This window comes from Chitinophaga lutea, from assembly GCF_003813775.1.
Classification (GTDB): Bacteria; Bacteroidota; Bacteroidia; order Chitinophagales; family Chitinophagaceae; genus Chitinophaga; species Chitinophaga lutea.
Genome location: NZ_RPDH01000002.1, coordinates 57,672 through 519,044 on the forward strand (window position 1 = coordinate 57,672; position 461,373 = coordinate 519,044).

The 461,373-nt window shown below is 54.5% G+C and carries 375 protein-coding genes and 2 tRNA genes (2 of these 377 running past the window's edge); 189 read left to right on the forward strand and 188 right to left on the reverse strand.

What is annotated here, in order from left to right; all coding sequences use genetic code 11:
• Both EGT74_RS12515 and EGT74_RS12520 read left to right on the forward strand, forming a co-directional pair.
• Positions 1 to 657: the end of an Ig-like domain-containing protein gene (locus tag EGT74_RS12515; RefSeq protein WP_158618119.1), read on the forward strand. It extends 7,506 nt beyond the left edge of the window; only the last 657 of its 8,163 coding nucleotides appear in the window; its start codon lies off the left edge, out of view; it ends in the stop codon at positions 655 to 657.
• 18 nt (positions 658 to 675) lie between these two features.
• The gene (locus tag EGT74_RS12520; protein WP_123846931.1) at positions 676 to 1,656 is read left to right on the forward strand and encodes a PorP/SprF family type IX secretion system membrane protein; all 981 of its coding nucleotides are present in this window, start codon (positions 676 to 678) and stop codon (positions 1,654 to 1,656) included.
• A 66-nt stretch (positions 1,657 to 1,722) separates the two neighbouring features.
• On the opposite strand, the gene EGT74_RS12525 is transcribed toward EGT74_RS12520, so the two are convergent.
• From EGT74_RS12525 to EGT74_RS12535, 3 genes are all read right to left on the reverse strand, one after another.
• On the reverse strand, positions 1,723 to 1,929 hold the full coding sequence (locus tag EGT74_RS12525; RefSeq protein WP_123846932.1) for a hypothetical protein: 207 nt from the start codon (positions 1,927 to 1,929) through the stop codon (positions 1,723 to 1,725).
• Between the two features lie 133 nt (positions 1,930 to 2,062).
• A complete protein-coding gene (locus EGT74_RS12530; protein WP_123846933.1) occupies positions 2,063 to 3,343 on the reverse strand; it encodes a serine hydrolase domain-containing protein in 1,281 nt (426 codons plus the stop codon).
• A gap of 4 nt (positions 3,344 to 3,347) precedes the next feature.
• The gene (locus tag EGT74_RS12535) at positions 3,348 to 4,307 is read right to left on the reverse strand and encodes an NADP-dependent oxidoreductase (protein ID WP_123846934.1); all 960 of its coding nucleotides are present in this window, start codon (positions 4,305 to 4,307) and stop codon (positions 3,348 to 3,350) included.
• An 88-nt stretch (positions 4,308 to 4,395) separates the two neighbouring features.
• On the opposite strand from EGT74_RS12535, the gene EGT74_RS12540 reads away from it, so the two are divergent.
• A complete protein-coding gene (locus tag EGT74_RS12540) occupies positions 4,396 to 5,265 on the forward strand; it encodes an AraC family transcriptional regulator (protein WP_123846935.1) in 870 nt (289 codons plus the stop codon).
• A gap of 158 nt (positions 5,266 to 5,423) precedes the next feature.
• Here the strand turns inward: EGT74_RS12540 and EGT74_RS12545 are convergent, their stop codons facing one another.
• The 12 genes from EGT74_RS12545 to EGT74_RS12600 form a co-directional block, all read right to left on the reverse strand.
• Complete coding sequence (locus EGT74_RS12545) at positions 5,424 to 5,828, reverse strand: hypothetical protein (RefSeq protein ID WP_123846936.1); 405 nt, start codon at positions 5,826 to 5,828, stop codon at positions 5,424 to 5,426.
• A 220-nt stretch (positions 5,829 to 6,048) separates the two neighbouring features.
• Entirely contained in the window at positions 6,049 to 6,573 is a 525-nt protein-coding gene (locus EGT74_RS12550; RefSeq protein WP_123846937.1) for a discoidin domain-containing protein, read from the reverse strand.
• A gap of 5 nt (positions 6,574 to 6,578) precedes the next feature.
• Positions 6,579 to 8,102: a RagB/SusD family nutrient uptake outer membrane protein gene (locus tag EGT74_RS12555; protein WP_123846938.1), complete on the reverse strand. Its 1,524-nt coding sequence runs from the start codon at positions 8,100 to 8,102 to the stop codon at positions 6,579 to 6,581.
• A 12-nt stretch (positions 8,103 to 8,114) separates the two neighbouring features.
• Positions 8,115 to 11,306 (reverse strand): SusC/RagA family TonB-linked outer membrane protein, encoded by a 3,192-nt coding sequence (locus EGT74_RS12560; protein ID WP_158618120.1) that lies wholly within the window; start codon positions 11,304 to 11,306, stop codon positions 8,115 to 8,117.
• A gap of 329 nt (positions 11,307 to 11,635) precedes the next feature.
• Positions 11,636 to 12,799 carry a FecR family protein gene (locus EGT74_RS12565; RefSeq protein WP_123846940.1) on the reverse strand — a complete coding sequence of 388 codons (1,164 nt, stop codon included), beginning with the start codon at positions 12,797 to 12,799 and terminating at the stop codon, positions 11,636 to 11,638.
• Positions 12,800 to 12,877: 78 nt separating this feature from the next.
• The gene (locus EGT74_RS12570; protein ID WP_158618121.1) at positions 12,878 to 13,420 is read right to left on the reverse strand and encodes a sigma-70 family RNA polymerase sigma factor; all 543 of its coding nucleotides are present in this window, start codon (positions 13,418 to 13,420) and stop codon (positions 12,878 to 12,880) included.
• A gap of 208 nt (positions 13,421 to 13,628) precedes the next feature.
• Positions 13,629 to 14,645 carry an ABC transporter permease gene (locus EGT74_RS12575; RefSeq protein ID WP_123846942.1) on the reverse strand — a complete coding sequence of 339 codons (1,017 nt, stop codon included), beginning with the start codon at positions 14,643 to 14,645 and terminating at the stop codon, positions 13,629 to 13,631.
• Entirely contained in the window at positions 14,587 to 15,606 is a 1,020-nt protein-coding gene (locus EGT74_RS12580) for an ABC transporter ATP-binding protein (protein WP_123846943.1), read from the reverse strand. The genes EGT74_RS12575 and EGT74_RS12580 overlap by 59 nt, the downstream gene beginning before the upstream one ends.
• 6 nt (positions 15,607 to 15,612) lie before the next feature.
• Positions 15,613 to 16,467: a COG1470 family protein gene (locus EGT74_RS12585; RefSeq protein ID WP_123846944.1), complete on the reverse strand. Its 855-nt coding sequence runs from the start codon at positions 16,465 to 16,467 to the stop codon at positions 15,613 to 15,615.
• 308 nt (positions 16,468 to 16,775) lie between these two features.
• Positions 16,776 to 18,332, reverse strand: coding sequence for a SusD/RagB family nutrient-binding outer membrane lipoprotein (locus EGT74_RS12590; protein ID WP_220392871.1), 1,557 nt, complete (start codon positions 18,330 to 18,332; stop codon positions 16,776 to 16,778).
• A gap of 14 nt (positions 18,333 to 18,346) precedes the next feature.
• Positions 18,347 to 21,460: a SusC/RagA family TonB-linked outer membrane protein gene (locus EGT74_RS12595; RefSeq protein WP_123846945.1), complete on the reverse strand. Its 3,114-nt coding sequence runs from the start codon at positions 21,458 to 21,460 to the stop codon at positions 18,347 to 18,349.
• 305 nt (positions 21,461 to 21,765) lie between these two features.
• On the reverse strand, positions 21,766 to 23,775 hold the full coding sequence (locus tag EGT74_RS12600) for a hypothetical protein (RefSeq protein WP_123846946.1): 2,010 nt from the start codon (positions 23,773 to 23,775) through the stop codon (positions 21,766 to 21,768).
• Between the two features lie 253 nt (positions 23,776 to 24,028).
• Here EGT74_RS12600 and EGT74_RS12605 point away from each other — a divergent pair, with 253 nt between their 5' ends.
• From EGT74_RS12605 to EGT74_RS12640, 8 genes are all read left to right on the forward strand, one after another.
• Complete coding sequence (locus EGT74_RS12605; protein ID WP_123846947.1) at positions 24,029 to 25,615, forward strand: calcineurin-like phosphoesterase C-terminal domain-containing protein; 1,587 nt, start codon at positions 24,029 to 24,031, stop codon at positions 25,613 to 25,615.
• Positions 25,616 to 25,816: 201 nt separating this feature from the next.
• On the forward strand, positions 25,817 to 26,224 hold the full coding sequence (locus tag EGT74_RS12610) for a VOC family protein (protein WP_123846948.1): 408 nt from the start codon (positions 25,817 to 25,819) through the stop codon (positions 26,222 to 26,224).
• Positions 26,225 to 26,641: 417 nt separating this feature from the next.
• Positions 26,642 to 27,775 carry a trypsin-like serine peptidase gene (locus tag EGT74_RS12615; RefSeq protein WP_158618122.1) on the forward strand — a complete coding sequence of 378 codons (1,134 nt, stop codon included), beginning with the start codon at positions 26,642 to 26,644 and terminating at the stop codon, positions 27,773 to 27,775.
• A gap of 6 nt (positions 27,776 to 27,781) precedes the next feature.
• Positions 27,782 to 30,022 (forward strand): hypothetical protein, encoded by a 2,241-nt coding sequence (locus EGT74_RS12620; protein WP_123846950.1) that lies wholly within the window; start codon positions 27,782 to 27,784, stop codon positions 30,020 to 30,022.
• Between the two features lie 6 nt (positions 30,023 to 30,028).
• On the forward strand, positions 30,029 to 31,588 hold the full coding sequence (locus EGT74_RS12625; RefSeq protein WP_123846951.1) for a SpaA isopeptide-forming pilin-related protein: 1,560 nt from the start codon (positions 30,029 to 30,031) through the stop codon (positions 31,586 to 31,588).
• Positions 31,589 to 31,633: 45 nt separating this feature from the next.
• A complete protein-coding gene (locus EGT74_RS12630; protein WP_123846952.1) occupies positions 31,634 to 32,416 on the forward strand; it encodes a glycerophosphodiester phosphodiesterase family protein in 783 nt (260 codons plus the stop codon).
• Between the two features lie 46 nt (positions 32,417 to 32,462).
• The gene (locus tag EGT74_RS12635) at positions 32,463 to 33,377 is read left to right on the forward strand and encodes a sugar phosphate isomerase/epimerase family protein (protein WP_123846953.1); all 915 of its coding nucleotides are present in this window, start codon (positions 32,463 to 32,465) and stop codon (positions 33,375 to 33,377) included.
• Between the two features lie 41 nt (positions 33,378 to 33,418).
• The gene (locus tag EGT74_RS12640; RefSeq protein ID WP_123846954.1) at positions 33,419 to 34,465 is read left to right on the forward strand and encodes an isoaspartyl peptidase/L-asparaginase family protein; all 1,047 of its coding nucleotides are present in this window, start codon (positions 33,419 to 33,421) and stop codon (positions 34,463 to 34,465) included.
• Between the two features lie 55 nt (positions 34,466 to 34,520).
• Here EGT74_RS12640 and EGT74_RS12645 read toward each other — a convergent pair whose 3' ends face one another.
• Positions 34,521 to 36,728 carry an ATP-binding cassette domain-containing protein gene (locus tag EGT74_RS12645; protein WP_123846955.1) on the reverse strand — a complete coding sequence of 736 codons (2,208 nt, stop codon included), beginning with the start codon at positions 36,726 to 36,728 and terminating at the stop codon, positions 34,521 to 34,523.
• Between the two features lie 10 nt (positions 36,729 to 36,738).
• Complete coding sequence (locus EGT74_RS12650) at positions 36,739 to 36,948, reverse strand: hypothetical protein (RefSeq protein WP_123846956.1); 210 nt, start codon at positions 36,946 to 36,948, stop codon at positions 36,739 to 36,741.
• Between the two features lie 146 nt (positions 36,949 to 37,094).
• Here EGT74_RS12650 and EGT74_RS12655 point away from each other — a divergent pair, with 146 nt between their 5' ends.
• The 4 genes from EGT74_RS12655 to EGT74_RS12670 all read left to right on the forward strand — a co-directional run bounded on the left by EGT74_RS12655 (position 37,095) and on the right by EGT74_RS12670 (position 43,102).
• Positions 37,095 to 38,036, forward strand: coding sequence for a helix-turn-helix transcriptional regulator (locus EGT74_RS12655; RefSeq protein WP_123846957.1), 942 nt, complete (start codon positions 37,095 to 37,097; stop codon positions 38,034 to 38,036).
• A 134-nt stretch (positions 38,037 to 38,170) separates the two neighbouring features.
• Positions 38,171 to 39,277: a prolyl oligopeptidase family serine peptidase gene (locus tag EGT74_RS12660; RefSeq protein ID WP_123846958.1), complete on the forward strand. Its 1,107-nt coding sequence runs from the start codon at positions 38,171 to 38,173 to the stop codon at positions 39,275 to 39,277.
• Position 39,278: 1 nt separating this feature from the next.
• On the forward strand, positions 39,279 to 40,556 hold the full coding sequence (locus tag EGT74_RS12665; protein WP_123846959.1) for an acetylxylan esterase: 1,278 nt from the start codon (positions 39,279 to 39,281) through the stop codon (positions 40,554 to 40,556).
• 284 nt (positions 40,557 to 40,840) lie between these two features.
• Complete coding sequence (locus EGT74_RS12670) at positions 40,841 to 43,102, forward strand: hypothetical protein (RefSeq protein ID WP_123846960.1); 2,262 nt, start codon at positions 40,841 to 40,843, stop codon at positions 43,100 to 43,102.
• A gap of 182 nt (positions 43,103 to 43,284) precedes the next feature.
• Here the strand turns inward: EGT74_RS12670 and EGT74_RS12675 are convergent, their stop codons facing one another.
• From EGT74_RS12675 to EGT74_RS12690, 4 genes are read right to left on the reverse strand one after another with little or no spacing between them, the layout of a single operon-like run.
• Complete coding sequence (locus tag EGT74_RS12675) at positions 43,285 to 44,472, reverse strand: M20 metallopeptidase family protein (protein ID WP_123846961.1); 1,188 nt, start codon at positions 44,470 to 44,472, stop codon at positions 43,285 to 43,287.
• A 7-nt stretch (positions 44,473 to 44,479) separates the two neighbouring features.
• A complete protein-coding gene (locus tag EGT74_RS12680) occupies positions 44,480 to 45,514 on the reverse strand; it encodes a dihydrodipicolinate synthase family protein (RefSeq protein ID WP_220392872.1) in 1,035 nt (344 codons plus the stop codon).
• A gap of 18 nt (positions 45,515 to 45,532) precedes the next feature.
• Positions 45,533 to 46,549: an NAD-dependent epimerase/dehydratase family protein gene (locus EGT74_RS12685; RefSeq protein WP_123846963.1), complete on the reverse strand. Its 1,017-nt coding sequence runs from the start codon at positions 46,547 to 46,549 to the stop codon at positions 45,533 to 45,535.
• 18 nt (positions 46,550 to 46,567) lie between these two features.
• Entirely contained in the window at positions 46,568 to 47,821 is a 1,254-nt protein-coding gene (locus EGT74_RS12690; RefSeq protein WP_123846964.1) for an Nramp family divalent metal transporter, read from the reverse strand.
• 370 nt (positions 47,822 to 48,191) lie between these two features.
• Here EGT74_RS12690 and EGT74_RS12695 point away from each other — a divergent pair, with 370 nt between their 5' ends.
• The 10 genes from EGT74_RS12695 (at position 48,192) to EGT74_RS12740 (ending at position 63,460) form a co-directional block, all read left to right on the forward strand.
• A complete protein-coding gene (locus EGT74_RS12695; RefSeq protein WP_123846965.1) occupies positions 48,192 to 49,226 on the forward strand; it encodes a Gfo/Idh/MocA family protein in 1,035 nt (344 codons plus the stop codon).
• Positions 49,227 to 49,268: 42 nt separating this feature from the next.
• Positions 49,269 to 52,421, forward strand: coding sequence for a SusC/RagA family TonB-linked outer membrane protein (locus tag EGT74_RS12700; RefSeq protein WP_123846966.1), 3,153 nt, complete (start codon positions 49,269 to 49,271; stop codon positions 52,419 to 52,421).
• A gap of 18 nt (positions 52,422 to 52,439) precedes the next feature.
• Complete coding sequence (locus EGT74_RS12705) at positions 52,440 to 53,960, forward strand: RagB/SusD family nutrient uptake outer membrane protein (protein ID WP_123846967.1); 1,521 nt, start codon at positions 52,440 to 52,442, stop codon at positions 53,958 to 53,960.
• A gap of 26 nt (positions 53,961 to 53,986) precedes the next feature.
• The gene (locus EGT74_RS12710) at positions 53,987 to 54,904 is read left to right on the forward strand and encodes a DUF5017 domain-containing protein (RefSeq protein WP_123846968.1); all 918 of its coding nucleotides are present in this window, start codon (positions 53,987 to 53,989) and stop codon (positions 54,902 to 54,904) included.
• A gap of 20 nt (positions 54,905 to 54,924) precedes the next feature.
• On the forward strand, positions 54,925 to 57,204 hold the full coding sequence (locus EGT74_RS12715) for a hypothetical protein (protein WP_123846969.1): 2,280 nt from the start codon (positions 54,925 to 54,927) through the stop codon (positions 57,202 to 57,204).
• Positions 57,205 to 57,493: 289 nt separating this feature from the next.
• On the forward strand, positions 57,494 to 58,834 hold the full coding sequence (locus EGT74_RS12720; RefSeq protein ID WP_123846970.1) for a Gfo/Idh/MocA family protein: 1,341 nt from the start codon (positions 57,494 to 57,496) through the stop codon (positions 58,832 to 58,834).
• 5 nt (positions 58,835 to 58,839) lie between these two features.
• A complete protein-coding gene (locus EGT74_RS12725; RefSeq protein ID WP_123846971.1) occupies positions 58,840 to 60,237 on the forward strand; it encodes a sugar MFS transporter in 1,398 nt (465 codons plus the stop codon).
• On the forward strand, positions 60,212 to 61,432 hold the full coding sequence (gene nagA / locus EGT74_RS12730; RefSeq protein WP_123846972.1) for an N-acetylglucosamine-6-phosphate deacetylase: 1,221 nt from the start codon (positions 60,212 to 60,214) through the stop codon (positions 61,430 to 61,432). The genes EGT74_RS12725 and nagA overlap by 26 nt, the downstream gene beginning before the upstream one ends.
• The gene (locus EGT74_RS12735; RefSeq protein ID WP_123846973.1) at positions 61,416 to 62,189 is read left to right on the forward strand and encodes a glucosamine-6-phosphate deaminase; all 774 of its coding nucleotides are present in this window, start codon (positions 61,416 to 61,418) and stop codon (positions 62,187 to 62,189) included. Before nagA ends, EGT74_RS12735 begins: the two co-directional genes overlap by 17 nt.
• Positions 62,186 to 63,460, forward strand: coding sequence for a putative oxidoreductase C-terminal domain-containing protein (locus tag EGT74_RS12740; RefSeq protein ID WP_123846974.1), 1,275 nt, complete (start codon positions 62,186 to 62,188; stop codon positions 63,458 to 63,460). The genes EGT74_RS12735 and EGT74_RS12740 overlap by 4 nt, the downstream gene beginning before the upstream one ends.
• A gap of 60 nt (positions 63,461 to 63,520) precedes the next feature.
• Here EGT74_RS12740 and EGT74_RS12745 read toward each other — a convergent pair whose 3' ends face one another.
• The 6 genes from EGT74_RS12745 to EGT74_RS12770 all read right to left on the reverse strand — a co-directional run bounded on the left by EGT74_RS12745 (position 63,521) and on the right by EGT74_RS12770 (position 69,296).
• Positions 63,521 to 64,585, reverse strand: a complete 1,065-nt coding sequence (locus EGT74_RS12745; protein ID WP_123846975.1) for a LacI family DNA-binding transcriptional regulator — start codon at positions 64,583 to 64,585, stop codon at positions 63,521 to 63,523.
• A gap of 436 nt (positions 64,586 to 65,021) precedes the next feature.
• Positions 65,022 to 65,534: an SRPBCC family protein gene (locus EGT74_RS12750; protein ID WP_123846976.1), complete on the reverse strand. Its 513-nt coding sequence runs from the start codon at positions 65,532 to 65,534 to the stop codon at positions 65,022 to 65,024.
• A gap of 83 nt (positions 65,535 to 65,617) precedes the next feature.
• Positions 65,618 to 66,265: an SGNH/GDSL hydrolase family protein gene (locus EGT74_RS12755; protein ID WP_123846977.1), complete on the reverse strand. Its 648-nt coding sequence runs from the start codon at positions 66,263 to 66,265 to the stop codon at positions 65,618 to 65,620.
• Positions 66,266 to 66,310: 45 nt separating this feature from the next.
• Positions 66,311 to 67,459 carry a hypothetical protein gene (locus EGT74_RS12760; RefSeq protein ID WP_123846978.1) on the reverse strand — a complete coding sequence of 383 codons (1,149 nt, stop codon included), beginning with the start codon at positions 67,457 to 67,459 and terminating at the stop codon, positions 66,311 to 66,313.
• The gene (locus tag EGT74_RS12765) at positions 67,446 to 68,429 is read right to left on the reverse strand and encodes a DUF2157 domain-containing protein (RefSeq protein WP_123846979.1); all 984 of its coding nucleotides are present in this window, start codon (positions 68,427 to 68,429) and stop codon (positions 67,446 to 67,448) included. Before EGT74_RS12765 ends, EGT74_RS12760 begins: the two co-directional genes overlap by 14 nt.
• 9 nt (positions 68,430 to 68,438) lie before the next feature.
• Positions 68,439 to 69,296: a pirin family protein gene (locus EGT74_RS12770; protein WP_123846980.1), complete on the reverse strand. Its 858-nt coding sequence runs from the start codon at positions 69,294 to 69,296 to the stop codon at positions 68,439 to 68,441.
• Between the two features lie 300 nt (positions 69,297 to 69,596).
• Here EGT74_RS12770 and EGT74_RS12775 point away from each other — a divergent pair, with 300 nt between their 5' ends.
• Positions 69,597 to 69,818, forward strand: a complete 222-nt coding sequence (locus tag EGT74_RS12775; protein ID WP_123846981.1) for a hypothetical protein — start codon at positions 69,597 to 69,599, stop codon at positions 69,816 to 69,818.
• Between the two features lie 31 nt (positions 69,819 to 69,849).
• On the opposite strand, the gene EGT74_RS12780 is transcribed toward EGT74_RS12775, so the two are convergent.
• Positions 69,850 to 71,832, reverse strand: a complete 1,983-nt coding sequence (locus tag EGT74_RS12780) for a discoidin domain-containing protein (RefSeq protein WP_123846982.1) — start codon at positions 71,830 to 71,832, stop codon at positions 69,850 to 69,852.
• A gap of 108 nt (positions 71,833 to 71,940) precedes the next feature.
• Here EGT74_RS12780 and EGT74_RS12785 point away from each other — a divergent pair, with 108 nt between their 5' ends.
• The 9 genes from EGT74_RS12785 (at position 71,941) to EGT74_RS12820 (ending at position 82,456) form a co-directional block, all read left to right on the forward strand.
• Positions 71,941 to 72,711 (forward strand): penicillin-binding transpeptidase domain-containing protein, encoded by a 771-nt coding sequence (locus EGT74_RS12785; RefSeq protein ID WP_123846983.1) that lies wholly within the window; start codon positions 71,941 to 71,943, stop codon positions 72,709 to 72,711.
• Positions 72,660 to 72,980 carry a sigma factor gene (locus EGT74_RS27360; protein WP_220392873.1) on the forward strand — a complete coding sequence of 107 codons (321 nt, stop codon included), beginning with the start codon at positions 72,660 to 72,662 and terminating at the stop codon, positions 72,978 to 72,980. The genes EGT74_RS12785 and EGT74_RS27360 overlap by 52 nt, the downstream gene beginning before the upstream one ends.
• A complete protein-coding gene (locus EGT74_RS12790; RefSeq protein WP_220392874.1) occupies positions 72,947 to 73,516 on the forward strand; it encodes a sigma factor-like helix-turn-helix DNA-binding protein in 570 nt (189 codons plus the stop codon). The genes EGT74_RS27360 and EGT74_RS12790 overlap by 34 nt, the downstream gene beginning before the upstream one ends.
• Before the next feature lie 65 nt (positions 73,517 to 73,581).
• Positions 73,582 to 74,070: a carboxymuconolactone decarboxylase family protein gene (locus EGT74_RS12795; RefSeq protein WP_123846984.1), complete on the forward strand. Its 489-nt coding sequence runs from the start codon at positions 73,582 to 73,584 to the stop codon at positions 74,068 to 74,070.
• Positions 74,071 to 74,212: 142 nt separating this feature from the next.
• Positions 74,213 to 76,570 carry an ABC transporter permease gene (locus tag EGT74_RS12800; RefSeq protein WP_123846985.1) on the forward strand — a complete coding sequence of 786 codons (2,358 nt, stop codon included), beginning with the start codon at positions 74,213 to 74,215 and terminating at the stop codon, positions 76,568 to 76,570.
• Positions 76,571 to 76,774: 204 nt separating this feature from the next.
• Positions 76,775 to 78,043, forward strand: a complete 1,269-nt coding sequence (locus tag EGT74_RS12805; RefSeq protein WP_123846986.1) for a TolC family protein — start codon at positions 76,775 to 76,777, stop codon at positions 78,041 to 78,043.
• Complete coding sequence (locus tag EGT74_RS12810) at positions 78,040 to 79,134, forward strand: efflux RND transporter periplasmic adaptor subunit (RefSeq protein ID WP_123846987.1); 1,095 nt, start codon at positions 78,040 to 78,042, stop codon at positions 79,132 to 79,134. The genes EGT74_RS12805 and EGT74_RS12810 overlap by 4 nt, the downstream gene beginning before the upstream one ends.
• A 5-nt stretch (positions 79,135 to 79,139) precedes the next feature.
• Positions 79,140 to 82,256: an efflux RND transporter permease subunit gene (locus EGT74_RS12815; RefSeq protein ID WP_123846988.1), complete on the forward strand. Its 3,117-nt coding sequence runs from the start codon at positions 79,140 to 79,142 to the stop codon at positions 82,254 to 82,256.
• Positions 82,253 to 82,456, forward strand: coding sequence for a hypothetical protein (locus tag EGT74_RS12820; RefSeq protein WP_123846989.1), 204 nt, complete (start codon positions 82,253 to 82,255; stop codon positions 82,454 to 82,456). The genes EGT74_RS12815 and EGT74_RS12820 overlap by 4 nt, the downstream gene beginning before the upstream one ends.
• 383 nt (positions 82,457 to 82,839) lie before the next feature.
• On the opposite strand, the gene EGT74_RS12825 is transcribed toward EGT74_RS12820, so the two are convergent.
• Positions 82,840 to 84,051: a serine hydrolase domain-containing protein gene (locus EGT74_RS12825; protein ID WP_123846990.1), complete on the reverse strand. Its 1,212-nt coding sequence runs from the start codon at positions 84,049 to 84,051 to the stop codon at positions 82,840 to 82,842.
• Positions 84,052 to 84,316: 265 nt separating this feature from the next.
• On the opposite strand from EGT74_RS12825, the gene serA reads away from it, so the two are divergent.
• Together serA and EGT74_RS12835 are read left to right on the forward strand one after the other, a co-directional pair.
• The gene (serA, locus tag EGT74_RS12830; protein WP_123846991.1) at positions 84,317 to 85,555 is read left to right on the forward strand and encodes a phosphoglycerate dehydrogenase; all 1,239 of its coding nucleotides are present in this window, start codon (positions 84,317 to 84,319) and stop codon (positions 85,553 to 85,555) included.
• Positions 85,556 to 85,634: 79 nt separating this feature from the next.
• On the forward strand, positions 85,635 to 85,994 hold the full coding sequence (locus EGT74_RS12835; RefSeq protein WP_123846992.1) for a DUF4260 domain-containing protein: 360 nt from the start codon (positions 85,635 to 85,637) through the stop codon (positions 85,992 to 85,994).
• Here the strand turns inward: EGT74_RS12835 and EGT74_RS12840 are convergent, their stop codons facing one another.
• The 3 genes from EGT74_RS12840 to EGT74_RS12850 all read right to left on the reverse strand — a co-directional run bounded on the left by EGT74_RS12840 (position 85,995) and on the right by EGT74_RS12850 (position 102,884).
• The gene (locus EGT74_RS12840; RefSeq protein ID WP_123846993.1) at positions 85,995 to 86,384 is read right to left on the reverse strand and encodes a hypothetical protein; all 390 of its coding nucleotides are present in this window, start codon (positions 86,382 to 86,384) and stop codon (positions 85,995 to 85,997) included.
• 81 nt (positions 86,385 to 86,465) lie between these two features.
• Positions 86,466 to 87,032 carry a hypothetical protein gene (locus EGT74_RS27070; protein WP_220392875.1) on the reverse strand — a complete coding sequence of 189 codons (567 nt, stop codon included), beginning with the start codon at positions 87,030 to 87,032 and terminating at the stop codon, positions 86,466 to 86,468.
• 186 nt (positions 87,033 to 87,218) lie between these two features.
• On the reverse strand, positions 87,219 to 102,884 hold the full coding sequence (locus tag EGT74_RS12850) for a gliding motility-associated C-terminal domain-containing protein (protein WP_123846994.1): 15,666 nt from the start codon (positions 102,882 to 102,884) through the stop codon (positions 87,219 to 87,221).
• 446 nt (positions 102,885 to 103,330) lie between these two features.
• On the opposite strand from EGT74_RS12850, the gene rpmI reads away from it, so the two are divergent.
• Positions 103,331 to 103,528 carry a 50S ribosomal protein L35 gene (rpmI, locus tag EGT74_RS12855; RefSeq protein WP_109700507.1) on the forward strand — a complete coding sequence of 66 codons (198 nt, stop codon included), beginning with the start codon at positions 103,331 to 103,333 and terminating at the stop codon, positions 103,526 to 103,528.
• A gap of 38 nt (positions 103,529 to 103,566) precedes the next feature.
• On the forward strand, positions 103,567 to 103,911 hold the full coding sequence (gene rplT / locus EGT74_RS12860) for a 50S ribosomal protein L20 (RefSeq protein WP_119081000.1): 345 nt from the start codon (positions 103,567 to 103,569) through the stop codon (positions 103,909 to 103,911).
• A 597-nt stretch (positions 103,912 to 104,508) separates the two neighbouring features.
• Here rplT and ispE read toward each other — a convergent pair.
• The 4 genes from ispE to EGT74_RS12880 form a co-directional block, all read right to left on the reverse strand.
• Positions 104,509 to 105,315, reverse strand: coding sequence for a 4-(cytidine 5'-diphospho)-2-C-methyl-D-erythritol kinase (gene ispE, locus EGT74_RS12865; protein ID WP_123846995.1), 807 nt, complete (start codon positions 105,313 to 105,315; stop codon positions 104,509 to 104,511).
• 8 nt (positions 105,316 to 105,323) lie between these two features.
• Entirely contained in the window at positions 105,324 to 105,926 is a 603-nt protein-coding gene (locus tag EGT74_RS12870; RefSeq protein WP_123846996.1) for a bifunctional nuclease family protein, read from the reverse strand.
• A gap of 170 nt (positions 105,927 to 106,096) precedes the next feature.
• The gene (locus EGT74_RS12875) at positions 106,097 to 107,068 is read right to left on the reverse strand and encodes an electron transfer flavoprotein subunit alpha/FixB family protein (RefSeq protein WP_123846997.1); all 972 of its coding nucleotides are present in this window, start codon (positions 107,066 to 107,068) and stop codon (positions 106,097 to 106,099) included.
• Between the two features lie 36 nt (positions 107,069 to 107,104).
• Complete coding sequence (locus EGT74_RS12880; protein WP_123846998.1) at positions 107,105 to 107,845, reverse strand: electron transfer flavoprotein subunit beta/FixA family protein; 741 nt, start codon at positions 107,843 to 107,845, stop codon at positions 107,105 to 107,107.
• 90 nt (positions 107,846 to 107,935) lie between these two features.
• On the opposite strand from EGT74_RS12880, the gene EGT74_RS12885 reads away from it, so the two are divergent.
• Both EGT74_RS12885 and tilS read left to right on the forward strand, forming a co-directional pair.
• Positions 107,936 to 108,250: a tetratricopeptide repeat protein gene (locus EGT74_RS12885; RefSeq protein WP_123846999.1), complete on the forward strand. Its 315-nt coding sequence runs from the start codon at positions 107,936 to 107,938 to the stop codon at positions 108,248 to 108,250.
• A gap of 9 nt (positions 108,251 to 108,259) precedes the next feature.
• Positions 108,260 to 109,597, forward strand: a complete 1,338-nt coding sequence (gene tilS / locus EGT74_RS12890; RefSeq protein WP_123847000.1) for a tRNA lysidine(34) synthetase TilS — start codon at positions 108,260 to 108,262, stop codon at positions 109,595 to 109,597.
• Here the strand turns inward: tilS and EGT74_RS12895 are convergent.
• Both EGT74_RS12895 and EGT74_RS12900 read right to left on the reverse strand, forming a co-directional pair.
• On the reverse strand, positions 109,577 to 110,194 hold the full coding sequence (locus EGT74_RS12895) for a rhomboid family intramembrane serine protease (protein ID WP_123847001.1): 618 nt from the start codon (positions 110,192 to 110,194) through the stop codon (positions 109,577 to 109,579). The two genes, tilS and EGT74_RS12895, sit on opposite strands and share 21 nt — an antisense overlap.
• A 29-nt stretch (positions 110,195 to 110,223) precedes the next feature.
• A complete protein-coding gene (locus EGT74_RS12900; protein WP_123847002.1) occupies positions 110,224 to 110,697 on the reverse strand; it encodes a 23S rRNA (pseudouridine(1915)-N(3))-methyltransferase RlmH in 474 nt (157 codons plus the stop codon).
• A gap of 128 nt (positions 110,698 to 110,825) precedes the next feature.
• On the opposite strand from EGT74_RS12900, the gene EGT74_RS12905 reads away from it, so the two are divergent.
• Positions 110,826 to 110,899, forward strand: a tRNA-Arg gene (locus EGT74_RS12905).
• Positions 110,900 to 110,998: 99 nt separating this feature from the next.
• On the opposite strand, the gene EGT74_RS12910 is transcribed toward EGT74_RS12905, so the two are convergent.
• The gene (locus EGT74_RS12910; RefSeq protein WP_123847003.1) at positions 110,999 to 111,565 is read right to left on the reverse strand and encodes a dihydrofolate reductase family protein; all 567 of its coding nucleotides are present in this window, start codon (positions 111,563 to 111,565) and stop codon (positions 110,999 to 111,001) included.
• Between the two features lie 491 nt (positions 111,566 to 112,056).
• Between EGT74_RS12910 and EGT74_RS12915 the strand changes: the two genes are divergently transcribed.
• A complete protein-coding gene (locus EGT74_RS12915; protein WP_246008203.1) occupies positions 112,057 to 114,429 on the forward strand; it encodes a PDZ domain-containing protein in 2,373 nt (790 codons plus the stop codon).
• Between the two features lie 126 nt (positions 114,430 to 114,555).
• Here EGT74_RS12915 and EGT74_RS12920 read toward each other — a convergent pair whose 3' ends face one another.
• Positions 114,556 to 115,008 carry a DUF1569 domain-containing protein gene (locus tag EGT74_RS12920; protein ID WP_123847004.1) on the reverse strand — a complete coding sequence of 151 codons (453 nt, stop codon included), beginning with the start codon at positions 115,006 to 115,008 and terminating at the stop codon, positions 114,556 to 114,558.
• A gap of 129 nt (positions 115,009 to 115,137) precedes the next feature.
• Between EGT74_RS12920 and EGT74_RS12925 the strand changes: the two genes are divergently transcribed.
• Positions 115,138 to 116,127 (forward strand): GlxA family transcriptional regulator, encoded by a 990-nt coding sequence (locus tag EGT74_RS12925; protein ID WP_158618123.1) that lies wholly within the window; start codon positions 115,138 to 115,140, stop codon positions 116,125 to 116,127.
• A gap of 43 nt (positions 116,128 to 116,170) precedes the next feature.
• Here EGT74_RS12925 and EGT74_RS12930 read toward each other — a convergent pair whose 3' ends face one another.
• From EGT74_RS12930 to EGT74_RS12945, 4 genes are all read right to left on the reverse strand, one after another.
• Positions 116,171 to 117,139, reverse strand: coding sequence for a terpene synthase family protein (locus EGT74_RS12930; protein WP_123847006.1), 969 nt, complete (start codon positions 117,137 to 117,139; stop codon positions 116,171 to 116,173).
• 234 nt (positions 117,140 to 117,373) lie between these two features.
• On the reverse strand, positions 117,374 to 119,062 hold the full coding sequence (locus EGT74_RS12935) for an ATP-binding response regulator (RefSeq protein ID WP_158618124.1): 1,689 nt from the start codon (positions 119,060 to 119,062) through the stop codon (positions 117,374 to 117,376).
• Positions 119,063 to 119,496: 434 nt separating this feature from the next.
• Positions 119,497 to 120,129: a response regulator transcription factor gene (locus tag EGT74_RS12940; RefSeq protein ID WP_123847008.1), complete on the reverse strand. Its 633-nt coding sequence runs from the start codon at positions 120,127 to 120,129 to the stop codon at positions 119,497 to 119,499.
• Entirely contained in the window at positions 120,119 to 122,113 is a 1,995-nt protein-coding gene (locus EGT74_RS12945; protein WP_123847009.1) for a sensor histidine kinase, read from the reverse strand. Before EGT74_RS12945 ends, EGT74_RS12940 begins: the two co-directional genes overlap by 11 nt.
• Before the next feature lie 162 nt (positions 122,114 to 122,275).
• On the opposite strand from EGT74_RS12945, the gene EGT74_RS12950 reads away from it, so the two are divergent.
• The 3 genes from EGT74_RS12950 (at position 122,276) to EGT74_RS12960 (ending at position 123,945) form a co-directional block, all read left to right on the forward strand.
• The gene (locus tag EGT74_RS12950) at positions 122,276 to 122,746 is read left to right on the forward strand and encodes a hypothetical protein (protein ID WP_123847010.1); all 471 of its coding nucleotides are present in this window, start codon (positions 122,276 to 122,278) and stop codon (positions 122,744 to 122,746) included.
• 296 nt (positions 122,747 to 123,042) lie between these two features.
• Positions 123,043 to 123,468, forward strand: coding sequence for a 6-pyruvoyl trahydropterin synthase family protein (locus tag EGT74_RS12955; protein ID WP_123847011.1), 426 nt, complete (start codon positions 123,043 to 123,045; stop codon positions 123,466 to 123,468).
• A gap of 27 nt (positions 123,469 to 123,495) precedes the next feature.
• Positions 123,496 to 123,945, forward strand: a complete 450-nt coding sequence (locus EGT74_RS12960; protein WP_123847012.1) for an RrF2 family transcriptional regulator — start codon at positions 123,496 to 123,498, stop codon at positions 123,943 to 123,945.
• Between the two features lies 1 nt (position 123,946).
• On the opposite strand, the gene EGT74_RS12965 is transcribed toward EGT74_RS12960, so the two are convergent.
• The 8 genes from EGT74_RS12965 to ric form a co-directional block, all read right to left on the reverse strand.
• Positions 123,947 to 124,711 carry an ABC transporter permease gene (locus EGT74_RS12965; protein WP_123847013.1) on the reverse strand — a complete coding sequence of 255 codons (765 nt, stop codon included), beginning with the start codon at positions 124,709 to 124,711 and terminating at the stop codon, positions 123,947 to 123,949.
• Positions 124,705 to 125,424, reverse strand: coding sequence for an ABC transporter ATP-binding protein (locus EGT74_RS12970; RefSeq protein ID WP_123847014.1), 720 nt, complete (start codon positions 125,422 to 125,424; stop codon positions 124,705 to 124,707). Before EGT74_RS12970 ends, EGT74_RS12965 begins: the two co-directional genes overlap by 7 nt.
• Positions 125,421 to 126,644: a nitrous oxide reductase family maturation protein NosD gene (locus tag EGT74_RS12975; protein WP_246008204.1), complete on the reverse strand. Its 1,224-nt coding sequence runs from the start codon at positions 126,642 to 126,644 to the stop codon at positions 125,421 to 125,423. The genes EGT74_RS12970 and EGT74_RS12975 overlap by 4 nt, the downstream gene beginning before the upstream one ends.
• Positions 126,644 to 127,051 carry a nitrous oxide reductase accessory protein NosL gene (locus tag EGT74_RS12980; protein ID WP_158618125.1) on the reverse strand — a complete coding sequence of 136 codons (408 nt, stop codon included), beginning with the start codon at positions 127,049 to 127,051 and terminating at the stop codon, positions 126,644 to 126,646. The genes EGT74_RS12975 and EGT74_RS12980 overlap by 1 nt, the downstream gene beginning before the upstream one ends.
• Complete coding sequence (locus tag EGT74_RS12985) at positions 127,048 to 127,635, reverse strand: hypothetical protein (protein ID WP_123847016.1); 588 nt, start codon at positions 127,633 to 127,635, stop codon at positions 127,048 to 127,050. Before EGT74_RS12985 ends, EGT74_RS12980 begins: the two co-directional genes overlap by 4 nt.
• A gap of 55 nt (positions 127,636 to 127,690) precedes the next feature.
• On the reverse strand, positions 127,691 to 129,670 hold the full coding sequence (nosZ, locus tag EGT74_RS12990) for a Sec-dependent nitrous-oxide reductase (RefSeq protein WP_123847017.1): 1,980 nt from the start codon (positions 129,668 to 129,670) through the stop codon (positions 127,691 to 127,693).
• Between the two features lie 27 nt (positions 129,671 to 129,697).
• Positions 129,698 to 130,183, reverse strand: a complete 486-nt coding sequence (locus EGT74_RS12995) for a c-type cytochrome (RefSeq protein WP_123847018.1) — start codon at positions 130,181 to 130,183, stop codon at positions 129,698 to 129,700.
• 93 nt (positions 130,184 to 130,276) lie between these two features.
• Entirely contained in the window at positions 130,277 to 131,029 is a 753-nt protein-coding gene (gene ric, locus EGT74_RS13000; RefSeq protein ID WP_123847019.1) for an iron-sulfur cluster repair di-iron protein, read from the reverse strand.
• Positions 131,030 to 131,358: 329 nt separating this feature from the next.
• Between ric and EGT74_RS13005 the strand changes: the two genes are divergently transcribed.
• Genes EGT74_RS13005 through EGT74_RS13015 form a run of 3 tightly spaced genes read left to right on the forward strand, consistent with a single transcriptional unit; the run spans position 131,359 to position 132,605 of the window.
• Positions 131,359 to 131,760, forward strand: a complete 402-nt coding sequence (locus tag EGT74_RS13005) for a hypothetical protein (protein ID WP_123847020.1) — start codon at positions 131,359 to 131,361, stop codon at positions 131,758 to 131,760.
• A 4-nt stretch (positions 131,761 to 131,764) separates the two neighbouring features.
• Positions 131,765 to 132,361: a methyltransferase domain-containing protein gene (locus EGT74_RS13010; protein ID WP_123847021.1), complete on the forward strand. Its 597-nt coding sequence runs from the start codon at positions 131,765 to 131,767 to the stop codon at positions 132,359 to 132,361.
• 4 nt (positions 132,362 to 132,365) lie between these two features.
• Positions 132,366 to 132,605, forward strand: coding sequence for a hypothetical protein (locus tag EGT74_RS13015; protein WP_123847022.1), 240 nt, complete (start codon positions 132,366 to 132,368; stop codon positions 132,603 to 132,605).
• Between the two features lies 1 nt (position 132,606).
• Here the strand turns inward: EGT74_RS13015 and EGT74_RS13020 are convergent, their stop codons facing one another.
• The 9 genes from EGT74_RS13020 to EGT74_RS13060 all read right to left on the reverse strand — a co-directional run bounded on the left by EGT74_RS13020 (position 132,607) and on the right by EGT74_RS13060 (position 140,815).
• Positions 132,607 to 133,023 (reverse strand): DUF1579 family protein, encoded by a 417-nt coding sequence (locus tag EGT74_RS13020; RefSeq protein WP_158618126.1) that lies wholly within the window; start codon positions 133,021 to 133,023, stop codon positions 132,607 to 132,609.
• Between the two features lie 94 nt (positions 133,024 to 133,117).
• Complete coding sequence (locus EGT74_RS13025) at positions 133,118 to 133,624, reverse strand: N-acetyltransferase (RefSeq protein WP_123847024.1); 507 nt, start codon at positions 133,622 to 133,624, stop codon at positions 133,118 to 133,120.
• Between the two features lie 51 nt (positions 133,625 to 133,675).
• On the reverse strand, positions 133,676 to 134,257 hold the full coding sequence (locus tag EGT74_RS13030; RefSeq protein WP_123847025.1) for a hypothetical protein: 582 nt from the start codon (positions 134,255 to 134,257) through the stop codon (positions 133,676 to 133,678).
• Between the two features lie 8 nt (positions 134,258 to 134,265).
• Positions 134,266 to 135,099 carry a hypothetical protein gene (locus EGT74_RS13035; protein WP_123847026.1) on the reverse strand — a complete coding sequence of 278 codons (834 nt, stop codon included), beginning with the start codon at positions 135,097 to 135,099 and terminating at the stop codon, positions 134,266 to 134,268.
• Positions 135,100 to 135,168: 69 nt separating this feature from the next.
• Complete coding sequence (locus EGT74_RS13040) at positions 135,169 to 135,870, reverse strand: DUF2589 domain-containing protein (RefSeq protein WP_220392876.1); 702 nt, start codon at positions 135,868 to 135,870, stop codon at positions 135,169 to 135,171.
• Between the two features lie 48 nt (positions 135,871 to 135,918).
• On the reverse strand, positions 135,919 to 136,335 hold the full coding sequence (locus EGT74_RS13045) for a DUF2589 domain-containing protein (RefSeq protein ID WP_123847027.1): 417 nt from the start codon (positions 136,333 to 136,335) through the stop codon (positions 135,919 to 135,921).
• A 191-nt stretch (positions 136,336 to 136,526) separates the two neighbouring features.
• Positions 136,527 to 138,482 carry a DNA ligase D gene (gene ligD, locus EGT74_RS13050; protein WP_246008205.1) on the reverse strand — a complete coding sequence of 652 codons (1,956 nt, stop codon included), beginning with the start codon at positions 138,480 to 138,482 and terminating at the stop codon, positions 136,527 to 136,529.
• A 50-nt stretch (positions 138,483 to 138,532) separates the two neighbouring features.
• Positions 138,533 to 139,915 carry a sugar porter family MFS transporter gene (locus EGT74_RS13055; RefSeq protein ID WP_317126727.1) on the reverse strand — a complete coding sequence of 461 codons (1,383 nt, stop codon included), beginning with the start codon at positions 139,913 to 139,915 and terminating at the stop codon, positions 138,533 to 138,535.
• A 12-nt stretch (positions 139,916 to 139,927) separates the two neighbouring features.
• A complete protein-coding gene (locus tag EGT74_RS13060; RefSeq protein ID WP_123847029.1) occupies positions 139,928 to 140,815 on the reverse strand; it encodes an AraC family transcriptional regulator in 888 nt (295 codons plus the stop codon).
• Between the two features lie 330 nt (positions 140,816 to 141,145).
• Here EGT74_RS13060 and EGT74_RS13065 point away from each other — a divergent pair, with 330 nt between their 5' ends.
• The 3 genes from EGT74_RS13065 to EGT74_RS13075 all read left to right on the forward strand — a co-directional run bounded on the left by EGT74_RS13065 (position 141,146) and on the right by EGT74_RS13075 (position 147,612).
• The gene (locus tag EGT74_RS13065; RefSeq protein ID WP_123847030.1) at positions 141,146 to 144,427 is read left to right on the forward strand and encodes a DUF5107 domain-containing protein; all 3,282 of its coding nucleotides are present in this window, start codon (positions 141,146 to 141,148) and stop codon (positions 144,425 to 144,427) included.
• Positions 144,424 to 147,000, forward strand: a complete 2,577-nt coding sequence (locus EGT74_RS13070; RefSeq protein WP_123847031.1) for a glycoside hydrolase family 2 TIM barrel-domain containing protein — start codon at positions 144,424 to 144,426, stop codon at positions 146,998 to 147,000. Before EGT74_RS13065 ends, EGT74_RS13070 begins: the two co-directional genes overlap by 4 nt.
• Positions 147,001 to 147,216: 216 nt before the next feature.
• A complete protein-coding gene (locus EGT74_RS13075) occupies positions 147,217 to 147,612 on the forward strand; it encodes a hypothetical protein (RefSeq protein ID WP_123847032.1) in 396 nt (131 codons plus the stop codon).
• 28 nt (positions 147,613 to 147,640) lie between these two features.
• Here EGT74_RS13075 and EGT74_RS13080 read toward each other — a convergent pair whose 3' ends face one another.
• The 6 genes from EGT74_RS13080 to EGT74_RS13105 all read right to left on the reverse strand — a co-directional run bounded on the left by EGT74_RS13080 (position 147,641) and on the right by EGT74_RS13105 (position 151,771).
• Positions 147,641 to 147,997: a VOC family protein gene (locus EGT74_RS13080; protein ID WP_123847033.1), complete on the reverse strand. Its 357-nt coding sequence runs from the start codon at positions 147,995 to 147,997 to the stop codon at positions 147,641 to 147,643.
• 54 nt (positions 147,998 to 148,051) lie between these two features.
• Complete coding sequence (locus EGT74_RS13085; RefSeq protein WP_123847034.1) at positions 148,052 to 148,714, reverse strand: hypothetical protein; 663 nt, start codon at positions 148,712 to 148,714, stop codon at positions 148,052 to 148,054.
• 83 nt (positions 148,715 to 148,797) lie between these two features.
• Complete coding sequence (locus tag EGT74_RS13090; RefSeq protein ID WP_123847035.1) at positions 148,798 to 149,673, reverse strand: EamA family transporter; 876 nt, start codon at positions 149,671 to 149,673, stop codon at positions 148,798 to 148,800.
• Between the two features lie 251 nt (positions 149,674 to 149,924).
• The gene (locus EGT74_RS13095; protein ID WP_123847037.1) at positions 149,925 to 150,335 is read right to left on the reverse strand and encodes a VOC family protein; all 411 of its coding nucleotides are present in this window, start codon (positions 150,333 to 150,335) and stop codon (positions 149,925 to 149,927) included.
• A gap of 96 nt (positions 150,336 to 150,431) precedes the next feature.
• Positions 150,432 to 150,638: a hypothetical protein gene (locus EGT74_RS13100; protein ID WP_123847038.1), complete on the reverse strand. Its 207-nt coding sequence runs from the start codon at positions 150,636 to 150,638 to the stop codon at positions 150,432 to 150,434.
• 191 nt (positions 150,639 to 150,829) lie between these two features.
• Positions 150,830 to 151,771, reverse strand: coding sequence for a sugar phosphate isomerase/epimerase family protein (locus EGT74_RS13105; protein WP_123847039.1), 942 nt, complete (start codon positions 151,769 to 151,771; stop codon positions 150,830 to 150,832).
• A 143-nt stretch (positions 151,772 to 151,914) separates the two neighbouring features.
• Here EGT74_RS13105 and EGT74_RS13110 point away from each other — a divergent pair, with 143 nt between their 5' ends.
• Positions 151,915 to 153,873, forward strand: a complete 1,959-nt coding sequence (locus tag EGT74_RS13110) for a sensor histidine kinase (RefSeq protein WP_123847041.1) — start codon at positions 151,915 to 151,917, stop codon at positions 153,871 to 153,873.
• A gap of 23 nt (positions 153,874 to 153,896) precedes the next feature.
• Here EGT74_RS13110 and EGT74_RS13115 read toward each other — a convergent pair whose 3' ends face one another.
• Positions 153,897 to 154,268: an iron chaperone gene (locus EGT74_RS13115; protein WP_123847042.1), complete on the reverse strand. Its 372-nt coding sequence runs from the start codon at positions 154,266 to 154,268 to the stop codon at positions 153,897 to 153,899.
• A 10-nt stretch (positions 154,269 to 154,278) separates the two neighbouring features.
• Entirely contained in the window at positions 154,279 to 154,719 is a 441-nt protein-coding gene (locus EGT74_RS13120; RefSeq protein WP_123847043.1) for an SRPBCC family protein, read from the reverse strand.
• 121 nt (positions 154,720 to 154,840) lie between these two features.
• Between EGT74_RS13120 and trxA the strand changes: the two genes are divergently transcribed.
• The 7 genes from trxA (at position 154,841) to EGT74_RS13155 (ending at position 164,082) form a co-directional block, all read left to right on the forward strand.
• Positions 154,841 to 155,137, forward strand: coding sequence for a thioredoxin (gene trxA, locus EGT74_RS13125; RefSeq protein ID WP_123847044.1), 297 nt, complete (start codon positions 154,841 to 154,843; stop codon positions 155,135 to 155,137).
• Positions 155,138 to 155,659, forward strand: coding sequence for a GNAT family N-acetyltransferase (locus EGT74_RS13130; RefSeq protein ID WP_123847045.1), 522 nt, complete (start codon positions 155,138 to 155,140; stop codon positions 155,657 to 155,659).
• 35 nt (positions 155,660 to 155,694) lie between these two features.
• On the forward strand, positions 155,695 to 156,099 hold the full coding sequence (locus EGT74_RS13135; RefSeq protein ID WP_123847046.1) for a Dabb family protein: 405 nt from the start codon (positions 155,695 to 155,697) through the stop codon (positions 156,097 to 156,099).
• Between the two features lie 695 nt (positions 156,100 to 156,794).
• Positions 156,795 to 160,109, forward strand: a complete 3,315-nt coding sequence (locus tag EGT74_RS13140; RefSeq protein ID WP_123847047.1) for a SusC/RagA family TonB-linked outer membrane protein — start codon at positions 156,795 to 156,797, stop codon at positions 160,107 to 160,109.
• A 17-nt stretch (positions 160,110 to 160,126) separates the two neighbouring features.
• Positions 160,127 to 161,833 (forward strand): RagB/SusD family nutrient uptake outer membrane protein, encoded by a 1,707-nt coding sequence (locus EGT74_RS13145; protein ID WP_123847048.1) that lies wholly within the window; start codon positions 160,127 to 160,129, stop codon positions 161,831 to 161,833.
• 278 nt (positions 161,834 to 162,111) lie between these two features.
• Complete coding sequence (locus EGT74_RS13150; RefSeq protein ID WP_123847049.1) at positions 162,112 to 163,200, forward strand: DNA alkylation repair protein; 1,089 nt, start codon at positions 162,112 to 162,114, stop codon at positions 163,198 to 163,200.
• A 177-nt stretch (positions 163,201 to 163,377) separates the two neighbouring features.
• Positions 163,378 to 164,082, forward strand: coding sequence for an XAC2610-related protein (locus tag EGT74_RS13155; RefSeq protein WP_123847050.1), 705 nt, complete (start codon positions 163,378 to 163,380; stop codon positions 164,080 to 164,082).
• On the opposite strand, the gene EGT74_RS13160 is transcribed toward EGT74_RS13155, so the two are convergent.
• Positions 164,079 to 167,549 carry a M1 family aminopeptidase gene (locus EGT74_RS13160; RefSeq protein ID WP_123847052.1) on the reverse strand — a complete coding sequence of 1,157 codons (3,471 nt, stop codon included), beginning with the start codon at positions 167,547 to 167,549 and terminating at the stop codon, positions 164,079 to 164,081. The two genes, EGT74_RS13155 and EGT74_RS13160, sit on opposite strands and share 4 nt — an antisense overlap.
• The gene (locus tag EGT74_RS13165; protein WP_123847053.1) at positions 167,543 to 168,445 is read right to left on the reverse strand and encodes an ABC transporter ATP-binding protein; all 903 of its coding nucleotides are present in this window, start codon (positions 168,443 to 168,445) and stop codon (positions 167,543 to 167,545) included. Before EGT74_RS13165 ends, EGT74_RS13160 begins: the two co-directional genes overlap by 7 nt.
• 188 nt (positions 168,446 to 168,633) lie before the next feature.
• Between EGT74_RS13165 and EGT74_RS13170 the strand changes: the two genes are divergently transcribed.
• Positions 168,634 to 170,103, forward strand: a complete 1,470-nt coding sequence (locus tag EGT74_RS13170) for a sensor histidine kinase (RefSeq protein WP_123847054.1) — start codon at positions 168,634 to 168,636, stop codon at positions 170,101 to 170,103.
• On the forward strand, positions 170,100 to 170,831 hold the full coding sequence (locus EGT74_RS13175; RefSeq protein ID WP_123847055.1) for a LytR/AlgR family response regulator transcription factor: 732 nt from the start codon (positions 170,100 to 170,102) through the stop codon (positions 170,829 to 170,831). Before EGT74_RS13170 ends, EGT74_RS13175 begins: the two co-directional genes overlap by 4 nt.
• A gap of 122 nt (positions 170,832 to 170,953) precedes the next feature.
• On the opposite strand, the gene EGT74_RS13180 is transcribed toward EGT74_RS13175, so the two are convergent.
• The 3 genes from EGT74_RS13180 to EGT74_RS13190 form a co-directional block, all read right to left on the reverse strand.
• Positions 170,954 to 171,544: a YdeI/OmpD-associated family protein gene (locus EGT74_RS13180; RefSeq protein ID WP_123847056.1), complete on the reverse strand. Its 591-nt coding sequence runs from the start codon at positions 171,542 to 171,544 to the stop codon at positions 170,954 to 170,956.
• Between the two features lie 91 nt (positions 171,545 to 171,635).
• Positions 171,636 to 172,532 (reverse strand): hypothetical protein, encoded by an 897-nt coding sequence (locus EGT74_RS13185; protein ID WP_123847057.1) that lies wholly within the window; start codon positions 172,530 to 172,532, stop codon positions 171,636 to 171,638.
• A gap of 24 nt (positions 172,533 to 172,556) precedes the next feature.
• A complete protein-coding gene (locus EGT74_RS13190) occupies positions 172,557 to 172,955 on the reverse strand; it encodes a DoxX family protein (protein ID WP_123847058.1) in 399 nt (132 codons plus the stop codon).
• Positions 172,956 to 173,054: 99 nt separating this feature from the next.
• Between EGT74_RS13190 and EGT74_RS13195 the strand changes: the two genes are divergently transcribed.
• The gene (locus EGT74_RS13195) at positions 173,055 to 173,555 is read left to right on the forward strand and encodes a GNAT family N-acetyltransferase (RefSeq protein WP_123847059.1); all 501 of its coding nucleotides are present in this window, start codon (positions 173,055 to 173,057) and stop codon (positions 173,553 to 173,555) included.
• Positions 173,552 to 174,043 carry a MarR family winged helix-turn-helix transcriptional regulator gene (locus tag EGT74_RS13200; protein ID WP_123847060.1) on the forward strand — a complete coding sequence of 164 codons (492 nt, stop codon included), beginning with the start codon at positions 173,552 to 173,554 and terminating at the stop codon, positions 174,041 to 174,043. Before EGT74_RS13195 ends, EGT74_RS13200 begins: the two co-directional genes overlap by 4 nt.
• On the opposite strand, the gene EGT74_RS13205 is transcribed toward EGT74_RS13200, so the two are convergent.
• The 4 genes from EGT74_RS13205 to EGT74_RS13220 form a co-directional block, all read right to left on the reverse strand.
• The gene (locus EGT74_RS13205; RefSeq protein WP_123847061.1) at positions 174,024 to 175,064 is read right to left on the reverse strand and encodes a linear amide C-N hydrolase; all 1,041 of its coding nucleotides are present in this window, start codon (positions 175,062 to 175,064) and stop codon (positions 174,024 to 174,026) included. The genes EGT74_RS13200 and EGT74_RS13205 overlap by 20 nt on opposite strands.
• Before the next feature lie 195 nt (positions 175,065 to 175,259).
• On the reverse strand, positions 175,260 to 176,852 hold the full coding sequence (locus EGT74_RS13210) for an ABC-F family ATP-binding cassette domain-containing protein (protein WP_123847062.1): 1,593 nt from the start codon (positions 176,850 to 176,852) through the stop codon (positions 175,260 to 175,262).
• A gap of 493 nt (positions 176,853 to 177,345) precedes the next feature.
• Positions 177,346 to 178,068, reverse strand: coding sequence for a LytR/AlgR family response regulator transcription factor (locus EGT74_RS13215; protein ID WP_123847063.1), 723 nt, complete (start codon positions 178,066 to 178,068; stop codon positions 177,346 to 177,348).
• A gap of 18 nt (positions 178,069 to 178,086) precedes the next feature.
• A complete protein-coding gene (locus tag EGT74_RS13220; RefSeq protein WP_123847064.1) occupies positions 178,087 to 179,214 on the reverse strand; it encodes a sensor histidine kinase in 1,128 nt (375 codons plus the stop codon).
• A 240-nt stretch (positions 179,215 to 179,454) separates the two neighbouring features.
• On the opposite strand from EGT74_RS13220, the gene EGT74_RS13225 reads away from it, so the two are divergent.
• Positions 179,455 to 181,890, forward strand: coding sequence for an outer membrane beta-barrel protein (locus tag EGT74_RS13225; RefSeq protein WP_123847065.1), 2,436 nt, complete (start codon positions 179,455 to 179,457; stop codon positions 181,888 to 181,890).
• On the opposite strand, the gene EGT74_RS13230 is transcribed toward EGT74_RS13225, so the two are convergent.
• The 3 genes from EGT74_RS13230 to EGT74_RS13240 form a co-directional block, all read right to left on the reverse strand.
• The gene (locus EGT74_RS13230) at positions 181,887 to 182,633 is read right to left on the reverse strand and encodes a c-type cytochrome (protein WP_158618127.1); all 747 of its coding nucleotides are present in this window, start codon (positions 182,631 to 182,633) and stop codon (positions 181,887 to 181,889) included. The genes EGT74_RS13225 and EGT74_RS13230 overlap by 4 nt on opposite strands.
• Positions 182,634 to 182,694: 61 nt before the next feature.
• Complete coding sequence (locus EGT74_RS13235) at positions 182,695 to 183,822, reverse strand: serine hydrolase domain-containing protein (protein WP_123847067.1); 1,128 nt, start codon at positions 183,820 to 183,822, stop codon at positions 182,695 to 182,697.
• Positions 183,823 to 183,960: 138 nt separating this feature from the next.
• The gene (locus EGT74_RS13240; RefSeq protein ID WP_123847068.1) at positions 183,961 to 184,398 is read right to left on the reverse strand and encodes a PepSY-like domain-containing protein; all 438 of its coding nucleotides are present in this window, start codon (positions 184,396 to 184,398) and stop codon (positions 183,961 to 183,963) included.
• A 213-nt stretch (positions 184,399 to 184,611) separates the two neighbouring features.
• On the opposite strand from EGT74_RS13240, the gene EGT74_RS13245 reads away from it, so the two are divergent.
• Both EGT74_RS13245 and EGT74_RS13250 read left to right on the forward strand, forming a co-directional pair.
• Positions 184,612 to 185,169 (forward strand): DUF3347 domain-containing protein, encoded by a 558-nt coding sequence (locus tag EGT74_RS13245; protein WP_123847069.1) that lies wholly within the window; start codon positions 184,612 to 184,614, stop codon positions 185,167 to 185,169.
• Complete coding sequence (locus tag EGT74_RS13250) at positions 185,166 to 185,615, forward strand: heme-binding domain-containing protein (protein WP_123847070.1); 450 nt, start codon at positions 185,166 to 185,168, stop codon at positions 185,613 to 185,615. The genes EGT74_RS13245 and EGT74_RS13250 overlap by 4 nt, the downstream gene beginning before the upstream one ends.
• 35 nt (positions 185,616 to 185,650) lie before the next feature.
• Here EGT74_RS13250 and EGT74_RS13255 read toward each other — a convergent pair whose 3' ends face one another.
• Positions 185,651 to 186,358 carry a DUF2071 domain-containing protein gene (locus EGT74_RS13255; protein ID WP_246008206.1) on the reverse strand — a complete coding sequence of 236 codons (708 nt, stop codon included), beginning with the start codon at positions 186,356 to 186,358 and terminating at the stop codon, positions 185,651 to 185,653.
• A 35-nt stretch (positions 186,359 to 186,393) separates the two neighbouring features.
• Positions 186,394 to 186,615 carry a hypothetical protein gene (locus EGT74_RS26915; protein ID WP_158618128.1) on the reverse strand — a complete coding sequence of 74 codons (222 nt, stop codon included), beginning with the start codon at positions 186,613 to 186,615 and terminating at the stop codon, positions 186,394 to 186,396.
• Positions 186,616 to 186,637: 22 nt separating this feature from the next.
• Here EGT74_RS26915 and EGT74_RS13260 point away from each other — a divergent pair, with 22 nt between their 5' ends.
• Complete coding sequence (locus tag EGT74_RS13260; protein WP_158618129.1) at positions 186,638 to 187,447, forward strand: CHRD domain-containing protein; 810 nt, start codon at positions 186,638 to 186,640, stop codon at positions 187,445 to 187,447.
• Positions 187,448 to 187,519: 72 nt separating this feature from the next.
• Here EGT74_RS13260 and EGT74_RS13265 read toward each other — a convergent pair whose 3' ends face one another.
• The 4 genes from EGT74_RS13265 to EGT74_RS13280 all read right to left on the reverse strand — a co-directional run bounded on the left by EGT74_RS13265 (position 187,520) and on the right by EGT74_RS13280 (position 190,600).
• Positions 187,520 to 188,236, reverse strand: a complete 717-nt coding sequence (locus EGT74_RS13265) for a hypothetical protein (protein ID WP_123847072.1) — start codon at positions 188,234 to 188,236, stop codon at positions 187,520 to 187,522.
• Positions 188,237 to 188,365: 129 nt separating this feature from the next.
• Complete coding sequence (locus EGT74_RS13270; protein WP_123847073.1) at positions 188,366 to 188,812, reverse strand: SRPBCC family protein; 447 nt, start codon at positions 188,810 to 188,812, stop codon at positions 188,366 to 188,368.
• A gap of 62 nt (positions 188,813 to 188,874) precedes the next feature.
• Entirely contained in the window at positions 188,875 to 189,699 is an 825-nt protein-coding gene (locus EGT74_RS13275; protein WP_123847074.1) for a helix-turn-helix domain-containing protein, read from the reverse strand.
• Positions 189,700 to 189,763: 64 nt separating this feature from the next.
• Positions 189,764 to 190,600, reverse strand: a complete 837-nt coding sequence (locus EGT74_RS13280) for a universal stress protein (RefSeq protein ID WP_123847075.1) — start codon at positions 190,598 to 190,600, stop codon at positions 189,764 to 189,766.
• Positions 190,601 to 190,871: 271 nt separating this feature from the next.
• Between EGT74_RS13280 and EGT74_RS13285 the strand changes: the two genes are divergently transcribed.
• Positions 190,872 to 191,114, forward strand: coding sequence for a hypothetical protein (locus EGT74_RS13285; RefSeq protein WP_123847076.1), 243 nt, complete (start codon positions 190,872 to 190,874; stop codon positions 191,112 to 191,114).
• A gap of 70 nt (positions 191,115 to 191,184) precedes the next feature.
• Here EGT74_RS13285 and EGT74_RS13290 read toward each other — a convergent pair whose 3' ends face one another.
• The 5 genes from EGT74_RS13290 to EGT74_RS13310 form a co-directional block, all read right to left on the reverse strand.
• Positions 191,185 to 192,465 (reverse strand): TCR/Tet family MFS transporter, encoded by a 1,281-nt coding sequence (locus EGT74_RS13290; RefSeq protein WP_123847077.1) that lies wholly within the window; start codon positions 192,463 to 192,465, stop codon positions 191,185 to 191,187.
• A gap of 125 nt (positions 192,466 to 192,590) precedes the next feature.
• Positions 192,591 to 193,883, reverse strand: coding sequence for a hypothetical protein (locus EGT74_RS13295; RefSeq protein WP_123847078.1), 1,293 nt, complete (start codon positions 193,881 to 193,883; stop codon positions 192,591 to 192,593).
• Positions 193,884 to 193,901: 18 nt separating this feature from the next.
• The gene (locus EGT74_RS13300; protein WP_123847079.1) at positions 193,902 to 195,185 is read right to left on the reverse strand and encodes a hypothetical protein; all 1,284 of its coding nucleotides are present in this window, start codon (positions 195,183 to 195,185) and stop codon (positions 193,902 to 193,904) included.
• Positions 195,186 to 195,204: 19 nt separating this feature from the next.
• On the reverse strand, positions 195,205 to 195,828 hold the full coding sequence (locus EGT74_RS13305; RefSeq protein ID WP_123847080.1) for a hypothetical protein: 624 nt from the start codon (positions 195,826 to 195,828) through the stop codon (positions 195,205 to 195,207).
• Between the two features lie 35 nt (positions 195,829 to 195,863).
• Positions 195,864 to 196,583 carry a hypothetical protein gene (locus tag EGT74_RS13310; protein WP_123847081.1) on the reverse strand — a complete coding sequence of 240 codons (720 nt, stop codon included), beginning with the start codon at positions 196,581 to 196,583 and terminating at the stop codon, positions 195,864 to 195,866.
• 282 nt (positions 196,584 to 196,865) lie between these two features.
• On the opposite strand from EGT74_RS13310, the gene EGT74_RS13315 reads away from it, so the two are divergent.
• The 5 genes from EGT74_RS13315 (at position 196,866) to EGT74_RS13330 (ending at position 201,520) form a co-directional block, all read left to right on the forward strand.
• The gene (locus EGT74_RS13315) at positions 196,866 to 197,549 is read left to right on the forward strand and encodes a hypothetical protein (RefSeq protein WP_123847082.1); all 684 of its coding nucleotides are present in this window, start codon (positions 196,866 to 196,868) and stop codon (positions 197,547 to 197,549) included.
• A 9-nt stretch (positions 197,550 to 197,558) separates the two neighbouring features.
• Positions 197,559 to 198,218: a hypothetical protein gene (locus tag EGT74_RS26920; RefSeq protein WP_158618130.1), complete on the forward strand. Its 660-nt coding sequence runs from the start codon at positions 197,559 to 197,561 to the stop codon at positions 198,216 to 198,218.
• The gene (locus tag EGT74_RS26925) at positions 198,200 to 198,994 is read left to right on the forward strand and encodes a sensor histidine kinase (protein WP_158618131.1); all 795 of its coding nucleotides are present in this window, start codon (positions 198,200 to 198,202) and stop codon (positions 198,992 to 198,994) included. Before EGT74_RS26920 ends, EGT74_RS26925 begins: the two co-directional genes overlap by 19 nt.
• The gene (locus EGT74_RS13325; RefSeq protein ID WP_123847084.1) at positions 198,991 to 199,638 is read left to right on the forward strand and encodes a response regulator transcription factor; all 648 of its coding nucleotides are present in this window, start codon (positions 198,991 to 198,993) and stop codon (positions 199,636 to 199,638) included. The genes EGT74_RS26925 and EGT74_RS13325 overlap by 4 nt, the downstream gene beginning before the upstream one ends.
• A gap of 274 nt (positions 199,639 to 199,912) precedes the next feature.
• Entirely contained in the window at positions 199,913 to 201,520 is a 1,608-nt protein-coding gene (locus EGT74_RS13330) for a serine hydrolase domain-containing protein (RefSeq protein ID WP_123847085.1), read from the forward strand.
• 43 nt (positions 201,521 to 201,563) lie between these two features.
• On the opposite strand, the gene EGT74_RS13335 is transcribed toward EGT74_RS13330, so the two are convergent.
• From EGT74_RS13335 to EGT74_RS13350, 4 genes are all read right to left on the reverse strand, one after another.
• Positions 201,564 to 202,661: an efflux RND transporter periplasmic adaptor subunit gene (locus tag EGT74_RS13335; RefSeq protein ID WP_158618132.1), complete on the reverse strand. Its 1,098-nt coding sequence runs from the start codon at positions 202,659 to 202,661 to the stop codon at positions 201,564 to 201,566.
• The gene (locus tag EGT74_RS13340; RefSeq protein WP_123847087.1) at positions 202,648 to 205,782 is read right to left on the reverse strand and encodes an efflux RND transporter permease subunit; all 3,135 of its coding nucleotides are present in this window, start codon (positions 205,780 to 205,782) and stop codon (positions 202,648 to 202,650) included. Before EGT74_RS13340 ends, EGT74_RS13335 begins: the two co-directional genes overlap by 14 nt.
• Positions 205,783 to 205,786: 4 nt before the next feature.
• Positions 205,787 to 207,175, reverse strand: a complete 1,389-nt coding sequence (locus tag EGT74_RS13345; RefSeq protein WP_123847088.1) for a TolC family protein — start codon at positions 207,173 to 207,175, stop codon at positions 205,787 to 205,789.
• 141 nt (positions 207,176 to 207,316) lie between these two features.
• Entirely contained in the window at positions 207,317 to 208,138 is an 822-nt protein-coding gene (locus EGT74_RS13350) for a helix-turn-helix domain-containing protein (RefSeq protein WP_123847089.1), read from the reverse strand.
• Between the two features lie 83 nt (positions 208,139 to 208,221).
• On the opposite strand from EGT74_RS13350, the gene EGT74_RS13355 reads away from it, so the two are divergent.
• From EGT74_RS13355 to EGT74_RS13375, 5 genes are all read left to right on the forward strand, one after another.
• On the forward strand, positions 208,222 to 208,962 hold the full coding sequence (locus tag EGT74_RS13355) for an AAA family ATPase (RefSeq protein ID WP_123847090.1): 741 nt from the start codon (positions 208,222 to 208,224) through the stop codon (positions 208,960 to 208,962).
• A 536-nt stretch (positions 208,963 to 209,498) separates the two neighbouring features.
• Complete coding sequence (locus EGT74_RS13360) at positions 209,499 to 212,915, forward strand: SusC/RagA family TonB-linked outer membrane protein (protein ID WP_158618133.1); 3,417 nt, start codon at positions 209,499 to 209,501, stop codon at positions 212,913 to 212,915.
• A 19-nt stretch (positions 212,916 to 212,934) separates the two neighbouring features.
• Entirely contained in the window at positions 212,935 to 214,398 is a 1,464-nt protein-coding gene (locus EGT74_RS13365) for a RagB/SusD family nutrient uptake outer membrane protein (RefSeq protein ID WP_123847092.1), read from the forward strand.
• A gap of 27 nt (positions 214,399 to 214,425) precedes the next feature.
• Complete coding sequence (locus EGT74_RS13370) at positions 214,426 to 215,379, forward strand: putative zinc-binding metallopeptidase (RefSeq protein ID WP_123847093.1); 954 nt, start codon at positions 214,426 to 214,428, stop codon at positions 215,377 to 215,379.
• A gap of 26 nt (positions 215,380 to 215,405) precedes the next feature.
• A complete protein-coding gene (locus EGT74_RS13375) occupies positions 215,406 to 216,476 on the forward strand; it encodes a hypothetical protein (protein ID WP_123847094.1) in 1,071 nt (356 codons plus the stop codon).
• 82 nt (positions 216,477 to 216,558) lie between these two features.
• Here the strand turns inward: EGT74_RS13375 and EGT74_RS13380 are convergent, their stop codons facing one another.
• Positions 216,559 to 217,365 (reverse strand): M48 family metallopeptidase, encoded by an 807-nt coding sequence (locus tag EGT74_RS13380; protein ID WP_220392877.1) that lies wholly within the window; start codon positions 217,363 to 217,365, stop codon positions 216,559 to 216,561.
• Between the two features lie 517 nt (positions 217,366 to 217,882).
• On the opposite strand from EGT74_RS13380, the gene EGT74_RS13385 reads away from it, so the two are divergent.
• From EGT74_RS13385 to xth, 3 genes are all read left to right on the forward strand, one after another.
• Positions 217,883 to 220,696, forward strand: a complete 2,814-nt coding sequence (locus EGT74_RS13385) for a TonB-dependent receptor domain-containing protein (protein ID WP_123847095.1) — start codon at positions 217,883 to 217,885, stop codon at positions 220,694 to 220,696.
• A gap of 2 nt (positions 220,697 to 220,698) precedes the next feature.
• A complete protein-coding gene (locus tag EGT74_RS13390) occupies positions 220,699 to 222,171 on the forward strand; it encodes a RagB/SusD family nutrient uptake outer membrane protein (RefSeq protein WP_123847096.1) in 1,473 nt (490 codons plus the stop codon).
• Positions 222,172 to 222,304: 133 nt separating this feature from the next.
• Positions 222,305 to 223,078 (forward strand): exodeoxyribonuclease III, encoded by a 774-nt coding sequence (gene xth / locus EGT74_RS13395; protein WP_123847097.1) that lies wholly within the window; start codon positions 222,305 to 222,307, stop codon positions 223,076 to 223,078.
• 60 nt (positions 223,079 to 223,138) lie between these two features.
• On the opposite strand, the gene EGT74_RS27300 is transcribed toward xth, so the two are convergent.
• Positions 223,139 to 223,549 (reverse strand): cysteine-rich CWC family protein, encoded by a 411-nt coding sequence (locus EGT74_RS27300; protein WP_317126715.1) that lies wholly within the window; start codon positions 223,547 to 223,549, stop codon positions 223,139 to 223,141.
• Between EGT74_RS27300 and EGT74_RS13405 the strand changes: the two genes are divergently transcribed.
• Positions 223,509 to 225,209 carry a serine hydrolase domain-containing protein gene (locus EGT74_RS13405; RefSeq protein ID WP_123847098.1) on the forward strand — a complete coding sequence of 567 codons (1,701 nt, stop codon included), beginning with the start codon at positions 223,509 to 223,511 and terminating at the stop codon, positions 225,207 to 225,209. The two genes, EGT74_RS27300 and EGT74_RS13405, sit on opposite strands and share 41 nt — an antisense overlap.
• A 59-nt stretch (positions 225,210 to 225,268) precedes the next feature.
• Complete coding sequence (locus tag EGT74_RS13410; protein WP_123847099.1) at positions 225,269 to 225,715, forward strand: hypothetical protein; 447 nt, start codon at positions 225,269 to 225,271, stop codon at positions 225,713 to 225,715.
• Between the two features lie 63 nt (positions 225,716 to 225,778).
• Here EGT74_RS13410 and EGT74_RS13415 read toward each other — a convergent pair whose 3' ends face one another.
• Positions 225,779 to 226,141 carry a fasciclin domain-containing protein gene (locus tag EGT74_RS13415; protein WP_158618135.1) on the reverse strand — a complete coding sequence of 121 codons (363 nt, stop codon included), beginning with the start codon at positions 226,139 to 226,141 and terminating at the stop codon, positions 225,779 to 225,781.
• A gap of 448 nt (positions 226,142 to 226,589) precedes the next feature.
• Here EGT74_RS13415 and EGT74_RS13420 point away from each other — a divergent pair, with 448 nt between their 5' ends.
• Together EGT74_RS13420 and EGT74_RS13425 are read left to right on the forward strand one after the other, a co-directional pair.
• Complete coding sequence (locus tag EGT74_RS13420) at positions 226,590 to 227,141, forward strand: hypothetical protein (protein WP_123847101.1); 552 nt, start codon at positions 226,590 to 226,592, stop codon at positions 227,139 to 227,141.
• 1 nt (position 227,142) lies between these two features.
• Entirely contained in the window at positions 227,143 to 227,520 is a 378-nt protein-coding gene (locus tag EGT74_RS13425) for a helix-turn-helix transcriptional regulator (RefSeq protein WP_123847102.1), read from the forward strand.
• Between the two features lie 6 nt (positions 227,521 to 227,526).
• Here EGT74_RS13425 and EGT74_RS13430 read toward each other — a convergent pair whose 3' ends face one another.
• Both EGT74_RS13430 and EGT74_RS13435 read right to left on the reverse strand, forming a co-directional pair.
• A complete protein-coding gene (locus EGT74_RS13430; RefSeq protein ID WP_123847103.1) occupies positions 227,527 to 228,072 on the reverse strand; it encodes a hypothetical protein in 546 nt (181 codons plus the stop codon).
• A 292-nt stretch (positions 228,073 to 228,364) separates the two neighbouring features.
• Positions 228,365 to 228,991, reverse strand: coding sequence for a response regulator transcription factor (locus tag EGT74_RS13435; RefSeq protein WP_123847104.1), 627 nt, complete (start codon positions 228,989 to 228,991; stop codon positions 228,365 to 228,367).
• A 179-nt stretch (positions 228,992 to 229,170) separates the two neighbouring features.
• Between EGT74_RS13435 and EGT74_RS13440 the strand changes: the two genes are divergently transcribed.
• Complete coding sequence (locus EGT74_RS13440) at positions 229,171 to 231,120, forward strand: tetratricopeptide repeat-containing sensor histidine kinase (protein WP_123847105.1); 1,950 nt, start codon at positions 229,171 to 229,173, stop codon at positions 231,118 to 231,120.
• Positions 231,113 to 231,748: a response regulator gene (locus EGT74_RS13445; protein WP_123847106.1), complete on the forward strand. Its 636-nt coding sequence runs from the start codon at positions 231,113 to 231,115 to the stop codon at positions 231,746 to 231,748. The genes EGT74_RS13440 and EGT74_RS13445 overlap by 8 nt, the downstream gene beginning before the upstream one ends.
• 193 nt (positions 231,749 to 231,941) lie before the next feature.
• Here the strand turns inward: EGT74_RS13445 and EGT74_RS13450 are convergent, their stop codons facing one another.
• From EGT74_RS13450 to EGT74_RS13495, 10 genes are all read right to left on the reverse strand, one after another.
• Positions 231,942 to 232,559, reverse strand: a complete 618-nt coding sequence (locus EGT74_RS13450; protein ID WP_123847107.1) for a hypothetical protein — start codon at positions 232,557 to 232,559, stop codon at positions 231,942 to 231,944.
• Between the two features lie 76 nt (positions 232,560 to 232,635).
• Positions 232,636 to 234,120, reverse strand: a complete 1,485-nt coding sequence (locus tag EGT74_RS13455) for a glycosyl hydrolase family 28-related protein (protein WP_123847108.1) — start codon at positions 234,118 to 234,120, stop codon at positions 232,636 to 232,638.
• A gap of 159 nt (positions 234,121 to 234,279) precedes the next feature.
• Positions 234,280 to 235,569, reverse strand: coding sequence for a tetratricopeptide repeat protein (locus tag EGT74_RS13460; RefSeq protein WP_158618136.1), 1,290 nt, complete (start codon positions 235,567 to 235,569; stop codon positions 234,280 to 234,282).
• Positions 235,570 to 235,578: 9 nt separating this feature from the next.
• A complete protein-coding gene (locus EGT74_RS13465; RefSeq protein WP_123847110.1) occupies positions 235,579 to 236,568 on the reverse strand; it encodes a PorP/SprF family type IX secretion system membrane protein in 990 nt (329 codons plus the stop codon).
• A gap of 18 nt (positions 236,569 to 236,586) precedes the next feature.
• Positions 236,587 to 241,959, reverse strand: a complete 5,373-nt coding sequence (locus EGT74_RS13470; RefSeq protein ID WP_123847111.1) for a Calx-beta domain-containing protein — start codon at positions 241,957 to 241,959, stop codon at positions 236,587 to 236,589.
• A 303-nt stretch (positions 241,960 to 242,262) separates the two neighbouring features.
• Complete coding sequence (locus EGT74_RS13475; RefSeq protein WP_123847112.1) at positions 242,263 to 243,957, reverse strand: tetratricopeptide repeat protein; 1,695 nt, start codon at positions 243,955 to 243,957, stop codon at positions 242,263 to 242,265.
• 187 nt (positions 243,958 to 244,144) lie between these two features.
• Positions 244,145 to 244,672, reverse strand: coding sequence for a DinB family protein (locus tag EGT74_RS13480; protein WP_123847113.1), 528 nt, complete (start codon positions 244,670 to 244,672; stop codon positions 244,145 to 244,147).
• A 216-nt stretch (positions 244,673 to 244,888) separates the two neighbouring features.
• Positions 244,889 to 245,224, reverse strand: coding sequence for a CPCC family cysteine-rich protein (locus EGT74_RS27365; RefSeq protein ID WP_394338035.1), 336 nt, complete (start codon positions 245,222 to 245,224; stop codon positions 244,889 to 244,891).
• Positions 245,225 to 245,244: 20 nt separating this feature from the next.
• Entirely contained in the window at positions 245,245 to 245,796 is a 552-nt protein-coding gene (locus tag EGT74_RS13490; RefSeq protein ID WP_123847115.1) for a dihydrofolate reductase family protein, read from the reverse strand.
• A gap of 137 nt (positions 245,797 to 245,933) precedes the next feature.
• Positions 245,934 to 246,989 (reverse strand): 3-oxoacyl-ACP synthase III family protein, encoded by a 1,056-nt coding sequence (locus EGT74_RS13495; protein WP_123847116.1) that lies wholly within the window; start codon positions 246,987 to 246,989, stop codon positions 245,934 to 245,936.
• 323 nt (positions 246,990 to 247,312) lie between these two features.
• On the opposite strand from EGT74_RS13495, the gene EGT74_RS13500 reads away from it, so the two are divergent.
• The 6 genes from EGT74_RS13500 to EGT74_RS26930 all read left to right on the forward strand — a co-directional run bounded on the left by EGT74_RS13500 (position 247,313) and on the right by EGT74_RS26930 (position 255,428).
• The gene (locus EGT74_RS13500; RefSeq protein ID WP_123847117.1) at positions 247,313 to 247,696 is read left to right on the forward strand and encodes a hypothetical protein; all 384 of its coding nucleotides are present in this window, start codon (positions 247,313 to 247,315) and stop codon (positions 247,694 to 247,696) included.
• An 83-nt stretch (positions 247,697 to 247,779) separates the two neighbouring features.
• Entirely contained in the window at positions 247,780 to 248,391 is a 612-nt protein-coding gene (locus EGT74_RS13505; RefSeq protein ID WP_123847118.1) for a class I SAM-dependent methyltransferase, read from the forward strand.
• A 246-nt stretch (positions 248,392 to 248,637) separates the two neighbouring features.
• Entirely contained in the window at positions 248,638 to 251,745 is a 3,108-nt protein-coding gene (locus tag EGT74_RS13510) for a SusC/RagA family TonB-linked outer membrane protein (protein WP_123847119.1), read from the forward strand.
• An 18-nt stretch (positions 251,746 to 251,763) separates the two neighbouring features.
• Complete coding sequence (locus EGT74_RS13515) at positions 251,764 to 253,587, forward strand: RagB/SusD family nutrient uptake outer membrane protein (protein ID WP_123847120.1); 1,824 nt, start codon at positions 251,764 to 251,766, stop codon at positions 253,585 to 253,587.
• A gap of 2 nt (positions 253,588 to 253,589) precedes the next feature.
• The gene (locus tag EGT74_RS13520) at positions 253,590 to 255,206 is read left to right on the forward strand and encodes a sialidase family protein (protein ID WP_123847121.1); all 1,617 of its coding nucleotides are present in this window, start codon (positions 253,590 to 253,592) and stop codon (positions 255,204 to 255,206) included.
• A 45-nt stretch (positions 255,207 to 255,251) separates the two neighbouring features.
• A complete protein-coding gene (locus EGT74_RS26930; protein WP_158618137.1) occupies positions 255,252 to 255,428 on the forward strand; it encodes a hypothetical protein in 177 nt (58 codons plus the stop codon).
• A 71-nt stretch (positions 255,429 to 255,499) separates the two neighbouring features.
• Here EGT74_RS26930 and EGT74_RS13525 read toward each other — a convergent pair whose 3' ends face one another.
• Both EGT74_RS13525 and EGT74_RS13530 read right to left on the reverse strand, forming a co-directional pair.
• Positions 255,500 to 255,925, reverse strand: a complete 426-nt coding sequence (locus EGT74_RS13525; RefSeq protein WP_123847122.1) for a lipocalin-like domain-containing protein — start codon at positions 255,923 to 255,925, stop codon at positions 255,500 to 255,502.
• Positions 255,926 to 256,198: 273 nt separating this feature from the next.
• Positions 256,199 to 257,515, reverse strand: coding sequence for a DUF3472 domain-containing protein (locus tag EGT74_RS13530; RefSeq protein ID WP_123847123.1), 1,317 nt, complete (start codon positions 257,513 to 257,515; stop codon positions 256,199 to 256,201).
• Between the two features lie 420 nt (positions 257,516 to 257,935).
• Between EGT74_RS13530 and EGT74_RS13535 the strand changes: the two genes are divergently transcribed.
• Positions 257,936 to 260,218, forward strand: a complete 2,283-nt coding sequence (locus EGT74_RS13535; protein ID WP_123847124.1) for a hypothetical protein — start codon at positions 257,936 to 257,938, stop codon at positions 260,216 to 260,218.
• Between the two features lie 136 nt (positions 260,219 to 260,354).
• Here the strand turns inward: EGT74_RS13535 and EGT74_RS13540 are convergent, their stop codons facing one another.
• The 10 genes from EGT74_RS13540 to EGT74_RS13585 all read right to left on the reverse strand — a co-directional run bounded on the left by EGT74_RS13540 (position 260,355) and on the right by EGT74_RS13585 (position 273,073).
• A complete protein-coding gene (locus EGT74_RS13540) occupies positions 260,355 to 261,878 on the reverse strand; it encodes a redoxin family protein (RefSeq protein WP_123847125.1) in 1,524 nt (507 codons plus the stop codon).
• 29 nt (positions 261,879 to 261,907) lie between these two features.
• Complete coding sequence (locus tag EGT74_RS13545; protein ID WP_123847126.1) at positions 261,908 to 263,491, reverse strand: RagB/SusD family nutrient uptake outer membrane protein; 1,584 nt, start codon at positions 263,489 to 263,491, stop codon at positions 261,908 to 261,910.
• Between the two features lie 18 nt (positions 263,492 to 263,509).
• Positions 263,510 to 266,827, reverse strand: a complete 3,318-nt coding sequence (locus EGT74_RS13550; protein WP_158618138.1) for a SusC/RagA family TonB-linked outer membrane protein — start codon at positions 266,825 to 266,827, stop codon at positions 263,510 to 263,512.
• A gap of 240 nt (positions 266,828 to 267,067) precedes the next feature.
• Positions 267,068 to 268,030, reverse strand: a complete 963-nt coding sequence (locus EGT74_RS13555; protein WP_158618139.1) for a FecR family protein — start codon at positions 268,028 to 268,030, stop codon at positions 267,068 to 267,070.
• Positions 268,031 to 268,157: 127 nt separating this feature from the next.
• Complete coding sequence (locus tag EGT74_RS13560; RefSeq protein ID WP_158618140.1) at positions 268,158 to 268,730, reverse strand: RNA polymerase sigma-70 factor; 573 nt, start codon at positions 268,728 to 268,730, stop codon at positions 268,158 to 268,160.
• A gap of 123 nt (positions 268,731 to 268,853) precedes the next feature.
• Complete coding sequence (locus tag EGT74_RS13565) at positions 268,854 to 269,714, reverse strand: DMT family transporter (RefSeq protein WP_158618141.1); 861 nt, start codon at positions 269,712 to 269,714, stop codon at positions 268,854 to 268,856.
• A 109-nt stretch (positions 269,715 to 269,823) separates the two neighbouring features.
• Positions 269,824 to 270,597 carry a metallophosphoesterase family protein gene (locus EGT74_RS13570; RefSeq protein ID WP_123847131.1) on the reverse strand — a complete coding sequence of 258 codons (774 nt, stop codon included), beginning with the start codon at positions 270,595 to 270,597 and terminating at the stop codon, positions 269,824 to 269,826.
• 25 nt (positions 270,598 to 270,622) lie between these two features.
• On the reverse strand, positions 270,623 to 271,714 hold the full coding sequence (arsB, locus tag EGT74_RS13575) for an ACR3 family arsenite efflux transporter (protein WP_123847132.1): 1,092 nt from the start codon (positions 271,712 to 271,714) through the stop codon (positions 270,623 to 270,625).
• Positions 271,715 to 271,747: 33 nt separating this feature from the next.
• Complete coding sequence (locus tag EGT74_RS13580; protein WP_123847133.1) at positions 271,748 to 272,590, reverse strand: arsenite methyltransferase; 843 nt, start codon at positions 272,588 to 272,590, stop codon at positions 271,748 to 271,750.
• 150 nt (positions 272,591 to 272,740) lie between these two features.
• Complete coding sequence (locus EGT74_RS13585) at positions 272,741 to 273,073, reverse strand: ArsR/SmtB family transcription factor (RefSeq protein WP_123847134.1); 333 nt, start codon at positions 273,071 to 273,073, stop codon at positions 272,741 to 272,743.
• A 305-nt stretch (positions 273,074 to 273,378) separates the two neighbouring features.
• Here EGT74_RS13585 and EGT74_RS13590 point away from each other — a divergent pair, with 305 nt between their 5' ends.
• The 12 genes from EGT74_RS13590 to EGT74_RS13645 all read left to right on the forward strand — a co-directional run bounded on the left by EGT74_RS13590 (position 273,379) and on the right by EGT74_RS13645 (position 291,327).
• Entirely contained in the window at positions 273,379 to 273,744 is a 366-nt protein-coding gene (locus EGT74_RS13590) for a hypothetical protein (protein WP_123847135.1), read from the forward strand.
• A 363-nt stretch (positions 273,745 to 274,107) separates the two neighbouring features.
• On the forward strand, positions 274,108 to 274,713 hold the full coding sequence (locus tag EGT74_RS13595) for a Crp/Fnr family transcriptional regulator (RefSeq protein ID WP_246008207.1): 606 nt from the start codon (positions 274,108 to 274,110) through the stop codon (positions 274,711 to 274,713).
• Positions 274,714 to 274,787: 74 nt separating this feature from the next.
• Entirely contained in the window at positions 274,788 to 275,270 is a 483-nt protein-coding gene (locus tag EGT74_RS13600) for an ester cyclase (protein ID WP_123847136.1), read from the forward strand.
• Positions 275,271 to 275,312: 42 nt separating this feature from the next.
• Positions 275,313 to 275,687 carry a helix-turn-helix domain-containing protein gene (locus tag EGT74_RS13605; protein ID WP_123847137.1) on the forward strand — a complete coding sequence of 125 codons (375 nt, stop codon included), beginning with the start codon at positions 275,313 to 275,315 and terminating at the stop codon, positions 275,685 to 275,687.
• Between the two features lie 75 nt (positions 275,688 to 275,762).
• A complete protein-coding gene (locus EGT74_RS13610; protein ID WP_123847138.1) occupies positions 275,763 to 276,518 on the forward strand; it encodes an SDR family oxidoreductase in 756 nt (251 codons plus the stop codon).
• A gap of 304 nt (positions 276,519 to 276,822) precedes the next feature.
• Positions 276,823 to 279,099: a catalase/peroxidase HPI gene (katG, locus tag EGT74_RS13615; protein ID WP_123847139.1), complete on the forward strand. Its 2,277-nt coding sequence runs from the start codon at positions 276,823 to 276,825 to the stop codon at positions 279,097 to 279,099.
• Between the two features lie 263 nt (positions 279,100 to 279,362).
• Complete coding sequence (locus EGT74_RS13620) at positions 279,363 to 279,926, forward strand: RNA polymerase sigma factor (protein WP_158618142.1); 564 nt, start codon at positions 279,363 to 279,365, stop codon at positions 279,924 to 279,926.
• 92 nt (positions 279,927 to 280,018) lie between these two features.
• Positions 280,019 to 281,230 (forward strand): FecR family protein, encoded by a 1,212-nt coding sequence (locus EGT74_RS13625; RefSeq protein WP_123847141.1) that lies wholly within the window; start codon positions 280,019 to 280,021, stop codon positions 281,228 to 281,230.
• 171 nt (positions 281,231 to 281,401) lie between these two features.
• Entirely contained in the window at positions 281,402 to 285,166 is a 3,765-nt protein-coding gene (locus EGT74_RS13630; protein ID WP_158618143.1) for a SusC/RagA family TonB-linked outer membrane protein, read from the forward strand.
• 19 nt (positions 285,167 to 285,185) lie between these two features.
• Positions 285,186 to 286,646: a RagB/SusD family nutrient uptake outer membrane protein gene (locus EGT74_RS13635; RefSeq protein WP_123847143.1), complete on the forward strand. Its 1,461-nt coding sequence runs from the start codon at positions 285,186 to 285,188 to the stop codon at positions 286,644 to 286,646.
• 35 nt (positions 286,647 to 286,681) lie between these two features.
• Positions 286,682 to 287,818: a TlpA disulfide reductase family protein gene (locus EGT74_RS13640; RefSeq protein ID WP_123847144.1), complete on the forward strand. Its 1,137-nt coding sequence runs from the start codon at positions 286,682 to 286,684 to the stop codon at positions 287,816 to 287,818.
• 56 nt (positions 287,819 to 287,874) lie between these two features.
• Positions 287,875 to 291,327: a chondroitinase-B domain-containing protein gene (locus EGT74_RS13645; RefSeq protein WP_123847145.1), complete on the forward strand. Its 3,453-nt coding sequence runs from the start codon at positions 287,875 to 287,877 to the stop codon at positions 291,325 to 291,327.
• 193 nt (positions 291,328 to 291,520) lie between these two features.
• Here EGT74_RS13645 and EGT74_RS13650 read toward each other — a convergent pair whose 3' ends face one another.
• Positions 291,521 to 292,033, reverse strand: coding sequence for a thioredoxin family protein (locus EGT74_RS13650; protein WP_123847146.1), 513 nt, complete (start codon positions 292,031 to 292,033; stop codon positions 291,521 to 291,523).
• Positions 292,034 to 292,204: 171 nt separating this feature from the next.
• Here EGT74_RS13650 and EGT74_RS13655 point away from each other — a divergent pair, with 171 nt between their 5' ends.
• On the forward strand, positions 292,205 to 294,043 hold the full coding sequence (locus EGT74_RS13655; RefSeq protein WP_123847147.1) for a UbiD family decarboxylase: 1,839 nt from the start codon (positions 292,205 to 292,207) through the stop codon (positions 294,041 to 294,043).
• Between the two features lie 126 nt (positions 294,044 to 294,169).
• On the opposite strand, the gene EGT74_RS13660 is transcribed toward EGT74_RS13655, so the two are convergent.
• On the reverse strand, positions 294,170 to 295,510 hold the full coding sequence (locus EGT74_RS13660; RefSeq protein WP_123847148.1) for an HlyD family secretion protein: 1,341 nt from the start codon (positions 295,508 to 295,510) through the stop codon (positions 294,170 to 294,172).
• An 11-nt stretch (positions 295,511 to 295,521) separates the two neighbouring features.
• A complete protein-coding gene (locus EGT74_RS13665; RefSeq protein WP_123847149.1) occupies positions 295,522 to 297,744 on the reverse strand; it encodes a peptidase domain-containing ABC transporter in 2,223 nt (740 codons plus the stop codon).
• 1,031 nt (positions 297,745 to 298,775) lie between these two features.
• On the opposite strand from EGT74_RS13665, the gene EGT74_RS13670 reads away from it, so the two are divergent.
• The 10 genes from EGT74_RS13670 (at position 298,776) to EGT74_RS13715 (ending at position 307,608) form a co-directional block, all read left to right on the forward strand.
• Positions 298,776 to 298,979 (forward strand): hypothetical protein, encoded by a 204-nt coding sequence (locus EGT74_RS13670; protein ID WP_123847150.1) that lies wholly within the window; start codon positions 298,776 to 298,778, stop codon positions 298,977 to 298,979.
• Between the two features lie 181 nt (positions 298,980 to 299,160).
• Positions 299,161 to 300,159, forward strand: a complete 999-nt coding sequence (gene gwsG, locus EGT74_RS13675; RefSeq protein ID WP_123847151.1) for a grasp-with-spasm system ATP-grasp peptide maturase — start codon at positions 299,161 to 299,163, stop codon at positions 300,157 to 300,159.
• Positions 300,160 to 300,366, forward strand: coding sequence for a hypothetical protein (locus EGT74_RS13680; RefSeq protein ID WP_123847152.1), 207 nt, complete (start codon positions 300,160 to 300,162; stop codon positions 300,364 to 300,366).
• Positions 300,353 to 301,387, forward strand: a complete 1,035-nt coding sequence (gene gwsS / locus EGT74_RS13685; RefSeq protein ID WP_123847153.1) for a grasp-with-spasm system SPASM domain peptide maturase — start codon at positions 300,353 to 300,355, stop codon at positions 301,385 to 301,387. Before EGT74_RS13680 ends, gwsS begins: the two co-directional genes overlap by 14 nt.
• Positions 301,348 to 302,463 carry a hypothetical protein gene (locus EGT74_RS13690; protein WP_123847154.1) on the forward strand — a complete coding sequence of 372 codons (1,116 nt, stop codon included), beginning with the start codon at positions 301,348 to 301,350 and terminating at the stop codon, positions 302,461 to 302,463. Before gwsS ends, EGT74_RS13690 begins: the two co-directional genes overlap by 40 nt.
• 21 nt (positions 302,464 to 302,484) lie before the next feature.
• Positions 302,485 to 304,170 (forward strand): hypothetical protein, encoded by a 1,686-nt coding sequence (locus tag EGT74_RS13695; RefSeq protein WP_123847155.1) that lies wholly within the window; start codon positions 302,485 to 302,487, stop codon positions 304,168 to 304,170.
• Between the two features lie 70 nt (positions 304,171 to 304,240).
• On the forward strand, positions 304,241 to 305,053 hold the full coding sequence (locus tag EGT74_RS13700; RefSeq protein ID WP_123847156.1) for a DUF6624 domain-containing protein: 813 nt from the start codon (positions 304,241 to 304,243) through the stop codon (positions 305,051 to 305,053).
• 20 nt (positions 305,054 to 305,073) lie between these two features.
• Positions 305,074 to 305,943, forward strand: coding sequence for an alpha-1,2-fucosyltransferase (locus tag EGT74_RS13705; RefSeq protein WP_262697116.1), 870 nt, complete (start codon positions 305,074 to 305,076; stop codon positions 305,941 to 305,943).
• A 61-nt stretch (positions 305,944 to 306,004) separates the two neighbouring features.
• The gene (locus tag EGT74_RS13710; protein WP_123847158.1) at positions 306,005 to 306,877 is read left to right on the forward strand and encodes a glycosyltransferase family 2 protein; all 873 of its coding nucleotides are present in this window, start codon (positions 306,005 to 306,007) and stop codon (positions 306,875 to 306,877) included.
• An 86-nt stretch (positions 306,878 to 306,963) separates the two neighbouring features.
• Positions 306,964 to 307,608, forward strand: coding sequence for a class I SAM-dependent methyltransferase (locus tag EGT74_RS13715; RefSeq protein WP_123847159.1), 645 nt, complete (start codon positions 306,964 to 306,966; stop codon positions 307,606 to 307,608).
• Positions 307,609 to 308,206: 598 nt separating this feature from the next.
• Here the strand turns inward: EGT74_RS13715 and EGT74_RS13720 are convergent.
• The 5 genes from EGT74_RS13720 to EGT74_RS13740 all read right to left on the reverse strand — a co-directional run bounded on the left by EGT74_RS13720 (position 308,207) and on the right by EGT74_RS13740 (position 312,044).
• Positions 308,207 to 309,010: a hypothetical protein gene (locus EGT74_RS13720; protein WP_123847160.1), complete on the reverse strand. Its 804-nt coding sequence runs from the start codon at positions 309,008 to 309,010 to the stop codon at positions 308,207 to 308,209.
• Positions 309,011 to 309,392: 382 nt separating this feature from the next.
• Positions 309,393 to 310,160 carry an ABC transporter permease gene (locus EGT74_RS13725; protein WP_123847161.1) on the reverse strand — a complete coding sequence of 256 codons (768 nt, stop codon included), beginning with the start codon at positions 310,158 to 310,160 and terminating at the stop codon, positions 309,393 to 309,395.
• The gene (locus EGT74_RS13730; protein WP_123847162.1) at positions 310,148 to 310,366 is read right to left on the reverse strand and encodes a hypothetical protein; all 219 of its coding nucleotides are present in this window, start codon (positions 310,364 to 310,366) and stop codon (positions 310,148 to 310,150) included. The genes EGT74_RS13725 and EGT74_RS13730 overlap by 13 nt, the downstream gene beginning before the upstream one ends.
• Positions 310,367 to 311,134, reverse strand: a complete 768-nt coding sequence (locus EGT74_RS13735) for an ABC transporter ATP-binding protein (RefSeq protein ID WP_123847163.1) — start codon at positions 311,132 to 311,134, stop codon at positions 310,367 to 310,369.
• A 10-nt stretch (positions 311,135 to 311,144) separates the two neighbouring features.
• Positions 311,145 to 312,044: a pentapeptide repeat-containing protein gene (locus tag EGT74_RS13740; RefSeq protein ID WP_123847164.1), complete on the reverse strand. Its 900-nt coding sequence runs from the start codon at positions 312,042 to 312,044 to the stop codon at positions 311,145 to 311,147.
• A gap of 1,058 nt (positions 312,045 to 313,102) precedes the next feature.
• Here EGT74_RS13740 and EGT74_RS13745 point away from each other — a divergent pair.
• The 7 genes from EGT74_RS13745 (at position 313,103) to EGT74_RS13775 (ending at position 322,872) form a co-directional block, all read left to right on the forward strand.
• On the forward strand, positions 313,103 to 314,230 hold the full coding sequence (locus EGT74_RS13745; RefSeq protein WP_123847165.1) for an alpha/beta hydrolase family protein: 1,128 nt from the start codon (positions 313,103 to 313,105) through the stop codon (positions 314,228 to 314,230).
• Between the two features lie 16 nt (positions 314,231 to 314,246).
• Entirely contained in the window at positions 314,247 to 314,801 is a 555-nt protein-coding gene (locus EGT74_RS13750; protein WP_158618144.1) for an RNA polymerase sigma-70 factor, read from the forward strand.
• 81 nt (positions 314,802 to 314,882) lie between these two features.
• Positions 314,883 to 315,947, forward strand: coding sequence for a FecR family protein (locus EGT74_RS13755; protein WP_123847167.1), 1,065 nt, complete (start codon positions 314,883 to 314,885; stop codon positions 315,945 to 315,947).
• 238 nt (positions 315,948 to 316,185) lie between these two features.
• Positions 316,186 to 319,599, forward strand: coding sequence for a SusC/RagA family TonB-linked outer membrane protein (locus EGT74_RS13760; protein WP_158618145.1), 3,414 nt, complete (start codon positions 316,186 to 316,188; stop codon positions 319,597 to 319,599).
• A gap of 10 nt (positions 319,600 to 319,609) precedes the next feature.
• Positions 319,610 to 321,355 carry a RagB/SusD family nutrient uptake outer membrane protein gene (locus EGT74_RS13765; RefSeq protein WP_123847169.1) on the forward strand — a complete coding sequence of 582 codons (1,746 nt, stop codon included), beginning with the start codon at positions 319,610 to 319,612 and terminating at the stop codon, positions 321,353 to 321,355.
• Between the two features lie 155 nt (positions 321,356 to 321,510).
• Positions 321,511 to 322,266 carry a helix-turn-helix domain-containing protein gene (locus tag EGT74_RS13770; protein WP_123847170.1) on the forward strand — a complete coding sequence of 252 codons (756 nt, stop codon included), beginning with the start codon at positions 321,511 to 321,513 and terminating at the stop codon, positions 322,264 to 322,266.
• Positions 322,267 to 322,338: 72 nt separating this feature from the next.
• Positions 322,339 to 322,872 (forward strand): DinB family protein, encoded by a 534-nt coding sequence (locus tag EGT74_RS13775; protein ID WP_123847171.1) that lies wholly within the window; start codon positions 322,339 to 322,341, stop codon positions 322,870 to 322,872.
• 140 nt (positions 322,873 to 323,012) lie between these two features.
• Here the strand turns inward: EGT74_RS13775 and EGT74_RS13780 are convergent, their stop codons facing one another.
• Complete coding sequence (locus tag EGT74_RS13780; protein WP_123847172.1) at positions 323,013 to 323,465, reverse strand: hypothetical protein; 453 nt, start codon at positions 323,463 to 323,465, stop codon at positions 323,013 to 323,015.
• Positions 323,466 to 323,782: 317 nt separating this feature from the next.
• Here EGT74_RS13780 and EGT74_RS13785 point away from each other — a divergent pair, with 317 nt between their 5' ends.
• The 4 genes from EGT74_RS13785 to EGT74_RS13805 all read left to right on the forward strand — a co-directional run bounded on the left by EGT74_RS13785 (position 323,783) and on the right by EGT74_RS13805 (position 329,243).
• The gene (locus EGT74_RS13785; protein ID WP_123847173.1) at positions 323,783 to 324,115 is read left to right on the forward strand and encodes a PadR family transcriptional regulator; all 333 of its coding nucleotides are present in this window, start codon (positions 323,783 to 323,785) and stop codon (positions 324,113 to 324,115) included.
• 1 nt (position 324,116) lies between these two features.
• Positions 324,117 to 326,765 (forward strand): ABC transporter permease, encoded by a 2,649-nt coding sequence (locus EGT74_RS13790; RefSeq protein ID WP_220392878.1) that lies wholly within the window; start codon positions 324,117 to 324,119, stop codon positions 326,763 to 326,765.
• Positions 326,766 to 327,351: 586 nt separating this feature from the next.
• Positions 327,352 to 328,779 (forward strand): MFS transporter, encoded by a 1,428-nt coding sequence (locus EGT74_RS13800; RefSeq protein WP_123847175.1) that lies wholly within the window; start codon positions 327,352 to 327,354, stop codon positions 328,777 to 328,779.
• 80 nt (positions 328,780 to 328,859) lie between these two features.
• Positions 328,860 to 329,243, forward strand: a complete 384-nt coding sequence (locus EGT74_RS13805) for a nuclear transport factor 2 family protein (protein ID WP_123847176.1) — start codon at positions 328,860 to 328,862, stop codon at positions 329,241 to 329,243.
• 247 nt (positions 329,244 to 329,490) lie between these two features.
• Here the strand turns inward: EGT74_RS13805 and EGT74_RS13810 are convergent, their stop codons facing one another.
• The 4 genes from EGT74_RS13810 to EGT74_RS13825 all read right to left on the reverse strand — a co-directional run bounded on the left by EGT74_RS13810 (position 329,491) and on the right by EGT74_RS13825 (position 333,721).
• Positions 329,491 to 330,546 carry a DUF6340 family protein gene (locus EGT74_RS13810; protein WP_246008210.1) on the reverse strand — a complete coding sequence of 352 codons (1,056 nt, stop codon included), beginning with the start codon at positions 330,544 to 330,546 and terminating at the stop codon, positions 329,491 to 329,493.
• A 200-nt stretch (positions 330,547 to 330,746) separates the two neighbouring features.
• Positions 330,747 to 331,349 (reverse strand): hypothetical protein, encoded by a 603-nt coding sequence (locus tag EGT74_RS13815; protein WP_123847177.1) that lies wholly within the window; start codon positions 331,347 to 331,349, stop codon positions 330,747 to 330,749.
• A 468-nt stretch (positions 331,350 to 331,817) separates the two neighbouring features.
• A complete protein-coding gene (locus EGT74_RS13820) occupies positions 331,818 to 332,744 on the reverse strand; it encodes an alpha/beta hydrolase (RefSeq protein WP_123847178.1) in 927 nt (308 codons plus the stop codon).
• Positions 332,745 to 332,836: 92 nt separating this feature from the next.
• Entirely contained in the window at positions 332,837 to 333,721 is an 885-nt protein-coding gene (locus EGT74_RS13825; protein ID WP_123847179.1) for a helix-turn-helix domain-containing protein, read from the reverse strand.
• 192 nt (positions 333,722 to 333,913) lie between these two features.
• Here EGT74_RS13825 and EGT74_RS13830 point away from each other — a divergent pair, with 192 nt between their 5' ends.
• The gene (locus EGT74_RS13830; RefSeq protein ID WP_123847180.1) at positions 333,914 to 334,366 is read left to right on the forward strand and encodes a chromate resistance protein ChrB domain-containing protein; all 453 of its coding nucleotides are present in this window, start codon (positions 333,914 to 333,916) and stop codon (positions 334,364 to 334,366) included.
• 5 nt (positions 334,367 to 334,371) lie between these two features.
• Positions 334,372 to 335,544, forward strand: a complete 1,173-nt coding sequence (locus EGT74_RS13835; RefSeq protein WP_123847181.1) for a chromate transporter — start codon at positions 334,372 to 334,374, stop codon at positions 335,542 to 335,544.
• Between the two features lie 615 nt (positions 335,545 to 336,159).
• On the opposite strand, the gene EGT74_RS13840 is transcribed toward EGT74_RS13835, so the two are convergent.
• The 9 genes from EGT74_RS13840 to EGT74_RS13880 form a co-directional block, all read right to left on the reverse strand.
• Positions 336,160 to 337,509, reverse strand: a complete 1,350-nt coding sequence (locus tag EGT74_RS13840; RefSeq protein ID WP_123847182.1) for a DUF3526 domain-containing protein — start codon at positions 337,507 to 337,509, stop codon at positions 336,160 to 336,162.
• Positions 337,510 to 337,512: 3 nt separating this feature from the next.
• Positions 337,513 to 338,955: a DUF3526 domain-containing protein gene (locus tag EGT74_RS13845; RefSeq protein WP_158618146.1), complete on the reverse strand. Its 1,443-nt coding sequence runs from the start codon at positions 338,953 to 338,955 to the stop codon at positions 337,513 to 337,515.
• A gap of 42 nt (positions 338,956 to 338,997) precedes the next feature.
• On the reverse strand, positions 338,998 to 341,490 hold the full coding sequence (locus EGT74_RS13850) for a TonB-dependent receptor (protein ID WP_123847184.1): 2,493 nt from the start codon (positions 341,488 to 341,490) through the stop codon (positions 338,998 to 339,000).
• Between the two features lie 107 nt (positions 341,491 to 341,597).
• Positions 341,598 to 342,302, reverse strand: a complete 705-nt coding sequence (locus EGT74_RS13855) for an ABC transporter ATP-binding protein (protein ID WP_123847185.1) — start codon at positions 342,300 to 342,302, stop codon at positions 341,598 to 341,600.
• A gap of 184 nt (positions 342,303 to 342,486) precedes the next feature.
• Entirely contained in the window at positions 342,487 to 342,813 is a 327-nt protein-coding gene (locus EGT74_RS13860) for a hypothetical protein (RefSeq protein WP_123847186.1), read from the reverse strand.
• Between the two features lie 505 nt (positions 342,814 to 343,318).
• Positions 343,319 to 344,305: an alpha/beta hydrolase fold domain-containing protein gene (locus EGT74_RS13865; RefSeq protein WP_123847187.1), complete on the reverse strand. Its 987-nt coding sequence runs from the start codon at positions 344,303 to 344,305 to the stop codon at positions 343,319 to 343,321.
• A 53-nt stretch (positions 344,306 to 344,358) separates the two neighbouring features.
• The gene (locus EGT74_RS13870) at positions 344,359 to 344,928 is read right to left on the reverse strand and encodes a Crp/Fnr family transcriptional regulator (RefSeq protein WP_123847188.1); all 570 of its coding nucleotides are present in this window, start codon (positions 344,926 to 344,928) and stop codon (positions 344,359 to 344,361) included.
• 191 nt (positions 344,929 to 345,119) lie between these two features.
• Positions 345,120 to 345,192: transfer RNA gene (locus tag EGT74_RS13875), tRNA-Lys, on the reverse strand.
• A gap of 81 nt (positions 345,193 to 345,273) precedes the next feature.
• Positions 345,274 to 346,278: an alpha/beta hydrolase gene (locus EGT74_RS13880; RefSeq protein WP_123847189.1), complete on the reverse strand. Its 1,005-nt coding sequence runs from the start codon at positions 346,276 to 346,278 to the stop codon at positions 345,274 to 345,276.
• 248 nt (positions 346,279 to 346,526) lie between these two features.
• Between EGT74_RS13880 and EGT74_RS13885 the strand changes: the two genes are divergently transcribed.
• The 3 genes from EGT74_RS13885 to xrtN all read left to right on the forward strand — a co-directional run bounded on the left by EGT74_RS13885 (position 346,527) and on the right by xrtN (position 351,778).
• Positions 346,527 to 347,888, forward strand: a complete 1,362-nt coding sequence (locus EGT74_RS13885; RefSeq protein WP_123847190.1) for an alpha-L-fucosidase — start codon at positions 346,527 to 346,529, stop codon at positions 347,886 to 347,888.
• Between the two features lie 111 nt (positions 347,889 to 347,999).
• On the forward strand, positions 348,000 to 350,453 hold the full coding sequence (locus tag EGT74_RS13890; protein WP_123847191.1) for an XrtN system VIT domain-containing protein: 2,454 nt from the start codon (positions 348,000 to 348,002) through the stop codon (positions 350,451 to 350,453).
• On the forward strand, positions 350,432 to 351,778 hold the full coding sequence (gene xrtN / locus EGT74_RS13895) for an exosortase N (RefSeq protein WP_158618148.1): 1,347 nt from the start codon (positions 350,432 to 350,434) through the stop codon (positions 351,776 to 351,778). The genes EGT74_RS13890 and xrtN overlap by 22 nt, the downstream gene beginning before the upstream one ends.
• Before the next feature lie 35 nt (positions 351,779 to 351,813).
• Here xrtN and EGT74_RS13900 read toward each other — a convergent pair whose 3' ends face one another.
• Positions 351,814 to 352,596: a M90 family metallopeptidase gene (locus EGT74_RS13900; RefSeq protein WP_123847193.1), complete on the reverse strand. Its 783-nt coding sequence runs from the start codon at positions 352,594 to 352,596 to the stop codon at positions 351,814 to 351,816.
• Between the two features lie 86 nt (positions 352,597 to 352,682).
• Here EGT74_RS13900 and EGT74_RS13905 point away from each other — a divergent pair, with 86 nt between their 5' ends.
• From EGT74_RS13905 to EGT74_RS13915, 3 genes are all read left to right on the forward strand, one after another.
• Positions 352,683 to 355,124: an AsmA family protein gene (locus EGT74_RS13905; RefSeq protein ID WP_158618149.1), complete on the forward strand. Its 2,442-nt coding sequence runs from the start codon at positions 352,683 to 352,685 to the stop codon at positions 355,122 to 355,124.
• A gap of 115 nt (positions 355,125 to 355,239) precedes the next feature.
• The gene (locus EGT74_RS13910) at positions 355,240 to 355,824 is read left to right on the forward strand and encodes a type 1 glutamine amidotransferase domain-containing protein (RefSeq protein ID WP_123847195.1); all 585 of its coding nucleotides are present in this window, start codon (positions 355,240 to 355,242) and stop codon (positions 355,822 to 355,824) included.
• A 177-nt stretch (positions 355,825 to 356,001) separates the two neighbouring features.
• A complete protein-coding gene (locus EGT74_RS13915) occupies positions 356,002 to 356,706 on the forward strand; it encodes an SRPBCC family protein (RefSeq protein WP_158618150.1) in 705 nt (234 codons plus the stop codon).
• Between the two features lie 63 nt (positions 356,707 to 356,769).
• Here EGT74_RS13915 and EGT74_RS13920 read toward each other — a convergent pair whose 3' ends face one another.
• Both EGT74_RS13920 and EGT74_RS13925 read right to left on the reverse strand, forming a co-directional pair.
• Positions 356,770 to 357,018 carry a hypothetical protein gene (locus EGT74_RS13920; RefSeq protein ID WP_123847197.1) on the reverse strand — a complete coding sequence of 83 codons (249 nt, stop codon included), beginning with the start codon at positions 357,016 to 357,018 and terminating at the stop codon, positions 356,770 to 356,772.
• Positions 357,019 to 357,145: 127 nt separating this feature from the next.
• On the reverse strand, positions 357,146 to 357,961 hold the full coding sequence (locus EGT74_RS13925; RefSeq protein WP_123847198.1) for a mechanosensitive ion channel family protein: 816 nt from the start codon (positions 357,959 to 357,961) through the stop codon (positions 357,146 to 357,148).
• A gap of 80 nt (positions 357,962 to 358,041) precedes the next feature.
• Here EGT74_RS13925 and EGT74_RS13930 point away from each other — a divergent pair, with 80 nt between their 5' ends.
• From EGT74_RS13930 to EGT74_RS13945, 4 genes are all read left to right on the forward strand, one after another.
• The gene (locus EGT74_RS13930) at positions 358,042 to 359,409 is read left to right on the forward strand and encodes an exonuclease domain-containing protein (RefSeq protein WP_123847199.1); all 1,368 of its coding nucleotides are present in this window, start codon (positions 358,042 to 358,044) and stop codon (positions 359,407 to 359,409) included.
• Positions 359,410 to 359,522: 113 nt separating this feature from the next.
• Positions 359,523 to 360,161, forward strand: a complete 639-nt coding sequence (locus EGT74_RS13935; RefSeq protein ID WP_123847200.1) for a hypothetical protein — start codon at positions 359,523 to 359,525, stop codon at positions 360,159 to 360,161.
• A gap of 9 nt (positions 360,162 to 360,170) precedes the next feature.
• Positions 360,171 to 361,214 (forward strand): XRE family transcriptional regulator, encoded by a 1,044-nt coding sequence (locus EGT74_RS13940; RefSeq protein ID WP_123847201.1) that lies wholly within the window; start codon positions 360,171 to 360,173, stop codon positions 361,212 to 361,214.
• 210 nt (positions 361,215 to 361,424) lie between these two features.
• Positions 361,425 to 361,697 (forward strand): DUF4242 domain-containing protein, encoded by a 273-nt coding sequence (locus EGT74_RS13945; protein ID WP_123847202.1) that lies wholly within the window; start codon positions 361,425 to 361,427, stop codon positions 361,695 to 361,697.
• A 180-nt stretch (positions 361,698 to 361,877) separates the two neighbouring features.
• Here the strand turns inward: EGT74_RS13945 and EGT74_RS13950 are convergent, their stop codons facing one another.
• Together EGT74_RS13950 and EGT74_RS13955 are read right to left on the reverse strand one after the other, a co-directional pair.
• Entirely contained in the window at positions 361,878 to 362,669 is a 792-nt protein-coding gene (locus tag EGT74_RS13950; protein WP_123847203.1) for a hypothetical protein, read from the reverse strand.
• A 527-nt stretch (positions 362,670 to 363,196) separates the two neighbouring features.
• Positions 363,197 to 368,380 carry an AAA domain-containing protein gene (locus EGT74_RS13955; RefSeq protein ID WP_123848905.1) on the reverse strand — a complete coding sequence of 1,728 codons (5,184 nt, stop codon included), beginning with the start codon at positions 368,378 to 368,380 and terminating at the stop codon, positions 363,197 to 363,199.
• A gap of 193 nt (positions 368,381 to 368,573) precedes the next feature.
• Between EGT74_RS13955 and EGT74_RS13960 the strand changes: the two genes are divergently transcribed.
• The 5 genes from EGT74_RS13960 (at position 368,574) to EGT74_RS13980 (ending at position 373,563) form a co-directional block, all read left to right on the forward strand.
• Positions 368,574 to 370,739: a TonB-dependent receptor gene (locus EGT74_RS13960; protein WP_123847204.1), complete on the forward strand. Its 2,166-nt coding sequence runs from the start codon at positions 368,574 to 368,576 to the stop codon at positions 370,737 to 370,739.
• A 14-nt stretch (positions 370,740 to 370,753) separates the two neighbouring features.
• Positions 370,754 to 371,383: a hypothetical protein gene (locus EGT74_RS13965; protein ID WP_123847205.1), complete on the forward strand. Its 630-nt coding sequence runs from the start codon at positions 370,754 to 370,756 to the stop codon at positions 371,381 to 371,383.
• A gap of 198 nt (positions 371,384 to 371,581) precedes the next feature.
• Positions 371,582 to 371,776 (forward strand): hypothetical protein, encoded by a 195-nt coding sequence (locus EGT74_RS13970; RefSeq protein ID WP_123847206.1) that lies wholly within the window; start codon positions 371,582 to 371,584, stop codon positions 371,774 to 371,776.
• Positions 371,777 to 371,786: 10 nt separating this feature from the next.
• A complete protein-coding gene (locus tag EGT74_RS13975) occupies positions 371,787 to 372,794 on the forward strand; it encodes a sensor histidine kinase (protein ID WP_123847207.1) in 1,008 nt (335 codons plus the stop codon).
• A gap of 10 nt (positions 372,795 to 372,804) precedes the next feature.
• Positions 372,805 to 373,563 (forward strand): LytR/AlgR family response regulator transcription factor, encoded by a 759-nt coding sequence (locus EGT74_RS13980; protein WP_158618151.1) that lies wholly within the window; start codon positions 372,805 to 372,807, stop codon positions 373,561 to 373,563.
• A gap of 5 nt (positions 373,564 to 373,568) precedes the next feature.
• Here the strand turns inward: EGT74_RS13980 and EGT74_RS13985 are convergent, their stop codons facing one another.
• The 6 genes from EGT74_RS13985 to EGT74_RS14010 form a co-directional block, all read right to left on the reverse strand.
• Positions 373,569 to 375,344 carry an ABC transporter ATP-binding protein gene (locus tag EGT74_RS13985; protein WP_123847209.1) on the reverse strand — a complete coding sequence of 592 codons (1,776 nt, stop codon included), beginning with the start codon at positions 375,342 to 375,344 and terminating at the stop codon, positions 373,569 to 373,571.
• 20 nt (positions 375,345 to 375,364) lie between these two features.
• Positions 375,365 to 375,991, reverse strand: a complete 627-nt coding sequence (locus tag EGT74_RS13990; RefSeq protein ID WP_123847210.1) for a hypothetical protein — start codon at positions 375,989 to 375,991, stop codon at positions 375,365 to 375,367.
• 4 nt (positions 375,992 to 375,995) lie between these two features.
• Positions 375,996 to 377,528 carry a patatin-like phospholipase family protein gene (locus EGT74_RS13995; protein WP_123847211.1) on the reverse strand — a complete coding sequence of 511 codons (1,533 nt, stop codon included), beginning with the start codon at positions 377,526 to 377,528 and terminating at the stop codon, positions 375,996 to 375,998.
• Between the two features lie 69 nt (positions 377,529 to 377,597).
• Positions 377,598 to 378,191 (reverse strand): HAD family hydrolase, encoded by a 594-nt coding sequence (locus EGT74_RS14000; RefSeq protein ID WP_123847212.1) that lies wholly within the window; start codon positions 378,189 to 378,191, stop codon positions 377,598 to 377,600.
• Complete coding sequence (locus EGT74_RS14005) at positions 378,188 to 378,922, reverse strand: SDR family oxidoreductase (protein WP_123847213.1); 735 nt, start codon at positions 378,920 to 378,922, stop codon at positions 378,188 to 378,190. Before EGT74_RS14005 ends, EGT74_RS14000 begins: the two co-directional genes overlap by 4 nt.
• A complete protein-coding gene (locus tag EGT74_RS14010; protein WP_123847214.1) occupies positions 378,923 to 379,810 on the reverse strand; it encodes a decaprenyl-phosphate phosphoribosyltransferase in 888 nt (295 codons plus the stop codon).
• A gap of 108 nt (positions 379,811 to 379,918) precedes the next feature.
• Between EGT74_RS14010 and EGT74_RS14015 the strand changes: the two genes are divergently transcribed.
• Together EGT74_RS14015 and EGT74_RS14020 are read left to right on the forward strand one after the other, a co-directional pair.
• Positions 379,919 to 381,538, forward strand: coding sequence for a hypothetical protein (locus EGT74_RS14015; RefSeq protein WP_123847215.1), 1,620 nt, complete (start codon positions 379,919 to 379,921; stop codon positions 381,536 to 381,538).
• A 52-nt stretch (positions 381,539 to 381,590) separates the two neighbouring features.
• On the forward strand, positions 381,591 to 382,499 hold the full coding sequence (locus tag EGT74_RS14020) for an EamA family transporter (protein ID WP_123847216.1): 909 nt from the start codon (positions 381,591 to 381,593) through the stop codon (positions 382,497 to 382,499).
• 10 nt (positions 382,500 to 382,509) lie between these two features.
• Here EGT74_RS14020 and EGT74_RS14025 read toward each other — a convergent pair whose 3' ends face one another.
• Entirely contained in the window at positions 382,510 to 383,154 is a 645-nt protein-coding gene (locus EGT74_RS14025) for an MgtC/SapB family protein (protein ID WP_123847217.1), read from the reverse strand.
• An 18-nt stretch (positions 383,155 to 383,172) separates the two neighbouring features.
• Positions 383,173 to 383,427, reverse strand: coding sequence for a hypothetical protein (locus EGT74_RS14030; protein WP_123847218.1), 255 nt, complete (start codon positions 383,425 to 383,427; stop codon positions 383,173 to 383,175).
• A 72-nt stretch (positions 383,428 to 383,499) separates the two neighbouring features.
• Between EGT74_RS14030 and EGT74_RS14035 the strand changes: the two genes are divergently transcribed.
• The 3 genes from EGT74_RS14035 (at position 383,500) to EGT74_RS14045 (ending at position 387,285) form a co-directional block, all read left to right on the forward strand.
• A complete protein-coding gene (locus EGT74_RS14035; protein WP_123847219.1) occupies positions 383,500 to 384,429 on the forward strand; it encodes a phosphoribosylaminoimidazolesuccinocarboxamide synthase in 930 nt (309 codons plus the stop codon).
• Positions 384,430 to 384,892: 463 nt separating this feature from the next.
• Positions 384,893 to 386,698, forward strand: coding sequence for an ABC transporter ATP-binding protein (locus tag EGT74_RS14040; protein ID WP_123847220.1), 1,806 nt, complete (start codon positions 384,893 to 384,895; stop codon positions 386,696 to 386,698).
• 155 nt (positions 386,699 to 386,853) lie between these two features.
• Entirely contained in the window at positions 386,854 to 387,285 is a 432-nt protein-coding gene (locus EGT74_RS14045) for a DUF3276 family protein (RefSeq protein WP_123847221.1), read from the forward strand.
• 79 nt (positions 387,286 to 387,364) lie between these two features.
• Here the strand turns inward: EGT74_RS14045 and EGT74_RS14050 are convergent, their stop codons facing one another.
• The 3 genes from EGT74_RS14050 to EGT74_RS14060 all read right to left on the reverse strand — a co-directional run bounded on the left by EGT74_RS14050 (position 387,365) and on the right by EGT74_RS14060 (position 391,173).
• Entirely contained in the window at positions 387,365 to 388,531 is a 1,167-nt protein-coding gene (locus EGT74_RS14050) for a TlpA disulfide reductase family protein (RefSeq protein WP_123847222.1), read from the reverse strand.
• A 153-nt stretch (positions 388,532 to 388,684) separates the two neighbouring features.
• The gene (gene pgi / locus EGT74_RS14055; RefSeq protein WP_123847223.1) at positions 388,685 to 390,313 is read right to left on the reverse strand and encodes a glucose-6-phosphate isomerase; all 1,629 of its coding nucleotides are present in this window, start codon (positions 390,311 to 390,313) and stop codon (positions 388,685 to 388,687) included.
• A 53-nt stretch (positions 390,314 to 390,366) separates the two neighbouring features.
• Positions 390,367 to 391,173: a TspO/MBR family protein gene (locus EGT74_RS14060; protein ID WP_123847224.1), complete on the reverse strand. Its 807-nt coding sequence runs from the start codon at positions 391,171 to 391,173 to the stop codon at positions 390,367 to 390,369.
• A gap of 140 nt (positions 391,174 to 391,313) precedes the next feature.
• On the opposite strand from EGT74_RS14060, the gene prfB reads away from it, so the two are divergent.
• A protein-coding gene (gene prfB, locus EGT74_RS14065) for a peptide chain release factor 2 (RefSeq protein ID WP_123847225.1) occupies positions 391,314 to 392,409 on the forward strand; the annotation gives its coding sequence in 2 pieces (ribosomal slippage) (positions 391,314 to 391,373 and positions 391,375 to 392,409; 1,095 coding nt in all).
• A 102-nt stretch (positions 392,410 to 392,511) separates the two neighbouring features.
• Positions 392,512 to 394,095 carry an L-glutamate gamma-semialdehyde dehydrogenase gene (gene pruA, locus EGT74_RS14070; RefSeq protein ID WP_246008211.1) on the forward strand — a complete coding sequence of 528 codons (1,584 nt, stop codon included), beginning with the start codon at positions 392,512 to 392,514 and terminating at the stop codon, positions 394,093 to 394,095.
• A 58-nt stretch (positions 394,096 to 394,153) separates the two neighbouring features.
• Here pruA and EGT74_RS14075 read toward each other — a convergent pair whose 3' ends face one another.
• The 7 genes from EGT74_RS14075 to EGT74_RS14105 all read right to left on the reverse strand — a co-directional run bounded on the left by EGT74_RS14075 (position 394,154) and on the right by EGT74_RS14105 (position 404,018).
• The gene (locus EGT74_RS14075; RefSeq protein ID WP_158618152.1) at positions 394,154 to 395,287 is read right to left on the reverse strand and encodes a TlpA disulfide reductase family protein; all 1,134 of its coding nucleotides are present in this window, start codon (positions 395,285 to 395,287) and stop codon (positions 394,154 to 394,156) included.
• 22 nt (positions 395,288 to 395,309) lie between these two features.
• Positions 395,310 to 396,830 carry a RagB/SusD family nutrient uptake outer membrane protein gene (locus EGT74_RS14080; protein WP_123847228.1) on the reverse strand — a complete coding sequence of 507 codons (1,521 nt, stop codon included), beginning with the start codon at positions 396,828 to 396,830 and terminating at the stop codon, positions 395,310 to 395,312.
• A gap of 12 nt (positions 396,831 to 396,842) precedes the next feature.
• Positions 396,843 to 400,292: a SusC/RagA family TonB-linked outer membrane protein gene (locus EGT74_RS14085; RefSeq protein WP_158618153.1), complete on the reverse strand. Its 3,450-nt coding sequence runs from the start codon at positions 400,290 to 400,292 to the stop codon at positions 396,843 to 396,845.
• A 234-nt stretch (positions 400,293 to 400,526) separates the two neighbouring features.
• Positions 400,527 to 401,681: a FecR family protein gene (locus tag EGT74_RS14090; protein ID WP_123847230.1), complete on the reverse strand. Its 1,155-nt coding sequence runs from the start codon at positions 401,679 to 401,681 to the stop codon at positions 400,527 to 400,529.
• A gap of 288 nt (positions 401,682 to 401,969) precedes the next feature.
• On the reverse strand, positions 401,970 to 402,554 hold the full coding sequence (locus EGT74_RS14095) for an RNA polymerase sigma factor (RefSeq protein WP_123847231.1): 585 nt from the start codon (positions 402,552 to 402,554) through the stop codon (positions 401,970 to 401,972).
• A gap of 222 nt (positions 402,555 to 402,776) precedes the next feature.
• The gene (locus tag EGT74_RS14100; protein ID WP_246008212.1) at positions 402,777 to 403,286 is read right to left on the reverse strand and encodes a peroxiredoxin; all 510 of its coding nucleotides are present in this window, start codon (positions 403,284 to 403,286) and stop codon (positions 402,777 to 402,779) included.
• A gap of 54 nt (positions 403,287 to 403,340) precedes the next feature.
• Positions 403,341 to 404,018, reverse strand: a complete 678-nt coding sequence (locus tag EGT74_RS14105; RefSeq protein ID WP_123847232.1) for a hypothetical protein — start codon at positions 404,016 to 404,018, stop codon at positions 403,341 to 403,343.
• Positions 404,019 to 404,180: 162 nt separating this feature from the next.
• On the opposite strand from EGT74_RS14105, the gene pyrR reads away from it, so the two are divergent.
• Positions 404,181 to 404,711 carry a bifunctional pyr operon transcriptional regulator/uracil phosphoribosyltransferase PyrR gene (pyrR, locus tag EGT74_RS14110; protein WP_123847233.1) on the forward strand — a complete coding sequence of 177 codons (531 nt, stop codon included), beginning with the start codon at positions 404,181 to 404,183 and terminating at the stop codon, positions 404,709 to 404,711.
• A gap of 23 nt (positions 404,712 to 404,734) precedes the next feature.
• Positions 404,735 to 405,670, forward strand: coding sequence for an aspartate carbamoyltransferase catalytic subunit (locus EGT74_RS14115; protein WP_123847234.1), 936 nt, complete (start codon positions 404,735 to 404,737; stop codon positions 405,668 to 405,670).
• 359 nt (positions 405,671 to 406,029) lie between these two features.
• On the opposite strand, the gene EGT74_RS14120 is transcribed toward EGT74_RS14115, so the two are convergent.
• On the reverse strand, positions 406,030 to 408,414 hold the full coding sequence (locus tag EGT74_RS14120; RefSeq protein WP_123847235.1) for an ABC transporter permease: 2,385 nt from the start codon (positions 408,412 to 408,414) through the stop codon (positions 406,030 to 406,032).
• A 155-nt stretch (positions 408,415 to 408,569) separates the two neighbouring features.
• Between EGT74_RS14120 and EGT74_RS14125 the strand changes: the two genes are divergently transcribed.
• The 4 genes from EGT74_RS14125 (at position 408,570) to EGT74_RS14135 (ending at position 413,473) form a co-directional block, all read left to right on the forward strand.
• Entirely contained in the window at positions 408,570 to 408,899 is a 330-nt protein-coding gene (locus EGT74_RS14125; protein WP_123847236.1) for a DMT family protein, read from the forward strand.
• Positions 408,900 to 408,989: 90 nt separating this feature from the next.
• Positions 408,990 to 411,467 carry a PIG-L family deacetylase gene (locus EGT74_RS14130; protein WP_123847237.1) on the forward strand — a complete coding sequence of 826 codons (2,478 nt, stop codon included), beginning with the start codon at positions 408,990 to 408,992 and terminating at the stop codon, positions 411,465 to 411,467.
• Between the two features lie 5 nt (positions 411,468 to 411,472).
• Positions 411,473 to 411,643: a hypothetical protein gene (locus EGT74_RS27015; RefSeq protein WP_181954748.1), complete on the forward strand. Its 171-nt coding sequence runs from the start codon at positions 411,473 to 411,475 to the stop codon at positions 411,641 to 411,643.
• Between the two features lie 123 nt (positions 411,644 to 411,766).
• Positions 411,767 to 413,473, forward strand: a complete 1,707-nt coding sequence (locus EGT74_RS14135; RefSeq protein ID WP_123847238.1) for a sodium:solute symporter — start codon at positions 411,767 to 411,769, stop codon at positions 413,471 to 413,473.
• 101 nt (positions 413,474 to 413,574) lie between these two features.
• On the opposite strand, the gene EGT74_RS14140 is transcribed toward EGT74_RS14135, so the two are convergent.
• The 5 genes from EGT74_RS14140 to EGT74_RS14160 all read right to left on the reverse strand — a co-directional run bounded on the left by EGT74_RS14140 (position 413,575) and on the right by EGT74_RS14160 (position 417,020).
• Positions 413,575 to 414,423, reverse strand: coding sequence for a DUF2911 domain-containing protein (locus tag EGT74_RS14140; protein WP_123847239.1), 849 nt, complete (start codon positions 414,421 to 414,423; stop codon positions 413,575 to 413,577).
• A 50-nt stretch (positions 414,424 to 414,473) separates the two neighbouring features.
• The gene (locus EGT74_RS14145; RefSeq protein ID WP_123847240.1) at positions 414,474 to 415,133 is read right to left on the reverse strand and encodes a response regulator transcription factor; all 660 of its coding nucleotides are present in this window, start codon (positions 415,131 to 415,133) and stop codon (positions 414,474 to 414,476) included.
• Positions 415,134 to 415,151: 18 nt separating this feature from the next.
• Entirely contained in the window at positions 415,152 to 415,946 is a 795-nt protein-coding gene (locus EGT74_RS14150; protein WP_123847241.1) for a sensor histidine kinase, read from the reverse strand.
• Entirely contained in the window at positions 415,943 to 416,563 is a 621-nt protein-coding gene (locus EGT74_RS14155) for a hypothetical protein (protein ID WP_123847242.1), read from the reverse strand. Before EGT74_RS14155 ends, EGT74_RS14150 begins: the two co-directional genes overlap by 4 nt.
• Positions 416,564 to 416,627: 64 nt before the next feature.
• Positions 416,628 to 417,020 carry a hypothetical protein gene (locus EGT74_RS14160; protein WP_123847243.1) on the reverse strand — a complete coding sequence of 131 codons (393 nt, stop codon included), beginning with the start codon at positions 417,018 to 417,020 and terminating at the stop codon, positions 416,628 to 416,630.
• A gap of 454 nt (positions 417,021 to 417,474) precedes the next feature.
• Here EGT74_RS14160 and EGT74_RS14165 point away from each other — a divergent pair, with 454 nt between their 5' ends.
• Positions 417,475 to 418,365 (forward strand): hypothetical protein, encoded by an 891-nt coding sequence (locus tag EGT74_RS14165; RefSeq protein ID WP_123847244.1) that lies wholly within the window; start codon positions 417,475 to 417,477, stop codon positions 418,363 to 418,365.
• Positions 418,366 to 418,814: 449 nt separating this feature from the next.
• Here the strand turns inward: EGT74_RS14165 and xerD are convergent, their stop codons facing one another.
• Complete coding sequence (gene xerD, locus EGT74_RS14170) at positions 418,815 to 419,711, reverse strand: site-specific tyrosine recombinase XerD (protein ID WP_123847245.1); 897 nt, start codon at positions 419,709 to 419,711, stop codon at positions 418,815 to 418,817.
• A gap of 257 nt (positions 419,712 to 419,968) precedes the next feature.
• Between xerD and EGT74_RS14175 the strand changes: the two genes are divergently transcribed.
• Together EGT74_RS14175 and EGT74_RS14180 are read left to right on the forward strand one after the other, a co-directional pair.
• The gene (locus tag EGT74_RS14175; RefSeq protein WP_123847246.1) at positions 419,969 to 423,424 is read left to right on the forward strand and encodes a pyruvate carboxylase; all 3,456 of its coding nucleotides are present in this window, start codon (positions 419,969 to 419,971) and stop codon (positions 423,422 to 423,424) included.
• Between the two features lie 324 nt (positions 423,425 to 423,748).
• Positions 423,749 to 424,993: a hypothetical protein gene (locus EGT74_RS14180; protein WP_123847247.1), complete on the forward strand. Its 1,245-nt coding sequence runs from the start codon at positions 423,749 to 423,751 to the stop codon at positions 424,991 to 424,993.
• A 112-nt stretch (positions 424,994 to 425,105) separates the two neighbouring features.
• On the opposite strand, the gene EGT74_RS14185 is transcribed toward EGT74_RS14180, so the two are convergent.
• Complete coding sequence (locus EGT74_RS14185; RefSeq protein ID WP_123847248.1) at positions 425,106 to 425,522, reverse strand: nucleoside-diphosphate kinase; 417 nt, start codon at positions 425,520 to 425,522, stop codon at positions 425,106 to 425,108.
• 208 nt (positions 425,523 to 425,730) lie between these two features.
• Between EGT74_RS14185 and EGT74_RS14190 the strand changes: the two genes are divergently transcribed.
• The 7 genes from EGT74_RS14190 to EGT74_RS14220 all read left to right on the forward strand — a co-directional run bounded on the left by EGT74_RS14190 (position 425,731) and on the right by EGT74_RS14220 (position 431,432).
• On the forward strand, positions 425,731 to 426,735 hold the full coding sequence (locus EGT74_RS14190; protein WP_123847249.1) for a DHH family phosphoesterase: 1,005 nt from the start codon (positions 425,731 to 425,733) through the stop codon (positions 426,733 to 426,735).
• Positions 426,736 to 427,049: 314 nt separating this feature from the next.
• Entirely contained in the window at positions 427,050 to 427,925 is an 876-nt protein-coding gene (locus EGT74_RS14195; protein ID WP_123847250.1) for an FKBP-type peptidyl-prolyl cis-trans isomerase, read from the forward strand.
• A gap of 130 nt (positions 427,926 to 428,055) precedes the next feature.
• The gene (locus EGT74_RS14200) at positions 428,056 to 428,736 is read left to right on the forward strand and encodes a hypothetical protein (RefSeq protein WP_123847251.1); all 681 of its coding nucleotides are present in this window, start codon (positions 428,056 to 428,058) and stop codon (positions 428,734 to 428,736) included.
• A 29-nt stretch (positions 428,737 to 428,765) separates the two neighbouring features.
• A complete protein-coding gene (locus EGT74_RS14205) occupies positions 428,766 to 429,140 on the forward strand; it encodes a hypothetical protein (RefSeq protein ID WP_123847252.1) in 375 nt (124 codons plus the stop codon).
• Positions 429,137 to 429,871, forward strand: a complete 735-nt coding sequence (locus EGT74_RS14210; RefSeq protein ID WP_123847253.1) for a hypothetical protein — start codon at positions 429,137 to 429,139, stop codon at positions 429,869 to 429,871. The genes EGT74_RS14205 and EGT74_RS14210 overlap by 4 nt, the downstream gene beginning before the upstream one ends.
• 10 nt (positions 429,872 to 429,881) lie before the next feature.
• Entirely contained in the window at positions 429,882 to 430,445 is a 564-nt protein-coding gene (locus EGT74_RS14215; RefSeq protein WP_123847254.1) for a DUF6620 family protein, read from the forward strand.
• A gap of 3 nt (positions 430,446 to 430,448) precedes the next feature.
• Entirely contained in the window at positions 430,449 to 431,432 is a 984-nt protein-coding gene (locus EGT74_RS14220) for an SPFH domain-containing protein (protein WP_123847255.1), read from the forward strand.
• Positions 431,433 to 431,619: 187 nt separating this feature from the next.
• Here EGT74_RS14220 and EGT74_RS14225 read toward each other — a convergent pair whose 3' ends face one another.
• Both EGT74_RS14225 and purB read right to left on the reverse strand, forming a co-directional pair.
• A complete protein-coding gene (locus EGT74_RS14225; RefSeq protein WP_123847256.1) occupies positions 431,620 to 432,015 on the reverse strand; it encodes a thiol-disulfide oxidoreductase DCC family protein in 396 nt (131 codons plus the stop codon).
• A 2-nt stretch (positions 432,016 to 432,017) separates the two neighbouring features.
• Positions 432,018 to 433,358, reverse strand: coding sequence for an adenylosuccinate lyase (gene purB / locus EGT74_RS14230; protein ID WP_246008213.1), 1,341 nt, complete (start codon positions 433,356 to 433,358; stop codon positions 432,018 to 432,020).
• A 92-nt stretch (positions 433,359 to 433,450) separates the two neighbouring features.
• On the opposite strand from purB, the gene EGT74_RS14235 reads away from it, so the two are divergent.
• Both EGT74_RS14235 and EGT74_RS14240 read left to right on the forward strand, forming a co-directional pair.
• Positions 433,451 to 434,188 carry a menaquinone biosynthetic enzyme MqnA/MqnD family protein gene (locus tag EGT74_RS14235; RefSeq protein WP_123847257.1) on the forward strand — a complete coding sequence of 246 codons (738 nt, stop codon included), beginning with the start codon at positions 433,451 to 433,453 and terminating at the stop codon, positions 434,186 to 434,188.
• Between the two features lie 49 nt (positions 434,189 to 434,237).
• Positions 434,238 to 434,894, forward strand: a complete 657-nt coding sequence (locus EGT74_RS14240) for an NADPH-dependent F420 reductase (RefSeq protein WP_123847258.1) — start codon at positions 434,238 to 434,240, stop codon at positions 434,892 to 434,894.
• Between the two features lie 336 nt (positions 434,895 to 435,230).
• On the opposite strand, the gene EGT74_RS14245 is transcribed toward EGT74_RS14240, so the two are convergent.
• Complete coding sequence (locus EGT74_RS14245; RefSeq protein ID WP_123847259.1) at positions 435,231 to 436,499, reverse strand: TCR/Tet family MFS transporter; 1,269 nt, start codon at positions 436,497 to 436,499, stop codon at positions 435,231 to 435,233.
• Between the two features lie 135 nt (positions 436,500 to 436,634).
• Here EGT74_RS14245 and EGT74_RS14250 point away from each other — a divergent pair, with 135 nt between their 5' ends.
• Positions 436,635 to 436,796, forward strand: a complete 162-nt coding sequence (locus EGT74_RS14250; protein ID WP_123847260.1) for a DUF1328 domain-containing protein — start codon at positions 436,635 to 436,637, stop codon at positions 436,794 to 436,796.
• Between the two features lie 95 nt (positions 436,797 to 436,891).
• Here EGT74_RS14250 and recF read toward each other — a convergent pair whose 3' ends face one another.
• A complete protein-coding gene (recF, locus tag EGT74_RS14255; protein WP_123847261.1) occupies positions 436,892 to 437,986 on the reverse strand; it encodes a DNA replication/repair protein RecF in 1,095 nt (364 codons plus the stop codon).
• A gap of 160 nt (positions 437,987 to 438,146) precedes the next feature.
• On the opposite strand from recF, the gene pdhA reads away from it, so the two are divergent.
• From pdhA to EGT74_RS14285, 6 genes are all read left to right on the forward strand, one after another.
• Positions 438,147 to 439,139, forward strand: coding sequence for a pyruvate dehydrogenase (acetyl-transferring) E1 component subunit alpha (pdhA, locus tag EGT74_RS14260; RefSeq protein ID WP_123848908.1), 993 nt, complete (start codon positions 438,147 to 438,149; stop codon positions 439,137 to 439,139).
• A gap of 45 nt (positions 439,140 to 439,184) precedes the next feature.
• A complete protein-coding gene (locus tag EGT74_RS14265) occupies positions 439,185 to 439,886 on the forward strand; it encodes a tetratricopeptide repeat protein (protein WP_123847262.1) in 702 nt (233 codons plus the stop codon).
• Between the two features lie 9 nt (positions 439,887 to 439,895).
• Positions 439,896 to 440,399 carry a 6,7-dimethyl-8-ribityllumazine synthase gene (gene ribH / locus EGT74_RS14270; protein ID WP_123847263.1) on the forward strand — a complete coding sequence of 168 codons (504 nt, stop codon included), beginning with the start codon at positions 439,896 to 439,898 and terminating at the stop codon, positions 440,397 to 440,399.
• A gap of 101 nt (positions 440,400 to 440,500) precedes the next feature.
• The gene (locus tag EGT74_RS14275; RefSeq protein WP_123847264.1) at positions 440,501 to 441,220 is read left to right on the forward strand and encodes a (Fe-S)-binding protein; all 720 of its coding nucleotides are present in this window, start codon (positions 440,501 to 440,503) and stop codon (positions 441,218 to 441,220) included.
• Between the two features lie 30 nt (positions 441,221 to 441,250).
• On the forward strand, positions 441,251 to 441,658 hold the full coding sequence (locus EGT74_RS14280) for an EVE domain-containing protein (protein ID WP_123847265.1): 408 nt from the start codon (positions 441,251 to 441,253) through the stop codon (positions 441,656 to 441,658).
• Positions 441,659 to 441,677: 19 nt separating this feature from the next.
• On the forward strand, positions 441,678 to 442,370 hold the full coding sequence (locus tag EGT74_RS14285; RefSeq protein WP_123847266.1) for an SIR2 family NAD-dependent protein deacylase: 693 nt from the start codon (positions 441,678 to 441,680) through the stop codon (positions 442,368 to 442,370).
• 305 nt (positions 442,371 to 442,675) lie between these two features.
• On the opposite strand, the gene EGT74_RS14290 is transcribed toward EGT74_RS14285, so the two are convergent.
• Positions 442,676 to 444,001, reverse strand: a complete 1,326-nt coding sequence (locus EGT74_RS14290) for a saccharopine dehydrogenase C-terminal domain-containing protein (protein WP_123847267.1) — start codon at positions 443,999 to 444,001, stop codon at positions 442,676 to 442,678.
• A 372-nt stretch (positions 444,002 to 444,373) separates the two neighbouring features.
• Between EGT74_RS14290 and gyrA the strand changes: the two genes are divergently transcribed.
• From gyrA to EGT74_RS14310, 4 genes are all read left to right on the forward strand, one after another.
• Positions 444,374 to 446,971 carry a DNA gyrase subunit A gene (gyrA, locus tag EGT74_RS14295; protein WP_123847268.1) on the forward strand — a complete coding sequence of 866 codons (2,598 nt, stop codon included), beginning with the start codon at positions 444,374 to 444,376 and terminating at the stop codon, positions 446,969 to 446,971.
• Between the two features lie 52 nt (positions 446,972 to 447,023).
• Positions 447,024 to 448,274 (forward strand): tetratricopeptide repeat protein, encoded by a 1,251-nt coding sequence (locus EGT74_RS14300; protein ID WP_123847269.1) that lies wholly within the window; start codon positions 447,024 to 447,026, stop codon positions 448,272 to 448,274.
• A gap of 259 nt (positions 448,275 to 448,533) precedes the next feature.
• On the forward strand, positions 448,534 to 448,890 hold the full coding sequence (locus EGT74_RS14305; RefSeq protein WP_220392880.1) for a KGG domain-containing protein: 357 nt from the start codon (positions 448,534 to 448,536) through the stop codon (positions 448,888 to 448,890).
• Positions 448,891 to 448,985: 95 nt separating this feature from the next.
• Positions 448,986 to 449,921 carry an NADP-dependent oxidoreductase gene (locus tag EGT74_RS14310; RefSeq protein WP_123847270.1) on the forward strand — a complete coding sequence of 312 codons (936 nt, stop codon included), beginning with the start codon at positions 448,986 to 448,988 and terminating at the stop codon, positions 449,919 to 449,921.
• An 82-nt stretch (positions 449,922 to 450,003) separates the two neighbouring features.
• Here EGT74_RS14310 and EGT74_RS14315 read toward each other — a convergent pair whose 3' ends face one another.
• The gene (locus EGT74_RS14315) at positions 450,004 to 450,360 is read right to left on the reverse strand and encodes an MmcQ/YjbR family DNA-binding protein (protein WP_123847271.1); all 357 of its coding nucleotides are present in this window, start codon (positions 450,358 to 450,360) and stop codon (positions 450,004 to 450,006) included.
• 251 nt (positions 450,361 to 450,611) lie between these two features.
• On the opposite strand from EGT74_RS14315, the gene EGT74_RS14320 reads away from it, so the two are divergent.
• The 3 genes from EGT74_RS14320 to EGT74_RS14330 all read left to right on the forward strand — a co-directional run bounded on the left by EGT74_RS14320 (position 450,612) and on the right by EGT74_RS14330 (position 453,316).
• The gene (locus tag EGT74_RS14320; protein ID WP_123847272.1) at positions 450,612 to 451,157 is read left to right on the forward strand and encodes a 2OG-Fe(II) oxygenase; all 546 of its coding nucleotides are present in this window, start codon (positions 450,612 to 450,614) and stop codon (positions 451,155 to 451,157) included.
• Positions 451,158 to 452,149: 992 nt separating this feature from the next.
• Positions 452,150 to 452,659: an RNA polymerase sigma factor gene (locus EGT74_RS14325; RefSeq protein ID WP_123847273.1), complete on the forward strand. Its 510-nt coding sequence runs from the start codon at positions 452,150 to 452,152 to the stop codon at positions 452,657 to 452,659.
• Positions 452,660 to 452,662: 3 nt separating this feature from the next.
• Positions 452,663 to 453,316 (forward strand): hypothetical protein, encoded by a 654-nt coding sequence (locus EGT74_RS14330; RefSeq protein ID WP_123847274.1) that lies wholly within the window; start codon positions 452,663 to 452,665, stop codon positions 453,314 to 453,316.
• 515 nt (positions 453,317 to 453,831) lie between these two features.
• Here EGT74_RS14330 and EGT74_RS14335 read toward each other — a convergent pair.
• The gene (locus EGT74_RS14335) at positions 453,832 to 454,605 is read right to left on the reverse strand and encodes an acyl-CoA desaturase (protein ID WP_123847275.1); all 774 of its coding nucleotides are present in this window, start codon (positions 454,603 to 454,605) and stop codon (positions 453,832 to 453,834) included.
• A gap of 123 nt (positions 454,606 to 454,728) precedes the next feature.
• Positions 454,729 to 456,339, reverse strand: a complete 1,611-nt coding sequence (locus EGT74_RS14340) for an ABC transporter substrate-binding protein (RefSeq protein WP_123847276.1) — start codon at positions 456,337 to 456,339, stop codon at positions 454,729 to 454,731.
• Between the two features lie 100 nt (positions 456,340 to 456,439).
• Between EGT74_RS14340 and EGT74_RS14345 the strand changes: the two genes are divergently transcribed.
• The 3 genes from EGT74_RS14345 to EGT74_RS14355 are packed head-to-tail and all read left to right on the forward strand — an operon-like array spanning position 456,440 to position 458,873.
• Complete coding sequence (locus tag EGT74_RS14345) at positions 456,440 to 458,077, forward strand: M1 family metallopeptidase (protein ID WP_123847277.1); 1,638 nt, start codon at positions 456,440 to 456,442, stop codon at positions 458,075 to 458,077.
• Between the two features lie 52 nt (positions 458,078 to 458,129).
• Positions 458,130 to 458,570 (forward strand): hypothetical protein, encoded by a 441-nt coding sequence (locus EGT74_RS14350; protein WP_123847278.1) that lies wholly within the window; start codon positions 458,130 to 458,132, stop codon positions 458,568 to 458,570.
• A gap of 15 nt (positions 458,571 to 458,585) precedes the next feature.
• A complete protein-coding gene (locus tag EGT74_RS14355; protein ID WP_123847279.1) occupies positions 458,586 to 458,873 on the forward strand; it encodes a DUF721 domain-containing protein in 288 nt (95 codons plus the stop codon).
• A gap of 320 nt (positions 458,874 to 459,193) precedes the next feature.
• Here EGT74_RS14355 and EGT74_RS14360 read toward each other — a convergent pair whose 3' ends face one another.
• The 4 genes from EGT74_RS14360 to EGT74_RS14370 form a co-directional block, all read right to left on the reverse strand.
• The gene (locus EGT74_RS14360; protein WP_158618154.1) at positions 459,194 to 459,760 is read right to left on the reverse strand and encodes a DUF4252 domain-containing protein; all 567 of its coding nucleotides are present in this window, start codon (positions 459,758 to 459,760) and stop codon (positions 459,194 to 459,196) included.
• 68 nt (positions 459,761 to 459,828) lie between these two features.
• Positions 459,829 to 460,377, reverse strand: a complete 549-nt coding sequence (locus tag EGT74_RS14365; RefSeq protein WP_158618155.1) for a DUF4252 domain-containing protein — start codon at positions 460,375 to 460,377, stop codon at positions 459,829 to 459,831.
• A gap of 76 nt (positions 460,378 to 460,453) precedes the next feature.
• Positions 460,454 to 460,963, reverse strand: coding sequence for a hypothetical protein (locus tag EGT74_RS26935; protein ID WP_158618156.1), 510 nt, complete (start codon positions 460,961 to 460,963; stop codon positions 460,454 to 460,456).
• Positions 460,950 to 461,373, reverse strand: the 3' portion of a protein-coding gene (locus EGT74_RS14370; RefSeq protein ID WP_123847282.1) for an RNA polymerase sigma factor. The gene runs 95 nt beyond the window's last position; only the last 424 of its 519 coding nucleotides appear in the window; the start codon falls outside the window, past its right edge — the gene reads right to left on this strand; it ends in the stop codon at positions 460,950 to 460,952. The genes EGT74_RS26935 and EGT74_RS14370 overlap by 14 nt, the downstream gene beginning before the upstream one ends.

Genomic DNA, 461,373 nt, shown 5'->3' on the forward strand with positions numbered 1-461,373 from the left:
GCCGAAGCCACCGCATTAACACCAGTCAATAAAGAGGTGAGGGACGTTTCCGGTACTACCAGCACGAACAATACGTCCACCGTAACTATCGTGACCGGGGCGCCGCAGGCAGTGAACGATGCCGCCGGCACCCGGGTGAACACTCCGGTGACCGTGCCGGTGCTCGAAAACGACAATGCCGGTGCATCTACGTTTAACAAAAGGAGCCTGCGCATCATTACCCAGCCCAGGTACGGACAGCTGGTGCTGCATGGCGACGGCAGGGTTACTTACATACCGGAAAGTACTTACCGTGGCGATGATGCCTTTACCTACCGCGTGGACGACGTAGACGGCTACACGACCAATATCGCCGCGGTGAAGATCACCGTGGAAACAGAAGGCCTCGAGATTCCGACACTGTTTACGCCCAACGGCGACGGCAAAAACGATGTGTTCGAAATCCGCGGGCTACATAAATATGCGGAAAATGAGCTCGTGATCGTGAACCGATGGGGCAACGAAGTATACCGGCAGAAGAATTATCAAAGCAACTGGAGAGGCGATGGATTGAACGAAGGGACCTATTATTACCTGTTGCGGGTCAAAAAAACCGGTTCTTCCAATTGGGAGGTACTGAAAGGGTTTACCACCCTGATCCGTAAATTCAAACAATAACACTTTATCACATTCAACATGAAAAGAGGGATTGTATTTATCGGGATGCTGTTACTGTTGGGCCGCGCGGGATTCGCGCAGCAAAACGCACAGTACAGCCAGTACATGTTTAATGGTATCTACATCAACCCCGCATATGCGGGCTACAAGGAAGTGCTGAACATACATGGTTATTACCGGACGCAGTGGACGGGCATAGAAGGCGCGCCAAGGAGCTTTTCGGTGGCCGCGGACGGCATCGCCAACGACGGTAACGTGGGGCTGGGAGTGCAGGTGGCGAGCGACAAACAGGGGGCGCAGAGCACACAATCGATTTACGCCAGCTACGCCTACCGCCTGCGGATGAACGAAGAAGGCACGGCGCGTTTATCGTTCGGCATCAGCGCGGGCGCTGTACAGCTGGGCATCGACGGCTCCATGCTGCATACGCTCGATCCGGAGTTCGAATCGCCGGTAGGAGTGCAGCGCACCATCGTGCCGGATGCAAGGGCGGGCATTTATTACGCGGATGAACGTTTTTACGCGGGCTTTTCCGTGGATAACCTGGTGTCGCCCTATATCGGCAAATCCCGCTTTGTATACATCCCTCAGCCGAAGCAGCACTTCTTCCTGACGGCTGGCATGCTGCTGCCGTTGAGCGAAGACATCCACCTTAAACCTTCGTTTTTGCTGAAAGACGACCTGGCCGGACCGACCAGCCTCGACCTGAACGCCTTCCTGCTCTTCCGGGACAAAATATGGCTGGGTGGCTCGTACCGCACCGGCGTACGCCTGTACGAAAAAGGTCACCTGGAAAGTACCTTGAGGAAGGGCAGCGCTGCGGTGGCCGCCATCGAAGTATTCCCGGTAACCGGGCTCCGTATCGGCTATGCGTATGACTTCACGTTGGGCGGGTTACAATCTTACAGCGGCGGATCGCACGAAGTGTCCATCGGCTTCTCATTGAGCGGTGCAGGACCCAATGGCAGCAGGCAGGTGTCGTGCCCGAAATATTTCTGACGGTATAAAATTCCCGCGGCCCGGGCTACGTGAGCCGGGCCGCGGGACCAATATTCAATGTGCATCCTATTTTTTGGGCGGGTGTTGCGGAAATCTTTCGTGTTCCTCTTTTTTTTCTTTTTTCTCGTGTTGTTTTTTGCCTCTTGGAACAATGATATTCAGCGTATCGTCCTGCTGTTTTTCCCGGGTGATATTTCTGCCGTAGTCATTGCCCAGGTTGTCTCCGCCCTGTTCCAGACCGTCATTTCCGATGATTTTACTTCTTGGTGCCATGACGTTTAAGTTTGGTGATCAAACCATACAGGCCCCAAAACCATGCCACGGGGTAACAGCTTTGTTCAGCGAAAAACAGCGTGGAAAATTCTCTTCATAGCCGGGCATTTCGCCCCAACAGCACTGGCCTTCCTCAATCAGCCATGGCCTGATAGGTGAGCACCCTGAACATCTGCTGGTATTCATTCCATTTCGGCGTACCGAATTCCTGCGTATAAAACAATGCAATCAGGTCTTCCTGCGGATCCACCCAATAGTAGGTCGCTACCGCTCCCTCCCAGCTGAAACTGCCTTTCCGCAGTGGCTGCAGGTGATCGTTACGGTCGGTCTCCAGCGCAAAACCCAGCCCGAACTGGAAATTTTCCGGCATAGCGGGGTAGGGAGAGGTACCCACATTGTCATTCAACTGGTTGGTCAGCATCATGGCCACGGTATGCGGGCTCAGCAGCTGTTTTCCTTTATAATTCCCTTTGTGCAGCACCATCTGCAGAAACTTCGCATAATCCGCCGTGGTGGAGCTTAAACCGCCGCCGCCGGACAGGTAGGTATGGGCAATGGCGGGATAGTTGCCGGGGCCGCGGTCGAACACCCGTTCTGCCTTGACCAGCCGGCCGTTTTCCAACGGCTGGTATACGCTGATCAGTCGTGCCGCTTTATCCGCCGGCAGATTGAAATACGTGTCGTTCATTTCCAGCGGGCCGAGAATGCGCTCGCGGAAAAATGTTTCCAGGTTCTGGCCGCTCCAGATCTCCACGAGGTAACCGAGCAGGTCGGAGCTGAGGCCGTAGGTGAAAGTTTCTCCGGGGTCGTGCAGCAGCGGCAGTTTCGCCAGGTCTTGCATCTTATCGCCTACGGTAGCGCCCGGTGCGCCCAGCAGGGAGGGGATGCCGGCCTTGTTATAAATAGCGGCCAGTCCCGGATCACCCATATAAGGCAACTGGTAAATGAGGCCGGAGGTATGCGTGAGCAGGTGGCGGACGGTGATTTCCCGTTTTGCCGGGCGGGTGGTGTAGCTGCTGTCTTTCGGGTTAAAGCCCGTCAGCACTTTCGGCGCCCGGAATGCGGGGATGTATTTGGAGATGGGATCGTCGAGCAGGAATTTGCCTTCTTCCCAGAGGAGCATGGCGGCCACGCTGGTAACGGCTTTCGTCTGCGACGCCACGCGGAAGATGTCGTCCGTTTTCATGCGTCTTTTGCTTTCGATGTCTGCATACCCGAATGCTTTGTTGTACACCACCTGTCCTTTTTTGATCAGCAGCACCGAAGCGCCGGGGATGCGGTGTTCCTCTATTTCTTTTTCGATGAAGCGGTCTATCCGTTGCAGTCTGGCCGGGTCGAACCCTTTCTGGTTTGTCTGTGCCGTACTGTGCAGCGTGATAGCGGAGAGTAATGCGGCGATATGGAGTGTTTTCATTTGGCTATAACGTAACGATGATTTTACCTTTTGTTTTACCGGTTTCTATTTGCTCATGGGCTTTGGGCAGTTCGCTGAAATCAAATTCCGCGGCAATCACGGAACGAAGATGGCCGTCGGCCAGCAGTCCCGCGATCTGCTGCATGTCGTTCCCGTTTGATGTGACAGTCATGCGGATCGAGAACAGCTGCTTTTGCTGTATCGCCTCTTTTACGGCATCGGCGCCGAGGAAGTTCTGTATGCTGATGAGGCGCCCGCCGTTCCGCAGGGATTGAATGGAGTGGAGCACGTGCTCATCCGGGTACATGGGCTCGATCACCACATCTGCATCTTTCACCACATCGGTGAAGGATTGTTGGTTGTAGTCGATGTACTCGTCTGCACCAAGGCTAAGCGCCAGCTTCCTGCCTGCTTCCGAGCCCGTGGCCACCACGTGGGCGCCCAGGTGTTTGGCGATCTGCACGGCATAATGCCCCACGCCGCCGGCCGCTGCGTGAATGAGCACCTTTTCGCCCTGTTGCACGCGTGCATGCGTTACGAGCGCCTGCCATGCCGTGAGGGCCGCCAGCGTGGCCGCAGCAGCTTCCCCGTGGGAAATACCGGCCGGTTTCAGCGCGAGGTGCGCTTCAGGAGCAGCCACATATTCCGCGTAGGCTTTGCCCTGCCCGAAAAAGTTCACCATGCCGAACACTTCATCGCCCACTTTGAACTGTGTGGCGTGTTCGCCGGTTTCCACCACGGTGCCGGCCACGTCCCAGCCCAGTATCCAGGGCGCCTGTTCGGGCGTGGTTTGCAGGATGTGCAGGAGACCTTTACGGTCGCGACGTACATAAGCGTCGACAGGATTGATGGCGATGGCGCGGGTCCGGACCAATACTTCGTGGAGGCCTGCTTTGGGCCGTTCGGTTTCGGTCAGCACCAGGTGCTCAGGTGCGCCGTTATCTTGAAGGAGATATGCTTTCATAATGATCTGTATTGTATAATGCAAAGGTGCGAAGGTTTCATGTCTGAACTTTGGTATAACTTTGGGCTTATTTTGTAATATTCAAGGAATGACGATACAGCACCTCTTCAAACCGTTTGAAATAGAACATTTCGAAGTCGACTCCTGCCCGTGCAAGATTCACAAGCACACTTTTTTCGAAATCACTTATATCCTCAAAGGGGAGGGCACCTACTATATCAACGGCAACAAGTTCAGCTTCAAAGCGAATGATCTTTTTCTGATCATGCCGGACACGGAGCATTACACCCGGTTGAAGATGACCTCGGGCTTCCTGTTCATCCGCTTCAACAATATTTACCTCCAGGCGCAGCAGGCTTCCGGCCGGCAGTACAGCGACCTGGGCGAATGGATACAGAAGCTGGAATACATTCTCGAGAACGGCCACCCTCTGCGTGGCCCGGTGAACCTGCACGACGGCGACCAGCCGCTCGTCCAAGCCGTGTGCGAGGCCATCCTGCAGGGGCAGCACGCCCAGCAGGTGCTGCAAAAGGAACTGACGCAACAGCTGATCAATACCCTCATCACGGTAGTGGCACGCAACGTCGCCCTGTTCAACCTGCAGCCCGAAGGGCAGCCGCAGGCCGGGCGAGACATCCTGCACTACATCCACCAGCACATTTACGAACCGGAAAAACTCAAAGCGGAAAATATCGCGGCGCATTTTAACATCTCGCTCAACTACGTCAGCGAATATTTCAAAAAACATGCGCAGGGCGGCATGCAGCAATACATCATCAACTACAAACTCTCCCTCATCGAAATCCGCCTGCGGCACAGCGATATGCGGCTGAATGAGATCGCCGGGGAATTCGGGTTTACGGACGAAAGCCACTTCACCAAAACCTTCAAAAAACACAAAGGCGTCAGCCCTTCCGCATACCGGAAAGGACTGGAGAAAGAGACGCCGGTAAATTGAAGCGGAATTTCCAGCCAGACGCACTCGCCGGATGCGGCAGGGATGTCACCTGCCGGCATGCTGCGGACGGACGGATGCCGGGAATAGTTTTTAACTGATTCAATAGAAAAAGGGGAACATTGCGTTCCCCTTTTTCTGTAACAAATGTTCCGGGTAACTTAATAAGCCCACACCAGGATGTTGATCGGCGTGGCGCCGCCCGCCGCGATCCATGTTTCGGATCCCATCACGGTGCGCTCCTGCCCGTTGGAGCTGGCTTTGATGATGAACTGCGACATCACCTCCACTGCATATTCCCCGTCGGGAATGCTGGTGGCAAAGGGCAGGTCTTCGCCCGCGGGCTCACCGAATACAGGCGATTGATAGACCACCGCGCCGGTGCTGATGTTCTTTACCTTCACGAGGAACTGACCGGCAGGCGGTGAATAGCCGGGTTTCACGGCCACGGTGAAATTGTTAAAGACGGCTTTTTTTCCAGAAGCGGCATTCCTGCCGAAAGGGGACAAAAAAAGGGCGAGGCATGCGCACAGCGCCAGCATACGTACTACATTGCGACGTTTCATGTGTGGGTGATTTTTAGGTAAAACAAAAATGAAGAGGGTTGAATACATATTTCCGGCCCACGTCTGGTCCGGGTATTTGTTCACTGTGTTATCTGGTTTAAGGGTTACCGGGCGCTTTCATAGTCTTTGCACTGAATAAATATAAGGATAAGTTTTTGAAATAAAAAAGGGGGCCAAAGCCCCCTTTACGTTGTGTTAAATATACGACAGTACTACTAAGCTATTTGCTGGCGAACGCCTCTATTTCGGCGATGAATGCATTTTTCACCGGCCCTTCGAGTGCAGTCAGCTTCAGGTAACGGACGGCCGTGGCAGACAATACCGGGAAGCTCTGCGCGGTTCTGGTAGCGCCCACAAACGTGAGATTATCCGCAAGCGGTATCCAGTTACTACCGTCAACGCTGCCTTCGATTTTGAACTTCGCCATGCCGTTGGCATTGTTCTGGCGGGCGGTCACTTCCACAGACACCAGTTTGATAGCCGTTTTCATATCGATGTTCACCCAGTGCGGGTAAGGCGGGTTAGTAGTGGAATAATTGGAATGCCAGTAGGTGGTGAGCACCCCATCGAGCACTTTGGATGCGCCGGCCTGTTCCGCGGTGGTTTCTTCGCTGGAGGCGGTGGCCGTCCAGGCGCTGCGGTCTGCCTTGATCACGGTGCTTTTGTCCTTGAAAGTCACTACTTCCGCTTTGCCGCATGCGGCCAGTATCACGGCGGTGAGCAGGATATATATGTTGCTTTTCATGTTGCTTACGGATTTTGAGTGAGGTTAGGATTTACCAGCCTTTCGCGGTTGGGGATGAAAAAGATCACCCGGTTGTCTGTCGGCGGCACGGTTTGCGTGATGTTGGTGGACGGTGTGTTGTTCAGGGAGTGTGTGCCGGGATAATTTCTTTCCAGCGGGCGGTTGTTCCTGAACAGGTCGTACGCGCGGTGGCCTTCAAAAGCCAGCTCCAGCCTGCGTTCGTCGATCACCACGTCCAGCGCGGTTTTACCGGCGAGGGCGATGCTGGCCACTGTATGCAGCGCCGCGCCGCTGAGGCCTGCGCGGGTACGCAGCATATTCACATCGTCGAGTGCCGGTTGTACCTGCCCGGTTTTGGCGTAGGCTTCCGCGCGGATGAGGTACATTTCGGCGAGGCGCAGGTAAACGGGGCTACTGAGGTTGGTGAGCCCTTCCTGGTAGTTGTACTTGTTGATGTAATACATCGGTGTATTGGGCACCAGGCGGGTGTTCATGCGCACGTTGGGCGCAGGCACCGGGTAAGGCCAGGCGAGTACCGGGCCGGCGTTGGTGTATGGCGAAATGAACGCGTGGCGCATGTCTGCAGGCTGCTGATCCAGGAAATCGACGAACTGTTTGGAGGCATAGATCTCGCCCCAGCCGGTCTGTCCCTGGCCGCCTTCGCTGTAGTACATGGAGCCGATGGCGCTGAAGTCGCGGTTCTCGGTTTTGATGTGGCGGATGCAGAAGATGGTTTCTTTATTGTCTTCCGGCACACCGCGGAAATAGTTGCGGTACGCATCGCCCTGCTGCAAGGCATAGCGGGGAGAAGTGATCACCTTGTTGGCGAACTCGATGGCTTTGGCGTTGTCTTCTTTATAGAGATACACGCGGCTGAGCAATGCCCAGGCCACTTCTTTGGACGCGAAGTTGTTGTTTTTGTTTTCCGTCATCAGTTCCGCGGCCTTGGTGAGGTCGGCGATCACCTGGTCGTACACGGCTTTCACCGTAGCGCGGGCGGGGAATTCCTCTTCTGTGGTTTCCGTCACGATGGGTACGGCGTCGCCTGCGCCCTGTCCCTGCGGATAGGGGCGGCCGAATACGCGCACCAGGTTGAAGTAGATCATGGCGCGGAGGTAAAGGTTTTCACCTTTCAGCTGGCGCAGGGCCGGGCTGGCATCGTCTTTCACGAAACGGATCACCTTGTTGGCGGAGTTCACCACGAAATAGGATTGCTGCCATACGGCATTCACGTGGCTCATGTCTACCAGGTGTGTATAACGGTAGGCATTGCTCAAGGCATCAGACGACGTCTGGCCCTGTGCGATGTTATCGCTCTGGTACTCGGTGAGGAAGTGGATGCTGCGCACGTAGTTGGGATTCTTCAGTACCGCGTAAGTGCCGATGGTGGCAGACTTCACGTCGTCCGCGTTGCTGAGCGCCGCGTCTTCGTTTTTGGCGGTAGATGGTTCGTAGTATTTTTTGCAGGCTACTGTGGCGCTGAGTAAAGTACAGCTGAGCAGTAGCGCGATGATATTGGTAGATTTCATGTGTTGCTGTTTTTAAAACCCGATGTTAACGCCCAGGAGGAATTTTTTGCTGATAGGATATTTGGTGCCGGAAACGCCTTTGGTGGCGCCGCCTGATGTTACGAAGCTCACTTCAGGATCCATGCCGGAGAAGTTCGTGCCCGTCCACAGGTTATCGCCGCTGAGGAATACCCGTGCCGTGCCGATCTTCAGCCTTTGTAGCAAAGATTCCGGGATGTTGTAGCCCAGTGTTACGTTGCGCAGGCGGATGTAGCTGCCGTCTTCAAGGAAACGGGAGCTGGGCTCGTTGGCCGCTTTGTTACCGCCCAGCAAGGGTTTGGGATGGGTGGCAATGTCGCCGGGTTTGCTCCAGCGGCTCCATCCTTCGGCCAGCACCATCTGGTTGTAGCTGTCGTACAGCCCGTCGGAGTCAAAGAACTGGCGTGAGCTGTTGAACACCTGGTTGCCTTTCACGAAGTTGAAGAAGGCGCTCAGCGTGAAACCTTTGTAGCTGAAGGTGTTCAGGAAGCCGCCGGTGAATTTGGGTGCGGATGAAGTGCCGGTGTATTGCAGGGTGGCTGCGTTGTAAGAATTGGTGTAGGTCAGGTAGGTTTTACCGCTCGCATCGGTGATGATTTTTTCCCAGAGGGGATCGCCTGTGGCGGGGTCAACACCTGCCCAGATGCGCATATACCACTTGTCCATATCTTCTCCCAGGCCCACGGGCTGGTTGGTGCCGGGGGAACCGAACTTGTCGTTGCCGTTGAGTTTGGTCACCTTGTTCCTGTTCAGCGCCAGGTTGAAGCTGGTTTCCCATTTGAATTCGCCTACGAGGTTGCGGGTGTTGAGCGTAAACTCGACACCGCGGTTACGCATGGAACCGATGTTCTGCATGATGTTGGCATAACCGCTGGTGAGCGGCAGGGGCTTCAGCATCAGCAGGGAGCGCGCCTGTTTGTCGTACACATCCACATTCAGGTCGATGCGTTTGAACAGGCTGATGTCGAGACCGATGTTGTTGACGCGGATCTTTTCCCAGGTGAGGTCGAGGTTGGCTTTCTGTGAAGGGTAGGAGCCTGCCAGGCCGGCGTAGGAAGCGCTCTGGTCGTACACGTACAGGCCAAGGCTCTGGTAGTTCGCGGTGGGCGGGTTACCAACGGTACCGTGGCTGCCGCGGATCTTCAGGAAGGTGATCACGGGGTGGCCGCTCAGGAACTGCTCGTTGCTCAGGATCCAGGAGGCGCCCAATTGGTAGAAGTTACCGCCGGGGTTGTTGTTCCCGAACTTGGAGGAGATATCCCTTACGAAGGAAGCGAGGAAGAAATAGCGGTTGTTGAAGTTGTAATCCGCCTGCGCCAGCCATTTGGTGAAGCTGTATTCATCACGGCCGCCGGTGGGTGTGGTTTTGGCTTCGGTGGCGGTGCTCATCGCCGTCATGCCCGCAGGCAGGCCGCGGCCGCTGATGGCGTTGTCGTCATAATAATATTTTTCCGCTTCCACCACACCGAGCACGCTCAGGTTATGATCGCCGAAGTTGTTCTCATACCGCAGGCGGTTGGAACTGAGCAGGGTGTTGCTGAAACGGGTGTTGTGCTGCAGCAGCCCCTTGTCGGCGGTACCCTCCTTGGAGCGCTGGTCGAAATATTCGGTGGATTTGTAGTTCCAGATGCTGGCCCTGTTGTAAGTAGACAGTGTGATGTGTTTGGTGATGGCATAGTCGAGGTTCAGGTCGCCGTTGAAGGTCATCCCGCGGTTGAAACTCTGGTTGTACTGGAGGGAATGCACAAAGTTATGCTGTTCCCGGCCCAGCCAGCCGGTGCCGCTGCCGAAACGGGGCGTGCCGTCCGCATTGTACGGCTTGTCCCAGGGCAGGTAGGTATAAGCGCCATACAGCGTGCTGCTGTGGTGGTTGTTATTTTTCACGTAGTCGCCGTTCAGCAGTACCGTCATCTTGATCTTGTCGGTCAGCTTATGGATGATGTTGGTGCGGAAGTTATAGCTGGTTTTGCTGTTGGTGAGCAGGGTGCCTTCTTCCTTGTAGTAGTTGCCGGACACATAGAATTGCGTTTTTTCGCTGCCACCGGAGGCGGAGAGGGTGTAGCTCTGCGTCATGGCGCGGCGGAACGCAATGTCCTGCCAGTCGGTATCCGTTTTCAACACGGTATCCGGTCGGTTGGTGAATGTTTTCTGGTAGTCGTACAGCTGCTGCGAGTTCATGAGTTTGAACTTGCCGTTGTTGGCTTCATTGTAACCCACGACGGTATTGAGCTCTATCCGGGTTTTGCCGGCTTTGCCCTGGCGGGTGGTGACGATGATCACACCGTTGGCGGCGCGGCTGCCGTAAAGACCGGTAGCGGCGGCGTCTTTGAGGATGGTTACGGATTCCACGTCGTTGGGGTTGAAGGTGCCGCCGATGTTACCGTCTACCACGATGAGTGGCGAGATGCCGGCCGCAAGGGTACCCTGACCGCGGATCACGATATTGGCGCCGGCCACGGGGTCGCCGGTGGGCGCGCTTACCACCACGCCGGATGCTTTACCCTGCAGCAGGCTGTTGAGGTTGTTGGAGGTCACGTCGCGCAGTTTTTCGCGCGATACGGTGGCTACCGCACTGGAGAGGTATTTGACGTTGCGGGAGGAATACCCCACTACGGTTACGCCTTCAATGTCTTTGGTAGCGGGCGTGAGCTGGAGGTTGATGGCGCCCTGGCCTTTGATGGCCACTTCGCGGGTTTCGAACCCGATATAGGAAATCACCAGGTGCGCATCGTCCGGCACGTTGGAGAGGCTGAACACACCGTCTGAATTGGTGGTGGTGCCCTTGGGGGAGCCCTTCACCTTAACGGACACGCCCGGCAGCGGAACGCCCCGGTCGTCTGTAATACGCCCGTTCACGGTCACCGGCGGCGGCATGTCCGGCAATACCTCCATCGGTTTACGGGAGATGATGATCACTTTGTCTTCGATGGAATAATCCAGCTGCTGCCCCTGCAGCACGGTGCGCAGGAAGGTTTCCAGCGGCTGGTCTTTGGCCTGCACGTTGATGTTGGCCCCGTCGCGCAGGATGCCTTTGTTGTAAAAAAATACATACCCCGTCTGTTGTTTGACAACGGCGAATACTTTGGAGAGGGGCACCTCTTTACCGGTAAAGGTGATGGTCTGTGAATGCGTTTTAGCGCTCACATGCATACAGACGGCAAAGAGGAAAACGGTAGTAATTTTCATCGCGTTCACGATTGTAGTTAGGCAAGGCCGCCGGGATGTTGCCGGCAAAGTCCTCACTGTGCTTAGATGTTTGGTTGCGGCCCTATGCGCAAGGCAATAGAAGGCATACTTACAAAAAGCCAGGAAATTCATACTTTTGTAAAGGTTTAGGTTGATTAAAAATGTAGTCTTTAGCCAGACAGTTTTTGAGACCTGAATTTTATGCAGGGAAGTGGTGCAAACACTTCCCTGTTTTTATTCAGTGGCCTATCATACAGATATCTTCATAACAAATAGTATCCTTTCACCGGCAAGGCCGGCGTATACAACGGTTTTTATGTGGTGAATAGTTACGGCAGTACAATGAGCCGCTGCCCTTCTTCGATTCTGAATTTTACGTCGACTTTGGTTAATATTTTAATGACTTGAGATAATTGCAGCGTGGTGGGCAGTTCTCCTTCGAACTGCTGGTCGGGGACGGTGCCTTCGTAAATGACGTCGATGTCGTACCAGCGGGAAAGCTGGCGCATCACCTCGGGCAGGCTGGCCCCATGGAAATTGAAGAAGCCGTTTTTCCAGGCCGTTACCTGATCCACGTTGGCGTGATCCAGGATGGTGACATTACCGCCTTTGTTGCTGATCTGCGCCTGCTGGCCGGGCGTCAGCACGCGGCTTTGCCCGCTGGAGCGGACGCGTACCGAGCCCTCCACGAGGGTGGTTTGAATGTTCGCTTCATCCGTGTAGGCATTGACGTTAAACTGGGTGCCCAGTACCTGTATGTCGGTTTGTTCGTTGATTTTTACGATGAATGGCCTTGCGGCGTCTTTGCTGATCTCGAAATAAGCCTCGCCCGTGATTTCCACGCGGCGCTCTTGACCGGTGAAAGCGGTGGGGTAGCGGAGAGAGGAGGCGGCATTGAGCCAAACCTTCGACCCATCGGGCAGTACCAGCTGGAACTTGCGGCCCCGGGGGGTGGTCATGGTATTAAAACTGGCTTCATCTGCGCCGGATGCTTCGTAGCTGAGGCTGCCGTTCTGGAGCACTACCTGCGTGCCGCTCTGCTGCGCGATGACGCCGTTGCCCAATGTGTCCAGCACAATGGTCTGCCCGTTGCCCAGGGTCAGAATGGCGCCTTCTTTACCGGGCTCCACGTCGTGAGAACTGTTGTTGCCGGCCGTGATGCCGTTGCGGTTGTTTTTCTGCAAGCCATACCAGGCGCCGCCGGCAAAGCATAACACCAGTGCCGCAGCCGCGGCGGCCCACCAGCGCGACCATCCGGAAACGGGCTGGGCGGGCGACTGCCGGAAAATGTTGTCCACCATGCTGTCTTTTTCCCCGGCGCTCAATTGCCTTTCCGGCTGTAAGGAAAGCCAGGCCGCCTCCAGGGCGGGCGTCAGCTCGTCCGGGCCGGTTTTTTCCACCAGCGCGAGAAATTCTTCCTGCTCTGCGGGACTGCACTGGTTCTTCACCCAGCGGTCAAATAATTCCTGAAGTCTGGTGTCGGATGTTTGCATAATTACATTATAGGAACAACGGAAAAATAAAAAAGGGGCTACCGGGAGGGAAATTTTTTTTCTCCCCGGCGGCGCTGTTTAATCGAGATTCATCAGGGCGATCAATAAAAGGACGTCGAGCCGCCGGCTGACGTATTCCATGATGGAGTGGGTGGCATAGCCGATGTATTTTTTGACCGTTTCGCGGGAAAGTTCCATTTCGGCTGCGATTTCGTGGTACTTTTTGCCCTGTTTCCGGCTCAGCAGCCATGCTTTCTGCTGTTGGGGAGGCAGCGCCCTGATCGCTTCCTCCACGATGCTCAGGCCGGCTTCTATGTCTTCCGGTTCTTCGCCGGGCTGCTGCGTCTGTTCCCAGGCACTGTGGCGTTTTTTTTCCCTGATCAGTTTTTTGAGCGCGTTCAGGGCGTGGTTACGGGAGATCACAAAAAGGTAGGTGCGGAAATTGCGGATGTTCGAGAGTGTTTCGCGGCTCATCCAGATCTGTAAAAAGATATCCTGCACCACCTCCTCGGCCATCTCTTTCGATTTGGTCAGTTGCCAGATGTAGGTGTGCAGGTAATCTGCGTAGTCATGGAACAGCTGCCGGAAGGCTTTTTCATTGCCCCGGGATACTTCCTTCAAGAGTGGTTCACTTATTTCTACAACCTTGGTTTGCAAAAGATGTCCCCTTTATTGGGTGTTTGTAAACATATCGAAAAAAGCCTGATGCACGCAACATCAGGCTTTAAAATTTTACAGAAATATGTATCTGCGCGTTCCGGGCTGCCCGCCCGCGGCGCCGTGTGCGTGCCCGCGGTGATACGGGACTGACATACGGTCCGCGGCAGGTTTATGTCCGGACTTCCCTGCGCATGAAAAGATAATACGACAGCGCGAAACAAACGACCGTGGCCGCGATGAGGCCGCACAGCTGGGGCCAGGCCACCAGCAGGCTTTCCCGGAGGCTCAGCGGCGCGGGGATGGCCCCGGCCATCTGCTCGATGGTCAGCGGCCCCAGGCTGCGTACCGAGGGCATCAGCAGGGTGGTGGTAGCGTCTGTGTACAGCTGGCTGGGCACCAGGCGCAGGAAGGTCAGGATGATGTCGTTGTACGACATGAGCTGTTCCTGGCTCAGCTGGTTCGGGTCGGGTAACAGGGCCCGCACCACCAGGTTGAGGATGATCTGGTAAAATACGGTGAAGAACAGCCAGATGGCGATGGCGGTGAGCGCGGAAGTGGCGGCCTGCCGGAACTTCACCGACAGGAGGATCGACAGGTTCAGCCAGAACGACACGTAGAGGATGCTCAATACCACGAAACACAGGATGCGGACCAGCTCGGAAGGCTCCATCTTCACGCCCGTGATCACCAGCCCGCCGCCGATCATCAATAAGCTGAGCGATAAAAACAGGGTGCTGATGACGATCAGTGAGGCCACGAATTTCGCGTTGAGCACGGCATCGCGGTATACGGGCTGCGCGATGAGCCGCACGAGCGTGCCGTTGGCCTGTTCGGAATTGATGGCGTCGAAGCCGAGCGCAATGCCCAGCAGGGGGCCCAGGAAGCCGATGAATACATGGAAGGGCGGCAGCGAACCGTCGGTGGTGGTCAGCAGTTTAAGATACAGGAAAGAGCCGTCCGGGTCGCCGGGGTTGGCCGTCACTTTGCCGATGTTGGCCATGGCCACGTACATCGCGCCAAAAAAAGTGAGGAGTATCAGCCCGGCGAGAATGATGAACCGCCAGCTATGCACCTGGTCGGCCACTTCTTTCCGCACCATCACCCAGAACGGGCTGCGGGCCCGCATCTCAGCGCTTTTTGAATTTCCCGAAAAAAGACCGTTGAAAAAGGCCGCTTGACTTTTCATTGGAGACGTTTTCCTTTAAGTTGTTTTCAAAATACCGGTGATAGATTTCATCGAGGCCGTAGGTTTTTTTCTGCACGCCCATGACGTCGAAACCCTTTCCCACAAAAAAACGGACGATGTCGGGCGTGATATCCTGCATGCCTGCAATCTCCACGGCGTTCCCGGCTACCGCCACCTGCCGGATGCCCGGCAGTTGCAGGAGGTCCGCCTCCAGCGCGCCGTTTTGCTTGTAGGGCGATTGCAGCGTTACCTGCAACGTGTAGGGCGTGGTGCTGAACAATTCACCGGCCAGCGTCTCAATCCCGCCTTGTGCGAGCAGTTTGCCGCCAACGAATATGCCCACACGGCTGCACACCTGCTGTACCTGGTGCAGGTGATGGGACGATAATAAAATTGTAAGGCCCTGGCGCCGGTTGAGTTGCAGTATGAGTTCGAGGAAATCCTTTACGCCCGCGGGATCGATCCCCAGGGTAGGCTCGTCGAGAATGATCACTTCCGGCTGCCGGATCAGTACATCCGCCAATCCGAGGCGCTGTTTCATCCCTCTTGAAAAGGTACCGGCTTTTTTGTGGATGGCCCCTTCGAGCCCGACTTCCACCAGCATTTCTTTGGCCCGTTCCCTCACCCGGGCTTCCGGTGTGCCGTTGAGCCGGGCGATGTACATGAGATTGTCGAGCGCGGTGAGATCGTTGTAGAAACCGACACTGTCGGGCATATAACCGACTTTCCGTTTCACGGCGATGGGATTGCGTGTGGCGTTCAGTCCGCAGATGCGCACCTCGCCAGCGGTAGGTTCGGTCAACCCGAGCAGCATGAGGATAGTGGTGGATTTGCCGGCGCCGTTAGGCCCCAGCAGTCCGAATATTTCGCCCTTGCCGATGGAGAGATCCAGGTTGTCTACCGCCTTCAGAGAGCCATAGGTTTTGGTGAGCCCACGCGTCTCAATGATTGCTTGTTCCATAGTGCACTATCTTCTGCCATATTTACGGATAAGGTAGTAAACGGCGCCGAGGGCCGCGAGTATGATCAGGATACCCAGCCATCCCGTGAGCAGGGAGGTTTTGACCGTCATCCGGAAAGCCGCGTTGGAATTGGCGTTGGCGTTCTTTGCGGTGAAGGTGGTCACATAATCGCCGGCGATGGTTTTGTCCGGCACCTTCAGCCTGGCTACCACCTGTTGCTCCTTGCCCGGCTCGAGGCGCGCGACGTTAGCCGGTGAAAAGGTGGTTTCCCATTGCGGCGGAGCCTGTGCCGATAACTCCACATTGTCGAGCGCGATGGTGCCGGAATTTTTCATCACGAGATGGATCTCTTTCGTGCTGCCTTCGGTAACATCGTCGCTCAACCGGCCGCTGGGTGTGGAAAGCGTAATGGCATAGGCGCCTTTCACGACGGCTTCCAGCGTGAGCTTCAGCGAATCGTGCCCGGAGAGGGCGAGCACGGGAATGGTGTACTTCCCGGGCTTCGTGTCTGCGCCCGGGATGAGCTCGACGGCAATGTCCTGCACCTTCGCGGAATCCATCTGCAGCGAGGTGACCTGGTAGCCTTCTGCTTTGAAAGACAGGCTCCAGCCCGCGGGCGTTTGTGCAGACAACTGGAAGATGCGCGGCACGCGTGCGGTGTTACGCAGCGTGGCATTGTAAGTGAAGGGAGTGCTGGCGGCTGCTTCGAGATTCATGAGCCGCACCGTAAATGGTGATGTTGACTGGCTGCCGGTTTGCGCGATGCCCTGGCGGGCGGCTAAAAACAATACTGCAAATAAAAGAATGGCATTTGCATGCGGCATAACGCGGCGCTGATACTTGCTGATACTGGCTGACATTGCTAACTGAAGATTAATAAATATTAATTATACTTTTTATAAAATAATAGCTATTTACCTTTTTCCTTACAGCAAAGGAGACAGGAACAACTGTTCCTGAATGGCCGCCAATTTATGAAGAAAAATAAAAACTGAAAAGCAAAAAAATGTAAAAATTGATAGGGGACGACGAAGAAAATTGTGCGGGCCACCTTTAGGCGTGGGATTATATCGCACACCCACCGACTGCTGCAGCGGATTTTCGGGAAGCCGGGTCAAAACAAAAAGGGAGCTGCCTGCGCAACTCCCTTTCCCGAAAATTTCTTTCGCTAATTTTTATCCCACCACAACGGCGTGGTGATTTTATCCGGCCCTTTCAGCAGGGTTACCGCATCGCCCATGGCGGCGGCATTGTTCTGCGTTTCCTGCGTCAGGAAGGTAAGCCTTCTGATCCATTGCGTGGCAGGGTTGGTGACATCCGCATTGTCGGAATTCGCCACCGGGTAGAGGCTGAATGCATGGCTTCTCCGGTAATCCGCCCAGGCTTCGCAGCCGTCAGGGAACAGCGCGAGCCATTTCTGCACGGAGATCTGCGCACGCTGTGTGGCGGGATTGGCCACGTCGAACTGCACGGGGAAGTTCACCAGCGCGGGCGAGTTCAGGAAGTCCGCGGGCGCAACGGCCGGCGTCAGCCCGTGGATGTAAGCCTGTATGGCCACATTATCGGTGATGCCCCATTGTTTCATAGATTGTGTGATGCCGGCTTCGTACAGCTCCAGTGCCGTACCGCCCATGCTCCAGCCCAGCGTGGCGCCTTCCGCCCTCAGGAAAAAGGCTTCCGCGGCGCACATAACGTTCTGCGGGGTGGAGAGGTGCGTGGCAATACCGCCCGCTGCCAGAGAGCTCCATCTGGCGCCTACATGCGAGGTGGCGGCAGGAGTGTTGGCGGCGTTGGTCAGTTGTGTGGCGGTCAGCCCGTTCCGCAGGCCTTCAAATGTTTTGGAAGTCACTGCCGGTAAAAAATACACGGGCATACGCGGGTCTTTGTATCCTTTCAGCACGGATTCCATGGCCGCGCTCATCCGGAATTCGTTCCAGTCGCTCATTTGCGACAGGCCGTTGATGTCGTTGCCGTTGAGGCTTTTCTGCATCAGGGCATCGTCTTCGGGGCTGCTCGTCATCACGCCAGCGGCATAAGCGGCTTCCGCTTCCGTTTTGGCGCGCGCAGGGTCTACTTTCGAAATCCGCAGGGCGAGCCGCAGGCGAAGGGTATTCGCGAATTTGATCCACTTGTTCACGTCGCCGCCGTAAATGATATCGAAGGTGCCGAAGGGTTTCTCCGCTGTTTTGCCTTTCAGTACGGTAACGGCAGCCGTCAGCCTTTTGAAGAAATCGTCGTAGATTTTATCCTGGGCGTCATACGGCACCGTGTTAGCCACTTCGCCGGCTTTGAAATAGGGAATGGGCCCCCAGTAGTCGGTAACCCGGTGGAACGCCAGCACCCACACGATGTTGGCGAGTGCATACTCCGCGGAAGTGGCTTCCGTTTTCTGGAAAATGGTTTGCAGTTGCGGCACCGCGCCGGTGTACAGGCGCAGCCAGGCGTTGTTGAACCAGTCCGACCGCATCACGTAGCGGTCTGACGGAAAGGAGGTGGCTACGCAGGCGAAATACTGTGCATATTGGTCCGCATTGAGGTTCTGCGCCGTCTGGTAACTGGTGGCGAACATGGCCTGATCCTGCGCACGGGTGAAAAGGAAAGGCAGTTCCGCCGCATCTATCTTGACGATCGCATCGGAGTTGGTATTGATCGATTCGAACTTTTTGGTGCAGGACGCGGCCGTCAGCAGCAGGGCGCCCATGAATATGGAGAGTGTTTTCATCATTTCAGGTTTTAGTTTTAGAATCCCACTTTCAGGTTAAAGCCCCAGCTGCGTGTAGAAGGCAGGTTGCCGTATTCCACGCCCTGGTAGTTACTGTTGGCCAGGCTCAGTTCCGGGTCGAACCACATCTTCCGTTTGCCCAGCCCCGGTATATCGAGCCTGGAGCTGCCGCGGTACAGCCAGGCGATGTTGCGCCCAACCGCCGATATCTTCAGCGATTTGATGAAAGATTTGGCGGGCACGGGGATGGTATATCCGAACGAGATTTCCCGGAGGCGGAAGCTGGTGGCGTCGTAGGCAAAGAATTCGGCTGCTCCGTACCGTTTGCCGGAGGCGGTTTGCCAGAAGTCCTGCGCGGAGATGGCCGCGTTGACGGGTTGTTTGTTGGCATCCACACCGCCGAGGTTCCATCCGCCTTCGCGGTACCGCTCCGTTACTTCGGGGATGCCGCTGAAAGCAAGGTTCATTTCGGTCCCGGATACGATCGTGCCGCCTACACGGCCATCTGCCAGCACGCGTAGCGAGAATGCCTTGTAGTTAAGCGTGTTGGTGAGGCCGAGGTTGGCTTTGGGATTGAAGTTGCCGATGTAGGTAGGCGTGCTGGTGAGCACCGGTTTGCCGGCCGCGGTCACGAGGCGTTTGCCCTCTTCGTTCGTGGCCCATTTCAGACCGTGCAGGTCGCCGTAGCTGCCGCCGGTTTGCACCACTACCGTGGCCACACGGGCGTCTGTATTGATCGCGAATGTTTTGATGTTGTCGGTCAGTTCGATCACCTTGTTGTTGTTAAACGCAAGGTTGAACGACGCATCCCAGGTGAAGTTGTTGCTGCGTACAGGGGTGCCCGTTAGCATGAACTCCCAGCCGGTGTTCTGGATGTTGCCGGCGTTGATGTACTGCGTGAGATAGCCGGTAGCGGCGGGCACGCTTAAAGACAGCAGCTGGTTCTTGGCATTGCTCTTATAGTAGGTGGCGTTCAGGCCGATGCGGTTGTCGATCAGCCGGATGTCGAGCCCTGCTTCGATATTGCCTACGATCTCTGGTTTGAGATCGGCGATGGGCAACACGGTGGTCCGCCCGATCTGCCCGTTGCCGGCGCTCTGCGTGAAGTTATAGGTGGCGATGCGGATCTGCTCCTGCCCGCCATTACCTACCTGCGCATAGTTCACGCTGGCTTTCAGGAAAGAAATGGGAGTGGGCATTTTGATGAGATCGGACAGCACCACGGATGCACCCGCTGAATAATAAGCGTATGAATAAGGGTCGGGCAGCCGTGAGTCCCAGTCGTTCCGGATGCTCGCATCCAGGAAGATGGCGTTTTTGTAGGAGAAGGCAGCCTGTCCGAAGAGCGACTGCGTCTGGTTGCCACCGGCAGAAGCGGTAGGGAAGGGCGCTTTCGCAAACGCGGTGCTGAAGCGGTTCGGCACGCGGAGCCCATTGGCCTGCAGGGTATTGATGCGGTTGGTGATGTCCCGGAAGATCGCACCGGCATAATAAGTGACGTCAAAATCGCGGGCGATATGGTTCTTTCCTTCGAATATGAGGTCATACCACTGCTGGGTGGTGCGGAGGTTGCTGAGGATGTATTCCCCGCCGGTACCCAGCGCCGCGCGCAGCACGGTACCTTCCATATAGGCCTGGTCGAGCTGATCCGTCATTTTGTCGAGGTTCGCACGGCCCGTTACACTCAGCCAGTCGGTGAGCTGGTATTTCATGGAAAGGAAACCCATGATACGGTCGCGGTTGGCGTTGATCGACGTGTTATAGATCATCCAGTAAGGGTTCTGGTAGATGGATCCCAAGGTAGCTGGCCAGGGCGTTGCAACAGGCGTGCCCTGCGTGCCGATGGTCTGGTAGTTCTTCGCATCGGCCAGGCTCACGTTGCGGGGCGCCTGGTAAATGTCGATCACGGGGGAGTTTTCTTCCCCATTCCGCGGAATATTCTCGATGCGCTGGTTGATATAAGTGATGCGGGCGTCTGTGGAGAATTTCGGGCTGAACTGGTTGCTGATCCGGAAGTTCACGGTATGCCGCATCAGGCTGTTCTCCGGTACCACGCCGCTTACGGCGTTATTGGTGTACGAGAGGTACGACTGCATCTTCTCCGTTCCGGCCGACACGCCGATGTAATTATTAAAGGACACCCCGTTCCGGAAAAAGTCTTTGATATTGTCCGGCTGCGCACTGTAAGTGCCCGGTTTGCCGAGGTGATTGGTGAACGACTGGCCCGTCATCTTTGCACCCCAGCTGTCGCCCACGGATGCGTTGAGCGTGCCGCCGAGGCCTTGCCCGTACTGGTTCTGCACGCGGGGAAGCGAAAACGCGCTTTCAAACGCCACGCCGGAGTTCACGTCTACCGAGAAGTTGTTTTTCTTCCCCTTTTTGGTGGTGATCACCAGCACGCCGTTGCCCGCCTGGCTACCGTACAATGCGGCGGCGGAAGCGCCCCGCAGTACGCTCACACTCTCGATGTCGTCCGGGTTCACATTAGAGGCCCCATCCGGGCCCTGGATGCCACCGAACGTATTGCCGGTCACGTTATACGTGGGGTTGGCGATGGGTACGCCATCTACCACGATCAGGGCGTTGTTGGTGCCCTGGATGGAGCGGTTGCCGCGCAATACGATACGCGCGCCGCTGCCCGGCCCGCCGGAGCCCTGGGTGATGATGGCGTTGGCCACTTTCCCCTGCAGCGAATTGAGGATGTTGTTGGCATCCCGCACTTCGTTCAGTTCGGCGGTTTTAACGGTCTGCATGGCATACACGAGGCCTTTCGACTGCCGTGAAATACCGAGCGCCGTCACCACGATCTCGTTGATGTTCTTGGCCAGCTGTTTCAACACAACGGCGTATTCCGTTCTGTTGTCGACTGTTACCTGCGCCTGTTCGTAACCAATGGACGAGAGCTGCAGCACGGCGCCGGGCGCTACCGTCAGGGAGAAAGTGCCGTCTGCATTGGTGACGGTTCCTCCCTTGCCGTTTTTGATGGCCACGGTAATTCCCGGAACAGCAGCGCCGGTTTCATCCGTCACCTTTCCGGTTACTTTTCTGGCTTGTGCAGCCGCAAAAAATGGAAGCAAGATACCCAACAGGAGCAACGTCAGGTATTGTTTGATACTAGTGCCGTCAAACATGATAGTCTCGATTTTGGTTAATGATAAGGTTCTTCTTTTGTGGAACTCAGATTTTGGACCGTGTTTTAAATATAAACAACCTGTGTCAAATTCACTATGTTTCAGCGAATAAAGGGGGGAATATCTTAAATGAATAGGGGGATTATTATAAATCCCCCTATAAGTAACTGGTTATCAATTTAGTATTTTGCCGTTTTTTAGGATTGTTCTACCCTGAAATCTTCATTACACCATAGCCGAACAGCTGACGCCGGCCGGTATGCGGTTCTTTTTTTTATATCTGGCACTGTTGAAGGGCACCGGGGTTATTTGCTGCGCGGCAGCGACACGGTCGTCTGGTAATTGGAATAATTGTACAGCGGGTTTTTCTTCGGATGGTACAACTTCCCGGGCAGCGGGTTGTCTGCCTGGGTGTACACCCAGATTTCCTCCGGGCTCCAAACCACGATCTCGTCGCGGCAGTCGCCGGTTAAATCCAGCACGGCATTGCACATATCCGGGTGCCCGTCGTCGGGGAACCGAAGCACTTTGCGGCCGCGGCCGTCGTAAACGCCACCTTCCTCCACATTCGCATTGTGAATGAAATACTCCTCCGTTTTGCCGGCCCAGTTCAGCGGTAGCACCATGCTGCCATACTGATTGGGCTCAAAATCGTGGTAGATGTTGCCGTCCGCATCGTAGAAATGAATGATGCCCTGATTGGCCCAGAAGTTAATGGTGACGGTCTCGAGCCCGGGCAGATCGTCCCGGAAATTGGCGACTGAGGGGTTCTGCGCATGCCCGATGAAATAATGCCGGAGCATGTTGCCCTTCACGTCCGTGAAAAACATGCCCTCGTCGCTGGCGGCGCAGAGTGTTTGCAGGGTGCCATTCTGTTTGAAGTCCACGATGGCCACGCCATCCGCATGATCTTTCAGCATTTTTTCATGGCTCCAGCGCACGGTACCGTCACTGTTGAACAGCGTATAGCCGATGAGCAGTTCGTCTTTCCCGTCGCCGTCGGTATCCAGCGCAAAGGGGTAGTGGCCGGTGTTGCACGACGCCTGCCAGAGCGGGTTCAGTTTATTGTCGAGCGCCCACAGGTGACGGTAACGGTCTTTGATGATGATGTCGCCGGCATAACCCTGCCCGCGCAGATCGCAGAAAAAAAGACAGTCGCCGAGGATGCGCTCCCTGCTGGAGTCGGGCAGCATGGGGGTGGGGCTTTTATATTTTGTTTTGCCGGTGGCGGCGTCCGCTACGATGATCTCCTTATTCATGCAGTACACCACTTCATTTTTGCCGTCGTTGTCGAGGTCGTGTACCTGGAAAGCCACATCATTGGTAAGATGATCTTTCCAGAGATCTGGTTTGCCGATCTGCCAGAGTCTTTCTCCATCGAAGGTCATGGCCGTCAGGCAGCTCAGTTCGCTGCGGTTATCGGCCGGGCCGTGGTGTACCACCTGCCCGATGAGCACATCTGTTTTCCGGTCGCCGTTGAGGTCGCCGAAGCGCAGGTTCCGGCCCACACCGAAACCCGGCGTAGCTATTTTTTTCCAGAGTACCATGCGGGGATTGGCGGCCTGCAAGGCGGTTTCTTCCTCTGCCTTGACGGCCCTGCGGTGTGCCAGCAGCTGTTGCGCGGGAGCAGGCATGGAAACGGCGACGCGGCTGAACGCAGTGGGCATGTCGGCCAGCAAGGCAATTTTTCCTTCCCGGAAGGTGGTGTCGGTGACGCGCAGCTGCGGGCCACCGGTAAAGCCTGCTTTGATCTCGTCGCCCTGAACGGTCACCGTGGCATCGAGGTAGCTGCCGGGCCTGAAACTAAAAGGCTGCTCCTCCAGGAGCCACTCATCGAGCTTCCGGAATGCACTGCCATGCCGCACCAGTTTGAGCACCGCCCTGTCGTTTTCTATCCCGAAGAAATAATAACAGCGGTCGTTTCGGTACCGGAAGGCAACGCCGCTCTGGCGGCGACTGTCCGACGGAGCAAACCGCACCTGCAACGTATAGTCTTTCCAGAATTCGTGACCGGTAACGAGCATGGGATGATAGTCTGCGGTCGGAGGGTAGGAAAGATGCTGCACGACGACCCTGTCGCCGCCGTCTGACCGTACCAGCCAGGAATTTTGCGTGGCGAAGCGGAAGGTAGATTGTGCCCAGTTGCCTGCCGGCGCCGCTTCCCGCAAATAATGATACTCCGTATGCGCGCCCGTCCGGGAAAACATGGGGCCGCTGGGCAGGGCGTTGAAATCGTCGGAAAAAATCACCGCACTTTTCGGGCTGCAGGATGCCAGCATGGCCAGCCCGGCCACCAGGAAGGATAGTTTGTGCATTACCGTAATGTTTAAAGAAAGGAATTCATAACGTGGGCGGTCAACTTCACCCGATGTTCCGGGCCGCCGGATACTAATTTATGCAAACGGTTGCATTAAAACAACAATGTATTGCCCCGCACGGTGTGAATGCGTACTTTCGGTGGAGGGCCGCCGGGGACACGCATATATATTATACTCTTAATGAAAACTTAACCCGCCGGCAGTGAAGACAATTAAAAGAAATCGCATTCTTTACGCAAAATTAGCTTCAATGAACAGGTTTAGAAAAACAAGCAGCCTCTCCGCGGCGCTGCTGATCGCTTCCATGGGCTGTGCACTGGCGCAGTCGGCCGTTACCGGCGTGGTGTATCAGGACGCGAACGGCAATGGCAAAAAAGACAAAAAAGAAACGGGTATCGCCGGGGTTTCCGTGAGCAATGGGGTAGAAGTGACGGTGACCGACGCACAAGGCCGGTACCAGCTGCCCGTGGGCAACGATAACATGATTTTCGTGATCAAACCGGCAGGCTACAAAGTGCCGGTGAACGCACTCAACCAGCCGCAGCACTACTATGCGCATAAACCCGCCGGCTCGCCGGCGCTGAAATACAAAGGCGTGCCGGCCACCGGTAACCTGCCGAAATCAGTAGACTTTCCGCTGGCGAAATATGAAGAAAGCGCCGACTTCACCGCGCTGGTGTTCGGTGATCCGCAGGCTTACAACCTCGACGAGATCGGGTACTTCTCCAAAAGCATCGTGTCTGAAGTGAAAGGCATCAGCAACGTGGCCTTCGGCCTGAGCCTCGGCGACCTCGTTGGCGATGATCTCAGCCTGCACAATCCCTACATCAAAGCCGTCAACGAAATCGGGCTGCCCTGGTACAACGTGCTCGGCAATCACGATATGAACTACGACGCCGTGGCGGATTCACTGTCTGATGAATCGTTTGAAGCAGGGTTTGGCCCCGCCAACTATGCCTACAACTACGGCAACGCTCACTTCATCGTGCTCGACGATATCCTTTATCCCGATCCCCGCGACGGTAAAAGCTACTGGGGCGGCTTCCGGAAGAGCCAGCTCGACTTCGTGGAAAATGACCTGAAACACGTGCCGAAAGACAAACTCATCGTGTTGTCGTTCCACATTCCCCTGATGCACAACAATGAAGACGCATTCCGCAACGCCGACCGGCAAAGGCTGTTCGACATCCTGAAAGATTTCCCGCATACACTGTCCATGTCTGCCCACACCCACCTGCAACGCCAGAACTTTTACGGCAAAGCGGAAGGCTGGCAGCAGGAAAAACCGCATCATGAGTACAATGCCGGCACCACTTCGGGCGACTGGTATTCCGGTGAGATCGGCAGCAAAGGTTTCCCCGACGGTACCATGCGTGACGGTACGCCGCGTGGTTACGCATTTCTCAACATCCGCGGCAACCAGTACACGATCGACTACAAAGTGGCCGGCGCACCGAAGGACTACCAGATCAAACTGTTCCACCCCAAAGTGGTGAACCAGGAGAAGCCGGGCGCTGCGGGTATTTACGCCAACTTTTTTATGGGCGATAAAGGCAGCAAAGTGGAATACCGCGTCGGCAATGGCGAATGGAAGAAGATGGTGTATGTCGAGGACGCCGATCCTGCATACGAAAACGAACTGTATAAATGGGATACGACGGAAGAGCTGCTGCCCGGCCGCCGTCCCTCCAACCCCGAAAACTGTACCCATCTCTGGCGAGGCCCCGTGCCGCGCGGACTGGCGGCTGGCGAGCACCAGATCGAAGTGCGCGCTACCGATATGTTCGGGAAAACGTTTACCCAGATAGGTAAAATCCGATACGCATTGCCCAAATGATCAAATAGCTGAAATACCTGAAAGGCCGCCGGTTTAACCAGCGGCTTTTTTTATTGCCGCAGTGTGGTTATTCCACGCACGTACGGGATGATATCGTTGGGTTGCCGTTGAGCATCCACCTCGCAAAAAAATGGCAGGATAGCAGCAGTAACTGTTGGGAAAACCCGTGAAGAAATATTGATTTTCACTTAAATTTGAAGCATGCAAAAAACGATCACCTTCCTGATGTTTTCCGGCCCGCAATTCGGCAAGGCGGAAGAAGCCATGCGGCTGTATGTTTCCCTCTTTCCCAATTCCGCCATCGATCACGTTGATTATTACAAAGCCGGCGAGCCGGGTGGCACCGAAGGCACTGTCAAACACGCGCGGTTTACGCTGGCAGGGCAGGCGTACATGGCCATCGACAGCGGCTGGGATCACCAGTTCAATTTCACGCCTTCCGTGTCGATTTACGTGAATTGCGAAAGTGAAACGGAGCTGGATACACTGTACGCCAAACTATCCGCGGACGGCAGCGTGCTGATGGCGCCGGGCGATTACGGCTTCAGTAAAAAATTCACCTGGATGGCAGACCGCTTTGGTGTTTCATGGCAACTGAATTTGGCCTGATACAATGTTGTTTGTTTTTATAGCGCGCTCCTGCGTTGGTGGGTAGCGGCGTGTTTCTACGTAAAATATTTTCACCTGCTTCATTAACAAAACAAATTTTGCAATTACTCCGGAACGCTGTAATTTAACAGCTGTAAGAGTTTTGAAGAGAGAACCGTCCCTAAGTACCGTTAAACCAATGAAGAGCGCTGTAAGTATGTAGAGAAGTATAGCCCCTTTTTATTGATTATTCCTATAACTAATGTATTGCAGATGAAATTGACCCCAATTACGTTGGTTGCATTCGTTGTAATATTACATTCCTGTACCCGTGGCGCCAAAGAAGATACCGGCGTTGTCCAGGATTCCTCCGCAACCTTTCCAGAACCCCCTCCGCCGCCTCCGGAACGGGCGTCTCCGCAAATTTACTGGCCGAAGATGAACAAGGAACAGGCCGAAGAATTGTCCAGGCAATACCCCACATCGGCGATGGTGGAACCCGATCACCTGATGCTGGTGGAAACGCTGGCGGACGAGTTTGAACCGGAAGAAGTGCTCCTTGAGTTTATGCGCCGCACCGGCGATATGAAAGGCGATACCATTTTCCCGCCCCGCATCCGCGGCAGGTACCCCATTGGCGCGATTCCCGGGATCCTGGAGAAAAACAGGCGGCTGCATCCCCTCACGGACATGGATGTGTGGGGCCTGCTGGAGCGATCAGGTTTCAGGAGAGGGTTCCGTGTGATCATCGGGGAAGATAACCGGGAAGAGGTGCGGTACAATACAGGCGATCTGGGGAATGCACATCCCACAAGAAAAGACATGAACAACGCCGTAGGCGTGGCCGCCGTGGTGCATCGCGATTATCTGAACGTTCTGAAAAACGGGAATTTCGAGCTGAAAGGGTATAAAACACTGCAGGAGAAATATGAGCTGTGCCCCGGTGAGGCGTTTTTCCAGCAGCCGGCCACCGCCAACTGCAGCGCGTTTGCGGTAAACGACTCTACGCTCGTTACCGCGGGGCATTGTTTTTCGGAACAAACCGCCGGCAACTACTACTTCATTTTCGATTATATCGTGGGCGACAATAATCTTCCCTCGGGGAAATTCCTGGCGTCGCAGGTGTATACCGCCAAAAGCGTAAAGAGATATTACGATCCGCCGAACAACCGTGATCTCTGTATAGTCCGCCTCAACAGGAAACTGCCCCGTCAGCGGGTGCGCGAGCTGAACGTGCCCGGTCCGTGTGATCCGCTGGGTTCCTATTACGTCATCGGCTGCCCGGGCGGCGTACCGCTTAAACTGGCGGGCAAGGCGAAGATCATGAGTAACCTTCATCCGGCATTTTTTACGGTAGACAGCGATACCTACAAAGGCAATTCCGGTTCGCCGGTGTTCAACGCACTGACCAATAAAGTGGAAGGTTACCTGATCGAGGGCGGCAGGGACTATATCCGCAACCCCAAAAACATTAAATGTTACGTCTCCGTATTATGCCTCGATCACGATTGCAGGGGCTCGAAAGGCGAAAAAGTTATCCGCAACTCTCAATTCATTCACCTGTTAAATTAAAGACCCATGAAGAAGTGGTTCCCGGGATGGCTGATGCTGTTCCTGCTTTGGAGCATCACCTTACCCGCGCAGCAGATTACGCTGGACAGCAACGGCCGGGTGACGCAAATGAAACTACCGGACAAGCCGGCGCCGTTCGCCATTTCCATCAGCAGCCGCTTCGACAACGAAGCCATATGGCGCGGCGTCAGCGATGCGCTCTCGGAGAAGCTGGATGCTACCGTCCGCAACCTGAAAGATACCGGCCAGGCTTATCTGCAGTACTACGATCAGTTGTGGACCACCACCGTACGGGCGCAGGTAGTAAAGGAACTGGAGGCGATCGGCAGCTGGCTGAAGGATGAACAGGCAATCGTTACCGCGGTGCATCTGCGGCCGTTTTTCACGGCGCTGCAACAGCTTCGCGCGGCAGCCGGCAACAAAGGGTTTTACGAACTGAACGGCCGGCCGCTGGGCAGCCGGAATACCGTTACCACGGATGTGTACGACGATGTGGTGAATGCCTATCACCTGAAAATTACCGCCAACAGCCTGTACAATAAATTCCTGACGGATCTCTTCCGCACCACCTTCCCGCTGGCAGACAACAGCGGCCTGAACCAGCTGTCCGCCACCGATTTCAACACCACCACCGAAACCGCCCTGAAAACCCTGCTGGACAGGGCGCAGCAGCTGTCGGGCGTTCATGTCAATAACATGGACAGTGCGCGGCAGGATGCGATTTTCCAGTTGGATGCGGACGTGAACGCCAACCCGGTAGTGACGGCGGTGCAGGGGAGCGCCTATTTCAAAAACTGGGTCTGGATGCGGAAAGGCGAGCCCACCATCAATCCTTTCGAGTTGAAAGCGAAAGACGAAGCGCGCGGGCGGCAGCGGCCCCGGCAGTTCACCCGCAACGAAAACAAATCGCTGCTGGGGGAAATGACCAGGGGCAACCGGTTGCTGAACGACATCCTGCTGCCGGCTGATGATCAAAAGAATGTACGCAATATTCACTATTTCCGCCTGGGCGCGGCGTTGAACAAAACCAACGAGATCAAAACGCCGGTGCGGGGCAACGAGAATGTAAAGATCAATATGCATAACACCGGGCAGGAGGAAAGGCTGGAGCTGCTCCTGTTATCGAAGGAAGCGCACAGCGGCCGCAACAACTTTGTGACCGGGCTCGATACGAGCGTTTCCATGCTATTGCGGGTCATAACGCTGATGAACCCTACTGCCTCCCTCTGGGGAACCGTTGGCGGCCTGCTCGGCGGCGCCAAAAGCGCTGCGGAAGCGGAAGCATTCACCGGGGCAATGTTGCTAAGGGACTCGGTAAGACCCGTAACGGTTATCTGGAGCGCACTGGAGACGGATCTTCGCAAGCTGAACATGTACAATGCGTTTCTTTTCGAGTCGTCGAAAAAGTGCCCGGACGTTATCCGGCTGGTTCATGAGGGGAAAGTCGACGAGGGGGAAACATACATCCGGCATTACGTGGAATGTTATATGAAGGCCTATGATGGTTTTGCCACCGCGTTGGAAAGGTTGTCGATCGACAGCCTGGTAATCGCCAATACCTACACGGCCGTTTGGGAAAGTAACCTGCCGCCTTCGGACGTAAGCCTGGCGCCGCCTTCGGCCACGCCGCTATTCAGAACTGAAATACTCGAAACCGGTGAAGTAGACGAAGATGTGACCAGCAAATACGCCGTCAGGAGTTATTTCTCCCGGCCAGACACCGCTGCGAAAAGAATGGTGAAAGACAGCCTGACGGCGGCGACGTTCAGTATCAAAAACGGCAAGCTGAAATGGGTGGATGTGAGCGCCGGTCTGGCGTTTACTCTGCCGAACAAATACTACGGCATCAACACCGTTACCTTCAATACCAATGCCGCACCCACTATCACCACCAAACGGGAAACCGTGAGCGTGGTGGCCGGGCTGAACATTTATGTGGCCCGCATCAACATGCTCGACGATCACTGGTTCCATTCCCCGAAATGCCCGTTCTACAGCCGCCTGTCGTTTTTCGTGGGACTGAATATTCCCGATGTGATGAACCATTTTTACCCCGGTATTTCTTACGATCTCATACCCGGCTTCAAGCTGGTGGGAGGGGTACATCTTTACCGGCATACCAAATACCGGATCAGGAACAATGCGGAAACGGACAAAACGGTTTCGCTGCACGATGCGGGGCCGTTCCTGTCGCTGAACATCAGCCCTGACATTCTGCTGAAAGGCTTCAATGTGTTCAAAAAATAACAGACCATGAAAAAACTATTATACATATTGGTAGCCATGCTCCTGTCGGCCTGCGTGAAAGACGGTCACGACGCGGGAGACGATGTGAAGGGCACCGGCAGTATCTCCGGGCAGCTGAGCTACCAGGATAAATTCAACGGCCGCGGAGAGCAGCGCCTGCTGGCCAACAGGAAGGTGTACCTCAGTTATATTCCCGGCGATTCGGTGAATTACATTTATTATGCGACGACCGACGCGCAGGGGAACTTTACCTTCAAAAGGGTGTACGAGGGGCGCGATTATATGCTGTTTTTTGCGGACAGCGTCAATGGCATCCACTTCTCAAAATATCTTACCGTTACGGCGTCGAAAGACAGTGTGAAGATGGTGGCCGAGAACGATACGCTGCGCCAGAACGGCATGTTGTTTTACGTGCTCGACAACCAGTTGCAGCCGTTGAAAGACGTGGAAGTGGGCCTGTTCAACAACGGGGAGATCTTTCAATCCGACACCACCAACAAACTGAGCATCGATCAGAAAAAGTCGGACATGTACGGCCGGGTGATTTTTTATAATTACAAGGAAGGGCGGTATTATCTGCGCGCCAAAACCAGCAGTCCCGCCGGTGCTATCTCGGCCGACACTTCTTTCGGCTTCCGCGGCGCCGGTATCAGCAGCGATACCATCCTTATGAAAACAACGCTGTCGCTGAAAAACACATTGATGGTGCGCACAGTGGACGAATCCGGGAAGTTGCTGCCCGGCATTCCGTTCTGCCTGTACAACAATCCTTTGCAGTTCAACATCGAAACCTGCGCGTCCAGCAACCGTAAGGAAACCAGCGGGGCGGACGGTACGCTCAAGATCACCAATATACTGCCGGGCGAATATTACCTGTATGCCGAAACGAAGGTGAACAATACCGATTACCGGGGCAAACTCACCGTCACGGTGAACGCATCCGGCCAGACGAACGCCGACATCGTGCTGAAAAAAATAACGCCGAACGAACTGGCGGTGCGGGCGGTGGATGAAGCGGGCAACCCCTTGCCGGGCATCGCCGTGTGTATGTTCAACAACCCGCTGCAGTTCGGGATAGAAACCTGTGCAGGCCATTACAGAACGGAAACCACGAAAGAAGACGGGCTCGTGAAATTCAACACGCTGTCTGCCGCCAATTATTATCTATATGCCGGTGCCACATTTAATAACATGGAATACCGGGGCAAGGCTGTTATTTTTGTGAATGCGGCCGGGCAAACGAATGCGGACCTTGTGCTGAAGAAAGTGCTGCCGGCCAGTGAGCTGGAAATCACGGCCCGCGACCATGCCGGCACGCCGGTGAACAGCACCAAGTTGTATTTCTTTACGAGCAGGGTGCTGTTTGATGCCGATACCACACTGGGCAATGTGCGCGAAGTCACCACGGAGCAGAATGGGAAAATCACCATTCCAAACATGCCGGAAGGCAGGTATTACATCCGTGCGAGGGTGGTAGTGGGCGGCCAGGTGGTGATGAAAGGCGCTGATTCGGTGACGGTAGTGAATTCGCCGGTGAAGATCCTGAAAACGGTATATGTTCAATAAAAATAAAGAGCAGGTGTGAGCCTGCTCTTTCAAAAACTTTCCACCATGTTGTCTTTTCTCTTTACACTGCTTGTTGCCTGTGTGCAGGAGCAGCCGCCGCTGCCGGCGGGCCGCCATGCATTTACGGTCATCGCTCACCGGGGCGATCATGCAAAGGCGCCGGAAAATACGCTGGCGGCTTATCAGCAGGCTATCGACCACGACCTGGATTACATCGAGGCCGATCTGCGCACGACGCGCGACGGACGGCTGGTGATCATGCACGATAACACGGTGGACCGCACCACGAACGGGAAAGGCAAAGTAAGAGAGCTCACGTTCGAGGCTATCCGGCAGCTGAAAACCGACGGCGGGCACCAGGTGCCTGCTTTTAAGGAAGTGCTGCAGCTATGCAAAGGCCGGGTGCATATTTACCTCGATTTTAAAGATGCAGATGTTAAGGCCGCTTTTGAAGAGATCAAAGCCGCGGGGATGGAACAGCAGGTATTGGTGTATGTCAATAAGGGAGCGCAGTATGCGGCCTGGAGGAGCATCGCGCCGGCCGTTCCGCTGATGGTCAGTCTGCCGGAAGATGTACGGGATGCAGCGGTGCTTAACGCGTTTCTCGACCGGCATCCCGTGTCGGCGCTCGACGGCGGTTATAAACAATACACACGGGAGATGGTGGAAGCGGCGGTAAAGAGAGGCGTGGCCGTATGGCCCGATATGCTGCACCCGGAAGAAGGGCCTGCATTGTGGAAGGAAGCCATCGCCCTCGGGCTCCGCGGCCTGCAAACCGACCGGCCCGCCGATTTCGCGGCGTACCTTCGGGAAAATGGCATTCGTTAATTGGCATAATTCAGCGTAAATTAGGTGGCTACCAATCTTCCATGTTATGAACCACAGCCACCACCGCCGGTCGTTCCTGAAAACGATGGCCACCCTGCCGGTATTGGCCGCCACGCCGGATATTTTAGTGGCAGCCGCCGCGGAGCCGGGTAAAGGCCATAAGCTTCGCATCAGCCTGAATGCTTACTCTTTTAATGCACCGCTCCGCGACGGAAGCATGGGTCTCGACGGGCTGCTGGAGTTCTGCGCAGGCACGCCGATAGAAGCAGTTGATCTGACAGGTTATTATTTCCCCGGTTACCCGGCCGTTCCGCCGGATGCATACATTTACCACATCAAAAGGAAAGCTTTCCGCCTGGGCCTCGACATCAGTGGCACGGGCGTGCGCACAGACTTCACCAACCCCGATACCGCCAAACGCAAAGCGGACGTTCAGCTCGTGAAAAACTGGATAGTGGTCGCCGCCAAACTCGGTGCGCCCGTGATCAGGATATTTGCCGGTGCTCCGGCGCCCGCGGGGAAATCGTGGAACGACGTTGCCGCACGGATGATGGAACACGTGCAGGAGTGTGTGGCTTTCGGGAAAGAGCAGGGTGTGATCGTGGGGATGCAGCATCACAATGATTTTATCAAAACTGCGGAACATGTGCACGCGGTGTCGCGGATGATCACGTCCGATTGGTTCGGGATCATCGTGGATACGGGCAGCTATCAGTCCGGCGACCCGTACGCGCAGATCGCAGAAACCGCCAAATATGCCGTGAACTGGCAACTGAAAGAAAACGTATTTATCAACGGGAAAGCTGAGCCGGCGGATGTTCCCAGGATCATCAGCGCTATCAGAGCATCAGGCTATAAAGGGTACGTGCCGGTGGAAACCCTCGGCCCCGGCGACCCTCGCGTGAAAGTGCCTGTTTTCGTGGAGAAAGTAAGGAAGGCGCTGTTCGGTGAAGCGGGATAAATCGCTATTTTTACCGTTGCAAACAAAATTACCTGCTGCTGATGATACAACATCCTGTTTCCCGCATATGCGCCCTGTTACTGGTATTGGTTGTGACCGCCTTCTCCGCCGCGGCGCAGCAAACAGCTGAGAAAAAATATGTACTGGTGATCCATGGCGGAGCCGGCACCATTCTCAAAAAGAATATGACGCCGGAAAAAGAAGCGGCCTACAAAGCCGGGCTCGAGGCCTCGCTGAAGAAAGGCTACGCCGTATTACAGGCCGGCGGCAGCAGTCTGGATGCCGTGGAAGCGGCCATTCGTGTAATGGAAGACGATTCGTTGTTCAATGCCGGAAAAGGTGCCGTGTTTACGCACGACGGCCGCAATGAACTGGATGCTTCCATCATGGACGGAAAAACGCTTGGCGCCGGTTCGGTAGCGGGCGTGCGCACCATCAAAAACCCGATCACGCTGGCGAGGGCCGTGATGGAAAAGTCCGAACATGTGATGATGGCCGGGCGCGGTGCGGAACAGTTCGCGGCGCAGGCTGGCGTTGAAATCGTGGACACTTCGTACTTCCGCACGGAATCCCGCTGGCAGGGCCTGCGGAAAGCATTGCAGCAGGATTCCCTCAAAGCCCGCCTCGATCACAGTTTTGCGCCGCGGAAAGCGGGTACCGTCAACCGCGATGAGAAGTTCGGAACAGTGGGTTGCGTGGCCCTCGACAAAAACGGCAATCTCGCCGCCGGAACGTCTACCGGGGGCATGACGAACAAAAAGTACGGCCGCATCGGCGATGCGCCGATCATAGGAGCCGGTACGTATGCGGACAACAACACCGTCGCCGTATCCTGCACGGGCTGGGGTGAGTTTTTTATCCGCAGTGTGGTGGCGTACGACCTGTCGGCCCTCATGCACTACAAAGGCTTGTCGGTACAGGACGCCGGCAAAACCGTCATCAAAAAAGTGGGTGAGCTCGGTGGTAACGGCGGGCTGATCGCACTGGATAAAAACGGCCGTATGGCGATGCCGTTCAATACGGAAGGCATGTACCGGGGCACGGTCACCCAGGATGGGAAAATAGAGATACTGATTTATAAAGACTAAAAAACAAAAGAGCAGCCTCCCGGGAGACTGCTCTTTTTGCATTGCTATAGCCAGGTTAATGGGTGCGCAAATATTGTCCTGTTAACGACCCCGGCGCATGCAGCAGGTCCGCCGGCCGCCCTTCGAACACCACTTCTCCGCCTTTGCGCCCGCCTTCGGGCCCCATATCTATCACCCAATCCGCGTTCCGTATCACATCCACATTATGCTCGATCACGATCACCGAATTACCGCCATCCACCAGGTGGTCGATGATGGCGAGGAGATGCCCTACATCCGACATATGTAACCCGGTTGTCGGCTCGTCCAGCACGTAAATGCTGCCCTGCTTGTGAAGTTCCCCGGCCAGTTTGATGCGCTGGCATTCGCCGCCGGAGAGCGTGCTGAGGGGCTGCCCGAGGGTGAGGTAATCGAGGCCCACGTCGTGAATGGCCTGCAGGCGTTTTTTGAGCTCCTTTTTATCGAAAAAATGCAACGCCTGGTGCACGGTCATTTCCAGTACGTCGCTGATGGATTTACCTTTCAGTTTATAATCCAGTACTTCTCTGCTGAAGCGCTTGCCGCCGCAGGTTTCGCAGGGCGTGCGGATGGCTTCCATGAAAGCGAGGTCGGTGTAAATAAAACCGAGCCCTTCGCAATCGGGGCAGGCGCCTTTTGAATTGTAGCTGAACAGCGAAACCGACACGTTGTTGGCTTTGGCGAACAGCCGGCGGATGTCGTCCATGATGCCGGTGTAGGTGGCCGGGTTGGAGCGGATGTTGGTGCTGACGGCCGATTGGTCGATGCTGATCGCCTCGGGGCAGCGCGTCAGCAATTCCCCGTTGATGAGCGAGCTTTTCCCCGAACCGGCCACGCCGGTTACGACGGTGAAGATGCCGGTAGGGATGTGCACCTCCACGTTCTTCAGGTTGTGCAGCGAGGCGCCGGTGATGTGGATGCTGCCGCTGGCGGTACGGCAATTTTCCTTCAGCGGTAGCGCCCGGTTCATATACTGGCCCGTGAGGGTGGGGGCTTTCAGTAATCCTTCCACAGTGCCCTCGTAAACGATCTCCCCGCCGCGTGTGCCGGCATGCGGGCCCACGTCTACAATGTGGTCGGCGGTTTTGATCACTTCGGGATCATGTTCCACGACCAGCAGCGTGTTGCCTTTGTCGCACAGCTTGCGGAGCATTTCGTTCAGCCGGTGCACATCGCGGGGATGGAGGCCGATGCTGGGCTCATCGAATATGTAAATGGTTTCGGTGAGGCTGCTGCCGAGGTGCCGCACCATCTTGATACGCTGCGACTCGCCGCCGGAAAGGGACGTGGTTTCGCGGTCGAGGCTGAGGTATTCCAGCCCGATGTCGATCATATGCTGCAAACGCTCTGCGATGGCGGGCGCCAGTGTGACAGCTACCGGGTCGTTGATCAGCCCGATGTGCCTGATCAGCTCATTGATTTCCATCGCAGCATATTCGGCGATGTTGTGACCGTTGATACGGCAATTCAGCGCCGCCGCATTCAGCCGCGCGCCGTGACACACGTCGCAGGGCGCATAGGCCAGGTACCGGTCGAGGTTGCTGATGGTGGATTCCGCCAGCGCGCTGGTGTCTCTTTTGATGTAGAGGCGGTTGAATTTTTCGATCACCCCTTCCGGTTCCTTCCCGTGCAGCAGGGTTTGCCATTCCTGTTCGGAATATTCTTCCAGTTTCTTATCGAGATCGAACAGCCCGGAGTTGGCATACTGGTTCCAGTACCAGGTGCCCACGGCAAATGCCGAGAAAGTGATGCCGCCTGCGTTGAGGGAGCGGCTTTTATCGAACAGCATCTGCTGGTTGGCTTCTACCCGCCGCCCGAGGCCGTTGCAGGCGGGGCACATGCCGGCAGGGTCGTTGAACGAAAAGGCGTTGGAATACCCGGCATATGGCTGGCCGGCTCGTGAAAAGAGCAGGCGCACCAGCGAATAGATGTCCGTAATGGTGCCTACGGTGGACCGGGAATTGCCGCCGATCTTTTTCTGGTCGATAACGATGGCAGTCGACAGATTTTCAATGGCATCCGCGTCCGGCTTTTTGGCCCTGGGCAAAAAGTTCTGGACGAAGGTGGTAAAGGTCTCATTCAGCTGCCGCTGCGCCTCCGCACCAATGGTTTCGAATGCGATAGACGATTTGCCGGAGCCGGACACCCCCGTGAACACCGTGATGCCTCCCCGGGGAATGCGCAGGTTCACGTTTTTCAGGTTGTTTTCGCGGGCGCCCCTGATTTCGATAAATGATGGTTGCATAAGCTATGATTTAAGGAAGAACGGAACAGGAGAAATTGTGCCGGCGGAAAAAGGAGATCACCTTTTCCGTTACGTCTTCGGCCGATTCGATACGGAAGATTTTGTCGCAGTCTTCCAGGTCGAAGTTGAAAGTGCAGCCTGGAAATGCGTCCGCCAGCAACGGCGTTATCTTTGCAGCGTCGGCTGGCTGCAAAACATTCGTTGAAAAAACTTCCACCATAATTCAGATTTCCACAAAGATGCCCCGACACAGGAAAAGAGGCCCTTCAGCGCGGGATTTTTAACCCGCAGAAACGGATTTTCCGTCCTCATTTTTCACCATCCCGCGAAAATACCCTACCTTGGATCTCCATTTCCATCTAACATATGAGTAACAGGGATACAAACCCATGGCTGTTTCCGGAAGGCGGTCAGGAATATCATTATATAGATGACCGCGGCGCTGGCAGCCGCATTGTTGTAAAAGAGGACCACCTGCCCGGGGCCTCTATTTTTTTCGCCAAAGGGGAACAATCTTCCGCCGTCAGAATGAAAGAAACCGTGGAGACCCCCACACTGGCCATGTACTTTTCCCTGGAAGGTGATACGGGCTCCATGGCTGTTACCGACGAAAGTTATATGATGAAAGGACAGCAGCATGTGGTGAGTTACATGCCCCGCTTTGAAGGGTACTACCTGCTCAACAGTCCCAAAATCAGCAACTTCGGGGTGATACTGGAAGAATCGTTTTTCAGCCGCCTGTATATGGAAGACATAGATTGCCTCAAACGTTTCTGGGACAAGGTGAACGCCGGCCAGGAGGCTGACATGGCGCCCGGCCCGATGGCCATCACGCCGCGGCAGCTGGCCCTCATCCACGATATTGCGCACTGTGGCTATACGGGCCATATGCGGCAGCTGTACCTCGAATCGAAAATCGTGGAACTGTTCCTCTTCCAGGCCGAGCAGGCGGAAGGCCTCAAGGGCATGAAGCCGGTACAGCTGTCCGCCGCCGATATCGACAAGCTCCACGCCGCCAAACATTACATCCGCCAGCATATGTTCGAACAGTTGAGCCTCGACCAGGTATCGCGGGAATGCGGCCTGAACGAATTCAAACTGAAGAAGGGTTTCCGCGAACTGTTTGCCACCACCGTGTTCGGCTACCTCAACGAGCTCCGGATGAGTTATGCGCGCCAGCTTATCCTGAACAGCGGCTGTTCCATCCTCGAAGCCGCATACAGCGTGGGCTACAGTGAGCCATACAGCTTCACCCGGGCATTCAGGAAACACTTCGGATACCTGCCCAGCGAGTTGAAACGCGGATAACCTGCCTGCTGCATTTCCAATTGTGCCCGAGTAAAAAAAGCCCCCATTTTTTATTTACTAAAATTTTAGCAAAGCATTGAATTGACCGATTATTTTTTCTATTTTTTCAGATCGAAGCATTAAACGGAAAACTCATGAAATTCATCGCCTCAGTGCTTGTACTGATAACGGTTTCCACGTCCCTTAAAAGTCAGCGCGTATCCATCGATACCTGCTTTTCCCCGCCGGCAGCATTTAAGAATCAATACGGCAAGTTCCGCTCCCCACTGGTGTTTTATGACGGCCGCCGGGTGAAAACGGCGAAAGACTGGCAGGCGAGGAGAACGGAAATCCGCAACAAATGGCACGAACTGATGGGCTCATGGCCGGCCGTCAATACAAAGCAGCAGTTGTTATACCTCGATTCCACCCGCCGCGATAACTTCACGCAGTACAAGGTTTCCTTCAACTGGACGCCGCTCGAAACCACGGAAGGATACCTGCTGGTGCCTGATGGCGCCGGTAAAAAACCGGCCGTGATCACGGTGTTTTATGAACCGGAATCGGCGATCGGGCAGGGGAAGGCGCACCGCGATTTTGCGTACCAGCTGGCCAAACGGGGTTTCGTGACTTTGTCGATCGGCACCACGCAGGCCTCGAAAGACCAGACGTTTTCGATTTATTATCCCGAGCTGCAGCATGCCGCCGTGCAACCCTTGTCCATGCTGGGCTATGCCGCGGCTACGGCCTGGGAGGCGCTGGCGAAAGAGCCGGCGGTAGACAGTACCCGCATCGGCATCATGGGACATTCGTTCGGTGGTAAATGGGCAATGTTCGCGTCGTGCCTGTACGACAAGTTTGCCTGCGCCGTATGGTCCGACCCGGGTATTGTGTTCGACGAAAGCAATATCAGCGTGAATTACTGGGAGCCCTGGTACCTCGGGTATACACCGAAACCCTGGCGCAAAAGAGGCCTCATTACCCCGGAAAATCCCGCCCGCGGCCTGTACCCGCAACTGGTGAAACAGGGTTTCGACCTGCACGAGCTGCATGCGCTGATGGCGCCGCGGCCGTTTCTCGTATCGGCCGGGCACGAAGATCCGCCCATACGCTGGGTGCCGTTGAACCATGCCATCGCGGTCAATAATCTGCTGGGCTACCGCAACCGTGTGGCCATGACCAACCGGCCGGAGCATTCGCCCAACGCCCTGTCTAACGAACAGGCCTACACCTTCCTCGAAAAATTCCTGAAAAAACAATAGCATGTCCAAATTCAACCGTCTTTTTTTATTCCTCGTCTTATCCTGCAGCACTGCCTGGGCGCAGCCTGTAGAGCAACTCATCAAGGTGATCGTGGCGCCGGATCATACCGACTGGATCTACCGCATCGGCGAAAAAGCAAAGTTCACCGTCACCGTGCTTGAAAACGGCAACCCGGTGAAAGATGCCAAAATCAGTTATGAAGTAGGCCCGGAAAAGCTGAAGCCTGCCGTACAACAGACTGCCGTACTGAAAGACGGCACCCTCGTGATCGACGGCGGCACCATGCAAACGCCGGGATTCCTGCGCTGCGCGGTTACGGCCGAGGTGAAAGGCAAAACCTACCGCCGCCTCGCCACAGCAGGGTTTAACCCCACGGCCATCCAGCCCACCGTCACAATGCCGGCGGACTTTTCCGCGTTCTGGAACAAAGGCAAAAGCGAACTGGCCAAAGTGCCCCTCGATGCCAGAAGCACGCTGCTGCCGGAACGCTGTACCGAAAACGTGAACGTATACCACGTGAACATACAGGGTTACGGAAACTCCCGCCTGTACGGGATCCTCTGTGTACCGAAAAAAGAAGGGAAATACCCGGCGGTACTGAGAGTGCCGGGCGCAGGTATCCGGCCTTACGGCGGCGACATTGCCCGGGCGGAACTGGGATTCATCACCCTGGAGATCGGCATCCACGGCATTCCCGTCAACCTCGACCCGTCGGTGTATACAAGTCTCGCTGCAGGCGCGCTGAACGGTTACCCGTCGTTTAACATAGACGATAAAGACCGGTACTATTACAAAAGAGTATATCTCAACTGTGTACGGGCGAACGATTTCCTCGTGAGCCTTCCGCAGTTCGACGGCGCCAACCTCGGCGTGATGGGCGGCAGCCAGGGCGGCGCTTTGTCGATCGTCACCGCATCGCTCGACAGCCGTGTGAAATACCTTGCCGCCATGTACCCCGCGCTCAGCGACGTTACCGGTTACACCAAGGGCCGCGCCGGCGGCTGGCCGCATTTGTTCAGGGGAGATATGGTGAGCAAAGAGGCGCTGGAAACTGCAGGGTATTACGATGTGGTGAACTTCGCCAAACAGCTCAAACAGCCGGGCTATTATACCTGGGGGTACAACGACGAAACCTGTCCCCCTACAAGCATGTACGCCGTTTACAACAGCATCACTGCACCGAAAGACCTGTACCTGCTGCTGGAAACAGGGCACTACGTGTATCCCGAACAGGTGGAAGTGCTGGGTGGCTGGCTCACGAAGCAACTTAAAAAATAACGAAATTTTCCCGTTTAAATACAGGAGTTTATACGCAATTTTGAAGAAATCTTTCTCCCTACCTTTGGGGAGAAAGATTTTTTTACCCCAAAAACAAATGCATCTACAGGTCTGCCTTTTTAGCGTGGCGGGCCAGGGCTTACTGTATCAGCACGATTATTCCTGAGAGAAAGAGATATTCGCCGTACGCACTGACGGCACATGAATAGGATTCGTTAGCAGCATGAGACTATCCGTGAAAAGCTCCCGTTGTGATTATTTTTTAAACCCCAAATACTCAAAAAATGGCAACCCCAGTTTCGTTACCGGTCGTTTTGCAGAGCAAACCGGCTGAAGAACTACCCTTATTGGCCTTTGCATTCGATCAGAAAGGCCAGCTCGTAGAAAAAGTACCCGTTGTAAAAGGAAAGGCGGATTTTAAAACGCTCTCGGCGCCAGCCGGAGAATACCGCTTTCTGATCGCTCCCGCGCATGAAAAAACGGAAAATGCGGATTCGCTGCAATTGCTGCAGGACATGAAGGCGTATGAGCCCGTGCTGGAATTCGACGCAAAGGGCGCCATCCGCATGCTGCCCATCCCGGACAATTACATCCGTCTGTGGCCCTTCCGCAAGTGCCGCGTGAAAGGTAAGCTGATCAAGGCTTTTACCGTGCATGGCGTAACGGAAGACAAACCCGTGTGCCGCGCCCGGGTGCACATTTGTGAAGTGGACAAGATCACGTGGCTGCTCCCGCGCATTCCGGATTATATCATCGAAAAAATACCGGAGTATATCCTGCACCCGGATTTGCCGATTCCCCTGCCCGAACCCGATCCTATCGGCCCCATCATCAATCCGCAGCGCTTCAACGCGGCCATCCGGCCCGTGGTGGCCGACCGGCTGTTCAATCCCGGTTCCCTGCCCGGCACCACCATTCGCAAACAGAAAGCCGGCGCGCCGGAAATCAGGATGGAGGAAAGCAAGGCCGCGCTCCGCATTTCGCCGGAGATCCGCGCTTCACTCACGTCCCGCAACATCAGCGCCATCCGCAAAACGTTGCTTGACAACATCCAGCTGTTCCATCCCATCTTCTGCAAAATACCTTTCCTCTGGCCGTACCTCTACCGTTGTGATGAGATCAAGACGGTGTACACCGATAATTTCGGCCGCTTCGATACCGAAATTTCCTACTTCGTGTTCGGCGACAAGCCCGACCTGTATTTCTGGGTGGAATATCTGATCGACGGGGTATGGACAACCGTATACCGGCCTGCGATCGCCTGCCACACCTGGTGGGATTACATCTGCGGTACGGAAGTAACCCTTCGCCTCACCGATCCGCGGGTGCCCTGGCGCTGCGGCAGCATCCTCTATGGCAGCACCATCTGGATCAAAACCATCGGGGAAAGCACCAACGTATCGCGCATCAAACAGGCGGATACCACTGCCTTTACCGTGCATGGCCATGCATACCGTGAACAGGGCCTCACCGATGTGGCGCTGCCCAACAGCCCCAACCGTTTCGGCGGTTACAGGCGGCCTTTCGGTGGCGGCATCACCATCCGGGTGCAGTTCAGTTTCGACTTGCCGAAAGCCGGGCTGAAATACTACCGGTGGAGCGCGCGCAAGGTGAAGAATGCGGATATGTCTGCCGCATCCGGCAGCTGGATGACCCTGGCGAACCCCGTGGCTAAAGGGTATGCGTACAGCTACCTGGTGGGCGCGGTGATCAAACCGGACGGCTACGCGTCTTATCCATTGGGCCCCGTTACCGTGGGCACCACGCAGCACCTGTTCATCATTCCGCCGGTGGAAGCGTCGACCATTGCAACGGCCGGACAGTTATTCCCCTGGTGGAGCACCGGGCAGGATACGTTCTGCGTCAACTTCGACAGCAACGCCATGCAGGGCGACGGTCTGTATGAACTGAAAATGGAGTTGTTCGACAAAGACGGCCACCTCGTGGCAGTGGAGCCGACCGTGTACCAGATGCCGCATAAAGACACGTTCACGCCTATCATCAATGCCCCGTCTGAAAACCTGGTGCTGAATGGCGCCGGTAAGGCTGTGGCTTTCAAGATGCTGATGCGTTTTGATAACAATGAGGCCGAAGGCGAGATCTATAAAATCAAAACAGACCCGGAAAGCGACGGTATGTATGTGGATGCATCGCCCGATTGCTGCGGTTTCGTACCGTACAACAGCGGCGCCGATACGGCCCACCAGGTGCGCCTCACGTTCCGCGCGTACCAGCCGCATAACTTTGCCGACTTTGTGCTGAACGTGATCAAAGGCACCTGCGGCGACACGCTGGCCAGCGATTCAGCCATGGTGATCGGCAGCACTGCCAAGTACACCCGCAATTTCCAGAGCGTGTTCCTGCACGACTATTCACCGAAAGAACTGTTGGGAGAATGTGCCCTGAAGATGGTAGACGGTGCGTGGGTGGAAGGCAAGGCCGCGTTCGCTGAGCTGCTGCACGTACAGCCGCTGGCGGTGAACGGCACCTCGCAGGTGTTCGGGAATGTGAATACGGCTGCGGCCTTTGCGCTGGAACCGGCGTAAGGAGTTCGCGCCGCCCCGGGGATAACTACAATAACAGGCTTAAACCTGGGGCAGCAGGGTGGTCTTCTCTTACAAACGGCGATTTAAATAACGCATCATTCATGCTGAATGATCGGGAAAATTGAAAAGGCAGCATCCATTGGGGTGCTGCCTTTTTTTGGGTATGACATTTCGAATTCTACTCAGTTTTCGAGGCTTTTTACGGCCAGCCAGGCCATGAGGCCGGCGCCGGTTTCGATGGCGCTTTCGTCCACGTCGAAGGTAGCGGTGTGCAGGCCGGAGGTGATGCCCCTGGCCGCATTGCCCGTACCCAACCGGTAAAAGCAGGCATCGGTGATCTGGGAATAGGCCGCAAAATCTTCCGCGGCCATCCAGATGTCGAGGTCGGTGACGTTTTCTTTACCGACATACGCTTCCGTATGCTGCCGCGTGGCTGCGGTGAGGCGTTCGTTGTTATACAGCACGGGATAGCCCGGTTTGATGAACACGGTACATTTGCCGCCCATGCTTTCCACGAGGGCGGTGGCCATTTTTTCGATCCGCTTGCGCGCTTCCTGCCGCCAGTTTTCGTCGAGCGTTCTGAAGGTGCCGTCGATGGTCACTTTGTCCGGGATAACGTTATGCGCCCCGTCGGCGATCACCCGGCCGAACGTGAGTACGGATGGGGTGGTGGGATTGGCGTTACGGCTTACCAGTTGCTGCAGGCCCGTAATGAGGTGGCTGGTGATCAGCACCGGGTCGATAGTGGTATGCGGCATGGCGCCGTGCCCGCCTTTTCCTTCCACGGTGATGTAGATCTCGTCCACACTCGCCATGTACGTGCCCGAACGGAAACCGATTTTTCCCGCTTCCAGCTCAGGCATTACATGTTGCCCGAGGATGTTGGCGGGGCGCGGGTTTTCCAGCACGCCTTCTTTGATCATCATGCTGGCGCCGCCGGGCACCAGTTCCTCGCCGGGCTGAAAAATAAGCTTCAGTTTTCCGGCGAAAGAATCGCGTAACTGCAACAGGATGCCGGCGGTGGTGAGCAGGGAAGTGGTGTGCACATCGTGCCCGCAGGCGTGCATCACGCCGGGGAATTTAGAAACATACGGTACGTCGTTCTTTTCGTGGATCGGCAGCGCGTCGATATCCGCGCGCAGCGCCAGCACTTTGTCGGACGCGGCCAGTGTGCCCTCTATCATGGCTACCAGTCCGGTGTTGGCCATTTTCTGATAGGGGATGCCCATCGCATCGAGTTTGCCCGCGATGAAAGCCGCGGTGTTATGTTCCATGAACGAGAGCTCCGGGTTGGCGTGCAGGTGCCTTCTGGTTTCAATGGCCGTGGGCAGCATTTCGTGCGCCAGCGCCCGGATCTTTTCTTTCAGCATATGTTTCTCAGATTTTATCTTTTTCCAGGAACGCACGAACGAATGCGTCGTCCGTGAGCTCGGGATAGGCCGCCGTTACGCGGTCTATTTCTTCCAGCTGGCCCGGCGACAGCGTTTCCTTGTCGTCGAGGCACCAGATGCCTTCTATCAGCCCCTGTCTGCGCAGCACCTCATGGATGCCGGCGATGGAGCCTCGGAAGGCGTTCACCGGGTCGAACAGCGCGGCGTTCATGTCGGTTACCGCGATGCCCGTTTGCAGCAGGCCGTTCGGCGGGCCGGATTTGATCCGGTCGAACAGTTCGGCCACTTTGTGCGTCCAGACAGACCAGTGGCCCAGCAGGCCGCCGGCGAATTTTTTCTCCACGGTCGCGCCGTTCACATTAAACCGGTATGTCGTGATCAGGTCCGCCACGATGTTATCGTCGTTTCCGGTGTACAATGCGATCTCGTCCCGTCGGGGGGAGCTGCACACCGCACGCACTACGTCGAGCGTCTGATAACGGTTGAAAGGGGCCGTTTTAATGGCTTTAACGTTCGGGATGGCTACCATCTGCTCCCAGAAACGATAGCTCAATATACGGCCTCCTACGCTGGGTTGGAGATAAAATCCGAAAACGGGTATCACCTCCGCCACTGCGGCGATGTGTTTCACCAGCTGGTCTTCCGAATAGTCTTTCAGTCCACCCAGGCTCACCAGTCCGAGATCGTACCCGTAAGATACGGCAAGCCGCGCTTCCGCCAAAGCCTGTTCCGTCGGGCCGCAAACGCCCGCCACTTTGATGAACGGCCTTTGCAGGTTCGCCTTTTCGATTTCTTCGGCGGCGAGGCGCAGCACCGTTTCGTAGAGGTTGAATTCCGGCTTGCGGATTTCGAACTGGGTGGTATGTACTCCCACGGCCACACCGCCCGCGCCTGCGGCCATGTAATACCGGGTGAGCCGGCGCTGCCGCGCTTCGTCGAGTTTACGCTCCGCGGTCAGCGCGAGGGGATGGGCCGGTATCACCGTACCGGCGTATAATAATTTTTCAACAGAAGGATTCATCATTTGTGTTTATAAGAATTAGAATTTACCGGCCCGCTCCTGGAAGTGGGTGGGCTTCTGAATGGTGGCGCCGCCGGCCTGCAGCCATGCGGCCGTCAGTTCGATCATCTGCAGGAGGCCCACTTTCGGGTACCCGAAGAGGCGAACGCTTTCCGCGGCGTTGCTCAGCAGGGCGGAAGGCTGTTCTTCATTCACAAACTGCGGCGTTTTCCCGAGGAGTTTACCGAATTGTTCCGCGATCCACCGTACCGGCGCGGTTTCGGGACCGGTCACGTTCAATAATTTACCGGGCACGCTGCAATGCAGGAAACTGCGGAGCGCAATTTCATTGGCGTCGCCCTGCCAGATCACATTCACATGGCCCATACGCAGGTCGATGGGTTTTTCCGCCTGTACGGATTTCGCAATCTCGAGCAGCACACCGTACCGCAGGTCGTTCGCATAGTTGAGGCGGTAGATGAGCACGGGTGTGTTGTGCACGGAAGAAAAATGCTGGAAGATGCGCTCCCTGCCGAGGCACGACTGGCCATATTCACCGATAGGCGCCGGCGCCGTGTTTTCGTCGGCTCCGCCGGAAAACACCGGTGTGAAAGGGTATACGTTGCCCGTGGAATACACCACGATGTTGGAATTTTTATACTTTTCCGCCACACGGCCGGGGAGATAGGCATTCATCGCCCAGGTGAACGCTTCTTTGCCCGTGGTGCCGAATTTGGTGCCTGCGAGGTACAGCATATTTTTTACGTCGGGCAGCGCCTGCAGCGCGGCGTCGTCGAGCAGATCCACTTTGATGGTTTCCACGCCGTACGATTCCAGTTCTTCCCGAAGGCCGGGCTCCGATAAACGGGAGGCGCCGATGATGCGGCGGGGAATGCCTGATTTGTCGACCGCCTGTTTGGCGAGTTTAGCGAGACTGGGCCCGATTTTACCACCCACGCCCAGCAACAGGATATCTCCTTCCAGCGATGCCATATCGGCTACCAATGCGTCCGAGGGTTGGAGGAGCGCATCTACGGTTTCTTGTAAATTGTTCATATCGTGTAATTGACTTTTTTAAGAGAAAAAGAGTGCCTGCACGTTGCTGGCAGCCAGCAGGAACATGATCAGCAGGCCGATGGCGCCCACTACGTTGGTGAAAGTTTTGTTTTTGTATTCGCCCATGATCTTGCCGTCGTTGGCCACGAAGTAGAGGGCCAGGCCGATGAAAGGCACGATAAAAATGGTAACGGCCTGCGCGAGGATGATCAGTTCCAGCGGCAGTTTGCCGAACACGATGGCCACGATGGCGCCGATCACCATGATAATGCCGATGAAAAGTCGCACCATGCCTGATTTTAGTTGTCCTCCGTAACCCAGCGCGTCACCCAGCAGCGTGCCGCCAAGTGAAGCGTTGCCGATCAGGGAAGAAAAGGATGCGCCGAACAGGCCCGATAAAAAGAGGGCGGAGGCGAAGTGGCCGAAAATAGGCTCCAGCGCCCGTGCCATATCGGCTGCATTCCTGACTTCGGTGCCCTTGCTGTGCAGCACCGCCGCTGCGCAAATAAGCACGATGGCGCTGAGCAGGCCGAGTATCAGCATGCCGGGGTAGGTTTCTTTGGGAGCCTGTTTTACATCCGGCTGGGCTTTTTTTCTTTCCTGCACCAGGTACGCCTGGTACATCGCACCTACAATGGAAAAACAGGAGGCCATGAATGCGATCACCAGTTTTAACGAGCCCGCCGGCACTTCCGGTGCCAGTCCGCCGACGATGCCGCTGATGGACGGTTTCGAAAATAGGAGGGTGGCCACAAACGCAAACAGCATCAGCGCGATCAGCAGGATCATAATGTTCTGCAGCGTTTTATAAAAGGTTTTGTAGAACAGCATCGCGATGGCCAGTGCGTTAAACACCACTATCCAGATCACCGGGCTGGTTTGCGTTGCCTCCGCCACGGCGATGCCCGTGCCGATGGAATTACCCGCCTGGAAGGAGGTGCAGACCAAAAACACACCGAAACCGATGGCGATGCGGGCGCCGTTTCCCCATTTACGGCCGATAGTGGTAAGCAGCGATTCGCTGGTGGCGATACCTACGCGGGCCGACATGGTGGTGAATACGATCATAAAAAAAATGGCGACCACGATCAGCCATATTAATGAATACCCGTACTGCGCGCCCATCATGGAAGTAATGGTGATTTTGCTGGGCCCGAATACGAGCGCGGCCGTGATCAGTCCGGGCCCGATGGCCTGCAGCCATGCCTTGTATTTATTGCTCGTGGTTTTTTCGCTGACCGGGAGGGCAGCCGTGGTTGACGTGTTTTCCATTGTGTTGATCAGATTATAATTTTGGTTCCGGATAACGAAAAAGCGGGAATTTCGTGTACGTACCCGAAAGTACACAACATTTGCAAAAAAGCAAACAATATTTGCGCTTTGATTGAATATCGCCGCATGGACGTTCAATTCTTTTTTATTCGGGATAATTTTCTATAAAAGGTTTGTATTTCCGGAAACATTTACTAATTTCCGGGTGCGTACCCGAAAATGTATGTAGAATTCGCCGCTGTAACCATGCCAGCGTTTTTTTCGGGTAACAAACGGGTACGTACCCGAAAAGTGTTTCAGCCATTTGACCTATATTTCGTTTTGGGATAAGCAACCGACTTAACGGACATAATTAAACAGACTATTTCACATGACTCAATTCTTCGACCGCCGCAGGTTTCTCCAGACTATTTCTGCCGCCGGCGCAGGCGTGGCCCTTTCCAGCCTGCAACCCTTCGCCGCAAAAGGTTCCGCGGGTGCCGACGTTATCAGGATCGGCATCATCGGCGCGGACTCTTCCCATGCCGTAGCCTTTACCAAAAGCTTCCACAGTCCCACACCGGCCCCCGGCCTGGAAGGATTTAAAGTGGTGGCCGTATTGCCGCAAGCCAGCCCGGATATTCCCAACAACGTAAAACGCCTGCCGGGTTTTGTGGATGAACTGAAAAAGCTGGGTGTGGAAGTGGTGGATACCATGGAGGCGCTGCTGGCTAAAACAGATGCCATCCTCGTAGAATCCAACGACGGCCGTCCGCACTACAAACAGGCGCTCCCTGCGCTGCAGGCCGGCAAAAAGGTATTCATCGACAAACCGCTGGCTGCCTCCCTTGCGGAAGGCATCGCCATCTTCGATGCGGCGCGCCGGTACAACACCGCCGTTTTCTCCTGTTCTTCCTTAAGATATATGGAAAGCGCACAGGCGGTGGCAAAAGGTTCCGTAGGCAAAGTATTCGGTGCCGACACGTACAGTCCCTGCGCCCTCGAAAAAACGCACCCCGATATTTTCTGGTATGGCATCCACGGGGTGGAAACCCTCTATACCGTGATGGGGCCCGGCTGTAAATCCGTGAGCAGAACGCATACGGAGAATACGGACGTGGCGGTGGGCGCCTGGGAAGATGGCCGCATCGGCACATTCCGCGGCAACCGCACCGGCAAAAGCGAATACGGCGGTACCGTGTACGGTGAAAAAGGCAACGCGGTGCTCGGCCCCTTCAAAGGCTATGAAGCGCTCGTGGTCCAGATCGCTGAATTTTTCAGGACCGGTAAACCCCCGGTGCCGGAAGCGGAAACACTGGAAATACTGGCCTTCATGGAAGCGGCCGACGAAAGCAAACGCAAAGGCGGCAAGCCGGTGGAACTGAAAGAAATGTTCGACAGAGCAAAGAAGCATAAGCGGAAGTAACCACACGCACATCTTTACATTTTATCACCAAAATTTCTGATCATGAAATCGGAACGACATTCCTATGCCCGTCCGGGTATCAGATGCTTATTGTTATGGCTCCTGCTCATCCCGGGCATGTCCTATGCCCAGAGCCTCCCCACCGTAAAAGGACTTGTTACGGCAGAAGACAACGGCGCCGCGCTCCCCGGTGTCAGCGTCAAAGTCAACGGCACCAGCCGCGGCGTAATGACCGACAGCACGGGCCGCTTCAGCATAGCGGCCAAACCGGGAGAAGTGCTGGTATTTTCTTTTATCGGCTACCAGCGGAGAAATATCACGCTGGCTGACCAGCGCTCCCTCAACGTATTTCTCAAACCGGCCGCCACGGGCATCGATGAAGTGGTGGTGATCGGTTACGGTACCGTTGCGCGTAAAGATCTCACCGGGGCCGTGGCGAAAGTGAATATGGAAGACATGACCAAAGCGCCGGTGATGTCGTTCGACGAAGCACTGGCCGGCAGGGTGGCCGGGGTGCAAGTTTCATCCGGCGAAGGCCAGCCCGGCTCGCAGATGAACATCGTTATCCGGGGTGCCAATTCCCTCACCCAGAGCAATGCGCCCCTGTATGTGATCGACGGGTTTCCGATCGAAGACCCGGAAAACGCTTCTATCAATCCAGACGACATTGCCTCCATCGACGTACTGAAAGACGCTTCCGCTACCGCTATCTACGGCGCGCGCGGCGCGAACGGCGTGATCGTGATCACCACCAAAAAAGGAAAGACGGGCAAGCCGGTGATCACCTACAGCGGCACCTACGGCGTGCAGAACGTGCTCAAACAGATGGAGCTGATGGACCCTTACGAATTTGTGCAATACCAGTTATCGCGCAACGTGCAGCAGGCCACGGAAACTTACCTCACCAACGGGAAAACGCCCGACTATTATAAAACAGCACCGGGGTACGACTGGCAGGATTATATCTTCCGCACCGCGCCCATGCAAACGCACAACATTTCGCTGCGCGGCGGCAACGGGCAAACGCAGTATTCCATTTCCGGTTCAATGGCCGACCAGGAAGGCATCATCATCAAATCGGGCTTTAAACGCTACCAGGGCCGCGTCACCATCGACCAGACGGTGAACCCGAAACTGAAAGTAGGGGTGAACGTGAATTATAGCAACACTACGCAAACAGGCGCATCTCCTTCCGCCAACGCCTCGCAATCCACCAACTACCTCCTGTTCAGCGTGTGGGGCTACCGCCCGGTGAGCGGTGCGGGCATCGATTTGTCTGAAGACCTCTTCGACCCGAACATCACCGACGCGGCAGACCACCGCATCAATCCGGTGATCAGCACCAAAAACGAACTGCGCCTGCGGGGCATCAAAAACATCATGGCGAATGCCTACGTGGACTACAATATCACCAAAGAACTGTTGCTGAAAGTAACCGGCGGTATCAGCAGCATGACCGGCCGTAGCGACGCTTTCTTCAACAGCCAGACACACAGGGGCACACCGCTGTTCCCCACGAACGTACTGGGCATCAACGGCTCGGTGAGTTATGACGAATTGAATACCTGGGTGAATGAAAACACCCTTTCTTACCGCAAAACCTTTAACAAGGTGCATAAGCTCGATGCGGTGGCGGGTGTTACCATGCAGGGCGGCGCACGCTCCCGGTACGGGTTTGCCGTGCAGCAGATACCGAATGAAGAGCTGGAACTCCATGGCCTCGATGAAGGTATTCCGTACCAGTCGTACGCTTCGGGCGCCAAATATTCGCTTGCTTCATTCCTTGGCCGCGTCAATTATAGCTACAAATCCAAATACCTGCTGACGGCCAGTTTCAGGGCGGATGGCTCTTCCAAGTTTTCTACGCAGAACCGCTGGAGTTATTTTCCGTCCGGTGCGGCGGCCTGGCGTCTGAGCGGGGAAGAATTCATGAAACCGCTCCGTTTTGTGTCCGACGCCAAACTGCGTGTGAGCTATGGTGTAACGGGCAACAACCGGGTAGGGGAGTTCGATTATATGTCTTCGCTCACATTGCCCATCGGCGCATCTTATTCCTTCAACAACGCGAGCCCTTCCAAGGCGGTGATTCCCGGCACCATCGGCAATCCGAACCTGAAATGGGAAAATACCCGGCAGATCGATGCGGGCCTGGACCTCAGTCTCTTTAAAAACCGTGTGGAATTCACGGCCGACGTGTACCGCAAAACCACGTACGATCTGCTGCTGGAAGCGAACGTGCCTTATACCACCGGCTACCAGACCGTGTTCAAAAACATCGGCAGCGTACGCAACGAAGGCCTGGAACTGACGATGGCTGTCGACAACGTGCGCACCAAACATTTTTCGTGGAGCAGCAGCTTCAACATCAGCTTTAACAGGACCCGCGTGATGGAACTGGCGGAAGGGGAGGAAGCGCTGCTGACGCCGATGACATGGGACAGCGGCTATAAAAACGCGCTCTACATCGCACGTCGCGGCCAGTCGACCTCGCTTTTTTACGGTTACATCTGGGACGGGCTTTATACGTACGAAGATTTTGATCAGCCTTCACCCGGTACTTATGTGCTGAAAAAAGACCGGCCGACGAATACGGACACCCGCGAGTTCATCCAGCCAGGACATAACAAATTCAGGGACGTTAACGGCGACGGGGTGACCGATGCCAGCGATATGTCCGTGATCGGCCGCGGCCTGCCCATTCACACCGGTGGTTTCTCCAACAACTTCGGCTACAAAGGTTTCAGCCTGAACGTATTTTTCCAGTGGTCATACGGTAACGACATCATGAACGCCAACCGTCTCATGTTCGAAGAAAACGTAGGCAACCGCAGCAACCTCAACCAGTATAAATCTTATGTGAACCGCTGGAGCCACGAGAACCCTTCCAGCAACATCCCCGTGAGCCGCGGGCAAACGATGTACGGCATTTATTCTTCGAGGGTGGTGGAAGACGGTTCCTATCTCCGTCTGAAAACGCTCCAGCTGGCGTATTCGTTTCCGTCGAAGTATCTGCGGCCCATGAAGATGAGCAGCCTGAGCCTTTCAGTACAGGCGCAGAACCTCATTACCTGGACGAATTATTCCGGCATGGATCCCGAAGTGTCCGTTCGCCACAGCGCGCTCTCGGCTGGCTTCGATTATTCGGCTTACCCGCGCGCACGCACGGTGACGTTCGGGCTGAAAGCAGGTTTTTAACATCAAAATAGCTTTGTTATGATACGCATATATTTTGTTTTACTGGTATTGTGCTGCACGGGCTGTAAAAAGTTCCTTGATACCAATCCCACGGACTTCCTCACGCCTGACCAGTATTTTAATACGGAAGAACAGCTGAAGAACGGGCTCACCGGGGTGTACGACATCCTGGGCAGCAGCGAGCTATACTCCAATAATTTCACCAGCCGCACCGGCACCGAGGCCGACCAGGGTTTTTACGCCCGCAGTACGTTCAATGGCCCCCAGGTATACACCCACACCGCCTCCGACAACCTCGTCACCGGCACGTGGCAAAAGTTGTATGAGGGGATCAGTCGCGCCAACCTCGTACTGGCCAGCATCGACAAACCGAAGATGGGGGATTCCGCCCGCAGCCAGATCAGGGGCGAGGCGCTTTTCCTGCGCTCGTTTTATTACTTCATGCTCGTGAGCAACTGGGGCGATGTGCCGCTGATCCTGCAGCCCGTGAAATCCGCCGCCGGTAATGATATTGCCCGCACTCCGGCGAAGGACGTGTATGAGCAGGTGGTGAAGGATATGAAGGAAGCCGAAACACTGGTGCCCACCATCACCACCATGGGGTACGGCGGCCGGATCACCAAATCCGCCGTGCGCGGCATGCTGGCGCGCGTATACCTGTATTGGGCCGGCAAACCGCTGAACGATGTGAGCAAGTATAACGATGCGCGGGAATGGGCGCTGAAGGTGATCGAATCCGGCGAGCACAAACTGGCCGATGACTATACGCAGGTGTTCATCAACTACGCGCAGGACAAATATGATATCAAGGAAAGCATCTGGGAAGTAGAGTTCTGGGGTAACCGTGTGGGGAATGCCTACACCGAAACCGGCTGGATTGGCTACACCGTAGGCATCGCCACCACTGATACCGAAATCGGGTTCAGTTATGGTTTCATCAATGCCACCGCGCGCCTGTACCGCATGTATGAAAACGGCGACGTGCGCCGCGACTGGGCCATTGCACCGTATAGATATTCCGGCAAAACGAAGGTGAACCACACGGCCGCGCAGCTGTACAACCGCAACGCGGCGAAATGGCGCCGGGAGTATGAAACGCTGCTGCCGAAAGGGCCCAGCTCCACGCCGCAGAACTTCCCCATCCTCCGGTATTCCGACGTGCTGCTGATGTTCGCGGAAGCGGAAAACGCCGTGAACGGGCCAACCGCGGCAGCCATTGCCGCGGCCAACCTTGTGCGCAAAAGAGCGAAAGCGCCCGAGTATACCACGTTCGCTTCCAAAGAAGCGTTCCTCGAGGAACTGCAGGACGAACGGTCGAGGGAATTGTGTTTTGAGGCCCTGCGCAAACCAGATCTCATCCGCTGGGGGATTTTCCTGCCCACCATGCAACAGGTGGCCAACGAAATCCAGAGCGAAGGCGGCACATATGTGTATGCCACCATCGCGTTCCTGAACGTTTCGGAAAAACACCTCCTGTTCCCCGTACCGGCCCGGGAAATGATGCTGAACCGTAAACTGGTGCAGAACCCTGGCTGGTAATTGTGTACTTCATTAAATCTCTTCTTATGAAACGGATGATAATCGGCAGCCTCATCGTTCCCATGATGATCGCCTGCAACAAGGAAATAAAAACGGACGCGCCCGTGCTGGAGGTATCGGTGGAAAAGGCGGATATCAAAGCGGGCGACACAGCAACGTTCAATATCCAGTCGGACGCGAACGTGCTTTCATTCTACTCCGGCGAAGTGTTGAACGATTACGGCTTTCACAACGGCCGTAAAATCGCCATCGACAGTGTGACACTTTCATTCTCCACCTCGCTGAACTACGGTACGCAGAAAGATCAGTTCGCCGTGTTCGCTTCCAGCGATTTCAACGGGCAGTACACGGTGGAAGGCCTGAAAGCCGCCACCTGGCAGAACATCACCACGCTGTACAAACTCGCGCCGGGCAACAGCAATACCGCCATTGCCGCCGGTGTAAAAAAGATATCGCAGCTTGCAGCGCCGGGTAAACCGCTTTATATTGGCTACCGGTTCATCGTCAAACCGCAAACAGCTAATGGTGCATCGAAACTGTGGACGATGTCGGCTTTCAACATGAGCGGCCACACCAAGCTCGGTGTGCAGACGCTGGCCGACCATAAATCCGCCGGTTGGCGAATCATCGCGCAGGGCCAGCACGATCCCGGCCGGGGTGCCGTGATACAGGCGGCGCAGCTGGCGTTTTACGGGAACAACAAGGATTTTATGGAGGAGTATACGGAAGACTGGGTGATCACCAAAGCGGTGAACATGGAAGAGGTGGAACTGGGCCCCGATTGGGGAACAGGCATCAAAACCCTGGCAGACCCGCCTTTGAAAGCGTACCGGTACCGCTTCACCACACCCGGCACTTACACGGTTACCTTCGTAGCCTCCAATGTGAACAGCGACAATGAAAGCAAAACCGTGCGGCAGGTAACCGTGAAGGTTACACCGTAAAGCAATTATAATTCATCAGCATGGACAACAACAACACAGCCTACAGCCGCAGAAAAATGCTGGGTGCACTGGGCCTGACACTGGCCGCCAGCTTTCCGGTACACGCCGCGCCTGCGGCTAAAAAGAGCGGGGAGGGCCCGTTCTATCCCGATGTGGCAACAATGCAGGGCGATAAAAAACTGGAAAAGGGAAACCTGGTGCAAACGGCAGGCTATCACCAGGCCGGCGACGGCGGGGCGGCCGTTTACCAGGTGGCGGAAAAAGGAGAGGTTCCCTTGCAGAACGGCCTTTACGCCGCACTGATGGCCGGCAGCAGTGTGAACTATAAAATGTTCGGCGCGGTATGCGACGGGCAGGCCGATGATGGCGTACAGATCAAGGCGGCGCACCTGTTCGCCAACCTGCATAACATTCCCGTGGTGAACCCCGGCGGGGAGTTCTGGATCAAACAGACCAACGGCATCCCCGTGTTCACCAATGTGCATTGGGGGCAAACGGTTTTTCATTTCGATGAACAATACAATACCAAAGGCGCGGCGCGCTTCGACATCAAAAGCAGGCTACAGCCGCGGAAGGTGGAGGTGGATAAGGACCTGCTGCTGAAAGTATTGAAGCCGGGCGTGCGGATGATTCCCGAACTGGCGCCTTACACCAACTGCCTCGTGTTTGCGGTGGATGAAAAAGACCGCATCGGGCTGCGGGCCGGTGAGCGGTTCGAAGGGCAGTCGTGGGCGCGGGAAGATTTTTTTTACGTGGAAGAGCACGGCCGCATCATCGGCGACCTCGCCTGGGAATTCAAAGACTTCACCAGCCTGATGGCCTACCCCTGCGAACAGGGGTACCTGGTGGTGGAAGGCGGCACATTCCTCTTGTCCGGGAACAGTCCGGGTACCGTGAACGGCACCAAATACGAAGGGTACTGGCGTTGCGGTATTTCCATTACCCGCAGCCGCACCATCATCCGCGAGCAATGGGTGGGCCTGGAGAAAGGCGCGGTAGATACCGCGATGAATCCCCGGAACGGTTTTTATGCCCTTTCCCGCGTATATGACGTGGCGCTCGAAGACATCCGGCTGATCCCCTGGGAGCAGGACCGCGAAGGGAAAGACCGTGATGTGCCGGCCGGTACGTACGGGCTTACCTGCAACCGCACACTGAACGCCCGCTTCTGCCGGGTAACGGCGCAGGGCGGACCGGTGCACTGGGGCGTGTTCGGCACCAATCTCAACAAACAGTTCATCATCGACAGCTGCAGCCTCAACCGCATCGACGTGCATTTCCACTGCTGGCATTTATACATCAAGGATTCGCAGATCGGGTACCGCGGCATCACCGTTACCGGTGGCGGCGATCTGTTCGTGGAAAATACCACCGTATGGTCGAGGAACTTCATTTCCTTCCGCCGCGACTTCGGTGCGAAGTGGGACGGCGCGATCTATATCCGCAACTGCCGTTACATGCCCGCCGGGTTGGGCGACACTGCCGTACTGGAATTTGTGCCCGCGGATTTCACCTACAATTATCCCGTGGGCTATGGCAGGACCATCCGGGTGGAAGCACTCACGGTGGACTACAGCGCACTGCCCGCATCTACCGGTACTTGCTGGCTGATGCGCACGGCACCATTCTCTAAAATGAAAAGTGGCGAGCGCCTCTTTTTCCCGCATGCCGTTTCGTTTAAGGACGTGGTGGTGGAAGGGCGCAGCAAAGGCGTACGCCTGGTGGAAATTCCTGTCCCGCAGGATTACCGGCAGCCGATGAAAGGCGGAGCGGACACGCCGAACGCGTCGTTCGTATTCGAGAACATCCGGCTGGAGGGCGAGGGGGCGCGGCATTTTCTGCTGAATGCAGATGCATCCCGGCCATATACCGATGAATATGCCCTGTATCCCGAAATACGTATCGTGAATTGTCATCAGTTTTCCGCCTCGCTGGCGGGCGGGGCAAGCCTCCGCATCGAGCGCAGCGAAACGGGCGCGTTGCAGACGGCACTCGAGGGGGAACTGAGTTTGTCGGATTGCCGGCTGAAACCCGTAGTGAAGGGGAGTGCGCCGTTGTACCGGTTAGCCGCGTCATCCGGCGTCAGCTTTACCAATTGCACCGTGCACGCCCCTGTGGTGGACGGTGTGGTGAAACCCGCAATGGTGAATGAATATGGCTTCATCAAACTGAATAAAACCCTGCGCTTCAATCACCTGAACACGAGGATGGGGCAGGAGGTGCTCAAAGAAGTGAAACTGCTGCCAGCGTTCGTGCGCATGCTGCAGGGGCATCACGAGCTGGAGCCGGAGAATCTGTAGCATGTGATCCGCACGGATGTTGCAGCTGATGTCTCAAAGGGGATGTTACAATGCCGGACGGATAGGGAAGGTTATTCCGCCGCCGGACTGATATACGCCAAGGCAACAGTGGGTGGGCCACCTGCCATCAGCGGGGCGGCCCGTCCTTCCTCAGTACCGTAAACGTTGCCGGTAAAATCCCGCCCGTAATTGTAAAAATCTCCCAAAAAGTTTTAAATTCTAACTTTAAATAGTACTTTCGGGTACGTACCCGAAAAACATCAATTTTCAACCAAACCACGAAGTAATCATGGAAAAGTCCCGCAGAGCGTTTTTGAAGAACACGATCAAAGGATCGGCGGCATTGATGGCAGGAAGCATGCTGCCCGGCATCAGCGCCAAAAGCTATGCCCGCATCATCGGCGCCAACGAGCGCATTAAAATAGGCATGATGGGCGTAAATGCCCGCGGGCTTGCCCTGGCCGGCAACTATGCCCGCCAGCCCAACTGCGAAATTATTTCCGTGTCGGATGTAGACAGCCGCGCGGCGGAAAAATGTATAACTCAGGTGAAAGGCATTCAGAATTCGGAGCCCAAAGCCGTGCCCGATTTCAGGAAAGCGCTGGAAAATAAGGCGCTCGACGGGCTTGTTATAGCCGCTCCCGACCACTGGCACGCCCCGGCGGCCATCCTGGCGGCCAAGGCTGGTAAACACGTGTACCTCGAAAAACCCGCCAGTCATAATCCCCATGAAGGAGAGCTGCTCGTGGCGGCACAGAAGAAATACAAAACTGTGATCCAGATGGGCAACCAGCGCCGTTCCTGGCCGAACGTGATCGCTGCCATCGAAGAGATCAAAAACGGGGCGATCGGCCGCGTTTATTTCGGCAAGGGATGGTACACCAACAACCGTGAATCCATCGGCACCGGCAAACAGACGGCCGTGCCCTCCTGGCTTAATTACGACCTCTGGCAGGGCCCTGCGCCGCGCCGGCCTTATAAAGACAATCTGATCCACTACAACTGGCACTGGTTCTGGAACTGGGGCACCGGTGAAGCGCTCAACAACGGCACCCACATGGTGGACCTGCTGCGCTGGGGCCTGGATGTGGATTATCCCACTTTCGTGACCTCTTCCGGCGGCCGCTACCGTTACCAGGACGATTGGGAAACCCCCGATACGCAGGTGATCACGATGGAGTTCGGCAATAAATGCAGCATCGCCTGGGAAGGCCGCAGCTGCAACGGCAAACCCATCGAAGGCAACACCGCCGGCGTAATCTTCTATGGAGAGAATGGCTCGCTGGTGATCGACGGCAACGCTTACACGATCTTCGACCTGAAAAACAAGGTGGTGAAAGACGTGAAGAACACCAAAGCCATCGACGCGCGCAATCTCACCAATCCGGCGGCCGACCTGGATGCGCTGCATATCCAGAACTTCTTCGACGGGATCAAAAACGGTGCGAAGCTCAATGCGGACATTCTCGGCGGGCATAAGAGCACGCTGCTCTGCCAGCTGGGCAACATCGCCCTGCGCTCCGGCTCCGCCCTGAACATCGACCCATCCAACGGTCATATCAAAAACAACGCGGCCGCACAGAAATTCTGGACAAGAGATTACCAGCCGGGCTGGGAACCGAAAATATAATCAAGATGGGAAATAAACCTTCGGTGGTGGAAGTGGGCTCCATGAGCAAACGGGACACCCGCATATCTATCTTTATCATCGGGCTGCTGTTTTTTATTTTCGGGTTCGTAACCTGGGTAAATGCCATCCTGATCCCGTATTTCAAAATCGCCTGCGAGCTGACTAACCTGCAATCCTATTTTGTAGCGTTCGCGTTTTATATTTCTTACTTCATCATGTCGGTGCCCTCGTCGTACCTGCTCAAGGCCGTCGGCTTCAAAAAAGGCATGATGGTGGGGTTCTGGGCTATGGCTGTGGGCGCGTTCATCTTCATCCCGGCTGCGCTCACCCGCACTTATGAAGTGTTCCTGCTGGGGCTCTTCACCATCGGTTTAGGGCTGGCCGTGCTGCAAACCGCCGCCAATCCCTACATCACGATACTCGGGCCGAAAGAAAGCGCGGCGCAGCGCATCAGCATCATGGGCATCTGCAACAAAGGCGCGGGCATCATCGCTCCCCTGATCTTTGCGGCCGTGATCCTGCGGCCTACCGACACCGACCTGTTCAAGCAGCTGGCCGACATGGATGCCATCCAGCGGGCCGCCGCGCTCGACGAGCTGATACGCCGCGTGATCGTGCCGTATTCGGTGGTGGGCTCGGTATTGTTCCTGCTCGGGTTGATGGTGCGTTATTCGCCCCTCCCCGAAATCAACACCGAAAGTGAAAGCAGCGAAGTGGCCGCGGCCAATGCCGGTAAAAAAAGCATCTTCGAATTCCCCCACCTCATCCTCGGCGCGCTGGCGATTTTCCTGCACGTAGGCACGCAGGTGGTGGCCATCGATACCATCATCCCGTACGCCACGGATTATATGAAAGTGCCGCTGCTGGAAGCAAAAACGTTTCCATCCTACACCCTGGCGGCTACGATCTTCGGCTATTGCATGGGCATCCTGCTCATCCCGCGCTTCATCAAACAGGTAAACGCCCTGCGTTTCTGTACACTGCTCGGCGCGGTGCTGGTAGTGTGCATTACCACGCTGAAAGGACAGGTGACTCTGCTGGGGCATACCACCGACGTATCGATCTGGTTCGTGGTGCTGCTGGGCCTCGCCAATTCACTCGTATGGGCGGGCATCTGGCCGCTGGCGCTCGAAGGGCTCGGCCGGTTCACCAAACTGGGCGCTTCCATCATGATCATGGGCCTTTGCGGCAACGCCATCCTGCCCCTGGTATACGGTTATTTCGCAGACATTTACAGCCTGAGGGGGGCCTATTGGGTATTGTTCCCCTGCTACGGCTATCTCATATTTTATGCGTTTTACGGCCACCTCATCAGGCGGTGGTCGGTTTCATTTTCAACATCTAACCCCATTCAATTAAAATCGGAAGTGCAGCAATATGGAGTTTCGCAAGATAAAAATTAGCAACGGCCAGGTCATCACCCCTTACCGCATTATTCCCGGAGGAACGGTGCTGATAGAGGGAGGGAAAATACTGGCGGTGAGTGAGTACGACATTCCGGTAAGCGACGCACAGGAAATCGATGCGCGGGGCCAGTACGTGGCGCCGGGCTTTATAGATCTGCACATTCACGGCGGCGGCGGCAGCGACTTTATGGACGGCGATGTGGAGGCCTTCCTCTCCGTGGCGGAAAAACACGTGCAATACGGCACCACTTCCATGGTGCCTACCACGCTGAGCAGCGACACGGCCAGCCTGCTGGATGCGGTGCGGCTGTACGACAAAGCGCATGCCCGCAACACGCGTGGTTCGGAGTTCCTGGGCATTCATCTCGAAGGACCCTATTTCGCCATGAACCAGCGCGGCGCGCAGGATCCGCGATATATCCGCAATCCCGATCCGGCAGAATACAAAGCCGTACTGGAATCTACCCGTTCGGTGGTGCGCTGGAGCGCGGCGCCGGAACTGCCGGGCTCGCTCGAGTTCGGGCGGTACCTCACCGGCAGGGGCATCCTGGCCGCCATTGCACATACCGACGCCATTTACGAAGAAGTGCTCGAAGCGCTGGAATGCGGCTATACCCATGCCACGCATTTGTATTCCGCCATGTCGGGCGTTACGCGCAAGAACGCTTTCCGCTACGCCGGCGCCATTGAAAGTGCTTTCCTGCTCGATGAAATGACGGTGGAAATCATCGCCGACGGCATTCACCTGCCGCCGCCGTTGCTGAAGCTGGTCTATAAAATCAAAGGCGCGGATAAAACCGCCCTCATCACCGACGCGATGCGCGCGGCCGGCATGCCGCCGGGAGAAAGCATCCTCGGCGCACTGCACAACGGCCTCAAAGTGATCGTGGAAGACAATGTAGCCAAACTGCCCGACCGCAGCTCTTTTGCCGGCAGCGTGGCCACGGCCGACCTGCTGGTCCGCAACATGGTGCAACTGGCGGATGTGCCGCTCATCGACGCGGTGAAAATGATCACCAGCACCCCGGCCGCCATCATGAACGTGGCCGACCGCAAAGGATCGCTGGCCGCGGGTAAAGATGCGGACATCGTAATATTCGACGCAGACATCAACATGGACATGGTGATAGTAGGCGGCCGCCTGCTGTACCGAGCCCAACATCAAAAACAATTACATGAAGCAGGTAGATAATTTACAGGTTCACCTTTATGAAACGAGGCAGCAGATGGGTGAGGCCGCGGCAGCTATGGCGGCCGACCGCATCCGGTTGCTGCTGCAGGAAAAAGAAACGCTGAACATCGTGTTCGCCGCAGCGCCTTCACAGCAGGAATTCCTCGAAGCGCTCGCCGCAGACGCAAGCATCGAATGGGAACGCATCAATGCCTTCCATATGGATGAGTACATTGGCCTGGAAGCGACCGCCCCGCAGGGTTTCGGCAATTTCCTGAGAGAGCGCATCTTCTCGAAAGTACCCTTCCGCAGCGTGCATTACCTCAACGGCAACGCGCCGGACATTCAGCAGGAATGCGAACGCTACGCTACACTGCTCCGCAAGGGCGTCGACATCGTGAACATGGGCATCGGGGAGAATACCCACATCGCCTTCAACGACCCGCATGTGGCGGATTTCTCCGATCCGCAGCTGGTAAAAGTGGTGGACCTCGATTACGCCTGCCGCCAGCAGCAGGTGAACGACGGCTGTTTTGAGACTTTCGCACAGGTGCCCACGCACGCGCTCACGCTTACCGTGCCCGCGCTCATGCAGGCTTCATACGTGTTCTGCATGGTGCCCGGCCCCAACAAGGCCGCGGCCGTGAAACATACGCTGTTCGACGGCATCAGCGAAAAATATCCTTCCACGGTATTACGCCGCCACCCCCGTGCGGTGCTATTCGTGGATAAAGACAGTGCCGCCCAATCTTTCGACCGACTTGCGCTATTATCATGAAACAACTTTCTTTACTGGCATTTGCGGCAATCATGGCATGTTCTCCCGCACAACCACCCGCACAGCGGCTCATCGCCCTCGACCCCGGCCACTTTCACGCCTCGCTGGTGATGCAGAGCATGTACCCGGGAATCGACAGCAATGCGCTCGTATTTGCACCGGATGGCCTGGAGGTGAAACAATACCTCGCCACGGTGGACAAATACAACCAGCGGGCCGTAGCGCCCACGCACTGGCAAACCACGGTACATACCGGCCCCGATTACCTGGAAAAAATGGTACAGCAGCCAGCCGGCAGCATCGTGATCATCGCCGGCAACAACCGCCTGAAATCATCGTATATCCGCAGCAGCGTCCGCGCCGGCATGCATGTGCTGAGCGATAAACCCATGGCCATCGACGCGGCCGGTTTCGATTCGCTGAAAGCTGCTTTCGAAGAAGCTGCCGCCCAAAAAGTGCAGCTGTACGATATGATGACGGAACGGTATGAGATCCTTTCCATTTTACAGAAAGAACTGATCCATACGCCGGCCCTATTCGGCGAGCTGGAGAAAGGCACGCCGGAAAATCCCGCCGTGATCAGGGAAAGCGTGCATCACTTCAAAAAGCAGGTGGCCGGCAAACCTTTGATCAGGCCCGCCTGGTACATGGACGTGAATCAGCAGGGCGAAGGCATCGTGGATGTGACCACCCACCTGGTAGACCTGGTGCAATGGGCCTGTTTCCCGGAACAGGCGCTGGATTATAAAAAAGATATCGTGATCGATTCCGCCCGCCGCTGGCCTACCGCGATGACAGGCAAACAGTTCGCGGATGTGACCGGTACGCCGTACGAACCGGCGGATACCGTGTTCCAGATTTATGCGAACGGTTCCTTCAATTACCGCCTGCGCGGCATCAATGCCCGCGTTTCCGTAACCTGGGCGTATGAAGGGGGAGGAGACACGCATTATGCCCTCACGCGCGGCACCAAAGCCAGCGTACTGGCGCAAAACGGCGAACTTTTCCTGCTCACGCCCGATGCGGACAGCTCCGCGCTGCAGCCCCTGCTGCAAAAATACCCCGGCGTGTCGCTGGAGCGTACCACCGAAGGCTGGCGCATCGTCATTCCGGATTCCTATAAAAAAGGCCACGAAGCTTCATTCGCGAAGGTGATGGCGGCTTTCCTGCAATACGTCAGGGAAGGGAAGCAGCCGGACTGGGAAGTGCCGAACACACTGGCGAAGTACTTTACGACCACCGAGGCCCTGAAGCGGGCCAGGCAACAATAAAAGAAAAGGGCTTACAGTAATTGTAAGCCCTTTTTTATGCGAAGATGTCGGCAGGCAACCTCAGTTCCTGTAAAACTCGTAATTCTCTTTCGTGATGATATCGATCGGCATGAACGATACTTTCTCCACCGGCGCGGAATGTACCAGGTGCTGGTACAACGCCATGATGCCTTTATAGCCTTGTTCCTGCGGTTTCTGGCAGATCAGGAAGTCGATCACGCCCTTTTTCAGGTAAGCGATGTTTTCTTTCAGAAAGTCGTAGCCCACAAGCAGGTAATCATCCGCACGGCCCGTTGTTTCAAGGTAGTGCGCCACGTTCGACACGCGGGAGTTGGTCACAAAAATGGCTTTCACATTCGTGTTCTCAGCGAGGGTTTCGGCCACTTTCTTTTCCACGGCGCGGTCGTTGGTCTGCCGGATGTCTATTTTCAGGATCCGTTTATCGTTGTTGGCAAAATACGCCCGGAAACCTTCTTCCTTCCGTAGAAGATGGTGGTGGTTCTCGATCTCGTGCGATACGTTCACGATCAGTATTTTGTCTTTCGGCTGGATGCAGTATTTCATCAGGTGCGCGCTCAGGTAGCCGCTGTGGAAAAGGTCGGGGCCGATGTAGCACAGGCTTTCCTGGTTGGGAATGTCCGAGTTGATGAATACGTAAGGGATGTTCTTTTCCTTGAGCTGGTTAGTAAAAGTGATGGATTCCTCGATGAACGAAGGCGCCATCAGGATGCCGTCTACCTTGCTTTTGAGAATGGCCTTCGATTGTTTGACAAACGAGGCCTTGCTGTTCATATCGAAAAGATAACGGTCTATTTTGATGCCGAACTGCCTGATTTCTTCTTCGGCTTGCTGGATGCCCGCCAGCGGGGCTTCCCAGAAGGCGGTTTCGCCGGACACGGCCGGTATCAGGATGGCGAAGTTGAGAATCTTGCGGGAGGCCAGCCGCCTGGCCAGGATATTGGGCTGATAATTCAGTTCCTGTATGATGCGCTCGATCTTGATCTTGGTTTTGGGAGAAACGCCTGCCCTGTTATGAATCACCCTGTCTACCGTGGCAATGGACACTTTGGCCCGCCTTGCGATCTCTTTCACACCGGCGTTGGGTTCCTGTTGATTCGATTTCATCTGTTTATAATTGATTATTCAATGGCCAGATGGAACCCGCATGAGCGTTCCCTCGCGGGAAAATATGGCGCATACGCGGTTTCATAGCTGATTTTGGATAAAGTTAATATATCCTTTCACGTTGTAATAACGGCTATCCTGCATCCGTCGCCCCACGGGGACGCTCCCTGCCTGAAGAGGCCATTATCCATTTCCTGCCCAAATATATTGCATAAAATCAAATCATGATAGGAATAAGGCAGTATACCGCAAGAACGGGCGAGAAAAACGCGTGATCACGTGTACGTACCCGAAAATACGCCAAAGATTTAACCATTCCAAGCTGTTGACCAGTAAAAGAGATGTACAGTATAGGATAGGCGGAGGGACGACCTCCTGCATGATGGTTATCCGGCGGATGTCGACCGGGCCTCATGCCACCGCGCTTTTCTCGCGTTCAGGAGGTTTTCCGGGTTTGGCTGCGGGGAACCTGCTCCGTGTACTTCGCCAGGTTGTGCAGGGAAGAAGTCATGCCTTCATAGTGTTCGTGGGGTTTGATGCCTTCCGGTACATCTTCGGCGATAAAGGTCACCTTCGTGCCGCCGGGCACGGCTTTGAGCAGGGTAGTCATCGTCATGGTGCCGGAAAACGCAGGGTCATCGGACTCGAAATCCACCGCTTCCACGATCTGCTCGTTCGGTTTCAACTCCACGAACCTCCCTTCGAACACGTCCTCATGTGCCGATGTTTTGCCCTGCACACCGTGTTCATCCCTGTCATAGATGAAAGCCATGCGGTAGCTGCCGCCTTCATGGGGGTCGAAGGCGTATACCTTGCAGGTCATGCCTTCGGGCGGGCGCCAGGCAGCAAGGGCCTCAGGATTCAGGAATGCCTGGTAAATCACTTCAGGACTTGCCTTGATCAGCCCGGAAACGGTATCGATCCTTTTGGGGCGGGTGGTGTTTGTCATGGTGTATGACCTCCTTTGGGTTTTTTTGCACAAAAAACGGGCCGCCTGTGGGCAGCCCGTTCCTTTGCAGCATTAACGCTGTATTATATTTTTTCGATGATGCTGCTCAGCGATTTCGCTACCAGCGCATTACCGGCTTTGTTGAGATGCACGCGGTCGGTAGTGAGGATGCCTTTTTCCGCATTGTCTTTGTTATACTCGATGTTATAATCGAGGAACAATTTCCGCAGGTCGCACAGCGGCAGCCCGGTTTCCTGGGCTATTTTGCGGATGCTGTTGCTGAACTTGCCGAGGTCGGCGTCCTGCTCGTTGTCGCCGTCTTTTTTCTCGCCGATCACCGCCGGGGTGCAGAGCACCACTTTCGCGCCATTGTCCTGTATCTTTTTGATCAGCGCTTTATAGAAACCTTCGAACTTGGGCAGGTCGGTGCCAGTGCCGTGCGTGGTTTTGTGCCATACGTCGTTCACGCCGATGTAGATCACCACGATGTCGGGTTTCTTGCTCAGCACATCGTTTTCCATGCGCAGGTACAGGTCGTATACCTTGTTGCCGCCGATGCCGGCGCCAATGAGCTCATAATCAGGTAGCAGGGTTTTCATCTGGGTGATGTAGCCTTCCGGCCCAACGCCGGCCTGGGTAATGGAATCGCCGAAGAAGATCACTTTTTTCTTTTTCGGAAGAGTGGCGGAGAGCAGGAAAACTGCGCTCAATACGAGAAGTAAACGTGGCATGTGTTTCAGGATTTAATGCTTAAAAATAGCAAAATATACCGCATATCAAAAATCCCCGCCGGCGCCGCCGCCCCTGGTGGAGCCGCCTCCGAACTCAAACTGGTCGGGCTGTTGCGGTACTTCCTTGAACGTCTGTGCGATCACCAGCGACTCGGCTATCTGGAGGCCTTTCAGCGTTTCCGCCTCGTGCTGTTCTTCGTTTGTGAAACCATGCCGCGGCGTTTTCAGGTATTGTATCAGCGCATAAGCCAGCAATATCATCATAGCGCCGCCGAGCGCCATCGCGGTTTCGAGCGGCATCACGCTGTGGTAGTACCGGATGGTGAACACGATGAACGCGATCAGCAGCAGGCCGGTGCGCAGCAGTATTTTATCTTTTTTCCGGATCCCGCCGTAGATGTATACGAGAGGGACCAGGATGGTGAGCAGCCAGAACAGCCAGCCTGCCGCCATCTGGAAATCATGGCCATGCAGTTCCTGGCCGGTTTCCCGCACCACGAAATAGTTGCCGGCCACGTAGAACATCAGCAGCGCGGCGATCTCGATCAATTGCAGCGTAGGGCCATGATAGGGATGGCCCGCGTATTTGTGCGCGGCGAAATATACCAGCGCACTGACGGCCATATAAATGAAAGGCAGCACGGCCGGCCCGTTCCACGACAATGCAAAGAACAGCGCTCCCATCAGCGCTCCAAATGCCGCCAGCCCCATCAGCATGTTCAGGAACCGGATGGCGAAGAACGCGCCCAGCGCAAAAATGATCAGGCAGAAAGTAATGGAATCCGGATCCAGCTCCCAGAGCAGGGTACAGCCGGAAAGAATGAGCACCGCGGCCGACCAGGCCAACCCATCGTCTACCCCGGAACGGTAATGATGTTTCTCCCGGATAAAAAACTCCAGCGCGCCGTAACAGATCAAACCATAGAAAATCAACACCACCCCGGTAGTGGTTTCACTGGGACTCGAATTGGAAAACATGATCAGTGCAATGAGCCCGAACGTAAACACGGTGATCACCAGCGTCAGCAGCAGCAGCCCGATGCGGATGAAAGGATTGGGCATATACAGCGCGGAAGGATAGGCGGTTTTCACCGTTTCATATTCTTCCCTGGTGACGCATTCTTTTTTGAATGCGGCCATCGCTTCCTCCTGTATGTCCGCATTCCGCAGATCAGCTATATTATATGCTATCATGTTTTTTCAGCTTTTTGTTGAGCACAATGAGCAGCCGCGCCATGGCGATGCCCGATCCGATAAAATAAAACAGCAGCATGTAAAAACCGCCGAGGTCACGGAAGCTGGCATCGATGCCGCGTATCACCACGTAGCTCAGGCCGGTATACGCATACAGCACCACGATCACCACGAAATAAAACGATCGGGCCTGCATGGCGGTGTAATAGATGCCGGCACAGCAGGCACCCAGCACGATGAACCACAACATGAAGTCGGGCAGCACAAACATGGCCGACAGGCAGGCGATCAGCAGGATGTGGGTGCCGAAGTTATGGTAGGCGAAGGAGAAGTGTTGCTTGAAATCCTTCGCCGTACTGAGTATGCCCGCCACGATCAGCACGACCCCTATCGCGAGCCCGGTATAAATGATGCGGTCGCTGCTGAAATCGTTCCTGCTTAGTATCTCGAAGGGGGTGATGGCAATCCCCGCCCAGGCGGCGAAGTTGGTGATGGCCATGCTCAGCACGCCGAGGTGATCGAAATAATAGGCGCTGAAAAACAGCACCAGCATGGGAATAAATGTCGCGGACCCATACCGGGTGCCGAACACATTGTATTGCGCCTGCAGATAAGTAATGAAGGTGATGAACAGCAGGCAGCCGAGCAGCACGGTGTAATCGGCAAAGGCGTTGGCCGCGGGTACTTTCTGCCTCGAAAACGGCAGCTTGTGGCGGTTCGAATAATAAAAACAGCCGGCGCACAGCACGGCAATCAGCGCCAGGATAGCCTGGTGGCCGATGGTGTCGATGTTTTTATAGATCAGGATGCCCAGGCCTCCGCTCAATAACAGCACGCCGAGATAGAGGATGGTCTTGAGCTCCCAGTGCACGGAGAAAAGCGTGCTGGCGGTAACGGCCCTGATTTTTTCCATGGAAGAGGGAGACAGCCGGTCTTCTTCGGCCAGCTTTTCGAAAAGTTGTCGGTTCATGCAGTGGTTTTAGTATTCGAGGGTGCCGAATTTGCCGTCCTTATAGTCCTGGATGGCCTGTTCGACTTCTTCGGGGGTGTTCATCACAAAATTGTCTTTCGCCGCTACCGGTTCGTTCAGCGGCTCGGCGGATAAAAAGAGGATGCCGGTATTTTCAATGGCTGTGATCTCGATTTCGTCGTTGTCCTGCTCAAACACCACCAGCTGGTGCATGCGCACTTCGTCGCGGTCGTTCACCTGCGCGGCGCCTTTATAGATATATAGGAGCGCCTGGTAACCCGGCGTAGCGCCGATCTTGACGGTTTTGCCGGCCATGATGGTGCCGATGATGGCGGTGAGCGGGGTGAAGCTTTTCATGGGGCTGCTTTTCCCTTCATAGGTGCCGCTGGCGAGTCGCATCTCCACGCCGTCCTGCTCCAGCACCTCCGGCAGCTGGTGTTTCTGCGCGTTCTGGTAATAGGGGTCGTCCCATTTGTTGGCTGCCGGCACGTTCACCCATATCTGGATCATCTCCTGCACGCCACCTTTTTCCAGCAGCCTTTTGGTGGGGCCTTCGCTGTGGAGCAATCCCTTCCCGGCAAACATCCACTGAATGCCGCCCGCTTCGATATCGCCGGCATGGCCCGCACTGTCCATATGGTATCCTTCGCCCTGGATCATGAACGACACCGGTGAAAAGCCGCGGTGCGGATGGGGGTGGATACGGAGCGTGGAACCGGCCGGTATGCGTTTCGGCGGCAGGTGATGGATCACGATGAACGGGTTGGCAAATCTGAAATCCTTATGCGGAAGGGGCTGTATCACCGTTTCTTCTTCTGTGATCTTCTTCTCGCGGCCGGTGAGCACGTGTGCAATGGACTTTTTCATGTCGTCAAGGATTTAAAATACGATTGACGAATTTAAAACATTGATGCACCTAAAAAAAATAATATCTCTAAAGCCTTACCGGAAACGCGGTTATTCATGAATTCCGCCATTTTTCTGCGTTCCCTCACCGGCGCCGCTTCCGTATCGCCATCCACACGGCCCAGCCGGTAAACAAGGCGATAAACGCCACCGAAAGAATCACAGTTCCCATGCTAAGGTTGTTTTAAAAATTGCCTAAATGTAATAAAATGCCCATTCGAGGCATAATCATTGTGGTACATCTTTTAAAACAGCCATACCATGGGAATTTTTCAAATAGCCATAGCAGGAACCAATGTAAAGGTCGAACAGGAGTCCGAAGACAGCTTCATCTTGGAATTACCGGGCGGCACGCTCTTTCTTATCCGTAAACAGGACAATGAGGGTGCTACTCATTGGTTCGAAGAGGGCGCCGACAATGAAACCGGTTTTACCAAAGAATTGGGTTTGGCCATCGAAAGCCGGTTAATGAAACAGGAATGATCGTACCCCGGAATATGTAAAAACTTCCACATCAGCGCAGGTATAACCCCACCTCGCTGATGGCGGATTGCTCCTTCGCCTGTATAACGGAAATCCTGACTTTCCAGGCCGTTACGGCCGGAAAAGTATCCACTTTTTTGCTGCCGATATGACGGCCTTCACTGAGCAGCAGCCAGTCGCTGTCCGTTTGCGCCTCCACTTTATAACCGAGGATGCGCCCTTCCGCACCGGCAGGCTCGGAGAGGGTGATCGCACTGATATCCACCGGATTTTCCAGATCCAGTTCAAGAAAACTTTGCTGGTCTTTTACCGTCCATGCCGTAGCCGTTTTACCATCTACCGCCTTTTCGCCGCCGGCGTTGCCGCGGGTATTCACCGGCCGGAACTGCGCCAGGTTGAGGCCCATCACGGCATCTTTCGTCCGCGGCAGGGGCGGCAGCTTTTGTACTTTTTTACGGACGAAGTAATTGCCGTTGGGATATCCCGTGTTTTTGACCGCCTGCGGGCCTAGGCGTTCGGCCAGCTGCGCCAGGTAAAGGCTTTGCGGCGTAACGGAGCGGCCATGCGATTCAAAATGCCCTTCGGGCAGGATGGGAGAGCGGTCGAACAGCCGGGCGGTCTGCTGCCGTGTGCCGGTATTGCCGATGGCCCAGTTGGCGGCGCCCGGCGGGTTCTGGATCACATACGTGCTGGCGATGTTGTTCCAGGCAACGGCCCAGCCCATCGTCCAGCCATGGCCCGAACCGGCCACGCCGCGGTTCAGGAAGTCGATGCCGCCGTCTGGCACCGTACAGTTATCGACCAGCATGCCGGTAGACCAGCGCATGTGCGGCTGGATGCGGCTGCCATGACCCCTGAATACGCAGTTGAGCAGCACGTTGGGGCCGGGCTTCAGGCTGCCGGTCCATACGAAATACGTATTGCTGCCCGTGCTTTCGCAACGGTCGAGCAGGTTGCAGCTGCCTTCTATGCTGAAATCGGTGGGTTTGGAAGCGCCGAGATTGGGGTGGGTATGCGTCACATACACCTGCTGCATCGTAATGCGGTCCCCGCCCAGTACCGTGGTATTCATCGTTTCTTCGCAGTACACGTTTTTCACCCAACAGTCGTCACCCAGAATACGGATGCCGGAATACGGCGCGTCGCCATACGCTGTTTCGAGCGGCGGGCACTGGATATGCAGGTTTTCCACGCCGGCATCGGTGATGCGGCCGGAAGGGGCGGCGGGTTGAACGGAGGTTTTGCCGAAACGCGCATCGCATCCGTCTGCCAGTGGTACGCTGATGGTCATGCGATTACCGTTGATGGCGGTGACGGTGCTGTGCATGATGAGGGCGCTGCCGGCTTTTATCCACGTTTGCGGCTTGCCGTCGCGCACCAGGTCGTGCATGCTCATCGATCGTATCCAGGTATCGGTAACGGGTTTGCGTATCTCGATGGTCTGTCCCGTGCGGAAACCGGCGGCGTTCTCCACGTTGATGACCTGTGTGCCGGCAGGCGTGTAGGCGCCGGTGAGATAGGTGACCGGTGCGGCAGGCATGGCGACGGGCCTCTTCCCGCCATCAATCACCACCGCGGCATGTTTACCCCCTGTCATGCGGATGGTGGTGGCTTTGATGCCTGAGCCGCGCAGTACTACGCCGCTTTCGGCAATCTTCAGGGAACCGGAGCAGGTGAATACACCGGGAGCTAACACTACCGCCCCGCGGAAACCGTCCACGGGGGGTAATTTCGCTACTTCGTCCAGTGCGGCCTGGATGTTTTCGGTATCATCGGCGCCGGAAGGTTTCACCCGGCGCTTCTCCGCCACCATTGGCAGCGGTACGCCGCCTCCGCGGTAACCGGCGTAGGAAAAATCCATGATGCGGTCGCCGGCCGGCGTGGTTTTATAGGCCAGCCGGCCGTCTTTCCCGGGATATACCCAGCTGCTACGGACAGGAGAGGATTGTGCGGAAGCCGGTACATCCGGCCATAATAAACCGGCAATGAAAAATAAATGAACAGTTTTGAACATAGTGGAATTTTAAAACGGGTTTTAAAGTAAACATTTTTCCGTTCAGGCCCGGTAAAATATGATGGAAGAGATTTAATTTGTGCGGCATTCCATCAAAGCCGCATCCTCATGCTCCGTTTCCTGTTCATATTCATCTTCGGCTGTACGGTACAGACCGCCGCACAAAACTGCGACATCCCGGGCAGTACGGTCATATATGACTACGCCGCCAAAAAGTGGATCTGCACCGATTCCGCCGATGCCTGGAAACCCTCGCAGCCCGCGTCCACCTTCAAGATCATCAACCTGCTCATCGCCCTCGAAACGGGTGTGATCAAAGACGAGAACGAAGTGATCAAATGGCCGGGAAAAACGGATACCTCGCTGTACGGCTACCGCCCCGAAATCTATAAAGACATGACGGTGAAAAGAGCTTTCGAAGTATCCGCGGGATGGGCGTTTATCGAACTGTCGAAAAAAATAGGGAAGGAGCGGTACCGGCATTACCTGAAGGCCTGCCGGTATGGGAATGGCGATCTCAGCCGCAACGACCCGGATTTCTGGAACTTCGGGCCGTTTAAAATATCGCCGCGCAACCAGGTGGAATTTCTGATCAGCGTCTATGAAGAGAAATTACCGTTTTCCAAACGTAACTTTGCGATATTGAAGCGTGTCATGATCACGGAACAGACCAATGATTACACGATACGCTCCAAAACCGGCTGGACGCGCCTCGATGGTAACGATTACGGCTGGTGGACCGGCTACCTGGAGAAAAAGAACAACGTATACTTTTTCGCCACACGGCTGGTGAAAGAAAGGAAAACCCAAAACCCGGATTTCGGATCATGCAGAAAACTCGTTACCATTCAGCGGCTGAAGGAGCTGAAGGCGATGTGATCGCCCAGCTGCGGCCCTTGCTCACCACATACGCGTACAACATCACCGGCGTGCTGGAAGAGGCGCGCGACCTGGTGCAGGATGCTTATGTACGCTTCATGCAAACGGATACAAAGCGTACCTCATCCGCACGGTCATCAACCTGTCGATCAACCGCAACACCCAACGTAAAAAAACAAGTTATCCCGGCGAGTGGCTGCCGGAACCCGTCGATACCTCCCGCCCGGACAGCGGGTTGCTGGGCAAGGACGTGCTGCGCTATTCGCTGATGGTGCTGCTCGAAAAGCTGAACGCGCGGGAAAGGGCGGTGTTCATTTTGCGGGAGGCGTTCAATTACGACTACGCCGAAATCGCCGCCGCACTGGAAATCTCGGAAGCAAACGCCCGCCAGCTGCTGAGCCGCGCCAAAAAACAGCTGCACCACCATCCGCCGGCCACGGTACGGCAGCAGGACCAGGCCTTCCTCCAACGTTACCTCGAAGTCATCCACCAGGGCGATACCTCCCGCCTGGAGAAGCTGCTGCACGAAGATATCACTTCCATCTCCGACGGCGGCGGCAAGGTAGCGGCCGCGATACAACCGATACATGGCAGAAAAGCGGTACAGGCCTTCCTGCTGGGCATCTACCAGAAGTTTTATCATGCCGCCGATATCAGGGCGGTCACTATCAATCACCAGCCGGCATTGCTGTATTACTTCAACGGCCAGCTTACCACCTGCCAGGTGTTTACGGTAGACGACAACGGCATCAGCGGCGTGTACCTGATCCGCAACCCGGAGAAGCTCGCGGCGATCGCCCTGTAAAAAATCCTCCAGGGGTTGTCACAAAACGGAAATACTGTTTGTCTTTAAAGAAAAAGACTGATAGTATGACACCAAGAATTTCACCCGCCGACATACCGGCGGGGCTGATTGAAGCCATGCGCCACGTACAGGCGTACATCGATGATGCGGGCCTCGACCGCCGCCTGCTCGAACTGGTTCGCACCCGCGTATCCCAGATCAACAGCTGCGCCTATTGCCTGGATATGCACCACAAGGAAGCCCTGCACGCCGGGGAAACCATCCAGCGGCTGATCTCCGTGTCCGCCTGGAGGGAAGCGCCCTACTACAGCCCGAAAGAACAGGCCGTACTGGCTTTCGCGGAAAACCTCACCCATATGCCGGCGGAAGAACATTCCGACGACCTGCATTATGAAATGCTCCAGCACTTCAGCCGCCCGGAAATTGCCCTGTGGAGCCTCGCCGTGGCCCAGATCAATTCCTGGAACAGGCTCGTGCGCTCGTTCGGGACCGTAGCCGGCAACTACAAGGTGCCGGAAAGCAGGCCCCGCCTGGAGCCGGGAACACCGGCCTGAGGCTGTCCGTTTCCGGACAACCGGCGTTCGCCCGTGAACAGGCAGACGCCGGTTGTTTTTGGGTAAATGGGCCACCATGGCTACATTTGCTTTATGGCAACCTTCTTGCTGGCATCTGGCAGGCTTTCTAAACCAGATACACATGTTTAAACACAACCTGCTCATCATTTTCCGGAATTTCAGGCGCTTCAAAGGCTCTTTTTTCATCAACCTGGCCGGTTTATCGACCGGGCTGGCCTGTGTGCTGCTCATCTACCTCTGGGTAGACGATGAGCTGCACGTCGACAAGTTCCATCAAAATGACGAGCAGGTGTACCAGGTGATGCAGAACATGCAGCTGGCCGACCATATCGAAACGGTCGACGCTTCGCCGTTCCCGCTGGCGGAAGCATTGAAAGCCGAAATGCCGGAGGTGGAACAGACGGCCATGTGTACTAACCCGGCCTGGCTCGACAAGTTCAGTATAACGGCAGATGGCCTTACCATAAAAGCAGGCGGCATTTTCGCATCGCCCGAATTTTTCTCGGTGTTCACCTACCCGGTGCTGCAGGGAAAAATGGCGGGCAGCAATGATGTTATGGTGTCCGCGTCGCTTGCGCGGAAATTGTACAAAACGGAAAACGAAGCCATGGGCAAACCGTTCCCCTGGGAACTGGGGCGCGTAAAAGGCAATGCCCGTATTGCCGGCATTTTCAAAGATGTGCCCGCCAATTCCTCCATGCAATTCGAGCTGGTGCTTTCCGCCGGTTTCATCAAAGAATTCATGCCCAATAACCTGCATTGGGGCAATTATAATATCCTCACTTTCGCGCAGCTGCGCCCGGGTACCGATGTCGCGGCTTTCAACAAAAAAATCGCAGGCTTCATCCGCACGAAGCGGAGCGATTCCAACATCACCCTGTTCCTGAAAAAATATTCGGACGCGTATCTCTACGGCAAATACGAGAACGGCGCGGCGGTGGGCGGCAGGATCGCCTACGTGCGGCTCTTTTCCATCATCGCCGTATTCATCCTTTTGATTGCCTGCATCAACTTCATGAACCTTTCCACCGCCAAAGCTTCGCGGCGGCTGAAAGAGGTGGGCATCAAAAAGGCGCTGGGCGTCAGCCGGCGCTCGCTCATCTGGCAGCACATGTGCGAGGCGCTGATGATGACGTTCATATCGCTGTTCGTTGCCCTGCTACTGGCGGCTATGCTCACCGGGCCGTTTAACCGCATTACGGGCAAGGAACTGCACCTCGTTCCCGGCGTCAGGCTGGTTGCTTCCCTGCTCGGGATCACGCTCGTTACGGGACTGCTGGCGGGCAGTTATCCCGCCCTGTACCTGTCTCGCTTCAACCCGCTGACGGTGCTGAAAGGCCGCCTGCAAACTTCCTTCGGCGAAGTGTGGACGCGCAAGGGGCTGGTGGTGTTCCAGTTCGCGATGTCGGTGATACTCATCGTGGCCGTTACCGTGGTGTACAAACAGATCGATTTTGTGCAGACGCGGCAGCTGGGGTACGACCGAAGCAATGTGCTCTATTTCCAGCGCGACGGCAAAGCCGGCGAAAACGCGGCCGCCTTCATGGCCCGGATCAAACAATTACCCGGCGTGCAGGATGCGAGCAGCATGGAAGACATCATCGTGGGGCAGCACAGCTTTACCGAAGGCCTCGACTGGCCCGGCCGGAAAAAAGACGAGATCATCAAGTTCGAAAATGTGACGCTCAGTTTCGGGGCGATGGAAGTGCTGGGCATGCAGATGGCGGAAGGAAGGATGTTTTCCACCACTCACCCGACCGACAGCTTTGCGCTGATCCTCAATGAAGCCGGCGTAAAGGCCATCGGGCTGAAAGACCCGGTAGGCAAAACAGTGAAGCTCTGGGGCACCGAGCGCAAGGTGATCGGCGTTGTGAAAGATTTCCATTTTGAATCGTTCCATAAAGCGGTGGAGCCGGTGTTCCTGAAAATAGGCACCACCGAATGCACCAATATGCTCGTTAAAATAGCGCCCGGCAGGGAAAAACAGGCCATCGCCGGGCTGGAACGGCTTTACCGGGAGTTCAATCCGGGGTACACTTTTGAATACCGGTTCATGGATGCCTCGTACCAGTCGCTGTACGACGCGGAAAAAAGAGTGTCAGCGCTCTCCGGCTATTTCGCCGGACTGGCCATCCTCATTTCCTGCCTCGGCCTCTTCGGCCTGGCTGCCTTCACGGCGGAACGGCGCTGGAAAGAGATCGGCATCCGCAAAGTGCTGGGCGCTTCGGTGACCAATATCGTCACCATGCTGTCGGGCGACTTCATCAAACTCGTGCTGATCTCCATCGTGATCGCCTGTCCCGTTGCCTGGTACGCCATGCATACCTGGCTCAGCGGTTTCGCTTACCGGATCGACCTGCAATGGTGGATGTTCGCGCTGGCGGGGCTGGCGGCCATCTGCATAGCGCTGATGTCTGTGGGGGTACAATCCGTGAAAGCCGCGCTCATGAACCCCGTGAAAACGCTGCATGCGGATTAGCATCCTCAACTACCATGATATTTGTATTAAAGCGGTCCATGTGGCCGCTTTAATAATTTTAAGCCCTTTTTAATCCGCTTTAAAGGCCCTTTTAATACCCGGTGCGGAGCTTTGTGTTCATGAAGCCGGGCGTGAAGAAAGCCTTTGCATTCCTGTAGCGAAAACCCGGCTTCATCCGATCACGGAAAGATCAATTATTAACGGATGAAAAAGCTTGGCATTTTCTGGATTGTTTCCATCCTCCTGTCAACGAACGGCATGGCGCAGGACGCCCGCCGGCTCACTTTACCGCAGGCGGAATCGATGTTCCTGCAAAACAACTTTCTCCTGCTCGCACAGCGGTACCAGGTGAGCGCGGACGAAGCGCTCGTGCAACAGGCAAAGCTCTGGGACAATCCCTCCTTTTCTTCGACATCCGGTTTTGGCACCATCCAAAAGGTGCAGCCCTTTAATATCGGCAGCGGCGGACAATTTGAAGGCGACATCGATCAATTGATACGGCTGGCAGGCAAAAGGAACAAACAGGTACAACTGGCCCAATGGAACGCGGCAACGTCCGCCGCCGCTTTTAAAGAATTGATGCGCACCCTCCGGCTGCAGTTGCGCAGCAGCTATTACGAACTGTATTTCCTGAAAGAAACGGAAAAGGTCCTGAAGGAACAGCTCACCAATCTCCAGAAAATTCTCGACGCGTATCATTCCGCCGACTCGAGCGGCAGCGTGGCGCATGCTGACGTGATCCGCCTGCAGGCCCTGCAGATCGGCATCGCCAACGACTACACCGACCTGCGGCAGCGGGAGCTCGACGCCTCGCAAAGCCTGCAATTGCTGCTGGGCAGCGCCGGTCCGGTGGAGCCGGTGGTAGACGGCGATGTGCTCCTGCAATATAAACTGAACGGTTATACGGCCCAGGCGCTGGCGGACACTGCGCTGGCCAACCGCCCGGATCTGCTGATGGCTGATAACCAGCTGAAAATGGCCGGCGTCAACTACCGCCTCCAGAAAGCCATAGCCGTTCCCGACCTGCACCTTGGCGCCACCTACGACCGCAACGGCAGCTATGCCCCGCATTTCATCGGTCTGACCATGGGCATCGACCTGCCGCTGTGGAACCGCAACCAGGGGAACATCAAAGCCGCGGAAAATACCGTCAAAGTGCAAAGCGCCGCGCTGGAACAACAGCGCCTGAGCATCGCCGTGGAAGTGAACACGGCGTTGCGCAGGATCAGCGCCCTCGAAAAGGGCATCGAGTGGACGGACCTGAAGCAGTTCAACGGCGAATACGACAGGCTTATCGACGAGGTGGCCCGCAATTTCCGGAAAGGCAATATTTCGCTGCTGCAGTTCATCGACTACTTCAACAGCTACAGCGACCATGTGAAACATACCAACAAGTTCCTCAACGACCGCGTGCTGGCGTATGAAGAGCTGAATTACGCCACCGGCGCGCAACTTTTTAATACCGTACGATGAAACACGTCAACTACATGCTTCCGCTGATACTGGCCGCCGCGCTCACCGGCTGGAGCAGCTGCAAACAATCCCACGCGGAAGACGCCGAAGCCGCCACTTTTGTGCTGAGCGACACCATGATGGCGTCTATCCGGATAGATACCACCGTGATCAGGCCCGTGGAAAGCGAACTGCGCCTTTCCGGCAAGGTAACGCCCGATATGGGCAAGGTGCTGAAACTCTACCCGCTGGTGAGCGGTTATGTACGCAACATCAATGTGCAGCTGGGCGACTATGTGAAGAAAGGGCAGGTGCTGGCTGTGATACAGAGCGGGGAAATCGCCGATTACGACAAGCAGCTCATCCAGGCCAAAACGGATATGGTGATGGCCGAAAAGAGCCTTAAAGTGGCGCAGGACCTCTATAAAAGCCAGCTGGCCACGGAAAAGGACGTGGTGAACGCCGAAGGCGCGCTCAACAACGCCAAAGCAGAATTGGCGCGCATCAACGAAATGCTCCGGATCTACCGGAAAGGCAACGGCGCCACCTCCATCGTGACGGCGCCCATCAGCGGCTATATCATCGAAAAGAACATCAACAACGGCATGGAAATGCGCTCGGACAACAGCGCCCACATGTTCACCATTTCGGAACTGGACGATGTATGGATCATGGCGAACGTTTTCGAGACCGACATCTCGCGGGTGAAAGAAGGATACCCGGCTGAAGTGACCACCATCAGCTACCCGGACAGGGTATTCCATGGGCAGATCGACAAGGTGTACAATGTGCTAGACCCGGACACGAAGACCATGCAGGTGCGCATCCGGCTCAACAACGAGGGCATGTTGCTCAAACCCGAGATGTTCGCCACCGTGCTGCTGCGCTACCGCGAAGGCAACGAAATGATGACCATCCCGTCGTCGGCCGTGATTTTCGACAAAGGGAAAAACTTCGTGATGGTGTTCAAAGACCGTTACAATATCGAAACGAAAGAAGTGAAGGTGACCAAATCGCTCAACGAGGTATCGTATATCCAGCGTGGTTTACAGCCGGGCGATAAAGTGATATCACGGAACCAGTTACTGATCTATGACGCATTGAACGACTGACATACATGAACAGATTCATCAGAAATATCGTAGGCTTTTCGCTCCGGAACAGGTTCTTTGTGTTCTTCATGCTGGCCGTGCTCAGCATCGGCGGGGTAGTGGCTTTCCTGCACACGCCCATCGAAGCCTTCCCCGACGTCACCAATACCCAGATCGTGATCGTGACGGAATGGAACGGGCGCAGCGCCGAAGAAGTGGAGCGCTTCGTGACCACCCCCATTGAAATATCGATGAACGGCGTGCAGAAGAAAACCAGCGTGCGTTCCATCACGATGTTCGGCCTCTCCGTTATCAAGATCATTTTTGACGACGATGTGGAAGACTTTTTCGCCCGGCAGCAGGTCAACAATATGCTGCGCAACGTATCGCTGCCGGAAACGGTGGAGCCCGAAGTGCAGCCGCCGTATGGGCCTACGGGCGAAGTATTCCGCTACTGGCTCAAAAGCGAGCACCGCGATTCCCGCAGCCTGCTCACGTACCAGAACTGGGTGATCGACCGCCAGCTGCGCAGCGTGCCCGGCGTGGCGGACGTGGTGGCCTTCGGCGGACAGGAAAAGATCTACGAGATCACCGCCGACCCCATCAAACTGGCCAAATACAACATCACCCCCCTGGAACTGTATGAAGCAGCTTCCAAAAGCAATATCAACGTAGGGGGCGATGTGATCGAAAAGAACGGGCAGGCGTATGTGGTGCGCGGCATCGGCCTGCTCGACAATATCAAAGACATCGAGAACATCATTATAGAGAACATCGACGGTACGCCCATCCTCGTCAAGAACGTGGCCAGCGTGCAGGAAACTTCCGCGCCGCGGGTAGGGCAGGCCGGCCTCAACGACATGGACGATATCGTGGAAGGCATCGTGGTGATGCGGAAAGGAGAGAACCCCAGCGAAGTGCTGGGCCGCATCAAGGAGAAAGTGGCAGAGCTGAACGACAAAGTGCTGCCCTCGGATATCAAGATGGTTACCTTCTACGACCGCGACGTGCTGATGGAATACTGCACCGGCACGGTAATGCACAACCTGCTCGAAGGGATCATCTTCGTGACCGTGATCGTGTTCATCTTTATGGCCGACTGGCGCACCACGCTGATTGTGGGCATCATCATCCCGCTCAGCCTGCTGTTTGCCTTTATCTGTCTCAAGCTGAAAGGCATGAGCGCCAACCTGCTCTCGATGGGCGCCATCGATTTCGGGATCATTATCGACGGGGCGGTGGTGATGGTCGAAGGCATCTTCGTGATGCTCGACCATAAGGCCAGACACTTCGGCATGGCGCGGTTCAACCGCCTCGCCAAAATGGGCTGGATCAAAAAAACGGGCGGAGAGCTGGGCAAAGCGGTGTTCTTTTCCAAACTGATCATCATCATTTCCCTGCTGCCCATCTTTTCGTTCCAGAAAGTGGAAGGCAAAATGTTTTCGCCGCTGGCCTGGACGCTGGGCTTCGCCCTGCTGGGCGCCCTGCTCTTCACGCTCACGCTGGTGCCCGTACTGAGCTCCATCCTGCTCAACAAAAACGTACGCGAACGGCATAACCCGGTGGTGATCTTTTTCCACCGCATCGTGATGAAAGGGTTTAACTGGACGTACGCGCATAAACGATTAAGTCTTCTCATAGCCGTCATATTCATGGGACTCAGTTTTGCCTCCTCGAAATTCCTGGGCTCGGAGTTTCTCCCGCAGCTCAACGAAGGGGCGCTGTGGGTGGAGGCGAAACTCCCCATGAGTATGTCTCTGAACGAAACGACGCAGTTCGTGAGCAAGTTCAGGAAGGAACTGGGCAGCTTCCCCGAAGTGAACGGCGTGCTGTCGCAAACCGGCCGCTCCAACGACGGCACGGATCCTTCCGGCTTCTATTACGTGCAGTGCCAGGTGAACCTTAAGCCGAAAAAGGAATGGACGCGCAGGATCAGTATGGACGAGCTGGTGGAGGAAATGGACAAACGGCTGAAACAATACCAGGGCGTGGTGTACAATTACTCGCAGCCCATCATCGATAACGTGGCCGAGGCCGTGGCGGGCATCAACGCCAGCAATGCCGTGAAGATCTACGGCGATAACCTCGAAGACCTCGACGATATCGCCAACAAAGTGATCGCCCAGATCGCGAATGTGCGCGGCATCAAGGACGTGGGCATTCTCCGCAACGTGGGCCAGCCCGAAATGAGCGTGCACCTCGACGAACAGAAGATGGCCCTCTACGGAGTGAAAACCGCCGACGCGCAGGCCGTGATCGAAATGGCCATCGGCGGCAAAACCGCCACCCAGCTGTTCGAAGGCGAACGCAAGTTCGATGTGCGCATCCGCTACGACCAGCATTTCCGGAAAGACGAAGAGGATCTCCGCAACCTGGTGGTGCCGGCCATGAACGGGAATAAAATCCCGCTCAAAGAGATCGCCGAAATAAAGACCCTCACCGGACCAGCCTTCATCTATCGTGATAACACCAAACGTTTCATCGGCGTGAAGTTCTCCGTCCGTGACCGCGACCTCGGCAGCACCATCGCCGAAGCACAGGCCAAAGTGAATAAAAACATCAGGCTGCCCAAAGGGTATTCCATCGGCTGGACGGGCGAGTTCGAAAACCAGGTGCGCGCCACCAAACGTCTCGGGCAGGTGGTGCCGGTGAGCCTCGTGGCCATCTTCATCATCCTGTTCATCATGATGGGCAGCGTGAAAGACGCCGGCCTCATCCTCCTGAACGTGCCCTTTGCGCTCATCGGCGGCATCCTGGCCCTGCACATCACCGGCATCAACTTCGGCATATCGGCCGGGGTGGGCTTTATCGCACTGTTCGGGATCTGTATCCAGAACGGAGTGATCCTGATCTCGGTGTTCCATAAGAACCTGCTGCAGAAGATGCCCCTCAACGACGCCATCCGCACCGGGGTGGAGGAACGTATCCGGCCGGTGGTGATGACCGCCTTGATGGCCGCGATAGGGCTGATTCCGGCCGCGGTAAGCACCGGCATCGGGTCCGAAACACAGAAACCGCTGGCCGTGGTGGTCATCGGCGGGCTGGTAACGGCCACGGTGCTGACCCTGCTCGTATTCCCGCTGATATTCTTCGGCGCATACAGGAAAAAACATATTTCTCACCATAAAAACACAATAACATGAAAAAGATCATGATGATGATGGCCGCCGCAATGATCACTTTGGGTGGCATCTCCGCAGCCAATGCACAGGAAAAACCGGCGCCTGCCCCGGCTAAAACAGAACAGCAGGCCAAAACACATCACACAAAAACAGCAACGCACAAAGGCGGGAAACATGCCGCCAAACAGCACAAGGCGGAAGCCAAAAAAGCACAACGGTAAAGACGCACAGTTACAGGTTTTAGTTCGCATAAATAGGTTGATAGAACGATCATGAAACGGAGCGTTTCATGCGCAATCCTCTCCGCCCTGCCGAAAATGATACGACGCAGGGCGGATTTTTTTATGGGTATATGGCAAAGATGTATGTGAACAGTACCTTTCAGGCAGGGATAAAGTACGGATAAAGTACCTCCTTGTCATGTACCTTATAGGTACTTCATACGTACTTAAGAGGTACTTAAGAGGTACTTTATCTATGCTGAAATGAAGGTAGGGTAAGGGTTTAGGCTGGTTTTCCCTCGGGGAAGGGTAACGCCTGGCGTCCAGGCATAAAAAAACCAGGGCGCAAGTCCCTGGTCTATATCTTTTAAAGCATTGCCTGTTTATTCTTCCCCCGCTTCCTCCCCATCACCATGGCCGATTATTTCCCGGATGGGTTTCACCGCCTGGTAAATGCCGCGGTTGTAGCGGTTGCCGACGATCACGAGGGTGGTGGAGTCTTTGATGAAACGGTAGAACACGGTGTTGTTGCCATGCCACCAGCCGTTGTGGTATACGATCTTGTTGGTACTGTCAGGGTAGGTGAACAGGCGCCAGCCGAGGCCGTAGTTGCGGATGCCGGGCCTTTCGTTGCTGTAGGGCTTGTAGGCCTCCTCGAGGGTTTCCGGTTTGAAGAGCTTGCCGGAATAGATGGCCTGGTCCCATTTGAGCATGTCGCGGACGGTGCTGTAGATGCCTTTGTCGCCCACCACGCCGTCGAAGCTGTTATCGGGCTCCACGCGCCAGGAGGAGAGGTGGCTCACCGTCTGGTGCGGCCGGGGGGCCTGTGCCGGGTCGGCCACAAAAGTACTGGTCATTTCCAGCGGGGTGAAGAAGGTGGTTTGCAGGTAGTCCGCATATTTCTGGCCGCTTGCCTTCTCGATGATGGAAGCCAGCAGCAGATAGTTCGTATTGCAGTAGTTGAAGTGACGGTCGGGCTGGTACTGGGCGGCCGGTTTGTGCACGGTCATCATCGTGATCACTTCTTCGTTGGTGAGGAAGTGCGATTTGTCTTTATTGAGGCTGTCGCAGAAATACAGGTAATTGGGCAGGCCGCTGCGGTGGTTGAGCAGCATGCGCACGGTAATGCCGAGGTAGGGGAAGTCCGGGTAGAACTTCTGGATCGGATCCTCCAGGCTCAGTTTGCCCTTTTCCACGAGGGTCAAAACGGCCATACCGGTAAAGGTTTTGGACACGGACGCCAGCTGGAAGGAGGAGCTGTCGGTTACCGGCACTTTATTGCCGTGGCTTTCGAGGCCGGAATAATGTTCGTAGATCACAACGCCTTTGCGGGCCAGCAATATGCCGCCGCTAAAGCTGGCCGGGGAGAGGCGGTGCTTCACCAGCGCATCCATTTCGTTTTTAATACGTTTGCTGCGGGCGCTGTTCAGAATGGCGGCTTCATCCACATCACTTAAACCGAGGGTATAGATGGAGGCTGATTTGCCGGTCTTTTTCTTGTCGTTGTTCTTGTGGGCAGAACTGCTGTTACACCCGATATATATGATGCTGGAAGTTGATATGGCCAGTATGATAATTGCCTTTAAACGCTTCATTTAGTGCTGCTGAATAATTGACTGTAACAACTAATAATTAAACTGTAACTAAATAAAATCCGAGCAATATTCATGCCCGATATTGTGCAAATTGTAAGTTTTATTCAAAAAAACGAAATAACAAGGCTGTTTTTTGCGCATTCTCTAATTTGCCGGCCCTTGTATTTGAATTTTGCTCAAACTAGGCTAGGTTTGTGACAATTTTAGTGACAAAAGCCTCCGGTAATTGTCATTTTTATGTCATCGCAGAACCATTACCAGCACCATGAGCCAAAGAAAATTAACGAGTTATCCGAAAGAAAAGATCAACATCCTTTTATTGGAGAACATTAGTGATGCCGCCGTGGCGGAATTTAAAGAGGCAGGTTATATCAATACCAGGAAGGTAGCGGGCGCACTGAGCGAGGAAGAACTCATCCGCGAAGTGAAAGACGCCCATTTGCTGGGTATCCGGTCGAAAACGCAGATCACCGCCAAAGTGCTGGCCGCGGCCAAAAAACTGCAGGCCATCGGCTGTTTTTGTATCGGTACCAACCAGGTAGACCTGAAAAGCGCCACCGACCTCGGTGTGGCTGTTTTCAACGCCCCTTATTCCAACACCCGTTCGGTGGCCGAACTGGTAATCGGTTTGTCGATCATGCTCATCCGCCGGATCCCGGACAAAAACGCCGCCGCCCATAAAGGCAGCTGGATGAAAGAAGCGACGGGCAGCTACGAGCTCCGCGGCAAAACCCTCGGCATCGTGGGTTACGGCAATATCGGCAGCCAGGTGAGCGTACTGGCTGAAGCCATGGGCATGAACGTGATCTATTACGATGTGGAAACCAAGCTCCCGATGGGGAACGCCACGCAGGTGCGTACGCTGAAAGACCTGTTTTCCCAGTCCGATATCATTTCCCTGCATGTGCCTTCCAACAAGAGCACAGCCAACATGATCAATAAACAGACGCTGAAACATGCCAAAAAAGGCGCGATTTTCCTGAACTACGCCCGCGGGGAAGTGGTGGAGCTCGACGACCTGCGTGAAGCGCTGGAAAAAGGACAGCTGGCAGGTGCGGCGATAGACGTGTTCCCGGTGGAGCCGGAAAAGAACGGCGCGGCCTTTTCCACCCCGCTCCAGGGCCTTCCCAACGTGATACTGACCCCCCACATCGGCGGCAGCACCGAAGAAGCCCAGCACAACATCGGCCTCGACGTGAGCAGCAAAATGCTGAACTACCTCGAAAAAGGGGCCAGCTTCGGATCGCATACCATCCCCGCATTGAGCGTGCCCCCGATCGAAAACACGCACCGTATCCTGCACATCCATAAAAACGTGCCGGGCGTACTGTCGGAGATCAACTCCGCGCTCTCTTCCAAAAACATCAACATCCTCGGCCAGTACCTGAAAACGAACGACCAGATCGGGTATGTGGTGCTGGATGTGGATTCCAAACTATCCCAGGAGGCCTTCGCGCTTCTCAAGGAAGTGAACCACACGATCAAAACACGTATGTTATACTAGCAAAGAAAATTCCCGGCCATTGCGCCGGGAATTTTTTTATATCCTCATTTAATTTGAGCTTTGCGCCACATTTACAGCTATGAAGAATTTACTGAAACTGGAAGAAGCCACGTTGTTTTTGCTGGCCATGCTGATGTTCCGCCAGCAGACGGATTATGCGTGGTGGCTCTTTGCGGCCTGCCTGTTGTTGCCGGATCTGAGCATGATCGGTTATGCCGCCGGCCCTAAAACGGGGGCATATGTGTACAATTTCTTTCACCATAAAGGGGTGGCGCTGCTGACTTATTTTATCGGTACGTATTTTATCCTCGACTGGCTGGTATTCACCGGCATCATCCTCTTCGCACATTCCAGCATGGACCGTGTGTTCGGTTACGGCCTGAAATTCATCACCGGTTTCTCCGATACCCACCTGGGAAAAATAGGGAAGCAGCAGTAGTTACTTCACCATAATCGTATCTATCACGAACTGGCCTTCCCGGCCCCGGAACTTCAGGTAATGCACACCGGTTTTTTTAGGGGTGAAGGTGTAGCTGGTATGCAGCACGGGCAGGTTGTCCGTGCACATGGCGTCTTTCGGGTACCTGGCCTGTACATACACCAGCGTGGTATCTGCATTTTTATCTTCCGCAACGAACCTGTCGAATGCACCGCAGCCGTTATGGACCTGGAAATGCACGGTCAGTTTGAGCGGCACGCCCAAAGTGGTGGTATTTACCCCATCCGTCGCCATAACAGGTGCAGGCGCGTATGTATATTCCTTCGGTTTTTTGTCTTTCTCACAGCTGTTCATCGCGGCGGCTATGCCCAGGAGCACCAGAAATCTCATAAGTGTGTTTTTCCCTAAACGGCCGGCGGCGCCGGAATGTTACAGGCCGGCCCTTCCGGAACCGGCCTGCGGCTATATGGGTTACTGAAGCGGCAGTATCTTTTCTTTCGGATAATCTTTAAAAGAATCATTGTCGTAAGCCTGCCGGTTCAACGGAGCTGCCGCACCACTGTTCTGGATCAGCACGAGGCGGAGCGTGCTGTGCCACGACTGTGTGGTGGGGGTGCCGTTCTGGTCTTTCCGGAGCCGCACGTTGCCGGTGGAGATTTCGGCGGTCACGCGGATGTTCCGTTCCGTCACGTAAGGCACCAGTCCGAAGTTACCCCCGAAATCGGAGGTGGCCACATATACCAGGATGGTGTTGGCGCTGATGTTGGCGGCGGTGAGCACGGTGGGCGCGGCCACGTCGAGGTAGGAATAGGTGCCGGCGCCCGTCCAGGTCAACGCCATGATATTCTTTTCATATATCCGGACGTTGGCATTGCCATTCTGACCGGCCGGACCCTGTGGCCCCTGGCCGCCCTGAGGGCCCTGCGCCCCGGTGGGGCCTGCCGGTCCCTGCGGGCCTTCGGCGCCGGCGGGGCCTTCTTTCGTGCACGACAAAAAAAGCATGGGGCATGCGAGGAGAAAAACAAACAGTTGTTTCATGATTGAATTGTTTATGAGGTTATTAAAACAGAATATGCTGAATATGAACAACCGGGGTTTGGGGTGTATGATTTCCGTGATACTAAAATAGGGCAGGGTGGCCTGCCCGCCAAGCGTATTATTACGCAAAAAAGGGGCGGCTGCGTAATGCAGCCACCCCTTTGTGAAAGAATGATCGTTTAAAAATTACCTCACTACAGTTACATCTCCTTTGATGATGAAGCTCGGTCCGTTATTCGTTTTCTTGTAAGACAGCCACCATACGAAGGTACCCACATCCACGGGCTGGCCTTTGTACGTGCCGTCCCATCCTTCGTACATGTCTTTGCTGAAGTACACCAGCTCGCCCCAGCGGTTGAAGATGCGCAGCTCGTAGTCGTACATCGGGCCTCTTACGATCGGGCGGAAGAGGTCGTTCTTGCCGTCGCCGTTCGGTGAGAAGGCGTTGGGTACTTCCGGTTTGCTGTCGCACTCACGCACGCTGATGGTGATCTCGTCCGTTGAGCTGCCGCAGTCGTTGTAGGCCGTTACGCTGTAGGTGCCCGGTTCTCTCACTTCGATGTAGGAAGTGGTGGCGCCGTTGCTCCATCTGTACGAGGTGGCGTTTTCTGCTTTCGCTTTCAGGATGTAGCGGATGCCTTTACAGATCGTGGTGTCGTTGCCCAGGGTCACGCTAGGCGGCCCGGCCACTTTCACACGGATGCTGTCTGACTTGTACCGGTCGCAATACTTGTCGAGTATGCCCAGTACGTAGGTGCCGCTTTCGGTGAAGGCTTTCACCGGGTTCACATCACCGTCATTCCAGCGGTAGGAGGCCGCGTCGGGGTGGCGTGCGTCAACCAGGATGCTGCCGCCCGGGCAAATGATGCGGTCGGGGCCCAGTTCGAACCGGATATCCGGGCGCTGGGTCACTCTCACCTGTTCTTTCACCACGCAATTATCCCTGTACACGGACACCGAGTAGTTGCCGGCCCTGCTCACCACGATGGAGTTGCCGGTTTCGCCGTTGCCCCACTGTATGCGGCCTGCGTTGGTGTTCACGGTCAGGGTCACAGACTGGCCCGGACAAATCGAGGTATCCCTGCTGAGCGTGATATCCGGCGGCGGGTTCACGGTCACGTTGATGGTATCGATCGTGATACAGCCGTTCTTCATTACGCGCACCCAGAACGTTTCCTGTGTGCTGACGTTGATCGCCGGGGTAGTGGCGCCGGTGCTCCAGAGGTAGGCAGCGCCAGCTACGGTTGCATCCAGTTTCGCGCTCTGGCCGCGGCAGATCGTCATATCCGGGAGGTTCACGAGCGGCATCGGGATGACGCCTACTTTGATCTCGTCGGTGGCGGTACACATGCCGTTGCTCACGGTTACGCTGTAAGTGCCGGCCTGCGTTACGCGGATGCGCTGGGTGGTTTCGCCGGTTGACCATTTGATGGTGTACCCGAAGTTGGCCGGCCCGGCATCCAGTACCATACCGTTGCCGCCGCAGAGGCTGGTATCCTTACCCAGGTTCACTACCGGCATCTGCAGGTAATTGAGGTTGTAGGTAACCGGTTCCGATGCGCAACCCGTGATGCCGTCGCGTACGATAAAGGTAGCGGTGGTGGCGCCATTCAGGTTGAAGCGCGGGTTCGATGAGGTGACAGGTACCTGTACCGCGTTGGCAGGCGTTACGCTCACCAAGGTATAAGTAGGCCTGTTCACGACGCCTCTTGTTTTCAGTTCGATGAACGGATTGCTGGAGCAATTCACCGCGGCGCCGGGCACCAGCTCAGGTTTCGGACAGGGCAGCACGATGATGCGCTGTGTTACGTCGTTGGCCGTATTGCCGCAGGCATCCGTCACTTTCCACCTGCGTGTGATCACATAACCGTTGCACAGGTCTTTCACATACGGGTCGATGGTGTATTTCACACGTTTCGGGAAGCTGATGTCGCAGTTGTCGGTAGCATCCAGTTCGATCATAGCGGTCGGAACCGGCGCACCGCAATTGATGGTGATATCTGCCGGCGGAGCCGCAATCACCGGTCTGGTGGTGTCGATCACCGTGATCACCTGGCGGATGACTGCTGCGTTGCCGCACTTGTCCGTCGCCGTCCAGATATTGATCAGGCGGTAATTGTTCACGCAGGCGCCGGGGATGGCTTCGCGTTTCACTTCATGTTTCACGGTCACGTTGTTCTCACGGTCGCAATTGTCGATGGCTCTCATGGCAACAGGAGCGGGGATGGCTTTACATTCTACCGTGATGTCTGCCGGCGCCGGAGTGGTGAATACCGGTGCGGTATTGTCTGTCACGGTGATGATCTGCCTGGCCACGGCGGTGTTGCCGCACTCGTCCTTCGCCGTCCAGATGCGCTCGAGCCTGTAGTTGTTCGGGCACGTAGCGGAGAGGAAGGTTTTGATCTGCCTGAAGTCGATCGTTACATTGTTCATGGAACAGTTGTCCGTTGCGGTCATCACAGGTGCTGCCGGTACCGCATCGCACTGGGCGGTGATGTCTGTCGGCGGTACGGTTGTGAATACCGGGGCTGTTTTATCCTGTACGGTGATCACCTGCTGAACGGTGGTGCTGTTACCACATTCGTCGGTGGCCGTCCAGGTGCGGATGAGGCGGTAATTGTTCGCGCAGGCGCCGGCAATCGTTTCTCTTGTTTCGTTTTTCACGATCCGGATGCTGTTCGCTGCGGAGCAGTTATCGGTGGCCATCAGGTCCGGCTGTGCCGGTATGGCGCTACATTCCGCGGTTACGTTGGCCGGTGCGGCGGTGGTGAATACCGGTTTGGTATTGTCTACCACGGTGAGCACCTGCTCGATGGTTTTGCTGTTGCCGCACTGGTCGGTGGCCGTCCAGGTACGGATGAGGCGGTAGTTGTTCGCGCAGGCGCCGGGGATGTTCTCGCGGCGTTCTGCTTTCACAACGGTCACGTTATTGCCGCTGCAATTGTCGGTGGCCATCACATCCGGCTGTGCGGGGATGCTGCTGCATTCAACGGTTGCGTTGGCGGGTGCTGCCGTGAGGAACGTGGGCGCGGTGCGGTCCACTACCGTGAGCACCTGTTGTACGGTGGTGCTGTTGCCACACTGGTCGGTAGCCGTCCAGGTACGGATGAGGCGGTAGTTGTTCACACAGGCGCCCGGTATGTCTTCGCGGCGCTCGTTTTTCACGACGGTCACCAGGTTCGACGGGGTGCAGTTGTCGGTTACGCTCAGGTTCGGCTGCGCCGGGATGGCGGAGCATTCTACCGTTGCGTCGGCCGGTGTGCTGCCGGTGAAGGTCGGCCTGGTATTGTCTACCACCGTGATCACCTGTTCAACCACCGTTTTGTTGCCGCATTCGTCGGTAGCCGTCCAGCTGCGGCGGAGACGGTAGTTGTTCACGCAGGCGCCGGGGATGGTTTCTTTCACTTCGTTCCTCACAATGGTCACCAGGTTGGTAGCGGAACAGTTGTCGGTCGCGGTCAGCATCGGCTGTGCGGGGATGGCGTTACATTCTACCGTTACGTCGGCCGGTACGGGCATCGTAAAGGTCGGCGCGGTATTATCCACCACCGTGATCACCTGGGTGAGGGTGGTGCTGTTGCCGCACTCGTCGGTAGCGGTCCAGGTGCGCACCAGGCGGTAGTTGTTCGCACAGGTGGCGCCGGGTATCTGTTCCCTGCGCTCTGCACGGTCGATTTTCACGTTGGCGGCAGCGGTACAATTGTCTGTAGCGTTCAGTACGGCCTGTGCCGGGATGGCGTTACATTCCACCGTTACGTCGGCCGGTACGGGGAGGGTGAATACCGGTGCGGTTTTGTCCTGCACGGTGATCACCTGTTTCAGTTCGGCCACGTTACCGCATTCGTCGGTAGCGGTCCAGGTGCGGATGAGGCGGTAGTTGTTCACGCACGCGCCGGGGATGTTCTCTCTCACTTCGTTCTTCGCGAGGCGGATGCTGTTCACGGCAGAGCAGTTATCGGTCGCCGCCAGGTCGGGCTGTGCGGGGATGGCGTTACATTCTACCGTTATATCGGCAGGGGCGGCGCTGGTGAATACGGGCGCAGTTCTGTCAACCACGGTAATCACCTGCATCGCGGTCGTAGCGTTACCGCACTCGTCTGTGGCGGTCCAGGTGCGCAACAGTTTATAGTTGTTGGCGCAGGCGCCGGGTATGTCGATGCGCTGTTCGTTGTAAGCGATGCGGATAGCGGTGGCGGCGCTGCAATTGTCGCTGGCTTCCACCACAGGGGCCGCAGGGATGTTGTTGCAATCCACCGTTGCATCGGCAGGGATGGTAGTGGTGAAGGCCGGCTTGGTATTGTCGGTCACCGTAATGGTCTGCGTCAGCACGGTTTCGTTGCCGCACTCATCGCGCGCCGTCCAGGTACGGATCAGCTGGTAGTTGTTGGCGCAGTTGCCGTTCACCCGCTGCTCGTTTTTGGAGATGCTGATGTTGCCGGTTGCAGAACAGTTGTCGGTGGCATCCAGATCGGGCTGTGCCGGCACCATATGACATTCCACCGTTACGTTCGCAGGGGCTGCCGTGGTGAACACAGGCGCTTTGGTGTCGCGAACGGTGATGGTCTGGGTGATGATGGTTTTGTTCTCACACTCGTCGGTAGCCGTCCAGGTGCGCACCAGCTGGTAATTGTTGGCGCAGGCGCCCGGCGCGTTCACGCGGTCTTCCTTGAATTCCACTTTCACCTTGTCTGCGGGACTGCACAGGTCGGTCGCTTTCATGTCGGCGGCTGCAGGAACAGCGTCGCATTCCACGGTCACGTCGGCCGGTGCGGCGGTGGTGAATACTGGCGGCGTGCGGTCTACCACGGTAATGGTCTGCGTGATGGTGAATGAATTTTTACATTCATCCATGGCGGTCCAGGTGCGTACCAGCAGGTAGTTGTTGGCGCAGGCGCCGGGGATCGGGTGACGGGTTTCGCCTTTCAGCACGGTTACTTTATCATCCGGGCTGCACGCGTCGGTGGCTTTCAGGTCTTCCTGTGCCGGGATGGCGCTGCACTCTACGGTGATGTTGGCCGGCGCGGGGGCAGTGAAGACAGGCGCTTTGGTATCGGTCACGGTGATTACCTGCGACATGGATACTTCATTGCCGCACTCGTCCTTCGCCGTCCAGGTACGGGTGAGTGTGTAATTATTGGCGCAGCTGCCGTTGGTACGGGTCTGCGATTTGTTGTAAGTGATCGTTGCGGCGTTGGTGCAATTATCGGTGGCGGTGATGTCGTCGAAGCTCGGGATGGCATCACATTCCACGGTTACATTGGCAGGAGCGGGGGCGTTGAATACAGGGGCTGTTTTATCCTGTACGGTCAGCGTCTGCGTGTGCTGGATGGTGTTGCCGCAAACGTCCGTCGCCGTCCACACCCTGATGATCTTATAATTGTTCGCGCAGGCGCCGGGGATGGCCTCGATGGTCTGGCCGGGCGTTACGCTGGCTGAAGAACAGTCGTCGCTCGCCGTCAGCACTTCCATGGCGGGGATATTGCTGCATTCCACGGTCGCGTCTGCGGGCAGGGTGCCGTTGAATACAGGCGCCCTGGTGTCTTTCACCTCGATGGTCTGCGACACGGTGGTGGTTTTGCCGCACTCGTCTTCGGCCGTCCACGTTCTGGTGATGGTGAGCCCGCAGGTGTTCGGAACGGTCACATCGGCGTGTGTTACATCGATGCGGAAGCCATCCGGGTGGCTGAAGGTCGGTGCATCGAACAGCGCCGTGTAGTCTTTACCGTTTTCACATTCAACGGTTTTGTCGTTGCCTTTGGTCACTACCACAGGAACGGCCACGGTTACCCTGATCTGTACCGCGTTGCTGGTGGACGTGCAGGGACCGGAGGTCACCACGCGCCTGAACCAGGTGGTCACGGAAATGGTGCCATGGTCGTAATGGATACCGGTAGCGGCCGGGATGTCGGTGAAGCCGGCAGTTGCACTGGTGGTGCTGAGCTGCCACTGGTACGTATAGGTACCGTTGCCTTCCGTGGGTGTGGAGCCGGTGAGGGCGGCCACATCCGCATCGGGACAAATCACCTGGTCTGCCGTGATGGTATTGTTATCAACAGGTTTCCTGTTGGTGAGCCTTACGTCGTCGGAAGTTGTAGCGCATGGGCCGTTGGTAACGGTCCAGGTCAGCACCACGGTTTCACCGGCGGGCAGGTTCACGGTGGCGTTGCGGTCGTTGACGTCGCTGATGGTAGCGCCGGCAGGCAGTGTGCCGCTCCATTTACCGGTACCTACCGCAGGGGCGGTGGCATTCAGGGTGAAGGTGGCGTTGTCGCACTGGTCCTGATCGGGGCCTGCTGCGGCGGCAGACGGTATTTCGAATACGTTCACCTGGATGGTGGCGCAGGCCGTATTGCCGCAGGGGCCGCTGGTTTCAGCTCTCACATAATAAGTGGTAGTGGTCGCAGGCGTTACATTGATGGATGCGCCGCGGCCCACTTCCGTACCGCCGTTGCAGCTGCCGGTGTACCATACCCATACTGCGCCGGTACCGAGGGTGCCGTTGACGGTGAGGGTAGTGGTTTCACCACGACAGATGTCGATCTCGTCGTCGGCCACCGTCGGGGTGGTAGACGGTACGTCGATGGTTACCGTGAACGGCTGGGTGCTTTCGCAGCCCACATCGTCGCGTAGGGTGAGGGTGAAGTTATAGGTGCCTGCCACTGTGTTGGCCGGGAGGCTGATCACCAGCGGGCTCGCCGTGAGTGTGGCGCCCGTGATGTTGGTGAAGCCTGCCATGGCGTTCGGGCCGGTGGCGGTCAGGTCGTATTTCGTAGAGGCGCCGGCGGTAGCGTTGTACACCACGCTGAAGGATGTGGCGGTGTTACAGATCGCCGCTACGTTGTTCACCGTGAATACCGGTGTTACCGATACGGTGATGGCGATGATGTTGCTGACGTCGGAGCATTGGCCGGAAGTCACCACTCTTCTGTAATAAGTGGTGGCAGCCAGTACGCCGGGCGCATAGTTGATGCCGGTGGCGGCCGCAATATTGGTGAAGTCGGCCGGATTGTTGGTCGGGCTGCTCTGCCACTGGTAAGTATACGTGCCGTTACCACCTGCGGGCGCGGCGCCGGTGAGGGCAGCGGGCGTCGTATTCGGGCAGATGGACTGCGGTGCGCTGATGATGTTGCTGGACAGGGCCACCAGGTTGGTGAGCGTTACCTGGTCGGTAGTAGCCGCGCAAGGTCCATTGGTTACCGTCCACGTAAGTGTAACGGTCTGGCCGGCCGGCAGGCTTACGGTCGCATTGCGGTCGTTCACGTCGCTGATGGTGGCGCCGGCGGGCAATGTGCCGCTCCATTTACCGGTACCGATAGCGGGAGCCGTGGCGTTCAGGGTGAAGGCCGCATCGTTACAATGTTCCTGGTCGGCGCCGGCTGCTGCTGCAGACGGGTGCTCGAACACGTTCACGGTAATGGTGGCGCAGGCTGTGTTGCCGCATGGGCCGGCAGTTTCCGCCTTCACGTAATAAGTGGTGGTAGCGGAAGGCGTTACGTTGATGGTAGCGCCGCGGCCGATTTCCACACCGCCGTTGCAACCACCGGTGTACCATACCCAAACCGCGCCGGTACCCAATGTACCGTTCACCCGGAGGGTGGTGGTTTCGCCCAGGCAGATGTTGAGCTGGTCGTCGTCCACCGTCGGGTTAGAAGACGGTGTTTCGATCACCACGGTGAAGTTGCCGGTGCTTTCGCAACCAACCGCATCACGAAGGGTGAGGCTGAAGTTATAGGTGCCTGCGGCAGTGTTGGCCGGGAGGCTGATAGACAGCGGGCTGGCCGTCAGTGTTGCGTTGGTGATGCTGGTGAAACCGGCCATCGCGTTCGGGCCAACGGCGGCCAGGTCGTATTTCACCGGTACGCCGGCTGTAACGTTGTACACCACATCGAATGTAGCGGCCGTGTTACAGATGGCGGCCACATCATTCACGGTGAATGCCGGTGTAACCGATACCGTGATGGTGATGATGTTGCCGGGTGCTGAGCATGCGCCGGAGGTCACTACTCTTCTGTAGTAAGTGGTGGCCGTCAGGTTGCCCGGAGCATAGTTGATGCCCGTAGAGCCCGCGATATCGGTAAAGGTGGCGGGATCATTGCTCGCGCTGCTCTGCCATTGGTAGGTATAAGTACCATTGCCGCCGGCGGGTGTGGTACCGGTGAGGCCGGCAGGCGCCGTATTCGGGCAGATCGCCTGATCTGCGCTGATGATGTTATTGGACAGGGCCACCAGGTTGGTGAGCGTTACCTGGTCGGTGGTCACCGCACAGGGGCCGTTGGAAACGGTCCAGGTGAGGGTGACGGTCTGACCGGCGGGCAGCGTCACGATCGCGTCGCGGAGATCCCAGCTGCTGATGGTAGCGCCGGCGGGTAGTGTGCCGCTCCATTTACCCGTACCAACCGCAGGGGCGGTCGCATTCAGGTTAAATACTTCGTCGTCGCAGTGTTCCTGGTCAGGGCCGGCTGCTGCTGCAGACGGCTGCTCGAACACGTTCACCGTGATCGTTACACAGGCTGTGTTGCCGCAGGGGCTGCTGCTTTCAGCTCTTACATAATAAGTGGTGGTAGCGGCGGGCGTTACATTGATGGTAGCGCCACGGCCCACTTCCACACCGCCGGTGCATCCGCCGGTGTACCATACCCATTGTGCGCCGGTACCCAATGTACCGTTCACTGTCAGGGTGGTGGTTTCGCCGCGACAGATATCGAATTCGTCGTCGGCCACCGTCGGCGGTGTAGACGGAGCATCGATGATCACGGTAAACGGCTGGGTGCTTTCACAACCCACCGCATCGCGGAGGGTAAGGGTGAAGTTATAGGTGCCTGCGGCAATGTTGGCGGGCAGGTTCACCGTCAGCGGGCTGGCGGTGAGGGCCGCATCGATGACATTGCTGAAGCCGGTGACGGTATTGGCGCCGGCCGCTTTCAGGTCGTATTCAACCGGTATGCCGGCTGTTACATTGTATACTACGTTGAAGGATGAAACGGTATTACAGATCGCCGCCACATTGTTCACCGTAAACACCGGTGTTACCGATACGGTGATGGCAATGATGTTGCTGACATCGGAGCATTGACCTGAGGTCACGACTCTCCTGTAATAAGTGGTGGCGGTCAGTGCGCCCGGTGCATAGTTGATGCCGGTAGCGCCTGCTATATCCGTGAAGCTGGCGGGTGCGCCGGTGGTGCTGCTCTGCCATTGGTATGCGTACGTGCCGTTACCACCCGCCGGTGTGGTACCGGAGAGGGCTGCCGGCGTTGTGTTCGGACAGATGGACTGTGCCGCGCTGATGGTGTTGTTGGACAGTGCTACCAGGTTGGTCAGCATTACTTGGTCTGTTGTAACGGCACAGGGACCGTTGGAAACCGTCCAGGTAAGCGTCACGCTCTGGCCGGCCGGCAGGTTCACGGTCGCATTACGATCGTTCACGTTGCTGATGGTAGCGCCGGCAGGCAGCGTACCGCTCCAGATGCCGGAGCCTACGGCAGGAGCAGTGGCGTTGAGGGTAAACACCGCGTTGTTGCAATGTTCCTGGTCGGCGCCTGCAACAGCGGCAGAAGGCAGTTCGAATACGTTCACGGTAACGGTCACACAGGTAGTGTTACCGCACGGACCGGTGCTTTCCGCTTTCACATAATAGGTAGTGGTCGCGGAAGGCGTTACGCTGATCGACGCGCCACGGCCCACTTCCACACCGCCGGTGCATCCGCCGGTATACCAAACCCATTGTGCGCCGGTACCGAGGGTGCCGTTCACGGTGAGGGTGGCGGAGGCGCCTTTACAGATGTCTATGGAGTTGCTGGCCACCGTCGGCGGGGTAGAAGGCACATCCACGATCACGGTGAACGGCTGGGTGCTTTCGCAACCGGTCGCGTCACGGAGGGTGAGCGTGAAGTTGTAAGTGCCCGCAGCCAAGCTGGCTGGCAGGTTAACGGTCAGCGGGCTGGCCGTCAGCATTGCGTTGGTGACGTTGGTGAAGCCCGGCATCACGTTCGCGCCGGAAGCCCTCAGGTCGTAGCGCGTAGGTGTGCCGGCGGTAACGTTGTATGATACGTTGAAGGATGAAACAGTGTTACAGATCGCGGCTACATTGTTCACGGTGAATACCGGCGTTACCGATACGGTGATGGCAATGATATTGCTCGGTGACGAACATGCGCCGGAAGTCACCACTCTTCTGTAATAAGTCGTAGCGCTCAAAGCACCGGGTGCGTAGACGGCATTGGTGGCGCCGCTGATGTCGGCGAACGTTGCCGGATCGTTGCTGGTGCTGCTTTGCCACTGGTAGGCGTAAGCGCCGTTACCGCCTGCGGGTGCAGTGCCGTTGAGGGCAACGGGGGCGGTATTCGGACAGATGGTTTGCGCTGCGCTGATGGTGTTGTTAGACAGGGCTACCAGGTTCCTGAGTGTTACCTGGTCGGTAGTCACCGCACAGGGGCCGTTGGAAACGGTCCAGGTGAGGGTCACGCTCTGGCCGGCCGGCAGGTTCACGGTCGCGTTGCGGTCGTTCACATTGCTGATGGTAGCGCCCGCAGGCAGCGTACCGCTCCACACGCCGACGCCTACCGCAGGGGCGGTCGCATTCAGGGTGAAGGTGGCAACATTACAGTGTTCCTGGTCGTCGCCGGCAACAGCGGCGGAAGGCAGTTCGAACACATTCACGGTAACGGTCACGCAGGTCGTATTACCGCAGGGGCCGGTGCTTTCCGCTTTTACGTAATAAACCGTGGTAGCGGAAGGCGTTACGCTGATGGATGCGCCACGGCCTACTTCCGTACCGCCCGTGCATCCGCCGGTGTACCATACCCATTGTGCGCCGGTACCAAGGGTACCATTCACGGTGAGGGTAGTGGATGCTCCTTTACAGATGTCCACGGAGCTGTTCGGAACAGTGGGGGTAGTGGACGGTACTTCCACGATTACCGTGAACGGCTGGGTGCTTTCGCAACCTACCGCATCACGGAGGGTAAGGGTGAAGTTATAGGTGCCTGCAGGCGTGTTGGCCGGCAGGTTGACGGTCAGCGGACTGGCGGGCAGTACGGCGTTGATGACGTTGGTGAAACCGGTCATCGCGTTGGGGCCCGTCGCTCTCAGGTCGTACCGGGTGGATGTGCCCGCGGTGGCGTTGTACACCACGTTAAACGACGTAACGGTGTTACAGATCGCCGCCACATTGTTCACCGTGAATACCGGCGTTACCGATACGGTGATGGCAATGATGTTGCTCGGTGCCGAGCACACGCCGGATGTGGCCACTCTCCTGTAGTAAGTTGTGGTAGTCAGCGCACCCGGCAGGTATGTAGCGCCTGTTGCGCCGCTGATGTCGGTGAAGGTTGCCGGATCGCTGCTGGTGCTGCTCTGCCACTGATAGGTGTAAGTGCCGTTGCCGCCTGTGGGTGCAGTGCCGGTGAGGGCTGCGGTGGGGGCGTTACCCGGACAAACAGACTGCGGTGCGCTGATGATATTGTTGGAAATCGGGTTCCTGTTAATGAGGGTTACCTGGTCGCCGTTGGTGGTACAGGTACCGTTGGTGATCGTCCAGGTGAGCGTCAGTGAATTACCGGCAGGCAACACCACGGTTGCGGCGGGATCATTCACGTTGCTGATGCTGGCGCCGGCGGGCAATGCACCGGTCCATGACCAGGTGCCGACAGCGGTCGCGAGGCTCGGTGTGGAACCGGCGAGCGTGAAGTTAGGCTGATTACAGTGGTCCTGATCCGGGCCTGCATCCGGTGCAGCCGGCATTTTATCTACCGTAATGGTGGCGGATGCACAATCGCTGTTTTTACACGCTCTGTTGCTTTCCGCCCGTACGGAGAAGGTGCTGGTTTCGGTGAGCGTGTATGTCAGCGAACCGCCGGTGCCCAGGCGCGTGCCGGTACCGCAGTCGCCGAGATACCAAACCCATTCGGCGTTGGAGCCGAGGTTACCGCCTTTGGCCGTCATCGTTACCTGCTGGCCTTCACACACCCTGCTGGGGTTGAATTCGATCCAGGCCGGAACAGACAGCGATTCGAGCGTTACGGTGAAATCCTGCTGCGTAGCGCAGCCGGTGGCGTTCCGCATCACGATGCGGAAGCTATAGGTGCCTGCCGGTGTGGTGGGCGGGTAGTTGATCGTTAAGGGGCTGGAGGGCAATACGCCGTCGATGATGTCTACAAAGCCCGGCAGTTTGGTATCCATCGCAATCAGGTCGTACCGCACAGGGTTGCCCGCGGATACGGTGTATTTCACTTCAAACTTGCCGGAAGCGTTACAGGCGTCGATGGGGCTTTCCATGGTGAAAGCAGGGTAGGCCACCGCGGTGATGGTCACTACGTTGCCCGGCGCCGAACACTGGCCGGAGGTCACCACTCTCCTGAAATACGTGGTTGTGTTGAGCGTGCCCGGCGTATAGTTAATGCCGGTTGCGCCCGCGATATCGGTGAAGCTGGCCGGCGTGCCGGTGGTGCTGCTTTGCCATTGATAGCTATAGGCGCCGTTACCGCCCGTGGGGGTGGAACCCGTCAGTTCTGCCGGGGCCGTGCCGGTACAAATGGATTGTGAGGCCGTAATGGTATTGTTAGCCAGCGGCAACAGGTTGGTGAGTACCACCTGGTCGGTGCTCACTGCACAGGGGCCGTTGGAAACGGTCCAGGTGAGGGTCACGGTCTGGCCGGCCGGCAGGGTCACGGTCGCATTGCGGTCGTTGACATTGCTGATGGTAGCACCCGCAGGCAGTGTACCGCTCCAGGCGCCGGTTCCCACGGTGGGGGCGGTGGCGGCCAGCACGAAGGAGGAAACGTTACAATGTTCCTGATCAGGGCCGGCAGCCGCTGTGGAAGGTTGCTCGAACACGTTCACCGTGATGGTGGCGCAGCTGGTATTGCCGCAGGGGCCTGCACTCACCGCTTTCACGTAGTAGGTGGTGGTAGTGGTGGGCGTTACGTTGATGGTAGCGCCGGTACCTACCTGCGTGCCGCCTGTGCAGCCGCCGGTGTACCAAATCCATTGCGCACCCGTGCCCAGTGTGCCGTTTACTTTCAGCTCAGCCGATTCGCCGCGGCAGATCTGCAGCGTGGCATTGTCTACCGTCGGTACCGTAGAAGGTGCGAGGATCGTGAGGTCGAAGGTGGTCACGGTTTCGCAGACACCTGAGCCCGCGGTTTTCCTGGCTTTGAGGCGGAAGGTATAAGTACCCGGTGTAGCGCCTGCATCGTACGGAATGGTGAAGCTGGTGCCGCTCACCGTGGCATTGATACGGTCGGTGAAACCGGAAAGCGGTGTGATGGCTTCCAGGTCGTACCGCGTGGGCAGGCCGGATTGTGTGAACGGTATGGTGAATACCATCGGAGTGCCGAGGCAACGGCTGGCGTTCGCCGCGGTCATCACCGGCGGCGGTAATACGGATAATGTCGCCAGCTGGGATCTCGTACCGCAGGCGGAGCCCGGGCGGGGAGAAACCGTCCAGCGGATGGACGCAGACGTGATGCCGTTCAGCAGTTTCACCGGTGCGGCGGGATTATTGATATCCGCCGGATCGATAAATACGTTCGTGCCGCCGGACACGATGGTCCATTTACCGGTCTGGCCCAATGCAGCGTTCGGCACGTTGGCGTTCATCACAAAGTCGGGCGAGCACTGCGTAATGCTGGGAGCGGTGGCTGTTACGTTCTGGTCGATGCGGAACACTTCTTCCGCCACGGCGGAACAGCTGGTGCCGTCTGCCGTGATCGTCAGCCTTACCCGCACGTCCGTATTGAACGGCATATTGGTGAGGGTGGGCTGGTTCGGATCGGAAGGGTTCGGCGTAATCGTAGCGCCGGCCGGGTCGCCAACGAAAGACCAGACAGCCGTATTGCCCGTCTGCACGGTGGTTTCCAGCGGGAAGTCCACACGCACGTCGGAACAGCGGATGGTGGGCGTGGTGGTGATGGTGGCCACCGGCGTTTTCGCCGAGGTCACATTGATATTGTCTTTCACCACGCAGGTACCGTTGGTCACTGTCACTTCATAATTCTGTGTGGTGTTGCCGGTAGCGGGGGAGGTGATATTGATCGTGCGCGTAGTGGCGCCGCCGGGCGCCCATACGATGGAGTAACCCGCGTTGGCCGCGCCGGCATCGAGTGTGATGGGCGTGTTTTCGCAGACTTTGATATCCGGGCCGAGGTCTACTATCGGTCGCGGATCTACGATAATCTGCGCCGTGGTGGTCCTGTAACATACGCGCGGTTTGCCGCTGGTGGGCTCAAAGCCGTAGGATGCCGAGCCTCTTACCGTATAGGTAGTGGTGGCGGCGGGCCTTACATATATTTCGTTGGCGGGTTGGGGGTTCGGCTCCGGCCATGGCACTACATCCGTGCCCAGGCCGATGAACTCGAACGTTTCATAACCGTCCTGCGTCGGCGTTCGCATGTAGTTGGCCGTCAGTTTGGTCATATCGCCCTGGCATATCCGTCCCGCGGCTACGAGTTTCGGCATTTCCAGGATGATGAGCGTCACGAAGTTGGAGGGCGTATAACATTGTTTGCCCGAAGCCTGGTTACCGTCTTCGATCACCATGCTTCTAAACAGCCATGTATTTTTTTCCAGCAGCGTACCGTCGAGGATTTGCAGGGTGGCGGTATTTGCGCCGGTATAGCCGGGGTCGGTCAGCAATATGGGCTGCCAGCCGTTGCCGTCGCCCTTGTCGATTTCCCAGGAGTACACCGGGTTGGTGAAATACCCCGCCGGTTTGATCACGGACGTAAGGCTCAAAGGTGCGCCGGGGCAAACCTGATTTTTGGTCACTTCTTCACCGTCAATATAAGTATAGATATCAGGGGCGCAGTATTTGAACTCGATGTCGTCTATCGCGATGTCGTTACCGCAACCACCGGGGTTGTTGTTGGCTATTTCCACCCAAACGGATTCTTCACCGCCAGCAAGCGCTACCGTACCGCCGAACTGTTGCCAGCCTGCCAGGCGGCGCTGTTCTGCCGTGAGGTCGGGCCGGGAGAGGTCCATCGACACGTCGTTTGTGTTGAACTGTTTGATGATGGCGTTGGTGGTGGCGTTCCTGATAATGAAGGTAACCCCGGCATACCGGTATTGATCGGCGCCATCGGGATGGTTCTGACAAACGTTATCCAATACCTCCCGTGAGTTTAGGTTAATAAACCAGGCGGAGAAGTTGTAGCGGGCGCCTGGGCATAGCCCGGTCACCTTTCTTTTATAGAATGTTTTCTTTTCGTGCGCGGAATTCGCGATCAGCATACCACCGCGACCGTTGGCGGTGTGGTCTTCCACATAATCCCATTCCGGACGGCCGCCGGCCTGGGAGTTCCAGAAGATGCTGTACCAGTTGTCCCCGAGCGCCTGGCTCTCATCGCCCTGGAAATTATACTCGATGGTGGCAACGGCGGGATCTACGAATCTGCGTTGTTCGTCACCAACGGGAAATTGTCCGAAAGTTTCGATGAAGTTGGTAGATGGCGTGAACTGTCCCTGGCAGACTTCCATGCGGCAGTCTTCCACGATGATGTCTTTGGTTATACTCCAGCTGTTGCTGCCTCTTAAAACCGTGGCGATCAAACGGTACGTTCCCACCGCTTTAAGATCTATCGTCAGAGATTGCTGTTTTGCCCCGATATACCTGAATATGGTCGGGTCCGAAGCGACGCCGGCCGCGTTGATGGTGACGGGGGTAGCAACACCCGGGATGGTAATCGACCAGGTCACGTCGTCCACATTTCCCTCATCCGACCGGAAGGCCCTGACGCTCGCATATGCGTCTAAACAGACCTTTTGGGGAGCCGTCATTACAGCGGAAACCTGGGCATTTGCACCCAGGGCGCATGATAATATAAATGTCAGTAGTAGTAAAAGTCTTCTCATTGTCGCAACAATTAGGTGAAACATTAGCCTTGCATGGGAACCATGAGGCGGCTTACTGCCTTGAGGGCAGCGCTTTGCTGTTTAAATAATGTGTTTTGAACAATGAGGAGCTTTGGATAATGCGCCCCTTTTTACAGGTGTAAATAATCGTTTTCATAGGCTTCGGTGTTCGGTACTTTCAATAGGTATGGAACGGATTTGAATTAAACTGAAATTAAAATTAATGATAATATAGGGAATATCAAAAATACAAATTTGTCGTACTGCGGCAAAAAAGCACGTTATGAATGTTTATAAAGTATGGGCGGTTTGAAAGTCAATTCATTATTGGGGTGGAAAAAATGTTAACTTTTTTTGGTGCTGCGGGGAAATAATTGATTTTTTTTGTGACATGTGTGACTTTTATAAAATAATTAGCTACCTTTGCAGACCAAATTCGTAGTATAATGCCTAAAGTAAAGACTCATAGCCGTGCGAAGAAGACGTTTACGGTGACCGGCAGCGGAGCGATCAAACGCCCGAAAGCTTACAAAAGTCACTTGTTGACTAAAAAGTCCAACAAAAGAAAGCGTTCACTGAGAGGTAGTAGCCTGGTGGCTGATGCAAATCTGAACCTGGTGAAGCGTATGCTCGTACTTCGCTAATCACATTAATTCATTAAACAAGTTTTAAAAAGCATAACATGCCTCGTTCAGTAAACGCAGTTGCGTCCAGAGCCAGAAGAAAAAAGATCTTAAAACAAGCGAAAGGCTTTTACGGTAAACGTAAAAACGTTTATACCGTAGCGAAAAACGTTCTGGAGAAAGGCCTCACTTATAGCTATGTTGGTCGCAAACTGAAGAAAAGAGAATACCGCACCCTGTGGATCGCACGTATCAACGCTGCGGCAAGGGCGGAAGGTCTGACTTACTCCCAGTTGATCCACAGACTGACAGAAAAACACATTGGCCTGAACAGGAAAGTTCTGGCTGATCTGGCCATGAATGAGCCCGAAACCTTCAAAGGCCTCGTAGCTTCTGTAAAATAAGGATTACAATACTTCAAGTATACAAGAGCCGGTACGTTCGTTACCGGCTTTTTTGTTGCCCGGTGACTCCGCTCAGCGCTCACAGGGGCTACCGGCAGGTTTCCTCAAAGCCCCGGCACCGGTTTCAACGAAGGATCAACGAAGCTTCCCTGGGGGATGAACGAAGGAATAGCGGAAAAGTGTAGGTTCGTTGAAGGTTCGTTCGTCCTTCGTTCATCCTTCGTTGAACACCGTGCAAATGCCCGCCCGGTAAGGGGCGTTTTCCTGATTATCCGGCTGGTGGCGGGTTTGCGGTGGGCGTTTTTCCATGTTTCCCGCAACGGGATATCCCCTCCGGTATCGAAATATGCGCTTAGTGCGTTAAAATAAGGGTAGTTTTCAGAAAAAACGACTATAAGTCATTGATAATTCGTGTGTTGAATGTTTTCCTACAACGCGTTCCGGGCGAAAACACACACTTCCTACCTGCCATCCCGGGAGTAAGCCTTAAGTATATCCGAAGTAATATGCAGGGGGCAGGAAGTCCCATGCTGGCTGGACCGGTCAAACCGGAGGGCATTATAAGTGACCAGGGGGCCTGTGGACAGGTGTGCGACTTCACAGCCGGAACACCCTGTAATGCTCTTCCCATCTCATTTCGGGGATCTCATTTTTGGGGAAAAGCCCTATTACAGCCGATCCACTGCCACTCATCGCGGCAAACACGGCGCCATGGCGGTACATTTTCTCCTTGATGCCGCCAATCACAGGGTAGGCGGCAAATACCGGAACTTCAAAATCGTTGACAAGGGTGTCTTTCCAGGAGGCGACGTCGTCCCAGTTCACTTCGCCGAGCGGTACCGCGGGCGGGCCGGGTGTGATCTGGCTGAAAGCCCAGCCGGTATTGACGTGGATACAGGGGTGCACCAGTAAAAACGACCAGGCGTCGAGGCGGAGCGGGAGGGGCGTCAGGATTTCACCGCGGCCTTTGGCGAGGCAGGGCTCGTTCCGGATAAAGAAAGCGCAGTCGCTCCCCAGTTGGGCGGCGTAGGTTTCCAGGGTTTCGGTGGAAAGGCCCAGGTTGTAACGGCTGTTCAGGATCCGGAGCATAAAAGCACCGTCTGCCGAACCGCCGCCGAGGCCGGCGCCGATGGGAATATTCTTATGCAGGTGAATATGAACGGGGGGCAGTTGCGGGAAGTCCTTTTTCAGCAGCTCGTATGCCTGCCGGCAGAGGTTGTGGTCCGCTTCGCCAGGTATTTCTATCCCGCTGTGGGAAAAGATCGGCTCTTCGGCGGTGACGATTTCCAGGGCGTCGCATAAGGGCAGGGGATAAAAAACGGTTTCCAGGTCGTGAAAACCATCGGCCCGCTTTTGCAGGATGTGTAAACCCAGGTTGATTTTACAATTGGGGAAAAGGACCACGGGGCGCGTTATTTACTTTTTCGGCTATTGATCTCGTCGCGGATGGCGATGGCGCGGATGTAGTCTTCCTGCTCCAGCACCTCCTGGAGGAGGGTATTCAGCTCTTCGAGGTTCAGGGCTTTCAGATCGTCTTCCGCTCCCTTTTCATGCTCTGAAATGGCCGGGCTCCCCGCCGGTTTGGACGTTTTCTTGCCAGCCGGGTCGTCGAGCAGGATGCCGGCGCTGTTCAGGATGTTCTCGTATGTGTAAATCGGGCACCCGAACCGTACCGCCAGCGCGAGGGCGTCGGAAGTACGGGAATCGATCTCGATGGTATCGTCGTTGTTGGAACAGATCAGTTTGGAGTAAAAGATGCCTTCCTGGAGGTTGCTGATAATAACTTCATGCAATTCAACATTAAACGCATTCATGAAGTTCTTCATCAGATCATGCGTCAGGGGGCGGCTTGGTTGCATTTTTTCAAGGGCTACGGCAATGGCTTGCGCTTCAAACCCCCCGATCACGATAGGCAAACGTCTCAATCCGTTTACTTCTCCCAGCACCACGGCGTAAGAGTGGGTTTGTGTAATACTATGCGACAAAGCAACTATTTCCAATTCTATTTTTCTCATACTGTCATTACGCGTTAGCGCTCACGTTTATTTCGGAGTAAGATGTGAAGTTAGAAAAATAATCGATATCTAAAAAGCATTGGCCGTAGACTATTGGCAACCAGGGATATTTTAAGCGCCAGGGCACCGTGACAGCCGTTCCGCGGCCAATGCGATGTAATGCGATATAATCAGTTTCCTTTATACTTCTTAACGGCCTCCGTGAGCTTCGGCACGATTTCGAAAGCGTCGCCCACAATGCCGTAATCCGCCGCCTTAAAGAACGGTGCTTCGGGGTCTTTGTTCACCACCACGATCACTTTACTGCCGTTTACGCCGGCCAGGTGCTGGATGGCCCCGGAAATGCCGATGGCCACGTACAGGTTGGGGCGCACGGTGAACCCGGTCTGTCCTACGTGCTCATGGTGCGGGCGCCAGCCGGAATCGGCCACGGGGCGGCTGCAGGCGGTGGCGGCTCCCAGCGCATGGGCGAGGTCTTCCACCATGCCCCAGTTTTCGGGCCCTTTCAGGCCTCGGCCGCCGCTGACCACGATCTCCGCCTCGGTGAGCGGCACTTCGCCGGTGATGGTTTCGGCCTTCACCACTTTGATCCTGAAATCGGTATTGTTGATGGCAGGACTGAAAGCCTCTACCGTGGCGGTACCACTGCCGGCCTCCAGGCTGAAGGTGTTGGGCAGCACGGATACTATTTTCTTTTCGGAGGTGATATTGACGTTGGCGAAAGCTTTGCCGGAAAACACGTTTTTCTTCACGACGAAGCCGTTGGACGTGTCCGGCAGGGAGATGGCGCCTGCCACCAGCCCGGCTTTCAGGTTTGCGGACAGCTGTGGCGCAATGGCGCGTCCGGAAAAATTATGGGAGAAAATGATGATCGCGGCATTCTCTTTGGCTACGGCTTCGGCCATCACTTTGGCGGCCACGCCGGCTTCCGGCTCGTTGAGGCGGGCATCGGCCGCATGCAGCACCTTTTGGGCGCCATATTGGCCTAAAAGGGCCAGTTCTTCGGCGCCTACTTCGCCCAGTACCACCGCGGTTGCGGACGTACCGGTCTGCTGTGCCACTTTGGCCCCGTATTGTACGGCTTCCAGCGCTGATTTTTTGATTTTCCCCTGAAACTGATCGGCAAATATGATGACAGACATTCGAGTTCGTTTAGATTGAATAAAAAATAGGGCTGCTTAGATGACTTTGGCTTCTTCGTGCAGCAGTTTCACCAGTTCTTCCACGTTATCCGCGGCGATCATTTTGACGCCTGCTTTGGCGGGCGGCAGCTCGAAGGCCACGATGCCGGTGAGGTGGTCGGCCGCAACGGGCTCGATGACTTTCAGCGGCTTGGTACGGGCCGCCATGATGCCGCGCATATTGGGGATGCGGGCCTCGGCCATTCCTTTCTGGCAGGAGATCACCACTGGCAGGTTGACTTCCACGACCTCTTCGCCGCCTTCGATTTCCCGGCGGAGGGTGGCGGTTTGCCCGTTAAGGTCGAGTTTGGAGGCGATGGACACAAAAGGCAGGCCGGTCAGCTCCGCCACCATGCCCCCGATGTTGGAGCCGTTATAATCGATGGTTTCTTTACCGGTGAAAATGATATCGTAGCCTTCCTGTTTGGCATGCGCCGCAATCTGGGAAGCAATGTAAAAACTGTCCGCACTGTCGGCATTCACCCTGAAAGCCTCGTCGCCGCCCAGCGCCAGCGCCTTGCGGATGACAGGCTCCGTATCCGCGCCGCCTACCGTGATGAGATGTACGGTCGCGCCCTGCGTTTCCTTCAATTCCAGCGCCCGCACCAATGCATACCATTCGTCGTATGGATTGATAATAAACTGCACGCCTGCCTCACTGAATTTCGTGTTGTTGTCCGTGAAAGCTATTTTTGCAGTCGTGTCGGGCGTTTTACTGATACATACTAAGATCTTCATAACCGTTACTGTTTTTAATAAAAAATGCAGTGTAGGCAAATATATGGGATTTAGGTATTCAGCCCGTTTGGTTTTAAAATTAGAATGTACATGGACAGAATAGCACAACTGAAGGCCTTTTTGGAGGACAGTCCCAACGACAGTTTCCTGCAGCACGCGCTGGCGCTGGAATACATCAAACTGAACGACGACGCTGCCGCCCGCGGGGTATTCGAAGCGCTGCTGGCAAGGGAGCCCGGTTACGTGGGCTCTTATTATCACCTCGGCCGCCTGCTGGAACGCACGGGCGAGCGCGATGCCGCCATCGCCGCGTACGAAAAGGGGATGAGCGTGGCCAGAGCGGCGCGCGATATGCATGCCTACAACGAATTACAGGCGGCTTATGAAGACCTCACAGACGAATAACTCCCACCCATGATCGAACAATTCAAAGCATACATCGCAGCCGAACGCCTTTTCGACCCTGCCGCCCCTTTGCTGCTGGCGGTGAGCGGCGGGCTCGATTCCACCGTGCTGGTGCACCTGTGCGTACAGGCCGGCCTGCGCGCGGAAGTGGCGCATTGCAATTTCCGGTTGCGGGGTGGGGAATCGGACCGCGACGAACAATTCGTGCGGGCGCTGGCGGCCACTTACGGCCTGCCTTTCCATGTGCAGCATTTCGACACCGACGCCTATGCGGCCGGACATAAACTGTCCACCCAAACCGCCGCCCGCGAGCTGCGGTATGCGTGGCTCGAAGCACTGCGCAAGCAGCAGGGCCTGGCATTCATCGCTACCGCCCACCATATGCAGGATAATGTGGAAACCTTCTGGATGAACATCTCCAAAGGCACGGGCATGACCGGCATGCACGGCATCCTCCCGTTGCAGGGAAAGATCGTGCGGCCCCTGCTGTTCGCCACGCGGGAAGAAATTGCCGCCTATGCCGGGGCGCACGGGCTGCAGCATGTGGAAGACAGTTCCAATGAAACGGACAAGTATACACGAAATTATTTCCGGCACCAGGTATTGCCGAAACTGGAAGCCGTATTCCCGGAAGTGGTAAAAAACACCGGCGCCACGATCCAGCGCATGCGCGAGGCGGAAACCCTTTACCGGCAAGCCGTTGAAGCGCAGCGGAAAAAGCTGGTGGAACAGAAAGGTGCGGAGTTTTTCATTCCCATTCTCAAACTGCGGCAGGCCGAGCCGCTGGCCACCATGCTCTATGAACTGCTGAAACCCTTCGGGTTCAGTGCGTCTCAGGCCGCGCAGGTGCAGCAGCTGCTCGACAGCGAGCCCGGCAAATGGGTGGCCTCCGCCACGCACCGGCTGGTGCGCGACCGGAAGTGGCTCATCATTACGCCGCTGGAAGCCGCCGTATCGGCGCATTTTATCATCGAAGAAGGGCAGGAGCAGGTACTGCTGCCTGGCGATATGGAAATCTCCATCCGGGTGAGCGCCGCTGACGGCGAGGCATTGCCGGCAGCGCCCGACATCGCCAGTCTTGATAAAAGTAAATTACAGTTCCCGCTGCTGCTGCGTAAATGGAAGCAGGGCGATTATTTTTACCCGCTGGGCATGCAGAAAAAGAAAAAGCTCAGCCGCTTTTTCATCGACCAGAAACTATCGCTGCCCGAGAAAGAAAAGGTATGGGTGCTGGAATCCGCGCAACGCATCGTGTGGGTGGCGGGTTTACGGATCGACGACCGTTTCAAGGTGACGCCGGCCAGCAAAGAGATCTGCAGGCTGCAGTTAAAAATGCGGCTGCATTAATTTGGCGACGAAGAGTTTGAACAGTTCCGGTTTGAGGACGATCGGGAAAATGAGGCCCAGCACCGCTCCCCAGAAATGCACGTCGTGCCCGATATTGTCCATGCCGCGCTTGGACATATACCAGGAATACCCCAGGTACAGCACCGCGAAAATAACGGCGGGAATAGGGATGATCCCGAAGGGGTAAATCGTGTACCAGGGCTCGAATACCACGATCGAAAACAGCACCGCCGACACCGCGCCGGAAGCGCCCACAGCCCGGTAGCCGTAGTTGTCTTTCTGCCGGAAATAGGTAGACACGCCCGGCAATACCAGTCCCAATACATACAGCAGCAAAAAATACAGGTTACTGCCGAAAACCGCGAAGTAGATCTGTTCCATGGCCCGCCCGAAAAAATACAGGGTGAGCATGTTAAAGATCAGGTGCATGTAATCGTTATGCACGAACCCGCCGGTGAGGAAACGGTACCACTGTTTGCGTTCCTGGATCATGTAAGGCCAGAAGCTCAGTTTGTCGATCTGGTCGGGCCTGCCGAACGAGGTAATGGAAACAAGGGCCGTAAGAATGATAATGATGAGGGTTATGGATAAGTTCATGGTTTGCTGGCGTTAAGCTGTAAAAATAGTCATTGATGATGATATTTCTCATGATTCAGTACCGTATAGGCCCGGTAAAGTTGTTCTGTCACGATGAGGCGCACGATCTGGTGGGGGAACGTGAGCGCGGAAAGCGACAGTTGCGTCTGCGCCCGCTGGAGCACGGCGGCATCGAGCCCGAAAGCCCCGCCGATGAGCACGATCAACTGGCGGGTGCCGGCGTTGGCGCGCTGCTGTAAAAAATCGGACAGCTGGAGAGTGGTCATCGTTTTTCCCCGTTCGTCGAGGGCGAGGAGATAATCCTGAGGCTGGAGCATATCGAGGATAATTTTTCCTTCCTGCTTTTTTAATTCCGGGATGGAAAGGCTGGCCGCCTGTTTCACGGTCGGGATCAATTTTATCTCGAAATCGGTGTAATGCTGTAATCTTTTTTGAAAAATTTTTATGCCGTCACTGATGTAGGCGTCATTTTCCTTACCGATGCTCCAGAGCTGTATTTTCACGGGTTTCAGCGTTTTAGATGTGAGTTCAAAAGTAAATGGAAAAAATAAAACGCGAAGATTTTTTGAAAAAAGATTTGCAGAAATGAAAATTCTCCCTACATTTGCATCCCGTTCAACACAATACGAATGGCTCTGTAGCTCAACTGAATAGAGCATCTGACTACGGATCAGAAGGTTTCAGGTTTGAATCCTGACAGAGTCACAAAAGAACGAAAACTAAAAAAAGGCTGCAGATATGCGGCCTTTTTTTATTGTATAACATGCTGTTTCCGTCCGTCATTTTATTCCCTTGATTCCGAGCCTATACCGGCAGGTATTTATTGAGGATTTTCCAGTTCTTATAGACGGTTGAGCTCTCCAGTCTGAGCAGTTTCTGCTCGCTGAAAATCGAAAGCCCTTTCCCGATGGCCACCGGGCTCACGAAAAAATAATATTCATCAACAAGGTCCAGGCTGATCAGCGAACGTACAAAAGTGGCACCGCCATAAACCATCAAATCCTTGCCTGGTTCTTTTTTCAGCGCCTGTATGGAAGTAGCCAGGTCGCCGTTTTCCACTTCCAGGTTCCTGCCTTTGATGGCAGTTTGCGTGCGGCTGAAAACAATCTTGCGCATATTGACCATTCGCTGCGCCAAAGATTGTTCCGGACTGTCCGGCTGGTTGTCGACCACATTCTCCCAGTGCTCCACGAATTCCCGGGTCATTTTGCGTCCCATCAGAATGATATCGCAGCTATCGGCCAGTTCAATTACTTTCTGCATGCTGGACTCATCCTGTTCGCCGGGCAGCCACATCCAGTCCAGCTGGCCTTCGGGCCCGGCAACAAAACCGTCGAGGGTTATTTGCACCTGTAATTTTAATTTTCGCATGTCAATGGTTTTAAAAAATGATGATGTTCCTTTCTGTTACAAATATCCGCAGACGGTTTGTGATATTGGGGGGATAAACGCGACAAATGGGAGGTGATTTGCGAAAAAAAGGTTAACAACAGGTACAGCCCGGTGCATTCACCGGGCCGTTGTCAGATCGCCGGGCTTTCATGCTGCGATCGGGAAAGTGCGGTGCCGGATTGCAAAACCGGCTGTTGTTTAAGATCGCGGGGTTTGACGCAGCGGTTGGGAAAGGCTGGTTTTCAGTGTACGCTAATGCGGGATTGCGGCGTCCGCTTCCCGCTGATGAAGGTGCCCAGCCAAATATCCTATTATGATCGGTGAATTTTGATGCATTCCGGCTTTGCAATTTGATTTACCTTGATGATGGAACGAACAGTGAATACCCACAACCGCCAAGCAGACGTGGCTTATACCGGATGTGGAAATGACCAACAACATCCGACTTATTAAAACTCCCGATGAGAGATATGACTACGAAGAATTTATTGCGACGCAAATGCCTGGGCGCCCTGGTGATGCTGCTGCTCGCGCAGCAAAGCCTCCGGGCGCAGACGGTATTGTATGTTTCGCCCACGGGTAACGACCAGCAAAAAGGCACTTTGCAGCAGCCTTACCGCACCTTGCAGCAGGCCGTTAACAAGGCGGCGGCGCAACAGGGCACGCAGGTGCAGATTCAGCTGAGAGGTGGTACGTATTATCCCGACAGTGCCGTGCTCATACAGGCAGGCGCTTTCCGTTCGCTGACGATCGCTCCTTACAAAGGAGAGTCCGTAACGCTGAGCGGCGCCCGGCCCGTGCAGCCGCAATGGGAAGCCTATAAAAACGGCATCTGGCAGGCGAAGCTGCCGCTCGATGTTGCGCCGGACAGGCTGTTCATTAACGGAAAGCCTATGCACATGGCGCGTTATCCGAACTACGACAGCAGCGCGCGTATATTGAACGGCACCGCCGCCGATGCGTTGAGCGAGGCAAAGGTGAAGGGCTGGCAGCATCCCGCCGGCGGTTACGTACATGCGTTGCATGCGGGAGAATGGGGCGGCATGCATTTCAGGATCACGGGCAAGAAAGGGGATGATCAGCTGGAAATGGCTGGCGGATGGCAGAACAACCGGCCATCGGCCCCGCATAAAAAGTCCAGGTTCGTCGAGAATATTTTTGAAGAACTGGATGCGCCGGGGGAATGGTATTACGACAGCAGCCGGCAGGTATTGTACGTGTACCCGCCCGCGGGGGTAAGCCTGCAAGCCGCCAAGATAGCCGTGGCCGGCCTGGAGCAGCTGCTCATGCTGAAAGGCACGAAACAGAAGCCGTTACAGCATGTGACCATATCGGGCATTCGTTTCGAACATACCGCCCGTACGTTCATGCGGACGGATGAACCGTTGCTTCGCAGCGACTGGGCGATTTTCAGGGGCGGTGCTATTTTATGCGAGTACACGGAAGATGTCACCATCCGGCAATGTGTATTCACGGGGCTGGGCGGCAACGCCGTTTTCTTCAGCAACTACAACCGCCATGGCAGCGTAAAGGACAATCATATTTTTAATATCGGTGCGAGTGCGGTGGCGTTCGTGGGAGCGCCGGAGGCCGTGCGCTCACCTGCCTTCCGGTACGAAAAATTCGTGCCCTGGAACGAGATGGACTATACACCCGGACCGGCCAACGATAATTACCCGGCGGAATGTTCGGCTGAGGGGAACCTGGTGCATCACATCGGTGAAACCGAAAAACAGAGCGCCGGCGTGCAGATAGAAATGGCCAGCGACATCACGGTATCGCACAACACGATTTATAACGTGCCGCGCGCGGGCATCAACATCGGCGACGGCTGCTGGGGCGGGCACATGATCAGTCATAACGACGTGTTCAATACAGTGCTTGAAACAGGCGATCACGGGGCGTTCAACTCCTGGGGCCGCGACCGTTTCTGGCGCCCGGAAAGGCGTATCATCGATTCGATCGTGGCCGCGCGCCCGTCGATCAAATTCCTCGACGCCATGAAACCCACCGTTATCCGCAACAACCGCTTCGCCTGCGATCATGGCTGGGATATTGACCTGGATGATGGCTCCGGCAACTACATCATTGAAAACAACGTGTGCCTCAGCGGCGGCCTCAAACTCCGCGAAGGGTACGGCAGGGTGGTGCGCAACAACATCCTCGTGAATAATACCTTCCATCCGCATGTGTGGCTGGCTAATAGTGGCGATATTTTCACCCGCAACGTGGTGACCCTGCCGTATGCGCCCATCGGCATGGAGCATTGGGGAACGCGGATCGACAGCAATTATTTCCTGTCGGCCGCGGCATTGGAGGCGGCGAAGGCATTGGGCGGCGATGCGCATAGCATCAGCGGCGCGCCGGGATTTATCAACGCCGCCGGCGGCGACTACCGTTTTACATCTTCGGCTCCGGCCCTGCAACTGGGCATCCGGAGTGTCGACGATCATTTCGGTGTAACCAGCCCCGCCTTGAAAAAGATCGCGAAAAAGGCGCCTGTGCCCACCTTGCTGGTAAAAGCAATGGAAGTGGCGGGAGAGCGAAAAGAATGGCTTGGCGCAACACTCAAGAACATTGAAACATTGGGCGAACGCTCCGCGGCCGGTTTGCCTGACCAAAGCGGCGTACTGGTGCTGGCCGTGGCGCCCGGTTCACCCATGGCGGCGAGCGGGCTGCAGAAAGGGGATGTGATCAGGAAACTGGGAGACAACGCTATAGCCACGGTGACGGACCTGTTGCAGGCTTACCAGCAGCATCGTTGGATGGGCCGTTCCAGCGCGGTGATCATCCGCAACCAGGCAGAACAAAAGATCAGTTTGTTGTTGAAAACGGCAGATTGAGCGACCACAACATAACATGAAGGGCCGGGGTTTTCTCCGGCCTTTTATTTATCCGGCCGGTGGCATATCGTGCAAATCCGGTTCGCAAAAAGGCCATGTTTCGCAGCAGCCGGAAGATGGCAGGCCTTATGCCCCGAACTGCCGCAAATGATGGTCCATATGTTTGTACACGAAAATACCCAGGTCGTCGGTTTTCATTCTGCCGAAAAAATCGTGGATAAAATCGTGGTTGGAAAAGCGCCCGTATTCGGCGATCTGCTCCAGCCAGCGCTTTTTCAGCAGCTCGAAATCACCGCCCTGTTCCTTGATCGTAAAATGGCGCCCGGCCGGCATGCCCTTCTTCATCGGGTTATCGTTTTTCACCATTCCTTTCAGGGCCATCCTGCCGAAAAGCAATCCTAAAAATTCCTGCTTGTTGGGCGTCTTCTTTTTACCCAGCACCCAATCGTTCCAGAGGGTGCAATGCCTCGTCATCTGGTAGAGGTTCATTTTGCCCCATTGTGCGGTATTCCTGTCTGTGAGCGTGCTGATTCGCTTTATCAGTTCTTCTCTTGCGGTTTGTTCGAATATTGTCTTCATAACTTTTTGTTTTCAGGTTTCTGATGTAAAAGTAGACCGGCTTCCGCAGCCCGTCACTGTGTTAAAGTGACATTGAACGGTGGATTTTGTGCCTTTTTGTATAAATTTGGTTATATCTGCACCATGCATATGAAACACATATCACTGATCGTATACGACGATGTGTTGCCCGCGGCGGTTTTCAACACGGCAGCCTTGCTGACCAGCGCCAACGACGCGGCCGCAAAACAGGGAAATCCCGCCCCGTTCCGGATAGAACTGGTAGGGGCGCATCTCAGGAAAACGCAGATGAACCTGCCCGTGCAGCTGCATTACACCAGAACCATATCCGATGCATTCGATACCGACATCGTGATCATTCCGCCGATGAGCACGGAGCCGCAGGACATCAGCGCCATGCTGGCGGACAATCACCAGCTCATCAGCTGGATAAACGAAAAATATCACCGGCACGCGCAGATCATCAGCCTATGCACGGGCGCCTACTTCCTGGCGGAATGCGGCCTGCTGAACGGCTTGCCGGCTACGTCCCATTGGGGCGCCATGGAAGATTTGCGGAAAAGATATCCTTTGATCCATTTCAAATCCGACCATGTGGTGACGCACGCCCAGGCCATCATCACCGGCGGCGGCGGATTTTCATCGTTGAATGCCCTGCTGTATTTCATAGAAAATAACTGCGGGAAGGAAATTTCGGTGGCATTAAGCAAATTCTACGCCCTGGATTACGGCCGCACTTCCCAAAGCGTCTTCACCGTGTTCTCCGGGCAGCGCCAGCATAACGATCCGGAAATACACCAGGCCCAGCGTTACATCGAACAGGAGTTCAAAACAGACATTTCGGTAGAGCAGATCGCCCGGGAGGTGAACATGAGCAAGCGGAATTTCATCCGCCGGTTTAAAAACGCCACGGCCCTGAACCCGATCGAATTCATCCAGCGGATAAAAGTGGAGGCCGCCAAGAAAGCTTTTGAAGTGGGAGAAACGAATATTGCGGCGGTTACCTACAGCGTGGGGTATAACGACTTAAAAACTTTCAGAACGGTATTCAAGAAAATCACCGGGCTTACGCCGGTTGAATACCGGAACCGGTATAACACCCCGATGATGGTGAATTAAAAAAATGGGGCCGCCCCCTTATCTGAACAGCCCCTTCCTTTTCCTAAACGGCAGCTTCCATGAGATAGTGTTCCCTTACTTTGTGTGTGCGTACGTGTTCTTCGTACTCGTACTGGTAGCGGGATGTTTCATAATCGCTCCAGTCGATGTTGGCGCGCATGATGTTTTTCAGCCCTTCCACATAACGGTGTAATTCCATTTTCATCACCGGGCCTTCGTTCGGCAGGTACCGGCAGAGGCGCATGAATTGTTTCACCTGGTCGTCGTGGATCTCGCAGGCCCTGACGATCGCTTCCTCCATGGAAATATTTTCCTCATGGCTCAGCAATACCACCAGGTTGTGATAATCGCCGTGGGCGATTTCCTTGCTCAGTGAAAACAGGTCGTTGGCCCAGCAGACGGTGTTGCGGCAAAGTGCGGTGAGCTCCTGGAGCAGCGGATGCTCGTACATTTTGCGCGGGAGCCTGATTTTGTCGACTACGGCGATGGTGTCCGTAGCGATGTTGGCTGCTCCGAGGTATTGCCGCTGCTCCATGTAATCAGCGAGCAACGGCCATTTGCCGGCTTTTACGTTTTCGTGCTGCCAGATGGCCGCAGTGAATATCGCCACGATGCTTTGGATGAAATCGCGCTGCCAGCTGCGGGAGCTCATTTTTTTCATGCGCTGCCATAGCTCGGCGAGCGCCACGAATACCGGGTTGCCGGACTGTTCGCCGTATTTCGGCTGCCGGAGCACACGGATAAAACCATCGATCATGGCCTTTACCTTTTTATCGCGGTTTTCCGGCGATGCGCTGCTTTCCTGGTGGTCGAGGTAATCGTCGAGCAGGAACAGTAACGTATTCAGGTCAGTGAAGGCGCAAAGCTCTTCCAGGCCGGCATTCGGGAACATGCGTGCTACCATCCAGGCAAAACCTTGCCGGCGGTAGTGGTTCAGGTGCTCTTCTGAACGCACGAGGCCAAAACGCATCAGCCAGTCGGCCGTGTGCTGGTCGGCCGTTGCTACATGCATGTTAATCAGAGATGGAAACGGGCAATAGAGCCGCCCGGGGAGGATGACTTTCGACATAATGTACATCTTTTAAAGGTTATTGTAATATGCGTGATTGTATGAATATAAATATATCCATTATGTATCATGCCTAAAAGATGCACATCCAAATATTGGTCTAGAAAATTAGGGAGGTCTGCTGAAATAGGGGCGCAGTGGGGATAAACGGAAAAATGACCCTGGAATGGCAGACGGTCAGTGCCCGGCCACGTGGAGCACCTGGGAGATCATGGCCTGTACTTTGGGGAACAGTACCGGTTTGGCCAGGAAGCCGGCAGCGCCGCGGCGGGCGGCTTCATCCTGGTCTTCCTTGAATACGCTGCCGCTGATGATGATCACGGGAATCCGCTTCAGTTGGGCGTCGCGCTTGAATTTTTCGAGCAGCACAAGGCCCCTGGTGTCTGGCAGGTCCATATCCATGAGAATGAGGTCCGGCTTGCTTTCCGAGGCTCTTTCAAAGCCTTCGCCGCCGGTCAGGCATACGGTTGTTTTGGCGCCGATGCTGCCCAGGTATTTGGCCAGCAGTTCCGCGCTCATCCGGTCGTCGTCGATGATGATCACCGATGCGCCGGGCGGAATGGGGAGCCGGGCAGCCGGGAGCTCTTCTTTTTCAGGCGCGGTGGTGGCGGGAAGGGGCAGGGTGGTGGTGAAAACGGTGCCTTTGCCCGGTTCGCTGTCGGCAACAATATTGCCGCCCAGCAGTATTGCCAGGTTTTGGGCAATATGGAGGCCGAGCCCCGTGCCGTATTCGTTGGAGGGCCGGGTACTGTAGAATGCGTCGAAGATGCGACGCACCTGGTCCTCGTTCATGCCAACACCCTGGTCACGCACTGCCAGCGTCCACTGCCCGTCCCCACTGCCGATATCGACGAAAATCTGCCCTTTGGGAAAAGAGAATTTGATGGCATTGGTGATCAGGTTGTTCAGGATCTGCATCACGCGGATGGGGTCGAATACCAGGATTTCCGGCACTTCGTCTCCCACGGTGGTGACCACGGACACCTGTTTCAGGGCCGCGTGCTGGCTGAAAATGGCCGTGGTATCGGCCAGCCAGTTGCGGATGTTGATCTTTTTAAGCGTGGGCTCGTGCACATTGCCGCTTTCTATCTTGGCCAGCTCCATCACGTTGTTGATAATCTCCAGCGCCATATGCGACGAGTGGTAGATGCCGCGGTGGTATTTCGGGAGATCGGCGGGACTATACTTTCCTTCATACAAAAACTGGCTGATGCCATGGATGGCATTCAGCGGGGCGCGCAACTCGTGGGTAGTTTCCCGTACGTACACGCTTTTGGAGGCGCTGACCTGTTCCAGGTCGCGGTTGGTCTGCTGTAGCTGCAGCACCAGGCTCCGGCTGTTCCTCTCGTAATAAAACAATACCATACCGTTCAAAAACAGGATAGTGGCAATCGAGAGGGAGCGGAACAATACATGGAGGTCCGTATTAATGGCCACCGGCTCAACGAAATATGTATAATTGTTCACCTCCAGCAAAAACATGGTAAGGCAGGTCAGCAGGATACAAACGATGCGGATGTTCTTTTCCCTGAAGAGCAACAGGGGCGTGCCTACGAGAAATACCGCCATCAGTTGCGCATCGATGATCTTGCCCAGCAGGATGCCAAAACAAAGCGTGGCCATGCATTGAATGAAATGAGATAACAAGGCGGCCAGGAAGTACTGCCGCAGGAAATTGAGCAGGATGACGGCGCCGAAAAGGGCGGTTTCGATCAAAGCCGGATACAGTATCAGCTCACTTTTGGAAAGGATGTATAAAAAGATACCGATGAAAAAAGATAATGAACCGGTTACAACACTTACGACGTTGGTAGTTCTGATGCGTTTATTGAGGTCTTTGTTATTGGTGTCTGCTCCAGTACCCAAGAGTTTAGCGAGCGCAGGAAATTTAGCAGGAAGGTGCATGGAACAAATCTGTTAGGGTTGTAGATTGACTATTGTAATTTAAAACAAATAATGCTTCCGGATAGCTGGTTTCGTGAATTGCATAAATTTATTGCCGGGGCTAAATTAATAGAAATTAGTATATCAAGCAAGTTGCATTTGAAAGGGGTTGAAGGAACGCGAACTAACTGAAATCAAGCACACAAGGATGTTTGTATGTACTGCCGGTATGCTGCATGGCTATTATGTAGCACAAACCGGCATTCTTGTTTGTGATCCGGGGAAATGTAATTATCGTATGCATCACCCATTTGCCCAAACACCAAGAAACACATCCTGACGATATTCATCTGGACGGCATTGAGTACCGGTGGGCAATATCTGGGAGGAATGGGGGGAAACCTTCCGCAAAAACACTACAGGAGCCGCTGCTGCACCGCAGCCATGATCAGTTCCGCTACATTTTTCACCCCGAATTTCTGCAGCAGGTTACGCCGGTGGGTGTCTACGGTGAGCGGGCTCACGTTCAGTTCCCCGGCCATCACGGCGGTGGTTTTGCCGGCGGCGATCAGCTGCAGGATCTGCTTCTCGCGTTTGGTCAGCGGGGGGACTTTTTTAAGCTCGTTTTTGGAAGGGCGGGCGATGATCTCCTTTACTTCGCGGCTGAAGGCTATTTCGCCCCGTAACGCCTCATTCAGGCTATGCCGCAATTCTTCCGCCGACACGTTTTTCAACAGGTAGCCGCTGGCGCCGTTTTGCAGTATCTCCAGGATCATGCTGCGCTCCGCCTGGTTGCTCAACGCCAGCACCACCGTGTCCGGCGAGAGTTTTTTGATTTCCTTGCAGAGGTCGATGCCGTTCACGTCCGGCAGCATGATGTCGAGCAGCACGATGTGCACGGGATGTTTGCGGAGGTACGCCATAAAATCGTTCCCCCGGAAAAAACTTTCCGTGATATGGATGTCCGGTTCGCCTTTCAGCAGTGTTCTGAGCCCTTCGATCACAACCGGATGGTCGTCTACAATGGATAATATGATTTTACGCTTCATCGCCTATGGTCAATTCAATGTTAATAGTAGTGCCGTCTCCCGGGGAAGAGGTGATGTCCAGTTTGCCCTGCAGGTAGTTTACCCGGTTGCGGATGTTGCTGAGGCCGGCGCCGGCGTACTGCGCGGCGGTATCGAACCCTTTCCCGTTATCTTCTACGGTCACAAAAAACGCGTCGCCGTTCTGGCTGCATTGCAGCACCACCTCGCTGGCCGCCGCGTGGCGGATGGCGTTGGAAAGCGCCTCCTGTACGATGCGGTAGATGGTGACCTGTGTGCTGACGGGGATGTTCTTTTCGATCCCGAACGCCTGGAAATGGATATCGGTATCTGCGGTGGACATGGACTCGCTTAAATCGCGCAGCGCAGTTTCCAGCCCGAATTTCAACAGGTTTTCCGGCATCATGTTCCGTGCAATTCGGCGCAGTTCCCGCACCGAACTGTCGAGCTGGCTGATCACCCCATCGAGGGATGCGTGCGGTGTGTGGCCATTGACGCCGGCGGCCATGCCGGACAGTTTTATCTTGACGCCTGCCAGCATACCGCCCAGTCCGTCGTGCAGGTCGCGCGCCACGCGGCTGCGTTCCCTTTCTTCGCCCTCTATCATGGCATGCGAAGTGGCCAGCTGTTGCTGCTGTTCCATTTCCTTGAGCTGCTGCCGGTAGTTGATTTCCTTTTGTTCCGCCAGTTTCCTGTTATTGCGGGAGTAAAACACCGTGAATACGATGGCGGCCAGCAGCAGCACGCTCGCAGCCGCCAGGAGCCACACCGTTAAGCGGGTGTTGCGCCCGCTCAGCGCGGCTTGCCGGCTTGCAGCTTCCAGCGCCGCAATTTTCTGCTGGTGCTCAGCGTTGCGGAATTTCATCTCCAGTGCGGTGATCTCGCTTTTCAGGCTGTTGGTATGGATGCTGTCGCTCAGCAGGCTGTAGCGTTTCTGCCACTGGTAGGCGAGGGCGGCGTTGCCCAATCCTGCATACACATCGGCCATCCCTGCGTAGAGGAGCTGGCGGTTGGTGGAAATCCGCATCATTTCCGGCTGCTCCAGCAGGTATTGCAGCGTGTGCAATGCTGGCGCGTAGTTTTTTGTTTCGTACAGCGCATAGAAACGCTGCAGCTGCAGGCGCTGTTCCTCATACCGCCTGCCCAGCCGTCGGGCCAGCGGAATGCCCCTGCCGAGCCCGGCCAGCGCCTTCGTGTATTCGCGGGTGTTATTGTAATAAAGACTCTCGGCCGCATAATAATCGAGCCAGTATTCGGAATCCGGGTGGGGCGCCAGCAGGGCGCGGATGGTGTCCAGCACGGGTTTGACGAGGTGGTTTTTACCGGCCAGGCTGTAGTTCTCCGCCAGCACATTATAGGTGGAGATGAGCTGTTCCACTTCCCCGTGGCCGTTTTTCAATACCCTGACGGCGGTCAGGATGTAAGGCTCCGCCACGTCGAACTGGCCGTTGTTTTTAAACACGTTCGCGATACCGAGGTAATTTTTACCGATGAGGGTGCTGTCGCCCGCCCGCCGCGCCAGGGGAATGGCCCGGTTGATCATGATGTCAGCAAACTGTTTCGGGTCATCCTTCAGCTGCCGGAGTGCGCCATACCGGTGGAGGTTCCTGGAGCGCATGATCCAGGCGTCTGTGTTATCGAATGCGCTGAGCAGTGAATCGGCGAGGAGATATTCGGCTTCCGCCTGTTCGGGGTTGGTGAAGGAGCGAAGTACGGCGGCATAATAATGATAAACGGCCCGTACGTAAGGATATGACCTGCCGGCGAGGCGCCCCTGTTCAAGGTAGCGGGCGGCGCTGCCGGAATCGGTGAGCGCCAGGCGCTCGGATAGCCGGAAAGCCGTGATGGCCCGGTCACTGTCTGACGTGCTGCGCTGCAGCGACGCCTTCAGGCTGTCTGTATACAACGTATTGTTCAGCCGGGTTTGCGCCCTGCCTGTCAGCACCGTCAACAAAGCAACCAGTAATACGCCATAAAACTTCGCCATCCCGTAAAATTCAATACAGCATTCAAATTAACCAAAAAACGCTCAAAAAATACTGATAAACCAGTAGAAAAAATACCCGATTTATGCGGATTGTCGGTGTTTGCGGGTGGGTCTAACTTTGGGTTGTAAAACCAAACCGAATATATTATGAACATGCAGCGTATGACTAAAGTTAGCTTATTCAGATGGAAATCATTGATGTTGACCACGGCTTTCGCAGGCGCAATGCTGGCTTTCAGCGGTTGCGGAGGAAAAGACGACCCGGCTCTTCCGACCAGCCGGAATTTTAAATTGACGGTTTCGGCTACCGGTCTGTCTGCAACGGACTACGACGGTGCCACCATCGCCGTGGCGGGCTCCCTGCTCTCCAGCACGGAAAGCACCCTCTGGAAAGTAAACGGCCAGGTACGGAACAATGAAAAAGGGATATCGTTCACCAAAGCCGAACTGCTGGCAGGCGGCACCTTTGTGCTCGAATCCATCCGCCCCCTGGCGGTGATCGACGTCACCGTATCCTGCACGAACTTCAACGAACCGTTCAACCTGAAAATAAAAACCGAAGTAGACGGCCAGGTGAAAGAAAACATCGACCAGGCCGTGACCAATAGTTTTGAGAAGCATTGGCAATACTAAGCTGCCATGCATTTGTCTATAAAATAGCTGCCAGGGTTACAACGCCTTTATCTTCATGTAAACTCCTTATAAAGTGATTTAGAACGGAAGCTTGCCTGAGGGGATAAGGACGGCAAACGCAACAAACTCCGGTCTTTTGCCTGCAATCAGAGAAGGTGATTGCTTTCAAGAGGTCCGGGGTTTTGTTTTGTAGCCGGTTGCACCGATGCCTGTAAAGACCTGCCGGCGTTTCTTTTAAATAAAAAGATAATCCCATCCTTTATTGTCGTACCTTTGCGGGCATAATATTATTGACGATGCTCCAGGTGACTAAAATATTCCGATTCGAAACGGCGCATGCGCTGCATGGGTATAACGGCCCCTGCAGGCTTATTCACGGCCATTCCTACCAGCTGCATGTAACTGTGCGGGCACAGGGGACCAACACCGGCTACTTGCCCGCCCCGGGCATCCTGCTGGATTTTAAAGACCTGAAGCAGCTGGTGAACGAGGCGGTGGTGAAGCAGCTGGATCACCGGCTGGTCTTGTCAGAAGCCTACCTCCGGGCCAACCCGGACACAGCCATGGAAGATAACCTGCTGGTGATGGAAGCGGAGCCCTCCGCCGAAAACCTGCTGATTTTCGCCCGCAACGCCATCGGCGACAAACTGCCGGAAGGGGTGGAGCTGGCGCGGCTGCGACTCTACGAAACGGTCGATTCCTACGCCGAGTGGGTACAATAATTATTTTTCACGGGTAATACTGTCCATATGTTATCGAAATCAGCGGAGTATGCGCTCAGGGCTACGATATACATTGCGTTAAAAGGTTCGGCGGACCATAAGCTGGGCATCGAGGAAATTGCCAGTGCGATCGATTCGCCGCCTTCGTTTACGGCCAAGGTATTGCAACAGCTTACCAAAAATAACGGGGTGATCAGTTCCGTGCGAGGCCCCAACGGCGGTTTCTACCTGACCGATGCCGCACGCCGGCTGCCGGTGCGGGCGGTGCTCGAAGCGGTGGGGGAAGACGGCATCATTACCAAATGCGTGCTGGGATTAAAAGAATGCTCAGAAAGCCGGCCCTGCCCTATGCACGAGCAGTACCGGTCCATCAAAGTGCAATTGCGCCAGATGTTCGAGAAAACAACGATCGAGCAGCTGGCGGCCGACTTCGACAAGGGAAAACTCACCATCGGCAACCGCCCGCCAAAAAAATAATTTACAGGTCTTTTCTGCGGAACACTTTTACTGCAAGCAGTAACGGGGCTGCCGCCCAGAGCACCAGGCTGATCACGGAATATATACTGCCTGCCGGCGTTCCCAGGAATTTTTTGAACAACGCCCCGGAATATCCCATCAGTACCGCCGCATCCAGTTGCAGCAACATCAATACCCTCGCCAGATCCACCGGGTTGAGGGTGATCAGCCCGATCAGCACCTTGTCCACCGGGTAATCGCTGAAGGCATAGATAAAAAACATCACCAGCCCGTCGAATAACAGCGTAAAGAACAGCGACACCACGATGGCGGCGCCGATGCCTTTGGTTTTATCTTTCATCAGTACGAACGCGAGCAACGCCAAAGCGGTGAATATGCAGTTGAGCAATACACCGGCGCCCAACAATATCAGGGCAGGCCCGGTGGGCGCGAGTATCAGCAGCGGAATACCCACGCCGGCCATGAAGGCTGCAGACAGTGAAAACGCCATGCCGGCATAACAGGCCATGAGCACACGGCCGCGCTTCACCGGCTGCGACAGCAGCAGTTCGATAAATTCCAGCGAATTAAAAAAGTAGATGGTGGCAAACAGCGTGGTGATGACGGGCACGAACAGCAGCGTCACATTCAGCAGGCTGAGCAGTCCCCGCGCGTTTTCTTCGAGCCCCAGCAGGCTGGCGGAAAGTGCGGCCAATACAAGGGCGTAAACGGCGACCGACCTGTTCTTGAGCAGGTCGATCAATACATATCTGGTGATCGTCAGCATGGGATCATTTTTGGCGCCTGCATGATGCGGGCAATTATCCTGTTCAGTTTTTCTTCTCCCGTGGCGGACCGCAGGGATTCGACGCTTTCGTGGAAGAGCAGCCGGCCGTCCTGCAGGTAAATGACATGACTGGTGAGGCCGTCGAGATCGCTGAGCACGTGCGAGGTGATGAGTATGAGTTTTCCATGGTCCCGCTCGTCCGCGATCTTTTCCTTGAGCAGCTCGCTGGATACGGGATCGAGGCCGGCAGTGGGCTCATCGAGAATGTAAATATCCGGCCTGAATAGAAAAGCCAGGCAGGCGCTCACTTTCTGCCGGGTGCCGCCGGACAGGGTGCGCATTTTTTTATGCCGGACGGCGTGCAGCCCGAAGCCGGTATACAGATCTTCGTCATAATCCGCCGCGCCGCCGCGCACCGCCTTGATCATGTCCAGCACCTGTTCGATGCTCATATTGTCCGGGTAACGGCCGATCTGCGGCATATACCCAATGCCCGCGCGGTATTGTTCGCCGGCGCTGATGACCTGGCCGTTGATGGCGATGCTGCCTTTTTCGGGAATGGCCAGCCCGAGGATGGATTTGATCAGCGTGGTTTTGCCGGAGCCGTTCGGCCCCAGCAGCGACACGGCCTGGCCTTTCTCCAGCGTCAGATGGATATTGTCCAGCGCCTTGAAGCGGCCGAATGTTTTGGTGAGATGTGTTATCCTGATCATAAGTTCCATTTTTTTGTGCGGGGCGCATCGTCGCGCAATTCGCCCGGCGTCAGCACCGGCATCATCTTCTCGGCCTGGTCCATCATGTTCGTCAGGAAGCTCCGGTACAGGAGCATTGCTGCCGGTATCTTCTCGGAGAGCACGCTGTACACGCTTACGGGGTAATAGGGCACATCGCCCTGTCCGTCGCGGCCGAGATCATAGCCTTCGTATTTGTCCCAATAGTTGGCGTTGAAAGTATTGAGCATCATGGTGCCGTTGGTGGCCACGTCGAATGAATTCTGCACGAAGTTGTTCATTTTTATCTGGTTGCCTTCGCAATTGGCCTGTACGCGCATCGCCCAGCCGTTGGCGGAAAATTCGTTACCGCTGATGTGGATGCGGCTGCTTCCTTCCATGTAAATGCCGACGGTGTTCTGCTGAAACCTGTTCAGCAGGATGCGGCTGTCGCTGATGTCTTTGAGCAGGATGCCGTAAGCGGCGTCGCCCCAGTTATGGTCGAAGAGGTTTTTGTACATGGTGACGCCTTTCGTGTACATCACGGCCACACCGGCGCCGTTATTGCGGAAAGTATTGTGGCTGTAGGTATCGTTATGTGAAAACATAAAATGAAGACCGTACCGCACGTTTTGGCCGGATACGTTCCGGTAGATGTGGGAATCGGTCACGAATTCGAAATAAATCCCGTCGCGGTGCCCGGAAATCCCGTTGCGCTGCACCAGGAGGTGATGGCATTTCCAGGCGTGAATGCCGTTGCCGGCCGAAAGCTCGTCGGCTGCCGCCGCCCGGATGTGGTTGCCGGTGATGATGCAATGCGAACTGTTCTGCAGGTAAATACCGTAGGTGGTATTGATGAGCCTGCAATGGGTGATCTGTACGCCTTTGACCTGCTGCAGGCGGATGCCGGCCATGTCCGTCATGCTGCTGCGGCCGGTGTTCTGTACGGTGATGCCCTGTACGCGCACGCTGTCGGCGGCGATGATGAGCACCTGGTATTTGTTTTCCCCGTCGAGTACGGGGAAATGACCACCAGTGATCGTCAGTGCTTTCCGCACCACGATGTCGTGCTGCCGGTAGATGCCCGGTGCGAGCCAGACGGTATCACCCGGTTGCGCCGCATCCAGCACCGGTTGCAGCGGGCGGTCCGGCGTGGTTTTGATCAGCGCGGCCCGGGTGGCGGCGGATAGCAGGAGGCATATCAACAGAAGCCGGCACATCATTATGGTAAATTTTTCCAGTCAAGCAATGGAAGCTGCAGGCTGTCTTTGAAATGCGCCGCATCCGCGGGTGACGCAAAGGCTGCTAAATTGCCGTTCATCGGGCTGCCGAACGATTCGTGATGCAGGTACACCGCCGTGACCGCATCCAGCGGAGCGTCCGACGTGCCGGTGTAGTCGCAGACAAACAGCATGCTGCCCGGCAGTTCCGCTTTGAACGCCCGAAGGCAGCTGATATCGTCGAATTTGAACACCTTGCCTTTGGGTGTGATGATTTCCGCCGCGAAACGCTTATCCATGATAGTCATTTTGCAATGCGCACAGGCGTCTTTCCCGTATTCGACGGGCTCAAACACCCGGTTGCAGGCAAACAACGCACAGAGCGCCATCAGTATCAGCATGTGTTTCATACGGTTTTTGATTTTGCGCGTTTCCATTCGTAGCATGAAACGGCGGTGAGCAAAACAACGGCGGTAATGAACAGCCAGCCGCCGAGGTCGGGCTGCGACAACGCCTCGAAATTCAGCATCTTTTTATACCCGATCAGCGGGGGCTGGTACGCCATGCCCGGTACCTTGATCGGGGCGGTGGGGTCGAGATTGTGACCGTAGTCGTATTCCCATTTCCAGAAGTCGTACATCGACAGGATCGCCATGCCGATCAGCAGGCCCGTCCAGCCGTAATACAAGCCGCGGCGGTTGCGGATGAACACGAGCAGGCCCAGTCCGCAAAACACGGCCAGGGCAATGGGGAGGTAAACAAACTCCCGGAAGTCTTCTTTATGGATGGTCTTCATCCCGATGTAATGATTCAGCCCGTTGATGATATCTACCTCTCCTTTTACGTCATTGATCCATATCTGCATTGAAATGCCTTCGGGGTATTGCGGGGCGGCCAGGTCGATGCGCCACATGGGCGCCGCCCAAAGCGCTGCGATACAGCCGATGGCGAGAAAAATGCTGATTTTTGCCACTATGCTTAGCTTGTTGTTCATGAGTCGTGAAGATGGTGCAGTACAGCACGGAGGCTGTACTGCACGGTTGAAATAATTACCTGGCCGCTACTGCGCGGGCAGTGTCTTCCGTTCCGGTGCCCCATTTGAGCGGAACGCTGCTTCCTTTGGGGGATACCCGCAGATAGCCCTGCATTTCCTGGTGAAGCGCGGAGCAGAAGTCGGTGCAATAGAAAGGATACACCCCAGGTTTGGCCGGCACGAACTTCAGTGTGTTCGTTTCTCCCGGCATGATCAACAACTCTGCATTAGGGGCGTGTTTGACAGCGAAACCGTGGGGGATGTCCCAGTCCTGTTCCAGGTTGGTCACATGAAAATATACCTCGTCACCCACCTGCACGCCTTCGATATTATCCGGGGTGAGGTGCGAACGGATGGCGGTCATGTATACATGCACCACGTTGCCTTCGCGCACCACCTTGGTGGCTTTTTCGCCGGCGGAGAGGTAAGGATGTTTGTTTTTGGCGATATCAAAGAACTTCACGCTTTGCGCTTTGATCTTTTCAGCAGGGATGGCCTGCGCATAGTGCGGTTCGCCGATGGTCGGGAAGTCGAGCAGCAGCTGCATCTTTTCCCCGTCTATCGCATACAGCTGGGCGCTTTGCGCAAGCTCTGGACCGGTAGGCAGATAGCGGTCTTTGGTGATCTTGTTGTATGCCACCACATATTTTCCATACGGTTTTTTTGTATCGCCGCCGGGCACCATCAGGTGACCGATGGAATAATAGGTAGGCACACGGTCGAGCACTTCCAGGCTTTTGATGTTCCACTTCACGATCTCCGACGATACGAAGAAGGAAGTATAAGCATTGCCGGATGCATCGAACTCCGTATGCAGGGGGCCGAGGCCGGGTTTCTTCACCTCGCCGTGCAGGGCGGCTTCGTATTTCACGACGGGAATGCCGTTATATTCACCTTCAAACGCCTTGTCGGCAATCGCTTTTTCGAACTTCCTGTAAGAGAATACGGGGATGAGGGCCGCCAGTTTACCGCTGCCCACGATGTACTCGCCGCTCGGGTCCACATCACAGCCGTGTGGTGATTTCGGGCAGGGGATTAGGTAAACGAAATCTTTCAGCTCTTCCGGGTCCAGCGTCAGCACTTCCTTAATGATTTCAGAAGTGGCGGAATGCGTTTCTTCGTTAAAGGTGTTATGATAATATCCGGCCGCCATCTTTTTGGCTTTGCCCGCTTTTACATATTCCTCCGCCTTTTTCCAGTTCACGGCCACGATAAAGTCTTTGTCTTTCTGGGAAGCGTTTACTTCCAGTAAAGTGCTGGCCTGTTCGGTATTGTAGGTGGAGAAGAAAAACCAGCCATGAGAAGGGCCTTTACCGGCGCGGCTGAGGTCGAGGTCCATGCCCGGCAGGATGATCTGGAAGCTCACCTGCATGTGGCCGGTATTTTTGTCGATGCCGATGAAAGAAGCGGTGCTTTTAAAGTTCTTTTTGTAAGAAGCATTGTCCAGTGCCGATTCCTGGTTGCCGATCGGTATGGAAAAACGGGTGCCGGCGATCACATATTCGGTGTTTTCGGTGAGGAAAGGGGACGAGTGGTTACCGCCGCTGTTGGGCAGTTCGAGAATCTCCATCGTTTTGAATGTTTTCAGGTCGATGCGGGCCACGCGGGGAGAGTTGTTGGCATTGGCAAACAGCCAACGCCCGTCGTGCTCGCCGTTGGTCTGCGACAGCGCGAGATGGTGCTGATCGTCCCAGGGCACAAATCCATGGGAAGTCTGCAGCATCGGTTTGCTTTCTTCGCTGTACCCGTACCCGTTTTCAGGGTTGACGGAGAATACGGGGATAAGTTTGAGCAGCCGGCCGGAAGGCAGGCCATACACGGATACCTGGCCGTTAAAACCGCCCGACACAAAATTATAGAGCTCGTCGTATTTGCCGGGCGCCACATATGTACGTGCCGCCGCATCGCCCGACACTGCAGATGCCGTATTTTTCATCTTGCAGCCGGGCATGGCAATAGCCGCAGCTATTATCAGCAATAGCCAATTACTTTTCATAACAGATGTTTTTAAGGGAGTGATGGTTTAGTTTTTACCGTCGTTTTTACGCAGGAATTCGAGTACAGCGCGTGCATCTTCATCCGAAAGATTCTGGTTGGGCATTCTCACCATGCATACTTCGAGCATGGCCTGCGCATCGGCGTCTTTGTTGAGCATTTCATCCACGTTGGTGATGAAGTTCATGATCCATTCCGGCGTTCTTCTGTCTGTCACCCCTTTCCAGCCGGGGCCTACGAGTTTTTCTTCCGTGAGGCGGTGGCAGGAGGTACATTTCAGTTCAGCCACGGTTTTGCCTTTCTGCACCATCGCTTCGTCGAGCGGGTGCGTCAGCTGCACATCGCGGAACTTGCCGATGCCTTTCGGATCGGCCGCCGGTTTGTCGGCCACCATGCTGTTATCCGCGGCGGGCGCAGCTGGCGTCTGTTCGTCTTTCTGAGTGGTATTGCCGCCGCAGGCCGAACAAAATACCACCGCGGCGATGGTCAGAATTTGAAAATAAATACGATTCATATGAAACAGGTTTTACGGGAATTACATGACAAATATTGTTGTTATTGCATTGCCGGACGATGACGGCCATCAATGTAACGGATGATGTTCGTGTCACCGCGGGATGGCGCAGCTGGCGCCGGTACTGCTCACGCGCTCTTCCAGCTGTGCAGCCTTCGGGAAGAGGATGTTGTTCTCGAGGTGGATATGCAGGTGCAGGTCGTCGCGGAACTCTTTCAATAAGCCGTAAGTTACCCGGTAAGTATTGCAGGCATCGGGCGGCGGGGTGAAATCATCGCTCAGATCCGTCATCTGCTGAAAGCGGTCGCCTTCCTGGCTATGTTCGTGCATCATGGCGGCGATGGGCGCCTGCACCGAGCCGAATGCCGGCGGGAGCCAGGCGCCACCTTCCTGCACTGTCTGCACGAGCCGGCGGATATAAGGGAACAGCACCTGTTCTTCTTTTTTCATATGCAGGAGCAGCTCTTCCGCCGCTGCGAAAAACTGGTCGCTGATGGCCTCCAGTTCCGGATGCGCCCCGCCGTGCACGCTGCACAGCTTATGCAGGAAACCTTCCAGGACGGGAATCTGGGTGGTCACGTAGGTGTGGTGCGTCTGCTGGATGTGGCTCGCCAGCACGTCGGGCCCCCAGCTGTTGTAGTCCACGGTATCGCCGCGCCGCATCGCCTGTACGTTTTCCAGTGCTGCGGTAACCTTCGAAGGGTCGATGTTTTTGATGCCGCAGGCTTCGCCCACCGTCATGTGCCCCTTGCAGCAAAAGTCGATATTGAATTGTTTGAAGATCGCGGCGGTGTGATAGTTACCTGCCACCAGTTGACCGATAACGGCCTGTTCGAGATTATTCATAATATAATAATTAAATGGGTATTAATTAAAGATGATTTAATCTTTTAATCATACTCAAAGCTAGTGGATATTCAGTTATTAAAAGATGCAAATGTCCTTAATTATGGTTTGCGCTGAAAACGGGCGGGGGAGGGCTGTCGGGAAAGCGGGCAAGGGCCGTGCATATCGGAAAAAAGAAGAATTTGCGTCATTTCGCGGCCTGACTAGAATCATACGGGGCGCAGGTACAATTGTCTTAAAAACGGGCATAAAACGCCTGAAATCGCCTCAAAATGAGCCTGGAAGAGAACAGCTGTTCATAAAACAATAAAAAGTGGTACCTTTGCACCATGAAAGTATCAACTATTTCGCGTCCCGGAATGCAATTTACACCGGAACATGAGTGGATGGATGTGAACGGAACGGTTGGATTTGTGGGTCTCTCGGCTCATAAACTCAAAGGCATAAAAGAAATCGATGATATCAAATGGCGTCCATGCAGAGGCCAGATCAAAAAGGGTACCTTGATAGCGGAAATCCATGCGGGGAAAACCATCATCCCCATTCACGCACCCGTTAACTGCAACTATTTAGGGCAAAACCAACAACTGAACGGTAACCTCAACCTGGTACTGGAGAGTCCCCAGGACAGAGGCTGGCTGTTTTTTATCAGTCCTTCCAAGTTTTTTAACAACGCTCCCTTGCTCAGTCCTGATGAATACAAGGAACTGATCCGTACGCAAAAAAACTAATACGTTGGAGAAAACACTGTTAAAGCGTGGGTATTTTGCCAACGATGCAGCGTTTGATTGGCTGTATCCGCAAAAAATCCGCGAATTATCCAAGCGGCACTGGACACCGCTGGCCATCGCAGAGCAGGCAGCGGATTTCCTCGCCGACGCACCCGGCAAAAAGATACTCGACATCGGCAGCGGAGTAGGCAAATTCTGCATCGCCGCTGCGCATTTCCAGCCGCAGGCCACGTTTTATGGCGTGGAGCAGCGCTACAAGCTTCACCAGTATGCCCAGGCCGCCAAAGATGTGGCACAGATCAGCAATGCTGAATTCGTGCATGAAAACATCACCCGGCTCGACCTTTCTTCGTACGACAATTTTTACTTCTACAATTCCTTCTTCGAAAACCTGGACGATAACGATCGGATAGACGAGGAAGTGGCTTATTCCACCAACCTGTATATTCAATATTGCCGGCATTTGTACCGTTCGCTGGAACGCAAACCGGCAGGAACGCGCCTGGTGACGTTTCATAGTATGCAGGATGAGGTGCCGCCGTCGTTTCAGGCGACATATGTATCAGACGACTTACAGTTAAAAATGTGGATCAAAAGATAAAATCATGACAGCAGATCAATTCGTGTTGGAGACTATTGAAAAGATCAGGATCGCAGATACCAATGATACGGTAAAGGCGATCGTCACCGCAGCCAGACAATCCTCCGGAGCTGAAGATATTACAGGCAGCCTGCTGGCCGCCCTTGAAGAGGTTTCACCGCTGACTTGCACCAGCGATCAGTGGGACCGCCTTCGTTTCGCTAAAATGATGCTGTACAAACCTGGTGTTGCGCAGCCGGCTTAAATCACTGCTTTTCGAGCCGAACCGCCAGCCAGGGTTCCCATTTATTATTATCCGACAGTTTTTCCCAGGTACCTGACAGCACCTGCGCGTTGCTGCTGAACGTAAAAATACCGCGTTCGGAAGCCGATGTGAACGTCCACGCATTGTCGTGAAAGCTGCCCGCCGATACCTGCAGGCGTCCGGCAGCGTCGAAATGGTGCATGGAAAAATGGCGAAGCTCCTCGTCGTAACTGATGATTTCCAGCCCAATGACAGGTTCCGTTCCCATCGTGACGGCGATGCGGTGGAGGAGGAGGCTGCTGCCTTCGTACCATTCGTAACTGTCGGTGCCTTCCAGCTGCCGGGAAGGGTCGGCCACGAGCTGGCCGGTGGTGCGCCAGGTGCCGACAAGCGTTTCAAGTGCAGGATTCCGTTGCATATGCGATGATATTGAATACGCTGTAAAAATAAAGCGAAACCACTCCGCAGCCATTGGCATATGCGCCATCTTCACGGCGGTTCGCGCCAGTCCCTTACGCCTTTACCAGGTACACGAACGGCAGGGGTAAATCATCCGCCCGTTGTTCCGCTACTTCAGCTTTCTTAAATCCGTACCGCTCCAACAACCCGATAGCCGGGCTTTCCGCATGTTCCGCGAGCCAGATCGCATCGTATTGATTGCCGAGGCCGATGCATTTCTCCAGCAAAGCCACCTGGTCTGCGTACGCCCGCAGCATAAAAAATGCCGTGATGCCCATGCTGCGTTTGTCGTGCAGGACGGGTGGGCGTTTCCCTTTCGCGCTGAGGCGGGCGAAGCCTACGGCTTCTTCGCCGGCATAGGCCACCAGCCATTGGTTCGAGAAATTATTGATGCTGTCTGTAAGCGTCTTTTCGTTGAAGTGCGTGGTAATGTAGTGTTCCAGCACGGCGGCCTGTGCGAGACCTGCATATTTTTCCAGAACGATGGCGCGGCCCAGCCGGGCAATGTCTGCAATCACGCTGTCTGCAGCGACGACGAATTTCACGGTGATGGTTTCCATCCGGTAAAGGTAACACCGGTAGGGCACAAATTACCGGATCAGATCAGGGCGTCAATCATGCTTCATCTGCGCGGCGAGGGCTTCCAGTATGATCAGCGCATCGTACATGCTCACGGTCATGAGCACACGTTTCTGTGCGAGTGCGATATTGCTGTCTGCCGAGAGCGCTTTCCAGATGCCCTGTAAAGCCGCTTCGGTATTGGCGCCGGCGAGAATCGCATCGTTGAGGATGCCGTGCTGCAATCCTGCCAGCATGATCTGTACCATTACCTCGCGCGCTTCCTGCAGTTTGACGTTACCGGCGGCATATTCGTCGCGGAGCAGGTGTTCCAGCGTTTGCAGTACTTTCAGCTGCACGCCCGTTTTCATATCGCTTTTGCGGAGGGTGACACGCTCATGCGTTTGGGGATGGATGCCGCGTTCGGCCGTTGCCAGTTCCGCCCGCAGCAGCTGCGCCTGGCTTTCCCGGTCGGTATGCCCGCCTTCCTTATAGCGGGCGATGATTTTGTCGAGCAACAGCTTCAATGTTCTTTCCGTGTCGAAATCCTTCCTGCTATACTTGCCCGAGGCCTCGCTGAAGGCTTCGAGCAGCTGGGTGAGCTGTTGCTGGTCGTTATGGTAAAACCGCTGCATACATGTTGTTATTCAAATTCCACCAATAATTCTTCTTTGCCTGTTTCTTCGTTCCGCACGGTTTTCACGAACACGCCTTCTTCCATGATTTTTGCCTTGATGGTGAACACCGTGGCGTCGCTGCTGCCGTTTTTTACCACATTGGTTTCGGGGTTCACCAGCAGGTTCTCCATTTTGCTCTGCGATACCAGCGTATTCTCTTTTATTTTCTGGATCACTTCCTGCAGCGCCTGGCTGAACAGTTCGTTCTGCGGGTTCTGGCGCTTGTATTCTTCGAGCAGGTTGTATTCTTCGATGGCGATGTTAAACACCTCGGCGAAACAGACCTGTGCAATGTTTTCGGGTTTGGAGGGGTCGGTATTGGCCACCAGCAGCTGGTAGAATTTTGAAATAGCGGCCGGGCTGCTGGAAATGATGGCCCTTTTACTGCGGAGGGTATTGTTAACGGCCGGTTTGAATGCCGTTTCCACCTGCGGCTGCTGGCCGAACACCGGTTTGGTGAACACGTCGTTCTTGACGCTGCTAAAATCGATGTCTACCTTGCTGCGCCTGATCAGGATCGTTTGAATGGCGGAGTTGACGCGGTTCTGAATGTACCGCGTAAAGTCTGCTTCCTTCATGCTGAACAACAGGGCGGTAGTGAATTTGGCGGACGAGATCAGGACGGGGATGGTAAGCTCCATTTCGGGGATCTTGAAACGCGGTACGGAAAAATGTTTCAGCACGTCGTCTTTCGCATACGCGATGGCCATGTCTTTCGCCACCCGGTCTGCATGATCGCGGGCGCGTGTGATCTCGGAAAAAATAAAACCTACATAGTCCGCCAGTGTGATATTTGACATATTGATTCAGGTTGTTGGGAAAAGAGAAAAACGGTACCTGCGCGGTGTTGCACAGGTACCGGTATGTGCTTATGCAGACAGCAGGCCGAGGATTTTTTCCAGGCCGCCGGGCATTTCATCCTGCACGGCTTTCACGTTTACGTTGAGCGCGAACTCTTTTTTCACTTCCACGCCGGTTACGGATTTGCGCTGATAGGAGGCAGACACCTTGAAGCTCACGGGGCCCCATCCTGCTTTTACTTCGGCATTTACGCCGAGCGCGTCGGACACGGTGTTGGACTCTACCGAGTTGAGTTTGGCGTTGAAGTCGATGATCACGTGCTCGATACGGAGGCTGGGGATGGGCAGCATGGCGAGCAGGGGAACTTTCACGGCTACGCTTTTGACGAGCGGGCTGCCGTCTTCTTTCACGTCTTTTCTTTCGTGGCTGAAGTCGACCATCACGAGTGTTTTTTTACCGTCGTCTTCCACGAAACCAACTGAATTGATGAAGTTAACGGTGGCGAGGGAGCTGGCTACCTGTGCATCCACAGCTGCCTGGAGCGGCCCGCCGATCATTTTTTTGAAGTCGATGTTGTTCAGTTCCGCTACCAGGTTAGTGGAAACGCCTTTGGCAACGGACGCTTTTTTGGGGGCTACGGCACCGGAGAGTTTGGTCACCGTGTCCACCGCTGCATCGGTGGCGTGTGCTACTGAGGGTACGGGGGCATCAGCAGTGCGCTGTGCTACCTTGGGCCGTGGGGTGCGGCTTTTGACATTGATCTTTGCCATTGTTTTTTGACATTTAGTGATAAAAAGGGGTTATATGATTCGGAGGTATTATGAAGGGATGACAAGCGCATCTGTGAACGATGCCGGCAATTCGTCCTGCACGGCTTTCACCTGCATATGCATCTGGTAAGAAGCGTTGCCGGTACTGCGCCGGTTAGCCAGGCCCGCATAAGCGGCGGTGTTCATTTTTACGTTGAAGTCTACGTTCACTTCCTGAATGCGCAGGCAGGTGAGGGGGATCAAAGAGAGCAGGGGGACCTGTAACTGCACGGTGTCGCCGGCGGCCCGCTGATACGAAAAATCAGTCATCACGGGTTGCTGCCGGTCATCGAAACCGATCTGTCTGACGAGATTCGCTGTTGCCAGGCTCTGCGCGGTTTGCGCTTCCATGGCGGCCTGCAGGGGTGCGGCAATAATCTGTCGCAAAGCCATCACGGCTGTTGAGGGTGTCGCTTTCGGGGTCATATCAAATATCAGTTTTTCCAATAGCTCTATCTTGAAACTATCAGGGTGTTTCGGTCAATTGTGCTGGAAAATGCTGCTGTGTAGTAATCGGGTCCGGGGTTACGCGTCTGTTCCTATCTCACTGTTTGGGGCCGGGGTTAAAAATCTGTGTGCAATATTAGAGAAGAATTTTGATTCACACAAAAAAAATTTTAACCGCGCTTTTGCAGGATGCGCAAAACACGTTGGATGCTGACGCCTTTTCCAAGCACCGGTTTAAACAGGTCGCCTTCGGTTTTGATGCGCTCCATGGCGTTGCGGATGTGAAAATCTTTCAGCTGCAAACCTTTTTTTACTTCGTCCCAGTGCAATGGCATACTCACGGTGGCGCCGGGTTTCGGCCGCAGCGAATAAGGCGCGGCGAGGGTTGCTTTGGGCCTGTTCTGTAAATAGTCGATGTAGATTTTTCCTTTCCGGTTACGGGTCATCCGCTCGATGCTGGTGAACTTCGGCAACCGCCGGTGCACCTCCGCCGCGATGAGTTTGCCGAACAGCTGGCATTCGTCGTACGTATATTTTGCCTGCAGCGGAATGTAAATATGGATACCTGTGGAGCCGGAGGTTTTGGGATAGCCTTTTACCCTCAGCTCGTCCAGTACGGTCTTCACCGCCTGTGCGGTCTGGATCACCTGCGCGAAAGTATTACCGGTGTCGGGGTCGAGATCGAGGCAGCACCAGTCCGGATGATCAGGCTTAAAAATCGTGCTGTTCCAGGGATTGATCTCAATGGAGCCGAGGTTAGCCATCCACAGCAAACCCGCTTCATTTTCAGGCACCATAAAATTCTTATCCTCGCCTTCGCTGGTGGTGTATGGCTGGCGCTTCACCCAGTCCGGCGCCGTTTCCGTCACATCTTTCTGATAAAAACTTTTGCCGTTGATGCCGTTGGGATAACGGTTGAGCGACTGCGGCCGGTTGATGATATATGGAAGGATGTAGGGCGCCACCTGGTAATAATAGTTCAGCATATCGCGCTTGGTGTATTTTTCCGCCGGCCAGTAAATCTTGTCGAGGTTATTGAACGCCAGCTGGTGCCCGTTGATGGTTTTCACCTGCGTGGCTTCCGAAGGGTTCAGCAGCGTTTTGCGTTCCGCCTTGCCCGGTTTTTTCAGCGGCACGCCCGGATGCAGTACCTGTTCCAGTTCCACGGGCTTTTCCGCGGTAACGGATTTCGCGTCTTTGTCGCCGCGCATGCCTTCGAAAGACGGATGCCGCATCACGCCGTCGGACGTTATTTCCGTATAACTCACTTCGCAAACGAGATCGGGTTTTATCCAGACAGCTTCGGCTTTGGGCGGATTTGGGCGGAAGCGGGAAGGTTTGTTCACATCGGGGACAACGGCGAACGGCGGCTTTTTAACGATCCGCGGCTTAAACAATTTCATCATGGCCGCCTGCTGCAGTGTATTGAAACCTGTTCCTATTTTGCCCGTGTACTGCAGGGCGCCGTTCTCGAAAACACCCACCAGCAGGGAACTGAATGCTTTCGGGCTGCCTTCGTTCCTGGTGAAGCCGCCGATCACCACTTCGTGCCTTTTCTGCGCTTTTATTTTCAGCCAGTGCGGACTGCGTTCGCCGGGCTCGTAAAGACTGTCTGCTTTTTTGGCGATGATTCCTTCCAACCCCATTTCACCGGCCGCCGCCAGAAAGTCGGGCGCGGAACTTTCAAAATGCTCACTGAGGCGGATGAGCCCCGATGCGGGCACGATCGCCTCCAGTTGCCGCCGGCGTTCGGTAAGTGGTTTGTTCAGCAGGCTGCGGCCGTTGAGGCGTAACAGGTCGAACACGTAATAAACCAGCTGCCCGTCCGCCTCGCTCCGCCAGTTCTGCAGGGAGCCGAAGTGGGCGATGCCATGGTCGTTCAGGACACAAATTTCCCCGTCCACCACCGCATTTACGCCCCATTGACGCAACGCTTCGTGCACGGGGTAAAACTTGTCGTTAAAGGATTTGTTGTTGCGTGAAACCAGCTCCGCTTTTCCTTTGCTGCAATAGGCAATGGCGCGGTAACCGTCCCATTTCACCTCGTACAGCCAGCCGGGCTCGTCGAATGCCCGGGTAGTGAGCGTGGCCAGCATCGGGGAAATCAGCTTTGTCGTAACTGCCATAAACAGGGTACAGCATAAAGCGTACCTTTTTGTAACGGCAGTAGGGGAGCCTAATGTACCGCCATCGCCATTTCGATTTCTTCGAGCGTTTTGTTCCCCGTTTCGGGCACATACCTTTTCAGGATAAGGAAGTACACGAAGCAGATGCCGGCGAACAGGAAGAAGGTTTCATGCGGCGTGAGGGCGGCAATCAGTACGGGGAAGCCGTAGGCCAGCGCGAAACAGGCTGCCCAGAGCATGGCGGTAGCCACGGCCATGGCCATGCCGCGCACTTTGGTGGGGAATATTTCGGAAATGAGCACCCAGGTAACGGGCGCCAGGGTAGTGGCATAGGTGGCGATGAAAGCCATCACGAAACCGGTGAGCCAGTACCCGGAGAAGAAATTGAAATAATAACACAGCCCGATCACCAGCAGCCAGCCGGCCATCAGCAGGGAACCGCCCTGCATGAGCTTTTTGCGGCCCCAGCGGTCTACGAGCCGCATCGCCACCAGGGTGAACACCAGGTTGGTAGCGCCGATGAGAATTTGCTGGAACAGCTGGTCGGCCACGTTCATGCCGGCCTTTTCAAAGATGATGGGGGCATAGAAAAACACGGCGTTGGCGCCGGAAATCTGCTGGAAAACGGCGATGACGATCCCCAGTATCACCACATACCGCACGCCTTTTTTCCACAGGTCGCGGAAACTGCCTTTTTCCGCGTGCAGTGTTTTTTCGATCTGCGCCACTTCACGCTGCATTTCATCAGGACCGGAAATTTCAGCCAGCACCTTCATCGCTTCGGCGGTATGGCCTTTGGAGAAGAGCCAGCGTGGGCTTTCCGGCACAAAAAACACGCATATAAAAAACAGTGCGGCAGGAATGGCCCCGGAGCTGAACATCCAGCGCCAGTTATCTTCCACGCCCGCCAGCAGGTAATTGCTCAGGTAGGCCAGTAAAATGCCGATCACGATGGTGAGCTGGTTGACGGACACCATGCGGCCACGGATGGCGGCGGGGCTCACTTCGGCAATGTACAGCGGCGACAGGATAGATGCCGCCCCAACGGCCACGCCGGCGAGTATACGCCAGGCGATGAGGCTTTCATAGGAAGAGGCCCAGCCCATCATAAGACTGGATACGGCGAATATGAACGCAGCCACGATCAGCGGCGGTTTACGCCCGAACCGGTCGGTCAGCACCCCGGTGATCAGCGAACCGATGAAACAGCCCACGTACAGGGAACTACCGGTCCAGCCCAGCTGTGCGTTACTGAGATCATAATAAGGTTGAATGAACGGGATGGTGCCGGAAAACACGGCGATGTCGAAACCGAAGAGCAGCCCGCCGAAAGCGGCTACGAGACTGATCAGCAGGATGTGAAACTGTTTTTTCATAACTGGTTCTAAAGATAAACCGAAGCCGCTTCGGCTGTTTGGAATATCGCCTGAAATAGATGGACTTTTTTACGATGGACGGATCTCTTTTTTATTCCGGTATTCCCGCGGAGAGATGCCCATGAGGGAGTGGAACAGCCGGGAAAAATAGTATTGGTCGTCGATGCCCACCGCCTGACCGATCTCGCTGATGCGGAGCGTGGTGAACTGCAGCAGCTGGCAGGCTTTCTGCATTTTCAGGTGATTGAAATATTCCATGGGAGAGAAGCCCGTTTTTTTCCGGAAGATGCTGGAGAAATGGGAGGTGGAAAGGTTGACGGCCGCCGCCACTTCCTGCAGGCTGAGTGAGTTGGCAATGTTCTTCCGGAGGAATTCGATCGCGTCTTCCGCCGGGTCGGATCCTGCTTCCTGCTTGAGGAGGCTGAATTTGTCCGGGTAGATGAACGACGACAAAAAGTAATGCAGGCTGAGGCTGCAGAAAGAGAGGTTGTCGATGCTGTAGCCGCTTTGCAGGTGCCGGTACATGTTATGAAAGATGCGTATCTGGTCTTCGTTGTACTTTACATAATTCTGCGCGGTTTCCATGCGCTCGTGCAGCAGGGAGGCCAGTTGGTTGCCCATCGGCCCTTTGAAGTGCATCCAGTAAATAGACCAGGGAGAGCGCTCGGAGGCCCAGTAGCTGTGCGTAGCGCCGGCCGGTACGAGCAGGTAATTGAACGGGTTGATGTCGTATTCCTGCCCGTTGATCACGCAGCCGCCATTGCCGTCCACACAATAAATGAGGATATGCTGCTCGCTGCCCTGGCGGCGTTCGCGGTAGTGGAATTTGGCGCGGGGATAATACCCGATGTCCGTGATGAAGAGGGATTGCAGCAAAGGATGCTCCTGGCAGCCTGCGATCACTTTGCGCGGCAGCACAATGGCCTCCTGTCCCTCAAAACCTTCTTTCTTTTTCATCCGTTTTCATTTGTCGTTGTCAGCGGCCTGGTGAAACAGTATTTTTCATCGGCGCAGCTGTATTATAATCAACTGCCGGTGCAGCGCATGCCATCACCGGTTGTGTGGTTGCTCCGGTGCGCCGGTTCACATCCGTCAGACTGTCCTGATGTTTATTATTAACGGTGTGCTGCGGTATCGTGGAATCAGCATAACATCGTCCGTAAAATAGCCATTAACCGGTTTCCTGCCCCTAAGTTCCATAAAATAATCCATCTTTTCCAATACTTCCTCCATTGTATACGGCTGTAGCCGGTAATAAATTTGAACATACAATCAAGCCCGAAATTTATGGAGGTAAAAGCATGGAAAGAAACCGTTGTGTTGCCCACCTACGGTACCGGACAGCCGGAAAAAAATCCTATGTTCCTGGAAAAACGTGTATACCAGGGCAGCAGCGGCGTTGTGTACCCCAATCCCGTTATTGAAAAGATACTCGATGAAAAAGTGGATCGCCCTTACCTGGCCGTATTCCTGGAAAACGAATACCTGAAAATAATGCTGCTGCCCGAATTGGGCGGCAGGGTGCACATGGCCTGGGACAAGATCCGGGAGCGCCATTTCGTATATTATAACCAGGTGATCAAACCCGCCCTGGTGGGCCTCACCGGGCCGTGGATCTCCGGCGGCATCGAATTCAACTGGCCGCAGCATCACCGCCCCAGCACATTCGAAGCGGTGGATTGCACCATCCGCGAAAATGCCGACGGCAGCAAAACCGTGTGGATGAATGAAGTGGAACTGATGTTCCGCACCAAGGGGCTCGTGGAATTTACGCTGTACCCCGGCAAAGCTTACCTGGAAATCAAGGGCCATCTCTACAACCGTACCGCCCTGCCGCAGACCTTCCTCTGGTGGGCCAACCCGGCGGTGAAGGTGAATGATCATTACCAGTCCGTTTTCCCGCCCGATGTACATGCGGTGTTCGATCACGGCAAACGCGACGTGTCCGATTTCCCGGTGGCCAAAGGCACTTATTATAAAGTAGATTACGCGCCGGGTACGGATATTTCCCGGTATAAGAATATTCCCGTTCCCACCTCGTACATGGCTATGCATTCGGATTACGACTTCATCGGCGGTTACGAGCACGATACCGGTGCGGGCGTGCTGCACGTCGCCAATCATCATATTTCACCGGGTAAAAAACAATGGACCTGGGGGAACGGCGATTTCGGGAAGGCCTGGGATCGTAACCTGACGGATGAAGACGGGCCTTATATCGAAATCATGACCGGGGTGTTCACGGACAACCAGCCGGATTTTTCGTGGCTGCAGCCGAACGAGGAAAAGAACTTCACGCAATACTTCATGCCCTATGCCAACACCGGCCTTGTTAAAAACGCCACCAAAGAGGCTATGGTGAACCTGGAACAGGAAAACGGGGAGGCGGTGATCAGGGCATATGCCACCGCGCGTTACAACGGCGCGAAGATTTTATTGAAAGCAGGCGGAAAGACCGTATTTGAAACAACCGCCGACCTTTCGCCCGAAGCGCCCTTCGAAACGAGGGTGAAAACCACCGCAGCCGGTTTGTTGCTGGAAGTGCGCGACCAGTCCGGCAAACTGCTGGTAGGCTACGACGCGGTGCAAAAGCCGTCCGATTTCGTTGCCAGGCCCGCCACACCGGCACCCGCGCCGAAGGATGTGGAAAGCACCGAACTGTTGTACCTGCACGGCCTGCACATCGAGCAATACCGCCATGCCACGTATTCCGCGAAAGATTATTACGAAGAAGCGCTGCGCCGCGACGAAGGAGACGCCCGTTGCAACAACGCCATGGGCCTCTGGTATCTGCGCCGGGGGCAGTTCGCCCAGGCGGAGCCTTATTTCCGCCGGGCCATTGCGCGGGTAACGCTGCGCAATCCGAATCCGGCCGACGGGGAGGCGTACTATCATCTCGGGCATTGCCTCATGCTGACGGATCGCCTGGAGGAGGCCGCGGCAGCGTTATATAAAGCTGCCTGGAACGGCGCGTGGCAAAGCGCCGCATGCTTCCTGCTGGCGCAGATCAGCGCCCGCCGGCACCAGTACGCCGAAGCCCTCGAACTGGCGGAACAAAGCCTGCTGGGCAACTACCACGGGCACAGCGTGCGCCACCTGAAAACAACACTGCTCCGCATGCTGGGGAAAACCGAAGCGGCGGTGGAATTTGCGCAGCAGTCCATCGGCATCGATCCCTTCAACTACGGCTGCCATTTTGAATTATTGCTCCTCACCGGGGCTGCGCCACTGCAACCGGCGCGTTTACATACTTACTTTGAATACGCACTCGATTATGCCGCCGCCGGCTTTTATACCGAAGCCGCGCAACTCCTGAAGGTGCCCGATACCACGCACCCGATGCGCCACTATTACCTGGGCTGGTGTTACGCCCGGCTCGGCGATCATATCACCGCCGCCAGCTTCTTTCAGCAGGCGTCGAAAGCCCCGGCCGACGGATGTTTCCCGCACCGCCTCGAAGAGATCGGCATTTTGCAGGCAGCGCTGCGCCATCAGCCAGGCGACGCCAAAGCCTGGTATTACCTGGGCAACCTCTGGTACGACAAACGGCAGTACAGTGAGGCAATGGACGCCTGGGAACGTTCTGCGTCGGCTGATCCATCATTCCCCACCGTATTCCGTAACCTTTCCCTGGCCTGGTTCAACAAACGCGGTGAGCCTGCCAGGGCGCTGGAATGCCTGCGCAAGGCCTTCGCGCTCGACGATACCGATGCACGGGTGTGCATGGAGCTGGATCAGCTTTATCGTATTTGTAACATCCCCGTGCAGGAAAGGACTGCGCTGCTCGACAAATACCCCGCACTGGTTGCTTCCCGCGACGATCTGTACCTCGAACGTATTTCGCTGTATAATCAGCAGTCTGCTTTTGAAACGGCGCGGCGCATGCTGGCCGGCCGCCGCTTCCATCCCTGGGAAGGCGGTGAAGGCAAGGTGGTGCGGCAGTTCATGGCGGCCCACATCGGGCTGGCACAGGAAGCCATCGTCACCGGGCAATATGAAGATGCGTTGCAGCTACTGGAAGCCTGTGCAGATTACCCCGCCAACCTGGGCGAAGGCAAATTGTACGGCGCGCAGGAAAATGACCGGCATTACCTGTTGGGCTGCGCCCTGCAGGGCATCGGCCGGGTAAAGGAGGCGCAGGAAGCGTTCCGGCTGGCCACGGAAGGCATCAGCGAACCGGTGCAGGCCATCTTTTATAACGATCCGCAACCCGATAAAATATTCTACCAGGGCCTGGCGTGGCTGCAACTCGAAGAAGCGGACAAGGCGCAGGCCATTTTCGAAAGGCTTATTCATTTTGCGGATACGCATCTGCACGATCAGATCAGGATTGACTATTTTGCCGTTTCGCTGCCGGACCTGCTGGTGTTTGACCAGGAACTCGACAAACGCAACCGCGTGCATTGCCTGTACCTGAAAGCCCTTGGCCATCTTGGCCTTGGACAGTACCCGGAAGCCAACCGCTTTTTTAATGAAGGACTGGCACTGGACGCCTATCACGAAGGCATTCATTTTCACCAGCGCATGATCCCGTTTATGAAACAACAGCTGAAAACAGTATTACCATGAGATGGAAGTCAGTCGTATGTAGTTTGTCTTTATTGTTAGCACTATACGTTCCGGCGGCCGGGCAATTCCTGTCTCTCTCGGGAGATTGGGAATACCGGCCGGATCCGGACAACAAAGGCATGCAGGAGCGTTGGTTCAGCCAGCGCTTCGGCAATCGCCTGCAACTGCCCGGCACGCTCGACGATGCCGGTTATGGCGATGCCGTGGTGCCACCTACTGAAAAAGATACCCTGCTGCACCTGACCCGCAAACACCGGTACGTAGGCGCGGCCTGGTACCGCCGCGAAATCACCGTGCCGCCGGGTTACACGGAACTCTTGCTGGAAAGGGTGATCTGGCACACCACGGTTTGGGTAGACGGGAAAATGATGGGCACGGCAGAAAGCCTGTCCACTCCACACCGCTTCACCGGTCTCAAACCCGGTAAACATGTCGTGGTATTGCGAATCGACAATAGCATGCGGTACGACATCAGCCACAAACTCATGGCGCATGCCTACACAGACGAAACGCAGATCATCTGGAACGGCGTAATCGGCCGCATCGGCCTGCAGAAACCGGCGCCGCAGGTACAGATCTACCCGGAACCGGATAAAAAACGCATTCGCGTCACGTTGACTGCGCCCGCCAGCCTGCGGTTGAAGAAAGGCAATGCGGTGATCGCCTCCAAAGCGGTTTCCGCGGGAGAGAGCTTTCTGCCGCTGGGCAGCGAGGTGGTTTATTGGGACGAATTCAATCCCGCGCTGTACACGCTGGAAGTAAACGGCACCGCTGTACAATTCGGCGTGCGGGAACTGAGCAACAAAAACGGATTGTTATATCTCAACGGCCGCCGCATTTTCCTGCGCGGTACGCTGGACTGCAATATATCCCCGCTTACCGGGCATCCCCCGATGACGAGGCAGGAGTGGGTAAAGGAGTTTGCCGTGGTGCGCAACTACGGTCTCAATCACGTGCGGTTCCACTCCTGGTGCCCGCCCGAAGCGGCTTTCCAGGCCGCGGACTCAATGGGCATCTACCTGCAGGTGGAACTGCCGCTGTGGGCGCTGAATGTAGGGGAGGATACCGCTGCGCTCCGTTTCCTGACGGAAGAAGCGCAACGGATCATCGCCAGCTACGGCAACCACCCTTCGTTCTGTTTATGGTCGATGGGTAATGAGCTCCAGGGCGATTTCAGCTGGCTGCAGCGCCTCACCACTTCGCTGAAGCAACAGGACAACCGCCGGCTGTACGCCACCACAACCTTCACTTTCCAGAAAGGGTACGGCGGCTGGCCGCTCAGGGAAGACGACTTCTTCGTTACGCAGTGGACCAATAAAGGATGGGTGCGCGGACAGGGGATCTTCAACACGAAAGCCCCCGGTTTCCGCCTGGACTATTCCGCGCCCATAGATAGTATGCCCGTGCCCGTGATATCGCACGAAATAGGGCAGTACTCCGTGTTCCCGGATATGCGCGAAATCGCGAAATACACCGGTGTGCTCGAGCCCCTGAACATGAAACTGGTGCGAAACCAGCTGGAACAGCGCAAACTGCTGCAGCAGGCCGCCGATTTCACCCAGGCAAGCGGCAAACTCGCCGTGCTGCTGTATAAGGAAGAAATCGAACGTGCGCTGAAAACGCCCGGTTTCAGCGGTTTCCAGTTACTCGACCTGCACGACTTCCCCGGCCAGGGTACCGCGCTGGTGGGCCTGTTGAACGCCTTCTGGGAAAGCAAAGGGCTCGTTACGCCGGAGGCGTTCCGCCAGTTCTGCGGACCGGTGGTGCCACTGCTGCGCTTTGAAAAAGCAACCTATGCGAACAACGAGATATTTGAAGCTAAAGCTGAAGTAGCCAACTTCAGCACACAAACATTCACCGCGGGACAGCTGCGTTGGGAAATCACCGGCGACGGCAAACGCCTGGCTGCCGGCCAGGGGCACATCCGCTACGATTTAAGCGCTATCACCACCGCCACAGCACTCGACGTCCGGTTGTATGTGGATGGCACTTCCTATACCAATCACTGGACCATCTGGGTATATCCCGCAAAAACCGATCTGCTCGCACCCGGAATCGTATTCACCCAATCGACGGACAGTGCGCTGGCTGCATTGGCCGCCGGGAAAACGGTATTGCTGAACCCTGATACAGCTGCCATCCGGGGGATTCCCGGTCGCTTTACATCCGTGTTCTGGAGCCCCGTGCATTTCCCGAACCAGCCAGGCTCCATGGGCCTGCTGCTCGACCCGAAGCATCCGGCGCTGGCGGCATTCCCAACGGAATTTCATACCAACTGGCAGTGGTGGGACCTCGTGACCCATTCCAAATCGATCGAATACGATGCTTTGCCCAAATGGCAGCCGGTGGTGCAGGTGATCGACAACTTTGTAAAGAACCGCCGCCTCGGCATCTTGTTCGAAGCGCGCGTAGGGAAGGGGAAACTGGTGCTCTGCACCGCTGATATCAGCCGTCAGCTCGATCAGCGAATCACCGCACGGCAGTTGCGCTACAGCCTGCAACAGTATATGCATTCACCTGCCTTCAACCCGGCAGTCACCATTACAGCGAAAGAATTAAAGTCTTTGTTATAGTAATTTGATCAGTATATCCCGGGGAAAACGTGGATTATGATAACCCGGGATATTTTCCATTTGTTGCCGTTAAATCTGCAGCGTCGCCCGGTTCTTCCATGACCAGGGCATCAGCCTTGCCATGCACCTGTCACAAAGCCCCCCTTTTTTTGACGAAAATGCCCGCCGCGAATTTTCCTGCAGTGGTGGAACTTTACATGGTTAAACGTTATCACCATGAAAATCATCAAACATACCTTTGAAGCAGCCATTCCCACGGTGTATGTTGAGGCGGCCAGTTTTCCCGAAGGCATCCGGCCGGCATTCGACGAGCTCTGCGGAGGGCTGAAGATGCAGGGAAGAACACTTTACGGCGTAACGGAAAGAATGAACGGCAAATGGGTGTACCGTGCCTGCGCAACCGACCTGGGAGACAATCCTCAACTGCCGCGCTACAACATTCCTGCCGGCAAATATCTTGCATACGTGCTGCCCGACTGGGAAAAACATATGCCGATGATCGGCCAGTATTTTGAATGGCTGCTGGAGCATCCGGACGCCAAGGCAGACACCATCGCGCTCGAATATTACAAAACCATGGACGAAGTTTGGCTCATGGTGCAGCATAAATAAAAAGAGGGCTTCCTGAGCCCTCTTTTTGTTATTCGAATTCCAGTAGTTCAATCCGGTTGTTGAACGGGTCGCGGAAAAAAAGCCGCTCCCGGCCGGTGATTTTCGAAGAGTAGGCAATCTCGATGCCTTTGCTTTGCAGGTAAGCTTTTGCCGCCTCGAGGCCGGTCACCTCGAAAGCCGGATGCCGCCCTGAAATCTTCGCATCGCCTTCTTCCTCTACGAGGTGCAGCTGAATGTCTGCAATTTCGTACCAGATGGCGCCGCGGGGATGGTTGCCCGGTATTTCCTTCAGTTGAAGTGTGCCGCCGTAAAATGTTCTGGCTTCGTCCTTTTTTCCCACCGGGATCATGATGGCTACATGATCCAGCTTCTTAAACCTTATCATTTGCGCTGTTGCTGTTTATTCGCAGGGCAAATATCGGAAAATAAACGGGATCGGTTAAAATTGGAAGGCGAGCCATCGCCGGACAGGTTGCCCGTGCCGATTGCCGGCGTCTGTGTACTCCAGCATCTCAAATTTCCCTTTATCTTTTTTCCTAATGTAGTTGGGAAATACGGTACTGCCCGGATGGTTATAGAAGATATCAAAAACGCTACGGCCTTTCTCTTGCCAGTCGTTGTTCTCGAGAGAATACACAATGAGCGTCTTGAACCGGCTTGCACAGCTGGTAAAATAGGTACCCACCTCCCGGACACCGTCTTCGTCCATGTCATCCAGCATGAAAAGCTGGGAAGGATGGCAGCAATATGTGTTTGCGGGTAATCTGGGAAGACTGGTATCAGTAAAATAGTACGAATAACCCTCGTCCGTAGCGGAAGATAGCTCAGGGAGCACAAAAACGGTATCCGGTTGTCCGTTTCCATTCAAGTCCCCCAACGGCTGCGCATCTGCAAAGCACTTCTTCAGCGTAGCGATGGAAAGCGCGTTGCCCGGCAGAGCCGTATCCCGATATCGTTTCAGGTAGTATTTCACCAGGCCGCTTTGATGCGACGGCAATGAATCTACAGCCATCATCAGTTGATGATGCTGTTCAGCCGCGGGTAGTTGCCGCGCCGGCCGGGCACAGGTTACCAGCAGAAAGGTAAGGGGCAGCCATCTCAAACACAATGTGGGATTTGAATCTAAGTTAGCGCAAAAGGTTGAAAGGCCCCGGTTTCCTACGGGCAGCCTTTCAACCGATATTATCATCCTCCCTTCTGCCGCGCATTCAGCATGGCAATCGCCACCAGCATCACCGTTACTCCCAGCCATTGCAGGGCAGTGATCTGCTCGTGCAGTACGAGGTGCGAGCAGATAATGGCGACGGGCAGTTCGGCGGTCATGATGATGGCGCTGATGCCCGCGCCGATCCGGGGAATTCCCTTCGCAAACAGGACGGGCGGCACGATAGTTCCGAAGAATGAGAGGAAGACCGTCCATTTCAGCAGGCCGGCATCAAAGTGTATGCTGCCCAGCAGCAAATGCGCGTTCACGATAAAAATGCCCAGTGCGGAGCCCGTCATGATCACGGCGCTTTTGTGCAGCGGATGCAGATGCGTGCCGTAGCGGCTGTTGGCCACTACATATACCGCGTAAAGGAAGGCGGAAAGCAGGGCATACAGAACGCCGGCTAAAGACACGCCGTTGAGGCCATTCACTGTGAAGCCCGCCGCCAGCAGCGTGCCGGCCATGATGAGTGCGGTTACGACCAGTTGCTGTTTGTCCGGCCGCTTTCCGAAGACGAGCCAATCGAGCAGAATGCCCATCCAGCTGAACTGCATCAGCAGCACGATGGCCAGGGACGCGGCGATGTACCGTACCGAAATGTAATACACGAATGTAGTGAGACCGATAAATGCGCCGGTAGCCAGCAGTGAGACCCAGCCTTTGGCGCTCAGCCGGAAGGAGTGGCGCCGGCGGCTGAAGCAGCTCAGCACCCATAATACGGCCATACCCATGGCGGCCTGTGAAAAGGCGATGCCGGCCGTCGTATATCCTTCGCCGTAAGCTACCTTGACAAATGTGGAGAGGATGCCGAAGCTGCATGCGCCGGCAAAAACCATTAAAATGTATCTGGACATTGTTTGTTTGCGGTTGTTTTAAGAGAAATACATCAATATGTCGGGATATTGGTGCATGCAAAAACAACCAGGGGATATTTCACCCGGGGAAGACCGCGTTACCGGAATGGTACGGCGCGCTGGTTATTTTGCAGGCAAAACAACCGGGGGAGGAGGTGTGCTGGTGATGAGATGATACATACTGCAAGTATAAGAAGAAAGCCGCACACTTCATAACGTGTGCGGCTTTTGTATGCGAAGGTGTTGTTTTTCTATTCCTGCGTGGGGAAGGCTGTTTCATCGAGGAAAGCCACTTCCCACAGGTGCCCGTCGAGGTCCGCGAACCCGCGCTGGTACATCCAGCCCATGTCCTGCGGTTCGCTGCTCACCGTACCGCCGGCCGCTACGGCTTTGTCTACCATCTCATCCACACGCTGCCTGCTTTCGGCAGAGAGGGAGAGAATTACTTCCGTGCCTTTCGTTGCATCGGCCACCGGTTTTTTGGTGAATGTCTGGAAGTATTTTTCCACCAGCAGCATCACGAAGATGTTATCGTCTACAATCATGCAGGTGGCGTTCTCATCTGTGAACTGTGCATTGAACGAAAAGCCGAGCGCAGAGAAAAATTTTACGGTCTTATTCAGGTCCTTCACCGGAAGGTTTACGAAAATCTTTGTTGCCATGTGTGGTTTGTTTTGTTATCACAAAAGTAACCGGCTTTCCGCTATCGCATGCTGTGTAAATACGACAAATTCCGGGGCGATTGCGACCGGATGTTTTTATTCCACCCGGAGGCTCCTCAAAGGGCTTGCCATGGCGGCTTTCAGTGTTTGTGTACAAACGGCGGCAAGGGCAGCCAGTACCGCAATGGCCCCGGCTGCGGTAAATATCCACCAGCTGATGTCGACGCGGTAGGCGAATTGCTGTAGCCATACATGCATGGCGCGCCAGGCAACGGGTAGCGTGATGACGAATGCCAGCAGCACAGGTTTAAGAAAGTCTTTGGACAGTGCGGCGGTAATGCCGGTTACACTGGCGCCCGGTACTTTCCGGATGCGGATTAATTAACGCGCTGGCATCAGTACAGGCGCAAATTAATATAATGCTTTTGCACCCGGGTTCGGCCGGATTTTGATAGGCGGTTATCTTTGTCGATGACCTGCAGTATCACGACCGGTTAACCCTGCATCGCCGCGCGGAGCATGTCCACGCTTTTCTTTACACCGGTTTCGGCAGCTTCTTTGCCTTCGAATTCGATCGCGATATATCCTTTGTAATTCACTTTCCGGAGAATATCGATAATCCGTTTGTAGTCAAGGTCGAGGGTATACCATTCGCCGCCGCCGTAATAGGTTTTGGCCTGCACGAAGTTCGCGTAGGGGGCCACCTTTTCCAGCTTGTCGTACGGGTCCTCGAGAAAGTTGCCCGTGTCCATCAGTACGCCGAGCCAGGGCGAATCGATCGCTTTACGGATGCGCAACAGGCCTTCGGGTGAAGAGGTGAGGCCCCAGTGATTTTCGAGCGCCAGCATCACCCCGCATTCCGCCGCCCTGGCCAGGCATTTTTCAATACTGTCGATGCACCACTTAAACGCATCGTCCTCCGTGTAACCGGGAATCGGGCTTTCCACACCACGGTTGGCCATCAGTGCGTCGAACGACTTGATCGTGCCCCAGCGGCCGGAATTGAGCCGGATAGCGGGAATGCCCATTTTATACGCCAGCTCGATGCATTTCAGGGTATGATCGATGTCTTTCTGGCGGGTGGCGGGATCGGGATCCACAAAATCCTGGTGGATCGATAAAGAGATCAGGTCCACCCCGTTCAGGAAAGCATGGCGTTTCAGCTTTTGGAGATAGGCATTGTCTTCTCCTTCCATTTGCCGGTGTAAAATGTCCACACCTTCCACCTGAAGACGGCAGGCTTCGTCGATCACTTTTTCAATCGGCACTTTCGGTGTTTTGAAATGCCAGTAAGAATAAGACGAAAGCGCCAGCTTAAATTCCGCCGCTTTCGGCGGTGCGCTTACCGGCGCAGCGGAGGCGGAAGAGATGGGCAAACCCAGTAGGGCCGCACTACCCAGCGTATTCCTTACAAAATTTCGACGTGAAAGGGTCATAGGTCAACGATTTGATGCCCGAGGAAAATACGGCTTTTTTTGTGATTGCACAGCATTTTGCAAACAAGTTTGTATTATACAGGCGTCTACTTTTTCACGGGGGATAATTGTATATTTACTTAGCTAGACAACCCCTTGATGCATTGAAAATTCTCTTATCATACACCACTCTCCTTGTATTGCTTTTACATGGTACAGGGGCGATGGGCATCCCTTCCATCCAGCTCACTACCGGCAGACCCTATCAGAAAGCCGGGCAGCAGATCATGTGGTTTGCGGACAGCAGCGCGCAACTATCCTTCTCCGACATCCAGCAGGCCGGTTATCAGCAACGGTTTTCCCAGGGCTTGCAGGAAATCGGCGCATTCGGATTGTTCAACGGCGCCGTATGGGCGCACGGCAGCTTTTCTTCGCCCGCACCGGGTAAGGCCTACCTGCTGATAGAGTTTTCGAACATCGATAGTATTACCCTTTATTATTACGACGGTCCTGCGCTGAAAAGCATCACTTCCGGCAGCCGCGTTGTGCCACGCAACAATGTATGGAACCTGCCTGGGTTCAGTTTTGAATTGCCTGCGTTCGGCGACCGGCAGCAGGAATTCTGGCTGCGCATCCGCACCGGCAATGCGATGATCGTGCCGGTTACCCTCGCCACGGAAAAGGGCGTATGGCAGGCGCTCGGGGGGATGTACGTGGTGGAGCTGATTTACTTCGGCATCGTGATCGCACTGTTTTTTTACAACCTTTCGCTGTTTGCCTGGATCCGTGACCGGAGTTATATTTTTTACCTGGGTTATCTCTTTTTCCTGGCGGCGTTTGTGCTGCTGTACCTGCGGGGATTCCACGTGGTGTTCCCTGAGCCGGTTTCGCGCGCGCTGAACCTGTACGGGATAGGGTTTGTAGGAGCGAGTTACCTGTTTGCCATTCCCTTTTCTGTTTCATTTCTGAAAGGCCGCGAATATGCACCGCGCCTGACCCGGCTGCTGGCCATGTTTTTTATCGTGGCCGCGGCGGCGGTTATCTGTTGCCTGGCCGGCTGGCGGCATGCCACCATCAGAATGCAGGAAGTGATCAGCATCGCGGTGCCTGTGCTGTTTATCTCGATGGCCGTTGTATCGTACCGGCAGGGGTATAAACCGGCGGTGTATTTTCTCGTGGCATGGACGTTGCTGCTCGGCACCATCATGCTCTTCACCGTGATCAATATCGGCCTGCTGCCCCTGAAGAACTGGTATTTCCATATTCTGCCGGTGGGTTCCGCCGTGGAAGTTATCCTGCTGTCGCTTGCGCTGGGTTACCGTTATTCGCTGCTGAAGAAAGAAAAGATGGCGGAAACGGAATCGAAAATGAACTTCATCCGCGATCAGAACGAGTTGCTGGAAAAGAAAGTGGATGAGCGCACCCATGCGCTGAAGGAGAGCAACCGGGTGAAAGACAAACTGCTCGGCATCATTTCGCACGACCTGCGCACGCCGCTCAACAACCTCTCCGGCCTGCTGGAGCTGTCGGAAAAGAAGGCATTGTCTGCCGGCGAAATACAGCACTTCTCCCAAACCGTCCGGCAGAACATCAAGTACATTGCCGGTACTATCCAGAACATGCTCAACTGGTCGCTCACGCAAATGGAACGCATAGAAACCAGGCCGCGGAAAGTGGATCTGGATGCGCTGGCTTACCTGGTGGTGGACATTTATCGTTTTGCGGCCGATCAGAAGGCCATCCTGCTCCGTAAGCCCATGCCGGAAGCAGTAGCGGTGAAAGCGGATTATCACCAGCTGGAGCTGGTGCTTCGCAACCTCGTCGATAATGCCATCAAGTTCACGTCCCAGGGCGGCATCATTACGCTGGGCTGCCGGCCGGTGGATGAGGGCGTGGAGATTTATGTGTCCGATACGGGCAAGGGCATGTCGGTCGAAGAAATCCAGCGCCTGCTATATGGCAACAACATTTACAGCACCGAGGGCACCGACGATGAGCGGGGCACGGGGCTGGGGTTGCAGCTGTGCAAGGAATTCATTGCCAATAACGGGGGAGTGCTCCGGATTAACAGCAAGCCCGGGAAAGGAACGGAATTTTATTTCGTGTTACCGCGCTGGGAATAACAACGGGCCTATCGCATAACGACCTATTTTTTCGCCAGCGCCTTTGCTTCGTTCTGTTTCATCCGCAGTTTCACGATCTTTTTAATGAGCGCTGCCGGCAGTTTTTTGCCTGGCGGAAAGTGCAGCGTGGCGCCGGATATTTTCACGTCTTTTAATGACGGTTCGAGTTCTCTGACCAGCGCCGGGCTCATCGTAAACAGGCTGCAATATTTGCTATTGGCGCCGAATCCCACCAGCATATAGTGATGTTTAAACGAGGGGACCTGGTAACTGATCAGTTCTTCCGCATCGGGTGCGGCGGAACGGATAATGGTACGCATCTCCTCCAGCGTGCTGCGGAATGCCGGCGCCTGCCTGGCAATGAAGTCGTCTACTTCGGGGGACCTGTTCGCCATATAACGGGTATTACTGTTCAGACAGTTCTTTTACTTTTTCCAGCGCCTTCGGCCAGGCGTTTTTGAAATACTCCGCATGTTCTGCGGTAATGTCCATATCCACCGCCAGCTCCGTTTGGCCGTTAGCGCTGTGGAGGGTATAGTTTTCTTCGGCGCCGGCCCAGGCTTTTACCTCAGGGCTTTCGGTATCCGCCACACCATTTTTGATCATGCCAAGGTGCTGGAACGACATATACTCGTTGGGCTTTTTAACGGCTATCCGTGACAGCATACCTTCCTGATGGGTGGAATCGAAGAAGCGGACTTCACTGCCTTCTTTCCAGTCAGTTTCCGCCGTGCTGCCTTCCCCGAATACCGATGTCCAGGCCGGGTAAGTGGCCTTGTTCCAGAGTACGTCCCATACCTTTTCGCGCGGGGCGTTGATGCTGGTGCTGAAATGTAACTTTTCCATAATTGAAGGGTTTTAATGCTCTCACAAAGATGGCGATCTTTCGCGGTAGCGAGGCGGTGTAAATACGACATTCTTCGGGTGGATCGGGACAGTTGCCGTATATTTGTGACAAACGGATACTATGGCTACTTTTTCGGAAACCATCAACAGCAATAAACCGGTACTGGTTGATTTTTTTGCGACCTGGTGCGGTCCCTGCAAAACCATGGAGCCCATCCTCAGAAACCTGAAAGATGAAGTAGGCGACGACGCGACCATTATTAAAATAGACGTAGACAAGAACCCCGCCGCGGCCCAGGCCTTCGAGGTACAGGGCGTGCCTACGCTGATCCTCTTCAAAGCCGGTAAGATATTATGGCGCCAGGCCGGTGTGGTGCCCGCCAAACAACTGGAACAACTGATCAAACAGCACATATAAATGGACATTCAATTGGTGCGCATCGGCCCGGCCGATGTGGGGGCATTGCAGGAACTGGCCGGCCGCACATTCATCGATGCGTTCGGCGGGGCGAATACAGCTGAAGACATGGACAGCTATCTGAAAACGGCGCTTTCCGAAACGAAACTGCGGGAAGAACTGACCAATCCCGACTCCGAGTTTTATTTCGCGCTGGTGGACCATGTTCCTGCCGGCTATCTGAAAATCAATTTCGCCGCGGCGCAAACCGACCTGCGCGATGAGGCCGGCATCGAAATAGAACGCATTTATGTTTTGCAACAATATCACGGGCAGCGTGTAGCGCCCGCCCTGATCGGCAAAGCGCTGGAGATTGCCACGGAGCGGAAGGCCGCATACATCTGGCTGGGCGTTTGGGAGGAGAATGCCCGCGCCATCCGCTTCTACGAGAAGAACGGCTTCGTTCCTTTCGGCACGCATGTTTTTAAACTCGGCAGCGATGAACAAACGGACGTGCTCATGAAAAAGGTAATGCGGGAATGATTTTATAAAATCAATTTATTTACTACTTTAATGCTATGAAAACAACCCGACGAAAATTCCTCGGCGCCGCCGCACTGGCAGGCGCGGGCGCAATAGCCCCGGTACTGCCGCTCGCGGCTGCCGCCAAAAAACACCCGGTGGTGCATCATGTATTCTTCTGGCTGAAAAACCCGGATTCCAAAGAAGACCGCGACAAACTCATCGCCGGCCTTAAGACCCTTTCCAAAATAGAAACCGTGCGCGACCTGCGGGTAGGCGTTGTGGCCAGCACCGAAAAAAGAGAAGTGGTGGATAACAGCTGGGGCGTGTCCGAGCTCATGTTCTTCGACGACCTGGCAGGGCAGGAGGCTTACCAGAGCCATCCCATCCATCTCGAATTCATCAGGAACTGCAGCCACCTCTGGAGCAAAGTCATTGTATATGACTCCATCGACGTCTAAAGATTTTAGACAGTCATTTGGAATTAAAAGAAGTTTAACTTAATTTTAAGCTTGTTATAACACGTTATCGGAAGAACAGAAAAATCTACATCGGGAACACCTGACATCAAATCGCTTCTTATCAATCAGTCAATAATACACTTATGCGCCGCTGCATCAGCCGAAACCAGCTGCTGTAGCACGATCAAATGGCCTATTTGTATTACTGAATAAACCGGGGTAGCCTTGGATTTATCGGATAATGATGATTGGTTTCGCATGATTAACCCAGCGTATTGTGCTTTAACCTGCATCTTATTTTAAAATTCCATTTTAAAACTAAATTGTTATGAAAGCCGTCTGCAGTACCAAAATCGACATCGATATCAGTAAACGAACCGTGCAATTGCTCGTATGATCATTCTCCGCCATTCCCGACGCCACTAAAAACTGACGATCTACAGCATTATTACACCCGCCGGCAAAGCAGCTTGCTTACCGGAGAGGGAACGTGCGTCCTTTTTTCCTTCATATTTTAAATCGAAAGCGTATAAAAATCCACTTCCTTTAATCCTTAAAATCCATGTTATGATCAGAATACAAACTTAGGGTAACAAAACCGGCAATATGGGGATATTGCCGGCAAAACGAAACTGGAGTGAAGCTTCCAGTCTATTACAGTTCAAAATCTTGGTGAACCATAACTCTTCAAAAATATGAAAAAAAAGAGGAATATTGCTTTTTTTACGAAAGCGATAAGAGGAACCTTTTTGCCTGCGTGTACGCTTGTAATTACCATTTCCTTCACGCCTTCCACCTATGCCGTTAACGCCGCTCCGGCGCCGTTTTTCCAACAGGAACAACAAACCATCAAAGGCAAGGTGATCAGCGAAAAAGACAACCAGCCCGTACCCGGTGCGGCGGTACAGATCAAAGGCACCACCAAAGGCACCGTAACCGGTGAGAACGGTGATTTTTCGCTGCCGGCCAAAACCGGCGACGTTATCGTGATCACCAGCATCGGTTTTACCACGCAGGAGTTTACCGTGGAAGCACCCGGCAAAACTTACAACATTACGCTGGCATACTCCAATACCTCTCTCGAAGAGGTGGTGGTAACGGGCTATTCCACGCAAAGGGTAAAAGATCTCACCGGCTCGGTGGCCGTTGTGAACATCAACTCACTCAAATCCCAGCCGGTGGCGAGCCCCGTCGAAGCTCTCCAGGGTAAAGCAACGGGCGTGCAGATCATCAGCGACGGTGCGCCCGGCGCCACGCCGCAAATCCGCATCAGGGGTTTCAGCACCATCAACAACAACGATCCGCTGTTCGTGATCGACGGGGTGCCTTATGAAGGCAAACTCAGCTGGCTCGATCAGAACGATATCGAAAGCATGCAGGTGCTGAAAGATGCATCGTCTGCTTCCATCTACGGCGCCCGCGCGAATAACGGCGTGGTGATCATCACCACCAAACAGGGTATCAAAGGGGCGCCCCGCATTTCGCTGGGGCTGTACTACGGCCGGCAGGTGCCGCGTAAAGAAGCCTTCCCGAAAATGATGAACCCTTCTCAGTATGCCAATTATCTTTTTGAGGCATTCAGAAATGCAGGCGTAACGCCGGGCACCTCTGAAACTACGGGGAGCAACTACGGCCCCGGACCTAACCCTACTTTACCGGAATACCTCGTGGCAGGCTCCGCAACCGGCCAGAACGTAACGGCGGCGGATGCAGACCCTTCCAAATACAACTACAGCCGCGACTCCAAAACCTTCTACCAGATCACCAAAGCCAACCAGGCCGGTACCAACTGGTTTGAAGAAATCACCCAGAGCGCACCCATGAAAAATGCGCAGCTGAGCGTGACAGGCGGCGGCGAAAACGCCAACTACGCCATCGGCGCAGGTTATCTCGGCCAGAAGGGTATTGTGAAACACACCGGCTACGAGCGCTTCAACGTAAGGGCCAATACCAAATTCACAGCCTTCGACGGCCACTTCCGTTTTGGCGAAAACATGCAGTACAGCTACGAAGAGTTTGTGGGCGTTGGTGTGAACCCCAACGTTTCGGGCGACTACCAGGGCGAAGGCAGCGCATTCGGTTTTGCGTACCGCATCCCGGTGATCATCCCGGTGTATGATATCAAAGGCAACTTTGCCGGCAGCCGCGGCGATAAGCTGGGCAACGCCCAGAATCCGCTGGCGCTGCTGTACCGCGCTAAAGACAACCGCAACAAACGCAATTTCTTCTTCGGCAACGTGTTTGGTGAGGCAGACATCGTGAAAGGCCTCGTAGCGCGCACCTCCTTTGGTCTCCGTTATGAAAACTACAACGGCATCACCATCGGTTATCCCAACCTGGAGTTCTCCGAAGGCAGCAACAACAACAACCTCGGCGAATTCCAGGGATACAGCACCGACTGGACCTGGACCAACACGCTGACCTACAAACTCAATATCCTGAACCGCCACGCACTGACGCTGCTGGCCGGTACTGAGGCGTACAACGCCCGCAGCCGCCAGCTGAACGGCGGCAGGAACGACTTCTTCCTGCTGGGTAACATGGACTACTACTACCTCTCACGCGGTTCTTCCAACATCAGCAACAACAGCACCGGCGGCGTAGGCTCCCTGTTTTCCATCTTCGGAAGGGCGGACTATTCCTACAACGACCGTTACCTGGTGAGCTTCACGGTACGCCGCGACGGTTCTTCCAACTTCGGCCCGGAAAACAAATACGGTACCTTCCCCGCGGGCAGCATCGCCTGGCGCGCGTCTGAAGAAGGTTTCATGAAAGACGTGAAATGGATCACCGACCTGAAACTCCGCGCCGGCTACGGTATTACCGGTAACCAGCGTATTCCCGGCTTCCAGTACATTCCGCGCTTCGAAAGCGCCCTCAACTCATCTGCATACCCCATCAATGGCGCAGGCGTTGTAACGGGCGTTTGGCAGAACGGTTACGCCAATCCTTCCGTAAAATGGGAAGAGCTGAAGTCGCTGAACCTCGGGCTTGATTTCACCCTGTTGCAGGGCGACCTCGACGGTGCCATCGACTGGTACAACCGTAAAACCTCCGACATGCTGTATCCCGTGCCCCTGCCGGCAACTGCGGTAGGCCAGGGTAACTCTCCGTTCGTGAACATCGGCGATATGGAGAACAAGGGGATTGAAGTAGCCGTTGGTTATCACCTCGGCCAGCGCGGCGACCAGCCATTCAAGCTCGACCTGAACGTGAACTTTTCACGCAACGTGAACCAGGTACTCACTTTGGCACCTTCCGTGAAAGAACAGGTGTACGGCACCTTCCGCAGCCTGCAAACCACGCTGCTGCGCCCGGGCATGCCCTTCGGTTCCTTCTATGGATATGATGTGGTGGGTATTTACCAGGATGCAGCCGACGTATCCGGCAGCCCCTCATATACCGGCGCGCGCGTAGGCGGCTTCAAGTACAGGGATATTTCCGGCCCGGACGGCAAACCCGACGGCGTGATCACTCCGTTCGACCGTACCGTGATCGGCAACCCGCACCCGGATTTCCTGTATTCCTTCTCCGTGAACGCCAAGTATAAAAACTGGGACCTGCTGATGTTCTTCAATGGTTCACAGGGCAACGACCTGTATGAAGCCACCCGTTACTTCACCGACTTCGGTACTTTCGATGGTACGGCCAGCGTTCGGATGCTCAACCACTGGTCGCCCACCAACAAAGGCGCCACTGCTCCGTCTCCCAACAGGAAGGCTTCCGACTTTGAATACGCCTCTTCCAGCTACTATGTACAGGACGGCAGCTACTTCCGTATGAAGAACCTGCAGATCGGGTATTCTTTCCCGGCTGAAAAATGGTTCAACGGCCATCTGCGGAGCCTCCGGGTGTATGCGAGCGCCACGAATCTTTTCACGATTACGAAGTACACCGGCCTCGATCCCGAAGTAAGCCAGACCAACAGCACCTTCTCGGCGCTGGGCGTTGATTTCGGTATCTATCCCGTAGGCAGGCAGTATCTCTTTGGCATCAGTGCAGGTTTCTAACTTTAAAGCTTCTAACAATGAAAAGAATAAACAGCATCATACTTCTAGCATTTATGGGATTACTGGCTGCGTGCAGCAGCGAGTTTCTTGAAAAAACGCCCCAGGGTGAATTATCCGGTCCGCAGCTCGAAACGCCCGACGGGGTGGAAGGCGTGCTGCTGGGCGCGTACGGCCTGATGAACGGCAACGTGAACGGCACCTGGGGCAACTACTCCTCTTCGCCAAGCCAGTGGCTCTTCGGGGAAGTTGGGGCGGACAATGCCCACAAAGGCAGCAATAACGGCGACCAGCCCAACATGAACCAGGTGGAACTGCATCAGGTGTCCAGCACCAACGATAATACGGAAATCATGTGGAACCGGTATTATGAAGGCGTGGCCCGCTGCAACAATACCCTCCGCATCCTGAAAACCGTACAGGCAGGCAATAACAAGCTCAGCGACGCCAGGGCGCTGGAAGTGGAAGCGGAAGCAAAAATGCTGCGCGCGCACTATTATTTTATGCTGCGCCGCGTTTTCGTGAACATTCCTTATGTGGATGAAACCATCGCTACCGCCGACGCCATCACCATTCCGAATAACGTCGAAGTATACCCGAAAATAGAGGAAGATCTCAAGTTCGCCGTAGCGAACCTGCCCGTTACCAAACCCAAAGGGGAAAAGGGTCGCGCAGACAAGATCGCCGCGCAGGCTTACCTCGGCAAGGTGTATCTCTACCAGAAAAAATACGCCGAAGCCCTGGCGCTGTTCAACACCGTGATCAACGCCAAACCCAGCATCGTTACGATGCCGTTTACCGATAACTTCGACGTGACCAAAGAAAACGGCCCTGAATCCATTTTCGCGGCACAGCACTCGATTAACCCAGACGGTAGCGGCGATAACGCCAACGTGGGTGACATGCTCGGCGGTTTCTACGGCTCCGCACCGGTAAACTGCTGCGGTTTTTACCAGCCGTCGTTCGACCTCGTGAACTCGTATAAAGTAACGGCAGCCGGCCTGCCGATGCTCGACAACGGGTACCGCACCAATCCGTTCAAATCGGACTTCGGCCTCACCGGCGCCGCCAAAACGAATTATACGCCCGACAAAACGATCGCCGTTGACCCGCGCCTCGATTATACTGTAGGCAGAAGGGGCGTGCCGTACCGCGACTGGGGCCTGATGGCAGGCGACGCCTGGATCAGGGATCCTGCATATGCCGGGCCTTTCGTGGGCGTGAAACACATGATCGAGCAGGCGCAGTTCTCCGGTCAGGCGGTAGCGGGCGGCTTGTACATCACAGGCCTCAACGTCAATATCATCCGCCTTGCCGACGTGTACCTGATGGCAGCCGAGTGTAATATTGAAACGGGTGCGCTGGGAGAAGCCATGCGCCTGGTGAACCTCGTTCGTGCCCGGGCGGCATTGCTGCCGGCCAAAGAAGTTGGCGGCACACCGGCGGCTGCCTATAAAGTATTGCCCTACGCGGCATTCCCTTCGGCGGATTATGCCCGCAATGCCGTTCGTTTCGAGCGCAGGCTCGAACTGGCCATGGAAGGCCATCGCTTCTACGACCTGGTTCGTTGGGGCATAGCGAAACAGGTGATCGAAAGTTATTCTGCTTTTGAAGGCGGCATATTGTCTTCTTTTGCCGGTATCGTGTTTGAGGACCAGGATGCTTATTTCCCCATTCCGCAACAGCAGATCGACCGGTCGCAGGGCGCATTGAAACAGAACAACTAAATTTTGTATTCTGATCCTAACCCCCAGGGGCGTTTACCATTTGGTAAGCGCCCTTTGTTTTTAGGGCGATGGTCTGCACATTTCCCCCATGCGGCCGATGCCATGACAGACGTTGTGCATCGCCATATCCTTTACCGGCGTGATTTTACCCGGCAAAGAACCTTGTCATGGATGTGATCACCGTTATCATTTATTTCCTGGTGGTGATGTTCATCGCCCGGCAAAAAAGGGTAGAAGCCGCTATGGTTTCATTCTTTGGAATTCTTTAATTTCACCGCATGGAGCCGCTCAAGGAAATGTTCAACCACCGTTTTTACACAGGGTTTGCCGAAGCTTTCGGAAAAGCAGACAGGAATTTTAATACGGAATCATTCATCAGGGAGGTAACAAAAAACCTCGAAGACCGTTCCCTCAACCAGCGGCTGCACCATACATCCGTGGTGCTGCAGCATCACCTTCCCGCCGATTTCAAAAAGGCCATTTCGGTGCTGTATAAGGCCGTGGAGCATGTGCAGACAGGCTACACCGCTTTGGTGTTCCCGGGGTTTGTGGGCATGTTCGGGAAGGAGCATTTCGATCTTTCCATGGAGGCGCTGAAACATTTCACGGCCTATGGCTCGTCGGAGTTCGCGGTGAGGGAGTTTTTGAAACTGGATATGCAAAAGGCGCTGAAAATCATGCACAACTGGGCGGCAGACGGTAACCATCACGTGCGCCGCCTCGCTTCGGAAGGAAGCCGTCCACGGCTGCCGTGGTCTTTTAAATTGGATGCGGTAATCAAAGAACCCTCACTCACCCGCGGTATCCTCGAGCAACTGAACGCGGATACGGAGCTTTACGTAAGGAAGTCCGTCGCCAACCACCTCAACGATATTTCCAAAGACCATCCTGATTATATGATCAGACTGGTGAAAGGCTGGAACGCAGGCAACACCCATACCGCCTGGATCATCAAACATGCCAGCCGCTCCCTGATCAAATTAGGGCACCAGGATTCGCTGGCGGTTTTCAATTTTGAAAAGAACGTGAAGGTGCGGCTGGATAAGTTCCGGCTGGGTGCTGCCAAAATCAGGCTGGGAGAGGAACTGCTCTTTTCATTCGACATTGTTTCGGAAAAGAAATCTGCCCAGAAGCTTGTGATCGACTATGCCATCCACTACCGGAAGGCCGGCGGCGGGCTCTCGCGCAAAGTATTTAAACTGAAAGAAGCGGAGCTGGCTCCGGGCGCCCGGCTGAGTCTCAGTAAAAAACAGACCCTCAAAGATTTTACCACCCGGAAGCATTATGCCGGTGAACATAAGGTCGACATCATCGTGAACGGGAGCGTAATGGGAGAAAAGACTTTCGTGCTGGCGATACCGTCGTAACCTTCCGACCTGCTCCGGCCTGTTTATAGTGCATGACGCGATACGAAGGAACTAAAAAAGGGCGTACCGAAACGGTGCGCCCTTTTTTAGTCAACGATTGCAAAACCAATATGTTACAGGCTTCAATTGGGTGATTTTTAAAAGAAATGAATTACATTTAAACGTATACTTTATTTTATGCCAATGAAACCAATTGCCTGCCTGATGGCCTCCTTTGTTCTGTCGTCCGCGGCCATGGCGCAAACCGTCATAACGGTGAACAACGCATCTGCCAGATACAACGCAAAGATCACTGCCAAATGTGAATCGGCTCACTTTCACGGTGAAGCAAAGATCCAGCTGCTCGAGAAAGAGCGCAACCGGGCGGTACAGACTTTCAGTTCCAAAGACTTCATCGTGCAGCTCGACAGCAACTGGAAAGAGGGCGACAAAAAAGCGGGTATCGCGGATAACCAGCAGCCCCTGGTATTCGACGATTTTAATTTCGACGGGGAAGAAGACGTGGCCATCCGCAACGGCAACAACGGGAGCTATGGCGGCCCTTCATACGATGTCTATGTATATAACACCGCAAAAAAAGCTTTTGTGGCGGATAAAATGCTGACCAGGCTGGCTTCTGAAAACCTCGGCATGTTTGAAACAGACCGTTTCCGGAAGCAGCTGACCGTACACCAGAAAAGCGGCTGCTGCTGGCACTCCACCATTACCTACGGCCTGCAACCCGGCAGGGGATTGACGAAGGTGGCGGAGGTAGTGGAAGAAGCGGATGCCGGTGGCGACATGGTCACCGTCACCACCAGCCAGCTTGTCAATGGTAAAATGAAAAAGAGCGTGCAGCGTTACAAAGCGCAGGAATATTACAAAGAAAAAGAAGCCCACTAATCGATGCCGGTTTTATTGTTCGCCGGGTTTTCGTCTAACACATACTGATAAGGATCAATGGCGACCGCGCCTGGTTCTTTACCTACCGTTAAACTCAAGCGTGTTTCCGCATTCGAAAAGTGGTGCGGTTGGGCGTAGATGAGTTTTCCCGCTTTATCCAACACCCCGATATCGAATCGGCCGTCAACCGGGAGAGGATTTCCCGCAGCGTCTTTCCGGGCGATGTTGACCTGCAGGTCGAGGCGGTATTGGCCGCCGGGAAGCCGGGCGGCGCCAAGACTTTTGATTTGCAGATCGTACACCACCACCTGTTGCAGGCATTCGTCGATGAGTCGCATGGCACCGCTGTCTGCCCCGGTTTGCAGCGCATGGAGCAGGTCTGCCGGCCGCACTTTTTTACCCGGCCAGGCATGTTGGGCCACCAGCTGTTGCAAAGCCCTGTTGACGTGTGTTTCCCCGAGGTTTTCTTTAAGCCGGTATAGCACCATCCCGCCTTTCTGATAATGCACGAAAGGTTGGTCGTTTGTCTGGATAAGCGGCAGTTCCTTGCCGTACATGCTCCGCAGCACGAGGTACATGTGATTGTCCACCCGGAAATAGTCGCTGAGATAAGCCTTCCCGAACCGTTTTTCCATCACCATCGCTTCCGTGTATTTCGCCAGCGATTCTGTGAGCATCGCATCGCCCGGACCGTGCACCGGCGCCGGCATATTGGCCCACCACTGGTGCGCCGTTTCGTGTGCGGCAATGGCGTAGGCCTGGTTGACGCGGCCGGAGTCGCTGAAGTTGCTGAGGAACAGGATGCGTTCCGCCAGGAAGAGCAGGCCGGGATAAGCCGTGGCCGCGCCTTTGTAATGGGGTATTTCGGCAAGGTGCAGGTATGGTAGGGGATAGGCGCCGAAGTTTTTATGGCAGTAGTCCAGTGCATCCTTCGCACCCTGTATGATGGCGGGAAGGTTTCCGGCATGCCCGGGATGATACAGTGCGCGCAGCCGTATGCCATTGTATTTTTCTTCGTGCACGGCGTATTCCGCCGCGCTGATGGCAAACATGAAGTTAACCGGGCGGCGGGTTTTGTAGTCGGAATACCGCCGGTCGCCGTCGATCCAGGTTTTTTGTAATTCACCCACGGTAATGGCCTGTTGGTTGGCGGGAGTGGAAATTACGGCGGCAAAGTCGATCAGGTGATATGCATCATCGGTGGAAGGGGTATCTGTGCGGGGTGGTAACCCTGCCTGCCGCCGGTCGAGTTGGCCGGATAATTCGTAGCCTTCGTCGTATCCCAATGCCGGCACGTATTTTTCGAGCTCGATGTAAGTGCCGTTGCTGACTACAGTGTGTTCGCTGTTAAAGGTTTTGAATCCGTTCCGGCTTACTTCCATGGCGAAATCAAGATGCGTGGTATCGCCGGGCTGTAAAGGTTTTTCGAGATGCAGCCAGTATTGGTGAAACCTTTCATCCTGTTCCTGCTTCGCCACGCCGGGCATGTGCAACTGAATAGTCTGGATGTTCTCATCGATATCGATCCATATTTTTGAAAGAGGAGAGCTGGTTTCATTTTTCAGCAGGAAACTGCCCTTCACCCGGTACCAGGCGTTGGCGGGGTACACGTCCACCGCTACCTTCACCGCCTTGATCACCGGCTGCGGAAGATCCGCAACGGGGCGGTATTTCCGCTCGTATGCCATCCGCCATTCTTTTTTTGCCGCCTTGCTCCGGAAGCCTGTTTCATAAAAAATGTAGGTGCCGGCTGCGCAGGTAAGCAGCATGGCAATCCCCGCGATGAAGAACCCGCGTTTCCCCAGTTGCGCAGGAACCGCTTTCATCCGCTGCAGCCAGCGCCGTTGCACAGCCGGCCACACGGCAATGGTGAGCAACGCGAACATTACCGCCAATCCGCCCCAATACACCATGTACCAGTTGAACGCTTCGCGGTAGTGGCCAAAGCCGTTCATATACGACCAGGCCAGTTCCGGCACATCGCCGAACCGGAGCATCGGGTGCTCCAGCCCCAGCGTTTTGCCGAAGGTGATGATCATGGCGGGAACCAGGCAAAACAGCATGCCCGCGTATTTGTTGGGCGTGAGGGTGAGGATAAGCACCGCCAGCACCGCGAACAGTAGCAAAGGCAGCCCGCTGTAATAAACCAGCTGCAGGTACACCAGCGGCTCGATCGTGGTGAAACCGTTGAGCAGTTGCAGGCTGATGCCGATCGCCACATTCGCCACGATCATCACACCGATCAGCAGCACCAGCGCGGCGCATTTAGCGCCCCACATCAAGGCGTGCGGAACCGGGGTGGCATATATCAACCCGTGCATGCCCGACGCCCTTTCCCGCCACAGCAATTCGGCGGCGCAGAAAATGATCAGGAGCATGGCGGGGCGCATCGGCCGCAGTTCTTCGATGGCGATGCCGGTGAAGGGATATGCCCGGATGCCCATGGGGCCGCTGAACAGGGAATCCTTCAGCTCGATCCCGTACAGGAAGATCCACAACGCCAGCATCACCATGAACGGGATGGAGCGGAAGAGGGACTGGGCATCGAGGCCCAGCTGGCTGCGGAATGCTTTTGCCGCATACCCGTATCCCTGCGGATGCACCTGCATGGCGCGGTAACCGGTTGCCAGTCGCAAAGCTGCGGATGACCGGCGGCGCAGGGCGGCCGGCTGCGGCTGTCGGAAATTGAAATAGCGGTAACTCACTGCCAGCAAAAGCAGGGAAATCATCGTCCAGATCACACGGTTCCATAAAAAGATACCGCTGAGCGGGAACAGTTGTGTATTGCGCTGTACGTCGTTCCAGTTGCGCGTTTCGCCAAACAGGGCGGCCAACCCGAACGGATCGCTCAGCAAAGGCCACAGACTGTCCGTTCCTGTTTTTAAATTGGAGCCGGCGATCATCGGGGAATTGCCGAGGATCGACGCCGTCAGGTACAGGATGTAGAGCAGCAGGCCGGCGGCATACACGGCTTTGAGGTTGCGCGTCAGCAACGCCGTGCAGAAAATCACGCTGGTGGCAAACAAAACGTTCGGCAGGCCGAACACGAGCAATGGCTGAATGATATAGGCGGCGCGGTGAGGTCCCAGCACTTCCGGGTTTTGCAGCAGCGTGGCCAGCGCCATACCCGTTACTGCCAGCACCAGCATCAGTAGCGCCGCCAGCAACAGGCCGGCGAAGCGCACGGTAAAAAACGGGAGCCGGCGCACGGCGGTGGAGAACACGATGGCATCCATCCTGTTGGCCGTGTCGCGCAATACCACGCCTGCGCAAAAAAGCGTGGCGGTAAAAATCGAGAGGAGCGACAGCATGCCTACCAGCACCGTATACACGTAAGGCCCGTTCTTATGCACGTCGTCGCTGCCGAAGCGGCCCTGTACGGCCAGCACGCCCATGGCGAAAAATATGACGGCCGCCGCGATGAACGTCAGCTGGCGGGCATGATACCGTAATTCGAACCCTAACATACGCCCACCTCCTTTCCGGCGCGCTGCGCCCCGAACAGTGCGGAAAAATATACTTCTTCGAGGCCGGGGTAAAAGGCTTCGAAACCTTCACCCGGACAATCATCTCCCAGCACATACAGCTGCAAAAGGCCCCCGGTCATACGCGTGGAAATTACCGGGAGGGTGCGGCGGTAATGCTCCAGCGCCGCTTTGGTGACGGTTTTACGCCATACCCGGCCGTTCAGGTCCGCCGCCAGCGCCGTGGGCCTGCCCTGCAAAATCACCCGGCCGCCGGCCAGCACGGCCATTTGCGGGCACAGGTCCTGCACATCTTCCACGATATGGGTAGACAGCAGCACCACCACCTGTTCGCCGATCTCGCTCAGCAGGCCGTGGAAGCGGTTGCGCTCTTCAGGGTCCAGTCCGGCGGTGGGTTCGTCGGCGATGATGAGGCTGGGGTTGCCCAGCAGGGCCTGCGCGATGCCGAACCGTTGCCGCATGCCGCCCGAAAAGGTGCTCACGGCGCGGTGCCGCGCTTCATAGAGGTTCGTCTGTTGCAGGAGCGCCAGTACCTGTTCCTTTCTTTCCTTCCTGTTCCGCAACCCCTTCAGCAGGGCGAGATGATCCAGCAGCTGGAGGGCGGACGTACGGGGATACACCCCGAAATCCTGCGGCAGGTAGCCGAGCCGGCTGCGGAGCGCATGCGGATGTTCGTGAATGTTGCTGCCGTCGAACAGCACCCGCCCGCTGTCGGGCTCCTGCAGGGTAGCCAGGATGCGCATCAGGGTGGATTTGCCCGCGCCGTTGGGGCCCAGCAGCCCGAACATGCCGTTGGACACGCGGAGGTTGACCGCGCGGAGCGCCTGTACGCCGCCGCCGTAACTTTTGCTGAGATGTTGAATGTCGAGCCTGTACATGTTGTTGGTTTATGTTGGCAAATTAGCGGGCATCCACTGCGCCTTCAACTAAACATGGGATAGGAGGGGATTAACGTGACGAACGGCCTTTTTTACCCTTCCAGCGCGCTTTACCGCCTACATCACGAAAAACGGCGCCTTCGTCATTCTTTTTTTGGCGGAAGGGGTTTAAAATCTTTTTTTACAGGATGGTATTTTTACGCAGGTACTTCGATGTATGCATCCACGCCGGACTGGTACTCTGGCTGGGCATTTTCAATACCCTGATCGAGGCACCCTACACCTGGGCGGAATACGGCAGGGCGGTACTGTTATCGGGGGTTGCATTGCTGCCCGCCATCATATTCGCCGCTGGCCGGGAATGGCTGCAGCAGCGCCTGGGCCGCCGGGCATACACCTGGGCGTGGCTGCTGTGTTTCGTGGTGCTGCTGCCGGTGAATGCCGGATTCTGGGCTTACGCGCAGCAGGATGAAACGCAGGAGCAGTTTATCATCACCGGGGCCATCCTGGCTTTTTCGCTGGAAGTTTTGCTCAGCAGTATCGCCTATTACCGCCGGATGGTGCACCAGGTGCAGTGGCTGCGTAAATTCAGCCTCGATAAAGCCCTGCTGGCCACCATTACCATCATTTCGCTGAGCCTTGCGGCGATGGCCACATCCTGCCTGTACGATCCGCGTTATCATTCCGAGGAACGCCTGCTCATCGGCGGGGAGTTCAGCCTCTCCAAAATCATCCGTCACTTCGACATGTTCCTGGCCGTCTTTGCCCAGTTCCTGTTCATGTACCTCTGCGGCTATTTCTTTTTTTACCTCAACAGCCGCCTGCTGGTGGTCAGGGTGCTGAAAGAAAAAGGCCCCGTGCTGTACGTGCTCGGCGTGCTGGCAGCGGTCGCGCTGTTTTATCCTGTCGTGGCGCAGCTGTTCCTGCGGTTGCCCGCCAACGACCTGTTCGGGACCATGTTCAGCGCCAACGCCTTCAACCTCGAAAATGCATTCGCCGCGCTGTCCATCATTTTCCTCAGCCTGCCGCTGTTACTGGCCCTGCAATGGGCCAAACAGAACAACCGCATCGTTTCGCTCGAAAAAGAAAAAGCGCAGAGCGAACTGGCGCTGCTGCGGCAACAGCTCAATCCCCATTTCTTTTTCAATACGCTCAACAACCTCTACGCCATGAGCCTCCAGCGGTCGGCGGAAACGCCGGAAAGCATCCTGCAGCTGTCGGATCTGATGCGTTATGTGATCTATAAAGGGCAGGAAGACCAGGTGACCGTGAAGGAAGAGATCCGCTACCTCGAAGATTATGTCCGGCTCCAGATGATCCGGCTGAAAAAGGCGCCGGTATTCAGTTTCGAGCAGGATGTTACGGACGATGCCATGCCGGTGGCGCCGCTGCTGCTCATCGTACTGGTCGAGAACGCGTTCAAGCACGGGGTGGAACCGGCAGAAAATGAAGCGCGACTGCACATCCGCTTGCAATGCAACCGGAACAGCCTGTATTTCAGCTGCGAAAATTCCTTCGAAACGCCGGCCACCACCGGGGGCATCGGGCTGGCCAACCTGCAGAAGCGCCTGGCTTTATTGTACCCCGGCCGCCATACGTTTACGACCAGCATAAAAAATCATACATTTAAAGCTGAACTGCAATTGACCGCACGATGAGCCTTCGCTGCCTGATAGTCGACGACGAGCCCCTGGCCCATGATATCATCCTGCAATACATGGCGGATGTACCCTTCCTGGAAAAAGCCGGGCAGTGTTACCGCGTGGCGGAAGCCCTGGAACTGCTCAGCCGCCAACCGGTGGATCTCATCTTCCTCGACATCCGCATGCCGCGACTCACCGGGCTCGATCTGCTGAAAACACTGCAGCAGCGCCCGATGGTGATCATCACTTCCGCCTACGAAGAACATGCGCTGGAAAGTTTCGACCTGGATGTGGTGGATTACCTGCTCAAGCCTTTCCGCTTCGAACGTTTCCTCAAAGCCGTCAACCGCGCACTGGCGCTGCACAACCTGAAGAAGCAGGTGAACCAGCCCGCGCCGGCGAATCCGACTGCCGCTCCTGCAATGGAGCCGGCGCAGATCTATATCAGGTCAGATAAAAAACAGATACAGGTTTCACTGGCCGACATCCTCTACCTCGAAAGCGTCGGCAATTATGTGAAAGTATGGAACACGCAGCGGTACCTGCTCACACCCGGCACCCTCAGCGGTTTTGAAACGCGGCTGCCCGCCGATACCTTTATCCGCATCCACAAATCCTATATCCTCAATAAATCATTCGTGCATTACATCGAAGGCAACACCATTCGCCTGAAGAACGGTACGGAGCTCCCGCTGGGAAAAAACTACCGGCATGTGGCGAAGCTGTTGACCGGCACAGAATAATCAGTCCGTAGCACGTCGGTGTCTTTGTTATATTGGTTGCGTGGTGAAGCGGCGTTAAGCCGGTTACAGCGCCTGCCGAACGGAGAGGAAGGATGCTGTTCCGCCCTGTAAAACAGGCCGGCTTATGCCTTCCGGGGTTGTGCGGCCCGGATGTTCTGCGCCGCCAGGGTGACTGCTTCCTCAATCCGCCGTTCCCTGGTTTCCGGCCTTTTGGCGGACAATATCCATTCCAGCACTGCGCGTTTGGCGGAAGGAGGAAAGGCTTCGAAATGCTGCAGGGCTGTTTTGTTTTTGGAAAACCGTTTTTGCAGATCTGGCGGAATCACGTTATCGTGCGCGTCGTTGAAGATATCCCAGGTGCCTTTGGCCTTCGCCAGGTCGATGAAAGCCTGCCCCTCCGGCATCATTTTGCCTTCGCTGATCATTTTTTCGGCCCTGATCTTCGCCACTTTACCCCAGTTGCTTTTCGGGTTCCTTTCCGTGAAGGTGAGCAAGAAGCTTTCATCATCCCGTTTGATCGCCTTGCTGTCTATCCAGCCGAAACAAAGCGCTTCTTCGATCGATTCGCCGTATCCCACGCAGGGGGTACCGCTGTTTTTATGGTACAGGACGAGGTAAGCGCCTTTTTGGGTTTTGCTGTTCTTTTGCAGCCATTTGCGCCAGGCGGCCCTGGTGGCGGCGTGAAATACCGGTAAGCCGTTTTTTGTTTCCATAACAGTTGCGGTTTTAAGTGCCATGGTCCAAAAGTAAAACGGGGATTTGACAGCCTTATGTCAGTAGTGGTTCCGGGTTGCGGAAAAAGTGTCAGGGCTTTTTCAGGTTCATCACTTCCGCCAGCAACGGCGGTAATCCGTCTGCATTCACATTGTCGTTGTTCCAGAAGCTCATTACGCAGCTGACGTGATTGTTGCGCACCGGCGCCGATACGAAGTACACCGTGAGGGTTTTGGCGCCGCTCATGCCCACCAGCAGGCCCGATACGCCTTTTACATCGTAGGTGGTCCTCAGGGCTTTAACGGGCGCTCCTTCAAATATTACGTCCACCGTATCTTCCGCGATGAATTTGCCTGTCTTTTTGGTTTTCAGGATGTCGTACTGATTTTTGACGGAAGCAGCGGCGCCTGCCGCATCCTGGTGCACGCTCCAGTTCATCTGGCCGTAATAGGGGCACTGAAGGTTGTTGATGTTCATAAACCGGCATACTTTGCCCCGGAAGATGTTTCTCCCCGCGAAATTGAGGCTGTCGCCATCCGGATTCACATACACATGCATGGGGATGCTGCCTTCGAGCAGGAGCCTGGTGAATGCCCGGTGGAACGCGCGGTCGTATTTGTTGAAGGAAATGAAGGTCAGTGCGAACAGGGAGCCCTCATGACCGATAAAATAACGGGCTACATGCTGGGTGATGCCGGGCGATACTTCCTGCGATTCATCGAGATAATAATTCGGATATCCCAATGCGGAATCCGTTACTGTGAGCCGCTCGGTTTTGATGCGGTACTGCCGGAAGATTTTCTGCAGGTTTTTGACGGTGAATTCTCCCGGTACCCGATGGCTGGATATTTCGGTGCCGTCGGTATTGAAGAAGTCTACGCGGCCCTGGGAAATGGCCTGCAAACGGGAGAAAATCCCGGTAGTGTCCTGCGCGGTAGCGGAAAAGCCGGCCAGCAAAAACAGGAGGGCATAGGTAATAGCTTTCATGGCGGATAAATATCACTAAAGATATTACATCCGCTTCGATTTTGCACCGGCCGCGATCACCAGCAAAGCCACGATCAGGATAAAGCTGTACTCGCTGCCCCCGGAGCCGTGTTCTCCTACAAACCAGCCCAGCCGGGCGTGGATCAGCACGATACCCATCAGGAGCAGGAGAATGAAACCGGCCGTCAGCAGCCGGGTGTACCATCCGAATGCCAGCAACAGCCCCCCGGCAATTTCAAACACCGTGATGCCCCATACCAGCGCCAGCCCGAAGGGGAGGCCTTCGCTTTCCAGGTATCCGGCAAAACGCGGGATGGTACCGTTCAGCAAACGCACCAGCGCATGGGCAATAAAAATAAGGGCAGTGCTGAGGCGCAGTGCGATCAGCCACTGCGGCAGCGTCAGGAAAGGGTATTTGCTCATGTTCCGAAAATATGACAATGCCGGGAAGCAGGCAATCCCGAAAAATCAGTATTTTTGAATTATGTAGTCAACTACATATATTTGATAAAACATCTTACCATGCACCATGCTTTTGACATCCGGCCGTTGAATAACGGCTACACGGCGCGGATCATCGACTTGATATTGCCCATCCAGCAGGTGGAGCACAGCATTCCGGTTACGCTGGCCGATCAGCCGGACCTGCTCGACATCGAAGGTTTTTACCAGCAGGGCGGCGGCCAGTTCTGGGGCGCGGTTCAGGGGGAACAGCTCATCGGTTCCATTGCGCTGATTGCCATCGGCCACCAGGCGGGCGCCATCCGCAAAATGTTCGTTAAAAAGGAATTCAGGGGCAAGGAACTGTCCATCGCCCAGCAACTGCTCGACCGGCTGATCGCCTATTGCCGGGAACAGGGCATTCACGACCTGTTCCTCGGTACCGTGGAAGTGCTCAAAGCCGCGCAGCGGTTCTATGAAAGGAACGGCTTCCACCGCATCGAAAAAGCGGATCTGCCGGACTATTTCCCAAGGATGCCGGCCGACACGTTATTCTTTCACCTGCATATACCCGCCGCATGAACCTGATCGACGCAGCCGGCATGCTGGCATTGGGCACACGCTTACAGCGCCTCAGCGAACGCCTCCGCAAGGAAGGCGCGCAGGTCTACAAAGCCTGTGGTATCGACTTCGAGCCGAAATGGTTCCCGGTGATTTACACACTCACCCTGAAACCCGTACTGGGCGTAGTGGAAATCGCGGAAGAAATCGGCTATACCCATCCTTCCACCATCAGCCTGCTGAAAGAACTGGAGAAAATGAAACTGATCCGCTCCAAAAAAGATAAAGTGGATGAAAGGAAACGCCTCATCCAGCTTACTGCGAAAGGCCGGCAACTGGTGGAGCAGATGCGCCCGGTGTGGGATGGCATCACGGCTGCGCTGACAGCTATTACGGACACGCCGCATAACCTGATGGCGGCCATCCGGGAGGTGGAGGAAAAGCTGGAGACACAATCGTTCGAGGAAGTGGCGAAAGAAAAGATGGGGCTTACAGTCCCGCGAACGTAAAGGGTTTGCTTTTCACGAACGATCTGACGGCGTTGCCCGCGTAGGTTTCTCCATTCACGAGGCTCAGTTTTTTCACCGGCGCCTTCGGCGAAAAGTCCACATCCCTGAAGTTTACCCAGAACACGTTCGGCGTCAGGGTGGTTTCAAAATAATAGACGAGGTTTTTATGGTCAGATACGGAACGCCACTGCGTGGAAGAGATATTCGGCTGTGCGGGGGTGGAAATGCCCAGCGGCACGGAACAATTCCTGATCACGCTGAAAGCGATGGCCACCGCCACGCGGGTATTGTCGGTGCGGGGAACGGCAGCCGTATAAAATGAAGCCCTCACAAACCGGTCGGCCGCGCGGTTGGTGCCGGGCAGCATCACCGTTCCGCCGATCTCCTGCCAGTATTCGTTCAACGCCAGCTGTTTGTCGAAAATGGGGGAGTTGGTCATCACCGTATAGGCGGTATCGTGATGAATGACGAGTTTGCCGTCGACATACTCGAAAATCGCGTTGTCGCCGGAGGCGTCCGATAGCGAAAGATGCAGCGTAGCCAGGCGGTTCTGGCCCGGCACCTCGGCGGTCACGATCACAAATTTTTCCTGCCGCAGGTCTTTAACGGCCTCATCCACGGAGGCGTAATTATCGAGCACATATTGCACCCAGGCGGCAATGGAAAGGCCGGGCTTCTGCTGGTCCCATTTCGGGTATTCCGATTCCACCAGCCAGAGCAGGTTGGCCACCAGGCCCTTTTCATTCATGCCGTCGGTGCTGGAAATATCGTAGCCGGACGCCACTACGCTGCCGTACCTGGAAGTCCACTGGATCGATTTCGCTCCTACCGCGCCGTTTCTGTTCATCCCCCTGGGGAATATCCAGAGGTTGGTGAGGATGTCTTCTTTCCAGTCCATCGACCGGGCCGTGAGAATGGTCTTATTGAGGCCTTTGTATACCACGCGGGTACAGGCGAAAACGGATGGGGCGGCCAACGTCAGCAGCAGCGCCCAGATCAGGGGTATCAGGCAGGTTTTCATTTGCAGGGATTTATGAGGATAACATATTTCCCGCCGGAAGTGTTCAGACGGGTCCCCGGTTTATGCATCTTCCCGGTCAGGCAGGAGTATTTTGCCCGGTTCGATGCCACCCTTCGTGTTCCTGGCCGGCCGATTCGCTATCTCTTGCTGAAGAAAAAACCGCACCGGCACATAATAGCGCCGGCGCGGTTTTTATCATAATTCCAATCTTTCGGTAATCCCCACTTCCGACAGGAAATCAGCATCGTGCGAAATGACGATTAAAGTTCCGCGGTAACCGGCGAATATTTTTCCCAGCATCTCGATGTTACGGAGGTCTAGATTGTTGACCGGCTCATCGAGGAAAATGATGTCGGGCGTTTTGTTCTGCAACACCATGCAGCAGAGCGCGAGCCGCAGCATTTCACCGCCGCTGAGTACGGCGCAGCGTTTATCCCAGCTGTCCGGCAAAAAAAGGAAATTGGCGAGCAACGTATGCAGCATGGGCATTTCGAGCCGGGTTTCATTGTACGCCTCCGCCTGTTCCAGTACGGTTTTCTGCCGGTCGATGAGGCTGTAATCCTGGTCCAGCAGCAGGGTAGTGCAGGGGCTCCGGTGGAGTTGGCCGGAGCTGGGTCCGATGCTGCCTCTCAGCAGGTTCAGGAGCGTGGTTTTACCGCTGCCGTTGCCGCCGGTGATGGCCAGCCTGTTGCCGCTGCGGATGGTGAACGAAAGCGGCTCCGGCCATAACGCCTCCCCGTTTTCATAGGCGTAGTTGATGGCCTGCGCTTCCGCCAGCACTTTCCCATGCGGCAGCGCCGGGTTGTCGAAAAAACCTTTCATGATGCGCTGCACCTGTGCCATGGCGGCTGCTTCCTGCATGTCCGCCCGGAGCTCGCTGACCTTGTCGCTATGCACCTGTTTGAGTTTGGCGGTGCTGACTTCCGCTTTCATCTTGCGGCCGTTGATCAGGATCTTCGGCTCATTGGCCCGCCTGGCGCCTTTGCGCGCCTGCGCATCCGCATGCTGCTTGCGTTCCATCGTCTGCTGCTGCTTCAGTTTCGCTTCTTTGAAGGTTTTCTCGTGGTGGGCGAGGTTGTGCTCCAGGGCGGCCGATTCTATACTTTTCTGTTCCGCATAAAAATCGTAGTTGCCGCCGTATGCCTTGATCCCGCCGGGCTGCAGCTCCCATATAGGTGTGCAGCGGCGCAGCAGTTCCCGGTCGTGGCTCGTCAGCAGCACGGTACAGGTGGTTTGCCGCATCCATTGCAGCAACTGTTCCCGGGCCTGGCGGTCGAGGTGGTTGGTAGGCTCGTCGAGCAGTACGATATCGGGTTCGAAAATATCGATGCCGGAAAGGAAGAGCCGCGTCTTCATCCCGCCGCTGAGCTGGTCGAGGGGCTGCTGCAGGTCGATGCCCGCAATGCCCCACCTTACAAACGCTTCTTCGCAGCGGGCGGTAATGTCCCACTGGTTTTCCAAAAGCTCGTAATGATGCGGGTCGGTAGAACCCTGTTCTACGGCCTGTAAGGCGTCCAGCAGCGGGGCGATGCCCAGTGCGGCCGCCACCGTGAGCCGGTTGAAGTGACCGTAGTGCTGCGGCACATAATACAAATGGCCGGTTACCTGCAAATCGCCGGAGAACTGTTTTTCCTGCCCGGCAATAATCCGCAGCAGCGTCGTTTTGCCGGCGCCGTTAGGGCCGGCGATCGCGGCTTTGTCTCCCTTCTGAAGCGTGAAATGGACGTTACTGAAAAGCGGTTTGCCGTTGGGCGTATGATAATTGATTTGTTGTGCGCTGATATACATCTGTGATCATGAATTGGGTTAAAGATGGGCTGTAACAGCCGTAAACGGTCCGTGTGCGGAATGTGAGTTTCATCGCGGTAATTGTTTTGATTAGAAAATGTAATTGAAAATATGGGCCGTAAATGGCCTGAAAAAGCAGCGGGCGCTGCGTGTATGTATGTAAGTGATTACTTCATGATGGCGCAAAGATAGAAAAAATCCGGATATTTTTACCACGATAGGTGAACACTACCCCTTCGCTACCCTTCCGATACGGATACGTTACCCCTATAGGAGGTAACGTATAGGTGGCTAAGAGATGGCTAACAGGTGGCGTATGGGTAACGTTCCACGAATGAAACCCAATACCAGCGCCATTCTAAGTCCATTTTTTCTCCGATTTTTGTCCGGTTTCAGCCCATGCCACGACCATGTCACGATCAGGGCATGACGAGAGAGATAGCGGTAAATAATTGATTACTAATTAATAGCGAAGGCTTTTTAAATAGGAACATTACTTCCGCCATAAACGCACATGTACGACCTGTTCCAGCACCTGTTCCCGGTAATTACGGCTGATGGGAATGCGGAATTCCCGGATGATGATCTCGTTGTTCTCGATCGCTTCAATCTTTGATTTGGAGACGAGAAAGGACTTGTGTACGCGGATGAACGACGCCCTGTCGAGCTGCTCCTCCACATTCCGGAGATACATCAGCGTCATGAACTTTCCCCGCGTGGTCTGGATGGATACATAGTTCTGCAGTGCTTCCACGTACAATATCTCTGAGAAACAGATCTTTTCGTACTTGTAGTCGCATTTGATGAAGAAGTGATCGGCCGCGGCGATGGCTTCGCCGGACGTGCTTTTATGCAACAGCTGGTGGTAATGATGGGCCTTGGTGACGGCTTTGAAAAAACGGGAAAACGTGATGGGTTTCACGAGGTAATCGAGCACATCCAGCTGGAAACCTTCCAGCGCATAACTTGGATAGGCGGTGGTGATGATCACCATCGGCGGGTGCTGCAGGGTTTTGAGGAACTCGATGCCGTTGAGCACCGGCATCTGTATGTCGAGGAAAATGAGATCGGGTTTGTTTTCATGCAGCAGGCGGGCCAGTTCCAGCGGGTTATTGCCGGTGCCGGTCAATTGCAGGAAATCTATTTCGCGGACGTAATTGACGATGCATTCCCTCGCCAGCGGCTCATCATCTATCACTACACATTTTATGGCCATGAATTTGATTTTAAACGGTTATGCGGGTATCGGTTCCGGCACTGCTTTCACCCGGTGCAGATGCAAACGGAGGCTGATGCGGAAAACAGTTTCTTCCTGCCGCACCTCCAGCCCATAATGGCCTGGATACACCAGGTCGAGGCGGCGCTGCACGTTTTTCAGGCCGATGCCCCCGTAGGGCAGGATCTGCTGGCTGGCCGACGGCTGTGACGCGACGCTGTTGGCGACCTCAAGCTGGAGCGACTGCTGGCTGAACCGCAACCGCATACTGATCCAGTTGGGGGCGTCTTTATGCTGCGATACATGTTTGAAGGCATTTTCCATAAACGGCATCAGGATAAACGGCGCAATCGCGCAACCGGTGTAGGGTGGCCCGTCGATGTCTACCGTAGTGGTGATATTGTGCTCCTGGCGCAGTTTTTCCAGCTCGATGAAATTTTCGAGGTAAGCCAGTTCCTGCTCCAGCGGGATTTCGTGCTCATTGCATTCATATAGCTGGTACCGCAGGAGGCTGGAGAATTTCGCCAGCGATTCGGACGCCATGTCCGGGTTTTTATGGATGAGCACAAAAATCGAATTGATGGTGTTGAAGAGGAAGTGCGGGTTGAATTGCGATTTGAGGAACTTGAGCTCCGTTTCCAGTTTTTCTTTTTCCAGCTCATGCGTACGGTTACGGGCCTGTACCCAGTTTTTGGTGAGTTTCACGCTCATGGCCAGCGTCATGCTGGCGGCGGAAGAGGGCAGGGTATTGACCTGGAAAAAATACCGCCAGTTGGAGGGCTCTACTCCGTAAAGCTCCTGCAGGCTGCGGCCGGACATCCAGCTGCTGACATAATATCCCGGCACGATCAGCGCGCCCACGCAGATGATGGTGGCGATGACGGTGACGACGTAGGTGATATAATGCCCCTTTTCGAGCAGGCGGGGCAGGAGGAAATACAGGTTGAAGTAGACGCCGGCCGCCTGGAAAATCACGTAAAATAGGAACTTGATGGCATAAGGCGTGTACAGCACGTTGTTCAGCACGGCCCATACACTGCCGATGGTGAGCGTCCACCACAACAGATGGTAGAAGAACCAGAAAGGCAGGTGGTACAGTTTGTACCGGAAAAACCAGTTGTACCGGGCGGCAGGAATTGACAACATATCGGCGATTGAAAGCGGTCCCTTAAATTACTGAAAATCCCGTCAAAGCGCCCTTTTAGTATATGAAAAGCATCAAAACATTGCTGAAAGGATACAGAACATTGCCAAGCGGTTTCCCGGGACTGTAAAAGCGCTTTTGCGTTTAAAAGCTGCGCCTCGTCAATTTTATACGGCCGCAGGGCAAATAAAGTTCCCGGAATGCCGGCGTGTTGATTCTTTTGGGGCATCAATACCGCCATCATGCAACGCCTGTTACTCCCATTCCTCCTCATGGCTTTTTTGCCGCCCGCACGCGCGCAGGTGTCGGGGAAACTCACCGATGCCGAAGGCCGCCCGCTGCCGCATGCAGGCGTGCTGCTGCTCCAGGCCCGTGACAGCGCCCTGGTGAAATCCGCACTCACCAATGATTCCGGCGTGTTTCAGCTATCGGTGCCAGCCGGCGAACATTTCCTGCGCTTCACTTATACCGGCTTCCGGCCCCGGGATCTGCCCGCCGGCCGCGGCGACATGGGCGTGATCGTATTGCAACCGGCCGCCCGCGATCTGAATGAAGTGGTGGTGCGCGCGGAAAAGCCGCTTTTCCAGCAAAGCGCCGGCGGGCTGGTGGTGAACGTGGCCGGCAGCGTTTTGTCGCGCGGCAACTCAGCGTTGCAGGTGCTGGAGCGTTCACCGGGCGTGACGATCGATCAGCGCAACGCCGGCATTTCCCTGAATGGGAAAGACGGTGTCGCCGTGATGCTGAACGGTAAGGTGCAACGCATGTCGACGGCGCAGCTCATCTCCCTGCTGGGCAGCATGAGCGCGGACAATATCGAAAAGATCGAACTGATCGCCACACCCGGTGCAGGTTTCGATGCGGAAGGCAGCGCGGGTTTCATCAACATCGTGCTGAAAAAAGACAAACGCGCCGGCACGAGGGGCGCCATGTCCGCTACCGCCGGCCACGGCTGGGGAGAAAAGGGCACCATCAGTCTGCAGTTGGCGCACAACCGGAAGAAACTGGGCATCAATGGGGCCTACACGTACTCGCGCGACAATACCTACAGTTTTATGTTCATCCGCAGCACCCAGTATATGCCTATACTGGGCGGCGACCTGGAAGTGCATTTCCGCGACACGGCCCACCGCATCACCAACAACCATGAAGCCTCCCTGGAACTGGAATTACAACTCAACCAGAAAACCACTACCGGCGCAGCATTCACTTTCCAGCACAGCGGCAACTCCCTTCGTACCAACACCCACGCCACCTATAACGCATTGCCCGATTCGGTGTTACTGTTCAACGGTTTCACGCACCAGCGCAACCGGTGGACGAACGCCGGCGCCACGTTCTACCTGGCGAAGAAACTTCGGGAAGGGGAGACGGTAAATCTCCAGGCCGACTATCTCTACTTCTACAACAACAACCCTTCCACCGTCACCAACACCTTCCTCACCCCGCTGGGCGAGCCCGCTGGTGGGAACGACAGCCTGTTCTCTCCACACCAGCAAGGCGATGCGCGCACCACCATCCGCGTAGGCGTGCTGAAAGCAGACTACACTCGTCAGCTAACCCGCAAACTGAAACTGGAAGCAGGCATCAAAGGCACCTCCACACACGTATCCAGCGCATCAGGCATCCGGAGCCTGGTCAACGGGGATTGGGTGTACCGCAGTGAAGCCAAAAACGATGTGGGCATGCAGGAAGGCGTGGGCGCCGCATATGCTTCTTTACAGGCGCAGTTCGACTCCGCCACCCGCCTCGATGCAGGCATGCGTTACGAATATGCGTTCACAGCGGTAGAGAACGAGCGTACCAAAGATCGTGTGATCGACCGCCGGCGCGGCGTACTGTTCCCGAATATCGCACTCACGCGCCGGTTGAGCAGCGTTGCTGAACTGCAGCTGTCTTACACCAAACGCATCGGCCGCCCCACTTACAACGACCTGGCTTCTTTCGTATTTTACAGCGATCCCACGGCCGTGTATACCGGCAATTCCCTGTTGCAGCCCGCCATCACCCATAACATCAAACTGAATTACCAATACCGTTCGTATGCCTTTTCGCTGCTCTACAGTCGCGATGAACAGCCTATCGCACGCTGGCAACTCACGAAAGGGCCGGCGGAGAACCTGTTGTACATCTCGCCGCAAAACATGGCGTGGCAGCAGTATCTCACCTTCCAGGCCGTTGCCCCCGTGAAAATAAATACCTGGTGGAGCATGAACTATGGCTTTACCGGCGGGTTACGGTGTTTTAAGGTGCTGCACACCATGCAGCCTGTCGAAAAAAGTTATTTCGGTTATTCGGTTACGGCCAGCCAGCTGTTTGCCCTGCCAAAAAACTGGTCGCTTGAAATATCCGGCTGGTATACAGGCCAATCGTATTACGGGTCTGTCCGGAGCAACCCCGCGGGTACCCTCAATGCCGGCGTCAAAAAGGAGCTTTCCAACAACCGCGGCATGCTGCAGTTCTCCGTGGCGGATATATTCCGCACCCTGCATTTCCAGAACCGGTACGGCACGCTTACGGAAGAAGTGTTCAATATCCGGAGCCATGTTGATTTTAACACGGAAACACGCCGCATACCGGTTTTCAGGTTGAGTTATTCGCGCTCATTCGGCTCAGGTGCTGCAAGGCAACGGCAGGGTAGCGGTTCGGGCGAAGAGAAAGAAAGGATCAGGAAGGATTAGAGGTCGCGGATGTATTCCAGCATCAGGGCTATTTCATCGCAGCTCAGATGGGGGAAGCGGGCACAACTGAGCCCGTCATTAAGTTCCCGCCGCCGCCGGAGACTGTCTTCCGGAAGACCGTTCCGCAGGTACCCGCAGATCCAGGCATCGCTCCTGCGTAGCAGGATATCGCCCAACGGGGGACCGGTGAGATGTTTTTTTGTAGAATGACAGCTCAGGCAGTTAGCCCTCAGTAATGATTTGCCGGATTGTTCCATTGTTGAAAATTTGGTCGGGCTGAGTGCCGGGTTCACAGTGGTATCGCTTGTTTCAAAAGTGACCGATTTAAAAATCCGGAGGATAGTATCCACCGGCAAAGTGCCTTTCCCGTAAATCGTAAACCTGGTGTCTTTCCTGACGCGCGGCACGACCATCGAAATATAATCCCGGCCGGCATTTTCGGGAATGGTAATATGGGCGATCAATCCGTTCACGGTATCGCGGGCAAACCGGAGCGGCACCGGTATTTCTTCCTCGAGATCCACACCATACAGGCCATAATCGAACCATAAAGTGTCCAGCCCTTTGGCCAGGCCTCCCACGTAACTGTCGGCTCCATTTTTCCTGAAAATTTGCCAGCCGGGCGGTGCTTTTATTTTAAACGCACCGAAATGAAGGGTGTTCCACTCAGGGTGCAATTCTTTTTTTGAAGTACCGCAGGCCAGTATGGATAATAAAATCACGATAAGGGATAATCCTCGCATCTCCCAAAAATAAAAAAAGCCGCACAAAACTGTACGGCCTTTTGTTCTCAGTGTAACATCACTATTCCCACGCGTCATTAAAAGCGTTTTTGGCTATTACAGACAGCTGGCGTTTGGTTCCGCTCCATGAATTGACGGACACGGCCAGTTCTACTTTGTTGGGATATTTCACCACCACGGTCTGGATGCCGCGGCCGCCGTCCCATACCAGCAGCCCGCCTTTTCCGTAGGAGCGGCCGATGATGGTCATATGCGAATCGTCTTCGTCCCAGCCCAGCAGGTCTTTGTCCATGGCAGCCTGCTGTTCTTTGCTCAGCAGCGTTTCGGAATGGCAGAGATAAGCCATGAAACGGGCCATTTCCATGGTGGAGAGGTAGTATCCGCCGCCGCCGGAACTATGCGTCCAGTCGCCGGGCTGGTGATAGGCCAGCTTCGGGCCTTCGTTGAACGCCATGGCGCTGGGGCCATCAGGTTTGCAAAGTGCTTCCGCGATGCCGATTGGTGTAAACACATGTTTTTGCATGTAAGCGATATAGTTCTGGCTCATCCAGTTCTCGAATCCTTCGCTGTCCGGCAGCATGGCGGCTTCGGTTTGCTGGGCGAAACTTTTGTTGTAGAGGTAGGGTATCATCGCCCTGAACAGCGCGAAGTTCATGTTGGAATAGAACGCGGGCTTCGCCGGGTTTTCCAGCCCGTTCTGGGCCAGGAGTTTCATGGCTTCATAGCTGGTGGCGTCGGTCAGGATGCCGGAGCGGTGTGTGAGCAGTTCCTTGAAAGTAATGTCACGCACGGCTTTGATGGCTTTAAAGTAAGCCGGCAGCCAGGGACCGATACTGTCCGTCACTTTCAGGTTGTTTTTCTTCAGCAGCTGTAACGCGGCCACACCGGTGATGGATTTGGTGACGCTCGCAATGTTGATCTCCAGCTCCGGGCGCATGGGGCTTATACGGTCCCCTACGAGGTAACCATATCCGCCGGAGCAGGTGTCGACCCACTTGCCGTTCTGGGTAATCACGAACGAAAAACCGCGCGGCTGTGTTTCCTTGGACTGGAGGATGCCTGCTTTGAGCAACGCTTTAAATTTCGATACGCTGAATTTTTTGGGCGTTGTTCCTTTGTCCTTGATACAGGAGGATGCTGCTACTGCAATGGTGAAGGCTAACAGCGAATGTTTCAATAACGTTTTCATGTTGTACTTTTTGGGGTGAAAAATTTAACACTGCAAAGCTGCAACATGAAACACCGTTATGAATTGTGGAATTAACGGATAGGGGATTTGAATTTATAAAAAAATGCCCCCGGTAAACGGCCGGGGGCATTCAACATCTTACCAGTATTGTTGTGTACTGTCTACTTTGCCGTCTTTGGTAAATACCAGTTTCTGGTCGCCTGGTTTACCGTCCAGCTCTACCTGGTAATACACCTCACCGTTTCTTTCCAGCCGTTGTACATCATCGATCCGGTAGTCTTTGTAATCGGCCTGGATGGTCTTTTTCACCGCCGCAGGCAGGTCCGCATTACGGATATCCCGCTTGAACGCTACCAGTTTGCCGGTTTCGTCGAAGAGGGCTTTGTGGTCTACCATGTTTACGTCAAAATCCGCTTCGTACAGGTTGCCTTTTTTCTCCCAGTCGAGCCCCGTTGTTCGGGGGAATTTGGCCCTGAACGCTTTTGTAATGGAGGCAGGCACCTGGCTGGCGGGCACATCCTGGGCTAACGCGGCGCTGCCTGTCAGCAGCACGGCCAGCAGCATCAACATTTTCATGATTCACAGTTTTGGTTATTTGTATAACAACCGGCAGACGGTATTGTTATGCTGCGAACAGCTGTAGCCGCGCTCAAAACCGGAATATGAATGATATAAACAATTTGCAAAATTATGTAACAACAGTAGAGCTGTTCGTTTCTATTTTTGTTGCCCCGGCGTGCCGGGCGTAGCAATTTCAAGTATCAAAAATTCAACTTAACCTTCAGCAACATGAAACATCTTGTTTTGATCGCCGCCACCGTTGGCATTTCCCTGGCCGCCTGCAACAATAACAAACCGGCCGGCAACACCGACAGCACGCAGACAGTCGCGGGTACCCCGGCGGCGCCGGCAGTTTCGCCTGTGAAAGAAATCGTATCCGGTTACCTGCAGATCAAAAATGCACTGGCCGCGGATAACGCCAGCGATGCGGCCGCCGCCGGCAAAACTTTGGCGGCAGCATTCGGCAGCATCGACGCATCCACCATCCCGGCGGAGCACAAGACACTGTACACCGAAATCGAAGGCAATGCCAAAGAGCACGCAGAACACATCGGCGATAACGCGGGCAATATCAAACACCAGCGCGAACATTTCGAAATGCTCAGCAAGGATGTGTACGACCTCGTGAAAGCCATGGGCGCCGGCCAGCCATTGTATTACGATTTCTGCCCGATGTACAACGACAACAAGGGCGGCAGCTGGCTGAGCGAAACGCAGGAGATTAAAAACCCTTATTTCGGCAGCTCCATGCTGACCTGCGGTTCAGTGAAAGAGGAACTGAAATGAGCCGACGGAAAAAATGGCTGGCCGGGATACTGATCATACTGGCCGGCATTCAATTCATACAGCCTGTCCGCAATGAAAGCGGGCAGGCATTTTCGTCAGACATTACCGGGGTTGTGGCAACACCTCCCCACATCGCCGCCATACTGAAAGCCGCCTGCTACGATTGCCACAGCAATAACACCCGTTACCCCTGGTATACCTATGTTCAACCGGCGGGCTGGGTCCTCGCCCGGCATGTTGCGGAAGGAAAGGAGGAGTTGAACTTCCACCTGTTTGGAACATATACGCCCCGCAGGCAGGCATCAAAACTCCGTTCTATCGCGAGCAGTATAAAAGACGGCACAATGCCGTTGATTTCGTACAAATGGCTGCACCCGGAAGCAAGGCTCACCCCGGCACAGCGCGAGGCCGTTCTGCATTGGCTGGAAGGGATTGGGAAAGATTGAGAATGCCGGTGATTGAATTTTGCGCTTTCATTGAATCAAGTGAGATGGCCGCGATCGATATGCATTGAGCGGACGCTTCTCCATTCATGCTCCGCCCGGGTCATTAACAACGCATTGTCGAAGCGCACCGAAATGCCGTTTTGCTCAAAGAAACTGGCTTTTACCTGTGTTACTTCGAGCGGTGTTACATTCCAGTCATAAACATGCAACTGAATCCCGTCGAGTTCGTGGCTGCCGTTAGGGGAGTAGCCCGTGGCGCCGCTTTCAAAGAAGGCGGATGCCTGGTCGAGATGATCAAACACAGAATCCTGCGGAAATTGCGCTATCGCCCTGGCCGTGATGGAAATCTGCGTATGATGGGTGCTGTCGAAGGCCACATGATAACTGTCCGCGGTTTCGCGCACGTCAAAATCAGCATGATAGTGCCGGCCGGGGAAAAATCGCCCGCCGAGCCACGCGTTCAGACGAGATGAAGTGTCTCTCCGGGGAATATACACACCCGATTTTGTTTCCCCGTTTTCTTCCCATTCCACGGCAATACGGTGTGCACCGTTCTCGGAGTTAAGACCCATGAAATCAGGAAATCCCTTCGGTTTGAGGTGCTTCAGCCTTATCAGGCAGATGCCGGCCACAGCCAGTCCCCTCTGTAATTTCGGGCGAAAAACGGGAGGGAGCAGCTGTTGTATCTCCGTGGGGTCGGCCGTAAAATTGACCAGTATGCGGCGATCGATGCTCCCATGCATGACGGGGATTTTAATCATATTCCGAAGCTACGGAATTACACGAATTTCTTCAGCAGGGCTGCACCGAATCCCCGGCTGAAAAATCCACGACCGGGAAACCCGGATTTCACCCTTCTCCGTATATAAAACTGCCTGATACGACGGAAGGGCATCGTCAGGAAACGTTGGTCAGCGGCCACACATTCATCCGCCTCGTCAACCCGGATGACTGTTCCGGCATGGCGCGAAACAATTTGGATGGATTTTTGTAATACCATTGTCAATACTAAAACCTACAATATGAAGAACAAACAGATCATTGCCATTTCCACACTGGCAGTAACCGGCCTGCTTTCGTTTTCGTGCAACAAGAACGACGACCCCAACCCCGATATCATCTGGAGCATTCCGCTCAGCACCAAGTTTGAAAATCCGACCCCCGCGAACCGCACCGAAACGGGGTTGTTAACAATGCAGCTGTTCTCCAACAACGTGCTCAAGTATTCTTTCCGGGTCGAGAATCTCGCTTCCGGCGACCAGCTCACCATGGCGCATTTCCATACGGGCAATCCCGTGGTGAACGGCCCCGTGATATTACCGTTCCCGGCATTTACGGGCACCTCGGCATCCGGCGAAATAACCATCCGGGCCTCACTCGCGGATAGCCTGAAAGACAGTAAGAACGATATCTACTTCAATGTGCATTCCACCCAGTTCCCGGGCGGCCTGGTAAGAGGCACCGTGAACAGCGACATTCTCGTGGCGGCGGACGTAGCACTGAACGGCACGAACGAAGTACCGCCAACGCCCACTCTGGCCACCGGCAGGGCGCTGATCAGGCTCACGGTAGACCGGAAACTCTATTCACTCGTAACGGTCACGAATGCACCGGCAGGTGATGCCCTGACCGCCGCACACATCCACCGCGGCGCCACCGGCGCTAACGGCGCAGTGCTTGTAGGTTTGTGCGCCAGTGCGGCGGATTTCGGTACGCCGAAAACGACCCAGCTCGACGAACCGACCGCCAGCGCTGTGAAAACGGAAGCGTTATACGTGAACGTACATTCCACGGCTTTCCCCAACGGGCTTATCCGGGGGCAAATCCGCTAACACCGCATCAATGCATAAAAAAGGTTGCTTCCATCGGGAGCAACCTTTTGTTTTTGTAACGATAACTTATGATCAGCCGGGGAACGGCCTGTCGCGTAGAAAACGCGTCACCGTTACTTTCTGCAGCCCCTTGTCCGCGTGCAGCGATTTGTAGTGCGTCGTAAGGTCGCGCTCGAACGCGAAAATGGTTTTGGTCATGGCAATCAGCCGGTATACTTCCGTTACGCCGTTATATACCTGGGTCGCCACCAGCTTGTCGTACGAATAGGCGCCTTCCCGCCTGCTGCGGTCGGCGTATTCTTCCCTGAATGCGGGCGGCGCGTCGTTGTAGGTGACCCCGAGGAGCGTGTTCCTGGGCAGGGCCAGCTCATCCTCCAATTGTTTCTTCAGCGTGGCGGCAAACGACGCATCGGTGCCTTCCACCGTGACCTTCGTTTCATAATTCGCGTCGCCGGTGATCCGCACCCAGTTGCGGCCGGCCAGGGTAGTGGCTATCACCTTGATGCTGGCCGTCAACGTGCCGTCGCTCAGGCGGATATACGTGATGCCGGATTTGTTCGTGGTGACGGTGATTTTATTGTCCTGCACGGTGGCGCCGGCAATGTCAGGGTGATCGGACGCGACCGTATAAGGTTTCACCTCACCGGTGATAACGATCTCTGTTTGCTGCCCTGCCAGCAGTTGAACGGTACTGGTGTTTACAGGGATTTTGGCGGCCTCCTGGTCCTTCTTGCAGGACAGCAGGGTCAGGCACGGTACAAGGAAAATAAGTACGTGAAAAAGGCGCATAAGATGGTTTCAATCCGTTAACAAATATGCCGCATCCGGCAGGTTTAAAAATAGATAAAATATCCATCTTCAAAACCAAAGGATGCGGCTCGATAAATTCATCGATGGCGGAATACCGGCTGACGGATATCAGGTGCACCGGCGCCCATCGGGATGCCCTTCGCGGGTGGCGATCAGCTGCAGCAAACTCTCGTGGATGTAAAAATCCCATCCTGCCTTACAATCGTTATAGCAGGCCAACGCGGGCGTCAGGCCCTGGTGCGTCATGGAAATGGCCGTAGTATCCTGTTGCCGGCGGATATCCCAGACCAGTGCGGTGCCCTGCCATTCCTTTTTGTTGCCGAGCCAATGGAGGTGGCAATCGGTCACGCGCCACACGATTCTTTCGCATGGATTGAACTCTTCGACCTTAAAGTCCACGTAGGTGTCCCGTAATGTTACCGTAAAGGTGCTGTGGAGCCGGGATGCGCTCCCCCTGACGTTAGCCGCCCACCAGGCCGGCACGTTGCAGATCTGGTCGAATACCTGTTGGGCGGGAGCGTTGACGGAGATGCCGGCGGCATAATGTTGTTCCATATTTTTTTTAACCACAAAGCTATCCCGCGCCGTGATGGAGGTATTGTACGAATCGGAAGCGGTCAGGAACGGTAAAACATCTTCCCGAAATCGCCCGCGCTGCTTTCGAACCGCGATGGCGGCCAGCCGGTGAAACGTTTGAACTCCCTGATGAAATGCGCCTGGTCGTAATACAGGTGATAAAACTGCCTGTTGTCAAGGATGGTGTGCGGATGATTGGCGAGGGCCTGGAATACCGCCTGGAAGCGGGTAATGGCACAAAGGCCCTTGGGGCTGACACCCAGCTTTTCGGCAAATTTCATATTCAGCCACCGGCTGCCGTACCCGGTTTCCGCCTCCAGCTCCCGGATGCTGACGCGCCCGGCGGAGGTGTTGATGCGGTCTATGCAATAATCGAAAACATTGTCCCGGTCGTCCCGCAGCATGCCTGCCAGCACCTCCTGCAGTAGCCGGATCTTTTCTTCGGCCCCCGGCGCATGGCCGGCTCTTTCTTCCAGGTGGCGGGCAAGTTTCCCCCAGACATCTTCCAGCTGCAACACCTGGTTTTTCAGTTCGCACTGTTTGACGTTAAAGAACCGGTAAGCGCCTCCCGGGCTGAATTCAATGCCGATGATCCCCGAAGGCGCATCTGATAACACGTCCACCGTAAACGGCAGATCGCAGACGCCCACGAGCGCAAGGCGGTGCGTTCCGGCAATTTTGCAACGCCCTTCGCGTTGCGCCGACAAGCTGTTCCGGAACGGGAGCATCAGCCGGACGCAGCCGTTCGGCACAATCATTTTAAGATCGGGGCGGGGAATACGGCGGTCGCACTCCAGTACATATATCCGGTCGATATAACCCCTGAGCCGGGGATGAATGGCGGTATGTCTGAAAGTTAATTCCATCAGCGGGAAGCACGATAAAATTACGAAAACATTGCTTCCCGCTGACGGCTATATGATAGCAGATTTAAGGATGACTGATGAAGAGGGCCTTCGACGCGTACCGGGCAAGGCGGTCGGCATGGCTGGAAGAGAAGAACGAAGACAGGGTGCCCCTGCCGTAGGCGCCCATGATAACCATGGCGTTTTCCCGGCCCAGTACATATTCGAGCAGGCCGGAGCGGCTTTCGCCTTCGATGGTATGGAATGACACGTGCCGGTAGTAGCGTTCCAGCCAGTCCTGCATTTTCTGTTTTTCTTCCGCCGTTACCAGCTTGGCGGCATTGGCCGTTACGACGGAGACGGGCTTGCCTGCCAGTTGCGGGAAATTCAGCGTGAATTGCCGGATGGCGAATACGGACGAGGGGCTGCCGTCAAAGGCAAAAATGATTTCTTCCAGCCCGGTGAAATGTTCGGGCATGATGATGGCCGGGCATTCGGATTGCGCCAGCACTTTTCTTACAAAGGTATTGGGAGAGGTGCTGGAAATGTCGTCGAAGCACATCGCCGGGTCGATCAGGATCAGGTCTGCATAGCGGCTTTCGAGCAGCACCTGTTCGAGCGCATGCGCGCTGATGCTCCTCGTCTCAAAGGCCAGGCCACGGTTGATGCAGCTGTTTTCGAAGAAGGCGATATTCTTGCGGATGCGCTCTTCCTTCAGCTGTTCAACCGGGGTTTCAATACCCACCATCACGCCGCCGTATACGATGTCCTGGTGAAGCACGGCATAATGCGGATCCTGGCCGGTGCTTTCCACAAATACGCCGGTCAGCGAGCTCTGCTGCAGCCTGCAGAGAAAGGATGCGAAATCAAGCGTGCCTGCGTTGAATTTCTGCGCGTCTGCCAGGAAGAGTATCTTTTTCATGGTGGATTAATTTACCGGAAAATTACTCCCGCCGCACCCCCTGGCCAATGACGGTCATCACTGGCTGCTATGACGGAAAACGGCGTAAAAATTGTTTGCCGTCACCATCCGGCGCATCCTCAAAATGCTGGTTTCCAGTACATAACAACCATATCGTCCCCCCGGAGGCGGGGCAATGGGAATCATCCAGGGCGTCGCCCGCCGTCATTGAAATCGGCCCGCCCGCAGGTTACTTTTACGGTAAACTTGTAATACGCCTAAAACTCATCCTATGGTTATCGAACAATATGCCATCAGCATCATCTACCAGAACAGGATCTGGCATTTACCCGTCACCATTGAACAGGACGGCCCCTTCGACAAAATCACAGTCGGCATCAACGGCGAGGAAGTCTACTTTGCCCGGGACGACCATGACGGGCTCATGCCTGTGAGCCACCGCGACCACTTCGAGCCCCAATTCCTCTACCTGGTAGGTCTGGCTGTGCAGCAACAGCGGAAAATGTATAACTGACACCCGCTAAATAAAAGAGCCGCCTCGGTGTTTTGAGACGGCCCCATTTATTTTTGCATACCGGCACTGGTCAGTGAACCGGGGTATCCGCTACGCTGCTGCCTTTGATTACCTTCAGCAGTTCCGGTTTTGTTTTCTTTTCCTGGTTGAATATCCTGGCAATGATAAAGATACTGAGCAGCATGCATACCGCACCGATGAGAAAATGCACGCCGGGGAAATAGAACGGCGCGGACTTCGATGTGAAATAGGCAAACGAGCCGTTCATGACCGGCGGGCCTATCACCGTGGTGAGACTCATCAGGCTGGTCAGCGCTCCCTGCAGCTCGCCCTGCTGGTTGGATGGCACATGACCGGAAATAACGGATTGCAAAGAAGGACCGCAAATACCGCCAAGGCAATAGGGGACCAGGAAGGCGAACATCATCCAGCCTTCCGTGGCGAAGGCGAACAATGCCATACCGATCGCGTATAAAGTCAACCCGGCGTAGATGCTCTTTTCATTCCCGATTTTGGGAACCACCACCCGGGTGAGTCCGCCCTGTACCGCACCCACCAGCACGCCTACAACGGCCAGCGATATGCCCACCATTTTCTCGCTCCAGCCGAAGCGGTACTGGGTGAAAAAGTTCCAGTTGGCGTTCACCGCCTGGCTGGCGAGATAAATGAGGAAGAAGCTGATGGTGAGCCCGCCTATTTCAGGATGCTTCGTCAGGAATTTCAGGGAACCGAAGGGATTGGCCCTTACCCACTCGAATGGCCGGCGGTTCTCTTTGCTCAATGACTCCGGCAGCATAAAGTAACCGAACAGGCAATTGAAGAGACACAATGCTGCCGCGGCATAAAACGGCGCCCTGATGCCCAGTGTGCCCAGCAACCCGCCCAATGCGGGGCCCAACACGAACCCGAGCCCGAAGGCCGCACCCACCAGGCCAAAGTTTTTGGCGCGGGTGGTTTCGTCAGGGCTGATATCTGCGATGTAGGCGGTGGCGGTCGTAAAACTGGCGCCTGTAATGCCGGCAATAATGCGGCCGGCGAACAGCCATCCGTAGGTGGGCGACAGGGCGAGAATGATGTAGTCGATCCCGAAACCCAGCAGCGACAACAGCAGGATCGGGCGACGGCCGTACCGGTCGCTCAGGTTACCGATCACCGGCGCGAAGGCGAACTGGGTGGCGGCAAAGGCGAGCAGCAGCCACGCCCCGTAAGTACTGGCCTCATTTAGCGGAACGCCTTTCAACTCAACGATCAGATCGGCCATTACCGGGATGATCAGGCCCCAGCCCATGATGTCTATCAACAGGGTAACGAAAATAAAGCCGAGCGCTGCTTTTTTGTTAGTGGTTTGCATATAGTTGCTTTAGGTTTTTTCAGCTTGTTCGTGTTTTTTGAACACAGCAAACTTACTATCAAAACTTAAACAACAGGGGATGCGAATACGACATTTTTGAGGGGCGAATATGACTTTTACGGTGGTCAGGCTGGCTGGATATCGTAGGCAATGTACCGCCAGCGCGGATCCTGTTGTGGATCGGCGCCGCTGGAAGGATGCCTGAACAGGTACCTGTCGTCTTTGTTGCCGATGAAATACCGGCTGTACCAGTCGCTGACGATGCTCGCCTGCTGTTCGATCCCGTATTCGTGAAACGGTCTCGAAGGCGGCATTTCGTAACGGTAGCCCGCTGCGCCGCCTCCGCTGCAGATCGTTTCGGTCAATGCCTGCACCACAAAAGCGCTGTCGCGGGAAGAATGTTCGATTTGCCAGGCGTGCACCAGCTCATGGATGAATACTTCCCCATACTTCCTTACCAATCCGCTGGGATTCATTTTTCCGATGTTGTATAAACGGGGATCGGCCATCGCGTCGGGCCCCATGTTCAGGGTAATGCTGCCGTCGGGCTCCGGCCAGACGAATGCACGGTCATCCGCGCCGATGGTATCGGTCAGCCAGATGTTATGGATCGACGGGAGGGAACCCTTAAACACCACAGCATTCGCCCAGTCATATTCTTCCTGGTGGAGGCGGCGGCGGTTGGAGCCAATCCGCGCAACGCCCATGGCCAGCAAGGCATAAAAAGTCCCGAACGGCCCTTTCATCCACAGTACGCCCGCCACAAGCCGGGCGCCGGTATCGAGCGAGCCGGTTGCGATCAGCGAAATGGCGCCAGCCCCGAGAAAAACGACCAGCCCCACCGTGGCGGTAGGGATAAGCGCCAGCCCGATGATCCAGTTGCCGATGAATGCCAGGCAGTCTTCCACCGTAGCCGTGATCAGGTCCGAATATGCCGTATTCGTACCGAGCCAGCTGTTGATGAATTCATTAAAAAAAGCCGCCACGATGGGGCTGTGCATGGTTTCCTGGTAATTCTCGGTATGGCGCGTGCCGATGTGTCCGGCCTTTTTCATGAAGAGCACTTTTCCGCTGAAGGCCGTTACCATGATTTTGATATTGTAGTCGTATGGCGCGAAATAGCTGCTGTTCGTGATCCGGCATTTCAGCCGCACGGTGCCGCTCCGGTGCAGGAATACTTCCACATTCGCCCCGAAGGAATGCCAGCCGGCGGACGATACGTATTTCGTCAGTTTGACCGTATCCCTGTCCGGCATTTCCCAGCCGCCGGCCCCGCGGTACATGGTGTTCAGCAAACCGTGCAGGCAGTGCCGCCCGGGCTGGAAACGCTGGTTCAGGGCATGAAGGGAAAAAGGCGGGTGAATGATATCACCCGCGAGTTTTTGCCGCCTTAAAACGGCCTGTTTAACCGTCAACATGATGATTGTATTTACTGGTTAACGTAACGCGACCAGCACGGGGATCAATCCCTGGCCATCACTGAGCCCCTGAAGCGCTTTGCCGATCACTGCCCCGAACGCCCGCAAAGGATCAACGGCTTTCATGGCGTGGCCGGGCGTGGCGGAAGTGGTGAGCAGGTCACCTTTGGCAATGGGGCCGTACCGCGCGTCGGCTTTACAGAATACCTTGCCGACCAGGGCTACCGGTTTCCGTGTTTTATCTGCGCTCTGTTTGTCGAGAATAATGCCGGGGCGGTAATTCCCCGCGCCGGATATCACACCGGCCACGCGGGTGTCGTACGCAGCGTTGCTGGTTTCAAGATGATCGCCTTCGCCGAGGATCATCACGGTGCCGGGCTCCGCTTCATCCGCGATGTTGAAATCTTCCGCGAAGTCGGCGCCCATGCAACAGATGTCACGGTCGGCCGTGATGTTGCCCCGCACATGTACATCGCCCGTAACGAACACGCCGCCTTCGAAGAAACCCGCTACTCCTTCATGGCCGGCCTTCCTGGCGTAAATGGCCGCGCCGGTGCCGAAGGGGTTGTCGTTGTACGCCGCGATGGCGGCAGTCCTCAGAGAATTGGTCACCGCATGCATGCCTTCAAAACTTTCACTGCTGCCGTATACGCCGATGCCGGATTTGCTGTTGCCTTCCACAGCGGTGTTGCTGACGCTTTCGCCCAGTACGCCGCGGCCGGTACCGCTTTTGCCGACCACGCCAATACCGATGCCGCGCCCGCGTTTCGGTTGCTTCAGCATCATCAGCTGCTGCGCCTGCGGCGGCAGGGCATGCAGCCGGTAAGCCGGGCCGGCATTCGGATCGAATTCCTCCGCGCCTTTGGCTATGCTGTCGTCGTCCAGCAATGCGCCCAGGTGATGCATTTCCATGTTCAGATCCACCTTGTCGAAAGGCTGGCCGAATACGATGGGCTCCTGGTCTTTCGATTCGCCGTACACACCGAACCATGCGCGGCTGACGCCGACAACGCCCGATGTTTTGGTGGATTCCCCGTGCACGCCGAAGCCTTCATAACTGTGGCCGTACACGCCGGTGGATTTTACCGATTCGGCGAATACGCCGGCGGACTCCCGGCTTTTTGCCAGTACGCCGTACGATGTGGCCGACTCGCCGGAAACACCCGGTCCTGCCGGATTAGCGCCGGCTACGCCCGGCTGGTCAGGCGCTGCGGATACACCTTTGACGCCTGCATATTTTTCACTTTCACCCAGTACGCCCGCTGTATCGGGCGCATTTGTGGTGCCGATTAAGTTTGCCATAATGTATTGTTTTAGAGGTTCACAAACGGGAAAGGCCTACATCCAGGATCTGGTTGCCGGCGGCATGCAGGGCCTCCTGCAATGCAGGCACCGCCATTCCTTCGGCGGCCTGCACAAAAGAAATACCCACCGCCATCATTTCCAGTGCTGCCCAGCCGGCAGCTGCATCCGGCGGAACGGGGAAGGGGCCTTTTTTCCGGGGAATGACGATTTTCGGGGGAACAGGGCAGAGGTCGTCCGTAAAATCCTGCACGAGGCCGGCAGCGGCCGTAGCGGCTTTGCCGGATTCCTCCGGCCGCAGCGCCACGGAAAGATCATGGATCAATAATGCACGGTCGATCACCTCCTGCGCCAGCGCGAAAGCAAATGCAATGTCGCCGGGGGGAAGCGGCTGGGGGTTCAGGGCAACCAGCGAAAGGGGGTTCCCCCAGAGATCCCATACCTGCGGATAACGCTGTGCGATCGCCCGCAGTGCGGCGCCTGCGCCGGTATAAAAAACGGATTGTTTTAACGCGCTCCGGATGATGGGCGCCCAGGGGCCGGAGGGGAGCGCGGGGTCGTCGGGATGGGGCCTGTAGGCGGCCTGCAGGGCTTGTGAGGTGAGCTGTACGGCCTGCTCCCGGGTGAATGCATGATTTTTCATGAGAGTGGTATTAAAAGTTAACGAATCGATGATCGTCAGTCGCAGCTGTACTGGAACGCCCGCGTTTCGGTACTCGCGCCGGTCACCGCCGTAGCGGTGATTACCCGCCCGTCTGCGTCAAACGTGTAACTGTATTGGGTGATCGTAGCGCCGGACTTTAGCGACTTTGCGAGGTTCCTGTTGAACACGTTCACAAATCCCTGTATCAGCAACTGGTTGATGCGGAATATATCCGCAGGCTGCACCGGCCGGTCGGTGTAATATTCGAGCGTGAGGCTTTGCGTATTGTTGGAAATGGCGGTGCAATTACCGTCCGCCCATACCGTCGCCGTTGTCACGGCCGGCTGTTTGTCTTTCTGCGAAACCTGTTTCACCAGTTCGCCCTTTGCATTGTATTCGCAGGTGATCACTTCCGAATCGAAAGTGCCGTCTGCCTTGAAGAGCTTGATCAACGCTTCCGTCGGCCGCTGCTGCGCATCCGTCTTCACAGTGGTTTGCTGCCTCATTTTACCGGACGTTAAATACGTGATCACATATCCATTGCCCGTGTAATCAAATACCACCTCATCCTGTTTGCTGACAAGGCGGCTGAGCTTCCCTTCGTTATTGTAGGAAAAGCTGTAAATGGACGTGGCTGCGCCGGAATTGACGATCATGGTGGCGGTGCGGCAATCGGCGGGGGAGGTTTTTTTGTCTTTCCGGCAGGCGCACAGCACCAGCAGGAATACAAGAAGGAGCGGGGAAAACTTTTCCATGGCCTGATCTTTTTCCAGCAAAGCTAGCCAGGGCGCAGGGGACGATCAATGTGCCGTGCACCATAAATGCTCGCCCGAATGGCGGAAAGCGCCTCCGTTAAATGACGGAAACTGCATGAGGGGTACACGGAAAGTTGAAGAAAGGCATTTACCACAGCGAACGGATTTTCAGCCACTTACCGCATTGGCCGTGTAAATGCCACGGCCACGCCTATATCCGCGAGCCGATTTTTCGATAACTTTAATCACGGAAACTCATTCTTCACCCGAAAACCCCCAACAATGAAAACGACCTCCATCATCCTCAATTTCGTTTTAATAGCTGTTGTGTTATACCTCGGTTTCTTCAACCGCTCCACAGCGCAACAGGCACAACAGCGCAATTGCAATATCCTCTGCGCCGATTATTCGCTCGACAACAGTTTCAGGGGCATAGACCTTCACCTGGCCAAGCTGCTGGCGGACAACTATGCGAAAGACGAAGGCAAAAAATTCATCGGCAACGGCCGCAACATGACTACCACCGAAGATGCGCGCAATGCCTGGTTCCCGCTCGAAACGATCAAACGTTTCATCTGGCAGATCGAAAGCGCGGCCTGCAAAAAGAGCTGTACGAACAAAATGCGGCTGGGCATCCGGATTTACTACGGCAAATATCCTGACGCCAATACCATGCTGCAAACGCCGGGGCTGGCCGATGTGCAGTCGCGTTATGCCCTGCATCATACAGTGTTTATGGTGCCCACCTTCAGCGATGGCGGCCGCGACGTCGATTTCGATCCCTGGCATTGGGGCGGCAGCGGCTGCAAACCCACGTCCATTAAAGAATACCTGGCCAACAACTGGAAAGTGCAATCACCCAACATCGCCATCCTCGCCGCCGGATATACACGGGCAGGCGATGCGCAGAACCATGGCGACATGTCACCCCCGCCTTCAGGCAGCGGCGAATTCGGAACCGAGTAAGCTGAACAAATGGATCATACCGTATATATCAGATGGGCGCATAATGCCTTCGAACTGATGGCCTGCATCACCGGTTTCGTGTACTGGCGGAAGCTCCGCGGCACATACTGGCAATGGTTTCCCATCTACCTCTCGCTGATCTTCGGCATGGAAATGAGCGGCAAGTATATCCGGGACGTGCTGGGCAACGTGGAATGGAACTTCGTCCTGTTCCGTTACATTTGTATCCCTTTGCAGTTCCTCTTTTACTGCTGGCTCTTCCGGCAGTACTTCAAAGGCACGCCGGTTCGGAACAGGCCGCTGCTGGCCGCCGCTGTGTATGTGTTGAGCCTGGGCGCAGACATCGTGTTTGTGAGCGATGCCAAACTCTGGTTCTTTTCATTTTCCTACACCGTAGGCAACGTGATGCTGCTGATATTGATCTTTACCTTTTTTATCAGGCTGGTGCGCGACGAAGAAGCGCTGCAATTCAAAACCAGCCTGATGTTCTGGGTATGCCTGGGGCTGTTGCTGTTCTACCTCGGCACCATGCCTTTCTATGGCCTGCACAACACGCTGCGCACGAAATATCCCGCCATATTCATGGTTTATTGGTATATTCAGATCGCACTGAGCGCTTTCATGTATACATCCTTCACACTCGGTTTTATATGGAGCAGGCAGAAATGACCATATTCATTATCCTCGCCAACCTGGTGGTGCTCATCTTTGTGGCCGGCACCATTATTTTCATCTACCAGTTCCGGCAGAAAAGAATGAAACACGATATGGAAAAAGCGGGCCTCCGCGAACGGCATCAGCTCGAACTGCTGAACACCCAACTGGCGGTGCAGCATGAAACCATGCAGCATATAGGGAGCGAGATACACGACAGCGTAGGGCAGAAACTGACGCTGGCCGTACTTTACGCCCGCCAGCTGGTGCAGGGCCGGCAGTTCCCGGAACTGGAAGAAAAGGTGGAACGGATCGGCGACATTGTCAATGAGTCGCTGGAAGAATTGCGCCAGCTTTCCCGCACGCTCAACAACCCGGCGCTGTCGCAAAACGACCTGGTGGCACTCCTGCAGCAGGAATGCAGGCAGGTGAACGCAGCCGGCATCTGCCACGCTTCGCTCGAGGTGAATACCCCAACTATCCATGTGGCGGCATCCGTCAAAAACATGCTCTTCCGCATCGTGCAGGAGTTTATGCAAAACAGCCTCAAACATGCGCAGTGCAAACGGATCCATATCGGTGTGCAGCTGGCTGACGGCCTGCTCATCGAAGCCACGGACGACGGCAGGGGATTCGACACCAGCCAGCCGCCGCGCGGCATCGGCCTCGACAATATGAAACGCAGGGCGCTGCAAATCGGCGCCGTACTGGGGCTGCAAAGCAGTCCGGGCAACGGCACCCGCCTTACCCTGCAATTACCAGCAGACAAAATGGAACCCGCTTCAAAATGACTTACAGCATCGTTATCGTAGACGACCACCTGCTGATCGCAAAAGCCATCGCTACCATCGTGGAAGGTTTTCGCGACTTCGAAGTACTGTACGAAGCCGAAAACGGGCAGGCGCTTACAGCACGCTTCGCACAGCCCCGCAACATCCCCGACATCGTGCTGCTCGACATCACCATGCCGCTGATGGACGGTTTTGAAACCGCTTCCTGGCTAAAGGAACATCACCCCGAAGTACTGGTCATGGCCCTCTCTGTGCAGGACGATGAAGACGCCCTTATCCGCATGATCAAACACGGCGCAAGAGGTTACCTTCATAAAAACGTGCACCCCACCGAACTGGAAAAAGCCCTGTACACCCTCGTCAACAAAGGCATGTACTTCCCCGATTGGGCCACCAGCAAAGTATTCCGAACCATCGCAGAGCCCCGCGACGAAACGCGCCTCACGCACAAGCTCAGCCAGCGGGAAATTGAATTCCTGCAATTCGCCGCCACGGAACTGACATACAAAGAGATCGGCGAGAAGATGTTCTGCAGCCCGCGCACCGTGGAGAGTTACCGCGACAGTCTCTTCGAAAAGCTCGGCCTCAAAACCCGGGTAGGCCTGGTGATGTATGCGGTGAAGAACGGATTGGTGAAATTATAGTGCCTTCCTCAGCAAAAAAGTCCCGCCGGAACCCGGCCTGAAAAGAATTAAAAACTTTTTCTTGCTTGGTACGAAAGTTTTCCTACCTTCATGTTGTGAAGTCAAATGCCCTGTTCTCAACCGTCTTTAACAGCCCGGCCGGCAGTTTAATGACGCGGTTGCGAGGTGCCCTGAAAATAGCAGACAAAGAACTGAAAACATTACACGAGCTCATCAACAGGCTCAACCGGCGGATTTAAATCGCCGCTGCATTACCCTTCAAATAAAATAACACATGAAAAACGTTGCCATGGGAACACTGTTCCTGTTACTGGTGATGCGGGCGCCCTTTGCATCCTGCCAGGATTCCCTCGTTACTGCCATCGACCGGCTGCTGGCCGCCGAATTCGTAAACGATAAGCCCGGCGGCGCCGTGCTTGTCGCCAGGAACGGGAAAATCCTCTATAAAAAAGCGTTCGGCATGGCCAACCTGGAACTGGACGTGCCGAACAGCGAAAACACGGTGTTTTACATCGCGTCCAACACCAAGCAGATGACGGCCGTGGCTATCCTGCAATTGATGGAGCAGGGAAAATTATCATTGCAGGACACGATGGGGAAATATGCACCGTGCCCGCCCCCGGCAAGCGGCATCACCATCCGGCAGCTGCTTTCGCATACCTCCGGCATCGTTGTGAACGTGACGGCGCCCGGCTTTAAGGAAACCGCGGGCAAACCCCTCACCGAATTTGCGCCGGGCACAAAATGGAACTACAGCAATACAGGTTATAGCGTGCTGGGTTATATCATTGAAAAAGTATCCGGGCAGCCTTATGGTGAGTACATACAGGAACATATTTTCAAACCCGCCGGCATGACGAGCTCCTGGGTGGCGAACAACGATCGGCTCGTCAAAAACAGGGCGGCGGGTTACACCAACGGCAAACGCGGTTACCGGAATATGCCGCTGGAAAATCCGGCAGGGTTTTATGCGTCGGGCGGCGTGCAATCCACCATACTGGATATGTACCGATGGAACGAGGCGCTACGATCCGGGGTGCTGCTGAAAAAAACAACGCTCGACCTTGCGTTTACACCGCAGCAACTGGCGAACGGCGATTCCACCACCTATGGCTTCGGCTGGCACATCTGGGATCTGCGCGGCAGCAAATCGTGCCGCCACGGCGGTGCGGTGCCCGGTTTCTTTTCAGAAACGCTTTATTTACCTGTCGAAGGCATCTTTGTCGTTATTCTCCAGAATTCCGAATCCATCGCCCCGATCGGCGCTTACACGAGGATTATTGCATCCATGATGACGGGCAACCCGTATAGTTTCCGTGAAACCGCGATGTCTCAAAAAGCACTGCAGGGTTTTGAGGGCCTCTATGCGAACCAGCACCGGGAACTGGTCAACATTACCGCAGCGGAGGGAAAGTTATATTTCCAGCGGCCCGGCGGTATGAAATACCAGGTCAAAGCGGCCACGGACCATGAGTTCTTTTTCGACAGGGACTATTTATGGCTGGAGTTTGAGCGGAATGCGGCCAAACAAACGACGGGGCTGCTTTTCAGCAAAGTGGGCATCGGCGCCAATTACTGGAAGAAAACGGATCAGCCTGCACTGAAACTCTACCCGGAACGTTTTTCAGACAGCCTGATGACCCTGTATGCGGGTGTATACGCATTCGCTAAAGACGATTCCGTTTTCGTCGAAAAAAGCGGTGGTACGATCGTGCTGAAGTCGGCCGGAAAAACAACCCATACGCTGGTGCCGCAAACGGAGCGGGGCTTCACGACGTTTCCCGGCAACCTGCATGTTGTATTCGAAACGCCGGAAGGGCAGGAGGGTGCGCTTGTTTTACAGGATGGGAAGACAAAAAAAAGAGCGCGGAAAATCAGGTAGTGCAAACACCCTTTTCCGCGCACTTCATCCCTCGCTGAAGTCGTTAATGTTTCACTTTCCAGAATGCTTCCGTGCCGGGTTTTCTTTCGTCGGTGCCTTTTACCAGCAGCGTGTCGGCGGCTTTCAGGTCGCCAAACACCTCAATGCCTTTTTCGGTGACCATGCCCTGCCGTACGTCCACCCATTGCGCTTTGCCGTCTTTCACCCGGATGACGAATTTTTTCTCCTGCGTGGTGGCGATGGATCCGGGCGGCACTACGAAGGAAGGTCCCTGCCGTTCCATCCCGATTTTTACATAGGCAAAAGCGCCTGCTTTCAGCAGCCGTTGACTGTTATCTACTTTGAATTCCCAGAGCTCCGTGCGCGTGGCGGGATCGATAGCGCCGGATTTGCGTGTGGCCTCGGCTTTGAAAACCTGTGTTGGGTAAGCATCCACCCGGAAGCTGATTTCTTTCAGCGCCCCGGTCGTGTTCACGTAAATTTCCGGCACCGCTGCCCGCAGACGGAGCGTTTTCGTGTTCTGAATATGGAACAACATGGCGTCCGTGCCTACCAGCGCGCCGGGATCGGCGTGGCGGGCGGTGATGACGCCATCGAAGGGTGCGGTAATATACAGGTAGCCTGACACGGCTTTGTATGCCTGCGATTGCCGGCGCGCGGCTTCGAACGTGGCGCTGTCCGCCAGCATCTGCTGCCGGCTCCGCTCCAGGTCTACCGGTGCCACAATGCCCGGTGTTTGCGCGCGGGAGGCGCGTTGCAGGCGGTCGTACTGGTCGCGGCTCGAGGCCCATTTTGCTTTGGCCGACTGAAGACTGGCTTCGGACTCCGCGAAGCGGCTGTTGACCTCAGGCGCTTCAATCACGGCAAGCGTTTGTCCTTTTTTTACCTGGTCGCCAAGGTCCGCCTTCATGGTTTTCACGAATCCCTGTACCCTCGCATACAGCGCGGCCTGTTCATAGGGAATGAGCTCCGCCGGCAGTTCCACGTTTTTCCGGGCGGTGTCCGGCTGCAGGATAAATACCGCCACCGTATCGGTCACCGTTGCCTGTTTGTCCGCAGCCGGCTGTCGGTTGCCATTGCAGGCGGCCAGCATACTGCCCGCGGCGAGGAAAGAAATGAATCGCATATTACTGTTTCTCATAAGTTTTACTGTTTTCATCATCCGGATCCAACGATACGGAACGGTAAGGTCGCTGGCCGGTCACAAGCTGGTACACATGCGGCAGGAAAAACAAAACGCTCACAGCGGAAAATACCAGCCCGCCGATCACCGCAACGCCCAGCGGCGCTGTCTGGTCGCCGCCTTCACCGATGCCGAGCGACATCGGGATCATGCCTGCGATCATCGCGAAGCTGGTCATCAGGATCGGCCGCAGGCGCGATTCCGCGGCGGCGAAATGTGCGCCGGGAAGTTGTTGTTTGCGCAGCTGCTCCGCCTGGGTAATGAACAGCACCGCGTTCGCGATCGCCACCCCTACGGCCATGATAGCGCCCATGTACGACTGAATGTTCAGCGAATGCCCGGTAACGAAGAGGAAGATCAGCGAGCCCGCCACTACCGCCGGTATCACCGATAAAATCGCCAGCGCGATGCGGAACGACTGGAAGTATACCGCCATCACCAGCAGGATCACCACCACGGCGATCAGCAGGCCGAACTGCAGGCTCGACAAGGTCTGGCGCAGCAATTCAGGTTGTCCGCGCATAACTATTTTTGCACCGGCGGGCAGTTTGCCGAGACCGGCGATGGCATGCCTGACTTCTTTGAAAACGCTGCCCGCATCGCTACGGTGGATGTTAGCCGTCACCGTTACATAACGTTGCTGGTTCAGCCGGTCGTATTCTCCCGGCATGACGGTCGTTTTCCACGACGCCACTTCGCTGAGGTAATGTGTGCCGCCCGCACCGCCGGAAACTGGAATGGCTTCCAGCTGTGCCGTGCTGTTCATACGGTATTCCGGGTATTGTACCTGTATCTGGTAGGCCGTGCCGGTGCTTTTATCGAGCCAGTAGCTGGGCGCGGTAAACCGGCTGGAGGAAGTGGCCGTTGTGGTGCTTTTTGCGATCTGTTCGCTGGTAATGCCGAGCTGTCCGGCCTTTACCCTGTCTACCTCAAGGCGGATAGCAGGATAATCGAGCGGTGTGGCAATTTGCAGATCACGGATGGCGGGTATCGTGGCGAGTCGCTGCATCAGCTGCTGCGCGATTTTCCTGCCTTCTGCCAGGTTGCGGTTAGCCACCGCAATTTCGATCGGGTTGGTGCTGCCCTGGTTCAATACCTGCTCCACGATGTCGCCGGGCTCGAAGGAAATTTTCACCCCCGGCATATTGGCGGCCACGGCGGCACGCAGCGCTTCCTTGTATTTCGCGATAGGAATAACCCCGCGCCTGATTTTGATGCGGGTCACCGATTCATGCGGCCCGCCCGTCCAGAGATGAATATAGTTCACCGGGTAACTCGAAGGCTGTGTGCCTACGAACGCGGATGAGATATCGGTATTGCCCGCACCGGCGATACTGTCCGACAGCTGCAACAGCCTGCGGGTGGCATCTTCCGTGCGCTCAAAGCGGGTGCCCACCGGCATCCGCAGCCGCACCTGCACCTGTCCGCTGTCTGCCTGCGGGAACAGTTCCGTACCGGTCAGCGTGAACAATAACACCACCAGCCCGGCAGACGCAAGGAGGAACGATGCCGTTATCCAGCCCGCGCCTTTTTGCAGCCGCCTGCCTTTGCCGGCATATGCCGATTTGATTTTTTCGAAGAATGGATGACCGTTACCCGCCGCATGTGGTTGCAACAGCCAGTTGGATACTACCGGCACGAAGGTTTGCGACAGCAGGAAAGAAGCGATCATCGCAAAACCCACTGCCAGCGACAGCGGCATGAACATCGCCCGCGGCACGCCGTTCATGAACAATGCCGGCACAAACACGGCGAGAATGCTCAGTAATATCAACAGCTTGGAGCCTGCGATTTCCCGGCTGGCATCCGCGATGGCGCGGGCGCGGCTTTTTCCCAGCTCCATGTGCCGGTGAATGTTTTCTACCGTCACCGTGGCTTCGTCTACCAGGATGCCGACCGACAGGGCAAGGCCGCCCAGCGTCATGATGTTGATGGTCTGGCCGGTGAGGTACAGCAACATGGCGGAACAGAGCAGCGCCAGGGGGATGGTCATGATCACGATCAGTGCGCTGCGGCGGTCACCGAGGAACAACAGCACCATGAGGCCGGTGAGAATGGCGCCCAGGCCCCCCTCAAACAGCAGGCTTTTCAGGGAATTGATCACGTAACCCGACTGGTCGAAAGCATACGTAACCTTGATATCTTCCGGTATCGCCGCCTGCATATCCGGCAACGCGGCTTTCACCCGCTGCACTACATCCCAGGTGGAGGCATCGGCTCTTTTGGTGACGGGGATGTATACCGAACGTTTACCGTTGATGAGCGCGTAGCTGGTGGTAACATCCGCGCCGAGGCTGACGTTCGCAATGTCTTTGACATACACCGCAGCTCCGGCGCCGAGTTGCAGCGGCATGTTCTGCAGGTCTTCCAGCGATTCGATCATACTGTTCTGCGGCGTGATGTAAGTGGTGTCGCCGATGCGCACATTGCCCGCCGGGGCGATGCTGTTGAATTTTACGAGCTGCTGCACCACCTGATCCGGCGACAGGTTGTGCCCCCGGAGCTTTTCCGGATCCACCGTCACCAGCACCGTTTTCTGGTTGCCGCCGAATGGCGGCGGGGCAGACACGCCGGGCAGGGTCGAGAACATCGGTCTTACCCGGAACAGCGCCAGGTCGGAGATCTCGCTCAGCGAACGCGATTCCGAGCTGAACACCAGCTGGCCTACCGGCACGCTGCCTGCATCGAAACGCGTCACGAAGGGCGGCACCGTGCCCGGCGGCATGAACGCGCGGGAACGGTTGACGTACCCCACTACTTCGGCCATGGCCTGGCTCATGTCCGTTCCTTCGTTAAATTCGATTTTGATGATCGCCGCGCCCTGGATGCTTTTGGATTCCACATACTTGACGCCGGTGATATACAAAAAGTGATATTCGTAGTAGGAGGTTACCAAACCTTCCATCTGTTCCGGTGAAAGGCCGCCGTATGGCTGCGCCACATACACCACCGGCAACCCCAGCTTCGGGAAAATATCCACCTTGGTGTTGCGGATGGACAGGAAAGAAAAAAAGGCGATCGCGATAACGGCTACCAGGATGGTGACCGGGTGCCGTAAAGCGGCTGTGATTAACTTCATATCGTTATTTCAAAGTATCCAGAAAGGTTTGCAGGTTGCCGCCGGCCACCGCTATATCCAGCAAGGCGCGCCAGGTTTGCAGGTAAGCGCCGGCCTGTGCGGTTTCCGCTTTGAGCAGTTCATATTGCCCCTGCATCAGCCGCGTGTAGTCGATAAGGCCGCTTTCGTAGCCCAGTTTCAGGCCGTCGAACGCAAACCGCGCCGTACGGGTTTGCACCGTGGATTGGCGGGTGATGAGCAGTTGCTGGTCGTAGTTGAACTGCGCCGTTTCCTGCTGTTTCTGCAGGTTGAGCGACACCTGCTGCAGTTGCGCCTCGTCTGCACGGAGGAGTGAACGGTACTGCTTTTTCTGCAGGTTCGCCTGCGCAAAACCCAGGATGGGAAAACTCAACTGAACGCCCAGCCCGTAGTTTTTGCGGGACAGGGACCAGCCGTCGGTTTTATCCACGCTGCCGTCTGCCGCTACGCCGGAACCGCGGGCGTAGGCGTTGGCCCATACATCGAAACGTGGCCGCCAGCCGCGTTGTATTTCTTTCAGCGCGGCTTCACTCAGTACCTTTTTTGATTCGTACAACCGGAGCTGCGGATGACCGCCGGTTCCGCCTGTGGCGGCCGGGGCATCGGGGGTGTTGCTTAAAAATGCCGTGTCGGTCAGTTGCAGTTCGGACGGTTTCGCGGGAAGGCCCGTCAACTTCGCCAGTTCCGCCAGCTGTTCAAAATACCGGCGCTGCAGCGTCAGCAGATCCATCTCCGCCTGTGCCAGCACAGACTGGAACTGCGCCGTATCGATACCCGGGCGCAGGCCTTCTTTCGCCAGCACCAGTGCCTGGTTAAGGCCGGTGGCGGTGCGGGCGATATTGGCCTCGTAACTGGCCGTCAGGCTGCGGAGATACACCGCATCGAGGTAGGTGGCGATGACGGTGTATTGCTGCCGGAACAGGGCGTCGTTGTACTGGCTGGCAGCCACCTGGTATTGCGCCGCCGCCTTTTCCACGGCTGCCTGCCGCTGGCCGAACGTCAGCGGGGTCCACTTCAGCAGGGCCGACAAGACGGAGCCCGGCACCGCATCATAGGTGTTGCCGGCGGAAGGAGGGCCGCTGATGGGCAAAAATCCGCCGGGGTAGGTCATGCCCGTGATGTTGTTGTAAGTGGCGTAACCGGCCTGGTAGCTGGCCGTAAGGTCGGGCAGGAGCGTGTTCTTTGCCAGGCCCACGCTATAGGCCGCGGCATTCGCCTGCTCCTGTTGCGCCCGCAGTTGCGGCTGCTGTTCCCTGGTCAGTGAAACGGCTTCCCGGATAGACAGGCTGCGCTGCTGTGCGAACACACTGCCGGATAACAGGCAGCAAACAGCGCCCGCATAGAGTAAATTGGATAAAACGAAGGATGGCCTCATGTTGGTGCTCCCAAAAGGGATCAATGGTTTGGTTGGTAAGTGGTATCGGCGCCCAAAGTACACTAATTCAGTAGGGTATTCTGGTATATTTGAAAATGTTTTGGTATTATTTTACCGGATAGGGGGGCGGGACCGGGTGATTCATTGCGCCGCCCGGTACGCCTGCGGTGTTTGCCCGGTCATCCGTTTGAAGAACTTCACGAAGTGCGAGGCATCGGTAAAATTCAGGGACAACGATACTTCCGATACCGTTTTATTGGTATAACGGAGCTGCCGCCTCGCTTCGTTCATAATAAACTCCGCCACCACGGCCGTCGCCGATAAACCGGCCGCCTTCCGGCAGGCCGCATTCAGGTTCTGCGGGGTGGTATGCAGGAGCGCGGCGTAATGCGACACTTTCATTTTAGCCTGGTGGCCGGTGCGGAGCAGATCCGTGAAAGCATGGAAAAGATCGGTGCGCACGGCCGGCCGGCGGGATTCGAAATGAGGATCGTCGAGGATTTTCGCCAGCAATGCTTTAACGAGGCCTTCCTTGATGTGGACGGACATATCCGATGTGCCGCCGTTTTCTTCCGCCAGCAACCCGAACATCCGCCGGATACCGGCCTGTTCGCTGATTTGCAGGCAGGTAGTTCCGCTAAACCGCTGCAACAGCATTTCCAGCTCACGGTCGAGGCTTTTCTCCACGAAACTGTTTTTGAAGATCAGCACAAAACCTTCCGGCTCGGAATGCAAATCCCAGTTATGCACCTGGTCGTGCGAGATAAAGAACAGCACGCCCGGCCGGATGGGATATTTCACCCCGTCGATCCAGTGTTCGCCGGATCCTTCGGTGAGATAGATGATCTCGAAATACTGCTTGTGTTTATGCGGCACCGTTTTCCGGGGTTCTTTCCGGAACGGCTCGGCTTTGATGTGGTCGGCGTGGCTGATCTTGTTCTTGACCGGGATGGTACTCTCCATGAATGGGTGCGGTTTCGGGAACTAAGCTACAAATGATTTTCAATTTCCGTTACTTTCGCAGGGAGCCCTTTAAAAATCATGCCATGATCACAACAGGAGGATTACGGGAAATGAGTTTACAACGCGATAAAATCACCGCTCCCGGTCAGTACCCTTTCAGTATCCCGGTATTGCGAAATTTCACCTCCCTGCAGTTCCACCCCAAAGTCACGTACCTGGTGGGCGAAAATGGTATGGGTAAATCCACCCTGATCGAAGCCATCGCCATCGCCTGCGGGTTTAACGCGGAAGGCGGCACCAAAAACTTCAACTTCTCCACGGTGCAGGCGCATTCGGAATTGCACCGGTATATACGCCTGATCAAAGGGCCGGTAAAACCGAAAGACGGCTTTTTCCTGAGAGGTGAGAGCTTCTTTAATGTGGCCACGAATATTGACGAATTCAAGGACGCCAAACTGTTGGAGTCTTACGGCGGCAAATCGCTCCACAAACGGTCACACGGCGAAGCGTTCTGGGCGCTGTTCATGCACCGCTTCGGCGGCAAGGGGCTCTATATTCTCGACGAACCGGAGGCCGCCCTGTCGCCCGCCCGGCAGATGGCCTTCCTGACCCGGATGCATGAACTGATCCGCAAGGACTCCCAGTTCATCATCGCCACACATTCCCCCATCATTATGGCCTACCCGGACGCGGTCATTTACGAGCTGTCGGAAAACGGCATCCGGCCCTCCGCCTATACCGACACGGAGCATTACAAAATATCCCACCAGTTCATCAATAACCCGCAGCGGATGCTGAAAATCCTGTTGGAGGAAAATGGCTGATTTGCCGCGCTAAACCGGTATTTATCAAGCGATAAAAAAATTGGAATTGTCGTTTTTTCTTTATATTTTGTAATAACAAAATCATTTGTCTATATGAAACGATTCCTGACCTGATACACGCCATCCGCGGTATCGAAATCACATTCAACCAAAATAAGTTAAACAGCAGATTTAACAGGACAGCAAACCGACAGACAACCAGAAGAAGCATCCCTGAATACCCCTTCAGGATCATCACAATGAGAGACGACAGGCCCTTTAACTTACTTGAGCGAATATCCGTTCTTGCCATTTATTGTTTGATTGAAGCGTACCCGCAAATTCAACAGCTCTACATGCATCTCCTGTACCGTGCCGCACATCGCAATAAAGCCTCCGGGAGCATACATGACTGTTAACCGGCCTGCCGAAACACCTGTGGAACGCTGCGCATCGTCCGTCGGAAACCTGCCCGCCCGATATCCGGAGCGAACAGCACATAAATGCCTCCGGCCGCCTGCAACCCTTTTATTCAACTACCAAAAATATCTGCCATCATGCGAAAAAAGTTTACACAATTCCCCGGCATTTGCTATGCAGCCTTTGCCAGCCATGCGTGGGTACCGCTTTTCAGCGCCCTCGTACTGCTGTGCGGAACGGCTGCGGCGCATCCGGGGCACGGCACTCTCACATACGGTGATGTATCCGCCACCGTACTCGACCTGCGCGGCACTGTTACAAATGAAAGAGGCGAAATCCTCATCGGCGCCAGTGTCAAGATCAAAGGCACCAACCAGGGCGCCGTTACCGATGCCGGCGGGGTGTTCGTACTGCGCAACCTCGCGCCCGGCGCCGTACTGGTGATTTCCATGATCGGCTATGACACCCGGGAATACACCGTTCCTGCCAACGCCACCAATGTAACCATCGTTCTGTCTGACCAGCGGGCCATGGAAGAAGTGGTGATCACCGGTTACCAGACGCTCAAACGAATCGACTACGCGGGCGCCGCCACCACCATTAAAGCGAAAGACGTGAAAGTGCCGAGCCTCGGCACGCTGGACAAAATGCTCCAGGGCCAGGTGGCCGGCGTATCCATCCAGAATACCTCGGCGGTTTTCGGAACAGCCCCCAAGATAAGAGTGCGCGGCAGCGCGTCCATCAGCGGCATCAACGAGCCCCTGTGGGTGCTCGACGGTGTGCCGCTCGAAGCACCACTCAACATCGTGCCTTCGGAGCTGTACGCCGGCAACGCGCGTAACCTGCTGGCCAGTGCGCTCTCGAACGTGAACCCGGAAGACATTGAAGACATCACCGTACTGAAAGACGCCACGGCCACCGCCATGTACGGCACCCGCGCAGTGAACGGCGTGATCGTCATCACCACCAAACGGGCCAAGAAAAAGGCGCCGCTTCGGGTGAACTATTCTTTCAACGGCACGCTCAGCCTCAAACCCTCCATCCGCGATTTCGACGTGCTGAACTCGAAAGACCAGATAGAACTGAACCAGGAGCTGGCCACCATCTACGAAAGCGTGTTGCAGAACTTTGCGGCTTCCACTACCGGGCCGCTCACCAAGCTGCAGGATCAATACAACCGGCGCGACATCACCGAACAGCAATACCGCGAAATGCTCCGTGACCTGAAAACCGTCAACACCGACTGGTTCGACGAGCTGTACAAAAACTCCTTCATGCACCAGCATTCCCTCAGCCTGAGCATGGGCGGGAACAAAACTTCCACCCGCCTGTCTTTCAGTTATTATGACGATCCCGGCAAGGTGAAAGGGGAGTATGCGAAAAGATATACGGCCAATCTCGTGAACAACTTCCAGCTCACTGACAAGTTCAACGCTGAGGTCATGCTGAAGTTCGCGCGGAGAGACCAGCGCCAGCCGGGTACCCAGGTGAACCCCTTCACCTACGCCAGGGACGCCAGCCGCGCTTCCAAACCCTATGCGGCCGACGGATCTTATGAATACTACAAAAAAGGATACGCCAACTTCAACATCCTCGAGGAAATCGACAACAACTACATCCTGCTGAAAAGCAACGACTATGCCGCGCAGCTGAACCTAGAATACAAATTCACCCCGCGGCTGAAGGCATCCACGCTTTTCAACATCCGTTATACGAAATCCACCCTGGATGAGATCATGACCGAACGGTCCAATTACGCGGAACAGTTCAGGGCCGATGATTTCCGGATACTGGAAAACAATCCCCGCCTGTATAAAAAACCGGGCTCGCCGGCTTACGAACTGCCGCAGACGGTATTACCCGAAGGAGGCATCCTGGACAAGGAAAACATCGAAGCGAAATACTACACCCTTCGCGGCCAGCTGGAATGGACCGCCATCGAAACAGACAAACACAAACTGGCGCTGATGGGCGGGATGGAAATCACCCAGAACAGACAAAGCACCGACTTTTCGAGGGGGTATGGCTACATGAGCGGCACCAAAACTTTTGCGCCCGCGCCGCTGGCGTACGAAAGGCTGACGGTCACCTCCAACCTCCCCGAAGATGAAAGGCGGATGTACGGTGGCCGCAACCTCCTGCAGGGCACTTCCTCCTACGTGAATGAGTTTACCCGTAATGCGGTGTCTTATTACTCCAGCCTGTCGTACGCCTACAAAGGCCGTTACATCCTGGACGCCTCGCTGAGAAACGACGCCACCAACGTTTCCGGCAGCTCCAGCCGCAACCGCTTCCTGCCCACCTGGGCCGTCGGCGGCGCGTGGAACTTCGGTGAAGAGAGCTTCATGGAACCGGTGAATGACATATTCACCAGCGGCAAGCTGCGCGTGTCTTACGGCCTGAGAGGGAACGCGGGATACCGCGGGCCGGACCTTGTGGCCTATTACGTGAATATCATCCGTGCGTCGTATCCGGACTTCAATACCACCGGCGTACAGATCGTGGAAGCGGAAAACTCCTCCCTGGAGTTTGAAAAGGAATACATGTTCAGCACCGGTATCGACGTTACCCTGGCGAAAGCGGTGGACCTGACTTTCAACTACTACTCCCGGAAAAACTTCGACCTGGTAGGGTACAAACCTGTACAGTCTTCTTCCGGCTACCTCACCAAACTGTTCAACTGGGCAGACATGAAGAACGAAGGCATCGAAGCCTCCGTTAATATCCGCCCCGTCAAGATCGCGGGAGACTTCAGCTGGTCGGGCATGGTGAATGTGGGCTATAACCGGAACGAGGTGCTGTCCGACTATCAGGGCAATAACCCCTCCGTATTCGACGCGACCGTTTCCGAAGGTTACGCATTGAAAGGGAAGCCGCTCACCGGGCTGTATTCGTTCCGTTTCAAGGATCTCGATGAGCGCGGCCTCGCGCAGTATTACAATGGAAAGGGCGAAACCGTCATGGGGTTTGCCGAAAGTAACCGCGACCTGGTGAACATCTCTTACCAGGGCAGCCGCGACCCGATGTACTCCGGCGGCTTTACGTCCAACTTCATGTATAAAGACTTCCTGCTTGGCGTATCGTTCGTGTTCAACGCTGGGCACGTGGTGCGGAAGGCGGACTTCTACCGAGGCGGATCCCTCTCAAGCCTGTACCGCGACGATAAAAACGTGCCCGGCGACTTCGCTTACCGCTGGCGCGCCCGCGGCGACGAACAGTATACCGACATTCCCCGGCTGCTCATGCGGGAAGACATCAACGACTACAACAACCTCGGTTTCTTCGACGCGTCCATCTTCGGTACTTACAACCGGTCAGACATCCGGACCATTAACGCTTCCTACCTGCGCCTGCGCAACATCATCCTGCAATACAACTTTTCAAAGTTCGCGAAGCAGTGGAAGATGCAGAACCTCACCGCAGGGCTCGAAGCATCCAACCTGGCTGTTTTCGCCTCCAAAAGGTTCCATGGCATGGACCCGGAAACATTGCTGACCGGCCTCAATATGCCGCCGGTCAAGTCGTTTACGCTCAGCCTGTCCGCCACCTTCTGAAACCATAAAAAAGAACACCATGTTGCATCATCATAACATCAAAAGATATTTACTCGCAGGCTTGCTCCTGGCATCGGTCGCCATCGCATCCTGTTCCAAATTCCTGGAGGAACCGGTGGATAACCGGACGCTGATCGTCACCATACCGGATATGGAAAAAACGCTCAACCAGCTGTTGCCGTATTCGGATCATCATTTCACCGACCTGATGTCTGACGACTATATTTTCCGGGATCTTGCGGGGCATAACGTGGAAGAGGCGGTAGAACAGCTGCTGCCCATCTTCGAGTTCACCATTACCCGGGAGTCCATGTCCGCCACCCGCTTCCTCAGCAGCGGCTTCAACCCCGTGACCGCTTTCCGGCGGTATTATAATTGCATCATTAACTCGCTGCTCGTCCAGAAAAAAGCGGAGGAATACAAGGCTACTTCGGATGGTGAAGCAAAGAGCATCGCCGCCATCAAAGGAAAGGCAAAGGCCATCCGGGCGTATTGTAATTATATGCTGGTGAATTTATTCGCCAAACAATACAATCCCGCCACCGCCGACGCCGATGCAGGCGTACCGTTCGTTGAGCAATACAGCGGCGAGCCGGTAGTGCCTTATACGAGGGTCAGCGTAAAGAGAATGTACGATGCCGTTGAGCAGGACCTCCTCGCCGCTCTCGACCTGGTAGCAGACACAGAGGCGAGCAACGCGCAATTCACATTCAGTAAAAACGCCATCCTTGCGTTGCTGGCGCGGGTGTACCTGAATAAAAGAGACTGGGACAACAGCATCAAATACGCCACACTCTTGCTGCAACGCAGGAATGTACCGCTGAACGTCGGCAAGCTGCGCACCGAGATCACCGACTATGCGCAGTATTCCAGCAGCTATTTCAATCCCGCCAACCCTGCCTACATCCTGATGGGCAACAATACCTACCAGTTGCTGGCTTATTTCTGGATGGGGATGTACCCTTATCCGGCCAGGCAGGTTATGATGGCGAACGGCGCGGACGACAACAATGATTACATTATCCAGACCAGTGCGCTGTTCAACGATTTTGTACCGCAGAAGCTCATGGAGTTCCTGGCGCAGACGACCCGCAACGGCAATATGCCGCTGCTGACGGTCGACGAGGTTTTCTTCAACCGTGCCGAAGCCGATATCCAGAAAAACAACGGGCTCACGGCGGCATCGCGCGCCGACCTGACCGTGCTGATCCGCAACCAGAACTTTTCGCTGAGCACACAGAACAACAAAATCAGCCAGCTCAACGGGATAACCACCAGGCAGGCCGCCATCGACTTCCTGCTGCTGATCAAACGCATCCGCTTCTCGAGTGAGGGCATGCGCTGGTTCGACATACGGCGGCATTCGTTACCGGTGGAACACACGGGCCGTTCCGGCGTCTACAAAATCGACGGAACCAAACCCGAGGCATATGTCATCCAGCTGCCTACGGAGGAAATCACCCGGAATCCCGGTCTTAACTAATCAATCGCTGAACTTAAATTATTGGCAATGTATAATTATAAAATTCCCGCATTTGTACTGGCTGCGCTGCTGATGGTGCTGACCGCCTGCCGGAAAGACGAAGCGCCGCTCTCGGCCGAAGTAGACCCGCCACCCACATTCGATACCCGCACACCGCTGGGTGTAAAGCAGAAAGAGATGTTCGACAAGTACGGGGTGCTGTTCGAATACAAATGGAACCGCTTCGCCTATGCGCCCAACGTGGTGGCCAATCCCGCGCGGATAGAGGATGTGCTGCCGTATATGGAGCTGATGGACGAGCTTTTCTTTAAAGCGATGGACTCCGTGGCCGGGCCGGGCCTCACTTCCGTGAAGGAAACGCCGGTAAGGATCCTGCTCATCGGCAACGGTCTCAATTACGGCGGTTCGGAAGACTTCGGGGAATCTACCGCTGGCCAGGCAGGCAACATCCAGCCTAACCGCCTTACCCTGGGTGGATTGACGCCTTTCGGGGAAGTATTGCGGGCCGTGGGGCCGGATGCGGATGCGGAGTATTTCAAGGCGATCTACGATACCGCGCCTTCCAGCTTCCCGGCGGATGCGGGCCTCATCGGTTTCATCTATCATGAGTACACCCATTACCTCGATAGCAAGCATCAGATCCCCACAGGTTTTGAAAAACCCTCCAAGGTGGAATACCTTCGCGGCTCCAACCAGTACAGGCGGGTAACATATCCGGAAGCGATCTCCAAAGGTTTCTACATACCCTACGGCATGCAGAATGAACATGAAGATTTCGCTACGTATGTGCAGACGATTATCTGGAAGTCGGACGCGGAGATGCAATCCGTTTACAATACGAACGACACGACCCGCGCCAAATACCAGCTGGTCAGCAAATATTTTGCGGACCTGCGCATACCCATCACGGCGTTACGGAACTACCTGACTAAACCGTCGGTAAAGGCCCGCCTGCTGGCGCTGAAAAGAAAATATGAATAATGATTTTTCATCCTCATACGGTTATTATGAACAAGCCATATAAAATATTCAACAAACAGGCAACGGTATGGATGCTGGCGGCAGTACTGGCCTTCGCGGCCGTTTCGTGCCAGAAGGACCTGGATTACAGCCGCCCGCCGGGGGCCAATACCTTTGAAGGGGATAAAACCAATACCTTCAGAATCCTCACCAGCAGTGAAGACTCGCTCTGGGCCTGGAACATGCCGCTCAGTTTATTCGGAACGGAGTTTCCTTCCATGCTGCTCCAGTTTTTCACCGATTCTACCGCCAATGTGTACGCGGTGGCCCGTCGCGGTATCGTACCGGATCTGCAGTGGCTGCGAAGCTCCGGAACGTTGACAGCCGGGCAGTCCTCCCAGGTGCTGCAACTGATCAACGCGTTCAGCGGCATAAACGATTACACTCTCCGGGATCTGCTGGAGGATCCGCAGAACATCAACTTCAAGAACGCGCTCCTGGTATATCTGCCGAACTATGAATACTTCAATTCGCTGCTCCTTGGCCTCCAGGAACAGGGCGCCGCTTTTGACATGAACGGACCGGTGCAGTTAAGCCTCACCTTCCACAACGCCCAGTTCCTTTCCGAACTGAAGGCGCTCGGCGGACTGGACTTCGACTTCCGGGTGATGGGCGTTACGCCGGACAGTGTGGCGCTGGACGGGTATTACGGCAACGATGTGAATAAGCTGTCCAGCCTGCATAAGGTCATCGACATGAACCCGATCAACTTCATCAACAGCTCCCGCGTCACCATCGCCGTCAACCCCCTGAAAGCGAAAGTGGCCATGCGAACCGGTGGTACGCTGGTGCCTACGCCGGCAGGCTATACTTCGGGGATTGATTTCTTCTACAGAACATTCAACCAGGCCTTCGACAGCAAGGCAGGATATGGGTACAAACCGAACGGAAAGGGCGCCGCCGTGATGCCCGATGTGCTGAAGACGGCCAAAATCCTTACTGTTAAAAGCGTCATCGCCACATCCCCGGTCACAGCACCCGTAGGCACGGTGATCATGACGATGACGGTGGTGAATGTGGATGGCAGCGTGAAGGAGGTGGAATTTGTGAAGAATTGACGCATAGGAAAGACCTGCTTTTCTTGATACAAAAAAGCCGTCCTTTCAACAGGACGGCTTTTTTATGAGCAGGGGAGAAGCCCTATTTTTCAGCCGGTTTCTTGAACCCGTCTTTCTCCGCTTTCGCGGCCATGGTGTTCATTCTTTTCTCGGTATCCGGGTGCGATGAAAACAGCTGCGCGCCTTTTTTCTTTTTATCGCCTCCGCCGGCATCCTGCGATGCTTTCAGGAGTTTTCCAAAGGCGGTGGACATGCCCCAGGGATTCAGTTTGCTTTTTTTCAGGAACTCATATCCGTAATCGTCCGCCTGGCTTTCCTGGCCGCGGGAATACGCCGAATTCGCCACGGCTTCGCCGAGGTCGCCCAGCTGGGAACTGCTCAGGGCACCGGCTGCGCCACCCTGGGAGGAAACGCCTTCCTTCAGTGCGGAGGTCATCAGCGCCGTGCGGAAAGCGTCTTTGGAATCCTTGTTTTTCACGTGGCCGATCTCGTGGCCTACCACGCCCATCAGCTCATCGTCCGTCATCGTTTCCATCAGGCCCGCGCATACGCGTACGCTGCCGTCGGCGCAGGCAAAGGCGTTGATGTCTCTTACCAGGTATACTTTGTAGTTGAGAGCGAGGCCGTCGTAGTTAGTGAGGCCGGCGGTCAGTTTCTGCAGGCGCTTCGCCAGGGGATCGTCTGCCGGGGCAACGGGGTTGTTTTCATCCATCCACTGGATGTATTCCTTCGTGTATTTGATCACTTCGTCGTCAGACAAAGTAGCGGCCTTCACGGCTTTCGCGCCGGCGCCGATGGACTTGGTGTTCAGTTTTAACTGGGCGTTAGCGGACAATGAAAGGGTGGTGGCGCATAAAATGGCCATCCATGGGCGAACAGATGCAAACATATAGTCGTCTTTTTTTGTGAGAAATGAATTACAGGTTCAACAAATTTTATCGTGCCGCAAATATAGGAAATCCGGATAAAATTCTCGTTTTCAATACATTTTCAATTCATTTTATCCAGTTCTCCGTATCCCTAAACTACTGGTATTCCGGTATAGGCCGGGATATTCTTTTCGAGTAATTTTATGCCCGGATGGTATGGTTATGAAGTACATGTATTTACGTATATTTGATTACGTTATCGAAGGAACCAAAATAATAACGCTGACGGAACGGATAAGAATCATACGTACCTATAACGGAAACCGATGAAATGCAGATAAAGTGTTGTAGCCCGGAAGTTAACCTGGTGTTGGCGGCAACAAGCCGTATTCCAAGCGCTAGTGAATAGTTATCTATGAATGTGATGCCTCATCGGCATTTTTAACCTGTGCATCATATGCCTGCCAATATGATCGTGCGGCGCTACGCGTGCCGTGCATAATTCAATCATTTTTTGAACCAAAATCACGCTCATTCATGAAAAAGACACTATTCTTAATGATGCTCGTGCTGGTGAACGCCTCGATGGCGCTTGCGCAGACGCGAACGGTCCGGGGGAAAATCAGGGACGCCCAGACGGGCGACGGGATCCCCGGCGTAACGGTCACCATCAAGGGAAGCTCCAGCGGAACGCTTTCCGGGGGCGACGGAACATTCAAACTCGATGCGTCCCCGCAGGACGTACTGGTTTTTTCCTCCATCGGTTTTGTAACACAGGAACAATCCGCTGCCAGCACGGAGCTCGACATCCGGCTGGTGACCAGCCGGCGTGAATTATCCGAGATTGTTGTAACCGGCCAGGGTATCGGTGTGGAAAAACGCCGTTTGTCCACCACCGTTGAAACGATCAGCGCAAAAGACATCAAAGCCGCACCCGCAGGCCAGCTGGATCAGCTGCTCGCGGGTAAGCTGCCCGGTGCGCAGATCCGTCTGAACTCCGGCCAGCCTGGCACCGCCTCCCTCATCCGCAGCCGCGGTATCGTATCCGCCTATTCATCCACTACACCGGTAATTTATGTGGACGGCGTTCGGGTAGACAACCTGAATACCGCTCCGGCCCTCAGCCTCGAAACAGGCGGCGCACAAAGTAGCGCCATCGCAGACATTCCCATTGAAAACATCGAGCGCGTGGAATTCATCAAAGGCGGCGCCGCCACCACGCTCTACGGCTCCGACGCGGCCAATGGCGTACTGCAGATCTTCACCAAAAAAGGATCCGCCATGCGGCCCGAACTGGACTTCGAAGTGAAACTCGGCGGCACCAAAGGCACCGAAGATTATCTGCACTTCAAAGAAACAGCCGACGTACTGTTCCGCACCGGGCTGTACCAGAACTACCGCATTGGCCTGTCAGGCGGCTCAGACAGGGTGACGTACAGCTTCTCCGGCAGCTTTGGCCAGGACGACGGCTTCCGCCCCGCGAACCAGCAGAAACGCTATAACTTCCGTTCCACCGTTTCCGCGAAGGTGAACAAGATCCTGACGTACACCGGCTCGCTCGGTTTCTCCGCCAACCAGTTCTTCCGCGACCAGAACGCCAACTCGTCTTACGGCGTATTCGGCAACCTCGAAACCGGCGCGTACGGCGAACTGAACAAGTTCAACAAAACCAAGCTCGACAGTATCAAACGCGCCATCATCGACCCGATCATGGCCAACGTGTACCAGCGTGAAACCGTTCACCGCTTCCAGACCAGCCAGGCATTCACCGCGCAGATCCTGGAGAACCTGACGGCGAAGGCTTCTTTCGGTATCGACTACCGCAGCAGCGAACAACTGGGTATTTTCACCAACCGTTATTTGATCGCCCTCGGCGCCGTTCCTCCGGGCACGGATAACCAGGGCTCGATCGATGTGTTCAACAGGAACTTCCTCGGCCTCACCGGCGATTTCAATATCCAGCACAAAGGCCGTGCAAACGACTTCTCATTTATCAGTACACTGGGCGGGCAGGCATTCAGAAACATCGATAAACAGAATGCACTTCACGGCGTGAACGTGGTAGACGGTTCCCGTTCTGTGAACAACTCCGGTAAAACCACCGCGGAAGACTATGAGCTGACCGTGACCAACTATGGTTTTTATGTAGCGGAAAACATCGGCTTTAAAGACAAACTTTTCCTGGAAATGGGCTTGCGCATGGATGCGAACTCTGCATTCGGCGACAATATCGGCAACCAGTTCTATCCGAAAATCGGTATGTCGTACGACCTCGCCGCGGAGAATTTCATTGCCAATTCACTTCCCGTTGTTTCGCAATTGAGGTTCAGGGCCAACTATGGTAAGGCCGGTTTGTTCCCACCGCCGTTCAGCCACCAGCGGACCATCACCGGCCGGCCGTTCCTGGCAGGAGCGGGCTTTAGCCTCGGCCAGCCGGGCAACACGGACCTGGAGCCTGAAAAAGTGGCCACTGTCGAAGGCGGCTTGGATCTGGGTTTCCTCAACAACCGCTTCACACTGTCGGCCACCTACTACCAGGCCAAAACGGAAGGCGCATTGTTCAACGCACCGTACACGCCTTCAGCAGGCCTGATCACCCAACTCCGCAACATCGGCGCGATTTCCAACAAAGGATGGGAGTTCGCTTCGGTATTGACCGTGCTGGACAAGAAGGATTTCAGTCTTCGTTTGAACGCATCTTACAACCTGCTGTCTGAAAGCGTGGTGACTTCCAACGGTGGCACACCGCAGTTCTCTATCGGCGGGTTTACCTTCCTGGGCTCATTCGTGGACGTAAACAAACCGGTGGGTTTCCTGAAGGGCAACAGGCCTACGTTTGATAAAGACGGTAAGATGACCAGCTCGGAAGCCAACGCCAACCTGGGCTCGCCCATTCCGAAACACTCCGGCTCCGTAGGGCTTTCCTTTACCTTCAAACAACGCCTCACCCTGTATGCCAATGGCGATTACCAGTCAGGCGCGTATGGCGTGAATGTGGACGAAGTGCTGCGTTTCTTCAACGGGTTGTCTGACGATCGTATCCCCGAAGCATCCCGCGACGAGAGTTTCTTCGACCTCGCAGGCGTTTGGGTGGAAAAAACCAACTACTTCAAGGTGCGCAACATTTCCCTCAATTACCAGGTGCCCGAGAAATATGTAGACAGGGTGTTTAAAGGCCTGGAAGTAGGTTTCATGATCACCAATCCCATCAACATCTACTCTTCCAAATTCGACCCTGAAGTAACCGGTTCCGGCGCGAACATCCAGAACGGTTTGACGGTAGGTGGTTTCGGCTTCGGTACGGAATCATCACCCAGGCAATTTATCGGTACCCTCAGAGTTAAATTATAATCATGGCAATTATGAAAACGAAAATATTAGCATTGACGATGGCCGCCGCGGCAGTGTTCAGCAGCGGTTGCAGCCTGCTCGACCCGACGGAAGTGGTGAACCCGAACCTGACGGAAGATGATCTGAGAGACAAAGGACTGCTCACCATGAAACCATGGCTGGGCGGTATGGCCCGCAACCTGGCGCTGGCTTATAACGAGATCGTGACACCCAACGAAATTCTCTCGGACAACTATGCCAACACAAAAACCTACTATAACCAGGCGTTTGATTTTCCGAGGATGAACGTAGCGGATGCAGACATCAACGATCTGATCCAATACCTGTCCCGCCTGCGGTCAAACGCCGTGTATGGCCTGGAAGTAGTGAAACCGGCAGATCCTACCGCTACCCCCAGTGAAGAGGCCGAACTCTATTTTTACAAAGGGCTCTCGCACCTCTGGACCGCCGAATTATTTGTGAGTGCGCCGGTAGTGGGCGACGGGAAACCCGTGCCGCCGGCCGAACAATTCGACTCCGCCATCGTTAATTTCAAGAAAGCGCTGGCGCTGTCTACCGACGGAGACCTGAAAACCGGCTACAACATTGTACTGGCCAGGGCGTATTATTACCTCGGCGACAAGGCCAATGCTCGGAAATATGCGGCAGATGCTATTGCCAGCAACAACCGGTATGTGAGATCGGTGGCATTCGACCCGGTGAACACGTTCACGCCCGCGATCAGCAACATTTTGCAGGACGCCATGTACAGAAGGGGCACGTTCGACGACCTGCAGCCCCTGCCGCGTCTCGACTTCCTGGATCCGAAATGTTATACCATTTCCAGCAGTGAAGACTCACCCATTCCGCTGGCTAAAATCGAAGAAGCCTATCTTATCCTGGCTGAAGCCGATGTAGCGGACAACCAGCTGCCTGCGGCGCTCAACCGGGTGAAAGACCTGATCGGTGTGGTCAACACCCGCAACAAGGCTACTTTCGACGACCAGGCAGAAGGCCGTGATGAAAGTAATCCCGGCTCGCGCCCGAACGTTGCTACCGTACGCGTAGCCGCGAGCGCAGGTGAGCCCCTGATTGCCGGCCTCGTGCTCGACCGGGGTGCGCCCATGGTGACGGTGCCCGTTATTTCCGGCACCTCCATCAACGCCGCCAATGTGACCGCTGCTAACTACCCCACCGTAGACGCAGTACTCGAGCTGATCTACCTGCTGCGCCAGGAAATATTCATCGGTGAGGGGAGACGTGCCGTTGATCTTGGTTTCCGCTACCCGGTTTCTTTCAACGAAATCGTGAGCAACCCGAACATCGAAAACGGCGACCCTGCCACAGTAGGCCGCATCCCGGCATTTATTCCCAAAAACAAGGAAATGGACGCCTTTACCTACGACAAGGCCGCTGGTACCTGCACCATCAAACACAACATGAACAAAGTGATCGTAACCAACAAAGCCTCCGCTGAGGTAGTTCCTTTCTTCTAAATAAGCATGACTGAGCAGGGCGTGCCGGTTCTCCGGCACGCCCATTTTTATGCCCGCAACCGCAGCTTTGAAACTGATCTTGCCGGTCTGCACATTTAGTGTAGATTTGGAACCAGAACCGAACATGCACCATATGAGAATAGCGACTTATAACGTGAACGGCGTCAACGGCCGCCTGCCCGTATTGCTCCGCTGGCTGGAAGAAACCACCCCGGATGTTGTTTGCCTGCAGGAGCTGAAAGCCCCGCAGGAGAAATTCCCCGAACAGGCCATCCGCGATGCCGGGTACGATGTGGCCTGGCATGGCCAGAAAAGCTGGAACGGCGTAGCCATCCTCTCCCGCGTGGGCGAGATCAAAGAACTGCGCCGTGCGCTGCCCGGCGACCCGGACGATGTGAACAGCCGCTACATCGAAGCAGTGGTGAACGGCATCCTCATCGGCTGCCTCTACCTGCCCAATGGCAACCCCGCACCAGGCCCCAAATTCGATTATAAGCTCAGCTGGTTCAAACGCCTCATTGCACACTCCAAAGACCTCCTGGCGCAGGACCTGCCCGTGGTGCTCACCGGCGACTACAACGTAATGCCCACCGAGCTCGACGTATACAAACCGGAAAAATGGGTCGACGATGCCCTGTTCCGCCCCGAAACCCGCGCCGCCTTCCATGAACTGGTGGCGCAGGGCTGGACGGACGCCCTCCGCAAACTGTACCCCGATGAAAAAATCTATACCTTCTGGGATTATTTCCGCAACGCCTTCGGCCGCGATGCCGGCCTGCGCATCGACCATTTCCTGCTGAGCCCGCAGCTGGCGCCTCGGCTGAAAAAAGCGGGCGTCGACAAACACGTGCGCGGATGGGAGAAATCGAGCGATCATGCGCCCGTATGGATTGAGTTGAAAGGTTAACGCCGGCGCGTCAGCCAGCAATAGCCGCAGAGGGCAAACAGCGGGAGCGCCTTAGCGGTATTATGTTGTATCCGGGCGTTTGAACAGCAGTGGAGATATCCCGTACAGTTGCTTCTGAAATGCCTGCTGATGGTGTTCAGATTTCATTTCGCGGAGGCAACCCGCACAAAGGCAATCCGCATACCGGGAGGCTATAAAATCCCGTTCCTCCTGCGTTAAAGCCACCGTCGTGCACTGGCAGAGCAGGATGGAGCCTACCTTGCATTCAAAACCGGCCTTACAGCGCGGACAGGACTTTTTTTCGTGTTCACACATACGGAATGAATTTAAGCCTTTACCGGCAAATAGCACCCCATAATTTTGTTGCCTGGAGGCTTTGATTACCCACGAAACATTTCGTACCTTGTTGTACAACCCATAAACCGCCGCTATGCCGACCCGTAAAATATTTTCCACCGCAATGCTTATCATGTGCGCACTCGTGCAGCAGGGGAGTGCACAATCCTTACCCGATTCCCTGGTAAAAAAGATCGATCTGCACTTCAAAAAATGGGATCGTGCCGAAGCACCGGGATGTGTGGTCGGCATCGTGCGGAACGATTCGCTGCTTTACGCAAAGGGCTTCGGCCTGGCCAACCTGGAAAACAGTGTGCCCAATACGACGAAAAGCGTCTATTACATGTGTTCGGTATCCAAACAGTTCGCCGGGTATGCCATCGTTTTACTGGCGCGGCAGGGGAAGGTCAAACTCGATGAAGATATCCGCGTATATCTTCCCTGGATGAACATTCCCGGGAAAAAGATCACCGTCAGGCATCTGCTCAACCACACCAGCGGCATCCGCGACGACATCGGCCTGGCGGCTATTTCAGGGCTCGGTATGGACGGTATGCTGACGCAGGACCTCGCTCTGAACATTCTCAAAAAACAGCGCAGCCTCAACTTTGAGCCCGGCGAGCGATACGCCTATTCCAACTCGAATTACGTGCTGCTGGCGGAAATTGCCGCAACCGCCGCCGGCCAGGATTTCAAATCGTTCACCGACTCGGCCATCTTCAGGCCGCTGGGCATGGCCAGTACCCGTTTTGTGGACCACCCGGAAGAAATGCTGCAGGGAAGGGCCGCTTCTTATTCGTTTGTGCCGTTGGACAAGCGCAGCGGCCGGCGGAACTTTTTCGAGAACAGCTACCAGAACGTATACACGCTGGGCGACGGCGGGCTGTTTACCAGCCTGGAAGACATGTCGAAGTGGGTGATGAATATCTTTTCCCCGAAATCCGGCGACCGGCAGGACATTGCGCAACTGGCGGAAAGAGGCAGGCTCAACAATGGTCAGGAAATCAGTTATGCGCTGGGCATTGCGGTCGACAGCAGCCGGGGGTGGAAACGCTACATCCACAACGGCTCTCTGGCTGGTTACCGCACGCTGGTGGTGGTGTACCCTGATCTGAAAACCGGTTTCATCGTATTCGGCAACGGTGGCGATAATGAAGTGTACGGCAGGGGAGAAAATCTCGCAACGTTTTTTATTCCCGACATCCGCGCGAAGCAGCCCGCATCCACCGCCGCCCGCCGCGATTCCGGCGTCACTTTTCTCACGGACACGAACGCCGTGAAAGCATTCCTGGGCAGTTACATTGCCGACGACGGTTTCCAGGCGCATCTGTCGTTGAAGAAGAACCAGCTTTGGCTGAACGGCGACCTGCTGCTGGTGCCGGAACGGAACGATACCTTTTCGTTATTGCAAAACCCGGCGATACGGTATGCTTTTTTTACCGGAAGCGCCGGTGAACAGGCAGGCGCCGCACTCGTTACGCCCGCTTCTCCCGGTGCCCCGATACAGTTCGCGAAAATGAAAACCACCACGATGCCGCTGCAATCGTTCACAGGCACTTATTATTGCCCGGAGCTGGAGTGCAGCTATGGCATTGCGGAGAAGAACGGCCGGTTGTACCTCACCAGCAACAAACACAACGATGCGTTGATCAGGATGATGGATGACGACCACCTGATAACGGAACATCCCATGCTGGATCATCTGCAGATCAGGAGGGGAGCCGGCAAAAAGATCACCGGTTTCGAGCTGAACAGCCGGCGGATCATGCACCTCGTGTTCAATAAAATCAATTAGAATATTTTTAACATCTTCAAGCCCGCTTAATCCCTAACTTATCGATCAATCTCCCTGCCATGTCACGCAAACACTTCATTCCAATACCTGTATTGTTCCTGCTTTTGGCTGCCTGTGCCAATCCGGCCCCCACCAACGGCGTGTTCGCCGGCATTCCGTATGATTCAACAGTAGCTTATTCCTACGACGGCGAAGGAGGCCAGGAAATCATGGACGATGGTGTTTTATCCGGCCGGATTTCGAAAACAGCCGTATTGAACGGCAAACAAACCGCTGCCATCACGGATATCCTGTCAGATAAATCTACTTATGGCGGCCCGCTCGCGGCCTGTTTTGATCCGCACCTGGGCCTGGTATTTTACCGTGAAGGGAAACCGGCGGCGTACATCAGTGTTTGCCTGGCGTGTAATTACCTGGTGTCTTCCGTCCCCATTCAGGATGAAGGCGGCTTCAGCGACAACGGCGCGAAAGCGATCGCTGATTTTGAGAAGGGACTGGGATTTTGACCACAGTGAAAATCAAAAGCCACCGGTTCTCACCAGTGGCTTGAAAATTTAATACAAAGAAACCTATTTCATTTCAATCACGGTATCCAGCGAGTGGACCACTCCGTTGGAACCGATATTGTCGCGGCCCTGTAAAGCGGCGCCGTTAATGGTTACCCTGCCGCCGTCCACCTTCACGGTCAGTTCCCTGCCGTTGGTCGTTACCAGTTTCACGTTATCCCGCAGGTCGCTGAAATTGGTCACACCGTCCACCACGTGATGATTCAGCAATTCCGTCAGTTTCTCGCGGTTTTCGGTTTTCAGCAGGTCAGACATCCGGCCCGACTGTAACTTGCCGAACGCGATATCGGTAGGCGCAAATATCGTAAACGGTCCCTTTTGGGAAAGTACCACATCCAATTCGGCAGCTTTAATGCTCTTCGACATAGTGGCTAGATTTTTGTCGGCCACAACAACTTCCACAACATTTGACATGATATGTAATTTAGCTGCAGGTAGAATAACCCGCAGTTCATGTAAGGTAACCTTATTAAACGGATAAAGGTTGATTTATTATCGCTTCGGCCGGTATATTATTTTCCCCTGCGTCTTTTCAGCATCCTGGCATGTTCCCGGCAGCGTTCTAAAGTCTTTCCGCTTCCATGTTAAAATTCAGGTTTACGGCGTGGCAAAGCAAGTATTGGGCATGCAGAAATTCAGCGAAAAAACATGAGATTCCTGATGTTTTCACAGCACCGCCGGTAGTTATGCTGAAATCAAAAATATTCCTGTCAAAATTCGGTCTCAAACACGCAATATTCCTTTAATTGCCGCATTCAGCGTGGGCGTTTGTTTTTATTTAAATGGAAAGATTGTTAACCTAAAAGTTGTCATTATGGAATTAGTTCGTATCTTTGGGAAAGAGGATGCAGAAGATGGTTTATTTGCTGTAAAGTATCATAAGGATGGGCCGGATGAATTCGATCGTTTGTTTAATCTGTGGAATGACACCGAATACGTGGAATCCTTTTGTTATGAAAACGAAGCTGACCTGGTTGACGCCTTTCAGCGGCCTGTTACGGTGGAGGAAGCTGCGAGGGAAATAATAGAAGAGGCTATGGTTATGGAAGAGCAGCTATTTGAGTATTATGAAAGCACCCGGCTGCAGGAGATATTCAGGCCGTTATTTAATCACGAGTATATTCTTTCTCCGCTGCAACGCTCAAAAGCCTGCATTGTGGTAAAGATGTTCCATCGTCCCAAGCTCATAGTCTATGCCATACGGTTGGCGCCAAATTCATTTATTATGAGCGGCGGCGCGGTTAAACTGACCGCCACCATGAACGACAGGCCTCATTTAATGGAAGAACTACGCAAACTTGACAGTGTTAAAGGTTGGTTGCAGCAGAACGATATAGACATTTCGCAAACACTTAATTTTTTTTGACATGAACCTGAATGAAAAATTACAAAAGCTCATGAGCGATCAACCTTCCAAATGGAGGGAGAACGCAGCTGAAAGAATGGCAACGGCGGGCTGGAGAAAAAACTCGATTGCCGTTGCTCTCCGGGTATTAACGATACTCCGCGAAAAGGAAATGACCCAATCCGCCCTTGCTGAATTGATGGGCGTATCGCGGCAGCAGATCAGCAAAATCGTCAGCGGGAGCGAGAACCTGACGTTTGAAACGATTGACAAACTGGAAAAAGCGCTGGGCGCAAAGCTGATGATCATCGAAGGCGGCAGTACGCCACCTGCTGCCGGCGTCGTTCAACCCGGTCCAGACAAAAAAGAAGGTAAAGCGCCGCGCAAGGCGAAGAAATAATCCCCTTCAGAACACTATTCCAAACTGAAACCCGGCACCCACTGTTCCCGGCTGGTCGTTACCGAACCTCACCGGCACCGGAACCGCAACAAAGTACCCGGTATGTTTCCCCTTGTACACCACCTTGTTCAGCACCGGCGTAAACCCATACCGGCCGGAGGTTTCAAACGCGGCCCTCGCCGCCAGGGTAAATCCCTTCCCAAGACCGAAGAGCGCACCCGGGTGAAATAAAAAATTGTTCATCTTATTGGTGCCGGACGTCACCCGCACAGTGGGTACGAACTCCATCGAAAAGCCGATGCGCGGGCTCTTCCAGATATTGATACCGGTAGGCAGCCCCACCGTATAGACGCCATCGAAATTGTAATGCGGCACGTCACTGCCAAAGGTAACGACCGGATGCAGGATTCCCACGTAAGCCCCGATTTTCGGATAGGCGGGAGCGGTATGCTGTGCATGTGCACCCGTGAAGGAAATGCCCGTTAAAATGCCTGTCAGGATGCCTTTACGCAGCCGGTTGGGGAAAGTGCCTTTTCTGATGTTTGCGTTCATGTGCCGGAGATTTTGGCACAATACTACCGACGATACGGCGCATGGAATAGAACAGGGATTACTGCTGGTATGAAATTTACTTTTCTGTAAAAAAAGTCCTGAGGTCTTACCGTAGACGGATTTATTCAAGGCAAAGAAAATGCCATCGCCCGGTATTATCAGCATGATACCACATGTTTTCAGGCGTTGCTGACAAGCCCGCCAGTAGCGGAATCTATTCCCCGCAAAGAAAAGCCGCCACCCGGAATTACCGGAATGATATCACATGTTTCCCGGCTTTACCGGCAAGCCGCTACAGCAACTGGTACTCCGCCGCCAGTTTGATGACCGCGGGCATGTTCTTCACGTAAAATTTCTCCATGAGGTTTTTACGGTGCGCTTCCACGGTATGCGTGCTGACCGAGAGGGCATCCGCGATGCGGCGCGACGTAAGCCCCCTGCCGATCAACTGCAGAATTTCTTTTTCCCGCCGTGTAATGCTCGGCAGCGCATAACCGCCGAGGTCAGGGGTGCTGTTCATTTCCTGCTGTGCGCGGCTGCAGAGGTACACCTGCCCGTCGCCCACCGTACACACAGCCGCCAGGATCTCCTCCGCACCGGCCGTTTCGACCAGATACCCTCCGGCGCCGCATTGCAGCATCGACAAAATGCAGGAGCGCTCGTTGCGCTGACTGAACGCTACCACCTGTGCGGATGGGCGTTTCTTTTTGATGTCGAGGCAAAAGCGGCTGCCGTTGGTATCGGGTAGCATGATATCCGTCAATACTACCAGGGGTTGCAATTCGTTGACGAGGGCTTGCAGCGCTTCACGGCCGGTCTGATAAAACCCCGCCGGCCGGATGCCGGCATGGCCGCTCAGGATTTGCCGGAGGCCTGCAAGAACAATAGGACGGGCATCCACACAGATTACATCGATCATTTGCTGCCAGGTTAAATTGGTGGTTACGTTTACAAAGATCAACCATCGCCCGTTCACGGACAATCCCGATATTCAGGAACCCGGCATACCCTAATTGTAGGGTATCTTCCTTTGAATTGTTTATCTACCTTAACATCGGTATTTTTATGGCTTGTCATTTATCCTGACCGAAACGCCACATGAAAAGGATTCTTTCCATATGCTTCTTCCTGTTGACCGTCATCGCCGCCGGTGCGCAACCGCTGCTGAATGAAAAAAAGTACGTCGATAGTCTCACCGCACTGGAGCAGCGCGCTGCCAACGACAGTATCAAAGCCCGTGCAGCTTTCCTGTTGTCCGACTTCTGGTCGTATTCCGATACCGCCAAAGCGCTGCATTACCTGCAGGCGGGGAAACAGTACAGCGGCAGCAACCGCTACCTGCAGGCCGTGCATTGTTTTTACGAGGCCGGTTATTTTTTTGACACCGACATGGACAAGGCACTGCAGCTGTACGCCAAATCCGCGGAGCTCTTTGCGCCCTTCGCGCAAAAGGAAAGTTATGTTTTCCAGGCAAGGGCGTGGCGTAATTCCGGTGCATTGTACCAGCGGAAGAATGATCTGAAAAAGATGGTGGACCTCATCCTCACCAAGTCCGTACCGCTCGCGCAGAAGGCGGGGGACAACGTCATGCTCGGGGGGTATTATGCGGATGTGGGCATGGTGTTCATGAACGAGCGCCTGCATGCCAAGGCGGCTTTTTATCTCGATAAAGCCCTGGCGTATTACGGCAAGGCTAAACCGCCGTTGCATATGGAGCTACAGGCACTGCTCTTCACCACCGACAATTACGTGTACTGGGACAGCCTGCCCAGGGCCAAAATTTTTCTCGACAGGGCCGGCGCTCTGCTGGAGCCCTATCCTGAGTCGGAGCATAACCTCGACTTTTCCCATTCCGCGGCCATCTATTACCGGACGGCCGGCAACCCTGCCCGGTCCGTCGCCTATCTCGAACGGGGCATTGCCCTTGCCGAAAAGCTCAATAAACGGTATAAGCTCGCCGCGCTGCGGTACCAGCAATACGAGGCATACTTCGAGCAGGGCAAATACGAAGCCGCCCGTAAAACGCTGCAGCAGGCCATCGATGAAACGCCCGTTTCGATCAACGGTAACCTGATGCTGTATTTCAAGAGCATGTCGCAGACGTACGAAAAAATGGGCAATCTGCCCAGGGCATACGACTGGCTGAAGAAATTCAACACGGTACGCGACAGCGTCTATCCCGAACGCCTCAAAAGCGAGCTGACCACTATCGAAAGCAAATACAACGGCGCTGAAAAGGAAAAACGGATTATCCAGCTGCAGGCAGAACAGCGGGACGCCCTGATGAAAGCCAAAAACCAGCGCCTCATGAACTGGCTGCTGGGCATCGCGGGTTTGGCGTTGCTCACCATCACACTGCTGCTCGTGATCTTTTACCGTAACAGCCGCCGCCAGGCGCGGCAGAAACTCACGGAAATGCAGCAGCAACAGGAGCTCCAGCTCGCCAATGCGATCATGGAAGGAGAAGAGCGCGAGCGGCGAAGGGTGGCCCGCGACCTGCACGACGGCCTGGGCGGGGCACTGTCCGGTATCCGGATAAAACTCTCCGGCCATCAGAAAGAACAACCCGCCCCCCGGCTCGAGGAAGTGATCGATCAGCTGGAGGATTCCATCGGAGAACTGCGCCGCATCGCCCGTAACATGATGCCGGAAAGCCTGCTGAAATCCGGGCTCGAAGCCGCGCTCAGAGATCTCTGCGAATCGCTGATGAACGAACATACGGATATTGAATTCCAGGCCTATGGCATTCAGGCAGACATGCCCACCGCCACGCAGGCCAATATCTTCCGGATCGTACAGGAACTGCTCTCCAACGCCATCCGGCATGCCCAAGCCAGCAAAATTATCTTGCAGTGCATCCAGAACGACCGCACCTTTCTCATCACCGCCGAAGACAATGGCCGCGGCTTCGATACCGCCGCGATGAGCGCATCGAAAGGTATCGGCCTCACCAATATTCAAAACCGCGTGCAATACATGAAGGGCCGCTTCGACATAGAATCCGCCCCCAATGAAGGCACCATCATCAACATAGAAGTGTATGTCTGATACAAAAAAAGTGCTGGCGGTGGTAGACGACCACCCGATCGTAATCGAGGGACTGAAGTTCCTCCTGAAAACGCATGCAGACTTCGGACAGGTTTTCAGCTTTACCTCCGGCGCCGCTTTCATGCATTTTTCCCGCGATAACCGCGCCGACATCGTGCTGCTCGATATTTCCCTCCCGGACGCCAACGGCGTGGAGCTTTGCCGCGAGATCAAATCCCGTTCGCCCGAAACCGTGGTGCTGGGCCTCAGCAACCAGGCCGAGCGCAGCATCATTCTGCAGATGCTCGAAAGCGGCGCGGGCGGTTACCTGCTGAAAAGCACCTCCGCCGACGAACTGCTGGAAAACATCGAAGCGGCGCAGCACGGCGAGCTGGTGTTCTGTAACGAAGTGAAAAAGATACTGGCCAAACCCGGCCGTCACCCCGCCAGGCAGTTGCCGTCGCTTACCAAAAGGGAAAAACAATTAGTACAATTGCTGGCGCAAGGCAAAACCACGGCGATGATCGCCGCGGAACTGGAACTGAGCCGTTTTACCATCGATACCTACCGCAAGAACCTGCTGCATAAGTTCGACGTCAGGAACATCACGGAGCTGATGGTGATCATGATGCGGGAGAAGCTGTTGTGAAGAGGGAGAGCAGAAGCTTGTTTTAATTTAATGACCACCCAGCGACTGTGCGTATTCTCCTGTTCCCGCGACGGGAGACACTTAAATTATGTCCAGGAAAATGATGCGGTCATCGCCCTTTCCTTTGCTGACCCATATTATTGCCGTGATTCCGCAAAACCGCCCCAGTTCATCCCATTCGTCACTGGGCCAACTAACTTAGATGAAAATCAGTGAGCCCGGGCATGGCCATGAACAACATATTCAACTCTTGTATCTTTGCATGATACTCATCGTGAGTTAACGCATCTATATTATTGAGCCAAAGGATATCGGCACGTTGCTGCTCATAAGGCATCAGCTTTGTTACCTGGCCATATTTTTCAATAAGGTATTCGTTTCTCCTCCTTTTCAGGAGCTGGACGAAGTCTTCTAACGCTTTTGCTGTAGGCTTGTCAAGTAAAAAGGCTACCCCATTCGAGTTGTCATTTCTCGCTAGATACAGCAGTCGCTTGTAAGTGATACAATACCCGCAAATGCAAAGAGCTGCAATTGCAAAGTAAAAAAGAACCGAACCCTCTTCCACATCACGGCCACTCATTTTTAAGAATAGCAGGAAAATGGCCAGAAACACGCAACAAAATGCTGCCACCAGCCATGGTTTGTTGCCCGATACAGATTTTATAGTCTTGATACCTAAATCCTCGAATTTGACAAAAAAGTCGCTTTTGCCAAGTAAATGCCGATATTGCACATTGAGACCATCAACTTTTATTTCGAACCTTTTTTTATGGTGCAGGAAGTTCCTCTGCGTAAATACATTTTCAGACATTTCGGTATAGTTCAGATAAGCTAATATAGCAAAAACAGAACAAAAGCGCATGGACGGAGCTCCATGCGCTTTTGCATTAGTTGATGGCCACCCAGCTGCCGGCAGTCAATCCGGTCGATTTGTACCATTTGCTGTTCGCAGTGTCCAGCACCTCTTCGCCGATAAAGTTCGGTACGATGTTCGGCGCGGCCGTGATAGTGCGCGCGCCCATCTGCCCGAATTCCACCCAGGTGCCCGGCGTGCCGGCGGCTACACAGATGAAGCCCATCGGCTGACCTGCTTCCGCGGTTTTACGCCAGAAGATATCGCCCTTATTCCAGCTACCAGCACGAGGCGCTGCATCATACCGGCACCATTCAATGTGCCGGAAGCCGATCCGCTCACCGCCGCCCTGGCCGTCTGCAAAGAGACGGCTGTAATCGCCGTCGATCTCATCAATCTGGTTGTTAAACTGGATGAAGTTTTTGTTGTCGCCTGCAGTGATGCTGCTGTTGACGATCGCATATTCAAAACCGTTGAACCAGTTGGCGGAGATCACTACCTCATCGGAACCATGGCTATATACCCCGCGGTCAGTTGTTCCGATGCCCTGAAACGCGCCACCTGATATATTAACGCCCTGGCAGGCTGTCAGAAGGATCGCAGAAACCTTTGCTGCCGCCCCGGCAGATTCGTAATAATACCCGGTCACTGACACACCTCTGCAATAGTTAAAGCACAAGCCGTGCTGGGTATCGGTTTCGCAGCAAAAATCCGCCATGCTGATATCGTATGCATAACTGAAATTCGTTGCATGTGTTACTATGCTCCCTTCTTTTGCTTTTCCCACTCTGATTTTTTCCCAGTGCGTGTTATTGTCCTGGTTTTCCGAGTGGATGGCGTGGGTTCTGAACCGAATGAACTGGAGGTGCCCGTAGGTGGAATAGTAGTTGTTATTGGTATGCAGCCCTTTGTTGAACCCGGATACCGAAACATCTTCCAGCCGGCACCATCTGAACCCCTGCAGGTCGAGGCCGATACTGCCGGTGTTATTTTTGTCATCAAGGTAGAAGCCCCTTATAACGATGTTCGAAATAGTATTCACATTCCCTTCCCCCGGGTTGCCGTTCGGGTAATAACACTGAATCGCGATGCCGGTGCCTTCGTAACTCAGCAGGGTGCCATAGAGAACAGTATGATTACGGTTTTCTTCGCCAAGCAAGGAAACCGCCTCTCTCAGCTGGATAGTCTCCGTAAGCCGGTAAGTGCCCGCCGGCATAAATGCAGCGCCGCCCTTTGCCGCCAGCGCGTTGATCGTGTTTTGAATGGCTGTGGTATCGTCCGCCACGCCGTCGCCTTTGGCGCCGAACCATTTTACGCTGGCAGGGCCGCTGTAAATTCTTTTGATCACCTTGCCGTCTACGGTGTTCAGCACGGTGCCGGTATTATCGGGATAAACAATGGAGGAGCTGCCGGCATCATATTGCCAGATACCCTGCTGACCGTCATCGGTCGTAAAAAATACATCATCGGAAAGTGTTCCGCTCAGGCCGCGGATCTGACTGATCGTAAGTGCTAACATGGTCTGTTGTTTTTGGAGTTATTCTTATGTTTTTAAAGTAATTGCACCACCCAGGGTTAACAATATGTATCAAAGTTAGAGTAGGGCCGCGCAGTAGATTTGCGCAACAGAAAAGCCTGAAGGAATTCCTTCAGGCTTGGTATAAAACGATCTTTTATGTCAACGCTTTCCCTCAAACCGGTACACATCATCACTCCCCATCCCGCCGGCTTTATCAGAAGACAGGTAGCCCCCGGAGCCGTCCGGTTTCAATACAAAACTCACATCGTCGCCGGGTGAGCTGAACGGCGCTTTGAGGTTCTGCGGAGCGCTCCAGTTTTCCCTTGCGCCGGTGGCACGGTACACGTCGTAGCCGCCCAGGCCGGGATGGCCTTTGCTTGAGAAATACAATACGCCTTCATGCATCGACGGAAAACCTTCGGCAGCAATGGTATTGACGAAGCGACCGCAGTTTTTCGGCTCGCCCCAGTTGCCGTCCGCCTGTTTTTCGCTGTACCAGATGTCCGTTTGCCCGAGGCCGCCCGGCCTGTCCGACATAAAATACAATACATCACCGGCGTTGTTGACCACCGCGTGGCCCGCGCTGTAGCCGGCTAGGTTGATGCCCGGCAACAGGGTGAGCGGCGCCCATTTCCCGCCCTTCTTCACCGATTGCCATAACTGCAAATCACGCACGCCGTTGGCGGCGCCTTTGCGGCCCATGGTGACGGTGGCGTATAAGGTATCGCCGGCGCGGTTCACGAATACGGGGCCGATGTGGGTGGCGAATGATTTGAAGATGGACGGCGCGAGTTCTTCGCCGTAGAGGTTCGGGTTCGTGGACGAATAGGGCTCGTAATAATACGCTTTGTAGAAGGGCTGCCTCATCCGTTTATCGTTGGGGACTTGGGTTTCCCGGATCTCGGGGCGGTAGCCCGTGGATACCACCACGATGCCTTTATCGGTAACAGCGGTCACCATATCGGAACCGGGTGTGTTCAGCGAATGGATGGGTCGCAGGTTGACCGGGCTGCTTTGTGAACGCCAGGCCGCGGCGCTGTCGCAGCTTTGCAGGGCGGTCCGGCGGAGTTGCAGGCTGTCTGCGTTGGCAGTAGCGTACTGCTGGTATTGCGCGCGCGCGGAATCATATGCCCCGAGGCGCTGTAACGTTTCCGCGTAGGCGTAACGGGCGGAAGCGGGGGCGCCGGGCTGTTCCAGCAGTTGCCGGTAAACTCCGGCGGCGTGCTGCAGCTGGCCGGATGCCCGGAAACTATGCGCCATTTTTAACCAGTGGCCGGAAGAGAGTTTCTTCCCTTTATCGGTCAGTTCTTTGTATAGCGGGCCGGCTACGGCGTATTGTTCGAGTTGGTAGGCCTCATCCGCTAACTGCAGGCGGCTTTTCTGTTCCTGTGCCTGTGCGGCTGCCGTCAGCAGTAAAAGGGCCGCGATGATGGAATTCCTTTTGGTCATACGAAACATTTAAAAGTAACGTGGGTTACGGATGATGAACTTCCTGGAGGGGATCACAAAGCCAAGCGACACTTCGTGCGAACCGTTCTGCTGGCTGGCCAGCTGGTTCAGCGTGAGGTCGAAGGCGTAGCCGATGCGCAGCTTTTCCGTGGCGTAAAACTCCACCATAGCGCTGGCCGCATCTACCTTCTCCAGGTCGCGGAACTGCTCTTTGCCCCAAAGGTTGATACTCGTTCTATAGGAGCCGCCTATCCACAAACGCTGGCTGATCAGCAGGAAGGCATTGAGGTCGATGCTGGTGGGACCTTTGAAATCTTCCTTGACCATCAGCGAGGGTTTGAGTTGCAGATTTTCAGACAGCGTGAACATGCCGCCGGTGGTCACGTACAGGTGCTGTGTTTTACGGATGGTCGCGTAGTTTTCGCCTTTCCAGGTGTAACGGGATGCATCCGTGTAGAGCGAGAACAGGTCCATCACGGACGCGCCGGCGTAAAAGTTCGGGGAATAATAGTACACCCCGAACCGCGCATCCGGTACCCACACGCTTTGTTTGCCGAGCGGGATGGTCATGTCGTCGTTATCCGTGTAACGCAGGGCCGTACCGTCGATGGCGTATTGCGTAACGCCCGCGCCGATGCCGAGGCAAAGGCGGCGGGTGTTGCCCGCGTCGAGAGGGATGCGGTAGGAATAGGAGCCGTAGAGTGACAGCGATTCCTGCGGGCCCAGCCGGTCGAACATCGCCTGGAGGCCAAGGCCCACCTTGTTATCTCTCCCTGTAGCGGCATCGGCCGATACGCCGCCGGTACGCGGTGCGCCGGGGAAACCGGCCCATTGATGGCGGTAGATCGCATTGAGGTAAAGGTCTTCTTTATAACCGGCATAAGCGGGGTTCACGCTCAGGCCGTTGAAGATGTACTGGCTGAACTGCACGTTCTGCTGGCCGTAGGAGGGAAGCACTCCCGCAGCGCACAATATGATGATGATAATACCTTTTTTCATGTGTTCGGTTTTTCAGGTTTAACGGAGGATGGTTACCCAGCCTTTGTATTTCTTAATCCCGTCGGGTTTCTGCACTTCGAGCACATAGAAATAGGTGCCTTCGTTCAGGCCCGAACCCGTCCAGTCGTTGCGGTAATTTTTGCTTTGATATACCATACCGCCCAGGCGGTTGTACACATATAAAGCGCCCTGGTATTTTTCGAGGCCGCCGACCACGAATTTCTCATTCCGGCCGTCGTTGTTCGGTGTGAATACGTTCGGGAAACTGAGGTCCTGGCCTTCCACCTCGAGCGTCAGGACCGCCGTGTTGTTGGTGGGGTCGGTGTCGGGGTTGCTGCTGGCTGCCGTCGCTTTCATCACCATCATGCCGCCTTCGGATATCCGGCTGGTGATTTCGAGCTGCGCGGTGGCGCCTGCTGCCATATCACCGATCGTCCAGCGTACCAGTTTATCGTCGGCCACTACATTCACGCCGCCCCTGTCCGCCAGTGTGCGGGTGGGCAATTCCAGTTGCACCGGCAGCGAATCCGTCACCACCGCGCCGTTAGCTACGCCGGTGCCGATATTGGTAACGGTGATACGGTAGGTGATATCCTGCCCGAGGCGATAGGGGCCTACGGACGGGTGCACCATGTCTTTCCGGATGGCGAGGTTGCCGGTGGCGATATCGTCGCTGGCGATGGTCACCGTGGCCTGTGCAGGCGTGCCGGCGGTGAAGGTGTAGGCGGTCGACTGTCCACCGGTGATGGTCAGCACCACGGTTTCGGGTGTTTCCACCTGCGTATCGTCCAGCACGTTCACCGGTACCTGCACGCTGCCTGCGCCAACGGGAATGGTGGCGCTGCCGGTGATAGCCATGTAATCGGTACCGGCCGTAGCGCTGCCGCCGATGCTGTATTGAACGGTGATGGGCCGGTCGTGCAGTTTGCCGCTTGGCAAGCTGATGGTAAAGCTGCCGTTGGTCGCGGGCTCTCCGGCGTTTGCCTGCGTGGCGCTCACCACCAGATTAAGGTTGGCATTATCGTCATCATTGATGCTCACAATGGCGCTGGCTGCTACGCCGGCAGTGAAAACAAGGCCGGGGGCCGTTCCGCCGGTCATCGTTACTGCAATATTTTCCGTGGACTCTATCCACTGGTCGTCCGTCACCACAACGGGTATATCCGCCGCGTTACTGCCCGCGGGTATCACTACGACGCCGGTTAACGCGGTGTAATCAGTGCCCGCGACAGCGCCGCCGCTAACGGTATATCGTGCGGTAACGTCGTTCTTCGCCGTTGTGCCTGCGGGCAGGCTTACCCTCAAACTACCACCGGTAGCCGGCTCTGCGGCATCTGTAATTTTCGCGACCGTCAGCACAAGGTTGCCCGGGTCGCTTTCATCGTCTTCAATCGTCAGCGTAGCGCCGGCGGCGGCCGTGGTGAAAGAGAGGCTGGTGCCCGTGGCACTGCTGAGCGTGGCGATCACCGTTTCCGCACCTTCGATGATGCGGTCGTCCGTCACGGATAACGGAATATCCACGCTATTTGTTCCGGCCGGTATTTGTACGTTGCCGGAGAGTGCCGTGTAGTCCGTGCCTGCTGTGGCCGTACCTGCAATGGTGTAATGCACGGTGATGATTTCCGGCGCCGTAACGCCCGCCGGCAGGCCGACGGTGAAGCGTCCGACCGTAGTCGGCTCCTTCGCATCCAGTTTTTTCGAGATACTGATGGTACGGTTGGCCGTGGTATTGTCGTCGTCCGCAATGTTGACCGTTACCGGCGAACCGGCTACCGTGAATGTATCCGTGGCGCTGGAGCCGAAGGAACCCGTGATAATGATGGTTTCTGCGGCTTCTATCTGCTGGTCGTCGATCACGCTCACAGGAACGGTTACGCTGTTCTGACCGGCAGGCATCACAACGGAGCCGCCCAGTGCCGTATAGTCCCCACCGGCTGTTGCAGTGCCGGCCACTGTATATGGTGTTGTAATGTTTGCAGCCGCCGTGATGCCTGCTGGGAGGCTAAGCCGGAAGCTGCCGTTGGTAGCCGGTTCCGAGCCGTCTGTAACTTTTGAGAGCGTGAGAATTTTATTGGCCGGCACATCCTCATCGTCCCAGATTGTAACATTTGCGTTGCCGGTTGCGGTAAATGTGAAGCCGGTGGAAGTCCCGCCCGTCAGCGTCGCGATCACCGTTTCCATTTCCTCGATGATACTGTCGTCTTTCACCGTTACGGGAATATCCACGCTGTTCGTGCCGGCGGGTATCTGCACGCTGCCGTTCAGCGCCGTGTAATCCGCACCGGATGCGGCGGTGCCGGTAGCCGTGTAGTGCACGGTAATGGCTTCGGATGATGTGATGCCGGCGGGAAGGCTGACCATAAAAGCGCCGTCCGTAGCAGGTTCCGATGCAACGGTTTTCCGGGTGATAGTCACCGTGCGGTTGGCGGCGGTATTGTCGTCGTCCGCGATGGTGGCGGATGCATTGGTACTGCCGGTGAATGTGAAGCTGGTGGAATTGCCACCCGCAAGCGTCATCGTCACGGTTTCATCGCCTTCGATGACCTGGTCGTTGCTGACGGTCACCGGCACGGTAACGGAGTTTTGTCCTGCCGGGATGACTGCGCTGCCTGTCAGGCTCGTATAGTCGGTGCCGGCGGTGGCGGTGCCTGTAATGGTGTAATTGGCCGTTACGTCCTCACCGGCCGTTATACCGGCCGGCAGGCTGATGGTAAAGCTCCCGTTCACCGCCGGTTCGGCGCCGTTGGCGGAGGAAACGGCCAACACCAGGTTCGCCGGAATATTATCATCGTCGCTGATGTTAATGACCGTTGTATAGCCGGTCGGATGCTGAATATAACCGAATGATGGCGAGGTGGCCGTATTCACCGTCATCTGTACACTTTCGGTGTTCTCGATCACCTGGTCGTCCACGGGTACCAGTGTGATATCGACGCTGTTGCTGCCTGCCGGTATCACGGCGGAGCCTGTCAGCGCCGTATAATCGGTGCCCGGTGTAGCCTCGCCGGTCATCGTATAGTTCACCGTAACGGGCTCGGCGCTGGTATAGCCTGTTGCGAGGGAAAGGCGGAACGTACCGTTGGTAGACGGTTCCGCGGAACTCTGTATGCTCGTTGCGCGCACCGTACGGTTGGCGATGGCGTTGTCTTCATCGGAGATGGTGACCGTGGCGAAGTTGGCGGTGGCATGCGGCGTAAACGCAAAAGAGGTGGAAGCGCTGTTGCCCACCGTCAGCCGTACATTTTCAGACACTTCTATCACTTCATCGTTGATCGTCGCTACCGTTACGTTCACGCCGTTGCTGCCCGCCGGTATGACGGTGCTGCCGCCAAGGGCCGTATAATCGTCGCCGGCAGTGGCGGTGCCCAGAATCGAGTAACTGACATTAATGGGCTCAGAACACGAATAACCGGCGGGTAGCGTAATACGGAATGTGCCGTTGGTAACCGGTTCCGCTGCATCGGCCGTTTTACTGACCTGCAGCACGCGGTTGGCGGGGAGGTTATCATTGTCTGTGATATCGGCGGTTGCGCTGCCTGCCGTGGGGCTGACCGTATAGGTCTTACCGCCGCCGGTGCCACCGGTGATGGTGAGTATCACCGTTTCTGCTTCTTCGATCACCTGGTCGTCGCCGATTGTGAGTGGTATGGACACGTCGGGCTGGCCGGCGGGGATCACGGCGGTGCCCGACAGGGCGGTATAGTCTGTGCCGCTGGTGGCCGTTCCGGTGATGGTATAATTCACCGTAACGTTTGCCGGCGCCGTCACACCCGCCGGCAAACGGATGGCGAACTTTGCGACGCCTGTGGAAGGTTCGCTGCCCGACGTGGCGACAACGTTCAGCACACGCTTTGCCGGATCGTCGTCATCGTCTATGATGATTGCGGCAGCCGCATTGCCGGGTGGCGGAGGAATGCCATAGGAGAAACTGTTACCGTCGACCGCAGTATTCAGCGTTAAAATGACCGTTTCATTGGGCTCTTCCTGCGCATCGTTGTTCACATAGAACGGCACTACCACATTGTTGAAATAGGCCGGCAGCAATGGCACCGCCATCGAATAATCCGTGCCGTTGATGGCTGTGCCCGATGGGCTCACGGACAGGAGTATGTTGGCCGAGGACGAGTAACCCGCCGGCAGGCTCACCACGAATGCGCCCTGGGTACCGGGCTCCGCGCCGTCGGCCACCTTTGTAACGGAGAGCAGCTTGTTGGCAGCGGCGCCGTCGTTGTCGGCGATATTAATGGTGATATCATCGTTTACAGGATCAGGGGGGAAGATGAACGCATTGCCCCCGCCGTCGGTCGCGCTGCCTGAAAGCAGCGTGATGGTGAACGTTTCCACCGGTTCTATGATCTGATCGTCGATCACGTTCAGATTCACCGCAACAGTGTTACTGTTGGCCGGGATAACGAGGTTGCCGATGAACTGGTAATCCTCCCCCTCGTTTCCGCTGCCGCTGATCCGGTAGCCCACCGTGATCGGCCAGGCCGATGTGGCCACTCCCGCAAGTTTGAGGGTGAATATGCTGTTGCCGCCCGGCTCCGATGCATTGCTTCCGGCGATGACCTGCAAGGGTGTGCTGCTCACGGCGTTGGCATCGATAATATTTACTCTTCCCGATTTATAAGCCGGATCTATTGTAAAAGGATAGGCCGGATGAGAAACGGTGGCCAGGGTCATGATCACGTTTTCCGGGCCTTCTATGATGCCGTCGTTACTGGCATCGACATCTACAAACACTTCATTGGTGCCTGCCGGAATAACGATCTTTCCGCCACTCAGCCCTAACAGGGTATAGTCGACGGTCGTCTGCGCCGTTCCGGCCGTTGTAATGGTGAGCGTTACATCCCCTGCGCTGGTAACACCGGGCGGCAGCGCTATGCGATACTGCCCGTTTGAGCCTCCTTCAATGGCGTCGCTGATCTTCGTAAACCGGACCACCCCATTTTCGGCCGAAAAATCGTTGTCCGTAATACTCATCGTACTGTTGTTGCCTGTGGGGTTCACAACAAAGTTGTAACTGGCGGAGTTCCCCCCGATCAGGGTAATGGTGACTGCTTCCGTCGCCTCGATCACCCGGTCGTCCCTGACGTTCAGGGACAGGTCCGTTCCGTTCCGGCCTGCCGGTATGACGACCGAGCCGGACAAGGCCATATAGTCCGGGCCGGGCGTCGCGGTGCCCGCAATGCTATAGTTGACGGTGATGGCTTCCGTGGTGATGATCCCTGCGGGCAGGCTGACCCGGAAGATACCCGTTGTGTACGGCTCTGCTGCGTCGCTGGTTTTGCTGATGCTGAGCACCCGGTTAACGGGATTGGTAATATCGAACGCACGGAGAGGAACTGCTACGAATAACAGGCACACGAAGAAAAGTGAAGCTCTTTTCATGTAGGAGGATATGGATATGGTGGATGTTACTGTCCTGATTTCCCGGCTGAGGGGGAGAGGTCTGAAAATGCAAAAACGGATAGGTGTAATAGTGTTCTACATACTGCAGGGTTTAACGGTTAAAAGCTACCTGATCGCTGCTATGGATCCCGACGATAGTTGTAAGGTTAGTGATCCTCACATTCACGAATCAAATGTAGAACAAAAAAGTAATTTTCAAAAGGAGCAAAAACGCCCTTCCGGGTAAAATGCTTTACCATAAAGGAATTTAATCGGATGGCTCCCCCAAAAGAGGGAGGCATTTCATCGTACGGCGAGTGTTTTTTGTTTTTCCAGGAACAGGCGTGCGGCCGTTAATTCCGGTCTGTCGGCGCCCGGTGCGTTGGAGCTGGCCAGCAGGCGGCGGTAATAATCAGCCGCTTTACCGGCGTTGTTGGAACGTTCGGCGGCCAGGCCTGCGTTATATAAGGCATTGAACCGGTTAGGGCGGTCTTTCAGGTTGCTGGCATATGCTTCCAGCGCCTCCGCCGGCCTGTTCATGGCCAGCAGCATATCGCCCAGCAGTTCGCGGGCCGGCGCAACTTCGCCGGGCGTTACCGGCGGTTTGGGAGTAGACTCTTCCATGGTGGCCGCGAGGTTCATCTGTTTGAGGGCTTCTTCATGTTTCCCCTCTTTGAACAGGATCCACGCTTCGGATGCCTTCACCTGTATCTGTACCTGGTTGGCTTTGTAGGCTTCCTGTTTTTGGATGAGCTCGTCGTGCAGGGCGGTAAGGGTTTTCAGTTCGGTGCGTGCCGCATCGAGCTGGTTGAGGTTCACGGCGCCCAGCAATCTCGTGAAATGGATGATCGCGTTTTCCCAGGGGAATTTTTTCCAGTCGTTGCCCGCGGCATGAGCTTCCAATACAGCCGCTTCCTTCCACATCCTGTTTTCCAGTACGTACCGCGCCGGGATGGCCGCGAAGGAATAGAGTACTTTCGGGGTAACGGGATGTACTTCCCGGATGGTGTTCAGGTAATCGCACAACTGCTTTGCGCGTTTGTTATCCGCTTTCTGGAGATAGGAATACACCAGGTAATCGAGGCTGTGCAGCTCTTCGTCCCAATGCCCTTTGATGCCCGCGTTCTCCGCGTAACACCGCGCCGCGTCGGCCGCTATGGTGTTGGAATAGATGCTTTCATCCCAAAGGCCCAACCTGACAAAAATATGCGAGGGCATATGCTGCGCGTGTGCGGACGACGGTGCCACGGACGCGTATTTCCGGGCCGCAGGCAGCGCCCGTTCGGCCAGTTCGGGGTAATCGTAGCTGTGTATGATATAGTGGATCACGCCGGGGTGGAACGATTTGTCGAACCCCAGCTTCGCCAGCAGTTCGCCCGCTTTACGTTGTTTGGCGTGCGTTTTATCCGCAGGATCCGCCGCGCTGTTCAGGGCCAGTGCGTAGAAAGTAGCCGCATCCTGATCGTCCGGGTAATCGAGGTGCAGTTTCTCCATCGCCTTTTCGAAGTTGATGCAGCGGGCGCGGTGGTCCTTGGCATTCACATCATAAAACGCCCCGATGGCATCGATATAGGCCGTTTCCTTTTTTGATTTTTTGCCGATCGATTTCGCAATCGCCACCGCTTTCACGCCCTTGTCGAATTCCTCCTTGCTGGGCGGTGACCACAGCGGGTGGAAGTTGCTCATCGCCACACCCCAATACGCCATGGCGCATCCCGGTTCTTTCCGGATAACATCGGCGAAAGCCTTTTCCGCTTCGTCGTATTCAAACGAATGCAGCATGGCCAGCGCCATATTAAAATCCTCCTGCACTTTGCCGTTGCCCGAGATCTTGAACGACACCGCGCCCAACTGTTTATCCGCCGGGCCGCAGAAAATCGTTTTCCCTTTTTTGAGATTGAGGGCGTTGATGGTTTCGGTGGCGGGAACGTTGTTTTTCCCGGCGCAGGCAGCCATTGTGAGGAGGCAGCTGTAGAGGAGGAGGCTGTTCGTTTTCATATGGGGTGATTTTGGTGCATGAAGGCCTTCCGTAATTTAAGAAGAAATGGGGGATTGGGGAGGCGGGACTTTGTAAATGGCGGGGAATGAGCGTTTTCCGGGGGGATTGGGGGCGGGAATGTGCTTTCCCGGGAGTATAAAAGCAGCGCGGAGTGTTATCCCCGCGCTGCCTGCTATTTCCGGTGGGTTAGAATAGTTGTTCCTGGGGCGGTGTCGCTTTGGCGAGGCGGATGTACACCGTGGTTTGCCCGCGGTGATGCGTCTGGTGCTCGAAGGCTTTTTCGAAGGCCTGACCCTTGGTCAGTTCAAACCGGTTGAACATTTTGATCTTGTCTTTCCACTGGTCGGCCGGGAGTTTTTTAATGGCGGCGATCACATAGTCGTATCCTGCCATCACTTCCTTGATCACGTTCGCTTTCGACTGATCGGCGATTTTTTCCCGCTGGCCGCCTTCCGGCATTTTTTCGCCCAGGGCTGTTGTGGCGAACAGCATGTTGCCGTCGGTGAGGTGGAGCATCTGCTGTGCGAAGGTCCGCATTTCAGGGGTCGGTTTGAGTGCGTAGTCCGCTTCCGGCATAACGTCGAGGTATGCTTTCGTGTAAGCCTTTGCCCGTTCCCATTCACGGACCATATCATCTGCGGATGTTTGTGCTTTGGCGGCGACTGACATACCTGCCACAAGCAAAAATGTTTTGATGACTGTAAGTGCTTTCATGTTTATTGCGATTTTGGTGAATTCATAAACGTGTTTTGGAAGCGCTGACGGGGGAAGAACTGTCTGTTTCAAATATAGGAGTTTTCGGGGAGATGGCGGTGCTTTGGTGGGTTGCGCGTAGTGTATGCTTCTCATCTTCCCTGTTTCCTATCTCTCTTCATCACTGCACAAAGTGTGGGATTTCTTCGATGAAATCTATGAAAGATACGCGGTTACTTAATATGGCGCCCAATCGGGATCTTTTACATCAAATGAATTGGGTTTCCGCACATACCTCATCATATCCTCGGTGCAAGCACCGAATCGCGCATAATTCTGCTGGCCTTCCTTAAGCGAAACGGCATTTGCCCCACCAGCATAACCAGGATCATCAAATTGAACCTGATCATCCTCCCAATAACAAATTTCACATATATCATACGAGCCGGGCGGCTCTTTAAACATCTTATACCCACAGCATGGGCAAGTGTATCGGAAAGAAGAAATGTCGGAATAAATCGGATTAGCCATGGAAAAAAAATGTTTCCTGAAATTATATTCGAACGGCCGCATGGTGCCTGCTCCCTTATAACCTACTCCTTCACCGGCTCATAATAAAGCACTATCGCACCACCACCAAACGTCTTTGTCTTCAGCAGCCTGAGGCGAATGCTATCTTCGATGTTTTTAAATAACACCAACCCACTCCCGGCAATTACAGGATGCACACAAAGCTGATATTCATCAATCAGGCCCAACTGCGTCAAGGCGACAATTATACCCGGGCTACAGGCAAAAATATCTTTACCTGGCTGTTGCTTTCGCTCCAAAACATCCTCTTTGAGGTCTTTCGTTGCCAGCTCAGCCGTTTCCCATTCTACTTTTTCCAGCGTACGGGAAAAAACGATTTTCGGCACCTTGTCTATCGCCAGGGCAAAATCGTCCATGGCTTTATTACCGGTAGGATTCTTTACCACAGTGGGCCAGTATTCCATGAGCTGGAATGTCGTCCTTCCATACAGCAGGGCGCCTGCGCTATTAACCATGTCGGTATAATGCTGATGTATTTCTTCATCCGGAATACCTGCCGTGTGGTCGCAAAATCCGTCAAGGGTCATATTGATGGCTGCAATTATTTTTCTCATCCTTAGTTGTCGTTTTTATGTTTAGGATTTGAAGTCCCCGGTAGGAGGGGACCTTCTGTTTTTTATACAATATATGTATTTCACATAACGTTCCGGCTCTCACTGCAGTGATCGCAGTTCGCATCAAAGCCCGGTAATCATACCTTATAAGTGAAAGCATTGATATTCATTCCCGCGCCAACGGAAGCGAACAGAATAATATCATCTTGCGAAAATGCATGTGTATCCAGGTTGCCCTTCATAATCAAATCATACAGTGTCGGTATCGTGGCAACACTACTGTTGCCGAATTTATGGATAGACATAGGCATGATGCCTTCGGGGGGAGTCATTTTATACAGATCATAGAAACGGGCAACAATAGCCTCATCCATTTTCTCATTGGCCTGGTGAATCAGTATTTTCTTGACACGCGATATATCTATGCCTGCTTTGTCTACGCAGGCCTGCATCGCCAGCGGCACATGATTAAGGGCAAATTCGTATATTTTCCTTCCTTTCATCTTGATATAGCGCACACCGGGATCCGTCTCCCTGCTGTACGAGCTTCCGAAAAACAGGTATTCCAACTCATCGTAGGCATATGTTGCACTTTCATATGACAGCAGTCCGCGGTCATTTTCCGTTGCTTCAACAACCACGGCCCCGGCGCCGTCGGCATAGATCATCGAGTCCCTGTCGTATCGATCAATTACACGGGACAGTGTTTCCGCCCCGACAACGAGGCAGCGCCTGGCCATTCCTGCTTTGATAAAAGCATTCGCCTGGATCATTCCCTCATTCCATCCCGGGCAGCCGAACAGGAGATCATATCCCACGCAGCGCGGGTTTTTGATTCGTAGTTTGTTCTTGACGCGCGAGGCCAGGCTCGGTACCGTATCAGACTGGATGCTGGCAAATCCGATATCCCCGTAATTATGGGCCATAATGATATAGTCGATGGTATCGCGGTCTATTCCAGCGTCATCAATTGCCCGCTGCGCAGCATGGAATGCCAGATCAGAAGCGACCAGGTGTTCGCTGGCGTACCGGCGTTCTTCTATGCCCGTTATATCTTTGAATTTCCCGATAACGGTTTCCGGAGATTGTACGGGATTCCCCTTGTCATCGAAAAAAACATGTTCCGAGAAGTCGCTATTTTTCACCACAACGTCCGGTACGTAGCTACCCGAGCCAATTATTCTAATATTCATAACATTATGGTATTTAATAGTATCCGAAAAAAAATATGCTCAGGACCAGTGGTGTTTTCCCATTGCTCTTGAACAAGTACTTAAGATACGCCGTTAAGCAGAAAGAATCCAATTTCTTTATTGAAAAAATATAGCAGGCGATTTTTATTCCATACGTGTATGAAAGGTTTATGCTGAAAAAATCCGTACCGGGCTGCGATCTGAACAACAACGAATCTCTTTACCGACAAACACTTTGGCTTCCCCAAACCCACCCATTTCAACTTTGGCACCCAAATTGTACTTACACCTTCAGACCATATTTTTAAACAAAAACATTGTGTATGAAAATGCTTAGAATTGTAGGCCTACTGCTGTTTGCAACCGTTATGATCACTGCCTGGACTTCCTGCAGCAAAAACACCGACCCCGCAGATGTAGACGTATTTGCCGGTACTTTCAGAGGAAGAATCGGGTACACTGACGCAGAAAAAAACATCTCCCAGGATAATGGCAGCGTTTTTGTCACTAAAATCAACACCCGCTACAATTTCCGGTTCTCAGACGGTATCCCGGATCTCACCGGCGTGGAATTCACCAAAAAAGACGATAACACCCTCGTGAGCACGGGCTCGGCAGGCACCGGGTTAATCACCATTAACAAAGACCGCCTGGTGATCGGGTTCCAGCGCGACGGTCGCAGCTGGACTGCCGATTGCGGACGATAAATCAACATGCAACTTATAACACGAAAAAGCCGGCACGTTCCGGCTTTTTTTGTGCCCTCCGGTGAAGTCGCTATTTTTACAGCATGAGCACGGAAAGAAAAAATCACTGGGAAAAAGTATACGAAACAAAAAGCCCGGCCGAAGTGAGCTGGACGCAGGCAATTCCGCAAACATCCCTCGATTTCATCAACGGGTTCGGCCTCCCCAAATCCGCACACATCATCGACGTCGGCGGCGGCGACAGCACGCTGGCCGATCACCTGCTCAACGAAGGATACGCTCACATCACCGTACTCGACATCTCGGCAAAGGCGCTCGACAAAGCAAAAACAAGGCTGGGAGAGAAGGCGGAGCAGATCCGATGGGTGGTGAGCGATATTACTTCCTTTGAAACTCCCGATACTTACGACATCTGGCACGACAGGGCGGCCTTTCACTTCCTCACCACGCCGGAACAAATCCACCGCTACGTCGCCATCGCGGCCGCAAAAGTGACCGGCTACCTCCTGATCGGCACATTCTCCGAAAACGGCCCCGAAAAATGCAGTGGCCTGCCCGTCCGGCGGTACAGCGAACAGGAACTGGCCGCGGTTTTTGAAAAGAATTTCGATAAGGTGCAGTGTATCACCGAAGATCACACCACGCCGTTCGGCACAAAGCAGCACTTCCTGTTTTGCACTTTCCGGAAGAAATAAACCTTTGCCCCTATATTATATGTACTACATAACATAACTGCCGGTCAGATAGTGTTCAGGCTACCGCCGTACCGACCTTCAGCGGCCGACACGCTAAATCAGCCCCCTTATGCCATATAGCCCCAATACCCGCACACGGTAACTTCCTGACCGTTAATAAAAAAAGTATTTGGATCAATAAAAAAACCGTCGCATATTTGATATGTCCTACATAAGGACTATTAGCCAAAACTCAACATTCCAGTTATGAATAAATCTCTACGTACCTGTACCAGGTTGTGCCTGTTTATCCTCACCGTTCTGCTCTCCGCAGCCGCGTTCGGACAGGCGAGGATCCTCAATGTTTCAGGAAAAGTGACGGACGAACTGGACGCCCCGGTGATCGGCGCCAGCATCCGCATTACGGGCACCCGGTTGGGCACCCTCACGGACAAAGACGGGCATTACACCCTCGCGGTGAGCCCCGCGGACTCGCTCGACTTCTCCTTCATCGGCTACAAAAGCGTGCGCTTCGCGGTGAAAAACCGGGTCGACATCAACGTCAAACTCGAAGCGGCGGCGGGCGGCCTTAATGAAGTGAGCATCGTGGGCTACGGCCAGCAGAAAAAGATCAGCGTGATCGGGGCGCAGTCGACCCTCAACGCGGAAGAACTGAAACTCCCCGTGCGCGACATCGCCAGCATGCTGGGCGGCCGCATCGCGGGCATGATCACCACCTCGCGCGGCGGCGGGCCGGGGCAGGATAACTCGGGTTTCCTCGTGCGCGGCGTGTCCACCTTCGGCACCAGCGTGCGCACACCGCTCATCATCATCGACGGCGTGCCGGACCGGGCGCTCAACGACGTGGATCCGGAAGACATCCAGACCTTCACCGTATTGAAAGACGCGGTATCCACCGCGGTATATGGTACCCGCGGCGCCAACGGCGTGATCATCATCACCACCAAAAAAGGGGTGGCGGGCAAACCTTCCGTAAAGGTGGAACTGAACCAGGGCATGACCCGGTTCGTACAGGTGCCGGAACTGCTCGACGCACCTACCTGGATGACGCTCTACAACGAAGCGCTCACCACCCGCGGGCGGGCGGCGCTGTACACGGACGAACGCATCAACCTGCACAGAACGGGGGCCGACAAGGACCTCTACCCGAACATGAACTGGTACGACGAGATTTTCCGCAAAGCGGGCATGACCCAGCGCGCGAACATCAACATCAGCGGCGGTTCCGATAAAGCGACGTATTACATCTCGGCGGGCTACTACGGGGAAACGGGCCTCGTCAAAAACGACCCGGAACAGACGGGGTACGATTCCAAATCGTACTACCGCCGCTACAACTTCACGGCGAACATCGGCGTGAACGTGACCAATACCACCCGGGTAGACCTCAATATTTCTTCTATCATCGACCGGCGCAACGGCCCCTGGAACGGGGACGGCAGCAATGCCTCCAACAACCTCTTCGCACAGGTGCTGCGCGTGCCGCCGCATATCATCCCTGGCAGGTACTCCAACGGGGCGTATTCGATGTATCCGGGCGGCTTCAGCAGCCCCAACCGCATTGCGTACGACATCGGCGCCGGGAACGATTATTCGGCCACCATCCGCCCGAACCTCCGGCTGAAACAGGATCTCGACATGATCACGAAAGGACTGTCCGTGTCGGGGCTGTTTGCCTTCGACATCTATACGGACGGCACCACGGCCACCTCCAAAAACTCTCCGGCGGAATACGCCACCGGGCGGGACGCGAACGGCAACCTTCTCACGCAGATCACACGAGACGGCAGCGGGACCTTGACCTTCTTCTCGGCCAGAAGCTCCACGCGGCGCATGTATTCTGAAGCCTCGCTGAACTACGGGCGCACTTTCGGGAAACATGAAGTGGGTGGATTGTTTCTTTTTAACCAGTCGGAGTACGTAGACGGGAACGCGGCCACCTTCACTTCGGCCGTGCCATTCCGCAACCGCGGGTTTACGGGCAGGGCCACTTACGGCTACGATAACCGGTATTATCTCGAAGGGAACTTCGGGTACACGGGCTCCGAAAACTTCAGCCCGCGCAACCGTTATGGTTTCTTCCCGTCTGCCGGTGTGGGATACGTGGTATCGAACGAACCATTCTACGCGCCGCTGAAAGAAATCATGCCTTATTTCAAACTCCGCTACAGCTACGGCCTCACGGGCAACGGCGGGTTCAGCACGCGTTTCCTCTACCTCACGCAGCTCTCGAAAACCGCGGCGACGGGTTACCAGTTCGGCGTTCCTTCGTCGTTATCGCCGGCCTACAGCGGGTATGCGGAATCGCAGATCGCCACGGACCCTTCTTGGGAAACATCGTACCGCCACAACCTCGGCATAGAAATGAACTTCTTCAACAACGACCTGAAACTGGTGACGGAACTGTTCCGCGAAATGCGCAAAGGCGTTCTCCGCGCAGACCAGACCATCCCGGGCATCTCGGGTTTCGGCGGGGTGAACCCCACGCGCAACATCGGCGTCGTGCGCAACAAAGGCATCGACGTAACGCTGACCTACCGCAAAACGCTCTCGGAACAGAAATGGGTGAACATCACGGGCACCTTCACCTATAACCGCAACACCAACCTGGAAGACGGGCTGCCCCCGCAGCGCTATCCCTGGATGGAATGGAAAGGAAAAGAAGTGGACGCGAAAACGCTGTACATCGCGGAAGGGCTCTTTAAAGACCAGGCGGAAATCGACAGGCACGCCATTCAGTCGGGCGACACCCGCCCCGGCGACATCAAATACAAAGACCTGAACGAAGACGGCATCATCGACGCCAATGACATCGCCCGCATCGACGTATCCGGCACCCCGAAAATGATGTACGGCGTGAACCTGTCGTTCGGGTACAAAGGTTTCGACATCGGCGCATTCATCCAGGGCACCGGCAAGGTGTACCTGAACTACGGCATCGGCGACGGCACGCGGCCGTTCAATTCCGGCCCCATCAGCGGCGGATTGATGAGCATGGTGGCCGACCGGTGGACGGAAGACAATCCCAACCCGAACGCTTTCTATCCGCGCCTGAGCACCAACCAGGATCCGAACTCGAACTACCTTAACAGCACCTGGTGGCTGAAACCGTCCGACTTCATCCGCCTGAAAAGCGCGGAGATCGGTTATACGCTCAACGCCGCCCTGGTGAAACGGTACGGCATCAAAAACCTGCGGATGTTCATCAACGGCACCAACCTGATCACCATCTCCAGATGGAAGCACTGGGATCCCGAGCTGAACGATACGGGCACCAGCTCCAATAACTACACCCGTGGCGAGTCTTATCCCAACATCAAGGCCTACAATTTCGGCGTAAGGGTCACTTTTTAACAGCACAAGCATCAAACCATGAAACACATCATATCAATTTTGATCATCGCGATACTCCTGTTCACCGGCTGTAAAAAAGGCTTTTTCGACAATGCGCCGAAAGACCTGCAGACCATCGACATGGTGTTCCAGAACAAACTGGAAGCGGAAAACTGGCTGGCCGGCGTTTACAACCGCCTGCCCGACGTATGGGCCGACGGCAACGTAACCGGCAGGGGCCTGGCGGAACTGAGCGACGAACTGGAACTCTCATCGCCCTCCGCCATTGGGGCCGGCAGCCTCAGCAGCCAGAGCGCCATCAACGTGTACACGAACTATTACCAGGCCATCCGCCTCGCCAATATTTTTATGGCCAACATCAATAACAGCAAAACCAACCTGCTGAAGGAACCGAACGGCGCGGAGCTCATCCGCCAGTATACGGGCGAAGCGCGTTTCCTGCGGGCGAACTACTACTGGATGCTGATCAGGCTCTACGGGCCGGTGGTACTGGTAGGCGACCGGGTGGCGGGCGTGGACGATAACTTCCAGCTGCCCCGCAATACCTGGAAGGAATGTATCGACTACATCCTTGCCGAAATGGACTCCGCCAAGGCGCTGGTGCCGGAAAAACACATCGTGCCTTCTTCCGGCGCGGACGACCTGTCGCAAACCGGCCGCATCACCAAACTCATCGTGGACGCCGTGAAAAGCCAGGTGATGCTGTACGACGCCAGCCCGCTGTTTAACGGCAACGCGGATTTTGCCGCCTTCAAAAACACCGACGGCAAGCAGCTCATGAACCTCACCGCCGATCCGTCGAAGTGGGCGAAAGCAGCAGCGGCCGCCAAAGCGACGATCGACTATGCGGAGGCCAGCGGCAAAAAATTATACAGAGTCACCAATACCGATCCCTTCCTGGCCGCGGTGAACTCACTGCGGGGATTGTTCCTGACAGGCTGGAGCGATGAAGGTATCTGGATCAGGACGAATACGGCCTATGCGGTATGGGAGGAAGATGCGGCGCCCCGCGCGGCGAACGGCACCAAAACCAACGCCGTATTGTCGCTGCCGCAGGAGATGGTCGATAAATACCGCATGATCAATGGCAGGAACATCGATGAAAGCGGCAGCAACTACGTGGAAGCGGGGTTCACCAACACCGCGAAAGCCAACTTCTACGTGGCCGGCACGTCCAACATGTACGTGAACCGCGAGCCGCGGTTTTATGTGAACGTGACCTTCAATGGCTCCACCGTTCCCTTCGTGCCTAAAACGGGCGTTACGCGCGTGGAATTCTGGCCGGCGGGCAACTCCGGCAACGCCAACGGCAGCCAGACGATGTTCCCCAAAACGGGGTACCTCGTACGCAAGAACACCAACGTAAGCCGCAACCTCCAGACCAACGCCGGCAACGTGGTGCGCCCGGCGATGTATATCCGCCTGGCGGAACTGTACCTCAACTACGCCGAAGCGCTCAATGAATCCAATCCCGGTCACACGGATGTGCTGACGTATCTCAACGCGGTACGCACCCGCGCAGGCATCCCGGCCGTAGCGCCCGGTCTGGACCAGGCCGCCATGCGCGCGCTCATCCAGCGCGAACGCTGCATCGAGCTGGCTTACGAAGGCCACCGCTTCTATGACATCCGTCGCTGGAAAATCGTCAACCAGCCGGAAGGCCGGCAGGCAGGGGAATTCCACGGCATGAACGTGTTCACGGGCCAGGGGCTCGGCGATGTGGCCTACTACGCCCGCACCAGAACGAGCACCCGCATCTGGTACGACCGTTACAACCTGCTGCCGTTGCCGCAGAGTGAAGTCAATAAAAATTTAAAAATGGTGCAAACCCTCGGATACTAATCATGAAGAAAATTTCCGGATTTGTGTTTTGCTGCCTCCTGCCTGCCGCCCTCGCGGCACAGGAGGCAGTCGTGCGAAAATATAAAGTACCCGTGCTCACGGGTAAATCCATCAACCCCGTTATCCGCATCCGTGTAGATGCGCAGGATGACGGCGACACGCTGCGCCAGGTGGACGTATCGGTAAAGGGGGGAACGCTCGCCAACATCCGCATTTACGCGGCGGGCAGTGAAAGCGCCCTGCTGAAAGCCGGTCACCTGGAAGGCAAAACGCTCTTCGCCGAAGCGCCCGCCCGTGAAAAGACGGTACTGAAAGGCAGCGCCGCGCTGAAACGCGGCGCGAATTATTTCTGGGTAACGGTGGCGCCGTCGCCGCGCATCGCGCTGTCGGCGAAGCTGCACATCAACGCCACCACCGTCCGCACCGCAAAAAAAACGATACCATTACCTGCGGATACCTATGCCCACAGAACTGGTGTGGCGCTGCGCCAGCACTGGCAGGACAGCGTGCACACCTACCGCATTCCCGGCCTGGCCACCGCCAAAAACGGTACGTTGCTCGCGATCTACGACGTGCGCCGCGAAACAGGCCGGGACTTGCAGGGCAATATCGACATCGGCCTGTCGAGAAGTTTCGACAAGGGCAAAACCTGGCAGCCGATGCAGATCGTGCTGGACATGGGCGAGTGGGGCGGCCTGCCGGAGAAATTCAACGGCGTGTCTGACGCCAATGTGCTGGTGGATAAAAACACCGGTACGATCTACATCGCCGGCCTGTGGATGCACGGCGTGATCGACTCCACCGGAAAATGGCTGGAAGGCCTCACCGCCGACAGCACCCACTGGAACCACCAGTGGAAAACAAAAGGCTCACAACCCGGTTTCGGAGAAAAACAGACCTCCCAGTTCCTCATCGTCAAAAGCACCGACCACGGTGCTACATGGAGCAAACCCGTCAACCTCACGCGCATGTGCAAACAGGAAGACTGGTGGCTGTGGGCGCCCGCACCGGGCCAGGGCCTCACCCTCAAAGACGGCACCATCGTATTCCCCGTACAGGGCCGCGATGGCAAAGGCAGGGGCTTCTCCACCATCACCTGGAGCAAAGACGGCGGCAGCACCTGGAAAACCGGCAAACGCGCCGCGCCCGAGTCCACCACCGAAAACATGGCCGTTGAACTGACGGACGGCTCCATCATGCTCAACATGCGCTCCGGCATCAACAGCCGGGACACGGGCAGCACCAACGGCAGGGTGATCGCCGTCACCAAAGACCTCGGGGAAACGTGGAGCGCCCATCCCACCTCCCGCAACGCCTTACCGGAACCAGCCTGCATGGCCAGCATCATCCGGCACGATTACATCCGCAACGGGCAGAAAAAATCGGTATTGCTCTTTTCAAACCCTGATTCCAAAACCGCCAGGAAAAACCAGACGGTGAAAGTGAGTTACGACGATGGCAAAACCTGGGTGGATAGCAAAAAGATATTGCTGGATGAAGAAAAGGGCAGGGGCTACTCCTGCCTGACGAGCATCGACCGCGAAACGATCGGCATTCTGTACGAAGGGAGCCAGGCGGATATGGTGTTCCAGGTGATCGGGCTGGAGGAGTTACTTTAAGTAATGAATCTCTTAAAGTGTTATCTTCGGATATATTATCACAACATGCCTGAGAAAGAAGAAGCAAATCCTTCGGTAAGCTCACCGAAATTTATCATCAGCAATGAAGCAGAGCGCCTTCGAAGAGACATCTATCGTTCGGACATGGAAAAACTACACCTGTTTACGCAAATGCTCCGAACCAATAACCTGCTCAAAAAGGCTAAAATAACGCATAAATAAAGCGCAACTATTTCACTGAAAGCAACCAAAACCCCGCTCCGGATCATCCCGGCGGGATTTTCATTGCATTATTATTTCCCGCGCGTATAACTCATTTCAAAATTATCTTTCCGGGCCAGCACCAAAGTAGAATCGGTGATTTGCCTGATGATAACCGTATCTACATAAGCACCGGTTGTTTTTACGCCTTCCGTATGATTCCACATCAGCAGCGTATCACCCTTTAATTCCCATTTGTCATAAATCAGCGTATGCATGTTCACCGATGCCGCCGTGCCGTCCGCATTCAGCTGGAAACCCTGCATGGCGGTGTCCTGTCCGGAAATGGGCTGTACCCATTTACCCGGCAGTATTTCGCCGGGCGACGGTTTGTTTTCATTGGCAGGAATTGCCTGAGTGGAATCTACAGATTCACTCTTTTTCTCCTGGCCGGTGTTGCAGGCCATTGATGTAAGCGCCAATACGAATGCTGCTGCGATGGATGTTTTTGTTGTCATTGCTCCGGGTTATTTTTTGAGTCAGGTTCCCGCAAAGGTAGAATTTAACAGGGCAGGGCGGTATATCAGTAGTCTCGGGAAGATCATGGATACCTGGTGAGAGATGAGCAACCGGGTGATTTCAAACAGGATACCCATTGAGCATTTAACATATCGATCAAAAAAGAACCGGAATCCGTCAAAATATAGTTGCGCGCCGTATCGAATGAAACCAGAAGCCCGCTCCGGAACATCCGGGCGGGCTTCGTGTATGCATACCGGTAGCCGGTCCCGTTATGGCAGTGTAGTCAGGTTAACGGTTGGCGGCGTGCCGGTGGCCGTTCTCGTGAAAGTGGAGCCATAAGCCGTATTGTTGGCGAAGAACCCGCCGTTCTGCAGGTAGAAGCTGCCGGCGTCGAGCCCGCCCGCGTAATCGCGGCGCTGGTCGTTGGTGCCGGTGGCGTCTGTTGTAAAACGGCCCTGGGTAAGCTCTACCCATGTGCCGCCCGTATTGTAGATCCACTGGTTGTTATAACGCACCTTCCTGCCGAGGTAGCCGCGGGTGTCGATGAAGTTTTCGAGGAAGGAGTGGGCGCTCGTATAGTAGCTCACCGTGTTGGGACGCTTCCAGGTGGCAATGAACCGCCAGGCGCTGGTTTCGGGTGTATAGATCCAGGATGAGTACAACGACGCGCCGGTGCCGTCCGGTTTGATCTGGGTGAGGAATTTGTACGTGGTGCCGGCCTGCCAGGAAAAGAGCAGGTAGCTTTGTCCGCCCGTGCCTTCGCCGCCGAAGGTATTATCCACGACGTTGGGGCCTTTGCGCACGAGCGTGGTTTTGCCCTGCGAGGGATCCCATACGGAAAACAGCACTCTTCTTTCCGTAGCGCTGTTCACCTGTATGCCGAAGTAACCGCCGCTGAAACCGTTGCTCATGAAATAGGAGCCGATCTTGTCTTCTCCAGCGGGTACCGTCATTTCGTTGTAGAACCATTCGGCGGTATTGCCGGAGGGGATGGTGTACCCCATGTGCACGGAGGGGCCGCGGCGGCTCCAGTAATAATTGGCGGCATCGTTGGCGTACACCACGTTGTTGGCGGTGGAGGCGCCGCTGATGATGATGTCCGATACATCCGCAAAGTAACCGCCGGTTTTGCTGATGCCCTGCAGGTCTACCCGCACGTATCCCACCGCGCCGATCGTTACGGAGCCGATGGAGTGCGTGGCATAGGAGCTGCCGGTAATGCTTTTGGTGAATGGCGTACCGTTGACGGTGACGCGGATGTTGCTGGTGCCGGAAGGTACTTTCGCGCGGATGGACACGTTCAGCGTGCCGCTGAGCGCGAGGCGGAACCATACGCTGGTTATGCTGCCGGTTTTGGTCCAGTTGCCGAGGCCGTTACCGGTGATCACTTCCGAGCCGCCGGAAGCGAGGGTGGTGACATAGCCATTTCCGGCCAGCGGCACGGAATAGCTGGAAGCGGGCGGAACAACGGACAATGTATTTTCCAGACGTTCGGAAGCGGGCGCAGCTTCTTTTCCTTTGCTGCAGGAGAAAAGCAGCGCACCTAATGCAATAGTGCAACTACTCAACAGGATTTTGATTTTCATGATTTTGGTGTTTTGTGGGTTTCGAATAAAGAGTAGCCGGGTTACCGGTGGAGCATACAACACGCTTACAGGACAACGCCGCCCGCAAAAAGGGGCTATCGGTAGAGGGGGAATTCTGTGCGGATGGCCACGCTTCGCACGGTTGTTGCTGTCAATAGCATAGGAATCAAATGTTTAGCGCGAGCATAAACCTGGGGCGCCAGAAGGATGGGCAAAACGTTCCAATAGCAGCAAAAGATTCGGTTACCAGCCGGCCCGGCAGCAGGGGCCAGGGTCAAAAAAGCATCTAAAGCCGTCAAAATGTATATTGCCGTTCGGTGGCAAACGCCATACTTTTATTCCGCGTGCCGTCCGGCAACGGGCCCGGGAAGATTTCAACCCGGGCGATGGCCGGGCACATCAAACAAGCGCTTTGGCATTATGAAGAGAAAAATCATCAGGAGAACTTTACCGGTCGTGGCAGCATTGCTCACGGGCACGGCCGTTTTTGCACAACAGGATTTTAAAACGGCATATTTCAAAATCCACGTCAATAAACAGGGCTGGGTCACCAGTATGAAAAACATTACCGTGCAGCCCCACCGGGAATTCAGCCCGGCAGACAAACCGTCGCCGCTGCTGAGCCTGTACAGCAGCCGGACAAAAAAATATTACACACCCGGCCAGGCGAAGTACAACGCGAAAGACCGGACGATGCAGCTGGTGTATCCGAATGGATCAGTGGCGCGGGTATCCGTGGTGCCGCACGAAAAATACCTGAAACTCACGCTGCTGTCCCTGTCGCCTAAAAACGGCATCGACGCGGTGCAATGGGGCGCTTATCATACCAGCATCACCAATCTGCTCGGCGAGATCATCGGGGTGAGCCGCGATACCAGCGAGGCTGTCAATTACGCCATCGGTATGCTGGCCCTTCACGACAACACGCTGGGCGTTACCGCCGACACCGAGGCCGACGCCGCACCGTTCCAGTACATCATTCATACGCCCGACAAAAAACGCTATCCGCTGCCTGCCAACCTTCACGAAGGGCAGGTGTTTACGCTGGGCGGCAACGGCATCAGCGACGTAGCCTTCTACGCACATAAAGAGCCCTATTACCGGATCATGTACGGCAATGCCGCCACGGTAGACCGCCAGGGCCGCATTTCGATCGCCTATTCCTCCAGGGACCGGAGCCAGAAAAGACAGGTGTATTATTCCCTGATCCCCAACATGCCCGCCAACACGCCCAATCACATCGACGTGCAGCCGTTGCCCGGCGTGGACTACATCGGTTCGTCGGTGGCGTTGTGGGGCAGCCCGGACAGCACGGCGCTGCTGGACGTTGTGCAGCACATCGTAAAAGCGGAAGGCCTCCCTTATCCGACCATTAACGGCAAGTGGGTGAAAGACCCCGCGGCATACGTGCCGGATGCCCTCACCGCAGGCGGCCAATACGACAGCATCGTGTCCTATACCGCCCGCATGGGTTTCAAAGCCATCAGCCTGTACGACCAGGGATTCCTGCGGCCCGACCGCGGCAACGGGGGGTATATCGACGGGAAGGATTTTTCCCGCAAACCGATCCGCCTGGCCGCCGGCAACCTTTCACATCAATCATTTGCAGATATCGCAGCCCGTTCCGGCCTCATGATCGGCAGAACCACCATCACCAACGCGCTGGCGCCGGGCACCAAAGACGCCAGCCCCGTGCCTGGAGACAGCCTGTGTTACCAGCAGAAACGCCTGCTGGCGCAGAGCATCGGCGCCGCCGACACCATTATCACCGTAAACGATCCAACCTACCTCGAAGAGATCGGCAGCTGGGAAGGCCACGCCACCTCCCTGAACATGGTCAAGATCGGCAAGGAACTGATACATTACCTGGGTGTGTCGAAGACGGCGCCCTACCGTTTACTGAACGTCAAAAGAGGGTACTGGAAGACGCAGGCGGCCGGACATGCGGCGGGCGACACGGTTTATAAGCTCCAGGTGACCATCAATTACGGATACGACGGGTTGATCCCCAACATGGAATTGCAGGACGAAATCGCCCGCTATTACGCCGACGTCTGCCACATCAACGGCATGGGATACTATGATCTCGACGGGCAGGAATTCCTTTTCAATAACGGCCATGGGTATTATTCCGCCAAACGTTTTTTCCGCCTGATGTTCGAACGGGCGGCCAAGCTGGGCATCCCGGATATCCGTTTTACGGGCGCCACCCTGTCTGAAGGCTCATGGCACTATCAGAGCATCTGGAACGTGGGCGGGGGGAAGAACCTCTACAACCCCGAAACGCGGGAGTGGGGCCATGAAACCAGCCAGGGGAAAGACCTCCGGGATGTGACCTACGCCAATTTCTACCCTGTCGGGATGGGTGGCAACTTCCCCATTCACGCCGGCTCAACGGTGGAGGAGTATGAGCACATCGAGGCCATTTCCGTAGGCCTGGGCACCACCTACAGCCTGCGTCTCGAACAAAAAAGCGTGGAAAGCTGTCCGCAGAAGGAAGCGATCTTTCATGTCATCAAAACCTGGGAAGCGGCCCGGGCGGCCAACGCATTTCCCCGCTGGGTGAAAAAGGCACTCGCGGACCCGGCCAATACATTCCGGCTGGAAGGCATCGATGCCGATCACTGGAACCTGTTTACGATTGGCAAAGACGGCTCACAGAAAAAACTGTTTGCGCGCCTTGAAAGAGCGAAGGGCTATTAACCGGCAGTTTTACATGCGCAGCCTTCACGATATACCGCCGCTTTGAAACAGCGCCGGGGTTTACACAAATCCAGGAATGACGCAAAAAAGGACCGGGTAGCCGGTCCTTTTTTGTGGTTGGTTGCTGTTGTATGGCTCAGCCGGCTTTGGGGGCCAGCATGGAGTCGATCATCAATTCGAGCATCCGCTCATTGTTCCCGTGGATCATGAAGTTGGAATAAATGATGCGCCCGTCCTGGTCGATCAGGTAGTTGGTGGGTGCGCCGGGAGATTTAAGGTTCCCTTTATTTCGCTTCGGATCCTCGGCCAGGGGCGTAAAGGTGTAACCGCTGTTCTTCACGAAGGGGAGCACGTATGCATCCTGTTCCCGTACGATGTTGATGGCCAGGTACACCACGTCTTTCCCTTTGTATTTCTTCAGCACGTTTTCAAAATGCGGGAACTCGCCACGGCAGGGGCCGCAACCGGGGAACCAATAGGTGAGCAGTACCACTTTGCCTTTGTAGTCGGCCAGCGACACGGGTTTCTTCGTAAGGTACGCATCGAGCGTAAAAGGCGTGGCTGCTTCCGCGCGCGCTAATTGCGCTGCCCTGATATCCGCATTAACGGCGGCAGACGTTTTGCCGAGCTTGCTGCCGTATGTCACAAGGGTTTCGTGTACTTTATCGGACGGTGTGCGCTCCTGGAATTTCAGCAGGCTGTCGTATGCCGGCTGGTTGCGGCCGGCGGCTGCTTCCAGTGAAGCTTTCAGCAAAACAAGCTCTTCAGCGGCCCCGGCATCGCGCCGGGGATTGGCGCCCTGCAAAGCCTGCAATGCGTCATCGGGTCGGGCAGCGAGCTGCCTGGCTTTGATCATTCTGGCGGTCAGATCATGCCGGCGCGCCCATTCCGTTTTTTCGTACTCTTCCGTGTCTTTCATGGCGGTCATCCTTTCCGTCACCTGCAGGGCTTTGGCAGGGTCGGACTTTAGCAGGATGTCCCAGTACAAATCCATACCGTACCTGCTCCAGGAATATTTTTCCGGCGGAAATTCATTGGACATCATCTGTGCGTAACGCAATTTTTTGGCGGGATCCTCGAGGCGGAAGGAGAGCCAGTACAATGCCTGCGCGGCGCGCTGGCTTTCGGGAAAACGTTTGATCAGATCGAGGCAAAGGGCTTCATACTTCGCCGGATCGGTATCATCGAACCGCATGGCGTAGTAAAACGCGTAGTCCGCATTGCCGGGCTCGGCTTCGGTTGCCTTGCGCAGGTACTCCGCTGTTTTTTCGAAATCGCCGCGGCGCTCCACATCGTTGGAGAGGGCCGACCAGGCAGCCGCCATTTTAGGATCGAGCTTCAGTGCCTTCAACAGGTACTTCTCGGCCCTGGGGTCTTCGTGGCTGGTCAGCCGTTTGCCGATAGCAAACGGAATGGTGGCGGATGTCGGGTATTTTTTGATCCATTTGTCGTATTGCGCCTGCACTTCCGGGTTGGTGGCGACGGCGGCTTTCATATATGCTTCGTGGGCTTTCAGGTCTTCCGGCTGCTTTTCTACATCGGCGCGTAACTGCGCGATTTCTTCCGGGGACGCGGTGGGCGCTTTTCTTTGTGCGGATGCCGGTTGCCCTGCGGCGGCCAGCATAACGATCATGCTAAGGGTAAGAATGTGTTTTTTCATGACAGGATGATAATGCGTTAAAAAAATGGTTAGTTCCAGAGCGGGTTCTGGTCCAGTGGAGTGCCGGCGGGATAGCGGTTGATCTCCGACAGCGGAACGGGGAAGAGGTACATCTTTTCGGCGAACACGCGCGTTTCGACGTTGATGCGGTTATACACGCGGCCGCCCGGCCCGTCCACGATATCCATACCTGTGATCACGCCGCCCAGCTTCGCAGGCCCTGCTTTCCAGCGGCGGATGTCGAACCAGCGCTGGCCTTCCATGGCCAGTTCCACGAACCGTTCGTTTTGCAGCTTCGCGAAGGTGAAGTCCGCCGCGGCGATATTGGGCATTCCGGCGCGGGTGCGGAGTTTGTTGACGTACATGCGCGCATCTTCCGTGGCGCCCAGGTTCCATTTTGCTTCCGCATAAATGAGGTACACTTCCGCGAGGCGGATAATGGCGCAGTTCTGGAAATTGGCGTTGCCGTTCGTGTTCTTGTGATCGTATTTCGGGTTGAGGAATTTGCGGAGGAAATAATTGGTGGGTGACGAACCGGAACCCGAGGCACGGTTGAACTTGCTGCCTTTTTTCATGTCCACTTTTTCACCCATCCACTGGCAACCGTCGTACATCACCGTGGCATAAAAACGGGGGTCGCGGTTGTCGTACGGTTTGGCCGCGCTGTAGAGGGGCGATTTATCCCAGGCCAGGCCGTCTTTCATTTCGAAGGCGTCCACGAGGTTTTGGGTAGGGCAGGTGATGCCGCTCGCGAAGCCGGTGAAGAACGTCGAGGTTTCGTATGTATCCAGCGAATGCGACTGCCCGCTGATGCCGCTGGCGTATTGTTTGTCGAAGATGATCTCTTTGTTGTTATCGTTCTCGGGATTGAACAGTGTCATAAAATCCGGGAACAGGTCGTACTGTTTGCTGTTGATGACGGCCAGCGCGGCTTCCGCAGCTTCCGCATCACGGCGCTGGTTCAGCAGGAAGCGGCTCTTCAGCGCGAGCGCAGCCCAGGAGGTGGCGCGGCCCAGGTTGGCGGCGTTGTAGGAAAGCGGCAGCAGTTTGGCGGCCTCGTCGAAGTCCGTCAGGATGAACTTCACGCAGTCTTCTTCTTTGGCGCGCGGCACGGTGGTTTCATCGTCGAGCGTCATCACTTTGCTGATGATGGGGAAGCGCCCGAAACGGTCGTACAGCTGCATATATGCCAGCGCGCGCAGCAGGCGGGCTTCACCCGTCATGCGTTGCTTCAGGCCTTCGGAAATAGCCGCGCCGGGCAGCCTTTCCAGCAGCATATTGCACTTGCGCGCCTGCTGGTAACAGGTGGTCCAGTACTCGGAATAGATATTGTTCGAAGGATTGTATTGCCCAAGGTTTACCTGCTGGGACGTGTGGAATGTACGGGCGGATTCGGCTTCATCCGTGAGGCAGGCCATGAGGAAACTGCCGCCTTCATCGTAGGTGGTGAGCATACCGGCGTAAATGTTGCCCAGGTACAGGTTGATCAGGGTGCTGTCTTTCCAGACGTTCTGCTCACTGTATTTGTCGAGCGGGCCACGGTCCAGTATATTATCGGAGCAGGAGGCGCCGAAAACAGACAGGAAGCAGATGAGTATAAAGTATCGTTTCATGTTGAGAGCAGTTTAGGATCAGAAATTGACGGTGGCGCCGGCATTATAATACCGCATCAGCGGGTAAGCGCCCTGGGCGGAAATTTCCGGATCGGTGAGTTTGTATGACGAGAAAGTCAGCAGGTTGAGGCCGCTTACGTACACGCGCACACGAGAAAGGCCGATGGGCCGGAGCCATGTTTGCGGCAGGTTGTAGGCCAGTTCCAGGTTCTTCAGGCGCAGGTACGAAGTATTGCGGAGCCAGAAGGTGGAGTTCTGCGAGTTGTTCTGGTTGTTGATCCAGAGCCTGGGGAAAGACGCGCCTTTGTTCTCCGGCGTCCAGCGGTCGAGGTGCTGTTGGGCCGGTACGCCGTCGCCCGAGAAGGGGAAGGCGATAGTGCCGGAAAAGTGCGTCTCGCGGTCGGCCACGCCCTGCCAGAGCAGGTTCAGCTCGATGCCTTTCCAGTACACGCCCATATCCGCACCGAAGAGGATGTTCGGATAGGCGCCCTTGCTGATGAGGCTGCGGTCCGCGGCCGTGATCTTGTTATCGCCGTCGATGTCCGCATACCGGATATCGCCGGGTTTTACGTTCGGATAGAGCGGGGTGGGACCGGCCTTGATCTCTTCTTCCGTCTGGTAAATACCCTGTGCCGTATACCCCGTTACGGAGCCGAAGCTCACGCTGCGGCCTTCGACCCGCTGCCATGCCGGCACGGAAGTGGCCTGCGCGTATTTCAGCACTTTATTACGCAGGAAGGTGGCATTGGGCCGTACCCGCCAGGAGAGGGCGCCGCGCCGGTCGTTATACCCCAGCTGAAGCTCAACGCCGCGGCTTTCCACTTCGGCCGCGTTCTGCGGCGGCAGGGAAATGCCAAGGGTAGAGGCAATGATCTGCGTGGGAGGGATCAGAATGTCGTATGTATGTTTGACGAAATAATCCGTTTCGAGCGTAAACCGGTTGTCGAGGAAAGCCGCGTCCAGCCCGATGTTACCGATGCGCGTCTTTTCCCAGGTGAAGTCCGGGTTGGGCAGGATGGTTTCGTTCAGCCCCGGGCTGTACTGGGGCGACGCACCGCCGAAGGAATACCCGCCGGTGCCCTGCGAGAGGTTGTAGGTAGAGAGGAACTGGTACGGGAACACGGCGTCGTTACCCGCCAGGCCGTAAGAGCCGCGCAGTTTCAGCGAAGGCACCACACCCAGGGCGGGTTTGAAAAACGGTTCTTCGGATATTCTCCAGCCGGCAGACACGGAAGGGAAAAATCCGTACTGGTGGCCCGGCGGGAAGATGTTGGAACCATCGTACCGGAAATTGAACTCGAATAAATATTTCTCCGAGAAGTTGTATGTCAGCCTGCCCACATAACCGATCCTGCCGCGCTGCCCGGCCGTGCCGGCGTTGGTGGCCTGCGTGGGATCGCCGAGGTTCAGCTGGTCGAGCGCCGGTGAGGAGAAATTGCTGCGTGCCGCGATGAGGCTGTCGGCCGCTTCGCTGGTATGGTTGAAGAGCAGCAGGCCGGACACGTGATGTTTCCCGAAATACCGGTTGTATTGCAGGGACAATTCACTGATCACCGTCTGGTACTGGTAGTAGGTTTCCCGCAGTTCCGCTTTTGCAGGGAACGTATTGGCAGGAAAATAGTTGCCGGCCGCATCACGGGTATAGGCCGCATAAGGCGTCAGCCATCTTTTTGCGAACGTATGCTGCTTGTCGTACGCCAGCGTTCCCTTCGCCGAAAGCCCCTCTACGAAAGGAATATTGTATTGCAGCGACAGGCTGCCCGTAAACAGGTTGAAAGAAGTGGTGCGGGTGCCGTTATCGCCGCGGGACATCAGGTACATGTTGCCCCTGGCGGAAGGAATGTAATTGTACAGGCCGTTGGAAAAGCGGTTGGGATAGATGCGCGGGCTCTGCATGGCGAATTTCACCACGTAGTCGGCGTCGAACGCGCCCATGTCCCTCGCTTTGGAGACCATGCCCGCCGTGTTCAGGTTAAAGACCAGGTTTTTACCGATGCGCGATTCGAGGTTCAGGCGCATGTTGTAGCGCCTGAAGTTAACGAGGTCGAAAAGCCCGCCTTCATAGGCATAGCCTGCGCCGGCGTAATACCTGGTTTTTTCCGAGCCGCCTGAAACGGAGAGGTTGTGCTGTGTCTGCAACGCCTGTTTGTTCAGGATCTCGTCGTACCAGTCGGTATCGGCGAGCTGATCGGGGTCGGATTTATCGCGCAGCTTTTGCAGGTCGGCGTCGTTGTACCCTCTGCCGGCGGCGGGGTTGAAGGTGCCTTCATTTTTATGCGCTTCGTTGAGCAGCAGGGCATAGTTATAGGAATCGAGAATGTGGTATTGCCGCGTGGGCTTCTGCATCACCACGCCGGAGTTCAGCGTAATGGCCGGCTGGCCGCGGTTTCCTTTTTTGGTGGTGACGAGGATGACGCCGTTGGCTGCGCGCGCTCCATATACGGAACTGGCGGAAGCGTCTTTCAGCACGGAGACATTGTCGATCTCGCTGGGGTCGAGCATATCCAGGTTGCGGCCGGGAATACCGTCTATCACGATCAGCGGCGCGGCGCTGTTGAGCGGCGGGCCGCTGTTGAAGGTGCTGAAACCGCGGATGTACAGGTCGGAGCCACGGCCGGGGCCGCCGGCGTTTTTCACGGCAATGAGGCCGGGTACGCGGCCGGCGAGAGCGTCGGAGGCTTTAACGACCGGGGAGCGCTGGATCTCTTTGGCGTCGACCGTGCCGATGGCGCCGGTCACCGTCCGTTTGCGCTGCTCGCCGTAGCCCACTACCACCACTTCCTTCAGCTCCGCATTTTCTTCCATGAGCACGATGTGCAGCGGGCCTCTGCCGGGCACGGCTTCTTTCTGCACGTAACCCAGGAGCGAAAAAACCAGCACATCGCCCGGGTTGTAATCGAGGGAAAAGGCGCCGTCCTTGTCGGTGACCGTGCCGGCTGTTTTACCTTTGATGCGCACGGTCACGCTGGGCAGCAGTTCTCCGGTGGAGCCCCGTACCGTACCCGTCACTTTCTTTTCCTGCACCGGGCCTTCTTCGCGGCTGAAGATCACGATGCTGTTGTTCATTTCCCGGAAGGAGAGCGGCGTGGACGCGAGGAGCGCAGACAGTATCTGCCCCAGCGGCTGCCGGTGGAACGACTGCACGGAGACCGTAAACTGTTTCAGTTCCGCCGGGTTGTAGGCGAACTCAACGCCCGACAGTAATCTGAGCCGGCGCATGCACGACTCGAGGGATTCGTTCCGGAAGGATGCGGTGACCCTTTCCTTTTCAAGCAACTGGCCCCGGGAACTGGCCGAAGCCAGCATGGCCGTAACGAATAGCACAGATGCCAACATCAATACCCGCATAAACTTGACGATTAAGATTAATGGCGGTTTTTTCATAAATTTGACCGTTAGGGTTTTTGTTGTTTAACAATAAAATACCAGCCGGTACGCCGTCTCCAAGTTTACCAGACCAAGGCAGCGTAACCGGAATAACATTCCGGTGCCCGTTTTCGCGGGCACTTTTTTATTTCATATCAACAATATGCGTGTGTGGATTCTGCGGCGGCTTCATCAGCCGCGCTCATGTCTCTAATTCATTGTGCCGCAACCGGCGCCATCGATACTTACCCCCTCATTCGTGATTGTATATTCGAAATGGTTGATCAGTTTCAGTTTGTCGAGCACCTCCGTCAAAGGCCGCCCCGTGTCGATGCTGATCGTATTGCGGCAATCCCGGAGGTGGGCGCCGGCAAAACGGATGTGCACGTTATACACGTTTTCCAGCAGTTGCGCCAGTTCGCCCATCGACACATCGTCGAGGTCGAGATGCTGGGCTTCCCAGCCTGTCCGGGCGGGCGCCGTGTTCAGCTTTTCCGCCGGCAGCAGCGGGGCGGCTTTTACTTCAGGTATGGTGGCCTGTGCGCTGATGGCCACCGTTTCGCGGGGCAGGAGCGTGACGGACTTTTTATCGGGCGCCGTTACTTTCACCTTGCCGCTGACCACGGCCACTTCTACGGTCGCTCCCAGGCTCACGCGGAAGGCGGTGCCGAGCACCAGCGTCCGGGTGCCGTTGGCGTCGACGGTAAAGGGACGGGCATCATCACGCGCCACATCGAAGAAAGCTTCTCCCGATTCCAGTTCCACCCGTCTTCCACCGGCGAAGTTCGCTTCGTAATGCACGCTGGAACCTGCGCTCAGCCACATGCGCGACCCATCCGGCAGCGATACCTGGTGGATCTTGCCGGCCGCGGCCGTAAGTCGTACAACGGATTCACGACCTGGATAGAACAGTGCCGCGGTCACCAGCATCGCTACTGCAGCCGCAGCGGCCCACCATATGCGGCGTACCTTGCCTGACGGCCGGACTGTTTCCGCCGGTTGCGTGCGTCCGGCAATCCTTTCCCATAGCGCGTCTCCTCCCGAAGTTTCTCCCGCAGGCGCTTTCAGGCGCAGCGATTCGTACCACTGCTCCACGATGGCCTTTTCCTCGGGGGAGCATTCCCCTTCGGCATACTTCTGCAACAACTGCGCTATGTGATCGAATTTTTTCACAACGGCTTTATTATAATGACAGTTCAAAACGCCGGGTGTACCAGACGAGCGTAAAAAAAATAAGAAAAAGATGATATAGCGGGCGGTAGCCGCTGCCGGCCTGTATTTCCGGGGTCGGAAAGCCGCCTTAAAGGGAGTTGGGGAGCGATTGCCCTTTGTAATAGGCATCGATTTTTGTCTTCAGCCGTTTCAGGGCGTTGGAGATCTGGTTACGCACGGTCTGTTCCGAAATGGAGAGCTGGGATGCGATCAGCGGGGCGGAGAGGCCCTCTTCGCGGCTTTTGAGGTACACCACGCGCATTTTCTCCGGCATGAGATCGAGCGCATCGTTGACCTGCGCCGAGAGTTCTTTCAATGCCAGGGCCATTTGCCCGTTATCGGCGGCCTGCGGCAATGCATCGGCATGCTGACGGGCATGTTCGAGGCGGGTCAGCGCCGAATGGTAATAATTGATGATCCGGTTGCGAAGGGCGATGTGCAGATAAGCAGGAACGGTGCCCGTGATGTGAAGCGAGTGGCGTTTTTCCCAGAGGTGGATGAACAGTTCCTGGAGGATATCTTCCGCGTCGGCCACGGAACCGGTTTTCAAACAAGCCTGCTGCAGCAGCGGGCCGCGATGCCTGTTATACAACTCCCGGAAAGCGCTGTGGTCATTCCCCCTGATCAAACCGATCAGATCAATATCTGAAAGTCTATCCACCCGATTTTGATTGATTGCACCGTAAACTTACAAAGAATTTGTGATCGCTTCCCGGGATTTTTTAGCCGGGCGGAAGGACTGCAACCGGCCATACCGCCTGTGCCGGCAAAACGGTTTTTACCGTTATCCCCGCGCCAGTAAAACGATCCCCGCCAGAATGACCACTGCGGCGATCAGGCGTTTCATGCTGTCTTTTTCCTTCAGCAGGTTCACCCCGAAAAACACGCCGAACACGATGCTCAGTTCGCGCACGGGCGCAACGTAGCTGACGGGCGTGGTTTTCATGGCGATGAGTACCAGCAGGTACGATAGCGGCTGCAGCACGGCCACGCCGAGCACCTGCTTCCAGTGGAGTTTTATTTCGGTGCGGATGACCTGCATCTTGTCCATCACCACCGGAATGAGCAGCAACAGCGGCAGCACCATCGACGCAAAGGCGATCACGATGGCGGATACACCGTATTCCGCCACCGCGGCTTTGTCCCACAGGGTATACGCGGCAATGAACAACCCCGTCAGCAAGCCGAAATACACCCCGGTGCGCACGGACTTGCCTTCCTTGTTCACATGGAACCCCGCCAGGAAACAAACACCGGCAATGATGAGCAGGAAACCGGTGATGCCCCAAATACCCAGCCGCTCCCCGAAGAGCAGCACGGCTCCGGTAACGGCAAACAGCGGCCCGGCGCCACGCGCCACGGGATACACCACAGACAGGTCGCCTTTCCGGTAACCCGCCTGCAACGCCACGAAATAAAAAACGTGCAGCAGCCCGCTGCCCAGCGCCATGGTGAGTGTTTGCTGGTTGAGCTGCAAGGGCAGGCGGAACAGTTCGTACATGAGGAAAGGCAGAAAAATGACGGCGGAAAACAGCGACACCAGCCAGAAAAAGATCAGCCCGCCCCTGACCTGTTTGGTGAGCAGGTTCCAGAGGGCGTGGAGAACGGCCGCCGTGATAACGAGTAGCAGGGAAGAGGTACTCATATGGATGAAGATAAGGAATATGGGGGAGTGACGCCGCATCGGAATTCAGGTGAAACCATAAAAAAACCTCCGGACTATCAGTCCGGAGGTTTGCTATGATGCGTTGATGTCAAAAGCCCCGTCTCAGCATTTGCCCGTACGCATCCGGCAGGATGCTGTCTTCAACCGCTTTGGCGGCCTTTTCCACGTCGTACGCAAAACGGATGAACTCCACCTTTACGGATTCCCGGTGATGAATGGAACTGTTTTCGTCGATGTGCAGCATTACATACCCTCCGCGCGGGTCGCCGTCTTTCGGTTTGCCTACGGAGCCGATGTTAATGGCGTGGCGGCATTTGGGCGCTTCGCCGGGCTCCGTGCAAAGGATGCGGTGATACGGTTTATGGGTATGCCCGAAACACAGGATGTCCGCGTCCGCATCCGTCATAATGCGCAGCATGCTTTTTTCCTCGCGGTCCTCGAAGAGGTATTCGTTGTTCTTACGCGGACTGCCGTGCACCAGCAGGAGGTTCAGCTTGTCGTTGTTCAGCTGGAACTCCACGCGGATATGCGCCGGAAGCGTCCGCAGGTATTGCCTTTCATCGTCCTGCACTACGGAATTGGTATATGAGATGGAAATTTTTCCCATCTCCTTTTCTTCATCCGTTTTGTAGGCACAGCCGCATTCGTCGCTGCGGCGGCCGATGCCGAAGTCGTAATTGCCTGCGATGGTGGGAATGCCCCGCCGGCGGATTTCCCGGATGACCTCGTTGGGCCAGATGTTATATCCCACCAGGTCGCCAAGGCAATAAATAACGTCCGGTTTGCGGGCATCCACATCTTTAAAAAATGCTTCCAGTGCCGGGAGATTGGCGTGAATGTCTGAAAAGAGGGCGATTTTCATAAAAGGTTGCAAGAGTTTTTGAATGTTATACAGATTGTGCCGTTGGTGCCGCTTCGTTGCCATACCAGCGCCTTCGCAGCCAGAACGCCACATTGACCAGGGCGATCAATGCCGGCACTTCCACCAGTGGCCCTATGACGCCGGCAAATGCCTGCCCGCTGTTGATGCCGAACACACCGATGGCGACGGCTATGGCCAGTTCAAAGTTATTGCCCGCGGCCGTGAAGGCAATGGACGCGTTTTTGGAATAATCGGCGCCCAGTGCTTTACCCAATGCGAAACTCACCAGGAACATGATCGCAAAGTATATGGCCAGCGGCACCGCTATCCGTACCACATCCATGGGGATCTGTACGATCAGTTCGCCTTTGAGGCTGAACATCACCACGATGGTGAACAGCAGCGCGATCAGCGTGATGGGAGAGATGACTGGAATGAACTTTTCACGGAACCATTGCTCGCCTTTCAATTTGATGAGCGCCAACCTGCTGATGACACCTGCGGCGAAGGGAATGCCTAAATAGATGGCCACGCTTTCCGCGATCTGGCCGATGGTGACGTTCACCTCCAGCCCCTTCATTCCGAACACCGGCGGCAGCACCGTGATGAAAAACCAGGCGTATACACTGTACAGCAGCACCTGGAACACGCTGTTGAGGGCCACAAGGCCGGCGGCGTATTCGCGGTTGCCTTCCGCCAGTTCGTTCCACACGATCACCATGGCGATACAACGGGCCAGGCCGATCAGTATCAGGCCAATCATGTACTCCGGGTAGCCGTGCAGAAAAAGAACTGCCAGCCCGAACATCAGTACGGGACCGATCACCCAGTTGAGCAGCAGTGATACACCCAGTATCTTCGTGTTGCTGAACACTTCACCCATCTTCCCGTAATTCACCTTCGCCAGCGGCGGGTACATCATCAGGATGAGACCGGCGGCCAGGGGAATATTGGTGGTACCGGAAGAAAAGGTGTTGATGAACGTTGCGGTGGAGGGGATAAAATATCCCAGCCCGACGCCCACCGCCATCGCGAGGAATATCCAGAGCGTCAGGTAACGGTCGAGGAAGCTGAGTTGTTTTCTGCCGGCAACCGGAGCACATTGATTTGCAGTCATACTGTTTTATTTCTTTTTAATTCCTTGCAGCCCCTAGCAGCAGCCGGAGCCCGGTTCGCAGCAGTCCGCCGCCGGTTTTTCCGCGTACACGGTAATGCTGTAAATACCGGCTTTCTGTGATTTAAACGCCGCCAGTTCTTCCGGTGAAAGATATTTGTCGAGGATATCGTCCGGGATGATGATGGGTTTCTCTTTCTGGATGGTCACGTTTTTAAAACCGTTCTGCGCAATCAGTTCCAGGTACATTTCTTTTTGGCTGGCGCCGGACACGCAGCCCGCGTACATTTCAGCGGCCTGCTGCAGGGAAGCGGGCAGGCTGCCGGTCAGCACCACATCGGAAATACTGAAGTGGCCACCGGGTTTCAGCACCCGGAAGATTTCGGCGAACACACCGTTTTTATTGGGAACGAGGTTCAGCACGCAGTTGCTCACGATCACATTGGCGAAGTTACTGGTAACGGGCATGTGCTCGATGTCTCCGCTGCGGAATTCCACGTTCTGAAAACCACGCGCTTCCGCGTTCTTCCGTGCCTTCTCGATCATGGCTTCCGTAAAATCAATCCCGATCACCCGGCCGTCTTCTCCCGCTTCGGCACGGGCGATGAAACAATCGTTGCCGGCGCCGGAACCGAGGTCGATCACCACGTCGCCTTTTTTGATCTTGGCAAACTGGGTGGGAAGGCCGCATCCAAGCCCGAGATCCGCATCCGGGTTGTAACCTTCCAGGGTGGTGTAATCTTCACTCATGATATTGTACACATCGGTGGAGCAGCTGCCCGAGCCGCAGCAGGAGCTGGCGTTCGTGTCTTTGTCCTGCAGGGCGATCTGGGCGTATTTTTCCCTCACCAGCTCTTTTAAATTGTTCGCGTTTTCCATATTTGAAAGAATTTAAAATTGAAATGATGCCGGTCTAACGACCGTTTTGTTATAATTGATGATCGATCAAACTGTGTTGTGCCGGCGATGCATGGTGCAATATTTATAATAGTTATATTGCAATATACCGATGAATCAGGGCAAATTTTTTTAGCAGCAGCTGCCGTCGTTGTTACTGATGTCTGTAAAGAACGTGGCGAAATGCTTCCGGAACTTCTGCCAGTTGCCGGGGTGGATGCAGTAGCAGACGCTGGTGCCTTCCACGGTGCCCTGGATGAGGCCGACTGCCTTGAGCTCTTTCAGGTGCTGGGAGATGGTCGGTTGGGCGAGGCCCAGTTCCTCCACCAGGTCGCCGCAGATGCAGGCGTTGATCTTTACCAGGTACTGCAGGATGGCGATCCGGGCGGGATGCGCCAGTGCCTTGGCCATACCGGCGATCTCATTCTGCTGCTTCGTGAATAAATCTGTTTTTGTAGCTCCCATATGATTGCAATATTACGATAAAAGGATTACATCCAAAGAAACCGGGAAGAATTTTTACAAAAAAATGTGGGGAGTGTGGCCCGCTCTCCCTGAACGCCGGAAGTTGCCGGAGCCACTAACCCGGCAGCGGGGTGGAGAAATTTTACATTGCAACATTCAAAAATTCGTTAATTTATCAGGTACATCCAAAAACGACCCCGATGACAACAAGCCTCTTTCTGTAACCTCTTCCCTTTTTTCTCCAGGCATGCCTGTTCGGACAGACGCCGGCTGAATTTACCGCTAATCAGATCGTAGACTCATCATTGGCATTCTGTGGCGGCGAGGCGCGGCTCGATCAGATAAAATCAGGCATCATCAGTTATCTGCTTGTTCAACCGGATGGTACAACAGCCATCGTAAATAATCAACTGAAGACGGGCAAAAAGTATGTTCAATGCATTTTATCCAGAACCCATTCTCCCCAGACCACTTTTTTCAACGGAGAAAAAGTCAGCAGGGTCGACGGCAATTCGGTTTTCCACGTTACAGACATCGCGGCAATCGAAGAAGTAAAACTCAGAACATTCAGGCGCGCCAACGTTTTGCCTTTTTTCGAGGCGGGCGCTGATTTCCGTGCCCACTTCCAGCCCTTTCGCCACGCTGTTCATGCCGCAGTCAGTCGTATTTAAACAGATAATGGCAGCGCAATCAGTTCTTCGATCGCAGACGGTGGAATGTTTCTTTTGATTTTAGCATATCAGGTAATTCACTGTTTGAATGATTCAAGTCACCGTAACAAAAATCTCGCGAATCGACATGCCGCCGACGCCTGTGGTTGCGGGTTCTATGCAAGCTGTCAACTGCAGCGCATACCCCGTGGAAGACTCGCGGACGGGGAATATTTTGGTCATGGCCGGACATTAAATAACAAAACGGATATCCCCAAAATTGCTTCATGGCCGTTCCTTGATATTGCCAGGTTTTGACTAAATTTTATCATGAATTATAAATTATGCCTGCCGGTCATGGGTAAATGAAAAGAATTTAAATGTATGTTTAACATCACAAGCATGCTCATGACCGAGGAACCGCTCATACAACACATCCTGCGCCACATCCCGCTGGATGAAGCCGAAAAGGCGCTGGTGCTTTCGCTGTTCAGCGAAAAACAGCTCCCCAAAAAAGCGTACCTGCTGCGCCAGGGGGAGGTATGCAAAACCGAAAACTTCATCGCGGCCGGCTGCATGCGCATGTACTCGACCGATGCAAACGGGCAGGAACACATCCTGACGTTCGGGGTGGAAGGGTGGTGGATCAGTGATCTCTACAGCTTTTTTACCGGCGCGCCTTCCGCCTACAGCATCGATGCGCTGGAAGACACGCGCCTGCTCCAGATCACGCGGCCCGCCCTAGAGCGCTTGTACGAAAAGGTGCCGCGGCTCGAACGCTTTTTCAGGATACTGCTGCAGAACGCTTTTGTAGCCCACCAGCACCGCATTCACCAGAACCTCTCCTTTACCGCCGAACAGCGCTACCTGGAATTCAGGGCCAGATACCCGCTGCTGGAGCAACGCGTCAGCCAGAAACACCTCGCCGCCTACCTCGGCATTACGCCGGAATTCCTCAGCACCCTGCGGAGAAAACTCGCCCGCCGGTAATTTCTTAAACTGGCTTATTTTTTTGCCGCCGCCGCCTTTGTTCCTTTGCAGGTAAAGCAATAACGAAGCAGCATATGAAAGGCCGTCTATTATTTTTCGCACTGGTAATGGTGCTCGCATTTTGCCGGCAAACAGTCCGGGCGCAGGAAGCCGCCAACCGGCGGCTGGTGGAAACCTATTTCAACGAAGTATGGAACAAGGGGAAAGTGCAGCTGCTCGACAGCCTGCTGAGCCCCGGTTATATCAATCACACGCCGTCCGTTCCCTCGCCGCCAAGAGGGCCGGACGGTCTGAAACCCATTGTGCTAGCCATCCGCAGGGCGTTTCCCGATCTGCATTACACTATTGAAGATATAGTTGTCACCCGTGACAGGGCGGTGGTAAGAGTAATGATGACCGGCACACAAACAGACAGCCTCTTCGGCATACCACCCACCGGCCGGCGGGTGAAAGTAAACCAGATCAATATCGAGTCCATTCAAAAAGGGAAAATCGCCGAGCATTGGCGGGTAACGGACGAGCTGACGCTGATGCGTCAGTTGGGCGTTGTGCCGTAAAGGTGTAACTTGGCGGTATTATTGTTTGAAGATGGACCCGTCATGAAGAAAAATAACAAACCCAAAAGAGGCGAAGAGATCACGACCGGCTACTTTACGTTGTTGGATAAGCATATTGAAGATGTGGTGACAGGCACTGTTCCCAGAATGATGGAGCTGAATGAGATCGCCGCGGCCTTGTATGTGTCGCACCAGCACCTGTCAGACACTATCAAACGGGAAATGGGGCATCATCCCTGTCATTTTTACGACCTGAAAATTATCGACAAGGCCAAACAGCTGTTGCGGGAAACGGCTCTACCGGTTGCGCAGATCGCGTACACGCTCACATACGACCCTTCCAATTTTTCAAAGTTCTTCAAAAAGTTCACGGGCGAAACGCCGCGTCAGTGGCGGGAAAATAATCCCACCCGCTAAAACTTCCGAAAAGTTCACCGTAACAGGCCGTTTGCCTGTACCGAACTTCGTGGCCTATCATCAAAACTCTTTTTTATGTCAGGAAACGAAGTAAACGGAAAGGTTGTGCTCATTGCCGGCGGCGCGAAAAACCTGGGCGGGCTGTTAAGCCGCAATTTTGCGAAGAAAGGCGCCAAACTGGCCATCCACTATAACAGTGAAAGTACACGGAAAGTTGCGGAGCAAACGCTGGCCGATGTGCACGCGCTCGGTGCGGCGGCTTTTCTTTTCCAGGGTGATCTGACCGACGTAAAGAATATTACCCGGTTCTTCGATGCGGCCATCGGAACATTCGGCGGGGCCGACATCGCGATCAATACGGTGGGGAAGGTGCTGAAAAAACCATTTACAGACACCACCGAGGCCGAATACGACAGCATGTCCGACATCAATTCCAAGGTCGCTTATTTTTTCATCCGGGAAGCCGGTAAAAAATTGAACGACCATGGCAGGATCTGTACGATCGTTACCTCCCTGCTGGCCGCTTACACGGGGTATTATTCCACCTACGGCGGTATGAAAGCGCCGGTGGAACACTTCACCCGCGCGGCGTCCAAAGAATTCGGCGGACGGGGTATTTCCGTAACGGCCGTAGCGCCCGGGCCAATGGACACACCGTTTTTTTACGGGCAGGAAAGCGAAGAGGCCGTGGCTTATCACAAATCCGCCTCCGCTTTGGGCGGCCTCACCAATATCCGCGATATTGCTCCATTGATCGAATTCCTGGTGTCGGACGGCTGGTGGATCACCGGGCAGACCATTTTCGCCAACGGCGGTTACACAACGCGTTAGCACGTGAAGCAGGTGGGATGAGCGCTGCGCGTTCCATAAAAAGGGCTGGTCGTTGACCGGCCTTTTTTAATGCGGGGAGTGTACACACCTTCCCCGGATTTAACACAAAGATTTTCTGAACATTTTCCCGCCGGATTGTTTTATATTCATTGGTGCCCAGGCAGATCGACTCCCTCTGAATAGATTTTAACTATTAAAATATAGAATCAATAGATTCTGGTTATTACATCAATACGATAATTTTACGCATCTGCAGGCACTGAAGTTGCAGGCAATTGTCCATTCATACGATAAACTTATAAACATGGGAAAAGAATCAAACGACATCAGCAAATGCCCGTTCCACAATGGGAGCATGAAGAACAATGTTGGCGGCGGCGGCACCCGCAACAGGGATTGGTGGCCCAACCAGTTAAGGCTGAACATCCTTCGGCAGCATTCGTCCTTATCCAACCCGATGGGCGAGGATTTTAACTATGCGGAAGCATTTAAAAGTCTTGACCTCGAGGCGGTAAAGAAAGACCTGCATGCGCTCATGACGGATTCGCAGGACTGGTGGCCGGCAGATTTCGGGCATTACGGCCCCCTGTTCATTCGCATGGCGTGGCACAGTGCAGGCACTTACCGTGTGGGCGACGGCCGTGGCGGCGCAGGCGCGGGGCAGCAGCGTTTCGCTCCCCTGAACAGCTGGCCCGACAATGTGAGCCTCGATAAAGCCCGGCGGTTGCTGTGGCCCATCAAACAAAAATATGGCCGCAACATTTCATGGGCGGACCTGCTGATACTGACCGGCAACATCGCCCTCGAATCGATGGGCTTCAAAACCTTCGGCTTCGCCGGCGGGCGCCCGGATGTGTGGGAACCGGATGAAGACGTGTATTGGGGCTCAGAGACCACCTGGCTGGGTGGCGACCTTCGTTACGCCAACGGCTCCGAAGGCGTGCAGAAGGAACACGGCGTGGTTTCATCAGACGATAATGCGGACGGCCACATCCATACCCGCAATCTCGAAAAACCGCTTGCCGCCGTACAGATGGGATTAATCTATGTGAACCCCGAAGGGCCCGACGGCAACCCCGACCCGATTGCCGCAGCGAAAGACATCCGCGATACTTTCGGCCGCATGGCCATGAACGACGAAGAAACGGTAGCCCTCATCGCAGGTGGGCACAGCTTCGGCAAAACCCACGGCGCCGCACCTTCGAGCAACGTAGGCAAAGAACCGGAAGCCGCTGGCCTGGAACAACAGGGCCTTGGCTGGCAAAACAGCTACGGTTCCGGCAAGGGCGCCGACACCATCACCAGCGGGCTTGAAGTGATCTGGACAAAGACTCCGACCCAATGGAGCAACAACTTCTTCGAAAACCTGTTCGGCTTCGAATGGGAACTGACGAAAAGCCCCGCCGGCGCGCATCAATGGGTAGCGAAAAACGCAGACAGCATCATCCCCGACGCGTACGACGGTTCGAAGAAACACCGGCCCACGATGCTGACCACCGACCTCTCGCTGCGGTTCGACCCTGTATATGAAAAAATTTCCCGCCGTTTCCTGGAAGACCCCGAAGCATTTGCAGACGCATTCGCCCGCGCGTGGTTCAAACTGACGCACCGCGATATGGGGCCGCGCGCCCGTTACCTGGGCCCCGACGTGCCGGAAGAAGTGCTGATCTGGCAGGATCCGATCCCGGCGGTGGATCATGCACTGATCAACGACAGCGATATCGCGGACCTGAAAGCCAAAGTACTGGCATCCGGCCTCAGCGTGTCCGAACTGGTGTCCACCGCATGGGCTTCCGCATCCACTTTCCGCGGTTCCGACAAACGCGGCGGCGCCAACGGCGCACGCATCCGCCTCGCTCCGCAGAAATACTGGCAGGTGAACAACCCGCCGCAACTGCAGAAAGTGCTGGACAAACTGGAAGGCATCCAGAAAGACTTCAACAAGGCACAGACCGGGGGTAAAAAAGTTTCGCTGGCGGACCTGATCGTACTGGCAGGCTGCGCCGGTGTTGAAAAAGCGGCGAAAGACGCAGGGCATGCAGTGACCGTTCCATTCACACCCGGCCGCATGGACGCCTCGCAGGACCAGACGGACGTTGAATCCGTAGGCTTCCTCGAGCCGCAGGCCGATGGTTTCCGGAACTTCCGCAAATCAAAACTCCCTGTTGCGACGGAAGCGCTGCTCATAGACAAAGCGCAGCTGCTCACGCTGACGGCGCCCGAACTGACCGTGCTGCTGGGCGGCCTGCGCGTGCTGAACATCAACTTCGACGGTTCAGGCCATGGCGTGTTCACCACACGACCCGGCCAGCTGACGAACGACTTCTTCGTCAACCTGCTCGATATGCGCACGGCATGGAAAGCCATTGCGGAAGACAGGGAACTGTACGAAGGCAGCGACCGCGCCACCGGTTCCATCAAATGGACGGCTACACGCGCAGACCTGGTGTTCGGCTCCAACGCTGAACTGCGGGCCATCGCAGAAGTGTACGGCAGTGCGGATTCTCAGCAGAAATTCGTGAACGATTTTGTGGCGGCATGGAATAAAGTGATGAACCTCGACCGGTTCGACCTGGCATAGTCATTTAAGTGTAACGATGTATAAATAAAAGCAGCCTCCGGATAACGGGGGCTGTTTTTGTTTCCGCGTATCCCGCATGCCGATGCGCCGCAGCCCGGGCCATATCTGCAGGCCCCGGTGGCGGCACATCTCCCCGATAGTTCTTTTTTCGGGAAAAATTTTTATGTTTACAACAGCGATGACCGGCCGGAGCACGGCTATGTGGACTGATACTTTTAGTTATTTATAAATATTTCACCATCAATATCACCGAAGACCAGGAATTGCTCATACTGCAGGTAAAACGGGGAGATAAATACGCCTTCAACCTATTTTTCAAGGAATTTTACGCACCACTGTTTTATTATTGCCGCCACCTCGTTCAGGACGAAGAGGAGGCCAGGGATATTGTGCTCGGGACTTTTCAGAAGTTCTGGGAGAAACGGGATCGTATTCAGAATTACCGGAACGCCAGATCGTTCCTCTACCTGGTGGCAAAAAACGCCGGCCTCGACTACCTGAAACAAACAGCGCGGAAGTTAATCCGCCACAACGAGTATACCCTGTTATTGCAGGCGGCAGAAACAGACCCTGATTATCTTGCCATGGAATCAGTGATCCTTCAGAGAGTATACCGCGAAGTGGAAAAACTGCCCGGCAAATGCAGGAAAGTGTTCGAGCTTTCGTTTCTTGAAGGGAAGTCGATCGATGAAATAGCCGGGATACTCGGTATCTCTCCCGGCAATGTGTCGAGCCAGCGCTCAAGGGCGCTTCAGCTGCTGCGGATCTCCCTGGCGGATGCCCCGTTGGCGCTGCTTTATCTTTTTCACTCCTTCTTTAACCGGTAATTCCTTTCGCCTGGGCATTTATTTCAAAAAAATCTTCTTCTTCTTTTTGATTTCCCGCATACCGTGTCGTATCAGGTAATATCAAGCGCATCATGGGCAATGAACAGGAATATATCGAAACGCTGATCGTACGATTTCTCCAGGGCTCGCTGTCTGCAATCGAGGCTGAGCTGCTGGAAAACTGGAAGAAGGCATCCCCCGGGAATGCGCTTTTTTTTGAACGGGTTACGGACCGGCATGCGTTACTGGAAAAGCTGCAGCAATTTCACCGGCACGACGTGGAAAGCGAGTGGGCTGCCTTGCAGGAAAGGATTTCAGGCAGCGACCGTGCAAGCCGGACCCTGCCTGCCCGCTTATCATGGCTGAAACTGGCGGCGGCAGCGATCTTGCTGCTGGCAGCAGGGTATGCCGTATTCACCATGGTGCGGCCAAAACAGTCGCCGGTAATCGTTCAAACTGAAGGGCTGCCTGTAGGCCCGATCGTACCCGGTACACAAAAGGCCTTCATTACGCTGGCGGACGGGAGCACCATTACGCTGGACAGCACCACGAGCGGTACGCTTGCGCAGCAGGGGAACGCCGCTATCGTAAAGCTGCCCGGCGGCGCCATAGCCTACCGGCCGGAGCTTACCGGGGCCGGTCACGAAATGATCAACACCGTCCGCACACCCAACGGTGGCATCTATCAGCTCACCCTTTCAGACGGAACGCAGGTTTGGCTCAATGCAGCCAGCTCCATTACATTCCCGGCAACATTCGGCGATGGAGAGCGGGCCGTGCGCATCACAGGCGAGGTATATTTCGAGGTGGCCAAATCGGCCGGCCGGCCGTTCATCGTACAAGCAGGGGACAGGCAGCGGGTGGAGGTATTGGGAACACATTTCAATATCAGCGCCTATCCCGATGGCGGCAACATAAAAACCACCTTGCTGGAAGGGGCCGTGCGCGTATCAGGCCCGGGAAACACCGTGCGGCTGAAGCCCGGCCAGCAGGCAGTGTCGGAAGCAGCTTCGGGCAGCATCAACGTAGTTGCCGTTGCGGACATGGCGCAGGTGCTGGCATGGAAAAACGGGCTGTTCATATTCGACGGCAGCCCGCTTGAACGCACCATGCAGGAAATCGCCCGCTGGTACGACGTGGATATCGTCTATGAGGGCCCGGCGCCTGCCGTTAATTTCAGGGGCAGCATCCCCCGGCAGGAAGGCATCGCGCAGGTGCTGGAAATGCTCTCCATGACACAGGCCGTGGCCTTCCGGATGGAAGGCAGAAAGGTCATCGTGACAGCCGGGAAAGACCGGCCATAGCGCGAAACAATCAGCAATCAACCATTAAAAAAACAGGCTGAAACAGGCGGCATTACAAAATCGCTGCTTACGGCCCAAACAACCAAAAGCATGAAACTTGTGGCAAAATGCCGCCCGGGCAAGGATTTGCGCCAACCGAAACGGGCGCAGTCAACCAAAACCGTATTATGTATGAAGCTCACATCTGTCTTTTTGCTGGTGGCCGCGTTGCAGGTTTCAGCAAGCAGTTACGGGCAGACCCTTACCCTGTCCCTTAAAAACGTGCCGCTCGAAAAAGCCATCCAGGAAATTGAGCGGCAATCGGGTTTCCGGTTCCTGTATACGGAGCAGCAATTGAAAAAAACGGTGCCCGTCACCATAGAGGTGTCTGCCAGGCCGCTCCAGTACGTGTTGGCAGTTTGTTTCCGCGGACAGCCGCTGACCTATACGATCGTCAGGAATACCGTCATCGTGAAACCGGCAAAGGAAGCTGCTGCCCCAGCTGCGCCGCCGGGAACGGAGTCGCCCGGGAACGAGCCGCCTGCGCTTGTCAGCGGCCGGGTGATCGCGCGGGATGGCACCCCGCTGCCCGGCGCCACGGTGATCAATCGTACCACCAGGCAAAGTACCGGCACAGACAAAGCGGGAACATTTTCCATCCATGCAAATGACGGCGACATTATCAGCGTATCATTTATCGGCTACGCCGGCGTTACCATGCGCGTGCATACAAAAGAGGGTATCACGACCTCCCTGATCCCTGCCGGCGCTCAACCGGCCGCCGCCAGCCCCGACGCCGCACCATCCACCGTTGTGGCCGGCAGCGCCGGTGCATTAGTCATCACGCTGGCCCCCGGTATTTCCCAGCTCGCAGGCGTTACGGTTTCCACCGGCTATCAGACGATCGCGAAGGAACGAAGCGCCGGAGCCTTCGCCAAACCTTCCATGGACATCATCGCAGACCGCTCCGGCAGCACGAATGTGATCCAGCGGCTGGACGGACTTGTGCCGGGCCTGACCATGAACAACGCGCCCTATTCGCAGAACCCGTTCGTCATCAGGGGGCTTTCCACCATCGGCCTTTCTTCACAGCAATCCGTGACGACGTACACAGGCACCAGCAGGAGCCCCCTGTTCGTGGTGGACGGCATACCGATGAGCGACGTATCATCCGTCAACCCGCAAGACGTGGAAGACATCACCGTGCTGAAGGATGCAACGGCGGCGTCTATCTGGGGCGCCAACGCTTCCAACGGGGTTGTGGTAATCGTTACTAAAAAAGGGAAAGCGAACGAAAAGATGAAAGTGCAGTACGACGGGTTTATCAATTTTCAGGGCAAACCCGACCTGGATTACCTGCCTGTTTTGAACAGCGCCGATTATATCCGCACCTCGAAGGAAATATTCGACCCGGTCGCCTTTCCATGGGCCGCCACCAGCGCATATTCCAGTTCAGGCACGGGCGTGGCGCCGCACATGATGATTTTGTACAACCGTTCCAGGGGACTGATCTCCGAGGAAGCAGCCAATAAAAGCCTGGACAGTCTTGCCGGTATCGACAACGGCCGGCAGATCGAAGACCTCTGGTACCGCAACGCCTCGCTGATGAACCATACCATTTCCCTTTCCGGTGGCGGCAAGGTGTATTCCTATTACGGTTCGCTGGCATATACCAGCAACCGTTCGCCTGTTCCGGGAGAAAAAAACAACGTATTCAAAAGCAATATCCGGCAGGATTTTGATCTGCATAAACGATTGAAAGTTTACCTGATCACCGACTTTACCAATACCGTTTCGTCAGCCCAGCGAAGGCCGGTTGTGGACAAACGTTTTTATCCCTATCAGCTGTTCCGCGATGAGAACGGGAAAAACCTTTCCATTCCTTACGTGGGCGACGCGAGTGATTCCTCGCGGCTTGATTTTCAGGCCAGGAGCCGCATCAGCCTCGATTATAACCCGCTGGACGAAACGGATTACGGCGACAGCAAAACGGAGATGCTGTTGAGCCGCATCACGGGCGGCCTTACGCTTCACCTGCCCGGCGGCTTGCGCCTTGAGGGCGTATATGGCTACATCAAAGGCAATGGCACAACGGCCATTTACGACGATGTAAAAAGCTACCGGGTACGGCGCGAGATCGTGCAGTTTACGGTGGCGCCCACAACGGCTTCCACGCCGGTGTATTACATGCCGGTGACCGGCGGCAAGTATGCTGTGAGCACTACCAGCCAGCGGAACTGGACGGTCAGGAACCAGCTCGTGTATGACCGGAACTGGGGCGGCTTGCGGCACCAGCTGACGCTGCTCGCAGGGCAGGAGGCGCAGGACTATTTAACGAACAGGAAGAATACCGTCGCCAGGGGTTACGACCGGTCGCTGCTGACGTCGCGCCCGGTAGACTTTGTAACGCTGACCGGCACCGGCGTCCGCCCCACAGTCATGTATACATCGTCCGGCAACACCACCCGCCTGGGCCGTGATGATTCGTACAGTGAAACGGAAAGCCAGACGAGGATCGTTTCCTATTACGCCAACATGGCCTATACCTTTCACCGGAAATATTCGGTGAACGGAAGCTGGAGGATAGACCGCAGCAATCTTTTCGGGCTGGACAAATCCGCCCAGAACCGGCCGGTGTGGAGCGCGGGGCTGAAATGGAACGTTAGCGGCGAAACATTTATGGAAAATATCAACACGATCGGCCGGCTGGCCGTGCGGGCAACGTACGGCATTTCAGGCAATCCCCCTTCTGCCGGTACCGCCTCTTCCTATGACATCTTATCGCCCAGCACGAGTGTACAATATCCCGACGGGCTCAGTTACCGGATCAATTCGCCCGCCAACTCCAAACTCACCTGGGAAAGCACAAGAATGTTCAACCTTGGCATCGATTTCAGCATCCTGAACGGCAGACTATCCGGATCAGCGGACTTTTACCGGAAGCAGACCAACGACTTGCTCGGCAACATGCCTGTTAACGGCTTCAGCGGTTACGCCACCATCATTGGTAATTTCGGGAGCATGCTCAACCGTGGCGCAGAAATCGCGCTCACTTCGAGGAATGTTACCAGCGGTGATTTCAGCTGGAGCAGCATGGTAAATATCGCTTACAACAAAAATACCGTTACGCAGCTGAATGATCCCACGGCCCTGACTACCGCGGCGCAGAAAGTAACCGCCCAGTACGTTACGGGTTTCCCGGCATTTTCGATTTTCGCCTACCGGTACCGGGGAGTAGACAACCTGGGCGATCCGCTGATCGAGCTCGGCGATAAAACAGTGACCAAGCAGCGGAATGCCGCCGGGCTGGACGATATCGTGTTCATGGGCACCTATCAGCCGGTGTGGAGCGGCGGTGTAACCAATACTTTTCATTACCGGAACTTCACGCTAACGGCCAATGCCGTGCTTAACCTCGGGCACGTGATGCGGCGCGACGTGCGGCACAGCTATTTCTTCACCACGCCCTACAGCGGCATGGTGCGCCACGGCAACGTTGTTTCCACCAACTTCAACACCGGCTTCACCGGCGGGCAGTTCCATCCCATCTTTCTTGAAAGGTGGAAGCAGCCGGGCGACGAAGCCCATACCGATGTGCCTTCGTACGTGCCCAACGCTGCGGTCAACAACAGCAGGAGGGACGTCAACTATTTCCTGTATGCGGACCGTAATGTGCTGAGTGCTTCCTACATCAAGATGCGCGACATCACCCTTTCGTATGCCCTTCCCCGAAGCATCCTCAGCAGGATAGCCGCAGAGCGGATCGTGGTGCGCGCGCAGGTGTCCAATATCATGTTATGGAAGGCGAACAGATACGACATCGATCCCGAGTTTCATGAAGCATCCATCGGGCAGCGGGTACCGGCCGTATTCGCTTCGGTAGACCCCTCGATCACCGTGCAGGGTTATCGTTTCGGACAGGGTACGTTTACCGTAGGCCTTCATGTGAATTTTTAACTTAGAAAACCGTGCATGCATGCAACGCAATACAACATACTTCCGCCTGATCAAATACGCCCTGCTGCCCGCCATGCTGCTGGCGTCGTGCAGCAAGGGCTTCCTGGAGCTGACGCCCAAGGGCAGGCTCATCGCAAAAACAACGGCGGAATATCAGACCCTGCTGGCCAATTTCGACCTGGAGGTACTCAACACAGCGGATCCCATGGCCCAGATGGGCATGGGCGACGAACTGGCTGCCGCCAGCCAGTATTTCAATGTATCCGAGCTCCGTACACAAAGAGTGTTCGGGTGGGAAAACGATCTGTATGACCCTGCGGAAGATGCGGGGGAAATAACGGCGCCCATGTCGAACATCTATCTATACACCAAAGTGGTGAACGAAGTGATGCAGTCTGAAGGAGGCACCGAGGAAGCAAAAAAATCCGTACAGGCGCAGGCCAAAACAGGCCGGGCCTGGATGTACTTCCTGATGATCAATTATTTCGGGAAACCCTACGTGGCCACGACGGCCGCGACGGATCCCGGCTTCCCGATCGTTCCCGCCGCCGATGCCACGATCACCGATTTCACCAGGGCATCGGTGCAGGAGGTATATGATTTTATCGTGAAGGATCTTACAGACGCTTTACCTCATCTGCCGGACCAGATCACCAACCGGCACCGCCTGTCAAAAGCCGCGGGAGCGGCCATTCTCGGGAAGGTGTACATGTTCATGGGCAGATTCGGCGAAGCGTTGCCGCATCTCAACACCGCGGTGGCCGGCTTTGCGGCTTCCGCTTTTCCCGTTACGCTGTACGACTACAATGTCACCTTTGCGCCGGGAGGGGTGTTTTTGCCGATAGGCCCAACCGGCCCCACTTACCCGGCGGCGAACCTGAACCCGGAGAATGCCTTCATCAAACAGACGCTCAACAACTGGAACCTCACCAGCAACGACATCCTGATCAGTCCTGAAACGATGGCGCTGTTCGGCGCTTCGGATCTGCGGCTGAAATTCTATTCCAAAACACCTTACCCGACCGGCGCCGCCTTTCCTGCCGGCATCCACAGACGGACCGGGCCGGGCCTGATACAGCAGGGCGTCATCGTGCCGGATGTGATCCTGCTGCAGGCTGAATGCAAAGCAAGGCTCAACGACCTCGCCGGCGCCCAAGCTGCCGTGGAAACGTTGCGAAAGAAACGCATGCCCGCTGCCGGAGCGGCGGTGCCGGCAGCTGTTGCAGGTAACCAGCAGGCCCTGGTGAAATACATCCTCGAAGAACGCATCCGGGAGTTCGCCGGGCAGGGCTTCCGCTGGTTCGACATGCGCCGGCTATCTGTAGACCCCGTGTATAAAAGCACGGTAGGGTACACCCACAAAGTGTATGGCCCGGCCGGCGAAGTGACCGCCAGCTACACCCTCCGTCCGGAACGGTTCGTACTGCGGTTCACGCAGAAATTAATGGACCAGAACCCCGGTATGGAAAACAACCCGTAGCACCGGTACAATCAACCCGTTAAAAAATCAGGCAGATGAAAAAAACAATTGCAACAATCATTTTACTGGCGGTCTTACCGTTTGCCGCCATGGCCCAGGCATTTACCATAAAAGTAAAGCTGCTTGAGGGGACCGGGCCGCAGCTCAGGCTGGCCTACAAAACAGGCGATGGTTTCACAATAGATTCGTCCCGCAACATAGAGAACGGATGGTATGTATTCAGGGGAAGCACGGATGAAATCAAAATCGCTACCCTTACGGTGGTGGATAAAGCCCCTGCCGCCACCACAGGTAAAACGTGGACCATCCCGGCCGTTTTATCATTTGTGCTGACGAATGAGGAGATCGTTATCCGGGGAGACGCGAAACGCATTTATATGGCGGACGTGAGCGGCGGTGTCGCGAACAGCGAATGGGCCCCTATCAAACCGCAGCAGGCCGGCATCATGGAAGAGCTCTACATGGCTACGAAAGCGTTGTATGAACAGGGAGACAGTGCAAAAAAGGACTACATAAAAACGCTGCAGGCCAAAAACACCGGCCTCAAACGGCAGTTCATACAAACGCGGCCGGATGCCTTCATCAGCCTGTACTTTTTGTATACCATGCAGCATAGCATGCCCTTTGACAGCCTGGATGCCATTTATGCCGGGCTGTCTCCCCGGTACAAAACCACCACCGTCGCCAAAGACCTCTCGGAAAGAATTACCGCCATCAAGGCCACCGCACCCGGCAGGCCGGCCATAGAACTGAAGAGAAAGGACATGCAGGGCAACCTGGTAACACTCTCTTCGCTGAAGGGGAAGTATGTATTGCTCGACTTCTGGGGAAGCTGGTGCGGGCCCTGCCGTAAAAGCCATCCTCATCTGAAGGAGGCGTATCAAAAGTACAGGAGCCGGGGATTCGAGATCGTGGGAGTGGCCCATGAGCGCAGCAAAGACCTGGAAGGCAGGCGAAAATCCTGGCTGGATGCGGTAAAGGCGGACGGTATCGGCTGGGTGCAGGTACTGGATGAAGACGGGTCCGGAGAGGATAATATCGTGGAGGCCTATGGCGTATCCGCATTCCCCACCAAAATACTGCTCGACAAGGAAGGCAGGATCATCACCCGCCTGGTGGGCAACGACCCCAAAGAACTGGATACCGCACTTGAGAAACTCATGGGAAAATAGCCTATGTGTACCCCCCGAACAGGCATTTACCAAAACCCTTTATAAAACAAAAATCTATGAGATCGAATTCCACACAACGAAAACAACTTGTCCGAACATTACCCAGGCTGGCGGCAGCAGGTCTAACCCTTTTGCTGACGGGCACCGCCGCCGCACAAACGGTGCGCACGGCGGCCAGCGCTTCGCAGCTGACCACGGCCATTGCAGCGTCGGCCCCGGGCGACACCATTGTGATGACCAACGGCACCTGGACCAATGTTTCCATTAACTTCAACGCGACGGCCACCGCCACACAGGCCGTGGTGCTCCGCGCGCAGACGCCCGGCAAGGTGATACTGAACGGCAATTCCAGCCTCACGTTCTCCACCCCGTACCTCATTGCGAGCGGCCTCTGTTTCAAAGGCGGCGCTTTGACCGGTGGCGCGATCGTACGCTTCAGTTCCAATTATTGCCGGCTCACCAATTCCGCCATCCTGAACTACAACCCGCCATCCCGGTCCACGAGTTATTACTGGGTCAACTTCGCCGGTTCCAACAATCGCGTGGACAGCTGTTACTTCACCGGCAAGAACCACCATCAGCCCACTATCGGGAACGAGCCCACCAATTGCAGGTACAACAAGGTAGACCACTGTTACTTCAAGGATATGGGCGGATCGGGCAACGGGTCGGAGATATTCCGCATCTGGGGTTATGGCAGGAACGAAGAGCTGGGGACCGACGGGGCGTTTTTTACCGTTGAATACAACCTGTTCGATGCCGCAGACGGCGAGGGTCTGGAAATGATATCGATGAAATCCAACAGGAACATCGTGCGTTATAATACGATCAAAAACACCAAAGGTGAAATAACGGTCAGGAGCGGCAATTTCAATACGATCGAAGGCAACTTCATCCTCGGCGGCAACAAGGAAGGTTCGCGTGGGATCCGCGTTGTTGGCCAGCACCACCGGATCATCAACAACTATATCGAAAATGTAAGAGAAGACGCCATCGTATTGTATGCGGGAGAATACATCGATTCTTTCCTGACGCCGGATTACAAACCCATCCTGCGGGCCGGAACGCCGCTTGGCCGTGTGCCCGCCTACGGGCCGGTTAAAAATGCGCTTATCGCGCATAATACCATTATCAATCCCGGTGGAGACGGTATGGAGATCGGCGCCGCCTACAAAGTAAGCTGGCCTACCTCTCAGCGCGTAATGCTGCCGGAAAACTGTACGATCGTCAATAACGTGATCGTCAAAAACGGCGGGATAGCTATTAAAAGCCCGGTACAGGACGTAAATCCACCGCTGGACGTCTTTAATTTCCAGCCGAATATTTACGAGGGCAACGTGATCTATGGCGCCACGCTCAGCATGAACCCCGCGCCGGCAACGGGCATCACCACGATGAACCCGCTGCTCGCCATCACGAACGGGTTGTACAGGCCTTCTGCCGGCAGCCCTTTGATCAATGCAGCGCCGGGAACATATGCCACGGAAGACATGGACGGGCAGCTTCGCGATAACAACCCCGACATCGGCGCCGATGAGCAGTCCGGCCTGCCCGTTATCCGGAAGCCGCTGACTCCCGAGGAAACGGGACCGCAGTGGATCGACGAAATCGTGGATGAAAAGTACTATCCTGACATTACCGACAACGGTGGTGTCATTACGGCGCAATACGCCAACAGCGGGAATCCCGCTGAAAGTTTTCAGAGCCTCATCGATAACAAAACCACTACCAAATATTACATTTCGGGCAGAACCGCCCTCTGGGCGCAATATCAATCCAGGGTGCCGGCCACCATCATCCATTACACCATCACATCGGCCGGCGATGTGGTGGGCCGCGATCCCAAAAACTGGGCATTGCTCGCGTCCAACGACACCATCTCCTGGGATACGCTGGACGTCAGGACGGATGAAACATTTGCCTCGCGCGGCCTCACCAAAACCTATACCATTGCCGATACCGCCAGCTATATTTTTTACCGCCTCGTGATTACCGCCAATAACGGCAGCAGCGGTATCCAGTTCGCCGAATGGGAGCTGTGGCAACCCGCAAGGCCGGAGCCCGAGCCAGAACCGGAAAACCCCTTCGACCTCACCGACAATAAAGGAACGATCATCGCCCAGTACGCCAACGTCAGCAAACCATCCGAGAGTTACCCCAGCCTTATTGACAATAACCCCGCCACCAAGTATTATATCAGCGGGAAAACAGCATTGTGGGTGCAATACAAGTCGACCATTCCCGCCATACCGGTGTCGTACACGATCATGTCCGGTAATGATACCCCGGCGCGCGATCCGAAAAACTGGAACCTGCAGGCTTCGATGGACAGCATTACATGGGACACCCTCGATACGCGCGCGGATGAAATCTTTGCTTCCCGGAAACTGTTCAGGACCTTCACCTTTGAGAACACCACCCCTTACCGGTATTACAGGCTCAACATCACGGCCAGCAACGGCGCTACCGGCATACAGTTTTCGGAATGGGAAATCTACCAGCGTAAAACACAGACCATCGAATTTGCCGCCATTCCTTCAAAAACCTACGGCGACGAACCTTTTGAATTGACTGCCAGTGCCTCATCCGGACTGGAAGTTGAATTTGAGGTAGTTTCCGGGCCGGCTACCTTCGACGGTGCGCTGCTGACCATTACCGGTGCGGGAGCAGTAACGGTGAAAGCCATCCAATCAGGCGACGCTAATTTTTTCCCCGCTGAACAGCAGCAAACATTTACCGTTCAGCAGGCCAGCCAGCAGCTGACGTTTGCGCCGGTTGAAACAAAAACCTACGGCGATATGCCTTTTGTGCTGTATGCCACCGCCAGCAGCCAAATAACCCCCGTGCTGTTCGAAATAGTGTCCGGGCCGGCCACGATCGCCGATTCGGTACTGTCGATCACCGGTGCCGGAACAATAACGGTGCGCGCCACCCAGACCGGCAATGAAAACTTCCTGCCGGTATCTGCGGAACAATCCTTTACCGTCGACAAGGCTCCACAGACCATCACATTCGCCGGCATCGACCCTGCACATGCAGACGGACAGATCGCGCTTTCCGCGACCGCCAGTTCCGGCCTGCCTGTCAGTTATTCCATCCTGTCGGGTCCAGGAACGATCACCGGCAGCACGCTTTCATTTACGGGCGAAGGCACCGTAGTGGTGCGTGCCGCACAGGCTGGCAACGACAATTACCAGGAAGCGGCCCAATCAGACAGGGCGGTACTCGTATATGGGTATGATGAGAAAAAAGACGGCATCAAACTAAGGGTGTCCCCGAACCCGACGCATGGCCTGCTGAAGGTGAAACTCGACAATAAAGACCATAGCAAACAATATGTGCTGCATATCTACGACCGGAACGGCTATCCCGTTGAATCGACCATTATTCAAAGAAACGACCAGAAGTTCGAGATCGACCTCGACATCTCCGGTTGCCAGACCGGCATCTATTACCTGTATGTTACGGATGGCGAAAAAACATTTGTAAAGATCATAGCGAAGGACTGATCATTTCCTATACTTGTGGATGAATAAAAAAGCAGGGCTTTATATGCCCTGCTTTTTTTATCGCCTTCCGGCATACCCGTATTTTCAATGCCGCTCACAAAAGGCGGTGCATACGCCAGCCGTGTTACACCGGAGGGTATCCTCCGGTTTCAGCTAACATCTGCCGGTGGCGGCCCCTGCCAGGCAGGATACATCACTTCGCCGCCGCCTTCTTCACATACCGGGCGGGAGCCAGTGCGGCAGGCGCCCAATCGGTGAACATGCCTTCCACTTTCTTTTCGTCGTAGGAGTCTGCAGACTCCAGCAGGGCGGTATTCTGCGTGTGCAGGCGGTTGCCTTTCGCATCGAGGATAACGATCACGGGAAAACCGAAGCGCTGCGGGAAACCGAGCCCTTTGAGCACGTCGAGGTTTTCGTTCTCTTTGCTGTAATTCAGGTGATATACGACGTAGTTTTTCTCCTGCGCCTGTTTCAGCTGCGGGCGGTCGTTCACGAACTTGTACAGGCGTTTGCACCACACGCACCAGTTCCCGCCCACCTGTAACAGGACGTGTTTGTTTTCGCGCTGCGCCTGTTTGACGGCGGCGGCGATATCCGCTTTCGCATTCGCCTGCGGGTTATAAAAATCAGGCACTTTTTCCGATTGCGCTTTCAGCGCGGTAGTAGCTCCCAACAGCAGGAGCGTGGCAATCAACATGTGTTTCATGGCTGGTTCAGTTAAGCGCATTAAAATACGATTATTTTATGTGTTGGGGAAAATCCTTCACCGCCCCGCCGGAAGCTGCTACACCCTTCGCCTGTAGCCCGGCGCGCCCGCTTCCGGATTTCTGCTGAAACTTGCTTAAATTTGGCCGGTTTATCATTACCGGCAATAGCAATGGGTTATAAAAGCTTACACGACTGTATCAACGATCTGGAAAAGAATGGTCATTTGATCCGCATCAAACAGGAGGTGGATCCGTACCTCGAAATGGCGGCGATCCACCTGCGGGTGTATGAGCACCAGGGGCCGGCGCTACTCTTCGAAAACGTAAAAGGCAGCAGGTTCCCGGCAGTGTCCAACCTGTTCGGCACGCTCGACCGTTCCAGGTTCATGTTCCGCGATACGCTCGAGAAGATCAAAACGCTCGTGGAGATCAAAGGCGACCCCGTAAAGGCCATCAGACATCCCTTCAAATACCTGCACGTAGCCGCCACTGCATTATCGGCCCTGCCGATGAAAACCGGCAAAAACGCGCCCATCAGTTTCGGCCGCACCAGCATCGGCGAATTGCCGCAGATCGTGAACTGGCCGATGGACGGCGGGCCTTTTGTGACCATGCCCCAGGTGTACACCGAAGATCCGGACAAACCCGGCATCATGCACGCCAACCTGGGCATGTACCGCATCCAGCTCGGCGGCAATGAATATATACAGAATGAGGAAATCGGCCTGCACTACCAGCTGCACCGCGGCATCGGCATCCATCAGACGAGATCGAACGCCAAAGGGCAGCCGCTGAAAGTGAGCATTTTTGTGGGCGGGCCGCCGTCGCACCCCTTGTCCGCCGTGATGCCGCTGCCGGAAGGACTGTCTGAAATGACATTCGCCGGCGCGCTGGGCAACCGCAGGTTCCGGTATTTTTACGACGACGAAGGTTTTTGCATTTCCGCGGACGCCGATTTTGTGATCACCGGCACGGTGATGCCGAATGAGAACAAACCCGAAGGGCCTTTCGGCGATCACCTGGGGTATTACAGCCTTACACATCCTTTCCCGCTGATGAAGGTCAGCCGCGTCTATCATAAGAAAAACCCCGTATGGTCGTTCACCGTAGTGGGCAGGCCGCCGCAGGAAGACACCAGCTTCGGCGCGCTGATACACGACATCACCGGCAACGCCATCCCGAAAGAAATACCCGGCGTGCATGCAATACATGCCGTGGATGCGGCAGGGGTGCATCCGCTGCTGTTCGCCATCGGCAGCGAACGGTATACGCCGTACCTGAAGGAACGCAAGCCGCAGGAAATACTGACCATCGCCAATCACATCCTGGGCAGCAACCAGCTGAGCCTCGCCAAATACCTGTTCATCTGCGCGAAGGAAGACGACCCTTCGCTGCATGTGCACGACGTCGAAAAATTCATGATGCACGTGCTCGAACGCTTCGACCCGGCCCGCGACCTGCATTTCCAGACCAATACCACCATCGACACCCTCGATTATACCGGCAGCGACCTGAATGCGGGCAGCAAGGTGACCATCGCAGCTGCGGGCGGCAAACGCCGCGAGCTCTGGCGTGAACTGCCGCCGAACTTCAGTCTGCCGCGGCCCTTTTCACATTTCAAACTGGCCATGCCCGGCGTGCTGGCGGTGGAAGCCCCTGCATATCCGCAAGACGGCAACACGGCGGAACAAATATCCATCCTCAACGATCATCTCAAGAACGAACAGACGGACGGCCTGCCGCTGATCGTACTGTGCGATGACGCGGGCTTCACCGCGGAGAATAGCAGCAACTTCGTATGGGTGACGTTTACGCGGAGCAACCCTTCGCACGACATACACGGCGTCAACAGCTTCATCTCCCACAAACACTGGGGCTGCCGGGGGCCGCTGATCATCGATGCCCGCATCAAGCCGCACCACGCACCGCCGCTGATCAAAGACGCGGCAGTGGAAGCCAGGGTAGATGCGATGGCGAAGAAGGGGGGCGTGCTGCACGGGATTATCTGACATCTGGACATACAGGCGGTATGTTTACCACCGAACAGATTAATGGGGTACGGGCAAGCCCGCAAAGCAGCCTCTATAAGGGAATGCGTTGCAGACCGGCCCCATCGGGCTAAAGAGCGTCTTGTTTTATTTTTTGCCCAGCGAAGTGGACCGGACGATGTTGTGATACAGTCTTTGCATCAAACGCATGTCTTTGGTGATGATCAGAGCCTGGCCCTTCAAGCCGTTCTTGAACGGCAGGTTCCTTTGCTGGCTGGTCAGCAGGCCCTGGTCCAGGCGAACCGTTCCAATGAAGAAAGAATCTACCGCCACGTCGGAAATATAATTCAGGCGGCCCGAAACGAAGCCGGCCTCCTCATAGGGATAGGCATCAAACCGCAGCTGTACCTTCATCCCGGTATCCACCTTGCCGAAGTTCTTCTGGGACATCTTCACTTCCACATAATATTGCGAGCCCTGGGGATTGACATAGGCCAGCAGTTTCCCCTGTTCAACGTACCGGTTTGGCTGCAGCGGCAGCACAAATACGACCTGGCCGTCGATGGGCGCCCGCAGGGTATAGGTCCTCATCCATTCGTCCACGCCGCTTTTCAGCGTCTGGAGCGCCTGCCAGAAAATCTGCTGCTGCTGAAGCATATCGTGATCCAGCTGGTCTATTTCCTTCTGTTTGTCCCGTATCTGGCTTTGTTTGCCGATGATGTTGACGTCGGCCTGGGGAAGCACCATCTGGCTATTGAGCAGCTTGCTCTGTGCCTGCCGGTACTCTTCCGTCGAAATGACTTTGTCTTTGTACAGCCGTTCATTCATTTCGAAAGTCTTTTTCGCGATCTCATTTTCCTGCAGGGTGAGCCCTTTCTGTTCGGCTATCTTTTTGGTGGCGTCCTGCAGCGATGCGATATCGTCGTGCAGCATGTTTTTCTTCCGGTCATAAAAACCGTTCACGAGATAGTCGTTATACTGCTGCAACGCGGTGATGAACGTCTGATAGGCAGCCTGCACCTCCCCGAGATTGTGAAAGCGTTGTTTGAACAGCGCGGGAATGGATCCGGGGCGGTTCTGTTCCAGCGCTTCGATGGTCTGCGCGATGGTCCCCGAAAGGCTGATGACTTCTGCGGGCGCGGCGGTGCTCTCCAGCCAGCCGATGATTTCGCCCTGTTGGACGGCCTGGTTGTTCTTCGCGAACAGGGCGATCAGTTTTCCGCTTTGTTTGGCAACAATTTCCTTGGGTGCATTGTCGCCGGTGAGAACGGCCGATCCCTGCACGATATCCGGGTATTGCACAAACCATATTCCCGAAAGCAGGATAACCAGAATGCCCAGAAAGGCCATCAATGCCCATTTTTCAATGAATCCCGGTTCCCGGCTGATGATTTCCTGGGTAATCTCGGATCTGTCCTCGAAATTACCTTTCTGGGTGGCCGATTCCAGGTCCTGCGCTGATAAAAGTGTCTTATTATGCGGGTCCATACAATGAAGTTTTATCCGTTTCCGAGTTCCAGCTGATTTTTGACCAGTTCGTAATATCTTCCCTTTAAGCGGGTCAGTTCGGCGTGTGTGCCTTCTTCCACAATTTTTCCGGCGTTCAGCACCACTATCTTGTCTGCATTCCTGACGGTACTGAGCCGGTGGGCGACCACCACCACGGTTCTGCCCTGAAATACTTTGCCGAGGTTCTCGACGATTTCCCGTTCGTTACCGGCATCCAAAGCGTTGGTCGCTTCATCCAGGAAGAGGTATTCGGGGTTTTTGTAGATGGCCCGGGCGATCAGGATGCGTTGTTTCTGACCCTGGCTGACACCGGTGCCTTCGGCGCCCAGCTTGGTATGATAGCCGTTCGGCAGCGATTCGATGAAGGAATGAATGTTGGAGATCCTGCAGCTTTCCACCAGCCGGTCGTATTCGATTTCATCAACACCCACCGCGATATTCCTGGCGATCGTGTCGTTGAAGATGTAGCCGTCCTGCAATACCGCACCGCAGTTTTTCCGCCAGGCGGCGTGGCCGATGAAGTTCAGCTTCGTACCGTTCATATGGCCTTTAAAGTCATCGTGGGCGCCTATCCTGATGGTACCTTCGTAGTGATCGTACACTTTCAGCAGGAGTTTGACCAGGGTGGTTTTCCCCGAGCCGCTGGCCCCCACAATTGCCGTGATTTTTTTTCCCGGAATGGCCAGGTTGATGTCTTTCAGAATGGGCTCGTTTCCCGCACCCGGATAAGTAAAGGTGAGGTTTTCGAGCTGGATGCCCGTTTGCTCCGGCAACCGCTGCAGATAGTTTTTGTCTGCCGGCTCTTCATCGTTCAGCTGGTGAATTTCATTCAGGCGTTCCATGCTGATCCGGGCGTCCTGGAAATTCTGGATAAACCCTACCCATTGCTGCACGGGGCCGGTCAGCTGCCCGATGATATACTGCGTTGCCAGCATCGCGCCCAGCGTCAGCTGCCCGTCGATAACGAGTTTGGCAACGATAAAACTCGTCGCGATCCCCTGTACCTGGCTGATCAGCGTTGCGCCGGCCTGTTGTACCTGGCTGTAATTGAGGTTTTTGAAATTCAGTTTAAAAACGTTCGCCTGTATGTTTTCCCATTCCCAGCGTTTCTGCCTTTCCGCATTGTTCAGCCGTATTTCCTGCATGCCCTGTATCAATTCCAGGGTGGAATTATTTTCTTTGGCGGAAAGATGAAATGTTTCATAGTTGATTTTCCTCCGGATCCGCAGAAACAGCTGGATCCACGTAAAATATACCGCTGCGCCCGCGCAGAAAACGAAAAAAAGCGTTGTGCTGTAAATGATCAGCACAACGGCATACACCAGGAATGTAAAAACGGAGAACAATGTATTGAGCGCCGTGCCGGTGAGGAAACCCTGTATTTTTTTATGATCGCCGATCCGCTGCAGCGTATCGCCGGTATGCCGGACGTCAAAATACGATACCGGCAATCTGGTGAGTTTGATCCAGAAGTCCGACAGTACCTGGATATTCAGCATGTTTGAAATCCGCAGTAAAAGGCGGTTCTGGATGAAACTCACGATGGTCTGGCTGAAAGTCAGCATCAGCTGGGCCAGCAGGATGATCACGACATACTGGAGGTTCTGCGTGGAGATGCCGGTATCCACGATACTCTGCGTCAGGAACGGGAACACGAGCTGCATGAGCGAGGTGAGAACCAATGCGAGGAACACCTGGAAGATCTGCCAGCGTGCCGACTGCAGGTACCGGAAAATGATGGACCAGCTCAGTTTTTTTTCTTTCTCGCCGCTGCTTTCATAAAAGGCCGGCGTAGTTTCCATCAACAGCGCAACCCCCGTGTCGAGCTCGCTTTGATTCTTCGAAGAAACCCAGTGCTTTTCAAATTCGGACGGCATGAATTTTATCATTCCCTTTGCGGGATCGGCCACCGTCAGGCTGCGGCCATTGGCTTTCGTCAGCACAACAAAGTGATTCTGGTTCCAGTGCAGAATGGCCGGCAGGGGGACCTGCCGCAGTTGATCGAAGGTGATCTTCACACCGCGTGTCCTGAACCCGATCCGTTCGGCCGTTTCACTGATACCGAGTAATGAAACGCCTTCTTTATTAAACCCTGTCATGTGACGCAGGCTGTCTGCAGTATAGTGCCGGCCGTGATATTTTGCCACCATGCGCAGGCATGTTGCACCGCAATCCATGGCATTCAATTGTCGATAGTAAGTGTGTTTACTCATAAGTACGTGTCAATACATCTATGTTAACAAAAAGAGCAGGCGACGGGTTATTAACGTTCTAAATTTAAGATAGTGGTGATACTAAAAGTATAAAAAATCTCAACCGTGAAAAAAAAATTTTCTTTTTGAATTCTTTTTCTCTATCTTCATTTTAGTGTTCAAGCGACACGTTGTATGATAGGACTTTGAATCATAGAAGAATGTTAGCCATTGACTAGTAAGACGCCCAGAAAACTCCTTATGACCCAAAGCCTCAAAATGAATTTCTGTCTGTTTAATTTCTTGTTAATCTAAATCAAATCAGTTATACCATGAATTGTTTATGTAGTTAGCCGTACTGCCAATGTAATGCATGTCAATCGTATCCCCTTGGAAATGAGCTACCTGACTGTATTGTAGTGTATGATATAATAGCCCACAGGAAATCAAGATGCAGAGAGCCCAAATCACCCAATTTGTAACGTGGAGATATCGTTGAGAAACGGGCGGCCATGCCCATGCCTCAATGAACGGTTCAGTTCCCTCATGCAGGCGAGGGAAGCGGGCCGGAGAGCGCATGAAGCTGTTGAAGCCCAAACTTCACGACATCCAACGCATGTTCGGTAAACATTGCAGGTGAATTGATTCGAAAACCTCAGCAACGCCGGCTGCAATATGCCGATGCAAATCGCTGTGCCGTTGTGCGGCAAATTTCCCCGTGAGCATCAGATATAAATGTCAGCAGCTATTGGAGGATCACCAGCCGTTCGGCAGATGAATGAACATCCTGCTGCAGGGAGAGGTATGCGCGCAAAACATCCGGCATTGAATAAAAAAGGAAAGAGAGCATATTAAACACGTTCATCCATGACAAACATTTTCAACAGGCCGCTATTGACCAGTGAACCAACAGGAGGCTGCATTACCGCGCACATTATCCATTGATTGGAAATCCATACGATATTTTTTCTTTTTAAACTCGAGTAACAAAAGGAGAAATATTCTTTATCAACTGATAAAGTCTCATTCATTAACTTCAAAAACTTCACAAAATGAAAAAGTTAAAACTGAAAGATTTAAGCAAAGACGAAATCATCTCAAGAGAAAAACTGAACAGGATCGTTGGCGGTAGCGCCGGCGCCGGTGATACTACCTCCGTTGGTGACTCTACCTCCGTAACGGGAGAAGTAGGTTTCACTACGACCATTAAAGAAACCGAGACGATCGAGGAAACTGAATCAGATCCCGTGGCCTGATAAAGTGAATCATCACAAAATTTAATTAACCAATGGGGGGATTAAGAAGCCATAAGCCGCATTTGAACCAACACTTCTGTAAGCCAGCCGTTTTCAACTATGATACCCGCCGGACCCATGAAGAAATCCCGTTCATCCCAGGTGAGCGCTTTTTAATCACCCCCATTTGAAAACTTTCAGCATGGTCGTTATTTTCGGAAGGTTAGACGACGCCTCCACCACCTTTGTAGCGGAATGGATCCATTCTTTTGGCAAAGAATACGTCATCCTCAATACGGATGACGAGCGGGGGCAGTTCGTACGGTACAGTTCCCCGGAAAAGGCATTGGTCTTTGAAAAAGAATCGAGGACGGTGAACCTGCTCGACGTGGAAAGCGTCTGGGTACGGAGGAACGGCATGTCGCAGAAGGCATTCGGCCGCCACCAGGAGGATATCAATCTGAATGTGTTCTTTGACAAAACGAACCGTGCGCAGCAGCATATCACCAAGGAAACGAATGTCCTGATCGAATACATTCACGACGCCGTCAGCAAAAACTGCGACAGGGTGCTCGGCGCCTACCGGCAGGGCGATGTCAACAAACTGGTCATCCTGGATATCGCCGAAAAATGCGGGTTGTCCGTTCCGGTCAACCACATCGTATCGAAGAAAAGCCAGATAGCCGCACTGTTGAAACAGGGGCGAAAGCTGATCACCAAGCCGCTGAGCCAGGGTGTGTACGCGTTTACCGACACCATTGCCTACTTTTCATACGTGGAAAATATTACGGAGAAAAACCTGCGGGACATCCCCGATACTTTTTTCCCGTCGTGGCTGCAGGAAAAGGTCGAAAAAAAGTACGAACTGCGGGTTTTCTACTTCCTGGGAAAATGTTACAGCATGGCCATTTTTTCCCAGGAACATGAAGCGACCAGTACCGACTTCAGGCGATCGAACGACGAAACGCCCACCCGGCACGTTCCCTTCCAGCTCCCCCCGGAAGTGGAGGGCAAGATTACCGACCTCATGAACGCCATCCACCTGAATACCGGCTCCATCGATATCATCGTGGATGTGCATGACAATTATGTTTTTCTCGAGGTGAACCCCGTCGGGCAGTTCGCCATGACATCATACCCCTGTAACTATTACCTGGAAAAGTTAGTAGCCGGGTATTTATGTGAAAAAAATATTGGATAAATGAAAAAGTTACCAAGGTTCAAAACGCTCAGGCTGGCAGACCCGCAAAAGAGGAATCTCCCGGTTTTCTTCAACTTCGTTTCTTATGTGGAACACCCCAAGAAAACCATCAAGGCCTTCCACTATAACCAGGAACACCAATACTATGTGAATTATTTCGACAGTCAGAAATTACTCTCAAAAATCATCCGGTATGACGAAAAATGATTTGCCGCCGGCAAAGTACTTTTACCTGTTTGCGGATCTCCTCGTAACAAAAGGTTTCACACGCACCCTGATCACCGACACCTCCAGGCAAGCCCTGCATTTTATCGACAACTCGTACTATGAGGCGCTGATGCTGTGCAGGCATCATACATTGGGAGAGATCGCCGGTATGATGGAGGCGGAAGAGGATGTAACGTTATTCCATACGTTCATCGGTGAAATGCTCGACAGTAAAATGGGCGCGCTGGTAGACGACATTGCGCTTTTCCCGGAAATCGAGAAGTACTGGGACCATCCTTCGGTGATCACCAACGCCATCATCGACATCCGGGACGCCGCGCATGATTTCGACAAGGTATTCAGCGAACTGGACCAGCTGGGATGCGAATATGTTGAAATAAGGTCGTACCGGGAACAGACCATCGAAGAGATCGAGCGGATCCTGAAATTTTCTGCGCAGCGGAGAATCAAAAAGCTGTTTTTCCTCACCAGGTATTCTGACAAGCATACCGCCGGGGAGCTGGGCGCTTTGTTCTCCAGGTATACGTTCCTGGCGCTTACCCTCTATGCGACGCCGGCGGAGTGCATACCCGAACTGGAAAAATCCATCGAGTACGGCGTGGCATTTGTCAGGCAGGAGATCTCGTCGGCACAATGCTGCGGCAACATCAGCTTTGAAGGTTTCCAGGTGCCGAAAATAAAAAACATCATGGAGAACTTCCTCTATAACGGGTGCCTGAACAGAAAAATCAGCATAGACGAAAACGGGCAGGTGAAAAATTGTCCTTCGATGAAGCATTCGTACGGGCATATCGATGATATTTCACTCCGGTCCGTTGTGGACCGGGACGACTTCAGGTTGGTGTGGGGCATCACGAAGGAAAAAATCAGTGAATGCGCCGATTGCGAATACCGGTCCATCTGCACGGATTGCCGGGTATTCATAAAGAATGAAAACGATATCTATTCCAAGCCCAGCAAATGCAAATACGACCCGTACTCGGGCCGGTGGGCGTCGTAAGCGATTGTAAACTTATCCGTCAATTTAAGATACCGGCCATGATGCGGGACCTGTATATAAGGAAACTGGAAGATATTTTTAACCGGATTTACCTGGGTTATGGTAGTTCGGTGGAGCCATCCCTGGGATTCGGGGGCGGCGGGGTGCTGCTTTTTTTGTTATACTATGGTAAGTTATGCCCATCCGACCTGCTGATGGAATTTACCTATACCGTTGCGGAAAGTACCTTTAAAAAATGCGAGGATGCCAGGAACAGTGTGAAGGGAGCCTACTTTACGGGGGCGGCGGGCACAGTGGCGGCCTTCGAGAATATCACGGCGAACAGACTGCTCGACACCGATGTACATGAAGTATTCAGGGATGTTGACCAGGCCGTTTACCAGCGGATCACGAACTTCGATCTGCAAAAGCCCCGGCCGGGCGCGAAAGACGAGCTGATCGAATACGGCATATATATGCAGTGCCGGCAGAACAGCAGGCTGGCGCCCAGGGGAACGATCAATTACCTGCAGAAGGTGGCGGCGCTGATCAGTGTGGTGGATTATATCGGCCTGCTGGTAGACGGAACCGCAAACATCAATAGCAAAAACATCAACCGCATTTGTGCGTATCTGATTTTCCTGCACAGGGTGTCGCGTCAAAAGGTCTATCCCGAGATATGCGCAGGTATCATGCAGCGGATACTTGGCCTGGTGGAGCGCTTCCTGGCCGACAGCCGTAATTTGAAGCGGGGCATACCCACCTGCCTGGTATACGGCATTGCTGCCGTGCAGCCACGCCATACATCGCCCGCATTGACCGGTATCATCGATGCGAACCTCATCAATCCCAACCCGGCTGGCGGCCTTTTGAACAACATCGTCGACATCCAGCAACTGAACCGGCTTTACTGGTCTACGCAGGAGGCGGACTTCAGATCCAATGCGGCGTTGCAGATTGCCGCGCTGGAAGACCGGGTGAAAGGGAACCTGTCCCGGAAGGAAATGGGCCTGGCGGGGCTGTCCGGGCTCGGCCTTTGTATGTTGTCCTATCTCGACAGGGAATGCCTTGCCTGGGATAGTGTATTGTGTGTTTAATCAGATTACAATCCGGTATATATGATATACATATCTGCTCAGTCTGACGACCTGTATTTTTTATGGCAGCTGGAGGTACAGCTGGAAAATTTTGGCAGCCTGGGCATTCCTCCGGAGAACATCCACGTGTTGATCGGGTTCAATCCTGAAAAAGGGCTGAAACGGGAATACCAGGCACTGATCGCCGCAGGGCGGGCTACTTTTTTCACGTATGCCGATGAACGGGTGGTCAAAAATTATAAATCTTCCATCAGGCCGCACATCCTGAAAAAACACTTCAGGGAACAGGCTTACCTCGAAAAGGAAACGATCTTTTATCACGATTGCGATATCATTTTCAGGGAGCGCCTGAACGAGCAGTTCTTCGGGGAAGGCGATACCTGGTACCTGTCGAAAACACCTTACATCTCCTATAAAGTGCTCGAAAAGCATGGTGGACGGAAAATCGTCGACAAGCTGTGCAGCATCGTAGGGATCCCGCGGAGCGCGGTGGAACAACATGAGCCGCATACCGGCGGCGCGCAGTATGTGCTGAAGAACCTGTCGTATGCGTTCTGGGAAAAAGTGGAAAAGGATTGCGAAGCCATTTACAGCCAGCTGGTCGATTTTAACCTGAAACGCCAGAAGGGCCTGCAGGCATGGTGTGCGGACATGTGGGCCGTTCTCTGGAATGGCTTGTTATATGGCCATTCCCTGGAAGTTCATCCGGCGCTTGATTTCTGCTGGCCCAAGGATGCCAAAGAAAGATGGTATGAAACGAATATCCTCCATAATTCGGGGGTTTTGCATCACGAAGCCGATACCATCTTTTGCAAAGGCCTGTATCTGTCGAGCACGCCGTATTTTTCCAATTTCACCTACATGGATGAAAACCTGTGCTCCCGGCAGTACGTACATGTCATTGAACGTTTTGCGGCATCCATAAAAAGGGAGGACCTGCGGGATGTTACCTTCGTCTTTCCCGCAAGGATCGAATCCAGCGAAGATATCGCCACCCTCGACACGGTGACCCGCTATATCGCCAAAAATTTCAGGACGAACATCCACATCCTGGAAATCGATGACCTGTCCCGGATAAACAAAGATATATTCGTAAAGGAGACGCAGTTTTTTTTCTCGATGAACAAAAGGAGGGGAGCGGATTATGCCCCCTTTGTCAATCAGCACGTCGCCCAAATAACCACCCCGTTGATCTGTATCTGCGAGCCTAATTGCATCGTTCCGCCGAAGCAGGTGCTGGATGCAGTGAAGTCCATCCGGGAGTCCCGGGCGGATTTCTGTTACCCGTTTGACGAATTGCCGTTTATGGTGAGGCAGGACCAGGCGCACCGCTTCCAGGCGACACTGGACCATGCGAACCTGGGCACCCAAAAGGCCTCCATGCTGAGGGAGCACTATTATACCGGCTGGTGCTTTTTTGATAAAAACAGCTATGCTCAGGCCGGTATGGAGAATGAACGGCTCAGGACCTGGGGCATTTACAGCTTCATGGAACGGAACAAACGAATGCGCATACTCGGGTACAAAGAACTGCGGATCCCCGGTCCGTTTTTTTATATTGAAAAGTACATACCGCATATCCCGGAAGAATTCCGTATTTCGGATTTATCACGTAATTTAAACGAGTATGTCCGCATCTGTGGCATGAAAAAAAAGGAACTCGAAAACGATGTGGCTGCGTGGGCGGGATTAAATAAAACAGCGTAATATGAACATTCCGATGATGGTTGCCAGATGCCTGTTATGTACATTGATCAATACGTTTATCTGTCAGCAAATGTTTTCCCAGGATTTCAAGGCACATAAGAAGCAGGTAATTCAGGAGCTGGAGCAGGCCTTCGACCTGGATCAGGGTACCCGGAAGGAATTCAACGACTGTGTTTCGGCATCAGGCATGAAACATCCGGAATGCGTGCGGAAAAGACTGGCGATGGTCAGGCAGGACTCCATCAACCAGCAGATAGTATCGAAAGTGCTCGACCGGTATGGCTGGCCGCCTGCGGGGCAGATTACGGAGAAGGCGGGCAAGGCGATTTTCTATGTTATCCAGCATGCGCCGCTGGCGTTTCAGCTGAAGTATGCGGGGTTGGTGGATACCGCGTTCAAGCGGAAGGCCATCATTCCGCTGGAGTATGCTTTTTTTATCGACAGGTTGCGGACCAAACAAGGGATGGCCCAGCTGTACGGCACACAGCATGAAATGGACAACCTCGGGAACAGGTACCTGTACCCGGTGAAAAACTGGTACGAGGTGAATACCCTGCGGCAGCAATACGGCATCCCACCCCTGGATTTAAATGAAACGCCGGAGTACCGGCAATACCCGAAGGTTTTTCAAAATGATACGGTGGTGTTGATTGGCCATATCTACAAAGACGCCAATACCCCCATACCGGACGCAGCCGTGGTGATGGATTCCGTAGTGCTGGGCAAATCGAACGACAGCGGTTTCTTTATTGTCTGCATCCCGAAAAAGAAAGACGAAGATGTGTTTATCACCATCCGGCCCGATGCGGATAAACCCGAGGGCGTTCGTCAGGCCATCAGGGGCTCGAAAGAATTCTATCATATATACGTACAGTTCAAGTAAGGCTGCCCGGCAGCCGTTGTTTGCCAAAAACGGAAAAGATGATCGTCGTTAAGTTAGCGGGGGGAATCGGGAACCAGATGTTTCAGTACGCATTCGGAAGATACCTCTCCGTAACGTTCGGTTTTCCCCTTTTTCTCGACATCTCCCTCTATAAATTCAATCTTTCAAACCGGACCTTCGACCTGAATATCTTCCGGCTGCATAAAGATATCATGCTTACCGATCAGGACGGGGTAGCCAGCATGAGCAGGGGCAGGGCCACGTTTTACCTGAATGAGCAGTCTTTTCATTTCAACGACCTGATAGAACGGACGATCAGGGAAACTGCTGCCGCCGGAAAAGATGCGGTGTACGTCATTATCGGGTACTGGCAGTCTGAGCGGTACTTCGAAACGATAACGGGCGCCATCAGGAACGAATTCCGTTTCGCTGAAAAAACCGGGCGAAAGTTTCAGCAGCTGAATAAAAGGATATCGGGAGAAAATGCGGTGATGGTCAACGTAAGGCGCGGAGATTATCTGGAGCACCTGGATTATCATGGCGTTGTGAGCCCGGAATATATTCAGCGGGCCATGGCGCTGATCATGCAAAAGACCGACAGCCCCCATTTCTTCATATTCTCCGACGACATACCCTGGTGCAGGGAACACATCATGTTTTATGACAACATCACCCTCGTGGATGAAAAATATTACGATGCCCAATTCAGGGGTTACCTGGAGCTGATGACGAATTGCCGGCATTTTATCATCGCCAACAGTACATTTTCCTGGTGGTCGGCCTGGCTGGCGCCCAACAAGGAAAAGATCGTGATAGCACCTGAAAAATGGTTTGAAGCCCCCGGTGCCGACACGAAAGATCTTCTGCAAGAAGAATGGATCCGACTGTAAGCTATACCCCGGGCAGTGGGCGTGAGAACCGGATTTATAACCTGTAAAAATATACCCTGTGATGCCATTAGTTTCTGTAGTGCTCCCTGCTCATAATTGTGAACAATTCATCACGGAGAGCATCGAGTCTGTCCTGAACCAGTCGCTGACCGACTTTGAACTGATCATCGTCAATGATGCCTCCACCGACCGTACCCCTGAAATTATCCGGAGTATACCGGATAAACGGATTGTTTACCTGGAAAACAAAAGCAAACAGGGGATAGCGAGGTCGCTGAACAAGGGGCTGCACTTTTCCAAAGGCAGGTATATCGCGCGGATGGACGGGGACGATATTGCGATGGATACCCGTTTTGAAAAGCAGGTGACCTACCTGGACGAAAACACGGATGTGTCTGTACTTGGTACGAACATGGAACTGATGGGAACGGGCACCGTCGGTACAATGGCCGTCGGCGATGAAATACACAGGATTTACCTGCTAAAGGTAAATACCATCGCGCACCCTACCGTGATGATGCGGAAGGCGCATCTCACCGCCAACCGGCTTTTCTATGACAGGCTGGCGGATTATGCCGAAGACTATAAATTGTGGACGGATGTGGCGGGCAGTAACCTGAAAATCGAGACGTACCCCGAGGTATTGCTGAAGTACCGGCCTCATCAGAAGCAGACATCCGTCACCAAATCGCGCGAAATGGAGCTGACCGTGCATAAGATCAGGCTCCTGTACGCGTACAATTATTTTTCCGGCACTTTGCGGGGAAGGGAAGACATTTACCTCGAACTGATGTCCAATTGCATGGACCCCGGTAAAACGGACGATTATCATCAGCTGATCCATGATATCAAAGCGGAAAACAGCAGAAAACACTATTTTAACGAAAAATTATTCGAGCGTTTTTTTGAGAAAGTGCTGGAAGGGAGTATTTAATGGCACGGTAATACCTGCCTTCGAAACGCTCAACGGTGCATGGAAGAAAGGCACGATCTCCGCTGGTACATAATCATGAAAAGAAAATGGATAAATCAGAGAAATTCTGGAACAGGAGTGCGAACGGGTACGACCGGGAAGAAATGAAGGACAGGGCTGTACGCGCCCGGATCGTTGAGAAAGTAAAAAAGCACCTCAAAAAAACGGACAGCGTGCTGGACTTTGGCTGCGCTACCGGCATCGTGGCCCACGAAATTACCGGGGACGTGCATATGGTACACGGTATCGACATGTCGGCGGAAATGATCCGGATAGCACAGCAAAGAGCCGCCGGGCGCAATATCGACAATGTACGATACACCCGTTCCACAATATTTGATGACGGGCTGAAGACCGGCACTTTTGACGTGATCCTGGGCATTTACATGCTCCATTTGCAGGACAACCTGCCGGCAGTGTTAAAGAGAATACATGAATTATTAAAACCCGGTGGACGGTTCCTGTCCGTAACGCCCTGTTTGGGAAAGCGGTCGCTGGCCGGCATTGTGCTGTCGATTGTCAGTAAAACCGGTTTGATCCCACCGCTGCGGCTATTCAATATTGCTGAGGCGGAAAGTGCCCTCATTGCTGCGGGTTTCGAGGTAACTGAAACGGAATGCCTGAAACGCAGGGGCAAGCAGTATTTTATAGCGGCCGGGGAAAGTCCCGCTGCAACACCTATGCCTGTTTAAGCGCATCTATGAGAGACCCGGCCGGAAAAGCCAGCACCCGGAACGACATCATGCCCAGCGCGTACGCCGGAAAGCCAAACAGGTAACCGGCGCCCTTTTTCCTGTCCAGGAACTGCCCGATCGCCCATGTGCTGTAAACAAGTATGACCACCGTCGCCAGGATGTTCAGGCATTCGTGTTGCCGCCCTCAAAGGGAACAGCAACACCAACACTATTGTTGGAATAACCACGATGTTCCCGCCGTTCATGCTGCCGCATGAGCAGAGATGCTGTCCGGATGCAGCTTGCCTGCCGGAAGGAGGCAGGAAAACAGATGGATCACTACGGGAACACCGGGAGAACACCGGGTGTCAGGTGGACTTGCTGCGGATTTGGTGTTTTGATGGTGTGGAAATGGGGTGGAAGCGCGGTATATCGTCAAATAGTGTGTCTGGAAGCGTGAATGAAGCCCGATGGGCGGGTTGGTGAAGCATTCACGGGAAAGGAATAACTCAAAATGATTACTAACGGGCATAGCCGTACGGTCTGCCGGGGCGGCAGGAGCGGGAAGGGTTCACGATGAATTGTAATTGGTATCCGGATGAAACGTGCCATCAGCCTATTCCCGCTGGAAAAATGCCACGGGCAGTTCCCGCATCGCCAGTTGTCCGCCACGATGCGCATGCAGCCGCTTCTTCCGTTTCATCCGCATCGTGCGTTTCACCAGCACGGCAATAACACCCGCAGCCGTGTATTTTTTGTTCCGCAGCATCACCATGCGCCCGTTTTCTTCCACGAGGCTGTTCACTTCCAGCAGCACGCAGCACACCGCCCCCTTTGCCGCCGGGATGGTCAGCGTGATTTCCGGGGCCGGCTGGCCCGCCGGGAGCAGCACCGGCGCCGAAGCTTCGGCGGTGGCCTGCTGATAGGAGGGCTGCACAAACACCGCGATGGCTTTGACGCTGATGTGCGTGGCGCGCGGGTTGTGGCCGAAGTGCTCCATCGCCGGGATGGTGACGGTCAGGCAGCCGTTTTCAGCCCGGGTGACCGTGGGCGTAACGGGGAGCAGGCTGCTGAGGGCGGCATGCGTGTTCAGTTCCATCGACTGCAGCTTCCTGAAGTGCGCCGGTACGAACCGTTTGTGCGCATGCAGGTCGTCCGCCTGCAATACCCCCACCAGGGCCGTGTTCAGCCGGTTGCCGAGGCCGGCCGTGGTGAGGCCGTCCAGCACCCCGCTCATCGCATGGCGCATCACGGCGCCAAGACGGCTCGCTTTCCCGAAAGCCTGGCCGCTGCGTTTGGTGCGGGAACTCCGGCGTACCTGTTCCGGCATGGAACGGAGATAGTACTCGCCGTTCACCTCGTAGCCGATCACGCCGCCGAGTTTCCCTTTAAATTTGAAGAATCCGGTTTGCTTTGCCATAAAAACTGTTTTGGTGACAGCATTCACAACAAAAACCGGGCACAACCTGCCGCGGGCCCGATATCGGGCCCGGCCGGGGCGGTGCGCCATGCATTCAAACAGGCACCTCCATTAGAAAGCATTCAGCGGCTGACGCTCTCCTCTTAGAAATTTACAAAACGGACTTCGATGTGTGATGGAAGTTTTCGAAATCTGGTCCTTGCCCGCAGGCAGGGCCGGTGGAACGGTTTCCGGCAGGGTGATCATGGAATTAAACACGCAAAGATCTTTGCGGCGGGTCTATATCTGGCATTTATGGGTGCTTTGTAGCCTGTCAATGGAAGTCCCGCTATTTGGTACGCCCTCATCGCAAAGAGGCGTGTCACTTAACGGAAACAATCGCTTACACCCGCTTTTTATACGCCCGCATCGCAAAGAAATAAGCCACGAGCATAATGCCCGCGCACCAGGCCAGTGCAATCCATATGTCATGGCCTACCGGCTGGTTGGAGAGCAGTGCGCGGACGGCCTCCACGATCGGGGTCACCGGCTGGTGTTCGGCAAAGGCGCGAACAGCCGGCAGCATAGACGCCGTGGGCACGAACGCCGAGCTGATAAACGGCAGGAAGATGATGGGATAGGAGAAGGCGCTGGCGCCGTCTACCGTTTTCGCGGACAGCCCGGCGATCACCGCGATCCAGGTCAGCGCCAGCGTGAACAGCGCGAGTATACCGGCTACGGCAAGCCACGACAGTATCCCCGCCGGCGAACGGAAGCCCATCAGGAGAGCAACGAGAATGATCACGACTACAGACATGGCGTTGGAGACGAGCGAGGTCAGCACATGGCCCCACAATACGCTGGAGCGCGTGATCGGCATGGAGTGGAATCTCTCCAGGATGCCCCGCTGCATATCGATGAACAGGCGGTAAGCCGTATAGGATACGCCGCTGGCGATGGCGATCAGCAGGATGCCGGGCAGCAGGTAATTCACATATTTGTCCGTTCCCGTCTGAATGGCTCCACCGAGCACATAAACGAACAGCAGCATCATCGCAATCGGCATAATGGTCACCGTGATGATGGTATCCATACTGCGAAGGATATGGCGCATGGAACGGCCCAGCATGATACTCATATCCCTGAAAAAATAGCTTTTTAACGTTTCCATATATTGTTTGTTTTTTTCCGGTGATTACAAAATATCTCCTCCAAAACCAGGATGGCGCCGCCCAATACGTATACGAACGGCAGTATCAGCGCAACCGCCATCACGGCAACGGTACTCATGGTGTTCATGCTGCGAAGGATGTGGCGCATGGTACGGCCGAGCATAACACCCATGTCCCTGAAAAAATAATTCCCTATCGTTTGCATTTACTGTTCCTCCTTTTTGCCGATGATGGCGAGGAATATCTCCTCCAGCGTCGGCTGTTTTTCGACATATTCCACTGTTGCCGGCGGGAACAGCTTTTTGAGTTCCGCAAGCGTGCCGTTCACGATGATCCTGCCTTCGTGCAGGATCGCGATCCTGTCAGCAAGCTGCTCGGCCTCATCCAGGTACTGGGTGGTCAGGAATACCGTGGTGCCGCTGCCGGCCAGTTCCTTCACGATCTTCCAGACCTCGATGCGGGCCTCGGGGTCGAGCCCGGTGGTGGGTTCGTCGAGGAAAATGAGTTGGGGGTTTCCCACCAGGCTCATGGCAATGTCGAGCCGGCGGCGCATCCCTCCGGAATATGTTGACGCCCTCCGGCCGGCGGCTTCGGTCAGACCGAAGCGTTTCAGCAGATCGTCCGCAACCTGGTGCGGATGGCTGAGGTGCCGCAACTGGCCGATCATGACAAGATTTTCACGGCCGGTCAACACCTCGTCCACCGCGGCGAATTGGCCCGTCAGGCTGATCGACTGCCTTACATTGCCAGGTTTCGACACCACATCGAACCCGTTTACGCTGGCGCTTCCGCCGTCCTGCTTCAGCAGCGTGGTGAGGATTTTGACGATCGTTGTTTTGCCGGCCCCGTTGGAGCCGAGCAAGGCGAAAATATGGCCCTTCCTTACCTGGAAATCCACGCCTTTCAGCACCGGGACGTTTTTATAGGATTTTTTCAACCCTTGCGCCGAGATGGCGATTGCATGTTGTGACATAAGCCGCAATTTATTGTGTTAACAAAGTGATACCCGTTACATCCGCTTTACAGCTTTTCAGGAATTCGTACGTGATCCGGTCCGCCTGGCAGTCGATAAACCGGAGTGATTTCAGACTCCTGCCTTTGAAGAAGGTCTTCGTGAGGGTTGCATGCTGAAACGTCACTCTTTTAAAGGCGCAGTTCTCAAAATAACAGTCCTCCACTTTTCCCTCGAAGACCATATCGGCGAAATACATACCGTCAAAAGAGGCGCTGTTCCATACGGCTCCGGCAATGGTGCATTTCTCAAAGCCGCCGGATTTTGCCACCACGCCGGTAAGGTCAGCGCCGGTAAAATCGCAGCCGGTGATATAACTTCCCGAAAATTCGGTTCCTTTCAGGGAGCAGTCCTTGAACAGGTTGCCGGATAAATTGGAGTTCTGGACCTGGCTGTTGCCGAAGTCGGAACCGGAGAAGTCGCAGGTTTCAATATTGTTCCCCCTCAGCAGCAACCCCGACATGTCCGACCCGATAAACTTGCAGCGCTGCATATTGGAGCCGCTGAATTTTTCATGCAGGTTTTTGAGCCCGGAGAAATCGGCGTCTACCCAGTTGCCACCGGACATATTCCAGCTGCGCTTCTTTTCCGGTTTTGCCGCCGGCAGTGCTTCGGTTTTGGCGACCTGGGTGTCAACGGAGGGCGCTTCAGCCACCTCGGAGGGGAAATTCGCCGAGAAATAGTTCAGGTCAACCCCCAGGATTTCGGCGAGACTGTTAAAAGTGGTGATATCCGGCATGGATTCACCGCGTTCCCACTTTCCGACCGCCTGGGAGCTGATGAACAGACGCTGGGCGAGCTGGGCCTGGGAGATATTGATCTTTTTTCGTGCTGCGGCAATTTTATCGCCGATCATTTTTGCATTCAACATACGTTCTGTGTTTTGATTTTCGACAATGCAAAGATATTCAGATCTATTCCCAGGATCCGCAAAAAGGCCCTCACTATTGGTTGTTGTTCCGCTATTTGCAGTTGTTATTTGACAACTACCGGTAGTATTTGCGGTAATTTGGGTGAAACCGGCAGTTGTAAACGGAAAACAACCGGGTTTGGGCATGCCGGTATCCATAGGAAGGCGCCCGTTGCACCTCATACAAAACGCGCCTGGGCGCTTTGTTATATTTTAAAATAATTGAATGGCTACGGAGAGCCATATTATATATGGTCTATAGCTAAAGGTGATTTTCGGGGGGAATACGACAATTGCTCAGGACAAAGCACCTGAATAACTACAGCCGGGCCATATTGTATGGCCGACAGTTTTCGGGGAATACGACAATTACTGAAGGAAAGGCACCTGAATAATTACAGGCAGGTCATATTATATGGTCTATGCAAAAGGCAATTTTTCGGGGAACGTGGCAATTGTTGAAGCAAAGGCACCTGAATAATTACAGGCAGGTCATATTATATGGTCTATGCAAAAGGCAATTTTTCGGGGAACGTGGCAATTGTTGAAGCAAAGGCACCTGAATAATTGCAGGCAGGTCATATTATATGGTCTATGCAAAAGGCAATTTTTCGGGGAACGTGGCAATTGTTGAAGCAAAGGCACCTGAATAATTACAGGCAGGCCATATTATATGGCCTGTAACAAGGGAAATTTCCAGGGAACTTAATTGTTAAAGAACGAATACGTCCCGAACAAAACCGTGGAGGCGAGCCCATTATTTCAAACAAAGCTATCCCGGAACTAAAAAACAGGCTGGAAGAGCCGTGATGGAGTAGCAGTCCAACCAGGAGATTCCCGGTCATGCCTTCCGGAAATATTCCTTCCATTTCTTCGAAAAAAGTATTTGGATGCCCGGGGAATGTTTTTTATACTTGTGAAACGGGTACGTACACGTATTTTACCGTTTTACCACGTTACAGTCAACCAAATCCCTGTATCCGCAGAGCGCTGCGGTATCATTCAATAACTGGTCACATATGAAAAAATGGATAGCCGCTTTGGTGTTGGTACCGGTATGTTTAGCACAAATGCCCACCATGGCGCAGCCGAAGGCGACCGTAAAACCTTCCGTGAATACGCCGGAAGAACTGGCGCGGCTCGATGCCTACGAGGCACAGCTGGAAAAATATCTCGTGCATTACCTCTCGGACGAATACGATGCGAGGGCCAAAAAACTCTGGAACCGCGATTACAGCAGTCCGGCTGCGCTGGAGCGCTCGGTGGAGCCCAACAGGCGGGCATGGGAGGCGGTGATCAGTCCCCCGCAACTTACCAAAACCGCCCCGCTGCAAAAACGCCCGCACCAGATCGACGAGGTGAAGGCCGAGTGGATCGTGCAGCCGTTGGGCATCGTAACCGCCGAAGCCGTGCTGGCCTTTCCGAAAGGTGCCAGCGCCAAACGGCCCGTGCCGCTGATCGTTGTGCAGCACGGTAACGGCAGCTCGCCGGAAACGCCCTTCCGTGACGGCGGGTACCATACCTATGCCAAAGCCTTGCTGAAAGCGGGGTATGCGGTGCTATGCCCCCTCAACCTGCGCTCCACCGAAAGAAGGAACAATATCGAGCACCTTTGCCGCCTGGCCGGCACCAGCCTGCCGGGCATCGAGCTCGTACGCCTCCAGCATCTGCTCGACAATGTGCTGGCCGACCCGAGAATAGATGCGGAGAAAACAGGCATGTGGGGCGTATCGCTCGGCGGCATGGCCACCATGTTCTTCATGCCCCTCGAGCCGCGCATCAAAGCCGGCATCGTATCGGCCTGGTACAATCACCGCATCAACAAAATGGCCGTGAAAGACGAGCGCTACAGCAGCTTCCAGAAAGGCAACGAAAACTACGCATTTATGAAAGGCTGGCTCAGCGGTTATTCGGATCACGACGTGGTGTCGCTCATTGCCCCCCGCGCGCTGATGATACAGCACGGTAAAAAAGACGGCATCGCTTACTGGCCGCAGGTAGAGGAGGAGTTCAAAAAAGGGCGACTGCATTACGAGCGCCTGCAGATGGCCGACCGCATGGAACTGACGCTGCATGAGGGCGGCCATGAAGCCATCGTGGAGCCCGGCATCCGCTTCTTCAACAAATGGCTCAAAGAGAAAAAATAAACGAAAGTGGCACGGCATGGATATTCTGGCGTTACAACAACAGGTTGCCATATACAGGGATGAGAACGCCTACAAGCGGCTGTTCCTCCATTTTTATAAAGGCCTCATCCGTTTCGCCGATACCTATGTACGGCAGCACGAAGTGGCGGAAGAGATCGTGTCTGACGTGATGCTGAAAATATGGACCATGCAGGAAGCCCTGACCGGCATCCGCAACCTGAAAGTATATCTCTTCAAGGCCGTGCGCAACGGCGCCATCAATCACCTCCTCAGGAACCGGCACTATACCACGTGGGACATCGACCAGCTGGCCCCTGAAGCCTTCGTGTCTGCCGGCACGCCCGAAGATGAAACCATCCACCGCGAGCTGAAGCACCGGTTCGCCGAAGCGGTGAGCCAGCTGCCGCCCAAGTGCCAGATGGTGTACAAGCTCATCCGCGAAAACAGTTTCACTTACCGTGAAGTGGCCGCCATTCTCGACATCTCCGAAAACACGGTAGACCGCCACCTGAGCATTGCCATGCAACGCCTGGGCGCCGTGCTGCAAACCTACCGCCATACCAGCCGCTAAACCTCCTCAAAAAAAAGTTTGCCACCCATTGGGGAGTTTTCCCGGCAGCCTTGTCTTACCCATAATCGCCCTTGCTATTTTATGAAGGAAGAACGTTTTTACCACCTGGTGCGGCGCATCCTTTCCGGTGCAGCCAGCACGGAAGAAGCCGCAGAACTGCAGCAGCTGATCGACGCCGATGAGCAGCTGGCGATACTGTACCGGCAGGTGTTCCCGGGCGGGGAGGAGGAGCAGGACGAGGATTCGGAAGCCCTGCTGGCATATTCCGCCCATTATGCGCGGATGCAGATCGCGGGCCTGTTCGACCCTGCGCCCGAAGCGGAAGTGCGGCGCCCCCGCCGTGTAAAGATGTACCTGCTGCCTGCCGCGGCCTGCCTGCTGGTGATGGCACTGGCCGGGGCCTGGTGGTTCGGCCTGCGCGACCATTCGCTGGCCGGGCGGGAAATCAAAACCCCCAAGGGCTCCCGCTCCCACGTAGTGCTGCCGGACGGATCTGAAGTATGGCTCAACGCCAACAGTTCCATCACTTACAAAGGCGATTTCAACCGCACCGGCCGCGAGCTGACCCTCACCGGCGAAGCGTATTTCAAAGTGGCGAAGAATGCAGACAAACCCTTTATCATACAGGCCGGCGCCCTCCAGGTAAAAGTGCTGGGCACCGCCTTCAACATCCGTTCGTACGCCGACGAACCGGATATCGAAACCACGCTGGAAAGCGGCTCGGTGGAAATCACCCTCAACGACCAACCGGGGAATACGATACAATTGAAGCCGGGCCAGAAGCTGCGGGTCGACAACAGCCTGCACACCGCTTATGCGAACGACAGCACCGTGAGCGAGCCCGCCGATCCGGCCGGCGCCATGCTGCTGCTGAGTAAAATGAAAGTGGATACCGCGGGCAACGCCATGACGGACGCCGCGTGGAAGGAGGGCAAGCTGGTGTTCGACGGCGACGATTTTCAACGGGTGGCCTCCAAGATCGAGAAATGGTACAACGTAACGGTGGTGGCGGAAAACAGCCTCCTGCAGTCATCCCGCTTTACCGGGATATTCGACAACAAATCGCTCGAAACGGTGCTGAGCACCCTCCGGGAAACCGGCAAGCTCGCGTATCGCGTGGAGCACGATACGGTGTATATCCGCTGACAGAAAAAATATGAATAACAGTTAATGATGGTCAACTAAAATCGCACAAAAAAAGGAAGGAGAATGCGCTAACATCCTCCATTCCATGGTAACGTTTCATGTAACGGCTCTTTCCGGGTGCAAAAGGGAAAGGAGCCATTATTTACAATCACCAAACATCAAATGTATGAAAAAAAAGAAAATAGGCCCGGGGCTCAGGCCCGGTACGCCTGTTATTCCACTTGTCAAGTTTTTACTCATGATGAAATTGGCAGCCATTATCGTTTGTTTGTGCTCCGTACAGGCGTTCGCCCTGTCCGGGTACTCGCAGGACAGGGTGTCGCTCAACCTGAAGCAGGCCCCGCTCAAGAAGGCGCTGAAGGCTATCGAGCGCCAGACCTCCATTCACTTCGTTTACAGCGACGAGATACTGGATGGCAAAGCGCCCGCCGATATACTGGTGGTCGATAAAACATGGGCGGAAGCCGTGCTCCACCTGTTGAGCAACACCGGCCTCACTTACAAGCAGGTAGACGAGAACCTGGTGGTGATAACGCCCGCCACGGCCAAAACATCCCTGTACCAGACCACCGTGCGCGGCAAGGTGACCATGAAAGACGGCCAGCCCCTGCCCGGCGTCACCATCGTGGAAAAAGGCACCATGAACGCTTCCTTCACCAAAGAAGACGGTACGTTCTCCCTCACGGTAAAGAACGACTCCGCCATACTCGTGTTCAAATACATCGGTTTCGTCACCCAGGAGCACCCGGCCAAAGCCACGGTGAACGTTGTGATGACGGAAGACAATACCGCCCTCGACGAAGTGGTGGTGGTAGGGTATGGCGAACAGAAAAAGATCAACCTCACGGGCGCGGTAGATGTGGTGCGCAGCGAAATGCTCTCCAACAGGCCCTCCGCTAACATGGGCGAACTGTTGCAGGGCGCCTCGCCGAATCTTAATATTGCCGTCACCAACACGGGCGGCGAGCCCGGCGCCGGCCGTTCCTGGAACATCCGCGGCCTCGGTTCGCTCTCCGGCAGCGCGCCGCTGGTGCTGGTAGACGGGGTGGAGATGAACATCAACAACCTCGACCCTGAAGCGGTGGAAAGCGTGACAGTGCTGAAAGATGCCGCCGCTTCCGCCATTTACGGCGCCCGCGCCCCCTTCGGCGTTATCCTCATTACCACTAAAAAAGGCTCCGCCAACAAAGGCGTGCAGATACAGTACAGCTACAACCTCGGCCTCGCTTCACCGATCAATCTCCCCAAATGGAGAAGCTCGTACGATTACGTGATCGCCCGTAACCAGGCGCTCGTGAACGCAGGGCAGCCACCCAAATTCCCCGCCGAGCAGATCGACCGCATCAAACGGTATATCGACGGCTCCTACCTGCCCGAGTACGATACCGCCAACCCGCCGCCAACCCTCTGGCGTGGCCGCCACGACGGTAACGCCAACTACGAGTGGTTCGACATGTACTTCAAAGACCAGGTGGCCAATCATAAACACGGCCTCAGCCTCAGCGGCGGCACCGAAAAAACGCAGTATTACATTTCGCTGGGTTATTTCAACCAGGGTAGTTCCTACAACTGGGCCGACGAGAATTACAAACGCTACAACATGGTGTCCAACTTCTCCACGCAGGCCACCAAATGGCTGACCGTGAACCTGAGCACCAAGTTCGCCAGCTCCATGCAGCAGCACCCCATCGGCTCCAGCGGGCTGGAAAAGAAACAGATCATTTCCGAAATGATGAAGTTTTATCCCACCACGCCCATGTACAACTGGAACGGCACCGTCAATAACCCGTACGTGCAGCAGCTGATGAATGCGGGGCTGGAAAAGATACGCGACAACGATTTCTGGGGCACCATCAGCGCCGACATAGAGCCGGTGAAAGACTGGAAATCGACCGTGGCGTACAGCTACAACTACTTCGGCGGCAAATACACGAAACACGACAAGCAGGTGTGGCTCGAAGCGCCCAACGGCACGAAGTGGAACATCGGCTCACCGGAGAACGGGTTTACCCAGGACTGGGACGAGAACTATTATTCTTTCCTCTCCGCCACCTCCGCTTACCAGAAAATACTCGGCGATCATTTCCTCCGTCTGATGGTGGGGTATGAGCAGGAGTACAAGCAGTTCAACAGCATCTCCGCTTCCAAACGCGGCCTCGCTACGGAAGAAGTACCCGCCATCCGCACCGCCACCGGCGCCATGCAGGTGAACGACGGCATGAGCCACTGGTCTACCCGCGCTTTCTTCGCCCGCTTTAACTACAACTACAAAGAAAAATACCTGCTGGAACTGAACGCCCGGTACGGCGGTTCGTCGCGCTTTGCGCCCGATTCACGCTGGGGTTTGTTCCCGTCACTGTCCGCCGGGTGGAACGTGTCGCGCGAGAACTTCTGGACCGGCGGCCTCGCCAAAGCCGTGAACAGCCTCAAGCTGAGAGGTTCCTACGGCACGCTCGGCAACCAGAACGTGGCCAATTACCTGTACATGTCCATCGTACCGATATCCAGCAATCTTGAATGGATACTGAACGACATCCGTCCCAACTATTCCGGCATTCCCGCCATCAAAAGCCCCTCGCTGACCTGGGAGCGCATCAGTACGCTGGACTTCGGTGTGGACGCGGCCTTCCTGAACTCGAGGCTGAACATGACCTTCGACTGGTATAACCGCCGCACCACGCACATGTTCGGGCCCGCCATTACGCTGCCCGCCGCGCTGGGCACAAGCGTACCGCAGGAAAACAATTCATCGCTCTCCACCAAAGGCTGGGAGCTGTCGCTTTCGTGGAGAGACAACCTCTCCGCCAACGTGGTCTACAACCTCCGTGCGTCCGTGGCCGACTACCGCGCCACCATTCTCGAATACCGCAACGATGCCGGCCTGATCGACAGTTATTATAAAGGCAAGGTGTACGGCGAGATCTGGGGTTATACCTCCGACGGGCTCATACAGGCGGCAGGAGAAAAGATGCCCGATCAGAACAAGTTCTTCAACAAATGGGGACCGGGCGACATGAAGTTCAAAGACCTCGACGGCAACAACGTCATCAACGACGGCAACCGTACCCTGGCCAATCACGGCGACCTTCGCCGCATCGGCAACAACCAGCCCAGGTACAATTTCGGGCTCAGCGCGGGCATCTCCTGGAAGAACTTCGACTTCTCCATGTTCTGGCAGGGCATCGGCCGGCGCGACCTGCTGGTGACCAGCTCCGGCGCCAACACCCTTTTCTGGGGGCTGCTCAACAACGGCGAAGCCTTCTTTTACGGGCAGGAAGATTACTGGCGGCCCGCCAACGAAACCAACCACCTGGGGCCCAATACCGACGCATATTTCCCCAAGCCTTACGAAAGCAACGAAACCTACAAGAACCTGCAGCCGCAAACCAGGTACCTGCTCAACGGAGCGTATGTGCGCCTGAAAAATGCGCGGATCGGGTATACGCTGCCGAAATGGATGACCAGCAAAGTGGCCATCAACATGGTGAAATGCTATGTGTCGGGTGAAAACCTGCTCACTTTCCAGAAAATGCCCAAGCGCATCGATCCGGAAACCGCCTTCTCGTCCATGGGCAGCAGCTCCGTGGAAGGCCTCGGTAAAATTTACCCGATGTCAAGAACAATTTCTTTCGGGTTGAACATCACATTTTAATTGAGCTGTTATGAATCGTATCAAACACATTATACTCGCAATAACGTTGATCGCCACCCTCGGTTCGTGCAAGGATGATTTTCTGCAGAAAGGGCCGCTCGACCAGATCTCGTCTGACGTATACTTCCGTTCCACGTCCGACCTGATGCTGTACGTGAACCAGTTTTACCAGCCTTCCAACGGCCTGCTCGATTTCGGCAGCTCCGGCGGGCTGAATTACAACCGCACCGTGTTCGGCCTTGACCTCGGTACCGACAACTTCGTGAGCGCCTCCATCGACGCACGGCTGAACGGCACGCGCGTAGTGCCCGCCGCGGGCGGAGGATGGGATTACAGCCTGGTGAGGAAAGTGAATTATTTCTTCGAGAACTACCAGCGCTGCAAAGACAATTTCGACACCTACAAACAATACCTGGGAGAAGCCCACTTCTTCCGCGCGCTGATCTACTTCAAACTGTTGCGCACATTCGGCGACGTGCAATGGTACAGCAAAGTGCTCGACACCAATTCTCCCGAACTGATGGATCCCAGAACGCCGCGCAACGTCATTGCCGACAGCATCCTGGCCGACCTCGATAAAGCCGCGCTGTACATGAACGCCGAAAAAGTCAGCAACGGCCTGCGCCCCGATAAATGGGTAGCCCTGGCCCTGCAGGCACGGGTGGCGCTGTACGAAGGCAGCTGGGAAAAGTACCATGCCGGTACCCCGTTTGCCGCCAAAACTGCGGATCCCGACAAATATTTCCGGAAAGCCGCGGAAGCCGCACAAACCATCATGAGCTCCGGCCGCTTCGCCATCTATTCCACCGGCAAACCCGACAAGGATTATTACAACCTGTTCGTGCTGCCAGACTATGCCGCCAACAAGGAAGTGCTGCTCTGGAAGAAGTTCGACAAGGGGCTCGGCATCGTGAACTACCGCAGCGTATCCAGCGACTTCCCCGCCGGCGCCGGTGTCACCAAAGGCCTTGCAGACGCCTACCTCTGTAAGGACGGGCTGCCCGTTTCCGTGAGCCCGCTGTTCGGCGGTTATACCAACATCAACACGGAAATGAAAGACCGCGATCCCCGTTGGGCGCAAACGATCTTTACGCCCGCCATGCCCTGGGAGATCAAAGGCGTGGACACCATCACCTGGAACCAGGCCGTGTATTCCAAACTCTTCAACAGCTCCGAAAATTCCACGCCTACCGGTTATGTGATCAGGAAAGGCTACAGCGCCGAATTCGTGAACCACGACCTCAGCGGCGGTACCGAGCCCGTGATATTTTTCGGGTACAGCGAAGTGCTGCTCAACTTCGCGGAAGCCAAAGCCGAGCTGGGCCAGCTCACGCAGGCCGATGTAGACAAATCCATCAAGCTGCTGCGCGACCGCGTGGGCATGCCCAACCTGGTGCTCGCCAACATTGCCGCCGACCCGAAATGGGACTTCCCGACGCTGTCGCCCGTGATCAACGAGATCAGGAGAGAACGCCGCGTGGAACTGTCGCTCACCGGCTTCCGCTGGGACGATATCGCCCGCTGGGCCGCCGGCGACGAATACCTGGCCGGCAAGCGCCCGAAAGGAATCTTCTACGGCAAATCGTTTCCGCAGAACCCTTATCCCAACGACGCCGACGGGTTCATGGACCCTTACAAAACCCCGGCGCCGAACGGCTATGGCTTCAGGATAGACAGGGATTACCTGAGCCCGCTGCCGCAGAACGAACTGACGCTCAACCCGGCGTTAACCCAGAACCCGGGCTGGCTGCAGTAAGTTGATACCGATATTTCTTTAAGGAGCCGTCCCTGAAGGGGGGCGGCTCTTTTTTTGTTCCTCATATTTTCCATCACGCGGTGTGGTGAAGCGAACGAACCTTCTTATATTCGATCAAAGGAAACCGGCAACAACAACAGCACTTACGTAATAAAATGAGTTATACCACCATTCAACCCTGCGAAGAACTGAAAGCGTATATCAGTCATTTTTGGGTGGCTACGTGGCAAGAACAGCTGCCGGCAGCCGGCTCCACCTATTATGTGACGGCAAGCAGCCTGACGGAGCTGGCATTTGGTTTCGCGGGACCGGATTTGATGTGGTCGTCCGCACAGGGGCATACCTGTAACCACGGGCAATATCCCGCAGGCGGGTTTTACGGATTGTTCGGGGTTTCGATGTACTCACATGCCGTGCCAGCGCTTTTCCATCTTCCGGCTTCGGAGCTCAATGATCGTTTTCTTTCCCTGGACACCTTGCTGGGAAATGACGGCAAGATGATGGAAGAAAGGATCGCCATGGCCGCCAATACACAGGAACGGATTGGCATTCTGACCGGTTATTTCATGGCCCAGGTGAAAAGAGAAAAGCTGCGAGACTCCCTTATTTCCAATGCTGCCCGCTATATCAGGATCCACAGCGGCATGGCAAACATCGTAAATATATCCAGGACGTGCTGCCTTTCACAAAAGCAGTTTGAAAGACGATTTAAAGCCTTCACCGGCTTTAATCCCAAGCTGTATGCACGGATTGTCCGGTTTGAAACCACGTTGAACAATTATGCCAGGTATCATAGCCTTACCGAAGCCGCTCACGCCAACGGTTATTATGACCAGGCCCACTTCATCCGTGACTTCAGGACATTTGCCGGGTACAGCCCTGTCAGATTCCTGGAGCTGAGCGGTTACTGAAAATGTCCAATTTGTACAATTCCACGCCAGGCCCCATCGCTAATTTTGAGGCAGAAACAAGACTCATTCAATATGGACAACAAATCAATTGCAGCGATCCTGGCATCACAATACCAGGCGACTCTCGGCACCCTTCGCCAGGCCATCGAAAAAGTTCTCCCGGAGCAGTGGAATGACCAGGAATACCATAACCCCACCTGGCAAATTGCCTATCACGTTTTGTGGAGTGTAAAGTTCTATCTCGGCGCGGATCCGGAAAGTTACACCCCCTGGGAAAATGCCATTGAAGGAGCGGAAAGTTTAGGGGGCAGCCAAAGCTGGGAAAATCCGGATGCAGGCGTGAAGGTAGAGGGTTATCATACAAAAGAAGACTTGCTCGCATTCATCACCGACATTGAAAACAGCTTGCCAACGGCCGTTGAAGCAATACCCCTTGATGGCGCTTCGGGGTTTGAATGGTACCCATACACGCGCCTGGAGCTGCATATCAATACCATCCGTCACATTCAGCACCATTCGGCGCAGATCATCGAGCGGCTTAAATCAAAAGGGATTTCGGGATTTCCGTGGTGGGCGGACAAAAACCAGCCGCAGGAATGGGCATGAGCCGCCGGGTGAAATAACTGGAGAAAGCCGGGGCTTTTTAAAATTGCGGTTGGAGGATTGGACCCAAAGCAATCCTTTGGGGTACAAAACTCGAACCGCTTTATTCCTGATTCCAAAAAACCATACAAATAACCTGACCATTATGAGTTTCCAACATTATATATTCCCACCGTATTATTTGGGCGGTCTATCTTAAAATATAACAGCCAGGCGTATTTTTTGTCAACAATACAAAAATCCTGCTCGTCCTGGCCGGAAGATAGATATATAAGTTCCCGGAGCGCCCCGTATTTACAGTCATATACCTGAAAACTGGAGCCCATCGGGATTTTGAAAAAGAATAACCAATAGTTGCCCCCGTTGTCGAGCCCAGGTAATTCTTCATTATACAACTGACTAAGGCTGCATTGTTTAACGAACGTACCATGCCTTAACAGCTCCGCTCTGTTGTCAGATTCCATAAAGTTCAGCATGGTGCAGCCGAATAGTCTTGTAACTATTTTTGTGATGATCTCAGGCCCGGCCCTGAAAGGATCCTTGAATCCGTCCGGGAACTTCTTTTTTACCAAATCAATTTTTTCGTGCCAATACATGCTTCCGGTGATTAAATGATGTTATATCGCGCTTTGATGCAACAATATTGAATGTAGCAATTATCTGCATTGATGCCGTTTTTGCTGCATAAAAAATGCGCGGGGTGCAGGTTTTGTCCTTTTTGTGGGCCAGATCCCACCAAACCCCAACCTTTCTTGTCCTGCGTACGGTTGTCCCGGATTCTCTCATCTGTGCCTATAATTTTCAGACCAATAAACGCCGGTTTCGTCACATAAAATAAGCGTTTCGAATAATTATTCCTCTTTTGTATGTATAATGAAATCCTTTTACATACATTTACGCAATTAATATCGAAATGAAAGGTACAAACCTCGGAGAATTCGAAGAACTGGTGCTGCTCACCGTTGCGGCATTGATAAACGAAGCATATAGCGTAGCGATATGCGACGAGCTCTCGGACCATACCGGCCGTTCAGTGAAACTTGGCGTGGTGCACGCGGTGCTCAACCGTCTCGAAGAGAAGGGGCTGGTGAAAAGCGAGCTGGGCGAAGCAACGAAGGCCCGTGGCGGTAAACGTAAAAGATTCTATCAACTCACGATGCAGGGAAAGGCGGCACTGGTCAGCGCCAAATCGATGCGCGACCAGCTGTGGGCACGGATACCGTCGCTTGGCTGGGAAAACATGTAGCATGAAAGAAGAACGGCAACACCACCCGCCCGCCTGGGCGCAGCGTTTTGTGGAATGGTACTGTAAGCCCGCGCTCGTGGAGGATCTTACGGGGGACCTCAACGAATGTTTTGAGCGGAACGTGCGAACCATCGGGCCACGCCGTGCGAAGCTGATCTACATCATTGATGCCTTCAAATTCTTCAGAAGCTATACGGTACGGAAATCAATATTTGTCAACCTTTTTATGAACCGGATCATGATCGGAAGCTACGTTAAAACATCAGGGCGCAACCTCATGCGCAACAAGCTGTTCTCATTCATCAATATCCTTGGCCTGGCCATCAGTATGTCCGTCGGGTTATTGCTGATCGCGTTTGTGCTCGACCTGCGTTCGTACGACAGGTTCCACCAAAACGGCGAGCGGATCTACCGCATCACCAACGTACTGACCTCCAACAGCGAAGAGAACGGCAAGTTTGCGACCACCTCCGTAAAAACGGGACAGCTCATCCGGGAGAAGGTGAACGGCATCGAGGAAGTGACGATCATGCGCAACAACTTTTCGGGCGATGCGAAGGTGGGCGACAATGTTCTTCCCATCACCGGTTTCTGGGCGGAGCCATCGTTGTTCAGGGTTTTCACCTTCCCGATGATGGAAGGCAACCCGGCAACGGCACTGAAAGATCCCTATTCGGTCGTTCTCACGGAAACGGCGGCAAGGAAGCTGTTCGGTAACCAGGCCGCGCTCGGCAAGGCCATCACGGTGGACACGCTCGTGTACCAGGTGACCGGTATCATGAAAGACGTTCCCTTCTTTTCGCACATCAGTTTCGAAGCGCTGGTATCATTGTCCACGGCCGAACAAACCCATAAAGGCGATAAACATTTTGCCGACTGGACCAACATGTGGTCCAACTCCGTTTACATCCTGCCATCGGAAAATGCCGACATGGCTGCCATCCGCTCGCAGCTCGGCGCGCTTGCCAGGGAGGAGAATCTCGCCGAAGAAAATACCAGCATCCAGCTCGAACTGCTTCCTTTGTACAACATCGTGGTGGGAGAGAGCCTCCGTCAATCTGAAGGCGGCCCAGGGTTCGCGGGCCCTCACATGCCCCCGATCGTGCTCTGGATACTCGGCGGGCTGGCATTTGTGGTGATACTGTCCGCCTGTTTCAACTATACCAATCTGTCGATAGCGCGCGCCATGCGCCGCATCAGGGAAATAGGCCTTCGCAAGGCGATCGGCGCCGGAAAGAGCCAGGTGCGGCTGCAGTTCCTGGCCGAGGCGGTCATGATCTCCCTGGCGGCCCTGCTGCTTTCATTCCTCCTGTTTCTCGCCCTGCGCCCGCTGCTGATCAACATGGCCCCGGAGATGCAACGCACGGTGAAACTCGATCTCACGCCAGCCATGGTTGTGGCCTTCATCGTTTTTTCAGTCGCCGTGGGAGTTGTTGCCGGCTTCATGCCCGCGATATTCTTTTCGAAAATCAGCCCCATCAATGCCTTCGGGAATGTCGCCTCGGTGAAAATGTTCAAATACCTCACGCTGAGGCGCGCTTTGGTGGTGCTGCAATACACGGTTACACTGATCTTCATTACCACCACCGCCGTCGGCTACGTGCAGTATAAGAACATCCTGGCATTCGACCTGGGGTTCAGCACTACCAACATCCTGAACATCAACATGCAGGACAATAAACCCGACGCGATGCTCAAGGAACTCCGCGAGATGCCGGAGGTAACCGCACTGTCCAGATCGCTGATCACCACCGGGGTAGGGAACGCCTGGGGCGGCAATATGAAATACAAAGATTCGCGGGATTCCGCGCTGGTGATGACCAACCATGTTGACGAAAATTATTTGCCGCTGCATGACTATAAACTCATAGCCGGAGGGAATTTTATCGCCCGGCCCGCCACAGCCGAGGCCGTAGGCGAGGTAATCGTCAACCAGCAGGTTGTAAAGCGGTTCAACATCGGTTCCGGCAACCCCGAGAAAGCGATCGGGGAGGAGATCACCCTGAACGGGCGCAAACTGACCATTGTCGGCGTCATGCAGGACTTTCACTATGGCAAGGTGGAGAACCTCATCGGGCCGGTAGCCTTCACGTTCTGGACACCCGGCGACAGGGCCATCATCAGCGCCAAAATACAAAGCGCCGACATGCCGGGCACCCTGGCCAAAATTGAGTCCACCTGGAAGAAGATCGATCGTGTTCATCCGTTTATGGCCGAATTCTATGACGAAGAAATAGAAGAAGCGTACAGCGAATTTTCCACCATGATCAAGATCATCGGGTTCCTGTCGTTCCTGGCTATTTCCATCGCATCCATGGGGTTGTTCGGCATGGTGGTGTTCACCACGGAAACAAGACTGAAGGAAATCGGCATCCGGAAAGTGATGGGCGCCAGTGCCGGCAACCTTATTTTCCTGCTGAGCCGCGGGTTCCTGTTCCTCCTGTCCGTATCGGCGCTCATTGCCCTGCCGGCGACTTACCTCTTTTTCAGAACCGTTGTGCTTCCTCATTTCCCTTATCACACGCCCGTGCAAGTCACCGAACTGACCGTTGGCTTGCTCGCGGTATTGCTGATCGCTTTCATGATGATCGGATCGCAAACGTTGAAGGCGGCGAGGAGCAACCCGGTGGCGGTGCTGAAGAGTGAATAGGGGTAGCAGGTTTCTGTCATCCATGGCAATTTAATTTTACACCGTGGTATTGGGGTGCTGGTGCGCAAAAGTGCGGAATGAATGCCGTATTGCCCGCTCTTGCAATAGAGCCGTCCATATTTTACTTTTGCATCGACATCAATGATAACAGGCACGATACTTAAACATTAAAAACTCATGAGCAATAAAAAAGGACTGCCGTTCCCATTCATAATTGTAGCAATCATTGTAGGATGTGCCATTTATAAGCAGTTTGATTTCAAAACCTTAAAATTCGAGAATACAGCATTAGCTATCATATATATCCTGACCTTCCTTTTGTCTGTTTTCGTGCTTGTCAGGAGCATTATCGGGAACAGGGAAGAAAAATAACAGGATATACCAACACCTGTTAAATGCGATAATCCGCGCAGACGGTGATCTGCGCGGATTTAATCGGATAGGCTTTCGTTTCCGCAATCCCGATATGACACTTTAGCCGGTGTATCTCCCCAAAAAATACCTGTTCAATTTCCGGTTGCAGGCGGGAATTCGTGTCGGTAATTTTGGCCCTCACTTAATTCTCAACTAAATACCCGAAACATTTATGACTGGTAATCCATATTCCAGGTGGCTGGTGCTGCTTGTGATCCTGACAGCGCCGTTGCTGTATGTGATCGATATTTTCATCATCAATATTTCCATTCCAACCATCCAATCGAGCCTGGGAGGCACTCAGGGAGAGATGCAGCTGGTAATCGCAGGATATCTGCTGGGCAGCGCCTGTTTCCTGATCATCGGCGGAAGGGCGGGTGATTACCTGGGCAGAAAAAAAATATTCTTTTGGGGAATGCTTTTCTTCACTGTCGCCTCCTGCGTCTGTGGCATGGCGCAAACGATGCAGCAACTGAATATCGCGCGGTTCCTGCAGGGAGTCAGTTCCGCGTTCATGGTCACCCAATCCATCGCGCTGATCCAGGAACTGTTCCCTGAGCAAAAGCAGCGTGCAAAAGCCATTGGATGGTATGGCATTACACTGAGCATTGCCGCCATTATCGGGCAGATCCTCGGCGGCTACCTCGCTGAGGTAAAAACAGCCATTGAAGGATGGCGGCTGATCTTTTTTATCAATGTGCCTGTCGGCATCACGGCGCTGTGGGCCATCCGGAAGTATTTACCGGAAACCAAAAGAGAAACCGGCATCGGTTTCGACTATTCAGGGGCTTTGCTGCTGATGTGCGGGCTCGGCAGCTTTATCTATGCCATTACGGAAGGAAGGGAACGTGGCTGGCCCGCATGGAGTATTGTATTGCTGCTTTCCGGCAGCATCACCATGGTCAGTTTCTTTTACAACCAGAAAAAGAAGACCGCCGCCGGCAGGCATCCGCTGATGGATACGCAACTGTTCAAAAACAGGCATTTCATTCTCGGTTTGTTATCCGTGCTTTTCCATTTTATGTTCCATACGGCCTACCTGCTAATAGTAGCGGTATATCTTCAGAATGGGCTGGGGCTCTCCGCGCTGGCATGCGGCCTCTATTTCGTTCCACATGCCATCCTTTTTATGGGAAGTTCCATACTGGCCTCGAAACTGCTTACAACTTACGGTAAAAATGTTCTGCTTGCCGGATTGCTGATCATCTTCATCAGTTTTGTATTGCAGATAAAAATGTTCACTACGGAAAGCCAGCCCTTGCTGAACATGCTGCTCATCGGGATATATGGCCTGGGCAACGGGATGGTGCTTCCGTTTTTGTTGAATATAGTGCTGGACAACATCCCGGCCCGCCATGCAGGGGTATCGGCCGGTATTTTTTCCACCTTTCAGCAAATTGCTTCGGCGCTCGGCATCTGCATTATCGGAGGACTTTTCTATAATTCGGTTTTTCAGGAAACGGGCGCTGCTTACAAAGTTGCCCTCGATAATGGCCTTATTGCCGGTATCGTTTGTATGATGATTGTTGCCTGCATGTTGTTTTCGCTTCCTGCCAGCCGCCAGGGGGAGGGACGCGCTAATGCGGTTTCCTTTGAATAGGGACGCAAGAGGAGAGGAGATCAAACGGATACACATTTGGAGGGTTGAATAAAAAACCAATAAATTTGTGGCAAAAAATTATGAAAACTCTGGCAAGTGAAGTAGGTATAGAAGAGGAAAAACATCTCATCCTGCTTACGCTTAACGATTATCTTCAAGGACGTCCGGTAAAAGACATCGAAAGGCTCCGGGGAGCATTTCACCCCGATTCACATATCAGGACCATCATAGATGGAAAGTTGGTTCAGTGGACACTGCCGCAATACCTCGACCTGGTTGCCGAAGCAACCATACAGGAATGCCAACCCAAACTCCTTTCATACACCTGGGATGGAGACACAGGAGCTGCCCACGTACAATTGACCTTTGCCACCTTCCGGTTCATTGACCGGTTTAACCTGGTAAAGTTAGACGGGAAATGGCTGATCGTGGATAAGGTCTCCTATCGGCAGGAATTGCCGTGAGGGGTGGTTGGGCAGGAAGTTACCGGTCTGCAGCAACACCTGATAAATAGTGAATGTATGCTGAAGCAAATCCAAACAAGAAACCCGCGTAAATGCAGTATTTACGCGGGTTTCTTAATTTCATTTACTCTTTCCTGAGCTTTTTCCGAGACCCGGCCACGAGATTTAAAATTCCAGCGGAACCCGCCACAGGAGGAGAGAAGTACTTACCCGATATCGACAGGCCCCGAAAAAGGCAGCAACCACATCATTCCACCTGCTGCTGCTTCAGCAGTTCGTTGCCGGCCTGCCTGTTCTTCAGCAAATTGATGTACTTCAGCGCAAGACGATTGTTATATTCCTCGTAGGCTTTCTGCGACCATTTGATCGCAAGGTCCAGCTCTCCGTTGATCTCACAGATGATCGCCATATTATAGCAGGCCCTGCCGGCCACGGTGTTGCTGGGATTCGTGGTCTCTTTCTTCCATAGCTCAGCGGCGCCGTCCCAGTTGCCGGTTTGCGCTTTACGCCGGGCGGTCCTGAAATTGTCTGTGCCTTTCACATAATAATCCCTGGTTACCCTGGTCCGGTAGGGAATAATCCGCATGGCATAATGTTGCCCCGCCTGTGCGCCCACTTCCTTTACCGCCTCTTTGCGGTTGATCAATGCACCCGCGGCGGCGGCCGGGTTGATGCCTCTGCCGGAAAAAGTAATATCCCTGGAAAGGGGAAATTCATCCAGGATATTCCTGCTGGCGGGATCATAGATCCGCCAGCCTGTTTTGACACTGGTCAGCATGCTGGCCCGGTGCTCCAAGCCCGATACATTGCCCACCGGGGTTTTCAAGGAAACCGGTGCAGCGGCGTAGCTGATCTTGGAATCGGTGTCAAAAAGTTCCAGCGAGAAGAGGGCATCCACATGATGTTCCCGGCATATTTTATCTACGGTTTCCCAGGAGAGCGGCGCAGAGAAAAGTCCCGGGGCAGTGGTGGTCAAATCCAGCTCGCCCAGCTCTTTTACCTCACTGAAACGGTTGTTCTTCAGCAGTTCGCCGGCAAGCCCGCTCACGCTGCTTTGTGCCCCTTCCTTGTCCAGCTGCGCCCCCTCCAGGCTGAATATCTTGTCAACGACGTCTACCGCCTTATGCTGTGCCGTGATGGTGGTCCTGTTCAGCACGCCGGGACTTTTAACATAGGACGGTATGGTCACAGGCGCCGGTTTCAATACATTAATGTAAACCAGCTCGGTAGATTTGCAGGAACTGAACGTGGCCGCTGCTAAAGTGATGAAAAGCAGGTTTTTCAGGTATGTTTTCGTAGTCATAGGTGGTGATTGATGCAATGAGTGCCTCTCGTTTAACCAGTGCTCACCCTAAAGTTACATATAATAAAATCAACATACAACTATTCCCTCCCTGCATATAATGTATTTTCTCTTCACCAAGGATTATCAAAAGCGGGATATAGCTGTTTGTCTTCACTGCTGCTACGAATCATGCAAGGTGAATTCAGGGCGAGACAATTTTAGATTTTTTTATGCGCTTTTAAATCCAATACATCTAAAACCTTGGGTGAAACTTTCAAATCGGACCGGAACTTTAAAACACCCTTTATGAAATGTCTTTTTAATTCTTTTCCATTGCGTATTGAAAATGGGGTATTGAATACAATAGCTTTATAAATTATTGTGTTGCTGGAGCTATCGAAATAATATACACAAATATCAAAACCTGCATCTTCACCCTCCGACAAAACCACATCATAATTTTTCTGATCGGGATTTGGGTGTAAAGACGCAAAAGTCAGGGACTCAACAATTATTTCATTATTACAATGGTGCAAACCATTTTGATCAACTACTACTTTGGTAATGTTACTTTTACTGGTAATAATTGTATCCTTTAATACCGCATATACCAAAAAGGATAAAAGAGTTACGGATAGTATTACAGAAGAAATTTTAAATTCAACAGATATTTTTACGGATTCAATAATAATTATCTCCAAATAAATTATTCCTGCAATTGCACTCGCAAAAATAAATGCTCCTAAAGCCCTTGCTATAAAAGTTATCTTCTTTGATTTTAATGATTTTATTTTGGCAAATTCATTATGCTGAGCATCCATTCTTTGTTGGAAGTTAGAAATTACAAATTACAGTTATTGAAGTAAATTTAAGAAGGATAATTTATTATTCAGATTTTTGGAGTTGTTGAAGAATTTGAAAGGAATCTGATCAATAAAGGTCTAAAGCAGGTATAGAAGGCAGGATGGTATCATACCCGATGATTTTAGGCTTCGGCATTGAACGACCACTATCCACCTTGCCGCGTGGCCAGGAAGTATATGTATTACTTATTTTTTCTATCATTTTCACTGTTTCCCGGCATTGCGCGGCAAACAGCCGGAGCATTATCCCTATTTTACTAGATTAAATTCACGGATATGGGAATAGTGAGATTCGATACGATCGGGCGTCGAATGGGTCAAACGAAAAAAGCGCCATTGCTAGCGCCTTCTGTGATCCCTATGGTACATCGCTCGAACCACTCTTCCGACCAGCCTGGATTAGCAGAAATTTGATTTCTACAATCATTACACAAGATGTTCTTTAAAAAATGGAATAATTTGCTCCAGGGCTTTACCGGTAGCTGCCGCTCCGTCATACAAATCATAATGGCTTGCTCCCTGAACGACCTGAATGCTTTTCTGTTTTGAGGCGGCCTTATTAAACAGCTCAAACCCGTCCCTGTACGATCCAAACGCACCTACTTTATCGCCAACAACTATGTGCAGTGGTTGGGTAAGTAATAATTCCGCTAAATGGAACGCGTCAAAAGACATTGCTTTATCCAGACTGTCCACACGTAGATGGTTGGGAGAGTTCGGATGCTGCCCTCTCGGTGTCTGGTAATAATCAACTGCTTCTATGATATCAATATCATTTAACCCGGCAGCTTTTCTGTCTTCCTGTGAATTAGGTCTGTAAACTGTAATGGCAGGTTCGGCACCTCTTGCCTGTGCGGTACGTTGCCTGGCTATTCCCTCCAAGGTTTTTATAGCCGCATCGGCAGAAAAGTCTCCTTCGCGAAGCAAACGTCCATAATTCGCGCCAACTACCGTTACTACCGCTCTGAACCTTCTTTCAGTCATTGCTGCATTTGCAGCGTAGCCACCGCCGCCACAAACACCCAAAACGCCGATCTTCTCTTCATCTATGAAGTTTAATGTAGCCAGGTAGTCTGCTGCACAACGAAAATCCTCTACGCGGATTGCAGGGTCTTCCAAAAATCTCACTTCTCCGCCGCTTTCTCCCTGATTGGATGCGTCAAAAGCCAGCGTGATAAATCCTGATTCCGCTAACGCCTTACCGTATATGCTTCCTGCTGTCTGCTCCTTGCAACTGCTTATGGGGTGCGCACAAACAATAGCCGGATATTTTTTTGTTTCATCAAAATCTTTCGGAAACTGTAAAATACCTGCCACATCCCAATTTCTGTTTTTGAATTTTACTGCTTTCATTTCATTCGTGTTTAAATGTAGTTTAAACAGTACAAAGATATTTTGACAGGCAGGCTTTAGGCTTACAGTAATTACGGGAAAGCTTTAAATATTTACTGATTCCGGAAAACACTTGGAGAAATACCTGTTTCCTTTTTGAAAAACGTGGCGAAGTAGGAGGGATATTCAAACCCCAGGCTGAAGGCAATTTCACTTATACTTAGAGAGGTTGTTCTGAGTCTGTTCTTTGCTATCTGAACGATTAGCTGATGTATATGTTCTTGCGGCGAACGTCCTGTATAGTGCTTTATGAGGTCGCCGAAGTAATTGGAAGACAAATTGGCCATATCCGAAAAATAAGACACCGAGGGCATTTTTAGCGCATTCTTTTCATCATCATAGTATGCTTCGAGATTTTTATAAAAGTCAGCTACGGTAGTGTTATACAATTCTTCCCTTGTGTCAAATTGTCTGCTGTAAAACTTCTGAATATACAACAGGATAAGCGACGCATAGGAAATTACAATATCCTTGGAGAAATTTTCATTCCGGTCAAATTCTTTCAGGGCTTTTTGAAAAAGGTCAGTAATCGTTTTTTCTTCTTCTTTGGTTATGAATAGCGCCTCATGATTATTGTAGTATGTAAAGCTGTATTCTTTGGCGATTTTCCTGAACAGTCCCGCATCAATAAGGATATGATACCCTGATATCTGGTGCTCTATATCCCATTGAAGGAAATCTCCCGGTTGGTCGAGATACACAAAAGCATCTGCCTGGTCGAGCATTGTCTGACCAAAATTCCTGGTTTTATCAAAGTTCAGTTTAATTGCAAGAAAGTAAAAACCAAGCTCTATGGGAGCGGATACTCTCCTCATCAGCTTTTGCTTCTGATATTCCACCAAATGGATATGATTGTTCTTGTAACCGCTTATATTGGTGTATTCAAGAAAGTCCTTTATATTATATTTTTTCTTCAAAGTATTATCCGCTATCCACAAATTTAAAAATTAACAATGTTAGCTGCTTCAAGTTTTTACCTGAATGTTTTTAGTTTTTACTGCTTTACCGGCAATAGTCCGTCCGATTACCGGAAAAATCTTCCGAAAAAGTAAAATCCATACCAGCCCGTTAATTCTGTTCTATTTTTTGGTTGCACACTCACCGAACTTGCGGGTATAAAACCGCTGACCATGAAGTGGATTACCCGTGAGCGGCCCAAAATCGACCGCATCGCCTGTCCGTGGCTGATTGCCCGGTTCATAGATCCGCAGGCGGAAATCATCTACGTGCCCGCGCCGGAGGTCATCTCACGCGCTGCGGCGCTGCAGGCCATTCCATTTGATGTGCCGGATGTGGAATATACCCACTGCGGCGACGAGTGCACCTTCGATTATTTCCTCAGGAAGCACGCACTGGAAGATCCCGCCCTGCAGCAGCTGGCGGTAATCGTCAGGGCGGCCGATACCGACCGGTTCGGCCTGGCTCCGCAGGCGGCCGGGTTGTGGGCCATTTCCGCTGGGCTTTCCCATAACCACACCAACGATCATGAAATGCTGGAGATCGGCAGGAAGGTGTACGACGCCCTCTACAGCTGGGCCCGCTACCAACAGGAGGAAAAACACACATGGCAGTACAAAAAATAAACGGCATGGACAAAACCACACCCGCTTACTCGCTGCGGGACATCGTGATCTACTTCCTGAAACTGGGCACCTGGGGCTTTGGTGGTCCTGTAGCGCTGGCAGGTTATATGCACCGCGACCTCGTGGAGCGCAAAGGCTGGATCAGCGAGGAAGACTACAGGGAAGGACTGGCGCTTGCCCAGCTGGCTCCCGGGCCGCTGGCCGCACAGCTCGGCATCTACATCGGCTACGTACACTATAAAGTGCCCGGCGCAACGCTGGCCGGCCTGGCATTCGTGCTACCGTCTTTCCTGATGGTGCTGGCGCTCGGCTATATATACACGTTATGGGAAGGCATCCCCTGGATGCAGGCCGTTTTCTATGGCGTAGGAGCGGCGGTGATCGGTATCATCGCCATGAGCGCCTACAAGCTCACCCGCAAGTCCATCGGCACGGATAAATGGCTGATCGGTATTTACCTGCTGTCGGCCATATATACAGTCTGGTACGAAACGGAAAATGTCTGGCTGTTCCTGGGTGCGGGCGTGCTGTACTGGCTCGTAAAATCGCCGCCGAAACGGTTCTGGCTGCCCGGCCGGGGAACTGCGCCGTCGCTGCTGTTGCTGCCGGCCTTGCAAAGCGCGGGCGCGACGGCATCCGGCGGCACGCTTTGGAAGATCCTGCTGTACTTCACCAAAGCCGGCGCTTTCGTGTTCGGCAGCGGGCTGGCGATCGTTCCTTTCCTGTACGGTGGTGTGGTGAAGGAATACGGCTGGCTGAATGAACAGCAGTTCCTGGACGCGGTGGCGGTGGCGATGATCACGCCGGGGCCGGTGGTGATCACCGTGGGATTCATCGGGTTCCTGGTGGCGGGATTTCCCGGCGCCTGCGTGGCCGCCTTTGCAACATTCTTCCCCTGCTACCTGTTTACCGTATTACCGGCGCCTTATTTCCGCAAGTACGGGAAGCACCCCGGTATCAAGGCCTTTGTGGATGGCGTGACTGCCGCAGCCATCGGTGCCATCTCGGGCGCCGTGATCGTATTGGGCAAACGCTCCCTTACCGATGCATGGACCATCGGGCTGGCCCTGGTGACGGCACTGGTGCTTTACCGCTTCAAGAAAATCCCCGAGCCGCTGATTATCCTGCTCGCAGCCGTGATCGGTATACTATTGAAAACGATTAAAGGAGCACTGTAGAATGACTTCATACAATGTACATTTTCCCATATAAATGGAGCGTGGCGTACGATAGAGTCCTCCAATACAGAGAGTACACGGCTTTTGAGGTGGACGGTGAGGAATTTAATATTTCGCCGCTAGACGAAGATAAAACATTTTGTGTAGCAGATTTTACTTCTATCGCTCAACCAAATTTTAAAGTAAAGGCGACACCTCCTTCCAGGAAATAAGTTATAAACAAAGACGAGGAAAAATACAATTCTTAATATAGAGGTATTCTCTCATTCCTTACAATCTTCAACCAACTTATACGGAATAATTCGTGAAAACCGTGCTACTACACGATCTTAAACGAACAGAGGAGCGATTGCTCGCTCCTCTGTGATCCCGCTGGGATCTTGACAACTCCAGCGAAACACCCGCCACGAGTTGAATGTTATATGTTGACAGGCGCCCGCATCAACCGGTGACTCAACGAGGTGAGACTGTAACTCTTTCAGTTCGTGAAAGACGGCAGGCGAAGCCGGGACGATACCTTTCCCGTTAAGGTATGATGTTGCGAATAGTCCTTTCCTGAGAATGCAGCTATCATCGGCAGTAAAAGGCAGTGTTTCGCATGCGGCCGTATTATGGTTACTTTGCTTCATTTTTGTTGAAAATAAGAATGCCTGCCGCGCCCAGCATTGTCACGAATATGATAAAAGGCATTACTAACAAGGCCCATTTAACGGGGTTTGCCGGTTGGAAATATTGTGGAACGTGTTGAGCCCAGTTTTCCCCAATCACGGCGCTGTCACCGAATATTTTCGGGAAGAAGTGCAGCTTCTTGTTTTCATGGAACACGGCAGTGCTGTCCAGGTAATGCAGGTGTTGTTCCAGCCCGGTGCCGGCTATGCCGGTAAACTGCAACTGCGCGTGCATGGGTGGGAAGAACAGTGCCGTTGTGCCGGCAGACTGCTGACGCTGCCGGAGTTTGCGCTGCATTGCTTCACTGTCTGGAGCGGATTCATCGTCGCCGAGCTGCTGCATGGCATAGTACCACATGTAGTTGAATTTCGGGCTGTTCCATACATAATTCCTGAATTGCGGATAGTGCCCGAAAAATGCCTGCATTGTACTGTCTGCATTTTTGTCCCATTTGGTATGATAACCGTCCCGCTGCTTAATAAAGGTGCTGTAAGCCTCTTTAACCGGGTAGCGTACCGTCAGGTAATTATTGATAATGGCCGGCACCAGCAGGCAGAGCATTACCCAGGTACACAGCAGCAACAATGCGCTAACGCTGCTGCTACGGCGAAGGGCTATTACCAGGAAGCTGACTGCAAACCAGCAAAGGATATACAGTACGGCGGTGACAATGTAAGCCGCCAAACGTTCGCTCGGCGGCAATCCGATGATCAGGATCGCCAGTGCAAGCAGGGTGAATAGGAGCGCCAGCACAACGATCAGCCTGATACCGAGTTTCTGGAGAATAAACCTTAAGGGTTGATTCACCTGCACTTTCACGAGCGGCCAGGTGCCAAGCTCGCTTTCCTGCGACAGCACGTTGAAGTTGAAAGCTATGATCAGCAGGGGAAAGAAGAACAGGATTACAAAGCTCAGGTCGAGGTTACCGGTCAGCTGATTATAGGGATTGTACAGGCCGGTATCGTATCGCTGTCCTTCCAGACCGCGGATGGTCAGGTATTGTATGGAAGAATTCACATCCTGTTGCCCGATGGCCAGTGCCGTAACAGGATCTGGCGGGTTGATGTAGGCAAACCGGAGGTAATACATTAGCAGGCCGAATTGGTCCTGTACGTACTCGACATTCCGTTCGATCTGCTCTTTTTGGAGCTGCGTCACCGCTTCAATGGCCGCCTGTTGCTTTTCAAGGAACTGTTTGCCAATGAATATACTGACAATGCCAACAAGCAGGAAAAGTACCAAAGCGATGATGACCGACCTGCTGCGTATAAAATTCCTAAATGCTAAACGATACATATTTTAAAGTGCTTTAGCTTTTCCAGCGGTGAAATAAATAAGGGCAAAGGACAGGACGAGCCAAGCCAACATAGCGGAAATAGCCAGTTTCTCCTGTTGCACCACGGCAGGCACCGGCTGAAAGCCTTGCCTGAAGTCTGCGAACGCAGTCCAGTGCTCTCGTCCGAGGCTATGCGACTGCCCATCCTTTGCCGGCCTGGTGTTGCTGATGTGTTTTATCTGGAGCCCGTTCATGGTTTGCGCCAGCTTATACCGGTATGCTTCCGTCTCGTTCTGGAATTTGCGGTAGGCCTTGAAGTCCGTACCGCTAAGCGCCATGCTGATGTTTTTAATGCCGGAAACGGGATTGATGAACGAGGAGTAGTTGCTCAGGTCGTTTTGCCGTTCAAAAAGACCGTAGAGCGCCTGAAGGTGGTTGTTATATACTTCCGCGCTCATCCGTTCGCCTTCCTGCATCTGGAAGCCGCTGTAGTTGAAAGACAGCTGCTGCACTGAATCTGCCTTGTTCGCTTTCAGCACCGAATCTTTTAATCGTTTAAAGTGAGGGTCATTGGGATTATGACTGTCCCCGATCCTTAGAATGTCCTTTTCCACAGCGGCATCGAACTCGATCTTGCAGGGAGCGGGATGCAAAGCGCTGCCGATAGCCTGGAGTGTTTTCGGTAATACTACCGCCATCAGCAGCCAGATACCCAGCAGCTTCAGCAAGGCTGCCCGGCTGTTGTTACTGCCTGTGGAAATGCAAATGGTCACCACGCTCACCAGCCACAAAAAAACAAGGATGCCCAGTAAAATGCATATACCCCGTATAAATACATGTCCGTCTTCCGGCAAAGAAGCCTGCAGTAAAAGCTGCGCGCCGGTTGCCAGTAATACCGGCAGCAGGAAAAGTAGCGCCAATATGAACAGACCCAGGATGTTGCCCAGAATAATCGACCGGAAACCCGCGCCCTGGCTCAGCAGTATTTTCAATGTTCCATTCTCTCTTTGCTGCGCCACCGCATTGAAGCCGAGGAAGAAGAGCATCAGCGGCAGCACGATCTGTGTGAGCATAGACAGGCTGATCTCTCCAAACCGCAGCAGTCCGGTACTGAACCCGGCTTCACTGAAGTTGATAGTGTTTTGTTTATGCGCTTCGAGGAATACTGCGTTACCGATATAGCTTTCCATTCCATAGTCGAACATGCTCAGGGGATGTTTCTGCCGGAAGGCGAAGGTTCCGAAATGCGCCATGCGGTGCGGGTGCTTATCCGGGTTGGCCTCCCAGCTTTGCCTTGCCTGCTGCTGGAATTGCTGCCGCATCGCATTCTGGACGGTATAGGTCTGGTAGCCGGTTACTGCGGCATACAGTACCAGCAGCACCCACACCAGGTAAACCGCGGCCAATGCCCTGTTTCGGATGATGACCTTTAAAAAGTGACCGGCTATGATTTTTGTTTGTTTCATCTTTTTACTGATTTCAATTTGCTTCATACAACCAGATTGCACCTAGAAGGTGTAGGTGGCTGTCAGCATCGCACTTCTCGGCGCGCCGGGGAACAGCCGCTGGTAGTTCTGCGCGCCTATCCAATAGGTTTCGCTCAGCATGTTATTGACATTTACCGCTATCTGCATATTGCTTTTACCCGGCGTATAATAGAGGGCCAGGTCCAGCAGGGTGTAGGCGGGTGTCGTGAAAGACCTGTCGAACCAGGGAACCCGGTTGCCGTTGTGCTGCAGCCCTGCCCCGACGCCGAGATCTTTCAGCAAGCCGCCGGTGCTGAAGTTGTAGCGCGTCCAGAGGTTCGCGCTGTTATAAGGAGTATTCTGCTTACGGGCGCCTTTGAGCGTCGGGTTATTGTCTTCAACGATCCTGGCGTCTATGTAACTGTATGATGCAAACACCTGCCAGCCGGGCAGCAGGTGCCCGGTAAGGTCTATTTCAAATCCCCGGCTGCGCTCCGCCCCACGAGTGATCATGGAATCAGGGAATGCCGGGAGATTGGCGTTCATCAGCAGGTTTTGCTGATTGATCTCATATACTGCAGCGTTGACGCTCAGCCTGCCCTTCCACAAGGTGGCCTTCATGCCGAACTCTTTCAGGTCACTGACAAGCGGTTTAAACCGGGAAGCGGACTGATCCGTCCAGAAATAGCTGCCGGTGCCGGGCAGCAGCGTAACGGTATTGCTCTGCGGCTGATACCCTTCCAGGTAAGTGCCGTAAACATTTACCTGCTTCGTGACCGCATAGGTAACGCCGATGCGCGGCAACAGCTTGCTGTTGGTGAAAGAAAGTTCTCTCGGCGCTTTATAATTGGTGACGTCTTCAAACCACTCCTGCCGCAGGCCCAGTAACACGATCAGCTTATTCCAGCGGAACTGTTCCTGCACATACAAAGCGTTTGTGGTGGTCAGCGCCGCGGGGATCGCCACACGGGCATTCATACTGTAATCGCTGATGTTCCGGATGGTGTACGATGGGTTATTAAGGTCAAAATGGCTCACATTGGGTTTGGGCAGTACCGTGCCGTTGTAGGTGATCGTCTGGTAATTGGCGGCATTTGCCGGCACAAAGGAGCCAATCACCGTGCCGTCTTTTAGCAGGAATCCCCTGGCCGAGTTCTGGCCCCCGCCTTTCATTTTGCGCCAGCTGCTGAGATCGTATCCAGCAAGGAACTCATGCCTGGATGCGCCGGTGAAAAACCGGAAATTGAAATACATATTGAGATTATCCGTGTTCCAGTTTTGCTGCCTTTGCACAAACTGCATTCCTACGAGGGAGGGAACCGGTTCATTATTGATATTGCGTGCATAGGCGTTGGTGGTCCTGTGTTCCTGGAGATCTTCCTGCCATGTTTGTTTCATGTAGGCCACATTGAGGCTGACCGCTTCGCTGAGTTTGTGCGACAGGCTGCTGGTAATGATGAGCTCCTTCGACCTGAAAAAATCGCTGGCCGCACCGAGGTTGAGGCTGGCAGGCGTGCTCCGGAGATCGGTTTTCCCGGCAACGGCGCCGAAGATAGGCTGGCCCCTGTCGAGGTTCCCCTCCATGTCGCTGTAAATGATCTCCACGTTCACAGCAGTCTTATCATTGGGAATGTAGGTAAAGGAAGGAGATACCAGCAAGGCATTATTCCGCACAAGGTCGCGGTAGCTTTGCGCCCGCTGGTACGCGCCATTGAGCCGGTAAAGCAATGTCTTTTCTTTATTGAGCGGACCGGTGAAATCCAGCGCCCCCCGGATGGTGCTGAAGCTGCCTGTGCTCAGGCTGATCTCTTTCCTGTTGAAGGCCAGCGGCTTTTTGGTCACCAGGTTGATGCTCCCGCCAGGGTCAACGCTGGCAAAAGTGGCGCTGGCCGGCCCTTTTAACACTTCAACCCTTTCGATATTGGCGGTGAGTGGCTGCAGGAAGTAGTATTGCCGTGTACGCATGCCGTTGATGATCTGTCCTTCTTCATTTTGACTGATGCCCCGGATGGAATACTGGTTATAAAAACTGGATGGGATCACGCCCGGAATAACTTTCACTGCGTCCGCAAGTTGAAACGCCTGCCTGTCTTTGATGATCTCCTTGGTAACGGTGCCGATGGACTGTGGCAATTCCATATTAAGAATGGCGGTGCGGGTGGCGCTGAAGCTGTAGTCGCTGTTGTATTTTTTCACGGAACGCCCCAATACTTCCACGGCCTGCAATTGGGCGGATTTCGACAACAGCATTACGTTATACTCCGCGTTTTGGGATATTGACAGCCATTCGTGGGCCGGTTCGTGCCCGATGGCGGATATCGTTACTTCAACTTTGCCGGCGGCCAGGTTGCTGACGGCGTAGTACCCCGTGCTGTCTGTTACCGCAGCCTGGGTACCCGATTTTTGACGGAAAGTGACAGACGCGCCGCCAACCGGTTGATTACTTTCATTTTTTATCAGCCCTTTCAGCGAATGCTGGCTGAAACCAGATGAATAAATGGTGAGAAACAGGAACAGGAGTAAAAATTGTTTCATTGGTTTGAATTGAAGATTTGCCACGATGGTTCATGGTGTTGATGCAACCGTTACCGGATGGGTAACGGTTTTGGCATCGGTCATACTTTTTCGGGTATAAATACCCGTCAGATGGTTTCCAGATAAAGCTGTTGCAATTCAATTGCTGAAATGCCGCTGGTACTAACGGTATGCACAAGGCTTCCCTGCTTCATGATCCCGATACGGGTGCCAACATTGACCGCGTTAAAAATATCGTGTGTAGCCATGAAGATGGTTTTTCCATCCGCGGCAAGTTCTTTGCAGATGGCGGTGAACTCTGCTGTGGCCTTGGGATCAAGGCCGCTGGTGGGCTCGTCCATAAAGATCACATCCGCATTTTTAGAAAGTGCGATGGCAATCCCTACTTTTTGACGCATTCCTTTACTGTAAGCGGCCAACCGCTTGTTATGCGCTTCTGTTTGCAAGCCGGCTTTGTTCAGGAAAGCTGCCAGAGCCACGCTGGAATACGTAAAGCCAGCCAGGCGGCTGAAGAAGTCGAGGTTTTCCAGGCCGCTCAGGTTACCGTAAAGCTGCACCACTTCCGGAATGTAGGCGATCATCTGTTTTGCCGCGCTGCTATTAGGCGTTACTTCAACCCCTTTGATCAGCGCTTTTCCACCGCTGGCTTCCAGGAAGCCAAGGAACAGGTTGATGGTGGTGGTTTTACCCGCTCCGTTTTGCCCAAGCAGGCAGAATATTTCACCGGCATGGATGCTCAACGAAAGTTCCCTGAGCGCCGTGTACTGCTGATAGGTTTTAGTAAGGTTTACAGCTTCTAATACTACAGACATAAAATTGATTGGATATTTACAGGGTTAGTTCCTGCACACGGTAATACCGCAATCAAGCATACCGCAGCGGTAGCATGAAAGTCCTGTGCGCAGAAAAAATGCATATCGTGGAATGATAATTAATATTGATGCGCCATTGGCAGCCCTTCATTAATTAATAATCATTCAAAAAAGAGGAGGAAAATTATGCAGTTGGTGAGCCGCGTGTATTGTACTGGAGTACGGACAGGCTGGGAATACTTTTGTTGTATAAACCGAAATAGGGCAGAAATTCAGTTTTGTTGATCACCTCAAACCACACTCCGCCAGGTATATAGGAAGTATAAGAATGGTCGCAAATCAGGCAGGAACGGGCAGCCTTTGCAATCTTTTTTTCCGGTGCAGGAAGTTTGGTTGCACAATGGGTGTCGCTATCGCAGGAATGTGAATGCCAGAGCGCTACGGGAGTTATAATGAACCCGTATAGCAACAGTAGTAATACCGCTAATATGCGCTTGAATTGACGTTTCATTCCTGTTTTAAAATGTAACAATGTTGCAAATATAACATTTCCGGTAATAAATCACCGGAATTTTTGTGTTGATCGGCCACCATAATGAGATAAACTGGATTCAGTGAATGGCGAGGGCATAGGCCCCGATAAAATATCAACATCCCAACGAAAATATCAAAAATCTAAAGTCTCAATATGCTTGATGAAATTCATTTGGAGAAATAAAACTGAAATAGCTGCGATTTAATCTGACAGCTAGGGTTAATTTTAGTAACCACACTTTCAATCAACCCTTTAAAACTGCCAGACATGAATGTAGCTATTTCAGCTTATCACACCTTCGCGAATCTTATGGTACAAAACCCGAACCTTTTCATAACTGAATTGCACAAAAATGGCATTATAGCGGGTACTGTGATTATTCGCTCAATAAGAAATCTTATGAAAGATCAATATTGCCCATTATAAAAGACCTATAAAGAATAGCTGTTAGAAATTGAACATATCATTGATCGCTTCAACTTCAATCATTGCGGTTAATCAATGTCGCTATCTGATTGATGACATGTTGAGACTCTTTCAAACCCGTTAAAACCATCCAGACATGGAACATTTTTGGGTATTCAAAATAGTTGATTGAAATGTCCTGCCCCTTCATTTTCTGTTTGAATTTTCTCGAATCGGCATGGAACAGGTCATGGGTGCCAATAAATAGCGAAATTTTCCCCAATCCGGAAAAGTTCCCGTAAACAGGGCTTACCCTGTAATCTGTTGGATGTAGCTCGGCTGCGTATAATTCTCCAGCCATTTTAAGCCCTTTTATACCAAGCAGCTTATCTTTCTTGTCAATTTCAATTATGTCCGGATTGCTCATGGTAACGTCAAGCCAAGGGGAATTCAAAATGATTTGTGAAGGTTGTGGCTTGTTTTCGTCTCTCAGTTTCTGGGCAAAGCCCAATGCAATACCACCACCACAAGAATTGCCCATGAAAATAATATTCTCCTGTGATGTCTCAGAGAGCACCACTGGATAGAGCTTCTCAAAATAGGCGTAGACATCGCTGTAATTCGATACCGGCACCAAAGGGTAATCAGGTACTACAATTGAACAGTTGGTTTTGACCAATAACTCCTGGATGAAACGCCAATCATATTTTGTTAAGTTCGAGATATAACCGCCACCGTGTATATAAAGAATTACTTTGGATGAGGCATCTTGTTTAGGCTTGAACATCCAAACCTTTCGATGGTTTATTTCCGTTACCTGAGTTTGAAAATCGGACAGTAAAACCTTGGGGGGCTCCACGGCTTCTGAAGAAAATCTATTGGTTCTGATACGCTTTTCAATGGTGTTTTTTTTCCCGAGCACTGTCATCAATGACTGCAAAAACTGCGATTTGAAACTTGGGGAAGGGTTGTGAACATAAGTAATTGATGTATTTGTTTGTGATTTGCCAGCCATTATTTTTGTAGTTAATAAGATCAATGTTAATAATGCACGTACATTCATTCTTTTTTTCTACAAAAATAATTGAGGATTCAACCCTGGACAATGAACCCAGGTTAAGAAATACGCCTCCTTATTCTGCTTAATGCCTGTGGTGTAATGCCAATATAAGAAGCGATATATTGCAACGGGATTTTTTTGATCAAATCAGGTTGTTCTGTGAAGAGATTTAAATACCGCTGCTCCGCCGTGTCATTTAAGAGCGAAATTTCCCGTCTTGCCTTTTCTAAAAATAGTTTTTCACTCGCAAGTCTGCCAATTAGGTTACCTCTTTCCGTGTCTTGAAATAACATTTGCACATCATGATACGACACTCGCCAAAGTGTGACTTGAGTGATAGTTTCTATATGATAAACTGAAGGCAACCTGGTAATGAAAGAATCATATGCTCCAATGAAGTCATTTGAAAAAGTAAGTTCAAAAGTAACCTCTTTATTTTCCTTTGGGATATAGTATCGTACAATGCCTTCTTCAATAAATGAGACGTAGTTCTCCACTTCACCTTTCTTTAAGATGAGTTTTTTTTTCGGAAATTCCTGCCGAATAAATTTAGAAGAAATAATCAACCAATCTTGTTCAGAAAAGTCAGTATAGTTATTTTGAAAAAAAATCCTAATCTGTTCCATTGTCAAGGCAATTTCTATCTAATCCCATATCATGAAGATTCTAGTCTCAAAAGAAATACACTCCAATACTAACGACACGCCAACCCGCATAAAACCAAGTAAGCAAGAATTGCGAAATCGCACTTTGATAGACTAACAAATAGACCAAAATAGCAAAACCTGCGACTAGCGCAGGTTTTAAGCCTATTATGTGATCCCGCTGGGACTCGAACCCAGGGCCCATACATTAAAAGTGTATTGCTCTACCAACTGAGCTACGGAATCAATTACCCTTTTTTCGTTTTGGGATTGCAAAGATAGGAATTATAAATTCCAATCCAAATAATTTTTAAAAATAATATGCTATCAGCTCTTTCTCTTCACGTTAAACGCTTCTATTTCGCTGATCAGCTGCGCCCTTCCTTCCTCCGGCCGGCTCAGAAAAACCTGGTGGGTGCCCTGCGGCAGCACCACTATTTTTTTCTTCGGCGCGTTCACCAGCTGTTCTTCGAGTGCGACAATATCCTCCGGCCGGCTCCAGGTATCCCGCGCGCCGCGGATCACCAATATCGGCACCCGGATGTCGCGGGCATGCCAGAGGCCTTTGCCCTGCGCGGTGTAGAATGCTTCCACGCGGTAGCCGCCGGGCACTTCCAGCACACTGTCCGGGTAAAAGCCCACGGCCGTGGCGGCATAGGCGTTCGCAACGGCGGGGTCGTAGAAACTGTCTTTTTTCCACGAAGCCAGCAGCGATTGTTTGGTGGCGCGCCGCATCGACGAGATGGCCACGTAGTTGAACTGCGTGGTGTCGTTGCGGCTGCGGAACGCTTCGTCGTACGCCCAGGGGGCTTTCACGTTGTAAAGACTGTTCAATAGTATGAGCGATGAAATTTTATCGGGGTACATGCAGGCGTAATAGCCTATCCACTGCCCGCCCGTAGCCCAGCCGAAGAGGCAGACCTGTTTCTTGCCGGTTTTGTCAAGGATGTAATCCACCACGGCGTCGATATCATGCGAGGCTTCCTTGCTGCTGCCGGCGATCACCCAGCGGCGGGAAGTGTCGTAATCGGGACGGGTGGATTTCTCCCAGCCGCGCACATCCATAATGAACACATCCATGCCTTCCTGCGCCAGGTCTTCCGCCAGGGAACCACCGGGAACGGGCAGATCGAACGAGGCCACGCCACCGGGGCCACCGCCATGCACCAGCAGAATGGGCGGTTTGCGGCTCTTCTTGCGGGCCTTCACCTCCCGCACGAAAATCTGTACGCCGGGATCACTGGCGATCATTACATCGGTGCGGGTAACGCTTTTCTGGGCGTGAACGGTTTGTGAAAACAGAAAGGGGACGACAAGCAAGGTTTTCCACATAAGTTTACAGACGCTGGTGGCCCCAAAAATAATGCAAAATGTGCAACATCCCTAAGAAACAACCCTAAGCCCGGGCGAAAAAACTATAATGAATAGCGAAAAAGCAGGCATCCCCATCACTGCTTTTCAGTAATTTGTGCAAACGGTTGCATTAATAACCGGGCAATTAAAATTCCATGAACGCCTGTATAGGGCAACGCCGGCGGAGCGCTTATTTCCGCGTATCCGGCCTGCAAAAAAACACACCCATGAAAAAGATCACTGCCATGCTCAGCTGCCTGCTGCTCGCACAGAGCCTGCTGGCGCAAAATTCCACGAACGACGAAAGAATGAAATGGTGGCGCGAAGCCCGTTTCGGGATGTTCATCCACTGGGGCGTATACGCCGTGCCCGCCGGCACCTATAAAGGTTTCCCCATGAACAGGGGAGGCGGGGAGTGGATCATGAACCGCAGCAAGATTCCCGTAGCGGAATACCAGGCCTACGCCAAACAGTTCAACCCGGTGAAATATAATGCGGAAGACTGGGTGCTGATGGCCAAAAACGCGGGCATGAAATACATCGTGATCACCGCCAAGCACCACGACGGGTTTGCGCTCTTCGATTCCAAAGCCAGCAAATGGGATATCGCCGATGCCACGCCTTACGGCAAAGACCTCCTCCAGCCGCTGGTGGCCGCCTGTAAAAAACACGGCATCAAACTCGGATTCTATTATTCGCATGCGCAGGACTGGAACAACCCCGGCGGATCCGCCGCCCGCAAAGACATGCGGGAAGGCTGGCCCAATCCCGACTCCGCGAAGGTTGACGCCTATACCAAAGCTCACAACGGCCATTGGGATCCCGCACAGGAAACCAAAACCTTCGACCAGTACATCAACGACGTTGCCGTGCCGCAGGTGAAAGAACTGCTCACCAACTACGGCGACGTGGCGGTACTGTGGTGGGATACGCCCACGGGCATGACCGACGATGCCGCCAAAAAACTGCAGGCCCCGCTGGCATTGCAACCGAACATTATTACGAACGACCGCCTGAAACGCCCCAACTTCCCGGGCGACTATAAAACGCCGGAGCAGAAGATCCCGAACCTCAGCGAGCTCGACGGCCGCGACTGGGAAACCTGTATGACGATGAACGGCACCTGGGGCTTTAAAAGCTATGACCACAAGTGGAAATCCGTGGAAACGATGGTGCGCAACCTGGTAGACATTGCCTCCAAAGGCGGCAATTACCTCCTGAACGTTGGCCCCACCGCGGAAGGCACTTTCCCCGAGGAATCCATCAAGGGCCTCCAGGGCATCGGGGAGTGGATGAAGGTGTACGGCGAAGCGATTTACGGCACGAAAGGCAATCCCCTCCAGCCGCAAACCTGGGGGCGCATCACCCGCAAAGGCAACACGCTCTACCTGTCCGTATTCGAATGGCCCGCCAACGGCCAGCTGGCAGTGACCGGCCTCAAAAACAAGGTGAAAAGCGCCCGGTTGCTGAACAGCCGGGAAGCCGTGAAATCCAGCGCGGGAGCAGATGCGGTTACTTTCAGCCTGCCCGCCAGGGCGCCCAATGCCATCGCTTCGGTGATCAAGGTGGAGCTGGAAGGAAATCTATAATTTCCTTGGTTTGTTCATAAAATTGATTTTACTTTGTATCTCAAAGTGAATAGAAGGGAGTCAAATCCCTTCTCTTTTTACCCACTTACTTTGAAACACAAAGTACTTTTTATGAAAGCAATTAAAGATAAACTATTCGATCCGGCCTACCTGACCTATTTATCCCTTTTGCTGATCAACCTGATCGTTTACTGGTTTACGGAAACCTACCATCCCTTGCCGGGCAAAGCATTGCCCATTTTCTGCGTGCACTACGCCAGCGCGGTGATCGCGATGGGGATGTACTTCACCCTGCGCCGCGACAGGAGGGAAGGGGTATTCAGCGTGATATTGCTCCTCTTCACCATCAGCTGTTATGCGCTGAACAGGGAGGTGGAACTGTTCGATCAATCCACGGCCTGGTTCAATGCGTTGCTGCTGACGGTATCGGCCAACCTGCTGCTGGTGCGGTACCGGGAGTATTTCCCGCGGGCGCTGCAGTATGCGAACAGTTTCCTGCTGGGCGTGGCGGCGGTGGTGTACGGTTATCTCTCCATATACCTGCTGCCGATGTACCCGATCAGCATACCGGCGCTGATAGCGCTGGGCCTTTCGGTGCACACGTTCATCCCGCTCATTCTCACGGTGCATGTGGTATTGATCATCCGCAAACAACTCCCGGCCGCGGGCAACCGCTGGATGTTTGCGGCGGGTATGGCGATACCGCTGGTGGTGGTGATCGCATTTACCGTCCGTTTCAACGAAGAAACCACGCGCCTCAACCGCATTTTCAACCGGCAGCTGGCCAACAGCAACGACCTGCCGGCCTGGGTGGAAGCGGCCATGCGGGTTGAAAAAGGCATGGTGACGGACCGGGTGCTGAAAAGCGGCTTCACCTACCGCAAACCGCTGTCGCTGGACGGACCGTTCTTCATACCGGAACGCCGCATGAACGAGCCCCTGGTGCACGATCCGCTGGTGACCATCGCCATGAACTTTTCACCGGAGCTGCAGCTCGACGAAGAAAGCCGCATCCAGCTGCTGGATACGCGTTTCAATGCCCGCCACGCCACGCAGGAAAGACTCTGGGGCGGCGATCACCTGAAAACCATGTATGTCAACACCCGGGTGCAGATCTGGCCCAGACTGCATCTGTCGTACACGGAAAAAATGATCTCGGTATCCAACACCAGCGCACAACGGCGAGAGGAAGCGATTTATACATTCCAGCTGCCGGAGGGCGGGGTGGTGACCTCGCTGTCGCTCTGGATAAACGGGAAGGAAGAAAAGAGCATCCTGACGACCCGTGAAAAAGCGGACTCGGCCTACCGGACGATCGTGGGCGTGGAAAAACGCGACCCTTCACTGGTGCGCTGGCAGGAAGGCAACACGGTGTCGGTGCGTGTGTTCCCGGTAGACGGGCAGCAGACGCGCCAGTTCAAAATCGGCTTCACCGCCCCGCTGGCGGCAAACGGCAAACTGCTCACATACCGCAACAGCCCGTTCAAAGGCCCCCGGGTACAGAATGTACCGGAAGATGTGATGGTGGAATTCATGAGCACGCCCGTGAATCCCACGGCCCCGCAATATTTCCAGCGGACGGGCAACCTCTACACATCCGATAAGGATTACCAGCCCGAATGGAACATCACCTTCCACGACGAAGGTTTTCATAACGCGTCCTTTTCCTTTAACGATAACGAATACACGCTGAAACCATATGCGATGCAGCGTGTGCCCGCGGTGACGGATGCGGTATACCTGGATGTCAACGCTTCGTGGACGATGGCGGAATGCGAACAGGTGATCAAAATGGCCGGCGGCCGGCCGGTGTATGTGTGGACCGGGCAGCAGATGGCCAGAGCCGACAAAAGCAGCCTGGCGGCGCCGCTGCAATTCAATTTCAGCCTGTTCCCCGTTCACCGCATCCCCAACCCGGCCACCGCATTGCTGGTCACCAAAAGCACCGGCATTTCGCCGCATGTCAGCGAGCTGGAAGGCAGCGATTTCAAAAAGGGCCTCGCCCGCTGGCTGGCCCGGCCGGAGCAGCCGAAAATCCGCCTGCTCGACCTCGGCCCGGAACTGAGCCCGTACCTGAAATCCCTCAAGGAGCAGCGGGTGTTCCGCTATGAAAAAGGCGGCCTGCTATTGGTGAAGGTGCTGCTCGACAGCGGGCAGTTCGCGGCGGACATCGAAACGCCTTCGCAGGTAGTGATCGACGAGGCGAACCTCATCATCGGAAAGAAACCGGGCACGGGGCAGAACAGCGCGCCCGACCATCTGATGCGCCTGTTCGCCTACAATCACATCATACAGCAGAAGGGCAGGGGCGCCATGCCGGATTCGCTGGTGGCCCTGGCGCAGGAGGCCTACGTGGTAACGCCGCTCACGAGCCTGGTGGTGCTGGAAACACAGAAAGATTATGACCGTTTCGGCATCAAAGACAGCGGCAACAGCCTGAAGAACGCGTCCGCCAAAGCCGACGGCGCCGTGCCGGAGCCGCATGAATGGGCCCTGATCATCCTGGTGGTATTAACCCTCTTATACGTAAAATTCAAACCGGTATGGAACAGGTCAAACGCCTGAATATCCGCATGGCGGCGGCGCTGCTGATGCTGGGGGTGTACCTTTTCATCACAAGGTATGCGCTGCGCGAATACATTCTCTGGGATTCGCCGGGGTTTCTGCTGGGGCTGGCGGCCATCCCGCTGGTGCTCACCGCCAACCCGCAACAGAAAAGAAGCCTGCGGTTCTATTACGCCGCCCTGGCCTGCTGCGTGCTGGCCTGGCTGCTGCCGGCAAAAACGCTGCTGTATGGCTGCGTGGCGCTGGGTTTATGTTTCCTGGCCGATAACGTATTCGGCAGGATCAATGCCTTGCCGCTGCTGGCGCTGGGCCTGATGGCGCCGGTTTGCGACTATATTACCCGCATCTTTACATTCCCTATCCGCCTGCAGCTCACTCAATGGGCCGCCGGCATGCTAAATGCGTTGGGACTGCCTGCCGTGGCGGAGGGGAATGTAATGATGTACAACGGAGCTTCCTTTTCGGTGGAAGCCGCCTGCATGGGCCTCGGCATGATGGTGACCTCCATGCTCTGCGGCCTGATGCTGCTGGGCATTTACCAGAAAAAATACGGCCTCCAGGTTTCGTTTGCCAAAGTGTGCGGGCTGCTGGCGGGCATTTTCGTTCTCAACGTGATCAGCAACCTGTTCCGCATACTATTGCTGGTAGTGCTGCACCTGCTGCCGGACGATCCGATGCACGAGGCCACCGGCATCCTCTGCCTGGTAGCCTATGTGCTGCTGCCGTTGCTGTGGTTTTGTCCGTGGCTGGTGAAACGTTTCGGCAAGCCCCCTCAAACAAAACCCGCCAGAAGGGAGACCGACCGCTTTATGCTCATGCTGTCGCATCTCTGCCTGGCTGGCTGCATCCTGCTGGTAGCATACAAAACAACCCTGCCCGGCGCCGCAACGCCCGCAGCCGCCGGCCTTCCATCCATGCCCGGTTACGCCCTCCACACCCTGCCCAACAACGTCACCAAGGCGGAAAACGATACCGCCCTCGTATATCTCAAGCCGGTGGGCGGTTTTTACCGGACAGACCATCATCCCACCATCTGCTGGCAGGGCAGCGGCTTTGCTTTTAAACAGGTGAAGGAAGAACAGGCGGGCGGCAGCACCATTTATACCGCCATCCTTCAAAAGGGCGGGGAACGGCTGTATACCGCCTGGTGGTACGATAACGGAAAAGCACAAACGATCTCGCAATGGGAATGGCGCTGGAACGCGCTCCGTTATGGGAACGATTATACGCTGGTGAACGTTACCGCGGCAACGCCGGCTGCTTTGCATGTGGAGACATTACGCTGGCTGGCGAAAAATAAAATGAGCGGGAGAGGAGAGATGTAATTTTCGCGGAGGATAAAATACATCCGCAGGACCCTTTATTCTACTGCGCCGTTGTTGACCACCGCAGCAGGGTTCTGGTTGAACATTTTGGAAAGAATATCATACAGCTCGGGATGATGCTCCTGCATGCGGGCGGGATTTTCAAAGAAATACTCCGACACCACGGCCAGGAACTCGCTTTCGTTCATGGCCGCATAAGGATTGATATCGGATTGGCCGGTTTCGATCCTTTTTATTTCGGCATGCATCACCTGCAGCCAGGGCATGCTGTAGCGGTGCTGCAAGAGGGACTGGGGCATGCCGTCCACCGTACCGTCCGTTTTGTCGACGAGGTGCACGAATTCGTGGATGGCCGTGTTGCTTTTGTCGGTGATTTCGGAGAAACCGCCGCGCAGGGCACTTTTGCTGAGCAACATCTGCCCGTTTAAAGGACCGCTGCCCACCATTCCCATGATAGACCGGCGGTCGCCTTCGAACTGGTATTTTTCGTCGAACGTATCGGGGTAGAGGATAACATTGGTCAGGTTGCGGTATTTCCAGCCCGGGAACGCAAAAATGGGTATCACGGCGCTGGCGGCGATCAGTACACGGTCGAGATCGTCCACATCCGTACCGACGCCTTCCACGGTCACATGGCCCATGAATTCAGTGACTTCCGAGGCAAAACGTTTTTTATCGGCGTCATTCAGCTGGCGGTAATATTTCACATGCTGCGCCAGCATCGATTCCACACCCTCCGCCGGCTTCACGCGCGGTTTGCGCCAGAACCACCAGAAGAGGAACAGGACAATTACGATCGGTATCAATACGGCTATCATACAACCAAATGTCGCAATTCACGCGCAGGCTACCAACATTTTCCGGACAATATTGTTTATATTCAGTAAAACCTAACCGTCCGTACATGCCGCGTTGGATAAGAATTTCACTCATTTCCGCTGGAAGCCTGCTGGCCCTGGTGATCGTATTATGGCTCATCCTGGCCCTGGTGATGCGCAGCCGCAAACAGGCCATCCTTTCCGAAATCACGCAACAGCTCAGCGAAACCATCGACGGCGACCTGGTGATCCGCGATATGGAACCCTCACTGCTCCGCGGTTTCCCGAATATTTCCGTGACCCTGAAAGATGTGACGCTGAAAGACAGCCTCTTTAACCGCCACGGCCATACACTGCTCGACGTCAGGGAGGTTTTCGTGAAAGTGAACCCTTTCGCCATCCTTCGCAACCAGGTCGATATCCGGCAGATCACGCTGGAAAACGGCGCCATTTACCTGTATACCGACAGTACGGGGTATTCCAACACCTACCTGTTCAAAGGCAAAAAGAAATCGCCGTCCGCCAAACCCAAAGAGCCCACCATCCGGGATATCCGGATGCGCAATATCCTGTTCACCTTCGAGAACCAGCCCAAATTCAAATTATACCGCCTCGATATCCGGTCGCTGCGCGGTGATATGGACTATAAAAACGGCGGATGGGTGTGCCGGGTGCGGAAGGAAATAAAAATCCTCGACCTTACTTTCAACACCTCCAAAGGCAGTTACGCCAAAGACAAAACGCTCACGGCCGACGTGAAAGTCAGCTGGGATAAGGTCAAAAAGATCCTCAACATCGCCGAACAGCCCTTCCGCTTCGACGGGCAGCCGGTGAAGATCGCCGCGGAGTTCAACCTTTCCACCCGGCCCGCTCATTTTAACCTCCATATCGCGGCGGAGAGCATCCCGTTCCGGATGGCCACCTCGCTGGTAACGCCGAATATTTCTTCCAAGCTCGACAGTCTCGATTTTGAAAAACCCCTCAACGTTTACGCCGATGTGCGCGGCCGGATGCAGTTCCGCGATACGCCCTATGTACGGGTAACCTGGAATACGGACAACAACGTGATGACCGGCAAAAACATTTCCCTGGAACGGGTCGGCTTCAAAGGCGCGTTCCTCAATGAAGTAAACCCCAACATGGGGCATAACAGCGCCAATTCACGGTTAAGTATATACGACTTCCGGGCGGAATTCGACAGCATCCCGGTTTCGGCGGATACCATCCGCGTGCTGAACCTGCAACAGCCGGTGCTCACGGGGCGTTTCAAATCACAGTTCCCGCTCACCCGGCTCACGCATCCCATCGGCGCGCACCTGTTCAATTTCACGAAGGGCACTGCGCTGGTAGACCTGGAGTATGCCGGCGGATGGGACCCGAAAGACACGGTGGCCGGTTATATCAAAGGCGTGGTGCAGATCAAAGACGGCGGTTTCGTATACGTACCCCGCAACCAGACGGTGCAGGAATGCCAGGCCACGCTCGACTTCACCGGCGCCGACCTTTATTTCCGGAACGTGCGCCTGCGCAGCGGCAGCAGTACCATGCAGCTCGAAGGCAGTATCAAAAACATGCTCAATTTCTATTTCGCCGCGCCGGAGAAAATACAAATGGACTGGACGCTGAACAGCCCCCTCGTGAACCTCAACGAGTTCCAGCGCTTTTTTGTGAAACGCGACCGCAAGCAGGCTGCCGCCTCCAGAAACCAGCGCCACAAGGCTTCCCGCGTGCTGCGGCAGCTGGAAGTGGTGCTGGAGGAATGCAGCGTGAACATACAGCTGGCCGTCAACAAAATCCGCTACCGCCAGTTTGCGGCGGACAATGTGCGCGCCGGCCTGCACCTGTCCAAAGAGCAGGTGCGCGTATTCGAGGTGGCGCTGCAAACCGCCGGCGGCTCCATGGTGGTGAACGGCCACATCGACCATGCCGGCAACGGCAATGATAAGTTCAGGATGGACGCCCGCATCCGCCAGGTGCAGGTAGACCAGCTGTTCCGCTCGTTCGAGAACTTCGGGCAGGATGGCATCGAAGCCAAAAACCTGAAAGGCACCTTTTCCGCCACCGCCAACATCACTGGCGGCATGCGCGAAGACGCCACCGTAAAGCCGCATTCCATGTTCGGCTCCGTGACCTTCGACCTGAACAAAGGCGCCCTCGTGCATTTCGAGCCCCTCGAGAACCTCGGCCGTTTCGTGTTCCGCAAACGGGACATGAGCAACATCACCTTCGAGCGCATCCACAACACACTCGATATCCGCGGCAACAAAATCATCATCCGTCCCATGCTCATCGCCAGCAGCGTGCTGAATATACAGCTGGAAGGCGTGTACGGCATGCCCAGGGGCACCGATATCAAAATGCAGGTGCCGCTCCGTAACCCGAAAAAGGACGAGCTAGTGACCGATGCCGACGAATTGCGGAAACGCCGTAAAAGCGGCATCGTCATCAACCTTAACGCCGTCGACGATGGCAGCGGAAAGGTGAAGCTGAAACTCGGAAAGGGGAAGGATGAGCCCACAAATGAGTAAATAAATCCCCACTACCACATTTTCAAACCCTTTACTACAGCCACTTCTGCAGGCAGGCGCTTTTTTTGCTGCATCTATCCGTAATCATTTTTTATTCATCTCTAAAACAGCCATGATGGAACCGAAAAATCTGCAGGACAAAAAAGTGGCGGTACTGGTTGCCGATGGATTTGAGGAATCGGAATTCACCAAACCCATCGAAGCTTTAAAAGCAGCAGGCGCCACCGTGGAAGTTATTTCCCTGAAAAAAGGATCCGTGAAAGCATGGGCGCACACCGACTGGGGTGGCGAATACCCCGTGGATAAAACAGTGGATGCCGTACAGTCGGCCGACTACGATGCGCTGGTATTGCCCGGCGGCGTGATGAACCCCGATCTGCTGCGGGTCAACAAAAAGGCGGTGGAATTCGTCAAAGGCTTCGCCGACGAGGCCAAACCCATCGCCGCCATCTGCCACGGCCCCTGGACGCTGATCGAAACAGGCATGGTGCAGGGCCGCAAGATGACATCATATCCTTCGATAAAAACTGACCTGGTGAATGCAGGTGCAGCATGGTCCGACCGGGAAGTGGTGGTCGACAACGGGCTTGTCACCAGCCGCAGACCGGACGATCTGCCGGCTTTCTGTGAGAAAATGATTGAGGAAATTGCAGAGGGACAGCACCTTTCAAGATCCAGAGGCGTCCATCAGTTAGGTTAACCCAAAGCGGGAAGGCGGTTTGCAAAAGTCGCCTTCCTGTTTTTACAAGCGCCCCGCGCCACGTTTTGGAAAAGAATGCGTAAATTTATACACAACAGCTATTCACCTAACAAATTGAATATCACCCCTTTCATATTCCAGCAAGGAATTTGGCAATATCACCGTAAAACAGATGCTATGGACCAGGAACACGAAATGGACAAACCCCAGGCGGGGTACATGTACGAAAACTCTACCCTCATCAACGTATCGAAGAACGGCCGTATTTTATCCGCCGCCGCAGGCGCTGCCCTGCTGTATTCCGGTATTTGCGGCATCGGCAAAAAGCCTGTAAACGGTCTTTGCCAGGTACTCGCCGGCGGTTACCTGCTGTACCGCGGTATTTCCGGCAATTGCCCCATCAAGGCCATGATCGAAGGCAACGATCACGCGCATCATGCAAAGGCCATCAACATCCGCACCTCCGTGCTCGTGGACGCGCCCATTGCCGACGTGTATGCCTACTGGCGGCAGCTCGACAACCTGCCCGCATTCATGGGCCACCTGCACGACGTGCACCTGCTCGACAACCACCGTTCGCACTGGACCGTGAAACTCATGGGCGACCTGACCCTCGAGTGGGACGCGGAAATCGTGGACGAACGGGAAAACGACTTTTTCGGCTGGCGCTCGCTCGAAGGAGCCACCGTGATGAACGCCGGGAAGGTGCGGTTCAGGGAAACACTGAGCGGCGGCACGATCATTTACGTGACGATATCATACCGCCCGCCCGCCGGGTATGCCGGCGCCGGGCTCGCCAAACTGCTGAACCCCGCGTTTGCGCGGCTGGTGAAGCACGATGTCAAGAACTTCAAACATCACCTCGAACATCTTTACGGTTGACAAACGCAAGAAACCCCGGTGATTCCACCGGGGTTTCTTTTTTCACAACCAACATCCTGTATGCTATGGCCTGAATGTTTTAAATGTATCCGGTTTCGGCTGGTTGGACGTGTCACGGTCTTTGTGTTTGTCTTTCTTTTTCTTCTTCTTGGTAGAGTCCTGCGGATTATCCGGTACCGTGTCGAGCGCGTTCCAGCTTATTCCGTCCGTATGCGAAGGAGCCGGCTGGCTGGAGAAGCTGCTGCTTCCCTGGGCCATAATAAACACTACAAAAATTGTAATAATACCAATAGGTGTGATTCGCCATTTCATAATAGAAAAGTTTTTATGTTGACAATTGCATTAAACGGTGATGTCTTTGGTTTGCGGCAAAATCCGCTCCACCCTTAACAGCAGCGGAAACAGCTATAAATATGTGTAATTCATTGCCCAACAACAATTAAGGGAGTAATTGTTTTCCACGCAATGCGTCGAGCACCTGGGTGATCAGCCTGTGCCGGGCCGCGTTATAGGCGCTGATATGGTTGTTGTCGATCCAGAGGGTGATGGTCAGCTTGAGGTTCGTGCCCTCGATGCCGGAGAAAAACACTTCCGGCGGGCGGTCGTCGTCCAGCAGTTCTTCCTGGCTCGAAATCCCCCGGATGGTGTCGATGATCTCGTTCAGCACCGGCGGCGGCTCTTTGTTGAAGGGTACCAGTATGCTCAGCTCTATTTTCCGCTCTTTGGTGAGGGAGTGGTTGATGATGGGTTTCTGGAAGATGTCTTTATTGGGGATGATGATGTACAACCCGTCGGACGTGCGCATGGTGGAGCTCCGGAACTGGATGTTTTCCACCGTGCCCGTAAAACCGTTGGTTTCGATGATGTCGCCCACATCGAACGGTTTGCGGAAGGTGATGTAAATGCCCGAGATGAAATTCGCCGTCAGGTCCTGGAACGCAAAACCCAGCGCCAGGCCGATGATCCCTGCGCCCGCCAGCAGGGACGACACCGCTTTGTCGAGTTTCAGCACTTCCAGGGCCGTAAAGATGCCGATGGTGAATACCACGAAGTAGGCCATGCCGCTGATCAGGTTGCTGATGGCCGTTTTATCGGAGATTTTGCATGAAATCCGGTATACCAGCCTGCGGATGAGGCGCGCCAGCAGGTAAAAAGCGATAAAAATGACGATGGCCAGGGCCAGGTTCGGCAGCATCCTGATGGCGGCTTCGCCCCAGCGCTGCAATTTGTCGAAAATCAGTTGCGTCCATTCCATAGGGGGGATGGGTACAAATAACGCACCAGCAGCCGTAGCGCTGCGCAAATACCTTGCGTACCAATCCGTATATTTGCCGTATGTACGCCATCGTCGACATCGAAACAACAGGAGGGCACGCCAGTGCCGGCTGCATTACGGAAATTGCCATTTATGTACACGATGGCCGGGAGATCGTGGAGCAATACGAGACTTTAGTGAATCCCGGCCGCCCGATCCCCCGGTATATCCAGGCGTTGACGGGCATTACGGACGAAATGGTGGCCGACGCGCCTTATTTCGACGAGGTAGCCCATAAAGTGTTCGAACTGCTGCAGGGCCAGATTTTCATCGCCCACAACGTCAATTTCGACTATTCCTTCCTCAAACACCAGCTCGACGGCTGCGGTTATACCCTGCAAAGTAAAAAACTCTGTACGGTGCGGCTGAGCCGGAAGGTATTTCCCGGCTTCCCTTCATACAGCCTGGGGAATTTGTGCCGCCAGTTGGGGATCAATATCCAGCAGCGCCACCGCGCCGCCGGAGACGCCCTGGCCACCGTGCAGGTTTTTGAGCGCATCCTCACGGCCGACACTGAAGGCGCCATCGCACAGGCGCTCCATGCCCGTTCCCGCGAAAAATGGCTGCCCCTGCACCTGCCGCAGGAACAGGTGGCCGACCTGCCTTCGTGCCCCGGCGTGTATTATTTCCATAACGCCAAAGGCAAAGTGGTGTACGTAGGCAAGGCCCGCGACATCAAAAAACGCGTGACCAGCCACTTCACCGGCAACAGCGCCGGCCGCCAGCGCCAGGAATTCCTGCGCAACATCCACAGCATCAGCTATGAAAAGACCGGCACGGAACTGATGGCCTTCATCCTCGAATCCATCGAAATACGCCGCCTCTGGCCGGAGTACAACAACGCCCAGAAACGCATCGAATTCAAATTCGGCATCTACACCTTCGAAGACCAGCAGGGCTACCTGCGCCTGGCCATCGAAAAACGCCGCAAATACACTTATCCCGTATTTACCTTCAACCTCCTCACGGAAGGCCACCAGCTGCTCCGCGACCTCGTGAAAGCGTTCAAGCTCTGCCACAAACTCTGCTTCCTGCAAACCGACCACGACGCCTGCGTGGGCCTCGCCGAAAAAACCTGCAAAGGCGCCTGCGAAAAGAAAGAAAAGCCCCACCGCTACAACAAACGCGTCCAGGCCGCCATCCTGCACCTGCAGGCCAGCCAGCCCTCTTTCGCCATCTTCGACGGCGGCAGAACGGCCACGGAACAGAGCTGCATCCTCATGGAAAAAGGAAAGTTCTACGGCATGGGATACCTGCCGCGCGATGTAGCCGTATCCGACAGCACCGCATTGAAAGACATGTTAACGCAGTACCCGGAGAATGAATTCATCCGCAACCTGCTGCGGCAGTATACCGGGTCGAAAACGGCGAGGTTGGTGAATTTGTAGGCCCCTGCACCGTATGTATTAATTGCTTCTTAGATTGGAATATTTTTTATTGAAAAAGTGGAATATTTTTCTAATAAAAAGTAAAATTATGTACCTTTGATTAAATTCATTCAATGGAAAGGAAGATTTATGGACTTCAGGACGCACTGGCTATCCTGGGAGAAACCCGAAATGAGATTTTCAATTCTATCGACAATGGTTTTGAGGATTTCCTTAAAATATGGCAATTCATAAATACGCTGGAAGGAGGGCCGGTTAGCTACAAGATGAGAACGAAGGCAGGGATAGTTCATGAACAGATCAAGAAATACGCGATGAATACTCTGAGCGGAAAGGCCGGTATAAAAGTGGATGAATTCAGAGGAATTTTTGGTGTACAAATTAATGAGGAGTTGTTTATCAGATTCAAAAAAATGGATGATACTTATGCCGTGCGTAATTTACAAACCTCACAGCACAAGACATACATGAAACAGGGATTTATTGAGGGATTTCCAAACGAGCCAACACTGTTGTTCGCCGGATATATTCCCGATAAAGCCTTCTCAAAGATCAAAGGGGCTTACATCGCATGCTGGATTGGCTCAGTCCTGGAATGGGTGGATGAGGCCGGCAATTATCGGGTGGAACAAATGAGATTGGATTTTGATAGCGAAAGAGCAGACGAACTATTTCCAGCCATTGAAAAAAGAATTAAGGCCAAAAAGGGCACACACACCGGCGACAAGAAGACGGGTACGGACGGTGAATAATTTCCTTACATGAGACACTTTAATGCAGAAATATTAAAACTAGCACGAGAATCAAGATTTTTAACTCAGACGGAGCTTTCGATCAAGCTCGGGGTGGAGCAGGGCACCGTTTCTAAAATTGAGAATGAGACTTTATCCTGTGAAGAAAGTCTTGCTGCTAAGATTTCCGAAGTGTTAGATTATCCTATATCTTTTTTCTATCAGGAACGAAAGGTTTTTGTCGTAGAAGGTCATTACAGGCGGAAATTGTCGACCTCAGTGAAAAAAATGAAACAATATGTTGCTCAAATGACATTAGCTGAGTGGCATTTCTGGAAGTTGATCGATGCAGTGGAATTGCCTCCTGTAAATCTCCCCAAATGGGATATTAATCAGGACGGCGGAGCTAACATTGCGGCGAAATATGTTCGTGATTATTGGAAGATCCCCAAAGGACGAGTTTCAAATCTGACCAAATTTGTTGAAGATAACGGGATTCCAATTATTCAGCTGGAACTTGGGGAGCTGGATGCGCTTAGTACATTTATACAAAATCAGATTCCAGTTATTTTCATTAACAAGAGCTTACCGGCCGATAGATACCGGCTAACTATAGCACACGAGCTTGGACACCTTGTTATGCACTTTGGCGCTAAAATTGAAAATGGAAGAGATTTGGAAAGTGAGGCATACCAATTTGCCATTGAGCTCTTAATGCCGGAAAACGAGGTTGGGTTGAGCTTTCAAAAATTAACTATCGAAAAATTGGCCAACTTGAAGGCATATTGGTATATCTCAATGCAGGCATTATTAAAATATGCCAATACCTTGACCCAAATCACCCCCAATCAATACAAATATCTTTGGATACAAATGGGCACACTTGGTTATCGAAAATCCGAGCCCGTTAGTATTCCTAAAGAAAAGCCATTACTTATCTCAGAGATTATTGAAACCTATACGTCAGATCTTGATTATAGCAAGGAAGAATTAGCCAAATTGTTGATGTGCAGCATGAACGATCTGGAAAGGTTATATTTTGATTCGATTAAACTCCGGGTTGTTCGCAAATAAATGTCCCATGTACACAAGCATTGCTACTACTTGCCGAGCAAATGAAGATTTTTGTGCCGAATCCCGAATATCTTTAAATAATACCTACCTTTAAGTATAACTTTTTATCACCTTTTCCCTTCTTTCATTACTCCATTAGCTATCCCTAAAGCGCCAAATCCTGTAAAAGACCCCGACAACGCGAGAATTTAAATCCTAAATCGTAAAATTATGCCTAAGTATGTTATCGAACGCGAAATTCCCGGCGCAGGAAAATTGTCAGGAGAAGAATTGAAAGCAATTTCACAAACTTCCTGTGGCGTCCTGAGCAATATGGGGCCCCAAATTCAGTGGATACACAGCTATGTGACCGGCGATAAAATTTACTGCGTTTATTTCGCGGCTAACGAGGAACTGGTCCGTGAGCACGCAAAACAGGGCGGGTTCCCTGCGAATGCCGTCAACCAGGTGACTGCTATTATTGATCCTGCAACCGCAGAGTAGGACTTATAAACACATTTGAAACCCCTGGCTCCTAAAAGGAGAAAGCCTGTAGATAGTTATTTACAGGTTCCAAACTCGTATTGAGCAGTACCGGGATAACATGAAGATTCAATACATTCCGGGAATGCCGTAAATTAGTTCTTCTATAGCAAGTAAGATTTTAGTTCCGCATTCTTTCCCTTACCCGACCCTCAACACCATCCCGGCCCCCTGTTTCGCATTACCCCAAATCCCCCCGTCCGGCTCCGGTGAGCCCATCTGAATGCCTATCGCTAACATCAGCGTTTCGTCTTCAGCTGCCGCATGCGGCAGCTGCATCGTGATCGTCTGCCGGTCTGTGGGCTGCGTCAGGTGCACCCAGGGTGTATCCTTCGTTTCCCGGCTTCTCGGGTACGGGCACCGCTGGTAGTCCCATTGAGGGTCGTGCATAAAGTCCTGGATAGGGCCGAAACTGAACACCAGCCGGTAGTACGACGCCTTCCACGGCGAAAACAGGTTCATCCCGGGAATGAGCGGCGGCACTTCGATGGTAGCGGTGCCCTGTTCCCGGTTGATGGAGGCATGCAGGGGCTGGCGGATGATGCCGCCGAAAGGGTGAACACGGTTGAGTTGAAACCCTTCCAGCAGAAATCTGTACCGTGAAATCCGGATGTTCCTTTCCCCGCGATTGCCGGTGTCGCATTTGAGCTGGATTTTTTTCATGATGGCGGTCAGTGGCGGAAAGACGTTATAATCCGCCAGCCGGGCAACGGGGTGCAGCTGGTCGTGGATGTAGGCGGCGAGCTTTGCGCAGCCGGAAAATTCCACGTTGTTCTGCCGGGTGCGCTCGAACTCGGGGGCTTTTTTGATTCTTTTCTTCGATACCCCGCCTTTCCTGCGGACAATAATGCGGTCGATGCCGGGGAGGCGGTAGTAAGTAAAGTCACCAACGGTGCCGGTAAACTGTGTAGCGTTCGGATCAAGGAATCCCATAGTGATAGCTTTAGGGTGAAACAATAGGAACTGAATTTAACACTATTTCCCAGACCTACCAACAAGCTATTTCCCACCTGGTTAGTTCCTTCTTTTAAAAGAAGGAATCAACAAGGGATAGAATAGGGCGGAACAAGGAAGGAACAAGGGCTCAACTCTCTGTAAATACAATGTCAGTAAAGCTTTCAAGCCGATTGAGGCTTGAGAATCCAAACTTACGATGGGATTGCTCGCTATAGTAGGAAAATCCTGTTGAAGCTCCCCCTTTTTGGGCTTCCGGTTAGGGGTTTACGCCTCTTGGTTAGCAAAACTTATTACCGATTACTCCGTTTGGTATTCAATGCGTTGCCACACGTTTGCGGAATCACCTGTTTAAGCCTTGCGAGCCTTCCGCCTTCTTCATCCTATTCAATATTTGCGGCCACTCCCGATTCATAGAATACGCGGGCAACGGGCTACCAATAGCCATAACCATCGCTTTTCACAAAGATGTTTGTTTGAAGGAGTGATGTGATCAACCGGTGAAACTACACCCGCCATCCCGCAGCTTTCTTCTCATCCACCAGCGTATTTTTCTGCTTCTCCGCATCCGCGGCATCCATACAGGTCTGCACCTGTATCTGGCCTTTCGTGCCCGTTTTGCCCTGGCGGATGAATAACCGGGCGCCGCTCACCGCGATTTCCCAGAACTTCTCATTTTTCCCTTCGCCCTGCAAGAGGCGGATGGTGCCGTCGGGGAGGTTGTCTTGCGGGAGCAGGCTGTTGAGCGGGGCGGCATCGGCGGTTTTGCCGAGGTGTTTCAGCAGGTCTTCCAGTACACGCTGGGGCTGGAGGAGCCAGTCTTTCGCATATACCGTCACCGTTTTCCAGCCGAAGCTTTCCAGGATCGCGGGGCGCTGGTAGTATTGTTCCAGTACGTTTTCGTGCTGGTAATACTGCTCGTCGTCCACGATGATGCTGAGGGTGTAGGCTTTGTCGTCCGGCCTGGCTTTTACGGCGAGGGAACATTTGAAACCGCTCTGGCCCACCTGTTCGCTGACGGAAAAGCCCTGCTGTTCCAGTTGTTCGCGGATCTCGCCGAGGATAACGGTACCGCCCGCACGGCGGTGGGCGGCGTGGCGGCCGGAAGACAGGCCGTGCAGGATGTTGCCGGCCATTTGCATGTTACCGGTGCTCACGGTTTCGGCGTATTGGAGGAAGCGGCGCAGGTAGTTGGCGCCGGCATTGTAGACGTTAGTGATCTGGTGATGGTGGATGCTGCTCACTACGGCCATGTGCTGTTTCGCGCGACTGAAAATCACGTTCAGCCGTTTTTCGCCGCCTTTCTTGTTGATGGGCCCGAAGTTCATCGACATCTTCCCGCGATGGTCGGGTGCGTAGCAAACGCTCATGATGATGATGTCGCGCTCGTCGCCCTGCACGTTTTCGAGGTTTTTCACGAACAGGCCGGTGAACTGGCCTTCGTCCATGCGCTCGGTGGCGTCTTCGAGCAGCTCCTCGAACTTCCTGTCGTTGGCGGCCAGTGTTTCCAGCGCGGTGTTGATGGCATGCTGCTGCTCCTGGCTGAAGGCTACGATGCCGATGCTTTCGGGGCGTTTTTTCAGGAGCATTTCACGAACGAGGTGGGCGATGTACGTGGCTTCGGCGATGTTGCCGCGTTTCAGGTACGTGCCGCCGGGCAGGTGATGGAAACTGATGCTGCGGTCGAGCAGGGCGGACACGTTGAACATGGCGTCCGACGGTTCCTTGACGCTGATAGCGGGTTTCGGCGCACTGTGAATGCTGCGGTCGGGGATGGTGAGCAGGCCGGCGTCGTAGAAGGCGTGGTTGCTGTAGCTGATCAGCGTTTCGAAATGGCTGCGGTAATGCCAGCCCAGCATGTAGCTGTTCATTTTACGGGCGCCCTGTACCAGCAGGCTGTCGGCGTCGGCGCTGAGGATCTCGTCCTCTTCATCGTCGCGCTCCAGGTCGTCCGGGTCGCCGCTTTTCGCGGAGAAGAAGTCCGTGGGCGGCATCTGTTTATCGTCGCCCACGATGATCGTTTGCGGGGCGCGGTAAAGGGAAGGCACGCCTTCTTCCAGCGTGATCTGGCTGGCTTCGTCAAATATCACGGCGTCGAAAAACGGCTGATCGAGCGCCAGGGAATCGCTCACGCTGAGCGGGCTCATGAGCCATACGGGTTTCAGGTCTTTCAGCACCAGGCCGCTGCTGCGGCTGGTGAGCTCGCGGATGCTTTTGTACCGCATGCTTTTGGCGAACTCGTTTTCGAGGAGTTTACGGCCTTCGGCATAATTGCGGGCTTCTTCCTGCTGCGCGGGCTCGAGCTGCGAGGCGGCTTTGCCGGACAGCTGCACGTGTTCTTTAAAACGCTCCCGCACATGCGCGCGGATGAAGTCGGCATTCAGCTGCAGCAGCGTGCCGTAACAATGCCTGATCTCTTCCACGGCTTTTTCGACGGTCTGGCCGGTGGTGTTGGCGAATGTTTTATCGTGACGGTAAAAATGCCGCAGGGTTTTATGGGCCATGCCGGCTTCCATTTCCGAAGGCGTCCAGGGAAGGGCGCGCAGCGCCTGTTTGAAGGCGGCGGGCATGCCGATGTAATTGCCCAGCGCGGGGAGCAGTTCTTCCAGTGCGGGCGCATTGAGGCGGATGCTTTCGAGCAGGTCGGCCAGTGTGCGGAACTGTTGTGGCGGCGCGTCCTGCAATACCTGTTGCAGGCCCTGGTCGAGGCGGTGGATCGGCTCATAGAGGCGCGCCAGTTGTATCACCGTGGTTTCGGCCTGCGGGTGCTGGAGCAGGTATTGCAGCGCGGGATCGTTGAGACCGCTGCGCAGGCGTTCGATGGAAAGCCAGGTGAGCTCGATATTGTCGATGTGGTAATGCTGCTGGGTATTGCGCCGCGTATCGGCGAGGCGGCGGGCGGCGTCGTACTCTTCCTTCAGCAAAGCCAGCAGCTGGCTGTACACGGGCGGTACGCTGTGCCGGGAAAAGTCGTACTGCGCCTGCATCTGTTTTTTCAGCCGGCGCCAGTTGCCGAACAGGAAACGCCAGAACGAATTTTCATACCGCGCGGCGATGGCCAGCGCCTGCAGCGTATCCTGCTCGCTGAACTTCTGCACCCAGCCGGCGTTCTGCGCGGCAGCCTGGTCGGCGGCCTGCTGCAGCGCCTTGCATTGCTGCACGGCTTTGGCGAAGTTCTGGGCCTGCGGCGTTTGCGGGTTCACCAGCTGCAGGTTGCCGCTTTCGGCGAGGGGCAGCAGGAGGGTGGCATGGCGCACCAGGTGCTGCAACGCGTCGAGCGTTTCGGCTTTCACGCCGGTGGCCTGCAGGGTTTGCAGTATATCGTCGAGCTGGGCGGTGCTGGTGGTGATGAGCGTTTGCAGGCGGGTAATCGGCTGCTCCGCGGCAAACACCTGTTCGTTCACTTTGCTCAGGGGATGCACGGCAAACACGGGATCGGCGCCGCTTTCTTCGAGCGCATCGCCCAGTTGCTCCACCATCGCACCGTATTGTAGCCACAGTTTGTAATGAGGCACGGTTTCTTCCACCGCGGCCTCTAGGGGCTGCAACTGTGGTTTGAGGGACAGCAGCCGTTCGATGAGGCTGCGGATGCCCACACCGGCCTGTTCCTGCTCACCGGCATGCGTATCATGAAAATGCTGGAGCAGTTCGAGCTGCCGTTGCAGGTTATGCAGCAGGGCGTTGCGTTTGACGGTGACGCTGTGCAGGTCCGGGCCGGCCTTCAGGAACGATTCGTAAGTCAGCTTCAGGTCTTTGATAAAACTGCGCTTGTCGCCCTGGCTGTCGTGAATATAACAGCACAGCTCATCGAGCCCCTGTTGTTTGAGGCGGTGGTACACCACGTCGAGCGCGGCCCTTTTTTCACAGACGAACAGCACCTGTTTGCCGCGTGCCACGAAGTCGGCGATGAGGTTGGTGATGGTCTGGCTTTTGCCGGTGCCCGGCGGGCCCTGGATGATATAGCTTTCCCCGTTGCGGGCCTGGAGGATCGCCTGTGTCTGCGTGGGGTCGGCCTGTATCACATGATACCACTCATCCGGCAGCGATGCGGCCTCCATGGCGGAGGGCAGGGGTTTCGGCTCCGCGCTGAATAATTGTTCGAATACCGGGTGCTGCTGCGGCTGGTCGATCACCGCGTTGTAGTCCTGCACCAGGCTCATCTTTTTATAATTGAAATTCCCCAGCACCACATGGCAGGTGTCGAACTCCCAGCGATAGGGGTTCTGCTGCCCGTCCGCCAGTTCGAACAGTTCATGATCGGCCACGGCGGCGGGTACGGGGATGTCCTTTTTCAGTTTCTGCTGGTATTGCTGCAGCGTTTCACGGGCTTCTTTATAGATCAGGCGGATGCGAGGCTTCTGCATGTATTGCAGCACGATGCCGCGGTTGGCGCCTTCCACCTGCACCTGCAATTGTCGGTGGAATGCTTCCACCGTCGTTTCCTCGAGGTCGATCATATCGGGCAGCACGATGCCGTACAGTTCCCTTAGCTGGTTGGCCAGCACGGGATTCACTTCGGCATTGTTATCGGTGATCTCGAGCACGTACTGATCACCGCCGGTCTGTTTTTTCTTTTTCAGTTCTACCGGGATAAGCAGCAGGGGGCTGAGGATGCTTTCTTCGGGCTCTTCGGGAAGATTATGCCATTTGAGGAAGGCCACCACCAGCTTCAGCTGGCTGAAGCCGTATTCCTGCACGTCGCGGCGGGCTTCGAGCCTGATTTTATTCAGCACGGCGGGCAGGTACGGATGATCTTCGAAACGGAGGTATTTGTTGAGCGACAGTTCCTGCATACCGGTCACTTTCTCCGCGATCTCGTCGTTCCAGGTAAAGAGCAACTCTGGACGGATGCTCTGGTGATGCAGCACCATCGGCACGCTGCTGAGTGTGAGGTTGGCGAAGCGGGCGTTGGATTTATAGAACAGTAACCGGTTGCGGCGGCTGGTGTCGAAGAGGCGGTTGCGCAGTTTGTTGAGGATGAATTCCTGCCGGGCGCTGCGTTCCTTGTACACCCAGCCGGCTACCTCGGTGAGGTCGGTCTGTTTTTCGGGATCGAAGTCGCGGTAATTTTCGAGGCGGTGGATCGCTTCCTGTAAGTCCTGCGTACGCCGGGCGCGGTCGAGCTCCGTCATTTCGGTGATGAGCGTGCCTACGGCGGGATGGATCTGTTTATGCTGCAAGGGGTGCAGGCGCTGTGCGGCCAGTTCGTCGAGGTTTTCGGGATCATAGAGATCGAGCCCCAACGCCACGGCGGCCAGCACCTGGCCGAGACAAAAAATATCCGTTTGCTGGTCGTGGTGGCCGAGCAGTATTTCATAAGCACTGAAACCGGGCACATACGCCGCATGCTGCAGGGGCTGCTGCGGATCTTTATGCACCTGCAGGTTGATGATACGGTCGTCCTCCGTTTTCAGTTTCACTTTATCCACCACTTCAAAGTGCGGGTTATGCTGCTGAAACAGCGCGGCCACCCGTTCCGGTGCGTCGAGCGGGGCGTGGGCGAGCAGTTCATCGGTATGAACGGTGCGGTTGTCCGCGAGCAGGGCATCCTGGTCGAAGGCGGCTACGAGGCCGGCGTCGTGTATGCGCTGTACGCTTTTAAAAAGCGGGAGAACGGCGGCGATCACATCGTCCGTGGTGTAGGCTCCGTGTTGAAAGGCGGTTTTCAGAAACTGCCGGAAAGAGATCATCGTCAAGGTAAATAATTAAGCTGAACTGAGATAGCCGGGCATATTCGGGCTGCCCAAAATTACCGGTTTCCGTCGTGGGGGCCAAGTGCAAAACATCCACATTTTCCGCTTCGATGTTGAATTCTTCCGCCTCGCTGTATCCGGGGCGGCCGCCGGGGAAAGACGGATTTAATTTGCGCTAAAAGCTCCCGGCATGAAAACGTTGTTACTTTGCCTGCTGACAGTTACAGCCTCCTATAACGCCTTTTCGCAACAGATTATTGGAAGGGTGAAAGATAAAAACAACCGCCCGCTGGAAGGGGCCAGCGTGAGCCTCGCCGGTACGGCAGACGGGGCCACGGCCGATTCCGCCGGCAGGTTCAGTTTCCCCACCCGCGCCACCGGTGCGCTCCACCTGGTGATCAGTTACATCGGTTACAAACCGAAGCAGCAGCCCGTGCAGCTCAACGTGCCGGTGGAGATCACCCTCGACAAAGACCCCGCCACGCTGGCCCCGGTGGTGGTATCCGCCGGCAGCTTCACCGCCGGCGATCAGAGCAAGGGCGCGGTGATGACGGCGATGGACGTGATATCCGTAGCCGGCAACGGCGGCGATGTGGCCAACGCCGTGCGCACCCTGCCCGGCGCCCAGCAGATCGGGGAGCGGGAGGGATTGTTCGTAAGGGGCGGCACCGGCCAGGAAACGCGGCAGTTCGTAGACGGCACCCTCGTACCGCAGCCGTATTTCGTGACCCTGCCCGGCCTGCCGCAGTTCAACCGCATTTCGTCGCCGTTCCTCTTCGACGGCATCATCTTCAGCAGCGGCGGTTATTCCGCCGTATACGGCCAGGGCCTCAGCGGGGCGTTGATCATGGAAACGCAGGACCTGCCGGAAAAATCTTCCGCCGTGATCGGCATCTCGCCCATGGTGGCCGTGGCCGGCGTGCAGCGGCTCGCCCGCAACAAACGCAGCAGCTTCAGCCTGAATACCCGGTACATGACCTGGCAGTATTACGCCCGCCTGGTGCCGCAAAACCCGGAATACGCCAAAGGGCCGGCCTATTCGGTGACCGAAGCGAACCTGCGCGCCAGAACGGGGAAAACGGGCATGCTGAAGGTGTATGCGAATTTCGGGTACAACCAGACGGGGCTGTACCGGGATGATATCGACAGCGCGGGACTGAAAAACAAATTCGAGGCGCAGGACCGGAACCTGTATGTGAACATCAGCCACCGCAGCACGCCCGGCAAAAACTGGCGGCTCGACCTGGCCACGGCCTTCAATCACAACTCCACCGACATCCACCGCTCCCTGACGGACGCTCAAAAGAACCCCGTCTTCATCCCCGACACGCCTTTCCGGCAAAAAGAAAACTACTATAACGGCACCGCCACCTTCTGGCAGGCCAAGGGCGTGGTGAGCCGTTATTTCACCGGCAACCACGTACTGAAGGCCGGCGGCGAAGTGCAGGCAGGCGAGCAGGACCATCTCTACGCCGGTTTCGCCGAAATGGAATGGAAACTTTATCATTCCCTCGCACTCCGCACCGGTTTACGGTATGAATATTCAACGATACTGCGCGACGCCGTGCTCGCCCCGCGCATCAGCATGGCTTACCGGCTGAGCGACGGCTCGCAGCTGAACGCGGCATACGGCGTGTTTTACCAGAAGGCCGAAACGCGGTACCTGCTGGCGGCGCCGTACCTGCCGCAGGCGAAAGCATCGCACTACATCCTCAATTACCTGCGGCACAGCAGCGGGCGCCTGTTCAGGGCGGAGCTGTTCTACAAACAATATCACCGCCTCCTCAAAACGGCGCCGCACCTCGATATGAGCGGTAGCGGGCATGCCAGGGGCGTCGAGTTTTTCTGGCGCGATAAAAAAAGCGTGCAGGGGCTCGATTACTGGGTGAGTTATTCGTACCTCCACACCGAACGCAACCACCTGGATTTCCCGAAGATGATGGCCCCCTCGTTCGCTTCTCCGCACACCCTCACGGTAGTGGCCAAACGATTTTTCGAGCCCATCCGCACGAGCGTGAACATTTCGTATGCCCTGGCCGCCGGCCGCCCTTATTATGATATTTCGGCCAAAGGCGTGCTGCGCGACAAAGGCACCGCCAAAACCTATAACGTGCTGAACCTCGGCCTGGCCCATATGCTGAGCCTGTTCCCGAAATGGAAGGAAAAAGACTTCACCGTAATTGCAGCCGGCATCAACAACCTATTGGGCACCAGGCAGGTATTCGGCTATGAGTACAGTTACAACGGCCAGCGAAGGATGCCCGTTACGCTGCCGGCTACACGGAATTTTTTCATCGGCATCTTTATGAGCCTGGGCATCGACAGAACCGACGATTTTCTTAACGAGAATTTATAATCAAATCACACAACATGAAAAGGATCATCGCATCTCTCGCCGCTTTGCTGGCAGTGTTTACCCTCAAAGCCCAAACCCCGCTCGCAGGGGCCGTTTCCAAACTCAACGCCGCCCATACCGCGGGCGAATACCAGCAGCTGGCCAATGAATTCCAGCGCCTCGCCGGCGCGGCGCCGGACGACTGGCTGCCAACGTACTACGCCGCCGTGAGCAACATGCGGCTGGCATTCCTCCACAAAGACAAAGCCATGCTCTTTGCCGACCAGGCCGAAGCGCAGATCAAAAAAGCCGTGGCGCTGGTGACGCCGGCCGGTAACAAAAAGGACCTCGCAGAAGTGTACACCGTGTACAGTTTCATCAACCGCGCCAGGGTGGAAGCCGACCCGATGAGCAACGGCCGCAAGTACGGCCCCGTGGCAGGGCAGCAGCTGGCGCAGGCCCGCAAGGCTGACCCCGGTAATCCCCGTGCGCTGTACCTCGACGGTCACATCAAATACCAGACACCCGCGATGTGGGGCGGCGACAAGAAAAAAGCCAGAGAACTGTTCGCGGAGGCGCTCAAACAGTTCGATGTGAAGCCCGCTTCCGACACCGCGCCGCAATGGGGCCGCGAAGATTGTGAAAAAGCGATTCGTGTGGATTGAACCTAAAATAAATCCACCATCTGAAAGCCGGTGACAATGAAATGTTTAAAACGGCACAACAGGATCGAAGGACGTGAAAGGCAGGAGGGAAGCGGCATCGCAGGGAAGTAACAGGCGGGTTGAGCACCGGGGATATTGGTGTTGTTCCAACACAAAACAGGCAATTTTCATAACATCATGAACCTAAGTATTTTAAAAATGAAAGCATCCACAGAACGGAAAATCATACGCTGGCTCCATATTGTGCTCAGCATCCCGGTGATCGGTTATATTTACGGGCCGGTGGCCCGCATCCCGAATGCGGCGGCCGCCGTTCAGTTCGTATTCTTTCCGCTGATCGTACTCTCGGGCCTCTGGTTATGGAAAGGGCACTGGGTAAAAAAACAACTGTAAATTACAGGGAATGAACACCTTCTTCAACAAATACGCCGTGCGCATCGCCGTCACCCTGGTGTTTGTAGTGGTGGCCTGGACGATCAGGGCCAGCCTGGCGCCGATGCCCTTTTACCGGCACCTGCTGGCCTCCATACCCGTGGTGATCATCACGCAGTTCATCTGGAGCGTGCTCAACCTCATCCATAAACTGCTCAACCGCTGGATGCCGTTCCGCCAGTACCTCTACAGCCGCATCATCCTGCAGATCACCGTGGGGCTGCTGCTGGTCTGGGGCCTTCGGAGCTTCGCCCTGTACATGGCGCCGCGCGTGCTCGACATCACCATCGAACCGCTGGCAAGGGCCATGATCGCCACCATCAACAACCTCGTGTCGATCACCGTGAACCTGGCGCTCATCAGCGAGTACTTCACCGGCCGCTGGAAACAGAGCATCGTGAAAGCGGAACGGCTGGAAAAGGAAAAAGTGCAGATGCAGTTCATGCACCTCAAAAACCAGGTAGATCCGCATTTCCTGTTCAATGCGTTTACGTCGCTCGACAGTCTTGTGAAAACGGATCCCGACCTGGCGTCCCGTTTCATCGGCCACCTTTCTAAAGTATACCGCTATGCATTGCAGCACCGGGATAAAGACCTGGTGCCGCTGCATACGGAGCTGTCGTTCCTCGGGCATTATATCACTTTACAGAAAATCAGATTTGGCCCTGCCCTGGAGATTGATATCCAGGTGGATGAAAAGCACCACGACCGGCGCGTGGCCATGGTCACGCTTCAAATGCTGATAGACAATGCCGTGAAACACAACGAGGTGCATGCGGCGCATCCGTTACGCATACGGATATACGTGGAGAACGATTATCTCGTTGTAGCCAATAACAAACAGATTCGCAGGCAGTTGGCCGTGTCTGATAAACAAGGGCTGCAGCAGCTGCGGCAGCTCTATACTTTTTTAGGAGAACGGGAAGTGATGGTGCAGGATGGTGACGATACCTTCAGTGTGGCCCTTCCTTTGCTGTAAAACCGATCGCATGAACATTCTCATACTGGAAGACGAACCGCTGGTGGCCGCGCATATGACTGCGCTGGTGCGCCAATTGCAACCCACCTGGCAGATAGCAGGGCCGGTGGCCAGCATGCGCGAAGCGGAACAATGGCTGCGCGCGCATCCCGCGCCGGATCTGGTGCTGGCGGACATCCAGCTGTCGGACGGCATCAGCCTCGACCTTTTCCATCACCTGCATGCCTGCCCCGTCATCTTCACCACCGCCTACGATCAATACGCCATCCGCGCCTTCAAGATCAACAGCATCGATTATTTACTGAAACCGGTTGACCCGGAAGAACTTGCCGCCGCTTTCCGCAAATACGCTTTATTACGCGAGAAATACGCCAACCCGGCATACGTGCAGGAACTGATGCAGTTTGTGCAGCACCAGCAGCGGAAACAGGCGTACAAGGAAAGTTTCACCGTACACTACGGGAAAAACGTATATGTGGTGCCGTTAGCGGAGGTGGTTTGTTTTTCGAAACGCGAACTGATCTACCTGCACCAGCACAACGGCCGGCAGTGGATCACGGATTTCCGTTCGCTCGATGAAGTGGAGGAACTGATCGACCCTGAAAGATTTTACCGGGCCAACCGGCAGTGCATCGTGCACAAACCCTATTTAACCGGTTATAAAACAGACGATACGAGCCGCCTGACCCTGCAGCTGAAAATGGACAAACCGCCGGAAGTGATCGTGAGCAAAGACAAAGCGGCGGCGTTCAAAGCGTGGTTCGACTGAGCGGCTTACACCGTAAACTGCAATTCGCTGAGGCCTTTGTAGAGCCCTTCTTCTTTCCCCATCAGTTCTTCGTGCGTGCCGGCTTCCACCACATGGCCCTTGTCGAGCACGAGGATCATATCCGCCCGGCGTACCGTAGAGAGGCGGTGCGCGATCACCACGGACGTTCGGCCCTGCATGAGTTTATCGAGGGCATCCTGCACCAGTCTTTCCGATTCGGAATCCAAAGCCGAGGTGGCTTCGTCGAGGATCAGAATGCGCGGGTCTTTCAGTACGGCGCGGGCAATGGCGATGCGCTGGCGCTGGCCGCCGGACAACTGGATACCGCGTTCGCCCACCACCGTATTCAGCCCTTCGGGGAAATGCTGGATAAACTCCCAGGCGTTGGCCTGCCTGGCGGCGTGGATGATCTCTTCCTCACCGGCCAGCGGGTTACCGTAAGCGATGTTTTCGCGGATGGTGCCGCCGAACAGGAAAACATCCTGCGGCACAACGGCCATCTGGTTGCGGAGCACCGACAGATCATAGCTGTTGGCCTCTTTCCCGTCGATCAGGATGCGGCCGCTCACGGGGTCGTAAAACCGGAGCAACAAAGACACCACGGTGCTTTTACCGGCGCCGCTGGGGCCTACCAGCGCCACCTGCCATCCGGGCGCAATATGGAAACCCACATTTTCCAGCACGGCAATGTCTTTCCGGGAAGGGTACTGGAAACTGACCCCGTCAAAACGGATGTCACCGGCGATGGCCGGGATGCGCTGCGCGGGCGGCAGGGGGTGTATGTCTTCGATGGGCTCGTCGTGTATTTCGAGCAGGTTTTCGGAAGCGCCCAGCGCACGCTGGATGCGGGTGTAGATTTCCGCCAGGCCGCTGATGGAGCCGCCGATGAAACCGGAATACAAAATGAAAGAGAACAGCTGGCCTACTTCGATATCGCCGGCGGCCATGAGCATGGCGCCTTTCCAGATCACGGCCGTCATGGCCCCGAAGAGGCCCAGTATCAGGAACGACACGAACGCGCCCTGGTAAGCGCCGGCCTTGATGCCGGTGGCGGCGGCTTCGTTGGTCTTGGTGCGGTAACGCCCGATCTCGAAAAATTCGTTGGCGAAAGCTTTTACGTTAAAGATGCCTTGCAGGGTTTCTTCCACGATGGTATTGGATTCCGCCACCTGCGCCTGCACCTCTTTGGAGAACCTGCGGATAAAACGGCCGAACACCACGGCCAGCACACAGATCACGGGCACGATGGCCAGCATGAACAGCGTGAGTTTCCAGGAGGTGACCGCCAGCAGGGCGATACCGCCGGTGATGATGATCACCTGGCGGAGGAATTCCGCCAGCGTGGTGGTAAACATGTCCTGCAACTGGGAGATGTCCGACGAAATGCGGCTGTTCAGCTCACCCACACGGCGCTCCGCGAAAAACTTCATGGGCAGCCGGATGAGGTGGCTGTACGTTGCCTGCCGCAATACGGCCAGCGTTTTTTCGGTTACAGATACGAATATGCGGATGCGGAGGTAAGAAAATAGAGATTGCAGGATGAGGACGGCGGCCAGCATGAGGCCGATTTTGTCGAGCTGCTGCAGCAGCTGCCCCTTATGCCCGGCGTCTACCAGGTTGCCGAGCAGCGCCGGGAAGGCGAGGCTGGCGCCGCTGGACAGCAGCAGCATCAGCAGGCCCACCGCGAACTGAAAACGGTAAGGTTTGGCGTATTCATACAGGCGTAGGGCCTTGCGTATTCCTGTCAGCGAGATTTTTGCACGTTTCGGCGGTTGCTCCATGGGTCGAAATTAAGCTTTTCCTACGCTGTAGACGACCGGGAGCGGGAAATATTGTACCCTGTTATCAAAAGAAAAACTAATATCTCTCCCGCCAGGATACAGACGTACCGGAGGGAGCTTTGCCAGAACTCGCCCGTCATCCAGAAATAAAACGCCAGCGGCAGCGTAACGGCCAGGCCCAGGAAAGCCAGCAGGAACTTGGTGTTCACAAAAAACGAATAGGCGGCGAAACCGCCCTTCGCCGGCGTATCTTTCATTTTCCGCAGGCAGTAAACGTTCTCGTACACGTCCGCCGCCCAGGCCACCAGTTGCAGCGCCGCCACCAGCCAGAAAAAGTACTCGCCCAGGCCGGTTTTGGCGCCGATGACGATACAGAGCAGGGCAATGGCGGGATAGAAGCCCGCCATGAAAAGAAAATCGACCCATAGCTGGGTTTTCAGCGCCCGCCGGGCCGGTGGTTCCAGGCCGGCGACCAGTTTGTCCATTTCGGCTTCTGAAGCGGGGAATTGCAGGTCGAGGATCGAGAACGGCGACTGTTCGCCGCTGCCGGCGCGGTACCGGAATTTTTTCGCCAGCTGCATCATCCACAGCAGGGTGGCCAGCAGCAGGCCAACGCAAAGCACGAGGTAAAAACGCGGGTCTGTCATAAGGCTATTTTTTTTGCTTCGTGAGGATGTCGGATACGCCGCGGAAATCCTTCGCGGAGGAATTCACGGCCTGGTGCACCACGATGCGGGCGGTTTTGTATTCTTCCCAGTTGAAATCGTCCAGCAGGAACCGGCCGGCCGCCTGCGCGCCCAGCACAAACAGTTCGCGCTGCTTCTCCGGCGGGATGTTAAAGTCCAGCCAGTTGTATTCGTGCACATGGATCACGCCGATGCCTTTGCGGAACAGACTGTTCTTCAGCAGGAAATCCTTGTCGTAATAATACCGCACGGTATTGAAGAGTTTGCCGAGGTAAGCGCCCAGGCCAAGCTGATCGGCGTGATTGACGGTATGGTCGGCCGGTTTGGCGTCGTCCAGCTCGATGCCGAAAGTAGGCAGGCGGGGAATGGTCACTTCAGGGTTGTAGAGGATGTTGATCGGGAAGTTCGACAACACGCCGCCGTCCACGAACCGTACGGCGGTAGGGATATCGGCCGGCTCCATCAGCAGATGGTTGCGCCAGTGCGTCTGGATAATGGGCAGGTGCCGCGGAATGTTGCGGATGATGTGCGATTCAAAAAAGATCGGGATGCTCATCGACGCCCGGACGAACTCTGCGGGGTGCAGTTCGTGCTGGTGCTCGCGGAAGAGGTTCCACATTTTCGGGAACTCGATCTTGTTCTGCGTGATGATGTCCGACGTGATGAGGGTGATATCCGGCCTGAGGCCTTTGGTAGGGTCGTCGCCCAGGCTGCGGTCGGTTTGCACGTTACGGATATGCAGGCCTTCCGGCACCTGTCCGGATACGCGTTCGAGGTCACCGATCGTTTCGACGCCGTTCTCCCGCATGATCATCTTGATCCATTCGGTGAAGTTATTACCCGGGTTCACGCCGAAGCCGCGGTTCTTGAGGCGCTGCAGCAGGTAGGTGCCATAACCCGCCGCCAGCCCGAGCCCCAGCAGCACCATGCCCGTGAGAATGTACGATACCAGCGCGATGCCGTTGAACAACGGGTAGTGATGGCGCAGGCCGGTGCTGACGATGTCTGTCAGTATGAGCACCACCAGGGTGATGGCCAGCCTGCGCACGCCGTTTTTAATGCGGCCGGCGAAGTTTTCCGTTTTGATCACCCATTTGATGAGCCGCTGCGCGAAAGGATGGCCGTCCACGAAATCAAAAAAGGGTTTCTCGCACAGGTATTGGAGGATGCGTTCGGATTTGGTGCGGTTCCCGGCTTTGTCTTCCTTCACCACAGACAGCAGCGTGGTATTGATGGCGCCCGCGCTGGTGCCGGCGAGGCGCATGAAACGGATGCCGGCCTTTTCGAGGATGTAGGTATACCCGACGAGGGCGACGCCCAGCACGCCGCCGCCTTCCTGCACGAGGTGCACGTATTGATGCCCGTCTTTATCGAGGGTGTCTGATACAACAAGGTCCCGGTAATTTTCGCCGAACCGGTTTTTCAATGCGTGTAATACGGCGGTCACTTCAGGCGCTTCCGTAAAGAATTCCGGCGCCAGGGTCTGATTCGAAGGCATGTAGCAGTATTTGGGGGTATTAACAGATACTGCTCAATTTACAACATACGCCCGGTAAATGCAACGGCTTTATTCGAAGGCCCTGTAAGCCTTGTGCTGCGCCAGCGCGAGCATTTCCTTGTCGCCGCTGCTGTCGCCGTAGGCGTAGATGGTGTGGAACGTGGTGAGATGCACGGCTTCTTTGATGCGGCATACTTTTTCGTCGCCGTTGCAGTTGCGGCCGTGGAGCAGGCCGGTGATGCGCCCGTCGTTCACCGCCAGCCGGGAGCCCAGGCAGGGGATGCCGAGGGAATTGCTCCAGGGGGCCACCCAGTTTTCGGCGGAGGCGGTCACGATGTATACAATGTGGCCTTCGGCTTTGTGCCAGGCCAGTGCGTTCAGTGCTTTGGGCCGCAGCAGGGCGGGGAGGCGCTCACGGCAGAAGGCGGTGCATTGGCGCTGGAATTCGTCGTGCGGCGTGTTGCGGAAAAAGAACGTCAGCACGATCTCTTTCATGCGCTGGTTCGAAATCGCCTTGAGCTTGAACAGCACCAGCAGGGGCGACAGCACGGCCATGCCGGCATACAGCGCAGTGGCGCCTTTCTGGAACCGGATGATTTCGAAAAGGGTGTCTTTCCGGGTGATGGTACCATCGAAGTCGAAAAAAGCGATGACGTTTTTCAAAGCTTCAGCTTTTTAAAGATGAACTCGGGGATGCTTTTGATGATGAGCATGATATACCGCCAGAACCAGCGGGTATAGATCACGTTCTTTTTGGCGTCCGCGGCGTTAAATATGTCATCGGCCACCTGCTCCGGTTTGGCGGTGAGCAGGGGAGGAAGGGTAAGGTTTTCCGTCATGCGCGTATACACAAAACCCGGCTGCACGCTCATCACATGCACACCTGCATGAAACAGGCGGTTGCGGAGCCCGCTCAGGTAAGCGGTGAAACCGGCTTTGGCGCTGCCGTACAGGTAGTTGCTCATACGGCCGCGCTCACCGGCCACGGAACTGATGCCGATGATGGTACCGCTATTGTGGGCGGCCATTTCTTCCGCCACAATGTTCAGGATGGAAACGGCGCCGGTATAGTTCGTGTGGAGGATGCGCGCGGCTTCGTCCCAATTGCGCTGCCCTTCTTCCTGGTTGCCCAGGTAGCCGAACACACAAACGACAATCATGGGTTTGATGGGGAGCGACTGGTAAAAGGCGGCATGGCTGTCGAAGTCCAGTGCGTCGAAGGCATGGGTGCTGACCGGCACGTCGTACCGGATCTGAAGGTCGTGCTGCAGGGCCTGCAATTCTTCCGGCCGGCGGGCCGCCAGCTGGATGGCATATCTGCCCTGTGCGTATTTCCGGGCAATGGCCACGGCCATATCCGACCCGGCACCAAGAATCAAAACGGTAGATGTCATCTATTCAAAAAATACTTTGTTCGTCGGTAAATAAATAATCAGGTAAAAACTCAGTATCCACAGGAGAATGGTCAATTGGATGAAGCGGTCTTTGTACAGGATCTTCGTAGGGGAACCGGTATCGTTCTCTACGTAAGCGATCTGCAAGTATCGCATTAATCCGGCAATTACGAAAATACTGGTGTAATAAAGGCGGTAGGTTTTAAAGCGGTCCATGGTGGCGGGAGCCATGGTATACATGATATACGCCACGATGATCACCGCGGATACGACGGCCAGCGAGATGTTGAGAAAATCCATGTTATACCCTTCCGAAGCCTTGCGCATGTCGCGGCCGGAAGCCAGCTTCAGCACGATGTCGTCGCGCCGTTTGGCCAGCGCCATAAACAGGGCGAGCAGGAATACCATGAGCATCAGCCATTCCGACACGCCGATCTCGGAGGCGGCGCCGCCGGCTTTTACGCGCAGCACGAATCCCGCGGATAAAATGAATACGTCCAGTATTGAAATATTCTTCAGGCCGAAGGAGTAGGCGAGGTTTAAAATAAAGTAGAGACCGAGGATGAACGCGAACTTGGCGTCGATGAACCATGCTCCGGTGAAGCCGGCGGCCACGAGCGCTACAAACAAGGCAAGGGCGGCGTTTTTCGATACGGCGCCGGAGGCCAGGGGGCGTTTGGATTTCTCCGGGTGGGCCCTGTCCGCTTCGATATCGCGGTAGTCGTTGATGATATAGATACTGCTGGCCACGAGGCAGCAGCAGATGAAAGCGCCTGCGAGAACGAGCAGTTTGTCAACATTAAAAATCTGGCCGGCAAAAAACAGCGGAATGAACAGGAATAAATTCTTGGCCCAGTGTTTTGGCCGTAAGAGTTTCAGATATTGCAAGGGGATCAAACTTTATTGCGAAGCAAGTTACAATGAATCTGAGGATTTGTCGCTATTTTTGCCTTCTTTAAATAGATAATTAGCATTATTTGTAAATCGCCCCTGGTCATGACTGATCCCTTTTTGACACCGCGCAGAGCCACACTGATTGAAAGCATTCTGATTATCGGCCTCGCCCTTGTACCGTTATTCGCCACGTTCCCTTACCGCGTAAACATCTTTCTGTCGTGGGAAGGCGCCTACCGCCTGTCTGAAGGGCAGGTGCCGTACCGCGACTTCGGCACGCCGCTGGGCTTCGGTTACTGGCTGATGCCGGCGCTGTTTTTCAAGCTCTTCGGCCCTTACCTGGCCTCGCTCATCAAAGCGCAGGTGCTGCTCAATATCATCGGCGGTTTTTCTTTCCGGTCCATTCTCAGGAGTGTAGGCGTACCCGTGGGGGTTCGGGTGCTGGCGGTGCTGGTGTTCGTACTGTCGTACGCGTTCCCGAACTTCTGGCCCTGGTACAACAATACGGTGATCATCTATCAGTTCGCAGGCCTCGCCTTACTGCTGATTGCCCTGCAGGGCGGCAAATGGCGCTGGCCGGCACTGTTCGGCGCCGCCTTTTTCACGTTCCTGAGCTTTTTCACCAAACAGGACGGCGGCGGCCTGGCGCTGCTGCTGGCGCTGGCCCTGCTCGGGTATCACAGCATCCGTGAAAAACGCTGGCATGAACTGGCGGGTTTCATAGGTTTTTATACCGTGGTGGCGCTGGCTTTCATCCTGCCTTTCGTGCCGCACGGGTTCGGATACTGGTTCAACCACGGGCAACCGCCGCACAACTCCCGTTTGTCCGTCAAGGATTTTGTGGATGAGTTCCTCGTAATGTCCCAGTGGCTGAAGTTTTACCTCGTGCTGATCGTGCTGCTGCTCGTGCCTTCGCTCCGTCATTTCAAAACCCTCTGGGCCGACAAACAGCAGATGCTGTTCATCCTCGTTACCATCGGCATCCTGGTGGAAGCCGCCCTGTTCCAGGTAACGAGTTATACGCCGCCGGACAACAACATCTTTTTCCATGCATTCGCCTTTGCCTTTATTTTCACCCGGCTGGGGCAACTGCTGCAAATCCGCACCGAAGCCCTCAAACCTTTTATCGGCGGTGCTTTGCTGGTGGCTTTATGGTGGTCCGGCGCGTTTTACAAGTACGTGGACCGTATCATCAGCCGCCTGCTGCCGCCGCCCGCCGAAACCGTGAAAGGCGGGGAGAACGTCGTTTCGCGCAACAACTTTCTGCTGAATACCGATACCACCGACGTACCCACGTCCGAATGGGTATTTTCCAGCCTCCCCGAGTTCAAAAAAATCTACATGCCCCCGTCTACCGTACAGGGCATCGACCGGCTGATGGCGCTGCCCGAAGTGAAAACGAAAGGGAAGGAGCTGCACGTGCTGAACCTCACCGAACTGACGCCGCTCAAACATGCGATCGGGTACCGGGACGAGACCGGCCACAACATTCCGCTCTGGCATCACCTCGGCGTGGGCATGTTCAATAAACAACTGGCCGAATACAAAAACCGCATCGCCCGCAGGGAATACGACATCGTGCTGTATGAATATGCGCCCACGCTCAATAACTTCTTCCCGTTCGCCCTCCGCGACGACCTGAAGCAGCACTACCGGCAGGTAGACAGCTTCCTGGCGCCCCGCCGGCCCACGAATGCCACCATCGAGGTGTATATGAAGTAAAAAGCGATTACCTTGCGGCTCTTTGAATGTTCGCAAACCGCAAGACGAGACCATGCATCGCAGCACTAACAAATCGACGCTCATCCTGGCCCTGGGCCTGGTGTACATATTATGGGGCTCCACGTTCCTGGGCATGAAAATCGGCGCCGAAGTGCTCCCGCCGTTCCTGCTCACCACGCTCCGGTTCATCCTGGCCGGCAGTCTGATGCTGGCCATCGGGTTCTGGAAAGACCGGGAGATGCCCACGCCCCGGCAATGGCTGAACGCCGCCATTGTGGGCGTGCTGCTTATCGGCATCGGCAACTCCACCGTGGCGCTGGCCGTTACGGTGATGCCGTCGGGCATGGTGGCCCTGTTCATTGCCGCGCTGCCGGCCTGGTTCATTACGCTCGACTGGGCGTTTTTCAGTAAAAAGAAACCCAAGGCGCTCACCGCCTGGGGCCTGTTCCTCGGTTTCGCCGGGCTGTTTTATATTTTCGACCCTTTCCACCTCTTCACGGCCGGCTCCGCCGCCACGCGGAACATTCCCCTCTGGCCCATTCCGTTGCTGACGCTCGGCTCCATCGCCTGGTCCCTCGGCTCGCTGCTGTCGCCGCGCATGGACATGCCCAAACAGATGACCGCCTCCGGCATCCAGATGCTGGCCGGCATGGTGGTGTGCCTGATCATGAGCCTGAGCCTCGAGTTGAAAGACTGGGACAAGTTTTACGAGATGACCACCCGTACCTGGGGCGCCATCGTATACCTGGTGCTGTTCGGCTCACTGGTGGGCTTCACGGCGTACAGCTGGCTGGTGAACAATGCCCCGCCTCAGCTGACGGCCACCTATGCCTATGTGAACCCCGTCGTGGCCATTTTCCTCGGCTGGCTCATCCTCGACGAAAAACTCAGCATACAGTCGTTTATCGGCTCCGCGATCGTGATTGCGGGAGTGGTGCTGATGACGTTGAAAAAGAAGTAATGGTAACGGCTCACTTCGTCAGTTCCACCTCGAATTTTACGATGGCAGTGTCCTGCAGCAGGCGGTTGTTCATCTCGTCCATTTTTTCCATGGTGCCCGTCAGCTCGTATTTCCCTTCGAGCATGCCCGCTTCGCAGCGCGTGGTGGAGATGTTTTTGATGGTCAGCTGGTAATCCCGGAACAGCCGTTCCAGTGTTTCCGTGGTCAGGTTGGCTTCCTGGTAGCGGATGGCGTAGTATTTCCGGTCGCGGCGGCGGTTGATGATGTCTTCGACGAACGACAGGCCCCATAAAATCAGCAGGGTAATGATCACGGTGCCCCAGGCCAGCCCGTAGGCGCCGATGCCGATGGCCATGCCGATGGCGGCGGAGATCCAGATGGTGGCGGCGGTGGTGATACCGTCTACCGTAAATCCGCCCCGGAAAATCACCCCGGCGCCGATGAAACCCACGCCGGTGAGGATATTGGAGGCTACACGGTCGCCCGTGGTGCCGGGCATATGGCTCCCCACGATGGTGAAAAGCGTGGAGCTGACGCAGATGATGGCGATGGTGCGGATACCCGCCGCCTTGCGCCGCATTTCCCTTTCGAACCCGAGCAGGCAACCCGCCGCCATGGCCGCCAGCAGGCGGGAGAGCATTATTTCATCGAACATGTATGTCTCTTTTAATCATTAACAAACACCCGGCAACGGGATACCGTTCACGGACAGGAGGCGGTCGAGCCGCAGCACCAGCCCGTTATCCAGCTGCAAATACTCTGCCTTGTTGAGGGTGTAGAGGTTGGTGATCCGGGCGGTTACTTCCTGCGGGTGGCCGTCTTCGTCGTGAAACGACAGTACGCAGAGGGTTTGCATGGTGGCCCAGGCCTCCAGGCGGTCGTAATAGTTACAATCGATCGGCTGATATTGCTTTTCCGGTGTTTCCATAAATTTCAGTTTCTAAATTACATCGTGGTGGCCTATTTTTGCAGCACTGAAAAAAAATAAAAATAATCCGGCATGTTAGAGTCTACATTTAAGTTTCCCAACCAGACCGCTTTTTATAAAGGCAAAGTACGGGATGTGTACACCATTGAAGACAAATGGATGGTGATGTTCGTCAGCGACCGCATTTCTGCATTCGACGTGGTATTACCCCGTCCGATCCCTTATAAGGGCCAGGTATTGAACCAGATTGCGGCCATTATGCTGGATGCCACCAAAGACATTGTGCCCAACTGGGTAAAATCCGTTCCCCTGCCCAGCGCCACGGTAGGCCTGAAGTGCGAAACCTTTCCCGTGGAAATGGTGGTGCGCGGCAACCTGACCGGCCACGCCTGGCGTACGTACAAGAGCGGCAAACGCGAGCTGTGCGGCGTAACGATGCCCGAAGGGCTGAAAGAGAACGATTTTTTCGCGTCTCCCATCATTACCCCCACCACCAAAGCTCATGAAGGGCACGACGAGGATATTTCCCGTGAGGAGATCATCGCCCAGGGCCTGGTGAGCAAAGAAGATTACGAAAAACTCGAAAAATACACCCTGGCGCTGTTCGAGCGCGGCCGTGAACTGGCAGCCAAACGCGGCCTGATCCTGGTAGACACCAAGTACGAGTTCGGTAAAATCGGCGATACCATTTACCTGATCGACGAAATCCACACCCCGGACTCCAGCCGTTATTTTTACGCCGAAGGGTACGAAGCCAAACAGAAAGCCGGCGAGCCGCAAAAGCAGCTGAGCAAGGAGTTCGTACGCGAATGGCTGATGGAAAACGGCTTCCAGGGCAAAGAAGGCCAGCAGGTGCCGGAAATGACCGACGCGTTCATCGAAAGCGTGAGCAACCGCTACATCGAGCTGTTCGAGAACATCACCGGCCAGCAATTCAAGAAAGAAGACGTGACGCCGGCCGAAGCGGAACAAAAGATCATCGAAACGTTGAAAAGCCTGTAATACGGAAGGAGCGGGAAACCGCTCCTTTTTTATTTCCCATACCATGAGCCGCCCGTGTAGGCGGCGAAGGCCATCCGATAACCTGGCTGCTGATGCTGGTTTGCCTGGCATTGGGTGTATGGCTGATTGCGGACCGCAAAAAGGCATCAAAAGTAGTACCTGCGGAAGCAGACCGTTTGGCCGTCATTTTCCGGCAACTCATGAACCCGCCTTCCGGGCATGTCGGTTAAACGCCCATTTTAGCTTTCCCCACATTCTGCCAACTTATTTGAACAGCGGTTGAACAAGCAAGCGCGGCAATCGCTACATTTGTAAAGCGATAAAAGGGGAGGTACGGAAACCAGACACCCGGTAACCCCGCACTAAGACAGGATCACGGATGAATACGCAGAAAACGGCAGCCTGCCGGGCAGGGAGCTGTGGGTACCATCCGGGCCGCAGAGACGACAAACTTTAACAACAGATGAAACACCTGGCAGCTTTAAACAAGTATTTCGTAAAATATAAATGGCGCTTTTTACTCGGCATGCTGTTCACCGCGATATCCATCGTGTTCAGCGTTTTCCAGCCGATACTCGTGCGCCAGATATTCGACCTGCTGGAGCAAAACCTGAAAAACTACCGGATGCTGAGCGATACGGATCTGAAAACGGTTTTCAGGAGCGGTTTCACCAAAACGCTGGCTTTCTACGGCCTTTCCATCCTCGGCCTGGCGCTGCTCAGCGGGTTCTTCATGTTCCTGCAGCGGCAAACCCTGATCGTGATGAGCCGCTACATCGAATACGACCTGAAAAACGAGATCTTCCAGCAATACCAGCGCCTCGACCTTACGTTCTTCAAAATGAACCGTACCGGCGACATGATGAGCCGCATCACGGAAGACGTGTCGCGCGTGCGCATGTACGTAGGCCCGGCGCTCATGTACGCCACCCGCACCGTCATCATGATGGTGATGATCATCTGGCTGATGTGGGAAGTGAATCCCAGGTTAACGCTGTATACCTTGTCGCCACTGCCTTTGCTGGCCCTCACCATTTATTTCGTGAACGCCGTTATCCATAAAAAGAGCGAGCGCATCCAGTCGCAACTCTCCAACATCACATCGGTGGCGCAGGAAAACTATTCCGGCATCCGGGTGATCAAATCATATGTGCAGGAAGCGCCGAGCGCGGTGCATTTCGAGCGGGCCAGCGAAGACTACAAGAAGAGCTCCATCAGCCTGGCCAAAACCGACGCGCTGTACCAGCCCGCTATGGCGCTGATGATCGGCCTGAGCGTGATCCTGACCATTTTCATCGGGGGCATGCAGGTGATCGGCGGAAATATCACCATCGGCAACCTCGCGGAGTTCGTGCTGTATGTGAACATGCTCACGTTCCCGTTTTTCTCCATCGGCTGGGTGGCGTCGATGATACAACGTGCCGCGGCCTCACAGCAGCGCATCAACGAGTTCCTCGACGAAAAGCCCCGCATCAGCGACGCGCCGGACGCAAAGGCCATCACCCTGAAAGGGGAGGTCCACTTCTCCAACGTTTCCTTCATTTACGAACATACCGGCATACAGGCGCTGCGCAATTTCGAGCTCACCATCAAACCCGGCCAGAAAGTGGCGATCATCGGGCGCACCGGTTCCGGCAAAACCACCCTGGCGCAACTGCTGATCAGGATGTACGACCCGCAGCAGGGGCGGATCCTGATCGACGGTACCGATATCCGCGATATGAAATTATCGAGCCTCCGCAACCAGATCAGTTATGTGCCGCAGGACGTGTTCCTCTTTTCAGATACCATCAGCAACAACATCCGTTTCGGCGAGCCGGCGGCCGACGAAGCGGCCGTACACCAGGCAGCCCGGCAGGCCTCCGTGGAAAAGGACATCCTGCAGTTCCCGGAAGGATTCAGCACCATGGTGGGAGAGCGCGGCGTTACCCTCAGCGGGGGGCAGAAACAGCGTGTATCCATCGCCCGCGCGCTTATCCGCAATCCGAACATCATGGTGTTCGACGATTGTTTATCGGCCGTAGACGCCCGCACGGAGAAAGAAATCATCGGCAACCTGTACGCCTACCTGGAACATAAAACAGCCATTATCATCACCCACAGGATCTTCTCGCTCTTCGCATTCGACAAGATCATCGTGCTCGACGAAGGGGGTATGGCGGAAAGCGGTACACATGAAGAATTATTATCACAAAACGGCTACTATGCAGAGCTGTACGCGCGTCAGCAAACAGGGGAAGAAGAAAGCGTAAACGGGTCGTTTTCATGAGGTTGTAATTCGCTTCCATCAACGTTTCCGCGAAATATAAGATGATTTTTCAAAATCATTTAAAATTATTTTGATATTTGTAAAACAATAGTATATTTGTTGATTATTGATCATTCAAACAGGATTTGATTCGTTAACACTTAAATCTATCAACTGTGGCGTACGAAAACAACAATCAACAGGAAAGAAACAACGACAGCATCTTTTCCAAGCGATTGAAAGCGGGCAAAAGAAGAACTTATTTCTTTGATGTAAAAACTACCCGGGGGAACGATTACTTTTTGACTATCACCGAAAGTAAAAAACGTTTCAACGATAACGGTTACGACAGGCACAAAGTATTCCTGTACAAAGAAGACTTTAACAAGTTTCTGAATGCTTTGACCGAAACCATCAATTATGTTAAAACGGAATTGATGCCCGATTTCGATTTTGATGCTTACAACCACGACTACTCCGAGAGCCGTGAAGATGAGCAGGATGGCGAAAGCATCGGCGTTGAAGCATCTGCTCCCCGCGTGCAGGTGGCTGCTGAAGCCGAAGCCGAGGCACCCGCTCCCTCCGGTGAGGATGTAGACAAATGGTAGTTCTTCTTCCCTGACAACAATAAGATTTTAACCTCCGGCAGTCACACCGGAGGTTTTTTTATTGCCTGTATGTTTGTGCTCAGTGCAGGTGTTGCTTCACCTTTTCCTTCAGGCGCCCTTCCCTGTAACCTATCCAGTGATCGATTACCGTTCCGTTTGGTGAGATCATCACATAATGCGGAATGCCGTTCACACCATACCTTGCTGCGAGTCCGGCCAATCCCCAGTCGTCGTTCAGGTTCACCCAGGTGATCTTTTCCTTTTCGGAATACTTTTTCCAAACGCTTCTTTTGATATCGATATTAAGGCTGATCACCGTGAGTGTTGACCGCAGGCTGTCGGCGATCGTCTTCAGTTCGGGCATGGCTTCGAGGCAGGGGCCACAGCCCACGCTCCAGAAATCGAGCAGCAGGTATTTGCCTTTGTAGTCCGCAAGTTTATGTTGTTTCCCGGCGAGGTCCACCATGGCCGTATCGGCCATCGGCTCCCCGTTTTTCACGACCTTCGGTGGAAAGAGGTATGCCGCAATTTCCCTGCCTTCGCGGCTTTTGCGCTGTTTTTCAGGCAGGCTGTTGTACAAGGCCACGGTGGCCCCACGGGTTGTGTTGGCTTCGTTGTATTTGGTATCCATCGCGTACCGCTTCAGTTTTTCGAACCACAAATCCGTTACCGGCAATTGCCGCATGATGGCCAGCTCTGTTTCCGAGATGCGGGTAAAAGCCTTATCCGCTGCAGCATTCAGCGAATCCCTCGCAGCATTCAGCGCCTGCTTTTCATCGCCTTTCGCCATGGCGCGTTTTTTATTCAGCTGCCGCTGCGCGATCAGCAATTGTTGCCACCGGTCCCAGTTGTGTGCGTTCGGTTTGATGAAACGGCCGGCTTCCTGCTGTTCCGGCAAGGCGCTGTTCACTTCCCAGGTGCGGATAAGATACCCGTTGGCATCAACGTTGATTTTTGCGCCGGGTTTGGCCCAGACGTCGAGCCAGAGCGAGGGGAAATTTTCTCCCAGCCCGCGGAGCGCGTACAGCCCCGTTTCCGGCCCGATGCTGTCGGTCAGCCGGAACGTACCGTTGCGGATGGTGTCCTGTGTCCGGGGGATGAGCAGGGTGCCATCGTTCAGGTATAACCCTACCACTTCGCCGTCAGGGATATCTTTCACGCGCCCGGTAACGGTAAACGTGTGTTGTGCATGAACGGCTACGGCCAGCAGCATTGCGGTCAGCGTAAGGATGGATCTGGAGAACATAGGCGGTGTTTTGGGTGGGGGAATGTTCGTTTTACCGAATATACGACGGTTGTTTCATAACCGCTCCTCGATAAGATGTTTACCGCCGCGTCCCATAATAAAAGGGAACGGCATACTGCGCCGTTCCCTTTCATATCTCCTGCGTGCGGACTGTTATTTCCGCAGCTGTTTGTAAGCGTTAATGAGGCCGTTGGTGGAAGCATCGTGCGAGCTTACGGGCGTTTCGTCCGTCAGTTCCGGCAGGATGCGGTTGGCCAGTTGTTTACCCAGTTCCACGCCCCACTGGTCGAAGCTGTAAATGTTCCAGATCACGCCCTGTACGAAGATCTTGTGCTCGTACAGCGCGATGAGCGCGCCGAGGCTGCGCGGCGTTACCTGTTTCAGCAAAAAGGAGTTGGTGGGCCTGTTGCCGGTAAACACCTTGAACGGCACGAGGTCTTCCGCCGCACCTTCTGCGCGTACTTCATCCGCCGTTTTACCGTTCATGAGCGCTTCCGTTTGCGCGAAAAAGTTAGAGAGCAGTTTGGGATGATGGTCGCCGATCGGGTTGTGGCTGATCGCCGGTGCGATGAAATCACAGGGAATCATTTTGGTGCCCTGGTGGATCAGCTGGTAAAACGCATGCTGCCCGTTGGTGCCCGGTTCTCCCCATACGATGGGGCCCGTCTGGTAATCCACCGGCTGGCCGGTTCTGTCGGTATACTTGCCGTTGCTTTCCATATTCCCCTGCTGGAAGTACGCCGCAAAGCGGTGCATGTACTGGTCGTAGGGCAGGATGGCTTCGGAATCGGCATCGAAGAAGTTACCGTACCAGAGGCCGATGAGCGCCATGATCACGGGGATGTTCCGTTCAAAGGGCGTGTCTTTGAAATGCAGGTCCGTCGCATGCGCGCCTGCGAGCAGGGCGGCAAAGTTGGGATAGCCGATGGTGAGGGCGATAGACAGGCCGATGGCGGACCAGAGCGAATAGCGGCCACCCACCCAGTCCCAGAAAGCGAACATGTTCTTCGGATCGATACCGAAGGCGGTCACTGCTTTTTCGTTGGTGGAGAGCGCGGCGAAGTGCAGCGCGATATCTTTTTCCTTCCCGCCGTTTTCGAGGAACCAGCTGCGCGCCGTATGGGCGTTGGTCATGGTTTCCTGGGTGGTGAAGGTTTTGGAGGCGATGAGAAACAGCGTTTCGTCCGCCGTCACTTTTTTCAGCGTTTCGGCGATATGCGTACCGTCTACGTTCGATACGAAATACGTCTGGATGCCTTCCACCCAGTAGGGGCGGAGCGCTTCGGTCACCATGACGGGGCCCAGGTCGGAGCCGCCGATGCCGATGTTGACGATATAACGGATACGCTTACCCGAAAATCCTTTCCAGCTGCCGTTATGTACGCGGGTGCAGCAGTCCTCCATCTGGCGGAGCACGGCATTCACTTCCGGCATCACGTCTTTTCCGTCGAGCAGTACGGGGTGATTGGAGGTATTGCGGAGGGCGGTGTGCAGCACGGCCCTGTTTTCTGTGGCATTGATCTTATCGGCGCCGAACATGGCTTTCACGGCATCGGCGAGGCCGCATTCCTGGGCGAGGTTCTGCAGCAGCTGGAGGGTTTCCGCCGTGATGATGTTCTTGGAATAATCGAAGAGGATGTTTTCGAACTGCAGGGAAAAAGCCGCGAAACGTTTCGGGTCTGCCGCGAAGAGGGCGCGCAGGTGCGTCTTTTTCATCTCGGCCGCGTGGGCCTGTAACTGTTGCCAGGCTTTGGTAGCAGTTGGATGTACTGTAGGGAGCATACGATCTGATTAAATATAAAAGATGGGTAAAAATACACAGTAATGCGGGATAATCAACCCGGCTGCCCGCGTTTGCGAAGTATTTGCAGGATAAGCGCCAGGGCCAGCAGGGCAATGACGACGGTAGCGGCGGCGATGATGGGCGCCGATTCGCGGCCGCCTTCGGCTTCCCTTTTCAGCACGATGCCGTAAAAGGCCCATACGTTGACGAGCCCGAAATAAATATTGTTGTAACGAAGGATCATGAAGAGCGCCACCAGCAGCCCGATCATCATCATGGCCAGCGTCCATGCCACCGGGGGGATGCCATTGAAGCCCAGGGCCACCGTCCATGCGGTGAGGTTGGCCAGCGTGGCGATGCTGATCCACCCGAAATACAACCCGAAGGGCAGGTGAATGAACAGTTTTTCCTTGCGGCCCGCGCCGGGATGCGCGATCTGGAAATTGCGGTGGATGGCGGCCAGTGAATAGAGGATGATCAACATGAAAAACAGCGAGAGCGTGATGGCCCGGTAATGCCAGGCGAACAGCCAGCAGGCGTTGCCGAGGCAATTGAGCAGGAACCAGCCTTTCATGCGTACCTGGAATGCGTCTAGCTCCGCTTCGTGCCCCTTTGAAAAGGCCAGCCATAGCTGGTATCCGGCAAAACCGAGGAGGGCCAGGTAAATAACGCTCCAGATAGAAAAAGTAATGCCGGCGGGGGTGAACAGGTTGGGGTATTGTGCAGAAATTTCCCCGGTTGTGGCGCCGTTGAGCGTACCGATGTTGGCCATTACGTTAACGCCGATGGCCACGATCAGCGCGATGAGATTGAAGGATGACTGCTGCCGGTAATGGGGTATCGTTCTTCTGGGTGCCATAGCCGAGCTTTGTTTGCATTTCATTAACAAAAATCTGTCCAAATTGGTTGCGCACCGGAACCTATCACTTCAAAACGAACCGGTTACCGGATATAAACACGTTTCATAATTCGTTAATAATGGTTTATCTTTGCGCACTTATGACAATAGAACAATTGAAGGATATGAGGGACCGTCTGTACGTCCTGGGAGGTTTTCTTTAACGTCCGGGACCGTATAGACAAGATCGAAAACGACCGGCAGATGACCCTTGCGCCCGGATTCTGGGACGACAATGAAAGGGCTACGGCCATCCTCAAAGAAATTAAGGTTAACAAATTCTGGGTAGACCTCTACGAGCAGGTACGTACGGCTATTGAAGACAGTGCCGTGCTGCTGGAGTTTCAGAAAGAGGGCGAAGCCACGGAAGAAGAAGTGAACGCCGCCCATCAGCATGCGCTGAATGAGCTGGACGGACTGGAATTCAAGAGCACGCTCAACGAGCCGGAAGACGAAATGCCGGCGGTGCTCACCATCAACTCCGGGGCCGGCGGCACCGAGAGCCAGGACTGGGCCGAGATGCTGCTGCGGATGTACCGCATGTACGGCGAGAAGCAGGGCTGGAAGGTGAGCGAGATCGACGTGCAGTACGGCGACGGCGCGGGCATCAAATCCGCTACGCTGGAGTTCGACGGCGAGTTCGCCTACGGGCTGCTCAAAGCCGAAAGCGGCGTGCACCGCCTCGTGCGTATTTCGCCTTTTGATTCCAATGCCCGCAGGCATACGTCGTTTGCTTCCGTGTTCGTGTACCCGCTCATCGACGATACCATCGAAGTGGCCGTAAACCCGGCCGACCTCGAATGGGAGTTTTACCGTTCCGGCGGTAAGGGCGGGCAGAACGTGAACAAGGTGGAAACCGCGGTGCGTTTGAAACACATTCCTTCCGGCATCATCATCGAATGCCAGCAGGCGCGTACCCAGGGCGAGAACAGAACCAAAGCCCTCGCGATGCTGAAAAGCCGCCTCTACGAAGAGGAGCTGCGCAGGAGGGAAGAGCTCAAAAACGCCACCAACGCAAACAAACGCAAGATAGAATGGGGCTCCCAAATCCGTTCGTACGTATTCCATCCTTACAAGATGATTAAAGACCACCGCACCGAGTTCGAGGTGGGCAATATTCAGCCTGTGATGGACGGGGAACTGGACGGCTTCATCAAGGCGTACCTGATGATGCAGAAAGAAGAAGAGAAAAGCTGATCACCAACCGTCAGCCGCAACCATATTGATCACGAAACAACAACAATCTAAGCTATGCATAATGCTTATTTTGACTTTGCAGCACCAGGCAATGAACCGGTTATGAGCTTTGCTCCGGGTTCCCCGGAAAGAGCGGCGCTGAAAAAGCAGCTGGCCGCTTTCAAGAGCCAGGAAATGGACATCCCGATGTACATTGGCGGAAAGGAAGTGCGTACCGGCAACACGGTCGACATCCGTCCCCCGCATGAAATCAAACACAAGCTGGGGCACTTCCACCAGGGAACGGCCAGCCATGTGACAGACGCCATCAACGCGGCCCTCAAGGCGCGCCAGCAATGGGCGGACACTCCCTGGGAGCACCGCGCAGGCATCTTCCTCAAAGCAGCAGAATTACTGGCCACCAAATACCGCGCGCATACCAATGCCGCCACCATGCTGGGCCAGAGCAAAAACGCGTACCAGGCCGAGATCGACAGCGCCTGCGAACTGATCGACTTCCTCCGTTTTAACGTGCATTACCTCACGGAAATTTACCGGCAGCAGCCGGTGAGCTCTCCCGGCGTGCACAACCGCCTGGAATACCGCCCCCTCGAAGGATTTGTGCTGGCCGTAACGCCGTTCAACTTCTCCGCGATCGGCGGCAACCTGCCCACCTCCGCCGCCATGTGCGGCAACGTGGTGGTATGGAAACCGGCCAACACGCAGGTATACCACGCCAGCTTCTTCATGAAGGTATTGATGGAAGCGGGCCTGCCAGACGGGGTGATCAACCTCGTGTATGCAGACGGCCCCACCATCGGCGACGTATGCTTCGCACACCCCGATTTCGCAGGCATCCACTTCACCGGTTCTACCGGCGTATTCCAGACCATGTGGAAAACCATCGGCAACAACATCGCAAAATACAAGACCTATCCGCGCATCGTGGGTGAAACCGGCGGTAAGGACTTTGTGATGGTGCACCAGTCGGCCGACGTGGACACCGTGGTAACAGCCCTCGCCCGCGGCGCCTTCGAGTTCCAGGGCCAGAAATGTTCCGCCGCGTCACGCGCTTACCTTCCCAGCAACATCGCAGACGAGATCAAATCCAAACTGGCAGCGACGCTGAAAACCATGAAAATGGGCACCACCGAGGATTTCTCCAACTTCATCAACGCAGTGATCGACGAACGTTCTTTCGATAAGATCACCTCGTATATCGACAACGCGAAAAAAGCGGACGGCGTGGAAATCATCGCCGGCGGCAATTACAGCAAAACGGAAGGTTACTTCATCGAGCCGACCGTGATCGCCACCAACGACCCGACCTATGTGACCATGTGCGAAGAAATCTTCGGGCCCGTGCTGACCGTTTATACGTATGATGCAGCGAAGTACGAAGAAACGCTGGAACTGGTGGACCGTACCAGCACTTATGCGCTGACGGGCTCCATCATCGCCCAGGACCGTTACGCCGTTGAGCTCGCCACCCGCAAACTGGTGAACGCAGCCGGCAACTTCTACATCAACGATAAGCCCACCGGCGCCGTTGTAGGCCAGCAGCCGTTCGGCGGCGCGCGTGCCTCCGGCACCAACGACAAGGCAGGTTCGCAGCTGAACCTCTACCGCTGGCTGAGCGCCAGAACGGTGAAGGAAACGCTGGTGCCGCCTGCGGACTACCGTTACCCGTTCTTACAGGAAGCTTAATGAACATAGAAAAAGCCGCCTCAGCAATGAGGCGGCTTTCTTTTTCTGACTACTTTCCCTAGTTCGTCAATACTTCCGCCAGCTTGGCTTCCAGCGCGTCGCCGCGCAGGTTGCGGGCAATGATCTTGCCCTTCGGATCCAGCAGGAAATTCTGCGGGATACCTCTTACGCCATACAGCTTCGCCGCTTCGTTGTCCCAGAACTTCAGGTCGCTGACCTGCGTCCAGGTGAGCTTATCGTCTTCGATCGCCTTCAGCCACGCTGCTTTGCCGGTAGGCTGGTCGAGCGACACGCCGAGGATCTCGAAGTTTCTGCTTTTGTATTTTTCATACGCCTTTACCACATGCGGGTTTTCCGCGCGGCAGGGGCCGCACCATGAAGCCCAGAAATCGATGAGCACGTATTTGCCCCGGAAATCGGTCAGCTTCACGGGTTTGCCTTCCGTATCGTTTTGCGCGAACTCGGGCGCCTGTGCGCCGATGGCGGTGTTCTTCCAGCCGCTGATCGTTTTGGCGAAAGCTTTTCCGCCGACGCTGTTCTGTACCGGCGCCGCGAAACTGTGCAGCAGGTCTTCGATTTCCTTCACATCGTCCGGCATGGAACCGGCGTATTGCTGCAGCCCGTCGAGCGCTACCGGGCTGGCAGTATTCGCTTTTACGAACGCCAGCAGCGAGGCTTTTTCCTCCTTGCGGATGGCGTCATATTTTTCGTTCTGGCTTTTTTTGAAGGCTTCGCTTTTGCGGGTAGCCTCATCCGCGGCAGCATAGGCTTTGCCTGCTTCCTGGTACTGCGCTTTCGCGGATTTGGTAGCCTCCTGCAAACGTGTGTAGTCAGCGTTCAGAGGGCCGCCACTTACTTTGGCATCCCCGATCCCTTTATCGCTGCTCACCTGCAAGGTGCCTTTTTCGAGATAAAAACCGAGCGATTCCATGCGGAACGCCTTACCGGATCCGGGCAGCGGACGTACTACCAGCGTGCCGCGCACCGGGGCGGGCACTTTGCCTTTGATCACAAAAGCGCCTTTATCCACCTCGGCGGAATCCGTAAAGTTGTCGGCGCCCACCCGGTAATACAGGTATGCGCGCGATGGCGTGCCGGGGTCGGCGATGGTCCCTTTCACTTCAAAGGGTACGTCCTGGGCTAACAGCGACAAAGGAAGAAAGAGCGCCGCAGCTGAGATCATTTTTTTCATAATGCTGATGGTTTGGGTTGATTTAATATGGCCTTGTATCCAGCGGTACATTCCAGTGCGGATTGTATTGCAGGATGGTGTTCGAAATGTTGAGGATAAAAAAGTCGGAATCGATGGCCGCTTCGAAACGTTCGCTGCCCAGGCTATGCACGATTTTCGATTTGTGCCAGGGTTTGCCGGGCTCGAGCACGAACCGCTTCAGATCGAGGAACCGTTTGATGCCGGCGGCGGGCAATTCCCGGCGGCGTTCCTGGAGCACGGCGGCGATCACTTCGTCCTGCGCGGCGGCGGTGAGGGGCGGGGTACCGGTTTTGTAACGGTATTGCCGCAACAGGTTCACATCCGCCACCGCTTCCGCGAGCCGGTTGGTGCGGGCGTAAGCTTCGGCGCGGATCAGCAGCAGCTCGGGATAGGTAAAGCCCGTCGTCATCTGCGTTTTGGCGCCGCGGTAATACTGGATGCGGGTGCCGTCGTCGTACGCCGTGCCGTTGTAAGTGGTTTTGTAACCGGGTGCGCTGAGGAAAAAATATTTGTACCGCAGGTCGTTATCCTGGTCGAACAGCGCGATGAATTCAGCGGAAGGATAACTGCTGGTGGAACGCCCGGCGCCGCGGTCGGTAGCGCGGAAAAGCAGTATCTCGCGGCTGTTGACCGCTTCCAGGAAGTTGTCCGGCGCCTTGATGGTGCTGTTGATCACATTGGCGGGATTGGTCCAGCTGAAGTCGTTGTAATTGTACAGCACTTTGCCCGGCCCGCCGTTGGCGATGGCGGCCGTCCAGGCGAGGTTGGCGTAATACGCCGCACTGTCGTACCGCTGCGTGAACAGGTGGTAATTGGCCAGCATGGTCTGCACCGCTATTTTGGTGGGGCGCGAAGGCCAGTTGGTCACCGCCGGCGCGTCGGGCAGGGCGGCATGCAGGTCGGCCGCCACCCGTTTGAACACTTCCTCCTGCGTCGACAAATCGACCATCGGCGCCGTAATGTCCGAACTGGTCACGTACGGGATGGTGCGTTTGTTATTGGTGCTGCCGGGTTTGTACACAGGGCCGTACACGAGGGTATGATGAAAATACCCCCATGCGCGCCCTGCCAGCGCCTGCGCCGATACGCTCCGGGCGTACTGCGCATCTTCACTTTTGATGGACGGGATACTGCGGATGCCGTCGATCACATTGTTGAAATAAGCCGCCGCCCGGTAGGTGCCCCAGTCCCAGAAGTAATCCGACGTATTGGGGTTGCCGTAAGGCTGGCGGAAGGTGTATGCATAGAACCGGTCGATGTTGGGGTGGTTATTGGCTTTATAAGCCACTTTCCCGATGCCTTCGGACAGTTCCAGGTTGTCCGTCAGGTAACCGAGCATGCTGCCGGTGTTATTATCGAGAAAGATGTATTGTACGATGCCCGTATTATCGAGCAGGTGGTCGAAGTCCGCTACTTCCGACGGGATCATTTTCCCTTTCGGTTTCACGTCGAGGAACTTGCCGCAGGCTGCAAGCAGCAGTACCCCGCAGGCAACGCTTATGTATGTACGAAGTAGTCTCATCACGGTGTGTTTTTAAAGGGTAAGCATCAATCCAATGTACAGTTCGGGGCGCAGCGGGAGGGTGGTGAAACCCTGCTCCGTGAACGCGCCGGTGCCGCTGCCGTTCAGTTCAGAAATTTCCGGGTCCCTTTTATCGCTGTTCGCCGTGAGCATCAGCAGGTTCCGCGACTGGAAATACAGTTTGCTTTCTTTGATACCGGCGCGCTGCAGCCGTTTGGCCGGCAGCGAATAGGAGAGCGTTACATCCCGCAGTTTCAGGAAACTCGCGCTTTCCACCAGTATATCGCTGTACGGGAAATAGAACATGTCCATATTCCACGCCGTGAGTTTGGGATAGATGGTATGCGCTTCGTCTCCCGGTTTGCGCCAGCGTTCGCTCACATGTTTATTGATGTAGTTGGAACCGGTGAATGCGTCTTTCCGCAGGACATTGCCCAGGCGGGCAATCACCATGAACGACAGGTCGAAGTTCCTGTAGGAAAACGTATTGGTGATGCTGGTCACGAACGGCGGGCGCAGGGTGCCGGCGTATACCAGGTCGCCCACTTCGGCGTTGCCGCCACCCGTCTTTTTGCCAGTACGGTCGTAGAACTGGGCCACGCCGTTGTTGTCGAGGCCGGCGTAGCGGTAGGCATAGATCGCGTCGAGCGGGTCGCCTTCCTTGCGGATGGCGCCGTTGGTCAGCGAGCTGGGATAGATGTAGCGCACGTTGTATTCCGTCACCGTGTTTTTATTGTAGGCGAAGATGAAATAGGCGTTCCACGCGAAATCCTTCCGTTTGAAAATATCCGCTTCCACAGACACCTCGATGCCTTCGTTGAGGATACGGCCCGCGTTTTTCACCTGGCTGCTGAAGCCCAGTGTGGGATCGATCGCGTCGCTGGCCAGCACGTCCTCGCTGAATTTGCGGTAATAATCCACCGTGGTTTTAATCCGGTTACGCAGGAAAGCGGCATCCACACCGAAGTTGGTCACTTTCGTCTTTTCCCAGCGGAGGCTTTTGTTCGGCGGCGAGGCAATGGAATAACTCACATCGCCGGTCAATGTAGAGAAGCTGCCGGGCTGGATGATCAGGAAAGGCCCGTTGTTGAGGGAGATGTTCCCGTTGATGCCATAAGACCCCCGGATGTTGAGTTTGTTGATCCAGGGCACGCTGAAGAACTTCTCGTTGGCCAGTTTGTAAGTGGCGCCGGCGCTCCAGAGGGGCTTGTAGCGGTACCGCGGGTCGGTGCCGAAAAAGTTGGTCTGGTCGAGCCGTACGCTGCCGCTCACGATGAAGCGGTTGTCGAACTCATAAGAACCGTTGGCGTACCAGCTCACAAAGCGGTTATCGTTGTAGGCATATGCACCCAGGCTGGCGGTGGGCCGGCTGGTGCCGAGCATGTCGCTGTTATAAACACCCGCATTGTAGTCCGCGTAGTTGAAAGTCGAGAAGATACCCGCCTGGTCGTTGTATCCGAAACGGGTAGGGTAGGCGTTGTTATCGAGTTTCGACTGGCTGATCTCCATGCCCGCAATGGCCGTCACGTAATGTTTTTCGCCGAAGTTGCGGTTAAAGCCCAGCTGGCCGCGCAGCATGTAGAACTGGCTGGTGTTACGCGATTCGTTCACCATGGCCCCGTCCGGGATGTAATGTTTGGCCGGGTTGGCAATGGAAGTGGCGTCGTTATAGCCCAGCCGCATGCGGTAGGCGTTTTTATCGTATACGCTGCGGCTGTTCACATAACCTCTCGACCAGCTGCCGCCCGCTTCCGCCGTTAACCCGGGCAGGAGCGTGGCCTGGATGTTACCGCCGAAGCGCAGCAGCAGGTTCTGGCTGTTGGTGGTTTCCAGCATCAGGTCGCCAAGCGGGTTGTAATGCATCGGTTTCAGACCGGCGATGGCGGCGTAGCGGTCGTCTTTCCGTTTGTTTTTGGTGAATACGTTCTGCGGCTGGCCGGTAGCGGGGTCGATGAGCTGGCTGTACGGCTGGATGAGCGCGGTGGAAGAGAACCCCAGCAAATCCTGCCAGGAACGCGCCGGCTGTTTGGCCGTGGCGTAACTGACGTTGGTAAACAGGCCCACACCCAGGTTTTTCATGGGCCGCCAATCGTTTTTAAAGTCGAGGATCACCCGGTTGTCGCTGTTGCCGATGGCGTTGTTCCCGTTGGAAATATACCGGATGGCTGCGTTCAGCGAACTTTTTTCGCCGCCGCCGGTGAGGGAGATGTTATGCTGCTGGGTGAACTGGTGTCGGAAATAATGTTTCTCCAGTTCCGCCGCTGCATCGCGGCTGCGGAGCCCGTTGATCCGGTCGTCCGCCTCCCTGGCCGTGAGCCAGCCCTGCGCTTTCGACAGCAGCAGGTAGTTCACCTCGCTGATGGAGCCGTAATTGTTGTAGGTAGTGAGGTAGCTGTTGGGATCCTGGTTGAACAGGTCGATTTCCGCATCGATATAATCGCTTGCCGAAGCACGGTTGAGGTAACTCACCTGCGGTTTGAGCGTGATGCCGGTGGATCCGCGGTATTGCACGCGCATGGCGCCGGGGCGGCCCTTTTTGGTGGTAATCACGATCACGCCGTTGCTGGAGCGCGCGCCGTAGATAGACGCCGCTACCGCATCCTTCAGCACGGTAATGCTTTCAATGTTATCGATATTGATGGATTCGAGATCGCCCTGTGTGGGGTATCCGTCTATCACCAGCAATGGTTTCTTTTCCGCCGTTACGGTGGAGATGCCGCGGATTTCGATGTTGCCGTCTTTCGTCACCACCACGCCCGCCGCCTGTCCTTCCAGGGCCGATCTCAAATCCGGTTTCAGTTTGCCTTCGAGGCGGGCCGGAGAGATGAATGAGAAGGAACCCGTGGCCCTTTCCGCCGAGATGGACTGGTAGCCCGTATTCACGACCTGCACGGCTTCGAGCTTGCTGGCAACGGCCTGCAGGCGGAGGCTGAACGAGGTACGCCCACCCACCGGCACTTCCTGCCGGTCGAAGCCGATGGAACTGAGCACCAGCACCGAGCGGGGCGCCACATCACGGAGAAAGAACTCGCCCTGATCGTTGGTTTGCGTGCCGCGGCCGGTGCCTTTGAGGGTCACTGATACGCCGGCCAGTGGCCGCCCCTGTTCGTCGGTAACGCGGCCGGTGATGGTAATAGCCGGGTCTTCCGCTGCCGGCACCGGTATGCGCGGGCGCCGCTGCAGGAAGATGGTTTTGTCTTCAATCGAAAACTCAAGCCCCTGCTGCACCAGCACCTGTTTAAGCAGTTCCTCCACGGGCATGGCTTTGGCGCTGACGGTGACCGGGACCGTTTTCTGCAGCAGCTCGTAATTGTAAAATACAACGTAACCGGACTGGCGCTGGATAGCTTTAAAAACGTCCGTAAGCGGCAGGTTACGCCCGGTGATGCTGACGCGTTGGGAGCGGGCGGTGGCGCTTACATGCAGGAAGCCGATCAATAATAGACTGGTTGATAATTTCATAGCCCTCCAGAAGACTTTGTGTTGATACAAAGCGTTTAAAAAAAGCATAGATTTGATTTTGGTAATAAAATTGGTTCTCATCAGTATTATTGCCCTCAGGCCGGTGATGTTGCCGCATTGCCGGCCCTTTTTATGTTTACGGGCAAATGGTTGGTTGTTGGTTCTGTTTGTCGATAAGCATATATTTTAGGTGAACGGAATGAATACGATCGTGTCTCTTTGGTCTATACGGTATTATTGCAGGACGGTTATTTTCCGGCCGTCTATTTTAAATTTCACATCGTTTTTCTCCAGTATCCGCAACACGCTGGCCAGCGGCAGGCTGCGCTGCATACCGCCGCCGAAGCGGAGGTGCGGCACGTTTGTTTCATAGTTGACCGATACGTTGTACCAGCGTTCCAGTTCTTTCATCACGGTGGTGATGTCCGCGTTGTTAAAACTGAAGTAGCCGTTCTTCCAGGCCACCGCCTGTTCCGTGTCGCCCTGGCGCACCACCGTCTGGCCATTGGCCCTTACCGCTTCCTGCCCCGGTTCCATGCGCTGCCGGTTCACTTCCACCGCACCTTCCAGCAGCGTCACGCAGGTGGAAGGTTCCCCGGCGTAGGCCGAGATGTTGAAATGCGTGCCCAGTACTTTTACGTCGAGGCCATCCGTCGCCTTTACCACAAAGGGTTTGACCGCATCTTTCGCTACTTCGAAATAAGCTTCGCCGCTCAGTTCCACTTTCCGTTCGTTCCCTTCGAAGGCGGTGGGGAAATGCAGCACCGTTTCCGCGTTCAGCCAGACCGCCGTGCCATCGGGCAGGGTGATGCGGTATTGCCCGCCGCGCGGCGTCGCCAGCCGGTTCCAGGCTACCGCCGCGGCGTTGCCCGTTTTGGTATAGGCCAGCTGACCATTGTGCAGTTTGGTGACCTGTGCGTTGCCCTGTTTGGCCAGGAGCCCGTTTTCCGCATCATCCAGCACAATCACCGAGCCGTTGGCGAGCGTCAGCGAGGCATGGTTGCCGCCGGGGGGCACATCATTCTTGTAGCGGCCGTCCATGCTCACGGAAGCGGGCGGTAATGCTTCCCGCGTACCGTATTCCCAGGCGGCTACCGCCAGTATGCCGGCCACCGCGGCGGCGGCGGTCCATTTCCACCAGTTGCGGCGGATGGGCAGCACGGGCGTGTCTTTGTCGGCCGCCAGGATGCGGTCTTTGACCGGCTCCCAGCGGGCGGCGTCGTAGGCGGCGTTCTCCGCCATATCCGGCATCAGCCCGGTGAGCGTTGCTAAAAAAAGATCTTTGTTCCGTTCGTCCTCCAACAGGGCGTGCAGCTCCTCTTCTTCGGCCGGTGTAATGCCGCCATGAAGGCGCCGCCCAAGTAAATACCTCAGTTTGTCTTCCTGCATAAAAAATCGTCAATTCATGAGTGGAATAGTGCCAGTCGCGGCAGCAAAAAGAACCGCTGCCATATATAAGAATGCGGAGAAAGGGGAAAGGACCTATCGGGTTGAAATTTTTTTTTTAGGGAGGGGAGGCGGCAGGTGTTTTATCCGTTGGAGCAAGAGCCGGCTCCGATGATGGCACCGGCCGGCTATACCAGAATGCCTCATTGAAAAGAAAATACCTTCCCATATGAAAATTGTTACCGCATAGTCAACTTCAGGGGCATATATCAGGATTCTCCAACGTCACGATCAGCACCAGAGCAGCAACGCCGCGGGAATGTACTTCCCATGCCGGGCCAGGTGTGCGCGGATATCGCGTAGTGCCAGTACCAGTGTATTTTTCACGGAGCTCGGAGAAAGGCGGAGGGCGGCGGCGATTTCCGGGATGGTTTTGCCCTGCTGGCGGCTCAATACAAAAACATGCCTGCGCCGCGGCGGCAGGCGCGATACGGCTTCCGCAATGAGGCGGCGGGTTTCGCGCAGCGACAGTTCGGCGGTGAGATTATCGTCCGCCACATCGGCAGGCCCGGCGGTATTGCGCAGGTGCAATTCGCGCGCTTCCTTGCGCAGCCAGGTATAACATTCGTTCGCCACCACCTTGTACAGCCAGGCTTTGGGCTGCTCCACCTCCGCCAGTTTGTCCCGGCTCAGCCACAGGCGCAGAAACGCGGCCTGCACCACTTCTTCCACGGCGGAAGGGTGCTTTACAAGGCGGAGTATGAATGGGTACAGCGCTGCTACAGACCGCTGAAAAAGTGTGCCGAACGCGTTTTCATCCCCATCGCTAATCCGGCGGAAAAGTCGGTTTAAATCATCATGCAAATGCTCGTCCATGTATACAGATCTGTGTCATGCGGTTGGTGGTGTGAAAGTAGTAAAATTGGGCGGGTAAGTACAGCGGAAGTTTTTGAATCGCTTGCCGGCCGGTATCTGAAATACCCTGTGACCCGGGGGAATAAAAAACCGGCATGGCTGCCGGGCCTGCCTTTGGAGCGTTAAAAAGAAAAGCCGCAACCGGGAACCGGTGCGGCCTTTTGAATGCCAATGTGTGATGTACTACAGTTTTTTGATCGCCGCCATCGCTTCCTCCACGTGCTGGGTAGCCTGTGTAAGCGAGTTGAACTGGTGCACCACCACGCCGTTTTTATTCAGCACGTAGGTAACGCGCCCGGGCAACATCATGCTTTTAGGCACCCCGAACAGCTTCCGCACTTTGTTATTCGTGTCGCTCAGGAGCGTGAAAGGCAGTTTGTACTTCTCCGCGAATTTTTTGTGGGATGCCACATCGTCTGCGCTGATGCCTACAACCTGCACGCCTTCGTCTTTAAACTGCTCGAAGGAGTCGCGGAAAGAACAGGCCTCCTTGGTACAGCCGGGCGTATCGTCTTTCGGGTAAAAATATACCACCACCGGGCCTTTGGCCAGTGCATCGGAGAGTTTGAAGTTCTTCCCGTCCTGGTCTTTCAGTTCAAAATCGGGCACTTTGGAGCCGGTCGTGAGTTGTCCTTTGACGGTACCGAACCCGAATATGGCGAGCGTCAGCAGCATGGTTTGTAAAATTTTCATGGTTTGAGAATATGATCCGCGTCAAAGCTACAAAAGCTGTACCATAAAGGACTGTTAAAACAGGAAGTTGGCGCCGATGGAGAAGCTGTTGATACTGAACTTGTCGTAAAAGCCAACGGTGTGCGAGGTGTTTTTGCGGCTCGGATACTCGATCGTTGATCCGAACGCATCTTTCTTTTCTACGCGGTAGGTATAACCGAACACATTCCCCATGGAGGCCAGCAGGTTGATGTTGCTTTTCAGCCGGAATTGCAGGCCCGGCCGGTAATACAAGCCCGCCATATTGGTTTTCGACTGGAAGAGCGCGGTGCCGTCGTGCGTGTAACCCAGTATGCGGGCGCCACTCAGCACAAGGTCGTTGTAAATACTGAAACGCGACGACCAGACCGGCACCAGCAATCGCCCGAACACGCCGGCGCCGATGCTTTTGGTGGGTAAATTCGCGCCAGGATTACTCTCGCGCCGATAAAATCCTTCCACACCGATGGCGAACCGTTCGCGGAGGAACCATCCGAACTGCGGCGCTACGTGCCAGTCGGTGCTTTTCAATTCCATCATGCCCCTGGGATTGCCGGCACCATCGGTAAACGGCTGTTCGCTTTTGGTAGACGAAACGCCGAATGAAGCGCCGACGAAAAATTTCTTGTGAGGTGCCTCCTGGGCCAGAAGGGAAGAGGCGGTTGCCAAAAGCAGGGTAGCCGTAAAGGCGGATAACAGGTAATTCTTTTTCATACGCATGAATTTGATTTAACTAAAACAATAGTTCACAATATTAATACCGCCAAGTCTTAATATAATGTTAATAGCATATACGTGTTAGGCGCACAGTTTGATCTTTACTTTTTATTCTGCACCTTTAATCCTTATTTTTGAGCTACTAAAACCCAGTTTGTTTTGAAATCTATTTTGACGGATCGGCAATTAGCGATTACCATCGACCGGCTTAGTCACCAGCTGATAGAAAACCACCCGCAGTTCGAGAACACGGTGCTGATTGGTCTGCAGCCAAGAGGCATTTATTTGTCTGACCGCATCAATAATAAGCTGCAAACGCTGTTACCCGGCGTGAAGGTGCCTTATGGCCGCCTCGACATTACCTTTTACCGTGACGATTACAAAAGCGGGAAGGGGCTGCATACACCGAATGAGACGGACATTGATTTTTCCATCGATAACAAACATGTGGTGCTGGTAGACGATGTGCTGTATACCGGCCGCACCATCCGCTCGGCCATGGACGCGATGCTCGACTTCGGGCGCCCGGCCACGGTGGAGCTGCTGGTGCTGATAGACCGGCGCTTCAGCCGGGAGCTGCCGATACAGCCGGATTACACCGGCCGCACCATTGACGCCATCATTACCGAGAAGGTAAGGGTGCTCTGGAAAGAGCGCGATGGTAAAGATGAAGTTGTGTTGATTGCCTAAATCTTTTATATTTGCACCTTAGAATGTCACTGTCTGCTAAACATCTGTTGGGTATACGCGATCTGAAGCGTTCGGATATAGAGCTTATTTTTCAAACTGCCGATCAGTTTAAAGAAGTATTGCAAAGGCCTATCAAGAAGGTCCCCACTCTGAGAGATACCACCATCGTCAATGTGTTTTTTGAGAATTCAACCCGCACCCGCATTTCGTTTGAACTGGCGGAGAAGCGGCTGGGCGCCGATGTGGTGAATTTTTCCGCATCCGGTTCTTCCGTGTCGAAGGGGGAAACGCTGATCGATACGGTCAACAACATCCTGTCGATGAAGGTTGACCTGGTGGTGATGCGCCACTCCGCTACCGGCGCGCCGCACTTCCTCAGCAAACACATCAATGTACCGATCGTGAATGCCGGCGACGGCATCAACGAGCACCCCACACAGGCGTTGCTCGACGCGTTTTCCATCCGGGAAAGGCTGGGCAGCGTGGAAGGCAAGAAGGTGGCCATCTGCGGCGACATCATGCACTCCCGCGTGGCACTGTCGAATATCTACTGCCTGAAGAAACTGGGTGCAGAGGTAACCGTTGCCGGTCCCCCGACGCTCATTCCCAAATACATCGCGGAGGCGCTGGGCGTCAACGTGACGTACGACATCCGCGAGGCGCTGAACTGGTGCGATGTGGCCAACATCCTGCGCATCCAGCTCGAACGCCAGAACATGCCGCTGTTTTCCTCGCTCCGCGAATACTCGCTGGCATACGGCGTCAACCGCGCGCTGCTTGACAGCCTGCAGAAGGAAATCGTGATCATGCACCCCGGCCCGATCAACAGGGGCGTGGAGCTCAGTTCCGATGTGGCCGACTCCGGCCAGTCGATCATCCTCGACCAGGTGGAAAACGGCGTGGCCACTAGAATGGCGGTGCTGTACCTGCTGGCCAGGAAGGAAGGGGCAAAGGAATAGTGCATCCAACATACGATCGCCATCATACACCGGGAATAAAATCATTGAAAGGTGCTCTCTTATCGGGAGCATCTTTTTTATTGCGCAAAATGCCATCAACCTCATGCAACTAGCACTTTTCCGTTATTTGAGCTGATGGGGCTGGGGACCTCTGAGGCGATGAAATTTTTCAAATCGCACATCTTCTGCAAGGAAAGCATGAGTCGACGAATTAGGTTTTCCAAACTATACGCTTCTACTGTAAGGGACAGAACGAGATGAATCGATCCCCCTGCTTTCAAATGGAATATCCTTTTCTTTAAAAAAGAAAGAGGCGCTCACCGGACCGGGAACACCTCTTTGTATAGGAAAGGATGAGACTACTCGTTCTTCAAAGTTTCTACGGGATTGGCGTTCGCCGCACGCAGGGTCTGCGATACGATGGTGAGCATGGCAACGGCCAGCAGCAGCGTAAAACAGAGCAATATGCCGCCCAGCCCGAAGGGCACCCGCAGCGCGAAATTCTGCAGGAACAGCTGCGCGGCAATGTAGCCGAGCGGCAGGGCGATGCAGCCCGAGATCACCACCAGCTTCAGGAATCCCTTCGACAGCAGTATCACCAGGCTTTTAACGTCGGCGCCCATAACCTTGCGCACCCCGATTTCCTTCTTCCGCAGCCAGGTGGTATAAATCACCAGCGCCAGCAGGCCCAAGGTGGCAATCACGATGGTCATGCCCGCCAGGTAGGCCAGGAAGCCCAGGTCGTTCCAGTGCATATTGTTTTCATACAACGATTCTTTCAGCCAGGAAGATTTCAGCGGCTGGGCAGGCGATAACTTATGCCAGGCTGCGGTGACCTGCTGCATCAGTTGTTCGCGGTTACCGGCACTGACTTTCAGGTTCAGCAGGGTATAGTCCGCGGGCTCGGAACGGAAGGCCAGCGGCGCGATCATCTTGCCGAGATTCTCGTAATGGAAATCTTTCAGCACACCGCGCACGGGCGCCTGCACTGAATCGTTGAGCCATACCATACGGCCCACCGCCTCGCCGGCGGATTTGTAACCCAGCGCCAGCACGGCCGCCTCATTCAGCAGCAGCTGCGGTGTTTGCTGCTGCGGCAACAGGTTTTCACCCGCCACCAGCTGCAGGCCCATCATGGGCACAAAAGCCTCATCCGCGCTGTAATAATTTATTTTCTGCGGTTCGTCGGTGAGGTTCATTGCCAGCGGCATCTGCCCGCCCCCGAAGTAACCGAAGTTACCGGACGCCGCAGACACGGCCTGTACGCCGGAAAGGTTTTTCAGTTCCTGTGCCAGCAGTTCCGCTTTGCTGCCCTGCAGTTCCACCGTCAGGATGTTATCCGGCCTGAAACCGGGATCCGCCGTGGCCATGAAGGCAAACTGCCGGTACATGGTGAACAGCCCGATGGTGATCAGCAGTGAAAGCGACAACTGGAATATGATGAGGCCCTTGCGCAGGTTCATTCTTCCGAACAACCGGTAAGAAGGCATGCTTTTCAGCACCTGCGACGGGGTGAAGGCGGAGAGCAGCCATGCCGGCAGCGTACCGGCCAGCAGGCCGGTGAACAGGCTGAAGCCCAGCAGGATGAGCGCCATCTGCCAGACGGTGGTGGCAGGCGGGAAACTATCGGTACTGCCGCCGAAAAGCTGCAGCCGTTCTATCACGGTCAACATGGCCAGCGCCACACCCAGCGCCACCAGCGAAATGATGATCGCTTCCATGATATACTGGCCGAATACCTGCATGCGCGTGGCGCCGGCTACCTTACGGATGCCCACTTCCTTGGCGCGCGTGAGGGAACGGGCGATGGACAAATTGGTATAATTGAAACAGGCGGAAATAAGAATGATCAGGCCGATACCGATGGCGCCCATCACTTTGCCCCAGGTGGTGACCCTGCCGATGTTGTTGTAGATATCGTCCCACGACGGCGTGATGCGCCGCAGCCGCTGTACGGGAAATTCAATGGTGCCCTGGCGGGGATCGTTATACAGCGTTTTCGCCAGCCGCGACAATGAAGCCTCAAAAGCCGCACGCGACACATTGGGCTGCAGCACCACATACGTGTAACCGTCGCCGTAAGAGTTCCAGCTGGCGTTCTTTTCTTCCAGCACCTTCGCTTTTTCCAGTTGCGGCACGGTGGCGGCGGACGCGTAGGCCCCGAAGCTGATGTGGGAGCGGTGGATTTCGGGGTTCAACACACCGGTCACTTCATAACTGCCCATCTGGCCCATGGTGATGATCTTGCCGATGGGATTGTCGTTGCCGAAAAAAAGCCTGGCCGTGGCATCGCTGAGCACCACCGTATTAGGCTGCTCCAGCGCCGTGGCGGCATTGCCCCGCTGCAGTGTAAAACCGAATACGGAGAAAAAGGAAGGCGATGTAAATGCCCCCTGGATGTTGAATTCCTTATCGGCGCCGCCGGTGGCTTTGCCTTTGAACGCCGGGTACAGCCGTACCACATCCGCCACGATGTTATTCTCCGCCTTAACCGCCTGTTCGAGCGGGAGGGGAGAACTGGCCAGCCTGAAACCTTCGCCCCGGGGATTGCGCACTTCCGTGGTGATGCGGTACGTACGGTCCGGGTAAGGATGGAAGCGGTCGAAGCTCAGCTCTTTGGCCGTGTTTTCGATCACCATCATACATACTGTCATGCTCAGGGCAAGACCGAAGATGTTGATGAACGTAAACAGTTTATGTTTCGTGATATTCCGGTAAGCGATCAACAGGTAATTACGCAGCATGCCGACAATTTATGCAACCTGGTTTTCAAAGGCAATGCCAGGGTGGGGGAGATTATTATTCAGTGCAAAATACATTAAATATATCAAATCTATGTTCATTACCGGTCATGTGCCGTTCAAATCGGAACAATTCGTAAAATTCATTAGTTTAGGGCATGCGTACAATTATTCTCTTGCTGGTATCGAATATTTTTATGACGTATGCCTGGTATGGCCACCTGCGCAACACGAATGTGCCGTTGTGGAAAGTGGTGCTGATCAGCTGGGGCATCGCTTTTTTTGAATACTGCTTTATGGTGCCCGCGAACCGTATGGGTTACCTCGACGGGTTTAACGGCTTTCAGCTGAAAATGATACAGGAGGTCATCACTCTTACGATATTCTGCGTGTTTGCGGTGATCATTCTCAAGGAGCCGCTTCGCTGGAACTACCTGATATCCTTTTCATTGCTGCTGGGGGCCGTGTATTTTATGTTCAAGAAGTAACCGGCGCCTGCCCGATTAATCCATCAGCGGTAAAAGTTTGCCGCTTTTAATTCCTATTTTTGACAACTTGATAAAACCGGTAACTATTTCATGTTGAACATCCGATCCATAGGTTGGCTGACAGCCTCGTTATTCCTCTGTTTCAGCCAGCTCAGGGCGCAAACCACCGCGCCGCTGCATGCCGCTGAGATCAGGCTGCAGCTGAAGAAACTGAATACCCTTGGGAGCGTGCTGTACATCGCAGCGCACCCCGACGATGAAAATACACGCCTGCTGGGCTTCCTCGCCAAAGAAAATCTTTACCGCACCGGTTATCTGTCGCTCACCCGTGGCGACGGCGGACAGAACCTCATCGGCAACGAACAGGCCGAACTGCTGGGCCTCATCCGCACGCAGGAGTTACTGGCAGCCCGGCGCATCGACGGGGCGGAGCAGTTTTTCACCCGCGCCAACGATTTCGGCTTTTCCAAAAACCCGGAAGAAACCTTTACCATCTGGGACCGCAAAAAGGTGCTGGGCGATGTGGTATGGGTTATCCGCAAATTCCAGCCCGACGTGATCATCTGCCGTTTTCCGGCCGACAGCCGCGCCGGCCACGGCCATCACACCGCTTCCGCCGTGCTCGCCGCCGAAGCGTTCGATGCGGCCGCCGACCCGAACCAGTATCCGGAACAACTGGCCAGCGTCAAACCCTGGCAGGCCAAACGCATCCTCTGGAACACCTTCAACTTCGGGGGCAACAACACTACATCCGACGATCAGTTTAAAACAGAAGTAGGCGCTTACAGCGCGTTATTGGGAAGGGGTTTCGGGGAAATTGCCGCCGAAAGCCGCTCCCAGCATAAAAGCCAGGGCTTCGGCGTACCCTCCACCCGCGGCAGCGCCATCGAATATTTCACCACCATCAAAGGCTCCGCGCCTAAAACCACGCTGCTCGATGAAGTGAACACTACCTGGGCGCGCGTGCCGGGCGGCGAGGCCATCAGCGAAGCCATCGGTAAAGCGCTGGCGCAATACAACGCCGAAGACCCTTCGGCTACCGTACCCGCGTTGCTGGTTATACGAAAACAGATCCTCGCATTGCCCGACGGCTACTGGAAAACACAAAAGCTCAACGAAGCCGACCAGCTCATTGCCGCCTGCGCAGGTTTGTGGATGGAAGCCTACAGCACCATCGAACACGCCGTACCGGGTGAAACCCTCAGCAGCAACATCCAGATCATCAACCGCAGCAAGGTACCGGTGAGCCTGCAGAAAATCAGGATATCCGGCCAGGACGATGCCTCCGCCGCGCAAACACTGGCCTTCAATAAATTCGTGACCATTCCCGTGAAGGTGAAGGTGCCGGCGAACACGGGCATTTCACAACCTTACTGGTTGCAAACGCCGCACCCCATCGGTACCTACAACATCCCCGCCCCGGGATTGACAGGCCGGCCGGAGAATATACCGCCGCTCGTGGCCAGCTTCTTCCTGAAGGTGGGCGACCAGGAGCTCGTTTATAACCGTGCGTTCACCTACAAGTTTACCGACCCGGTGAAAGGAGAAGTGTTCCGCCCGCTCGTGATCGCGCCGCCGGCCATCGCCTCGCTCAATAACCAGGTATTCGTATACACGCAGGCCACCCCGCAAACCATCCCCGTGAAGGTGCGGGCCATGCAGGCCAATGTGCAGGGCAGCGTGAAACTCCTGCTGCCACCGGGTTTCCGGGCCGATAAAACGGCTGTTCCTTATGCGCTGAAAGAGAAAGGCGACGAAACGGAACTGAGCTTCCGCGTGTCGCCCGTAAAGGTGAATGGCCAGAACATCACCGATACCATGACGGTGGTGGTGGAAGCTAACGGACGGGAGTACACGAACAGCATGACCACCATCCAGTACGACCATATTCCATCCATCACCATCTTCCCCCAGGCGAGCGCCAGGCTGGTGACCGTCAACCTGAAATACAACGGCCGGAAGCTGGGTTACATCTCCGGTGCGGGCGACAAGGTGGCCGAATCGCTGCGCCAGGTAGGGTATACGGTGGATGAACTGGGTGAAAAAGAGATCATGAACGGTTCGCTCACACAATACGACGCCATCATCACCGGGGTGCGCGCCTACAATACGCAGGAGCGCCTCCCTTACTGGCAGCCCCGCCTGCTCGAATACGTGAAAAACGGCGGCGTGCTGGTGGTGCAGTACAATACCAACGGCAACCTCGTCACCAATCAGCTGGGGCCCTACGATTTCAGCCTCTCGCGCGACAGGGTGACGAACGAGACCGCGCCCGTGAAATTCCTGCTGCCGGAGAACAAACTGTTCAGCTATCCGAACGCCATTACCGCCAAAGACTTCGACGGCTGGGTGCAGGAGCGGGGTTTGTACTTCCCCGGCAATACCAACGGCGCCTACCAGAAACCTTTTGAAATGAACGATCCCGGAGAACGGGCGCTGGATGGCTCTACCATCGTTGCGCAATACGGGAAAGGAAAATACATCTATACGGGCCTTGCCTTCTTCCGCCAGCTGCCGGCCGGCGTACCGGGGGCATACCGCCTGTTCGTGAACATGATATCGAAGTGATTTTTATGAGCAAACAAAACAACAACCCGGATAATACCCGGTTGAGAATGTCGGCCGCACTGTGCATCGTATTGGGCCTGGTGATCGGGTTCATCATCAAACGGGTGCACATCGGCCTGCTGATCGGCCTGGCGCTGGGGCTGCTGAGCGGAGGATTATTATCTAAAAGAAAATAAAATGGACAACACGCCACAGGAAAAACCGCCTTTGTTTTCGCGCTGGACTGCCTGGTACCTGGTAGTGGCGGGATGGCTGGCGGCCTTGACCGTTTTTTTCTATCTGTTCACTAAACACTATTCATGAGTATCTACGACTGGCTGGTATTAGGTTTCACGTTAATCACAATCATCCTTTACGGCGTCTGGAAAAGCCGCGGACAAAAAGACCTCGACAGTTATTTCCTGGGCAACCGCACCATGCCCTGGTATATCATCCTCTTGTCGATCATCGGCACGCAGGCCAGCGCTATTACTTTCCTGAGTGCACCCGGCCAGGCTTATGCGGACGGCATGCGTTTCGTGCAATATTACTTCGGGCTGCCGCTGGCCATGATCGTGATCTGTATCGCCTTTGTGCCGATCTTTCACCGGCTGAAGGTATATACCGCTTATGAATACCTGGAGCAGCGCTTCGACCTGAAAACCCGCACGCTCACGTCGTTCCTGTTCCTTATCCAGCGCGGGCTGTCGACCGGCATCAGCATTTACGCCCCGTCGATCATTTTATCGTCGCTGCTGGGCTGGAACATTTATTACACCAATATTTTTATGGGCGGGCTGCTCATTATCTATACCGTGTACGGCGGTACGAAGGCCGTGTCGTACACCCAGAGCCTGCAGCTGGCCATCATCTTCACGGGGATGTTCCTCGCGGGCTGGATGGTGGTGCACCTGCTGCCGAAGGAGATCGGGTTTTCCGACGCGCTGCATGTGGCGGGGAAAATGGGCAAGCTGAATGTGATCGTAACCGATTTCAGCTGGACCGACCGTTACAATATCTGGAGTGGGGTGATCGGCGGATTTTTCCTGGCGCTGTCTTATTTCGGCACCGACCAGAGCCAGGTGGGGCGGTACCTCACCGCGAAAACACTCACGGAGAGCCGCATGGGCCTGCTGATGAACGGGCTCGTGAAAGTGCCCATGCAGTTCCTGATCATGCTCATCGGGGCGCTCGTATTCGTGTTTTACCTTTATTTCCGTGCGCCCATCAACTTCAACCAGGGGCTGCTCAACCAGGTGCACAATTCCGCGTACGCGCCGCAGATGCAGGAGCTGGAGCAACAATTCGATTCGCTGACCATCGTGAAACAGCGGCACGTGAAAGCCCTCACAACCGCAATCGATACGGACAACAAGGATTTGATCGACAACGCGAAGCTGCAGCTGCAGAACACCGAAGGCGCAGCCGACCAGGTGCGCGATTCCGCCAATGTACTTATCAAAAAAGCCGCACCCGGCGCGGAAACCAACGATACCAACTACATCTTCCTTCATTTTGTGGTGAACAACCTGCCGAAAGGATTGGTGGGCCTGCTGATCGCCATTATCTTCCTCGCTTCCTGGGGCAGTATCGCCGCCGCCCTCAACTCGCTGGCATCCACTACCATGGTGGATATTTACAAACGGATGGTGAACAAGGACGGCTCCGAGGCGGAATACCTCCGGATGTCCAAAATCTGGACGCTGATCTGGGGCGTGTTCAGCATCGCCGTGGCGCAGTTCGCCAGCGGCATGGGCAGCCTCATCGAGGCGGTGAACATCCTCGGTTCGCTTTTCTACGGCACCATTCTCGGCATTTTTGTGGTGGCCTTTACGATGAAGCGCGTAAAGGGTAGCGCTACGTTCTGGGGCGCCGTGGTAGCGGAAATATTCGTGGTGGCCATTTACCTCGCGGATGTGATTTCGTTCCTCTGGCTGAACGTGATCGGCTGCCTGCTGGTGATGATCGCGGCGGGACTGATACAGCTGGCCATCGGGGTGAACGGGTATGTTGTAAGGAGGAAATAATCATGCATGCGGGCGGCCATGGCTGCGGGCAAATCCTGCCATAAAAGAAAGCGGGTATCACGTTCACACGCGATACCCGCTTTTTATTGTCCGATGCCGGCTTAAAGCGTAGCGATCAGTTTTTCGTTGAGGAGCACATAGTCGGCGTTGTTCCCGGCTTTGGCCAGTTCTTTGGATTTTTCGGCAGTGGCTTTCGCAGCGGCCTTGTCACCCATTTTAGCCTGGATTTTTGCTTTCAGGTGAAAGATCCAGTAAGCTTTGTCGTTTGCCTTGGTGGCGGCATCGGCCCATTCCAGCGCGGTTTTCAGGTCGCGGCCGGTTTCGAAATAATAGCTGGCGGCCTGGAAGTACGGCTTTTTATCCGTTTTCATGGCGGCGTCGATCTGTGCCATCACTTTGCCGTCGATGTCTGCAGTGATCTCGATCGGCAGCATCACGCGGTCCCACAGCAGCATCATGGTCATGGCGCTCGGGCGCACGTTCTCAAACGCGATCATGAATGATTCTACGGGGAAGGGGAGCTCCTGGGCGTCGGCTTTGAAGCGCGCCACGTCTTCTTCCTGTTTGTACCCGTCGGTGCCCCAGTTTTTCAGGCCTTTATTGATCACCACTTCCCAGGTGCTTTCACCCTGTTTGGCCAGTGTATAGATCACGTATTCACCGGCGGGCACCACGGTGCCGTTCAGTTTTACGTCTTCCCCGAACTTGATTTTGGTAGCGGCATTCGCACCCACGCGCCACATGCGGCCGTAAGGGATGAGGTTGCCCAGCACTTCGCGGCCTTTCACGGCAGGGCGGGAGTAGGTCACTTCCACTTCAGACAGGGCAAAGTCCTGTTTGATGGTCTGGGTAGGGCTCGGCTGGGGCATTTTAATGCCCTGCGCAGCAACAGGGGCCGTGGCTATCACGCACAGCGCAGCAGCAGACAAAAACGCAGATAGTTTTTTCATTGGTTTATAAAGTTTGGTGGTAAGAAAGTTGCATGCAAAAATAAGGAACTCTATTCGATCAGCCCGTTCCGGAACGCATATAATACCAGCCCCACCGTATTTTTAACATTCAGCTTTTCCAGGAGCTTCTGGCGCAGGCCTTCTACGGTGCGGGGGCTCAGGAAGATCTGTTCCGAGATCTCCTGCGTGGTGAATTCGTTGCAGATCAGCTTCAGTACTTCCAGCTCACGGTCGGTAAGCTGTACCTCGTTCTTGAAAGTGGGTTTGAACTGCTGCTTGTTTTTATGCAGCACTTTTTTGAGGAGGGCCAGGTTTACATTTTCGTTGAAGTAAAAACCTTTCTCGAAGGTGGTGCAGATGGCTTCGTAGATTTCTTCCGGTTCACTGTTTTTGAGCAGGTAGGCGTTGGCCCCGTTTTCCACCAGGTGCACGATGAAGTTATCGTCTTCGTACATGGTGAGAATGATGACTTTGACCTGGGGGTATTTTTCCTTGACCTTGATGGTGGCCTGGATGCCGTCCATTTTGGGCATCTTGAGGTCCATCAGGATCACGTCCGGCTGCTGTTCCTGCATGATCTGCAGCAGATGCTCGCCGTCTTCCGCCTCGAATACCACATTGATATTCTCATAAGGCGTCAACGTATTGATGACCCCGCTACGGAATATTTTATGGTCGTCGGCAATAGCGACTTTGATAGGCGACAGCATAACAGCGTACAATTTAGCTTAAACAACAGGCTGATAGTTCTCCACCCTGATCTCGGCCACTGTACCGATGGGTGAATTCTTCACAAAGGTGATGTTTCCGCCGATAATATTCAAACGGCTTTCGATATTTTTTAGGCCCAGGTGGCCGGTTTTTTTCCGGGATTCTTCGAATTTGTCGACCAGCAGACCGTTCCCGTCGTCTTCCACGCGGATGGTGAGCAGGTTGGGGGTGCTCTGGTAGGTGATGAATACATGCCCCGCTTCAGCGTGTTTAAGCACGTTGTTCATCAGTTCCTGCACTACGCGGTATACGTTCAGCGCCTTTTCACGATCGACAGGGTAGCTGGTGGCGTCTGTTTTAAAGGAAATGGCGATCTGTTTGTTTTTGTTCATCAGGCTGCAGAACGAATCGAGCGCATGGCTGAGGCCGAGGTTCTCCAGGGTAGTGGGATGCAGGCTTTGGGAGATGAAGCGGAGCTGCTGGATGATGGTATCCGTAAACTCCTTCGTTTCCTTGATCCGTTCCTTTTCCCCGTTGCCCGCCAGCTGCTGGAGGTGATTGAGGTTCAGCTTGAGCACCGAGAGCTGGGCGCCCACTTCATCATGCAGGTCTTCCGCAATACGCTTGCGTTCCGTTTCCTGCCCCTGTAACACCGCCACGAGTCGTTCTTTCTGGATTTGCAGGTCTTTGTCCTTTAACTTCAGTTTATATTGAACCACCTGTTTCTGCTGCAACACCACCATCACCACCACAAAAATACCCAGGCTCAGCATCACGATCGTGCCTATTAGTATAAGTTGTAATGTGTTCATGCCCGCGCTCTTTTTATTTTTGAGAGCCCAATATAGAAAAGAATTACCTGAATTACGCCGGCAATCCAGTAGAGCGATGCGGTAATCTTGTACATGGACTCCAGCACTTCGCTTGGGCCTTTCTGCTGTATCAGGTTAAAAGACAGGTTTAACAGGAAACCGCAGCAGACGTTTACAAAGAGCCCTGCATTAAACCAGAACACGGGCAGGGAATTGATATAGATGGATTTTTCGATCAGGTCCTCGTCGCGCATCAGCTGCAGGAAAAACATCACACCGTAAATGATGAGCAGGGCGGACCGGAAGGAGATAAAAACGGAGTTAAACTTGAGCGGCCCTTCCAGCACGGTGATATCGACGGCAAACAGGAGAGTGGCCACGAGCATGATCCATTTGAGCGCTTTTTTGGTAGAAGGGCTTTTAAATACCTGTATATAGAACAGGGAGAGAATAATAAATTGAACGAGGTGAATACAAGTGATGAAAGCCATGTTGTTCCTGAAAATCCGGGCGATCACGTCGGAACCGACACCATAGGCGACGCAGGATATCAGGTAGATGTATATCAGCCGCTGCTCTTTATTCAGCAGGGGAAGTTTTAAAGTAAAGGGGATCAAAAAAAGAATTTCGACCCCCACCATAAAATAGAAAAAATAGTGATGAAGCGGCACTTAGTTATCTTTATCCGTTACTTGTATCTGAGTTCAATGGATTCGCTTTGGGGCAGTCGTACGGGCACAAGATATCGGTATCCAGGATATCGTCGGCAGGCGAATCTTTATCCATGCTGGTCTGAGAAGGCAGGATGTCGTTTCCGTCCGCGTCTACCGCAACAATTACAAACTTCTTATCGCGTTTCCCGTCTTTGTCCAGGTCCAGCCCGTAATAAATGCGTAAACCCGTAGCGCCGTCTTTCGACAGGAGTTTCTCCAGTTTGTTGATACCGAAGAAGGCGGCGAGGATGGGTTCTTTGTGCTTTTTCACGATCTTCTGATCGACACGGTACGCTTCCGTGAGCTGGGCACCCCGCACAAGAGAGATGAATTTACCAGCATCTTTGTTAAACTTTGACATGTGATGTTGTTTTAGGAGTTAGTAGAAATATCGGGTAAAATTATTACAAAATACCACTTTTCAAAGCCCCCCGGAAGCGTCATTTTCCCGCTCAAACGAAGATGTGACACCCATCAGGTGAGCCATGGGGTTAGATCGGGAGCGTACCAGGCTACTGCGGCAATAGTACAGTTTGCGTGTTTTCCCCTCCAAAATGCGTAGTTCTACGCATTCGGTATTTATAGGGTCTTAACGCTTGACTGTCAGTTCATTCTTCCCAACCTTTGTACTATTGAAAGTGAAGGGACAGGAGGGTTAATGAAACCGTGTTAATTCCAAAAGTTCACACGCACTCGGGCCTTTCTACCATAGTTTGTTTTCGTTAGTATGCAGAGGGTTGCCGGTTACCCAAAAGCCGGCAGTAGTTACAGTACGTTATCCCCAAAAAATTGTAAACGAACCAAAAGTGATCGCTATGAGTTACCTGTTAATTGGAAACATCTCTGCGCTGATCTGTGAAGAGAACATCGAACCCCTTGCGAACGCGCGTATCAGGATTTATCTCCCTTCCCAGAATTACGGGGTGGAGGAGCTGGCACGCGGAATTTTTAAGGACCTTCGGCGGCTGTCTGAAAGCGACGTGCAAGCCAAAGCAGATCACCTGTTGGCCGAGTCCATGCTGGACGAACGGGGGAATTTCAGCATCAGCTGGGAAGACCTTCACCTGTTCACCGAGCCGCTGGAAATGGACATCTGCCTCAACAGCGTTCCCGGACGGCATACCGGCCAACAGGAATGGGTCCAGTTTCATCTCAGTACGTTTGTTCCCCATTGGAAGCGGTCCAAAAACAGGTACCTGGGCGCGTTTGCCTACGTGGTGCCAGCCGACAAATGGACCGTTATACGCCGTGAGTTCGGCGCCTGGGTGATTACCGGGGCCGTGAAACACGCGGAAACCCTCCAGGGCCTGAAAACCCTGCGGGTAGAGGCTTACAACGCCCTCAACGACCGCCTGCTGGGCTGGTGCAATACCAGCGAAACGGGGCATTACCGGTTGTATTTTTCCAGGAAAGACCTCAGCGGTGGCCGGCTGATGCAGATCCTGAAAAACAATGACGACCTGTTCAGCGACGGGCCCGATGTATATTTCAAAGTGTACAGCGGCAACCAGCTGGTATGGCATGAAAGTAAAGATATCGCGCTGCAGCCTGAAAGGCAGCAACTGAAGCATTGCGCAAAACTAAACCTGTTCATTCAACCTGCCCCCGCGGAAAAAAAACCGCCGAGATTATCGGGCTGGCTGAATGATTTTATCCAGATCAACAAAACAAGACCTCATTATAAAGACCGGTACGTCACGTACTGAGTCCTCCAATGTTGGAAAGCCCCAATTTTCATAAACAGCTACCCACCCTCAGCCAAGCCTCCCCCAAGGGTAGCTGTTTTTTTCTTTCTTCTTTCGCGGGATGACATAGTCCCATCAGCCTGTTAATTACCTCTAAATTGACCCTCTTGGGGCCTGTGATGAGAGCTTCCTGAAAACGAGCCGCCACAAGCAACTGCTAACCAGAGACTTACAAGCACGGATGTGGCTGAAACCGGCCACCCTTCTGTGATCCTTGTGTGATCCTTCGGTCAAACACCGTCAAATCCGCCAGGGTATTGAACAGCACAGGAGAATCACACATGGATCACAGGACAACCACTGGAGGATCACACAAGGATCACACGAGGATGACTGACCCGGCCGGTGAACATTGGACAACTCGCCGGGTTAAAATAACACGGATCGAAGGTTTACGCCGCTGGTTCCGGTCAGAAGCCCGGATGGTATTGTTGCAACATATCCCGGAGGTACTCCCGGTTGAGGTGGGTATAAATCTCGGTAGTGGTGATGCTTTCATGCCCGAGCATTTCCTGCACGGCAACGAGGTCGGCGCCCCCTTCCACCAGATGGGTGGCGAAGGAATGGCGGAAGGTATGCGGGGAGATGGATTTGCTGATCCGCGCTTTGGCCGCCAGGTCCTTGATGAGCAGGAAAATCATGACGCGGCTCAGCTTGCTGCCGCGGCGGTTCAGGAAGAGGATATCTTCATGGCCCTTTTTGATGATCATGTGCCGCCGGGTGGTATCGTTATACAACGTAATGTTCTTAATGGCCGAGGTACCGATGGGAATGAGGCGTTCCTTGTCGCCTTTACCCGTCACCCGCACAAAACCGTCTTCGAGGTACAGTTGCGAGATCTTCAGGTTGACGGCTTCGCTTACGCGAAGGCCGCAGCTGTACATGGTTTCAATAATGGCTTTATTCCGGTGCCCTTCTGCCTTGCTCAGGTCGATCTGCCCGATGAGCAGTTCTATCTCTTCATACGTCAGGAAATCGGGCAGTTTTCGGCTCGCCTTGGGAGATTCCAGCAACTGGGAAGGATCGGCCGGTATCAGCCCCTGCAACAGCAGGAAACGGAAAAACGCCTTCATGCCGGAAATGATGCGGGCCTGGGAGGTGCCCGTCATACCCAGCGAGGCTATCCATTCCGTGCAGGCCTGGAGGTGCTTCAGCGTTACGTCCTGCGGCGCAATGGCCAGGCCGTTGGCCGTAAGATACTGCGTGAGCGTTTTTACGTCGCGCTCGTAAGCCTCTATCGTATTGGGTGAAAGGGAGCGTTCAATCTTCAGATGGATCCTGAACCGGTTAATGCTGGATTCCCACATAGGGCAAAAGTACAATGAAATCCATTGCGCCCGCGGTATCCATCGTACCGGGCACAAACATGCAACATTAACTTTATATGAAAATATGCCCTGTTTTTTGCATAAAACCATCATGAACAGGCCACTCATTGAAAAATATTTATCAGACGCGGCTTGTTTTTAGAAATAACCAAACAAAAAACCTGATTCTTTTACTACTTTTATAACCGCTGAATTTTAGCAATAATGTTATATTGAACGAACATTCAACCACTGTTATGTCGGATTCTTCGCTAAAAAAGATACAAAAGCTGTTAGTAGCCAACCGCGGCGAGATCGCGGTGCGGATTTTAAGGGCAGCATCGGAGTTACGGATCAGGACCGTTGCCATTTTCACGTATGAAGATCGTTATTCCCTCCACCGCTACAAGGCGGACGAAGCTTATCAGATCGGAAAAGACGATGAGCCCCTGAAACCTTACCTGGACATTGAAGGCATCATCTACCTGGCCAAGCTCCAGGGGGTAGACGCCATCCATCCGGGCTACGGTTTCCTGAGCGAAAACGTGCAGTTTGCGCGCAGGTGCAAGGAGGAAGGCATTATTTTCATCGGTCCCGACCCGGAAGTGATGGCGCAGCTGGGCGACAAGGTGGCCGCCAAAACGCTGGCCCGCAGGGTAGGTGTGCCGCTGATTGAAGACAGCCAGGTGAAACTGGAGGACGTTGCTACGGTCAAGCAGGAAGCCCTGCGCATCGGTTTGCCCGTTATCCTGAAAGCCGCTGCCGGCGGGGGCGGGCGCGGCATGCGCGTAGTGCGTTCGGAAGACCAGCTCGAGAAATCGTTCACCGAAGCCCGCAGCGAAGCCGGTAAAGCTTTCGGTGACGACACCATCTTCATCGAAAAATTCATCGAAGAGCCCAAACATATCGAAGTGCAGCTGATGGGCGATAACCACGGCAACATCGTGCATCTTTACGAGCGCGACTGCTCCGTGCAGCGCCGTTTCCAGAAGGTGGTGGAAATCGCTCCCTCACCCAACCTGCCCCTCGAAACACGCAACGAAATTTACGAGTATGCGCTCGCGTTAGCCCGCGAGGTGAAATATAACAACGTCGGTACGGTGGAGTTCCTCGTCGACCGCCAGCACAAAGTATACTTCATCGAAGTGAATCCCCGCATCCAGGTGGAACATACGGTGACGGAAGAAGTGACGGGCATCGACATCGTGCGTTCACAGATCCTGATCGCCCAGGGCCTCCGGTTATCCGACCCGGAAATTTTCCTCAAAAGCCAGGAAGACGTGCGGCTGAATGGGTTCGCCATCCAGTGCCGCGTAACCACGGAAGACCCCGAAAACAATTTTACGCCCGATTACGGTACTGTGATCGCTTACCGCAACGCCGGCGGTTTCGGCATCCGTCTCGACGAGGGCAGCGCCTATTCAGGGGTGAAAATTTCTCCGTTCTTCGACTCCATGCTGGTGAAGATCACCGCATCGGGCCGCACATTGTCCGGCGCCGCCGGCCGCCTGCACCGTACGCTGAAGGAGTTCAGGATACGCGGCGTGAAAACCAATATCCGCTTCCTCGAAAACGTCATCACCCACGATACTTTCCGTAAAGGCAACTGCACGGTGAGTTTCATCGATAAACACCCCGAGCTGTTCAAACTGTCGCCCATCCGCGACCGCGCCACCAAAACGCTCATGTACCTGGCCGACGTAACGGTGAACGGGCATCCTGATGTGAAGGGGCAGCACGACGGCCGCAAGTTCCGCGTACCGCAGGTACCGTACTTCGACCCGCTGCAGCCGATTCCGCAGGGCTCGCGCAACAAGCTCGAGCAGATGGGCCGCGAGGCGTTTACCCGGTGGCTGCGCAATGAAAAGCCGGTGTATTTCACAGACACCACTTACCGCGATGCGCACCAGAGCCTGCTGGCCACGCGCGTGCGCACAAAAGACATACTCGCCGTAGCCGAAGGGTACACCCGCAGCAACCCACAGCTCTTCTCGATGGAAGTATGGGGCGGCGCCACCTTCGACGTGGCCATGCGCTTTTTGCATGAATGCCCCTGGCGCAGGCTCCAACAGATGCGGCAGGCCATGCCCAACGTGCTGCTGCAGATGCTTTTCCGCGGCTCTAACGCCGTGGGTTATTCCGCCTACCCGGAAAACCTCATCGCCAAATTCATCGAAAAAGCCGCCGAAAACGGCATCGACATCTTCCGCATATTCGATTCGCTGAACGACATCGAGGCCATGAAACCCAGCATAGGCTTCGTGCGGAACAATACCGGCGCGCTTGCACAAGCTGCCATCAGCTACACCGGCGACGTGTTCAGTAAAGAGAACAAAAAATACACGCTGCAATATTATACGGACATGGCCAAACGCCTGGAAGACGCCGGCGCGCACATGCTCTGTATCAAAGACATGGCCGGGCTGCTCAAGCCGCAGGCCGCCACCGTGCTCGTGGAAGCGCTGAAGGATGCGGTGCAGCTGCCCATCGTGCTGCATACCCACGATACCGCGTCCGTACAGTCGGCCACCTACCTTAAAGCCATCGAGGCCGGGGTGAACGTGGTAGACTGCGCCATCGCCTCGCTCAGCGGGCTCACCTCGCAGCCCAACCTCAACTCGATGACCGCCATCCTGGAGGGGCACGAGCGCAGCCAGCCGATGAACCTCGCTTCCCTGAACGCTTACAGCAATTACTGGGAAGACGTGCGGGAGTATTATTATCCTTTCGAATCGGATATGAAAGCCGGCACCGCGCAGGTGTATGAAAACGAAATTCCCGGCGGACAGTATTCCAACCTGCGCCAGCAGGCGGAATCGCTCGGCCTGGGCGACCGGCTTGAAACCATCAAACACAACTACGCCGTGGTGAACCAGCTGTTCGGCGACATCGTGAAGGTGACGCCCAGCTCCAAGGTGGTAGGGGATATGGCGCTCTTTATGACGGCCAACAACCTCACCGCCGCCGATGTGCTCGACGAAACCCGCAACCTCGCTTTCCCGGCATCCGTGACCGGGTTCTTCAGGGGAGAGATCGGGTTCCCGTACGGCGGATTCCCTGAAAAACTGCAACGCATCGTACTGAAAGGCCAGCAGCCGCTGACCGGCAAACCCAACGCGCATTTACCCGCCGTTGATTTCAACAGCGACTTTGCCGCCTTCCAGCTCAAATACCCGTGGGCCGAATTCCTCGATTACCTGAGCTACCACATGTTCCCGAAGGTATTTGACGAATATTACCAGCACGCGCAGGTGTTCGGCAACGTGGAAGCCATTCCCACACCCGCCTTTTTCTACGGCCTGCACCTGGGCGAAGAAATACTCATCACGCTCGGCAAAGGCAAAACCATCATCGTCAAACTCCTGTACATATTGCCGGCGGATGAAAGCGGCATGCGGACGGTTGTATTTGAGCTGAACGGTTATTCCCGCCGCGTGCAGGTGAGGGACCGCTCGGTTAAAAGCGCCGTGCCCGTGCACAGGAAGGTGAACAATCCCGACCTGGAAGTGGGCGCGCCGTTGCAGGGCAAACTCAGCAAAATGCTGGTGAAAAACGGCGACAGCATCAACGCCAACACACCCCTCTTCATCATCGAAGCCATGAAAATGGAAACAACGGTGACGGCTACCCGCGATACAAAAATCAAGGCCATTCACCTCCCTGAAGGCACCATGGTGCAGCAGGACGACCTGGTGATTGAAATGGAAAAATAACAGGGCGCGCAAGCGTCCGGGAACCCGCAGCATGCCATTTGCTGCGGGTTTCTTTTTGTGCAGGTACGGCTCCGGGAAGCTGCCGGATCGTCCGTTCCCGAATCATGCCATACAATCCACCCCCCCGGAAACCACATATCACGGCGAAGCATCTTTTTATCCTGATCATTTCAGCTATTCCAACCGCACCTTTCAGCTGCAAATTCCGACCATTCACCGGCGTTATTCTTACCCCGCACATTTCCGCGTATTTACTTTGCACCCGGAACTTATGCAGACGCAGCAATTCCTGCATGATTAACCCCATCTTAAATGATCTTGGATATGAAATTTGTTTCTTTTTACCTCGCAGCATGCCTGCTGGCGGTATTCCAGTTTTCCTGCACCAAACCCGGCAAGCCCGAGATTGAGGCGCCCCGCAGCGGCAAAGTAACGCCTGTGGGCACCCCGGACGGCTCACCCAAAACAGAGAAGCGCATCGGCGCAGCCGGCGGCAGTATCAGTACAGCAGACGGCAGCATCCGCATCAACATCCCGGCAGGTGCACTTTCCACGGAACAGCTCATTACCATCGAGCCTATCAGCAACGAAAACCCCATGGGCCTGAAAAAAGCGTACCGCCTCACGCCGCACGCGGTGCAGTTCGCAACGCCCGTCAGCATTACATTTCAGTATGAAGACGAAGACATTGCCGGCAGCCTGCCGGAGGCGCTGGGCATCGCTTACCAGCATTCCTCCGGCGTATGGATGGCCGTGGAAAATGCCGTGCTGGACAAAACGGCGAAAACGGTGACGGTGACCACCACGCATTTCAGCGACTGGAGTTTTTTCGAAAGCTTCAAACTGGAAACATCCGCCACCGAACTGGAGCCGAAGGGCACCGCCCGCCTCGAGCTTATATCCGACGCCGATCTGCTGGCGCCGCTGACCCCAAACAATGAGCGGCCCATCGGGGAGCCTATCGCCACAACGGGCAGCTTCATCAGGGAATGGTCGCTTGCCGGCGCCGGTATGCTGGCGCCGCTGGGGCACCTCGCTTCCTATACCGCACCGGCTACCGTGCCGGGCTCGCCCAATCCTGTAGCGATTTCCGTGCGGGTGGATTTCGGGAAAAAAGGCACTTACCTCGTGGTGGCGCATATCAAAATCACCGGCGACGACGGGGAGATCGAAGTGCGTGTAAACGGCGGCGGCTGGGTGAAACTGCAGGCGTCGGCCGTGGTGAAAACAGGCGACCGGTACCTGCTTGCAGACGCCAACGGGGATGAAATGCGCCGGTACGTGTTTGTGGAATGGACGGGCGGCGTGGGTACGCATGGCTTCAGGCCGTATAAGGCGACGTCCGGCCCCTATGCACATTATCTCATCACGGGTGGTAACCAGTATGTATGTTATTATATGAAGGTCGAGGATCTGGCTACCAGCGGGGGAGGTGTGACCATCACGAGCATGGGCGAAACAGACGGCTACATCCAGGGCAGTTTCGATATATCAAGCGCCGGGTACGGGCCGGAGTTGAGACAGACACACCACGTGGAAGGCCGCTTCAGGGTCAGGAAATCGTGGTAGGGGGCGTTTAAAAGCGGGGCTGCACCGGTTGGGTGCGGCCCTTTCTTTTCCGGGCCGTCATAAAAAAAGCGGCCTCTTGTGAAGGCCGCTTTGTATTCGGAAAGTCGTCGGATTAGAATTTTTCCAGACCGCTGAAGAAGAAATTACCTTCGATTTCAGCGTTTTCGTTCGAGTCGGCACCATGCACCGCGTTACGGCCGATAGATTCAGCGTAGATTTTGCGGATGGTGCCTTCTTCTGCCTGTGCAGGGTTGGTGGCGCCGATCAGTTTGCGGAAATCTTCCACGGCATTGGCTTTTTCCAGGATTGCAGCCACGATATGGCCGCTGCTCATGAATTCAACCAGTTCGCCGTAAAAGGGCCTTTCTTTGTGTACAGCGTAAAACTCACCTGCTTTTTCAGCGGACAGTTTTGTCAGTTTCATGGCTACGATGCGGAAACCTGCAGCGCAGATTTTGTCGAGTATGCCTCCGATGTGCCCGTTCTGCACGGCATCGGGCTTAATCATGGTAAATGTTCTGTTACTCATATGGTGAATTAGTCGTTATATGCTCCGGTGTATGTGCCCTCGTCCGGGTACGGCCGGGGGCAGGAGGGGCAAAAGTAATGAGTTTTTGTTTAGCAGTAAAAAATTTTGAAATTCTGGCTCAAATGAAGAACTTCGCACTTCCTTTGCTTAAACGAAGGCGGGGTAGCTTTACAACTGCTTGTCACATACTTACTTATAGATTTTAGGAATGAAGCCAATTGAGGATATCAAACCATTACTGGACAGTCCCAAAAAAGTGGTGGTAACCATGCATCAGAAACCTGATGCGGACGCTATGGGCTCTTCCCTGGCAATGTACCATTACCTTCGCCGCAAAGGCCACGACGTTACCGTTATTTCCCCGACCAATTTCCCTGACTTCCTGAAATGGATGCCGGGCAGCGACCAGGTGCTGGATTTCGAGTCCGGACTGGAAAAGTCGCTGAAGGCGCTGGAAGACGTGGAACTGCTGTTTTGCCTGGATTTCAACCACCTGGGCCGTACGAAGAACATGCAGCCTTACCTGGAGAAACTGCAGTGCGTCAAGATTCTCGTAGACCATCACCTGGAACCACAGCCGGAATTCGATTACGGCATCAGCGATACCACAGCTGCCTCTACCGCCCAACTGGTCTATGAAATCATCTACCGCCTCGGGGATGAGCATTACATCGACAATGACATTGCGCAGTGCATATACGCCGGCACCATGACGGATACCGGCTCGTTCCGTTTCGCCTCTACCTCGGCCCGCGTTCACCGGATGGTGGCCGATCTGCTGGAAAGAGGGCTGGAGCATGAGTACATCCACCAGGCCATTTACGACAATTTCCTCGAAAACCGCCTCCGTTTCATCGGGCACAGCCTGCTGAACCGGATGGAGGTGTTTTACGAAGCCAATACGGCCATTATGGCCATCCCTTACAGCGACCTGAAACGGTTCGACCTGCAAACGGGGGATACGGAAGGGCTGGTAAATTTCCTATTGTCCATTCAAGGCATTAAATTAGCAGCGCTGATCATTGACCGGAATTCGGAAGTAAAGCTCTCTTTCCGCTCCAAAGGCAACTTTGACGTCAACACATTTGCGCGTAAATATTTCGAGGGCGGCGGCCATTTCAACGCCTCAGGCGGCCGCAGCACGGACTCCCTGGAAAAAACGGTGCAGCGCTTCCTGAAAGCGATGCACGAGAATGAGGATATCCTGCAGTAATGCAGCCCACCGTAAGGTGCAGCTGTTCTGCAGCAGTGGAATGCCGAAGGAATTGAACCTGGCAGCAAAATAAGTCTGGTGATACACCCGAGGTGTTGCCGGCCATAAAAATCAGATAGCACTGATGAAATCGCAAGATTCCGTCAGACCCGTAAAAATCAAATAGCACTGATGAAATCGCAAGATTCCGTCAGACCCATAAAAAATCAAATAGCACTGATGAAATCGCAAGATTCCGTCAGACCCATAAAAAATCAAATAGCACTGATGAAATCGCAAGATTCCGTCAGACCCGTAAAAATCAAATAGAACTGATGAAAAAAAACAACCTGTTACTTGTTGCATCACTTGGCTTGCTGGTTGCAAGTTGTGGTAAAACCGGTCCGAGAAAAACCCCCAGTGGTGTTGAATATACCATTGCGAGAGAGGGTAAAGGCGAGCAACTGAAGGAAGGCGATACCATCATGGTATACTTCTCTTCTTACCTGAATGACTCTCTGCTGGTGAATACCCGCGACCAGGGTATGGCCCTGCCGCTGGCTATCCAGAAATCAAGGGATAAGTATGACCTGATGGACGGCTTCGCCCAACTGAGAGAAGGCGATAGCGCCATCTTCGTACTCCCGCTGGATTCCATGCCCAACAAACCGCCTACCGCAAAACCCGGCGACAAAATGTTCGTGCATTTTGTAGTGGACAGCAAATACTCCGTAGCCAAACAGAACGAGAAAGAGGAAAAAGAAATCAAGAGCTATATCGAGAAAAACAAGCTGAACACCTCCAAATCTCCCAAAGGCGTTTACATCGCAGTTACGCAGGAAGGTACCGGTGCGCAGCCTAAAAACGGCGACATCGTTTCCGTGAACTACACCGGCAAACTGCTCGACGGTACTGTGTTTGATTCCAACACGGACTCCACCATCCGCCCCGGCATGCCGCTGCAGCCCCTGGAATTCCCCGTTGGCGAAGGCCGCGTGATCCCGGGATGGGACGAGGGTATCGCCCAGCTGAAAAAAGGCTCCAAAGCGACCCTGGTGATCCCCTCCGCACTGGCTTATGGCCTGAACGGCGGTGGCCCCACCATCAAACCCAACAGCATCCTGGTATTCAACGTTGAGCTGCTCGACGTGAAACCGGCTCCTGCTGCACCTGCAGCTCCCGCAGCACCCGCTCCGGCGCCTGGTAAATAAGGAACCACGAATTCAACATAGGAAGAGCCGGCAGATTGCCGGCTCTTTTTTTATCCGGAAATCCCTGTTATATTTAAAGATTGTTGACCGCAGGTTTCAGTTAACATTTTCAATTCAAAACTCCCTTTCTATGAAAAAGACTTTCCTTTTGGGTGCGCTTTTATGCGGCCTTACATCCGGCAGTTTCGCGCAGGTACATGACACAGGTGACAAGGTGGGCATTGGGATTAGCCAGCCACAGTCCAAACTCGACGTAAACGGCAACATCTTTGCACACGGTTCACTGAACACTGAGATCAATAACCTCGACATTGGCGGAAACATCTCATTGGGCAATCCCGCCAAAACAGCCAACGGAACCGCCTCAAGATGGGTTATCTTCAACATGGGCGGCGGCTATGGCAACAGCCTGCAGTTCTGGGCCTACGATAACGGCGGCTGTGGCAATGGCCTTTGCGCGCAGCGATTTGTTTTGATGGACAACGGCAACGTCGGTATCGGCGTAAGTAACCCCACAGCCAAGTTGGCCGTTGCGGGAGGCATCCTTGCCACAAGGATTAAAGTAAGCCAGTCCCTTACATGGCCTGATTACGTATTCGAGCCCGGTTATCAGCTGCCCTCCCTGCACGAACTGGAACGATTCATCAAAACGAACAAACATCTTCCTGAGGTACCTTCAGCGGCTGCCGTGGCCAAAGACGGGATCGACCTCGGAGAAAACCAGGCAACACTTCTGAAGAAAATCGAAGAGCTCACATTGTATGTGATCGAACTAAAAAAAGAAGTGGAGGAGTTGAAAAAGAGAAAATAACTCCGGTTTGGAAATGAATGTGGAAATTTATGACAGGCCGCCGCGCTGAAGCACCGGCGGCCTTTTTACGCCCCGTACCCAAGGAAAAAAAGAACAACATTCCGCTGCGTAAAAATTTTATTATCTTTAAAGCACGGCGGGCCATGCAGCCGCTGTTTGTTACTCATACGTTAACCTGCTTCTTTTATGAGCAATCCATTCAGGAAAATAGCCGATACATCGAAGAACACCGCCAAAAAATGGGATTCGACCCGCGATACATCCGCCGTGCAGACACGTACCTGCGGTCAGTGCGGGGCCCCGCGGCCGGCCAATACCAATATCGCCACCTGCGCTTATTGCGGTTTTACATTCATGGATACGGAAACATTTATTCATCACGGGAAACAGCCCAAACAGCATGACAAGGAAACAGGAACTGGTCAGCCGCTGGGATGATTTCCTCCGGAAAATCGATACCCGGTTCGAAGAATCGCTGGCAGCGGCGGAAACTGCCGTGCTGGAAAGCCTCTCCGGCAATGATTACGACTATTATGCCTCTGCGAGAACGTTGATGTCTGTCCGGTTGCAGCTCACCAGTACCCTGATAGAAAAGATCGACCAGACCTGGCGTTTGCAGGTAGAGCCAGCGATGGCCGCCGATGGGGCATACTGGATGGATGAAATGAAAAAAGGGTACGATCTCGCGGAAGCGCTACACGACCGGCTAGAGCGGTTCATGTTCATCACGGAAGGGAAACTCTCGCAGGCCTATTACACGCATTGCATCGGGCTGGTCAACAAAAACTTTTATTGTACGCAATGCCGGTCGAAGCTCGAAATAAAACAGAACTTCTTCCGTTCGCAATACGTGACCTGCGGGTATTGCAACACGGTCAACACGTTCGAACCGGAAACCAGATATGTGCAGATCGGCTGGAATGTGGTGCACCATATGGCCGCCCTCGCCGCGCTGGAGGAATACGATGCGGCGCAGCAAGCCGGAAAACAGGGCGACACGCCCGCCTACAGGGCCGCTTATAAAAAATACCTCGAAAGGTATTTCAGGGAGAAAGCCCGGCTGGTGCCCGATATCGAAGCCAACTTCGAACAGGACGTAGCATCCGGCATGCACAAACGATTCAGTAACCATTAAACCGAAACATATGGAATTAATCAACGGAGTTTCTTTTGAAGAATACGCAGCCGCCTGCGGCAACCTCGCCCAGGGCATGCCCGAATCGGAAGTCTGCCGGGTACTCGGCATCGAAAAACCGGTGTGGGATGAAACGCTGGACAAATGGAACGACCGCCTCGGCGACATCATCGCGGCGGATATGAACATGGCCACCAAATACGGCGAACTGTTCGCCAACCCGAAAGCAGGCCGGTTTGCAGGCGTGGAAAGCCCGGCCGCCGACATCGAAGAACTGCTGAAAGCCGTACCCGATTTCGACGCCTACCAGAAAATTTTCTGGCATCAGTCGGTGGCCGCCAAATACGGTATAGATCCGATAAGCGTACTGGAAGAATACGGCCTCGACATCGGGAAATGGGGCACCCTGAACATGCATTACATCGCCGTACAGAACCAGCTGCTCGACCATACGCACCCCGATTACGAGCGGCAGTTCCGGTACCTCACCGATACCATGCAGAAACACGAGCAGCACTTTGAAGCGTATTACAAAGACCATAAAGTCGACCTTGCCGACGATATAAATTTTTAACCCATGAGTATCATGCAAAGCCTGCAAAACCAGTTCCGTTCCGTGATCCAATGGGACGATCCCCGCGAATGGGAAATGTTCCGGAAGTTTACAGACAAGGGCGATGAACTGAAGAACGCCTCCAAACTGATCATTCAGCCGGGACAGGGATGCATCTTTACCCATGAGGGCAAAATAGAAGGGGTGTTCGACGAAGCCGGCCTGTACGATCTGCAGACGGGCAACGCACCTTTTATCACGACGCTGAAAAAGGTCCTGAACGCATTTGAAAGCGAGCACAAAACGGCCCTCTGGTTTTTCAGGAAGGCGGATACGGTCAACATACGATGGGGCACGAGGATACCGATCACCTATAACGACCCGGTATACGGTTTTCCCGTGAGCCTCCGCGGGTTCGGCAACTATTCCATCCGCATCACGGAACCCGCCGCTTTTTTCGCCCGTATCGTGTCTGGGCAGGAAAACTATTATGCGCACGATTTGCAGGAGCTCTTCCTCTCGAGGATTTCCCAGCCCATCGCCGCCTACCTGGCCAACGCCAGGTTCTCCTACGCGGAAATAGACGCCCACATCGAACAGATCGCCAAAGACGCCCGTGAAAAAACGACCGGCGTATTCGAAGAGCTCGGCTTTGCGCTGCTCGATTTCCGGATCGAGGGCAATTCCTTTGACGAGGCCACCAACCAGCGCATCGCCGGTATTTCGGATGTGCAGGCCGATGCGAAAGCGGCGCAGCTGGCCGGGGTGAATTTTTCCGAATTACAGCAGCTCAAGGCCATGCGCGACGCGGCCAAAAACGAAGGCACGGCCGGGGCGGGGATGGGCATGCTGACGGGGATCAACCTCGGAAACACCATGCAGCAGCCAAACACTCCCGAAACCGATATCAAAGCGAAGCTGGGCAAACTCAAGGAATTATTCGACGAAGGACTGATCGACGAAGCGGAGTATAAAGAAAAAAAGAAGGATCTACTGGGCAACTGGTGATTTCGGGGAATAGCTCAACAAAGCCGGGTAGCGGCATGCAGGAGGGCTATTGATGATTTAGGGACTAGCTCAATAAAGCCGGGTAGCAACCGGCACAAGAAAGCCGCCTCAACAGTAATCTCCCGGTTTTATCCGGGAACGGGGATGAAGATTATTCATCCCGTTACTATTGAGGCGGCTTTGATTTTTATAAAAACTTGCTTCTTACTTTTTCATCCGGCACCATACACTGGTCATTTTTACCGAACCATTTGTAGCGGTTGCGGGCTATCCACCGGTAAACGCCGTTCCTGATAAACGCCGGCACGATCATCAGTCCCCAGGCGAGGCTCCACGGAAAACCGAGCCGCCGCGCCACTCTCAACACAGCCGTACTTTCTGTAAAGGCCTGATCGTTTTCTATCAGCACGAACGAGTCCATCTTTTTTTCATTCAGCCCGTACTTTACCAGCAACTGTTCACCTGCGGGTGATTGCAGCGGCGCAAACCGGAACCTGTCGTAGCGGTCGCGGCGCAATACGAAGTTGACGCTTGCATTGCAAAACAGACATACGCCGTCGAACAGGATGGTGGCCGTTTCCATGATTAATGAATACCGGTGTAATTATGCGGTGTGATGGCTTTCAGCTCCTTTTTCAGCGCCGCGCTGATCTTGAGGCCATCGATGAATTTGTGCATCGTTTTCTGCGTGATCTGTTCGCCGCCACGGGTCAGTTCCTTCAGCGCTTCGTACGGCTGCGGGTAGTTTTCCCGGCGCAATACGGTCTGGATCGCTTCCGCCACCACGGCCCAGTTCTGTTCCAGGTCTTCGTGCAGCTTCGCGCTGTTGAGGATCAGTTTGCCCAGCCCTTTTTCGAGCGACTTAACCGCCAGCAGGGTGTGCGCGAAAGGCACGCCAACGTTGCGCAGCACGGTGGAGTCCGTCAGGTCGCGCTGCAGCCTCGAAATGGGCAGCTTCGCGCTCAGGTGCTCGAATATCGCATTGGCGAGGCCGAGGTTGCCTTCGGCGTTCTCGAAATCGATGGGGTTTACCTTGTGCGGCATGGCGGAAGAACCTACTTCGTTCTTTTTGATTTTCTGTTTGAAGTAGTCCATCGAAATGTATGTCCATATGTCGCGTGCAAAGTCGACCAGGATGTTGTTCACCCTTTTGAGCGTATCGAACTGTGCGGCGAGATTGTCGTAGTGCTCGATCTGCGTGGTAAACTGCATCCTTTGCAGGCCCAGTGTGCCGTTGACGAATTTATTGCCGAATTTCTCCCAGTTGATGGCGGGGAAGGCCACGTTATGTGCGTTGAAGTTGCCGGTAGCCCCGCCGAATTTGGCGGCGAAGGGGATTTGCCCGAGCAGGCGCACCTGGCCTTCGAGCCTTTCCACGAACACCAGGATTTCTTTGCCCAGGCGGGTGGGAGAGGCCGGTTGACCATGCGTTCTGGCCAGCATCGGCACCGCTTTCCAGTCTTTCGCCAGCTTTTTGAGGTGCAGGATGAGATTGGAGATGGCGGGCAGATAGGTATGTTCCACGGCGTCTTTCCAGAGGAGGGGGGTGGCCGTGTTATTCACGTCCTGGGAAGTGAGGCCGAAGTGTACCCATTCCAGTTTGTCTTCCAGTCCCAGGTTTTTAAACTCATTCTTGAGGAAATATTCCACCGCCTTCACGTCGTGATTCGTGATTTTCTCCGTATCCTTTACCAGTTGGGCGTTTTCGACGGAAAACGACTGGTAGATGTTCCGGAGGGCAGGAATTTTTGCTTTCGGCAGGGTGAACAGCTTCTGTTCCGCCAGGGCAATAAAATATTCTACTTCCACCTGTACACGGTAACGGATCAGGGCAAATTCGGAAAAATAGGGGGCCAGTTCTTCCAGTTGTCCCCTGTAACGCCCGTCTACCGGGGAAATAGCAGTTAAAGCTTGTAATTGCATCATGTATTGATTATCCAGTCAAATATTGCCCCCGGCCATCCAAAGCAGGTATGTTCGGGAATTACTTTATTTTAGCAGGCTCAAAATTACAGAAATTGGAACGGAAAGTAAAAGTAGCCGCTGTCAGTTATTTGAATACGAAGCCTTTGTTGTACGGTTTCAGGGATCATAAGGTGTTGCGCTCCATGGAGCTGAGCCTCGATTACCCTGCCCGGATCGCCCGCCAGCTGATAGACGGCGAGGTGGACCTGGCCCTGGTACCGGTGGCGATTATCCCGAAACTGAAAGAACATCACATTATTGCCGACTTCTGCATAGGCGCCGAAGGCCCTGTAGCGTCCGTATGCCTGTTCAGCGACGTGCCGCTGCAGAACATCCACCGCATTTACCTCGATTACCAGAGCCGCACCTCCGTGGCGCTGCTGAAAATACTCGTACGCGACCACTGGAAGCTGAACGTGGAGTTCATTGAAACCACCGGCGACTACCAGCACCTCATCCGGGGCAACGATGCCGGTCTGGTGATAGGGGACCGGGCGCTGGCCCAACGGCATGTATCGCCGTACATATTCGACCTGGGTGAGGCCTGGATCCGTTTTACCAGCCTGCCTTTCGTGTTTGCCGCCTGGATCAGCAACCGCCCTTTACCGGTGGAGTTCATCCAGCAGTTCAACGATGCCAACAGCATCGGTCTCAACAACCTGCCGGCGGTGGTGGCGGAAAACAGCAGCCCCGACTTCGACCTGATTTCCTATTACACGCAAAATATCAGTTACCGCCTTACGCCGGGCAAGCGGCAGGGGCTGGCGCGCTTCCTGAATTACCTGCAATAATTTGTTGATAATCAGCATATTTTGTGTAACTTAGGAAAAAGGCGTCGCTATGAAAGTAGGCATTCTGGGCTCCGGCGTTGTGGGCACAACGCTCGGTCACGCGCTGATTCGTTTAGGCCATTCCGTTATGATCGGAACGGAGCATCCCCAGAAAGAAGCGTTGCGCCGATGGTTGCTGGAAAACAGCCAGGCGGGCCAGATCGGTTCGTTCTCAGCGGCCGCAGCCTATGGCGACATTATCATTCTCTGCACCAGCTGGCGCGGCACCAAAAAAACCATAGAAGCGGCCGGTATCTGGAATTTCAAGAAGAAAGTAGTGGTGGATGTGACCAATCCCCTGGATGGAAGGGGCCCCGATGAATCGGGCCGCCTTTCGCTATCGCCGGGCAACAGTGCGTCCGGCGGGGAGCAGATACAGGCCTGGCTGCAGGATGCCCATGTGGTCAAAACCCTCAACAGCTACGGCCACCAGCTCATGACCGCGCCGCAACTCAAAGAAGGTATTCCCACGATGCTCATGGCCGGCAACGACGACCTCGCCAAAAAAGCCATTGCCGATCTGCTGTCGCAAATGGGCTGGCAGGATGTAGTGGATATCGGCAATATAGAAATGAGCCGTTACCTCGAAGGTTTGTATGTACTGTGGTATGCCTATGGTATGCAAACCGGCAACTGGGAGCATGCGTTCCGGTTGTTGAGGAAGTGAGCCGCTGAACATGTTTACTTGGCTGTGTTCCGAGAAAAGAATCCGGGAAACTATCCCAGGAGCATTGTTGCCAGCCGTTTTCTTTGAAGGCATTGGTGTTTGCTCCTGTATCACTTTACCAGCCTGCTTTCCTTGAAAGAATACGGAAAATCATCTCAGGTGCATGTTGCCGGCTGTTTTATATCAAAGCATCAGACGTCAGCTCCCGGATCATCTTATCAGCCTGCTTTCCATGAAAAACAGGGAAATTATTCCGGGATACCTGCCACCGGATTCCTCCCATCTTCCTTTTTTACAACCATCTCCCGCTATTTATCGGCATTCCCTGCAACCGCATCAATGATGCTGCAACGCCGCCGGTTCGTCCGCTTTTTGACCCGTATCGCTCACCGTCAGTGTTTTCCGGAATGAACGGATAGCCAGTACCGCCGCGCCCGCCGTGAGCAAGGCGCTCATATAAAACGGCGCGCCCGGGAAGAGGAAAGGCCGCTGTTCTTTTGTAAAAAGGTGGAACAGGCCTGTCATGATCAGTGGACCGACGATGTTGGTCAGGCTGATGAGGCTCGTCATGGTGCCCTGTAGTTCCCCCTGTTCGGTAGGGGGCACCTGGTTGCTCATCACGCCCTGGAGAGAGGGTCCGAAAATCCCGCCCAGTCCGTACAGGATGAGGATTGCAAACATCATCCAGCCCGCGGTGGCAAGGCCGAACAGGAGAAAACTCACCATATAGATGATCAGGCCCACGTACACTGCTCGGTGATAGCCCAGTTTGGGCAATATCACCCTGATGAGGCCGCCCTGCACAATGGCGGTCATGATACCGGACAATGACAGCGAATACCCCACCACATCCATGCTCCAGTCGAACTTGAACATGGTGTAATAGGTCCACGTACTCATGATGGCATGTGCCGCCGTGTAAATCAATGCAATGGCGCCCATGAGCGAATATACCTGCGGATATTTTTTGATCTGCTTCAAAGCGCCGACGGGATTGGCCCGCTTCCAGCTGAACGGGCGGCGATTTTCCTTAGACAGAGATTCGGGCAGGATAAAATAACCGTACAACCAGTTGAGCAGCGACATGCCCGCCGTCAAAAGGAACGGCGCACGGATGCCGCCCCAGTGACCTACCCAACCACCGATCACCGGCCCGAGCACAAACCCGATACCGAAGGCCATACCCAGTAATCCGAAATTCTGCGCACGTTTTTCAGGCGTGCTGATATCGGCGATATATGCGGAGGCCGCCGTCATGCTGGCGCCGGTGATGCCGATGATGATCCGGCCTACGAACAGCCATACAATGGAAGGAGCAAAAGCCAGGAAGAGGTAATCCACGCCCATGCCGAACATGGAAATCAGCAGCACGGGGCGGCGGCCGTACTTGTCGCTAAGGCCGCCCAGGATGGGCGCGCACACGAACTGCACGATGGCATAGGCAAAAGTGAGCCAGCCCCCGTAAATGGAAGCATCGCTGATATTGCCGCCGATCAGCTCTTCAATCAGTTTGGGAACAACGGGAATGATGATGCCGAAGCCGATAAAATCGATGAGAAGTGTAATGAAAATAAACGTGAGGGGCCCGCTTTTCCTGCCTGCCATAAAAAAAATTTGGGCAAAAATAGCCGAAATACAAAGCGGTCAACCTGCTAAATGACAAACCGCATTCATACTTGTGGAACGATAATTGTAAAACTCAATACATACAGTAATTGTTTAACCTTAAAATCACTGATTATGTTACGCTGGGCACTGATCTTCTTCATTATCGCCATTGTGGCGGCCATTTTCGGATTCGGGGGCATTGCGGCCAGCGCCGCCGGCATCGCCAAAATCCTGTTCTACATTTTTATTGTGATATTCCTCATTTCGCTGATTATCGGGCTGGTGAGAAAATAATCGGGATTACCGGAATTTCACTTTTCACGTGACGGTCCATGTTGCCTGCTGGACATACATGAACGCTTCCGGTATCCGGTTTTGGATAAGCGTATTCAGGCATTTTCTTCCTGCATGGGGATCAGCTGCAGCACTTCCGGATACTCCGCGAACGCCTGCTGCAGCCGTTCTCCGTGCGTATCCGTGATAAAAACCTGGCCGTAACCGGGCCCCTGCACCAGGGCGATCAGCCGTGAAACCCTTTCCTGGTCGAGTTTTTCAAATACATCGTCGAGCAGCAGGATAGGGGGGAACTGTTTGTGTTCCCGGATTGCTTCGTATTGCGCCAGTTTCAGTGCAAACAGGAAACTTTTCCGCTGGCCTTGGGAGGCGCTTGTTTTCATGGGGTGCTCGTCGAGCAGGAACAGGAGGTCGTCGCGGTGAATCCCCTGCGTGGTCCGCTGCATCTGTTTGTCGCGCAACCGGTTTTCCCGCAGCAGCGTTTCCAGCTGGCGGTCCAGCAACTGGCTCTGGTAGCGGAAGGCCACAATTTCGTGGCGGCCGGCCAGGTAATCATACCGGTCCTGCACCTGTTCGATGAATCCTTTCAGAAAAGCCTGTCGCGCCTCAAACACAGGCACCCCATGTTGTACCAGTTGTTCATCAAAAACATCCAGGAGGGCGTCGGGCGAATGGCTCATGGTGGCCAGCGCTTTGAGCAGGCTGTTTCGCTGCTGTAATATTTTATGGTAGGCGATCAGGTGGTCCATATACCCCGGCTGCAGCTGGCATAGCAGGGCGTCGAGCCAGCGGCGGCGGTCTTCGCTGCCGCCCAGGATGATTTCCGCATCGTCCGGCGCAATCATCACGGCCGGGAACTGGCCGATATGCCGGGAAAATTTCTCATAGGTCTCGTCGTTCAGGGAAATCTCCTTTTTCCCGTCCTTCACCGTCACCACTACCTTTTCCTCCTTTCCGTGGCGGGCGAACAGCCCTTCGAGGCGGAATCCGTTGGTATTGTACTGCACATTCTGGCTTTCGGCCGAATGGAAGTAACTTTTGGTAAAACAGAGGTAATATACCGCGTCCAGCAGGTTGGTTTTACCCGAACCGTTGCGGCCGGTAATGCCTACGATGCGGCGGGAGAACTGAAAAACCCGGTGGGAGTAATTTTTGAACTGGGTAAGTGATATTTTTGAGACCGATAACAAGCTTTCCGGTAATTATTAATATAATCAGGTAAATATTTTTAACGCATGGAGATGCAATATTTTGCATCGCCCGGCGGCGGTTCTGCAAAATTGCTTGAATTTGCAGATTTTCCTGTTATATTTGCGAACAAATTTAGAAATAGTGCAAACTTTAACAGACGTGAAGACGAAATTCACCAAAGAGACTTATCTATACTGGTACGAATTGATGCTGTTACTGCGCCGCTTTGAGGAAAAGGCGGGGCAACTGTACGGTATGCAAAAGATCCGTGGTTTCTGCCACCTGTATATTGGCCAGGAGGCGATTGCCGCCGGCGCCATGACCGCCACCAAACCCGGTGACAAATTCATTACCGCTTACCGCGATCACGCTTTGGCCATCGCCAAAGGCATTTCCGCGAAAGAATGTATGGCTGAGCTGTATGGTAAAGCAACTGGCTGTTCCAAAGGTAAAGGCGGTTCCATGCACTTTTTCAATAAAGAATTAGGTTTCTTCGGCGGCCACGGCATCGTGGGCGCGCAGATCGGGACCGGGGCAGGACTGGCATTCGCGGAGCAATATCTGGGCACGGACAATGCCGTACTGTGTTTCTTCGGCGACGGCGCCGCCCGCCAGGGAATGCTGCACGAAACCTTCAACATGGCCATGCTGTGGAAACTGCCGGTAGTATTTATCTGCGAAAACAACCATTACGCCATGGGCACCTCCGTTTCCCGTACTTCCAATGTACTGGACATCTATAAACTGGCCGACGCATACGAAATGCCCGGCGATTCTATAGACGGTATGAGCTGTGAAGCCGTGCACGAAGGCATCGAAAGGGCCATCACCCGCGCCCGCGACGGGGGCGGACCGACCCTGCTCGAAATCAAAACTTACCGCTATCGCGGCCACTCCATGAGTGACCCGGCTAAATACCGTACCAAAGAAGAGGTAGAGGAGTATAAAGAAAGAGACCCCCTTACCCAGGTATTAAAAACACTCGTGGATAACAAGTGGATCACCGACGCGGAAATCGAAGCCATTAACGAGCGCGTGAAAGCCGAAGTGGAAGAGTCCGTTAAATTCGCGGAAGAAAGCCCCTGGCCTTCAGACGATGAATTGCTGAAAGACGTGTACATCCAGCAGGATTATCCGTTTATCGTAGATTAACGGCCCCCTTTACCAGCTAAATCAATATTATAATTATCGCAAACAATGGCAGAAAACAAACCACACACCAAAGCGCCGGTAACCACCGGCAAATCAGAGGACTTTGACCTGCAGGCTACGGCAGACAGGGCAGGGGACTTTTATGCCAGGAACAAAAACGTTATCAACATAGGCCTGCTCGCAGTCATCGTAATTGTAGCCGGCTTCTTCGGATATAACCGTTTTATCAAAGCCCCGAACGAAAAGAAAGCACAGGAAGCCATCTTCCAGGCACAGAACTACTTTGCCGTGGATTCTTTTAAACTGGCGCTCAACGGCGACGGCAACAACTACGGCTTTTTGCAGGTGGTTGACAAATTCGGCGGCACCAAAGCAGGCAACCTCGCCAAATACAGCGCGGGTGTTTGTTATGTGAAACTCGGCGACTACCAGAAAGGCATCGATATGCTGAAAAGCTTTTCCAGCGGCGACCTGGTGATCCAGTCCCTTGCGAACGGCCTCATCGGCGACGCTTACATGGAACTGAACAAGGCGGATGATGCCGTATCATACTACAAGAAAGCCGGTGCGGACGACAACGAGCTGACTTCCCCCATCTACCTGCTGCGTGCAGGGCTGGCGCTGGAGAAAGCCAACAAACCGCAGGAAGCTATTGCGGTGTACCAGGAAATCAAACAAAAATACCCACAGACGAACGAGGGCCGCGAAATGGAGAAATACCTGGCAAGGCTCGGAGTGGTGAAATAATTTCGGGAAATGTCCATACACAATCAGACTTTACTCAACGACGCTGGCATTCTTCACCTGGAGGGTGCCAGTGTTGTTATTGTTTATACGGAATGGAACGATGCCGTTGTAGGCGAACTGGCCGCCGGTTGCGAGCGTGTGCTCGACCAGCACCAGGTGAGGCACACCAAGGTGCGCGTTCCCGGTTCCTTTGAATTGCCTTTCGCCTGCAAACAAATCTGGGAGCAGACCAAAGGCACCGGCGCACAACCCTCCGCCATCGTGGCTTTCGGCTGCGTCATCCGCGGCGAAACGCCTCACTTCGACTATGTATGCAAAGCCGTGACCGACGGCATTCTGCAACTGAACCTCGAATTGCCGGTACCCGTGATCTTCGGCGTACTCACCGTCAACAACGAAGAACAGGCCACCGACCGCCTTGGCGGCGCACACGGCCATAAAGGCGAAGAAGGCGCCCTGACCGCCCTTAAAATGATCAGTTTTCAGCGGCAGCTGTTGAAGAGCATCAAGTAGAAAATTAAGATATGCGGAGAATCCGGTAAAATCCGCTGCACAACGTATGAAACCCTGTTGTACCTTAGTTTTAATTTTTTACGGACCCAAACAACGACTCAATGAATGTACAGCTTTTTATACCCTGCTTTGTAGACCAGCTATTTCCCGAAACAGCGTTCAACATGGTGAAGGTGCTGGAAAAACTGGGCTGCAACGTAAGTTATAATACCGAACAGACCTGTTGCGGACAACCCGCTTTTAACGCCGGGTACCAAGACGAATGCCGCTCCGTGGCCACCAAATTTCTGAAAGACTTTCATACGTACGATTATATTGTCGCGCCCAGCGGCTCCTGCACCGGCTTTGTGAGGAACTATTACGGCAAGCTGTTCGACAACTCCGCTGCTCACAACGACGTCAAACTGCTCAGGAAAAACCTTTACGAGTTCACCGAATTTCTGACCGACGTGCTGCACGTCACCAACGTGGGCGCCACCCTTGAAGGCGTGGGCACCTATCACGACGCCTGCGGCGCGCTGCGCGAATGCGGCATCAAGGAAGGCCCGCGCAAGCTGCTGGCCAATGTGAAAGGGCTTGAACTGCGCGAGATGAACGATTGTGAAGTATGCTGCGGCTTCGGCGGAACTTTCGCCGTTAAATACAAACCCATCTCGCTCGGCATGGGCGAACAGAAAGTGCACAATGCGGCCGATAGCGGAGCGGATTATCTCATCTCCACCGATCTCAGCTGCCTGATGCACCTCGACGGTTACATCCGCAAACACGGCCAGCAGATCAAGATCATGCACATCGCCGACGTACTGGCCAGCGGCTGGTAACTCAACAGTGAATCTTCAAAAAATCATACCATGCAATACTGGTTAGTGAAATCCGAGCCCTTCAAATATTCGTGGGACCAATTTGTAAAAGACAAAAAAACCTTCTGGGACGGCGTGCGTAATTACGCCGCCCGCAACAACCTCAAAGCCATGAAAAAAGGCGACCAGGTGTTGTGGTACCATAGCAATGAAGGCCTCGAAATTGTGGGGATTGCCAAAGTGGTGAAGGAACATTACCAGGATCCCACCACGCCCGATCCTAACTGGGTGGCGGTAGACCTGGCGCCGGTGAAAAAACTTAAAAAACCGGTGACCCTCGCACAGATCAAAACAGAAAAAAGCCTGGCCACGATGGATCTCATCCGCCTCGGCCGCCTCTCCGTGGGCGCGGTAAAACCCGAGGAGTTCGAGAAGATCATGGAAATGGCCGGCATGTAACCCAATCAACGCGATTCGTATGAAACCTAAAATGATTGTGCTGACCGGCGCCGGCATCAGCGCTGAAAGCGGATTACGCACGTTCCGCGACAGCGACGGCCTCTGGGAAGGATATGATATTTACGAAGTGGCATCGCCCACCGGCTGGGAGAAAAACCCCTCACTCGTACAGGATTTCTACAACATGCGCCGCAAAGATGTGATGGCCGCGCAACCCAATGCGGCACACACCGGTCTTGCCCAACTCGAGGCCGACTACGACGTACGCATCATCACCCAGAATATCGACGACCTCCATGAGCGCGGCGGTTCTTCCAAAGTGCTGCACCTGCACGGAGAAATCCTTAAAATGCGGAGCGAGCTCGACGAAAGAACGCTCTACCCGGTGAACGGCGATATCCGTATGGGCGACCTTGCACCCGACGGCGGGCAGTTCCGGCCGCATGTGGTATGGTTCGGCGAAGCGGTGACCATGATCGAGCCTGCCATCCTCGAAATTGTGCAGGCGGATGTGTTCGTGCTGATCGGCACCTCGCTCAACGTGTATCCCGCAGCCGGTCTGGTGGATTACCTGCGGCCCGAAGTGCCCAAATACATCATCGACAAAAAGATCCCGCCTGTAAAAGGCAATGGCTTCCATTTGATTGAAAAGCCGGCTACGGAAGGGGTGGCGGAGTTGGTGAGGTTACTGAAGGAGGACCTTCAGCCGTGAAATTGCTGTTGCTAATATTTTTGAAGGCCCGCTGTTGCGGGCTTTTTTGTGCGGTGATATCCTGTAAATGTTGGCCTTTGTGGGAGCCGGTGTTTTGGCGGGAGGTACTCTGACCGTATATCCATACAAAATCCATACAAAGCAACCCATTGTGGAATCTGGTGTTTTACGTCACATATCCTGAGGGCAGTATCCCATAAAAAAGCCGCCCTTTGCAGGCGGCCCCGTTCTTTCTACATGTTTCAATGCCATTACGATTGAAACAGGTCACAACAAATGGAGTTTGTCACAGGAAAAATATCGTGCTACTCGAAACTTTCTTCAAAACGGATATCAAATTCCTCCAGCTCCCGCAGCACCGGGTTGTACACTTCCGGCATTACCGGGATGTGCAGGCCCGTCAGTTGCAGATTCCCTGAGAGCAGGAGTTTGGCCATGATGCCCAGCGGCAGGCCCACTGTTTTGGCCATGGCGGTGCGGAGGTTATCTTCGCCCTGCACGATCATGTAGCTGTGCAGTCTGGTAGCCATATTGCGCCGCTCGAACTCGATCTCATGCAACATTACGATCATGTCTTTGTCCGCCGGCTCCATTTTCAGCCGGTCTTCCAGCACATGCTGCAGTATAACCGCATTGGATTGTTCCCCTAAGTTAATCAATTCCCCATTGAGAATACCCAGATATTTCAGCTGTCGCACCAGCTTGCTCTTGCTGCTGACGCCCAGGAAATGGGCCACGTTCTCTTCGTTGGTCAGCTGTTTGTCTACCTTGATATTCTGGGAGGCCCACTTGAAATAAGTGACGTTGTCGGTGGGGTGTTTTTTACTGTCGTCCGTGAGACCCAGCTTCACCAGCGCGTTCCAGCCTTCGCAGAAATCGGGGTACCGCAGGGTGGCCCGCATGAAGGTGGGGATGTTGCCCAGGTTGTACACGTCTACGTAATTCAGGGAATCGCGGTTCGGATAGAAGGCCAGCTTACCAAGGCCGGGCACCTGTACGGTTTTCGACTGGTCGAACAGCTGCTGGTATTCTACCTCTTTGACTTTGCCCTTTTCTTTGTAAATGGCGCCGGAAGTGCCGGCCAGTACAATGTTGCGGGCATTCCAGGAAATCTTGTACTGCCAGGGGTTATCGTTGCTTTCCGGGGAAATGAGGCCCCCGCAGTAAGATTTGAAGGCGTATATCTGCCCACCTTTTTTTTCGATGGAATGAATGAGTTTCATGGCGGACATGTGGTCGATGCCCGGGTCGAGGCCCATTTCGTACATGAAAAGCAGCCCTGCTTTCTGAATGTCTTTTTGCAGTTTGCGGATTTCGGGGTCTATGTAGGAAGCTGTCAGTAAGTTCTTGGAGAAATGAAGACAATCTTTGGCGATGATGATGTGAAGCGCCGGCGGAAGCAGGGAAATAACCAGGTCGGTTTCCTGGATGAGTTGCTGACGCACGGCCTGTTCCTTTACGTCGATGGCGGCCGCGGTAGCATAATACGACTTGCCGATTTTGGATTTGATCAGCATCAGGTCATTGTCCGCTACTGTAATATGCCACTTTTGCCTGGGCGCGTTGGTGAGTAAATAGTCGATCAGAAAAGTCGCAGATTTGCCGGCGCCAAACAATAGAATATTCTTCATATGTTCTTGGAAAATGGTTAAAAACTACTGGAAGTAAACAATACAATCCCGCGGAATGTTCATGCAAGCCGGTAGGCGGGGCCAGCCGGGTGAATTATTTACTCCACAATTATGCTCTGATTTTCATAGGGTTATAAACAAATAGCTTGCCAATTTGAATTCGGCAGTTATATATCTAATTTAAGATATATAGAACATTTACCGGAGATGACGCGAATGTATAACAATAGTTTTAAGACACAAAAAGCATCCTGGCGAAGATACCCTGCTTTTTTATTCACATTAAGCCCCCAAACCCACTATGTAAGGGCTAAAAACGTTATATTTGCTCTTCATTTAAAGGGACTCAAAAACCTGTAAACCAGTAACATAATGATAGAGAATACGGACAATCAAGACAATCAAAAGGAAGGTAGAATTGTTCAGATCAACATTGAGGAGCAAATGAAAACCGCGTACATCGACTATTCCATGTCGGTGATCGTAGGCCGTGCGCTGCCTGATGTACGAGATGGCTTCAAACCGGTGCACCGCCGCGTGCTGTTCGGGATGAATGAACTGGGTAACACCCACAACAAGCCCTACAAAAAATCTGCCCGTGTGGTGGGTGATGTGATGGGTAAATACCACCCCCATGGCGACTCTTCCGTATACGATACCATGGTGCGCATGGCGCAGCCCTGGTCGTTGCGTTACATGCTGATCGACGGGCAGGGTAACTTCGGTTCGATCGACGGTGACATGCCGGCGGCCATGCGTTATACCGAGGTGCGCCTGCAGAAGTTCGCAGAAGCCATGCTGGAAGATCTTGATAAGGAAACGGTAGATTTTACGCTCAACTTCGACGATACCCTGGAAGAGCCGGTGGTACTGCCAACCCGCATTCCGAACCTGCTCGCCAACGGCGCCTCCGGTATTGCCGTGGGCATGGCGACCAACATCATGCCGCACAACCTGTCCGAACTGGTAGACGGGCTCACGGCGATGATCGACAACCGCGACATTACTGTTGAAGAGCTGGTGAAACACATCAAAGCGCCGGACTTCCCCACGGGCGGTATCATCTACGGCTTTGAAGGTGTGAAACAGGGTTTTGAAACCGGCCGCGGCAGGGTAGTGGTAAGAGGGAAAATCACCTCCGAAACCAGCAAAACCGGCAAGGAAAAACTCGTTATCTACGAATTGCCTTACCAGGTGAACAAGGCGATACTCCACCAGAAAATCGCCCAGCTGGTAAACGATAAAGTGATCGACGGCATTACAGATGTACGCGATGAATCCGACCGTGAGGGGATGCGCCTGGTGATCGACCTGAAGCGCGAAGCCATTCCGAACGTGATCATCAACCAGCTGTACAAATATTCCGAACTGCAGACTTCTTACGGTATCAACAACGTGGTGCTCGTGAAAGGGCGGCCCAAGGTGATGAACCTGAAGGAACTGCTGCAGGAGTTCGTTGAATTCCGCCATGAAGTGGTGACCCGCCGTACGCAGTACGAACTGCGCGAAGCCGAGAAAAAAGCCCACATCCTGGCCGGTTACCTGATCGCGCTCGATCACCTCGACGAAGTGATCGCCCTCATCCGTAACTCCAACACGCCGGAAGTGGCGCGGGAAGGACTGATGAGCAGCTTCGGGCTCACCGAGATACAGGCGAAAGCCATCCTGGAACTGCGTTTACAACGGTTAACCGGCATGGAACGCGATAAAATCCGCGAGGAGTACGAAGAAATCATGGCACTGATCGGGCGACTGAAAGAAATCCTGGCCGACGAAGGCCTGCGTATGCAGATCATCAAAGACGAGCTGCAGGACGTGAAAAAGAAATTCGGCGACGAGCGTAAAACCGAGATCCAGTACCTCGCTGCGGAAATGCGCATCGAAGATATTATTGCCGAAGAAGACGTGGTGATCACCATTTCGCACCTCGGTTACATCAAACGTACCTCCGCGTACGACTTCCGCCAGCAGAAACGCGGCGGCCGCGGGGCCATCGGCGGTAAAACGAGGGACGAAGACTACATCGAGCACCTTTTTGTAGCCAGCACCCACCATACCATGCTGTTTTTCACCGAAAAAGGGCGCCTGTACTGGATGAAAGTGTACGAAATCCCTGAAGGCGAAAAATCAGGCAAGGGCCGGGCTATCCAGAATCTCATCACCCTGCCGTCCGACGATAAAATCCGCGCCATCATCGACATCAAGGATTTGTCTGACGAAGAGTTTATTAAAAATCACTATATCGTGCTCTGCACCCGCAACGGGATCATCAAAAAAACACTGCTGGAAGAATTCAGCCGTCCCCGTGCCAATGGTGTGAACGCCATTACCATCAACGAAGGCGACCAGCTGCTGGAAGCCAAGCTCACCAACGGGAACAGCGAAATCATGATGGCCATCCGCAGTGGCCGGGCCATCCGTTTCCCGGAAAATACCGTACGCGACACCGGCCGTGGCGCCATCGGGGTGAGGGGTATTGAGGTTGATAATGAGAAAGATGAAGTGGTTGGTATGATTTGTGTTGATAGAGAGGATAAGACCAGAACGGTGCTCGTTGTTTCTGAAAAAGGGTTCGGCAAACGGACCGATATTGAAGAATACCGCATCACCAACAGAGGGGGCAAGGGGGTAAAAACCATCAGCATAACTGAAAAGACCGGCTCATTGATCGGCATCCTCGACGTTACGGAGTCCAACGACCTGATGATCACCTGTAAATCAGGCATCACCATCCGCATGGCGGTGGCCGACATCCGCGAAGCGGGCCGCGCCACACAGGGCGTCCGGCTCATCCGCCTCGACGATTCGGACGAAATCGCAGCGGTTGCGCGCCTCGACGAGCAGGAAGAGGAAGAAATCATTGCAGCCCTGGAAGAAGGCAATACTGAGAACGCTGAAGGCACCGGCGAAGGCGACACTGGCGAAATTCCCGATGCGGAAGAAAGCACCGGCGAAAACACAGAAGCTTAACTTTTTCGAACCATAAACAATTAACGATAATTTCTTAAAAAATTTGAGCCACATGAAAAAACTATTTGTATCTCTTCTCTTTTGCGGCGCCAGTATGGCCGTAATGGCGCAAAAAGCAAAGGTGAGCAGTGCGGATGACAATCTGAAGAGCGACAAGCTCGATGCTGCCAAAGCAGACATCGAAGCAGCCCTGGCGAATGAGAAAACCAAGGACGATGCAAGAACCTGGTATGTAAAAGGCAAAATCTATGAAGCCCTGGCGACCAAAAACAAAAGCGCAGCAGATGCACTGGTAGCCTACGAATCATTCAAGAAAGCCCTGGAAATCAACCCCAAACTGCCTGAAGCATTGCTTGAACTGAACAACCGTATGTTCAACGTATATGCAACCGTGGGTAACGCCGGTTATGGCAACCTCAATGAGCAGAAATGGGATTCTTCCTACGTTTATTTCAAACAGGCGGCTGAAATCCGCGAGTTCTACAACGGCAAAAACCTCGGTGGCTCTATTCCTACAGATACGGCTATGGTATTCTATTCCGGTTATGCTGCCCAACAGGCAGGTAAGAAAGAAGAAGCTTTCGCCAGCCTGAAAGAAGCCGCCAAACTGAAATTCAAAGGCGAGCCCGCCCTGTACGTAGTACTGGCACAACAGTATGAAGAACGCGGCGACAACGCCAACTGGATCGCCACCATCGACACCGCTAAAGCCTACTTCCCGGCCGACAAGCGTTTCAATGATATGGAAATGCTTTACTATTCCAAAACAGGGAAAACAGCCGAGCTGATTTCCATGATGGAAAAGAAAGTAAACGACAACCCGAACGATTTCGCGCTGGCACTCGATTACGCCATCCGCCTGGATAACGTAGCCAACCCCCGCGACGAAAAGGGCGCGGACCTTCCCAAGCCGTCCGACTACGACGCCCTGATGGATAAAGCCGAAGCAGCTTATAAAAAAGCACTGACGCTGAAAGCGGACGATGCTACCGCCAACTTCCAGCTGGGTGCATTGTACTTCAACCGCGCCGTGGCGTTCAACAAAGAACTGAACGGCATGGATAGCAAACAGCAGAGCTCTCCGAAAGCGAAAGAGCTGCAGGCTAAAGTGACCGCACTCATGGACCAGTCGCTGCCTTTCTTCGAAAAAGCAGACGCCGGTTTCTCCGCACAGGGTAAACTGGAACCCAGCGACAAACGCACTTACGAAAGCTGCCTCTATGCGCTGCAGAAGATCTACGCCATCAAGAGCGAGCCTGCAAAAGTAGAAGCGACCAAAAAGAAACTCGAAAGCCTGCAATAAACAAACAGGTTGTAGATAAATTAAAAAGGCAAGGGGCAATCCTTGCCTTTTTTGTTGCCCCATACTGGCCAAATTATTCCACACTGCTGTTATCCCGGCACATACATGTTAGTCCATTGCTGTTCAATCATTTATATCATTTTCAGACACTTATACATGGCGCATAAAATTATCAGGCCTTCGTGCGGCCGTTGGCATGGTAATTACCCTACTTATAGCAAGCAACTTATTCTATTAACCATATCAAATCCTTACAATTATGGGCACACAAGTAAAAACAACTACGGAAAGAGAGGCACCGCAGTATCGCCAAGCGCAACCGGGCAGTCCCCGTCATGGCCATACAAGGGAAGAAGACGACATGGAAGAATTTGATGACGACAGTAACCAGGAACTGGAAGGCTATGATGAAAACGAATTTGATGCGACAGACCGTCGTAACCGCAGGGAAGCCGAAGAAGCCGACGGCGACACTGCTGCGCACGAACGCAAGGAAGTAAGAACTCCTAGCAGAAGAGGTTTCGCCGCTATGGATAAAGAAAAACAAAGAATGATCGCCAGCAAGGGAGGCAAAGCCTCACACGGTGGCGGTAGAAAACCCAGCAAAAACAGATAGACGGAATCCGCGTTTTACTCATCTTATGGTTGGATGATGCGATTGCATCATCCAACCATTTTTATTTCTACACGTTATTGTCGTAAATTTAAAATATGAAAGCCGTAGCTGTTACCACCTTCAAAGCCATCCCGCAAGTAATGGAACTTCCCGAACCCGCCGTTAAGGAGGGCCACATCCTGATCCGCCTCGCTGCGGCAGGGCTGAACCCGTTTGACTGGAAGATGATTGACGGCATCCTGAAAGACCATATGCCACACGTTTTCCCGCTGATCATCGGCGTAGACGGCGCAGGCGTAGTGGAGGCGACAGGCCCCGGTGTGACGCGTTTCAAGACAGGTGACCGTGTATATGGTCAGATGCTGCATGCGCCTGTGGGAGAGGGCTCCTATGCCGAATTTGTAGTGGTTCCGGAGAAAGCCGCCATTGCTGAAGCACCCACAGGGATTCCGTTGACCGATGCTGCTGCGGCGCCTACCGCGGGTATGACCGCGTTGCAATTACTGGAAAAATCCGGGCTTTCGGCAGGGCAGACGTTGCTGCTGGTGGGTGCAACCGGCGGTGTAGGATCGTTTGTGACCCAGCTGGCCAGCGCCAGGGGCATTCGTGTAGCCGCTACCGTAGGCACTGCCGAAGAAACCGAAAGAATGAAAAAACTGGGGGCAACCAGCACGGTAAATTACAAGGAAAATGAGCCTTACCCCACTTCCGACGCATTGATAGACCTGATCAACAAGGGGGAGGCGTTCGGTAAAATGCTGGAATATGTAAAACCAGGCGGGGCGGCGCTCACCACACAATTCGTGGCGGATAAAAAAGCGCTCGAAGCCAAACAGCTTCACGGCGGCAACTTTGAGACCCAGGGTACACCCGCATCGCTCGATGAATTAAGGAAAGCGATCGACAATGAGGAAATCAACATCCCCGTAGACCGGAAAATAAACCTCGAACAGGCGCCGGCGGCCATTGCAGAAAGCCGGGAACTGAAAAGTAAAGGGAAGACCATTATCGTGATCAACGATCAGCTTTAGGTCGGTCCTGTCATTCTCAAAGCAACAATAGCCGGCATTACACAGCAGCCGGAAGCATCGTAAAACGCGACCGGCTCAATGATCAGCTTTGTGCTGCCAGTTCCTCCCGTGCTTTTTTCGGCAGGCCTTTCACCACCAGGTCATACGACTTTTTCGTCCATTCCAGTAACAACTTGTCGGGAATAGAACCATCGAACAGCACGGTATTCCAGTGTTTTTTATTCATATGATAACCCGGCTGCACCGCGTCGTAGCGCTCCCGTAACTCCACCGCTTCTTCAGGATCGCATTTCAGGTTAACGCTTTCAAATGCATCAACGTCTGTAAGGGCGAACAATTTTCCCATCACATAAAATACCAGGATGTTTTCCCCGAAAGGAAACCCTTCAGTGGTGCCGGGCAGTGAGAGGCAATAAGTATGAAATTTTTCGAGGTTCATCGTTAGGCGGGCCCGGGAGTTTACATGACCGGGCGCTGCAAAAATAAAGAGAAATTTCCGTCGATGGCGGCGTACGTCTTCCCGAAAAGCATTGGACAAGCGAGTCAATCCTGCCGAACAATTTTTGGTGATCTGACGGAATTATTTTACTTTACGTCAAAATAACACAAACGTACATATTCGTATTCAGGCAACCCGCCTTTGTCGCTGAATACGAAGTTCCCGGAGACCAATACCTGCAATAAAATGTTATGGAAAAACATGCCTATACCCCCTGGTTATTTACCATTTCGGATTTCATGACGCGCGAAGAATGTGATGAGCTCATTCGGAAAAGTGAGGCGATCGGTTATGAAGAAGCCACCGTTGACGTGGGAGGCGGAGAGCAGCGGATGATCAAAGGCGTACGGAATAACGAGCGTGTGCTGTACAAAGACGAAGATTATGCGGCATTTATCTGGGAGCGCCTGAAGGAATTTGCGCCGGCAGGAGATCATGACCGGAATGCCTGTGGCCTGAACGAATTGTTCCGGTTTTACAAGTACAGTCCAGGCCAGCGCTTTAAAATGCATAAAGACGGCTGTTTCATACGGGACCTGACGGAAGCCAGCCAATACACCTTTTTGATTTACCTCAATGAGGGATATACAGGAGGAGAAACCGTCTTTTCGTCGGGCGAGGTTATTTGTCCCTCCACCGGCACAGCGCTGATTTTTTACCACCCGCTCCGCCACGAAGGCTCGTTGCTCACCGAGGGTGTGAAGTATGTGCTCCGGTCTGATATCATGTACCGGTGAGATGGTGCATTGGGAAGTCGAGCCAGGAAGGTAGCGGAAATTCGCAGGAATAGGAAGTCAGATTTCGACCATTTCCGAGCAATAAACGGGCGTCACACTCATGGAAATAACACTAAATATCAATTATTTATACCTTTTACCGGAATTTTATCTACAAACTCAATGGAGCCGCCATTCAGTTTGAAAACCTTTGAAAAAAAAGCGCCTGAATCTGCCCGCAGACCGGCTACCTAAAGATCACCCGAGGCTCCATAGGGCCCTTTGAGCGAACAAACGCCGATATAACGGGGAATGGGCCTAACTCATTGAAACGGCTGCATAAAAGAGCCGCTCAATTCAAAATCGGCGGCTGCAGAGGCTCGGTTTAACCACAAAACAACTCTGCACCCATAGTAGCCGTAACCACGGGTATCTGTAAGGTGGCGCGTGTATCCAACTAGTTAATCATCAGCCAAGCATATTCAACCAAATTGCGTCGGAAATGGTGGCCAAACGATGTTATAAGTCATCATTTAATATCCAGACCCAAAACTTCCTTAAATTCCTCGGGACGCACTGCAAAATTATCCAGGACGTAGTACGGCAAGACAGTCTCATCGGGTTAGCCGGTCAAAGAAACCAGCAGCCTGACACTTAAATCTATGGAGACTAACCAACAGGTTGGAGCAGCCATCAAACAATAGAACCCCAGAGATTAATCAAATGAAAGGCAGGGGAAAAGCCTTTATTTTTATTTAACATAATGTAAATTATACTCAATATTATTAAAGCTTAATTAGCTACCAGCAAGCCTTTAGAATTTGATTTAAGCCTGAATGATCCGGAAATGAGCGGCTTGGCCAGCGCCCGGGCTTAGGTATACGCCCGGGCTTAGGTATACATCTCTTATTTGCCGTACATTCAATCAGCCGGAATATTTTCCGGAGGCCTGTGATTTTTTAAGTCTTTGAGCGAATAATGATGATGTAACAAGTAATTTCTCCATCTGATTTATGAACAACCAGGATAAACACGAAGCATTTCTGGCGGTCGTCCAGGCTCATAAAGGCATTCTTTACAAGATTGCCAATTCGTACTGCAGGAACGCCGACGACCGGCAGGATCTCATCCAGGAAATTATCCTGCAGCTCTGGCTGTCGTTCGACCGGTATTCCGGGCAGTTCAAACTGTCCACCTGGGTGTACCGAATCGCTTTGAATACAACCATTTCCTCATACCGTAAATACAGTCGTAAATCAAAGATTTCCAGTGAATTGAATGTAAATACTTTGGATTTTGCTGACAGTATGGCCTCCCCAGAGACCACCGAAAACCTGCATTTCTTGCAGCACTTTATCGACAGCCTTAACCATTTTGACCGGGCATTAATGCTCCTATACCTCGAGGAAAAAACACAGGCCGAAATGGCTGAAATCCTGGGTATCACCATTACAAACGTAGCTACCCGAATCAGCCGGATCAAACAAAAACTTAAACAAAAATTCTCAATGCTAAATAGCTAAACAATGGAAAACAATGAAATAATCTCCTTATGGAAAGCATATGGTAAGCGGCTGGATGAAAGCCTCCGGCTAAGCCGGCAGAATACACAGCACATCACCCAGATAAAGGTGCAATCCTTCCTCAGCGCAATGCGACCGTTAAAGGTATTTGCCGTGCTGGCGGGAATTATATGGGTCATCCTCGTAGATTCCCTGATTATCCGCCTCGCTCCCGTTGCAAACCTCTTTTTTCTCGTTTCCGCGGCCATACAGGTAATATTGACCAAACTGGCCATCGGTATCTACCTGTACCAGCTTATCCTCATCCACCAAACCGACATCAGTGAGCCCGTAGTGGCCACCCAGCGAAAACTCGCCGCACTGAAAGCCTCTACACTTTGGGGAGCGCGGCTCCTTTTCCTGCAACTCCCGGTATGGACGACCTTTTACTGGAATGAAACCATGCTGGCAAATGGGCACCCAATTCTGCTTACCATACAGGCCGCCGTTAGCCTTTCAATGACCATGCTGGCAATCTGGCTCTTTTTCAACATCCGGTACAGGAACCGTGATAAAAAATGGTTCAGGCTCATATTTGCAGGGAAGGAATGGACACCAGTGCTGGAGGCAATCGGCATCCTGAATGAAGTTCAAGCATTCCAGAGAGAAGATAATTAGCTAAATTTTTAAATGATGAAAATGGAGTTAGTCTGTTTATTTTGAACTAATTATCTTCTTTGAACACATACATTTTATTTTTATATAGTCATTTTTTATTGAAAATCAATTATTTATACGCTTACAGATAAGATTGAATTTCAAACAACTCCATATGAAACCTTTCTTTCCTACCACTGATTTCATCACGTAATTAACTGGCTACCAAATTTATAGACAGGATGACAGCAATTTAATATCCAAACATCTCTGAAGCATTGATATCCAGGCAGCCTTAAGAACTGTTCTCTGTCACTCAAAAGCCCTTAAAACAAAAAGCAACTGATGTTCTCATTCAGCTGCTTCTGTATCAGTCAATCTGTAAACGGTTCTTTTGATGCGTTCAGGTCAAAATTGATACCTGGCAACCCTAAAAAAGCTGCCCCTGTCCGCTTCAAAACCCCTTAAAACAAAAAAGCAGCTGAACATTCATTCAGCTGCTTCTATATCAGTCAATCTGTAATTTTAATTCAACCCTAGGCCGCCCGCTTTTCTGACGCCGCAATCTTGGCGGTTGCGGTCTGGCGAAGACGGATAATGCCCACCCAGTGCATCACTTTCATCACGGGATAAGTCGGGTCGAACTCGTACCATTTTTTGGCAAAGTTCGCACTGTCCTTATGCATGTGGTGATTGTTCTGGAACAGCTCACCCAGCAGGAAAATACCCCAGGGCTCCGAGTTACGGGAATGGTCGCCGTTGTCGTAGTTGCTATAACCGTACTTGTGACCGCACCAGTTCACCACCGCACCCTGCACAGGCCCGATCAGGAAATGGATAGGCAACAGCAGGAACCACCAGAAACTGGGCGCAAATACCGCGTAGAACGCAATGTAAATGGCCATCCATACCAGGCGGGTCGCACGGTGGTCACCGAATTTGTCCATCGCCTCCCAGGTAGGCAGCGGCTCTTTGGTAAACTGCGCATCCGGCATTTTGGTCCTCGTTACGAAGCTGGCGTAGATTTCACGGGTGTGAACCATCATATGCCAAACGTCTTTGAAGAAATGCGGAGAATGCGGGTCTTGTTCTGTATCGCTGTACTCATGGTGCATGCGGTGCATAACGCCATAAGCGCGGGGAATCAGGTAAGACGAGCCCTGGAAAAACCAGGTGCAAAAGTAAAACACACGTTCCCAACCCTTGCTGGTGTCATACATTTGGTGAGACGCATACCGGTGCAAAAAAAATGTATGGAAAAAGAGAGACAGAAACCAATGTGAAAAAAAGAAAATCAGAATCGCTATCATGTAAATACCACTTCGTTAATAGATAAGAAATAAGCCGCAAAGATAATCTAATTATCGGGCTTTCTCAGGAATTTAACTCCGTGTTAATGAATATATTAATTACGCATATAAGGTGTCAGGGGCCTATTCTATCCGCACCCGGCGCAGTTCCAGCAGGTTCAACCCGTTCCCGATAAGGCCTTTGACATTCGGCTGACGGAAGCGGACCGACATATCATAAAACAACGGTACCACCGGGGCGTCGCTGATCACCAGCTGGTCCATTTCCCGGTACAGGCCATAGCGGACGGAATCGTCGGTTTCCTGGATGGCTTTCTCGTACAGCGCATCAAAAGCGGGATTCGTGTACCGGGTATAATTCGGCGGAGAAGGGTTTTTGCTGTAAAACATCGCGAGGTAGCTCTCGGCATCAGGATAATCGGCAATCCAGCTGCCGCGGAAAAACGGCACGGCGGATTTGGCCACCTGGTCCATCAGCGTACCCTTCTGCACGATTTCCACCTGCACCGGCACACCGATTTCCTGCAACTGGTGCGCGACATAGTCCGCCAGGTCGGCGTAGATCGGGATCGACACCAGTTTGATGGGCGAAAGTCCTTTCCCTCCGGGGTAACCGGCTTCCCGGAGCAATTGCCGGGCTTTGGCGGGCTGAAAAGAATATCCTTTCACCTTTACCGAATCGAACGACGGCAAACCGGCGGGCACAAATCCGGAAATAGCGGCATGACCGATGCTGTTGCGGAGATACGTCATCATTTTCGTACGGTCAAAACCGTAGTTGATGGCCTGCCGCACTTTCAGATCGCGTAACGGGGAATTGGCCACGCCGGGTTTGGCGGGGTCCATCACAATCCCGAAATACTCGGTATTCAGGTAGGGCGCCTTCATCAGCGCTATTTTCCCTTCCCATTCCTTTTTCAGCGCGCCCTGTTTGGTGAGTACCTCATCTTTGAAAGAGGCCTCGATATCATTGATAAAATCCAGCTGGCCCTGCCGGAAAAGCAGGAACTCGGTACCCTTGCTGTCTACAAAGCTCACTTTCACCGCATCGAGGTATGGCAGCTGCCGTCCGGCGGCATCCCGCTCGAAATAACGCTGGTTTTTATGGAGGACGAGCGCCTGCCCTTCGTCCCAGAAATGGAAAATAAAGGGCCCGGTGCCGCAGGGATGCTTACGGAAGTCTTTGCCATACTTCTCCACGGCCTCATGCGGCACGATGGAGCAATACTGCATGCTGAGAATGCCCATGATCGGGTGGAACGGGCGCAGTAAAGTCAGCACGAAGGTGCTGTCGTTCGCGGCGCGAAACCCGGTAACGGGGTCCACTTTATCATTGAAGATCCACGAGCCCGGCGAGGCGGTGGCGGGATCCATCACCCGTTTGAGGCTGTACACCACATCCTGCGCCGTCATTTTCCGGCCCTTGCCGCCGGGGAACAGCTCTGAGTCGTGAAAGAACACATCCGTCCGCAGATGAAACGTATACGTTTTCCGGTCGGGCGACACCTCCCAGCTTTTGGCAAGCGACGGCACGATGTTCAGCAGGCTGTCCGGCTCCACCAGCGTGTTATAAATCTGGCGCACGGCCCAGATGATGGCCTGGTTCTTCGCAAATGCCGGGTCGAGCGAAGGAATGCCCTCCGGCTGGTTATAGCGGAAAACCATTTTGCCGTTGTGCGAAACATGGCCGCAGGCGCAGATGAAAACGGTGAAAAGAGGCAGGAGGTATCTCATAAAAAACGGCTTTAAGGTAGCCAGAAAATGACGGAAAGCCAAGAAAATCTCCCTCATCTCCCCCATTTAAAATATATTGCCGTTTAAATTATACCTGGTCATGAGAAGCCTCATTGTATGGCTGGCTGCCTTTGCCGCACTGCCTGCCGCTCACGCACAGCAAACCAAAACCTTTTCCCGGCAGGACACCCTCCGCGGCACGCTCACGGCAGACCGCAACTGGTGGGACGTCACCTTTTACGACCTCCAGGCAACCATCGACCCCGCTGCCAAAAGTATCAAAGGCCGCAATGTGATTCATTACCGGGTGCTGCAACCTTCGCAGCGCCTGCAGATCGACCTGCAGGATCCCCTCAAAATCAGCAGCATCGAGCAGAACGGCGAGGCGCTCACCTTCCGCAAAGACGGCAATGCATGGTTCGTGGATCTGAAAGCCCCGCAACCGAAAGGCAAAATCCTCCAGCTCGACATCGCATATGAAGGCCTCCCGAGAGAAGCTAAAAACGCACCGTGGGACGGCGGCATCGTCTGGGGAAAAGACTCCCTGCAGCGCCCCTGGATAGCCTCCGCCTGCCAGGGCCTCGGCGCCAGCGTGTGGTGGCCCAATAAAGATCACCAGTCGGAAGAGCCGGACAGTATGCGCATCCGCATCACCGTACCCGAAGGGCTCACCAACGTGAGCAACGGCCGCCTCCAGGGCAAAAAGGATAACGGCGACGGCACCACGACATTCAACTGGTTCGTCGGCAATCCCATCAACAACTACGACGTGGCCATCAACATCGCGCACTACGGTAACTTCTCCGACCGCTACAAAGGAGCTGCCGGCGACCTCGACCTCGATTACTGGGTGCTCGACTACAACGTTGCCCGCGCAAAAACGCATTTCAACGTGGTGAAACCTATGATGAAGTGTTTTGAATACTGGTTCGGACCCTATCCTTTTTATAAAGACAGTTACAAGATGGTGGAAACGCCTCACCTCGGCATGGAGCACCAGAGCGCCGTGGCCTATGGCAACCAGTATAAAATGGGCTACCGCGGCACCGACCTGTCGGGCACCGGCTGGGGCAAAAAATGGGACTTCATCATCATCCACGAAAGCGGCCATGAATGGTTCGGGAATAATATCACCACGAAGGATATCGCAGACATGTGGGTGCACGAATCGTTCACCAATTACTCCGAAACGCTTTTCACCGAATGCGAATACGGTAAAGACGCTGCCAATGCTTACCTGCAGGGCATCCGTAAAAAAATAGCGAACGACATACCCATCATCGGGGTATACGGCGTAAACCACGAAGGCTCCGGCGATATGTATCCCAAAGGCGCCAACATGCTGCACACCATCCGACAGATCATCAATAACGACGAGACCTTCCGGAAAATACTGCGCGGCCTGAACAAAACCTTCTATCACCAGACGGTGACCGGCCGCCAGGTAGAACAGTACATCAACAAAACCAGCGGCAAGAACTTCGACAAGGTATTCGACCAATACCTGCGCCGCACCCGCCCGCCGGTGTTCGAATACAGCCTTGTCGACAATACCCTGAAATACAGATGGGTTGCCGATGTGAAAGGATTCGACATGCCGCTGAAAGTAACCCTGGCCGATGGCAAAAAAGGGTTCATCTACCCTACTGCCGAATGGAAAACCACCCGGTTGCAGTTAAGCGCTGCTGATAAGTTTGAGGTGGACCCTAACTTTTATGTGAAGGTGCAGGCGAATTAAACAGCAATAGCCCGTGGTCTGATGTTTGCAGCATGTAACAAAACCATGCTATATGAAGAACAGGCAACAACAACTCGAAAAATTCTTCGCCGCCTACGAGCAGCGCTTCAACGATGTGCTCAACGATAAACCGGCCGATGTGGACGCTACGGCCGCCGCTTTTGCGGAATACTTTGTGGAATCTTCCCCCGCCGGTGTGATGGGTGGTAAAAACGATGAAAAGTTCAAAGAGCAGATCCCCAAAGGGAACGAGTTCTACAAAAAGATCGGCACCCTGTCCATGAAAATCGGTACGCTCGACATCACCCGACTCGATGATTTCCACGCCATCGCCAAGGTACACTGGTTATCTTCCTACAAGGAAAATAAAAACATCGAGTTCGATGTATTTTACATAGTGAACCTTGTGGGCGACGAGCCAAAGATTTTCGCTTACATTACCGGCGATGAGCAAAAAGTTTTGCAGGAAAATGGCCTTGTACCGAAACAATAGACTTACATTTGCAGCATGCGTTACAAGGTTGTCAGCATGGGAGATGCGTTGAAGGAATACCTCAACAAAAGCCGGTTCAAACCCAGGCTGATGGAGGTTCGTATACAGGAAAACTGGGAACAGGTGGTGGGTAAAACCATTGCCCGGTACACGGAAAGCGTGCAGCTGTTTGACGGCAAACTGGTGATTACCACTACGGTAGCCCCATTAAAACAGGAGCTGAATTATTCCAAAGATCGCATCATCCGGCTGGTGAACGACATGCTGGGAGAAGAAATTGTCAAAGAAGTGATGATCCGGTAGCAACCGGCGTCCTTTTATCTTATACAGCCTGCAGCTTTATGGTTGCAGGCTTTTTCTTTTATTTATTGCAGGCACTGCCTTTTAACCTGCGGCATCCGTAAGGCCAATTCAATGCGGATGCAGAAACTTGAGGGACGCAATGATGCAATCTTCAAATTGTCGTAGCAACTCCCCTCCTGCACACATTGGCAATTATTCAACCTCCCTGCATAGCCGCTTCGCCACACCATCCCCTCTCCTTCCACAACCGGCTTCGCCGGGGTCGCATTGCTTACATCGTTGACGGTGAAACGGGTACGCAGCTGCATTGCTTCAATCCCTTACGGCTGCTTCGCCACATCGCCGCTTCCTCCTTCAACAGCCGGCTGCGTCGCCTGGCCGTGTTCCTGGAGTTTGTTGATCACGCGGCTTACGTCGTTGATGGTGAGGCGGGTACGCAGGTGCGCCATCGTCATTTCTTCGTCGTCCTGGATCAGTACCACCAGGTTGTCGAGCCGTTCATCGTTTTTGCCGTCGGACAGCAGGAAGATGTTGCTGCCTTTATGCCGCATCTCCATCAGCGGTTCGAAATTGCCGCCTTTTTTCAGGTTTTCTTTCAGCAGGGCGATGGACTGCGCCGGGATCGGCTGCCCCTCCTGCAGCTGGATGGTGTAGAGTTTTACGCTGCGCACTTTTTTAAGGGCCAACTTGATGTAAGCCGCATCTCCGTCCCAGGCAGACCTGGGCACAAACCAGCTCACAATCCGCAGCGGCAGAAAACTCAGCCCGAGGCGGTGGGTTTCCCCTATCTCGGCAAAATCGTTGGTGAACTGGCGGAGCTCTTTGCGCTGGGCGGAAGCAGCGCTCAGGATAAACAGGGCGGCGAGGGTGAAAAGTATCCGTTTCATGTTCGGGGAAATAAGCAGGGTGATTGAAAAAAAGGCCGTCCCGCTTGTCAGCAGAACGGCCGCGCATATCATTTAGGGCCTTTGGGGCCTTTACTTCCTTTGTCGCCCCGGAGTTTGCCGAGGTTTTCAAAACCGTCTATCTTCATGTCTCCGGCGATGCCGGCCAGTTCGTTGAGGCTGATGTCCCCGAATACCGTGAGGGCCACGAATTCATCGGTGGAGCCCACGAGCATCACCAGTTCGGCGATGTTGCCGCTGGCATGTTCCCGTACCATGAACTTCACGTCGGCTTCTTTGTCGCGCACCGTCATCAGTTCCTCAAGGCCGGCGCCGAGGAAAGACACGGCTTCCTTGAACAGTTTCTGCCCGTCTTTGGCGTCTTCCTTCACCAGGATGCGCATGCCTTTGAGTTTGGAAGCCACGCTCACGATCTTTTTGGCGTCCGGGTCGTCCATCGACAGTTTCGAGAACATGCTGAACATCTTCGGGGTGATGTTGATCACCGTAAAGGCCGGATCGTCCTGGTACTTCAGGAAAAATTTATCGATGGTGCTCTGCGCCAGCGCAAACTGGCTGGTGCAAAGGGCGATGATGAGCAGGAAAGTTATCCGTTTCATGTGCTTGGATTTATTTTCAAAGCCCAGGGAACCTTGCGGATGCGCGGTTTCATGAGCCTTTCTTTTAGAATGGCGTTTAATTTCTGTCGTGTTCGAGTATCTCGGTAGCCTCTTGCAGGTAACTGAGCTTCTCCATTTGTGATTTCCCGCGGTTGAGATTCTTTGACAATATCTGCAGTGCTTTCTGTGTTTCGATATAGGCCAGCTTCGGATCATTATAGGTATCGCGGATGGCGTACGCGCTCCCTTCGGTCATTTGTTTTTTCTGGATAAACTGCTGCACCCCATACCCCATTCCTACACCTACCAGCAGAACGGCGGCATACTTCATCCATCCCTGCCAGAAAGGGCGAACGATAGTGGCAGTTTCCCAGGGGGCCCTGACGTCGGTGAACAGCTCGGGCATGGTATCGCCCTCCCCTTCTTCCGCATGATAATACCGGAACAGCGGCGCTGCCTCCTGCAGATCTGGCGGTAATGTGCCCTCATGAGCGGCAAAAAACTCGCGCAGCTGCAACTCTTCTACCTCCGTTGTTTCACAGGCCCAATACTTCTCCAGCAGGGCGCTGACGTTACTGTACTCCATATACATGCAAATTTTGCAATTGTTCCCGCACCTGTTTTCTGGCCCGGTGCAGGTTTATTTTAACTTCACTCATTTCGACGCCGAGCGCATCCGCAATCTCCTGGTAGCTCATGCCGTCTATGTCACGCAATTGCAGGATCGTCCGGTACTTTTCGGGCAAACGGTGGATCAGGCCGTGCACCCGCTTCATCAGGTCGCTCTGCTCCGTGCTTTGATGCGGGGTGTGCTGGTGCGCTGCCGGCACTTCCTGCGCACGGTCCAGGTCGTCCGTGATCCGGTACTTCTTACTCTTGAGCTTGTCCAGCGCCAGGTTACGGGTGATGCGCATGCACCACGCTTCCAGGTTCTGCAACTCGCCCATCTTCTCCCTGTTGTGCCACACCTTCACGAATGCATCCTGGATGATGTCT

What these genes read in the sequence shown, in the direction of transcription:
- EGT74_RS13625 (WP_123847141.1), top strand. Translation starts at nt 280,019, where the DNA reads ATGGGCAATGAACAGGAATATATCGAAACGCTGATCGTACGATTTCTC.
- EGT74_RS12785 (WP_123846983.1), top strand. Translation starts at nt 71,941, where the DNA reads ATGCTCCGTTTCCTGTTCATATTCATCTTCGGCTGTACGGTACAGACC.
- EGT74_RS13510 (WP_123847119.1), top strand. Translation starts at nt 248,638, where the DNA reads ATGAATAAATCTCTACGTACCTGTACCAGGTTGTGCCTGTTTATCCTC.
- EGT74_RS13770 (WP_123847170.1), top strand. Translation starts at nt 321,511, where the DNA reads ATGAGTTATACCACCATTCAACCCTGCGAAGAACTGAAAGCGTATATC.
- nagA (WP_123846972.1), top strand. Translation starts at nt 60,212, where the DNA reads ATGGAGTTTCGCAAGATAAAAATTAGCAACGGCCAGGTCATCACCCCT.
- EGT74_RS14180 (WP_123847247.1), top strand. Translation starts at nt 423,749, where the DNA reads ATGAAATTTGTTTCTTTTTACCTCGCAGCATGCCTGCTGGCGGTATTC.
- EGT74_RS13425 (WP_123847102.1), top strand. Translation starts at nt 227,143, where the DNA reads ATGAACCTGAATGAAAAATTACAAAAGCTCATGAGCGATCAACCTTCC.
- EGT74_RS13160 (WP_123847052.1), bottom strand. Translation starts at nt 167,549, where the DNA reads ATGTTAGGGTTCGAATTACGGTATCATGCCCGCCAGCTGACGTTCATC.
- EGT74_RS13455 (WP_123847108.1), bottom strand. Translation starts at nt 234,120, where the DNA reads ATGTTAGCACTTACGATCAGTCAGATCCGCGGCCTGAGCGGAACACTT.
- EGT74_RS14320 (WP_123847272.1), top strand. Translation starts at nt 450,612, where the DNA reads ATGGAAAAACATGCCTATACCCCCTGGTTATTTACCATTTCGGATTTC.
- EGT74_RS13295 (WP_123847078.1), bottom strand. Translation starts at nt 193,883, where the DNA reads ATGTTGACGGTTAAACAGGCCGTTTTAAGGCGGCAAAAACTCGCGGGT.
- EGT74_RS12585 (WP_123846944.1), bottom strand. Translation starts at nt 16,467, where the DNA reads ATGTCAGCCAGTATCAGCAAGTATCAGCGCCGCGTTATGCCGCATGCA.
- EGT74_RS14165 (WP_123847244.1), top strand. Translation starts at nt 417,475, where the DNA reads ATGAGTTACCTGTTAATTGGAAACATCTCTGCGCTGATCTGTGAAGAG.
- EGT74_RS12645 (WP_123846955.1), bottom strand. Translation starts at nt 36,728, where the DNA reads ATGCAACCATCATTTATCGAAATCAGGGGCGCCCGCGAAAACAACCTG.
- EGT74_RS13380 (WP_220392877.1), bottom strand. Translation starts at nt 217,365, where the DNA reads ATGTTTGCATCTGTTCGCCCATGGATGGCCATTTTATGCGCCACCACC.
- EGT74_RS13190 (WP_123847058.1), bottom strand. Translation starts at nt 172,955, where the DNA reads ATGAGCAAATACCCTTTCCTGACGCTGCCGCAGTGGCTGATCGCACTG.
- EGT74_RS13545 (WP_123847126.1), bottom strand. Translation starts at nt 263,491, where the DNA reads ATGAAACGATACTTTATACTCATCTGCTTCCTGTCTGTTTTCGGCGCC.
- EGT74_RS13855 (WP_123847185.1), bottom strand. Translation starts at nt 342,302, where the DNA reads ATGTCTGTAGTATTAGAAGCTGTAAACCTTACTAAAACCTATCAGCAG.
- EGT74_RS12700 (WP_123846966.1), top strand. Translation starts at nt 49,269, where the DNA reads ATGAAATCGGAACGACATTCCTATGCCCGTCCGGGTATCAGATGCTTA.
- EGT74_RS12745 (WP_123846975.1), bottom strand. Translation starts at nt 64,585, where the DNA reads ATGAAATCGAATCAACAGGAACCCAACGCCGGTGTGAAAGAGATCGCA.
- EGT74_RS14280 (WP_123847265.1), top strand. Translation starts at nt 441,251, where the DNA reads ATGCAATACTGGTTAGTGAAATCCGAGCCCTTCAAATATTCGTGGGAC.
- EGT74_RS14140 (WP_123847239.1), bottom strand. Translation starts at nt 414,423, where the DNA reads ATGAAAAAACTATCTGCGTTTTTGTCTGCTGCTGCGCTGTGCGTGATA.
- EGT74_RS14350 (WP_123847278.1), top strand. Translation starts at nt 458,130, where the DNA reads ATGAAGAACAGGCAACAACAACTCGAAAAATTCTTCGCCGCCTACGAG.
- EGT74_RS27300 (WP_317126715.1), bottom strand. Translation starts at nt 223,549, where the DNA reads ATGATAAGCATTGCGGTGGAAAATATTTTACGGGTCGGCATAGCGGCG.
- EGT74_RS14275 (WP_123847264.1), top strand. Translation starts at nt 440,501, where the DNA reads ATGAATGTACAGCTTTTTATACCCTGCTTTGTAGACCAGCTATTTCCC.
- EGT74_RS12825 (WP_123846990.1), bottom strand. Translation starts at nt 84,051, where the DNA reads ATGAAGCGTTTAAAGGCAATTATCATACTGGCCATATCAACTTCCAGC.
- EGT74_RS13060 (WP_123847029.1), bottom strand. Translation starts at nt 140,815, where the DNA reads ATGAAAAAGAAAGAAGGTTTTGAGGGACAGGAGGCCATTGTGCTGCCG.
- EGT74_RS13340 (WP_123847087.1), bottom strand. Translation starts at nt 205,782, where the DNA reads ATGAAGTTAATCACAGCCGCTTTACGGCACCCGGTCACCATCCTGGTA.
- EGT74_RS13725 (WP_123847161.1), bottom strand. Translation starts at nt 310,160, where the DNA reads ATGGAAACGTTAAAAAGCTATTTTTTCAGGGATATGAGTATCATGCTG.
- EGT74_RS14135 (WP_123847238.1), top strand. Translation starts at nt 411,767, where the DNA reads ATGAGTATCTACGACTGGCTGGTATTAGGTTTCACGTTAATCACAATC.
- EGT74_RS13885 (WP_123847190.1), top strand. Translation starts at nt 346,527, where the DNA reads ATGAAAAAGATCACTGCCATGCTCAGCTGCCTGCTGCTCGCACAGAGC.
- EGT74_RS13645 (WP_123847145.1), top strand. Translation starts at nt 287,875, where the DNA reads ATGAGATCGAATTCCACACAACGAAAACAACTTGTCCGAACATTACCC.
- EGT74_RS13920 (WP_123847197.1), bottom strand. Translation starts at nt 357,018, where the DNA reads ATGAAATGGCGAATCACACCTATTGGTATTATTACAATTTTTGTAGTG.
- EGT74_RS26915 (WP_158618128.1), bottom strand. Translation starts at nt 186,615, where the DNA reads ATGGTATTACAAAAATCCATCCAAATTGTTTCGCGCCATGCCGGAACA.
- EGT74_RS12640 (WP_123846954.1), top strand. Translation starts at nt 33,419, where the DNA reads ATGATACAACATCCTGTTTCCCGCATATGCGCCCTGTTACTGGTATTG.
- EGT74_RS13715 (WP_123847159.1), top strand. Translation starts at nt 306,964, where the DNA reads ATGGATAAATCAGAGAAATTCTGGAACAGGAGTGCGAACGGGTACGAC.
- EGT74_RS13235 (WP_123847067.1), bottom strand. Translation starts at nt 183,822, where the DNA reads ATGAAAACGTTATTGAAACATTCGCTGTTAGCCTTCACCATTGCAGTA.
- EGT74_RS12655 (WP_123846957.1), top strand. Translation starts at nt 37,095, where the DNA reads ATGAGTAACAGGGATACAAACCCATGGCTGTTTCCGGAAGGCGGTCAG.
- EGT74_RS14205 (WP_123847252.1), top strand. Translation starts at nt 428,766, where the DNA reads ATGACAGGCCGCCGCGCTGAAGCACCGGCGGCCTTTTTACGCCCCGTA.
- EGT74_RS12925 (WP_158618123.1), top strand. Translation starts at nt 115,138, where the DNA reads ATGAAACACATATCACTGATCGTATACGACGATGTGTTGCCCGCGGCG.
- EGT74_RS14050 (WP_123847222.1), bottom strand. Translation starts at nt 388,531, where the DNA reads ATGTTCTCCAGATCCATCCTTACGCTGACCGCAATGCTGCTGGCCGTA.
- EGT74_RS14365 (WP_158618155.1), bottom strand. Translation starts at nt 460,377, where the DNA reads ATGAAACGGATAACTTTCCTGCTCATCATCGCCCTTTGCACCAGCCAG.
- EGT74_RS14125 (WP_123847236.1), top strand. Translation starts at nt 408,570, where the DNA reads ATGCGTACAATTATTCTCTTGCTGGTATCGAATATTTTTATGACGTAT.
- EGT74_RS13660 (WP_123847148.1), bottom strand. Translation starts at nt 295,510, where the DNA reads ATGGACCCGCATAATAAGACACTTTTATCAGCGCAGGACCTGGAATCG.
- EGT74_RS12710 (WP_123846968.1), top strand. Translation starts at nt 53,987, where the DNA reads ATGAAACGGATGATAATCGGCAGCCTCATCGTTCCCATGATGATCGCC.
- ribH (WP_123847263.1), top strand. Translation starts at nt 439,896, where the DNA reads ATGTCCATACACAATCAGACTTTACTCAACGACGCTGGCATTCTTCAC.
- EGT74_RS14345 (WP_123847277.1), top strand. Translation starts at nt 456,440, where the DNA reads ATGAGAAGCCTCATTGTATGGCTGGCTGCCTTTGCCGCACTGCCTGCC.
- EGT74_RS12955 (WP_123847011.1), top strand. Translation starts at nt 123,043, where the DNA reads ATGCTCCAGGTGACTAAAATATTCCGATTCGAAACGGCGCATGCGCTG.
- EGT74_RS13465 (WP_123847110.1), bottom strand. Translation starts at nt 236,568, where the DNA reads ATGAAAAAAGGTATTATCATCATCATATTGTGCGCTGCGGGAGTGCTT.
- EGT74_RS13810 (WP_246008210.1), bottom strand. Translation starts at nt 330,546, where the DNA reads ATGACTACGAAAACATACCTGAAAAACCTGCTTTTCATCACTTTAGCA.
- EGT74_RS12590 (WP_220392871.1), bottom strand. Translation starts at nt 18,332, where the DNA reads ATGATGAAAACACTCTCCATATTCATGGGCGCCCTGCTGCTGACGGCC.
- ligD (WP_246008205.1), bottom strand. Translation starts at nt 138,482, where the DNA reads ATGGCAGTTACGACAAAGCTGATTTCCCCGATGCTGGCCACGCTCACT.
- EGT74_RS13065 (WP_123847030.1), top strand. Translation starts at nt 141,146, where the DNA reads ATGGAGGTAAAAGCATGGAAAGAAACCGTTGTGTTGCCCACCTACGGT.
- EGT74_RS14185 (WP_123847248.1), bottom strand. Translation starts at nt 425,522, where the DNA reads ATGAGTAACAGAACATTTACCATGATTAAGCCCGATGCCGTGCAGAAC.
- EGT74_RS14220 (WP_123847255.1), top strand. Translation starts at nt 430,449, where the DNA reads ATGAGTATCATGCAAAGCCTGCAAAACCAGTTCCGTTCCGTGATCCAA.
- EGT74_RS12800 (WP_123846985.1), top strand. Translation starts at nt 74,213, where the DNA reads ATGTTTAAACACAACCTGCTCATCATTTTCCGGAATTTCAGGCGCTTC.
- EGT74_RS12665 (WP_123846959.1), top strand. Translation starts at nt 39,279, where the DNA reads ATGTCCAAATTCAACCGTCTTTTTTTATTCCTCGTCTTATCCTGCAGC.
- EGT74_RS14215 (WP_123847254.1), top strand. Translation starts at nt 429,882, where the DNA reads ATGGAATTAATCAACGGAGTTTCTTTTGAAGAATACGCAGCCGCCTGC.
- EGT74_RS13180 (WP_123847056.1), bottom strand. Translation starts at nt 171,544, where the DNA reads ATGGAAACAAAAAACGGCTTACCGGTATTTCACGCCGCCACCAGGGCC.
- EGT74_RS13800 (WP_123847175.1), top strand. Translation starts at nt 327,352, where the DNA reads ATGACTGGTAATCCATATTCCAGGTGGCTGGTGCTGCTTGTGATCCTG.
- EGT74_RS13870 (WP_123847188.1), bottom strand. Translation starts at nt 344,928, where the DNA reads ATGGAACAGATTAGGATTTTTTTTCAAAATAACTATACTGACTTTTCT.
- EGT74_RS13175 (WP_123847055.1), top strand. Translation starts at nt 170,100, where the DNA reads ATGAGCCTTCGCTGCCTGATAGTCGACGACGAGCCCCTGGCCCATGAT.
- EGT74_RS14285 (WP_123847266.1), top strand. Translation starts at nt 441,678, where the DNA reads ATGAAACCTAAAATGATTGTGCTGACCGGCGCCGGCATCAGCGCTGAA.
- EGT74_RS12750 (WP_123846976.1), bottom strand. Translation starts at nt 65,534, where the DNA reads ATGACAAACACCACCCGCCCCAAAAGGATCGATACCGTTTCCGGGCTG.
- EGT74_RS13925 (WP_123847198.1), bottom strand. Translation starts at nt 357,961, where the DNA reads ATGGAATGGACGCAACTGATTTTCGACAAATTGCAGCGCTGGGGCGAA.
- EGT74_RS13105 (WP_123847039.1), bottom strand. Translation starts at nt 151,771, where the DNA reads ATGACCCTTTCACGTCGAAATTTTGTAAGGAATACGCTGGGTAGTGCG.
- pgi (WP_123847223.1), bottom strand. Translation starts at nt 390,313, where the DNA reads ATGCTCCCTACAGTACATCCAACTGCTACCAAAGCCTGGCAACAGTTA.
- EGT74_RS13130 (WP_123847045.1), top strand. Translation starts at nt 155,138, where the DNA reads ATGGACATTCAATTGGTGCGCATCGGCCCGGCCGATGTGGGGGCATTG.
- EGT74_RS13690 (WP_123847154.1), top strand. Translation starts at nt 301,348, where the DNA reads ATGCAAATACGACCCGTACTCGGGCCGGTGGGCGTCGTAAGCGATTGT.
- EGT74_RS12985 (WP_123847016.1), bottom strand. Translation starts at nt 127,635, where the DNA reads ATGAACAACAAGCTAAGCATAGTGGCAAAAATCAGCATTTTTCTCGCC.
- EGT74_RS13405 (WP_123847098.1), top strand. Translation starts at nt 223,509, where the DNA reads ATGCCGACCCGTAAAATATTTTCCACCGCAATGCTTATCATGTGCGCA.
- EGT74_RS13240 (WP_123847068.1), bottom strand. Translation starts at nt 184,398, where the DNA reads ATGAAAATGTTGATGCTGCTGGCCGTGCTGCTGACAGGCAGCGCCGCG.
- EGT74_RS13170 (WP_123847054.1), top strand. Translation starts at nt 168,634, where the DNA reads ATGGTATTTTTACGCAGGTACTTCGATGTATGCATCCACGCCGGACTG.
- EGT74_RS13830 (WP_123847180.1), top strand. Translation starts at nt 333,914, where the DNA reads ATGAAGTGGATTACCCGTGAGCGGCCCAAAATCGACCGCATCGCCTGT.
- EGT74_RS13020 (WP_158618126.1), bottom strand. Translation starts at nt 133,023, where the DNA reads ATGCAACGGAATCCTGCACTTGAAACGCTTGTCGGCACCTGGCGCACC.
- EGT74_RS14290 (WP_123847267.1), bottom strand. Translation starts at nt 444,001, where the DNA reads ATGAAGAATATTCTATTGTTTGGCGCCGGCAAATCTGCGACTTTTCTG.
- EGT74_RS12770 (WP_123846980.1), bottom strand. Translation starts at nt 69,296, where the DNA reads ATGAAAAAGTCCATTGCACACGTGCTCACCGGCCGCGAGAAGAAGATC.
- EGT74_RS14195 (WP_123847250.1), top strand. Translation starts at nt 427,050, where the DNA reads ATGAAAAAAAACAACCTGTTACTTGTTGCATCACTTGGCTTGCTGGTT.
- EGT74_RS13665 (WP_123847149.1), bottom strand. Translation starts at nt 297,744, where the DNA reads ATGAGTAAACACACTTACTATCGACAATTGAATGCCATGGATTGCGGT.
- EGT74_RS13745 (WP_123847165.1), top strand. Translation starts at nt 313,103, where the DNA reads ATGAAAAAATGGATAGCCGCTTTGGTGTTGGTACCGGTATGTTTAGCA.
- EGT74_RS12605 (WP_123846947.1), top strand. Translation starts at nt 24,029, where the DNA reads ATGAACAGGTTTAGAAAAACAAGCAGCCTCTCCGCGGCGCTGCTGATC.
- EGT74_RS13495 (WP_123847116.1), bottom strand. Translation starts at nt 246,989, where the DNA reads ATGAATATTAGAATAATTGGCTCGGGTAGCTACGTACCGGACGTTGTG.
- EGT74_RS12690 (WP_123846964.1), bottom strand. Translation starts at nt 47,821, where the DNA reads ATGGAAAACACGTCAACCACGGCTGCCCTCCCGGTCAGCGAAAAAACC.
- EGT74_RS13330 (WP_123847085.1), top strand. Translation starts at nt 199,913, where the DNA reads ATGAAAAACGTTGCCATGGGAACACTGTTCCTGTTACTGGTGATGCGG.
- EGT74_RS13635 (WP_123847143.1), top strand. Translation starts at nt 285,186, where the DNA reads ATGCAACGCAATACAACATACTTCCGCCTGATCAAATACGCCCTGCTG.
- EGT74_RS13630 (WP_158618143.1), top strand. Translation starts at nt 281,402, where the DNA reads ATGAAGCTCACATCTGTCTTTTTGCTGGTGGCCGCGTTGCAGGTTTCA.
- EGT74_RS13350 (WP_123847089.1), bottom strand. Translation starts at nt 208,138, where the DNA reads ATGGAGAGTACCATCCCGGTCAAGAACAAGATCAGCCACGCCGACCAC.
- EGT74_RS13155 (WP_123847050.1), top strand. Translation starts at nt 163,378, where the DNA reads ATGCCAATGAAACCAATTGCCTGCCTGATGGCCTCCTTTGTTCTGTCG.
- EGT74_RS14085 (WP_158618153.1), bottom strand. Translation starts at nt 400,292, where the DNA reads ATGAAATTATCAACCAGTCTATTATTGATCGGCTTCCTGCATGTAAGC.
- EGT74_RS14200 (WP_123847251.1), top strand. Translation starts at nt 428,056, where the DNA reads ATGAAAAAGACTTTCCTTTTGGGTGCGCTTTTATGCGGCCTTACATCC.
- EGT74_RS12615 (WP_158618122.1), top strand. Translation starts at nt 26,642, where the DNA reads ATGAACAAGGAACAGGCCGAAGAATTGTCCAGGCAATACCCCACATCG.
- gwsG (WP_123847151.1), top strand. Translation starts at nt 299,161, where the DNA reads ATGGTCGTTATTTTCGGAAGGTTAGACGACGCCTCCACCACCTTTGTA.
- EGT74_RS14095 (WP_123847231.1), bottom strand. Translation starts at nt 402,554, where the DNA reads ATGGACGAGCATTTGCATGATGATTTAAACCGACTTTTCCGCCGGATT.
- EGT74_RS13270 (WP_123847073.1), bottom strand. Translation starts at nt 188,812, where the DNA reads ATGGAACAACATTATGCCGCCGGCATCTCCGTCAACGCTCCCGCCCAA.
- EGT74_RS13200 (WP_123847060.1), top strand. Translation starts at nt 173,552, where the DNA reads ATGAACCTGATCGACGCAGCCGGCATGCTGGCATTGGGCACACGCTTA.
- EGT74_RS14245 (WP_123847259.1), bottom strand. Translation starts at nt 436,499, where the DNA reads ATGGCAGGCAGGAAAAGCGGGCCCCTCACGTTTATTTTCATTACACTT.
- EGT74_RS13820 (WP_123847178.1), bottom strand. Translation starts at nt 332,744, where the DNA reads ATGAAAGCAGTAAAATTCAAAAACAGAAATTGGGATGTGGCAGGTATT.
- EGT74_RS13940 (WP_123847201.1), top strand. Translation starts at nt 360,171, where the DNA reads ATGAGACACTTTAATGCAGAAATATTAAAACTAGCACGAGAATCAAGA.
- EGT74_RS12970 (WP_123847014.1), bottom strand. Translation starts at nt 125,424, where the DNA reads ATGATCAGGATAACACATCTCACCAAAACATTCGGCCGCTTCAAGGCG.
- EGT74_RS12870 (WP_123846996.1), bottom strand. Translation starts at nt 105,926, where the DNA reads ATGAGAAAAATAGAATTGGAAATAGTTGCTTTGTCGCATAGTATTACA.
- EGT74_RS13150 (WP_123847049.1), top strand. Translation starts at nt 162,112, where the DNA reads ATGGAGCCGCTCAAGGAAATGTTCAACCACCGTTTTTACACAGGGTTT.
- EGT74_RS13915 (WP_158618150.1), top strand. Translation starts at nt 356,002, where the DNA reads ATGGACCAGGAACACGAAATGGACAAACCCCAGGCGGGGTACATGTAC.
- EGT74_RS13755 (WP_123847167.1), top strand. Translation starts at nt 314,883, where the DNA reads ATGAAGGAAGAACGTTTTTACCACCTGGTGCGGCGCATCCTTTCCGGT.
- EGT74_RS13005 (WP_123847020.1), top strand. Translation starts at nt 131,359, where the DNA reads ATGAAAGTATCAACTATTTCGCGTCCCGGAATGCAATTTACACCGGAA.
- EGT74_RS13785 (WP_123847173.1), top strand. Translation starts at nt 323,783, where the DNA reads ATGAAAGGTACAAACCTCGGAGAATTCGAAGAACTGGTGCTGCTCACC.
- serA (WP_123846991.1), top strand. Translation starts at nt 84,317, where the DNA reads ATGAGCCAAAGAAAATTAACGAGTTATCCGAAAGAAAAGATCAACATC.
- EGT74_RS13955 (WP_123848905.1), bottom strand. Translation starts at nt 368,380, where the DNA reads ATGATCTCTTTCCGGCAGTTTCTGAAAACCGCCTTTCAACACGGAGCC.
- EGT74_RS13835 (WP_123847181.1), top strand. Translation starts at nt 334,372, where the DNA reads ATGGACAAAACCACACCCGCTTACTCGCTGCGGGACATCGTGATCTAC.
- EGT74_RS13890 (WP_123847191.1), top strand. Translation starts at nt 348,000, where the DNA reads ATGAAAGCAATTAAAGATAAACTATTCGATCCGGCCTACCTGACCTAT.
- katG (WP_123847139.1), top strand. Translation starts at nt 276,823, where the DNA reads ATGGGAAAAGAATCAAACGACATCAGCAAATGCCCGTTCCACAATGGG.
- EGT74_RS13285 (WP_123847076.1), top strand. Translation starts at nt 190,872, where the DNA reads ATGGTTATCGAACAATATGCCATCAGCATCATCTACCAGAACAGGATC.
- EGT74_RS13230 (WP_158618127.1), bottom strand. Translation starts at nt 182,633, where the DNA reads ATGCGAGGATTATCCCTTATCGTGATTTTATTATCCATACTGGCCTGC.
- EGT74_RS12565 (WP_123846940.1), bottom strand. Translation starts at nt 12,799, where the DNA reads ATGCAAACATCCGACACCAGACTTCAGGAATTATTTGACCGCTGGGTG.
- EGT74_RS14075 (WP_158618152.1), bottom strand. Translation starts at nt 395,287, where the DNA reads ATGAAAAAAATGATCTCAGCTGCGGCGCTCTTTCTTCCTTTGTCGCTG.
- EGT74_RS13670 (WP_123847150.1), top strand. Translation starts at nt 298,776, where the DNA reads ATGAAAAAGTTAAAACTGAAAGATTTAAGCAAAGACGAAATCATCTCA.
- gwsS (WP_123847153.1), top strand. Translation starts at nt 300,353, where the DNA reads ATGACGAAAAATGATTTGCCGCCGGCAAAGTACTTTTACCTGTTTGCG.
- EGT74_RS13565 (WP_158618141.1), bottom strand. Translation starts at nt 269,714, where the DNA reads ATGAGTACCTCTTCCCTGCTACTCGTTATCACGGCGGCCGTTCTCCAC.
- EGT74_RS13960 (WP_123847204.1), top strand. Translation starts at nt 368,574, where the DNA reads ATGAAAACGTTGTTACTTTGCCTGCTGACAGTTACAGCCTCCTATAAC.
- EGT74_RS12580 (WP_123846943.1), bottom strand. Translation starts at nt 15,606, where the DNA reads ATGGAACAAGCAATCATTGAGACGCGTGGGCTCACCAAAACCTATGGC.
- EGT74_RS14250 (WP_123847260.1), top strand. Translation starts at nt 436,635, where the DNA reads ATGTTACGCTGGGCACTGATCTTCTTCATTATCGCCATTGTGGCGGCC.
- EGT74_RS13655 (WP_123847147.1), top strand. Translation starts at nt 292,205, where the DNA reads ATGGGTTATAAAAGCTTACACGACTGTATCAACGATCTGGAAAAGAAT.
- EGT74_RS13790 (WP_220392878.1), top strand. Translation starts at nt 324,117, where the DNA reads ATGAAAGAAGAACGGCAACACCACCCGCCCGCCTGGGCGCAGCGTTTT.
- rpmI (WP_109700507.1), top strand. Translation starts at nt 103,331, where the DNA reads ATGCCTAAAGTAAAGACTCATAGCCGTGCGAAGAAGACGTTTACGGTG.
- EGT74_RS14190 (WP_123847249.1), top strand. Translation starts at nt 425,731, where the DNA reads ATGAAGCCAATTGAGGATATCAAACCATTACTGGACAGTCCCAAAAAA.
- EGT74_RS14105 (WP_123847232.1), bottom strand. Translation starts at nt 404,018, where the DNA reads ATGAAAAAGAATTACCTGTTATCCGCCTTTACGGCTACCCTGCTTTTG.
- EGT74_RS13595 (WP_246008207.1), top strand. Translation starts at nt 274,108, where the DNA reads ATGTTTAACATCACAAGCATGCTCATGACCGAGGAACCGCTCATACAA.
- EGT74_RS14025 (WP_123847217.1), bottom strand. Translation starts at nt 383,154, where the DNA reads ATGTTCGATGAAATAATGCTCTCCCGCCTGCTGGCGGCCATGGCGGCG.
- EGT74_RS14035 (WP_123847219.1), top strand. Translation starts at nt 383,500, where the DNA reads ATGTTAGAGTCTACATTTAAGTTTCCCAACCAGACCGCTTTTTATAAA.
- EGT74_RS12675 (WP_123846961.1), bottom strand. Translation starts at nt 44,472, where the DNA reads ATGCTGAAAGAAAAGATCCGGGCGCTGGCGCACGAAATGCTGCCCACG.
- EGT74_RS13070 (WP_123847031.1), top strand. Translation starts at nt 144,424, where the DNA reads ATGAGATGGAAGTCAGTCGTATGTAGTTTGTCTTTATTGTTAGCACTA.
- EGT74_RS13805 (WP_123847176.1), top strand. Translation starts at nt 328,860, where the DNA reads ATGAAAACTCTGGCAAGTGAAGTAGGTATAGAAGAGGAAAAACATCTC.
- EGT74_RS13570 (WP_123847131.1), bottom strand. Translation starts at nt 270,597, where the DNA reads ATGAAAATCGCCCTCTTTTCAGACATTCACGCCAATCTCCCGGCACTG.
- xrtN (WP_158618148.1), top strand. Translation starts at nt 350,432, where the DNA reads ATGGAACAGGTCAAACGCCTGAATATCCGCATGGCGGCGGCGCTGCTG.
- EGT74_RS12980 (WP_158618125.1), bottom strand. Translation starts at nt 127,051, where the DNA reads ATGAAACACATGCTGATACTGATGGCGCTCTGTGCGTTGTTTGCCTGC.
- EGT74_RS13490 (WP_123847115.1), bottom strand. Translation starts at nt 245,796, where the DNA reads ATGAGAAAAATAATTGCAGCCATCAATATGACCCTTGACGGATTTTGC.
- EGT74_RS12795 (WP_123846984.1), top strand. Translation starts at nt 73,582, where the DNA reads ATGACACCAAGAATTTCACCCGCCGACATACCGGCGGGGCTGATTGAA.
- EGT74_RS12740 (WP_123846974.1), top strand. Translation starts at nt 62,186, where the DNA reads ATGAAACAACTTTCTTTACTGGCATTTGCGGCAATCATGGCATGTTCT.
- EGT74_RS13205 (WP_123847061.1), bottom strand. Translation starts at nt 175,064, where the DNA reads ATGAAAACCTGCCTGATACCCCTGATCTGGGCGCTGCTGCTGACGTTG.
- EGT74_RS13815 (WP_123847177.1), bottom strand. Translation starts at nt 331,349, where the DNA reads ATGGATGCTCAGCATAATGAATTTGCCAAAATAAAATCATTAAAATCA.
- EGT74_RS14240 (WP_123847258.1), top strand. Translation starts at nt 434,238, where the DNA reads ATGAAAGTAGGCATTCTGGGCTCCGGCGTTGTGGGCACAACGCTCGGT.
- xerD (WP_123847245.1), bottom strand. Translation starts at nt 419,711, where the DNA reads ATGTGGGAATCCAGCATTAACCGGTTCAGGATCCATCTGAAGATTGAA.
- EGT74_RS12815 (WP_123846988.1), top strand. Translation starts at nt 79,140, where the DNA reads ATGAACAGATTCATCAGAAATATCGTAGGCTTTTCGCTCCGGAACAGG.
- EGT74_RS12520 (WP_123846931.1), top strand. Translation starts at nt 676, where the DNA reads ATGAAAAGAGGGATTGTATTTATCGGGATGCTGTTACTGTTGGGCCGC.
- EGT74_RS13530 (WP_123847123.1), bottom strand. Translation starts at nt 257,515, where the DNA reads ATGAAAATCAAAATCCTGTTGAGTAGTTGCACTATTGCATTAGGTGCG.
- EGT74_RS12915 (WP_246008203.1), top strand. Translation starts at nt 112,057, where the DNA reads ATGACTACGAAGAATTTATTGCGACGCAAATGCCTGGGCGCCCTGGTG.
- EGT74_RS13535 (WP_123847124.1), top strand. Translation starts at nt 257,936, where the DNA reads ATGAAGAGAAAAATCATCAGGAGAACTTTACCGGTCGTGGCAGCATTG.
- EGT74_RS13355 (WP_123847090.1), top strand. Translation starts at nt 208,222, where the DNA reads ATGATCACAACAGGAGGATTACGGGAAATGAGTTTACAACGCGATAAA.
- EGT74_RS14030 (WP_123847218.1), bottom strand. Translation starts at nt 383,427, where the DNA reads ATGGAAACACCGGAAAAGCAATATCAGCCGATCGATTGTAACTATTAC.
- EGT74_RS13475 (WP_123847112.1), bottom strand. Translation starts at nt 243,957, where the DNA reads ATGAAAACGAACAGCCTCCTCCTCTACAGCTGCCTCCTCACAATGGCT.
- EGT74_RS12715 (WP_123846969.1), top strand. Translation starts at nt 54,925, where the DNA reads ATGGACAACAACAACACAGCCTACAGCCGCAGAAAAATGCTGGGTGCA.
- EGT74_RS12960 (WP_123847012.1), top strand. Translation starts at nt 123,496, where the DNA reads ATGTTATCGAAATCAGCGGAGTATGCGCTCAGGGCTACGATATACATT.
- EGT74_RS13345 (WP_123847088.1), bottom strand. Translation starts at nt 207,175, where the DNA reads ATGAGGCCATCCTTCGTTTTATCCAATTTACTCTATGCGGGCGCTGTT.
- EGT74_RS12525 (WP_123846932.1), bottom strand. Translation starts at nt 1,929, where the DNA reads ATGGCACCAAGAAGTAAAATCATCGGAAATGACGGTCTGGAACAGGGC.
- EGT74_RS12705 (WP_123846967.1), top strand. Translation starts at nt 52,440, where the DNA reads ATGATACGCATATATTTTGTTTTACTGGTATTGTGCTGCACGGGCTGT.
- EGT74_RS14355 (WP_123847279.1), top strand. Translation starts at nt 458,586, where the DNA reads ATGCGTTACAAGGTTGTCAGCATGGGAGATGCGTTGAAGGAATACCTC.
- EGT74_RS12550 (WP_123846937.1), bottom strand. Translation starts at nt 6,573, where the DNA reads ATGAAAAGCAACATATATATCCTGCTCACCGCCGTGATACTGGCCGCA.
- EGT74_RS13410 (WP_123847099.1), top strand. Translation starts at nt 225,269, where the DNA reads ATGTCACGCAAACACTTCATTCCAATACCTGTATTGTTCCTGCTTTTG.
- EGT74_RS13360 (WP_158618133.1), top strand. Translation starts at nt 209,499, where the DNA reads ATGCGAAAAAAGTTTACACAATTCCCCGGCATTTGCTATGCAGCCTTT.
- EGT74_RS13700 (WP_123847156.1), top strand. Translation starts at nt 304,241, where the DNA reads ATGTTTTCCCAGGATTTCAAGGCACATAAGAAGCAGGTAATTCAGGAG.
- EGT74_RS13115 (WP_123847042.1), bottom strand. Translation starts at nt 154,268, where the DNA reads ATGGCGAACAGGTCCCCCGAAGTAGACGACTTCATTGCCAGGCAGGCG.
- EGT74_RS13680 (WP_123847152.1), top strand. Translation starts at nt 300,160, where the DNA reads ATGAAAAAGTTACCAAGGTTCAAAACGCTCAGGCTGGCAGACCCGCAA.
- EGT74_RS13520 (WP_123847121.1), top strand. Translation starts at nt 253,590, where the DNA reads ATGAAGAAAATTTCCGGATTTGTGTTTTGCTGCCTCCTGCCTGCCGCC.
- ric (WP_123847019.1), bottom strand. Translation starts at nt 131,029, where the DNA reads ATGAATAATCTCGAACAGGCCGTTATCGGTCAACTGGTGGCAGGTAAC.
- EGT74_RS14310 (WP_123847270.1), top strand. Translation starts at nt 448,986, where the DNA reads ATGAAAGCCGTAGCTGTTACCACCTTCAAAGCCATCCCGCAAGTAATG.
- EGT74_RS14335 (WP_123847275.1), bottom strand. Translation starts at nt 454,605, where the DNA reads ATGATAGCGATTCTGATTTTCTTTTTTTCACATTGGTTTCTGTCTCTC.
- EGT74_RS12920 (WP_123847004.1), bottom strand. Translation starts at nt 115,008, where the DNA reads ATGAAGACAATATTCGAACAAACCGCAAGAGAAGAACTGATAAAGCGA.
- EGT74_RS12850 (WP_123846994.1), bottom strand. Translation starts at nt 102,884, where the DNA reads ATGAGAAGACTTTTACTACTACTGACATTTATATTATCATGCGCCCTG.
- EGT74_RS12545 (WP_123846936.1), bottom strand. Translation starts at nt 5,828, where the DNA reads ATGAAACGTCGCAATGTAGTACGTATGCTGGCGCTGTGCGCATGCCTC.
- EGT74_RS13370 (WP_123847093.1), top strand. Translation starts at nt 214,426, where the DNA reads ATGTATAATTATAAAATTCCCGCATTTGTACTGGCTGCGCTGCTGATG.
- EGT74_RS13265 (WP_123847072.1), bottom strand. Translation starts at nt 188,236, where the DNA reads ATGCGCCTTTTTCACGTACTTATTTTCCTTGTACCGTGCCTGACCCTG.
- EGT74_RS12685 (WP_123846963.1), bottom strand. Translation starts at nt 46,549, where the DNA reads ATGAACAATTTACAAGAAACCGTAGATGCGCTCCTCCAACCCTCGGAC.
- nosZ (WP_123847017.1), bottom strand. Translation starts at nt 129,670, where the DNA reads ATGAAAAGTAATTGGCTATTGCTGATAATAGCTGCGGCTATTGCCATG.
- EGT74_RS26920 (WP_158618130.1), top strand. Translation starts at nt 197,559, where the DNA reads ATGGATCATACCGTATATATCAGATGGGCGCATAATGCCTTCGAACTG.
- gyrA (WP_123847268.1), top strand. Translation starts at nt 444,374, where the DNA reads ATGATAGAGAATACGGACAATCAAGACAATCAAAAGGAAGGTAGAATT.
- EGT74_RS13250 (WP_123847070.1), top strand. Translation starts at nt 185,166, where the DNA reads ATGAGCCGACGGAAAAAATGGCTGGCCGGGATACTGATCATACTGGCC.
- EGT74_RS13120 (WP_123847043.1), bottom strand. Translation starts at nt 154,719, where the DNA reads ATGGAAAAGTTACATTTCAGCACCAGCATCAACGCCCCGCGCGAAAAG.
- EGT74_RS13040 (WP_220392876.1), bottom strand. Translation starts at nt 135,870, where the DNA reads ATGGCAAAGATCAATGTCAAAAGCCGCACCCCACGGCCCAAGGTAGCA.
- EGT74_RS12965 (WP_123847013.1), bottom strand. Translation starts at nt 124,711, where the DNA reads ATGCTGACGATCACCAGATATGTATTGATCGACCTGCTCAAGAACAGG.
- EGT74_RS13015 (WP_123847022.1), top strand. Translation starts at nt 132,366, where the DNA reads ATGACAGCAGATCAATTCGTGTTGGAGACTATTGAAAAGATCAGGATC.
- EGT74_RS12540 (WP_123846935.1), top strand. Translation starts at nt 4,396, where the DNA reads ATGACGATACAGCACCTCTTCAAACCGTTTGAAATAGAACATTTCGAA.
- EGT74_RS27015 (WP_181954748.1), top strand. Translation starts at nt 411,473, where the DNA reads ATGAGCAAACAAAACAACAACCCGGATAATACCCGGTTGAGAATGTCG.
- EGT74_RS12910 (WP_123847003.1), bottom strand. Translation starts at nt 111,565, where the DNA reads ATGCGAAAATTAAAATTACAGGTGCAAATAACCCTCGACGGTTTTGTT.
- EGT74_RS12805 (WP_123846986.1), top strand. Translation starts at nt 76,775, where the DNA reads ATGAAAAAGCTTGGCATTTTCTGGATTGTTTCCATCCTCCTGTCAACG.
- trxA (WP_123847044.1), top strand. Translation starts at nt 154,841, where the DNA reads ATGGCTACTTTTTCGGAAACCATCAACAGCAATAAACCGGTACTGGTT.
- EGT74_RS12650 (WP_123846956.1), bottom strand. Translation starts at nt 36,948, where the DNA reads ATGGTGGAAGTTTTTTCAACGAATGTTTTGCAGCCAGCCGACGCTGCA.
- EGT74_RS13450 (WP_123847107.1), bottom strand. Translation starts at nt 232,559, where the DNA reads ATGTCTGAAAATGTATTTACGCAGAGGAACTTCCTGCACCATAAAAAA.
- EGT74_RS13900 (WP_123847193.1), bottom strand. Translation starts at nt 352,596, where the DNA reads ATGATAGCCGTATTGATACCGATCGTAATTGTCCTGTTCCTCTTCTGG.
- EGT74_RS13365 (WP_123847092.1), top strand. Translation starts at nt 212,935, where the DNA reads ATGTTGCATCATCATAACATCAAAAGATATTTACTCGCAGGCTTGCTC.
- EGT74_RS13215 (WP_123847063.1), bottom strand. Translation starts at nt 178,068, where the DNA reads ATGGCCATAAAATGTGTAGTGATAGATGATGAGCCGCTGGCGAGGGAA.
- EGT74_RS13935 (WP_123847200.1), top strand. Translation starts at nt 359,523, where the DNA reads ATGGAAAGGAAGATTTATGGACTTCAGGACGCACTGGCTATCCTGGGA.
- EGT74_RS13220 (WP_123847064.1), bottom strand. Translation starts at nt 179,214, where the DNA reads ATGTTGTCAATTCCTGCCGCCCGGTACAACTGGTTTTTCCGGTACAAA.
- EGT74_RS13075 (WP_123847032.1), top strand. Translation starts at nt 147,217, where the DNA reads ATGAAAATCATCAAACATACCTTTGAAGCAGCCATTCCCACGGTGTAT.
- EGT74_RS13550 (WP_158618138.1), bottom strand. Translation starts at nt 266,827, where the DNA reads ATGTTGGCATCTGTGCTATTCGTTACGGCCATGCTGGCTTCGGCCAGT.
- EGT74_RS13930 (WP_123847199.1), top strand. Translation starts at nt 358,042, where the DNA reads ATGTACGCCATCGTCGACATCGAAACAACAGGAGGGCACGCCAGTGCC.
- EGT74_RS12835 (WP_123846992.1), top strand. Translation starts at nt 85,635, where the DNA reads ATGAAGAATTTACTGAAACTGGAAGAAGCCACGTTGTTTTTGCTGGCC.
- EGT74_RS13145 (WP_123847048.1), top strand. Translation starts at nt 160,127, where the DNA reads ATGAAAAGAATAAACAGCATCATACTTCTAGCATTTATGGGATTACTG.
- EGT74_RS13985 (WP_123847209.1), bottom strand. Translation starts at nt 375,344, where the DNA reads ATGGAGCAACCGCCGAAACGTGCAAAAATCTCGCTGACAGGAATACGC.
- EGT74_RS13975 (WP_123847207.1), top strand. Translation starts at nt 371,787, where the DNA reads ATGAACACCTTCTTCAACAAATACGCCGTGCGCATCGCCGTCACCCTG.
- EGT74_RS12600 (WP_123846946.1), bottom strand. Translation starts at nt 23,775, where the DNA reads ATGCACAAACTATCCTTCCTGGTGGCCGGGCTGGCCATGCTGGCATCC.
- EGT74_RS12660 (WP_123846958.1), top strand. Translation starts at nt 38,171, where the DNA reads ATGAAATTCATCGCCTCAGTGCTTGTACTGATAACGGTTTCCACGTCC.
- EGT74_RS14330 (WP_123847274.1), top strand. Translation starts at nt 452,663, where the DNA reads ATGGAAAACAATGAAATAATCTCCTTATGGAAAGCATATGGTAAGCGG.
- EGT74_RS14340 (WP_123847276.1), bottom strand. Translation starts at nt 456,339, where the DNA reads ATGAGATACCTCCTGCCTCTTTTCACCGTTTTCATCTGCGCCTGCGGC.
- EGT74_RS12895 (WP_123847001.1), bottom strand. Translation starts at nt 110,194, where the DNA reads ATGAACTTATCCATAACCCTCATCATTATCATTCTTACGGCCCTTGTT.
- EGT74_RS14060 (WP_123847224.1), bottom strand. Translation starts at nt 391,173, where the DNA reads ATGGCACCCAGAAGAACGATACCCCATTACCGGCAGCAGTCATCCTTC.
- EGT74_RS12975 (WP_246008204.1), bottom strand. Translation starts at nt 126,644, where the DNA reads ATGATGTGCCGGCTTCTGTTGATATGCCTCCTGCTATCCGCCGCCACC.
- EGT74_RS26935 (WP_158618156.1), bottom strand. Translation starts at nt 460,963, where the DNA reads ATGGAGTACAGTAACGTCAGCGCCCTGCTGGAGAAGTATTGGGCCTGT.
- EGT74_RS13275 (WP_123847074.1), bottom strand. Translation starts at nt 189,699, where the DNA reads ATGGAATTAACTTTCAGACATACCGCCATTCATCCCCGGCTCAGGGGT.
- EGT74_RS13540 (WP_123847125.1), bottom strand. Translation starts at nt 261,878, where the DNA reads ATGAAAAAACACATTCTTACCCTTAGCATGATCGTTATGCTGGCCGCC.
- EGT74_RS13860 (WP_123847186.1), bottom strand. Translation starts at nt 342,813, where the DNA reads ATGAAACGTCAATTCAAGCGCATATTAGCGGTATTACTACTGTTGCTA.
- EGT74_RS13905 (WP_158618149.1), top strand. Translation starts at nt 352,683, where the DNA reads ATGCCGCGTTGGATAAGAATTTCACTCATTTCCGCTGGAAGCCTGCTG.
- EGT74_RS13765 (WP_123847169.1), top strand. Translation starts at nt 319,610, where the DNA reads ATGAATCGTATCAAACACATTATACTCGCAATAACGTTGATCGCCACC.
- xth (WP_123847097.1), top strand. Translation starts at nt 222,305, where the DNA reads ATGAGAATAGCGACTTATAACGTGAACGGCGTCAACGGCCGCCTGCCC.
- EGT74_RS13195 (WP_123847059.1), top strand. Translation starts at nt 173,055, where the DNA reads ATGCACCATGCTTTTGACATCCGGCCGTTGAATAACGGCTACACGGCG.
- EGT74_RS13950 (WP_123847203.1), bottom strand. Translation starts at nt 362,669, where the DNA reads ATGGGATTCCTTGATCCGAACGCTACACAGTTTACCGGCACCGTTGGT.
- EGT74_RS14300 (WP_123847269.1), top strand. Translation starts at nt 447,024, where the DNA reads ATGAAAAAACTATTTGTATCTCTTCTCTTTTGCGGCGCCAGTATGGCC.
- EGT74_RS13515 (WP_123847120.1), top strand. Translation starts at nt 251,764, where the DNA reads ATGAAACACATCATATCAATTTTGATCATCGCGATACTCCTGTTCACC.
- EGT74_RS13225 (WP_123847065.1), top strand. Translation starts at nt 179,455, where the DNA reads ATGCAACGCCTGTTACTCCCATTCCTCCTCATGGCTTTTTTGCCGCCC.
- EGT74_RS13990 (WP_123847210.1), bottom strand. Translation starts at nt 375,991, where the DNA reads ATGACAGACCCGCGTTTTTACCTCGTGCTTTGCGTTGGCCTGCTGCTG.
- EGT74_RS13740 (WP_123847164.1), bottom strand. Translation starts at nt 312,044, where the DNA reads ATGTTGAATGCAAAAATGATCGGCGATAAAATTGCCGCAGCACGAAAA.
- EGT74_RS13245 (WP_123847069.1), top strand. Translation starts at nt 184,612, where the DNA reads ATGAAACATCTTGTTTTGATCGCCGCCACCGTTGGCATTTCCCTGGCC.
- EGT74_RS12760 (WP_123846978.1), bottom strand. Translation starts at nt 67,459, where the DNA reads ATGATAGCATATAATATAGCTGATCTGCGGAATGCGGACATACAGGAG.
- EGT74_RS14225 (WP_123847256.1), bottom strand. Translation starts at nt 432,015, where the DNA reads ATGGAAACGGCCACCATCCTGTTCGACGGCGTATGTCTGTTTTGCAAT.
- EGT74_RS14115 (WP_123847234.1), top strand. Translation starts at nt 404,735, where the DNA reads ATGTCACTGTCTGCTAAACATCTGTTGGGTATACGCGATCTGAAGCGT.
- EGT74_RS27365 (WP_394338035.1), bottom strand. Translation starts at nt 245,224, where the DNA reads ATGCGGCCGTTCGAATATAATTTCAGGAAACATTTTTTTTCCATGGCT.
- EGT74_RS13025 (WP_123847024.1), bottom strand. Translation starts at nt 133,624, where the DNA reads ATGGAAACCATCACCGTGAAATTCGTCGTCGCTGCAGACAGCGTGATT.
- EGT74_RS13845 (WP_158618146.1), bottom strand. Translation starts at nt 338,955, where the DNA reads ATGAAACAAACAAAAATCATAGCCGGTCACTTTTTAAAGGTCATCATC.
- EGT74_RS12725 (WP_123846971.1), top strand. Translation starts at nt 58,840, where the DNA reads ATGGGAAATAAACCTTCGGTGGTGGAAGTGGGCTCCATGAGCAAACGG.
- EGT74_RS13390 (WP_123847096.1), top strand. Translation starts at nt 220,699, where the DNA reads ATGGCAATTATGAAAACGAAAATATTAGCATTGACGATGGCCGCCGCG.
- EGT74_RS13965 (WP_123847205.1), top strand. Translation starts at nt 370,754, where the DNA reads ATGAAAAGGATCATCGCATCTCTCGCCGCTTTGCTGGCAGTGTTTACC.
- EGT74_RS14175 (WP_123847246.1), top strand. Translation starts at nt 419,969, where the DNA reads ATGTCGGATTCTTCGCTAAAAAAGATACAAAAGCTGTTAGTAGCCAAC.
- EGT74_RS12695 (WP_123846965.1), top strand. Translation starts at nt 48,192, where the DNA reads ATGACTCAATTCTTCGACCGCCGCAGGTTTCTCCAGACTATTTCTGCC.
- EGT74_RS12630 (WP_123846952.1), top strand. Translation starts at nt 31,634, where the DNA reads ATGTTGTCTTTTCTCTTTACACTGCTTGTTGCCTGTGTGCAGGAGCAG.
- tilS (WP_123847000.1), top strand. Translation starts at nt 108,260, where the DNA reads ATGATCGAACAATTCAAAGCATACATCGCAGCCGAACGCCTTTTCGAC.
- EGT74_RS26925 (WP_158618131.1), top strand. Translation starts at nt 198,200, where the DNA reads ATGGAGCAGGCAGAAATGACCATATTCATTATCCTCGCCAACCTGGTG.
- EGT74_RS13730 (WP_123847162.1), bottom strand. Translation starts at nt 310,366, where the DNA reads ATGCAAACGATAGGGAATTATTTTTTCAGGGACATGGGTGTTATGCTC.
- EGT74_RS13090 (WP_123847035.1), bottom strand. Translation starts at nt 149,673, where the DNA reads ATGTCCAGATACATTTTAATGGTTTTTGCCGGCGCATGCAGCTTCGGC.
- EGT74_RS12635 (WP_123846953.1), top strand. Translation starts at nt 32,463, where the DNA reads ATGAACCACAGCCACCACCGCCGGTCGTTCCTGAAAACGATGGCCACC.
- EGT74_RS13255 (WP_246008206.1), bottom strand. Translation starts at nt 186,358, where the DNA reads ATGCATGGGAGCATCGATCGCCGCATACTGGTCAATTTTACGGCCGAC.
- arsB (WP_123847132.1), bottom strand. Translation starts at nt 271,714, where the DNA reads ATGACTGCAAATCAATGTGCTCCGGTTGCCGGCAGAAAACAACTCAGC.
- EGT74_RS14305 (WP_220392880.1), top strand. Translation starts at nt 448,534, where the DNA reads ATGGGCACACAAGTAAAAACAACTACGGAAAGAGAGGCACCGCAGTAT.
- EGT74_RS14265 (WP_123847262.1), top strand. Translation starts at nt 439,185, where the DNA reads ATGGCAGAAAACAAACCACACACCAAAGCGCCGGTAACCACCGGCAAA.
- EGT74_RS13305 (WP_123847080.1), bottom strand. Translation starts at nt 195,828, where the DNA reads ATGAAAAATCATGCATTCACCCGGGAGCAGGCCGTACAGCTCACCTCA.
- EGT74_RS13335 (WP_158618132.1), bottom strand. Translation starts at nt 202,661, where the DNA reads ATGAGAAACAGTAATATGCGATTCATTTCTTTCCTCGCCGCGGGCAGT.
- EGT74_RS13650 (WP_123847146.1), bottom strand. Translation starts at nt 292,033, where the DNA reads ATGAAACACATGTTGATTGCCACGCTCCTGCTGTTGGGAGCTACTACC.
- EGT74_RS13325 (WP_123847084.1), top strand. Translation starts at nt 198,991, where the DNA reads ATGACTTACAGCATCGTTATCGTAGACGACCACCTGCTGATCGCAAAA.
- EGT74_RS13840 (WP_123847182.1), bottom strand. Translation starts at nt 337,509, where the DNA reads ATGTATCGTTTAGCATTTAGGAATTTTATACGCAGCAGGTCGGTCATC.
- EGT74_RS13315 (WP_123847082.1), top strand. Translation starts at nt 196,866, where the DNA reads ATGAAAACGACCTCCATCATCCTCAATTTCGTTTTAATAGCTGTTGTG.
- EGT74_RS13140 (WP_123847047.1), top strand. Translation starts at nt 156,795, where the DNA reads ATGAAAAAAAAGAGGAATATTGCTTTTTTTACGAAAGCGATAAGAGGA.
- EGT74_RS13880 (WP_123847189.1), bottom strand. Translation starts at nt 346,278, where the DNA reads ATGTGGAAAACCTTGCTTGTCGTCCCCTTTCTGTTTTCACAAACCGTT.
- EGT74_RS13460 (WP_158618136.1), bottom strand. Translation starts at nt 235,569, where the DNA reads ATGACCAAAAGGAATTCCATCATCGCGGCCCTTTTACTGCTGACGGCA.
- EGT74_RS12765 (WP_123846979.1), bottom strand. Translation starts at nt 68,429, where the DNA reads ATGAACCGACAACTTTTCGAAAAGCTGGCCGAAGAAGACCGGCTGTCT.
- EGT74_RS13435 (WP_123847104.1), bottom strand. Translation starts at nt 228,991, where the DNA reads ATGATCGATGTAATCTGTGTGGATGCCCGTCCTATTGTTCTTGCAGGC.
- EGT74_RS12780 (WP_123846982.1), bottom strand. Translation starts at nt 71,832, where the DNA reads ATGTTCAAAACTGTTCATTTATTTTTCATTGCCGGTTTATTATGGCCG.
- EGT74_RS12735 (WP_123846973.1), top strand. Translation starts at nt 61,416, where the DNA reads ATGAAGCAGGTAGATAATTTACAGGTTCACCTTTATGAAACGAGGCAG.
- EGT74_RS13385 (WP_123847095.1), top strand. Translation starts at nt 217,883, where the DNA reads ATGAAAAAGACACTATTCTTAATGATGCTCGTGCTGGTGAACGCCTCG.
- EGT74_RS12885 (WP_123846999.1), top strand. Translation starts at nt 107,936, where the DNA reads ATGGACAGAATAGCACAACTGAAGGCCTTTTTGGAGGACAGTCCCAAC.
- EGT74_RS14160 (WP_123847243.1), bottom strand. Translation starts at nt 417,020, where the DNA reads ATGTCAAAGTTTAACAAAGATGCTGGTAAATTCATCTCTCTTGTGCGG.
- EGT74_RS14315 (WP_123847271.1), bottom strand. Translation starts at nt 450,360, where the DNA reads ATGAACCTCGAAAAATTTCATACTTATTGCCTCTCACTGCCCGGCACC.
- EGT74_RS14020 (WP_123847216.1), top strand. Translation starts at nt 381,591, where the DNA reads ATGCATCGCAGCACTAACAAATCGACGCTCATCCTGGCCCTGGGCCTG.
- EGT74_RS13165 (WP_123847053.1), bottom strand. Translation starts at nt 168,445, where the DNA reads ATGTACAGGCTCGACATTCAACATCTCAGCAAAAGTTACGGCGGCGGC.
- EGT74_RS12535 (WP_123846934.1), bottom strand. Translation starts at nt 4,307, where the DNA reads ATGAAAGCATATCTCCTTCAAGATAACGGCGCACCTGAGCACCTGGTG.
- EGT74_RS26930 (WP_158618137.1), top strand. Translation starts at nt 255,252, where the DNA reads ATGCCTGAGAAAGAAGAAGCAAATCCTTCGGTAAGCTCACCGAAATTT.
- EGT74_RS14130 (WP_123847237.1), top strand. Translation starts at nt 408,990, where the DNA reads ATGTTGAACATCCGATCCATAGGTTGGCTGACAGCCTCGTTATTCCTC.
- EGT74_RS13095 (WP_123847037.1), bottom strand. Translation starts at nt 150,335, where the DNA reads ATGGCAACAAAGATTTTCGTAAACCTTCCGGTGAAGGACCTGAATAAG.
- EGT74_RS27360 (WP_220392873.1), top strand. Translation starts at nt 72,660, where the DNA reads ATGCAGAAAACTCGTTACCATTCAGCGGCTGAAGGAGCTGAAGGCGAT.
- EGT74_RS13585 (WP_123847134.1), bottom strand. Translation starts at nt 273,073, where the DNA reads ATGGGAGCTACAAAAACAGATTTATTCACGAAGCAGCAGAATGAGATC.
- pruA (WP_246008211.1), top strand. Translation starts at nt 392,512, where the DNA reads ATGAGCTTTGCTCCGGGTTCCCCGGAAAGAGCGGCGCTGAAAAAGCAG.
- EGT74_RS13135 (WP_123847046.1), top strand. Translation starts at nt 155,695, where the DNA reads ATGAAAACAACCCGACGAAAATTCCTCGGCGCCGCCGCACTGGCAGGC.
- EGT74_RS13310 (WP_123847081.1), bottom strand. Translation starts at nt 196,583, where the DNA reads ATGGAAAAGTTTTCCCCGCTCCTTCTTGTATTCCTGCTGGTGCTGTGC.
- EGT74_RS14090 (WP_123847230.1), bottom strand. Translation starts at nt 401,681, where the DNA reads ATGCAGGAAGACAAACTGAGGTATTTACTTGGGCGGCGCCTTCATGGC.
- EGT74_RS13375 (WP_123847094.1), top strand. Translation starts at nt 215,406, where the DNA reads ATGAACAAGCCATATAAAATATTCAACAAACAGGCAACGGTATGGATG.
- EGT74_RS13080 (WP_123847033.1), bottom strand. Translation starts at nt 147,997, where the DNA reads ATGATAAGGTTTAAGAAGCTGGATCATGTAGCCATCATGATCCCGGTG.
- EGT74_RS12775 (WP_123846981.1), top strand. Translation starts at nt 69,597, where the DNA reads ATGGGAATTTTTCAAATAGCCATAGCAGGAACCAATGTAAAGGTCGAA.
- EGT74_RS13780 (WP_123847172.1), bottom strand. Translation starts at nt 323,465, where the DNA reads ATGTATTGGCACGAAAAAATTGATTTGGTAAAAAAGAAGTTCCCGGAC.
- EGT74_RS13045 (WP_123847027.1), bottom strand. Translation starts at nt 136,335, where the DNA reads ATGACCCCGAAAGCGACACCCTCAACAGCCGTGATGGCTTTGCGACAG.
- EGT74_RS13760 (WP_158618145.1), top strand. Translation starts at nt 316,186, where the DNA reads ATGATGAAATTGGCAGCCATTATCGTTTGTTTGTGCTCCGTACAGGCG.
- EGT74_RS13910 (WP_123847195.1), top strand. Translation starts at nt 355,240, where the DNA reads ATGGAACCGAAAAATCTGCAGGACAAAAAAGTGGCGGTACTGGTTGCC.
- EGT74_RS14005 (WP_123847213.1), bottom strand. Translation starts at nt 378,922, where the DNA reads ATGACATCTACCGTTTTGATTCTTGGTGCCGGGTCGGATATGGCCGTG.
- EGT74_RS12880 (WP_123846998.1), bottom strand. Translation starts at nt 107,845, where the DNA reads ATGAAGATCTTAGTATGTATCAGTAAAACGCCCGACACGACTGCAAAA.
- rplT (WP_119081000.1), top strand. Translation starts at nt 103,567, where the DNA reads ATGCCTCGTTCAGTAAACGCAGTTGCGTCCAGAGCCAGAAGAAAAAAG.
- EGT74_RS12610 (WP_123846948.1), top strand. Translation starts at nt 25,817, where the DNA reads ATGCAAAAAACGATCACCTTCCTGATGTTTTCCGGCCCGCAATTCGGC.
- EGT74_RS13210 (WP_123847062.1), bottom strand. Translation starts at nt 176,852, where the DNA reads ATGTATATCAGCGCACAACAAATCAATTATCATACGCCCAACGGCAAA.
- EGT74_RS12680 (WP_220392872.1), bottom strand. Translation starts at nt 45,514, where the DNA reads ATGAATCCTTCTGTTGAAAAATTATTATACGCCGGTACGGTGATACCG.
- EGT74_RS14150 (WP_123847241.1), bottom strand. Translation starts at nt 415,946, where the DNA reads ATGAACACATTACAACTTATACTAATAGGCACGATCGTGATGCTGAGC.
- EGT74_RS13775 (WP_123847171.1), top strand. Translation starts at nt 322,339, where the DNA reads ATGGACAACAAATCAATTGCAGCGATCCTGGCATCACAATACCAGGCG.
- EGT74_RS12530 (WP_123846933.1), bottom strand. Translation starts at nt 3,343, where the DNA reads ATGAAAACACTCCATATCGCCGCATTACTCTCCGCTATCACGCTGCAC.
- EGT74_RS12875 (WP_123846997.1), bottom strand. Translation starts at nt 107,068, where the DNA reads ATGTCTGTCATCATATTTGCCGATCAGTTTCAGGGGAAAATCAAAAAA.
- EGT74_RS13525 (WP_123847122.1), bottom strand. Translation starts at nt 255,925, where the DNA reads ATGACAACAAAAACATCCATCGCAGCAGCATTCGTATTGGCGCTTACA.
- EGT74_RS13030 (WP_123847025.1), bottom strand. Translation starts at nt 134,257, where the DNA reads ATGCAGCGGTTTTACCATAACGACCAGCAACAGCTCACCCAGCTGCTC.
- EGT74_RS12840 (WP_123846993.1), bottom strand. Translation starts at nt 86,384, where the DNA reads ATGAGATTTCTGGTGCTCCTGGGCATAGCCGCCGCGATGAACAGCTGT.
- EGT74_RS12575 (WP_123846942.1), bottom strand. Translation starts at nt 14,645, where the DNA reads ATGAAAAGTCAAGCGGCCTTTTTCAACGGTCTTTTTTCGGGAAATTCA.
- EGT74_RS12560 (WP_158618120.1), bottom strand. Translation starts at nt 11,306, where the DNA reads ATGAAAATTACTACCGTTTTCCTCTTTGCCGTCTGTATGCATGTGAGC.
- EGT74_RS12810 (WP_123846987.1), top strand. Translation starts at nt 78,040, where the DNA reads ATGAAACACGTCAACTACATGCTTCCGCTGATACTGGCCGCCGCGCTC.
- EGT74_RS12930 (WP_123847006.1), bottom strand. Translation starts at nt 117,139, where the DNA reads ATGCATGTAGCAACGGCCGACCAGCACACGGCCGACTGGCTGATGCGT.
- EGT74_RS27070 (WP_220392875.1), bottom strand. Translation starts at nt 87,032, where the DNA reads ATGAAACAACTGTTTGTTTTTCTCCTCGCATGCCCCATGCTTTTTTTG.
- EGT74_RS13420 (WP_123847101.1), top strand. Translation starts at nt 226,590, where the DNA reads ATGGAATTAGTTCGTATCTTTGGGAAAGAGGATGCAGAAGATGGTTTA.
- EGT74_RS12945 (WP_123847009.1), bottom strand. Translation starts at nt 122,113, where the DNA reads ATGGCGAAGTTTTATGGCGTATTACTGGTTGCTTTGTTGACGGTGCTG.
- EGT74_RS13610 (WP_123847138.1), top strand. Translation starts at nt 275,763, where the DNA reads ATGTCAGGAAACGAAGTAAACGGAAAGGTTGTGCTCATTGCCGGCGGC.
- EGT74_RS13185 (WP_123847057.1), bottom strand. Translation starts at nt 172,532, where the DNA reads ATGAAAGCTATTACCTATGCCCTCCTGTTTTTGCTGGCCGGCTTTTCC.
- EGT74_RS13300 (WP_123847079.1), bottom strand. Translation starts at nt 195,185, where the DNA reads ATGGCAAACTTAATCGGCACCACAAATGCGCCCGATACAGCGGGCGTA.
- EGT74_RS12670 (WP_123846960.1), top strand. Translation starts at nt 40,841, where the DNA reads ATGGCAACCCCAGTTTCGTTACCGGTCGTTTTGCAGAGCAAACCGGCT.
- EGT74_RS13750 (WP_158618144.1), top strand. Translation starts at nt 314,247, where the DNA reads ATGGATATTCTGGCGTTACAACAACAGGTTGCCATATACAGGGATGAG.
- EGT74_RS12720 (WP_123846970.1), top strand. Translation starts at nt 57,494, where the DNA reads ATGGAAAAGTCCCGCAGAGCGTTTTTGAAGAACACGATCAAAGGATCG.
- EGT74_RS13290 (WP_123847077.1), bottom strand. Translation starts at nt 192,465, where the DNA reads ATGCAAACCACTAACAAAAAAGCAGCGCTCGGCTTTATTTTCGTTACC.
- EGT74_RS13735 (WP_123847163.1), bottom strand. Translation starts at nt 311,134, where the DNA reads ATGTCACAACATGCAATCGCCATCTCGGCGCAAGGGTTGAAAAAATCC.
- EGT74_RS13720 (WP_123847160.1), bottom strand. Translation starts at nt 309,010, where the DNA reads ATGGCAAAGCAAACCGGATTCTTCAAATTTAAAGGGAAACTCGGCGGC.
- EGT74_RS13470 (WP_123847111.1), bottom strand. Translation starts at nt 241,959, where the DNA reads ATGAAAAGAGCTTCACTTTTCTTCGTGTGCCTGTTATTCGTAGCAGTT.
- EGT74_RS13865 (WP_123847187.1), bottom strand. Translation starts at nt 344,305, where the DNA reads ATGAATGTACGTGCATTATTAACATTGATCTTATTAACTACAAAAATA.
- EGT74_RS13695 (WP_123847155.1), top strand. Translation starts at nt 302,485, where the DNA reads ATGATATACATATCTGCTCAGTCTGACGACCTGTATTTTTTATGGCAG.
- EGT74_RS13445 (WP_123847106.1), top strand. Translation starts at nt 231,113, where the DNA reads ATGTCTGATACAAAAAAAGTGCTGGCGGTGGTAGACGACCACCCGATC.
- EGT74_RS13605 (WP_123847137.1), top strand. Translation starts at nt 275,313, where the DNA reads ATGAAGAAAAATAACAAACCCAAAAGAGGCGAAGAGATCACGACCGGC.
- EGT74_RS13415 (WP_158618135.1), bottom strand. Translation starts at nt 226,141, where the DNA reads ATGTCGAAGAGCATTAAAGCTGCCGAATTGGATGTGGTACTTTCCCAA.
- EGT74_RS13640 (WP_123847144.1), top strand. Translation starts at nt 286,682, where the DNA reads ATGAAAAAAACAATTGCAACAATCATTTTACTGGCGGTCTTACCGTTT.
- EGT74_RS12755 (WP_123846977.1), bottom strand. Translation starts at nt 66,265, where the DNA reads ATGCCACGTTTACTTCTCGTATTGAGCGCAGTTTTCCTGCTCTCCGCC.
- EGT74_RS13710 (WP_123847158.1), top strand. Translation starts at nt 306,005, where the DNA reads ATGCCATTAGTTTCTGTAGTGCTCCCTGCTCATAATTGTGAACAATTC.
- EGT74_RS14015 (WP_123847215.1), top strand. Translation starts at nt 379,919, where the DNA reads ATGACTGATCCCTTTTTGACACCGCGCAGAGCCACACTGATTGAAAGC.
- EGT74_RS13430 (WP_123847103.1), bottom strand. Translation starts at nt 228,072, where the DNA reads ATGAACGCAAACATCAGAAAAGGCACTTTCCCCAACCGGCTGCGTAAA.
- EGT74_RS14325 (WP_123847273.1), top strand. Translation starts at nt 452,150, where the DNA reads ATGAACAACCAGGATAAACACGAAGCATTTCTGGCGGTCGTCCAGGCT.
- EGT74_RS13035 (WP_123847026.1), bottom strand. Translation starts at nt 135,099, where the DNA reads ATGTCAAATATCACACTGGCGGACTATGTAGGTTTTATTTTTTCCGAG.
- purB (WP_246008213.1), bottom strand. Translation starts at nt 433,358, where the DNA reads ATGATGCAATTACAAGCTTTAACTGCTATTTCCCCGGTAGACGGGCGT.
- EGT74_RS13600 (WP_123847136.1), top strand. Translation starts at nt 274,788, where the DNA reads ATGAAAGGCCGTCTATTATTTTTCGCACTGGTAATGGTGCTCGCATTT.
- EGT74_RS13480 (WP_123847113.1), bottom strand. Translation starts at nt 244,672, where the DNA reads ATGAAAGCACTTACAGTCATCAAAACATTTTTGCTTGTGGCAGGTATG.
- EGT74_RS13995 (WP_123847211.1), bottom strand. Translation starts at nt 377,528, where the DNA reads ATGCCTTCGAATCAGACCCTGGCGCCGGAATTCTTTACGGAAGCGCCT.
- EGT74_RS14120 (WP_123847235.1), bottom strand. Translation starts at nt 408,414, where the DNA reads ATGCTGCGTAATTACCTGTTGATCGCTTACCGGAATATCACGAAACAT.
- EGT74_RS14040 (WP_123847220.1), top strand. Translation starts at nt 384,893, where the DNA reads ATGAAACACCTGGCAGCTTTAAACAAGTATTTCGTAAAATATAAATGG.
- EGT74_RS12820 (WP_123846989.1), top strand. Translation starts at nt 82,253, where the DNA reads ATGAAAAAGATCATGATGATGATGGCCGCCGCAATGATCACTTTGGGT.
- EGT74_RS14080 (WP_123847228.1), bottom strand. Translation starts at nt 396,830, where the DNA reads ATGAGACTACTTCGTACATACATAAGCGTTGCCTGCGGGGTACTGCTG.
- EGT74_RS14100 (WP_246008212.1), bottom strand. Translation starts at nt 403,286, where the DNA reads ATGAAAATTTTACAAACCATGCTGCTGACGCTCGCCATATTCGGGTTC.
- EGT74_RS13980 (WP_158618151.1), top strand. Translation starts at nt 372,805, where the DNA reads ATGAACATTCTCATACTGGAAGACGAACCGCTGGTGGCCGCGCATATG.
- EGT74_RS13440 (WP_123847105.1), top strand. Translation starts at nt 229,171, where the DNA reads ATGAAAAGGATTCTTTCCATATGCTTCTTCCTGTTGACCGTCATCGCC.
- EGT74_RS13850 (WP_123847184.1), bottom strand. Translation starts at nt 341,490, where the DNA reads ATGAAACAATTTTTACTCCTGTTCCTGTTTCTCACCATTTATTCATCT.
- EGT74_RS13580 (WP_123847133.1), bottom strand. Translation starts at nt 272,590, where the DNA reads ATGGAAAACGCGAACAATTTAAAAGAGCTGGTGAGGGAAAAATACGCC.
- EGT74_RS13260 (WP_158618129.1), top strand. Translation starts at nt 186,638, where the DNA reads ATGAAGAACAAACAGATCATTGCCATTTCCACACTGGCAGTAACCGGC.
- EGT74_RS13945 (WP_123847202.1), top strand. Translation starts at nt 361,425, where the DNA reads ATGCCTAAGTATGTTATCGAACGCGAAATTCCCGGCGCAGGAAAATTG.
- EGT74_RS12625 (WP_123846951.1), top strand. Translation starts at nt 30,029, where the DNA reads ATGAAAAAACTATTATACATATTGGTAGCCATGCTCCTGTCGGCCTGC.
- EGT74_RS13280 (WP_123847075.1), bottom strand. Translation starts at nt 190,600, where the DNA reads ATGAAAAAGATACTCTTCCTGGCAGACGCGCAGAAATTCAACGCAGGC.
- EGT74_RS14210 (WP_123847253.1), top strand. Translation starts at nt 429,137, where the DNA reads ATGACAAGGAAACAGGAACTGGTCAGCCGCTGGGATGATTTCCTCCGG.
- EGT74_RS12940 (WP_123847008.1), bottom strand. Translation starts at nt 120,129, where the DNA reads ATGAAGCGTAAAATCATATTATCCATTGTAGACGACCATCCGGTTGTG.
- EGT74_RS13500 (WP_123847117.1), top strand. Translation starts at nt 247,313, where the DNA reads ATGAAAATGCTTAGAATTGTAGGCCTACTGCTGTTTGCAACCGTTATG.
- EGT74_RS12555 (WP_123846938.1), bottom strand. Translation starts at nt 8,102, where the DNA reads ATGAAATCTACCAATATCATCGCGCTACTGCTCAGCTGTACTTTACTC.
- EGT74_RS14145 (WP_123847240.1), bottom strand. Translation starts at nt 415,133, where the DNA reads ATGCTGTCGCCTATCAAAGTCGCTATTGCCGACGACCATAAAATATTC.
- EGT74_RS13970 (WP_123847206.1), top strand. Translation starts at nt 371,582, where the DNA reads ATGAAAGCATCCACAGAACGGAAAATCATACGCTGGCTCCATATTGTG.
- EGT74_RS12950 (WP_123847010.1), top strand. Translation starts at nt 122,276, where the DNA reads ATGACTAAAGTTAGCTTATTCAGATGGAAATCATTGATGTTGACCACG.
- EGT74_RS12595 (WP_123846945.1), bottom strand. Translation starts at nt 21,460, where the DNA reads ATGTTTGACGGCACTAGTATCAAACAATACCTGACGTTGCTCCTGTTG.
- EGT74_RS14360 (WP_158618154.1), bottom strand. Translation starts at nt 459,760, where the DNA reads ATGAAACGGATACTTTTCACCCTCGCCGCCCTGTTTATCCTGAGCGCT.
- EGT74_RS13505 (WP_123847118.1), top strand. Translation starts at nt 247,780, where the DNA reads ATGAGCACGGAAAGAAAAAATCACTGGGAAAAAGTATACGAAACAAAA.
- EGT74_RS12995 (WP_123847018.1), bottom strand. Translation starts at nt 130,183, where the DNA reads ATGAATCGTATTTATTTTCAAATTCTGACCATCGCCGCGGTGGTATTT.
- EGT74_RS12620 (WP_123846950.1), top strand. Translation starts at nt 27,782, where the DNA reads ATGAAGAAGTGGTTCCCGGGATGGCTGATGCTGTTCCTGCTTTGGAGC.